Source organism: Staphylococcus saprophyticus subsp. saprophyticus ATCC 15305 = NCTC 7292 (assembly GCF_000010125.1).
In the GTDB taxonomy this organism is placed as follows: domain Bacteria; phylum Bacillota; class Bacilli; order Staphylococcales; family Staphylococcaceae; genus Staphylococcus; species Staphylococcus saprophyticus.
Genome location: NC_007350.1, coordinates 1,845,489 through 2,306,861, shown reverse-complemented (window position 1 = coordinate 2,306,861; position 461,373 = coordinate 1,845,489). Strand labels below are relative to the sequence as shown.

Below are 461,373 nucleotides of genomic sequence, written 5' to 3'. Positions count from 1 at the left end.
ATACCTCTGGTGTACCAGTTGTCGTGCCAACGGCATCGCTGGGTAGCTATGTATGGACGGGATAAGTGCTGAAAGCATCTAAGCATGAAGCCCCCCTCAAGATGAGATTTCCCAACTTCGGTTATAAGATCCCTCAAAGATGATGAGGTTAATAGGTTCGAGGTGGAAGCATAGCGATATGTGCAGCTGACGAATACTAATCGATCGAAGACTTAATCAAATTTTAAATGTTTTGTTTGGTTGAATCATATTTTACTTACTATCTAGTTTTGAATGTATAATTTCATACATTTCATTGTCTGGTGACAATGGCAAGGAGGTCACACCTGTTCCCATGCCGAACACAGAAGTTAAGCTCCTTAGCGCCGATGGTAGTCGGACTTACGTTCCGCAAGAGTAGGACGTTGCCAGGCAATTCCATTTTGACCTTTGGGTCGTTTTTTTATGGAAGTTTTAACAAAATAAATTTGAAAAAGTTCTTGACTTTATAAGTCAAAACAAGTAAAATTGTTTCTTGTGATTGAAGAAATGAACATTGAAAACTGAATTGCAATATGTCAACGTTAATTCCGAACGCAACATTAAATTGTTGGTTCAAAACAAGTGTTAGAGATAACACAAATTAGTATTTTATGAGCTAATCAAACATCATAATTCATTTATGGAGAGTTTGATCCTGGCTCAGGATGAACGCTGGCGGCGTGCCTAATACATGCAAGTCGAGCGAACAGATAAGGAGCTTGCTCCTTTGACGTTAGCGGCGGACGGGTGAGTAACACGTGGGTAACCTACCTATAAGACTGGGATAACTTCGGGAAACCGGAGCTAATACCGGATAACATTTGGAACCGCATGGTTCTAAAGTGAAAGATGGTTTTGCTATCACTTATAGATGGACCCGCGCCGTATTAGCTAGTTGGTAAGGTAACGGCTTACCAAGGCGACGATACGTAGCCGACCTGAGAGGGTGATCGGCCACACTGGAACTGAGACACGGTCCAGACTCCTACGGGAGGCAGCAGTAGGGAATCTTCCGCAATGGGCGAAAGCCTGACGGAGCAACGCCGCGTGAGTGATGAAGGGTTTCGGCTCGTAAAACTCTGTTATTAGGGAAGAACAAACGTGTAAGTAACTGTGCACGTCTTGACGGTACCTAATCAGAAAGCCACGGCTAACTACGTGCCAGCAGCCGCGGTAATACGTAGGTGGCAAGCGTTATCCGGAATTATTGGGCGTAAAGCGCGCGTAGGCGGTTTCTTAAGTCTGATGTGAAAGCCCACGGCTCAACCGTGGAGGGTCATTGGAAACTGGGAAACTTGAGTGCAGAAGAGGAAAGTGGAATTCCATGTGTAGCGGTGAAATGCGCAGAGATATGGAGGAACACCAGTGGCGAAGGCGACTTTCTGGTCTGTAACTGACGCTGATGTGCGAAAGCGTGGGGATCAAACAGGATTAGATACCCTGGTAGTCCACGCCGTAAACGATGAGTGCTAAGTGTTAGGGGGTTTCCGCCCCTTAGTGCTGCAGCTAACGCATTAAGCACTCCGCCTGGGGAGTACGACCGCAAGGTTGAAACTCAAAGGAATTGACGGGGACCCGCACAAGCGGTGGAGCATGTGGTTTAATTCGAAGCAACGCGAAGAACCTTACCAAATCTTGACATCCTTTGAAAACTCTAGAGATAGAGCCTTCCCCTTCGGGGGACAAAGTGACAGGTGGTGCATGGTTGTCGTCAGCTCGTGTCGTGAGATGTTGGGTTAAGTCCCGCAACGAGCGCAACCCTTAAGCTTAGTTGCCATCATTAAGTTGGGCACTCTAGGTTGACTGCCGGTGACAAACCGGAGGAAGGTGGGGATGACGTCAAATCATCATGCCCCTTATGATTTGGGCTACACACGTGCTACAATGGACAATACAAAGGGCAGCTAAACCGCGAGGTCATGCAAATCCCATAAAGTTGTTCTCAGTTCGGATTGTAGTCTGCAACTCGACTACATGAAGCTGGAATCGCTAGTAATCGTAGATCAGCATGCTACGGTGAATACGTTCCCGGGTCTTGTACACACCGCCCGTCACACCACGAGAGTTTGTAACACCCGAAGCCGGTGGAGTAACCATTTATGGAGCTAGCCGTCGAAGGTGGGACAAATGATTGGGGTGAAGTCGTAACAAGGTAGCCGTATCGGAAGGTGCGGCTGGATCACCTCCTTTCTAAGGATATATTCGGAACATCTTCTTACGAAGATGCAGGAATAACATTGACATATTGTATTCAGTTTTGAATGCTCATTGGAGTATTCATTGCATTATTTTGTACATTGAAAACTAGATAAGTAAGTAAAATTTATGATTTTACCAAGCAAAACCGAGTGAATTAGAGTTTTTTAACAAGCTTTGAATTCAAAAAGAAATAATCGCTAGTGTTCGAAAGAACACTCACAGATTAATAACATTTTGGGTTTTCAACCGACTTGTTCGTGTTGAAAGTCAAAAAAGATTAAGTTATTAAGGGCGCACGGTGGATGCCTTGGCACTAGAAGCCGACGAAGGACGTTACTAACGACGATATGCTTTGGGGAGCTGTAAGTAAGCTTTGATCCAGAGATTTCCTAATGGGGAAACCCAGCACGAGTTATGTCGTGTTATCGATATGTGAATACATAGCATATCTGAAGGCAGACGCGGAGAACTGAAACATCTTAGTACCCGCAGGAAGAGAAAGAAAAATCGATTCCCTGAGTAGCGGCGAGCGAAACGGGAAGAGCCCAAACCAACGAGCTTGCTTGTTGGGGTTGTAGGACACTCTATACGGAGTTACAAAAGAACAGACTAGACGAATCATCTGGAAAGATGAATCAAAGAAGGTAATAATCCTGTAGTCGAAAGTTTGTTCACTCTTGAGTGGATCCTGAGTACGACGGAACACGAGAAATTCCGTCGGAATCTGGGAGGACCATCTCCCAAGGCTAAATACTCTCTAGTGACCGATAGTGAACCAGTACCGTGAGGGAAAGGTGAAAAGTACCCCGGAAGGGGAGTGAAATAGAACTTGAAACCGTGTGCTTACAAGTAGTCAGAGCCCGTTAATGGGTGATGGCGTGCCTTTTGTAGAATGAACCGGCGAGTTACGATTTGATGCAAGGTTAAGCAGTGAATGTGGAGCCGTAGCGAAAGCGAGTCTGAATAGGGCGTTGAGTATTTGGTCGTAGACCCGAAACCAGGTGATCTACCCATGACCAGGTTGAAGTTCAGGTAACACTGAATGGAGGACCGAACCGACTTACGTTGAAAAGTGAGCGGATGAGTTGTGGGTAGCGGAGAAATTCCAATCGAACCTGGAGATAGCTGGTTCTCTCCGAAATAGCTTTAGGGCTAGCCTCAAGTGATGATTATTGGAGGTAGAGCACTGTTTGGACGAGGGGCCCTTATCGGGTTACCGAATTCAGACAAACTCCGAATGCCAATCAATTTAACTTGGGAGTCAGAACGCGGGTGATAAGGTCCGTGTTCGAAAGGGAAACAGCCCAGACCACCAGCTAAGGTCCCAAAATATATGTTAAGTGGAAAAGGATGTGGCGTTGCCCAGACAACTAGGATGTTGGCTTAGAAGCAGCCATCATTTAAAGAGTGCGTAATAGCTCACTAGTCGAGTGACACTGCGCCGAAAATGTACCGGGGCTAAACATATTACCGAAGCTGTGGATTGTCCGTAAGGACAATGGTAGGAGAGCGTTCTAAGGGCGTTGAAGCATGATCGCAAGGACATGTGGAGCGCTTAGAAGTGAGAATGCCGGTGTGAGTAGCGAAAGACGGGTGAGAATCCCGTCCACCGATTGACTAAGGTTTCCAGAGGAAGGCTCGTCCGCTCTGGGTTAGTCGGGTCCTAAGCTGAGGCCGATAGGCGTAGGCGATGGATAACAGGTTGATATTCCTGTACCACCATTATTCGTTTTAAGCGATGGGGGGACGCAGTAGGATAGGCGAAGCGTACGATTGGATTGTACGTCCAAGCAGTGAGATTGAGTGTTAGGCAAATCCGGCACTCTTAAGATTGAGCTGTGATGGGGAGAGGAAATTGTTTCCTCGAGTCGTTGATTTCACACTGCCAAGAAAAGCCTCTAGCTAGAATTGTGGTGCCCGTACCGCAAACCGACACAGGTAGTCAAGATGAGAATTCTAAGGTGAGCGAGCGAACTCTCGTTAAGGAACTCGGCAAAATGACCCCGTAACTTCGGGAGAAGGGGTGCTCTTTAGGGTTAACGCCCAGGAGAGCCGCAGTGAATAGGCCCAAGCGACTGTTTATCAAAAACACAGGTCTCTGCTAAACCGTAAGGTGATGTATAGGGGCTGACGCCTGCCCGGTGCTGGAAGGTTAAGAGGAGTGGTTAGCTTCTGCGAAGCTACGAATCGAAGCCCCAGTAAACGGCGGCCGTAACTATAACGGTCCTAAGGTAGCGAAATTCCTTGTCGGGTAAGTTCCGACCCGCACGAAAGGCGTAACGATTTGGGCACTGTCTCAACGAGAGACTCGGTGAAATCATAGTACCTGTGAAGATGCAGGTTACCCGCGACAGGACGGAAAGACCCCGTGGAGCTTTACTGTAGTCTGATATTGAAATTCGGCACAGCTTGTACAGGATAGGTAGGAGCCTGAGATACGTGAGCGCTAGCTTACGTGGAGGCGTTGGTGGGATACTACCCTCGCTGTGTTGGATTTCTAACCCGCACCATTTATCATGGTGGGAGACAGTGTCAGATGGGCAGTTTGACTGGGGCGGTCGCCTCCTAAAGAGTAACGGAGGCGCTCAAAGGTTTCCTCAGAATGGTTGGAAATCATTCATAGAGTGTAAAGGCATAAGGAAGCTTGACTGCGAGACTTACAAGTCGAGCAGGGTCGAAAGACGGACTTAGTGATCCGGTGGTTCCGCATGGAAGGGCCATCGCTCAACGGATAAAAGCTACCCCGGGGATAACAGGCTTATCTCCCCCAAGAGTTCACATCGACGGGGAGGTTTGGCACCTCGATGTCGGCTCATCGCATCCTGGGGCTGTAGTCGGTCCCAAGGGTTGGGCTGTTCGCCCATTAAAGCGGTACGCGAGCTGGGTTCAGAACGTCGTGAGACAGTTCGGTCCCTATCCGTCGTGGGCGTAGGAAATTTGAGAGGAGCTGTCCTTAGTACGAGAGGACCGGGATAGACATACCTCTGGTGTACCAGTTGTCGTGCCAACGGCATCGCTGGGTAGCTATGTATGGACGGGATAAGTGCTGAAAGCATCTAAGCATGAAGCCCCCCTCAAGATGAGATTTCCCAACTTCGGTTATAAGATCCCTCAAAGATGATGAGGTTAATAGGTTCGAGGTGGAAGCATAGCGATATGTGCAGCTGACGAATACTAATCGATCGAAGACTTAATCAAATTTTAAATGTTTTGTTTGGTTGAATCATATTTTACTTACTATCTAGTTTTGAATGTATAATTTCATACATTTCATTGTCTGGTGACAATGGCAAGGAGGTCACACCTGTTCCCATGCCGAACACAGAAGTTAAGCTCCTTAGCGCCGATGGTAGTCGGACTTACGTTCCGCAAGAGTAGGACGTTGCCAGGCAATCAGAGACCCAAGCGGGTCTCTTTTTTTATGTTAAAAAAGCTTAACTTCCAGTTCGAAGAACTGAAAAACCTAAAATAAGCTATTATGAGAAAGCGTTTGAAGCTGACGAACTGAGCAAAAGACGAAGCGAGCTACAAGTTAATTTCGAATAAGCAAGTGCTAAAGCACTTGCATAAGTGTTACTAATTTCAATAAATTGAAAAGTAACACTTTATCGAAATGGTGAAAAAAATGTTAGGGAAATTTGAGCAATAAAAAATTAATAATCATATTATAGACATAGACTATTTATTAATGCGTTGGTATGATCATTTAATTTTGAAAAGGGTATCCCTCCAAAACCTAAAATAAATTTCACAGATGTTTGGTTTTTATCATAGTGATAAAAAGGTAGAATTTTCAATTGGTTGTTTGCAGCGTTTTTAAGGCACTGATCCATTGAATAGCCGTTTTTTACAGTTAAAGTGAAGTGCATGCCAGCAAGTGCACCATCTATTTGTAATTGATCTTCATACGGTTTTAGTTTTTCTAGAATGAATTTTAGTTTTTTGCTATATACTTTTCTCATTTTGTTAAGATGCCTTTCGAAACTACCTGATTCCATAAAATTAGCTACTATTTTTTGTAAATGTGCAGGTACGGTGTTACCTTCTTTGTTTTTTAAATGTTCATATTGTGCTAACAATTTTTTTGGTAAAACTAAATAAGCTATTCTACAACTTGGGAAAAGGGATTTAGAAAATGTACTTATATAGATCACTTTGTCTTTGGTATCTAAACTCTGTAACGCAGGTATTGGTTTTCCGAAGTAACGAAATTCGGAATCGTAGTCATCTTCAATAATATATCTATATTCATTTTGATGTGCCCAATTTATAAGTTGGGTTCTTTTTTTTAAATTCATTACGTAGCCTGTAGGGAACTGGTGAGACGGTGTGACATAGGCAATATTATTATTGGTTTGGCTAAAATAGTTTAAGTCAATCCCTGTTTTATTAACAGGTGTCTGAAGATAAGGGATGTGCTTCTTATCGAGTACTTGTTTGATTGGTGGGTAACTTGGGTTTTCAATAATAAACTGTTCTTTACTTAACATATCTGTGAGCAAATTAATAAGTTGTTCTGTTGAGGAACCAATGATAATTTGCTCTGGATGACAAGTAACACCACGACTGTTAAAAAGGTAATGAGCGATTTCTTGACGCAATGACCACTCTCCTTTGGGATTTGTGTGTTGTAGTAAACCGAGTTGATCATCTTCAAAGACATCACGTGCATACTTTCTAAATTGATGCATGGGAAAGTATTCGGCATCAATTTCAGTTAGATTAAAAGCATATTGATATGATTGGTCATTATGACGATTGTTAGAAGTCATGTCTAAAGATGGTCCATTTAACTGACTATGATTTCTTTTAATGATAGGTAATGTTTCAATATCTGAAACGAAATAACCAGAACGTGGTTTGGAATATATATAGCCTTCATCTAATAAAAATTGATACGCGTGCTCGATTGTTGTATTACTTACGGATAAATGTTGGCCAAGGACACGTTTAGAAGGAAATTTATCACCAGATTGATATTGTCCTTCTATAATTTGTTGCTTCAAGTTTTCATATAATTCTATATATAGATGTCGTTTTTCCATAAAATCTGACCCCTTAAATTATTTTGGAATTGTACCTTTTTAAATACCAGTTTATCTCTTAAAATGAATTTAATCAACTAAGTAAAGGGGTAATACAGATATGTCTAAAGTTACTGGATCAGAGAGAGTTAAAAGAGGCATGGCAGAAATGCAAAAAGGCGGCGTCATTATGGACGTTGTAAATGCAGAGCAAGCTAAAATTGCGGAAGAAGCAGGAGCGGTTGCTGTCATGGCGTTAGAACGTGTACCATCTGACATTAGAGCAGCAGGTGGCGTAGCGCGTATGGCTAATCCAAAAATTGTAGAGGAAGTAATGAATGCTGTTTCAATACCAGTCATGGCGAAAGGACGTATCGGTCATATTACGGAGGCACGTGTACTTGAGTCTATGGGTGTAGATTATATCGATGAGTCTGAAGTATTAACACCTGCTGATGAAGAATATCATTTAAGAAAAGATACATTTACAGTACCATTTGTCTGTGGATGTCGTAATTTAGGTGAAGCAGCTCGTCGTATTGGTGAAGGTGCAGCGATGTTACGTACGAAAGGTGAACCTGGTACTGGTAATATTGTGGAAGCAGTAAGACATATGAGACAAGTTAATTCTGAAGTAAGTCGTTTAACTGTTATGAATGACGATGAGATTATGACAGAAGCTAAAAATATTGGTGCGCCATATGAAGTATTAAAAAATATTAAAGAAAATGGTAAATTACCAGTAGTTAATTTTGCAGCAGGTGGTGTTGCGACACCTCAAGATGCCGCTTTAATGATGGAATTAGGCGCAGATGGTGTGTTTGTAGGATCAGGTATTTTTAAATCTGAAGATCCAGAAAAATTTGCAAAAGCCATTGTTCAAGCAACAACACATTATCAAGATTATGAATTAATTGGTCGTTTAGCAAAAGAGCTAGGTATAGCGATGAAAGGTTTAGATATCAATGACCTGTCTTTAGAAGAACGTATGCAAGAGCGTGGTTGGTAATATGAAAATTGGTGTATTAGCACTTCAAGGTGCAGTCAGAGAGCATATACATCACATAGAATTAAGCGGTCACGAAGGCGTTGCAATTAAGCGAATTGAACAATTAGAAGAGATTGATGGTCTGATCTTACCTGGTGGAGAATCCACAACATTGCGTAGATTAATGAATTTATATGGTTTCAAAGAAGCCTTACAGCAATCAACATTACCAATGTTTGGCACATGTGCAGGTCTTATTGTAATGGCTAAACAGATTTCTGGGGAAGATGGCTACTTAGATAAACTCGATATCACAGTTCAAAGAAATTCATTTGGACGACAAGTAGATAGTTTTGAAAGTGAATTAGATGTAAAAGGCATTGCGGAAGATATCGAAGGCGTATTTATCAGAGCACCTCATATTGAAGCGACACATGGTGATGTTGACGTACTTAGTACAGTTGGTGATAAAATTGTTGCCGTTCAAGAAGGACGTTATTTAGGTGTATCATTCCATCCTGAATTGACAGATGATTATAGAGTGACACAGTATTTTATTGAAGCAATTGTCAAACCGACACTTACTGAAAAAGTTTAAAAATAAATATAGTAAAAAGCAGTCATGTATTTTAAATATACATGACTGCTTTTATGTTTAAATTAGATAAAGAATCCTGCAATAGCTGCTGAAATAAATGAAACTAAAGTTGCACCGAATAATAGTTTTAATCCGAAACGTGCAACCATGTCACCTTTTTCATTGTTCAATGATTTGATAGCGCCTGAGATGATACCGATTGAACTGAAGTTCGCAAATGAAACGACGAAGACTGAAATAACACCTTTCGCATGTTCACTCATATCTTTCACTTGGCTTAAGCTTTGCATGGCAACGAACTCGTTAGATAATAATTTTGTCGCCATAATAGAACCAGCTTGTACAGCATCGTTCCAAGGAACACCAACTAAGAAGGCAAATGGTGCAAATACGAAACCGATAAGTGTTTGGAAGTCCCAAGTAATGCTACCTCCAGAAATACCAGTGAATATTGCACTGACAAGACCGTTAAGTAACGCGATAATTGCTATGTAACCAATTAACATTGCTCCTACAATAACTGCTACTTTAAAACCGTCTAAAATATACTCGCCTAACATTTCGAAGAAAGATTGCTTCCCTGCTTCACTTTCTTGAACGATTAGTTTATCCTCTTTGGCATCTACTTTATAAGGATTAATGATAGAAGCGATAATGAAACCGCCAAATAAGTTCAATACGACTGCCGTAACAACGTAACGTGGCTCGATTAAGGTGAAATAGGCACCAATAATGGAAGCTGATACTGTAGACATCGCTGAAGCCGTCAAAGTATAAAGGCGTTGTTTAGGTATATGAGCTAATTCTTTCTTTAATGAAATAAACACTTCAGATTGTCCTAAAATGGCTGCCGCAACAGCATTGTAAGATTCTAAACGACCCATACCATTTATTTTAGAAATAGCTAAACCAAGTACATTAATAATCCATGGTAGGATTTTCGTATATTGTAAAATACCAATTAATGCAGAAATAAACACGATTGGTAATAATACATTAAAGAAGAATGGAGGGTTTTTTGGATCTACAAATTCAAAACCACCAAAGACAAAGTTTACACCTTCTGCTGCTTTTGCTAATAAATAGTTAAAGCCATCTGATATGCCGCCAATGACTGTGATACCGAATTTCGTTTTAAGTAAAATAAATGCGAATACAAGTTGTATGACTAACAATAGTCCGATATATTGCCATCGGATGTTTTTTCTATCTGAGCTAAATAGAAACGCTAATGCAAGAAACACTACTATCCCAATTAAACCGATAATTATATGCATAAGTTATTCATCCCTTTTAAATTTTCTTAACTTCTATAATACAATAAAATTGATAGCACTTACATGTTTAATTTAAAAATTTTAAAACATATTGGTTGAAAAAGGTCAAAGTTGGTCATATAATATAGTCAAAGAAGGTCAAAAGAGGTGATAATCATGCACAACATGTCCGACATCATAGAACAATACATTAAAAAATTATTTGAAGACACCAATGAAGACGTTGTTGAAATTCGACGAACCAATATTGCGCAGCGCTTTGACTGTGTGCCTTCTCAGCTTAATTATGTAATCAAAACACGTTTCACAAATGAACATGGCTATGAAATTGAAAGTAAAAGAGGTGGCGGTGGTTACATTCGAATCACTAAAATTGAAAATAAAGACGAAACAGGTTACATTAATCACTTACTTCAATTAGTAGGGCCATCTATTTCACAGCAACAGGCATATTACATTGTGGATGGTTTGTTAGATAAATCATATATTAATGAGCGAGAAGCAAAAATGATATACGCTGTAATAGATAGAGAAACATTGAAGATGGATATACTATCTAGAGATATTATTCGAGCAAATATAATTAAAAGATTGTTACATGTTATAAATTATTATTAAAGCGAGGTGTTACGTCGTGCTATGCGAAAATTGTCATTTGAATGAAGCAGAAGTGAAATTGGCAGTGAAAGGGCAAGATGGTATAAATGAAAAATGGGTATGTTCCACGTGTGCACAAGGAGGTAATCCTTGGACACAAAATCAACAAATCCAAGCCCAAGATGATATCGAAGGTGCGTTTGTAGTCAAACAAATCTTGCAACATCTAGCTGCTAAACATGGTATCGATTTTGATGAAATTGCTTTTAAAGAAGAGAAACGCTGTCCAACTTGCCATATGACATTAAAAGATATTGCACATGTTGGTAAATTTGGTTGTGCAGACTGCTATGCGACATTTAAAGATGACATAGTCGATATTGTACGACGCGTACAAGGTGGTCAAATTGAGCACATTGGAAAAACACCGAGATCTTCACATAGAAAATTGGCTTTAAAAAAACAAATTGAGGAAAAATCTTCTTATCTAAATCAATTGATAGAAGAGCAAAATTTTGAAGAAGCTGCCGTTGTTCGTGATGAAATCAAGGCATTAAAAGAGGACAGCGAGGTGAAACATGATGAGTAAAAATGATATTAGTGCATATATGAGTGAATGGATGAGAGATAGAGAAGAAAGTCCCATCGTTATGTCATCAAGGATTCGTTTAGCACGAAATCTTGAAAACCATGTGCACCCACTCATGTTTCTGTCTGAACAAGATGGTTTTAGAATTATTAATGAAGTACAAGATGCGCTTCCCGATTTAGCTGTCCAACGATTAGACGCAATGGATCAGCAAAGTAAATATAAACTTGTCGCGAAACATCTTATTAGTCCAGAATTAATCAGACAACCTGCATCGGCAGTGCTACTGAACGAGGATGAATCGTTAAGCATTATGGTAAATGAAGAAGACCATTTGCGTATTCAAGCGATGGGAAATGATTTATCTTTATCTTCATTATACGAAAAAGCTTCAGAGATTGACGATAAACTAGACAGTGAATTAGATGTAAGTTTTGATGAAACTTTAGGCTATTTAACAACTTGTCCAACAAACATTGGTACAGGCATGCGAGCAAGTGTTATGTTGCATTTACCAGGCCTAACGATTATGAAACGAATGAATCGAATTGCACAAACAATCAATCGTTTCGGTTTTACAATTAGGGGCATTTATGGAGAAGGTTCGCATGTTTATGGTCATATCTATCAAATTTCAAATCAACTTACATTAGGAAAAACTGAAGAAGACATCATTGAAAGTTTATCAGAAGTCGTTCAACAAATTATTAATGAAGAAATGCAGATTCGTGAACGCTTAAACCGACATAACTATACTGAAACATTAGATAGAGTGTATCGTTCGTTAGGTATATTAAAATATAGTAGACTGATATCTATGGAGGAAGCTTCACTAAGATTAAGTGAGGTCAAACTGGGTATTGATTTAGAATACATTGAATTAGAAGACTTCAAGTTTAATGAACTGATGGTTGCGATACAATCACCATTTTTATTAGATGATGAAGATGATAGAACTGTTAATGAAAAAAGAGCAGATATATTAAGAGAACATATAAATTAGGAGGTTACGCTATGCTATTTGGAAGACTTACAGAAAGAGCACAACGTGTATTAGCACATGCTCAAGAAGAAGCAATTCGTTTAAACCATTCAAATATAGGAACAGAACATCTACTTTTAGGTTTAATGAAAGAACCTGAAGGTATTGCTGCCAAAGTTTTAGAAACTTTTGAGATTACTGAAGAAAAAGTTGTTGAAGAAGTAGAAAAATTAATTGGCCATGGTCAAGAACAAATGGGTGCATTGCACTACACACCTCGTGCGAAAAAAGTTATAGAATTATCAATGGATGAAGCAAGAAAATTACATCATAACTTTGTTGGAACAGAGCATATTTTGCTTGGTCTAATCAGAGAAAATGAAGGTGTTGCAGCACGCGTATTTGCAAACTTAGATTTAAATATAACAAAAGCACGTGCACAAGTTGTTAAAGCGTTAGGTAGCCCTGAAATGAGCAACAAAAATGCACAAGCAAACAAATCAAATAACACACCAACATTGGATAGTCTTGCACGTGACTTAACTGTTATCGCTAAAGACGGTACGTTAGATCCAGTGATTGGTAGAGATAAAGAAATAACAAGAGTCATTGAAGTGTTAAGTCGTCGTACTAAGAACAACCCTGTATTAATTGGTGAACCGGGTGTTGGTAAAACAGCAATTGCGGAAGGTTTAGCACAAGCAATTGTTAATAATGAAGTACCTGAAACATTAAAAGGAAAACGTGTAATGTCATTAGATATGGGAACAGTAGTGGCTGGAACGAAATATCGTGGTGAATTTGAAGAACGTTTGAAAAAAGTTATGGAAGAAATACACCAAGCAGGTAATGTGATATTATTCATTGATGAATTACACACACTAGTTGGTGCTGGTGGCGCAGAAGGTGCGATTGATGCTTCAAATATTCTTAAACCAGCCTTAGCACGTGGCGAGCTACAATGTATCGGTGCGACAACATTGGATGAATATCGTAAAAATATTGAAAAAGATGCAGCACTTGAACGTCGTTTCCAACCTGTTCAAGTAGATGAACCTACAGTAGAAGACACTATTGAAATCTTAAAAGGTTTACGTGATCGCTATGAAGCACATCACCGTATCAATATTTCTGATGAAGCATTGGTATCAGCTGCTAAATTGAGTCATCGCTATGTTTCAGACCGTTTCTTACCAGATAAAGCGATTGATTTAATTGATGAAGCTAGTTCAAAAGTAAGACTGAAAAGTCATACAACACCACCAAACTTAAAAGAAATTGAACAACAAATTGAACAAGTCAAAAATGAAAAAGATGCTGCAGTACATGCTCAAGAATTCGAAAATGCGGCAAATCTTCGTGATAAACAAACTAAATTAGAAAAACAATATGAAGAAGCTAATACGAATTGGAAGAATACTCAAAACGGTGATAACACATCATTATCTGAAGAAGATATCGGTGAAGTCATCGCTGGTTGGACAGGTATTCCATTGACTAAGATTAATGAAACAGAATCAGATCGTCTGCTTAACTTAGAAGATACACTACACAATAGAGTGATTGGACAAAAAGACGCAGTGACATCCATTAGTAAAGCAGTGAGACGTGCAAGAGCTGGATTGAAAGATCCTAAACGTCCAATCGGTAGCTTTATTTTCTTAGGACCTACGGGTGTAGGTAAGACTGAGCTAGCGCGTGCGTTAGCGGAGTCTATGTTCGGTGAAGACGATGCTATGATCCGCGTTGACATGAGTGAGTTCATGGAAAAACATGCTGTCAGCCGTTTAGTTGGTGCTCCTCCAGGCTATGTAGGACATGACGATGGTGGACAATTAACTGAAAAAGTAAGACGTAAACCTTATTCTGTTATTTTATTTGATGAAATCGAAAAAGCACATCCAGATGTATTTAACATCTTGCTACAAGTGTTAGACGATGGTCATCTAACAGATACCAAAGGTCGTCGTGTTGACTTCCGTAATACGGTAATTATTATGACATCAAATGTTGGCGCGCAAGAATTACAAGATCAACGTTTTGCTGGTTTTGGTGGCGCTACAGAAGGTCAAGATTATGAATCAATTCGCAAGACAATGATGAAAGAATTGAAAAATGCTTTCCGTCCAGAGTTCTTAAACCGTGTTGATGATATCATTGTATTCCACAAACTTTCTAAAGATGAGTTGAAACAAATTGTGACAATGATGGTTAACAAACTTACTAATCGACTTTCTGAACAAGATATTAATATATCGGTTACAGAAGCGGCTAAAGAGAAAATTGCCGAAGAAGGTTACGATCCAGAGTATGGTGCAAGACCACTTATTCGTGCTATTCAAAAAACAGTTGAAGATAACTTGAGTGAATTGATTTTAGACGGTAACCAAATTGAAGGTAAAGAAGTTAAAATTGATCACGATGGTAAAGAATTCAAATATGATATTACGGAAAGACAAGATTCAGCTAAAGATAAAGAAACATCTGAATCATAATATCAATAAAGTTAATGTTAGGACCTAGGACATCATCGCATGTCCTAGGTTCTTTTTCTGTATAAAGGGTTAAATTATCAAATTATCATTGGAAACTAGCTTATAACATGATGCATTCATACTATTATTTGTAAATTCAAGCTATAATATGATTGGTACTTAAACGTTAGACGTGGTATTTTATAAAAATAGCTTATATCAATATGAGAAACGTTGAAATGATAAATAATTTTAATTTAAGAAATATACATATTAATTGAGAGAATTATTATTGCTGAGAATAAATTTGTTTTTAAATAGTCAGAGGTTTAAAATAGATTTGTTCAATGAAAGGTGGAGGTGCTGTTTTGGCTAAAAAGAAAGTGATTTTTGAATGTATGGCATGTGGTTATCAGTCACCGAAATGGATGGGGAAATGCCCAAACTGTGGTGGTTGGAATCAAATGGAAGAAATTGTCGAACAAAAGGCAGCCAGTCCAAAACATGGCGTACGCAGTCGAGACAATGTATCTAAAGTACAAAAATTAAATGAAATTAAACATGAAACAACACCTAGGGTTAAAACAAATTCAAACGAATTTAACCGCGTACTAGGTGGAGGTATTGTTAATGGTTCACTTGTCTTAATTGGTGGTGATCCTGGTATTGGGAAATCGACATTACTATTACAAATTTGTGCATCATTATCCCAATCTAAAAACGTATTATATATCACTGGTGAAGAATCATTGAGTCAAACGAAATTAAGAGCGGAAAGATTAGATGAGGATTCTAGTGAATTAAATGTATTTGCCGAAACAGATTTAGAAGTAATCCATGAAACGGTTAAACAAATTAAACCAGATTTACTTGTTGTGGATTCTATACAAACAATATTCCACCCTGAAATCAGCTCGGCACCAGGCTCGGTTTCACAAGTTAGAGAAAGTACGCAGAGCTTAATGAATATAGCTAAACAGATGAATATTGCGACGTTTATTGTCGGACATGTAACAAAAGAAGGTCAAATCGCTGGGCCGCGTTTACTTGAACATATGGTGGACACAGTGCTTTACTTCGAAGGTGATGAACACCATGCATATCGTATTTTAAGAGCTGTGAAAAACCGTTTTGGTTCTACAAATGAAATGGGTATCTTTGAGATGAAGCAAACAGGTTTGAAAGGCGTTAAAAACCCTTCGGAAATGTTTCTTGAAGAACGTTCAGCCAATGTACCAGGTTCCACGATTGTTTCTACCATGGAAGGTACGAGACCTTTATTGATTGAAGTACAAGCATTAGTGACACCGACAACTTTTAATAATCCGAGACGTATGGCAACGGGCATAGATCATAATCGATTGAGTTTGCTCATGGCCGTATTAGAAAAGAAAGAAAATTATCTCCTTCAGCAGCAAGATGCTTATATCAAAGTTGCGGGTGGTGTGAGACTTACTGAGCCAGCAGTAGATTTAGGTATCATTATTGCGACGGCTTCAAGCTTTAAAGATTTAACGGTGGACGGCTTGGACTGTTTCATCGGTGAGGTAGGTCTTACTGGAGAAGTCAGACGTGTTTCTCGAATAGAACAACGTGTCCAAGAAGCTGAAAAATTAGGGTTCAAACGTGTGATTATCCCTGAGTCCAATATTGGGGGATGGCAATTTCCTGAAGGTATAAAAGTAATTGGGGTTAAAAGTGTTCATGAAGCTTTAAAATACGCATTAACAAAACATAAAAAATAATTATGCTTTAATAATATAAGGTTGAATAATTGCCGGAAGAAAGGAGCGTTAACTTGTGAACATGATAAGACTTATTGTTATCTTGTGCTATATCATTTTAGGTGCAAGTATAGGTGTATACCTTTTGCCAGAAATCTTTGATGATATAGGGCTAGGTAATATATCATTATTAACTAATACGTATTTTAATGGACTACTAGGTATTATAATTTTCTTTTTAATATTTGGTTGGTTTATTAAAAAAGCAACACTTGCTTTAAAAGAATTAGAACGAACAATTATGCGTCAAAGCGCAGTAGAAATTTTATTTGCTACAATTGGACTAATGATAGGCTTACTGATTTCAGTTATGATATCTTTTATATTCCAAATTATCGGCAACAACATCATCAATCATTTTGTACCAATCATTATTACAATTATTTTAGGTTATTTCGGCTTCCAATTTGGTTTGCGAAAACGTGACGAAATGTTGCTATTTTTACCAGAAAATATGGCGCGTTCTATGTCTATCAATGCACGAAACGCAGTGCCAAAGATTATAGATACAAGTGCAATTATAGATGGCCGAATTTTAGACATTATTGAATGTGGATTTATTGATGGTGAAATATTAATTCCTCAAGGTGTAATCAACGAACTTCAAGTCGTTGCGGACGCCAATGATAGTGTGAAACGTGAGAAAGGTCAACGTGGTTTAGATATATTAAACTCTTTATATGATACAAATCATCCGACTAGAATTATTCATCCGACGAAAACGCATAGCGATATTGATGCAATGTTAATTAAATTAGCGCAACATTATAGAGCGCACATTATAACGACAGATTTTAATTTAAATAAAGTATGTCATGTGCAAGGAATCCAAGCACTTAATGTGAATGATTTATCTGAAGCAATCAAGCCCTCTGTACATCAAGGTGACCGATTCAGTCTATTACTTACAAAAATGGGTAAAGAGTCTGGGCAAGCAGTTGGTTATTTAGACGATGGAACGATGGTTGTTGTGGATAAAGCTAAAAAACACATTGGCGAACATATCGATTTAGAAGTGATTAGCTTATTACAAACTTCATCGGGTAGAATTATTTTTGCGAAAAAATTAAATTAAAACGTAGGGTTTCATGTGAAACTGTAGCAAATGTTGTTACAGTTTCGTGTGGAGCCTTTTTTATATTTAAAAATATAGACAAAGTCATGGTTAATTTAAGCACAGCAATATCATATTAGCGGTTAAAGTGCTACAATAGATAGCGAAATTGTATTTCTAAAAAAGGAATGTCACATAATCAATTATTGTGTGATGCTTGGAGCAGACTTTGGTAAGAGATACTTTAAAAAATAATAAGCTATGGTATGATTAATAAGCGATAAATAATAAACTTATTAATGGTTGAGCGGTATTTTTTTATAAATGATAAGTAGATAAAAGATATGCGTTCGGCTTATTTATTGCGTTTGTGAAACGCATTTTACATTAATAACGTATGTTGAAAATAATTAATATGATAAAACGGGAGTGAACATAATGAGTGATCGTGTAAGAGTGAGATACGCACCAAGTCCAACTGGATATTTGCATATCGGTAATGCAAGAACTGCATTATTTAACTATTTATTTGCTAAACATTATGATGGTGATTTTGTAATTCGTATTGAAGATACGGATAGTAAGCGTAATTTAGTTGATGGAGAATCATCGCAATTTGATAACTTAAAATGGTTAGGTATCGAATGGGATGAATCTGTTGATAAAGATAAAGGTTATGGACCGTATCGTCAGTCTGAACGTGCAGAAATTTATAATCCGCTGATTCAACAATTATTGGATGAAGACAAAGCTTACAAATGTTATATGACTGAAGACGAATTAGAAGAAGAGCGTCAACAGCAAATTGAACGTGGTGAAATGCCGCGTTATGGTGGTAAACATGCACATTTAACTGAAGAAGAACGTCAACAATTTGAAGCAGAAGGTCGCAAACCTTCAATTCGTTTCCGTGTACCTAAAGATACGACATATTCATTTGATGATATGGTTAAAGGTGAAATTTCATTTGATTCAAATAACATGGGTGACTGGGTCATTGTTAAAAAAGATGGTATCCCAACGTATAACTTTGCGGTAGCTATCGATGACCATTACATGGAAATTTCAGATGTTATTCGTGGTGATGACCATATTTCAAACACACCAAAACAATTAATGATTTATGAAACATTTGGTTGGGAAGCACCAAGATTTGCACATATGTCACTTATCGTAAACGAAGAACGTAAAAAATTAAGTAAACGTGACGGTCAAATCCTACAGTTTATCGAGCAATATCGTGATTTAGGATATTTACCTGAAGCATTATTTAACTTTATTACATTGTTAGGTTGGTCACCAGAAGGCGAAAATGAAATTTATTCTAAAGAAGACTTTATTAAAATCTTTGATGAAAAACGCCTATCTAAATCGCCAGCATTTTTCGATAAACAGAAACTTGCATGGGTTAATAATCAATATATGAAACAAAAAGATACTGAAACAGTATTTGAATTAGCTTTACCTCACTTAATTAAAGCTGAATTGTTACCGGAAAATCCAAGTGAAGCGGACCTAGATTGGGGACGTAAACTTGTTTCACTTTATCAAAAAGAAATGAGCTATGCTGGAGAAATTGTACCGTTATCGGAATTATTCTTCCGTGATGAACAAACATTAGGTGACGATGAGCAAGAAGTTATTGCAGGTGAGCAAGTACCAGAATTGATGAACCATTTATATAGTAAATTAGAAGCACTTGAACCATTTGAAGCTGCTGAAATTAAAAAAACGATTAAAGAAGTTCAAAAAGAAACGGGTATCAAAGGTAAACAATTATTTATGCCTATCCGTGTTGCTGTTACTGGTCAAATGCATGGCCCAGAATTACCAAATACAATTGAAGTACTAGGTAAAGATAAAGTATTATCACGTTTGAAAAAATATGTATAAATAAGCGTTGAATATTGTAAAGGTTGTGTTAAATAGATAACACTTGAAAAATTACAATAAACAACCTATGATTAACATTGAAATCAACAAAGGATTAGTATGTGATGGACGGTGTCAAGAGAGTGTGCGGTAGCTGTGAGCACATCACTTAAATTACAGAATGCACCTTTGTGCAAATAAAGTGAATAACTTAAATGAGAATTATAAGGAATAGACTTGATATCAATCAGTACAAAGTTTGATTTAGGCAATTGCTTATATAAAATGAGAGTGGAACCGTGCAAAAGCACCTCTAACAATAAAGTTAGGGGTGCTTTTTTATAAGGAGGTAGCAGCCTTGTTTAAGATGTTGAAAAGAATAAAAGACGATGTAAATATGGTGTTTGAACAAGATCCTGCAGCACGTACAACTTTAGAAGTTGTTACTTCATATGCAGGCGTGCATGCGGTCTGGAGTCATTTGATTGCACATGAACTATATAAAAAGAAAAAATATGTCTTAGCGAGATTAATTTCACAAATTACACGCTTTTTTACAGGTATTGAAATTCACCCAGGCGCTCAAATCGGTAGACGTTTATTCATTGACCATGGCATGGGCGTAGTGATTGGAGAAACTTGTCGAATTGGAGATAATGTAACGATTTATCAAGGCGTTACATTAGGCGGTACGGGTAAAGAAAAAGGAAAACGCCATCCAGATATAGGGGATAATGTACTTATTGCTGCGGGAGCAAAAGTGCTTGGTAATATTACGATTAATTCAAATGTGAATATCGGTGCGAACTCAGTCGTACTTAATACTGTACCTAGTTATTCAACTGTAGTCGGTATTCCAGGACACATTGTAAAACAAGATGGCAGACGTATTGGCAAAACATTTGATCACCGTAATTTACCTGACCCAATCTACGAGCAATTAAAAGAACTTGAAAAACAACTTGAGAAAACAAGAAATGGAGAGATACAAGATGATTACATTATATAATACATTAACGCGTCAAAAAGAGACGTTTGAACCAATTGAACCTGGTAAAGTTAAAATGTATGTTTGTGGACCAACTGTATATAATTATATTCATATCGGAAATGCACGACCAGCTATCAATTACGATGTAGTAAGAAGATATTTTGAATATCAAGGCTATGAAGTCGTATTTGTTTCAAATTTTACAGATGTAGATGACAAATTAATTAAACGCTCAAAAGAATTGGACGAATCAGTTGAAACGATTGCTGATCGCTACATTGATGCATTCTACGAAGATGTAGGTGCGTTAAATGTAAAAAAAGCAACGTCTAATCCACGTGTTATGAATCATATGGATGACATCATTAACTTTATAAAAGACCTCGTTGATGAAGGTTATGCTTATGAAAGTGGCGGCGATGTTTATTTTAGAACACGAAAATTCCAAGATTACGGTAAATTAAGCCATCAATCTTTAAATGATTTAAAAGTAGGCGCACGTATTGAACAGGGTGAACAGAAGGAAGATGCATTAGATTTTACGTTATGGAAGCAAGCTAAACCAGGTGAAATCAGTTGGGAAAGCCCATTTGGTGAAGGTAGACCTGGCTGGCATATTGAATGTTCAGTAATGGCTTATCATGAATTGGGTGCCACAATTGATATTCATGCGGGTGGTACAGATTTACAGTTCCCACACCATGAAAATGAAATTGCGCAATCAGAGGCACATAACCACGCGCCGTTTGCGAACTATTGGATGCATAATGGTTTCATCAATATAGATAATGAAAAAATGAGTAAATCATTAGGCAACTTTGTTTTAGTACACGACATCATCAAACAAATTGATCCAGATGTATTACGCTTTTTCATGATTAGTGTACATTATAGAAGCCCTATTAATTATAATATGGAACTTGTCGAAGCGGCTAAAAGCGGTTTGGAACGTGTGCGTAACAGCTATCAAGCGATTGAAGAACGTGAAGCAATTGCTACAGATATTGAAGCGCAAAGTGATTATATTGCTGAAATAGATAAAATTTTAGAGCAATTTGAAACCGTTATGAATGATGATTTTAATACAGCGAATGCTATTACTGCTTGGTATGATTTGGCTAAATTAGCAAATAAATACGTGCTAGAAAACACAACGTCTACGAAAGTACTTGGACGTTTTAAAGAAGTTTATCAAATCTTTAGTGATGTACTAGGAGTGCCTTTGAAAGGCAAAGATAGTGATGAACTACTAGATGAAGAAGTCGAAGCGCTGATTGAAGAAAGAAACAATGCAAGAAAAGATAAAGATTTCGCTCGTGCAGATGAAATACGTGATCAACTAAAAGAACAAAATATTATATTAGAAGACACGCCTCAAGGTGTGAGATTTAAACGTGGCTAATATGAATAATAAATTATTAAATCCGTTGACACTTGCTTACATGGGTGACGCAGTCTTAGATCAACACGTGAGAGCATATATCGTTTTAAAATTAAAAGCAAAGCCTAATCGTTTACATCAAGAAGCTAAACGCTACGTTTCAGCTAAGAGTCAAGCGCTGACGCTAGAGTCATTAATGGAAAATGAATGGTTTTCAGAAGAAGAATTAGATATCGTGCGTCGAGGTAGAAACGCTAAAAGTTATACCAAAGCAAAAAATACAGATATTCAAACATATAGAAAAAGTTCTGGGTTAGAGGCAATCATTGGTTATTTATATTTAGAAAAAGAAGATGCACGTTTAGCGGCACTATTAGAACAAATTGTACAAATCGTAGACGAAAGGTAGTGATACTATGGAAGAGATCGTAATTGTTGGTCGACATGCAGTAAAAGAAGCTATTGTCTCAGGACATACTATTAATAAAATTCTGATTCAAGATACTATCAAAAAAGGCCAAATCAACGAAATTTTAAAATTAGCGAATAGTAATAAAATTATAGTTCAATCTGTACCGAAATCTAAAATAGATGGATTGTCAGATTCACCTCACCAGGGTGTTGCTGCTTACATTGCTCCATATGAATATGCGGACTTTGATGCATTTGTTGCGCAACAAAAAGCACAAGATAAATTATCGACAGTATTAATTTTAGATGGTTTAGAAGACCCACATAACCTAGGATCAATCTTAAGAACCGCAGATGCTTCAGGTGTTGATGGTGTCATAATTCCTAAGAGACGTTCAGTTGCTTTAACACAAACGGTTGCCAAAGCATCGACGGGCGCTATTCAGCATATACCAGTAATGAGGGTGACTAATTTGGCTAACACGATTGAAACGCTAAAGGATAACGGCTATTGGATTGTTGGTACTGAAGCTGAAAATTCAACGGACTATAGAGAAATGGATGCTGGCATGCCACTAGGTATTGTCATAGGTAGTGAAGGTCAAGGTATGAGCCGTTTAGTTAAAGAAAAATGCGATTTCTATATCAATATTCCAATGGTAGGTCATGTTAACAGTCTAAATGCATCAGTAGCAGCAAGTTTAATGATGTATGAAGTTTTCCGCAAACGTAATTATATCGGAGATAAAGCATGAAAGATCGTTATTTAATCATTGATGGATATAATATGATTGGACAATCGCAGGAATTAAGTCGTATTGCACAAGATAACCTTGAAGAAGCACGTGAACAATTGCTCATTGCTATAGCGAACTATAACGCAGTCATTGCGGATGAAGTTGTCTGCGTATTCGATGCTTATGAACAATCCGGAGCGCCTACAGAATATATGTATCATGGTGTTAAAACGATTTTTACAAAAGAAAAAGAAACTGCAGATAGCTACATTGAACGTTATGTATATGACTTATATGACAAACATACAAGACATATTACAGTGGTTACGAGCGATATGAGTGAGCAACATGCTATTTTTGGTGCAGGTGCATATCGTGTGTCTTCAAGAGAAATGTGGAGAGATTTAAGAGAAAATGAAATTTCTGTATCGAAAAAGCTAGATGGATTTAATGAACAGAAACCCAGAACGCGTATCGAACTTTCAAATGAAATTCTTGAAGAATTTGAAAAATTAAGACGCGGCGATAATCATTAATTATTATAGCGGAGTTTGATTTTTTCAGTCCAACTGCTGTAATCTTTCTTTACTTCAAGGAAAGGATAACAGTAATGACAAGAAATAACCGCATTCCAACTAACACTTTAATTAATGGAGAAAAGAGAACCAAACCAATCGATGTGCCTGAAATTTTTAAAGTCTTAAGCCCAATGATTCGTAGACGTTTATATCATTTTGCTATACATCCAAATGACCAAGAAGATTTGTGTCAAGATGTGCTCGTAAGATTATACTGTGCATTTAAAAAATTTGATTTCACTGATGACACACCTATTGAGCATTATGTAAATCGTGTGATTAAAAATGTAAAAAATGATTATATCCGTAAAAAATGCTATGGCAACCAACGACAAGAAATGCTGGTCAATGAATTTATAGTCAATTATCAAAATAGTAAAACAGAACACCCACTTGATAAACATATATTAGCTTTAGAGATAGGAAGTCAATTACAACAGGGATTAATGAAACTGACGGTCTTAGAAAAAAGTATCGTAATCTATTTACTAAATGACTTTAAGCCGAAAGAAATTGCTGAAACACTAAATATACAAATCAAAGTGGTTTACAATGCGATACATCGTTGTAAAATGAAATTAAGACGCTATTTAGAAAATGAGAAATAGCGCGTGTTTTATTTAATTGTAACGGTCTGAATATATAGCATATCACGTACAAAGACGCTATTGCCGATTGACAATTGACTTAGAAATTATGTATAGTAGATTGGTATTATAATGAGTAAGGGGAAGACGAATGAAAAAAGTACCATTGAATTGTGAAGTGTGTGGTAATCGAAATTATAACGTTCCCAAACAGAGTAATCTTGCATCTAGACTGGAATTGAAGAAATATTGTCCGAGATGTAATGCACATACGTTGCATAAAGAATCGAAATAACAAACGACATATTAAATTTACAATTGAGTGAATATGCCCTTCCATTTAAGTTGAGAGTATTGTATTTGCTTGATTTGTTGCATGGAATAAGCAAATAAGGAATAACGAAATATACGGAGGTCTTATAAATGGCTAAAAAAGAGAGTTTCTTCCAAGGCGTAAAGTCAGAAATGGAAAAGACAAGTTGGCCAACGAAAGAAGAATTATTTAAATACACAGTCATTGTTGTAGCTACAGTAGTATTTTTCTTAGTATTCTTCTATGCCTTAGACTTAGGAATTGGTAGAATTATAGAGTTAATTAAATAGATAGGAGTGACGACATGTCTGAAGAAGTTGGCGCAAAGCGTTGGTATGCTGTGCATACTTATTCTGGTTATGAGAATAAAGTGAAAAAGAATTTAGAAAAACGTGTTGAATCTATGAATATGACTGAACAAATATTCAGAGTTGTTATACCAGAAGAAGAAGAAACACAAGTTAAAGATGGCAAAGCCAAAACATTAACTAAAAAAACATTCCCAGGATACGTGCTAGTCGAGTTAGTAATGACTGACGAATCATGGTATATCGTAAGAAATACACCTGGTGTAACAGGATTTGTTGGTTCAGCTGGTGCTGGATCAAAGCCAAATCCATTACTTCCTGAAGAAGCACGCTTCATCCTTAAACAAATGGGCATGAAAGAAAAAACAATCGATGTTCAAATTGACTTAGGTGAACAAGTAAGAATTAAATCAGGCCCATTTGCAAATCAAGTTGGTGAAGTTCAAGAAATTGAAGCGGATAAATTCAAACTTACTGTTCTTGTAGACATGTTTGGTAGAGAAACACCAGTAGAAGTAGAATTTGATCAAGTTGAAAAACTGTAAGGCATATCAGGACGTTGATACTGATAGAGGTCATACGCAACTTGCAAAAGTTAGAAGTATGATTTTATATACATTAAGTACAGCTGATTACTGAAATAATTTAGAAGAAAAAGATGAGTTTGGCCTCACGTATTAACAGAAGCTAAAAGCTATAGCATTTTTGGTCTTTGCTAATAGTTAAGGAGGCAGTTGTTGGCTAGATTAAAAAGCCTTTAAAATTAGCGCTCATTAACACTAGTCACCTTGCTCATGTGGGATACGGGCTTTATTGTAGTGATATTAGATTTATATTCCGTTCCCAAAATTTTACAAATCACCATTGCTTTATGTAATGAGTTAATGTTATAATACTGTGGTCGCGCTCATAGAGCGTTCATTTCGTCACGAAATGTAGAAGAGTGGGAGGACAAAACTGAGTCCTGTGACCACATCACGATATCAAGGAGGTGCACATCGTGGCTAAAAAAGTAGAAAAAGTTGTTAAATTACAAATTCCTGCAGGTAAAGCAAATCCAGCACCACCAGTTGGTCCAGCATTAGGTCAAGCAGGTGTGAATATTATGGGATTCTGTAAGGAATTCAACGCACGTACACAAGAAGACGCAGGTTTAATTATTCCGGTAGAAATCAGTGTTTATGAAGACCGTTCATTTACATTTATTACAAAAACTCCACCGGCGCCAGTACTACTTAAAAAAGCAGCAGGCGTTGAAAAAGGTTCAGGCGAACCTAACAAAACAAAAGTTGCTACAGTAACTAAAGATCAAGTACGTGAAATTGCAAACCAAAAAATGCAAGATTTAAATGCTGCAGACGAAGAAGCAGCTATGCGTATTATCGAAGGTACTGCTCGTAGTATGGGTATCACAGTTCAATAATATAAATTAGTAATGAAAACATAGATTGACGATAGAAGCAGATGACAGAAATGACAAACATGATGACAGCGTTCAATATTGTCGTAATATGAGGAGAAATGTCATTTATTAAGGAATGTTAATTCCTAAGATAAAATACAATTTTGACCTCACTGTTATCTGCTCTTAACTTGTGAAAGCAAGTAAATGTGGGAGGAAATTCCGCTAAAACCACTAAAGGAGGAACATGAAATGGCTAAAAAAAGCAAAAGATATCAAGAAGCAGCTAGCAAAATCGATCGCTTAAAACATTATAATGTTGAAGAAGCTGTTGAACTAGCTAAAGAAACAAACATCGCTAACTTTGATGCATCAGTTGAAGTAGCATTCCGTTTAGGTATTGATACTCGTAAAAATGATCAACAAATCCGTGGAGCAGTAGTGCTTCCAAACGGTACTGGTAAATCACAACGTGTATTAGTGTTCGCAAAAGGAGACAAAGCAGCAGAAGCTGAAGCAGCAGGTGCTGATTTCGTTGGCGAAGGCGAATATGTAGAAAAAATCCAACAAGGTTGGTTTGACTTTGACGTAGTAGTAGCTACACCAGACATGATGGGCGAAGTTGGTAAACTTGGTCGCGTATTAGGACCTAAAGGTTTAATGCCTAACCCTAAAACTGGAACAGTAACTATGGACGTTAAAAAAGCTGTTGAAGAAATCAAAGCTGGTAAAGTAGAATACCGTGCTGAGAAATCAGGTATTGTTCATGCATCAATTGGTAAAACATCATTTGATACTGACAAACTTGTTGAAAACTTCAAAACTTTACAAGACGTATTAACTAAAGCAAAACCTGCTTCAGCTAAAGGTACGTACTTCAAATCTGTTGCTGTAACTACAACAATGGGTCCTGGAGTTAAAGTTGATACTTCAAGCTTCAAACTATAATCTATAAATAAATGAAAAAGGCTGAAAGGTTTACTTTCAGTCTTTAAAAAATATTGACATTGTACATTAATTTAGTTATATTGGTTAATGTATTATTTTACCTAAGACAGTAGGAGTTAGTAATAACTTAAAATTTGATCCTACCGAGGCTAAAATTGACTTGAACGTGAAGATTTTAGATCTTTCAAGCACTTTTTGCCGTGGGTAGAAAGTGTTTTTTTTATTGGATAATCTGAGGAACTGACGAACGTCAATCCACAGAACTTCAAAATTAAAAGCACCAAACTAAAATCTATGGAGGTGTCTAAATGTCTGCAATCATCGATGCAAAAAAACAAGAAGTTGATATTATTGCTGAACAACTTAAAAACTCAGTATCTACAGTTATCGTTGACTATCGTGGTCTAAGCGTTGCTGAAGTAACTGAATTACGTTCACAATTACGTGAAGCTGGTGTTGAATACAAAGTATTGAAAAACACTATGGTTCGTCGTGCAGCTCAACAAGCTGGTATTGACGGTTTAGATGAATTCTTAGTAGGTCCTACTGCAGTTGCTACTTCAACAGAAGATGTTGTTGCTCCAGCAAAAGTTATCGCAGGATTTGCAAAAGAACATCAAGCATTAGAAATTAAAACAGGTGTTATGGAAGGCAATGTTATTTCTGCTGAAGAAGTTAACACTGTTGGTACATTACCATCACACGACGGTCTTGTTTCTATGCTTTTATCAGTATTACAAGCTCCAGTACGCAACTTCGCTTATGCAGTTAAAGCTGTTGGAGAAGACAAAGAATCAAAAGAAGAAAGCGCTGAATAATTGCGCATAAACTAATTAAAATTAATGGAGGAATATTAAAAATGGCTAATCAAGAACAAATCATTGAAGCAATTAAAGAAATGTCAGTTTTAGAATTAAACGACTTAGTAAAAGCAATTGAAGAAGAATTTGGTGTAACTGCAGCAGCTCCAGTAGCAGCAGCAGGCGCAGCAGCAGGCGGAGACGCTGAAGCTGAAAAAACTGATTTCGATGTTGAATTAACTTCAGCTGGATCATCTAAAATCAAAGTCGTTAAAGCTGTTAAAGAAGCTACTGGCTTAGGATTAAAAGATGCTAAAGAATTAGTTGACGGAGCTCCTAAAGTAATCAAAGAAGCTTTACCTAAAGAAGAAGCTGAAAAACTTAAAGAAGCATTAGAAGAAGTTGGCGCTACAGTAGAATTAAAATAATTCTAGCTTGCTAACAATTCATAATTATATATTGAGGCTTATCTGCGTTGCTTAATGCAGCAACTACTTCGGTACGTTGGGATTAAGTGCGCTATAGATAGGCTGATATCTTTGAGAAGTGAAAACCCCGTTATCCATATAACGGGGTTTTATCTTATTTGATCAATATCCAATCAAACGGGTATAGTATTAATCTAAGAAGAATTAGATTAAAGAGGTGTAGTCATGAATCATTACTATGATGAAAATCCTGAAGTAGAAAGTGATGAGTTGCTTTTTACGTACTCCTACGATAACCATGATTTAGAACTAATAACAGATTCAGGTGTATTTTCTAAAGGAAAAATAGACTTCGGCTCTGATTTATTAGTGACAACATTTTTGAAAGCATATCCTCCTGGTCCCACGAAGAAAATTATAGACGTTGGTTGTGGCTATGGCCCTATCGGTTTAATGATTGCAAAAGTTTCCCCACATCACGAAGTGACAATGGTTGATATTAACCAAAGAGCACTATCATTATCAAGAAAAAATAAAAAAAGAAACCGTATAGACAATGCTGAGATTATTGAAAGTAATGGTTTGTCACAAGTAGAAGATAACACTTATGATTTTGTACTGACTAATCCGCCGATTAGAGCAGGAAAGCAAGTCGTTCACAGTATTTTAGAAGATGCTTTTAATAAATTGAAACAAGGTGGCGCCTTGTATGTAGTAATTCAGAAAAAACAAGGTATGCCGTCAGCAAAGAAAAAAATGCAAGAAACATTCGATAACGTGGAAGTATTAGAAAAGAGCAAAGGCTACTACATTTTAAGAAGTGTAAAAGGTTGATTAAATAGTTGTATTCTGATATAGTAATAGAATGTAAAAAATTATGTTCAATAAGTGTGTACTTTTACGTATAAATTAACAATGTATATAAGGTGAAATAGAAAATGGTGTCATGAGTATGCTACCGTTTTCTTTTTGTCTAATTATATTGGGTGATTTAGTAAAAGTAAACACGCAATTTTTGAGGGGTGAATCTGTTTGGCAGGTCAATTTGTCCAATATGGAAGACATCGTAAACGTAGAAACTATGCGAGAATTTCAGAGGTATTAGAATTACCGAATTTAATTGAGATTCAAACTAAGTCTTACGATTGGTTCTTAGAAGAAGGTTTATTAGAAATGTTTAGAGACATTTCTCCGATTGAAGATTTCACAGGCAATCTATCTTTAGAGTTTGTAGATTACAGACTTGGAGAACCGAAATATGATTTAGAAGAATCTAAAAACCGTGATACAACGTATTCTGCACCTCTACGTGTTAAAGTGCGTTTGATTATCAAGGAAACTGGCGAAGTAAAAGAACAAGAAGTGTTTATGGGCGATTTCCCATTAATGACAGATACAGGTACATTCGTAATTAACGGTGCTGAACGTGTTATCGTTTCACAATTAGTTCGTTCACCATCCGTATACTTCAATGAAAAACTAGATAAAAATGGTCGTACCAACTTCGATGCTACAATTATTCCAAACCGTGGTGCTTGGTTAGAATATGAAACAGATGCAAAAGATGTTGTTTACGTACGTATTGATAGAACTAGAAAATTACCATTAACAGTATTATTACGTGCTTTAGGTTTCTCTACAGATCAAGAAATCGTTGATCTTTTAGGTGACAATGAGTATTTACGTAATACTTTAGAAAAAGATGGTACAGAAACAACAGATCAAGCGCTATTAGAAATCTATGAGCGTTTACGCCCTGGTGAACCACCTACAGTAGAAAATGCTAAGAGTCTTTTATATTCTCGTTTCTTCGATCCGAAACGTTATGACTTAGCAAGCGTAGGTCGTTACAAAGCAAACAAAAAACTTCATTTAAAACACCGCTTGTTTAATCAAAAATTAGCAGAACCTATTGTTAATACTGAAACAGGTGAAATTGTTGCTGAAGAAGGTACTGTGCTTGATCGTCGTAATCTCGATGAAATCATGGATGTACTGGAAGCAAATGCTAACAGTGAAGTCTTTGAGTTAGAAGGTACAGTGATTGATGAACCTGTTGAAATTCAATCTATTAAAGTTTATGTTCCTAACGATGAAGAAGGACGTACAACGACAGTGATTGGTAATGCATTCCCTGATTCAGAAGTGAAATGTATTACACCAGCAGATATTATTGCATCAATGTCTTACTTCTTTAACTTATTAAGTGGTATTGGCTTCACAGATGATATTGACCACCTTGGTAACCGTCGTCTACGTTCAGTAGGTGAATTGTTACAAAACCAATTCCGTATTGGTTTATCAAGAATGGAACGTGTTGTACGTGAAAGAATGTCTATCCAAGACACTGATTCTGTAACGCCACAACAATTAATCAATATTCGTCCAGTGATTGCATCTATCAAAGAATTCTTTGGTAGTTCACAATTATCACAATTCATGGACCAAGCGAATCCGTTAGCTGAGTTAACGCATAAACGTCGTTTATCAGCTCTAGGACCTGGTGGTTTAACGCGTGAACGTGCTCAAATGGAAGTACGTGACGTTCACTATTCTCACTATGGCCGTATGTGTCCAATTGAAACGCCAGAGGGTCCAAACATCGGACTTATTAACTCGTTATCTAGTTATGCGCGTGTAAATGAATTCGGCTTTATTGAAACACCTTACCGTAAAGTGGATCTTGAAACGAATTCAATCACGGATCAAATTGACTATTTAACAGCTGATGAAGAAGATAGCTATGTTGTAGCACAAGCAAACTCAACATTAGACGAAAATGGCCGTTTCATAGCAGACGAAGTTGTTTGTCGTTTCCGTGGTAATAATACAGTTATGGCCAAAGAAAAAATGGATTATATGGATGTCTCACCTAAACAAGTTGTTTCTGCAGCGACAGCATGTATTCCTTTCTTAGAAAACGATGACTCTAACCGTGCATTGATGGGTGCGAACATGCAACGTCAAGCAGTGCCATTGATGAATCCAGAATCACCATTTGTAGGTACAGGTATGGAGCACGTGGCAGCACGTGACTCTGGTGCAGCAATTGTTGCAAAACGTAAAGGTCGCGTTGAGCACGTTGAATCTAATGAAATTCTTGTTCGTCAACTTATCGAAGAAGACGGTCAAGAATACGAAGGCGAATTAGATCGCTATCCATTAGCTAAATTCAAACGTTCAAATACGGGTACTTGTTATAACCAAAGACCTATCGTTGCTTCTGGTGACGTAGTAACTAAAGGTGAAATTTTAGCCGATGGTCCTTCAATGGAACTTGGTGAAATGGCATTAGGTAGAAACGTAGTTGTTGGTTTCATGACTTGGGACGGTTACAACTATGAGGATGCTGTTATTATGAGTGAACGCCTAGTTAAAGATGACGTATATACTTCTATTCATATTGAAGAGTATGAATCAGAAGCGCGTGATACGAAACTAGGACCTGAGGAAATCACTCGCGATATTCCTAACGTTTCTGACAGTGCACTTAAAAACTTAGATGACCGTGGTATTGTATACGTCGGCGCTGAAGTTAATGATGGTGACATCTTAGTAGGTAAAGTAACGCCTAAAGGTGTAACAGAATTAACTGCAGAAGAACGTTTACTACACGCTATCTTTGGTGAAAAAGCACGTGAAGTTCGCGATACATCATTACGCGTACCTCATGGTGCAGGTGGTATTGTTCTAGATGTTAAAGTCTTTAACCGTGAAGAAGGAGACGATACATTATCTCCAGGTGTTAACCAATTAGTGCGTGTTTATATCGTTCAAAAACGTAAAATTCACGTAGGAGATAAAATGTGTGGTCGTCATGGTAACAAAGGTGTTATTTCTAAACTTGTTCCTGAAGAAGATATGCCATATCTTCCAGACGGCACACCAATCGATATCATGTTGAACCCACTTGGTGTTCCTTCACGTATGAATATCGGACAAGTATTAGAGCTACACTTAGGTATGGCTGCTAAAAACTTAGGTATTCACGTTGCATCACCAGTATTTGATGGTGCAAGTGATGAAGACGTTTGGTCAACAATTGAAGAAGCTGGTATGGCTCGTGATGGTAAGACAGTATTATACGATGGACGTACGGGTGAACCATTCGATAACAGAATTTCAGTCGGCGTTATGTACATGCTGAAACTTGCACACATGGTTGATGACAAACTACACGCACGTTCAACTGGACCATATTCACTTGTAACGCAACAACCACTTGGTGGTAAAGCACAATTTGGTGGACAACGTTTCGGTGAAATGGAAGTATGGGCACTTGAAGCTTACGGTGCTGCATATACACTTCAAGAAATTTTAACTTACAAATCCGATGATACAGTAGGTCGTGTGAAAACATATGAATCTATTGTTAAAGGTGAAAATATTACTAAACCAGGTGTTCCTGAATCATTCCGAGTATTGATGAAAGAATTACAAAGTTTAGGACTAGATGTTAAAATCATGGACGAGCATGACAATGAAATTGACATGCAAGATAATGAAGAAGAAGATGTCGTTGAACGTAAAGTGGATCTTCAACAAAAAGATGCTCCACAATCACAAAAAGAAGTTACAGACTAATTGCATTTAAGTTTATAAATGAATATGCCGTGAAGAGCTGTGTGCTTAATTAGTGCACACTCTAAGCGGGCATTTCATTATTGATATAGAGCAATCAATCAATTTGCACAGCTAATCTAAATTGAAGGAGGTAGGCTCCTTGATTGATGTAAATAATTTCCATTATATGAAAATAGGACTTGCTTCACCTGAAAAAATCCGTTCATGGTCTTTTGGTGAGGTTAAAAAGCCAGAAACAATAAACTATCGTACTTTAAAACCAGAAAAAGATGGTCTATTCTGTGAAAGAATATTTGGACCTACAAAAGACTGGGAATGTAGTTGTGGTAAATACAAACGCGTACGTTACAAAGGTATGGTTTGTGATAGATGTGGCGTAGAAGTAACTAAATCTAAAGTGCGCCGTGAAAGAATGGGGCACATTGAATTAGCTGCACCTGTATCACACATTTGGTATTTCAAAGGTATTCCAAGCCGTATGGGTCTATTATTAGACATGTCACCAAGAGCGTTAGAAGAAGTTATTTACTTTGCTTCATACGTTGTTGTTAATCCAGGACCAACTGGATTAGAGAAAAAGACATTATTATCTGAAGCTGAATTCAGAGAATACTATGATAAATTCCCTGGTAAATTCACAGCTAAAATGGGTGCTGAAGGTATCAAAGAATTACTTGAAGAAATTGATTTAGATGCTGAACTCAAGCACTTACGTGATGAGTTAGAATCAGCTACTGGTCAAAGACTTACTCGTGCAATTAAACGTTTAGAAGTTGTTGAATCATTCAGACATTCTGGTAACAACCCAGCATGGATGATCTTAGACGTACTTCCAATTATCCCACCAGAAATCAGACCAATGGTTCAATTAGATGGTGGACGTTTTGCGACAAGTGATTTAAATGATTTATACCGCCGTGTTATCAACCGTAACAACCGTTTGAAACGTTTATTAGACTTAGGTGCTCCTGGCATCATCGTACAAAATGAAAAACGTATGTTACAAGAGGCTGTTGACGCACTTATTGATAATGGTCGTCGTGGCCGTCCAGTAACTGGTCCAGGTAACCGTCCATTAAAATCACTTTCACACATGTTAAAAGGTAAACAAGGTCGTTTCCGTCAAAACTTATTAGGTAAACGTGTTGACTATTCAGGTCGTTCAGTTATTGCAGTTGGACCTAGCTTGAAAATGTATCAATGTGGACTACCTAAAGAAATGGCACTTGAATTGTTCAAACCTTTCATTATGAAAGAATTAGTTCAACGTGAAATTGCGACAAACATCAAAAACGCGAAAAGTAAAATTGAGCGCATGGATGATGAAGTATGGGATGTATTAGAAGATGTTATTAAAGAACACCCAGTTCTTTTAAACCGTGCACCTACACTTCACAGATTAGGTATCCAAGCATTTGAACCTACACTTGTTGAAGGTCGTGCGATCCGTCTACATCCACTTGCTACAACAGCTTATAATGCCGACTTTGATGGTGACCAAATGGCTGTTCACGTACCATTATCTAAAGAAGCTCAAGCTGAAGCGCGTATGTTAATGTTAGCAGCGCAAAACATCTTGAACCCTAAAGATGGTAAACCAGTTGTTACACCATCACAAGATATGGTATTAGGTAACTATTACCTTACATTAGAGCGTAAAGAAGCAGTGAATACAGGTACGATTTATAATGATACGAACGAAGTACTAAAAGCTTATGCAAATGGCTACGTTCACTTGCATACAAGAATTGGTGTACACGCAGCATCATTCAATAATCCTACTTTCACTGAAGAACAAAACAAAAAAATCTTACTAACGTCTGTTGGTAAAGTAATATTTAATGAAATCATTCCTGATTCATTTGCATATATCAATGAACCAACACAAACGAACTTGGAAAATAAAACACCTGAGAAATATTTCATTGCACCAACTGAAATTGGTGAAGAAGGCTTGAAAGCTTACTTTGATGAACAACCGTTAATCAAACCTTTCAATAAGAATTTCCTAGGAAATGTTATTGCAGAAGTGTTCAACCGTTTCAGCATCACTGATACGTCAATGATGTTAGATAGAATGAAAGACTTAGGATTCAAGTTCTCATCTAAAGCAGGTATCACTGTTGGTGTATCTGATATTGTGGTACTACCAGACAAACAAGATATCTTAGATGAACATGAAAAACTCGTTGAAAAAGTAACGAAACAATTTAATCGTGGTTTAATCACTGATTTTGAACGTTACAACGCAGTAATCGAAATTTGGACAGATGCCAAAGATCAAATTCAAAACGAATTGATGGGCTCACTAGAAAAAACAAACCCTATCTTTATGATGAGTGACTCTGGTGCCCGTGGTAACGCGTCTAACTTTACACAGTTAGCAGGTATGCGTGGACTTATGGCTGCGCCTTCTGGTGAAATTATCGAATTACCAATCACGTCTTCATTCCGTGAAGGTTTAACAGTGTTAGAATACTTCATCTCTACTCACGGTGCGCGTAAAGGTCTTGCCGATACAGCACTTAAAACAGCCGATTCTGGTTATCTTACTCGTCGACTTGTTGACGTTGCTCAAGATGTTATTGTACGTGAGGAAGATTGTGGTACTGACCGTGGTTTACTTGTTTCAGATATCAAAGAAGGTACTGAAATGATTGAACCATTCATCGAACGTATTGAAGGTCGTTATTCTAAAGAAACAATTCGTCATCCAGAAACAAATGAAGTAATTGTTAATCCTGACGAATTAGTAACTGCAGAAATCGCTAAGAAAATTACTGATGCTGGTATTGAGGAAATGTATATCCGTTCAGCATTTACATGTAACACACGTCATGGTGTATGTGAAAAATGTTACGGTAAAAACCTTGCAACTGGTGAAAAAGTTGAAGTTGGTGAAGCAGTTGGTACAATTGCTGCCCAATCAATTGGTGAACCAGGTACACAGCTTACAATGCGTACATTCCATACAGGTGGTGTAGCAGGTAGCGATATCACACAAGGTCTTCCTCGTATCCAAGAGATCTTCGAAGCACGTAATCCTAAAGGTCAAGCCGTGATTACTGAAATCGAAGGTGTTGTTGATGACATCAAATTAGCGAAAGATCGCCAACAAGAAATTGTAATTAAAGGCGCTAATGAAACGAAATCTTATCTAGCTTCTGGTACTTCAAGATTGAAAGTAGAAGTTGGACAAAGTGTTGAACGTGGTGAAGTTCTAACAGAAGGTTCAATTGAGCCTAAGAACTATTTATCTGTATCAGGTTTAAATGCAACAGAAAGTTATTTACTAAAAGAAGTTCAAAAAGTTTACCGTATGCAAGGTGTTGAAATCGATGATAAACACGTTGAGGTTATGGTAAGACAAATGTTACGTAAAGTACGTATCATTGAAGCTGGAGATACTAAGTTACTTCCAGGTTCATTAGTAGATATTCATAACTTTACTGATGCCAACCGTGAAGCATTTAAAGAACGTAAACGTCCTGCAACAGCTAAACCAGTATTACTAGGTATTACGAAAGCGTCTCTTGAAACTGAAAGCTTCTTATCAGCGGCTTCATTCCAAGAAACAACACGTGTACTTACTGATGCTGCAATTAAAGGTAAACGTGATAACTTACTCGGTCTTAAAGAGAATGTTATTATCGGTAAATTAATTCCAGCTGGTACAGGTATGAGACGTTATAGAGATGTTGAATACGATAAAGCTGCACCTGAAACTGAAATTGTAGAAGAAGTACAAACTACTGAAATATAATTTTGAGTTAAATGAACAAGGTGGTCGGAATGCGATTTTCGATCACTTTGTTTTTAATTATTTTTGCAAAATTATTGGATTTAAAGTTGACTCAGCAGTAATGAAAATGTTATTATTATTAAGGTTGATGCAAGCAGAACTTTGGAGGATATTTATATGTCTAATGAAAAAGTTGCACGCTTTAACAAACAACATTTTGTTATTGGTCTTAAACAAACGCTAAAAGCTTTGAATAAAGATCAAGTTACATCATTGATTATCGCTGAAGACGTAGAAGTTCATCTTATGACTCGCGTGTTGAGCCAAATCAATCACAAACACATACCTGTTTCATTTTTCGAAAGCAAACAAGCTTTAGGGAAATATGTAGGTATAAACGTTAATGCAGCTATTGTTGCATTATTAAAATGAGATTAGTAAGAATGATTCTTACTAAATTTTATTTACCCTTAAAATGAACCACCTGGATGTGTGGGATTATAAATGAGGAAAGGAGGAACTAATCATGCCAACTATTAATCAATTGGTACGCAAACCAAGACAAAGTAAATCAAAAAAATCTGATTCACCAGCATTAAACAGAAATTTTAACAGTAAAAAGAAAAAATTTACTGATTTAAATTCACCACAAAAACGTGGGGTTTGTACTCGTGTCGGTACTATGACACCTAAAAAACCTAACTCAGCGTTACGTAAATATGCGCGTGTTCGTTTGTCTAACAACATTGAAATCAATGCGTATATCCCTGGTATCGGACATAACTTACAAGAACACAGTGTTGTACTTGTACGTGGTGGACGTGTAAAAGACTTACCTGGTGTACGTTACCATATCGTACGTGGTGCGCTTGATACTTCAGGTGTTGATGGACGTAGACAAGGCCGTTCATTATACGGAACTAAAAAACCTAAAAAATAAGTTTAAGATTGCGTAAATTTTCGCTATAAAATTTAAAATTATACTATAGTAGGAAGGGAGGATTTACATTATGCCTCGTAAAGGATCAGTACCAAAAAGAGACGTATTACCAGATCCAATTCACAACTCTAAATTAGTTACAAAATTGATCAACAAAATTATGTTAGATGGTAAACGTGGAACAGCACAAAGAATTCTTTATTCTGCATTCGACTTAGTTAAAGAACGTAGTGGTCGTGAAGCAGTTGAAGTTTTCGAAGAAGCTATCGATAACATCATGCCAGTATTAGAAGTAAAAGCTCGCCGTGTAGGTGGTTCTAACTATCAAGTACCAGTAGAAGTTCGTCCAGAGCGTCGTACTACATTAGGTCTTCGTTGGTTAGTTAACTATTCGCGTCTTCGTGGTGAAAAAACTATGGAAGAACGTTTAGCTAATGAAATCTTAGATGCTGCTAACAACACTGGTGGAGCAGTTAAGAAACGTGAAGACACACATAAAATGGCTGAAGCTAACAAAGCATTCGCTCACTATCGTTGGTAGGATAGTAGCTTTTTCCCTGAGCATGTTCCACAAAGATAGTTTACTATCACCGGTGCGTGTTTAGGGCATCGCCATATTTAAAGTATTTATTCGCAGTTATACTGGAAGGAGAAAAATACATGGCTAGAGATTTTAGTTTAGATAGAACTCGTAATATCGGTATCATGGCTCACATCGATGCTGGTAAAACAACTACGACTGAACGTATTCTTTACTATACTGGACGTATCCATAAAATTGGTGAAACACACGAAGGTGCTTCACAAATGGACTGGATGGAACAGGAGCAAGACCGCGGTATCACTATCACATCAGCTGCAACGACAGCAGAATGGGATAACCACCGTGTAAACATCATCGATACACCTGGACACGTAGACTTCACTGTGGAAGTTGAACGTTCATTACGTGTACTTGATGGCGCAGTAACAGTATTAGATGCACAATCTGGTGTTGAACCTCAAACTGAAACAGTTTGGCGTCAGGCAACAACTTATGGTGTACCTCGTATTGTTTTCGTTAACAAAATGGACAAATTAGGTGCTAACTTTGAATACTCAGTAAGCACAATTCATGACCGTTTACAAGCTAATGCGCAACCAATTCAGTTACCTATCGGTGCTGAAGATGAATTTGAAGCAATCATCGACTTAGTTGAAATGACATGTTTCAAATACACAAATGATTTAGGAACTGAAATTGAAGAAATTGAAATTCCTGAAGATCATAAAGAAAGAGCTGAAGAAGCTCGTGCGGCATTAGTTGAAGCAGTTGCTGAAACTGACGACGAATTAATGGAAAAATATCTTGGTGATGAAGAAATTTCAATCCCTGAATTGAAAGCTGCTATCCGTAAAGCAACTACTGATGTAGAATTCTACCCAGTTCTTGTTGGTACAGCATTCAAAAACAAGGGTGTTCAATTGATGCTTAATGCAGTAATTGATTATTTACCTTCACCATTAGATGTTAAACCAATTATTGGTCACCGTGCTGATAATCCAGATGAAGAAGTTATCGCAAAAGCTGATGACAATGCTGAGTTCGCTGCTTTAGCGTTCAAAGTAATGACTGACCCTTATGTTGGTAAATTAACATTCTTCCGTGTTTATTCAGGTACATTATCATCAGGTTCATATGTTAAAAACTCTACGAAGAACAAACGTGAACGTGTAGGTCGTTTACTACAAATGCACGCTAACTCTCGTCAAGAGTTAAACACAGTATATTCAGGAGATATCGCTGCTGCGGTAGGTCTTAAAGATACTGGTACTGGTGATACTTTATGTGGTGAAAAAAATGACATCATCTTGGAATCTATGGATTTCCCAGAGCCTGTTATTCACTTATCAGTTGAACCAAAATCTAAAGCGGACCAAGACAAAATGACTACTGCTTTAGTTAAGTTACAAGAAGAAGATCCTACATTCCATGCACACACAGACGATGAAACTGGACAAGTTATCATTGGTGGTATGGGTGAACTTCACTTAGATATCTTAGTAGACCGTATGAAGAAAGAATTTAACGTTGAATGTAACGTTGGTGCGCCAATGGTTTCATACCGTGAAACATTTAAATCATCAGCTGAAGTTCAAGGTAAATTCGCTCGTCAATCAGGTGGTCGTGGTCAATATGGTGACGTTAAAATTGAATTCTCACCTAATGAAACAGGTGGCGGTTTCGAATTCGAAAACGCTATCGTTGGTGGTGTAGTTCCACGTGAATACATTCCATCAGTTGAAGCAGGTCTTAAAGATTCAATGGAAAACGGTGTATTAGCTGGATATCCTTTAATTGATGTTAAAGCTAGATTATTTGATGGTTCATACCATGATGTCGATTCATCAGAAATGGCCTTCAAAGTCGCTGCATCATTAGCACTTAAAGAAGCTGCTAAAAAATGTGATCCAGTTATCTTAGAACCAATGATGAAAGTAACAATCGAAATGCCTGAAGAGTACATGGGTGACATCATGGGTGACGTAACATCTCGTCGTGGACGTGTTGATGGTATGGAACCTCGTGGTAATGCACAAGTTGTAAATGCTTATGTACCACTTTCAGAAATGTTCGGTTATGCAACATCATTACGTTCAAACACTCAAGGTCGTGGTACTTACACTATGTACTTTGATCACTATGCTGAAGTTCCAAAATCAATTGCCGAAGACATTATCAAGAAAAACAGTGGTAATAAAGCTGAATAATTAAACTTGTTTTGTGAGACAACTGTCTGTACAATACATGTAAAGCTTAATTATGTGGCTTGTAGTTTTATTAATTGATTTTTTGGGAAAAATGCATTATAAAGGTACTGTATGGTCCTTTATACCAAAAAATAAAACAATCTTCTCATGATGGTGAGAAACTGTCATGAGAGATAATTTTAAAAATTTATTTTCTAACGAATAGGAGAGATTTTATAATGGCTAAAGAAAAATTTGACCGCTCAAAAGAACATGCCAATATTGGTACTATTGGTCACGTTGACCATGGTAAAACTACTTTAACAGCTGCTATCGCAACTGTATTAGCAAAAAATGGTGACTCTGTAGCACAATCATATGACATGATTGACAACGCTCCAGAAGAAAAAGAACGTGGTATTACAATCAATACTTCACACATCGAGTATACTACTGACAAACGTCACTATGCTCACGTTGACTGCCCAGGTCACGCTGACTATGTTAAAAACATGATCACTGGTGCTGCACAAATGGACGGAGCTATCTTAGTAGTATCTGCTGCTGATGGCCCAATGCCACAAACTCGTGAACACATTCTTTTATCACGTAACGTTGGTGTTCCAGCATTAGTTGTATTCTTAAACAAAGTTGACATGGTTGACGATGAAGAATTATTAGAATTAGTAGAAATGGAAGTTCGTGACTTATTAAGCGAATATGACTTCCCAGGTGACGATGTACCTGTAATCTCTGGTTCTGCATTAAAAGCTTTAGAAGGCGACGCTGACTATGAGCAAAAAATCTTAGACTTAATGCAAGCTGTTGATGACTTCATTCCAACACCAGAACGTGATTCTGACAAACCATTCATGATGCCAGTTGAGGACGTATTCTCAATCACTGGTCGTGGTACTGTTGCTACAGGCCGTGTTGAACGTGGTCAAATCAAAGTCGGTGAAGAAATCGAAATCATCGGTATGCAAGAAGAATCAAGCAAAACAACTGTTACTGGTGTAGAAATGTTCCGTAAATTATTAGACTACGCTGAAGCTGGTGACAACATTGGTGCATTATTACGTGGTGTTTCACGTGATGATGTACAACGTGGTCAAGTTTTAGCTGCTCCTGGTACTATCACACCACATACAAAATTCAAAGCGGATGTTTACGTTTTATCTAAAGATGAAGGTGGTCGTCATACGCCATTCTTCACTAACTACCGCCCACAATTCTATTTCCGTACTACTGACGTAACTGGTGTTGTTAACTTACCAGAAGGTACTGAAATGGTTATGCCTGGCGATAACGTTGAAATGGATGTTGAATTAATTTCTCCAATCGCTATTGAAGACGGTACTCGTTTCTCTATCCGTGAAGGTGGACGTACTGTTGGATCAGGCGTTGTTACAGTAATCAACGAATAATATAAATTTCTATCTATGATAGATTTTTAAGAGACTCTTTAGGGAGTCTCTTTTTTCATAGAACTCCTATTCACTATGTGAATTAGGGGTTCTTAGTGCATTAGCTGCTAGCAAATGTAAACCAAATCAATTCAGTTTCTGAATTAAGGGGCTTAATGCATTAGATAATAGCTAATGTTAAACAAGGAAAGGCGATGTCATTATTAAGTGACATCGCCTGTTTTGATTTGCTTTTATATAAAGGAATACATTCGCTTATGCGAATGCATAAGTCTTACTAATTCAGCACAGCTGAAAAGTAAGACTATAAAGTCATGCAATGACTAAGGCTAGTAAGGTTTACTTGAGCTAAAGCTCATGCATAAAAGCACCTAAGTCATGCAATGACTAAGGTGCTTTAACAATTACGTTTTCGAGTTCAAGGATTTTTAGGAATTCGCATGCTGCATATTTCATTGCCTTTTCATCAATATTGAAGTTCGGGCTATGATGTGGGTGTGTAGTCTCTTTTTCTGGATTACCACAACCAGTTAAAAAGAATGCACCAGGGCGAACTTTTAAATAGTGTGAGAAATCTTCACCAATCATCATTAACTCAGATTCATAGAAACGTAAATTCATCTCATTTGCAGCTTGTTTAACAATTTCATAATTATTTGGATGATTGTGTACAGGTAGGTAGCCTTTAACATAATCTAATGTATAAGTAATGTCATTTGCTAGAGCAAGCCCCTGCAATAATTTGTCCATTTTAGTGATAATATGACTTTGGACTTCTGTATCAAAGGTACGAACGGTGCCTTTACAGAAAGCAGAGTCAGGAATAATATTGTCGGCTGAACCTGCTTGAACCATACCAAAGCTTATCACAGCTTGTTTAACTGGATCAATTGTTCGTGAGACAATCTTCTGAGCACTCATAATGAATTCTGCCATAATTACTACTGGATCAATCGTTTCATGGGGTTTAGCACCATGGCCGCCTTTACCTTGAATGGTGATATTAAATTCATCGGGAGATGCCATCATAGCACCAGGACGTGAATAAATCATACCTGTTGGATAACCTGTCCATAAATGATTACCATAAATTTTGTCTACGTTGCTGAGACAACCATCATCAATCATTTCTTGTGAGCCGCCTGGCATAATTTCTTCACCATATTGAAAGATTAATACAACATCGCCATTTAGTGAGGATAAATGATTCTCAATAATTTCTGCCACACCAAGTAAGATTGCTGTATGACCGTCATGGCCACATGCATGCATGGCACCTGGATTTTTAGATTTATATGATACGTCTGTTAATTCATCTATTGGTAAGGCATCGAAGTCGGCACGTAAGGCAACTGTAGGGCCATCACCCTGTCCTTTGAATGTTGCAACAATACCATTTCTACCAACTGGTGTACGTATCTCGCAAGATAATTGACTTAATTGATTCATGATAAAGTCATGTGTGTGATGTTCTTCAAATGATAATTCAGGATATTGGTGTAGATAACGACGTACTTGCACCATCCTACTTTCTTTTTGTTGTGCTAGTTGAAACCAATCAAACAACTTCAACCCTTCTTCCTTCAGCATTTTCATCCATTATATCATTTTACGTGTAGCAACTGTAGGTACAAATAATTAACAAAGCTATTAAATTGTAGAAAACGCTTTCTAATATATCATTATTCTACTTTTCACAATTTAAAAAATAGGTTATGATTAACTTGAAAACTAAGATAACTCAAAGGGGGACTTGCAGTGGTTCAATCACTACATGGCTTTTTAGATGAAAATATTCAATATTTAAAAGATAATGGTTTATATAATGAGATAGATACAATTGAAGGCGCCAATGGACCTGAAATTACTATCAATGGGAAAAATTATGTTAACTTATCTTCAAACAATTATTTAGGACTAGCAACAAACGAAGATTTGAAACAAGCAGCAAAAGATGCAATTGATACACATGGTGTAGGTGCCGGTGCTGTGCGTTCAATCAATGGGACATTAGATGTACATGATGAATTAGAGAAAACACTTGCTGAATTTAAAGGTACTGAAGCAGCAATTGCATATCAATCTGGATTCAACTGTAATATGGCTGCCATTTCAGCAGTTATGAATAAAAATGATGCAATTCTTTCTGATGAATTAAATCATGCATCTATTATTGATGGTTGTCGTTTATCTAAAGCGAAGATTATTCGTGTAAACCATTCAGATATGGAAGATTTACGCGCTAAAGCAAAAGAAGCCGTTGAATCAGGACAATACAATAAAGTAATGTACATTACTGATGGTGTTTTCAGTATGGATGGTGATGTTGCTAAACTACCAGAAATCGTAGAAATTGCTGAAGAATTTGGCTTAATCACATATGTTGATGATGCACATGGTTCTGGTGTTATGGGTAAAGGTGCTGGTACGGTTAAACATTTTGGCTTACAAGACAAGATTGATTTCCAAATTGGTACATTATCAAAAGCGATTGGTGTCGTTGGCGGTTATGTAGCAGGTACGCAATCATTAATCGACTGGTTAAAAGCACAATCAAGACCTTTCTTATTCTCAACTTCTTTAGCACCTGGAGATACGAAAGCCATCACAGAAGCAGTTAAAAAACTAATGGCTTCTACAGAATTACATGATAAACTTTGGGAAAATGGCAATTATCTTAAAGATGGTTTGAAAAAATTAGGCTTTGATATAGGTAATTCGGAATCTCCAATCACACCTGTTATTATTGGTGATGAAAAAGAAACACAAGCCTTTAGCCGTCGTTTGAAAGAAGAAGGCGTATATGTAAAATCCATCGTATTCCCAACTGTTCCTAAAGGTACAGGTCGAGTGCGTAATATGCCAACAGCTGCACATACAAAAGAAATGTTAGATCAAGCATTAGCAGCATTTGAAAAAGTTGGTAAAGAACTAGGTACAATTAAATAAATATAACCGTTCATGTATAGCAGCGTGAATATAGTACAAAATTAAGTTTAAAACGTTTGGAGATGGTATGTCTTCAAGCGTTTTTACTATATAATGGCAACACATTATTGTATGGAGTGTGATAAATATGACAAAGTTAATCATCATTAGAGGTAACTCTGGCAGTGGAAAGACAACGATCGCACAGAAATTACAACATACATTAGGCACAGGTGTGATGTTAGTAGGGCAAGATGACATACGTCGCAATATGTTGAATGTATCTGACCAACCTAATAATTTAGCCATTCAACTTATAGAAGACATTGTGAATTATGGCATCGCACATTGCGATTATGTTATTTTAGAAGGTATTTTAAATAGTGCTAAATACGGTTCAATGATTGAGCGCTTAATGAATCAAATTAACGTAGACGCATACGCTTATTATTTCAAACTACCATTTCATGAAACAGTAAGAAGACACCATTTGAAAGATGAAACAGATTTTGGTGAAGAAGCAATGATGCGTTGGTTTGTTGAAAATGACATATTAAAGGTAAACCAAGAAACGTATCTATACCAAGAAATGTCTGAAAATGAAATAATAAGGAAGATTCTAGAAGATATCATTTAATATAAAAATTTGAACATAATTAAACTAGCCTGTGATACGGTATCAATACATAATCACAGACTAGTAGTTATTATTATTTGAAAGGATTTTTAGACTTTTGCGCAGCTTCACGATTTTCTTTATTTTGCATAAATGGTATAGCAAACCATAAGATGTGTAACATACTTGCTAAAATAATAAGTACAATAGGTATAAAGATTTCAATAATACTTATATCTACGACAAATGATGCAAGCACAAAAGCAGTAATTGACGGTATGGCACAAACGATTACGACAGTTAACAATACAAATTGTATGACTTGTGTCGTTAAGGGACTATAAATATCCATAATCAAGATGGCGATATAAAATAGTGTAATAAATGCGAGTAACACCACAACCCAACCGGTCGACATACCACCTTGTGTTTTAATATAGTCTTGATAAGGTGATAGCGTCGGTAAAATAAATAGAATGACGGTGGATAACCATGATAAGATTCCGAAAAAGATAAAGAAAATTTTTGAAGTATTATTGTTATTCATAAAAAACACCTCCTAAGATACAAAATCTTTGTTGGCTTATATTTGATTTATTTAATAGTTGGTATTGTATAATATACTCGTATTTTATTGGTGACGCTTACATTTATATGTATACCCGTTAAATAAAGTTTTAAAGCATCATAAAAAAGGTATTAAATAGGTATAAGCATGTTATTGCATACATCAGTGATGTTGTGATAACAATAAAACACAAAGCTATTCATTATATAATAGATAAAGTGTGCGAGTGAACATGATAAGGGGATTTTAAATGCATAAAAATTTGGGGTTGCATTTCACTACACAACGTCTTATCATTAGACCGTTGGAAGAAAATGATTATGAATCATGGTTAAGTGAATTTGTAAATAGAAAGCCATCACAATATAGGCATGACAAAGGTCAAGTAGATATGTCAGATGCTACAGAACCTTGGTTCGCGGCAATGGTGACTAGACAGCAACAAGCGATTGAAGCGGATGATTTATATATATTTGGTATTTTTGATAAAGCGCATCAACATATAGGTATGCTCAATATTAAGAACTTAAGTAGAGATCAATTCCAATGGGCTGAAATTGGCTATTTTATTCATAATCAATATTGGCATCAAGGATTTGCTTACGAAGCTTTGACTGAATTAGTAAAACAAACACGAGACACATTACATTTTCATAGAATTGAAGCGCATATTAATTTGGATAATAATCCATCTATCCAATTGATTGAAAAGTTAGGCTTTCAATTCGAATGTCTGCGCAAAGGTTTTATTTTTGAAAATGACCAATGGACAGATCATTATGTGTATTATATCAACACACATGATAATCATTTATAAACGTAGGTCGAGAAAGGAAGGAGTGTCAACATGGTTGAATTTAGAGAGTTAACAATGGGTGACGAATTAATGTATTGTGATTATATGAGAGAGTGGATTGATCATGATGAAAAAATTGTCCCTACAATTACAAATATTACAAAATATAGTGATTTTGAAGAGTTAGTACATGAATTAGCTGATAATAAGTCACATGATGAATCAGTGGATAATACCACATTATTCTTAATAGAGGATGATGAAATTATCGGTGCGGCGAACATTCGTCACAATTTAAATGAGCAACTTAAAAAAATAGGCGGCCATGTTGGCTACGGTATCCGTAAGAAACATCGTGGCAAAGGGTTTGGTAATAAAATCCTGAAAAAATCATTGGATTACCTATCAAGAATCGGTGTTCAAGAAGCATTAGTAACATGTACGGAAGATAATGAAGCGTCAGCAGCAGTCATTAAGCATAACGGTGGCGAAGAAATTGAATCATCGACACTAGAAGATGGCACAGTTGTCCGCCGTTTCCAAATTGAAATAGCGTAATTAAACGAGAGGTTGATAATCTTTAAAGATTATCGCCTCTTTTTTTATTTAAATGTTTCAAAATTTATAAATTATGAGTCTACTATGAAACCGCAAACGTAAATAAAGGACTTCATTAAAATTTTCAAGTATAATTAGTACTAGGTATTAAAAACAAATGTTAGAAATGAGGTTTATTGATGTCGAAAGTAATAAAAGATATACATACAGCTTTTGAAGGATTGGAAGATGGAATGACAGTACTTGCTGGGGGCTTTGGGTTATGTGGTATTCCTGAGCATAGTATTGAAGCAATTCGTACAAAAGGTACAAAAGGCTTAACTGTTGTGAGTAACAACTGCGGCGTAGATGACTTCGGCTTAGGCCGTTTATTAGAATATAAGCAAATAGATAAAATGATTAGTTCCTATGTAGGGGAAAATAAAATATTTGAACAACAACTGATTAATGGTGAATTGGATGTTGAATTGACACCGCAAGGCACACTAGCTGAAAAGTTACGTTCTGGAGGCGCGGGCATACCGGCTTTTTATACAAAAACAGGTGTCGGTACACCCATTGCGGAAGGTAAAGAAACGCGTGAATTTGATGGAGAAACGTATTTAATGGAACGCACACTAACAGGCGACTTTGGTATTGTTAAAGCACAAAAATCAGATACATTCGGGAATTTAGTGTTTGAAAAAACAGCACGGAACTTCAATCCATTATGTGCGATGGCAGCTAAAACAACGGTCGTTGAAGTAGAAGAACTTGTAGAGGTAGGAGAAATTGACCCGGATGCCGTTCATATGTCAGGTGTGTATGTAGATTACATCTATGTCGGTGAACATTTTGAAAAACGTATTGAAAAGCGTACAGTGAAGGAGGCCAATCATGGATAAAAAAGTACAACGACAGAAAATTATCCAACGTGCTGCTAAAGAAATTAAAAGTGATATGGTAATTAATCTAGGTATTGGTATGCCTACATTGGTTGCGAATGAAATGAATGACCATGTTGAAAATGTTTACTTTCAATCTGAAAATGGCTTACTTGGTATCGGACCATATCCGACTGAAAATGAAGTGGATCCAGACTTAATCAATGCAGGGAAAGAAACTGTAACAGCTGCTAAAGGGGCGTCTTACTTTGACAATGCAGAATCATTTGCGATGATTCGAGGCGGTCATATCGATTTAGCCATACTTGGTGGCATGGAAGTCTCAGAAACAGGGGACTTAGCGAATTATATGATTCCAGGCAAACTTGTTAAAGGTATGGGCGGCGCGATGGATTTAGTAGTCGGAGCACAAAAAGTAGTTGTCATTATGGATCATATGAATAAACATGGTGAGTCCAAAATAAAATCACAATGTGAATTACCGTTAACAGGTGCTGGTGTAGTCAATACGTTGATTACAGATTTAGCTGTTTTCCAATTTGAAGCGGGTGTCGTGAAACTCGTTGAATTACAACCTGACACAACTTTAGAAGATGTTGAAGCACATACGGATGCACATTTTGAAAATCATTTAAAGTAGGTGGCGTAATTGGTAAAAGATAAAGTAACAATTATTACAGGCGCAGCGAGTGGTATTGGGCTAGCGATAGCAAAAGTATTTTTAGAAAATGGTGCCAAAGTGGTGCTTGCTGATTTGAATGAAGATAAATTAATTCAAGAAACAGATGCATTGAAATCCCAGGGATATGACTGTATGCCAATAAAAGTGAATGTCACAGATGAACAAGCTGTCAAAGCTATGATCAATCAAACAGTTGAACAATATGGACGCTTAGATATTTTATTTAATAATGCAGGGCTACAGCATGTTGAAAGTATCGAATCATTCCCAACAGAAAAGTTCAGACAGATGATTGATATTATGTTGACGGGTAGTTTTATAGGTACAAAATATGCGTTACCTATTATGAAACAACAACAATCAGGACGTATTTTAAATATGGCATCAATTAATGGTGTGATTGGCTTTGCCGGTAAGGCGGCTTATAATAGCGCGAAACACGGGATTATTGGTTTAACAAAAGTAACCGCATTAGAGACCGCTACAGAAGGTATTACAGTGAATGCTATCTGTCCAGGTTATATTGATACACCGTTAGTGCGTAATCAAATGGATGATTTAGCTAAAGAACGTGGTGTGGCAGTAGAACAAGTACTTGAAGACGTTTTATATCCTTTTATTCCTCAAAAACGCTTGTTAGATATTAAAGATATTGCTGACTATGCTTTATTCTTGTGTAGCGATAGTGCGAAAAGTGTCACGGGACAAGCGATTTTGATAGATGGTGGTTACACGGTTCAATAGTTTAAATATATTGTGCAATTAAATTTTTATTTTTAATTCATTTTCAATGAAAATATGTTACGTTGAAATTAACGGAATATAGACAAATTGAAGGTGATTGCTGATGAAAAACACTAACGCCAAAAATGAAGATTGGTTGCCTATCGTAACTAGTTTAGGGCTAACGATACTTTCAGATTTTTTGGATGACCCGTTATATACAAAAATAATGACAGCGATTATGATTTTAGTATTGATATATGCGATTATTAGAGGCGTCATCACCACGAGGTACAGCATTAAAACGGAAGACCCAAATGTAAAAACGTGGTTTAGTATTAAAGTAGATTACTGGTTGCTATTTGTTCGTAATATGATATTTTATGGATTTTTAGCAACACTATTTTTTGTTTCTATATATTTGGATGGTCAAACCATGTGGAAATATTTGTTAGTCATAGTAATCATTTTTGTTTTATTTTTAGTAATGATATCTAAGTTGGAAAAGAAAACAGAAATTATAAATCATGAAGACGATTAAGGTGAATAGGGGTGGCTTATGCGTTATATAGATGCACAAGAACAAGCACAATTATTAAATATGGAAGAAATCGTAGAAGCGGTGGCAGACTCACTTAAAGCATATTCTGAAGGTGAAACAGACACACCATTGCGATATTCTTTACCATTCAATGAAGCCAATCGGTATCTGGTCATGCCTGCACTTTCTGATACGCTGAAAGTAGCTGGTGTTAAGACGGTCACCGTAGCTCCAAATAATTCAGAAATTGGTAAGCCTACCATTGTTGGTTCCGTAACACTTTCAGATTATGAAACTGGTGAAACATTAGCAGTGTTAGAAGGTTCATACTTAACGAAAATACGTACAGGCGCAATCTCGGGTGTTGCTACAAAATATTTAGCACGTGAACAAGCTAAGACGCTATGTGTAATTGGAACGGGTGATCAAGCAGAAGGACTGATAGAAGCGGTACTTGCTGTGAGAGATATTGAACGTATTCAATTTTATAATCGTACTTATGACAAAGCACTTAAATTTTCAAAAGATGTCGAGCATCAACATCGTGATTTAGAGTTATATGTATATGAAGATGTTGAATCAGCAATGACTGATGCAGATATAATTGTGACTGCAACGAATGCGACAACACCAGTATTTCAGAAACATTTATCACCAGGGGTACATGTTAATGCAGTTGGTTCTTTTAAACCTGATATGCAAGAACTGCCATCTCAAGCTATTGCAGAGGCAGATAAAGTCGTAGTGGAGGCTCATGAAGCGGCTATGGCTGAAACAGGTGATTTAATCAATCCAGTTAATGAAGGTGTGTTTGCTAAAGATGGATTACATGGTGAATTAGGGCATATCGTTTCGGGGAAATTAGCAGGACGGTTGTCTGATGAAGAAATAACCATTTTCAAATCTGTTGGTGTCGCAATTGTAGATATCGTTGTGGCGAATTACTTTTATCAAAAAGCAGTAAAACAATAAATACAGCTATATTAGAGAGAGACAGTCTTAAAAATTCAATTAAGCCCAATAACTATGACAAGATATTTGTATTTTACAGGTGTCTTGTCTTTTTTTGTACTTTCAATATATTGTTTTTAAATCTTTAATGTTGTAACCTATTAAAAGTTGCTTCTATCTTTATTTATAGCATTTACTTTATAAATATCATTGGCATATCTCTTGAAAGAGTGGTTGGATTTATATGAAATCAACGTATTTTGTAATGAAAGAACAATTGACTAATTTATATTTAATAAGAAGATTAGCTGAATTTCAGTTAAGAATTTCTAATAAGAACAATTATTTAGGCATGGCATGGGAATTAATTAATCCGATTATGCAAATTGCGGTTTTTTGGTTTATCTTTGGTTTGGCACTTAGAAGTAATAAGATGATGGAAGGTGTTCCATTTATTTACTGGCTAATTGTTGGTATTAGTATGTGGTTTTTTATAAACGAAGGTGTCTTAGAAGGTAGTAAATCTATCATATCAAAGTTTAATCAAGTAGCTAAAATGAATTTTCCACTTTCGATAATTCCAAGTTATGTCGTTTTCAGTAAATTTTATGGGCATCTATTTTTATTAATCATTGTTATGATTATTTGTTTTATTGGAGGATATCATCCCTCTATATATACGTTACAATTACTTCTATACTTAGTTTATGCACTTATTTTAACAAATGCTATTGCATTAGTAGCATCCACATTAAGTATATTAGTTCGAGACATCCATTTAATTTTACAAGCTTTAATGAGAATGGTTTTCTTTGTTTCTTCGATATTATATTTACCTAATAACGACATAGTGATGTTCGTTATGAAATTAAATCCCATTTATTTTCTAGCAGAAGGATATAGAGCAGCAATATTACATCATGAATGGTATTTTATTACCCACTGGCATTTAACAATATATAATATTGTGCTTGTTATTTTGCTTTATATATTGGGTTCAATCATACATATGCATTTTAGAGATAGATTTGCTGATTTTATGTAATTAATAATGAAATGGATTATAAAATTTTAAATAAACACCCCTAAAGTTGATATGATTTTCAACTTTAGGGGTGTTTCGTCATTAAAACTTAATTGAGTTTATTTTTATTTAATTGGCTCCATGCCTTGTTTCCAAGAAGGATAAATCAGTTTACTGCCATGATCTCGGAATTTAGCATTAGAAGCACCTCTTTCATGAGCTTCAGCTGGTTGGATATTGAGTTGTGGATTAACGTTTAATAAATCAGCGTACCATGCTGCCCAAACATCTCCTTTAACTGGTTCATCATCCGCTACATTATAGATGCCTGATTCAAAGTTAAGTGCCTGAATCGCAACTTCAACAGCATCATCGATATGGATAAATGATTGAACGCCATCTGTCATTGTGACAGTATCTTCTTTAAATGAGTTATAAATCATACCATCTTTGCCATACCATGTGCCTGGTCCATAAAGTAAGCCATAACGAAGCACAACACTATTTTCGATACGTGCAGTTTCAGTTTCTAAAACTTCTACGCCATCCACTGTAATCTTACGGTCGCCAGTTGATTGAGTATCCAGTGGTGTCTCCTCTGTAGCTAGAGTATCGCCACCTTCATAAGTAAAGGCAATACTTTGGGATTGCATTTGTTTTACATTGTTTTTTAACGCTGCTTCAACAAGGTTTTTCGTACCTTCAATTCTTACTTTTATATTTGCGGACATGTCTACATTTTTTAAATCTGTAATTCCATTCATGATAATGTCTGGTTTATAATCTGAAATTGCAGCTTCGACAGTATCATATTTTAAAATATCTCCAATGTAAGCTTCGACGCCTGCATCTACAAGTTTCGCTTTACCTTGTTGCGAAGTTGTAAAGCCAGCGACCTCATAGCCTTCTTGTAATAATCTTTGTGTTAATTTAGTGCCGATTAATCCAGTAGCACCTGTTACGAATAATTTTGTGATAGTAAAGTCCTCCAATTTTTTGCTTTCTATAATTATTTTCCGTTTTAGGTATATCAAACGTAATAAATGTGAACATTCATTGGAGTTTTCATAGAGTGATTATATTTTCAACGAATTTAAGGATATAGTATGATACTTATATTAAATAAATATCGATATAAGGAAGTTATATATGAAATCAATTCTACTAATAGGTCAATCAAATATGGCGGGACGTGGATTTATAGATGAAGTACCGCCCATCATTGATGAACGGATGATGATGTTAAGAAATGGTAAGTGGCAAATGATGGAGGAGCCGATTCACAGTGATCGCTCAGTCGCTGGCATTGGTCCGGCTGCTTCTTTTGCAAAATTGTGGTTGGATAAACACCCAAATGAAACGATTGGTTTAATTCCGTGCGCTGACGGTGGTACAACGATTGATGATTGGGCACCGGATCAAATACTGACACGACACGCACTTGCAGAGGCGACATTTGCTCAAGAAACGAGTGAAATCATTGGGATATTGTGGCATCAAGGTGAGAGTGATAGCTTAAATCAACGCTACCAAGACTATGACAAGAAATTGAAAACGTTGATCAATTATTTTAGAGAACAGTTAAATATTCCTGAAGTACCATTTATTGTCGGATTATTACCTGACTTTTTAGGCAAAGCAGCATTTGGTCAAAGTGCAGTAGAATATGCACAAATCAATGAGGCACTCAAACGTGTTACGCAATTAACAACAAATTCTTATTACGTCACGGCACAAGATATTACGGCTAATCCAGATGCTATTCATATCAATGCCAACTCACAACGCTTATTGGGCATGCGTTATTTTGCCGCTTTCTCGAGACAAACACACATCAATCAGCCATTACCGGAAGAAAAAGAGGCAGAGACTATACTCTATAAAACGCAATATACGAAAAATGAACAGATGTATATGCTTGTTTCGAAGTTTTCAAAGAATGAAATCACATATGAAGCATTTATTGAGGGCATGGGTAAACTTCAGTCATAATGCATTTCCTGGGAAATGATCTAATTCTAAGGCTTCACAGATTAAAATCACTAACTTATTTCCGTTTAGGGTAAATAGAGTAGTGGATAATAATCTAGTGAGGTGAAGAAAATGTATAATATTTCAATCAAACGTGTAGTAATCACTGGTGTTATTGGTGGACTGTTAGCTGGTGCTGTAAAAATGGGCTGGGAAGGTTTGGTACCGCCACGTACACCTGAACGAGATGAAGAACCACCGCCTGTCACAATGATGAAGGTATTCAATGTACCAGATAAAATACGGCATGCATCATATGTATATAATGATAATGAAGTGCCATTAGCGGTGATGGGTATCCATTATGGATTTTCTGTAACAAATGCGACACTGTATGCGTTATTAAGCGAGCAATCTGAATCTGTTACGGCTTGGAAAGGTGGCTTGTTTGGCATAGGTGTGCATGTGTTATTCCATGAATTTGTCTTACCGAAACTTAAACTTACGCCAGAACGTGACGAACTGCCACCCGAAGAACATTTCTCCGAATTGCTAGGTCATATGGTATGGATGTATACAATTGACTTGGTGAGAACATCAGTAAAATAATTTAAAATATAAAACAACGTCCCCCTTAATGAGACACGATTACGTGCATGTTTAAGGGGGATATTATTTGTGAAATCAATCGATGCGTCCGTTCGTAATTGTTGTAAGGCCTTCGTTAATGTCAAAATATTTAGCATTAACTTTTGAAACACCCATTGAGTTTAAACGAGTACGATGCCTGTTTAAATATTGTTGTGCATTGTCGTAAGTATCAAAAGCGTAAATACCACCAGCTTCTTGTTCAGATTCATTTTCTGTCCAAATTTTCCACAAAAATCCTGGTTCATCATTAATTGACTTTGCTAAATCTTCAAATTGTTGTGCCATGGCTTCTCCAAAAGGACCTTCTAATGGAAAATCAACTTGTAAAATAGTGACCATACTTCAACATCATTCCAATGGTTATATTTATAGGTCTATCATACGCGCAATTTTAAAAGGAAGGTACCGACAAACATTGAAAAGTGTTGGATAAATCTTATCCATGTTCATTGGATAACAAGCATTGTGAGATAGTGGCTTTGGATTTAATTCACGAATAAAAGGGAACATAAAGTGTAGTAAGCAAATGTGAGGAGGAAAATAATGGATTATACACAATTAGGTAATTCAGGATTATCAGTATCTAAATATGCACTAGGCAGTATTCCATTTACAGGTACAAATGGATTTGAAAATGCAGGCGGTATGTCTCAAGACATGACCAATCATATGATTGATTATGCTTTAGATCAAGGTATCAATCAGTTTGATACTGCGAATTTGTATTCTAAAGGCGATTCCGAGATTGCATTAGGCAAAGCGATTAGAGATAAACGACATCAGATGGTGATTAGTAGTAAGACTGGATTTCAATTAACGGATAATCCTAACGATGGTGGTGCAGGGCGTGTAAATATTGAGCATTCTATAGATGAATCCTTACAGCGCTTGAACACGGACTACATTGATTTGTATTATACACATTTATGGGATGGTCAGACACCTGTAGAAGAGACGATTCAAGTGATGAATGATTTAATTCAAAAAGGTAAGATTCGTTATTGGGGTGTATCTAATTATAGCGGATGGGCTTTAGCGAAGACGCACACCTTGGCAGTTGCAAATCATATGGCGCCACCTATTGCGCAACAAATATATTACACACCTGAATCTAGAGAAGCGGAATACGAGTTACTACCAGCCGGTAAGGAATTAGGTGTCGGTAACAGTATTTGGTCTCCGTTAGGTGAAGGGCTTTTAACTGGAAAGATTAACCGACAACAGGCTGGTGAACCGGGTACTAGACAAGGTGACGGTTGGGCAGAACCATACGTCAAAGATACAGCGTTATTTTATGATTTGATAGATACGTTACAAGAAATTGCAACGCAACATCAAGTGTCAGTTGCTCAAGTCACTTTGGCATGGTTAAGAGATCGACCTAATGTTGATTCGCTTGTATTAGCTGCGAGAACGAAAGCGCAGTTGCAAGATAATATTGCTTCTTATAATTTACAGCTGACAAGCAATGAAATTAAGACAATTACGGAATTAACTACACCAGAACCGATTTATCCATTATGGCATCGCGCGATGAACGCTTATGACAAAGCTTCTGATTCTGAAAAGACTTATTTAGAAGAATATAATCGTTTGATGGAAAGAAAAGACACGTTGCTGTAATTTGAAGTATTTGTCATTTTTAAAGCGATTGAACATAAAGTAAACTAAAAAAACTGTCAACAAAGTCTGAGACTTTATCGACAGTCTTAAGCAATTATCTTTATTTTGATAATTGCTTTTTTAGCGTTAAAACAAACCAATAATAGCATTCAAGAGTAGTACCATAATCAGACCACAAATACCGACAATGGATTGTACAATCGTAATCGTTTTAAATGTTTCTCCCATAGACATACCAAAGGATTCTTTGACTAACCAGAAGCCACCATGATTTACGTAGTTAAAGAATAAAGAGCCAGAACCAATAGCGATCGTTAATAATTCTTTATTGATACTTGGATCTGCTTGAATCAATGGGTAAAGTAAATTGGTTGCGCCAACAATACCAACGGTTGCGGAACCTGTTGATATAGATAATAATGCAGCAACGACCCATCCCATTAATAATGCAGATAATGAGAAATTGTCTGCAAGGTGAACAATTGCCGTACCTACGCCAGAATCTTCAAGGACTTGACCGAATGCGCCACCACCCGCAATGATTAGCATGATACCGGCGATAGGTTTCAAACTACTACCTAAAGCATCTCGAATTTTTTGTGTGTCGCGATGTTTTAAATAGCCGAGAACGATAATGGCATAAAGGACACCCACAAACATAGCGATGATTGGGCTTCCGAAGAATTCGAAAATCTTGTATTGTAATGTTTTTTCTCCAAAAAAGATACCAGCAATGGCATGTAATAACATCATAATCACTGGAACTAATATAGTAGAAAAGGCTATGAATGTTGATGGTGCTTGAGTGTTTTCGTTGTTGTCATTCGTATATTGATTTAACAAATCTTGATTTGGCTTCACAGATAATCGTGGTGTAATAAATTTACCGTAAAGTGGACCAGCAATGATAATGGTTGGAATTGCACATATGACACCAAGTACCATAGTTATCCCGATATTCGCACCAAACTGATTCACTGAAATTAGTGGTCCAGGGTGTGGTGGCACCATACCATGCATCGTTGCTAATGCCGCTATAACAGGCACACCGATGGCTACATAGGCTGATCCTTTCATTTTATGTTCATCTTCTAATTTTTTAGCAATTGTAAAAATCAGTGGCAGTAGCATAATTAAACCAACTTCGAAAAACATTGGAATCCCAATAATAAACGCAGCTAACGCCATCATCCATGGTAATTTTTTGTAAGACGCATTGTGTAGTATCGAAGATGCAATTTTGTCGCTGGCACCTGAATCAGAAAGTATCTTACCTAGCATGGCACCTAACGCGATGGTTACGCCCGTTTCACCGAGTGTTGAACCAGCCCCAGTTTCTATAGATTTAACAATTTTATCAATGTCTAATCCAGAAGTGAAACCGACAAAGATTGCGGTTAGTAGTAATGCAAGTAGTGGATGGAATTTTAATTTTGAAGTGATTAAAAAGATGAGAAATAAAATACTTATCACTGTAATAATCAATAGTTGATAGTCTTGTGTTGTCACTTGAAGCTCCCCCTTATGTATAGTATCGATATAGAACGATTTGTGTTTATCGATAAAATATGATTTATTAAAAAAATTAATTCAGACTATGAGATTCATTTTAAAACAAATTAATCATAATGACAATAAACCGCTTTCATTATAATAATAGGAAAGGTGAATGAGTTGATTAAATATCTTATATATTCTTGCAATTATATATATTTGGTGTATGATTAAAGTGAATTATTACACTTTTGTCAATAGGGAAATACAGACTAAGGGGTGATTTAGAAATAATTCATTTATTTTCTTATAGAAATCGTATCCATTGTATGTGTCTATATCATATGTAAATGTAACTTTGCTTAGGGTTTCTTTCTCGTAATATGAAAGTTAACTTGCTAATAGGGATGAATTGATGTACTAGTGTTTGAATGCATTATGTATTGCTCATGTTTCGCCAAAAGGGATTCAAAAAATGAGGAGTGATTTATTATGCGTAAAGTAGGAAAATTACTTTCAGCAACCGTCGTTGTATCGACGCTTGTTGTCGGATCTTCAGCAGCTTATATTTCAACGAATAGTACGGATACACAAGCAGCAGAGCAAGTACAAAAATGGGGCCATGGTGAAGGTGGCGCAAGCGGTGCAAGTGCCCAAGGTACTGCAGATTTAAAAGCACAAACACCTTGGTATAACTATGAAGGTTATACGACTTATGATCCGTCCTTCACACAAGATTATAACTTCGTGCGTGCATTAAAATATGACAACGTTTCAATTGATGGTTATAAAGTAGATACAGATGCTAAGAAAGAGTTTGACCATAATAAGAAAGTTTATGATACGACAGTAGAATTTAATAGTGATAACGAAGTCGTACAAATCACTTTCTTCACGAAACCAGATTCAGTATCTAAAGCGACATTCAAAAAAGCGCATGCATCTAATGAAATTACCGAGGAAGGTAAATTAGGTAATAAAGATGGTTCATATGTCAAATATGCGACGAATGATGGTTTCTATATAGCATTCTTTGATCAAAATGACAGATTAATGGAAGTGACAATCGGACAATAAAAGGTATCTAAACAATGGTTATAATGATTGGAAGTGAGATTAAATGAACAAAGTAGGGAAATTACTTTCAGCAACCGTCGTTGTATCGACGCTTGTTGTCGGATCTTCAGCAGCTTATATTTCAACGAATAACACGGATACGCAAGCAGCAGAGCAAGTACAAAAATGGGGGCATGGTGAGGGTGGCGCTAGTGGTGCAAGTACACAAGGTACAACAGATTTGAAAGCACAAACACCTTGGTATAGCTACGAAGGTTATACGACTTATGATCCGTCCTTCACGCAAGATTATAATTTTGTGCGTGCATTAAAATATGACAATGTGACAATTAATGGCTACAAGGTTAATCCGCATACAGATAGAGAACCTGTTCGCAGTGAACAAGTTTACGATACAACTGTTGATTTCAATAGTAGCGATGAAGTAGTCGGTATTACATTTTTAACAAAACCTAATACAATATCTAAGGATACATTTAAAGAAGCACATGTCTCTAATCAAATTGTTAATAAAGGTGAAGCAGACGAAGGCACATTATTAGAATATCAAACCAATGCAGGTATATACACAGCATATTTTGATAAAAATGATAAATTAATGAAGATAATGATTAATTTTGAAGATTAATGATTGTATCGGAAAGCCCAAGTCATATACGAGTCATTTAAGTATTTGTTTATGAGCGAGATTGAGAAATCAAATGTGAATATTTGGTTTCTTTCTCGCTTTTTATGATTTTCTTAATAAAGATATTAAAGTTATAATTATAAATAGATAAAAATTTTTAAATTTAAAAAAAGGGGATTTTCAATGATAAATCAATATATAAAGAAATGGTTTATTGCGTTTGTTTTGAGTAGTGTGTGTTTAATAGGCTTATCATCGATGCATAATACAACTTTTGCTAAAGATATAGAGCAAATAGAAAATGAATACAATACTAAAGTAGGGATTTATGGGATTAATACGGAAAATGGCAAAGCATATCAACATAATGCGGATGAGCGATTTACTTTTGCGTCAACATATAAAGCTATAGCCAGTGGTATATTATTGAATAAAGTAGCTCCATCAGAATTGAATAAAAAAGTTGAAATCAATGAATCAGAGATTGTGGCAAATTCACCAGTGACTGAACAATACATAGGTAAAACAATGTCATTAAAGGCTTTAATTAAAGCATCTATGTTGCAGAGTGATAACACGGCAAATAATAAAATTATGCAAGAATTGGGTGGCGTCAACGGTTTAAAACATGAGTTGGTGCAATTAGGTGATGATGTTTCGGAACCACAAAGATTGGAGCCAGAATTAAATTATTTTGATCCAAATAGCAAGGCAGACACAACGACACCACGAGCTGCTGCACAAACGCTAAATAGTATTTTAACTAGTAATGAAATGAATGAATCTAACTTATCATTGTTAAAACAAACAATGATAGAAAATAAGACAGGTGATACTTTGATTAAAGCGGGCATGCCTAACAGTTATACAGTTGGTGACAAAAGCGGACAAGCTTTAACATATGCAACACGTAACGATCTTGCTTTTATTTATCCTAAAGGACAGGATAAGCCAATTATTTTAGCAATTTATTCCAAACAAGATCAAAAAGATGCGAAACCTAATGATAAAGTAATTTCAGATTCTGCCAGAGAAGTGATTAAGTATTTAAAGTAGCGCAATAAAGGCGTATAATTATAAGTTAAACAAAGGGTAATTCAGAGGAGATTAAAATGGAAATTAAGCAAATGAAATATTTTGTTGAAGTTGTAAAAAATGGTGGCATGACTCGGGCTTCAAAACATTTATATATTGCACAGTCTACAATTAGTAAAAATATTAAAAGTATTGAAGACGAATTTAATGTCACGTTGTTTGATAGAAGAAAGAAACATATTATTTTAACCGATATCGGTCAAATATTTTACGATAAGTGCGTAGAAGCATTAGCGATATTAGATGATTTATCACTTGAAATGGATGATGTCACAAACATAGAGCGTGGTCATATCAGGCTAGGCGTCTCAGCAATTATGGATGTACGTTTGTTCACAGAAAGTTTGAATCAATTTCACAGTATGTATCCGAATGTGACGTATGAAGTAGTTGAAGGCGGCGGTAAAGCGGTTGAATTTTATTTAAATAATGATGAAATTGACGTTGGTATTACAACATTGCCAGTCGACGATGACATTTATCACGCAGTCCCTTTATATAAGGAGAAATTAATGCTCGTAGTTGATAAAAATTCTAAGTATGCAAAGCAATCCGCCGTATATTTAGGAGATTTGAAGAATGAACGTTTTATCATGTTTCATGATGATTATTATATTAAAGATCAAATTATTGAGAGCTGTCGAAAAGTAGGCTTCCATCCAAAAGTGGTAGCGAAAATGGCACAAATCACGTTTATTGAAAATATGATTTTAGATGGTATCGGAGTGAGTATCTTACCTGAGAGTATTGTGAGTATTTTAAATAAAGATATCACTGGTATCGAAATAACGGGTGCAGATGTGAATTGGAACTTAGGTATCATTTGGAAAAAGGAAAGTTATATCAATTACGTCACGCGCGAATGGATTAACTTTTTAAAAAGTTATAGATAATGCCATATAATTAACGTGATATGAAATCATCCAAAATTACGTATGCTGATAGGGAATTTTCATTATTCCAACTATGTATTTTGCGCATAGGTCGTGGCGTATTATAATAGGGTTTGTAGAGGGTTATGTGCACTGATTACCTAAGCAGACAAATACTTTAACGTAAGTCTTCACGAAGGGTTTATGACGTCAAACAGCATAGATACACAGTATATAAAACAAACGTGATACATGTCAGACTCCATAACTTAAAAAAGATACTAAGTAAGCTTGTAAGCATATGATGAAACGGATGAATGTTGCATGACACAGAGACGGTGTGATGGCATTAAATTTGATATTGCTTTGTAACCCCTTATGCGAAGAAATTATCGAGCTCTGGATAATGTTTGTTAATATCATGTTCACGAAATATAAGTTGAAACCAAATAACCTAAGTTTTCTCCCAAAATTAAAACTTAAACCCCCTCAACCAAAACGATCATTGGTGGCTATGTTTCGATACAATCTTTAGTCTTTAACATGATAGGATCTACAAATGTTATCTTTCATATGTATACAGACAGCTTTTATTTTAATATTTATATGTAAAAAAACAATATTTGGGTATGTGACGGTTACCTATCGAGTTATCGCTACACACATCGATTGATGTCTCATACGTACTTTAACCAAAATGAAGTTAGGCATGTAAATATTTTAAAAACTTATATTTTTGTTGCGATAAAAAAGAAATAACCCTCTAGATATGATAAATATTTCTCAAATAAATGAGCCCATCACTACACTGTCCATGTAGTATTGGGCTCATTTATTTATGAGGGATGTTAGCAATGGTAAACTCAATTATTGATTATGACTTAATGATGGGTGTAGGTGATAGGTATTTTCTATTGGTTCACCTTTAATTACTTTATCTAAGATAGCAACAACTTGTTGTGCAATTTCAGCAGTAGGTACACCAATTGCTTGTACAGGATAATCAATTTTTTTAATTTGTGGAATATTATCGTAAGAGTATATGATTGGCTGTTCATCAGATCCCATAGCGTTGATCGTCCCTACTGTGATATCGTAGCTTCCACATATAACGCCAGGTGCCAACGATGATTCCTGAAGAAAGTGTTTCACTGAGGTCTCGGCTTCAATCGCATTTAATCCGCTCGAATCAATCATACGATATTGGATGTGATGCTGTTCACAATAATTTGCAATGGCATCTTTTTTAGCAATTTGGCGCGCGTCATTGGTGTGAATATCACCGATATAATCTATACGATCAATACCTTTTGCGAGTAATTCCTTAATGGCGATAATCATTGCTTCTGCGTGATTTACATTAACAATTGGATAAGGAATATCACGATCAACGCCATATGCTACGACGGGTACATTGTTGTAAATTTCTGGAGGTAAGTTCGTTGTTTCATCCTCATCAAAAATGATAATGCCATCACAGCCAAATTCGACAAATTTTTTCGAAGCGGCAGCAACATCATCAATCGACACAAACATGACATAACCTAAGGATTTAATGGCTAAATTAATTTCAGTGATGAGGTGAGTTACGGCAACACGGTCGACAGATGGCCATATCAATCCAATCGTACCACTTTTCTTAGAAACGAGTGCTCTTGCGGAGTGATTGGGAATATAATTCATTTCAAGCGCTTTTTGTTGAATCATTTGTTTTGTATTTGGTTTAACAAGTTGGGAATTTTTTAATGCTTTACTAACTGTGGAATAGCTTACGCCACAGGCTTCGGCAACATCTTTTAACGTTACTGCCATAAAATTTCTCCTTGAAATAGATTGATTTAAGTTAGAATTAATTATACCATAGAGGTAAGCGTTACAATATTTTTTTGAACATTAATAACAACGTTGTTATTTTCAAAAAATTAAAATTCTATCAAGGCGATGACAAGATGAAATCCACAGAGACAATGAAAGCAATTCAACAAGGGCAACATATCGCAGTCATGCGTACAGATGATGCAGCATCATTTTTAGATATTGCCAATACGATTATTGATAAAGGGCTAAATATTATTGAAGTGACGTTAACAACGCCGAATGCGATAGATATCATTGCCGAATTATCAAAACGAGATGATGCATTGATTGGAGCGGGGACAGTACTCGATAGTGTTTCTGCACGAACAGCAATTTTAAACGGTGCTCAGTTTATTGTGAGTCCATCTTTTGATAAAGAAACTGCTAAAATTGCTAATCTCTATGCCGTACCATATATTCCAGGATGTATGACAGTAAAAGAAATGGTTGAGTCATTACGCTATGGTTGTGAAGTATTAAAATTATTCCCAGCAACACAATTTTCACCTAAATCTATTAAAGACTTAAAGGGCCACTACCACAAATTGAAATTGTACCTACAGGTGGGGTTGGTAAAGATAACCAAAAAGAATGGTTAGATGCAGGTAGCTTTGCAGTAGGTATAGGTAGTGAAATCACGAAAATCTATCAGCAACAAGGTAAAGCCGCATTAGAGCAATACGTAGCAGAATTAAAAAGCGAGGGATAATTTATGACGGTATATGGATTTGGCGAAGTATTACTGCGCTATACCCCGCCTAATTATGAACAGCTTAAAGATGCCAATACATTGGGGGTAAACGTGGGCGGTGCAGAATTAAATGCACTTGTAACACTAGCTCAATTTGGACACGCAACTGAGATGTTAACGGCCCTACCAAATCATGCTTTAGGGCAATTAGCTTTACAAAAAATGTATCAATCACGCGTTGGAACACAGTTAATACAACATGTAGACGGACGCATGGGAACATATTATATGGAAGAAAGCTTTGGTTTTCGAAGTGGGAAGGTGATTTATGATCGCGAGCATTCAACATTTATTTTAGATGAAGCGACGAGTGCGCTAGATATTGAAACAGAAAATAAAATTCAAAAAGCGTTTAAAAAACTTTCAGAACACAGAACGTCTTTAATTATTGCACATCGATTATCGACGATTAAAGATGTCGACCGTATTATCTTTATTAAAGATGGTCAAATTTTAGAAGAAGGAAGTCATGATGTATTAATGCAGCATGATGGTCAATATAAACAACTATACTTATCTCAATTCTCAGATGTTGAAACGTTTTAAATATAAAGAGAGGACCCATCCATTATTTGTAATGGATGGGTCCTCTCAGACTTTGTTGGCAGTTTTTTATGCACGCTATCCGCGAGTCCAGCCTTAGCCTGTAGTCTGCGGCTAGTGCTATTTCCGCAGTAGTCAGCATAAATCAATTGATAAAAGAGATTAATATGAAATGCTTTCTATGATGAACCTAGATATTCATATCTTATGCATTCACTTTTTATGAAAATATTTCAGTAATTATGCTTCAGCAAAATTACTCAGGATGTGCTTCTGCATGAACCGTAATTAAATGTTTGAAGTGGTTATCGTAAGCTTGCCAATCTATGTTCTTGTTGGTTTGATCAGTGATTAGGACATCAATTGTATCGCTAGAACAAACATTGTAAAGTGCTACTTTATCAAATTTAGAGCTATCAGTGAGCACATAAACGGCTTTAGCTTGTTTCACCATTTGTATTTTAGTAGAAGCAAGTGTGTCATTAAAATGTGTAATCCCTTTTTCTAAATCAATTGCAGGCGTCGCTAAAAATAATTTAGAAGGGTTAAATAATTTTAATGTTTCGTTTGTAATCATGCCATTAAGTAAATAATTATCTTGATATAAAATGCCTCCAGTGACGATAATCTGATTGGCAGTTGATTTTAAAATCGAAGCGATGTGAATGTCGTTCGTGATGATTGTTAAATTACTTTTTTGTGTAAGTGCACGTGCAAAGTGAATGGTCGTCGATCCCGAATCAATGAAGAGGGTGTCTCCATTTTCTACGAATTCCGCTGCTTTAAGACCAATTGCTACTTTTTCATCATAATAACTTGTTTCACGATCATCAAAATTCAATTCATCCCATACTTCTGAATCGTTCAACACGACGCCACCATGCGTGCGCTTGATCTGGTTGTATTGCTCTAACTTATTTAAATCACGACGAATGGTCGCTTCATGTACATTGAATTCAAGCGCTAGATCATGAATGGTCGCTTTTTTATTGGTTTTTAAAAAAGTAATGATAAATTGTTCGCGTTCAGCTGGCAACATCGACGACGCCTCCTAAATGATGATTAAATTTTCAAATAGCTATGCTGTTTCATGTTCGCCACTTTGCATATGCTTTGGCATTTTAATAAAGTAAGTCAGAATCGTACTAATAAAGTATAGAATTGCGAGTACCCAAATGACGCCGATTGCTTGTATGCTGCCAATGAATAAATAGACAATCATGGGTCCGACAAATACAGGTAATCCTGCACCTAAATTAAGTACAGACAAAGCCGCACCCTTATCTTGTTTAACAAGTGATGGGATCAATGCGGATAATGGTACATAAGCAGCGATAAACGCACCCCAACAGAATCCGACTACAGTTAATAGGACAATGTTACCATCTGTCCAAATAGGGACATAACCCATTAATAAAACAGAAATACCGCTGCCAATACCACCGAAATACATGACGGTATTGCGCCAACCAATTTTATCTCCGACGATGCCAAAGATTAAGTTAAAGATGATGTTACCAACGAAAATCGTTGACCATACCGCAAGCCATTTCGAAGTGGGTATGCCAAATGATGAAAGATAGATTGGTAAAAAGACTGGAAAGGCAAACTGTGCTGTCGTATTAATCACACGAACGATACCACCTAATAATACTTTCGGTTCATCTTTCATAATCGTTATGCCTTTAAGTATTTCTTTTAATTTTTCTTTTGAACTTCCTTGATTAGATGGCAATTTGTCTTTGTTCAAGACTAAAGTGAAGAATCCACCGAGTACCACCCAGAATAATGAGCTCCATAATGTATTGATATGGCCTAAATACTCAATTGCCCAAATAGAATAAAGCGCACCTAATACATTTAAGCCACCGGTAAATACAAACCAGAACCAACCTACGGCTGCACCGAGTGTCTTTTGTTCTGAACGGTAAGAAATCCAGACCAAGAAGGAATAAGCAAATAATGGATAACCTAAACCTCTAAGTGCGTATGCAGGTAACATGAGCGCAAGATTTTGTGATGGAATTGCAAATCCGACAAAGAAAATTGTACCAATAATATAGAAGGTTAACCCTAGCATCATTGTTCGTTTACCGCCGAGTGCTTCGGCAAATACACCACTAAGCCAACTTGCTAATGCAACTGTTACGCCATATGCAGAAAAGAGTAAACTTGTTTCTTGAACCGAAAAGCCGTGACCGTGTAGCCATGGACTTAGCCATCCAATTTCTAAACCATCACCCATCATGAAGATGATAATACCAATATAGCCCCATACAATTTGGCGAGGCATGCCTAAAATCGAATTCGAATGATTCATTTATATACCACCTTTTCAGTCATTGTTTACCAATGATATTGTAAATAAGTTTTTTTCCATCCTTTGTGTGCTGCAGTATCATCCATGGCTTCTTTTAAATCTGAAGTATCATGAATATGATAGTAAGTCTCTGGAATCAATTGTCTCAACGCTTGTTGGTACTGTTTATTACTAAAGGCATGAATGAGTTGCTCGAATTCACGTTTTGTACTACGTGAACTACCCGAAAATGTCAGACCTTTTTCAAGAACATCTCTGGTGTTAATACCAACGCGTTCTTCCGTGACACCCATTAATACAATATGCCCCTGTCTATCGATCAAATCGATGGCTTGGTTAATTGCAGATTCTGAAAATTTACCACCCGTACATTCAAAAACAGTATGTACGCCACGATACTGATTGAAATCGAAGTCAAATACGAGATGTGTTGTGGCAAAGTCTTCAAAGGCAGCTAGTTTTTCTTGAACTGCACCAAATACAATTAAATTTGCTTTATCAATACCATAAATATAATGTAAGGCAGTTGCTGCTAAATAACCGACTGGACCATCTCCAAAGATTGCAACTTGTGGGGACGTTTCAGTTGTTATCTCGTCAAGTTGATTGATTGGAAACAGTGATACTGAACATAACTCAGCAAGTAATGCGACATCTTCATCTAAATCTGTTGGAACTTTTACGACATTATCGCCAGACACCACCATGCGATCTTGGCATATACCATCAAATCCACTGCCCATAAATACGGCGTTTTCATCATAATTATCTTGGAATGAAGTCGTTGGATATGTACCTTTACGTAAGTGAGAAGGGATATTTGGTACAATGACAACTTTATCTCCTTGTTGAAAATCAGGATGTTTAGAATCTTCTACGATACCGATACCTTCGTGAAAGAGTGCCATAGGTAATTTCTTTGCGAGTGCTTCTGGGCGACGATTGCCAGTATAATAACGTAAATCTGCATGGCAGACACTTGCTTTTGTAGGTTTGACGATAATATCTTTCTCTTCGAAATCATGCGTAAGGGTATCTTTTTTGAATACGCCAGGTTCGATTAAGCGAAAAGCGTTCGATTCGATTTTCATATTTGCGCAACTCCTTTATATTTATGTTCATTTATGTTTGTACGGCTAATAGTAAACGCTTACATAATGCTTTGTCAATGATTATAATGCTTTTTTATGTTTCTTTATGTATTTTTATGAATGTTTGTGTTGATTTTTATAACTATCTTCATTATGATTTAGGAAAGCGTTTTCTTATAGTGAACTGGAGGATAAATTATGACTTACAGTATAGGGATAGATTTTGGAACTGGCTCAGGAAGAGTGTTCTTGGTGAACACTGAGAATGGAGAAATCATAGGTCAATATGTACAAACATATGCCCATGGAACAATTGAAGGTGAACTCAATGGACACAAGCTGCCACAAAGTTATGCATTACAAAATGCGAATGATTATATGGAAGTCATTGAAACAGGGATACCAGAAATTTTGGCAAAAACAAATATAGATGCAAAGGATATTGTTGGTATAGGTATAGACTTCACTTCTTCCACAGTCATATTTGTAGATGACCAGATGGAACCAATGCATAACAATCCTAAATTTTATAACAATCCTCATGCTTATGTGAAATTATGGAAGCATCATGGCGCTCAGGCAGAAGCAGATCTATTGTTTAATACTGCGATAGAAGAGAAGAATCGCTGGTTAGGATACTATGGATTTAATGTGAGTAGCGAATGGATGATTCCTAAGATTATGGAAGTGAATGATAAAGCGCCAGAAGTCATGACTGAAACGGCTGATATTATGGAAGCTGGGGATTGGATTGTGAATCGACTTACTGGTGAAAATGTTCGATCTAACTGTGGTTTGGGCTTTAAGTCTTTTTGGGAATCATCTACAGGCTTTCATTATGATTTATTTGATAAAGTGGATGACAATCTATCAGATATTGTACGCACGAAAGTAGAAGCGCCTATCGTCAGTATAGGTGAAAGTGTCGGTACAGTGAGTGCAGAGATGGCACATAAATTAGGACTTTCACCTGAAACGGTAGTAAGTCCGTTCATTATAGATGCGCACTCAAGTTTACTAGGTATTGGTGCTGAAAAAGATAAAGAAATGACAATGGTTATGGGAACAAGCACGTGTCATTTAATGCTGAATAAAGAGCAACATAAAGTACCTGGTATCTCGGGGTCAGTTAAAGGTGCCATTATACCAGATTTATATGCATACGAAGCAGGACAAACAGCAGTTGGTGATTTGTTTGAATATGTAGCTAATCAATCCCCATATGAATATGTAAAAACGGCAGAAGATAGAGGAATTTCAATTTTTGAATTACTTAATGAAAAAGCAAGTCAGCGTTATCCTGGAGAAAGTGGTCTGATCGCTTTGGACTGGCATAATGGGAATCGGAGTGTGTTAAGTGATAGTAATTTGAAAGGGAGTCTATTTGGCTTAAGTTTACAAACGAAACATGAAGATATATATCGTGCATATATGGAAGCAACAGCATTTGGAACAAAAATGATTATGCAACAATATCAAGGTTGGCAAATGGAAGTGGAACGCGTTTTTGCTTGTGGTGGTATACCTAAAAAGAATCATTTATTAATGGAAATTTACGCAAATGTATTGAACAAGAAGATTACAGTTATTGATAGTGAGTATGCACCAGCTATCGGAGCAGCCATTTTAGGTGCGATTTGTGGCGGTGCGCATCCTAATTTTTCTTCAGCTATCCAAGCAATGAAAGAACCTGTTTTATATCAAGTAGAACCAGATCATGCACAGGTCTTAATTTATAAAAAATTATTCAATGCCTATAAAGAATTACATGATTTACTGGGATATAAAAAAGCACGTATTATGCGTAATGTGAGCGCATTAATGTAAGTTTTTATAAGAGTGATATGACTAAAATCAACGACCGCAATCATGAATGGAAAATCATTTTGGTTTGTGCACTGAAAAAGAGGTAATTAAATAATAACGTATTACACTTGAAGGAGATGTTGATAATGGAATGGGAAATTGTAAATTTAGACATGACGTTTAAAGTAGATGCACCAGTAGAAGAAGTGTTTCGTGCCTGGACTAAGCCGAGTCTTTTTAAACAGTGGTTTATGACAACAGAAGAAACGAATAAAGTTGCCAAGAATCAATTTGAAATCAATGGAGACTGGGAAATTATCGATGTCAGAGAGGGCGTTGAATATAGAGCAATTGGCACGTATATAGATATTGTCAGTCCTTATAAATTGACGTTTTCATTTAAAATGCCTCAATTTAGTGAGTTAGAAGATATCATCACTGTTGAATTTGTTGATTTAACAGGAGCAACAGAAGTTAAATTTAACCAAGGCATCAAAGTTCCTTTTGAAGGCGACACAAACGATTTCGAAGCGGATAAGACAGAAGTCAAAAAAGAAATGGAAACAGGCTATAACTTGATGTTTGAGCGATTAAAACAGCTATGTGAAGGTTAATATTTACAGTGAAGTCACTTTTAGAAAGTACTTATAAGTAGTGACAAAGTTGAAGGTAATAGGTTTTGCCTAATTTGAGATTTAAAAGCCCAAGTTAAGTTTTCAATAACTCAACTTGGGCTTTTTGAATATTTAAGACATAAAACTCGAAATCGCATCTATCAAGCTATAAAGGCCTAAGAATGTAACGACAAGTACCACAATACCCCCGATTATATTGAGCCATAGCGTATTTACGTAATGACCCATCAAGTTTTTCTTATTAATTATGATGAAAATAAGAATGGCCACAATAGGTAAGATAATACCATTTAATGCTTGGGCCACAAGTAGCACTTGAAGCGGTTCAAAGCCTAAAGCTGAAGTAATAATACCGATAATGATGATGATCGTAAAAACAGTCTTATATTTCTTACTTTGCATCCCGCCTTGCCAACCTAATAAACTACTGATCGTTGCAGCGGCGCCTGCAGGTGATGCAATAGCTGAAGAGAGTCCAGCTGCAAATAATCCGATACTGATGGCGAATGGTGCTGCATTTCCAAGTACAGGTTCAAGCGGACCAGCGAGTTGAATCACACTTGTCACTTCTTTACCTTGTATTAAAGTAGCAGCAGTAATTAATATAGCTGCTGAAATAATACCACCAATAGAAATTGAAATGACGGTGTCCCAACGTGCATATTTTAATTCTTTAATATTGCCAAAACGTTCATGTACTGCAGTTGAATGTATAAAGAAATTGTATGGAACCACGGTAGTTCCTATCAGTGCGATGATTGTGATAATAGATCCGTTTGGAATTGTAGGCACAAACACACCTTTTAAAATAGCAACAATATCTGGTTGAATTACTATCATCGTAGTAATAAAGATAATGCCCATAATAACCATAAGTACAAGCATAATTTTTTCTAAAAAACGATAGTTGCCAAATAACCCAATGAGTAAAATGATGATACCGATGACAGGTGCTACCCAATGCTCTGGTAAATTTAATAAATAAGAAGCACCTAACGAAGTCCCGATTAAGTCACCACTGATATAGGCAGCACAACCAATTGTAACTGCTATTAATGTAAACCATACAATGATAAGTTTACCGATTCTATGTTTAAATAAATCCTGTATTGCTTCACCTAAACCTTCACGTGTGACGAGAGATAAGCGAATGATCATTTCCTGCAGCACAATTGTGGCTACAATAGAAAATACAACGGCCCACAATAAACTATAACCGAAACCGGCACCACCTTGTGTCATTGTGGTCACTGTACCTGGACCGATAAATGAGGCAGTGATAATCATTCCGGGACCGAGTGATCTTAAAATCTTCCCAGCTTCTTTAAACAATAGCACCACTCCTCAAATTATTTTGTTTGATTTAAATAAGCGACGTGGCCAGCAAGTACATATAACACTGCTGTAGAGACAAAATGAGCTGAGTTTTGATTGGCATCCATCATAGGATATACTTCCACGTAGTCCATGCCACCAAGCCCTAGTTTTCCGAATTCATGAATCATCGTAAGGAGTTCATAAGAAGATAACCCATTACCATCGACAGGACCACCAGGATTAAAGGCGAAGTCAAGTACATCACTACAGATAGTTAGGTAGACAACATCTACATCCTTGCTCGCTTGCGCGTAGATTTCGTGTGCATATGTTTTCAAGTCTTTAGCCGCTCGAATATCATTAATAGTTAAAGTTACTGCACCAGCTTCTTGTGCGAAGCGACCAGTTTCAGGCTTATTTCTAGGACCGTGTATACCAGTGTGAATAATACTTTCGTTGCGTATACCATCCGTTTCATAAAGTCTCATAAAAGGGGTGTTACGCGCATAAGGTTCACCTTCGTAATCAGGCATGTTGTCATAGTGCGCATCTAAATGAATGATGCCTACTTTTTTGCCTGTTTCCGTTAGTGCTTTCAGTATTGGATATGTCACACCATGCTCTCCACCAAAGCCAACTAAGAATTTACCACTATCCCAAAGCTTTTTAGCGAAATCACTAATATTGTCGTAACTTTGTTTATTATCGTGTGCTACAAAGGGCACATCACCAACGTCTCCCATCGTTAGGTGTTCACTGATATCAATGTGATTGAGCTCAGGTAAATATTGACTATAGCGAGCTGAACAAACACGAATTTGTTTCGGGCCCAATTCTACACCCGTATAATCGCCCCAAGTACTTTCACCTTCAAATGGTGCGCCATAAACGATGACGTCTGTATCTAATGTATTTGTCTGATTGAGATTCTTACTATTTAAAAAACACGGTACATTACCATAAATATTGTTCTTCATAATTGTACATCCTCCCTTTTGTTGTAAATAAGTATATAGATTATTAATTTGTATTTCAAATAAATCAGAAAATTCTAATTTTTGAAAAGTGAAGATATACTTAAATATTAAGAGGATAGCAATGAAGGTGTGATGGAGCAGCTTAAAATAAAAAAGTGAACCTCAGATATAACAATGAAGCGCAATAAATACAGCGAATATGGAAAACACTTAGATGCTATAACAAAAAAGCTATGAAGTCATCTCGCGTCATAGATGACTTCATAGCTAAGTTAAGTATATTATGAAAATTTGATTGATAACAATACATCATTTGATTATTCGTCGGATATAGTCCCTTAATATATAGGAATTATGCCCAACCACGGAAACGAGATGCTTCGGCAGTTCGTTTAATACCTAAGACATAGGCAGCTAAACGCATATCCATTTTTCTATCTTCTGCTAAATCATATATCGTATTAAACGCTTCAACCATTTTATCGCGTAATTTTGTGTTTACTTCTTCTTCTGACCAATAATAACCTTGATTATTTTGTACCCATTCGAAATAAGATACTGTTACACCACCAGCACTCGCAAGCACATCTGGAATAATTAAGACGCCGCGCTCAGTTAAAATACGTGTTGCTTCTGGTGTCGTTGGGCCATTTGCGGCTTCTGCTATAATTTTTGCTTTAATATGATGTGCATTCACTTCGTTAATTTGATTTGAAAGTGCGGCAGGAACTAAAATATCGCAATCGACTTCAAATAATTGTTCATTAGGAATAACGTTGTCATACAAATGTGTAACGCGGCCGTGTTGTTCCTTTAATTCAACGAGTCGGTCTACATCTAACCCATTAGAATCATGTAATGCACCAAAACTTTCAGAAATAGCTACAATTTTAGCGCCCATATCGTGTAAAATTTTTGCGATAAAGCTACCCGCATTACCGAAACCTTGAATTGCTACACGAGAGCCTTTAATGTCAATGTTTTTACGCTTGGTCGCTTCTTCAATTGTGATTACTGCACCTAATGCAGTTGCACGATTTCGTCCTTGTGAACCGCCTAATGAAAGTGGTTTACCTGTAATAAATGCAAACGCATTTGAGCGATTAATCTTACTATATTCATCCATCATCCAAGACATAATTTGGGGGTTTGTATAAACGTCTGGTGCTGGAATGTCACTTTCGGGACCAACAAATTGAGAAATTGCACGAACATAGCCACGAGATAAACGCTCTAGTTCTTGGTTACTCATTTGTCGTGGATCGCAAATAATACCCCCTTTACCGCCACCAAATGGAAGGTTAGTGATACCACATTTCATAGTCATCCACATAGATAGTGCTTTGACTTCTTCTTTATTAACATCAGGATGGAAACGAATACCACCTTTAGTAGGACCTACAGCATGATTGTGTTGGGCACGGTAGCCCGTAAACGTTTTTACAGTACCGTCATCCATGCGAATAGGGATGCGGACTTCTAAAAATCTTAAAGGTTCTTTTATAAGTTCGTACATACCTTCATCAAAACCTAATTTATGTAAAGCTTCTTTGGTAATTTCTTGAGTAGAAGTTACTAAGTCATTATATTCTGTCATTATAAAACTCCTCTATTTATTACTTAGATATTTAAAGTGATACATAGTTTATGTTAATAGCGTTGAGAATGAAAAGCAATACAAAGATCTGAATTTTTATAAAAGTTTGAAAATTCAGTTAATGTAATAGCGCTTTCTTTTAAGCTGGATGAATAAACTCAATTAATAATTTAGCAGTGGGATATCAAAGATACTATAACTTACTATTGACTAAATTTTCAGAAATCAATAAAATGTTTAATTATATCAAAAATCTATATTGAGTACTTAAAGATAAGGAGCACATTCAATGGAACAAACATCATTTAAACGTGCCATGAAGCAGCGCCATCTCATGTTATTAAGCTTTGGTGGCGTTATTGGTACAGGATTATTTTTAAGTTCTGGGTATACTTTACAACAAGCTGGACCTCTAGGGACTGTCTTATCTTATATAGTAGGTTCAATACTTGTTTATCTCGTCATGCTTTGTTTAGGACAATTGGCTATTAAACACCCTGTGACAGGTGGTTTTCATACATATGCGAGTAAATATATACATCCATCTATTGGCTACATTGTTGCGTGGTTTTATTGGTTGACCTGGACAGTAGCATTAGGTTCTGAATTTACAGCAGTGGGTATTTTGATGCAAAGGTGGTTTCCAGAAATACCTGAATATATCTTTGCTGCAAGTGCAATTATATTAGTATTAATTTTTAATATCATATCGACACGCTTTTATGCAGAAGTTGAATTTTATTTTTCTTTAGTTAAAGTGGTTACTATTATTGTATTTATTATCTTAGGCATATGTGTCATTTTAGGTTTGATACATTACAATGGTTATGAAGGTATACATACAGTGACTAACAGATATACGAATCCTACTTTTCCTAATGGTATAGGTGCGGTGTTCTTAACGATGTTAGCAGTGAATTACGCATTTAGTGGCACGGAATTGATCGGTATTGCTGCGGGAGAAACTGAAAATCCTAAACAAGTCATTCCTAAAGCGATACGTGCAACTTTATGGCGCTTAATTATCTTTTTTATCGGTACAATGGTTATTATTTCTATTTTAATTCCAAGTTATCAAGGGAAATCTTTGGAAAGTCCATTTGTAGTCATCTTTCAAAAAATGGGGATACCATACGCTGGAGATATCATGAATCTAGTCATTATCACAGCCTTATTATCTGCCGCTAATTCTGGATTATATGCAGCAAGTAGAATGATATGGAGTTTAGCCAATGAAGGGGTATTTCCAAAATGGTTCGGACAGTTGAATAAATATCGCATGCCTATCAACGCAACATTATTTAGTATGGTAGGTGGTCTGTTGGCTTTATTATCAAGCATCTATGCAGCGGATTCACTCTATGTTGTGCTGGTGTCCATTGCAGGACTCGCTGTAGTCATCGTGTGGATGAGTATATGTGTTGCTTATTTCAATGCTAAAAGGTATGATCCTAGCCTTAAAATTCATCAATCTATACCTATTATAGGATTTATTTTATGTTTAGTTTCATGTATAGGAATGGTTTTTGATTCTAATCAGGCACCTGCACTTTATTTCGGTGTACCATTCGCTGTCATAGCACTCATATATTATTTCATTAAGTATCATAAGAAAAGAGGTAATTAAATGCGGTTATTAGAAAAATTGAAAGCTCAATCGCCATTGGTACTAGATGGCGGTTTGGCAACAACATTAGAACAAGCAGGCTGTAGTTTGAAAACTTCATTATGGTCCAGTGAAGTTTTAAAAAATAACCCTACACAAATTAAACAAGCACATCAAGCATTTACGGATGTGGGGGCAGACATATTGCTTACAAGTACGTATCAAGCGAGTTACCAAACTTTTTCTGATATTGGGATGAAGGCAACTGAAATAGATCAGCTATATAATACTGCAGTAAATCAAATTATGGAAGCCACGACGGATACACAAGTTATCGTGGGTAGCTTAGGGCCATACGGTGCCTATTTAAGTGATGGTTCTGAGTACACAGGTGCATACGATTTAAGTAAGGAAGATTATTTTCAATTCCATAAAACGCGTATAGAAGCATTGGTTAAAAGAGGTATCAATGATTTTGTATTTGAGACCGTGCCTAATTTCGAGGAAATTAAAGCGATTGTTGAATATATTGTGCCACATTATACAAATCAGACATTTTGGTTATCTGTCACAGTTAATGAAGACGGTGATTTATCTGATGACACAGAATTTGAAAAGTTATGTGCTTATATTAAGCAATATGCTGAACGCATACCGGTGTTTGGTATTAATTGTTCATCCGTCGCGGGTATAAATAAAGCTATAAGCAAAGGACTGAAAAATGTACCTCAAACAATAGCGCTTTATCCTAATGGCGGTGCACAGTACAATGCAGTGGAGAAAGAATGGGAAAGTGTAGGTAATCAAGGTTTAATTGTTGAACAAATACCTGGTTGGTTAGACCAAGGCGTCAAGATTATTGGAGGGTGTTGTCAAACAACACCAGAGAACATTAAATCTATTAAAGAGGCTATAGAAACGCAATAAGTGCTTATAAAATATTTGTTCAAAGGTACGTTCATCGTATGTGAAATCAGAGCACACTTTTTATTTTAACGATGTCGTTAAGTAATAAAAGTGTGCTATTTTTTATTTCATCAAGGCACATGATATTTAATGGTTAAAAAAGAAATTCAAATATTAAAAATGAGATTATAGTTTATTGTTTTAATCAATTAAAGAGTTAAAAAATCAAAAATGTAAAAATACAAAATTATCAAAAATGATTTATAGCATTAGTTGTAATTTTCAGAAAAAAAGAATATTATACAACCAAGCATTATTGAGATATATGCATGTAATCATTACATTAGTTTATTAATTGATAACAAAGGGGCTAATAAGCTAAGGCGATATATTAATGATGCTTTAAAACAATTGGAATTGGGGCAAGATTTATGACAAATACTTTGAACAGAGAGTTGAGTAATAGACATATTCAACTTATTGCGATTGGTGGAGCTATTGGAACTGGCTTATTTTTAGGGGCTGGTCAGTCCATTAGTTTAACGGGGCCATCGATTTTACTCACGTATATTATTGTCGGTTTTGTATTGTTTATGTTTATGCGTGCAATGGGTGAGATGTTACTTTCTAATACAGAATATAAAACATTTGCAGATATTGCGCACGATCAGATTGGTCCGTTTGCAGGATTTGTAACCGGGTGGACGTATTGGTTAACTTGGATTACTTCAGGGATGGCAGAAATTACTGCAGTTGCAAAATATGTAGAATTTTGGATACCCGATTTACCAAATTGGGTCACATCTTTGTCTTGTATATTGATTCTTATGGCTTTTAATTTAACAAGTACAAAAATGTTTGGTGAATTAGAATTTTGGTTTGCAATTATAAAAGTTGTAACAATCATTGCATTGATAGTTATTGGTATTGTCATGATTGTATTTGCAATTCAAACACCTTTTGGTAAGACGGGGGTCTCTAATGTTTATAATAATGGTGGTTGGTTCCCTCATGGTGCATCTGGCTTTTTCATGTCATTCCAAATGGTTGTCTTTTCATTTACAGGTATTGAAATATTAGGTATAACAGCTGGAGAAACAAAAAATCCTGAAAAAACGATACCGAAAGCAATTAACAGTGTACCAATCAGAATATTATTATTTTATGTTGGTGCATTAGCGGTGATGATGTCCATTATTCCATGGCAAGATATTGATCCAAATAATAGTCCATTTGTAAGTTTATTTGCACTTATTGGTGTGCCATTTGCAGCGGGGTTAATAAACTTTGTGGTATTAACTGCAGCATCATCGGCATGTAATAGTGGTATATTTGCAAATAGTAGAATCTTATTTGGGTTATCTGAGAAAAAACAAACACATCATTTATTAATGAAAACAAATAAAAAAGGTGTGCCTTATATAGCAATATTGGTAACATGCGCTTTGTTATCTATTACGGTGTTATTAAATTATTTAATACCGAACGCAACACAAGTGTTCTTTTATGTCACAGCAATTTCAACAATTTTATTAGTCGCTGTATGGATGTTTATTGTTCATGCCTATGCAAAATACGTTAAAACACATCCTGAATTACATAAAAAGAGTGACTTTAAATTGCCCGGGGGTATTCATATGGCAAGAATGGTACAGCTATTCTTTGTATTCGTATTGATTATCTTACTTGTTGTACCAGAAACAAGAATGGGTGTTGTATTATCACCACTGTGGTTTATCTTACTTGGCTTGATTTATTTAAGATATACAAGAAAAGCGCGAAAATTAGAAGTGAATAACCAATCAGACCTAGGATTAAAATAAAATAAGATGGGAATAGCAGTACTATCAATTCATATGTGTTTCAAAATGAGGCGATTGTAAATCGAAAGGGGCATATTCATATGGAAGCTGTATATTCTAAAGATGAACAAGGTGCATATCAAACATTAAAAATAATCATTGAACAAGATGTAGCAACAGTGTTTAAACTTTTAAGCACAACAGAAGGTATTCAACAATGGTTTCCACAATTATCATTTGAAGACCGTCAAGTTGGTGGTAAGATGAAATTCCAAATGGATGGGCAAGACGACGAAGAAATGGAAATTACAGCCTTTGAAGAAAATGAAACAATTGGCTATACATGGGATATTGGTACCGTAAGGTTTGATTTACATGATGCTGGTAAAGAAACGGTATTGATTTTCGATGAATGTTTACCGTTTGCATTTCCACATATTATACTTGATTTTGCAGGCTGGCAGTTCCAAATGGAAAACATTAAGCAGGTTGCTGAAACTGGATCATCTATAGATCAACAAGCATTAGACTTTGATAGTAAAAAGCAAGAAATTGCAGAAAAATTAAATTTAAAATAATTCTTAAATATACAAAAAAGCATCTGTCAGTACAATTAATGTACTGACAGATGCTTTTATTTAACAGTATTTAGATTCAAGATAATTTAGAAAGCTTAAAATTTATCTTTTAAGTCTTTTGCTTTATCTTGAGCTTGATCTTTAACTTCTTTTTGTTTATCTTTGTCGTTTTTCACTTCGTCTACTTTGTCTTTTGCTTGGTCTTTAAAATCATCAAATTTACTCATTATAAAAGCCTCCTTTATGATTTGTGACACAAGTACTTTTCCACTTATATCATTAAACAAACATTTTTCTGATTATTTTTTGGGAATTTAAAAAATAAAAATTGAATTTGAATTTATTTTTAGCATGAAATAAGCTTTGTAGCGGTTGTGGATGGCTGAAGAAAAAATAAAAAAACAGAACAAACTTTAATAAAAAAAGTGGAGAAAATAGAGTTTATATTTTATAATATGGTAGATTATCAGCTAAATAATAACTTATCGGAGGTTTAATTATGGAATATACTTTACCTAATTGCCCAAAATGTGAATCTAGTTACACATATGAAGATGGTAACCTACTTGTTTGCCCAATGTGTGGTCACGAATGGTCTGAAACTGAAAATAAAGAAAATATGGAAGCGCAAATTACAAGAGATGTGAATGGTCATGAACTAGTAGATGGTGATTCGGTCACTGTGATTAAAGATTTGAAAGTAAAAGGCACTTCATTTGTCATAAAACAAGGTACTAAAGTGAAAAGTATCCGTATCGTAGAACCTGAAGATGGTCACGATATTGATGCTAAAGTGGATAAGATTGGTCTAGTTGGATTGAAATCGTCACTTGTTAAAAAATTAAAAAACTAATATTGGATAAAAATAGGGAGTGCCGCAGAAATGTTATTTTGCGGCACTCCATTGTTATATGTTACTTTTAATCATTTGATTTCTGTTGGATGTATTAATGATTATAAGTTTATCAATTGCTGGTGCTTGGGTAATGTATCGCTTTTCTACCATGCATAAAGTAGTAAAGGATAATGGATGCAATGACTACAATAGCCATCGTGATATATAGATAACGATATCCCATGATTGGCACCATGATACCTAATACGAATGGACCAATACCAGCGCCAAAGTCAGTAAACATGTAGAATGTTGAGGTTGCTAAACCAATTTTATCAACAGGTGATTGTTGAATGGCAATGGCTTGCGCACTTGGGACAATCGTTCCATAACCGATACCTACAAATATAGCTGAAATAAGTAACAATAGACTTGTGTGTGTGATTGCTAACAGTACTAAGCCAATTGCAAAGCTACATAACACAGGGTACATGACTTTATTTTCACCATAGGCATCATAAATTTTTCCTGTAAATGGACGTGTAACAAAGGTGCTGACTGCATAAACAATAAAGAAGAAACTAGATGCAGTCGCTAAATTTATTTGTTCCGTATAAACAGTTAAGAAAGACAATACGCTTGAATAAGCAATGCCGACGAATATAACGACAAATGAAATAGGTAGTGCTTCTTTTTGAATGTATGCACGAATGCCTTTATTTTCTACTTCATCGTTGTTCTCAACAGGTGGTTTTGGTAATCCTTTAATAAATAGTGCGGCAATGAACGCAATGATGATGATAACCAAACTAACAATGAAAATAGATTCGAAACCGAATCGTTGGTTCAATACAATGCCACAAAAAGGACCAATTGCTGATGCTGTGGTAACACTGAGGGCGTAATAACCGATGCCCTCACCTTTACGTTTTTCAGGAATAATTCTTGATGAAATTGTTCCAGTTGCTGTCGAAGCCAAACCAAACGCTATCCCATGTAATAGTCGCACAAGCATTAATAAAAATAGACTGCTAATAAGGAAATATAAGCCAACAGTAATAATTGAAAAGATAATGCCGAATAGCAATACTTTTTTAGGTTGTAGATTGTCAATTACGCGCCCAGATGCTAAACGACCGAAAAGCATACCGATGATAAAGATACCGGCAGCTAAGCCACCCATACTTTCGGATGCATGGAATTTATCAATGGTAAATATAGTTACGGTAACAATTAACGTATAATGAATTAAATACATTAAAAAATTTACAAAGGTAATAGAGATAAAATCTTTCGACCAGAGTTTATCATACATAAGAAGACCGTCCTTTAATTATTTTTTCATACACTATTTATTATAATGATTAACGTGTGCTAATGTAAAATTAGTATTTTTAATATTTATATAAGAAACGCTTATGTAAAAAGGGGTGAAGTTATGAATTTTGAACAATTAGCTTATGTTAAAAAAATTTATGAAACAGAATCCATCGTTCATGCTTCGGAAGCGATGCATATTAGTCAATCTGCAATGAGTCAATCGATTGCAAATTTAGAAGCAGAACTTGGCTATAAACTGTTTGATCGATCTCGAAAAGGCACGTTGCCAACTGAGGTAGGTAAAAAAATAATCCCTTTAATCATTGATATTTTAGAAGCAAAAACACATTTAATATCAGAGGTTGATGCCATGCATTCAAATATTGCAGGCTCACTTAAAATTGCGACGATACCGACATTATTTAACAAAATTATACCCAAAGCATTGTCTACCTTTAAAAAGGATTATCCACACATTGAGGTTGAAGTGATTGAAAGTGACAGAGACAAAATTATGAAAATGGTAGAGGACAATGAGGTGGATATTGGCTTGATTGGGAAGACTGAAAGTGAAACATTTGGGCAGACCATCGTCTCTAATTCGCTTAATATATCTACAAATTTCAGATTGATTGTACCTAAAAAATCTAAATTATCATTACAAGATACGGTTGAAATGGAAGCTATTCAACAATATCCATTTGTATTATATGACCGCAATTTTTATCATCATAATTTTAAGCAATTTGAAGATGAAAATGGTCCGCTGAAAATTGTTTTTCGTACAAATAATCCTAGCGTTTTGATAAAAACAGTATCTGAAGGGTTAGGTGTCAGTATTGTTTCTAGTTTGATGCTTGAAGATGATCCGTTTATTTTAAATGGTCTCATTGAAATGTTACCTATTGGTGCGCCTTTTGACTATTATATTTATTTTACTGCTATCACTCATTCAGATAGAACAAATGAACAAACGATTCGAACGTTTATTGATTATTTAAGAAAGTGAGTATAAGGCCTAATAAAAACTGACTTTGTCGACAGTTTTTGTGCACGCTTTCCGCAGGCACCACCTTAGCCTGTAATCTTCGGTTAGCGTTTTTTCCAGAAGTCGTCCCTAATAACAGCCTTTATGGTATGAAAAGCATAATACGCTACAAATTTAAAGGTATTGATAGTTATTTTAAGTAATAACATAAATATGACAATAGACAAATCCGACACATGAATAGGTGGGGTTGTCTATATCAAAAAAAGGCCCTAATAATAGGGCCCGTTTTTGGTTTATTGAATCTTATTCAAAAAATGATGGAAGTGCGATAAATCGGATATTTGATGGTTACATAATGTGCTATCAAAACAAATGTAGTCACCTTTTTTGGTATATTGGCCATCATTGCCAGTACGTGTTTTTCGCATAAATAGAGCAACACGGGATTCTTTATTGCAAATAGAGCAGAAACTTTTGACAGTTTGGTTAGAAATGTCTCCGTATACACCGTTTAATTTTCCAAAGTTATCATAATAAATGATGAATTTTCTATTTGAAGCAATATCATTCCAACCGATATACGTACTTGTTTGTAGCACTTCATCACTGATAAGTGGTGTTTTTAGCTTTTTAACTTTTTTAAAAAGGTTAGTGACTTGTTTATTACTCGGGTGTTCAAATGGCTTAACATACATTTGTATGGTCGTTAAAATTTTTTGAGCTTGTTCTTTGGTAAGTTGTACATTCATAAGCTTTTCAACGTTTGAACGAATGGTAGTGTTTCTTGAGTTAAATGTACTAAGTATTTCATCACGTGTGACATCTTTGATTGAAGCGATTGTATTGGGATCGTTGACCGAATTATAAGCATTGACTAAATGTGCAACGCGTTCTTTTATATAGTTAAATTGATAAGGGTAAAGTTGTTTTTCCATTTTTATTAGTTCCTCTCACATAAATATAGCTTACATGCATAAGTTAGATGCCTTGTGATAAGGAATTAAATTACAAAGCATCGACTACGTTAATCGAACACTTTGTATTAATAATGTAGCATTTTTGTGCAACATATCATCATCTCCATATATGTTTAATAATTATCTTATAACAGGCTATCGTTTATGTGTCAAATCCGGTTTAATAATATAATATTGAAATCGCAATCAATTATTGTGTGGACTATATATTTTTAAAATAAATGTTCTTTCGATATATACAATAAAGCGTTTTTATAATATAATATAGGTGAAAATAAGGTTATTGTACACGAGGGAAATACATTACAGTTTCTGTAATATACAAGGGAGATAGAAATATGAAAAAAATTATGATTACTGGTGCATTAGGACAAATTGGAACTGAGTTAGTTGTAAAATGTAGAACATTATATGGAAATGACAATGTCTTAGCCACTGACATTAGAGAACCTGAAGAAGGCTCTGCACTAAAAAATGGTCCATTTGAAATTTTAGATGTGACAGACAAAGCACGTATGGATGAATTGGTTGAATCATTCAAACCAGACACAATGATGCATATGGCTGCATTATTATCAGCAACTGCTGAGAAAAATCCATTGTTTGCATGGGACTTAAATATGGGTGGTTTAATGAATGCATTAGAAGTAGCACGTGAATATAAATTACAATTCTTTACACCAAGTTCTATTGGTGCTTTTGGTCCGTCAACACCTAAAGTTAATACACCTCAAGTTACGATTCAACGTCCTACATCAATGTATGGTGTGAATAAAGTTGCTGGAGAATTGCTATGCCAATACTACTTTGAAAAATTTGGTGTAGATACACGCAGTGTTAGATTTCCAGGTTTGATTTCGCATATTAAAGAACCAGGTGGCGGCACAACAGATTATGCTGTAGATATTTATTTTAAAGCAGTTAGAGAAGGGCAATACTCAAGCTTTATCGCGAAAGATACATTTATGGATATGATGTTTATGGAAGATGCCATTAATGCGATTATCCAATTAATGGAAGCAGATGGTGTTAAATTAATTAATCGTAATGCATATAATTTAAGTGCGATGAGTATTGAACCAGAAATGGTTAAAGAAGCGATTCAGGAATATTATCCAGACTTTAAATTAGATTACGACGTAGATCCAGTTAGACAATCCATTGCAGATAGTTGGCCAAATAGTATTGATGTAAGTTGTGCTAGAGCAGAATGGGGCTTTGATCCTCAATATGATTTAAGTGCAATGACAAAAGTGATGTTAGACGCTATAGAAGGCAAAGAGAAAGCAGAAGTAAAATAAAGCATACATTTTTTGAAGCTCGGACATAGTTTGATATACAGTTGTTAAGCATTTCACTATTTTAGGTGATGACATTAACGAAGTGTATGTCGACTATAGGTTCTGCTTCTTTTTTGTTTAAATAACAGCGATTTTAATACAAAATGCGAGCAATTAAACCATAAATTAATGTACGAACAGTGGTTTGATTATCCAAGATACATATTGTTGGTTTATTTGAAATTTTTTGAAAATTATTGAACACAGACTAGTGGATTGGTATAATTTAATATAATACTTAAGAATAAACATTGGGAGGAAGCAGTCATGTCAGAAAAAATTAAATTTGTACAGCGTGAAACACTTAAAGAAAAACCGGATCCAAGTGAATTAGGTTTCGGGAAATACTTCACTGATTATATGTTGAGTTTCGACTATGATATCGATCAAGGATGGCATGATTTAAAAATTGTACCTTATGGTCCAATAGAAATTTCTCCAGCAGCACAAGGTATTCATTATGGTCAATCTGTATTTGAAGGCTTAAAAGCTTATAAACATAATGGAGAAGTTGATTTATTCCGTCCATCAGAGAACTTCAAGCGTATTAATAAATCGTTGGCACGCTTGGATATGCCACAAGTAGACGAAGAAGTGGTATTAGATGGTTTAAAACAACTTGTAGATGTTGAACGTGATTGGGTACCGGAAGGTGAAGGACAATCATTATATATTCGTCCATATGTTTTTGCGACAGAAGGTATTTTAGGTGTACGTCCTTCATACTCTTATAAATTATTAATTATATTATCTCCATCGGGTTCATATTATGGTGGTGCATCACTCAACCCAACTAAAATTTATGTCGAAGATCAATATGTGCGTGCCGTACGCGGCGGTGTAGGTTATGCTAAAGTTGCAGGTAACTATGCAGCAAGCTTATTAGCGCAATCTAACGCTTCAGCTCAAGGTTATGATCAAGTACTTTGGTTAGATGGTGTTGAACAAAAATACGTGGAAGAAGTCGGAAGTATGAATATCTTCTTCGTTGAAAATGGTAAATTGGTAACACCAGAATTAAATGGTAGTATTTTACCGGGTATCACACGTAAGACAGTGATTGAGTTAGCTCAAAACTTAGGCTATGAAGTGGAAGAACGCAAAGTATCTATCGATGAATTGATTGAAGCGCACAATAAGGGCGAATTAACAGAAGTATTCGGTACAGGTACAGCAGCAGTCATTTCTCCAGTAGGCCAATTAAAATACGGTGAGACAGAAATCGTAATTAATAATAATGAAACTGGTGAAATCACACAAAACTTATATGATCATTATACTGGTATTCAAAGTGGTAAACTTGATGATCCACAAGGATGGAGAGTCGTAGTACCAAGATATTAAAATTGATCCTAAAAAGGTTGGTAACGCGCATGCGTTACCAACCTTTTTAGGATGATATCTATTTGAATGACGGCCGCTAATCGATATTAATTTTTTGAAATGTCATTCGCTACATCTTCGTTGATGCCTTCTTTAAAATTTTGTATGAATACATCGAGACTATCAAAAAAGCTAACAGCAAATAAGGATAAAATAATCACGGCAATGCCTTTATACCAACTTGACGGTGACATCGGTTTGTCCCTTTTCGAAAAATAAATACCGATTAAAATGCTAACGATAATAAAAGTAATTGCATAAATCATCATACGCTTACCCCTTTATTAATCGAATGAAAATAGTTGTAGCTGGTTACTTTTGTGTGTTTTCTCTGTTTTCAGCTTGCTTTACGCCATTTTCTCCACCTTGCTTAATGTCATCTACATGATAGAATCCATTGACAATGACCATGGCAAATGCAATGACACCGATACCTTTAAACCAACTTGATGGTGACATGGGTTCATCTCTTTTTGAAAAATAGATACCAATACATACTGCAATAATTACAAATACTATAAAGTAACCCATTTTAAAAACCCCTTTGTAATATTTAAATGTTTTTGCACAATTTATATTTTTTGACATTATGATAACATAATACGTATAGAACGCAAATTAAGTTAAGTATCAGATACATGCAATTAAATCAAATTCAGTTACAATATTTGTTTCGTGTGACATTTTTGTACTAAAATATAAAGCGTGAATTATTTTAATTAAGCGAAATTATAGGAGCTGTTCAAGCATGAAATGGATTTTATTTGATAAAGATGGCACGATTATATATTTTGATCGTAGTTGGATGAAGATTGGGCTACAATTAGTAGATGATTTTATGGAAAAGTATGATCAAGATATTGATGATAAGTCAGCAGCATATGCACATTTAGGTGTGGTTGACGGTGAAATACAGCCGGGTACAATCATGGCTTCAGGTGCACTGGATGAAATGGTGCAAGCGTTTTGTGATATTGCTGGTCAAGATGTCACAAAATGGGCACAAGCGCGCAGTCAAACTTTAGTAGATAATAGGGTGCCTGAAAATGTATTGGTTGAAGGTATCGAGGATACGTTAAAAACATTACAGAATCAAGGATATAAAATGGGCATTGTTACAAGTGATTCGAAAAAAGGTGTCGAGCAATTTTTAGAGATTACTCAATTTAATCACTTTTTTGATGTTATTATTTCAACCGAAGCGAATGCAGTCGAAAAGCCAAATCCAGAAGTATTAAATCCATTATTTAATCAATATGATGTTGCTCCTGAAGACGTCGCTATCGTTGGTGATACAGCAAATGATATGCAAACGGGTGTTAATGCACAGCTCGGATTAAAAGTTGCGGTGTTAACTGGTGTAGGATTAGCAGAGGAATTTACCCAAGCGGATTATACTGTAGAAACAGCAAATGATATCGTAAAAATATTAAAAAAATAGGCGCAGTGTCTAAAATATGTCATAATATGCTTAACGTATATTATGACTTTTTTAATATTTAATTTTAAATATTGAGGTGATCAAAATGATTGATGGGAAGTATGCAGATTATCATGGCGAGACGTTTAAAGTTGTGGAAATGATAAGTAATGACGTGGTGTTGGTCACTGAAGATGAACGAGCGTTAGATATAGGGTTTGAAGCTAAAACAATAAAACATTCTAAACATACATTATATTTTAAACAAGTAGCACGTGATGATATCGATGAGCTTTACGCATTATATCAAGAAGCGCGATATGGTGGTGCAATCTTTGATTTGTATCAAGATACGGAAGGTCAACTATATATCGGAACAGAAGACCAAGATAAGGCAAGTACCTTTGGTTTAGCACAAACGGATGAACATTATTACAGTAAATATGTGACAGACGATGAAATTGAAAAAATTATTTACCGTAGCCATATTGAGTAATTTACTGTTATACGCATAAAAAGTCACTCCGACCAAAACCTAGTGGAGTGACTTTCTTTTAAAATACTGAATTTAACGTTGATCGACTTTACGATATGTTTCGATGACGTTGCGAATTTTGTCAATAACTGGGTTGAGTGTTTCAGGATCTTCGTGCAGATCATATTCATTAATATTGACTCGAACAACTGGACAAGCATTAAACTCGCTAATCCAATCTTCATAACGTTGATATAATTTTTGCCAGTATGCGGTATCCGTTTCAATTTCCATTTGACGGCCACGTTGTTGAATACGATTGATGACATCGTCATAATCGCACTCTAAATAAATTAATACATCTGGTTTAGGGAAGTAAGGTGTCATGACCATTGCGTTAAACAATTCAGAATAAGTTTCAAAGTCTTCAGGACTCATCGTACCTTGTTCTTGATGCATTTTCGCAAAAATATCGACATCTTCATAAATAGAACGGTCTTGAATAAAACCGCCACCATATTCAAACATTCGTTTTTGTTCTTTGAAACGTTCTGCTAAAAAATAAATTTGTAAATGAAAACTCCAACGCTCAAAATCATTATAAAACTTATCCAGATAAGGGTTGTGGTCTACGTTTTCAAATGAAGTTCTAAAATTAAAGCGCTCTGCTAAAGCTTTTGTTAATGTTGATTTACCAACGCCTACAGTTCCGGCGATAGTAATGACAGCATCTTGCGGGATACCGTAATTATTCATGCTCATGTCCTCCAATCAGTGGCTTCACTAATTCTAAAATATAATTATAATCGTTCTCATACTTCATAAAATCAAGGTGTGTCGTATCAATACGTATGACACGTTCACCATCGTTCTTTAAAGATTCGTAATAGTCATTGTAATCACGTTTTAAATTTAATAAATAATCATCTGCAATTTGATGTTCAAAGCTCCGATTACGGTGCGCAATACGTGATTTTAGTGTAGCCAAATCAGCGTCTAAAAAGATAATCATATTAGGCATTTCTAAATCTTCGGTTAAAATATCATAGATTCTTGAAAATTTATTGTATTCCGTCGTAGTTAAGGTATTATTTGCAAAAATTTTATTTTTATAAATATGGTAATCACTGACAATACCGTTTTCAATTAATGCGAGATCTTGAAATTGTTTATATCGATTACATAAAAAGAACATTTCTGTTTGAAAGCTCCATTTGGAAATATCTTCATAAAAATCTGATAAAAATGGATTTTCTGTGATAATTTCTTTTTCTTCATAATATTTATAAGTTTGACTAAGTTTATGTGCTAAAGAAGATTTTCCGACACCAATCGGACCTTCCACAGCAATAAATTGTTTTTTCATATTTACCGCTCCAATGTTAAAATAGACAATAAATATTGTACCATATGTGAGGTGTGTGAGATACATGACAAATCATGAATTTTATATGGAAGTTGCGATTGAAGAAGCAAAAAAAGCTGGCAATATAGGTGAAGTACCTATCGGTGCAATTATTGTAAAAAATGATGAAATTATTGCTAGAGCGCATAATTTACGTGAATCTGAACAAAATCCAACTGCACATGCTGAACATATTGCGATTCAACGCGCTGCAGCTGCTTTAGGAAGTTGGAGACTAGAAGGCTGTACTCTTTATGTAACTTTAGAACCGTGCGTGATGTGTGCGGGGAGTATAGTGATGAGTCGTATTCCTTCTGTGATATATGGAGCTAAGGACCCCAAAGGTGGGTGTGCCGGCAGTCTAATGAATCTGTTGCAAGAACCAAGATTTAATCATCGGGCAACAGTAGAATTTGGCATTTTAGAAGAATCTTGTAGTCAGTTATTAACTGCGTTTTTTAAAAATATAAGAAAAAATAAAAAATTCATTCGAACAGCCGATAATACAAAAAAGTAAACATTTGATAGAATATGGATATGTTACAAAATTATGGCAAATGAGAATCATATATAATTGATTTTGTGTTATCGATCTTAGAAGAGAAAGAGGTAAACAAATGATAAATTTAATTGCTACAGATATGGATGGGACGTTACTAAATGCTGCACATGAAATATCGGAAGAAAATATAAAAGCTATAAAGTATGCACAATCCCAAGGTATTACAGTTGTTATAGCAACAGGGCGTGCTTTTTATGAGGCGAATTCTCCGGTAAATCAAACAGATTTAAAACTACCTTATATTTGCTTGAATGGTGCCGAAGTTAGAGATGAATCATTTAATATTATGAGTACATCCAATTTAAATCGTGAATTGAATAATCGAATTACAAATGAGTTAAAGTCAGAAGATATATATTATCAAGTATATACAAATTTAGGTATTTATACTGAAAATCCTCAACGAGACTTAGAAATCTATATCGATATTGCAGAACGTGCAGGTCAAAAAGCGGATGTTGAAAAGATTAAAGCAGGTATTCAAAAGCGTATTGATAATGGCACATTAAAAGTTGTAGATAATTATGACAAAATTGAGGATACACCGGGTGAAATTGTGATGAAAATATTGGCATTTGATAGTGATTTAGCAAAGATTGATCGTGTGAGTGAAAAATTAGCACAATCAGAAAGTCTTGCCATCTCATCCTCATCTAGAGGTAATATTGAAATCACACATTCAGATGCTCAAAAGGGCATTGCATTGGAAACAATTGCTGAGCGATTAAATATTGATATGGAAAACGTAATGGCCATTGGAGATAACATGAATGATATTTCTATGTTAGAGCGAGTAGGTTATTCGGTATCTATGGCAAATGCAGCACCAGAAGTAAAAGCAGTCGCGACGTACACAACGGATTCAAATGAAGAAAGTGGTGTCGGTAAAGCGATTATGAAACTACTTCAAGAAAATAACAAAAAATAGTATGAGGTGAAGTAATAAATGAAAGGTTTAATTATAGTTGGTAGTGCTAAAGTGGGGTCACATACAACAGCACTATCTCAATATTTGAAAGGTCATTTTGAAGAACATGACTTTGATGTTGAAATTTTTGATTTGGCGGAGCAACCTATCCACCAACTTGATGTTTCTGGAGCATCTAATCTAAGTGAAAGTTATAAAAATAATTTACAAACATTGAAAACTAAAGCAAGAGAAGCTGATTTTTTCGTACTAGGTAGTCCTAATTATCACGGTTCTTACTCAGGTATTTTAAAAAATGCTTTAGACCATTTAACAATGGATGATTTTAAAATGAAACCAGTAGGATTAATAGGTAATAGTGGTGGTATTGTCAGTTCTGAACCATTGTCACATTTACGTTTAATTGTACGTTCGCTATTAGGTATTGCAGTACCTACACAAATTGCTACACATGATACGGATTTTAAAAAATTAGACGATGGTACATATTATTTAGCTAATGAAGAATTTCAATTACGTGCGCGTTTATTTGTAGATCAAATTATTTCATTTGTAAAAAACAGTCCATATGAACATTTAAAATAAGTCAGTTCAATAAGCAACAAAGAAGCGCTTATAGGTTATCTATCAGATATAGGTAATCTATAGGCGCTTTTGATTAACTGTTTATTTTTAAGATATTAGAAACAATCGAATGATACTGTCGTATAATTTTAGTGATTTTGTCAAAATCAATACTATGTAAATAGATGCGTCGTTCATCATGTTCATCGCGTGATTTTGTAAATAAACCGAAGTTACTCAGGTTATTTATTTGAATCGAAATCGGTGTATTGTCAATGTTCAAATGTCTTTTAAGTTCGACCGCATCAATTTTTTCTTTGTTTAGGTATTTCAATTGTTCTAAAATAATAATTTCTAAAAATGTTAAACCTAAATCTTTCTTGATTGCCTTTTTTATGATGTTTCTGTTTTTTTCATATAAAATTGTATTCATATCTAACCTCTCATTTCTTTTTAAATCCGCTAATGAATGTATAGAGTCATAACGCATTTGCTTTCATAAGTAATTTTAGGAAAATGGATTAGTTTTCCTAGAAAAGGAGATGCCATGTTTGGTCATAATCCATTTTATTATTATCAACAATTTGTATGATTAAATTGAGATAGAAATACTGCCATAATAATTTTAATATGGAAATTGTCTATAGAACATCAGCGAAATTTAATTATTAATATCTATTGTTTTAATATTAATATATTATTGCAAAATTTAGGGTGTAAATTTTAACATAACATATTAAAATTTTACTTTGATAAAAATTGAGATGAATTTAGAATGAAAATAAATTAAATGAAAAATGACAAAAAAGCATATGCGCAACCGAATCAAGAGGGGTACACATATGCTAAGTCATAATGATTATTTTCTATATTTTAATTTTGCGAATGCATCGTGTTGATGAATAGATTCTTCATTACGGCATTCAATATCGAAGCCATCGAGCCAATCAAAATCGACTAAATCTGCTGCGATTAAGCGAATGAGGTCTTCAACAAATCTAGGATTTTCATATGCACGTTCCGTTACGCTCTTTTCATCCGGTCTTTTCAAGATAGGGTATAATATAGAGCTTGCATTGGCTTCCATGGCATCTAAAATCACATCTTTGTAATTATCAATCAGCTCAATGTCTTTATTAATGTATGCCTTCACAGTTACAATACCACGTTGATTGTGTGCAGAATATTCACTGATTTCCTTAGAGCAAGGACATAGTGTCGTTACCGCTGCTTCAATCGTAATTTCTTTACGTGTCACATTTTGTTTATCAATTGCTAAACCATAAGTGACGTCCGCATGTCCAACTGCTTTAATTTGTGTTATTGGGCTAAAACGGTCAAAAAACCATTTTGCTGATACGTCTAATCCTGCAGCATTTTGATTCATACGTTCTTGTAGGCTGCGTAATAATTGGTATAGTGCATCAAAATCTAATTCAATACCGTTATGGTAATGTTTTTCAACACTTTCTAAAATACGGCTCATGTTAATCCCTTTTTCGTCTAGGTTTAAACTAGTTGAAAAGCTAAAATTACCAGCAGTCTGGAAACGATCAACAAGTACTGGATAAACCAGATTCTTAATACCGACTTCTTCTATTTCAAATAAGAAGTTTTTATGGGTGCTTTGTAAATCTTTCATTTCTTCTTTTATTGTTGGTTTCGTACCTTCTATTGGGTCGACGGATCCAAAATGTTTCCAACGACCTTCACGTGTAGATAAGTCAAATTCTGTCATGCTATTGCCTCCACTTAAGATTCAAAGTTATAAGTCCAATAAGGTTCTACTTCTAAGAAACTTTGTGCTTCTCCAGATACTTCAGGTGTGGCTAATTGTTTTAAAAAAGGACCTGTCTGAGATGAATGGGCTTCAAATGCGCGAAGTTTTACCTCTTTATAATCACTGATCTCATTTAGTATATCAGGGGCACCTAGTTTTTCTGGTGCATCATTACTAAATGCTACGAGTTGTAAACGTGGTCTTTCAGATGCTGGCATGCGACCAACTGTTCTAACGACAGCCTCTGCAGTCGCTTCATGGTCTGGGTGCACAGCAAATTGCGGGTAGAATGAGATGATAACAGATGGGTGTAATTCATCGATTAGCGATTGAACCATTGCGTCCATCTCATCATGGGGTTCGAATTCCACCGTTTTATCTCTTAATCCCATTTTACGCAAGTCAGTTATGCCTATGGCTTCCATTGCGTTTTCTAATTCTTTTTCACGAATATCCGGAAGTGTTTCGCGTGTTGCAAAAGGCGGATTACCTAAATTACGGCCCATTTGACCTAATGTTAAACATGCATACGTAACCGGTACGCCATGATCAATATATCGTGCTAATGTGCCTGCAGATGAGAATGACTCATCATCTGGATGCGGAAAAATGACTAATACTTGGCTTTCCTCTGACATGATATGCCCTCCTTACGCTTTAAATGGTGTTGTACTGATTTCTAAGGCAGCGGCTAATTGTCCTTCATAATTAAATCCAGCTAATAGAAATTCATCATTTTCATTGACTTCGAAATGCGTTAATCCTTGTACATAAACCCAACCATTATCTTTTAGTTTGAGTCCAACACGATAAGGGTCTTTGTTACCACCTTTGAGTTGAGCATGTTCATAAGTAACTTGAATATTTCTTAAAAAAGTACCGGCATTAAATACGCGTTGGTCGAAGTGGGCAGCATATGCACCATTTGTCGTTTCAACGTGAAGGTATACAGGTTTATGCTCATATGATGAAAGTAAAGTTTGTACTTTGTCATATTCGATCTCTTCCAAATTCATTGCCTCCTTGCTTTCAGAACCTAATTTTACAAAATTCATTTATTGAAATCATTTTTCGGTATCGTATTCATTAATAAATCAGTCCATATCTTAGTGTAAACCGACTTTTATACATTTTCTACCTGAAAAGTAAATTTTATAGATAAGATTGTATTTTTGATTATCTTTCCATTCTACTAAAAAGTACATCATAAATGTATCTCTATGCTCAATAAATCGTAAGTATTTTATAATTTTTTGTTAAGTATGATGTAGGAATTCGATTTCTGTCAAAAATAAGATAATCACGTATAATAAGTAAGTGTAAGTATATGTAAGTATATGGATAGATTAGAGTCGTTTTGTATTTATTTACGGGGAGGGCACGTATATGAAAATAACAAATCTTGGTACAAGCGGATATGCTTCATTTTATGTGGCGTGTGAATTATATAAACAAATGAGCCAACAAAATCATAGTAAATTAGGACTAGCTACAGGTGGCACGATGGTAGACGTATATCGCTTTTTGGTGCAATTATTAAGAAAAAACAAATTAGATGTTAGTGAAATTGAAACGTTTAATTTGGATGAATACGTCGGACTCGATGCACAGCATGAGCAAAGTTACCATAGTTATATGAATGAGATGCTATTTAAACAATATCCTTATTTTAATCCATCATTACTTCATATACCAAACGGGGATGCCGACAATTTAAACGATGAAACGAAACGCTATGAACAATTGATTAATCAAAAAGGTCCAGTAGATATTCAAATTCTAGGTATTGGTGAAAATGGTCATATTGGTTTTAATGAACCAGGCACAGATATTAATAGCGCAACGCATATCGTTGATTTAACAGAAAGTACAATTAGTGCAAATAGTCGTTATTTCGATAACGAAGTAGATGTGCCCAAACAAGCAGTTTCTATGGGCTTATCTACCATATTAAAAGCGCATAGAATTATTTTATTAGCTTTTGGTGAGAAAAAAAGAGCTGCTATTGAAAAATTAGCAGAAAATGAAGTGAACAGCGATGTGCCTGCTACGATATTACATGCACATCCAAATGTAGAAATATATGTTGATGACGAAGCGGCACCTCGATTATAGAAATTCGTTTTAAATTTTATGAAACGGGTAGACATTTTAGGTAAATGATTTTAATGAGTAATCAGTAAGTTTAGCCATGTTATGGCTTTGATAATTTAATTCAAGAAGGGATGATCATTTTGGAATTACAACTAGCAATTGATTTATTAAATAAAGAAGAAGCGGCAGAGCTTGCAAATAAAGTAAAAGATTATGTAGATATCGTAGAAATTGGTACACCTATTGTGATTAACGAAGGTTTACCAGCAGTACAATATCTAAACGATAATATTGATGGCGTAAAAGTCTTAGCAGATTTAAAAATTATGGATGCAGCAGATTATGAAGTAAGCCAAGCAGTTAAATTTGGTGCTGATGTAGTAACAATCTTAGGTGTTGCTGAAGATGCATCTATCAAAGGTGCAGTTGAAGAGGCGCATAAAAATGGCAAAGAGCTATTAGTGGATATGATTGCAGTACAAGATTTACAAAAACGTGCTAAAGAATTAGATGAATTAGGTGCAGATTATATTGCTGTACACACTGGCTATGATTTACAAGCTGAAGGTGAATCACCATTAGAAAGCTTACGCCAAGTTAAATCAGTTATTAATAATTCTAAGGTAGCTGTTATCGGTGGTATCAAACCAGATACAATTAAAGAGGTTGTAGCAGAAGAACCAGATTTAGTTGTCGTAGGTGGCGGTATTGCTAATGCAGATGATCCAGTAGCAGCTGCAAAAGCATGTAAAGATGCGATTGAAGGCAGATAATATGACTGAAATTACAAATTATCGCTTAATTTTAGATGAATTAGACCATACACTATCACATGTGAGAGATAATGAGGCGGAAGCTTTTTTAGCACAAGTAGTCAAAGCGAACCAAGTCTTTGTAGCTGGTAAAGGTCGCTCTGGATTTGTAGCGAATAGTTTTGCTATGCGTTTAAATCAATTAGGCAAATATGCGCATGTGGTCGGAGAGTCAACAACACCATCGATTACGAAAGATGATTTATTTGTTGTTATTTCTGGCTCTGGTTCTACAGAGCACTTGCGTATCTTAACTGAAAAGGCTAAAAGTGTTGGAGCTGAAGTTGTATTACTAACGACAAGTCCTAATTCAGCGATTGGTAAACTTGCAAATGCAGTGATTGAGTTACCAGCTGGCACGAAATATGATGCTGAGGGATCAACGCAACCTTTAGGTAGTCTTTTTGAACAGGCATCACAGATATTATTAGATAGTATTGTTTTAGATTTAATGTCTGAACTGAACGTGGATGAAGAAACAATGCAACAAAATCACGCTAATTTAGAATAATTGAGTAGCGATTAAAAATTTAAGCAGTGTTGCTTAGATTTTCGAGAGTCGACAAAGTTATAAATGCTTTGTCGACTTTTTTATGCTCAGGTTTAAACAATTTTTAATTACTATTTTGTATTTAATCGTTTTGCAAGTTAGTGACACAAATGCAACGGTTTAGAGTGGTTATTTTAGGTTGATTACCAAAATGGGATGACTCCCCATAATTAATGAAATGTAATTCGAATATTGACTTATCATTACCCAAATGAACGCTTAATTGAGGTGAAAATGGAAAATATAAGTTCATATTTACCACAAGGAAAGATTCATGCTATTTAGCAGTTTTAATGTTAACATATTTGTTATGAAGGTTAACAAACAGTGGGGGAATCATAGTGGAATTATTAAAGAAAATGGATGATTATGCGAAAAAACAACCCAATCAATATGCTTTAGACTTTGGACGAGATAAACAAACGTATGCAGGGTTAGTACAAAATATGAAATGGTATAAACAACAGTTTCAGCATATACCACAATATAGTTATGTGGGGTTACTAATTGAAGATCCTTTAACCACCATAGAATTATATTTAACCATGCTTCATCATCAATGTATTCCTTGTATATTGGACTATCGTTGGTCAGAAGAACAGATTAAAACACTGATAGATCATTATGGCATCCCATTTTTAATAAATAGTGAATTAGAAGTGATAAAAACGCAAAATGAACAGGGACAACTCAAGTGGCACGAAGATGTATTACATATTGGCTTTACTTCTGGAACGACAGGTTTGCCTAAAGCTTATTATAGAAATGAATTATCTTGGATATATTCTTATGAAGAAACAGAAAAATTAATGAAAACTGAAATAGATACTATGATTGCACCTGGCCCCTTGTCACATTCATTATCTTTATTTGTGTGTGTCTTTGCGCTATACACAGGACGAACGTTTATTGGACAACAGCAATTTGATGCTCAGACATTAGCGGACATGATGCAAAATGATCATACAATCCATCATTGTGCTTTGTTTGTAGTTCCAACAATGTTAGATGCCTATGTATCTGGACAATTGGAAATACAACAAATTAAATATATTTTTTCTACTGGTGATAAATTACCTTATAGTTTGAGAAATCGTGTTGCTACGCATTTTCCTAATGCAACGTTAATAGAATTCTTTGGAACATCGGAAGCAAGTTTTATAAGTTATAACTATGGTAATGAAGCCCCTAGCCATTCGGTGGGTAAGCTATTTCCAAATGTGAAAATTGATCTTGAGCAGCCTGACGACAAAGGTATTGGTAAATTAAAAGTTAAGAGTAACATGGTCTTTAGTGGATATGTTGATGATGCACATCAAAGTGATTGTTGGATAGGCATAGGTGATTTTGCATCTATGGATGCCCATAACTATCTATATTTACACGGTCGTGAGCATGACCGCATGATTATTGGTGGGAGAAATGTTTATCCAATAGAGGTTGAACGTGCTGTACAAGATTTCGAAAGTTTTCATGAGGTTTTAGTGATTAGTGCACCGCATACAAAATTTGGAGAAATTGCTGTTTTATTATATACAGGCACAGAACACGTGACTTACAGCGAACTAAGAGCATTTTTATCGAAGCGATTAGCGAGATATCAAATACCTTCCAAACTGTTAAAAATAGAAAAAATGGAACATACCCAAAGTGGGAAAATTGCACGTGAAACTATGAAACAGCGTTATATGAAAGGAGCACTTTAAACTATGACAGAAGTTGTTATTGTGGCTGCGAAACGTACGGCATTTGGTAAATATGGCGGTTCATTAAAACATTTGGAACCTGAAGCATTATTAAAACCATTATTTCGTCATTTAACTGAAACCTATTCAGAAGCGATGGCTCATATTGATGATGTAATCCTTGGAAATGTAGTAGGTAATGGTGGAAATATTGCTAGAAAAGCTTTGCTTGAAGCAGGGTTAAGTGAACATATACCAGGTTTAACGATAGATAGACAGTGTGGTTCAGGATTAGAAGCGGTCATTCATGCATGTAGAATGATACAAGCGGGTGCAGGTCATATTTATATTGCAGGTGGTGTAGAAAGTACGAGTAGAGCACCATGGAAAATTAAAAGGCCACAATCGGTTTATGATACACATTTACCGGAATTCTTTGAACGTGCTTCGTTTGCACCAGATGGACAAGACCCATCAATGATTGAAGCAGCAGAAAATGTTGCTAAAACCTATGGAATTACAAGAGAAGAACAAGATCAATACGCTTTAAATAGTCATAAAAAAACAATAGAAGCCTATGAAAACAATATCGTTCAACAAGAAATTATAAATTTAAGTGCTAAAGGTGAAATATTTAATAGAGATGATAGCATCAAAGAAAGATTAAACGTACGCACATTAAGTCGCTTAAACCCTTTATTGTCAGAGGGGACAGTTACTGCTGGAAATTGTTGTATGAAAAATGATGGGGCAGTATTACTTATGATTATGGATAAAAAAACTGCTTTAGCACATAAATTTAAGGAAGGCTTAATATTTAAAGATAGCATTACAATAGGTGTAGAACCGACATTGCTGGGTATGGGTCCAGTACCTGCAGTTTCTAAGTTACTTCGCAAAAACAAGATGACGATAGAAGACATCAACGCAATAGAATTAAATGAAGCATTCGCGTCTCAAGTAGTAGCCAGTCAAAGATGTTTGGATATTCCAGCACATAAGTTGAACAAATATGGTGGTGCTATTGCTACTGGTCATCCGTATGGTGCAAGTGGGGCTGCACTTGTAACTCGCTTATTTCACATGAAAAATGATAAACGTACTATTGCAACAATGGGTATTGGAGGAGGAATGGGCAATGCAGCCTTATTTGAAAGATGGTTATGAGACAAAAGTAATCATATTTAATGCTGAAGCAGTACGGCAATATAATGCGTTTTTTAATATTTCGGAAGAAGATGTCGTTCAACCACTTTATTGCGCCAAGTTATGGCCCGAATTTACGTTATTTCAACCGTTTCAAAAAAAGGAAATCAAACTTAGAGAAACCCAAGTTACTCAAATACACGATATAAAGGTGAATATACACTATTTAGCACAAATGTGCGTGATAGAGCAGAAAAAGGTACGCCAATTTATGAAATATGTCTTGGAATTGCAAATTTATAAAAATAAATCTAAATGTATAACTATCAGACAAACGTTTATGGAGAAATTTTAAAATGTTAAGTATAAACGCTAAAGAAATAAACACCTATTTAAAATTAATCAATGACCAAAATCCGATTCATGCACATATTGTACCTGGACAAATGATTGTGCAAATGGCACTTCAAAGTCAACGATTACAGTGGACATCATATCGCGTTAAATACATCGAAACTGTTGGGATAAATGAGTTGATACAATTCCAAATGGTTTCCGAAAGTATCGTAGTTATTTTAAATCAACATGATGAAACCCTAATTAAAATAATTAAAGTTTAAAAAAATAATCCATTAATTTTAGTTTTATTTATTTGTAAAAATCAAATGCATATGATGAATTTTTGCAATCATCAATATACATTTTTTATATAAAAATGATTTAGAAATCCTTTGTAAAACTTAATTCAATTTGACAATATTAATTAACTACGTATAATTATATCACATGTTAAGGGAGTGGACACATTCATGGATTATGAAAAGGATTTTGATAAAAGTAATATAAATAAGGTTGATACTAAAGCAGCTAAAAAAACTGTGTTTGCCACAGGTATCGGAAACGCGATGGAATGGTTTGACTTTGGTTTGTATTCTTATTTAGCGGTCATACTAGGGCAAAATTTTTTCAGTTCGGTTGAAAATGATCAACTCAAGACTATTTTTACATTTGCGACATTTGCGATTGCATTTTTACTTAGACCCGTTGGTGGTATTATCTTCGGTATTATTGGAGATAAATATGGTCGGAAAGTCGTATTAACGACAACTATTATTATGATGGCGTTCTCAACGTTAATCATTGGATTATTACCTACATACGATCAAATTGGCGTTTGGGCACCGATATTACTCTTACTAGGTAGGGTATTACAAGGTTTCTCAACTGGTGGAGAGTACGCAGGTGCTATGGTTTATGTAGCAGAATCATCACCAGATAGAAAACGAAATACATTAGGTTGTGGCTTAGAAATCGGTACATTATCCGGTTATATTGCAGCGTCTGTTTTAAGTGGACTATTATTCTTCTTCTTAAGTGATGACCAAATGGCAACATGGGGTTGGAGAATTCCATTTATCTTAGGTTTATTCTTAGGTATATTTGGTTTTTATTTAAGAAGAAAATTAGAAGAGTCACCTGTTTATGAAAATGAACTTGCATCGAAACCGAAGAGAGATAATATTGGTTTTTTAACAATTGTCAGATACTACTATAAAGACATCATTGTTTGTTTTGTGGCAGTTGCGTTCTTTAACTGTACAAACTATATGTTAACTTCATATATGCCATCATATTTACAAGAAATTGTGAAATTAGATAGTACAACAGTATCCGTATTAATTACTGTAGTCATGGCAGTGATGATTCCATTAGCATTAATGTTTGGACGCGTTGCAGATAGAATCGGTGAGAAGAAAGTATTCTTAATTGGTCTTATCGGTACAGCTGTATTGAGTATTGGTGCCTTTGCATTAATTCAAACAACAACAATTATCTTTGTAATCGTTGGTATCTTCGTTTTAGGTTTCTTCTTATCAACTTACGAAGCAACGATGCCAGGTTCTTTACCTACAATGTTCTATACACATATAAGATATAGAACACTAGCAGTAACATTTAATGTATCTGTATCACTATTTGGTGGTACAACGCCATTAATTGCATCATCACTTGTAGCGAAGACAGGAGATCCATTATCTCCAGCATATTATCTAACAGCAGTAAGTATTGTTGGTATTATCGTTATCTCATTATTACATGTAAGTACCTCTGGTAAATCACTTAAAGGTTCTTATCCTAATGTTGAAAGTGATGAAGAGTACGAGTATTATGCCAATAATCCTGATAAAGCAATGTGGTGGGCAAAAGACAAACGTGTTTAATTAAATAAATATTTTTAAATTAAAAAATTGAATTTTAAGCTGTCATCAAGTTTAACGACTTTATGGCAGCTTTTTTGTATAAATGCCGCTTGAGTCAATATTTTTAAATCAAAGTGATGATAGTATTGTTCTTAAATTAAAAAAATATCAAAATAACAATTGACACTAGAAAAAAACAGTGTATTATTATCGTTAGATATCTAATTAAATGAGGTGCTTGTTTGGAACAGTCATATGGATATTTATTTAGAATGATAAGCCATGAGATGAAACACAAGGCAGATCAGCGTTTGAAAATGTATGATATTACAAACGAACAAGGTCACGCGCTAGGTTACTTGTATGCACACCAAGCGGATGGACTTACACAGAACGACATTGTGAATGCCTTACAACGTAAAGGTTCAACAGTAAGTAATTTACTTAAGAACTTAGAAAGTAAGAAGCTCATATACCGTTATGTAGACGCGGATGATACTAGGCGAAAAAATTTAGGTCTAACTGCATCAGGTAGGAAATTAGTTGAAGGGTTTACAGGTGTATTTGACGAGATTGAAGCACTCATGTGTGCGCAGTTATCAGAAGCAGAGAATGAAACAATGAAACAAAATCTATCTAAAATGCTTAGCAGTTTAGAAGATTAGTAACTATAAGTGGCTGTTATAAATTGAAAAATTAACAGCCACCATATTTTTGAATATATAGTTAGATATCTAATTATTAGGTGTCTAAATAAAAAGGAGTAATATAGAAATGAAAGACGAACAGTTATATTATTTTGAAAAATCTTCAGTATTTAAAGGGATGATGCATTTTTCAGTTCCTATGATGATAGGAAGTTTATTAAGTGTAATTTATGGTATTTTAAACATTTATTTTATTGGATTTTTAGGTGATAGTCACATGATATCAGCCATTTCACTCACTTTACCTATATTTGCAGTGTTAATGGGTTTAGGTAATTTATTTGGTATCGGTGGAGGAACTTATATTTCCCGGTTATTAGGTGCGAAAGATTATGTGAAAACGAAATTTGTGAGTAGTTTTTCTATTTATGGCGGCCTTATATTAGGTGTTATTGTTATTTTAATGACTATTTTCGCTACTGAACAAATTGCTCATTTATTAGGTGCACGTGGTGAAACACTTGGTTTTACAAGTGCATATTTAAAAGTAATGTTCCTAAGCGCACCATTTGTCATATTGTTCTTTATCTTAGAACAATTCGCTCGATCCATTGGTGCACCAATTATCTCAATGATTGGTATGCTGGCTAGTGTGGTTTTGAATATCATTTTAGATACTATTTTAATATTTGGTTTTGATTTAAATGTAGTAGGTGCTGCTTTAGGTACAGCTATTTCAAACGTTGTTGCGTCGCTATTTTTTATCATTTATTTTTTGAGAAAAAGCGACATAATTACAATGAGTTTGAGCTATGTAAGACCGACGAAAGAAATATTAGTAGAAATTTTTAAAGTAGGCTTTCCAGCATTTCTAATGAGTATTTTAATGGGCGTTACAGGATTAGTTTTAAATTTATTTTTAGCTGGCTATGGTAACTTTGCCATTGCGAGTTATGGTATTTCATTTAGATTAGTACAGTTTCCTGAATTGATTATTATGGGGCTATGTGAAGGTGTAGTGCCATTAATTGCTTACAATTTTATGTCTGATAAAGCACGTATGAAAAATATTATTAAAGTCGTAATTATGACAATCGTTGTGATTTTTGCAGTGTGCATGGTCATTGTGTTTACTACAGGTCATCAATTGATAGGTATTTTCTCTAATGATGCGGCTATTGTAGGAATGGCGACATTTATGTTGAAAGTAACAATGACCTCATTATTATTAAATGGCATTGGTTTCTTATTTACTGGTATGTTGCAAGCGACTGGTCAAGGACGTGGTGCAACGATTATGGCTATTTTACAAGGTGTAGTCATTATCCCAGTTCTATTTGTAATGAATGGATTATTCGGTTTAACTGGCATCGTATGGTCATTATTAATTGCAGAAACAATTTGTGCTTTGGCTGCGATGCTCATTGTTTACTTATTACGAGATAGATTGACAGTAGATAAAGCAGAATTATTAGAAGGTTAATCTTTCTAATTTAATATAATAATACAAAAATCTTTGTGCATTCAAAATGTCTGCGCGAAGATTTTTTCGTTTTGTGTTATTTTTAAATAGTAACGAACTATTTATAAATATGGGGGATTTTATATGGCTTTGACAGTAGAGCAGTATTGGCGCAAATTTATTGAAGCATTTCCAAAATACAAAGGTGTACAATTTGAAGCATGGTCTTTTGGTGTTGATGAAGATGAATTAGCTAATTTAGTAAAACAAGGTGAAAAAACAGCAACAACTAGTGGTTATGAGACCTACAAAGTAGAAGGTGAACCGCTACCGGAAGCAGGAGATGTCAGTGTTGTATTAAATGAGAAAGGTCATCCACAATGTGTGATTGAGACGACACGTGTATACCAAACGCCGTTCAATAAGGTGACGGAACATCATGCTTTCTTGGAAGGTGAAGGAGATAAATCGTTAACATATTGGCGTGAAGCGCACATAGCATTCTTTAAACCGTATTATGAATCATTAGAAATCGATTTTAATGAAACTTCAATGATGGTTTGTGAAGAGTTCAAGGTACTGTATGTATAAAAAGAGTGGTACATCAGTTAGAACTGCTTCGAGGTTGCTCTCCAAGCAAACAAAGGGGACAATCTTTGTCTAACTGTGTACCACTTAGGGTGTGTGTTTATAGGGATGTGTTATTCAAAATATGTTTAAGGGGACAACTTAGACATACTTTTTTTAATTTCATATTTCTTAATAAGGGGAGTTAATTGTATATCGTTTCTTCTAATTTCAATTTATTGCATCTTCTGTGTTGTCTTCGATGAGTCGAAAATAACTTAATAACTTAATTTCATGTTATCAACATCATTTTCTAGTAGAGAGAGTAACTTATATAATTCATTCGTGTTGAAGCTTTCATCGAACTTAACAGAAATCGTTTTGAAAGTCTTGGTGATAATTTCATATATTGGGTTACCATTTTCAAAAGCCTGTTTGTAGATAATCATGTTGAGTTTCCCTCCTTCATCTCTCTACACTACATATAATAATAGAAATTCATGCGAAATACATGAGTCTACAGTATCAACTTTTTATCAGTCTAACGTCGTATAACATCAGAAAGGCTGATGTAAAGCGTTTTCTGATGATTTGTTAGACAATTACAAAAGTTAGGTTACCTAATAATCAAAATAATAAATCGTATATTTAGTTTAAATTTGCACTTTTGGTAATATTTATGTAACATTGTAATCGAATCGTAATCTGATTCAAAAAATCTTTAAATGGAGTGATACCAAATGAATAAGATAGCAAAGACTTTTGTAGCTGGTAGCATTGTATTTGGGACTGCATTAGGCATAAGCGTTTCTAATGAAGGTGTATCACAAACCGAAGCACAAGTAGCAACGACACAACCTTGGTATGAGTATAGTGGTTATACTTCAAAAGGTGGGGATTTTGTACTAGATCAATCATTTTATAATGGTTTAAAAGCAGGTAATGTTGAATTTAATGGTATTAAAGTGAATAGTCAATATACTTCTGATACAGCGACTAAAACAATATATGATCAAACATTCCAACAAATTAATGGGAATAAAGCGAATAGTGTAACTTTTGATATACAAAATAAAGCAGTAAGTTTTAAAGATATACGTGTGCAATATGGTCAAAATTATGAATATCAAGAACCCATGAATGGTGAGAAAAAAGCAAATGGCGATGGCTTATACGGATATGATGTAGGCAAAGGTCATATTGTATTTTATGTAAGTAATGGTTACGTGAAAAGTGCAACGCTCTCATAACCCATAAATAGAATTATTGAATAGACAATAGAATCTGAAACATAAAAGCCCGTCGTTAACATTACAAGTTAACGACGGGCTTTTTAAATTGTTTAAACTTCTGTCACTTCTACGTCTACGTGTTCAACACGATTATAGGCACCGTGGTCTACTGGACCGACAAAGTCATTCATTTTCCAACCGTTTTTAATTGCAGAAGCAACAAATGCTTTAGCTGCGATAACGGCTTCTTTCGGTGATTTGCCATTTGCTAAATAAGCTGTAGTAGCGGCAGCAAATGTACAACCAGCACCGTGATTATAACTTTGCTGGAACATGTCTGTTGTTAATTGATAGAATTTTTGACCATCATAGTATAAGTCATAAGATTTATCTTGATCTAATGCTTTGCCACCTTTAATAATAACGTGCTTAGCACCTTGCTCATGAATTACTTCAGCAGCTTTTTTCATATCTTCAATTGATTTTAATGTTCCTAAATTAGCGAGTTGACCAGCTTCAAATAAATTTGGTGTGACCACTGTCGCTTTTGGTAGTAAGTGTTCAATCATAGCGTCCGTATTTCCTGGGTTAAGTACTTCATTTTCCCCTTTACATACCATGACTGGGTCTACGACAAAATAATCTGCACCAGATTCAACATAGGCGTCGCCAGCACGTTTAATGATTTCTTGTGTACCTAGCATACCTGTTTTAACAGCATCTGGACCAATGGAAATCGCCGTTTCTAATTGTTTTTCGAATACATCAAATGGAATCGGTGTTACATCATGTGACCATGATTTTTTATCCATCGTGACGATTGAAGTTAGGGCTACAATACCGTATGTGCCTAGCTCTTGGAAAGTTTTTAAGTCGGCTTGCATGCCAGCACCGGCACTTGTATCTGAACCGGCAATTGTTAATGTTTTTTTCAATGCCATGGAATTTCACTCCTAAATATCTTTTGCATATATCATACCACGTTTGTCGAGTATTCTAAATAAAGGAAGTTTGTAGTGAAGTTAAATTTATCACTATTGAAAAAAGATATTATTATAGAAGTAGTTGGACTAATCATCGTGATGTCGAGAAAGTAACGAATAAGGGAATACCTGAGCTAAAGCTCAAACGGTCTAGGAACATATGAACTAAAGTTCATACGTAAGTGGTACTAAACTTGCTTAAAGCAAGAAGTTCCACTAATAATTTTTGCGAAGCAAAAAAGTAGTTCTTTATGTTATTATATCAATGAGGTGAGAGGTATATGGAATGGTCGGATGTTTTTCATGAAATAACTACGCGACATGATTTTGCTGCAATGCATGATTTTTTAGAAAAAGAGTATACTACAGAAATTGTTTATCCAGATAGAAAAAATATTTATCAAGCCTTTGATTTAACGCCATTTGAACAAGTGAAGGTGGTTATATTAGGGCAGGATCCTTATCATGGACCGAACCAGGCACATGGTTTAGCATTTTCTGTGCAACCAGATGCGAAATTTCCGCCCTCTTTACGAAATATGTATAAAGAACTGCAAGATGATGTGGGATGTATAAGAAAATCGCCGCATTTGCAAGATTGGGCACGCGAGGGTGTATTATTATTAAATACTGTGTTGACAGTACGGCAAGGTGAAGCACATTCACATAAAAATATTGGGTGGGAAACGTTTACCGATGAAGTAATACAAGCGGTATCAGAACATTTAACACACGTTGTGTTTATATTATGGGGAAAACCCGCACAACAAAAAATTAAATTAATCGATACATCGAAACACCATATTATACAATCACCACATCCAAGTCCATTGTCAGCGTATAGAGGATTCTTTGGTTCTAAGCCTTATTCGCAAGCAAATACATATCTACAAGCCAATGGTAAACAACCTGTGAATTGGTGCGAGAGTGAGGTTTAAAAATGGAAAAAGATAAAATTATACAATTAATTGAACAAGAATTAGTACAAGCAGATGAAGCAAATAGTAACGCAGAATTTGAAAAACATATTTATGCGATTCATACGTTAACGTCATTAGTGAGTGACAATTCATCTAGTAAGAAAGTATATAGTGACAACAGTTTTAATGTGTCTTCTTCTTTTAAAGCGTCTAAGTCACAGAATGTCTCATCTAAGCAGGGTGTTTCTGAAGATGAGATTCGCGCAATGGGTGGAAAAGTATCAGGTGTGTCTTCATCTAATACAAGCACAAATACATCACTCACTGCGAATAAATTAGTAACAGATGATGAAATAGGCAATGGCGATTCCATTTTTGATTTTTAAATAATTTTAAATAGTAAAGGATATGAATAGATCATGATGAAAGTGTTTATTATTTTAGGCGCATTAAATGCAATGATGGCTGTAGGTACCGGTGCGTTTGGTGCACATGGATTAGAAAATAAGCTGTCTGCAAAATATTTATCAGTATGGGAAAAAGCAACAACTTATCAAATGTATCATGGGCTTGGATTACTAGCCATAGGTATTATTAGTGGTACAACTTCGATCAATGTAAATTGGGTGGGTTGGTTACTTTTCTTTGGAATTGTATTTTTCAGTGGTTCTTTATATATCTTAGCGTTAACACAAATTCGCATAATAGGTGCAATTACACCTATTGGTGGCGTACTGTTTATTGTAGGTTGGTTAATGTTAGTGATAGGTACGTTTAAAATATAAATTTATAATTGTTATAGAATTCATCTTGTGGGTATAATACACTCCATGAGGTGAATTTTTTATGAGTCAAAATAATCAGCAAGTAGATAGAGGAGATTTAAAGAAAAATCTATCTGAAAAATTTGTGTGGGCGATTGCTTACGGGTCTTGTATCGGTTGGGGTGCATTTATTCTACCGGGTGACTGGATAGGACAATCGGGACCAATTGCAGCAGCGATTGGTATTGTCATAGGTGCATTGTTAATGATACTTATTGCAGTGAGTTACGGTGCATTAGTTGAACGATTTCCAGTTTCGGGTGGCGCGTTTGCTTTTAGCTTTTTAGGATTCGGAAGATATGTAAGTTTCTTCTCATCTTGGTTTTTAACATTTGGTTACATATGTGTAGTGGCATTAAATGCTACTGCGTTTAGTTTGTTAATTAAATTTTTACTACCAGATATTTTAGAAACAGGAAAATTATATACCATTGCAGGTTGGGACGTGTATATCACTGAAATTCTCATTGCATCATTATTGCTTATTGTATTTATGTTTATAGCGATTAAAGGTGCTAGTGTGTCAGGATCACTACAATACTACTTCTGTGTAGCGATGGTTATTACTATATTACTATTGTTCTTTGGTTCGTTCTTTGGAGGTAATTTCTCTTTAGATAATTTACAACCATTAACCAACGAAAAAGAAGGTTGGTTTACTTCCATCATTATGATTGTTGCTGTCGCACCGTGGGCATATGTTGGATTTGATAATATTCCACAAACGGCAGAAGAATTTGATTTTGCACCAAATAAGACGTTTAAATTAATTGTATATAGTTTATTAGCAGCTGCATTTACTTATGTTTTAATGATTTTATATACAGGTTGGTTAGGTACACCATCAACAAGCCTAAACGGTAATTTATGGTTAACAGGTGCTGTTACGCAAGAAGCCTTTGGTTATATTGGTTTAGCTGTATTAGCAATTGCGATTATTATGGGTATATTTACTGGCTTAAATGGATTCTTAATGAGTTCAAGCCGTCTCCTATTTTCAATGGGACGTTCAGGTATTATGCCTTCTGTATTCAGCAAGTTGCATAAAAAATATAAGACGCCTTATATAGCAATTATTTTCTTAGTAACCATTACATTAATTGCACCTTGGTTAGGTCGTACAGCACTAACTTGGATTGTTGATATGTCTTCTACAGGTGTATCAATAGCTTATTTCATTACTTGTTTATCAGCAGCTAAATTATTTAGTTATAATAAATCAAGTAACACGTATGGACCTATTTATAAAACATTTGCGATTTTAGGATCAATTGTATCATTTATCTTCTTGTTGTTATTATTAGTTCCAGGTTCTCCGGCGTCACTTTCAGCACCTTCATACATCGCATTTGGCGGCTGGTTAGTGATTGGTTTAATCTTCTTTATTGTGCGTTATCCAAAATTAAAACGCATGGATAATGATAAATTAAGCTTGCTTATCTTAAACCGTTCGGAAAGTGAAGTTGTAGATTTAATTAATGAGAACAAGGCTGAAAACACGAATAAATAGCTTTTCTTGTGATTATTTTATGAATAAAGCATAGAAAACTTAATAAATAGTGAATTAAAACAAGTAGTATTCCTTTACGGTTTGCTGCTTGTTTTTTATTGGGTTAAATCTATAAAAAGGTAGAAATTCAAAAAAATACTTTTAATTAAAATTGATATTAGTCATAATATATTTAACCGTTGCTATAGATTAGAACGTTTTGAGAAAGAGTAATGTATCAAGTATAGGAGATCAATTTATGAATAAAGAGGATTTATTACTAACGAATATAAAAAATGTATATGATAAAATCGTTTGGCTCAATAAACCTGTAATGGAAGCACGCCTAAAAGGATATACATCGACTGAAATACATTGTATTGAAGCAATTGAAAAAAGTGTGCATCCTAATGTGAGCCAACTTGCGCAAACATTATTTATGACACGAGGCGCAATTAGCAAATTAACAAAAAAATTAATTCAAAAAGATGCAATTGTTACTTATAAAAATCCTGATAATAAAAAAGAAGTTTACTTTAAATTAACGGACAAAGGGCGCATAGCATTTGATATACACGAACAGTTACACAAAGAGTTTAAAGAACGTGATGCACAAGTCTTTGATACAATGACAGATGATCAATATAAAGCTATGATGACTTTTTTAAATCAATACAATGCACATTTGGATAAGGAAATAAACGATAAAGAAAATTAAATAGAAAATGACTGAAAACCAGTAATTAGGCAAAGCGATATAAGCAAAACTATACAAGTATTACTTAAATGAGCAAGGTTGCTTAGGAAAAACTAGGCAATAATGCTTGAGTAAATGGTAGGGGAACGATTTATAGATAGCTGCGTAAAAATTTTGTTGACAAGGAAACAAAAAGTGAGTAGTATTTTGTTGACGAAGAAACAAAAGGAGAATGAATACGTGAAATCTATAGATAAAATACCTACAAATATAATGATTGCTGCTTGGGCAATAGCGCTCGGTGCGATTACACCGATGCTTGATGCCACAATGATCAATATTGCAATTAAAGATTTAACTCAGGACTTTCACACTACGTTAAGTATAATACAGTGGGGTGTGACGGGTTATCTGCTTGCATTGGCCATCGCAGTACCTATATCTGGTTGGTTAATGAATCAATTTAATAGTAAGCGAGTTTTTATTTCAGCAGTCGTTGGCTTTGGGATAACTTCATTGGCAACAGGATTGAGTTCGAATATAGTAACGTTTATTAGTTTTAGATTATTGCAAGGCTTTAGTGCAGGTGTGATAACGACATTGATGTCTACGATGCTAGTATTGATCGCAGGTCAAAAGTATATCGGTAGAGTCATTGCAATTGTTAGTACACCTATGATATTAGGACCAATTTTGGGACCTGTACTGGGAGGTTTGATTATACATTTTGCAACATGGCAATGGATATTTTTTATAAATATATTTGTGACGATTATTGCTGTACCTATTATGATTAAAAAATTGCCTGACTTTAATCCAGTTAATAAAGAAAAGAAATTAGATTATATAGGTGTCATTAATTTGGCTTTGATAAGTGTGACGTTACTCTATGGTTTAGTACAAGCATCCAAGTTTGGTTCGTTTAATAATCCTGTGACGTATATCAATATGACCATTGGGGTTATCTGTATAATAGTTTATATTATTTATAATCGTATGAAACAGTACAATACGGTCTTACCGACAAATTTATTTAAATCTCGTAATTTTTTTGCTTGTAGTTTAGGATTATTTCTAGCTAATGTTGCCATATTAGGTCCAATGATTATATTGCCTTTATTCTTTCAACGTTTTCAGCATTTCAATGCAATTGAAACAGCGATTATGTTAATGCCACAAGGATTAGGTATGCTAATTACACGTCCTTTAATTGGTAAAATTATAGACAAGTATGGAGGTAGAAACATTGTACTTATCAGTACGATGGTTGTACTCATAACATCTGTTTCATTTATGTTTATTTCTGGTCATACGCAAAGCGTTTGGATTGGGCTAATCTTATTTATAAGAGGTTGTGCAGTTGGTGGCGTAATGTTACCTCTGACAAGTTCTGCATATTATGGATTAGAAATTGAACAATTATCGGAAGCTGGCGTAGGAATTAATATTATAGAGAATATTGGTTCTAGCTTTGGTTCTGCACTTATTGCAACAGTTGTTGCAACAGTCATACATTCAATGTCTGTTAATATACCAAATGAATTAACTGCATATCATGCTGGATTTTCAGTTGCGGTTATTGCACTTGTAGTGTTATTGTTACCAGCTTGGTTTATCCATCAAAAGATAATAAATCACAGTTTGCAGAAGAATCTGTGTCATAAATGAAACATATAGGTTTTGATAGCTAATAATTTATGACTAAATGAATTTATAATAAATTTTTAATAAAATAAGCCACACATGCACTCTTTTCAACGCATGTGTGGCTATTTATATAAATATTAGATTCTTTTTTTACGTATTTTTGTACCTGAAATAATTAGTTTAGAAATTTGATCTGCAAAAAGTAGACCTAAGGCGATAGCACCAGCAATAAGCGTTACTTCAAGCATTGTATTAATGGCTTTACTAAATTCTAAAAGTACTAAATTTTTCGTAGCATCAAATGCTAAACCACCAGGTACGAGTGGAATAATACCGGGAATCATAAAAATGATGACAGGTTCTTTTTTAGAGCGTGCCATAATATGACTTAAGCAGCCTAATGCAAGACTACCAAAGAAACTTGAATAAATTGTATGTGTATTTAAACCATCGAAAAATATGGTATAGACCATCCAACCGCATGCACCTACGATACCTACCGTGTTATATAAGCGTTTTGGGACATCAAATATAACGCCGAAGAATAGGGAAGCGGTATAACTAAATATAAAATTTAATATCCAAAACATAGACATAACTCCTAAAATATAATAAGTACTGTACTAACGCCAGCTCCAATACCGAATGCAGTAACGAGCGCCTCTAATGATTTGGTGGTAAACATTAACATATGACCGCCAAACAAATCTTGAATTGCGTTTGTAATTAATACACCAGGTACAATAGGCATGACTGCTGCAATTATAATGGTAGAAATTGAACCACCGGGTATGAGATTATGACCGATAATGGTGACTAATCCAATAACTAATGCGCCCATAAATTCAGGGATAAATTGGGCATGCAATTTTTGTTGTAATATTTCGACTACAATATAACCGAAGGAACCAGCTAATAACGCTGTTAATACATCAGTTAAATGGCCGCCTTGTAAATATAAAAAACTGACAGATATGACGGCAGCAGCAATGAATTTATAAAAAAGGTAGTGGTTTTTTATACTTTGTTCTTGATATATTTTTTGAAGTTCTTGAAATGCATCTTCTAAAGAAATGTCACCGAGCGCCAAACGTCTAGAAATGCCATTTGTTCTGGAAATGCGGTGTAAATTCGTATCGCGCGTTCTAATTCTATACATACGTGGATATGACTCATCATGAAGCATGAAGTTGATAACGGTATTTGTAACAAAGCTATTACTTTCTTTGTGTCCCAAAGTGATAGCGATGCGTGTCATCGTATCTTCTACTCGAGAGCCTTCTGCACCAGATTCTAATAATATTCTTCCTGCTAACATGATGACATCTTTTGCCATCTTTTCATCATAACTTTCTATAGCTTGATTATATATTGTCATTTAATCACCAATTAATATTTATTTGAGCAACCCTGACAATCACTGCCTACAGGTTGAGTATAAGTTGCTAAAGTAATATTTTTTATTGTAACACTTTATGATCGTTATTTGTTATTTGAATTGGAACAAGTGCTTAAATGAAGGGAAACTGTATTTTGTGCAATTAAGTCAATACATTTATGTTTCAAATATTTCAAATAGGTTAAAATAGTATTAGTTAACTGTTACAGACATGTATTGAGTAGCGACAATATACAACAGTTAATATTAAATTAAGTAGTGATTAAAAGTTCTCCCAAACACACTACATTCAACAAAGGCACACTTATTTATGTGATGAGCGTGCCTTTGTTTATTGCGCTGATTCACACTTAATAAAATTTGAGAATTCTTTTTATGATTAAAGTGAATTGATAACACGTGTACATCGGAAATTGAGAAGATGTGTGAAAATATATATAAAGAAGGTAGCGACATTAATTGCCGCTACCTTCTTTAGTTTGAGAAATATGATAAATCCATTGAATGATTTTATAAAGCAAATAAATCTTGTAAGTTATCTTTAGTCACGATATGACCTACATAAAAGCTGCCGAAGTCGCCATAACGTGCAGTTGTTTCATCGAATCTCATTTCATAAACAATTTTTTTGAATTGTAATGGATCATCTGCAAATAAAGTGACACCCCACTCAAAATCATCAAAGCCCACTGAACCAGTGATGAATTGTTTGATTTTACCAGCATATTGTCTACCTATTTTACCGTGAGCATACATTAATTCTTGGCGTTTTTCTAACGGTAACATATACCAGTTATAAGTTTCATTACGACGTTTATCCATAGGATAGAAACAAATATATTCAGATTGTGGTAATTCTGGGAATAATCTAGGTTTGATGTGTGGATTTTCATAAGGATCTTCGTCAGATTTTCCTGCAAGATAATTACCTAATTCGATGATTGATACATAAGAATAGGTTGGAATTAAGAAATCTGCAATTTTCAATTTATTAAATTCGTTTTCAAAAGCATTTAAATCTTTCATTTCTGGACGCAATGCCCATAAAAGAATATCTGCTTTTTGACCTGTAATATTATAAAAAGCATGATCACCTACGTGATTTGTACGCGCTTCTTCATGTTTATTTAAAAATGTTTGTAATTCATCTACGATTGTTTGACGCTCTTCTGTTGGAACTAAGCGTAAACTTGACCAATCAATAGCGTATAATAAATGTAAACTATACCATCCATCTAACGTTTCTGGTGCTTGTGGCATTTAAATCGCTCCTTTTTCATGAAAAATTCTATGTCTTCACTACAAAATTCTACCATAAAGGAACACTTAAAACATAAGTAAATGATTACAAATTGGTGACATGGAATTCTAAGAAAGAATAACGTATAATGAAAAACGTAAAATAATTAAGAAAAGAAATTTGAGGAGGCCCCTAATGACTTTATTAGATGTATTACAAGAAAAACTTACGGGAAAAAACGTGAAAATCGTTTTACCAGAAGGTGAAGACGAGCGCGTATTAGAAGCGGCAACACAATTACAAGGTACTGATTATGTTTCTCCTATATTATTAGGAAATGAATCGAACATCAAAGCCTTAGCTAGTGATAAAGGTTTAGAAATTTCAGATTTAGAAATCATTGACCCAGAAACAAGCGAATTGAAACAAGAACTTGTTACTGCATTTGTTGAACGCCGTAAAGGTAAAGCGACTGAAGAACAAGCGCAAGAGATGTTGAAAGATGTTAACTACTTTGGGACAATGCTTGTTTATACTGGTAAAGCAGAAGGTTTAGTAAGTGGTGCGGCACATTCAACTGGTGATACGGTACGTCCAGCGTTACAAATCATCAAAACAAAACCAGGTGTCTCTAAAACTTCTGGTATTTTCTTCATGATTAAAGACGATAAACAATATATCTTTGGAGATTGTGCAATCAATCCAACACTTGAAGCACAAGATTTAGCAGAAATAGCTGTGGAAAGTGCAAAATCTGCTAAAAGCTTTGGCATGTCACCACGCGTTGCAATGTTAAGCTTCTCAACTAAAGGTTCTGCAAAATCTGACGATGTTGAAAAAGTTGCAACTGCTGTTAACTTAGCTCAAGAGAAAATTGAAGCAGATCATTTAGAAGATGTTGTTGTAGATGGTGAATTCCAATTTGACGCAGCAATTGTACCTGAAGTTGCTAAGAAAAAAGCACCTGATGCAAAAATTCAAGGCGATGCAAATGTATTCGTATTCCCAAGCTTAGAAGCAGGTAATATTGGTTACAAAATTGCACAACGTTTAGGCGGATTTGATGCAGTAGGTCCAGTATTACAAGGTCTTAATTCTCCAGTGAATGATTTATCACGTGGCTGTTCTAAAGAAGACGTGTATAATTTATCAATCATTACTGCAGCACAATCATTGCAATAATGGATTTAGCAAGTAAATATTTTAATGGTATAGATTGGCGTTATATTGATCATTCCTCAGGATTAGAACCAATGCAGTCTTTTGCATTTGATGATACTTTTTCAGAAAGTGTTGGAAAAGATTTATCGTGTAGTGTAGTTCGAACGTGGGTACATCAGCATACTGTTATACTGGGGATCCATGATTCAAGATTGCCTCATTTACAAGAGGGGATTCGCTACCTCACAGAAGAGCGCGGTTACAATGCAATCGTTAGAAATTCTGGAGGTCTTGGTGTTGTATTAGATCAAGGCGTACTTAATATATCGCTGCTCTTTAAAGGTAAACATGATATTACCATTGATGAAGCTTTTACTGTAATGTATTTATTAATTGCAAAAATGTTTGAAGATGAAGATGTAGATATCGACACACATGAAATCGAAAGATCCTATTGTCCCGGTAAATTTGATTTGAGTATTAATGGTAAGAAATTTGCTGGTATTTCTCAAAGACGCGTCCGTGGTGGAATAGCAGTGCAAGTTTATCTCTGTGTGGAAGGTGATGGTAGTGAACGTGCTGATATGATGAAATCATTTTATGCGCGTGCGTTACAAGGTGAAGAAACAAAATTCACATACCCTGACATTGAACCGCAATGCATGGCCTCGCTTGAAACATTATTAGGCAGAACGATTACTGTGCAAGATGTCATGTTTCAATTATTATACGCAATTAAAGATTTAGGTGGCCGTCTGAATATGAACCCTATTACCGATGAAGAATGGTTAAGTTATGAAGGTTATTTTGAAAAAATGATTGAACGTAATGCGAAAATAAACCGCTCTATGGATTGACGTTAATTAAAGAACAGGTGAGATACTTCAAATCGAAGTAATTCACCTGTTCTTTTTGTTTTGCGGATTTCAGCATAATTTGTGGTAATGGATTTTTATATCTGTTGAATTATAGAAATGAAATAAGTAATATAGTGAAAGTATGGTTAAAAAATGCAGTACTAATAAAATTCCTTGAATTTAACGTGAGTTTTTTGAATATATGGCTAGTGCGTTTTATAATAGGGAAGTATTGAAAATAATTAGTAGCTGGTGTTAACTTTTTGTAACAACGATTTACAGAGCATTTGAATCATTAATTTCAAGTCCTTTGCTAAAATAATGCATCTATGACTAGAGTCGTATGGTAATATATGAAATTTATGAGATAATGTGTAATGGTATGTGCAAAAATAGAAAAAGAACGATTGTTTTAGAATGAATATTAAAGATGCTTTAAATAATTAAGCGAGGCATCGTTAATGAACGCTGTGAAAACAGTTTATTTCCCAGGGAATATAGTTCATTGCATAAGCAGAATTAGAATGCGGGTATACACAAAAAAGGTGTAGTACACAGAAAATATAAAATTAAAGAAAATACTAAAGGTGATTGAAAATATGGCACAACAAGGATACGGGGAAGCGAATGGAAAGGTAATTTTAATAGGCGAACATGCTGTTACATTTGGCGAACCAGCTATTGCAATTCCATTTACAACTGGAAAAGTTAAAGCGAAAATAGAATCTCTAGAGACAACAAACGCTTCATATATAAAAAGTGATGTATACGATGGAGAATTACAAAAGGCACCAGAGCATTTGAAAGCAGTGATTACACGTTTTATTGAAAAATATAAGATAGCGACGCCTATTAAAGTTTCAATCGATACGAACTTGCCACCTTCTAGAGGATTAGGTTCTAGTGCTGCGATGGCAGTCGCTTTTGTGCGTGCAAGTTTTGATTATTTGGATGAGCCACTATCGGATGAAATGTTAATAGAAGAAGCAAATTGGGCTGAACGCATTGCTCACGGTAAGCCGAGTGGTATAGATACACAAACAATCGTCTCAAATAAACCCGTATGGTTCAAACAAGGTAAGGTTACAACATTGAAACCTTTAGATTTAAATGGTTATATGGTAGTTATCGATACTGGTGTTCGAGGTTCTACTAAACAAGCTGTTGAAGATGTACACCAATTATGTGAAGGTGATAGTACATATCTGCAATATGTTGAACATATTGGTAAACTTGTACATGAAGCAAGTGAATCAATTGAACATCATAATTTTGAACAATTAGCTAAGGTGTTTAATCTGTGTCAAAAAAATTTAAGAACACTTACAGTCAGTCATGACAAAATAGAAGAAATATTAGATGCCAGTAAGGCGCAAGGTGCGATTGCAGGTAAACTAACTGGCGGTGGCCGTGGTGGAAGTATGATTGTACTTGCAACTAATGAAGAGACAGCTAAGCGTATTGCAGAAAGTGCAACGCAATTAGGTGCGCATCATACATGGATTGAATATTTAGGAGGGTAATGAAGTTGGTGAATAGTGGTAAGGCACGTGCACATACAAATATTGCACTGATTAAGTATTGGGGAAAGGCTGACGAAACATATATTATTCCAATGAATAATAGTTTATCTGTTGCGTTAGAACGCTTTTATACTGAAACGAAAGTTACGTTTGATGAGAGCTATACGAAAGATACACTTATACTAAATGGTGAAACAGTTACTGCAAGTGAATCAGCTAAAATTAGTCGTTTTATGGATATTGTTAGAGCGACATCAGGCACAACAATGTTTGCATATATAGAGAGCGACAATCATGTTCCGACTGCTGCTGGTTTAGCATCATCAGCAAGTGCGTATGCCGCATTAGCAGCTGCTTGTGACAAGGCTTTAAACCTTGGATTAACGGGTAAAGGATTATCTAGGTTAGCACGTAGAGGCTCTGGGTCAGCATCAAGAAGCATCTACGGTGGCTTTGTAGAATGGGAAAAAGGGCATGATGATGAATCATCGTACAGTTTTCCCATTGAAGCAGATCATTGGGAACAAGAGTTGGCAATGATTTTTGTAGTTATTAATAATAAAACAAAAAAAGTATCGAGTCGTGCCGGTATGTCACATACACGTGATACATCTCGCTTTTATCAATATTGGTTAAATCATGTAGATGAAGACATAGCGTCAGTTAAGCATGCGATTGAGCGAAAAGACTTTATGCAAATGGGTGAAGTCATTGAAGCTAATGGTTTACGTATGCATGCTACCAATTTAGGTGCACAACCTCCATTTACTTATATGGTTGAGGATAGCTATCTTGCGATGGATATTGTTGATCAGTGTAGAAAAGCTGGTTATCCATGTTATTTTACAATGGATGCAGGACCTAATGTGAAAATTTTAGTAGAAAAGAAAAATCAACAAGCAGTTATTGATGCTCTACATAAATCTTTTGATAAAGATCAAATTATTGCAAGTGACATTATAAGTACAGGCGTTGAAATTATTGAGTAAGGAAGAGATAACATGATTCAAGTAAAAGCACCAGGTAAACTCTATATTGCAGGTGAATATGCAGTTACTGAACCAGGATATAAATCCGTATTAATTGCGGTTGATCGATTTGTAACTGCTTCAATTGAAGACTCAAATGCCCCTCAAGGTACCATACATTCTAAAACACTACATCATGATCCAGTGACTTTTCAAAGAAGAGAAGATCAAATCGTCGTATCCGATGTACATGCGGCGAAACAACTTAAATATGTCATTACAGCAATTGAAGTATTTGAACAATATGTGCGCAGTAACCATATCAGTTTAAAACATTTCAATTTAACGATTGATAGTAATTTAGATGACGCAAATGGCCATAAATACGGGTTAGGTTCAAGTGCAGCCGTGCTTGTTTCTGTAGTTAAAGTTTTGAATGAGTTTTATGAAACGCATTTATCAAATCTTTATATTTATAAACTAGCGGTAATCGCGAATATGAAATTGCAGAGTTTAAGTTCATGTGGTGACATCGCTGTTAGTATTTACACTGGTTGGTTAGCGTACAGTACATTTGATCATGAGTGGGTCTCTCAACAAATTGAAGATACATCTGTTAATGAAGTATTGAATAAAAACTGGCCAGGTCTGCATATTGAACCGTTGCAACCACCAGAAAATATGGAAGTATTGATTGGTTGGACAGGATCTCCTGCATCGTCTCATCATTTAGTGAGTGAAGTGAAACGCTTGAAGTCAGATCCAACGTTTTATGGTAAGTTTTTAGAACGTTCCCACCTATGTGTTGAAAAGTTGATTCATGCTTTTAAAACAAACCACATTAAAGGTGTACAACAAATGATTCGTACCAATCGCGAAATTATTCAATCTATGGATAAAGAAGCTACGATAGATATAGAAACGGCACATCTCAAAGTGTTGTGTTCTGTAGCAGAAAAATATGGCGGTGCTGCTAAAACCTCTGGTGCAGGTGGCGGTGACTGTGGTATTACGATTATAAATAGTGATGTTAATAAGAAATTGATATATCAAGAATGGTTAGAGAATGAAGTGAAACCATTAGAATTTAATATTTATCATGGTCAATAAAGTCATGACAACTTGAGCAGTATACTAATCTACAGATTAGGTACTGTTTTTATTATATATAAATTAAACGAAGACGGGACGTTAGTCTGTGAAATCTCTATATAAACTTGAAATTTTAATAAAATAGAGTAAAATAATTAGAGTTGTAAAATCTAAAATACATATTAAGTAAGGCATCATAAACCTTATGATGATACATATAAATGAATGTTTACATTGTGAAATGATATTTAAGCTGTTTTGATAAACTGTAAACCATAAGAAAGGAATGGGTGTAGTTGCAAAATAAATTTTTAATTTGTGATGATTGCCAAGGGGTAAACTGTAAGTCATTAGAAAAAAAGTTAACGAAATTAGATCCTGAAGCTGAAATAGAAATTGGCTGTCAGTCGTATTGTGGACCGGGTCGCCGAAAAACGTTTGCTTTTGTTAATAATCGTCCACTCGCTGCACTCACAGAAGATGAACTTATGGAAAAAGTGGAAAAACAATTACAGAAACCGAGAGACCATGAAGAAGAAGAACGATTAAGAAAACGTAATGAAGAACGTAAACGTCGTAAAGAAGAACAAGATAGAAAATTAAAAGAAAAGTTAGCGCAAAGAAAACATAAATAATAGCTGGGAAGGCTTTAATAAAATAAAGTACGAAAATAAAATGAATACTATATAGTTCAAAAGCCTTACGTGGATGGGATTACGAAATCAACAAATTATATTTGATGCCGTAATCCCATTTTTTCAATATACGCTTTTAAAGAACATAATAGGTATGAAAATTTGATGTCGTAATCAAGCAAATATGTTTAGTTTTATAGCGTAATCATGCTAAATTTTAAATAGATATCATATTAGATAATATCTATTACTTACGTTTTTATTTTAAATATAAAGAAAAAGGGTAGAGTATAACTACTTGTAAAAATAACAGTGATATATGGTTAAATCAATTGCTGTGGATAGCACATACATCGCTATGTGTAAAATATAAGAGAATTATAAAAGGAGTTGGGCTAGATTGACTAAGAAAACAAAGATTGGTAAGTCAAATGTTGAAGTAACACCTATCGCATTAGGTGCAAATGCAGTAGGTGGACATAATTTCTATAATGATTTAGATGAAGAACAAGGTAAAGAAACCGTACGTACCGCAGTGAGAAATGGTATAACGTTGATAGATACAGCTTATATTTATGGACCAGAGCGTTCAGAAGAACTCGTTGGTGAAGCGGTCAAAGAATTTGGTAGAGATGATTTTGCAATTGCTACTAAAGGCGCACACTATTTTGATGATGATGGTAATGTAAAATATTCAAATGATCCTCAATTTTTAAAAGATCAGGTTGAGCAAAGTTTAAAACGTCTGCAGTTAGATTATATTGATTTATATTATATACATTTTCCGGATGAGAACACGCCTAAGAATGAAGCTGTCGCTGCACTAAAAGAGCTCAAAGATGAAGGTAAGATCAAAGCGATTGGGGTGTCCAATTTCAATTTAGAACAATTAAAAGAAGCGAATAAAGATGGCTTGGTAGATGTTGTACAAATGGAATATAATTTATTAAATCGTGAAAATGAGCATATTTTCGAATATACTTCAGAACACGGTATCACGTTTATTCCATATTTCCCACTCGTTTCTGGTTTATTAGCAGGTAAATATAATGAGAATTCAACATTTGATGATATTCGTGCTAAAAATCCAGAATTTCAAGGTGAAAAATTCAAAGAAAATTTAGAGAAAATTGATCAACTACGTGATATTGCTGATAATCACAGAGTGGATGTTGCACACATTGTGTTGGCATTTTATTTAACAAAACCGTCATTAGATATTGTTATTCCAGGTGCTAAGCGTCCAAATCAAGTCGTTGATAATTTAACAACTTTAGATGTTGAATTAACTGAAGAAGAGATTGAAAAAATCGAAAAATTATTTCCTATAAAATAAAAAAATAAAAGTAGATGAACATGTATTATGTTTATCTACTTTTTATATTTATAAAGATGTTTTTAAAAATATACATTTATAGTAGGGGTTATAAGTTCAATTCTTGAGCAAATAATTTAATTTATTATTCTATTTTAAGTAAACTGTTTAGTAATTGTACTTTTTAGTGTAGAATTATTAATTAAGTTTAATGATTTTATGGAAATGTATATTTATAATTTTTGAAGGGAATATAAAATGAGTAGTAGAAGGAGATTAATATGATCACAGTTTTATTTGGAGGCAGTCGACCAGAAGGGAACACTGCACGTTTAACTAAGATGGCCATAGCTGGATACGACTACGAATGGATAGACTTAACGCAATATCAATTAAATCCGGTTAGAGACTATAGACACGAAGACAAAAGCATAGATTCATATGCGGATGACTATAAGACGCTTATAGATAAAGTATTAGCAAGTGACACAGTTATAATTGCTTCGCCAGTTTATTGGTATAGTTTATCGGCATCAATGAAGGCATTTTTTGATCATTGGTCTGAAACTTTATTGGATTCAAATTATAAAGACTTTAAAGATAAGATGTCTAAGAAAGATTTTAGACTTATTATCGTTGGTGGTGATTGTCCTAAAGTCAAAGCCAAACCATGCATCACACAAGTTAAATATAGTTTAGAGTTTCTAGGTGCGAGTCTAGGGGGCTATATTATTGGTACAGCTGAAAGACCGGGAGATATTGAAAAAGATGTTTATGCACTGTCACGTGCAAAAGAATGGCAACAAACACTTGGGAAGAACTAAATATAACATAGATAGTTTGGGTGAATTATAATATTGCCCAAGCTATTTTTATATAAATAGCTAAAGTATTTTGAATACTAAAATTATGATATAATGTAGCTATTATGACCTATCTAAATAGGGGGAGAACAACATGCATAAAATTAGAAAAGCAACACCGAAAGATGTTGTAGGCATCAGAGATGTAGCAACAAAAGCTTGGTATAATACGTACATGAATATTTATGCGGCTAAAACTGTAAATGAGTTATTGGCTGCTTCATATAATGAACAACATTTATTAAAACGATTGGAAGATCAATTGTTTTTAGTCGTAGAAGAAGATGAAAATATTATTGGTTTTGCGAATTTTATTTATGGTTCTGAATTATTTTTATCAGCACATTATGTAAGTCCATTGTGGCAACATCATGGCTATGGTTCTGAATTATTAACTGAAGGTTTAAGTTATTTCAACGATGAATATAAAGAAGTCTTCTTAGAAGTCGATAATAAGAATGATGAAGCTGTTTCGTTTTATGAGCAAAAAGGCTTTGAAAAATTACGTTCATATACGCATGTTATGTATGGTGAAGCCATGGATTTAGCGTTAATGCGTAAGACAATAAATTAGTCTGCATAAGTATAGGATATGGATAGGAGGACTACATTGACATTTACAACATATGCTACACAAAAATTACCAGAAGAAAAAGTGTTTAAAGATCCAATTCATAGGTATATCCATGTCAGAGATCAAGTGATTTGGGATTTGATTAAGACGAAAGAATTCCAAAGACTAAGACGTATAAAGCAATTAGGCACATTATATCTTTCATTCCATACGGCAGAACATAGTAGATTTGGCCACTCGTTGGGTGTATATGAAATTGTACGTAGGTTAATTGATGATTCATTTAATGGAAGAGAAGCATGGAATAACGAAGATCGCCCGTTAGCCTTATGTGCAGCATTATTACATGATTTAGGACATGGGCCTTTTTCTCATAGTTTCGAAAAGATATTTAACACGGATCATGAAGCATTTACACAGGCAATTATTACGGGTCCGACGGAAGTTAACGAAGTATTAAGTCGTGTTTCGGATGATTTTCCACAACAAGTTGCAGATGTTATTAATAAAACACACGATAACAAATTAGTCATCTCCATGATATCTTCACAAATTGATGCTGATAGAATGGATTATTTACAAAGAGATGCTTATTTTACCGGTGTATCATACGGAGAATTTGATATGGAACGTATCTTGAGATTGATGCGTCCATCTAAAGATGAAGTGTTGATTAAAGAAAGTGGTATGCACGCAGTAGAGAACTTTATCATGAGTCGCTATCAAATGTATTGGCAAATTTATTTTCACCCAGTCAGTAGAGGGGGAGAAGTGTTATTAAATAATTGTTTGAAACGTGCGAAATACTTGTACAATGAAGGCTATACTTTTAAAATGTATCCAACAGATTTCGTACCATTTTTCGAAGAATCCATGACAATTGAACAATATGTAGATTTAGATGAAGCGGTTGTCTTATATTACTTAAAGGCATGGGTGAAAGAAGAAGATCCCATCTTGAGTGATTTATCACGACGTTTTATCAATCGAGATTTATTAAAATATATGCCTTTTGATGGTTCGATTATAACAATCTCAGAATTAACTGATTTGTTTATTCAAGCAGATATAGATCCGAATTATTATTTTGTCAGTGAGTCCTTCTCAGATTTACCATATGATTATGATAGACCTGGATCAAATAGACAGCCGATTCATTTACTAAAACGTAATGGAAAAATTCGTGAAATTAGTAGTCAATCATTGGTTATCCATAGTATTACAGGAATTAATCGAGAAGATTATAAATTATATTATCCAAAAGAACTCATTGCGGATATTGAAGATGATCATGTAAAAAATGCAATTAATAGTATATTAGATGAATTGAATTCATAATATGATAACAGGTAAAATGAAATAAATGACTTAGATAATTTGGGAGGTGCACGTGAGTGGCTGAAAATAAAGGATTTAAATTTAACATTATTAAGAATGACCCACTTGATGGGCACAAAGGTACTAATATAGGTTCTATCAGTTTGGATAATGTGGCGCCTGTCTTTATTGATGTTCAAAATAAAGAAGCCTTTATTGATATTGGTGGTATGCACGCACGTTCAAGTGTAGAAAAAGGTGTTAAATGGATTAAAGAGAAAGAAGTCGTAGAAGGTGACGAAGCCAAGGAATATTGGTTATGCTGGGTTACGACTGAAAGAGGCGAAAATGGACCTTACTATGCTGGCGTGACAGGATGTTATTTATTAGTGAATAAGAGCATTCGCAGAGGTTACAAAAGCATGCCTGAACATGTTAATATGATGGATAAATCAATGAAACATCAAATCGATATAGATCATATTGGTGAGGACAATAAAGCAGTTTTGAAAGATTTTCTACAAACACATGATTTAGCTATGTGGAATAATTCAGATAAAGCATTACATGAAGCATTAGCAAGTAAATAATAAGTATAGGGATGTAGGACAGAAAGTGAATTTTAAATAATCTTTCATAGCCCTACGTATCCTATTAAGCCACAGATGCTTGATACCATATTTTCCCTAATTAAAGGGCATGTATAAGAACTACTAAAATTTTGAGTGGATTACATGTGCAAATGCTCATGCATAAGAACTACTAGAATGGTTAAGGATTACGTGCGCTAAAACGAATGCATAAGAACTACTCATTCACATAAAATGTGAAAGTAGTTCTGAAAAACAGCTTTAAAGAGGTTTAGACTATCAAAGTCTGAACCTCTTTTTTAATGTCATATGTTATTACAAATAATTGGATTTTAGCTATGTAACATAACATCCTTAAAAACGATTTATCAACTGTATAGCGACTATCAAGTATGCTATAATGGTTTGTATTATTTTAAAAGATTAGGGTGAAACGTACATTGGAAAACAATGTTAATATCCAAACGAAACAAGTTGTTAAACAATTTGATAATAAAGAGAAATTTACAGCAAATACGCAAGGGCATTGGCAAAAACGTAATGCAGAATTTATACGTTATCAAGAAGAAATTGATGGTGTTGCTGTCAATGTAACTGTTAAAATTGAAGAAACAGGTGTGAAAATCATTCGTAAGGGTGAAATCAAAATGAACCTCCATTTTGTAGAAGGTGAAGATACGATTACTTTGTATGAAATTACTGGAGGACGTATACCTTTAACTGTGCGAACACATTCTATTCTGCATTTTGTAACGGAACATGGTGGTAAATTAAAAGTGCATTATGATTTAATACAAGATGATGAAAAAATGGGATCTTACCAATATGAAATTACTTATAAGGAGCAGTCTTAAATGAATATAATTGATCAAGTGAAACAAACGTTGATTGAAGAAATTAACCACAGTATTCAAAAAGCAGCGTTAGCTGAGGCAAGTGATATACCAGATATTAAAATAGAAATACCTAAAGACGATGCAAATGGTGATTATTCTACAAACATCGCGATGGTATTGACGAAAATAGCAAAGCGTAATCCTCGTGAAATTGCGCAAGCGATTGTCGATCATTTAGATACGACAGCTGCTAATGTTGAAAAAGTTCAAATTGCAGGACCTGGATTTATTAATTTCTACTTAGATAATGCTTATTTAACTGAAGTTATCTCAGAGGCTATAGATAAAGATGAAAAATTTGGTAGCACTGCCGAACAAAATGGCAAAAATATATTATTAGAATATGTGTCAGCTAACCCAACTGGAGATCTACATATTGGCCACGCACGTAACGCTGCTGTAGGTGATACACTTGCTAATATTTTAACTGCGGCTGGTTATCATGTAACTAGAGAATATTATGTGAATGATGCGGGTAATCAAATTACGAATTTAGCGCGTTCAATAGAAGCACGTTATTTTGAAGCGCTTGGAGATGATTCATTTGAAATGCCTGAGGGTGGCTATCATGGTAAAGACATCATTAATATTGGTAAAGATTTAGCCGAAAAACAACCTGAACTTAAAGATTTGTCAGAAGATGAACGTATTAAGACATTTAGAAAATTGGGCGTAGATTATGAAATGGAAAAATTAAGAACAGATTTATCTGATTTTAATACGCATTTTGATAATTGGTTTAGTGAAACGTCTTTATACGAAAAAGGTGAAATTACAGAAGTATTAAACAAAATGTCTGAGCTTGGCTACACATATGAACAAGATGGTGCAACGTGGTTGCGTACGACAGATTTTAAAGATGACAAAGACAGAGTGTTAATTAAAAATGATGGCAATTATACGTATTTCTTACCAGACATTGCATATCATTTTGATAAAATCAAACGTGGTAACGATACGTTAATTAATTTATTTGGTGCGGATCATCATGGGTATATCAATCGTCTTAAGGCTTCATTAGAAACGTTTGGTGTTGAAAGTGACCGTCTTGAAATACAAATCATGCAAATGGTTCGTTTAATGCAAGATGGACAAGAAGTTAAGATGAGCAAACGTACTGGGAATGCAATCACGTTACGAGAAATTATGGATGAAGTTGGCGTAGACGCAGCACGTTATTTCCTCACAATGCGTAGCCCTGACACACACTTTGATTTCGATATGGAACTTGCGAAACAAGAATCACAAGATAATCCAGTTTACTATGCACAATATGCACATGCGCGTATTTGTTCTATATTGAAACAAGCTGCTGAAAGAGGTATTACACCATCTAAAGATGCGGATTATACCTTGATTACAAATGATAAAGCGATTGATTTATTGAAGAAAGTTGCTGAATTTGAAACAACAATTCAAAGTGCGGCTGCCAATAGAGCACCACATAGAATTACAAACTATATTCAAGATTTAGCATCACACTTCCATAAATTTTATAATGCTGAAAAAGTATTAACAGATGATGTTGAAAAAACAAAAGCATTGATTGCACTTATAGATGCAGTAAGAATTACGTTGCGTAATGCGCTAAGTTTAGTTGGTGTAAATGCACCAGAAACAATGTAAACGGAAAGTGTAATGGTTGAGAGCTAGTATTAGGTTTGTCATGGATGAAGAGAGATGTTTCATTCAAGTGACAAATCTTACTAGCTCTTTTTGTTAGTGAAAATAAGCGTGCAAATGAGGTGTTTAAAATGACATTGGATACAGAAAGTTTATATCGCATTTTATATAAGCATATGGGGCCACAAGGTTGGTGGCCTGCAGATTCAAAAATAGAAATCATTTTGGGAGCGATTTTAGTTCAAAATACGAATTGGCGAAACGCAGCCTATGCCATTGATTCATTAAAACAAGCTACTCTATTGGATCCACACCATATCTTGAATTTAGAATTAGAAGATCTACAAACATTAATTAAGTCGAGTGGATTTTATAAAAATAAAGCGAAAACCATACTGGCATTACTAAGTTGGTTGCATCAATACGATTTTGACTATAAAGCCATTGCTGATAAATATCATACTAATCTTAGAGACCAGTTGTTGCATATAAAAGGTGTTGGAAGTGAAACAGCCGATGTACTCATCGTTTATGTATTTGAAGGTATCGAATACATACCTGACAGTTACACAAGAAGAATTTATCGTTTACTCGGATATGAACATACAGAACAATATGACAAATTGAAACGCAACGTATCATTACCTGAAACCTTTACGAACCAAGATGCAAATGAATTTCATGCTTTATTGGATAATTTTGGAAAAAATTATTTTAACGGCAATGCCTCACATCAATATACATTTTTAGATGAATACTTTGAATACAATGACTAAAATGATATAGAAATTAGACTCTAATCAGTATTAATTAAGGGTTATCATCAATCAAATAATAGAAAGTTTATATATATGTGTAGCTTAAAAAATTAAATTAAATAGTTACTTTTAAAAATAATAGTAAAAAGCGCATGAAAATTTGATATGATTAAAGCAAATCATAAACTAGGAGATTATATCATGAAAAAGCAATTTAAAGTCATTTATCTTTTTATTATTTTAGCTGTTATATTGGCTGCATGTAGTACCAATTCTGACAAATCCACTAAAAACGAGCAGTCAGAAAAATCATATGACAGAATTATTTCTCTTATTCCTAGTAATACGGAAATATTGTATGAATTAGGTCTAGGAGATAAAGTGGTCGGTGTATCAACTGTAGATGACTATCCGAAAGAGGTAAAAGATAAAAAACAGTTTGATGCTATGAAATTAAATAAAGAGGCGTTATTAAAGGCTAAACCTGATTTAATACTCGCACATGAATCTCAGAAATCAACAGATGGTAAAGTACTGAATGGATTGAAAGACAGTGGTGTTAAAGTGGTCTATGTTAAAGATGCACAATCTATTGATGAGATGTATGAAACTTTTAAGCAGGTCGGTAAAGTGACAGGTAAAGAAAAAGAAGCCAATGCGTTAGTGAAAGAGACTAAAAATAATATTAAAAAAGTTGTGAATTCAGTGCCAAAAGACGCAAAATCTCAAAAGGTTTTTATGGAAGTATCTTCAGAACCTGAGATTTATACGGCAGGAAAAAATACATTTTTTGATGATATGTTGAAGCAACTGAAAGCTAAAAATAGCTTTTCAAATCTAGATGGTTGGCAAAAAGTTAGCAAAGAAGCAATTATTAAGAAAAATCCAGATGTGATGATTTCAACGATGGGTATTTCAGAAAAAGATTATCAACAAATTATCGACAAGAGAGGCGGATTTGAATCATTAAATGCTGTGCAAAAAGGTAGAATTGAAGCGGTGAATGGTGATCAAATTTCTCGACCAGGACCTCGTATTGATGATGGTCTCAAAGCTTTAAGAGATGCAATTTATAATGAAAAATAGACAGTATAGTGAGTTCTAATTAAAAAGATTATTTAAGTAACACCCTGAAGTTTGTTTGTACATACTTTTCAGGGTGTTTTTTCTGATTAATAATTTATAATAAATGAGATAGTGTTCGATGTGTTCAGATGGTATTGTAGGAGAGTGAAGATTTATTTGAAAGTGTGGCAAAAACATGAAGTATACTAAAACAATGTGTTTATGGATTGTGTTCATTATCATTAGTTTATTGCTGAGCTTATTTTGGGGTTTGGGTGATATAAGTGATACGCTATCACAAACAATATTATATCAAGTAAGAATTCCACGTACTTTACAAGCCTTGTTAGCCGGTGTTGGTTTAACACTTGCTGGACATATGTTTCAAACATTGTTGAACAACCCGCTTGCAGATAGTTTTACATTAGGATTGGCAAGTGGTGCTACATTTGGATCTGGGCTAGCTGTCGTTATAGGCGTTTCATTTATTTGGTTACCTATATTTTCAGTGTTATTTAGCATAATGACTTTAATACTGGTTATTGTACTAACCAGTGTAATGTCTAGAGGGTATCCGGTTAGAACACTAATCTTGGCTGGCATAATGATTGGTGCATTATTTAATGCATTTTTATATGTGCTCATTATTTTTAATCAAGAAAAAATGAACAATATCGTTAATTATATGTTTGGTGGCTTCTCATCTGCAGAATATAACGAAGTGATTTATATCGGTATTGTATTATCCATAGGTATGATAATTTTATTGAGTTTGGTGTCAAAAATTAAAATATTACAGCTTGGTGATTTACGAGCTCAGTCATTGGGGCTTAATGTGCGTAGTGTAACGTATAGTGTCTTGTTAATCGCCTCCATCATAACTGCCGTCATTGTTGCATATGTAGGTGTTATTGGATTTATTGGGATGGTTATTCCACAGCTCGTACGAAGAAGTCGCGCACATTATAATCTAAGACAACAAATGTTATTGAATATTGTGATTGGTGGTACAATTATGGTACTTTCAGATTGGTTAGGTAGTGTCGTATTAGACCCTTTCCAAGTACCAGCTAGTATTATACTCGCATTGTTGGGGATTCCCGTATTGTTTTACATTATCGCGACACAACCGCGAATGCAAGAATAGTCATTTTAAGGTAAAATAAATAAATCAGATTGCAGTAAATACAGGGAATAATATCATTTTTAATAGAGTGACATATTAATTAAAGAGGTTATGATAATGGATTTAACACAAATAAAAGCGATTGTATTTGATTTAGAAGGCACCCTTTTGGATAGAAAAAAATCACGCGAGAAATTTATAGAAGAACAATATGAGCGGTTTCATGATTATTTAGTACGTATTCAATTAGCAGATTTTAAGAGAAAATTTATAGAGTTAGACGATGATGAAGACCATGATAAACCAGAACTTTATAAAGCCATCATTAAAGATTTTCATGTCGATCGATTAACATGGAGAGACTTGTTTAATGATTTTGAAATGCATTTTTATCGATATGTGTTTCCATACTATGACACATTGTATACTTTAGAGAAATTAACAGAAAGTGGTTATCTAACAGGTGTTATCGCCAATGGCAGATCTAAAATTAAACAATACCGAATGCACGCCTTAGGTGTAGAAGATGCTATAAACTACTTATCTACTTCAGAAACAGTGGGTTATCGAAAACCACATCCGAAAATTTTTGAAGACATGCTTGATCAATTAGGTACTCAACCTGAAGAAACAATGTATGTAGGTGATGACCCATTAAATGATGTTGCGCCAGCAAGAGCAATGGGAATGGTAAGTGTGTGGTTTAAAGAAGATGATGAAGTGGATGTTGAACCATTGCCAGAAGAAGTTGATTTCACGATTAACACGACAGAAGAATTATTATCTATATTACCAATTGCAAAGAAAGGAAGAGAATAAATGAATTTATTTACAACAAGCGACGGTACTGCGCTCAATTACAGAACGAGTGGTGAAGGCAATGCAATAGTGATGATTCACACTGCATTCGATAATTTAACAGTATTTGATATGATCGAAGAAAATTTTACTGATGATAACCAAGTTATACTTGTTGATTTAAGAGGTCACGGATACTCTGACAAACCACAACATATTGATTTCAAGGAATATGCTGAAGATATTAAAGAGCTATTAGACTATTTATATGTCACACAAGCATCATTGATTGGTCATGAATTAGGAGGATCTGTTGCTAGCGCATTTGCAGCAATGTATCCAGAAATGGCTGACTCAATTACATTAGTAAATCCAACGCTGTTAAACGATATGTCTCCAGAAGAACGTTTATATCGCAGGTATGCCAATCAAATTAGAAATTGGGATAAAGAAGAACAACAGAAATTTTTAGATAAGCATTTATATTACTCAAAACGTAAAGCTAAGAAATTCTTAAAACATGTAGATAATACAAATGGTATCGCTACAGAAGCAGAATTAGAAGCAGTCAAAGATTCATTTAATGACAATAATATCATGAGTTATTTAAGTGAAATTGATTTACCTATTTTGATTATTGCTAGTCAACATGGTGAAAGAACAACCATTGTTGAAGCGAAAGAAGTGGGAGATTATATTGGTGAAGTACAATTTGAAACATTTACTGCGTCTGGATTATATCCATTTGTTGAAGAAAAAGATAAATTTGTAGATTTGGTGTTAAAATTTATCAAAGACAATGAAAAAGAATTAACATATTAACCTTCAATTCGATATGAATGAAAGTTTGTAAGTGCTGTTATGCAGCAATTTTTTATTACAAGTCGCACTGTTTTTGTAATCTTATTGTAACAATACTGTTATTTTAGTAACATTTATAGTACAATATGGGTGAGCACAAAGAAACTTATAAACAGAAGGAGAGCGTGCTTATGAAAAAATTATTTGCAGCAGTAATCGTATCGGGGTTAGCACTTTCCGGAATGAGCACAGGTAGTGTTGATGCCGCGTCAGGTAACTCTATCCAAAATGTTAAATCACTGCAACAAGGAGATACAACGTTAGAAGGTGCGAAAATCGGCGAACCTGTTCAAAACTTATTGAAATCTAATGATGTATCCGTATACTCACACAGACCGGATGGCAAAGAACATTATTATGAATTTAAAAAAGATAATGGTGTACTTGTTGTAACAGCTGACGGTAAAAAGAACAACGGTAAAATTACGCGTGTTTCTATGAGTTATAATGATACAAACGGTCCAACTTACAAAGCGGTTAAAAACATTGTTGGTAGTAATGCTGTTACACGTGAGCATTATAATAATGTAACTGGTAATTTCGGTTATGTTCAAGACAATGATTTATCATATCAATTTAGTTCTTCATCACCAAGTGATAAAAACATTAAATTGTACCGTATTGATTTGACTGAATCATAAATATCAGTGAAACAATGTAAATAGCTTATATAAGCTGAAACGCATGCGCAAATATTGCTACAATGCGTTATTGGTTACAAGCATTGCGACATTTGCATAAGAACTACTTTTTCACGAAAGAGTAGTTCTATAGAAAACGATGTATTAACGTCACTTGAGTTAGAGATAGTCGCTAACGTATAATATAAATTAGAGTCTGGGACTTATATAGTGTCTCAGACTCTAATTTATATTGGACATTAAATCATACGAATAAGCAATGGCTTGTGTATGGTAAATCAAGTGGGGTTTCGAAACCTTTATTGAAAATGAAATTATCTATCCTGTACTTGTTATTTTATTGTTAAAATCAAGTGTAGTATGAGATTATTAAAGAAACAGCTTTGATATCTCAACTACAATAGTGTTGATAGATTAAAGTGAATTTTATAAAAGGAGTCAAATATGAGAGTTAACGATAAGGTTTTAGTAGAAAATATTAATGACTATTTTACTCATAAAGGTCTTTCTCCAAACTTAATAGAAGATATTAAAGAGAAATTAAAAAAGGATTTCCAAAAATCTGAAGCCAAAGATGAAGACTATATTGAATATAGACGAAAATCACCAGCAGAAATAATACTAACGATTCAACGCAATTTATTCACACTACAACTCAATCCTATTATTTTTTTTATTGTTAATTTTATTTTACTTTCTTACTTATATGATAAGCAATATGTATCATTTCAGGCAGCTACGGGCACCTCTATTTTTTACTTTTTAATTATTTTACCAATTTCAATCTTCATATACTTGCGAATTGATTGGAAGAATTATTTATACAGTAATAAGTTTGAAATGGTGATTGGCTTAGTAGTGGCCATTGCTGCGTTTGTTCTCGTGATATTACATACATTTGATATTAATTTAGGTATTGTAGCAGTTACAATATATGCACATCAAGTCGTATTTTTTATAGGTATATTATTCAGTATTTCAGGTATTTATTTTAAAAGATTAGAGTTTACAGGAATTGGATTACTATTATGTCAAAAAACAATTGATGCGATGATTGGAAACGCGAGTATTGCACAAATTGGCTCAATCATTATTTGGATATTATTGTTAATTGTCATTATTTATTATACAATCCGCATCTCTTCTAGAAATTAATAGTATCTATGATTTAAACACTTAAATGAAGCGAACACGTTTCAGTGCTAAACACCTAAGGTATGGTGTGGCATTGGAACGTGTTTTTTTATTTATAAGCATGTATTTAATGTTAATTGAATATGGGGACATAATTTAAAATTAAAAAGAGAGCATAAGGCGATTCAATTACGGGTATATGAATTTTGTAAAGGGAGGTGGCCCAAAATGGAAAAAGTCGCAACAAATTATAACAACGAGATTGCATACATCCGAGAGGGTCAAGGTTTTCCTGTGATACTGATTCATGGCCTAGATGGCAACATGGCTTCATTATATAGCCTAAAAGATGAATTAAAACATAAATTTGAAGTAATTGTTTATGATGTAAGAGGACACGGTAAATCAACAAAAAAGAATTCGTTTAATTTAGAAGATCATGTAGAAGATTTAAAGGCTTTGATGACAAAATTGAATATTTCATCTGCACATCTTATTGGTCATGACATGGGAGGATTAATTGCAAAGCATTTCACTGATAAATATGGATCAATGGTCGCAACATTAACTTTAATTGCTTGTAATCTTATTGATAGTGTACATGCTTTAAATAAATTAATGATTGAGCACCAAGATGAAATTGAAGGTTTTGATAAATCTGAAGCACTGATATTATTATTGCCTTATATGTATAAAGAACAAGAAAAAGCTAAGAAATGGTTTCAAAATCAATTGATTTATAGTAGACAATCAGCAGAAGATAGTGCTGTAGCCACACGAGCATTAATGAATTTTCCTGTATTTAATAAAGATGTTGTTATTAAACAAACGGATGTGCCTACATTAATTGTTAATGGTGTATATGATCCTTTAATGACAACAGAGACTATTGAAAAATATCATTATGCATTTACAAGACTGCAAATACAGACATTTAATGAATCAGGTCATGCACCACATATTGAAGAACCAGAACATTTTTTAGATGTTTACAGTGATTTTATAAAGGCTAATGAATTTCAAAAAGAATAATTAGATTTAGTGGATTTTTAAAGCAATGAATATATCAACATAGTTGCAGAATGAAGTGTTTTGAATTTTAGATAAAATTGAGATGAGACAGAAACCAAATTTTAAAAACTTGGTTTCTGTCTCAGTTATGTAATTAAAGATGCTTAGGATGTAGGCACAGCTAAAATACATAAATAGGGGTATTTTAATATAACAAATACCTGTCTTATCATAGTCAAAGAGGCCGAGACATGCATTACATGTCTCGGCCTCTTTTGATAGTAAGCTTAAACTTCTTTTTCGTCGTTAGCTTCTTTAATGCGATCATTCACACGTGATAATAACTCGTTAATTTTTTTACGTTGTTTAGTGTTAACTAAAATTAATACTGTTCTTTCATCATGTTCATTACGTTTTTTATCGAAATAATCTTCTTGAGATAAGTTTTTAACTGCTTTAACAACTTGAGGTTGTTTATAGTTCAAATGATTAATAATATCTTTTAAATAATATTCTTCACTTTCGTGTTCGCTAATATAAGTTAATACAGCAAACTCCTCGAAACTTATTGAAAATTCTTTTTTGATAATTCCTTTTAATTTATCAGCGTAAGTAACCATCGCTAATAATTCAAAGCAATCATTGATTTTGGTGATAGCCATCCTTATTCCTCCCTATTTTATTGCCCAATCAAATATACATGTTAAAAGTGTTTTTGTATAAATATTTGTCTTAATTCAAAGTTAAATACAAAGAGTTTATCATAATTTGCAGACCTATTATATTGAGTAAAATATATTAAAACTGCTATTATTTAGTTTATTATAACTAAATAAAAATAGAAAGTAAACAAAAAACTGTTTAAGCGGTACATGAATGATTTAAGATATTAATTCAATTCTTTAAATACCAATGAGGGAAATATAATTAATATTTCTCATTTTCAATTTTCCATGATTTGATAAAATTACTAAAAAACTAATTTCTAATTAAAGGTGTTTACTATTTATACCGTGTACGTTTAATTTTTCGACAGAACATGATTTGCATTTTTAGCAATTGTATCGCCTATATTTAAACCTTCTATAACTTTCATATCTTTGTTATTACCCAATTTTTCTGTTTTAATAACCCGTTTAATAAATTTTTTATTTCTTTGTAAAAAAACGAATTGCTTTTTATATATTGCAGTTTTTGGAATTTCAATAGTGTAATTAGGTTTTTCTACGCGTAAATGACGACCGAATTTAACATCCGGTGTTGAACTGATTTCAACATGATACTGAGATGATTTTGTATTAGCTTCAGTATTTAAAGGTAATTTACTAATGAAATTTACAGTACCTGTGAAACTATGACCTGGATCAATGCATATGTGTACTTTATCCTTTAATTCCAATGTATTTACTATTGATTCTGGAACTTTAGCTTTGATTATAGCACTGGGATTAAAAATTTGCAGAATAAGACCATTATTTTGAGAAGGCACACGTTGATTAATGGCAATTTGACCATCCATCGATGCGTAAATCGTTGTGCGTAGTTGTGTTTGCAGGGTTTCAATTTCATGTTGTGTACGATTTCTTTCAATTGAGATTGTAGGATACTTAAGTGGGTCAATGTTATTCAAGTGGGCTAAGTATTTTTGTTTAGAAGTGATTTGGTGCTCGATGTCAACATTGTAATATTCAAATAGGGGCTGGTTCTTCTTGACGTGTTCTTCATTCTTAACAAACCAATTGTGGATGATGCCTTTATTTGAATCGAAAAAAATATTTGTTAGTTGAGAAGGCGATTGTATACCTGTGAAGTGTTGTGGTTCTTTATATTGAATTTTGAGTGTTTCCACTGTATGGGGATGCTCAGTATGAGACTTTGTTAAATAGAGCCAGCTTAGTAGGGTGATACTACAAAATAAAGCGAGTAGTGTGATAAAAATTAAAAATTTCCGCAAAGAAGTCACCTCTTGATGTTTTGATAACCCTATTATACTGCGGTGTAGCATTGCTTTTCTATAAAAAAATAGCGTCATTTACCAAAAGTTTAAAGTAAATAACGCTACGATACATTTTTAGAATAATCTCAATAAAATAATACCAATCATTATCGCAATGATGCCAATGATTTTTCGCGTAGTGATTTTATTAATGCGCGTACCTAATAAACCAAAATGATCAATGATTACACCCATTAGCATTTGACCTAACATAACGATAATCGTCGTTAGTGCAGCACCAAGATGTGGCATTAATATGATATTTGTAGTTACGAATACAACCCCCAGTATACCACCGATAAAATAGATTGGTTTGAGTTTACCTTGTTTTGCATCGACTGTCTTGAGTTTAAGACTTCTATTAAATATCAATGTAAGTATGAATAGGACAATGGTACCAACCGCGAATGAAATCAATGAGGCCATAACAGATGAGTGTATTTGTTGACCTAAAGCACTATTGATAGCTGTTTGGATTGGAGGACAAAAACCAAAGATAAATCCAATCACTAACCAGATATAAACGGGTGATGACTTATTTGTTTCAATGGGTGTTCTTTTTACATAGTTCATAAGTATGATGCCGAAAATTAAAACAATGATACCTAGTACTTTAAAGATAGTAAAAGGTTCTTGATTTGCACCAAACCAGCCAAAGGTATCAATCATGACGCCCATAATAATTTGACCAGATACAGTCATAACAACGGTTAATGACGCGCCTAAACGAGGTAATAGCAATAGATTACCAGTAAGGAAAATAACACCAAGCATACCACCGACAAACCATATGTAACTGAAAGATTGATTATTGTAAAACTGTGCTGTAAATACATGAGGATTGGTAATAAGATTAATTAAAATTAAAAAAATAGTTCCGGTTGCAAATGAGATTGTAGACGCATAGAATGAAGATTTCGTATAAAGACTTAATCTAGAGTTGATTGAAGTTTGAAAAGGAACCACCATACCTGCGACAATCCCGATTATATATAAGAGGATCATTAAATCACGCTTTCTTTCAAGATATATATACATTATATAGGAAAGAGAAAAATATGCATACATTTAAATTCAATCAAGAAATATTTGTATATTACAGAAAATAATGTACACAATACACAAAATGTAATAAAATATGTATGTTGATAAATTTAGAATTTTAAAAATTAGCAAAATTAATCAATTTTAAATAACAGAAGTAATACAAGAAGTGAGTGACTATAGATAGTGAAACGGCTTTCCATAATTCGACTTTTAGATCAAGAAACTTTTTTCTTGGGTGTAGGTAGAAATGATAATATAAAAAAACATCAATTTTTAGAAGTGTTGAATTCAAGGCATTCTTATAAAAATTTAGCCCAAGTCGTCGAAGTATATGATCAGTATGCGATATGTAAAAAATTAGGTAAGAAAAAGATATTTTTTGGCGATACTGTTAGATTACGACCACATAGAGATTAAGCCACCTTCAAAAATAAAGGAGAACTAGTCCGTTCATGGATCAGTTCTCCTTTATATTTAAAATCAATTATTAGATATCGACAATTCTGTAGGTGCTTATGAATACTGTTCTAAGCGTAGCATAACGTAACCAACTCATTACATTATGTATAAGTATATTCAAATACAAGGTTCATTGGTCAATTAACAATAATAGTTTAGTGAATTATCAATTTTCATAATAATGAAGAAAACGGCAATTTCTATTTGAATTAAATAGAAATTACCGTTGTTTTATTAATCTAAGATGTTTATGACCTATGCACCAGTTACTTTATAGCAATTGTAGGCGACCAACGTAATTAGATTTATAACTTACTTTCGTTCAAGTAAATGACATAGTCTGATTGTAGGGCATAGGTATCTACTTTAGCTAACTTTTTAAATCTTCTATATTTTGATTTAATAGTGTGACTAGGAAGTCCGTTATAAAAGTTTCTACCATTAAGTTAAATAGTTTAGTTTTCAAATATGAGTTTAGTAGATTTGTCTATAATCTGTGCTGAATGAATAGACGTTGGAATACCAGATTTAGGTCGTAAAATATCTAAATCTATGATTTTAGTCATACCTTCTTTAACTGCTGATTCGTTTACGAAGTGTTCAATTTTGGGTAATGGTAATTTGATTGCTTTATTTACTGCATCATTGAATATAAGCTCTAGGGTTTGTGACATTGTTTAGTGCCTCCTCATTTAGTTAATAGCTTCGGTCTTAATGACTTCTAGCTTGTCAAAACGTTCTCCAGTGATTTGTTCGATAATTGATTTAAAGCTTTTGAGTTGTTCTGGTGTCGCTTCAGTATTTAAATTAGTAAAGTGACGTTTGACCTGACTGGCTTTTCCATCTTTATCGTACAGTGTGCGTGACATTGTTACTGCAAGTTGACTAATTGTACTCATCTGTTTCAACCTCCTTTCACTATATATATCGAAATTAAATAGTGAATTGGCCAAAAATAATTTGAGAAATTTAAGTTAATCCCTTTCATGTGACATAAATATCATATATCATTAAATAAGAAACATTTATGGTTGAGAGGTGAATATATGAACCAAGTAGATCCAATTAGGGATATTAATGAGATAAAGGCAATGTATAAAGTACTTAGTTGTAAATCAAAACGTGATTATTTATTTTTTAAATTTGCGATACATACAGGTGTGAAACTGTCCGAATTATTAAACCTTTGTGTGAGTGATGTAAAAGGTGAAGAAAATAAAATTAAATATTATTGGCTTGAAGAACATGCATCGAATATTCATATTAGATTGCCAGATAAATTAAGAAATGAATTGGCACAATATATAGAAGAAGAGCATTTAGAGGATAGCCAATTATTATTTCAATCCAATAGAACATTGAAAGGTTTGTCACGTCAGCAGGCGTATAGAATTATACATGCTGCAGCAGTAGAACTAGGCATGTTACATATAGGTTTAACTACGCTTAGGAAAACATTTGCGTATCATGCGTATCAATCAGGTATTTCAATTTCTATTATTCAAAAGTATCTAGGTCATCAAACCACGTATGAAACGATGAAATTTATTGGTATTTCAACTAAAGCAAGTAAAACAACAATAGCTTTAAATTTATAAAATAATAACTAAAGGGGGGATACGATGAGTTTAGTATATCTACTAAGCACTTTAATATTAATAATGGTCATTCTATTATTTACACTGACAAATATAAAATTCCAGAAATATGCTGGACATATAGCACTTTTAGCACCCATAGTTGCTTCGGTTTACTTTTTGTATCAGCTACCATCTGTGATGCAAGGAAACTTTGTATCAGTTAAAATACCTTGGCTCACATTATTAGATATCAATATAGACTTTCGACTTGATGGTTTAAGTTTATTTTTTAGTTTATTAATTTCTCTTATTGGATTAGCCGTTGTTTATTATGCAACACAATACTTATCTAAAGAACATGATAATTTACCACGTTTTTATGTGTATTTATTATTATTTATGTTCAGTATGTTAGGCATTGTAACAGCTAACAATACAATTTTAATGTATGTATTCTGGGAATTAACAAGTGTTTCCTCATTTTTACTTATTGTTTATTGGTACAGTAAGGGTGATAGTCAGTTCGGTGCAATTCAATCGTTTATGATTACAGTATTTGGTGGACTGGCATTATTGGCAGGTTTCATCATGATCTACATTGTAACTGGTACGAATTCAATCACTTCTATTATTGAACAGAGTGATAAAATTGCACAAAGTCATTTATTTATACCAATTATCATCCTGCTACTACTTGGCGCATTTACTAAATCTGCCCAATTTCCTTTCCATATATGGTTACCAAAAGCCATGGCAGCACCGACACCTGTGAGTGCGTATCTACATTCAGCTACTATGGTAAAAGCAGGTATCTTTTTACTATTTAGATTTACATCTGTATTAGGATTAAGTGATTTTTACATTTATAGTGTCACATTTGTTGGTTTAATTACGATGATTTTTGGTGCAGTGAATGCCACAAGACAATTTGATATGAAAGCAATATTAGCTTACTCAACCATTAGTCAATTAGGAATGATTGTTTCTATGGTAGGCCTTGGAGGTGGCTTTGCACAACATCCAACAGGTGAGTTGTCAAAAATTTATGGCATGATTTTATTTGCAGCACTATTCCATCTGATGAATCACGCATTATATAAAGGTGCCTTATTTATGGGCGTAGGTATTATCGACCATGAAACGGGTACAAGGGATATTCGCCGTTTATCTGGTTTGAAAAAAGTATTTCCAATCACACACATTGTGATGTTACTATCTGCTTTATCTATGGCAGGTATACCGTTTTTAAATGGCTTTTTAAGTAAAGAGATGTTCTTTGATGGATTAGTAAGTACAGTTGAATTACCTCAATTTAATCTCACGCTTACAGTTATCATTACTGTAATCGGTGTGATCGCAAGTATATTCACATTGGTTTATGGTGTTTATATGATCAAAGAAGTATTCTGGGGAGACTATCAACAAGCAGACTTACCAAAAAAATCACCGCATGAACCATTTTTATTCACGCTACCTTCTGCAATTATGATGATTTTGTTACCGGTCATATTCTTTATTCCTAATCTATTTGGACATAATATCATTTTACCGGCATTACGAAGTATCACAATTGGAGAAAAAGTAGATCAAGTTGCACCGCATGTATCACAATGGCATGGCTTTAACTTACCGTTAATCTTAAGCTTAATTGTGATAGTAGTCGGATTTATCATGGCACTTAGAATTAATTGGAAAAAGTATGCAAATCAAGTGAAAGTAAAAACGATTACTGATTTATATTTAGGTTCATATAAACAATTTGAACATTATTCTGGTTATGGTATTCGCTCATTAATGAATAACCGTTTGAATCATTATATTACGATTACCTTGCTCATTTTTAGTATGGTTGTCATCTACGGTATGATTCAAGCTGGTTTCCCAGAAGTACATCAAATTCATGTAAGTGATTTCGGTCCGATAGAGGTCATTACGTTAATTGTTGTATTCGTCCTGGGTATTGCACTCACCTTTATTAGACAACGTTTAACTATGGTTGTCCTTAATGGGATTATTGGTTATTGTGTAACGATATTCTTTATCTTAATGAAAGCACCAGATTTAGCGTTAACGCAATTAGTAGTAGAAACAATAACAACAATTCTATTTATTGTTAGTTTCTCTAGACTGCCTAACGTACCACGTGCGAAAGTTAATAAAAAACGTGAAGCAGTCAAAATTATCGTTTCATTATTAATGGCAGTCATTGTTGTTACACTTGTATTTATTGCACAACAAGGTGATTCGATGCCAACAATTTCAACATTCTATCATGATGCATATAAATTAACAGGTGGTAAAAATATCGTGAATGCAATTCTTGGGGATTTTCGTGCCATAGATACATTGTTTGAAGGTATGGTACTCATTATTGCCGGATTAGGTATTTATACGCTACTTAACTTTAAAGAACGGAGGGGTCAAGATGAAAGAGAATGATGTTGTATTAAAAACCGTAACGAAGATCGTTGTGTTTATTTTGTTAACATTTGGATTCTACTTGTTTTTGGCAGGTCATAATAATCCAGGTGGCGGATTTATCGGCGGTCTCGTGTTTAGTTCAGCGTTTTTACTAATGTTCTTGGCTTTTGATGTTAAACAAGTATTAGTAGCGTTACCGCTTGATTTTAGAATTCTAATGATTTGTGGTTCATTACTATCATTTCTCACTGCTGTTGTACCTATGTTCTTTGGTAAACCGTTCCTTTACCAAACAGATGCTTATGTACAATTACCGTTATTAGGGGAAGTGCACTTAACGACAGTTACCGTATTTGAAGCGGGAATCGTATTAGCCGTTGTGGGTGTTGTTGTGACCGTTATGTTGTCTATCAGTGGTGGTCGTTCATGAATCTGATATTATTAATGGTCATTGGCTTCTTAATATTTATAGGGACGTATATGATATTATCAGTCAATTTAATCCGTATTGTTATAGGCATTTCGATTTATACACACGCAGGTAATTTAATTATTATGAGTATGGGTAATTATAGTAAAAATAAAGTGGAACCTTTAATAGGTGAAGGAAGTCAAAATTTTGTCGATCCTTTATTACAAGCCATTGTTTTAACGGCGATTGTTATTGGTTTTGCTATGACGGCTTTCCTTCTTGTATTAGTTTACAGAACCTATCGTGTGACAAAAGAAGATGAAATTGATGTATTGAGAGGTGATGACGACGATGCTAATGAGTAATTTATTGATTTTACCATTACTTCTGCCAGCTGTATGTGCTTTAGGCCTTGTGTTTATACGTACACACAGTAGATTATCTAGAATATTTTCTATCGGTACAATGGCAGTAACGACAGTTGTTTCATTGCTTCTACTAATTTATGTTATGTACCATAAGCCGATTGCTTTAGATTTTGGTGGTTGGCAAGCACCTTTTGGTATACAGTTTGTCGGTGACTCACTAAGTCTCTTATTGGTTACAACATCAAGTTTTGTTGTCACACTGATTATGGCATATGGATTTGGTAGAACTGAAAAACGTGCCATTCGTTATTATCTACCAAGTTTTATTTTGTTTTTAACAGTGGGTGTCATCGGTTCGTTCTTAACGGCAGATTTATTTAACATCTATGTTATGTTCGAAGTGATGTTACTAGCGTCATTTGTACTTATCACTTTGGGACAATCAGTTGAGCAGTTACGTGCAGCCATTATCTATGTAGTATTGAATATATTAGGTTCATGGTTACTCTTGCTCGGTGTTGGTTTGTTATACAAACTGACTGGTACACTAAACTTTACGCTTGTTGCACAAAGATTAAATGAAATGGATGATAAGAGTTCAATTGTCATTGTCTCTATGGTCTTCTTGATTGCATTCAGTGCCAAAGCAGCACTTGTGCTATTTATGTGGTTACCTAAGGCATATGCCGTATTAAATACTGAACTGGCTGCATTGTTTGCTGCTTTAATGACTAAAGTCGGTGCATATGCATTAATTCGTTTCTTCACATTAATATTTGATGAACATAGTGGTATTACACATCCATTATTAGTCTTTTTATCTTGTATTACGATGTTGATTGGTGCATTTGGTGTACTTGCTTATAGGGATATTAAGAAAATTGCTGCCTATCAAGTTATTCTATCGATTGGTTTCATAATTTTAGGATTAGGTACGAATACAATCGCTGGCGTAAACGGCGCGATCTTTTATTTAGCAAATGATATTGTAGTGAAAACATTGCTTTTCTTTATTATTGGTAGTTTGGTATACATTACTGGTCTTAGACAATATAAAAGTTTATATGGGCTTGCCAAACAAGAACCCTTCTTTGGTGTAGCTTTTGTAGTCATGATATTAGCAATCGGCGGCGTGCCACCATTTAGTGGTTTTCCAGGTAAAGTATTTATTTTTAAAGGTGCGATTGAAAATGGAAATTACATTGGTTTAGCATTAATGATTATAACGAGTTTAATTGCTATGTTTAGTTTATTTAGAATTTTCTTTGTGATGTACCTTGGTAATGAAAACAAAGGAGAGGCAATTGTATTTAATAAAATACCTACTTATCGTAAAAATTTAATCGGCGTACTGGTTGCTATGATCATCGTAATGGGCTTAGCCGCACCATTACTATTTAAAGTGACAGATAATGCGACACATTTAAATATGGATGATGGATTATATGAAAAAATGGTAAATCCTCATTTAATAAAGGGGGATAAATAATGAGACAAGTCTTACTTAATATTGTCATCGCATTTTTATGGGTATTATTTCAAGATGAAGACTCTTTTAAATTATCCACCTTCTTTGCAGGTTATCTCATTGGTATATTAGTTATCTATATTTTACACCGCTTTTTCGGCCAACAATTTTATTTAAAAAAAGTTTGGGTTGGTATTAAATTTTTAGCCGTGTATCTTTACCAATTAATAACATCAAGTATGACAATAATCAATTATATTTTATTTAAGACCAAAGATTTAAATCCAGGATTAGTGACTTATGAAACAACATTAGATAATGATTGGGAAGTCACATTCTTAACTATATTGATCATCATCACGCCAGGATCAACCGTAATTAGAATATCTAAAGAAAAGAAAAAGTTCTTTATACATGCAATTGACGTTTCCGACAAAGAGAAGCAAAAATTGTTGAAAAGTATTAGACAATATGAAGGACTCATATTGGAGGTGGCAGAATGATCGGCACACTAACAGATTTTTTCATAACAAGCGCACTGATTTTATTTGGTATTGCTTTATTATTAACTTTATTTAGATTAATTAAAGGACCGACCACTGCGGATAGAGTTGTCACATTCGATGCTGCTAGTGCTATATTGATGTCTATGGTTGGTTTGTTAAGTATTGTATTTGGAACTTTTTCGTTCTTGGATTCAATCTTACTTATCGCTATCATTTCATTCGTAAGTACGGTGTCAATTTCTAGATTTATAGAAGGGGGACACGTCTTCAATGCAAATAACAAGCGAAATCGTTAATCTAATCGCAGCAATTATGATTTTCTTAGGAAGTATCATTGCTTTAATAAGTTCTATTGGATTAATCAAATTCCAGGATGTTTTTTTACGAAGTCATGCAGCGACTAAAAGTTCTACGCTATCTGTATTATTAACGTTAGTGGGTGTTATCATATTCTTTATTTCTTCACAAGGCTATTTAAGTGTAAGACTAATATTAGCACTGGTGTTTATTAATTTAACATCTCCAGTTGGTGGACATTTGATTTCACGTGCCGCTTATCGAACTGGCGCTTATATGTATAGAAAAAGTGATGCACCAAGACAAACGAATATTTTACTGAGTTCCTCTGAAAACAATACGTTTGAGCAACTGAAACAACGTGCGCATGAACGTGAAGAACGAAGACGTAAAACTTATGAAAAAGAGCATGATTATTAATGAACGAATATAATCGCAGGAAGTAGGATGATGAGACCCGTTTCGGCTGGGTTTCCATGCTACTTCTTTTTTTGTTGTTAAGTACATGATGATAAAATATGATTGCTGCACAATGAATTTAATTGCTTAAATAAAAAGTTTTGTAGCAATAGAATGATATAAGAGTGAATAAATAAAAAATATGTATGAAATATTTTATTTTCAAGTGCAATACGTTTAAGTGATGGGGCATAAAATGATAAAATAAAATATATTTGTAATTGTGTTTATTTTTAAGTTCATTATCAAATTGGGGAATGAAATTAATTTGATAATTTGTGATTAAGAGTTTGGGACGCAATATATTCATGTAAAGACGATGTTATTTTTTGTTTCAACCTCAACAATTATGAAAGAATAATGACGTTTAAAAGAGGTGAAACCTTGCAAATATTTGAAACTATACTTATATTTTTAGCACTAGTCATATTAAGTTCATTCTTACACACTTTTCTTCCAAAAATACCTTTAGCTTTCATTCAAATTATATTAGGTATGCTATTGTATGTCACACCTATTCCAGTACAATTTAATTTTGATTCAGAATTATTTATGGTGGCTTTAATTGCTCCGTTACTTTTCGTAGAGGGTGTTAAAGTCTCTCGTGTTCATTTAAGGCGATATATTAAACCTGTGCTAATGATGGCATTAGGGTTGGTAGTGACAACTGTGATTGTAGTAGGTTTATTTGTGCATTGGATTTGGCCTGAGTTACCTATGGCAGCTGCTTTCGCACTCGCTGCAATATTGTGTCCAACGGATGCCGTTGCAGTCCAAGCAATCACGAATGGCAAAGTACTTCCTAAAGGTTCTATGACAATTTTAGAGGGTGAGTCTTTATTAAATGATGCAGCAGGTATCATATCTTTTAAAATTGCCGTAGCAGCATTGATTACAGGTGGATTTTCAATGGTGAATGCAGTTGAACAATTTTTAATTTCTTCAATTGGTGGATTTATTGTTGGGTTATTAATTGGTGTCGCACTTGTTCGTTTCCGTGTGACGTTATCAAGACGTGGCATTGAAAATATTAATATGTTTACATTTATCCAACTTGTAACACCATTTATCACATATATCGTTGCCGAAATGTTCCATGCTTCTGGTATTATTGCAGCAGTTGTTGCAGGTTTAGTACATGGTTTTGAACGTGATCGAATTGCTCAAGCACGTACTAGGTTGCAGATGAGCTATAATCACACATGGAATATATTAGGATATGCATTAAATGGATTTGTGTTTTCTATCTTAGGATTTTTAATTCCTGAAGTTGTAGGGAGAATTATTGAGAACGAACCGCATAACTTAATATTCTTAATTACTGTGACATGTCTTATTGCATTAGCTATTTATCTGTTCAGATTTTTATGGGTTTTTGTTTTATATCCTTATTTTTATTTACCGGTGAGCCCGTTCCAAAAAATGATTTCACATAATGAGGATGATCAGAAAACTGCAGAAACCCCGCCAAAAAGAGGCATGTATGCGTTTATAATGACGTTGTGTGGGGTGCATGGTACGATTTCCTTAGCAATCGCACTGACATTGCCATATATGTTAGCAGATCATCATTCATTTATTTTTAGAGATGACCTATTATTTATTGCCTCAGGTATGGTTATTATCAGTTTAATTGTGGCACAGATGATTTTACCAGTCGTTACACCGAATGCTAAAAAACCTAAAATCGTTGGTATGAACTTTAAGCAGGCACGTGTTTATATTTTAGAAAAAGTTATCGATTCATTAAATCAGCAATCGTCAGTTACGTCTAGTTTCCAATATGGTAATGTTATAAAAGATTATCATGATAAGCTAGCATTTTTAAGAACGGTTGAAAATGAAGATGAAAATACTAAAGAGCTTCAGAGACTTCAAAAATTAGCATTTGATGTAGAAAATCAAACATTAAATGGTCTTGTTGAAAATGGCGATATTACTACAAACGTGTTGGATAACTACATGCGTTATACAGAACGAACACAAGTATATAAACAAGCTTCGTTATTACAACGTATCAAAGTTGAAGTAAGAGCAATGATTTTAAAGAGAAGAATACGTACGAAAGTGAAAACGAATGCGGCCTCTCCATTATCTGTTGTAGATAACTTACGTGAGATTTCCAACATTATGCGTACAGTACATTATCGTGTAGTGAGTCGATTAGGCAAAGAAACAACGGAAAACAATAAATTAGAAGTTGGTATGATTTGTGATAGTTATCTTATTCGTATCGATAATTTAACACCTTCCAATTTCTTTAATCCTAAAAATGAGAACTCTATCACGAAAATTAAATTAAGCGCATTAAAAGAGCAACGTCGTATTTTAAATCAACTTGTAGAAGATGAAGAAGTAAGTGAAGTAACAGCTTTAAAAATTCGTGAAGCAATTAATTATGATGAGATGATTATTGTAGATAGTTCAACGGATTGATAAGGTAATAAATAACACTAGATTCCATTTTGGAAGATAGTTATAAACTGCCAACAAAGTATCCAACTTTGTTGGCAGTTTTTTTTTGAACACTTTTAGCAGGTACTGTCTTAACCTGTAGTTTTTGGCTAGTATTTTCCCGTAAGAGTCAGTCGAATATGATATGTAAAAGAGGAATACTTGAGCTAAAGCGCATGCATAAGTGCCACTAAGTCATGTAATGAGAAGGAATAATTGAGCTAAAGCTCATGCATAAGCGAAACTAATTTTTTTCAAAGTGGAGGAATACTTGAGCTAAAGCGCATGCATAAGTGCTACTAAGTCAATGACTAAGTGGCACTAAAAAAACTCCATCAATGGGGGGAGGAGCCACCATTGATGGAGTGTAAGGGAGATGATTTAAGGCTTGAATACCACCATGCCGTACGTTTAATTAGGAGGGAAGTCGTACGACATGGGACTATTCACCTATGACTAGGTTAATAGCCCGCACCATCTATTCCATGCTGCCGTGTATAGTTTCTATATTCGATTTCATCATATTGTAATATGAATCACCTTTAGAACCTTCTTGTCCGATTGAATCGGTAAATACTTCACCGTATATATCTTTCTTCGTTTCTTCACTTAAACTTTGCATACTCTTCTTATCGACACTTGTCTCGACAAGTAAGTGTTTAAGTTGATTATCTTTCACGAATTCAATTGCTTGTTTCATTTGTTCAGGAGTACCTTGTTTTTCAGTATTAATTTCCCAAATATAACCTGGCTTAATGTCATATTGTTTAGAGAAATATTTAAAAGCACCTTCACTTGTAATCATTGCTCTGCGATCTTTTGGAATATCATTGAATTTTTCGTGACTCTCTTTATTTAATGATTCTAATTTAGCAATATAGTCTTTACTATGAGATTCGATATCTTCTTTGTGTTTTTCATCATGTTTTAATAAGGTATCACGTATCGTTTCAACATATTTAATCCCATTTTCTAAACTTAGCCATGCATGAGGATCTTGTTTAGATTCATCGCCTTCAGCACCATTTAAATAAAAAGGTTTTACTTTTTCAGATACTTTAACCACACTGTCATCTTTAGTTGATTTATTAGCTTGAGATAACGCTTTGTCGAACCAACCATTACCAGTTTCTAAATTTAAGCCATTATAGAAAACAATATCTGCATCTGTTAATGCTTTGATGTCTTTTGGTTTTACTTCATATTCATGAGGATCTTGACCAACAGGGACAATACTGTGAATTTCGACATTATCACCACCGGCATTTTTCACCATATCGTATAAAATAGAGTTAGTCGTAACGACTTTTAGTTTTTCATTTGAATTTGAGTTTGAATCACTTTTTCCATTACTACATGCTGCTAAAAATAATAGTAGGATAAGTGCAATCGATATTAACTTTTTCATATTTGTTGTCCTTTCTTATTGAAAATATTGAATTTGTTTAAAATGAATATCGCAACATAAATTATAAATGCACAGAATACAATTGTGGCACCACTTGGAATGTTATAAACATAACTAATATACAAACCAACAATTGCACTAATCGTACTTATAATACTTGAAATAATCATCATAGTATGTAATTTTTTGGCGATTAAAAATGCTGCAGAAGCAGGTGTAATCAATAGTGCTACTACTAAGATAATGCCAACGGTTTGAATACTTGCGACAGTTACGAGAGATAATAACAACATTACAAAATAATGAAATACAGTTGTATTTAATCCGCTCATTCTACTGAAAACTGGATCAAATGTAGATACCATTAATGGTCTATAAAAAATGATGATTAACACCATTACAATGATACCTACAATAATAGTTGACCAAAATGTAGATTGTGTAACAGCAAGTAAATTACCGAATAATATATGATATAAATCAGTGGTACTGTTAATCAAACTGATTAAAATAACACCTGTGGCTAAAAATGCTGTAAAACTAATCCCAATGGCAGCATCTGGTTTGGTTTTACTATTTTTAGTAATGAAGCCAATGAAAATACTTGCAATCATACCTGTAATTAATGCACCAATAAACATTGGTATGCCAAATAAAAATGATAATGCAACACCAGGTAATACGGCATGACTCATTGCATCACCCATAAGTGAAAGTCCCCTTAAAACAATAAGACAGCCAACAGTACCACATACAATCCCAACAACAATTGAAATGATTAGGGCGTTGCTCAAAAATTTATAGTCTAGCAAATGCTGTAAAAATTCCATAATAAGTTAAGTCCTTTCTAAAAAATTAAGTCGTTCCGCTTTGTACTGTGGCATTTAAAAACGTTTTGTTTAGATTTTCTGGTTGCATAGCGGTAATGCTATCCCCAAAATAGCGAATATTTCTATTTAATAGAATGACACGATCAAAGTATTCTTCGGTTTTAGATAGATCATGATGGACAATGAGTAATAATTTGCCTTCCTCTTTTAACTTGCGTAATTGATGCATAATGATTTGTTCACTATGGAAATCAATCCCTACAAAAGGTTCATCTAATAAGTACAAGGTACTTTCAGACATTAAAGCACGTGCTACAAGTACACGTTGTAATTGACCGCCACTTAATTCTGAAATTTGACGGTGACGCAAGTCTTCTAATTCCAAAGTTTGCATTAATTGATTTAAGCGCTGTTTCGTAGTTGGCGTCACCCACCTAAACCAACCGATATCTTTGTAAGCTCCTGATAAGACTACATGCTCCACATTTATAGGAAAATCTAAATCTATGTGCGCTTTTTGAGGGATATAAGTGACATGCTTCAAATTATTTTGTATGGAATCATCATTTAACTGAGCAGAACCTGTTGGTTTGAATTCACCAATCAGTGATTTAATAAATGAGGATTTTCCGGCACCATTAGGCCCCATAATACCTATGATTTCGCCCTGAATAGGTATGGATAAATTAATATCTTGAAGTACATGTTTATTCCCAAGTGTAAGATTTAAGTTTTCTACCTTTAACATTTTAAACCTCCTTAATAATATTTTTAGGCTAACCTAATTTAATTTATAATATACCATGAACTTTTAGCGTGTCAAGTTGATTCGTGATACAATAAGGTGAATGATTTGAGAGGTGAGATAATGCTAACTGAAGAAAAAGAAGACTATTTAAAAGCAATTTTAACGCATGATGGTGACCATTCTTTTGTTTCGAATAAGACGCTATCCCAATATTTAACTATTAAGCCACCATCTGTAAGTGAGATGGTTAATCGTTTGGAGAAGTCAGGGTATGTTGAAACAAAACCATATAAAGGTGTAAAGCTTTCAAAGGAAGGTTTAACATATACATTAGATATCATTAAACGTCATAGATTATTAGAATTATTTTTAATAAAAATTTTGCAATATAATTGGGAAGAGGTACATCAAGAAGCAGAAGTACTGGAACACAAAGTATCTCACTTATTTGTGGAGCGTTTAGATAAGTTATTAGATTATCCAATCACATGTCCACATGGCGGTATTATCCCGAGAGATAATCAATATAAAGAATTATATACAACCAATTTATTAGCTTTTGATACTGGTGATACAGTGACAATCAAACGTGTACGTGATAGAACGGACTTATTAATCTACTTATCAAGTAAAGATATATTGATTGATGAACGTATTGAAATCTTGAGTAAAGATGATACAAATAAAGTTATTATTGTAAAGAAAGATGAGCAAATTACAGTATTAAGTTATGACAATGCCGCGCATATATACGCTGAAATTTAAATTTACTAATAGCCGTGTATAACATAGTTGAAAAACATAAAAAAGCAACCGCCTAAAAATTGAGCGGTTGCTTTTTGCATGATAGAAACCATTTTACTGTCAGAATGAAAAATAGGATTGTAGTAGATGATAAATTGTAAATAGATTAATGGCAATCCATATTAAACTAAATAAGGCCGTTGGCAAATGCGTGAGTTCTTTGAGTGTCGTGCCATCCCATGAGACATTTTGAAGTGAAAATGTTAGCTTAAAAATCGTCCAAGATGATTGGAGTACTTCGCCAAGTAGCACACCTAAAATAAAATGATAGCTAATAGAGACGATATAAAGCATCATTTGTTGATTATCACTTTGGAATAAAAAATATAATAAAGCGATGAGTAATAAGACAATTAAAATAGGGACTAATTTTCTTGATGTTAATGCTAGAAAATAAATGAAAATGATTAAGTAAGCAGTAATAAATAAACTAGGGTATTGATTTTCTAGCGCTAAAAAACCTAAAAGCAACATTAATGGTGGCATGATGTAACCGCCAAATGTTGTGATAGCTTGACCTAACGATGATTTAGATTGAGTAATCGCAAATCCTTGTTGAGAAGTTTCTATACGTTCTGAAGGTTTAGCAACAATAACTAAATCTTTTGCTTTACCACCACTTATTTTATTGAATAAGATATGGCCAAATTCATGCGTTAGTACTGGGATATAATTTAAATAAATATCGAGTATCTGATTTACAGATTTATATCTGTAAGTATGAATGATGATATAAATTAATGCGATAATCAGAACCCAAATTAAGTTGAGTTGTATTGTAGAACTAAAAAATGCTTGTATTTTTGTCATAATGTAACCTCGGTTTAGAATTCCTACAATCTCTTTTATAATTGAGATTGTTATAGCATAAACTTAATTATAAAGTAATTTAATATAGAAAGCATTTGGACTTTTGACGTAGATTGTGGTTAAAGTTGAATATTAAAAGCATGCGCATATAACGTTTAGAGTTGAATTTATGCTTATGATAATAAATTTAGATCAGTATAGGTTACAAAATCGTTTAATTTATAGTCACGTGTACTTATTGAATATGTTACTATAACAATAATAAATTGATAAGATGTATTTGAGTGAGGAGATTCTAAATCATGATGGAAAACAACCATATAGATAAAATAGATGTGTTATCTGTCTATTTTGATAATGTGACATTATTGGAAATGCGCAACAATATTAAGCGATTTTTTCTGGCAGATGAAGGGGAAAATTTATTTATCGTTACTGCAAATCCTGAAATTGTGGACTATGCTACAGAAAACGAAGCATATCGTAAATTAATTAATAGTGCAGATTATGTTATTCCAGATGGAACTGGTATAGTCAAAGCGGCAAGTATACTGAAGACACCATTGAAGACGCGAGTACCTGGAATTGAATTAATGGAAGAATGTTTAAAAATTGCAAATGCTAATAACCAAAAAGTTTTTTTATTAGGTGCTAAAAATGATGTTGTGATGAAGGCAGAACAGAAACTTACTGAGAAATATCCTGATATAAACTTTGATTTTCATCATGGTTTCTTTGATTTAACAGATGAAATGGTGTTAAAACAAGTCACATCATTTAATCCGGATTATATCTTTGTTGGTATGGGTTATCCGAGACAAGAGCAATGGATAGAGCGACATGCACACCGTTTTAATAAAACGGTACTCATGGGTGTAGGTGGCTCAATTGAAGTGTTTAGTGGAACGAAAAAAAGAGCGCCTGTATTATTTAGAAAAATGAATTTAGAATGGGTATATCGCTTACTTATTGATTGGAAACGTATCGGTAGAATCAAAGCAATTCCCAAATTTTTGTATAAAGTATTTAAATTGAGATTAAAGAAATAACATTAGAAAGCACAGTGATTGTAATCTGTTATTCATAAAACAGGTTGTAGTTTTAAGTTAGTGTCATAAGCAAAAAGTGTTACTTGAGCTGAATTTTACTTAAGTACATATAAATTAGGAGTCCGAGACATAGGTTTATTGATGTCTCGGACTCCTATTTAAATTTAAGTCATTTATTTTACAACAAATCTTGAACTATCTAAGTCATTTCTGAATTTCTTTTGTTCTCCTTTAGAACGCTTTTTAAAGTCGTTTAAGAATTTTTCATATTCAGGGAGAACGTCATCTAATTCACCGAATTGTTTAAGTTTGCCTGCTTCAATCCAAGCAATTTTAGTACAGAATTCACGTACTTGTTTCATATTATGACTAACAAAGAATATCGTTTTACCTTGTTCTTTATATTCAAATATCTTATCTAAACATTTTTGCGCAAAGGTTTGGTCACCTACAGATAATGCTTCGTCGATGACGAGAATGTCAGGGTTAGTTGTGATGTTGATAGAGAAACCAAGCTTAGCACGCATACCACTTGAATATTTTTTTACAGGTTGATATATAAATTCTCCTAGTTCACTAAATTCAATGATTTCAGGTGTGAGCTTTTTAATTTGCTTACGCGTAAAGCCCATACAAAGCATTTTGAATTCAATGTTTTCGATACCTGTTAATTGACCATTTAATCCTGCATTAATCGCAATGACACTTACATCACCATCACGTTTGATATCGCCTTCAGTAGGAGACAGAGAGCCACCAATCATATTACTCAAAGTAGATTTACCCGAGCCATTTATACCTACTAAACCGATGACATCACCTTCATAAGCCGTTAATGACAAATCATTTAATGCATAGAACGTTTTATTTTTATGAAAAGGAACAATGACATCCTTTAAACGTTCTTTATTATTACGATAAATACGATATTCTTTAGTTACATGTTCAATGTTAACCGATACGTTCATATTTTTACCTTCCTTGTTTACAGTTAATACCATTATATTATACATTATATTAGTTGTTAAATTTATTAACCTATTGTAAAGTAAGTGAGTACAATTTAACATAATTATTACTTATACAGTTGTTAAATTTTACTGAATATACATTATAAAATCAACTATTAATGATAAAGTTAAAAAATAATATAGATACGAAACGCTTTTATCTGAATTTATAATAACTATTTTTCATTATTTTAATATATAACATGCTAACTTAATAACACTTTTCAAAATGAGTCATATGCGAATAGAATGAAAGTTGTTATGTAACGACATAAAGCGTATATTGGAATTGAATACAATAAATAGCGTCATGAATAAATGATGATAAGCAAATCGATTGAAAGTGTGGTTTATTTAAATGAATGCAGTGTGGATAGTATTTAGAGAGCATTTTAAAAATTTCTATCTTATACAAAGGCTTGCGCAGTTCCAAGTGAAAATTACGAATACGAATAATTATTTAGGTATGGCTTGGGAATTAATTAATCCAGCGATGCAAATTATGGTTTATTGGTTTGTCTTTGGTCTGGGGATTAGAAGTAATAATCCTATAGACGGCGTGCCATTTATTTATTGGTTACTCGTAGGTATAAGTATGTGGTTCTTTGTTAACCAAGGTATTTTAGAAGGAACAAAGTCAATAGCAACGAAGTATAATCATGTAGCGAAAATGAATTTTCCGTTATCCATCATCCCTTCCTATATTGTAATGAGTAGATTCTACGGTCATCTAGCATTACTCGTTGTTGTTATATTCATATGTATGTTAGCTGGCTATTATCCAACAATTTATACATTACAACTGTTTTTATACGTACCATTTGCACTAATCCTTACAACAGCGATTGCTTTGTTCACCTCTACATTAGGTGTACTCGTTAAAGATACGCAACAGGCAATTCAAGCTTTAATGAGAATGGTATTCTTTGCTTCATCTATTTTAATTGTACCGCCAGAAGGTATTGTAAAAGATGTAATGAAATTAAATCCGATTTATTATTTAGTAGAGGCATATCGTTCTGCTGTGTTACACAAAGAGTGGTACTTTATTACACATTGGGAATTAACGTTGTATAACATGTTTATTATTATACTTCTGTTTATACTCGGTTCAATACTTCATATGCGTTATCGAGATCATTTTGCAGATTTCATGTAAATAAGTAGATATTTAAAGTATAGAGAATGCTGAATCAATGAATTTAGCGCGTAATATATTGAAATCAAAGTCTGAGACATAATGATATGTCTCAGACTTTTTTACACTCAACATAATTGCTTACTACGCTTTAAAACTACTGTGATTTGCGTGAAATGAGCCGTATAAATGCACGAATATAAGTGCATGTAATCCTATTAAAATGTTGGCGGTTATTATAAAGGCGTTTCAACATTTGTATTAAGTATGAAATGCGAGGGATCTACGGATTTGCATTGGTTCAATAAAATTGAGTATTTCAAATGGATAAATAGGATTTTTCTATAATTTTCTATTTATGATAGATATAATATAAACAAGCGCATTGAAAAAATAATTGGCGGTGAACGTAGTGAGACAACTTATTAAAAAATTATATATGGGTATAATTCGCTTTTTGAATTTAATATATAAAAAGAAGAAAGTACAAAGTAAGCATATTGTTATCATGATGACATTTGCTGAAGACGTGTGTCCAATCGTTGAAGCATTATACCGAAAAGGGTACGCAATCACTGTGATTGGAAATGAAGCAAATCGTAAATATTTACAACAATTTGAAACAATAAACTTTTTACCAGCGGGTAATAAGCGTGTATTTAAACATATCAAAGCACTTAGTTCTGCAAAAGTCATCGTTATTGATACGTATTATTTAATGCTTGGAGGATTAAAGAAAAAACCGAACCAAACCATTATTCAAACATGGCATGCAGCAGGTGCATTGAAACAATTTGGATTAACGGATCATCAAGTGGATTTATCCAATGCTAAAATGGTGAGTCAGTATAGAAAAGTCTATAATGCGACAGATAAGTATTTGGTAGGCGGTGAGCCAATGGTTGAGTGTTTCAAAGCATCTTTTGAAGCGACAGACGACCAATTTTTAAGAACTGGACTACCAAGGTTGGTTCCTTATACAAGACTCGATGTAGTAAAAAGGCAGAATGAATTGAAAAAACAATATGGTATAGAGGGAAAGGTAGCAATATACGTCCCCACTTATCGTGAACATAAGCAAGCCAATCGTCAAATTGATAAAAGCCAATTTGAAGCAGCATTACCAGAGTATACGCTACTTAGCAAGTTACATCCTTCTATCGCAACAGAAGACCAAACAGCGATTAATTTACAATCAATGATGATTTTAGCGGATGTGATCATAAGTGATTATAGCTCATTAGCGATTGAAGCTAGTATTTTAGATAAGCCTTCATTATTTTATGTCTATGATGAAGCACAGTATGAGGAAGAGCGAGGATTAAATATATTTTATAAAGCTATTCCTGAAGCATATAAAGCCTATACAGAAACAGAATTAATAGAAAAGCTAAAAGATCATGATGTACAATTAACCCCTTTATTTAATGATTGGCACGAGTATAATGCCAAAGACAGTTTGACTAAAGTTATTAATGAGATAGAGAAAATGGTGAAAATATGAAAATTTCAATTATCATTCCTGTATTTAATGCAGTGAATACAATTCGTAGAGCAATTGCATCCGTTGATACGAAACAAAATTATGAAATTATATGTATCAATGATGGCTCAACAGACGATAGTAAAATAGAACTCGAAAAACTTCAAAATGAATACAAGCATGTCATTATTATTAATCAAGAGAATCAAGGTGCGGCAGCTAGTAGAAATGTTGGGCTTGCTAATATGACAGGTGATGTATTTATGTTTTTAGATGCAGATGATGAATTTTTGCCAAGCAGAATTGATTTTATGGCAGATTATTATCAGCAAGATGACAATGTGGATATTGTAATTGGTCAAATTGGTCGTGAAAAAGATGGCGATTGGCAAACGATTTATTCGCATCAAGCTATTCAAAAACTTGATAAAGTCAATCTCGCACAATGTCCAGATATGATGCAATCTATCGGTCCGGGCGCTAAAATGTTTAACGCCAAATTTGCAGACTTACGCTTCGATGAAGATGTGGTGTTCTGTGAAGAACATACGTTTATTGTTAATGCATATATAAAAGCACATGATATTCAACTATTACCTGATATTGTGTATGGTTATAACGAGCAAGAAGGGTCCGTAACAGATCAACGTGCAGATCAATTTGCTTCGTATATGCAAGATGCAGTTAAAGTAAGAGCGCGTGTTATGGATACGTTATTACTTAGAGAATCAAGAATTTATTATAGCTACCGCATGGATGAGTTGATTGTCAGTTATTTATTGCAATCATATATTGAAAAGCATGACATAATAACACAACAATTATTAGATTTAGTTATTGCATACATGATGGAAATGCAGAAAACAGATTACGATGGTGCAGCGATGTTTAGAATTGTAAAAGTGATTGAGCAAGGCAGTAAAAAGTGGAATAAAACGCTGTATCAACAATGGAGAGATACATTGTTAAAGGTTGGTATTGGTAGACCGAATTATTATCGCTTTAAAGCGGAAATTTTACCCAAACGCGCTCGATTCAGAGGAAGAATGAAATTGAAACAAATTTTAAACCGATAAAAACAGTCGATATTCGTAAACTTGTATGGGATATGCTATAATTTTTTAAAATGTAAAATTTAAGTAAATTTTTTGTTAAGGAGTATAGTTTATGAAACGAGTAATTACCTATGGCACATATGATTTATTACATTATGGTCATATTGAATTGTTAAGAAGAGCAAGAGAAATGGGTGACTATTTAATAGTTGCTTTATCAACAGATGAGTTTAATCGCATTAAAAATAAAAAATCTTATTATAACTTTGAACAACGTAAAATGATGTTAGAATCCATACGTTATGTTGACCTTGTTATCCCAGAAAGTGGTTGGGGCCAAAAAGAAATTGACGTTGATCGCTATGAAGTGGATACTTTTGTAATGGGCCATGATTGGGAAGGCGAATTTGATTTCTTAAAAGACAAATGTGAAGTGATATATCTTAATCGTACAGAGGGTATATCTACAACTAAAATTAAAAAAGAATTATATGGTGATAGTGAAAAGTAAAATGTGCTATATAAATGGAACTTGTTTTGAAAAAATTAAATAACACATAAAAAGGTTGTTGAGGTGAACTGACTTCAACAACCTTTTTATGTGTAAAAAATGGAAGTGGTACAGAAATCAAATTTTTTATTGAGATTTCGTAGTCCCACTCCCATCGGGTAATATTATTTTTTATTACGTGATTTTTTTCTGAATAAGTCGATAATAAGATAAATAACAATGGCTATGGCTACAATGATTAAAATGGTACCTAATAATGTTAAGATTGGATGTTCATCCCAAGATGATTTTACAATTGTTGTTGCTTGATGTACAAGTGGTTTATTAACATTAACTGATGGTGGACCATATTTATCTGAAATAAATTCACGGTCATAGTCGATATGTGCTTTGTCATCTTCAATAACGACTTTGTAGTCGTTTTTATCGAAGTCTTTTGGTAATACATCGTAAAGATCTTTTTCAACAAAATACGTTTTACCGTTAATTTTTTGTTCGCCTTTTGATAATATTTTTGTATATTTATATTGATCAAAGGACATGTTCATCAATCCATTACCTATCATATTACGTTGTTTTTCGCCGCCAAGGTTTTTATAGTCGCCGGCGCCCATGATAACTTGATTAATTCGGAAACCATCACGTTTGGTTGTAATGGTATGGTTGTAATCGGCGATATCACTTGAACCTGTTTTTAATCCGTCAGTACCTTCTAGGCTCATATCGGCACCTTCAAGTGAATGGTTAAATGTATAATAAGTTACACCGTGTTGGGTTGGCGCAAGTTGTTTAGTAAAATCTAAAATTTTTGGTGTATCTTGTACAGCATGTTGTGATAAAATGCCAAAGTCTTTAGCAGTTGACGTATTATTGTCTTCGTTTTTGTATTTTTTAGGTGCGAAATCTTTTAATTGTTTATTTTCAGCACCAGTAGGGTTTACAAAATGCGTATCTTTCATGCCTAATGATTTTGCTTTTGAATTCATCTTGTCTGTAAAGTCTGAAAGATTCCCAGAAACTTCTTTAGCTAAAATAAGCGCAGCAGCATTACTAGAGTTAGACACCGTAATTTGTAATAACTCTTTGATCGTATATGTTTCACCTGGATAAAGTTTTGTATTACTTAGTTCAGGAAGTGTAGACATTCTATAGTGTTCATCTGTGATTTTAACCTTATCATTTAAAGACAAATCACCTTTATTTACTGCTTCGAGTGTTAAATACATGGTCATTAATTTAGTCATCGAAGCGGGATACCATGTTTTATTGATATTGTATTGATATAATAGTTGCCCTGTTTGCGAAACATTAATGGCGCCTTCTGGTTGATATGAATCTGTGACATTATAGCCATATTGATTAGCAGCCTGAGTTGGCGTAATGCTTTCAGCTTGTGCAAAAGGTGTTATAATTGTACCAACGAAGAGTACAGTTATAATAGTTAGTATAAACTTTCTCATAATGACATTCCCTCTTAATATATTCAGTTTTGGTGCAATAGAAATATTTTAGCATATTGTAAACTTATAATAAAATATAACCCTATTAGTTTAGGGTATTTGTGGAATGGAAAAGAGTTGTGTAAAATAGAATCAGTTGAATTGTAATTCATTTAATGAAATTTTTAAATATCTGCTCAATTATCGTATAAAAGAAATAAAAATTTTATGAAGAGGTAAAAAGCATGAAGCAAGAGAATCCATTATTCTACTTATTCAAAAAATTATCATGGCCGGTAGGGTTGATTATTATTGCCGTATTGATTTCTTCATTAGGTAGTATTACAGGACTACTCGTACCATTTTTCACAGGTAAGCTTGTGGACAAATTTTCATTTGAAAATATGAATGGGATGTTTGTCGCTGGATTCATTTCTATTTTTATAGTAAATGCATTATTGAGTGGGATTGGTTTATATTTACTAAGCAAAATTGGAGAAAAAATTATTTATGCCATTCGTTCTGTGTTATGGCGCCATATCATTCATTTGAAAATGCCATTCTTTGATCAAAACGAAAGTGGGCAATTAATGAGTCGTTTAACAGATGATACGAAAGTAATTAATGAATTTATTTCTCAGAAATTACCCAATCTCTTACCTTCTGTGTTAACGATCATTGGATCTATGATTATGTTATTTGTCATGGATTGGCAGATGACGTTATTAACATTTATTACGATACCTATTTTTGTATTGATTATGATACCACTCGGTAAAGTAATGCAAAACATTTCTAAAAAAACTCAGTCAGAAATCGCGAATTTCAGTGGTTTGTTAGGACGTGTTTTAACAGAAATGCGTTTAGTAAAGGTTTCTCATACTGAAGATTTAGAATTGGATAATGCACATAAAAATTTAAAAGAAATATACTTTTTAGGATTGAAACAGGCTAAAATTACTGCCATCATCCAACCGATATCAGGTGTGATTATGCTACTCACGATTGCCATTATATTAGGTTTTGGTGCAATCAGAATTTCGACAGGGGCAATAACAGCCGGTACGTTAATTGCCATGATATTTTATGTAATCCAACTGTCATCCCCATTAATTAATTTATCAACTTTAGTTACAGACTATAAAAAGGCAGTTGGTGCCAGTAGTCGTATCTATGAAATTATGGAAGAACCAACGGAAATTTTAAATGTCACTCAAGCATCAGAAATTAATGATGGCAGCTTAATATTTGAAAACGTTGATTTTAAGTATGGTACGAAACCCATACTTTCGGATGTTAATTTTGAAATACCTCCAAGTAAAGTCACAGCATTTGTAGGTCCCTCAGGATCAGGTAAGAGTACAATCTTTAATATTATAGAGCGTATGTACGATATTGAAGATGGCGATATTACATATGGTGGTAATTCAATTTACGATATTGCATTAGGTCAATGGCGTGAAAAAATAGGCTATGTCATGCAATCCAATTCAATGATGAACGGTACTATTAAGGATAATATTTTATATGGTATTAATCGGGAAGTCACTGATGAAGAATTGATTCATTACGCGAAGTTAGCAAATTGTCATGAATTTATTGAAAAGTTTGAAGATGGTTACGATACGGTCGTCGGTGAACGTGGATTGAAACTATCAGGTGGCCAACGTCAACGTATCGATATTGCCCGTAGTTTTGTTAAAAATCCAGATATCTTATTACTTGATGAAGCTACTGCTAATTTAGATAGTGAGAGCGAACGGAAAATACAAGACGCATTAGAGGAATTAATGGAAAATCGTACGACGGTTGTTATCGCACATAGACTTTCTACTATTAAAAAAGCGGAGCAAATTATCTTTATTGATGCTGGGAAAGTAACAGGTAGAGGTACACATCAAGAACTAATTACTAATCATGAAAAATATCAACAATTTGTAAACACACAGAACTTAACAAAATAAAAAGAACAGAAACGGCTTCATTTGTTTATCAAATGAAGCCGTTTTCATAATTAAATACGAATATTTTAGGAAGTCAATGACTGATTTTTCGAAATAAAACGAACTATAAAATAGTTATTTTATATAAAGTACATGCGTGCTATAATTATTAAGTAGATTCAAAGTAATGTCTTATGAAAGTATAACTCATTTATTATGATGATTGAACAAACTAAAAATTAGAAGAAAAAAGGATAAATGGAAAGTTGAAACTTAATAATTAATGCATGCGTTATTAAGGATGGAGACAATTTGTTTATTTATATTTTCAAAATACATAGCAACAGGTGTACTTTCAAACATACATTGATAACAATGATTTAAATTAGAAATGGTGGGTGTAGTGATGTTCTTAGTGATAAACATAATAGGATTGTTTGTATTTTTAGGGATTGCAGTCTTATTTTCTAGAAACAAAAAGCATATTCAATGGAAATCTATTGCTATTTTAGTATTAATAAATTTATTCTTAGCATGGTTTTTAATGTACTTTCCTTGGGGGAAAACAGCAGTACAATCGTTAGCGAATGGTATTTCTTGGGTGATTGATTCTGCACATGCTGGGACAGGCTTTGCATTTGCAAGTTGGGTGAAACCAGGTGCAATGGACATGGCAGTAAGTGCTTTATTCCCAATTTTATTAGTTGTACCATTATTCGATATTTTAATGTACTTTAATATATTACCAAAAGTCATTGGTGGTATAGGTTGGGTATTAGCGAAAGTTACAAGACAACCTAAGTTCGAGTCATTCTTCAGTATCGAAATGATGTTCTTAGGTAATACAGAAGCTTTAGCTGTTTCAAATGAACAATTGAAGCGTATGAAAGAAACACGTGTGTTAACTGTTGCAATGATGGCAATGAGTTCGATATCTGGCGCCATTGTTGGTGCATATGTCTCTATGGTTCCAGGTGATTTGGTACTAACTGCTATTCCATTAAATATTATTAATGCAATTATTGTTTCATCAATATTAAATCCAGTCACTCTTGAAGAAAAAGAAGATATTATTTACAGTATTCAAAATGATGAAGTGGAACGCCAACCGTTCTTCTCATTCTTAGGTGACTCTGTACTTAATGCTGGTAAATTGATTCTAATAATTGTGGCGTTTGTTATTAGTTTTGTAGCTTTATCAGACTTAATTGATCGATTAATTAACTTAATAACTGGCATCGTGGGAAGTTGGGCAGGTATTAAAGGTAGTTTCGGTCTAGATCAAATACTCGGTGCGTTCATGTATCCATTCGCACTACTATTAGGTTTACCATGGGGCGAAGCATGGATTGTAGCACAACAAATGGCTAAAAAAATTGTTACAAATGAGTTCGTTGTGATGGGGCAAATTAAAGACGTCGTTGATTCCTATTCACCACATAGACGTGCAGTAATCACAACATTTTTAATCTCATTTGCTAACTTCTCAACAATCGGTATGATTGTAGGTACTTTGAAAGGAATCGTGGATAAGAAAACATCCGATTTTGTCTCACAATATGTGCCAATGTTATTACTTGCTGGTATTTTAGTATCATTAATGACTGCAGGTTTCGTTGGATTATTTGCTTGGTAAGTTGAATGAGATTTCATTTTAAAATGCATAATTAATCCATATTGATGTGAAGCATGCGAAGTATACTTATATACAGGATTTAAAATGCTTATATGTTTTTTATCTCGAACCCATTTTGGAGTGTATAGGAACTTAATTTTTTCTAAATTAGGTTTCTGTACACTCTTTTTTTATTGTTTAAAAGCGTGGCATCGTTTTGTTGAAGAAGTCCTATCACATAAGTACTGTATTGATAAGGCTAGGTATCAAAAAACACAATAAAAAACCAAGTAATTGAAGTGAGGAGACACATTCATCATTACTTGGTTTTTACGGGAAATGAATTAATTGTACATAATTAGTAAGGACTAGGTACTAAAAATATACTCGAGCAAAAATTGTTTTGTTTGTTACTATAAACAACACAAAGGAGATGGCTTCTTATTGGCTATCAATAAGAAGATAGATTTTATTATAGCAAACAGAGATGTATAAGTAAACAGAAATTTCAGAATTTTTAAACTTTAAAAAGTTGAGATATAAAGTATCGGCAGTATCATAGCGATTTAGGCCGATGAATTGGGCTTTTGCGACAATATAGATGTTGTGGTATTGACGATTATTTGCTAACATTCAATTGATTGAAGCAAATCGAAGGGGGTCGTGTGGGTGAATAAAACAGTACGTGATTTAATATTAGTCGTTTTTGGATCATTTATATTTTCAGCTGGCGTAAATACATTTATCATATCTGCTGATTTAGGTGAAGGAGGCGTAACTGGTATAGCGATTGTTCTGTACTATGCCTTTCACATTTCTCCAGGTATCACAAACTTTGTCTTTAACGCATTGCTAATTGCGATAGGCTATAAATTTTTAAGCAAGAGAAGTATGTACTTAACGATAGTTGCAACCATACTTATCTCTATATTCTTAGAGTTTACCGAAAGCTGGAAGATTGAAACCGGTAATATTTTAGTGAATGCAGTATTTGGCGGTACATGTGTCGGACTCGGTATCGGGATTATTGTACTTGCCGGTGGCACAACAGCGGGAACAACGATTTTAGCGCGCATTGCCAATAAATATTTAGATGTCAGTACACCGTATGCATTGCTATTCTTTGACTTGATTGTCGTAGCGATTTCATTATCGGTTATTCCAATTTCTAGCGCACTCGTAACAGTGATTTCGCTATACATTGGTACCAAAGTGATGGATTATGTAATAGAAGGTTTGAATACGAAAAAAGCAATGACCATTATTTCAAGCAAGCCAGATGAAATTGCTAAAGTAATAGATGAGCAAGTAGGACGTGGACTTACCATTTTAAATGGACGTGGCTATTTTTCTAAACAAGAAAAAGATATCTTGTATGTTGTAATAACTAAGACACAGGTCACACGTGCAAAACGCTTAATTAGAAAAATAGACAGCGACGCCTTTTTAGTAATACATGATGTACGAGATGTATATGGTAACGGTTTTTTAATCGACGAACATTAAAAATAAATTAATTCACTTTTAGCCTTTAATTTATGAAGTAATTCATAACTAAAGGCTATTTATTTTGCTTAAAAAGCTCCCCTGAAAACGAACATATAAGCAACTGAAAATAAAAAGTATATAGATATAAACAGATTATAAAGTAAAGAAATACTATAAAAACATTTGATAGTCAATAGGTTTAAAAAATGATATAATGACATCTATGATAATGATTATCATTTAAAAAATATGGAAAATTTATAAGTCAATAGATAAAATTTATAAGGGAATAAACAGGCTATGATGCCTACTGCTATAGGAAGAAGGGAAATTATGAATCGCTTAAAAGGAGAACAGGTCACTATAGGTTATGGAGATAATGTCATCGTCAATAATTTAGATGTACACATACCAGATGGAAAAATTACTTCTATTATAGGACCAAACGGTTGTGGGAAATCAACATTACTTAAAGCGTTATCACGGTTATTACCGGTTAAAAATGGAGAAATTAAGTTAGATGGTGAAAACATACATTCACATTCTACGAAAGAAATTGCAAAGAAAATAGCGATTTTACCTCAATCACCAGAAGTTGCTGATGGATTGACAGTCGGTGAGCTTGTATCATATGGTCGCTTTCCGCATCAAAAAGGCTTTGGTCGTCTGTCTGCAGAAGACAAAAAGGAAATTGATTGGGCAATGCGCGTAACTGGTACGTATGATTTTAAATTGCGTTCTATCAATGACTTGAGTGGTGGACAACGTCAGCGTGTATGGATAGCTATGGCTTTAGCTCAACGTACAGATATTATTTTCTTAGACGAACCAACAACATATCTAGATATTTCTCACCAATTAGAAATCTTGGAATTGATTACGCAATTAAATAAAGAACAGGGTTGTACAATTATCATGGTTTTACATGATATAAACCAGGCTGTCCGTTTTTCAGATCATTTAATCACTATGAAAAATGGCGATATTATTGCGACTGGTGAGACTGAAGAAGTATTAACGAAAGATATTTTAGAAAAAGTGTTTAATATTGATGTAGAGATTAGTACAGACCCAAGAACTGGAAAACCTATGCTAGTAACATACGATTTATGCAGAAAAAGTTATTCTGAGGTTTAGGGGTAATTTATGACTACAAAGAGAAAAGGGAAGTTGAATTTTACAACGACATTTATTATAGCAGTGCTACTATTGATTGTTGCCTTGATTACTTCAATCTTATTTGGTGATGCTAAAATTCATTTATCGACTATTTTTGAAGCAATATTTAACTATGACCCTAAAAATCAACAACATAATATCATAAGTGAAATACGCATACCACGAGATATAGGTGCAATCTTAGTTGGTGTTGCATTGGGTACTTCAGGTGCAGTCATTCAAGGTGTTACTAAAAATGGTTTGGCTGACCCGAGTTTAATTGGTCTGAATTCGGGTGCTTCATTCATGCTTGCGCTCACTTTTGCATTCTATCCGACAGCACCATTTATCGTTATGATGTTTGCTGGATTCATAGGTGCATTAATGGGTGGCTTTATTGTGCTCATGATTGGTAGGTCAAGAAGTGATGGGTTTAATCCTATGCGTATTATATTAGCAGGTGCAGCCGTCAGTGCGCTATTGACTGCATTAAGTCAAGGTGTCGCATTGTTATTTAGATTAAATCAAAGTTTAACGTTTTGGAGTGCCGGTGGTGTTTCAGGTACGACTTGGAATCAATTAATGTGGGCAGCGCCATTTATTTTAATTGCACTTGTCATTATCATTTCAATGAGTAAGCAATTAACAATATTAAATTTAGGCGAAACCCTTGCTAAAGGCCTTGGTCAAAATGTAGCATTCACGCGCGCAATTACGTTGATTTTATCTATGATTATGGCAGGTATAGCCGTAGCGATGGTTGGTCAAATAGCATTTGTCGGTTTAATGGTACCGCATATAGTGAGATATTTAGTAGGAACAGATTATGCTCGTGTTATTCCACTTACGGCAGTTGTTGGTGGCTTGTTACTACTTGTTGCGGATACAGTTGCACGTATGCTAGGAGAAGCTCCAGTTGGTGCAATTATTTCCTTTATTGGTGTACCTTACTTCTTATACTTAGTTAAAAGAGGGGGACGCTTCTCATGATAGATCCAAGATTAAAACATAAACAATGGATCACAATGGTGATTCTAACTATCTTAGTATTGTTGGCATGTGCTTGGAGTATGACTTCAGGTGAGTATAAGATGTCAGTTGGCACGTTTTTCAAGACGCTAATTGGTCAAGGAGCCTATACAGATACCTTAATACTCATGGAGTTTAGATTACCACGAATGATTATTACAATTTTAGCAGGCGCAGCATTAGCTATGAGTGGGGCTATTATACAAAGTGTGACTAAGAACCCATTAGCGGAACCGGGTATTCTTGGAATCAACGCAGGTAGTGGCTTTGTTATTGCGTTATTTATAGTTGTAGGTCAGGTTGATGCAGCCAATTTTGTTTACGTCCTCCCTATTATAAGTATGATCGGTGGCGTACTGACTGCGCTCATTATATTTTCATTCAGTTATAACAAAGGTGAAGGTATTACGCCTGCAAGTATGGTGCTAGTTGGTGTTGGTATGGCCTCAGCACTAAGCGGTGGTTCATTAACATTAATGTCTACATTCGATGAAGATCAATCAGAGTTTATTGCTTCATGGCTTGCTGGTAATATTTGGGGAGATGAGTGGGCATTTGTTATTGCCTTCTTACCATGGATTATTGTACTTATACCATTTTTACTATTTAAAGCGAATGTCTTAAACTTATTGAATACACATCAGCATATTGCACAAGGTGTCGGTGTGAAAATCGGTAGAGAACGTATTATCCTTCTACTTGTCGCAGTCTTACTTTCATCTGCCGCAGTATCGGTTGCAGGTGCAATAGGTTTTATAGGATTATTAGGGCCTCATATTGCTAAATCAATTGTCGGACCAAGACACCAGTTGTTCTTACCAATTTCTATATTAATTGGTGCTTTCTTACTTGTCTTGGCAGATACTTTAGGACAAGTTATCTTACAGCCATCTGGTATTCCAGCAGGAATTGTTGTTGCAATTATCGGAGCACCTTATTTCTTATACTTAATGTACAAAACAAAATCAGTTTAATAGATGAAATATTGAGACGAATACTTGTTGAAGTTGATACAAGTATTCGTTTTTTATGCTCAATTTTAAAAGGTAACCATAATGCTGGAAAAATTAGAGAAATCAACGCTTATATATTAGCGTTTACATTTGTGAGTGGGGTATACTATGAATGAATAGATAAATGAGGAGGTCATCGTTATGAAAAAATTGATTAAAGAAAAAACACATTTTTTAAATGATATGTTAGATGGACTTTCAATCACAAATAAAGAAATTGAGATTATTTCAGATACCGTCGTTGTTAGAAAACATAAAAAAGAAAAAGGTGTAGCGATTGTTTCTGGAGGTGGTAGTGGCCATGAACCAGCACATGCGGGTTACGTAGCACAAGGCATGTTGGATGCTGCAGTTTGTGGCGAAGTCTTCACATCACCAACACCTGATAAAATATTAAGTGCGATTAAAGCTGTAGACAATGGTGATGGCGTATTATTAGTAGTGAAAAACTATGCTGGTGACGTTATGAATTTTGAAATGGCACAAGAAATGGCTGAAATGGAAGACATTCACGTAGAAACAGTGGTTGTGAAAGATGATATTGCAGTAAGCGACGAAGAAAAACGTAGAGGTGTTGCGGGTACAGTACTCGTTCATAAATATGCGGGGCACTTAGCAGAGAATGGCGTGGTATTATCAGATATCAAAGAAAAGATAGAGCACTTTTTATCAAATATCAAAACGATTGGTATGGCCATTACAGCGCCCATGGTACCAACAACAGGTCAATTTGGTTTTGACATAGCAGAGGATGAAATGGAAATAGGCATCGGTATACATGGTGAGAAAGGTCTATCAAGGGAAAAAATAGAAACCGTAGATAACATTGTAGAACGTTTATTAAATGAATTGTTCAAAGAAGTACAATCAGATGATTTGATTGTAATGGTCAATGGCATGGGTGCCACGCCGCTTTCAGAGCTTAATATAGTGGCAAAATACGTTGCTGAATATATGGACAAAAACGATAAAACGGTTGCTCAATGGTTAGTAGGCGATTATATGACAGCTTTAGATATGCAAGGATTTTCGTTAACGCTTGTACCGAATTCAGAAGCAACCCTAACTGCGATCAATACGCCAACCTCAAGTCATTATTTTAATTAAAATATCTTAAAACACAAACTGAAGGAGTGGAAGCATGAATATCTCTGAACTCAAAGCACGGTTATTAGAATTAGTAGAAGTATTTGAAGAAAAAGAAACACTACTTACGGATTTAGATAGAGCTATTGGTGATGGGGATCATGGTGTTAACATGGTAAGAGGCTTTAAAGCTTTACCTGATAATATTGATGACAGCTCTATGCAAAGTTTATTAAAGTCTACTGGAATGACTTTAATGTCTCATATCGGTGGTGCTTCAGGTCCTTTGTATGGCTTCAGCTTTGTAAAAATGTCTCAAGTGGTCAATGAAGAAATTGATCAAGACAATTTAAAAGCACTATTAAATTCATTTTCAGAAGCGATTGCGCAAAGAGGCAAAGTAGAATTAAATGAAAAAACTATGTTTGACGTTATCGAACGTGCTAATCAAGCCATACAACAAGGTGAAAACTTGACGCTTGATGTATTGCAATCATATGCTGATATGACAAAAGATATTGAAGCTACAAAAGGACGTGCTTCCTATTTCAAGGAAGATTCGAAAGGACACGTTGACCCAGGCGCACAGAGTAGTGTTTACATTTTAAATGCATTGATTGGAGATGAATCATAATGACTCAAATCGTAATCATTAGTCATAGTAAAGCAATTGCGGCTGGTACAAAAGATTTATTAAAACAAATGGCACCGGGTGTGACAGTAATTGATCAAGGTGGTGTAGGCGATGATATCGGCACGTCATATGACCATATACAAGCGTTAATTAATCAAGTAGATGATGATACGTTATGTTTTTATGATATCGGGTCTGCAGAAATGAACTTAGATTTAGCAATTGAGATGTATGAAGGGCAACACCGAGTAGAGAAAGTTGATGCACCTATTGTTGAAGGGAGTTTTACTGCAGCAGTTAAATTATCAGTTGGTGGATCTATTGATGAGACCATAGAAGCGTTAAATAAAACATTTGGCTAATGCGCATAGCTATTGTTAAAAACTATAAAAAGTAAGTTAAATATGAAGGTAGCAACTAATTTGACAAAAAACTTCTTTTTTAAATGAATATAGAGATAGATTATGGTAGAATAAAAGCTAACTGTTATAGAAATCTGGATACCTAGGAGGACATTGCCATGAAAGATTTAATACAAAAGCATGTCTTAAACGGCGAATTTGAGTCAGTCAAACGTTTAATGTCCCAGTCAGATTTTATGGAATTTGAAGAAGCTTATATTTCAAGTGCTCATGATGTGGAAAATATTATGTTTTATACATGTATTTTAGATATGATGAAAGAAGAAGAAACGGCAGAAATGCACGATTTAGCGTTTCTCTTATTAGTCTATCCATTAAGTGAACTCCATGGGGCTTTGGATTCTGCATTTTATCATGCAGAAGCATCCATAAAAATCACTGAGGGCAAAGAAGTAAAAAGCTTGTTACAAATGTTATTATTACATGCAGTTCCAGAACCAGTCATTTCTGATAAAAAAGCATTCGACGTATCACGCCAAATACTTAAATTAGATCCTACGAATAGTGTTGCGCGTAATGTGCTTAAAGAAACTGCTAAACGTATGGATAATGTGGTTGTTGAATTTAACGAGTTAAATCGTTTTAAAAATGCCCATTAATGCGTTAGTTAATTTAGGTGAAGCATTAAAAATATTAGATTTTGACAAATAATCCAATCTATTTTAAATAGAACCAAGTAAACTACATTTATCTGTAATGTGTTTCACTTGGTTCTTTGTGTTTGTAATCTCATATCTAGATATTATATCCTCACGAAAAATTTTAAAGGGATATTAAATGTATTCTTGGAAAGTAGTCATGTATAAAGTTGCAAAAAATGCTCGAATCAAGCGGTTTTAACGGTTGTTATTTTATGTAAATAGTATATTTAATACACTGATTGAATTTTTAATAATATTAAGTTGAATGTATATTTGTGTTAAAATAATGTATAGTGTGAAATTTTATGGTGTGCTGTTGCAAAATTTATTCAGTAAGTTATAATAACTCAATGTGTTAACTATGAGGAGGTTAAATTTACATGGGGTTGAATAAAGAAGCGGTAAAAATTGGATTCGCTTATGTTGGTATCGTTGTAGGTGCCGGCTTTTCAACAGGACAGGAAGTAATGCAATTCTTCTCACCATATGGCTTATGGTCATACATCGGTGTTATACTTTCGGGTCTGATTTTAGGATTTATAGGTAGACAAGTTGCGAAAATCGGAACTGCTTTTGATGCACAAAATCATGAGTCTACTTTAGATTACTTATTTGGAAATAAGTTCAGTAAAATTGTCGATTACTTATTAATATTTTTCTTATTTGGTATTTCAGTCACAATGCTTGCTGGCGCAGGATCAACGTTTGAAGAAAGTTTTGGCGTACCAACATGGTTGGGTGCATTGATAATGGTTATTGTAATTTATATCACTTTATTAATGGACTTTAACAAAATTGTACGTGCTTTAGGCGTAGTCACACCATTCTTAATAATTTTAGTTGTTATTATTGCTGCGTATTACTTATTTAATGGAAGTATTTCGTTTGGTGAAGTCAATGACGCAGTCCCAGATGCAAGTCTCGTAAAAGGTATCTTATATGGTATCAACTATGGTGGTTTAGCATTTGCAGTTGGGTTTAGTACGATTGTTGCAATTGGTGGCGATGCTTCGAGACGTAGAGTTTCAGGCGCAGGTGCATTATTTGGTGGTATCGTTTATACGATATTATTAGCACTTATCAACTTTGCATTACAATCAGAATTTACAAAAATCGAAGATGCATCTATTCCAATGTTAACGTTAGCTAATGATATCCATCCTTGGATTGGTTTAGTGTTATCTATCATTATGTTAGCGGTAATGTATAACACAATTCTTGGTTTAATGTACTCATTTGCGGCAAGATTTACAGAACCATATAGTAAAAAATATCACATATTTATCGTGGTTATGGTAATTGTTGCATTCGCATTAAGCTTTGTAGGTTTCGCTGGTCTTATCAACTTCTTATATCCAATTATGGGTGTTGTAGGTTTAGTTGTTGTAATAGGCGTACTTGTGAAATACTATAGTAGAAAACGTCAGAACAAGAAATTTATTGCTTAAATAAAAAGATATATTAAATAATTATCATTAGGGAAGGGACTTTATTTCTACTTCCCATTGAGTAAAAGTCTGAGGCATCTTACTTATTGATGTCTCAGACTTTTTCATTCATCTATATTTGTTAGCCAATTCACACTACTGTATGAATTATGGTACAATGCTTCCGAAAGGAAAGGTCATGCATGAAGAAAAATTACAAGTGGACGATAATTACTGTGATTGTATTTATTGTGGTAGCGTTAGTTACTGCGTTGTTGTTAAAACAGCAGTATGATCGACAGCATTCTAGAGAAATAAAAGAAAAAGTACAAATTAATAATAGAAATGTCAATGCATTTACCAATATAACTTATAGTACAGGCGTACCAAACAGTAGATTAGATATTTTAACGCCTACTGATTTAGATAAAGATAATAAATTGCCGGTCGTATTTTGGATGCATGGTGGTGGTTTTATAGCAGGGGATAAACAATATAAGAATCCATTACTATCAAAAATTGCTGAACAGGGATATATTGTAGTAAATATTAACTATGCACTTGCACCTGACTATAAATATCCAACGCAACTTCATCAAATTGACCAAGCGGTACAATTTATTAAAAAAAATAAACATGAGTTACCTATGGATTTTGATCAAGTGATTTTTGGTGGTGATTCAGCAGGTGCTCAGCTATCAAGTCAATATACTGCGATGCAAACGAATAAATCTCTAAGAGATAATATGGGATTTGAACAGCAATTTGAACCAGATAAAATAAAAGCAGCAATCTTCTTTGGAGGCTTTTACGATATGAAAACTGTTAAAGCCACTGAATTTCCAAGGATACAACTGTTTATGGAAAGTTATACTGGTAAGAGAGACTGGGAGACACAGTTTAAATATATTAGTGAAATGTCCACGATTAATCAAGTTACAAAAGACTATCCGCCTACATTTTTATCAGTAGGTGATGCAGATCCGTTTTATAGTCAAAACATTGAGTTTTATAAAAAATTAAAATCTAAAGGCATACCTACAGATAAACTATTTTATGATGGAACGCACAATTTAAGACATCAATATCAATTCCATTTAGAGTTACCAGAATCGAAACAAAATATGAAAAAAGTGCAAAGTTTCTTAAGTAGAAATACAAGTTCTTCAGGTGTAGAAACTGAAGTGGATGAAGAAACATCGAATCCTAATGGTATCGAATTAAATCCATATTAATAAATTAATGCATCATATACATTGGTATGTATGTTGAAGATTTAAGTGTAAATCTAAAGAGCTTGCCAATGACTATGCTCAAAAAAGCTAATCCGTTTATCGGATTAGCTTTTTATTTTAATAACTTACAATATTTACGATTTATCATACGATTCGAGTAGCTCATTTATTGTGTATGCACTTTGCCACATATATCAATACGTTATAAATTACTATATAACATGAGTTAGAGTACAACAGACAAGACAATTAGTAATTAGATAATACGTTCTACTTAACTAAAAAAGATGACCAAGTTCCATTCTTTCAGGTTAATCTAACAGAGAATGATAAAAAACTGACACCTATGCGCATTACTGCTGCTACAATGTGAAATTGAGACAATAATAGTGAAGTTAGTTTACTGTTTGACATGTTTTTCATTTACAATAAACTTATATATAAGCGACGTTTAGATAAATAGTTGAGAGGTAAATTAAAGTAGTAACTTCGACATGACATATTTGTTAAAGTATTTACCATCTATATACAATTTGTCACGCAATTCACCATCAATTTGGTATCCTGCAGTTTTAAATAAATCTACTGCTGTTTCATTTTCAGGAACGACCGAAGCTTCAATACGACGGATATGATGATTTAAACACCATGCTTCAACAGAGTTAATTAATGATTGACCGAGCCCTTTCTCTCGATAATGTCTGATAACGCCCATAGAAAATATAGCTTCGTGGCGCGTGCGTTCAAAATTACCTGTCGTAACAATAGCAAAGCCAACGAGTTCATCGTTATTCTCTGCTACGTAAATGGCGTTAGAAGGTGATGTGATGTAATGTTCCAAGTTTGCAATGGCGTCATTGTTAGACGGTGCATATTCCCCAGGATTATATATTAAGTAATCAGATTCATCATAAATTGTCGTTAATAACTTTACAAATGGATCTATATCATTGATACCAATTTCACGTATTTGATGAACCATGTATGAACACTCCTTATATCTATTTTGCTAATACTCAGTTATAGTATAACTTAACATCATTAGCATGATATTACTAGGTATTATTTAAATAGAGTCAAACTAATAAAAAGGAAGTATGCTTATGAAGCCCAATATTTTACTCGCTGGTGTCACAGGTTATATAGGGAAAACCTTGATTCATTCTATAAAAGATGAAGGCAATCTATATACATTATCCAAATATCCTAAAGAGAAAGATTTCCAAGAAGTGATATGGTTGAAAAAAGATATTTATAATTATGATGATGTATTAAATGCGATGGAAGACATGGATATTGCCATTTATTATTTGGATCCAACCAAACATTCAGCTAAATTAACACAAGCAACAGCAAGAGATTTAAACTTAATTGCTTCTGACAATTTTGGAAGGGCGGCTGCTGAGAACGGTATAGGTAAAATTATTTATATTAGCGGTAGTCGATTTGATCATGAAACCATTCAACGTTTGTCAGCATACGGTGTACCAGTAGAACAAACGGAAGCGATCGTTTCACGCCCACATGTGGCAGTTGAATTACAAGTCTCTAAATATGATGATGTACGCAGTGCGTTGAGTATTCAATTACCGATGAATTGGACATTAGACCAAATGGTTGAATATTATTTTAATTGGTTAAATGAAACAAAAGGAACGATGCTGCATGCGTACAAAGACAAGGATAATTATGTAATCTACATAAAAGATAAGCAGAAACCTGTGTTAGTACTTCATAAAATGCAAGTCGAATCTGATATGATTGTGCTACATTTAGTAAGTGGTTCTATTGTTAAGGCCAATGTAATAAAGCAAGGTAAGCTGGAGTTCCGTATGCTGAAAGGGACACAAACTGTCTTAGTGCATCTATATGACTATATACCTAAATTAGTTTGGCCTGTGTATTACTTATTTCAATCGCCGTTCCAAGGTTTAATGCTGCGTGGCTTTGAAATCGATTGTCGAATTAAGCATTTTAATGGACGAATCCAGTCAGGTGAAGATATAAAATATACAAAATAAAAAGGTGATTTTATGGATATACTATTAGTAGAAGATGATATGACATTATTTAAAGAATTAAGTGAAGAGTTGGAACAATGGGATTTCAATGTAAATGGTATAGATGATTTTAATGATGTGATGACTAAATTTGAATCTGTTAATCCCGCAATCGTCATTATGGATGTTAAATTACCCAAATATGATGGATTTTATTGGACAAGAAAAATTAGGGAAGTCTCTAATACACCCATTTTATTTTTATCATCTAGGGATAATCCAATGGATCAAGTGATGAGTATGGAACTTGGCGCGGATGATTATGTTCAAAAACCATTTAATACCAATGTATTAATAGCGAAACTCCAAGCCATATACAGACGTGTCTATCAATTTAGCTTAGATGAAAAGCGTGTGCTATCATGGCAAGATGCGATATTAGACTTATCAAAAGATAGTATAAATAAAGAGGATCATCAAATATATTTATCTAAAACGGAAATGATTATATTAGAAATGCTTGTGAAAAAACAAAATCAAATTGTTACGAGAGATACACTCATCACTGCGTTGTGGGATGATGAAGCTTTTGTTAGTGACAATACATTAACCGTTAATGTGAATAGATTAAGAAAGAAATTAGCAGATATAGATATGAATGATGCCATTGAAACGAAAATTGGCAAAGGATATATGGCGCATGGCTAATTTAAAATGGTTTTTTATCTTTTTACGCTCGCGCATATATTGGATACTATGGCTATTATTTCTGCATTTCATTTTCTTAGGTATTGCTTATTTAGATTATGATATTAGTGTATATAGCATTTTATATATTATTATTTTAAATATAGGCCTATCGGTGTTGTTCTTAATATTTACTTATTTAAAAGAAGTGAAATTTTATAAGCATCTTGACGAAAATATAGAACCAGAAGCTTTGAAGCATAAATCATTAGCAGACACACCGTTTCAACAAGAAATGGTGAATTACTTATATGGACAAATTACGAATCAAAAAGCATTAGTTACACATCAAAAGCAACAAATTCAATCTACGGAAGCGGCGTTGACTGATTTTGTACATGATATTAAGACACCTGTAACAGCAATGAAACTGTTAATAGAAAAAGAACAAGATTTATCTAGGAAGCACGCCTTACTTTATGAATGGTCGCGTATCAATGATATGTTAGATAGACAGTTATTTTTAACACGACTTGAATATCAGAATAAAGATATGTATTTCGAACATGTGCCATTGAAACGCCTTGTAATAGAAGAAATACAGATTACAAGATACATCAGTCAGTCTAAAGGCATTGGTTATGACTTAGATTTTGAGGATACATTGAATGTATATACAGATACAAAGTGGTGTCGCATGATGATTAGACAAGTGTTATCTAACGCTGTTAAATATAGTGAAGAAAGTATGATACATATACGTGCATTAAAAGAAAGTAGACACGTTGTACTCGAAATTAAAGATGAAGGCAAAGGTATCAGTGAAAAGGATTTACCTAGAATTTTTGATAAAGGATTTACGTCTACTTCAAATAGAAATAATACGATATCATCAGGTTTAGGTTTATATTTGGTTAATCACGTTAAAGAAAAACTGAGCATATGCGTGCGTATTCATTCAGAACTAGATAAAGGAACAGTAGTTAAATTTATTTTCCCGAATCAAAATGAAATTGTAGCAAAATTATCACAAAATATATAAGCGTTACTTATGAGATTAGATTGACATCAAATTTTAAAAAAAAGAATTTCATCTTATACTGTAGCAATATCAGATTGCGTTGCTTATATATAATCTAGAGGCATTGTCGGCAAATGACTATATTTGTCGACAATTTTTTATTGAAAGCATCATTGTGTACAAATGAAGTGTTAACAGAAACTATGAAATCATTTGTGTATTTATAAAAGTAATTGTTGAATCCGAAAAGTAAATGTGCAATTATATCTAATGTGAGTTTTATTTAAAAATCTCATTAGATACAATGCGATATTATAAAGCATAAGTACAAATCATCATTTTTGATAGAGATGTATTCTGTATTCATAATGTATGAAAATCATTTTATTAAATTAATGAAAATGAAATGTTAAGAATTTGTAAATTTAATTGTAGTATTGTAAATTTTGTGCTATTTTCAAATAAGGATAAATTAACATTTGTGAGATTTTTTAAACTAATATAAGCAAATGCTCATTTACATATAATTAACAAATGCTGTTATACTGGCAAAAAATGAGCAAATTGTAAATCTTGCCAATCTTAATTTGTCTTAAAGGATTTTAAATTTTTTTAAATTTATTGAAGGTGATTGAGGACAATCGCTGTAAATGGAGGATTTTTTGAATGTTTAACAAGAAAAAAGATAAGTTCATGGTGAAACTTGAAGAAATGGTTTTCAACTTAGACAGAGCAGCAATTGAATTTGGGAAAATGGAGTTTAATACGCATTTAGACCTTAAAGTATACTCAGACAATATTAAAACGTATGAATCACACGGCGATGAATTAATGCATCAAGTGATTTCAGACTTAAACCAAACTTTTATTACACCAATTGAACGTGAGGATATCCTCTCTTTATGTAACGCTATTGATGATGTTTTAGATGCAATTGAAGAAACATCAGGTATGTTCGAAATGTATTCTATTGAATATACAGATGAATACATGGCTGAATTTGTAGATAATATCCAAAAAGCAATCGCAGAAATGAAATTAGCTGTTGGTTTGCTTGTAGAGAAAAAATTATCGCATATGCGTATCCATTCTATTAACATAAAAGAATTTGAAACAAATTGTGACGGTATTTTACGTCAATCAATTAAACACATATTTAATAGTGAAACAGATCCAATCACCCTTATTAAAATAAAAGAAATATATGAAAGCATGGAAGAGATTGCAGATAAATGTCAAGCCGTAGCAAATAATTTTGAAACAATAATCATGAAAAATAGCTAAGGAGTCCTAACTTATGGAATATATTTTGATCATCACAGTAGCTATCGTTATTTTTTCACTTATATTTGACTTTATCAATGGTTTCCATGATACAGCCAATGCTGTTGCTACTGCTGTTTCTACTCGTGCCTTAACGCCTAGAACTGCGATACTTTTAGCATCAGTGATGAATTTTATTGGTGCTTTAACTTTCACTGGGGTTGCAGGGACAATTACGAAAGATATTGTAGACCCATTTAAATTAGAAAATGGTCTTATTGTCGTATTAGCAGCCATTATCGCAGCTATTTTATGGAATTTAATCACATGGTATTATGGTATACCAAGTTCGTCATCACACGCATTAATTGGTTCTATTGCTGGCGCAGCAATTGCTTCGCAAGGTTCATTTGCAGTATTACATTATGAAGGATTCACGAAAATCATCGTTGTTTTACTTGTATCACCGATTATTGCATTTTGTGTTGGTTTTATCATGTATTCAATCGTAAAAGTTGTATTTAAAAATGCAAATCTTACAAAGTCTAATCGTAACTTTAGATTTTTCCAAATTTTCACAGCATCACTACAATCATTTTCTCATGGTACAAATGATGCGCAAAAATCAATGGGGATTATTACATTGGCTTTAATAGTTGCTAATATTCAAACAGGTACAAGCGTTGAACCGCAATTATGGGTTAAAGTTGCCTGTGCTACTGCAATGGGACTAGGTACAGCTGTTGGTGGTTGGAAAATTATCAAAACAGTTGGTGGTAATATTATGAAAATACGTCCAGCTAATGGTGCAGCTGCAGATTTATCATCTGCATTAACAATATTTGTTGCATCATCATTACATTTCCCATTATCCACAACACATGTTGTATCTTCATCTATTCTAGGTGTTGGTTCATCTAACCGTATTAAAGGTGTGAAATGGAATACAGCACAACGTATGATTATCACATGGGTAATTACATTACCAATTTCTGCACTTGTTGCAGCAATTATTTACTACATTATAAATATTTTCTTATAGATAGTAATTTTCTTACACTATAGGCACTTGTTGATTGGTATTTACATACATTAGATAGATATCAATTGATTTACTAAAAGAACGAGCGAAAACCAATTGTTTAACAATTGTGTTTATCTGCTCGTTCTTTTTATTTATACAGCGATAGGGCGCATAGGTGGGAATATTAATAATAAATAAGAGGAGAAAAAAACGGGAGTGGGACAGAAATCAAATTTTCTAATAGAGATTTCGTATTCCTACCTCGGCAAGGATGACTAGGATTGAAAAAAGCTTGATATAAGCGAATTTTTAATTCAGTCATCTACTGCCTAAATGAAAAAGAGCCTGTGACATCTATTTATGTCCCAGACTCGCTTGAATATATATTTAGTGAATGTAGTTATAGCTTGAAGCTTGTGAAGCTGGGATTGTACGGTAATCAACTGTACCTGGTGGTGTATTATAGTTCATTTCTGAAATTAAAATACTACCATCTGGGTTAACACGTTCAACATAAGCTACGTGACCTACAGGTCCTTCGTAATTTTGCATAATTGAACCTGCTGTAGGTGCATTATTAACTGTATAACCATCTGCTGATGCATTATTAGCCCAGTGATCAGCGTTCCACCAGTAAGTACTGATTGGTTGACCAGTTTCCGCTCTACGGTTAAATACATGCCAAGTACATTGTCCCCAGTCATATAGGTTAGCATCACTTGCTGTAGAACCACCTGTATTTGAACTTGGTGTTTCTGTAGCAGTTCCACCTGAACCACCTGTTCCTGTAGTACCTGGAATTGTTAGTGTTTGATTAGGATGTATTAAATATCCATTTAAATTATTAGCTGCGATGATTTCATCAACTGACACACCATATTGATTTGCAATAATGTTTAGTGATTCACCAGATTGAACTGTATGTGATGAACCATTTGAAGTGTTATTTGATGTAGATCCACTTTCTTGTGAGCTACTTCCACCAATTTCAATAACTTGTCCCGGGAATACCATGTTGTTATTGATGTCATTGCTTTGTTTGATTTCGTCTACTGAAACACCATATTGTTGTGAAATTGACCAAAGTGACTCACCAGATTTTACTGTATGTTGTGTTGACGCATCGGCTTCATGATTGGCGATAACGGCTGCCGCGCCTGAAGCTACTGTAACTGCAAATGCTAACTTTTTCAAAAGAACTCCTCCTTCAATTCCTATATATCTAACCGTAAATATGTATTAAATATATTCGTTAGTGTTTTTAATCTGAATTCACGTTCCATACTAACAAAAATCATTTGCTTTGTGTACGTTGTTATCAAGATGTAATATTATTAAAATTTCGTAATGCCATGTTTATATGAAATAAATACTTTTACTGCGCCATTTACAAGTCTTTCTGTTATTTCAAGTAAGATGATATTTATTTCAAATGTAACATAAGCGGATATAAAAAAAGTCTATAAATAATAAATTTTAAAAATATTGTATATTCAATGTTTGTTTATTTGAAAAAACGTGAACATTAAAGTATTACGCATTATTTTTGTGGAAAATTTAAAAAGTACATGCTATTAATATAGACGTTTAATGTTATGATTAAACGCATATATTTTATTTATTTATAGTAGCTTTTGGAATTGAGGAGTGATTGCGTTGGCTGAAACAGCACAACATGTAAATAACCAGCAAAAAAAGACTAAAGAACAATCAAAATCACATGCATACGGAAAAGTTTGGCTCTTTTTTGTATATTATTGGATTATTTTTGGAATAGGTTGTTATTTTGGACAATACCTACCAATGTCATGGAGACAACCACTTTCTTTTGTACTGCTCGGTTTAGTATTAATAACTTTAATTTTTAATAGAGCGCGTAAGTATGGGCTTGTGATTTCTCATATCTATGCCATTATACTTGGGTTGCTATCCTATGCAACGTTTACGGCGTATTTACAGAATTTAGGGCCAGAGGTTTTTTATAAGAATATTATATTAGCCATATCTGCCTTTATTGTATTTGGATTGATTGGATTTTTCGTTATTGGAAATGCAGCGAGCATGGGTAAATACCTTTTTGTAACACTCATTGCATTAATTGTTGCAAGTTTAATAGGTATGTTTATCCAGAATCCAATTTTCCATACAATTATTACAGTTGTAGGATTATTGCTATTTTTACTCTATACGTTATATGACTTTAACCGCATGAAACGGGGTCAGTTCTCACCGAGAGAAATGGGTTTCAACTTGTTTATTAACTTACTTCATATTATAAAATATGTATTAAGACTTGCCAACAGAATGAGAAAATAGTTAAATAAAGTATATATATAATCCAAAAAATATTATTACACCCTTAAAATTACTTTCTACAGTAATTTATAAGGGTGTTTTTTTAAAATCTAGTGTAATTTTAAATTTTGTGAACTATTTAAAAGTTTAATAATACTATAGCTGTATTTTAAAATTTAGTTCGATTAATACAAAAAAATGTTGACAAAATTAATTATTTTATTCAAAATTACCTAAAGACTAAAAGTATGTTAATTGAAATATTTGGGGTATGACGTGATTAAGCTAGAATTAATAGTGAAGTGAGCGTTTAATGCATAGCCTATGACAATATTCGAAAGAGGTTAAATTATGAAAGCGCAATGCTTAAATATTATTTCTAAGCACAAGTATCCTACTAAGCGCGTGACAGACGGTATATTATTATTATTTCCTTTAAAGGATGCCGTTGAAGTACAGCATTTTATAACAAATGTAGAAGTTGAAGAAGATTTTCTTATCGTGAATAATACAGAAATATTTAGAATCAAAAGAAACGAAATGTCGCTATTATTATATATTTCTAGTGATTGGTTTCATGAACGAGGATATTCATTTTTTGAGTATCAATATACATCTAAGTTGATACAATCTTCGAGCAAATTATTTGAAGCTTTATTAAATTTAGCAAAGCATCATTTAGATCAAACACTGACAAATGAACTATATGAAACTTATATGTATAAAATCGTTGATATTATTGCGACAGAAGCTAAGATTGATGTTAATTATTTAAAACAACAAACAGATTATTCATTTTATGGTATTACAGGTGAAATGTTAGATTACGTAAATACACATTTACATAAAAGACTAACATTGAAAGCAATTGCCAATAAAGTGTTTATATCACAATCAAATATATCAAGCCAATTTTATAATACATTAGGCATGCGATTTAAAACTTATGTAGACACGTTAAAATTATCAGTATCAATCGGTCCATTATTAGACGGGGAACTTACGATTTCTGAAATTTCAGATGCTTATGGTTTTAGTAGTTCTGCGAGTTATAGTAAAAAATTTAAACATTATTTTGGATATTCACCTAAAGAATATCGACAACTTACAAAATCAGATAAAGTCTTTAATATTGTAACAAAAGACGATGAGCAAAACTTTGAGGAAACGCAACAAATCATTGCCAAAAAATTACAGAAACTAAATGTCCAAAATAATTATATTTGTTTAGATATCAATGAAATGGCAGAATCTAACAACGATGCAATCGTCATTCAAATCCATTCTTTAGAAGAATTTCGTAATTTATTTGATAACCAAAGTATGCGCTATATCTTTGAAGGCTCACAAAAAGTATTAGTTTATTGCATGATAGATGTTGAATCATTACGAGGTGCTTTTACAACAGATGTGGATTGCGGTTTTATAAAATTTGTGTTGAATATAAATGTTAATATAGCATTTCAAATTCAAACAGATGAAGAAGTGAATATTTATATAGATGAGATCTATAGTCAATACAAATCATATGTACAATCACATCCTGAGTTGTTAGAAGATAGCATGCACTCGGTCAGCTACGTCTTTGATCTTTCAACGATGCCTCTTAAAGAAATATATCGCAATATCATTAAAATACAACGTTATAGAAAAAATGTGAAATTTGGTGTTGATATTACACATTTATTCAATCAGCCAGAAGCGTTTAAAAATATGGAGCCTCAATTGAAGCGCATTGGATTTGATTACTATTTTATTGATAATCATAAATTATCATCATCTTATCTTAATGAAGATCATGAAGAGTTACTTACCAAAGAAGTGTTTAAATTCAGTAATATTAAAAAAATAATGAGTGAAATGCAGTTAGAAGAAAGAAAATATTATCTTTTAAATGTTCATAATAATTTTTTATTAAATGATGATCATATGGAGTTAATAGAAAGTCCGCCATTATTGATGAGTATGTTTAAGAAAGCGCGTGGAAACTTCTTTGGTGTCGGTATAGATTTAGTTAAACAAGAGGATAAGAAACATGCATTGTATTTATATGATAGAAATGGATTCCGTTCTATTCTAGGTAATATATATGAAAGATTAATGGAAAAGAGTAAATCTAGCGTGAAAGAATATGATTATTATACGGTAGCACATCACCCACACAAAATCACAATTTTTGTGGGTGACTGGCGTGTAGTTGAGAGTGAAAATGCTTTAGATCACGAAGAACAAAACATCCAAATTCATATCAACTTTAAGGATATGATGTTGCGACGTGCTTATGTTATTTTTTATGAAACTATAAGCAACGTGTACGGTAATATTAATTACGCGATTCCTGAGCACTTACGTAACCATTATCAATGGTCAAATGAATGTATTAAGAAAATAGATGAATATAATAAACCTGAATTCAGTGTGTTTGAGCATCATTTTGAAGAAGAAACTTTGACATTAAATTTAGATTATAATACAGTGCACATTATTGATATATATAAAAGATCAACACATAATAAAATTTATAAAATGCAATATTGAAAAAGCGTTATGAAACTTAATTTATTATTGTTCGCAATTTTGACAAACCTATAATTACAAATGATAAGGACAAGCAATTACATTTTATGGATAATTATATTGTATTGCTTACTAGCATTTGGAGGTGTAACAACAATGAATGAAGAGAAAAAAGCGCAATTTTTAAATGTTTATAAAAAGTATAAACGTGTGATGCATTACGTTGAAGAAACCTATAAGTTAACAATGAATGATGTAGCTATCTTAGAACTTATACGACATAACTGTAGGAATCAAAATATGCTAATGCAATCATTTTTAAAAATTGCAACAACAGAAGATGAACGTAAAGTCTACTTATTTATGAATGACGACAACGCAGAAAAATATGAGACTCTACTTGATGATATTGAAGCATATGTAAAATAATCATTCATTATTAACACGAAATTTTTATATGAAAATAGAATATAAATATAACGACGAGCCTAAGACATAAATAGATGTCTTGGGCTCGTTTTCAATTAGGGAGTAGATGGCTATATTGAAAATGCAATGTTCTCACTTGTTTAAAGAAAAGATGTTTCTATTTTTATAGAATAGCGTCGTCTTTATGCATAAGCTAAAACATAGATATGACACGTAAAAATGCTTGTGAGACATATGCGTGAGCGTTAGCCCAGGTAAACCCACGCCTGTTTTTTAGTATATAAGGTGAATAAACAAAATGGATGTTATGGGCTTACATCTATATTCTCTGTGGAAATTATTGTATAATATAACATGTTAATCAATGTAGTTATTGAGAAAGTGAGATGGAAATATGGGACGTAAATGGAATAATATTAAGGAAAAAAAGGCCCAAAAGGATAAAAATACAAGTAGAATTTATGCTAAATTTGGTAAAGAAATTTATGTGGCTGCTAAATCTGGAGAACCAGATCCTGAGTCAAACCAAGCATTGCGTCTAACTTTAGAACGCGCGAAGACATATTCAGTGCCTAACCATATTATTGAAAAAGCGATTGAAAAAGCAAAAGGTTCTGGTGAAGAGAACTACGACGAACTACGATACGAGGGATTCGGTCCAAGTGGTTCAATGATTATCGTAGATGCTTTGACTGATAATGTGAATAGAACAGCTTCTGATGTTCGTTCAGCTTTTGGTAAAAACGGTGGCAACATGGGTGTCTCTGGTTCGGTTGCGTATATGTTTGAATACACGGCAGTCTTTGGTATAGAAGATAAATCAGCGGATGATATATTGGAATCATTAATGGAACAAGATATAGATGTGAGAGATGTTATAGATGAGAATGGATTAACGATTGTCTATGCTGAACCGGATCAATTCGCTCAGGTGCAAGATGCATTACGTGAAACAGGCGTTGATACATTTAAAGTAGCTGAATTTGAAATGTTACCACAAACAGATATTGAGTTATCAGCAGAAGACCAAGAAACATTTGAAACATTAGTAGAAGCGTTAGAAGATTTAGACGATGTACAAAATGTATTCCATAATGTGGATTTGAAGTAGTATGGAACAAACAGTACAACGTTGGATTTCACAATTAGCATTGCAACCGCATCCAGAAGGTGGCTATTATAAAGAAGTTACCAAAGGTAACCATGATAAAGACATGGGTAGAGCAGCTTACACAAGTATTTATTTTTTGCTAACTTATCATAATATTTCACATTTTCATCGTATCGATGCTGATGAAATTTGGTATCATCATGAGGGTGATTCACTCACAATTCACATGATTTCTCCGAATGGCCAATATGAAAAGGTGACATTAGGTAAGCATATTGAAGCGGGTGACGTATTACAATACGTCGTTCCTAAAGGTACGATTTTTGCATCTAGCGTAGAAGATGAAAATGCATATGCTTTGGTTGGCTGTATGTGTCAACCAGGCTTTGAATTTGAACATTTTGAATTGCTTAGTAAAGAGTGGCTAAATAAACATCATCCAGAATTAACAGAGATAAATGAACGCTATGCTTTAACAACAGATGAAATAGAAAAAAATAATAAATAAGTGAAAGAGTCTGGGACATAAATAGATACCCCAGACTCTTTTTTGAATTAAGCAGTAGATGATTGAATTGAAAATGTAATGTCTCATTTATTTAAAGAAACGTTGCTTCATTAATAAGCTACGCATTTCTTTTGAAATTCAAGAAATGCGTAGCTTAATTTATGATATATCTAAGATCACATCGCCATAAAATGGGTTGTTTTAATATGCAATCTCTTCATTTACCGTATTTGCGTAAGACAAGATATTTAAAATTATTTCGCAGTGCCAAAGACTTCATTTGCGATTTCGACAACGTAAGCTAATTTTTTCCATTGCGCGTCTTCAGTCAATTTATTTCCTTCTTCTGTAGAAGCAAAGCCACATTGTGGGCTTAAGCATATTTGATCTAAAGTAATGTATTTTTGTGCTTCTTCAATACGCTTAAGAATCGTTGCTTTATCTTCTAAATCACCATTTTTTGATGTAAATAATCCTAACACTGCTGCAGATTTGTCTTTAGGGAAGAAACGTAAAGGTTCAAAGTCACCAGAACGTTCATCATCATATTCTAAGAAAAATCCACCAAGTTGTTCTTGGAATAAATAAGGTGCTACAGGTTCATAGCCACCTGAAATTGCCCAAGTAGATTGATAGTTACCACGGCAAATGTGTGTGGTAATGAGTAAATCTTCTGGTAAATCTTTAACAGCTTCATTGACAACTTGATAGGCAAGTTGACGTGCAGCTTCTTTTTCTTCTTCAGTTCGATCACGACCACGCGTCTTTTGTGTACCTGAAGTTAGGTTTGCCCAATAAACATCGTCTAATTGAATGTAACGTGCGCCTAATTCGTAAAATTTAAGTAGGCTATCATGATAGGCTTTTGCGACGTCATGCGCAAAGTCTTCTATATCTGGATAAATCTCTTCATTTAAAATATTAGGATGAAATAATTGATTAGGGCTTGGTATAGAGACTTTAGATGTAGCACGTCCATCTACTTTGTCATGTAAAAATTTGAAATGCTCAAAGTGAGGATGATCTGGATTGAATTGTACTTTGCTAATGATTTTAACATTGTGATTTCGTGTCTCTACACCTTCGAATTCTAAACCACGGTCTGAGGTATAACCTTCTACGCCATTTAAATTTTCTAGGAAATCGAAATGCCACCAACTTCTGCGAAACTCTCCATCAGTGATACTATGTAATCCAATTTCAAGTTGTTTTTCAATGATGTGCTCAATTTCCTCATCTTCAACTTGTTTCAATGCCTGTGCATCGATAATGTTGTTTTGGTAATCCTGGCGTGCTTGTTTTAAGCGTTCAGGACGTAATAAACTGCCGACATGATCGGCTCTAAATGGTCTTTGAATAACTGCCATGGTTCTATCTCCTTTATTTATAGAATTTTCAGAAAAATATAGATAAAATTTAACAGAATTCATAAAGATTGTCAATTTCGCTTTTACGCTATGAAATATAGTACAATAATAATAATCAAATTTTCTGCAGTGCAAATTGAATGCTGACAATATAATTCATGAGATGACATAAAGAAGACAGTTTTATATAATAATGTTAAGGAGTTGGTGACAGTGAAAGTAAAATATATCGATAAGCGTCACTGGCGTCGCATCATTGATAGAGAATATACTGAGGTCAAGGTGAACAATAATAAGTTCAAAGGAATCATTGGTTTGGTCACAATGAATAAAGTACGAGAACCATTAGAGGTTTCAGTTGTAGGTCAAAATATTATTGTTGCTGATGATAACTATCAATGGTTACAAATCTTACCTGAGAAAAAGCGCTATAGTATTACAGTGATGTTAGATGACAAGGGCAATCCGTTGGAATATTATTTTGATATAAATATAAAAAATGTTACACAAAAAGGTAATGCACGCACAATTGATTTATGTCTGGATGTACTTGTATTACCCAATGGCGAATATGAACTTGTAGACCAAGACGATTTAGAACGCGCTTTAGAGTCAGGGCAAATTACGAGAAAGCAGTATCACGAAGCTTATGTAATTGCACATCAATTAATGATTAAAATTGATGCAGATTTTCAATCGATGCAAGATAAGATTATGTATTGCTTTTATAAAATTAAACAAAAGGCAAAGCAACATAAGCAAGGTGTTACAAAAACGCAAGCACAGCATAAACCGAAAGATCATAAAGCTAAAACACACAAGCATAAGCCCTCGCACAAACAAGAAAAACACATCAATCAAGCGAAAAATGAAAGATCTGAAACAAAATCTCAGCATAAAAAAGGTACATTTGAACAATGGAGTCAGAAGTCTTCATCTAGACCCAAAGAAAAATAGAAACTGATTAATATGCATAACAAACTTAATCGCTCATTATGCAGTATGTAGTCCTTTGAAAAATAGGATAGGAGTCATTAAAAAAACGTGTTATATTGAACCATACACATAGAATAAAAGACATTTGAAACATAACTTGAATGTCTTTTATTTATTTTAATTGCTGAACTATAGTGAAAGTAGCGAGGACGAACTGAAAAGATTATTGTGGTTAGTATGAAATGAAATATTAAGATAAAACGTGCGTATTGAAGTATGAGTCAGTTTGTTTATAGTTTACATTATGGGCATAATGGAAAATATATTGTAATGAAATGGAAGCGGCTACAGAAACGTGCATAAAAAATAGGGGGATAATTATGAAGATAGACGATTATCGCTTGTTAACTACGCTTGATGAAACTAAAACACTTAGGAAAGCAGCAGAAATATTATATATTTCTCAACCTGCAGTCACGCAACGTCTAAAGGCCATTGAGAATGCTTTTGGCGTAAATGTATTTATTCGAACAAAGAAACAATTGATTACGACTACTGAAGGCGCAATGATTATTGAGCATGCTAGAGAAATGCTTAATAGAGAACGTCTATTCTTAGACAAAATGCAAGCGCATATTGGCGAAGTAAATGGTACGATATCGATTGGTTGTTCATCTTTAATTGGACAAACATTATTGCCAGAAGTTTTAAACTTATATACACGACAATTTCCAAACGTAGAAATTCAAGTTCAAGTAGGTTCAAGTGAACAGATAAAAGCAAATCATAGAGATTACCATGTCATGATTATTCGTGGTAATAAAATGATGAATTTAAGTAATACGCATCTTTTCAATGATGAACATTTCTTTATTCATCCCAAAAATCGCAATGATGAAGTAGATAAGATGCCATTTATTGAATTTCAAGCTGATCCAATTTATATTAATCAGATAAAAGAATGGTATGGTAGTCAAATAGGTCAAGATTATCATGCGATGATTACTGTTGACCAAGTTGCTACATGTAAAGAAATGTTATTGAATGGTGTAGGCGTTACGATTTTACCTGAAATTATGATGAAACATCTCGATCGAGAGCAATTTGAATTCCAACGTGTAAATATTGATGAAAAACCATTGATTCGTTCAACATTTTTAAGCTACGATGCGAGTATGAAGCAATTACCTCAAGTAGAATCATTTATCAATTTAATGATGGAATATGTTGAATCATAAACGACAAACCATCTCAACTTTCTTATAGTTAGAAATATTTCCATATTGGAATACTTACTTTCACACTGTTGAACATATTATTTATAGAATAGAGGTTGGCTATATGTTTAGTGCCTTATTACATATCAAGAATTACAAATTATTTGTAATTAATATGATGCTATTGGGAATGGGAATTGCGATTACCGTACCTTATTTAGTGTTATTTGCTACAAATGATTTAGGAATGACGTCCTCTCAATACGGGTTATTATTAGCTTTAGCAGCAATAAGTCAATTTATTGTAAATACAATTGTGGCACGATTTTCAGATACGCGAAATATAAATAGGAAATTGATTATTGTTGCTGCCCTGTTTATGGGGGCTGTAAGTTTTTCTATTTATTTTTATATTCATGAAATTTGGATTTTTATAGCGATGTATGCGATTTTTCAAGGGTGTTTTGCACCTGCAATGCCACAAATGTATGCCTCGGCAAGAGAATCAATTAATGCCTCCGCGTCTAAAAATAAAGCCAAATTTGCAAATGCTGTCTTGAGATCAATGTTTTCATTTGGATTTTTATTTGGTCCTTTAATAGGTGCTTTGCTATTAAGCGCAAATGGTTATTCTGGGCTGTTTGGGGGCACCATTACAATTATAATCTTCACTTTACTACTGCAAGTTTTCTTTTTTAAAGATATTAAAACGGAACACACTGTTTCCGATGTGAACCATGTAGAAGCAGCTGCACCAAATATGTTAAAAGATAAAGTATTATTAGTTCCATTTTTAGCGTTTATCTTATTGCATATTGGGCAATGGATGTATACGTTGAATATGCCATTGTTCGTTACAAACTATTTAAATGAACCTGAAGGGTTTGTCGGCGGTTTGGCAAGTTTATGTGCAGGATTAGAAGTACCATTTATGGTATTACTCGGTATTTTATCTGCTAAATTAACAACGCGCACACTATTAATATTAGGCGGTTTATTTGGTGGATTATTTTACTTTAGCATTGGGGTATTCGAAAGCCTTGTAATGATGTTTGTTGGCCAAGTATTCTTAGCCATATTTTTAGCAATTTTACTTGGGCTAGGTATTAGCTATTTCCAAGATATATTACCAGATTTTCCGGGTTATGCGTCGACATTATTTGCTAATGCGATGGTTATTGGTCAATTATGTGGGAATTTATTAGGTGGTATCATGAGTCAATGGGTTGGTTTAGGCAATGTATTTTATGTCTCAGCAGCTTCAATATTTGTTGGCATGATACTGATTTTCTTTACTAAAGATCAAAAATTTACAGAAGAAAGTATGGAGTAGATAATCATGACAGTAATTTTATGGCTATGTATTATAGCAGCATTTGTTTTAGCATTTATTGGATTAATTAAACCCATTATTCCTTCAGTATTAGTGTTATGGGTCGGTTTTTTAATTTATCAATTTGGTTTTCATAATGGCAACTTATCATGGGTATTTTATGTTTCTATGATATTATTCACGGTATTTATTCTTGTTGCTGATTTTATTATGAATAAATACTTTGTAAATAAATTTGGTGGTTCAAAGTTAAGTGAACTGGTTGCACTTGTCGGTGTCATCGTCGGTTGTTTTGTCTTTCCACCTTTTGGCATTATTATAGTTCCATTTGTTGCAGTGCTTGTTGTAGAAATGATTCAAGAGCCTAACTTAACTAAAGCGCTAAAAGCGAGCTTTGGTTCGGTCGTTGCCTTTTTAGCAAGCTCAGTAGCACAGGCAATCATTATGATTATTATGGTGATTTGGTTCTTTGTAGATGCCTTACTTATAAACTAAATCAGTATACCTTCGTGTTGATGGTTCATTTTTAAAATAACTTTTGTAAGATGTTATTTTAGATTTGAATGATCAACATTTTTTATATGTGCGATTAATTTTAACTACACATATAATGTAAGCGGATTTATATAAAAAAACAGTAAAAATTAAGCAATACCCTTGTTTTAAGCAATCGCATTTTAGTATAATCACAATCATGTTTAAAAAATACGTAATGGGAGGTAAGTCGAAAATGAAATATCCTATAGCGATATGGATGCTTGCAATTGGTGCGTTTGCAATTGGCATGACAGAGTTTGTTATTATGGGGTTATTGCCTAATATTGCACGAGATTTTGACGTGACGGTGAGTCAAGCAGGACAATTGATCACTGGTTATGCATTGGGTGTAGCAATCGGTGGACCTATCATAGTTATGTTGACAATAAAATGGAATAGAAAATATTTGTTGATTGTATTGATGGGAATATTTATTATAGGGAATCTTACAGCATCGTTTAGTCCTAATTATGGGTTTATGATGACAAGTCGAATTATTACCTCTTTAGCACATGGTTCGTTCTTTGGTATTGGTTCTATACTTGCGGCAAGTATGGTAAGACCTGAAAAGCGTGCGAGCGCAATGGCACTTATGTTTATGGGGTTAAGTATGAGTAATATATTAGGTGTACCTTTTGGTACATTAATTGGTCAAAACTTTGGTTGGCCTATGACGTTTATTATTATTTCGATTATTGGGGCACTTGCACTGATTGGCATTATTATTTTCGTTCCTATGCAACGTGAAACGATTAAGTCATCTGTCTTAAATGAATTACAAATTTTAAAAGAAAAGCGCTTGTGGCTAACGCTTGCAGTGACATTGTTTGGTTTTAGTAGTGTGTTTGCATACTTTACTTATATTTCTACTGTGCTCATAGATGTCTCCAATGTACAAGAAAACTTAATCTCTTATCTGTTAATTATATTTGGTATAGGGGTTACTCTTGGTAATGTCGTTGGTGGTAAGCTGGCAGATTGGAATTTAAATAAAGCTTTAAAAATCATTTTTATCGTCTTTATTCTATATTTCATCTTATTATACTTCGTTCAAATGAATAGTATTTTAATGGTAGCAGGCATCTTCTTCTTTGGTTTGATTGGCTTTAGTATGAGCCCGTCATTACAATTTAAGAGTACTTTAATCTCTCAAGATGCACCAACACTTGCAAGTACGTTGAATCAATCTGCATTTAATTTAGGTAATGCTTTAGGTGCCTTCATAGGAGGCGTCGTGGTTACGAATTTACCTATAGCATCATTAAGTTTAATAGCACCTATATTAACGGTTATTGGACTCATTTTCTTATTAGTGAGTATTCGTGTTGAGAAAAAAGAAGGACTAAATATTTAATATAGACATATTAAATAATAGATAAAAGTAGGGCGATGAAATCATATTTTAAATAAGATTTCGTTGTCCTACTTTTTTATAACTATGCACTGTTTATAAAGAAGTGTTGGCATCTTTATTGATAAAGTGATGATCGATATAGAGTGAAACTGGAATAACGATAAAAGAAATAATGATAAAGGTCCAATTACTAATTAAGAGATAAGGGCCTATCGCTAAAAAAGATTGTGGAACAAAAAATACATAGAAAGTTGCAAATAATAAAAGGATAATGCTGATATAAGTGCCAATCCATGTCCAATGTGATTTAGTAAAACATTGCATTTGCACAGTTTTAAATATTACCCAAATAAATAAGAAAATGATAATAAAACCGACAATTAACATAAGAGGGAAGGTATAAATATATAAACGTTTTGCGCCAATGAAAAATCCAATAAAACCTTTTAAAAAACAAAAAATACCTATAAATAATAAGATATGTTGAAATATATATTTGAATATATTAGTTATAGTTTCATTAGGTAACTTTTTGATTTCGTTTTTAGCATGCGCTTTAGGATCATGATTAAAGAAATCCATTGCGAGGGTGCCTTCCTTTTCGGCCTGTAATAACTGATGTAAAATGCGGTTTAACATTTTTTCAGATGCATGTGGATTTACGCTTAAATCAGCTCGTACATAAGTCATATAATTTTCAAACGTTTCTCTATCTGTATTATTTAATCTAAGTGATTTCACATTATTTTCACGCATTAATTTATCAGTGGATTTCATTTGAATTTCGCTACCTTTTTTTAGAATATATTTATAAGATAAGAATTATTATGACTAATATCATAATATAAATCAACAAGCTTTTATAAGGAGTATATATGAATCGATTAACAATTAAACAGACACAATATATTAACCGAATTGCTGAAGTGCATGAAGCAGAACTAGAACGGCAAAATACTACATATAAAAAGACTAAACTTTCTGTTGCTTTGCGTATTGAAATGATTGAACATGGTTTAAGATACAGTGACGATACAATATTGATGCAAACAGAAGGTGAACGGTTGATTGGTTTTATTTGGGCACGATATGATAAAACACTGAAAACGGCGTTAATTGAGATGTTATATGTTGAAACTACTCACCGTAATCAGGGTGTTGCAACTAAGCTAAAAAAAGAGATTGAAGCATGGGCACGAGATAAAGGGGCGTATACAATAGAAAGTACTGTAGCTTATTCGAACAAAAAAATGCAAAAAATGAATTTTAACATGGGTTATGATATGAATAAGGTTGTTATGGTCAAAAACTTATTGGTAAATAATGAAGATAAGCATAAATAATGATAAAATATATATTATTATGAAAAAGGAGATATTACATGAAAAAATGGCTGGCACTCATAATAGCATCAACCATTACTCTAACAGCATGTGGTAAAGATGATGAGAAAGCGTCTTTAGAAAAAGATATCGATAAACTTGAAAAGCAAAATAAAGACTTGAAAAAACAAAAAGAAAAACTAGAAAAAGAGCAAGACAAACTTAAAGATAAATCGGACGACTTAGAAAAAGATATTAATGCCAAGACATAAAGTAATCGTAGGGTATCAGGCATCATAATTTATATATCATCTTATTTAAACATCCTTAAATAGTATTTCCTAGGAAATCATTGTAAACTGGTTTTAGTAATTGTTATAATGGGTATCGTTATAAGATATTAGAAGTTTTAATCGTCACATATAAAAATATTTAAAATAAAAAGTTGGAATACAAGTTAATTGATAAATATGTTTTATCGTTTATGTGAATATAAAGATAAAGTGAATTAACAATTTCCTTGAATAGAAGAGAGGTTACCGTTATGCATGAACAAGATTTCAATTTATTAGAAGGCCGTTCAATTACTTTGCCAGAATTAGGTAGAGAAATTGAAAGTATTACTGGCAGACAAATTAAAGATTCAACGGGTGAAATTAAACGTGTTATTGCACATTTGCCTAATTTCGAATCAGATACGGATACATTTGTAGCGACGTATAAACTAGATCATCAGAATGATTTTATCGATGCAACATTTACTGCACCGAAAAGCGAACGCAATCGTTTAAAAGAAATTGCGGTAAACGTTGAATTAATTAGCTATATTTCAAGAGCGTAATTGATATTCTTTGAAATACTAAAAAAGTAACGCGATATGAGTGCGCTCATAACGCGTTACTTTTCTATATAAATTTACTTTAAGTATAGAGGTGTAATGAATGACAGTTTATATTGAAACTGAACGGTTGAGATTACGTGATTGGCGAGAAACAGACTTATTACCATTTCAACAAATGAATGCCAATCGGCAAGTTCGGAGATATTTTCCTAGTTTATTAAGCTATAAACGTTCAGAACACGATATGAAAAAAATGGATGAAGCGATTCAATCAAATGGCATAGGATTATTCGCTGTAGAACTTAAAGAAACAAATGGCTGGCTAGGGTTTGTTGGCTTGAATTATGTTCCTAAAGAAAGTAAATACACATTTGAAGAATTGCCATTTTATGAAATTGGGTGGCGCCTAATTCCAGAAGTATGGGGCAATGGCTTTGCAACTGAGGGCGCAGCTGCGGTATTAAAATATGCTAAAGAACAAGGCATTGAAGAAGTATATGCTTTCACTTCAAAAAATAACGAAGCTTCACGCAAAGTTATGGAAAAAATTGGTATGAAACGTTTTGATCATTTTGAATACCCAGAACTTAGCAAGTATCATCCACTGAAAAAACATGTTAGATATTATAAAGATTTAACAATAAATGTCTGAGAAGTGTTGTTTTGATAATGTATATGATCATCTCTACAAATGTATATAGATTAAGTTAAATAGAGGCTGAGGCAAATTTAATTGTCTCAGCCTTTATCAATTTTTTAAAGTTAGAAAGATTTATGCATGTACCACAGTTCAGAAGCACTTTTTATACTTATCAACCGTGATTACCTTTGCCAATGTGGGAAGACGGTGGCGTAAAACGTGTTTGGATAATTTTGCTTAAATGTTTTAAAGTTTCATCGATATCTTCGGCATCGACATAAGCATATGAGAAACGGATACAATCACGCGCATCTTTATCATATACTTCACCAGGGTTAATCAGTATGTTTTCTGCAATCGCTTCATCGAAAAGTCTTTTCATATCGATGGAGAACTTAAATTGGAACCAAATATAAAATGATCCTTCGGGCGTTGACCATGAACCGAAATCACTAAAATATTTCTTCAGAGATTCTAAAAATAAATTTCTCTTAATTAAAAGTTGGTTCTTTAACATTTTGAGGTGTTGGTCATGATATTGAGGATGTGTTAACCATTGTGTTGCGATATATTGTGATATAGAACTTGCGCCATAGTCATTTTGCATTTTTAAATCAGCTAAATGTGCTGCGACGGAAGGCTTGGCAACAATCCACCCGACACGTAAACCAGGACTTACAGTTTTAGATAAGCTATTCAAATATAAAATATTGTCGTTTGTATCAAACGATTTTAAAGGTTTAGGTCGCTCATGATTGAAATATAAGTCACCATACACATTGTCTTCTACAATCGGTATACCATGTTGTTCACATTGCATGATGATTTTTTGTTTTTCTTCTGTTGAATAACTATGTTGTGTTGGATTGTGTAAAGTCGGTATACAATAAAAGATACTGTTTGTATATTGTGATTGTGCTTTAAAAATATTATTAATATTACTTTTAATATCAGAAATGCTTATTTGCTGAATATCGGCCCTCATATTATGCCACGTGCGTATTGAATTAATGTATGAAGGTGATTCAACAATAATCTTGGATTGTGGAATGAGTAAGCCATCTGCAATGAGTTTTAACCCTTGTAATGCACCTGATGTAATACAAATGTGGTCAACAGTACATGAGACACCTGATTTTTGCATATATTGTGCCACTGCTTCTCTAAGCTTAAGGTTGCCTTGGGGTGGTTCATAATTAGTATTTAACACAGGAGTATGACACTTGCTCAAAATTTCTTTGAACTGTTCATTAGGTATAAGATCGGGAGCAAGTTCACCAGTACCCAATCGTATCATGTTAGTGTGAAATTCTAGTTTGTTAATTTGTTGAACAAAGTATTGGTTATTTTTAGTCGTACTATGGCTAATATAGTTTTGCCAATTAATATTGTTTTTAATATAAGTATGCCAAGTATTTCCAGATACATATAAGCGTTGTTTTTCTCTACCTTCTATGATTCCCTGACTTTTTAGAATATCGAGTGCTTGTATAACGGTGGAACGGTTCACTTGATATAACGAGGCCATATCTCGTTGAGAAGGTAATTGCATGCCTTGTTCTAAATCTCCAGAATCTATTTGTGAAATGATATCATCTATAATTTGCTTGTATTTTGGTTTGAACATAAAATAGCTCCTATATTATCTGGTTGGTATTTTAATTTGCATCTGGTGGGTCCAATTTCTGTGTATATAATATAGCATAGTTAAAATAGTCGTAATAATTAAAGGAGCGTAGTTTTGTATGTTGCAATCAGCCGTTCACGGATTACTATTAGCGCTAGGGCTCATATTGCCTTTAGGGGCGCAAAACGTATTTGTATTTAATCAAGGTGCAAACCATAAAAGTATTACCAAATCATTACCAGTTATTATAACAGCAGGGTTATGTGATACATTTTTAATCGTGTTAGCCGTCATAGGTATTTCTGTGATATTGTTATCGATGCCTGTGCTACAAATTACAATTTATTGTATTGGACTGGTATTTTTATTATATATGGCATGGTCATTATGGCGTACACGTCCAGTTACACTACAATCATATCGACCGATGTCCGCTAAAAAGCAAATTGGTTTTGCACTGTCTGTATCATTACTTAATCCCCATGCAATCATGGATACCATAGGCGTAATAGGGACAAGTGGTGCAGTTTATGAAGGTACTGAAAAAATGGTCTTTACTATAGCTACTGTTATTGTTTCTTGGCTATGGTTTATTTTCTTGGCAGTAGTTGGAAAAATGATTGGAAACATAGATAAAACAGGGAAATATATCATGCTATTGAACAAATTGTCATCAGTCATTATTTTAATCGTAGCTATAATGATTTTAAAACAACTCTTAGCAATTTTGTTATAAGTCAAAGGCTAACTATTCAATGATAGATTTCAAGTTAGATTATATTAAATGTTTGGGATATAAATAGATATTGTCAAATTGAGGGATAAGGCGAAATAATGCTTCATTATTAAAAAGCGTCTGGGACAAAAATAAATGTCTCAGACGCTTTCCTACGATTAGTCATCCTTTTTACGCGGATTATATAAGCTAGTGCTTGTGTATAATAGCTGCTTAATTTTATTAACATGATTTAGTCATAAGTTCTAATGCCAAGAGGTCGGTAATTGTTTAATGTTTCAAAAAGTGATTCTGGCGTAGCGCATAAAGGTGCAAGTGCTTTATATTTTGGATCGATAAAGCCTTCTTTAATCATATGATTTATTAATGTTTGTAAAGGTTCAAAAAAGGCATTGATGTTAAAAATGGCTATCGGTTTCTGGTGTATACCAATTTGCGCCCAACTATACATTTCGAAAAATTCCTCTAGTGAGCCAGCGCCACCAGGTGCCATCACGAATGCATCGGCAAGCTCTGCCATTTTATTTTTTCTCTCATGCATGGAATCCACTAAAATAAGCTCCGTTAATTTAGTACTCGTAATTTCTTTTTCATCTAACATTTTAGGCATGACACCAATTGCAGTGCCGCCATGATCCAATACACCATCTTGAATTGCGCCCATAATCCCTACAGAACCTGCACCGAAAATGAGTTCATAGCCTTGTTCTGCCATGTACTTACCTAATTGATAAGCTTCGTTCATATATGTAACATCATTGCCTTTACTGGCACCACAATAGATAGCAATTTTTTTCATGATTAATCCTCCGTTTCTAAAAAATATTTATGAATTAAATTTGAAAATATAGACTCGAATTTTGATACATCTTCTTCTGTAAAAGCAGCCGGCCCTTTTGTTCGACCACCACTTTTTCTAAACTGTGCACTTGCATGTCGTTGTTCGAGTAGCGTATTGATATTTTCTTGATTATATATAAATCCTTTGTGATGCATGACAATTTTAGCTTTGTTTAATAATAAACTAGCGAGTCCATAATCTTGTGTTACAACAAGATCATCAGAGTGAACCAGTTTTACTATTCTATAATCGACAGCATCAGGCCCATCATCAACATAAATAATATTGACATGTTCAGGTTGAATGACGGTAGAGAAGTGGCTAAAGCTACGGACGACGGTAACAAAAATGCCTGTCCCTTTCGTCAATTCAATAATTGAATTGGTTACAGGACAAGCATCTCCATCTATAATGACTTGTGTCATTTGCTTATTTGCCTTTATCTTCGTTGTTTTGTTTTACAACGCTTTTTGCCACATAGTCTTTATATTTTTTGAATTCAGATAAACGTGCTTTTTTATTTTTTTCTTGCACTTTCTCTTCTTCTTTATGACGTTTGTCGATGTTTTTTTGTAACAATTTGCTTAATTTATTTACATCTTTACGATTATCTTTTTCTAATTTTTCGCCTTTTTTCTCAGTTTCGTCATCAAGTTTACCTGGTGTTAATCCAACTTTTTCCATGTGCTTGTTAGATTTTTTCATATCTTTGATACGTTGTTTTTCATTTTCTTGACGTGCTTTCTCTTCTTCTTTGCGACGTTTATCGATATTTTTTTGCAGAATTTTGTTCATTTTATCTGCTTCTTTGCGATTTTCTTTTTCTAATTTTTCGCCTTTTTTCTCGATATAAGCTGGATCATTTTCTTTTGCAATGCGTTTAAGTTCGCGCTTTTGATCCATGTTGTGTTTTTTTATCTACAACATATGCTTTCGCATTAGAAGATTTTTCAACTACATTATCTTTCAAATGTACAGATTTATCTGCAACTGTTTTAGAAGCGCTAACTGTCGCATCGCTAGCTTTTTTAACATCTGGATGATCTTTGATGCGTTTACGTTCGACGATTAGCGGTACTAGAAACACAGGCGCTACTGTGATAATTGTTTTAATTAATTGCTTTTTGTCCATACTCGTTGCCTCCATTTAATTTATACTATCTTCACCATACCCTATATTACATGAAAATAAACGGTAAATATAGCGTATGCATAGGATTTATTATCTGTTGTTTTATTCAACATAACAAACACTACGACTGCCCAATTTATATATTATATTATTTTCTATATATTATTGGCAGTGATTTAGATCGATACCTGGGAAAGCAACACTAGCCGAAACCTACACGCTAAGATACTGTCTGCGAAAACCATGCACAAAAAAACTGCCAACAAAATCGGAGACTTTGTCGACAGTTTGTGATAAACCCCGTTGATGGGGGAGTTACCTGTTTTTATTAAATTATTCACCAGTGATACCTTGACCAATACCAAAGCCAAAATAAAGAATAGCGATAATGATTACTAAGACAATTCTATAAATAGCGAATGGAATCAGTTTGATTTTACTAATTAAGTATAAGAAAGTTTTAATGGCAATTAGACCAACAATAAATGCGGCTAAGAAACCTAAAACATAAAAGCCAATATCACTCATGTGGATATATTCCATATTTTTAACTAAAGATAAACCACTTGCAGCAAGCATTACTGGCACTGCCATGATAAATGTAAAGTCAGATGCTGATTTATGATTCATTTTCATTAAGACACCAGTGGAAATCGTAGATCCTGATCTACTAAAACCTGGCCACATAGCTATGGCTTGCGATAAACCAATGACAAATGCTTGGAAATAATTGATTTGGTCCACGTTTCGTGGATTGGTAACTTTTTTGCTGTAAATATCAGCAATAATCATATATATAGCACCGATAAATAGTCCTATCATTACAGTAGGCACACTGAAAAGATATTCTTGGATGACATCATCGAAGAGTAATCCTAAGACACCAGCAGGTATCATACCAACGATAATATGCAATAAGTTTAAACGTTTTGGTTTTTGGCCAATACCGTCAATGGGTTCATGTCTGTATTTGCCAATATGTAACATTTCGAAATAACGTTCACGGAATACCCAAGCACCTGCGAACACAGAACCGAGTTGGATTACAATTTTAAATGTAAAAGCGGATTGTGAACCTAAAAATTCACTAGATTTTAGCCACATGTCATCGACAAGTATCATATGGCCAGTAGAAGAAACGGGTGCAAATTCCGTTAATCCTTCAACGATACCTAGAATAATACCTTTAATTAATTCAAGTATTAACATAATTTACCTACTTTCATAGTACTTATTAAATTTTATGCATTTTCATCTAACAATAATAGCACAATAAAAATATAATACGCTACTTAAAACCGTAATATGAGACCAAAGAATGAGATAATATAAAATATATATATTTTAGTAGCTTTGTCAGAGGAATAAAAAATCAATTTTAAATTTATGTCAGAAATATGAAATTAACATAAAAAATGTTACTTGATAATGAGCGAAATCATTTAAATTTCATATAATGTGTTTATAATATGTGGCAGGTGATATTTTGTGAAAAGATTAACAAATTTAGCTTTAAAATTTAAAGTATATCCTATATGGATGTTTATTATTAGTACATTATTAGCCATAACCGTAGTAGTTCAAAATATTTCTATTGCTGAAATTTTAAATATCATGTTATTAAAAACCAATCAAGATGTATTGGCTTTATTATTTATAACATTGGTGATTTTAATTGCACGTGCGACACTTAATACAGTGAACCAAATGATAGGTAATCGTATGGCTTCAAAAGTCAAACGAGATTTGCGACGTCAGCTCATATTACAACGCTCAAAAGAACCAATTGGTGCGCAAATAAACACGTTGACAGAAAGTATAGATGGCATTGTTCCTTTCTTTAACAGTTATTTTCCACAGGTATTTAAATCGATGATGATTCCACTGATGATTATTGTGGCAATGTGTTTTATACATTTAAATACTGCATTAATTATGATTGTTACAGCACCATTTATTCCTATTTTCTATATTATATTTGGCTTGAAAACACGTGATGAATCTAAAGATAAAATGACATATTTAAATCAATTTAGTCAGCAGTTTCTAAATAAAATTAAAGGTCTTATTACATTAAAGCTTTTTAATAGAACAGATAAGACTGAAGCGGCATTATATGAAGAAAGTACAACATTTAGAGATTTGACAATGCGCATCTTAAAGAGTGCATTTTTATCAGGCCTCATGCTTGAATTTATTAGTATGTTAGGTATTGGCTTGGTTGCATTGGAAGCAGGTTTAGGATTGATTTTATTTCATAACATTGATTTTAAAACAGCAGCAATTGCAATTATCTTAGCGCCAGAATTTTATAATTCAATTAAAGATCTTGGACAATCGTTTCATACCGGTAAACAAAGTGAAGGTTCAAGTGATGTCGTATTTGATGTCTTAGATAAAGGAACAACAGAACATAAGATTCAAAAACAGATTGATACGTATCAAACACCCATTGTTCAATTATCGCAGGTTGATTTCAAATATGATGCAGCTGACACCTATGCTTTGAAAAATATTAATCTAAGTATTTATCAAGGCGAGAAAATTGCACTAGTTGGTAAAAGTGGTGCGGGTAAATCAACGTTAGCACAATTGATAACACAAAATTACAAACCCCAATCCGGTTCAGTAACGTTTAAGGATCCATCTTTAAGTATTGGCTTTTTGAGCCAATCACCTTATATTTTTAATGCTTCTATACGTGATAACATTACGATGTTCCAAGACGTTGATGATGCTAGAATATTAAAGGTATTAGATGATGTAGGACTGAAAGAAAAAGTACTGAGCTTAGCGGATGGTTTAGATACATGGATAGGTGAAGGTGGAGAAATGCTCTCAGGAGGGCAAATGAGACGTATAGAACTCTCAAGAGTGTTAATGACACAACCAGAGCTCATCATCTTTGATGAGCCCGCTACCGGCTTAGATGTGAAAACAGAACAAACCATTCAAGATGTGATTGCACATGAATTTGAAAGTGCGACCATTATTACGATTGCCCATAGATCACATACAATTAACAAAGCAGATAAACGCATATTAATAGAAAATGGTTATGCAGCATCTGTCGAGCAAACGACAATGAAAAATTCATCTCAAGGTGGTGATGCAACATGAAACCACATATTCAATTTAAAATAGACAAAGATTTGATTTTATCAATACTAATTGGTGTCGTTGGTAGTTTGGTAGCGTTGGGTATGTTCTTCTTAAGCGGGTACATGATTACACAAAGTGCATTAGGTGCGCCTTTATTCGCTTTAATGATCCTGATTGTATCTGTTAAAATGTTTGGATTTCTAAGAGCGATTGCACGTTATATCGAAAGACTTTTATCCCACAGAGCGACATTTACGATGTTGAGAAATGTGAGAGTTCAGTTTTTCAAGAAATTATTACCCGTCATACCCGATGTATATCGTAAATTTAATTCTAGCGATTTGATTGCGCGTATGATTGGCAGGGTGGAAGCACTACAAAATATTTATCTGAGAGTGTATTATCCTCCAGTAGTTATTGGCATTACAGCAACGATAACTGTTTTAACAATGATTTATTTTTCATATGTACATGCAATTATTATCTGCGTGAGTATGATTGCAACTTTATTGGTTATACCTTGGTTGAGTGCTAAAAAAGCGCGACAAATAAAAAAACAAGTCAACCAAGTACAAAGTGGTTTTTTAAATCACTTTTACGATTATAAAGAAGGTTACGTAGAACTCGTTCGTTTTGATAGAACAACATACTATAAAACAGCATTGTTAGATCAGTTAGAACAATATGAAGACGCACAAGCGAAAGAGCAACGATTTTTATCTCTATATGAGTATAGTTTAAATATTGTCTCAATGATTGCACTGTTTTTTACCTTATATTTGGGTGTTGTCCAAGTGCAAAATCACCAATTAGACGTCGTTTATTTAACGAGTATCGTGCTCATGATGTTAACGTTGTTTGAACAAGCCATTCCGATGAGTAATGTGGCCTACTATAAAGGTGATACAGATGAAGCAATTGAAAATATAAATGAAGTGATTGCGCATCCGATGGTACAAGGTACCGAACAAATGCAAAGAGATTTGAATGAAGCTAATTTGTTATTCGATATTCAAGCAGTAGATTTTAAATATTGGAATCAATCAAGTAATGTGTTATCCAATATTCAATGTACTATTAACAAAGGTGAACATGTTGCAATCGTTGGTCCTTCTGGTTCAGGGAAAAGCTCATTACTTCAACTCATGCTAGGTTTGTATCAAAGTGAGAAAGGGAGCATATTATTTAACCAACAAGATATAGTGAAAATTAAGGATAAGGAAAAATATGGTCATATAAATGCCTTATTACAATCACAACAACTTTTTGATGGAACAGTTCGTGAGAATTTATTTGCTGAAAAGCGTGATCTTGAAATGAGAGAAGTACTTGATGACTTGGGGCTAGCGCATATTGATTTGGACAGAATGATTACACTTTCAGGTCAAACATTATCTGGTGGAGAGGTTCAAAGATTGGCAATAGCAAGGTTGTTTTTAAAACATGCGCCTATTTGGATATTAGATGAGCCGACAACGGCATTGGATATATATCATACCGATAAAGTGATGGAAGCAATTCATCAAACTGCGCAAACCTTGATAGTGGCAACACATGATTTAAGACTATTGCCACATTTTGATAGAATTATAGTTATGCAAGATGGCGTTATTTTAGAAGATGGCAGTTATCAGGCGCTATTGAATAAAACGAATGGTTATTTACACCAAATGGTAGCCATTAATGCTGATTAAAATAAACGTGGAAACGAAGACATCTAAAATAAATAATAAATCTTTAGTTATTCATTTAAACCGCGGTAGATAGAGCTGTTGAATATGAGTTATGATTTATTATGAAAAAACGAGCTCAAACACATAAGTGTTTGAGCTCGCTTTATAAATCAAGTATATTAAAGGAATAATTTTTAATAGCTAGTACCTAAACTTTTGTTGTGAAAAATTATTTAGATTTTTCTTCAGTGAAGGCATTGATTACTTTTGAAAGTAATCGATTTAACTCTTGAGATTCATCTGGGCTTAATGATGATGCAACAGCAACATCTTGACAAGCCGTGTCTAATTCTGGACGAATTGCTTCACTTTTGTCAGTTAAATGAATAAACACTTCACGTTGATCTACTTCAGAACGTTCACGTTTGATTAAATCAACTTGTTCCATTCTCTTGAGTAATGGAGATACAGTACCTGTATCTAATGCTAATTCTGTTACGACTTTCTTTACATTGACAGGTGAATCAGCCCATAAAATTGTTAATACTAAAAATTGTGGGTAAGTCAGTTTGTATTTTTTAAAGACATTATTTGAGTAGTAGCGATTTACTTGTCTTTGAGCATTATACAAACTAAAGCAAAGTTGTTCCTTTAAATTAAGTGGTTCAGACATAAGTTCTCCTCCAGACATTCTATCCGTTTTGTTCTCTCTGTATCGGACCTGAATCCGTCTTGCGTTGTGTTTGACACTTCTTCAATCATACTTTTGCACTGTGCCATGCTAAAATAAAGTGTGTATAAAGTTTAGAAGATATCTAATATTTTATCAAGTAAAAGTTTAATTATATGTATAAATTAAATTTTACACAAACATTTGTGTTTAAGAAATGAGTGATTTTATGAAAAATATTAAACAACCTAAGACGCCTATTACAATTGTAACAGGTTTTTTAGGTAGTGGGAAAACAACTTTCCTTAGCAATTATGTGAAATATTTATTAAGAAAAAATGAAAACCCAAGTATCATCGTAAATGAATACGGCAATTTAGATGTAGATAGCGCTGCATTAAGCGACGATGTTGAAGTCGCATCGATATTAAATGGTTGCGTCTGTTGTGACTTGCAACAAGATTTAATAAAACAATTAAAACATTTTCTTAACAAAAGTGCAATGCACCATATTATAATTGAGGCGACGGGTATTGCACATCCGATAGAAATTATTGCGGCATGCCAAGATCCTGAAATTGTCGCTAATGTCCAAACGCCTATGGTAATAGGATTATTAGACGCACCAAGATTTTTGACCAGAACCCAATATACCCATAGTACAAAACAATTGATGGAAGAACAATTAGAAGTAAGTCATGCAATTGTAGTCAATAAAATGGATTTATTAAAAAGTGATGCGTATGATGATCTTAAAGCTATTGATAAAATTAATTCAGAAGCGCCCAAATTTTATACAACTTATGCAGATATGCACATGGATGCTTTTGATACGATTACAAATACATCATTGCCAACTAAAGAAAGCCATATGCATCATCATGGTATAAATAGTGTACAATACCATTTTTCTGGGCCGATTGATCGTCAATTATTTTATCAATTTATTTTACGGCTCCCAGATAATGTTCTAAGATTAAAGGGATATGTTAAATTTCGTGATATGCCTCATGAAACTTATGAATTTCAATATGCATTTGGTCTCCCAGATTATCAAATTATTGATGATGAAATGCCATTAACGATTGTGATGATTGGTGAACAGATTGATGAAAATCAAATACGCAACAAATTAGACATGTTACAGTTCACTTAATTATCTAATAAAATAAAAGGTGTTGGTTTTTAAATGGATAAAGTAAAAATAAATCAGTATGTCTCGTTTTCAAAAGTGATACAAGGGTTTTGGAGAGCACAAGATTGGCAGTGGACACCACAACAATTGAATCGTTATTTAAATGAGTTAGTAGAGCGCGGGGTCACAACGATGGACCATGCCGATATTTACGGTAATTATACATGCGAAGGTATTTTTGGTGAGGCTTTAAAATTATCACCTCAATTACGAGATGAAATTGAGATTGTGACGAAATGTGGTATCGTACTACCATCAAGCCCTGAACAAGACATTCATGGACACAGATATGATCATAGTAAAACACATATTCGAAAAGCAGTAGACCGTTCATTACAACAATTAAATGTTGATTATTTAGATAGTTTGCTTATCCATCGACCATCACCGTTGATGGATCCCCATGAAGTAACAGAAGCTTTAAAGGCTTTAGTAAGCGAGGGTAAAGTGAGATCATTTGGTGTCTCGAATTTTAATAAATCGCAATATGATTTGTTAAGTAAATGCCTTGTGTGTGACAAATTACACATTACAATAAATCAATTAGAAGTGTCGCCATACACATTAGATGCAATTGACAATGGTGTCATTAATCATATGTATAAAGATGATGTTAAAATTATGTCATGGAGCCCTATGGCGGGTGGCAAGCTCTTTGATCTAGCTGATGAAAAGGCTGCAAGAATTATGGCAATTGTTTCACCATTAGCACAGAAATATAATGTGACAACGAATGGCATCATCATGGCTTGGTTAGATAAACATCCTGCCGCAATCATGCCAGTGTTGGGTACGCATAAGATAGAACGGATTGATGACGCAATCGCTGGACTTGAGGTAACATTAACAGACCAAGAATGGTTTGATATTTATACAGCTTCATTAGGCCACGATATCCCTTAATTTAATTTTAAAAGGAGTGTAAATAATGAATACTCAGAACGAACAACACCATAGAAAAGAACTCAAGTTTCAAAAACGCTTTATTACTTTTCCATTTTTAGGATTTGCTTTGATTATTGCTATATTGAACATCGTTTTTCCTGACATTACTGTGATGGTAACTTTATTTGGTTTGTTTTTCCTTTATAATGCTTCGATTTTATTCGTTGTTTTTATTCATCATTTTAAACGGATAATGATTTTATCATTAATATTAACCATACTTTCCTTAGTATTATTTGGACTTACATTTTATTTATATGGTTTGACTAACCATTTTTTTAACTAGTCACGAGTAAATGACTTATAGAGCAAGCGTGATTATAACGAGGAGGTAATGCATGGAACAGTGGATTACACACTTTATGGAACAATATGGTTATTGGGGTATTGCTTTTTTAATTTTTCTAGAAAATGTCTTTCCGCCTATACCGTCTGAAATTATTTTAACTTTTGGTGGTTTTATGACTACTAAATCTGATTTAAGTTTTATTGGTGTGACCATTACGTCTACAATTGGTTCAGTTGTCGGTGCAATCGTCTTATACGGAATAGGAGCTTGGATTGGTGAACGCAATTTATATCGTTTTGTTAATCGATATGGAAAGTTTCTTCGTGTAAAAACGAAGGATATTGATAGAACAATACAGTGGTTTGATAAATATGGTTATTGGACTATTTTCTTCTGTCGTTTCGTGCCTTTGTTGAGAAGTTTAATCTCTATACCTGCTGGTTTAACAAGAATGAATCTACCATTATTTATGCTATTTACAACGATAGGAACATTAATATGGAATATTGTTTTAATTTATTTAGGTCAAGCAGTCGGCGGTAATTGGCATGCAATTGTGTACTATATGGATATTTATTCTCGCATTATATATATTGTACTGATTATCCTCGCCATTTTCATTATATGGAAATGGTTTAAGCGCCAACGCAAACATAAGTAAAGATGATAACTTAAGTTTATGAATTGCAATCATTGTTTAAAATGAATGCGTGTTATAATTTAATTGAGATATAAATTGCTTGATTAAGGGGATGTTTTTATGACCAAAAAGAAAATTTCCATAATAGGTGCTGGTAACACAGGCGCTACATTAGCATTTATTGTTGCGCAGCATGAGTTAGCTGATGTAGTGCTCATTGATCGACCAGATAACGAAGGACAAGTGAAGGGTAAGGCGCTAGATATATTCGAAAGCAGTCCGGTATATGGTTTTGATGCGAAAGTGACGGGTTCCGTGAATTACGCTGATACAGCCGATTCAGATATTGTTGTGATAACTGCAGGAAGTCCTCGTAAACCAGGTATGAGTAGAGATGACTTAGTACAAATTAATGAAAAAGTGATGTTCGATGTTACGAAGGAAATTGTAAAGTATTCACCGGATTGCAAAATTATCGTACTTACTAATCCAGTAGATGCGATGACCTATTCTGTGTTAAAAGCGTCAGGTTTTCCGAAAGAACGCGTGATTGGACAGTCTGGTGTATTAGATACTGCACGATATCAATCCTTTATTGCAGAAGCTTTAAATGTGTCAATAAAAGATATTAGAGGGCTTGTATTAGGCGGCCACGGTGATACAATGGTACCTTTAGTAAATTCAACCAATGTCAATGGTGTCCCTTTACATCAATTGTTGAATCAAACGCAAATAGAGCAAATTGTAGAACGTACAAGAAAGGGTGGCGCTGAAATTGTTGCTTTGCTTGGCAATGGTTCTGCATATTATGCCCCTGCGTCTGCAGTTTTTGAAATGATTGAAGCAATTCTAAAGGATCAACATCGTTTATTACCAAGTATCGCATTGTTAGAAGGAGAATATGGATTTTCTGATATCTGTTTAGGTGTACCAACTGTTTTAAGTGAAAAAGGTATCGAAAATATTGTTGAACTAGCACTTTCAGACAATGAACAGGCACAATTGCGCATCTCTGCAGACTCTGTAGAAGAAGTGAAACAAGCTTTGAAAAATCAATGATAAATAGATGACGTACATTAAAATAGAAGTATTTAGACAGCAGTTAAGTAGTAGCAAGTGTAGTATTTTACAGCATCAATTGAGTCTTTTATTGAGAATAAGATTTATTATCTAAGTCATATAAATAACTCCCGTTAAAGTTGACATTGAAAAATGAAAACTTAGACGGGAGCTTTTTTATATCAGTATTTTTAACTAGCACCTAAAAGTAGGCGAAATATCTATTTATATCTCAGACACGTATACTTAATCCTTAGCACATGTAATATTAGAACTGATGATACAATTCATTAACTGTTTACTATGTAAACGATAAATGATTACATTCTAAAGATACAAATGTATAGCGCAACATATTCGAAGAAAGTGAGTATATACATGTATTTTAGTCTGATCTTAACATGGATGGGTATATTCCACTTAGGGAAGCGACGCTCGTAATAAAATAATTGTAGGTAAAACAAACCGATTCCTAAGGGAAGGCACATCAAGATAATGCTGTGCGTATATGAGAATCCTACATCATGTAATAGATGACCAATGATTAGCTGCAATAAAATGAGTATAATAATTAAAATAATAATATTGAAAGTCATTTTGCACTACGCACTCCTTTCGCAAATGCATATATGATAATTTGCAATGCTACAAGTAATAAAATGAAGCACAAAGTATCAAATTTCAGGCTTGCCGCAACTTCATTAAAAATACGGAGTGGTTCATTAATAAGATAAACGGAATGTAAACGCAAGAAGCGACCGATGTAAATACCGAGTCCATTAAGGAACATCATTGCTACGATGATGAGTCGATTTAACCACATACGGTGTGTAAATTGCTCAATTTCTAAAAACATTAAAATTAATAGATACAGTGCGAGTAATACGGCTGCAACTAAAAATGCGAAATAGGCCCATTCAGTGATTAATAAACCCTGATAAAAATTAAATCTAAATTGATTTAAATGGATTAAGTCTGTAACCATATATAATGTATTAGGAACCATAAATACAAAAATAAGTGCAAATATAATAAAGAGCGGCCATTCGTATTTATAAATAGGTTTAAATAAATTCAAGAGTAAGCATAGTTCAAATGGCACATATGCTAGAAATAAATTTAATGTCATAAACGGAAAATAATGATTAAAAAATATTGAAATAATGATTAGAATAAGGAACACAGTTCTAGCAATATATCGAGCCGACATCAATACACCTACTTTCTTTTTAGTATGTCGTTGCTGATGAATGTATTAGTTTAAATGCTTATTATATACAATAATAAATATATCTCTACCTTAAATCGCATAACTTAAGAGAGGTGTTAGTTCAATTTGTTGAAATACAAGACTACATGATACATTTTTTGAAAATAAAATTCAACGAAAAGTACAAGTTGGATTCATAAAGATAAAATGTATAATTAAATAGTTGGAGAATGAATTCATATAAATTAATTAAACACCATAACATAGCAACTTATGACACGGTTGGATTAAAGCAGTAACGGTTAAATGCTAAATCATGTTTAAATCATATCCCAAATCATCATATTATATATTATAAAAGTAAAGTGAATTTTAATATTAACAAGATCTAAGTCAATAGAGGAGCACATTGCGTATTTTCTGAATTTACACTTTTAAGTGAATTTATGTAAAATAAATGGAAATACAGTTTATAAAAATACGTGCAGTTCAGACAACTACTCCTTAATGGATAAAAGAGTCTGAGGCAGCTATTTATGTCTCAGACTCAAATTAAGCATAATGAATAGTTGCGTATAGCACTTACATTCTTATTGGGTTGCATAGTTAGTGAATGATTTAAAAATAAAGGTAAGCACATTTTATTTATAAATCTAACAGATTCAAACCAATGGTTTCATTGTGTTTACGATTGATGTCTAGATTAGTCATTGTAATGATAATTTCAGCAGTTGCAGATACAACGGCTTTTGTTAAATGACCACTAAGTGTTTCATATTGATTGGTTCCAAATGTTGCGTGTAAATGTGCAAAGGGCTGTTCATCAATATGAGAAATGTTGCCCATTAAACCGATTAATTCTAATGGTTCATCAATTAATTTCTTCTCATATGTTTGTGTTTCTAGATTATAAAAGTTGAGCTCTGCGCTTGAACAAGCGCCAATACCACTGACTGTGCCAAACTTACCATTTTGTTCTCTAGCAATATCAGTTACAGCTTCTACAATATCTTCACCCTGTTCCAATACTAAAACAATCGTTTTGCCGTCTACTTGATAAATCATAAGAAACCTCCGTTCTGAAAATGGATTACACCACTATTATACAAGTTCTTATTAAGAGTTTGTATAATAGTGTTTATAGTAAATATTTTTTATTGTCATTTGCTATAGAACTGTTATAGAATGTTGTAATATTAAGGTTTTATCAATGTTATAAATAGCCAGCAATTTATATATTAAAAAAGAATGGAGTGAGAAACGTGAATAAGCAATTTATTATATTATATTTTAATATTTTTCTTGTCTTTTTAGGTATTGGTTTAGTTGTTCCGGTATTACCGGTTTATTTGAAAGACTTAGGCTTAAAAGGTAGTGACTTAGGTATACTCGTTGCTGTCTTTGCTTTAGCACAAATGATCATTTCACCATTTGGTGGTACGCTGGCAGATAAATTAGGTAAAAAACTGATTATTTGTATAGGTTTGGGTCTTTTTGCTATTTCAGAATTCTTATTCGCTGCAAGTCATACGTTCTCACTTTTAATCGTTTCTAGAATACTAGGTGGATTTAGTGCTGGTATGGTTATGCCGGGGGTAACAGGAATGATTGCTGATATTTCTGTAGGTAGAGATAAAGCGAAAAATTTCGGCTATATGTCAGCAATTATTAATTCGGGATTCATTTTAGGACCAGGGATGGGTGGATTTCTAGCAGAATTTTCACATAGATTACCGTTTTATGTGGCTGGTTTTAGTGGATGTGTGGCATTAATCTTATCGATTGCATTAATCAAAAATCCAAAGAACAGTACGCAAGATGGTTTCACTCAATATCAACCAGAATTACTATCAAAAATTAATTGGAAAGTATTTCTGACACCAATTATCTTGACACTTGTACTCGCTTTTGGCCTATCTGCTTTTGAAACGCTATTCCCATTATACACAGCAGATAAAGCACACTATTCACCATTAGATATTTCATTCGCGATTACTGGTGGTGGGATAGCCGGCGCAATATTCCAAGTGTTTTTCTTTGATAAATTCATGAAACATTTCAAAGAGTTAACATTTATCACTTATGCATTACTTTATTCTGCTATCATTTTATTGGCACTGACATTTGTTCATAGCTATTGGTCAATTATGATTATTAGTTTCATCGTGTTTATCGGATTCGATATGATCCGACCAGCGATTACAAACTATTTTTCTAATATTGCTGGAAATCGACAAGGTTTCGCAGGTGGGCTGAATTCTACATTTACCAGTATGGGCAACTTTATCGGGCCTCTTGTAGCAGGCACATTATATGATATCAATTTCGAATTTCCCTTATATATGTCAGTATTAGTAATGGTATTAGGTATGTTCGTTATATTTATAGAAAAAATGATTAGATCACGCTTCAGTAATATTTAAATTTTAAACAAGAACAAGTTGAATATGCAGATGTACCCTTCAGAGTTGACGTTAAAAAGTGGAAACTGTGAAGGGTTTATTTATGTAAAAAGGGGATAGTGAATGACTGTTTTCAGAAATAAATCATTTAAGTGTTTATGTCATAAGGCTAATACTAAAAACTGAAAACGAATATGACACTTGTATTAAATAAGCTAGACTTACGTAATATTCATGTAACAAAGATTACATTTGTTTTAAATTGTGTTCTATTTAAGTGTTTATAGAATAATCTGTGCTAACATGATAAGAAAAGTAATAAATGTAAGTAAGGGGATGAACTTGAAAAATTTAATGTTAACGATTATGGCGTTCCTTCTTGCTTGCTGTTTAGGTTTTCTTCTTTTTATAGCTACAAACCAACAAGCGCTTGCAAAAGTACATGAAACGATTTCTAGTATTTCAGTTGGAGAACAAAATGCTGAAGCTAAGGACAAAGCAAAACAAAAAGATAAGAATTCAATTAAGGCAGCGATGAAAGAAGAAAAAAATGAAGCGCCATATAATACAACAAACTATCAACCTATTGCCAAATTAACGACGCACGATTTAAAAGAGAACGAAACGGGACAAGCGAACTTACCGCAATTTTCTAAAGCACTAAATAAAGCACAGACGCTTGTGAATCATGACAATCATAAATCTAATCCATATAACGATTATGGTATCGATAGCACTTGCCAAGGTGTATATTATTATATTTTTACATTTAAAAATGAAGCAAAACCAAATACGTATTACAGAGTAACTGTAAGTGAAGACAATCAAGCGAGTATATTTGATAAATCGTATGTAGTGAATGACAATCAATCACCGTTACATTCGAGTATCTCTCCTCAAGAATCTGAAGTGATTGCACAAAAGCATGCTGTAGATAACCTAGGGGAAAATGTCGTTTTGAAAAAGGTTAAAGAATCTAAGGACGGCATGTACTATACTTTTCATGAATATAAAACACAAAGAGATTATAAAGTTGTTGTTAGTAAATCCGGGGATGTTATACAGCAACCTTCATTAAATTAAATATAGAAGTCTGGGACAAATATATATGTCTCAGGCTTTTTTCATTTAGGCAGTAGATGACTGAATTGAAAATGTAAAGTCCCACTTCTTTAAAGAACTACTTTTTTAATTTATGAAAATTAGTAGTTCTTATGCATGTGCTTTAGCTCAAGTAAACCATTACCATAGTCACCCTTGTCTTGTTTACATAGGTAGGACTACGAATTCTCAATTAAAAAATTTGTTTTCTGTCTCACTTCCTTCTATATTAGGGAAATCAGTATAAAGACACTCATATCAATGTTATGATGATAGTAATGAATAAAAAATAAATTGGATAGTTTATTTTCTGGTAGTAGTCATAAATATTAATAGGAAAAGGATGAGCGTTTTGAGAAAAATAAAGAAAGCAATCATACCAGCTGCTGGATTGGGTACACGTTTTTTACCAGCTACGAAAGCGATGCCCAAAGAGATGTTGCCTATTTTAGATAAACCTACGATTCAATACATAGTAGAAGAAGCGGCACGAGCAGGCATCGAAGATATTATTATAGTGACAGGTAAACACAAACGTGCCATTGAAGATCATTTTGATAATCAAAAGGAATTAGAAATGATTCTTCAGGAAAAAGGTAAAACAGATTTATTAGAAAAAGTTAAATATTCTACAGAACTTGCAAACATTTTTTATGTTCGACAAAAAGAACAAAAAGGACTAGGTCATGCAATATATTCGGCAAGACAATTTATTGGTGATGAACCATTTGCTGTCTTATTAGGTGATGACATCGTTGAATCAGATAATCCAGCTATTAAGCAACTGATTGAAGCTTATGAAGAAACTGGGAAATCTGTCATCGGTGTTCAAGAGGTGGATGAAGCACAAACACATCGTTATGGTATTATTGATCCACTACAAAAGTTTGGTAGAAAATATGAAGTGAATGAATTTGTAGAAAAACCAAAACAAGGCACTGCGCCTTCTAATTTAGCTATTATGGGGCGTTATGTTCTAACGCCTGATATTTTTGATTACTTAGCTACGCAAGGCGAGGGTGCAGGCGGAGAAATTCAACTCACTGATGCCATAGAACGCTTGAACAGAGCAGATCAAGTCTATGCATATGATTTTGAGGGCGACCGTTATGATGTTGGTGAAAAATTAGGTTTTGTAAAAACGACGATAGAGTACGCTTTAAAAGATGAATCAATGCATGATGAGTTAGTTGAGTTTATAAAAAAACTGAAGCTAAATTAAATGACGATGAATTTAAAAAAGCATTAGCTAAAAAGTTTAATGTAATGACGTCTTTTTAAAAGTCATATGGAGTGATTGATAATGAAGCAAAAGAAAACCAATGCAATGAGAATGCTTGACCGAAGTAAAATACCGTATGAAGTTAATACTTATGAAGTTTCAGAAATACATATGGATGGCGAAAGTGTAGCTGAAAAGGTAGGCGTGGATCCCGGTCTTGTATATAAAACCCTTGTACTTGAGAATACAAATCACGCTCATTTTGTGTTTGTTATTCCAGTTCGCGAATCTTTAGATATGAAAGCGGCAGCGCACGCGGTGGGAGAGAAGAAACTGCATTTAATGCCACTTGATGATTTGAAAAAAGTTACTGGATATATCAGGGGTGGTTGCTCACCTATTGGTATGAAACGCGCATTTCCAACGATAATAGATCAACAAGCAATGGACATCGATACCCTTTATGTAAGTGGTGGTGAACGTGGCACACAGATTAAAATAGATGTTAGAGACTTAATTAATGTGACGAAGGCAAAGGTCGTTGAAGTCATACATAAATAAAAGCATGTAATAACAAAGGGGCAGACAGGAATCTGATTATATATAGATTGCTGTCTGTCATTTTTTGTATATAAGTATTTAAGATAACTCAATTTGCAACCACATGATGAACTACAAACGAGTATTAGGTTTTAGATGAGCAAATAGCATGTTTGTTCATATTATACAAACGATAAAAGATTAAGTTTGCGATGATAAAAATTAACGTAGTGCTTTATTTGCTAATAACTAAAAATGACAATTAATAGAACTTTTAAGGTTGTATATGACTGTTTTTGATTGTTTTTGACGAAAAATGATTGAAAAAAGAAAGCGTAAACATTATAATGACATTGAGATGAGGTGAAGCGATGATAACGGAAAAACGCCATGAACTAATTTTGACTGAATTGTCAAAACAAGATTTTTTAACTTTACAAGAATTAATTGAACGCACAGGTTGTAGTGCTTCAACAATTCGGCGTGATTTATCAAAATTGCAGAAATTCGGGAAACTCAAAAGAGTACATGGAGGTGCAACGCTAAATCAATCATCTGCATTAGAACCTAACTTGGCGGATAAAAGAAGTACCAATTTAAGGGAGAAACAAGAAATTGGTAGGCTGGCAGCAAGTCAAATTGAAAATCGAGATTGTGTGTTTTTAGATGCCGGTTCAACAACATTGGAAATGATTCCTTATATCAAAGCGAGTGACATTATTGTTGTTACAAACGGCCTAACACATGTTGAAGAACTATTAAAACATGGCATCAGAACACTGATTATCGGTGGGGAAGTCAAATCTACAACATTTGCAACCGTTGGTGCGAGCGCTTTAGAAACATTGCGTCGTTATCGATTTGATAAAGTGTTTTTAGGAATGAATGGTATTGATTTGAAATATGGTTTGACGACACCAGATGAACAAGAAGCAATTATAAAGCATCATGCCATGCAATTAGGCACACAAGTTTATGTATTGATAGACCACGATAAATACGAAAAAGTTTATTTTGCACATGTACCTTTAGAAGAAGGGGTTTCAATCATTACTTCCAAAAAGGCACAATCACTTAAACAATTTCATCTGTTTGCTGGTCAATATAATTTTATTGGAGGCACATTATGATTTATACGGTAACTTTTAACCCTTCTATTGACTACATTATGTTCGCAAATGATTTTGAACTTAATGGATTAAATCGCGCCACGGAAACATATAAATTTGCAGGCGGTAAAGGCATTAATGTATCAAGAGTGCTTAAAACACTTGATGTATCATCAACGGCACTTGGATTTGCGGGTGGTTTTCCTGGTCAATTTATCGCAGAAACATTAGCTAAATCAGATATAGGTACGAACTTTGTACAAGTTAATGAAGATACAAGAATTAATGTTAAATTAAAAACTGGGAAAGAAACAGAAATTAATGCACCTGGACCGCAAATAACAGATGAACAGTTCGAAACATTGTTAACACAAATTAAAAAAACCACAAAAGAGGATACGGTTATAGTTGCTGGGAGCATTCCGAAAAGTGTACCGAATGATGCATATGAACAAATTGCTCAAATCACTAATGCAACGGGAGCCAAACTAGTGGTTGATGCAGAAAAAGATTTAGTTGAATCGGTATTAGGGTATCATCCTTTATTTATTAAACCGAATAAAGACGAGTTAGAAGTGATGTTCAACACTACGATTGAGACTGATCAAGATGTAATCAAGTATGCGACTGAAATATTAACAAGGGGTGCGCAATCGGTCATTATCTCGTTAGGCGGTGAAGGCGCAGTTTATGTCGATGCACAACAGAGCTTTAAAGCCATTGTGCCTAACGGTCACGTAGTTAATACAGTAGGATCAGGAGATAGTACGGTTGCTGGTATGGTTGCCGGTCTTGAGGCTGGATTGCCAATTAAAGAAGCATTTAAACAAGCAGTGTCTGCTGGAACCGCTACAGCATTTAACGAGGATTTGGCTACAGCAACTGCGATTGAAGATATTAAAAAGCAAGTCGTTATTACGACATTAGGTGGGAGTGAGTAATATGAGAATTACTGAGTTATTAACAAAAGATACAATTGCTATGGATTTATCAGCTTCAGACAAAAATGGTGTTATCGATGAATTAGTCAATCAGCTGAATCAGGCAGGTAAATTGAATGATTTAACAAGTTTTAAAGAAGCGATTCATAATCGTGAATCCCAAAGTACAACAGGTATTGGTGAAGGTATAGCGATTCCACATGCTAAAGTAGCTGCAGTTAATACACCTGCAATCGCATTTGGTAAGTCTAAAATAGGTGTGGATTATCAAAGTTTAGATATGCAACCAGCACATTTATTCTTTATGATTGCAGCACCTGAAGGCGGTGCTCAAACACATTTAGATGCTTTAGCTAAATTATCTGGAATTCTGATGGATGAAAATGTCAGAGCATCATTATTACATGCGGAGTCACCAGAAGAAGTCCTTAACATTATCGATAAAGCTGATGATGAAGCAACGGAAGAAGAAGCCGCAGAAGCACAAGGCACGCCTGCTTCAACTACGGATTCAAACGAGCCATACATTTTAGCTGTAACAGCGTGTCCAACCGGTATCGCGCATACGTATATGGCACGTGATGCTTTGAAAAAACAAGCTGAAAAAATGAACGTTAAAATAAAAGTAGAAACAAATGGCTCAGGTGGTATTAAGAATCACCTGACTGACGAGGATATCCAAAACGCAACAGGTGTCATCGTAGCAGCGGATGTACATGTTGAAACAGATCGTTTTGATGGTAAAAATGTCGTGGAAGTACCTGTAGCAGATGGGATTAAACGTCCAGAAGAATTAATTCATTTAGCGCAAGATACTTCGCGTAAACCATTTGTAGCTAAAGGTGGTAATACGGGAAATAAAGGCGCAGCAAGTAATGAAAAACAAGGTGTAGGTAACACAATATATAAACACTTGATGAATGGTGTTTCTAATATGTTACCACTTGTTATTGCTGGTGGTATCTTAATGGCGATTGCTTTCTTATTTGGCGCAAATTCATTTGATCCAAAGAGTTCTGAATACAATGCCTTTGCTGAGCAATTGTGGAATATAGGTAACAAGAGTGCATTCATGTTTATTATTCCTATTCTTGCTGGTTACATTGCACGTAGTATTGCGGATAAACCAGGTTTTGCATCAGGACTTGTAGGTGGTTTGCTTGCTAGTACAGGAGATTCTGGATTTATCGGTGGTATCATTGCAGGTTTCTTAGCAGGTTACTTAACATTAGGCATTAAGAAATTAACAAGTGGTATGCCACAATCATTAGAAGGATTGAAACCAACGTTAATATTCCCAGTACTGTCTGTGTCTATTACTGGTTTGCTTATGATTTATGTGATTAATCCACCAGCTTCTTGGTTGAATAATACATTATTGAATGGTTTACAAAGTTTATCTGGCACGAATATTATGTTACTCGGATTAGTCGTCGGTGCAATGATGGCAATTGATATGGGAGGACCGTTTAATAAAGCGGCCTATGTGTTCTCAGTAGCTGCATTAACAGAAGGAAATGCAGCACCTATCACGGCAGCAATGATTGGAGGTATGGTGCCACCACTTGCTATTGCGACAGCGATGTTAATCTTCCGTAAAAAATTCACCAAAGAACAAAAAGGTTCTATTGTACCAAACTATGTAATGGGCTTGTCCTTTATTACAGAGGGTGCCATTCCGTTTGCAGCCGCTGACCCACTTAGAGTTATCCCATCAATGATGGTTGGCTCAGGTGTAGCCGGTGCCATTGCATTAGGCCTAGGCTCTTCAATTCAAGCACCACATGGTGGAATTATCGTCATCTTAGGTACGGACTTTAGTCATGTGTTGCAATCACTTATCGCAATAATTGTTGGCGCTATCGTGGCAGCAATCATTTATGGTTTATTAAAACCAAAATTAACGCAAGATGAAATACAATCTTCAGAAGCTATGAATGAGTAAAGTAGATTTATCGTAATAGCTTAGATTAAAAAAGTCAGAAACGTCTCATGTCATGAGTGCGATTTCTGGCTTTTTTGTTTTATGAATTTTAGGATTAAAAACTTTTGAATATAATATTGGCACTTGATTTGGTAAAATGTGAATAAAGACTGCAATAAAGATGCATAGAGTAAATAAACTTAAAGAAGGTTGAAAAAATGAGCGAATATGTTATTGAAAATGGACGGATTTATACTGAGACAGAGACAATAGAGCGAGGCTACCTCGTTATTAACAATGAGAAAATAACTGAAATTAAATCGGGAGACTATCACGGAAATTTAACAACAATTGATGCGCAAGGACAACATATTATACCTGGATTTATAGATATTCATATGCATGGTGGATATGGGGAAGATGCTATGGATGCTTCTTATGATGGGTTGAAACGTTTATCTGAATCACTATTGTCAGAAGGAACTACGAGTTATCTAGCGACGACAATGACGCAATCTGATGAAAACATCACGAAAGCATTAGAAAATATAGTGAATTACCAAAAAGCGCAAGATCAATACAATGCAGCAACTATTGTCGGTGTACATTTAGAAGGACCGTTTATATCTGAACATAAAGTAGGCGCACAAAATCCAGCTTATGTTCAAAGACCTACTGTCGCAAAAGTTGAACAATTTCAAACCACAGCTAATAATCAAATAAAAGTAATTACCTTTGCACCAGAAGTTGAAGGTGCGCATGAAACACTAGAGGCATTACATAAAGAGATTCAATTTTCAATTGGACATACAGTCGCTACTTTTGATGAGGTAAATGATGCTGTTACACATGGTGCCAAACATGTTACACATCTTTATAATGCTGGAACATCATTTGAACACCGAGAGCCAGGGGTCTTTGGTGCTGCTTGGTTGAATGATCAATTAAGTACGGAATTGATTGTTGATGGTGTTCACTCACATCCTGCAGCCGTTAAAATTGCCTATAAACAAAAAGGAAATGCGCGATTCTTTTTAATCACAGATGCTATGAGAGCTAAAGGCATGCCTGATGGAGAATATGATTTAGGTGGGCAAAATGTAATTGTTAAAGGGTCCGAGGCGCGTTTAGCTTCTGGCGCATTAGCGGGAAGTATATTGAAAATGAATACCGGCTTGAAAAACTTAATCAACTTTACAGGTGATACATTAGATCATTTATGGCGTGTAACGAGTCTAAACCAAGCGATAGCTTTAAATATTGATACACAAACAGGCAGTTTGGAAGTTGGGAAAGATGCAGATATTGTCATAGTCAATGACGATATCGACGTGCTAGCAACGATTAAATCTGGTAAGATTCACAAGTTTAAATCAGTACTTTAATGTAATAATAAATCTTTTTGAAAATTGATTTTAAGAATGGATTAATTACAAAAGTTGACTTAAGTTGTCATTTAGGTTTAAATGTTATGTTAGAATATTGATTTTTAAGCATGTAAATAACAAGAACTGTATCCATTATGATAAAATAAAAGAAATGCGTATTTTTAGGGAGGTGTCGCAATGGGGAGGATTTAGTATTCAACATAGTCATGCATAATAAAAAAAATACTTATGTTCGGTCACCTTTTGTGACACGAAATATGGAGGTGAATCCCTAGAAATAGGGAACTAATTGGAAACAGTGACCATAATGAATTTAGTAATATTTTTTCTTTTAATAGCATTAACAACGGTATTCGTAGGATCGGAATTTGCTTTAGTAAAAGTGCGTAGTACAAGAATCGATCAACTCGCTGCGGAAGGTAATGGTAGCGCACGCGTAGTTAAAAAAATGATAAAAAATCTAGACTATTACTTATCGGCATGTCAACTCGGTATAACAGTAACGTCATTAGGTTTAGGTTGGTTAGGTGAACCAACTTTCGACAAATTATTGCATCCATTATTTGAACTGATTCATTTACCAGATGCTTTAACTACTACAATTTCATTTATCGTATCCTTTATTATCGTGACATACTTGCACGTAGTATTGGGTGAGTTGGCACCGAAGACATTAGCGATTCAACATACTGAAAAATTAGCATTGTTATATTCAAGACCACTTTATTATTTTGGTGTCGTTATGAAACCATTAATTTGGTTAATGAATGGTTCAGCAAGGATGATTATTCGTATGTTCGGCGTTGACCCAGATGCGAATAACGATGCAATGTCAGAAGAAGAAATAAAAATCATAATTAATAATAGCTATAACGGTGGAGAAATCAATCAAACAGAATTAGCTTATATGCAAAATATTTTTTCATTCGATGAAAGACAGTCTAAAGATATCATGGTTCCCCGTACACAAATGATTACAATGAATGAGCCATTTAATGTAGACGAATTGTTAGAAACGATTAAAGAACATCAATTCACACGTTATCCAATCACAGCAGATGGAGATAAAGACCATGTGAAAGGCTTTATTAATGTTAAAGAATTTTTAACAGAATATGCTTCTGGTAAACAAATTAAAGTAAGTAACTACATTCATGATTTACCTATGATTTCAGAAACAACACGTATTAGTGATGCACTGGTACGTATGCAGCGTGAACATGTTCATATTAGTTTGATAATTGATGAATATGGCGGTACTGCTGGTATCTTGACAATGGAAGATATATTAGAAGAAATTGTTGGTGAAATCCGTGATGAGTTTGACGATGATGAAGTCAATGATATTGTTAAAGTAACGGAAAATAGATACCAAATTAATGGTCGTGTGTTATTAGATGATTTAAACGATCAACTTGGCATTGAATTTGAGGATTCAGAAGATATAGATACCATTGGCGGTTGGTTACAAGCACATAATACCAATTTACAGCAAAATGATTATGTGGATACTGAATACGATAGATGGGTTATTTCAGAAATTGATAATCATCAAATTATCACAGTTATTTTAGAATTAGAACATAATAAAACAAGACCAACTTTAGAAGAACTTGAAGAAGAAGAAGAAAATGATTAATCTAATTCCAGTTTCAGATGGAATAGTTATACGAAATCCTGACATAGCATCAATGCTTTGTTGGGGTTTTTTGATTTTTATATATATGAAAAGATGATATAGTGTATTTTAATAACAGTATTGGTAATATGTGCAGGATTTAGAAGCATAAATGAAAAGGGGTTTGAATTATGTTAGAAGACGTATATTATTTAAACAACGGTTATCCTATGCCGAAAGTTGGATTAGGTGTCTATAAAATTACTGATGACGAAATGAATGTTTCAGTAGCAACAGCACTAGATGCTGGTTATCGTGCATTTGATACTGCCTATTTTTATAAAAATGAAATAGCCTTAGGCAATGCATTAAAAAAAGCTGACATTCCGCGTGAAGATTTATTTATCACATCAAAATTATGGAATGATTATCAGGGTTATGACCGTACAATTGAATTTTTTACTAAATCTATTGAAAATTTAGGTACTGATTACCTAGATTTATTTTTAATACATTGGCCATGTGAAGCAGATGACTTATTTATAGAAAGTTATAAAGCTATGGAGGCATTATATGAAGCGGGTAGAATACGTGCGATTGGTGTATGTAACTTTAAACAACACCATTTAGAGAAATTAATGAGTGAAACAGATATCGTGCCAGCTGTGAATCAAATTGAAGTACATCCTTACTTTAATCAACAAGAACTGCAAGCATACTGTGATAGTAAAGATATTGCTGTTACAGCGTGGATGCCGTTGATGAGAAATCGAGGTTTACTTGAACATGAAGTCATTTTAAAACTAGCAGAACGCTATGAGAAGACACCGGCTCAAATTGTGTTACGTTGGCACCTTGCACATAACCGACTTATTATTCCAAAATCAAAGACACCTGAACGTATTAAAGAAAATTATGATATCTTCGATTTTAATCTTGAGCTCACAGATATCGCAGAAATTGATGCAATGAATCGTGATGAAAGACAAGGTAAAGATCCAGATGAAGTACGCATCGGTACATTAAAATAAACGAAAGATGAGTCTGGGACATAAATAGTTGTCCCAGACTCTTTTTCGTTTAGGCAGTAGATGACTGAATTGAAAATACGCTTATATCAAGCTTTTTTCAATCCTAGTCATCCTTGCCGGGGTTGGACTACGAAATCTCTATTAAAAAATTTGATTTCTGTCCCACTCCCTTTATTTATTGTTGCAATGGTTATTGTTTTCAAATAATTCCAATAGTTGATAGACTTAATGTAACAATTTATATCTTTAATCATTTTAAATTTCAGTCAATATGATTAATTGAGTAAAAAATCGTTTTTACTGAGTTTATGAACATTAAATTGACATGAACGTGTTAATTTAAGCAAAGGCAGAAACTAAGCATATACATTAAGTTTTACCATTGAACATTAAGGCTATATAAAGATTGTGTAAATTTAATTGATTTAGATAGCATGATGTAGGTGGGAATTGATAAAGTAAAATTGAAGTAATTGAAATGAAGGTGTTTAGGTATGCAAATGAGAGTTATAGTACCTTGTTATAATGAAGGTGAAGTGATTTTAAAAACGTATGAAAAATTGACTGAGATTTTATCGAAAGATAGTCAGTACCATCACTATGACTACGATATATTATTTGTAGATGATGGTAGTAAAGACAAAACAATTAATTATATACAAGATATGGCTACAAAAGATCATCACGTGAAATTTATTTCATTTAGCCGAAACTTTGGTAAAGAATCTGCAATGATAGCTGGCTACCAACATAGTAAAGACTGTGATGGTGTGATTATGATAGATGCCGATTTACAACATCCGCCGGAACTCATCCCTCAGATGATTGAAGGTTATATGGACGGTTACGATCAAGTGATAGCTAAGCGTGATAGAATTGGTGAAAAACAATCCAGAAAAGTAATGACTAAAATTTATTATAAATTAATTAATCATTTTGTTGAAGATATTAAACTAGAAGACGGTATTGGAGACTTTAGATTACTGAGTCAACGTGCTGTTATATCACTCACACAATTAGATGAATATAATCGTTTTTCAAAAGGATTATATGAGTGGATTGGTTATAATACCAAAGTGTTTACGTATGAAAATGTAGAGCGTGAAGATGGCGAATCAAAATGGTCATTTAGTAAATTATTAAATTACGGTATAGATGGCTTAATTTCTTTTAATAATAAACCATTACGGGCCATGATATATCTCGGGCTTATCGTGTTCTTTATTAGTTTACTTTATATAGGATACATTTCAGTCGGTATTATGATTCGTGGTGTGGAAACGCCAGGTTATTTCTCTACGATTGCCGCTATCTTATTACTCGGTGGGATACAGTTGATATCCATTGGTATTGTAGGCGAATATATTGGACGTATTTATTATGAAGTGAAACAACGTCCAAAATACATCGTCCAAGCAACGAACTTTAACTATGCGTGTGATAATAATAAACAAAATATAAATCAAGACATTAACCATGAAATCGAACGCAACGATCGACAACATGAAATGTCTGAAAAAAGTAAATCAGAAAAAGAATTAATTAAAAACAGATGAGTTACCTGTTAATTGTTAAGCGTATTGAAAGTTAGTGTGCGTAATGATTTTGCAACACACGCGATACAAGGTGGACACTTGATAAGTGGCTAGCTTGTATCGCTTTTTTATTTATATAAAGTGCAATTAGGACTAATAATATTATGATAAATGGTCTACAAAGACATAGAAAAAAAGCCAATTTCAATTATTCGAAATTGGCTTTTAAAAATTGCGATTATTTTTTACGTAATTTACCAAAAATAAATGATACAACTGCTACTAAGATAATTGTACCGATAAGTGCTGGGAACACAGCGATGCCACCTAAGTGCCAACCCCAATCTCCAAGTAGCCAAGAACCTAATGCTGAACCAACGATACCAGCAATAATATTACCTAAAATACCACCTGGAATATCTTTACCGACGATACCACCAGCAATCCAGCCGATTAAACCACCGACAATTAACATAAGAATAAAGCCCATAATGATTTACCTCCTTTAATAAAAACTTAATTAACTGTTATCATATACCACAAAATATAATATCTTAATCATTTATTAGAAAAAAATATATTCTGCCATAATAAAAACCCGATAAATAGTAAATGAATTATGATGAAAGCATACCAATAAGGTGTTAATAAGGTCATTATCGTAAAGGAAAGTATAATCAATAATTGCCCGACAAAGATAGGGCGCTTAATCCGATTCATAGGTTTAAGTTGTTCTTTTTCTTTTGGCTGAAAGGTACTATAAAATAGTAAAATTGCTCCAATAAGGAAAATAGCTGGCGCTAAATAAGGGATAGACATGTAATAAGAATCATGACTCGTACTATATGTAAGAATGAGTGAAGTACTCAAAATGATTGTGAGTACAACTGCGATAAATTTTTGGTCTGTTACCTTGAAAGCAGCTACTTTTCGGTCTAGATATAATTGTAATAATGTCCAAATTATTAGTTGACCACATGTATAAAATACGATGTAATCATATTCTCCAACTAGAAATATATTAATAATACTGTTGAGACAGATTGCTATTAGTATAGAGCTAAACTTTAGTTGTTTAAAATTCTGACGATATAAATCAATACCAAGTATGATGCATATCGCAGCGATATTTATAATGATATTAATCGGCATGATGCTCTCCTAACCTAGATACTTCATTGAAACATTATATCAATTAAGTTAAAGTTAATCATTTAATTTCGTGTCTTTAATTAAAAATTATCCAATATAGTTTGAATAAGAATAACTTGATATAAATGAATGAAATGATGTCTACAGTGATAATCCACTATATAATATTTGCATCACAAAAAAAGCGATTCGTTATATAGACAAAGAGCATTATACAACGGATCGCATTCAATACTCAATTTAAACACCTTTTTTGTTACTCCAAAGCAGTGTGTGTAATTGAGGTAATACATATACATTATTCATATCACTACTCACCATCACACGGTCTACCAATGTTTCATATAATGATAATAATTTTTCAGTGTGAGCTTCTACATGCTCGCCATCTAAATAGGGATTTCCGACCTGTAAATAGAAAGGCACAGTAGGATAACGATGATGAATCATCTTAGCGAATTGGTAGTCTTCGTCATCAAAGATTACAACTTTCAAGTTCAATGATTCCGGCACACATTGCTCGATGACTTCATCTAGAATAGGGAGATTAGGTTTCATTTTTGAACTTGGTGGTTTGGGGCTAATAGTTAAGTCATCAATTTGAGTCATCCATGGTTGGAATTTGCTACCTTGTGTTTCTAAAGCACTTTGAATCCCTTTGTCATCAAATAAATCTACTAATTGTTGAATGCCTTTAATTAAAGCAGGATTTCCACCAGATATAGTGACATGATTAAATGAATCGCCAGCAATATGATAAAGTTGGTCATATATTTCTTCAGCTGACATCATTCTAATATCTTCTTTAGCACTACCGTCCCAAGTGAAACTTGAATCGCACCAACTACAACGATAATCACACCCTGCTGTACGCACAAACATGGTCTTTCTACCTATCACGCGTCCTTCACCTTGAATAGTTGGGCCAAATATTTCTAAAACGGGTATTTTACTCATGTTTTGTCTCCTTTGGTCGATAAACAACATAACTGGTAGGCGTTTCTCTGACATAGACCTGTAAACATTTAGGTTGGTTGTCACGTTGATTCAACGAAGTTTGAACCATTTCATAAATAGTTTGGGCAACGATTTCGGTAGAAGGGCTTTTGCCTTCAAATTGCGGTAAATCATTAAGTAAATAATGATCAAATTGGCCATGAACCAATTGTTTCAATTCACTAAAATTCACTAAGAAACCATTGTGATCTAAAGTGTCACCAGCAATTGTTAAATTTACAAAGTATGTGTGACCATGTGTACGCATGCATTTTCCTGCATCCTCACTTGGTATGTAATGTGCGGCAGAAAAATTAAAGTCTTTATTTAGTTCGAAGCTATAGGGATGTTGTACGCTTGGATAATTTTGTTGGAACATATTAGTCCACTCCTTTTTCCGCTAGATAAGCATTTAAACCATTTGCTCTTAATTGACAAGCTGGACATTCTCCACAGCCATCTCCAATGACGCCGTTATAACAAGTTAACGTATTGTAACGGATATAATCTAAAACGCCTAAATCATCGCTTAAAGCCCATGTGGCTTTTTTATCTAACCACATTAATGGTGTATGAATGACGAAGTCTTTATCCATAGAAAGTGATAATGTGACATTCATTGATTTAACAAAGCTATCTCTACAGTCTGGATATCCTGAAAAGTCAGTTTCGCAAACGCCGGTAATAATATGTTTGGCATTGGTTTGGTAAGCTAATGCACCAGCAAATGAAAGGAATAATAAATTTCTTGCAGGTACAAAGGTATTTGGAATACCATCATCACCAACCTCGATGTCTAAGTCGTGTTGCGTTAATGCATTGGGTGTAAGTTGTGAAAGTAATGACATATCAAGTAGATGATGCTTCACACCTTGTTCATCTGCAATTTGCTTTGCGACTTCAATTTCGGTGTCATGTCTTTGGCCATATGCGAATGTGACAAGTTCTACCGACTCAAAATGTTTTTTTGCCCAAAATAAGCACGTCGTACTATCTTGACCACCACTAAATACGACGATGGCTTTGTTATTGTCTAATGTTTGTTCTGACATTTGTCTTGCACTCCTTAAAAATAGTCGAACTAACTGGTACAGGGTTTAGATAAGCGCATAAAAAAACGCCTATCTCTATAAAAAAGACAGACGTTGTACATGTGTCTAGTTTTTTATAGAGGGTATCAGCTAGGAACCTCTTTATATTCATTTATAACGTGATTCAGAATAATATATTTAAACTGTAAAATCAAGCTAATATTTGTGATAATAAGTATAACAGACTATTGAACATTTTTAAAAAGAGGTGACAACATGATATTAATTATTGATAATAAAGATTCGTTTACTTATAACATTGTAGACTATGTAAAACAAAGTTATCGTGGCTTAATCGAAGTGATAGACGTTACGTATTTAACAGTAAATAAAATATATGAGCTAGCACCTAAAGCAATTATTATTTCTCCGGGGCCAGGTGCGCCCAGAGATTATCCATTATTAAATGAGGTTATTAAAACATTCTCTGAAGCAATGCCCATACTAGGTGTTTGCCTTGGCTTCCAACAAATTGTGACTTATTTTGGTGGCGATATTATCAAAAGTGATAAACCGATTCATGGGCATACTACTCAAATTCGACATAGTGGCAAAGGTCTATTTCATCAATTACCGGAAACTTTTAAAGTTATGCGCTATCATTCTTTAAAAGCACATGCACAAACTTTTCCGAATACATTAGAAATTACTGCAATCAATGAAGACAATATTATTATGGGATTAGAACATAAAGTATTACCTATATATGGCGTTCAATATCATCCTGAATCAATCCTAAGTGAACATGGGTTAACACAAATACAAACATTTATAAATATAGTGGAGGCGTATCATGCAAATACACTTTAATTATCGTTATACATTAGATGAAGAAAATCATGAAATGCATCAATATTTACTCACACAGTGTACAGATAAAAAAGTAGCTCCGAACATTGAAACGGTTGGGGAAGTGATTTCTTTTGCAGAAGCTAAGCAAAAAGCAGGTTATTATGTTGCGCTTTATATAGCCTATGAAGCGGCACCGTATTTTAATTCTCAAATGTCTACAGTGAAAATTGAAGATGCGTATATATATGCAGCAGCTTATGCGTTTGATCAAGCTACGGATGCTGAAAAACAAAATGACAAACAACCACCGCAACAGAAATGTAATTTTAAATTTAAACACCCATCGTCTCAACTGGTAGAACATATTAAAATGATTCAATCGGCGATTATTGAAGGCAATACATATCAAGTAAACTACACAACACGTTTAACAGATCAAATACGACAACCCATTGCAGATTTATATTATACGTTATTACAACAAAATCATGGTTTTTATGCTGCACTTATAGACACAGAAGAAATACAAATTGCCTCTATGTCACCCGAATTATTTTTCCAACGAGGACCTTTTAAAAACAAAGCAGATGTACTATTAAGTAAACCAATGAAAGGGACAATCGCACGAGGTAAAACGAAAGCAGAAGACCAACTTAACCAAATGACACTGGCACAATCAGCAAAAGATAGAGCGGAGAACGTGATGATTGTAGATTTATTACGTAATGATATGAGTCGAATTGCAAAGACTGGAACCGTAAAGGTCTATAAACCTTTTCATATCGAAACGTATAGCACCGTTTTTCAAATGACTTCAATGGTAACAAGTGAACTTAGTAGCAAGACAGATTTAATAGATGTATTAACTGCTTTATTCCCATGTGGTTCAATTACCGGTGCACCTAAATTGAATACGATGCAATATATTAAAGATTTAGAACAGACACCGAGACATGCTTATTGTGGCACAATAGGCTTATTATTGCCGGAGGGTAAATCTATTTTCAATGTGCCAATTCGCACAATACAATACTTAAATGATGAAGCAATTTATGGAGTGGGTTCAGGGATTACTATTGATTCTATACCTGAAAATGAAGTGCAAGAATTTAAAGATAAAACAAAAATACTGGAGAGATTATAATGCAGCTATTTGAAACTTTGCGTATGGAAGCAGGTAAATTACCAAGATTGTCTTATCATAAAGCACGAATGGAGCGGTCAGCAGCACGATTAGGATTCAAGTTTGATGGTGATTTATGGCAAAATGAGATCAATACCATCATTGAAAAACATCCAGTAGGACATTTTAGAACGAAACTTATTCTAAATCCAGATGGCACAATGCAACATGTCGTTGCAGATTTATCAGATAAAAAGGCATTTACAGCAAAATTTCAACAATTACAAAATCATATACCTAGATCAGTAGTAATCAACAAAACAACGCAAAGAGACCACTTAGCGCACATGCATGAGACAGACCTTATACTACTTTATGATGAAAAGGGTAAAATATTAGAATTTGATATTGGGAATGTAGCTATTAAAGAAAATAATCAACTTTTTACACCTGTTTATGAAGCGGATTTTTTACTCGGTTGTAAGCGACAAGAGATGATCGACAATGGCGCATTGCTAGAAAAAAACTTTTATTTAAACGAATTAAAGGAAAAAGTTGCGCAAGGCAAGGTATCCCTTTTTCTGATAAATAGTTTGAGAGAGGTTGCCGACGTAGAAATTTATCTATAGAATATAAAAAGTATAAACATGGTGTAGTAAATAAAATCATAAAGTGGTTTAATCATGAATTGAGTAAATAAAATAAGGGCAAAATAACAGTAGAATGTGAGTGAAGCAAAATGATGATACTAGCTTGGATACTAGTAATTATTATAATTTCTGTCATTACCAAATGGGTAGTACATTTATTAACACAACGACAAAGCATTTACTTAACTAAGTTGGTCATTACGACATCATGTATCATTCAGTTTATTATTGTCTTTTTTTTGATGAAAGCAATCGTACATTATCTGGCACAAGCATTAGATGTATTTTATCGATAGTAACAAATTATGAGGTGAGCCTATGAAAATATATAGTCAAGGGGACCAAGCTATTGTGGTTTCTATAGAAAAAGAGGTCTCTAAAGATTTAACTGAAGATTTATTAGCTTTGAAAAAGTATTTAGCAGATAAACAATATCCATTTATTACTGAAATTGTGCCGACGGAATCAGATATGATGATTTGTTATGATGCACGTGACATGATCAAGCACCACCATATACAGTCTCCATTCTTATATATGAAAGCATTGATGCAAACTATACAATTAGAGATTAAACATGAAGACGCGCCCGCACCTTCAATAGAAATACCAGTTATTTATGGAGGAGAATATGGTCCGGATTTAGACGCTTTATTAGCACATTATAAATTGGACTTTGAAAAATTTGTAAAATTACATACGCAACCAACATATTTTGTTTCTATGATGGGCTATACACCAGGGTTCCCTTATTTGACTGGCATGTCTAAACGTTTATTCGTCAATCATACTGGAGGTAATAAAACCTTCATACCTGCAGGATCAGTTATTATCGAAGGCAAAAAGACGGGGATTACGACGACAGATACTTATGGTGACTGGTTAGTGATCGGTTATACACCTGTAAAATTATTTAATCCAGAATTAGAAGATTTCACCAAACTTAAGCTTGGTGATAATGTTGTATTTCAAGCAACGACAGAGGAATCGCTGGATTTAGGAGGCTTTGAACCATGTCAATCATAATAGAAGGCGAAGGGTTATTTTCTAGTTTTCAAGATTTTGGACGAAAAGGCTATGAACATGACGGTGTGATTCCAGGTGGTGCCTTAGATCCGCTTTCCCATGAAATAGCAAATAGATTAGTAGCCAATGATAAACATGAAGCTACATTGGAAATGACAAATAGAATGGCAAGCTTTCGTTTTACGGAGCCTACATTAATTGCTATGAGTGGTGGCAGCTTTAAAGCTGAGACAGCACATATGAAAGTCTTGCCAAACAAATTATATTTAATGGAAAAAGGTGACGTCCTAGCATTTACTGAAACGAAGCATACATCTCGGGTGTATTTGGCAATAGGTGGCGGTTTCGAGTTAGATGAATGGTTAGGTTCAACATCAACAGATTTTAAATCGAATATCGGTGGTTTCCATGGACGAAGTTTAAAAAAAGGTGACGAAATCAATATGAAACGTGATTATACCGAGCGTCATCATAAACTTTTTGAGAATTTAGAAGAAACACATCAAACTGACTGGGGAATTGATGGCTACGCATTGTCCTTTAATTATATGTCTGATGTGTTCCATGTTATTAAAAATAAAGGCACAGAAGACTTTGAACAAAAAGCATTAAGTCGATTTACATCTGGTGAATATAAAGTGACGAGTAAAGCGAACAGGGTCGGCATGTATGTAGAAGGTAAACCAGTAAAAGCTTTCTATGAAGATATGCCTGCGCATCAATCAGTACAAATTGGCACGATACAAGTTAAAAGAGATGGCACACCCATTATTTTACTGAACGATCATTATACACTGGGTAGTTACCCCCAAATTGGTACAATTGCAAGCTATCATTTAACTAAATTAGGACAAAAGCATCAAGGTACTAAATTGAAGTTCCAATTTATCGATGTAGAAAGCGCGGAGAAAAATTTAATTAAATACACAAATTGGTTGAATCAACTATTTCATGGTATTGAGTATCGTATGCAATTAGAAATGCTCAAATAACAGTGTTGAACTGAAATTGAACAATTAAACTTTAGTGAGCTGTAATCAACAAGTGTATCTTGTTGGATTGCAGTTTTTTTATTTATATCAGTATCTATCACTGGAGTGAAGATTAAATTATGATGACATACGACTCAAGCCTGATTAATATACATAATATGCAGCGTATAATTAAATGGCATATTAATAATTAATAACCAGTTAACATCGTTTTAATAAGCCGTTAACAAAGTATTTATTTAGTCCTTAAATACATAAAAAAGTGTGTTTTTACTTGATGTTCAACTGGATTTGCTTTATATTTATTAATTGAACTGTGTGCGTTTTGTTACGAATGCATTACAAATGATTGAAGTTTGTAAATGACTCGTAAAACACGACGTTAATTAAATCAATATAGTTTAAATATGCCAACTTAATGGATATTTAAAAAATTAAATTTAAAAAATGAAGTAATACACTGACTTTATTATTAATAAATTATAATCTGATTTGAAGATTTTAATAAATATTAGCCAGAAGTATCATCAACAAACCAAATAAGGACGCAGACTGAGTTAGAGATATCAACATCGCTAACAAGTTTATTGAAAAAAGTAACTTAGCCATTCTATACAAGGTTTGGATTGTATTCCAGCCATTATTAATCTATATCGGGGGATAAAAACATGAAATTGCACAAAAAGAAATTGACTCTTTTTGCGTTTTTTATTTTAACAGTATTAACTGTCACTTTAAAAACGTATTTTTCATACTATGTTGATTTTTCTTTAGGTGTTAAAGGATTAGTTCAAAACTTAATCTTATTAATGAATCCATACAGTTTAATCGCATTAGTACTAAGTATTTTCTTATTTTTCAAAGGTAAGAAAGCATTTTGGTTCATCTTTATTGGTGGCTTTATATTAACGTTCTTACTATATGCAAATGTTGTATACTTCAGATTCTTTTCTGATTTCTTAACATTTAGTACATTGAATCAAGCTGGGAATGTTGAATCTATGGGTGGTGCAGTGACGGCATCATTCAAATGGTATGATTTTGTATACTTTATTGATACAATCATTTACTTATTCGTTTTAATCTTTAAACAAAAATGGCTTGATAAGCGCGTGTTCAGTAAGAAATTTGTTCCAGTCGTGATGGCTGCTTCAATCGCATTATTCTTCTTGAACTTAGCGTTTGCTGAATCAGATCGTCCAGAATTATTAACGCGTACATTTGACCATAAATATTTAGTTAAGTACTTAGGACCATATAACTTCACTGTTTATGATGGTGTTAAAACAATACAAAATAATCAACAAAAAGCATTGGCAAACGAAGATGATTTAACAAAAGTATTGAATTACACAAAACAAAAGCAAACTGAGCCTAATAAAGAATATTTTGGTGCAGCTAAGAAGAAAAATATTATTAAAATTCACTTAGAAAGTTTCCAAACGTTCCTAATTAATAAAAAAGTGAACGGTGAAGAAGTAACGCCTTTCTTAAACAAACTTTCAACAGGTAATGAAGGCTATAGATACTATCCAAACTTCTATCATCAAACTGGTCAAGGTAAAACATCGGATTCAGAGTTTACAATGGATAACAGTTTATTCGGCTTACCTCAAGGGTCAGCGTATTCTCTAAAAGGTGATAATACTTACCAATCGTTACCTGCTATATTAGATCAACAACAAGGTTATACATCTAGTGTTATGCATGGTGACTACAAAACATTTTGGAACCGTGATCAAGTATACAAACACTTTGGTATAGATAAATTCTATGATGCGACATATTATGATATGTCTGAAGATAATATTGAAAACTTAGGTCTTAAAGATAAAGAGTTCTTTAAAGAATCTGCTGACTATTTAGCTAAAGAAAAACAACCGTTCTACAATCATTTAATTACGTTAACAAACCATTATCCATTTACAGTGTCTCCTGAAGACGCATCAATTGAAAAACCAAACACTGGTGACTCAACGGTAGATGGTTATATACAAACAGCAAGATATTTAGATGAATCATTAGAAGAATTTGTAAATGAATTGAAGAAAAAAGGTCTATATGACGACTCAGTTATTATGATTTACGGTGACCACTATGGTATCTCTGAAAATCATAACAAAGCGATGGAAAAATTATTAGGCGAAGATATTACGCCAGCTAAATTCAACGATTTAAACCGAACTGGTTTCTGGTTGAAGATTCCTGGTAAAGAAGGTACCGTTGATAAGACTTATGCAGGTCAAGCAGACGTAATGCCTACGATCTTACACTTAATGGGTATCGACACGAAAAATTATCTCATGATGGGTACAGATTTATTATCTAAAGATCACAATGACACAGTACCATTTAGAAATGGTGACTTTGTAACCAAAGACTATAAATATGTTAATGGCAGAATTTATGATAATAAGAATAATGAACCTATGACAGAAAAACCTAAAGACTTCGAAAAACGTAAACAACAATCTGAAAAAGATTTACAGATGAGTGATGACGTGCTTAACGGAGATTTATTGAGATTCTATGACAACCCAGATTTCGATAAGATTAAACCATCAGAGTATGAATATAAAACAGGTCCAAAAGGACAAGAGAGAAAATAATTTCATTAAAGCGCTCGAGACATCAAAGTCTCGGGCGCTTATTTTTATAACCTAATCGATAAGTACACGCATTGATTACGTATGGGGAATGCGTCACAATGTGCTAAAAATTTTATAAAAGAAAAAAACGTCAATTTCTATGTATAAAAAATAGAAATTGACGTTTTTTACTGGAAATCCTATAAAGTTTGAATAGGGTATGATCGTATGCCTTATCTCTTATCCTAGAGCTACATCAAGTATCATCATGATTATGAAACCAACCATTAAACTTAACGTTGCAAGATCAGTGTTATTACTGGCTTGGGAATCAGGGATTAGTTCTTCAACCACAACGAATATCATTGCACCTGCAGCAAATGCTAACGCATATGGTAGCATGGGTGTAATAATTAATACGGCTGCTGCACCAATCGTTGCAAATATAGGTTCAACGATTGCGGATGCTTGTCCATAATTAAAAGCTTTCCATCTTGAGGCTCCTGCAGCACGTATCGGCATAGATAGGGCAGCACCTTCAGGAATATTCTGAATACCAATACCAATTGCGAGTCCAAGTGCACCTAAAAATGTCGCTTGTCCATTACCAGATACAATACCGCCAAATGCGACACCGATTGATAGGCCTTCAGGAATGTTATGGAGTGTAATAGCTAAAACAAGTAACGTGTTTTTATTGAGTTTTTTAGTACCTACACCTTCGTGGTATTGGTTTGTGTCTTGGGTGTTAGGGTGTATATGTGGGATGACTAAATCTAATCCACGAATGAAAAGACCGCCCAATAGAAAACCGATAGCAGCGGGTAACCATGGTACTGATGAACCTTCGCCATAGTCAATAGCCGGTTGTAAAAGAGACCAAAAACTTGCTGCAATCATTATACCTGCAGCAAACCCTTGCATAGAATTTAATATTTTGTCGTTTACTCTTTTAAAAATAAAGACCGCTGCTGCTCCTAATGCAGTTAGTAGCCAAGTGATAATACCTGCTATTAATGCTTGGATATAAGGAGGTAAGTTTTGGAAATTTTCCGACATAAGCTTCGCTCCTTTGTATCATTTGAGTTCAAAAAGGTGTATAATATATAGAACTGAAATTAAGTTTAACAGAAATAATTATAATTTTCGATATTTAAAAGGATGTTGGACAATGGAAGCATACAAAATTGAACATTTACATAAATCATATGCCGATAAAATCATTTTTGATGATTTGCAATTGTCTATTTCTGAAGGTGAAAAAATAGGACTTGTAGGTATAAACGGTACAGGAAAAAGTACACTACTCAAAGTGATAGCTGGATTAGATGAAGACTTTAATGCTGAAGTCTCGCATCCTAACGCCTATCGCATTAGATATTCTTCGCAAAAGCAAGAATTTGATCGTAATATGACTGTATTTGAAGCTGTATTAACTTCAGAAACGAAAACACTACAAGTGATTCGTGCATATGAATCAGCTTTAAATCAATATACTGCAACACAAAGCGATGATGATTTCAAAAAAATGATGAATGCACAAGAAGAGATGGATAATTATCAGGCGTGGGATTATAGTGCAGAAATTAAAACGATTCTGTCAAAATTAGGTATTTATGACACGACGAAAGAAGTGAGTGCACTTTCTGGTGGTCAACAAAAAAGGGTTGGCTTAGCTAAAACATTAATAGAACAACCTGATTTACTACTCTTAGATGAACCTACCAACCATTTAGATTTTGAATCTATCAATTGGTTAATCAATTATGTAAAACAATATCCGCATACAGTATTGTTTGTAACGCATGATCGTTACTTTTTAAATGAAGTATCGTCACGCATCATAGAACTTGATCGCGGTAAACTCACGACATATACAGGTAATTATGAAGCTTATATTGCTAAACGTGCTGAAAATGAAGTCATAGAACAAAAACAACAAGCTAAGCAACAATCCTTATATAAAAAAGAACTCGCATGGATGCGTGCTGGAGTTAAAGCCCGTTCTACTAAACAACAAGCTAGAAAGAACAGATTTAATGATTTGGAACAAGATGTGAAAGGGCAACAACATCAAGATAAAGCATCGTTGAATTTGGCATATTCAAGACTTGGAAAACAAGTGTTTGAATTAGAGCATTTAACCAAACGGATAAATGATAAAACGCTATTTGAAGACATCACACAAATCATTCAAAGTGGCCAACAAATAGGTATTGTGGGGCCAAATGGCGCAGGTAAGACAACATTACTGAATATATTGAGCGGTGAAGATCAAAGTTATGAAGGTAATCTTAAAATTGGTCAAACCGTTAAGGTCGCATATTTTAAACAAACAGAAGAGCGTCTCGATCGCGACATCAGGATGATTGACTATTTAAGAGAAGAAAGTGAAGTTGCTAAAGAAAAAGATGGCACTTCCGTATCTATAACGCAATTGCTTGAAAGATTTCTATTTCCAAGTGCAACACATGGTAAAAAAATCTATAAATTATCAGGTGGCGAGCAAAAAAGGTTATATCTTTTAAAATTATTAGTCCATCAACCGAATGTGCTACTACTAGATGAACCAACAAATGATTTAGATACAGAGACACTTACAATTCTTGAAGATTATGTTGAGACATTTGGTGGTGCCGTCATCACTGTCAGCCATGATCGATACTTTTTAAATAAAGTCGCTCAGGAATATTGGTATATTCATGACGGAAAAATGGAACGCATCATCGGTACGTTTGAGGATTATGAAGCATATAAAAAAGAGCAAGATCAAAAGATAGAACAACAGGCTAAACAACAATCAAAAAATAAAACAAATAATGAGAAGAAAAAGAAAAAAGGTTTATCATATAAAGAGCAAAAAGAATATGAAACTATCATTGAACGTATTGATACAACTGAACAGAGGTTAGAAGAGATTGATGAAGAAATGGTTGCAGCAAGTTCAGATTACGCTAAGATAAAAGCGTTGAATGAAGAACAAAAGCAATTAAATGAACAGTATGAAACAGATATCTCAAGATGGAGCGAACTTGAAGAACTAAAAGAACAATGAGGGATTTTATAACATGGAGTCAACATTATCACATTATTTTGGCTATGATACTTATCGTCCTGGTCAAAAAGAAATCATAACTAGAGTCATGAACCATCAAAATGTGCTAGGTGTGTTACCAACTGGTGGGGGAAAATCAATTTGTTATCAAGTACCAGGATTAATGTTGGGTGGAACGACGATTGTCATCAGCCCATTAATTTCTTTGATGAAAGACCAAGTTGATCAATTAAAGGCCATGGGTATACATGCAGCTTACTTAAATAGTAGTTTGACGCAAAAGCAACAAAAAGAAATTGAGACCCAACTTCGAAAAGGTGAGATTCAATTTTTATATGTTGCACCGGAACGTTTTGATAATGTTTATTTTATAAGATTATTACAACAACTATCTATTCATTTAGTTGCATTTGACGAAGCACATTGTATTTCAAAATGGGGTCATGATTTTAGACCGAGTTATCAAGATGTTATTCATAAAGTGTTTGCATTACCACAAGATTTTACGATTGTAGCACTTACAGCGACAGCCACGATAGAAGTTCAAAAAGACATCATGGAACGTTTGAATATTGGTAAGCATGATGAGGTTAAAACAAGTACAAAACGACGTAATTTAGTTTTTAAAGTAAATCCGACTTATCAACGTCAGAAATTTGTGATGGAGTACGTCAAAGAACATAAAAATGCAGCGGGTATTATTTATTGTTCAACGCGTAAACAAGTAGAAGAATTACATGACGCTTTAGAAAACAACGGCGTAGATAGTACCATATACCACGCTGGGCTTTCTAATAAAGAACGTGAGGCAGCACAGAACGATTTTGTTTATGACCGTGTCCGTGTTGTAGTAGCTACCAACGCATTTGGTATGGGAATTGACAAATCTAATGTTCGTTTTGTGATCCATTACAATATGCCAGGTGATTTAGAATCTTATTATCAAGAAGCAGGACGTGCAGGACGTGATGGTTTAAATAGTGATTGTATATTGCTATTTAGTGAACGTGATATTGGCTTGCACCAATATTTTATTTCATCATCAAAAGCAGACGATGATTACAAAGATAAAATGGGTGAAAAGCTTAATAAAATGATACTTTATACTAAAACTAAGAAATGTCTGGAAGCGACGCTTGTTCATTATTTTGAGCCAAATGAAAAATTAGAAGAATGTGGCCAATGTAGTAATTGTGTCGTTGAAAATAAAACGTACAATATGACGGATGAAGCTAAGATGATTGTCAGTTGTATTGCACGTATGAAACAACAAGAAAGTTATAGTGTGATTATTCAGGTGTTGAGAGGCGAAGAGTCAGATTATATTCGCTATTGTGATTATCATCAGCTATCAACACATGGCATTATGAAAAATTATACAACATCTGATCTCAGTCACCTTATTGATGAACTTAGATTTAAAGGATTTTTAAATGAACACGATGAAATTTTAACTTGTGATAATTCAGTCAAAGAATTATTGAATAACCAAGTAGATGTATATACAACACCATTTAAACGTAAGTCGAAAGAGAAAGTAAATATCAATACGGTCGAAGGTGTAGACCGTGCATTGTTTGATGAATTAATTAACGTACGCAAGCAATTAAGTGAGTCGTTAAGTATTCCACCAGTCAGCATATTCTCAGATTTCACATTAGAAGAATTTGCAAAAAGAAAACCAGAATCTAAACAAGAGATGATTTTGATTGATGGTGTAGGAAGTTATAAATTAAAGCATTACTGTCCGATGTTTTTAGAAAAAATCCAAACATACAAAGCTAAAAGTTAAATGAGCTAAACATTTTAATTTTCAAAAATATATCTATATACTTAATAATATAAATGAAAATGTGTACTTATCATGAACAACATAACTGCGAAGTTAATTTGACAATAATTAATATTTCTATGCAACCATGTATGCCATAGATTTAGTTTTTGTTAAAAATTAACTTCGCTATTTTTATAAAAAGTTTTATAAGATGTATGTTTAATGTTGTTTTGAGTTTTTGATGAATAATACATAAATTATATATAAATAGGGAATAAACTATAATAATTGTAATTTGAGTATATTAAAGTGAAGGTGAAAAAGTGATAGAATTTAAAAATGTAGTAAAACGTTATGGGGATAAAACAGCCGTAGATGATATCAGTTTCAATATACAAAAAGGGGAATTTTTTGTATTGATTGGGCCATCTGGTTGCGGTAAGACGACAACTTTAAAGATGATTAATAGATTAATCTCACTTTCAGAAGGTTACATCTATTTTAATGATAAGCCGATAAGTGACTATCCTGTTTATGAAATGAGATGGGATATTGGGTATGTGTTGCAACAAATTGCTTTATTTCCACATATGACAATTAAAGAAAACATTGCGCAAGTACCACAGATGAAAAAATGGAATGAACAAACAACGAATCAGCGTGTTGAAGAACTCATGGATATGGTTGGTTTAGAACCAGAAACATATAAAAATAGAAAACCTGATGAGCTATCTGGTGGTCAACAACAACGTGTAGGCGTTGTTCGAGCATTAGCAGCCGATCCACCAGTTATCTTAATGGATGAGCCATTTAGTGCGTTAGATCCCATTAGTCGAGAGAAATTACAAGATGATTTATTAGAACTTCAACAACAAATCAAGAAAACGATTATTTTTGTGACACATGATATTCAAGAAGCAATGAAATTGGGAGATAGAATTTGTTTGTTAAATAAAGGTCATGTAGAACAAATTGATACGCCAGAAGGATTCATCAATCATCCTAAAAATGACTTTGTGAAACAATTTATGGGAAATCAATTACAACGTACGGTTAATGATTTAAAATTATCAGAAATCATTGATGGACTTCCTATCCATGAGCAAGATGTGAAAGCAGGTTATCCTGTTATCGATAGTGACAAATACGTGAAAGATATCTATTCAGCGTTAGCAAGTCATGAAGCAATTATCGTTCAAGATATTACAAATGCTACGCAACACGTGTTAAGTCGTCAGGACATTTTTGAAATATTATCGGAACGTAAAGGAGGTCATCATGAATGAATGCCTTCATAGATACACTCATTCAACGTAGGGGAGAATTATTAACCACGATATTTGAACATATTCAAATTTCATTTATTGCTCTGTTGATTGCGGCTTTAATAGGTGTACCATTAGGTATTGCCTTAACAAAGACACGTAAATTGTCTGAAGTTATTATGAATATTGCTGCAGTGTTACAAACAATACCTTCTCTTGCTTTATTAGGTCTTATGATCCCGTTGTTCGGTATTGGTAAAGTACCAGCGGTGATTGCGTTAGTTGTATATGCATTATTACCTATTTTAAGAAATACATATACAGGTATAAACGAAGTGGATCCATCACTAGTGGAAGCGGCAAAAGGGATAGGTATGAAACCTGGACGACGTCTTTCGAAAGTCGAATTACCTATTGCTATGCCTGTTATTATGGCTGGTATTAGAACAGCGATGGTTTTAATTATTGGGACTGCTACACTTGCAGCATTAATAGGTGCTGGTGGTTTAGGTGATCTTATCTTGTTAGGTATCGACCGAAATGATACTTCATTAATACTAATTGGTGCCATTCCAGCAGCATTATTAGCTATACTATTTGATTTAGTTTTAAGATATATGCAAAACATGTCATATAAAAAATTACTTATTTCGCTTGGCGTCATTGTAATTATTTTATTATTAGTGATTATTGCGCCTATGCTAGGTCAAAAGGGTGACAAAGTGACTCTAGCAGGTAAATTAGGTTCTGAGCCATCCGTGATTACGAATATGTATAAGATTTTAATTGAACAAGATACCGAGGATACTGTAGAAGTTAAAGACGGTATGGGAAAAACATCATTCTTATTTAATGCATTAAAATCGGATGACATTGATGGCTATTTAGAGTTTACAGGTACGGTACTAGGTGAACTAACAAAAGAGGATTTAAAATCTAAAAAAGAAGCGCAAGTCTATCAACAAGCAAAATCTAGTCTGGAAGATAAATTTGATATGACAATGCTGAAACCAATGAAATACAACAATACGTATGCTTTAGCAGTTAAAAGAGACTTTGCAGAAGCACATCATATTAAGACGATTGGTGATTTAAATAAAGTAAGTGATCAGATTAAACCTGGCTTTACTTTAGAATTTAATGATCGTGGCGATGGTTATCCTGCCGTTAAAAAAGCATATGACCTTGATTTAGGTGACGTGAAAACAATGGAGCCTAAATTACGTTATCAAGCAATTGAAAATGGAGACATTAATTTGATTGATGCTTATTCAACAGATGCTGAACTTAAAGAATATGATATGGTTGTATTAGAAGATGATAAACATGTCTTCCCACCTTATCAAGGGGCACCTATGTTTAAGGAATCATACTTAAAAGAACATCCAGAAATTAAAAAACCACTGAATAAATTAGAAGGTAAAATTTCAGATGAAGATATGCAACAGATGAATTATGATGTAACCGTTAAGAATAAAGATCCATATCAAGTGGCAAAAGATTATTTAGAAAAACACAATTTAATAAAACATTAGTATACAAAAATATGAGGCTGAGACATCTAATGATGTACTGGCCTCATATTTTAAACTTAATTTGATGATAAGGATGCATTGATTTTCGTTGAACATTGGGTTTATAATGGTTATTAAGTTTTGAAATTTCTGTAAATTCAAGGAGGACCGATACAACAATGAAGAAACAAATAGAGCAATTATCAGCATATGAACCTGGGTTATCACCTAGAGCATTAAAAGAAAATTATGGTATTAAAGGCGAATTACATAAATTAGCATCGAATGAGAATTTATATGGTCCGTCACCAAAAGTTAAAGAAGCAATTCAAGCACATTTAGATGAATTGCAATATTATCCAGAAACAGGTTCTCCATTAATCAAAGAGGCAATTAGCAAACATTTAAATATAGACCCAGCACGCATTTTATTTGGTGCAGGTTTAGATGAAGTCATTTTAATGATTTCGAGAGCAGTATTGACGCCTGGTGATAAAATTGTGACGAGCGAGATGACATTTGGCCAATATTATCATAACGCAATTGTAGAATCTGCAAATGTGGTGCAAGTTCCATTACAAAACGGTGAATTTGATTTGGATGGCATCTTATCAGAAATAGATAATGATACTAAACTGGTATGGTTATGTAATCCAAATAATCCGACTGGTAGATATTTTACACATGATGCGCTTCGCAATTTCTTGGAACGTGTACCAAGTCATATTCCAGTGATTGTAGATGAAGCATACGTAGAATTCGCTACAGCCAAAGATTTTCCAGATACTTTAGCTTTACAACAAGAATTTGAAAACGCATTTTTATTGCGTACATTTTCAAAAGCATATGGCTTAGCAGGCATGCGTATTGGTTATGTAATTGCAGCAAAAGAAGCCATTGAAAAGTATAATATCATACGTCCACCATTTAACGTAGGACGTTTATCTGAATATGCTGCATTAGCTGCGTTGGAAGATCAAGAATACTTAGCTTCTATCCGTGAACGTAATGCAGAGGAAAGAGAAAAATTCTTTGAATTATCACAAAGTGATCACTTTTACCCAAGCCAAACTAATTTTGTCTTTGTTAAGACGGACAAACCACATGAATTATATGAAGCATTACTCAATGTGGGATGCATAACAAGAGAATTTCCGAATGGCGTAAGAATTACGATCGGTTTCCCAGAACAAAATGCAAAAATGCGTGAAGTATTAGCGCAGTTTACTTTATAAAAGGTGTATGAACGAAACGTTCTACGTTACTAAATTTGTAATTTTATTGCAATTTTGGTTTCGTTGAACGTTTTTGCTATACTTAAATAAATATTAACTATTAGATTTAGCCTATATGACGATGTATCGTGTGCTATTTATTTTAGATTATGAATTGAAAAGGGAGTAGAGTGAGACATGACAAAAAAGAAGATTGCGATTGATATGGACGAAGTGCTTGCAGATACTGTAGGTGCATTGATTGAAGATGTCAATCAACGTACAGACTTAGGGATTACGATTGATATGTTAGATGGCATTAAGTTGAGACATGCCATGCCAGAGCATGATGGTTTGTTAACTGAAATTTTAAGGGAGCCTGGCTTTTTTAAGAAATTAAAAGTGATGTCAGATGCGCAAGATGTTGTTAAAAAATTAACAGAACACTATGATGTGTTTATCGCAACTGCAGCAATGGACGTTCCAACGTCATTTCATGATAAATACGCGTGGTTAAGAGAGTACTTCCCATTCTTAGATCCACAGCATTTTGTATTTTGTGGTAGAAAAGATATTGTACATGCAGATTATTTAATTGATGATAACCCAAGACAACTAAGTATTTTCAAGGGTACACCAATTATATATACGGCTACACATAATATTAATGATGATAGATTTACACGTGTTAATAACTGGAAAGAGGTAGAACAATATTTCCTAGGTGATAGTGCATATCATATCTAAACATTGTCATAAAATTGGGTAGAGACATAAATCATTTAGTTTAATAAGAAACGAGTCTGAGACATCTATTTATGTCCCAGACTCGTTTTTGTTTATTGCTATGAAATTAATCCATTATTTTATAAGTTAGAGAGTACTGTAAGTGAAGTCATCTCATATCACTATATCATTTATTCACTTTCTGGTTGGTTCGTTGCTTGTGCTTCAGGCAATGTCAAGATTTGAATAGCATTTGGGATAACTTCAATTTCTAAAGGTGTTTTTAGATTAATTTCTCCATCAATATCCACCTTCATTTGTGGATCTGTTTCAATCGTTATTTTTTTTGCCGGTAAATGTTTAATGCCTTCTGTCATTTTGTTCCAATTCATGCTATCACGTTGTTTAAATACATCATTTAAAACACTTGAACTTTGTTCTTTGAAGATGAACGTATTTAAATAACCATCATTAGGTGATAAATCGGTTAATGGAATACGACTTCCACCTATAAAAGGTCCATTGGCTACGACGAGCATTGAAGTATTACCGTCTACGGTTTGATTATCAACTGAAATTTTATAATCAAAATGCTCTGGATTAAGTAACGTTTTAACTGTAGAACCTACATAACTTAACTTACCAAAGATATCTTTATTACCATTTTGTACATTTTCAGCATTTTGAACAATTAATCCAAGTCCAACAAAGTTGAGTGCATATTCATCATTTATCTTCATGACATCGTAAGGTCTTAATTCCGCATTCATCAGTTGTTGACTGGCCATTTTATGACGTGGATTAAGATTTAAAGTTTTTACAAAATCATTAAATGTGCCTCCTGGAATGATACCAATAGGAAGATTTAATTCACTCTTCATAATGCCATTAACTAACTCATTGACCGTACCATCGCCGCCTAAAATAAAGATAATATCAACATCATCACTGTAACGTTTATCTTTAATTTTTTGGCAGAAGGTAATAATATCTCCTTCATTTTCACTGAGTTGTATTGATAAATGTCTACAAAATGTAGTTAAGGATGTTGCGACATCTCCTAGACCTCTATAGATGTCTTTAATCCCGGTATGTTCATGGTAAAATAATACGCCATGTTTAAATTGTTTTTTAGTCAAGGTGCTCACCATATTTCTTTGATTTTAGATTTGTATCTATATCAGTGTACCCGTTTTTAGTTAAAAATATGTTTAATGTCGTATATATGTATGTAGGGATTCATGTATTAATCAAGTTTATCTGCGAATTGTATTTGAGTATGGTGATAAAAATTTCCATATATAGGGCCGCAAATCAGCCATTCAATAAAAAATATCTCTATATAAGTGTCACATAGAGGTGAAAAGGGGCTTTCTTACTTTAATCTATGTTGTATCAATGGTTGATACCTAGGATCATTGTATGAGTGAGAGATTTCAAGCTCGAGCCATAAACCATAGACCAATAAGGACATTCAAAATCGTAAATCTTTAAAAAAAGAGGACTCATCCATTTATGGAAGTCCTCTTTTTGAACATGGGTACGTATGACCCAGATGTTTTTAAAATGAAAATCATCAGAATAAATAGTTTTTTGAAATTGTAGAAACTATTTAATACCGCGCATGCCTTTGACAATTTTTGGTACGAAAGCAAGAATAACAAGGCTGACTACGATTGCAATACCACCTAAAAGTAGGAAGTAATTTTTATGGCCAAGCGGTTCAATCAATTTAACTAAGGTACCGTTAATTGCTTGCGCACATGCATTCGTTAATAACCATAAACTCATCATTTGTGTGTTAAATGCTTTTGGTGCTAATTTAACTGCTGCACTGTTACCTGTAGGAGATAAACATAATTCACCAATAACACAAATAATGTAGGAAAGAATAACCCAGTTAACACTTAAATTATTACCAGATGTGTGACCAATTAAACCAATCATAATGTAAGAAGCACCAGCTAGTGACGCACCGAGTACAAATTTAGTTGCTAAACTTGGTTGACGTCGTGCCATTTTTGCCCATATCAGTGAGATAACAGGTGCTAATAACACGATGAATAATGGGTTAATGGATTGGAATAGTGCTGGACCGAAATCTGTCTTCCAACCAAAGAGGTTTAATTTCATATCACTACTTTCAAAGGCAAATAGGTTAAGTACGTTGGCACCTTGTTCTTGAATAGACCAGAATACAACACCTAAAAGGAAAAGTGGTATAAATGAAATAACACGTGAGCGTTCATCATCAGTAACATCTTTACTACGAATCATAATTGTGAAATAGATAATTGGTAATGCTACACCAAGTATCAATACAGTTGTACTAACGATATTAAATGATAATGTACCAGTTAATGCTGTAATAACAAGCACTGCAGCAATAATTAAAATAGCCACGATAAATATCAATGCATATTTTTTCTTTTCGCTTTGGTTTAATGGATTCGTTGGTTTTGTACCTACATTACCGATATTTTTCTTGTTAAATATCATGTACCAAGCTAAACCAAGCGCCATACCTACAGCTGCAATTAAGAAACCAGCATGGAAATTACCAGTATTTACGAACTGATTTAGAATCAATGGTGAAATAAGTCCACCTAGATTGACAGACATATAGAAAATAACAAAGCCTGCATCAATACGTGTATCATTTTCTGGGTATAATCGACCAACGATATTAGAAATACTTGGTTTCATTAAACCAGATCCAACGATAATGAAGAACATTGAGATAAATAATCCGACAATATCTAATGGTAAACTTAAGAAAATATGCCCGATAATAATGAGTACACCACCATAGAAAGTAGCAGCACGTGTACCCGTAATTCTATCCGAAATCCAACCACCAAGTACCGATGTCATATATATTAGTGCACCGTAAACAGCCATAACTGACTGTGCGGTACCTTTATCCATACCTAGTCCGCCATCTTTTATAGCGAAATACATATAAAAGATAAGTAAAGCGCGCATACCATAGTAGCTAAATCTTTCCCAAAATTCTACAAAGAATAGCACCCCTAGTCCTTTAGGATGTCCAAAAAATCCTTTTTGAGGAATTGATTCTACTGCTGAGTCTTGCGCTATGTATTTGTCTTGCATAAAACATTCCCGTCCTTTCTTACTCCCAATAAAAATATATAAAAAAAATTTTACGCTTTATTAAATTAAATTGCAATAATATTCTCAAAATAAGAATATTGAGAATATTCTGTTATTTTATGCAATCAATTTTATACCATTTAATTTCCTCATTTAAATGATGATAATTAGATGTAATTATAAAATGAATAATATATAGCTTGCTTTGCATCAGTAATGAATGTGAAGAGGGGTATGTTTGTACTCAATGTCCTTATAATAAAAAAACTATTAGGAAATAAAAAAACTGCTCACCCAGCTTTATAAGCTTGGATGAGCAATATTAATTCATTTAAAATCATAAGTTGATTTTAAATAGTAATATGAACGATTAGTATACGCCTTTCATGGCACGTTTTACTTTAGGTGAAATGATTAATAGAAGTATACCGATAACGACTGCAAATAAACCTGAATACATAAAATAGTCACTTTGATTTATTTTTGTATAGACAACAACAAGTTGTGCGTTAAGTCCTTGTGCAGTAGCATTACTTAACATCCACAAACTCATCATACGTGCTGTAAATGTCACAGGTGCTAATTTAGTCGTTGTAGACAAACCAACAGGTGATATACAAAGTTCACCAATTGTAATTAATAAGAAACTGAGTACAAGCCATAATGGATTTATTAATTCAACGCCTGTAGCTAAAGGAATAATCATAACTAAGTAAGACAAACCAGCAACGATTACACCGATAGCAAATTTATAAACGGTAGGTGGATTGTGTTTACCTAATTTCATCCAAAGTGTTGCAAATATTGGTGCAAGTACCACGATAAAGATTGGGTTGAGTGACTGTGCCCAAGCTGATGGTATTGAAAAGTCAATTAAACCATTTGTAAGCACTGACATTTCTAATTGTGTCTTTTTATCTGCGAATGTTGCTAAAATCGTTGAGCCTTGTTCTTGAATCATCCAAAAGGCAACAGATGTGATATATAAAGGTATGTAACTGTAAACACGTGAACGTTCATCTTTCGTTACATCTTTACTCGCAATCATATTAATAAAGATGTAAATCGGTAATACGATACCTAAAATAGTAATTAAGAAACTGAAATTTTCTAAAGTTAAAGCATTATTTAATTGCAGGATAAGTAAGTAAATTAAGAATAATAGAATGATACCACCAGATATCAAACCGAATTTTTTAAGTTCAGGCTTAGTTAGTGGATTAGGAACATTACGACCAGCTAATCCTAAGTTTTTCTTACGTTTAATTGCGTAAACGACTAAACCACAGAACATGCCAATTGCAGCAGCTAAGAAGCCAGCATGGAAACTAATTCTAGTTTGTAAGTAACCCGTTAATAACGGTGCAGTCAAACTACCTAAGTTAATACCCATGTAAAATAATGTGAATGCAGCATCACGACGGACATCGTTACGATCATATAATTCACCAACGGTCGTTGAGATATTTGGTTTTAATAAACCGGTACCAGCAATAATGACTGCGAGTGCTACCATGACTAACGTTAAGTTATTTGGTAGTGAAAGTAAGATATGACCTATCATAATCAAGAAGCCACCATAAAAGACGGCATTCTGGGTGCCGGTAATCCTGTCGGCAATCCAACCACCGATGACACCTGACATGTAGATTAATGTACCGTAGATAGCAACAATTTGCATTGCAACTGCTTGACTTAGACCGAAACCACCCTCAGCAACACTATAGTAAAGATAGTATATGAGTATCGCTTTCATCCCATAGTAACTGAACCTCTCCCAAAATTCAGTGAAGAATAATGTACTTAGTCCTTTTGGATGGCCGAAGAAACCGGTTCTTGGAGTACTTTCCATAATTTCTTCGTGTGTATAATTAATTTTTTTCATAATTTCCCTCCCCCTAAATGGTTGGATTTATTTTATAATGTTTTTACAAAAATAACAAGTGTATATATCAATAGCGCAAAATTAAGTTTGGAATCAATTTAATAAAAAATGAAATAATATAAAAATAAACTACCTGCAAGATACTTTAAGATCTTGTGGGTAGTTATTATAATGAAGAAATCTTAACGATTATCTATTTTTTCAGGATAAAGATCATGATTCATTAAACGATGTTCTGCCATTTTTTCATATTTAGAATCTGGACGGCCATAATTGGTATATGGATCAATTGAGATGCCACCACGTGGTGTGAACTTGCCCCAAACTTCAATATAATGAGGGTCCATGAGTTCGATTAAATCATTCATTATGATGTTCATGCAGTCTTCGTGGAAATCACCGTGATTTCTAAAACTAAATAAATAAAGTTTTAAAGATTTTGATTCAACCATTTTGATATTTGGAATATAAGAAATATAAATTGTAGCGAAATCTGGTTGACCAGTAATAGGGCAGAGTGATGTGAACTCAGGGCAATTGAATTTAACAAAATAATCGCGTCCCTGATGCTTATTATCAAACGACTCTAAAACGTCAGGTCTATAATCAAAATCGTATTTGTTATTTTGATTACCGAGTAATGTAATATCTTCTAATTCTTCTTTATTACGTCCTTCTGTCATGGTAAAGCACTCCTTATGTTTTTGGTTTTTGTTCTTCTTTTTGAATTGATAGCGGTTGGCGTCTTGCTTTTTCAAACATGTAGTAGCTTGAAGCTATGATAATGACATAACCCAAGATTGCATAGAAATCTGGTGATTCTCCGAATAATATAAAACCGAAGAATGCAGTAAATATAATCGATGCATAAGTGAATATCGAAATGTCTTTAGCTGGAGCGTAACTATAGGCTAGTGTAATACCAATTTGACCAGCAGCTGCTGCGAGCCCAGCTCCAATTAAATAAATGACCTGCATCATACTCATTGGTTCGAATGTGAAAATCGTAAATGGAATCAATACTACAATAGAAAAGAATGAAAAATAAAATACAATTGTATAGGGTGCTTCGCGAGTGCTCAATGCACGTACACACGTATATGCACTTGCAGCAAAAATACCAGAGAATAAACCGCCAATAGCAGGAATCATAGAGGATGAGAATTCTGGTTTAACCACGAATAACATACCGAATATTGCAATGACCATCGCTATAATTTGATAGTTACGAACTTTTTCATTTAGAAATATCAAACTCAGCAAAATAGTCCAAAAAGGATTGAGTTTCATTAGCGTATCAGCGTCACTTAATATCATATGGTCTATGGCATAGATATTTAATAAAACACCGATTAGACCTAAAGTCGAACGTGAAATTAAAAGTGGCTGACTGCTAAGTTTACCAAACAGGGGTTGCTTATATTTATAAATGAAATATAAAGGGATAAACATAGCTACTAAATTTCGAGCGAGTGACTTTTGAAACACCGGCAAATCACCAGCTAATCTGAAGAAAACAGACATAAAGCTAAAGCCAATTGCTGAAACTAGGATAGCAATGATCCCTTTAACTTTAGGATTCATATGTATCGCCTCGATTATTTTAATTTTTAACGTATTCATATTAGCATAATTATATAGATTATGTATATATGCTTGAAAGTAAAAGGGAAATGAGGTAACATGAAAACACGAACAAATGTTCTGTATTGATTCAATGAAATTCAAGACATATTTCAAAGTATTTTATTGCTTAGATAATTTCAATTGTGAGCAATTTAGTATTAGATGATAAGCTGAGTGACGCTATATCAATAGTTACAAGGTTTTAGAAAAAAGCAACTAAAATAGCTTTAAATTCCGAAAAAAATTTTTTATAAATAGAAAAGTACGAGTTAACGTTGAATTGGTGCCATTTCTGTTTCGAATTCAAACTTTTGTCAAAAACAAAGCCCTTTAAATAACTTTCTGAGTTATGTATAATGAAACACATAATATAGTATTTGTGACCAAGAAAAAACACAATATATTGTGTTTTGGGACGTAGTCAATTTATTTATAATAAATCAAATTTTAAGTAAAATCACACTATTTTGGACGTTTAATCATGACAAATCAAGCATTAATGCTTAATTATTGAGTTTTTACATAATCACATATAGTTAAAAGAAATCACTATATATTGTGGTTACCCAATATGTGCGCTACGGTTACTTATAATACATTTAAAATATAAATACGATGAAAGTACTATTTAATAACGTCAAAGTGAACTTAATAACATACTAGTATTAGAAAGAAGGTGATCCAATGAAGGTTGTTTATTTTTCATTCTCTGGTAATGTACGTAGATTTATTAAAAAAGCAGAAATTACTAACACTATGGAAATTACTCAAAATAATTGTACTGAGAAGATTGAAGAACCATTCATCTTGGTCACTGGAACGATAGGTTTTGGAGAAGTACCACAACCAGTTCAGTCATTTTTAGATATAAATCATGATTTACTAAGAGGCGTTGCAGCTAGTGGAAACCGCAATTGGGGACAAAACTTTGCGAAAGCTGGACGATCTATCTCGGAAAAATATCAAGTTCCTTTACTAATGAAATTTGAAGTTCAAGGTACACAAAATGATATTAGCGAATTTAAAGATAAGGTGGGACAGTTCAATGAAGATTATGGACGAGAAGAAATACAATCATATTGAGTTAAATAACGAAGTAACAAAACGTAAAGATAATGGCTTTTTTAATTTAGAAAAAGATCAAGAGGCGCTTGAAGTTTATTTAGAAGAAATTCAGGATAAAACAATTTATTTCGACACTGAAATTGAGCGTTTGCGCTATCTCGTTGATAATGACTTTTATTTTGATTTGTTTGCAAAATATTCAGAAGCTGATCTACAAGAAATTACAGATTATGCTAAAAGTATTCCGTTTGAATTTGCAAGTTACATGTCAGCAAGTAAATTCTTTAAAGATTACGCACTTAAAACAAACGGTAAAAGTCAATATCTAGAAGATTATAAGCAACACGTAGCGATTGTTGCACTTTATTTAGCTAATGGCCATAAAGCGACTGCCAAACAATTTATTTCAGCAATGGTGGAACAACGATATCAACCAGCGACACCAACATTCTTAAATGCTGGCCGTGCACGTCGTGGAGAATTAGTATCTTGTTTCTTGCTAGAAGCGGATGATAGTTTAAACTCTATTAATTTTATTGATTCGACTGCAAAGCAATTAAGTAAAATTGGCGGCGGTGTAGCCATTAATCTTTCTAAACTACGTGCGCGTGGAGAAGCAATCAAAGGAATTAAAGGTGTAGCGAAAGGCGTGCTACCTGTTGCAAAATCTCTTGAAGGTGGCTTTAGTTATGCAGATCAATTAGGTCAAAGACCTGGTGCAGGTGCTGTTTATTTAAATATTTTCCATTATGATGTGGAAGAGTTTTTAGATACGAAAAAAGTGAACGCCGATGAAGATTTACGTTTATCAACGATTTCAACTGGTTTAATTGTGCCATCTAAATTCTTTGATTTAGCAAAAGAAGGAAAAGATTTCCATATGTTTGCACCGCATACCATTTATAAAGAATACGGTTTAACGTTAGATGACATTAATTTAGATGAATACTATGATGAACTTGTTGCAAATCCTAATATTGATAAAAAGAAAAAAGATGCACGTGAAATGTTAAATACGATTGCACAAACACAATTGCAATCTGGTTATCCTTATTTAATGTTCAAAGATAATGCAAATAAGGTACATGCTAACTCAGACATTGGCCAAATTAAAATGAGTAATTTATGTACTGAAATTTTCCAATTACAAGAAACGTCTATCATTAACGATTACGGTACAGAAGATGAAATTAAACGTGACATTTCATGTAATCTAGGTTCTTTAAACATCGTTAATGTTATGGAATCAGGTAAGTTTAAAGATTCAGTTCATACAGGTATGGATGCATTGACAGTAGTGAGTGATGAAGCAGATATTCAAAATGCGCCAGGCGTTAGGAAAGCCAATAGAGAGTTACATTCTGTAGGTTTAGGTGTAATGAATTTACACGGTTATCTAGCTAAAAATAAAATTGGTTATGAATCAGAAGAAGCTAAAGACTTTGCCAATATCTTCTTTATGATGTTGAATTATTATTCTATAGAACGTTCTATGGAAATCGCTAAAGAAAGACAAGAAGTATACAAAGATTTTGAACAATCAGACTATGCTAATGGTAAGTATTTTGAATTTTACACTTCACAAACATTTGAACCTAAATATGAAAAAGTACGCAAATTATTTGATGGTTTAGAAATTCCGACACCAGAAGATTGGAAAGCACTGCAAGAGCAAGTGGAAACAAACGGTCTTTTCCATGCATATCGCTTAGCGATTGCACCGACACAAAGTATTTCATATGTCCAAAATGCTACGAGTTCTGTAATGCCAATCGTTGATCAAATCGAACGTCGTACGTATGGTAATGCGGAAACATTCTATCCAATGCCATTCCTATCACCAGAAACAATGTGGTATTACAAGTCAGCATTTAATACGGATCAAATGAAATTAATTGATTTAATCTCAACGATTCAAACACATATTGACCAGGGCATCTCTACAATTCTTTATGTTAATTCTGAAATTTCTACGCGTGAATTATCAAGATTATATGTATATGCGCATCATAAAGGTCTAAAATCTTTATACTATACACGTAATAAATTATTAAGTGTAGAAGAGTGTACAAGTTGTTCAATTTAATAAATGAAATGTAAACGTGCAAAGTGAACAGCGGTGTTATGAGGCAGCCTTATCCAATGGTTAGATTAGGCTGCATATCACTGCTTAATTAAAAATATTTACTGGATAGGGGACAATAACTAAATGAAAGCAGTCAATTGGAATACGCAAGAAGACATGACGAATATGTTTTGGCGACAAAATATTTCACAGATGTGGGTAGAAACTGAATTTAAAGTATCTAAAGATATTGCAAGCTGGAAAACATTAACAGATCCTGAAAAAGAGGCTTTTAAAAAAGCATTAGCTGGTTTAACAGGATTAGATACACATCAAGCTGACGATGGCATGCCATTGATTATGTTACATACTACGGATTTAAGAAAAAAAGCCGTTTATTCATTTATGGCAATGATGGAACAAATCCATGCTAAAAGTTATTCACATATCTTTACAACGTTACTACCTTCCAGTGAAACAAACTATTTATTAGATAAATGGGTTATTGAAGAACCACATTTAAAATACAAATCAGATAAAATTATCAATAATTATCATAAATTATGGGGTAAAGAGGCTTCAATTTATGATCAATATATCGCACGAGTATCAAGTGTGTTCTTAGAAACATTTTTATTCTATTCAGGTTTCTATTATCCGCTTTATCTTGCTGGGCAAGGTAAAATGACGACTTCTGGAGAAATCATTCGTAAAATCTTATTAGATGAATCTATTCATGGTGTATTTACTGGTATGGATGCTCAAAGTTTACGTAATGAACTTTCAGAAAGTGAAAAGCTGCAAGCAGATCAAGAAATGTATAAATTATTAGATGATTTATATAAAAATGAGGTAGCTTATACGCATTCACTTTATGATGATATTGGTTTAGCTGAAGATGTATTAAACTATGTGAGATACAATGGTAACAAAGCATTATCTAATTTAGGATTTGATCCGTACTTTGAAGAACGTGAATTCAATCCAATTATTGAAAATGCTTTAGATACAACGACTAAAAACCATGACTTCTTTTCAGTTAAAGGTGATGGTTATACATTAGCGTTAAATGTAGAAGCATTAAAAGATGAAGACTTCGTTTTTGACGAGTAGAAGCACTATTAATTATAAAAATGTCATGATGAAAGTACAATTTTAAGCAAGTATTAGTCAACCGTATATAATAAGTAAAAAGCCGAGACATTATGTCTCGGCTTTTTTACTTATGGATAAAATAAACAGGCATGATATTTAAATAGAGATATACATTATATAAAGTCCATTAGAGTAAAATTACATAAAAATGAACAATTAAAATAAGAAAGTGTGTTTTTCAAGGTGTGATATTAAATATAACGCTATACATATATAGATTGTATTTAAATACTTTTGTTTAAATTGCTCAAGGCTATTGAATTTACCATTAAAAATGGTAAAATTTTATTATAGGTATTGATAATGATTATCATAACCAATGTAGTTTGAGCATCGCATTTTATAGTGGAAGGGTTAGAGGTAGGTCATTTATGAAATTTTTATTAAATGGTATTGTCTTAGCTATTATATTACTGGTACTTACAATCCTTTCTTTATTTATAGGCGTAAGCAAGGTATCAATTACAGACATTTTCCATCTTACAGAATCACAGATGAATATTATTGTTTCAAGTAGAATTCCGAGAACGGTTAGTATCATCATATCGGGTAGTACATTAGCGCTAGCTGGTTTAATTATGCAACAAATGATGCAGAATAAATTTGTCAGTCCTACTACTGCTGGAACGATGGAATGGGCGAAACTAGGTATTTTATTATCAATGATTTTCTTTCCACAGGAGAATATCATTATAAAGTTAATTTTTGCAGTAGTTTTAAGTATTGCAGGTACTTTCCTTTTCGTTAAATTAGTACAATATATTCGTTTTACAGACGTCATTTTCATACCACTATTAGGCATCATGTTAGGTGGTATCGTATCAAGTTTTGCAACATTTATCGCGTTGAGAACCAATACAGTACAAAGTATAGGAAACTGGTTAAATGGTAACTTCGCCATTATTACAAGCGGTAGATATGAGATTTTATACTTAAGCATTCCTTTATTAATACTTACATATATATTCGCCAATCATTTTACTATTGCTGGTATGGGGAAAGATTTTAGTAATAACTTAGGAGTCAATTATGAAAAAATAATTAATATAGGATTGTTTATCACGGCTACGATTACAGCACTGGTTGTTGTAACTGTAGGCACGTTACCATTCTTAGGGCTTATTGTTCCTAATATTGTCTCAATTTTTAGGGGAGACCATCTGAAAAATGCATTGCCGCATACAGCGATGCTAGGTTCTATATTTGTAATGTTTTCTGATATTTTTGGCAGAATCATTGTATATCCATATGAAATTAATATCGGTTTAACGATTGGGGTCTTTGGCACTGTTATTTTCATAATCTTGTTAATGAAAGGACGACATAATTATGCAAATTAGTGCTAAGTCTAAATTATTTACGTTAATAGCAATTACTGTGGTTATCGCGGGATTGTATCTCATTATAGGTATTGATTTCGAAATATTCCAATATCAATTTACAAGTCGTTTGCGTAAATTGATCCTCATGATTTTAGTAGGTGGTGCCATTGCTGCGTCTGTCGTTATTTTCCAAGCGATTACCACGAACAGACTTTTAACACCATCTATTATGGGGTTGGACGCTGTATATATGTTTGTAAAAGTATTGATTGTTTTTGTATTCGGAGTACAATCCGTATTTGTTACAAATCTATACATTAGCTTCCTTATATCACTCATAGTTATGATTGGTTTTTCATTATTATTATTTCAAGGCATTTTTAGAATCGGAAATGTTTCAGTCTATTTAATATTACTTGTTGGTATTATTTTAGGCACATTCTTTAGAAGTATCACAGGCTTTTTAGAATTAATTATCAATCCAGAAGATTTTTTAGCTGTACAAAGTGCAATGTTTGCTAATTTTGATGCGTCAAATACGAAATTGGTCACTTTATGTGGTGTGATACTTATCATTTTAATTATGATTACTGTATACGCAATACCTTATTTAGACGTGTTGCTACTAGGTCGAGATCAAGCTATCAATTTAGGGATTTCTTATCAGACATTAACACGTATTTTATTAATTCTAGTTGCAATTTTGGTGTCTATTTCAACGGCATTAGTTGGACCAATTACATTTTTAGGGTTACTGACAGTAAACTTGGCTCATGAATTAATGAAAACGTATCAACACAAATATATTTTACCGGCAACCATTTGTATAAGTTGGATAAGTTTGTTTTTAGCGCAAGCAATTGTAGAGAATTTCTTTGAAGCAACAACGCAAGTTAGTATCATCATTGATTTAGTAGGTGGCAGTTACTTCATTTATTTATTAATTAAAAGGAGACATGCGAATTGATACGAGTACAAGGGCTTAATAAAACGATACAAGATAAAGTGATTTTGCAAGATATTGATGTAGAGATACGCAAGGGACGACTTACATCGATGATAGGGCCTAACGGTGCAGGTAAAAGTACGCTATTGTCTGCTATTACACGATTAATTGACTTTGAAGAAGGTACCATCGATATAGAAGGCAAAGCGATTACAGATTATAAAAGTAATGACTTGGCTAAAAAACTATCAATTTTAAAACAATCTAATCATACAGAATTGAATATAACGGTTGAAGAATTGGTGAAATTTGGACGTTTTCCTCATTCCAAAGGGCGTTTGAAGCAAGAAGATAGAGATCAAGTTGAGTATGCACTCGAGTTATTACATCTTACTGAAATTAGAGGTCGTTATTTAAAAACACTTTCTGGTGGACAGCGTCAACGTGCTTATGTAGCAATGACTATTGCTCAAGATACGGATTATATTTTACTTGATGAACCGTTAAATAATTTGGACATGAAACATTCAGTTCAAATTATGCAAACTTTGAGAAGATTAGCCAAAGAGTTGGATAAGACGATTGTAGTCGTTATTCATGATATTAATTTTGCCTCTTGCTATTCAGACGATATTATTGCTTTGAAAGATGGCCAACTTGTTAAGGCAAGTACGAAAAATGAAGTCATCCAAACAGATATTTTAAAAGAATTATATGATATGGATGTCAAAATTGAAGAGATTCGTGGACAACGTATTTGTATTTATTACGATGAAGTGACCGAAGTGCCGGAATTATCATTTGCACAGTCGATGTAAGATGATGCGTGGACTTTGAAGGGAGTGATGCAACCGTAACGTTGTTAAACTTTTAGGGACATAGAAGGTAGTACATATTAAAAATTCAGGAGGAGTTAAGCACATGAAAAAGTTAGGGTTATTATTAGTAGTTGGGTTAATGTTTTTATTAGTAGCATGTAGTAATGGCGGATCAGAAGATAAAAAATCTTCAGACACTGATTCGAAGAGTAAAGATTCAAATGAAACTGTAAAAATTGAAAATAATTATAAAGCAAATGGTGAAAAGCGTGATGGTAGTGATGCCAAGACTGTTAAAGAAACAGTTGAAGTGCCTAAAAACCCTGAAAAGGCAGTTGTTTTAGATTATGGTGCATTAGACACAATGAAAGAACTTGGTCTTGAAGATAAAGTTAAAGCGCTTCCTAAAGGTGAAGGTAACAAGTCATTACCTGATTTCTTAAGTGATTTCAAAGATGATAAGTATTTAAATACTGGTAGTCTTAAAGAAGTTAATTTCGATAAAATTGCAGAAGCTAAACCAGACGTAATATACATATCTGGACGTACAGCAAATCAAAAAAATCTAGATGAATTTAAAAAAGCAGCACCTGATGCAAAAGTTGTTTATGTTGGTGCAGACGATAAAGATGAATTGAATTCATTGAAGAAAAATGCAGAAAATCTAGGAAAAATTTATGATAAAGAAGATAAAGCTAAATCATTAAATAAAGAATTAGATGATAAAATTGCTAGTATGAAAGAAAAAACAAAAGATCTAAAAAATGATAAAGCATTATTCTTATTAGTTAATGAAGGTGAATTATCAACATTTGGTTCTGGTGAACGTTTCGGTTCAATGATTTTCGATACAATGGGCTTCACTCCTGCAGATGATAACATTAAAGATAGCCAACATGGTCAAAACGTAACAAATGAATATATTGCTGAGAAAGATCCAAGTATTATTTTCGCAATGGACCGTGGTCAAGCAGTAAGTGATAACGCTACAGCTAAAAAAGCATTAGGTAATGACGTTATTAAAGATGTTAAAGCAATCAAAGACAATAAAGTGTATGAATTAGATCCAAAACTTTGGTATTTTGCTAGTGGATCAACAACAACAGCGATAAAACAAATCGATGAAGTTGAAAAAGCGATGGAAAAATAAAAAAGCATTAAAATGTGGGGATATTGATTGAAAAAAGCGTCTGGAATTTATTCCAGGCGCTTTTTTGTTGAAAAGAAAATAAGTTAAAACGTTAAATTATTCATCACTATCATACTAATGTTATAATATTTTTATCATCATACTTTCGAGTAAATATATAAATGCTAGATAGAGCGTTTTAAAGAAATAGTAGGGGGACAAAGTACATGATATTAGATAATGTAAATCCAAATGATTTATTTCCAACTGAGAAAAAAGGACCAACTGTTCTAGGCACAATAGAGTATTCAGTACAAGGTTCGACTGAATTTGAGGGTGCTTTTATAGCTACAAATGAGAGAATCATTTTAAATGTTGATATGAACGGTGAATTTTATTATAGAAGTATTGCATATAATGAAGTTGAAAAAATTGAATATGATGGAGAAAAAATTAATTTCACTTTTAACATTGGGCCTATGCCTATGAAAAATATTCAAAAAGGTGACGTTGCTACATTTGTACAATATGTTAGTGATAAAATTGACCAATAGTTCACTGGGAATATGAGATACAAACAAATAAAGAAATAACAAAAAGCGTAGATGCACACCATGGCATCTACGCTTTTTAATATGACAAAATTAAGTTTTATATCGTTTCTTTATTAAATTTCAAAGTATAAATGATAATGATACTTACAGCGATTATTAAAATGGGCATCGCATTTTGGACAAGCTTCTATCATCATGTAGTCATTAATTGTCATTTCATGATTACAGACACCACATAAAATAGCTTTTTCGTGAAATTCATTTGCTTGCCATCGCTGAATCTTATGTGATTCATGTTCATTGTGGCATTTATAACAAGGATAGTATTTATTACAACATTTAAACTTAATGGCAATAATATCTAAAGGTGTTTGATAATGTGTACAGCGTGACTCATTATCTACAGTGGATCCATATACTTTTACCATAGTGATTTCTCCTATTGTTCATTGAGTGGGTGTTCTCCGATAATTCTAACTTCAGGGTGCAGCTCAACATCAAATTTTTCTTGTACTATTTTTTGAACGTAATGAATTAAATCTTCATAATCTGTTGCCGTTCCTTTATCTACGTTAACCATAAAGCCAGCATGTTTTGTTGAAACTTCAACGCCACCAATGCGATGACCTTGCAAATGAGCATCTTGAATCAACTTGCCAGCGAAATGACCAGGCGGACGTTGGAATACACTACCACATGAAGGATACTCTAGTGGTTGTTTTGATTCTCTTCTTTCTGTTAAATCATCCATAGAAGCTTGTATTTCTTGTTGATCGCCAGGTGCTAAGGTAAAGGCAGCTTCTAATACAACGAGATGTTCTTTCTGAACAATACTATTACGATAGTCCAACTCAAGTTCTTTATTGGTTAACGTGATTAATTCACCTTTGTTATTAACGCAAAGTGCATAATCAATACAGTCTTTTACTTCACCGCCATAAGCACCAGCATTCATAAATACAGCGCCACCGATGGAACCGGGTATGCCGCATGCGAATTCAAGACCAGTTAAGCCATGGTCTCTTGCAGCACGTGAAACATCGATGATTGCAGCGCCACTACCTGAAATGATAGCATCGTCGGACACATCAATGTAATCAAGTGAAAGTAAACTAATCACAATACCGCGAATACCACCTTCACGAATAATAATATTAGACCCATTACCTAAATACGTCACAGGTATATCATGTGTGTAAGCATAATGCACAATGGCTTGCACATGTTCGTTGTGGGTTGGGGAAAGATAATAATCGGCTTTACCCCCTGTTTGAGTGTATGTATATTTTTTTAGAGGTTCATCAATTTTAATAATTTCTTCTGGGACAATTGCTTTTAATTCTTTTAAGATGTCATCCTTATGCAACTATAGAACATCCTTTCCTGTTGAATTCATTTATTCATTATACCAATGATTTGGAGTCTTTGCTAAATACTATGGTAATTAATTTTGTTAAATTATTAATACAATGATCATCGTGTGTTTAATATTGATGTGTGGCTATATTTCATAATCCATATTTAAGTTAATTTACTGTGTGAGAGAATGAATCAAATAATTGTTGTTTCTTGTTTTCATATGCACGTATAGATCGAACTTCATTAGCTAACATCAATTTCTTAGAACCAAATCGTGTAGCGGTGTGTTGATCATGAGACAATTGATGATGCGTTTGAATATACGCTTTGTATAGGTTAGAATCTTTTTGAATAATATGTAAACGTGCTATTTGTTTTAAATCTATTAAATTATTAAATTGTGCCATAATTACTTTTTTCTTATATGAATGGTGTAAACGATAAAAACCTTCATAATTCAAACGTTTTTCATCTAAAGCGGTGATATCATGTAAATTATCTACGCCTACTAATATATCTAAAATGGGTTCAGTAACGTAATTGAAATGTGATGTTCCACCGATATGAAGTGTAGTTTTAACAGGTGTGTCGAGCAGGTTAAAAAGCATTTTTTTCAAATTTTGATATTGGTCTGCAAAATAATTATCTTTGTCCTCAGAAATAAATGCTTGGATGTTTGAATTCATATAGGTTGTTCACTCCTTTCTTTATTGTGATATAACTGTTAAACTGTAAATTCTGAAATAATATATCACATATTATTTTCAAGTTAAATAAGTTTCTGTATAATACTGAATGATAAGGAGTGCAGAAATGAAAAAATTACTTTGCATTGCTTTGTTGTTTGGCTTTGTGATAACCCTTGGTGCATGCGGTAATGAAGGTGCTAACGAATTCAAAGATTTTGATAGCTCACTGAATGATGTGAAAAATAAGGAAAAAGAACTTAATCATGTCATGGATGACATTTCATTGAAGCAATTAGATGATTTAAGTAAAACAGATACGACTGATAAGGATAAAAAAGCATTTAATGACTTGCAAAATAACATTAATCGCAAATTAATCCCTAAGTTAGAGGAATATGAGACAGCAGCTAAAAAATTACCGGCAGAATCTGAAGAAACGAAAAACTTAAAATCTACCTACTTAAAGTCAGTCAAAGATAAGAAAGCAGCTATTAACGATTTGAAAGTATTTGTTGATTTATGCAATCAAGCAATTAAAGCAAATGAAGATATTTTAGAATATACGAAGTTATTTGAGAAAAGTAGATCTCAAGTTGAAGCGCACATGCAAGACGCAAATGATGCAGGCGCACGCACAGATGTTAATAATTTCAAACATAAATTAGAAGAAAACAACAAAGAATTGAGACATACAGCAGAAAAAGAGTTGGATTCAACAGATTCAGCTAAAGTTAAGCAATCGATTGAAAAAGACATCATGCCTTTAATTAATAAACAAATTAAAGATTTAAACAAAGCTGAAATTACGAATAACTATGTAAATAGTGCGCGTAAAAATGCGATTGAAATGTATTACAGCTTGCAAAATTATTATGAAACACGTGTAGAAACAATTGATATTAGTGATGAGTTATCAAAAATAGATCATAAAACTTTACCTAAAGAAAGTGAAGATTTAGAAAAATATGATGCCGTATTTGATAAACAATATAACAATGTAAAAGAAGACTATAATTAACAAAGAAATTTGTATTGTTATAAAAATTTAAATAAACGGTTAACAACAAAAAGAGTATTGTGTATAATTGGAAACAATGATATGAGTATATCCTGGAGATTTCACACTTTTTGAAACAATTTGGGTGTGTTAAATATTTTTAGAGGTGAATAGAATGGCTATAAAGCTGAGTTCGATTGACCAGTTTGAGCAAATTATAAAAGAAAATAATTATGTATTTGTATTGAAGCACAGTGAAACGTGCCCAATTTCAGCAAATGCAATGGATCAATTTAATAAATTCTTATATGAACGTGATATGGATGGTTATTATTTAATTGTGCAACAAGAAAGAGACTTATCGAATTATATAGAAGAAAAAACAAATGTAAAACATGAATCGCCACAAGCATTTTATTTTGTTAAGGGACAGGCGATTTGGAATGCGAGTCACAGTGATATTAACGTTACGACTTTAGCTAACGCTGAAGAGTAAAACATAACAGAATATGCAAAAAAACGCTTGTTAACCGCTTCTCTAAATGAAAGTGATTAGCAAGCGTTTCTTATAATGTGAAAAATGTTCATCTGACATGTATAATAAATAGTTGAATATGAAATATAGACTACTACTTTATTGGGAATGACTATATGTGGCTACTTATAGATACAGGTAGTGAGGTTAGGATAGCTAACACATGCTATAAATAGACTTCGCAGACGATGGCCAACATATTTATCTGTTGCCTACTTCATTAACCAAGACCACAAATTTTTGTGGTTCAATCTGGTTGAAAATGACTTTATAATAGTTTATGTTTCATTATACAAAAATACAAAAATGAATTGATAAAATACTTGAGGTGACAATATGAAAGTTTTAGTGGCGATGGATGAATTTAATGGAATTATTTCGAGTTATCAAGCAAACCGCTATGTGGAAGAAGCGGTAGCAAGCCAAATTGAGAAAGCAGATATCGTTCAAGTGCCATTGTTTAACGGACGCCATGAATTAATGGATTCTGTCTTTTTATGGCAATCAGGAACCAAATATAGAGTGCCTACACATGATGCTGATATGAATGAAGTAGAAGCCATTTACGGTATTACAGATAGTGGTATGACTGTGATTGAAGGTAATTTATTTTTAAGTGGTCAAAAACCGATAAATGAGCGCACGAGTTTTGGTATGGGTGAAATCATTGCTGATGCACTTGAAAATGATGCAGACCATATTGTTATATCATTAGGCGGTATCGCAAGTTTTGATGGTGGTGCAGGCATGTTACAGGCCTTAGGTGCTAAATTTTATGATGATGAAGCTCAAGAAGTTGATATGCGTGAAGGTAGTCGTATGTTGAAGTACATTCGAAAAATAGATACTTCTGCATTAAACTCAAAATTAAAAGATGTTCGTTTTCAAGTAATGTCAGATTTTGATAGTAAATTATATGGTAAACATAGTGAGATTATGCAAACCTATGAAACTTATGGTTTAAGTAGAGAAAATGCAGCAGAAATTGATAATTTAATTTGGTATTTAAGTGAAATATTTAAAAGCGAACTCAAACTCGCGCTTGGACCGATTCAAAGAGGTGGTGCAGGAGGCGGTATTGCTGCAGTGCTAAAAGCGCTTTTTGATGCAGAAATTATGACAAGTCATGCATTAGTTGACCAAATAACACATTTAGATTCATTGATTAAACAGGCGGATTTAATTATTTTTGGAGAAGGTGTCAATGAAGAAGACCAAATATTAGAAACTACAACTGTTCGCCTTGCAGAGTTAGCTACGAAATATGACAAACCATCGATTGCAATTTGTGCAACACCAGATAAATTTGATTTATTTGAATCAATGGGTGTTACATCAATGTTTAATACATTTATTGAAATGCCTGAAAGTTTTACTGATTTTAAAATGGGGATTCAAATTAGACATTATACAGTTCAGGCAATTAAATTACTGAAAACACAATTCAGTACAAATTAAACGTAAAGTGAAACAAGCATATCTTATTTTAAGTCGTATAAACTACCATTTATAGCAATTTAATCAGGAACTAATACTTAGATTAGTTGCATAATGGGGCGTATACTGACAGGATGTATATTTTAGATATGTGGCCATGTTCAAAGTAATAAAAATAGAGCTAATCCATATCGGATTAGCTCTATTTTTTGTATTTGTGTCATAGGCGCTACATGTTTAAAAGTAAAAACAACTACTTTTAGTATTACTTACTTATCGTAAGTATTTACAACTTCTTCAGCTATACCGACTACAACTTGTACTGCTTTTTCCATGACATCAATAGACGCGTATTCGAATGGTCCATGGAAATTGTCACAACCTGTGAAAATGTTTGGTGTAGGTAGTCCCATATATGAAAGTTGAGAACCATCAGTACCACCGCGTATTGGTGCGGTATTTGCTGGAATGCCTAATTTTTCGAAAACACGTTTAGGTATATCAATCACGTGTGGGTTAGGTTCGATTTTTTCACCCATATTGTAATATTGGTCATTAATTTCTACTTCAATAGGTTCATCTTCGAAATGTGAGTTAATATCATTTTTTATTTCGACGAGACGTTTTTTACGTAATTCAAATTCGTTTCTATCATGATCACGAATAATATATTGTAAGGTTGTTTTTTCAACATCGCCATTTATTTTCATTAAATGATAAAATCCTTCATAACCTTCCGTTCTTTCTGGAACTTCATTTTGTGGTAATAAAGCATTAAATTGCTGACCTAATAATACAGCGTTTATCATAGCATCTTTCGCTGATCCAGGATGAACGTTCACGCCATGGCATGTCACGATCGCTTCTGCAGCATTAAAGCTTTCATACTGTAATTCTCCGTACTCACTACCATCCATCGTGTATGCGAAATCAGCATTAAAACGTTCTACATCAAATTCATGTGGACCTCTTCCAATTTCTTCATCGGGCGTAAAGGCTACGCGAATTTTACCGTGTTTAATTTCAGGATGTGAAGTTAAGTATTTTAAAGCTTCCATAATTTCAACTACACCGGCTTTATCGTCAGCACCTAACAAAGAAGTACCATCTGTAATCATTAATGTATGACCTTCAACGTTTTTCATAGCAGGGAATACATCTTGGCTTAATGTACGGTTCGTCTTACCTAATTGAATCGGTGTCCCATCATAGTTGTCAATAATTTGAGGATTTACATGAGACGCGTTGAAGTCAGGTGAAGTATCAATATGTGCCAAAAATCCGACAGTAGGTAAATCGATGTCTACATTACTGTCTAAAGTAGCAAATAAGTAACCTTGTTCGTCAATATCTGTTTCTAATCCCAAATCAGTCAATTCATCGTTTAATAAATTTAATAAATCCCATTGTTTCTCAGTTGAAGGCGTCGTTGTAGATTCTGGATTGGATTGTGTGTCGATTGTTACATATCTTGTAAGTCGATCAATTATGTCTTGTTTCATTTAAAAACACCCCTTAAGCTCTATTATTTATATTATAAGATTTTTTATATGTTTTGCCTTTCATTTTACCATAATGCTGTTTAACACGTGTATAGATATAATAAATGATTTCAGCACATAATATACCGAATGCAATAGCTCCAGAGATTAACGTGACCTCAAGGAAGGTATTCACCGCATGCGTATACTGATTACTTACAAGAAAACGTGTGGCTTCGTAAGCTAAACCACCAGGTACAAGAGGTATAATTCCTGGAACGATAAAGATAATAACAGGACGTTTATAACGTCTACTCATGACATGACTCATAATTGCTAAAATAAAACTACCTAAAAATGACGCTAACACTTTACCTAAATCAGCATCAAAGGATAATTTATAAATAATCCATCCCATGGCACCAACAAAACCACAGGCTAAAAGGAGGCGTCTAGGTGCATTAAAAAGAATAGAAAATAACATTGATGCGAAAAAGCTAATCATAAACTGTAAAAAGTAATAAACAATGAACATTATCAGCACTCCTTTTCTAAAAGATTAATAAGACGATGGCAACACCGGCACCAATTGCAAATGAGGTTAGTGCAGCTTCAACGCCACGTGACATGCCTGCAATTAATTCACCAGCCATTAGATCACGAATTGCATTTGTAATCAATATACCGGGTACTAAGGGCATAACACCGGCAATGGTTATGATATCTTGGTTGTGTGCCCAACCTATTTTAGTGAAGAAAGCAGCGATAGCTATAACAACAGCTGCACTGATAAATTCAGAAAAGAATTTAATTTGAATATAGCGTTGTACATAGCTGAAAGTTAAAAAGGCACCAGCACCAGCGATAATTGCAAATATAAAATCATTAATGACGCCACCAAACATAAATAGGAAAAAGCCACAGGCAATTGCTGCTGCAACAAAATTGGTAATTGATGAATACTGCAAGGAAGCATGGTGTAAATGGATAAGTTCAGATTTTGCTTGATCAATATCAAGCTTGTTACTAGATATTTTACGAGACAAACTATTTGTTAATGCAATTTTTTCTAAATCTGTAGTACGTTCACGAATTCTAATGAGTCGTGTATTTGTACGATTATTTAACGAAAAAATGATTGCAGTTGATGTTACAAAGCTATATGTATCATCTAAACCATAACTTGCAGCGATTCTTGTCATTGTATCTTCAACACGATACGTTTCAGCACCGCTTTCTAGTAAAATTCTGCCTGCGATTAATACGACATCAATGACTTTATCTTCATCAATGATGGTAATTGAATCTGACATAGCTTCGCACCTCCTGAATTGTTAATAGAACAATTGAAAGTTTACATTGTCGAATAAAAACTTTCAATAGCGTATCTTACGATAATTAATGTTTTATATAACATTATATATTGTAACAAACTCATTTTCATTACTATACTTATTCAATGCTTTAATTGAAACTTTATTTAGAAAAAGTAAAACATATGGATGAATCGCGCTGTGTGAAGGGCATGGTAGGTGAAAGAAACGTTACATTTATTTTTACGAAAAAAGAGTTTGAGACAAAAATAGATGTCTCAAACTCTTTTCATTTAGGCGATAGGTGGCTGCATTGAAAATGTAAAGTCCCACTCCCTATAATTTAACAATTGGGTTAAACATGACTTGGTTACGGCCTTCGTTTTTAGCCATATGCAACATATCGTCAGCAATTTTAAACACTTTTCGTTGTGATTTGTAATCATCTGTTGTCAAGTATCCAACGCCAATAGATACGGATAATTTAATGACTTCTTTGTTTGGTAAATGGAATGTAGATTGTTCTACACCGCCACGAATACTCTCACTTAATTTGACACATTGGTCTAAAGTATAATCATACAAAACAATAGAAAATTCTTCACCTCCATTACGATAAATACTAAACTGTTGTGGCACATAGTTTTTAAGTAATTGAGCCACTTGTCTGAGTACAGCGTCGCCCGATTTATGTGAATACATATCGTTCACATCTTTGAAACCGTCGATATCAATCAGTAATAAACCTAAACTTTGGTTATTTTCTTCAGATAAACGAGCTGTTTCATTTAAATGTCTATCGAATTCTTTAACATTACCTAATCCAGTTAAGTAATCTACTTTATCTTCGTTCTCATATCGATTGACTAATGAGAAGAAATGCCAAATATCAACAAAGGTAATAGACGAAGTTATTGTTAAGACAAATGAAATCGGAATTAAAAATAAGACTTCTGTAATCTCGTAATATGGGCTGATTAATGATAAAATTGCAAAAATAACTAATGCAATGACATTTAGTATTTGCAATGAAATGATATCACTTTGTTTTAAGAATGGACCTATCGCACCAATGATGCCTGCTATTACGATAAATATCATAGCAGTAATTATTGTATAATCCCCAATCAGAACATTGACTAAGCCGACAATAAAGGCGGATAGAACAGTGTAAAACATATTCGTATATCTACCTAAAAATAGGATAGGTACAAAGGATAAATAGAGTGTATACTCATTGAATATTGGGACAGGGTACGCAGATAGTAAAAGCGCTACTATCGTCATTAAAACAGTGACATATTCTTTTGAAAATACCATAATTCTATTTTCTGAGTATTGTAGACGATGGAATAAATAAATTCCAGCTACGGTAACAGAAATATTATAGATAATAGCTTCAAACATTTTTACTTTACACTCCTTTAAATAAACACTTAGTTATTGTAAGTGAAAACTTACAATTTGTCATCATGGGGTGAATAGAAAATTCTAACATTCACTTAATATTCATGTTAAAATTATTTTTTAGTGAAAAATTAAAAATTCACTAAAATTGATTTAATAAATAATATCCCTAAATATAACGCATTTATTATCGCACTTCTAGTTGTATAAGTAAAAGCGTATAAGGTATTATAAAGTTATGTAAAAATATCAATTGTGTAATGAGACTATATTTTTATTAGGAAGTATTAAAATAGTCATTTTTGAAGTGAATTCACAATTTAATGAAACAAATATTTTCAACATAGACTTTGAAATTTAAAATAATTAAGAACCATATTAATGAAGGTGAACTGATGTATACATTATTACTAATCATTTTTTCAATGATAGTCAGTTTAATACTTACACCAATAGTCATAAAAGTTTCTCATAAATTAGGGATTGTAGATCAACCGAATTTTAGAAAGGTACATACTAAACCTATTTCAGTACTTGGTGGAACTGTGATACTCTTATCGTTTTTAGTTGGAATTTGGCTTGGACATCCTATAGAAACTGAGGTCAAACCGCTTGTTATTGGATCTGTATTAATCTATTTGGTTGGTTTGATAGATGATATCTATGACTTAAAACCAATTATGAAATTACTCGGCCAAGTAATTGCGGCGTTAGTCGTTGTTTACTATGGTGTTACAATTGACTTTATTTCATTACCTATTGGTCCAACGATACATTTTGGTATATTTGGTATTCCAATAACGGTCATTTGGATTGTTGCCATTACGAATGCGATAAATTTAATCGATGGATTAGATGGTCTAGCGTCAGGCGTTTCAATGATTGCACTGATGACAATTGGCTTTATAGCAATATTACAAGCCAATATATTTATTATAATGATATGTAGTGTATTGATAGGTGCACTTTTAGGATTTTTATTCTTCAATTTCCATCCAGCAAAAATCTTTTTAGGTGACAGTGGCGCACTATTAGTTGGATTTATTGTAGGCTTTCTATCATTACTCGGGTTTAAAAACATTACATTTGTATCCTTATTCTTCCCAATCGTTATTTTAGCAGTACCATTTATCGATACACTATTCGCTATGATACGTCGAGTGAAGAAAGGTCAACATATTATGCAGGCCGATAAATCTCATTTGCATCATAAATTCTTAGAATTAGGCTATTCGCATCGACAAACCGTGTTATTGATATATTCAATTGCGATACTGTTTAGTCTCTCTAGTATTATATTATACTTATCCCAACCTTGGGGTGTATTCATGATGCTCATACTCATATTCATTACAATTGAATTGATTGTAGAATTTACAGGATTAATTGATGATGATTACAGACCTCTATTGAAATTAATAGAAAATAAAGAGCATAATAAAGATGAACAGTGATAGCAATGAAATTGTGAAACTATAAAACCGACAAGTCAGAGGTTACTGACTTGTCGGTTTTTTGTACGATTCGGTTTGTTTAAGTACTTGTAAAATAAGACATATATCTATCATTTATATTTAATCTGTTGGTATATCAAACGGTAACCTCATGACTTCGCCTTCTACTAAATCATAATTACCAGACGTTGTTCTATTTAAAAATGCAATAAATTCATCATAGTCAGACGCGACAACATCTATTTGATAACTTACTTTGTCTGTATAACTTTGATCACGTAATAAATAGGACGTGCTTTCAAGTTCATATTCGAATTTCCCTGTTAAATCATAATTAATGGTTACAGTTGTAGGTATAGCGGGTTTAAGTTCTACACGACCAATATCGTAAATAACGTCTCTAACGGCACCACTATAAGCGCGAATAAGGCCGCCGCCACCTAGTTTAATGCCACCAAAATAACGTGTAACAACCACGCAAGCATTATGTATTTCTAATTTTTTTAAAATATCTAACATTGGTACGCCAGCAGTACCGCTTGGTTCACCATTGTCATTGGCTTTTTGTATATTCATTTGATCGCCAATTGTATATGCAGAACAATTATGTGCTGCTTCACGGTGTTTTGTAGACACTTGATTAATAAAGGCTTTCGCATCTTCTTCTGATTCTACTGGTTTAATATGTGCAATAAAACGAGATTTATTGATTACATTTTCAATTATATGTTCTGCTTTTATCGTTATAATTGTGTCTTCCATGTGTAACCCTCCAAATGTCTATAGATTTTATCCATTGTAATAATTTTTATTATCATCACTACCTTTGTATTATACACTGTATTGAATACAAGCATAAATGTAAAAATAAATTTTCTTTTGGTTGAAAATAAGGTATCATAGTTGTGAGTATAATTGAGGAGGATTAGGATGAAGATTGCTGTCTTGACAGATTCAACGAGTTACCTATCTCAAACATTAATAGACAAATATAATATCAAAGTTGCACCACTTAGTGTCACATTTGATAGTGGTGAGAATTATGTTGAGAATGCATCCATTTCAACAGACGAATTTTATGAACGTATGAAGACCTCAGCTACAATTCCAACAACGAGCCAACCTGCAATTGGAGATTTTCTGGAGAATTTCGAGCAACTTCGCGAAGAAGGCTATACAGATGTCATTTGTGTATTTCTTTCTTCTGGAATCAGTGGGTGCTATCAAACTGCGACACAAGCAGGTGAAATGGTCTCAGACATTAATGTCCATACGTTTGATTCTAAGTTAGCTGCGATGGTTGAAGGTGGATATGTCCTTAAAGCGATAGAAATGATTGAACAAGGCTATGAGCCTAAAGCTATCATTGAAGCATTACATGCAATCCGTGAAGTAACAGGTGCAGTACTCATGGTAGATGATTTGAAAAATTTACAAAAAAGTGGTCGAATTACAGGTGCGCAAGCTTGGATTGGAACGATGTTGAAGATGAAGCCAGTGTTAAAGTTCGAAGATGGCAAAATTGTTCCAGATGAAAAAGTAAGAACTAAAAAACGTGCTTTGCGTAAAATGGTTGAAAAAGTGATAAATGAAGTCAAAAATCTAGATGAAGTTACGTTATTTGTAATTGAGGGTGATATTCCTGAAGATTCAGATTGGATTCAACAAGAATTAGAAACTAACTATCCTCAGTACAATATTTATCGTTCTAGCTTTGGACCAGTCATTGCTGCACATTTAGGATCTGGTGGTATTGGTTTAGGGTATATTGGAAGTACCATTCGCACAGATTAAATTAATGAATAAATTAGAGACATGTCACGCCTATTGGGTGTTACATGTCTTTTTTTGGAGGTAAGGCAAATAAAATATTATGGTAGACTTATGTTAGATAAAACGTTACTGACCGATGAAATCATTGATAAGACTTCAACTGGCATTATAAAAAAACATAATCAATGGCAGTGTATGCAATGTCATACGAAAGAACCGCGTCATTTTTATAATTATTATTCAACTATATTAAAAAAAGAGATAGTTTATTGTAGAAATTGTATCAATTTAGGAAGAATGGATAATGTAAAGCCAATCTTTATTACAAAATCTAAAAATGTTGCGTCTCAGGGCATATATCAGTTAGATTTCAAACTGTCTGAACAACAAAATTTTGCATCGATAGCAATTCTAAAGGCAATTAAAGATTATGAAACTAAAATTTTATATGCAGTCACTGGTGCTGGAAAAACAGAAATGATATTTGAAGGTATTCATTATGCGCGTAGTAGAGGGGATAATGTCGCGATTGTATCACCAAGGGTAGATGTTGTGATAGAAATTAGTATGAGAATTAAAAAGGCATTTTCTTCAGAACAGATTGATGTACTTTACCAAGGTCAAACACAGCGCTTTGATGGGCACTTTATCATTTCAACCGTACATCAATTATATCGATTCAAGCATCATTTTGATTTAATTATTGTTGACGAAGTAGATGCATTTCCATTAGTAATGGATCATTCATTACAAGAAGCGATTACTCATGCATCAAAAGCGACACACTGTCATATATTTATGACGGCCACACCGCCTAGACATTTATTAAAGAAGATGAATCCGTCTGATGTCATCACACTACCTGCGAGATATCATAGACAGCCATTGCCTGTACCGCGTTTTAAATATTTCAAATTAAAGCAACATAAAATACAATATGCATTGCTGAAGATACTAAAAAAACAAATCTTAACAGAGCGTTATACACTCGTGTTTTTCGATAATATCAATTTAATGAAAACAGCATATCATCGCTATAAAAAGGAAATAACGTCATTAACTTATGTATATAGCGAAGATGCCTTAAGATTTGAAAAAGTTAAAGCTTTAAGAAATGGGGGATACCAAGTCATTTTTACTACAACAATATTAGAAAGAGGATTTACCATGGCCAAATTAGATGTCATCGTCTGTAATAGCCAAAATTTTAATAAGAGTGCGTTAATACAAATTGCTGGTAGAGTTGGAAGAAAGATAGAGGAACCAACAGGGCTCGTATTATTTTTACATGAAGGTATTACTTTACCTATGTTAAAAGCTCGAAAAGCAATTATAGATATGAATCAGTTAGCACTAAAAAAGGAGTGGATTGATGGCTAGGTGTATACAATGTGATGCCAAGTTAACAGAAATGTTCGATGCGCTTAATTTTTATAAAAAACCTGTAAAGATGTGTGTAAATTGTATAGAACTATGGGAAGAAAACAAAATCGTATTGGAAGGTCGTTGTTCAAAATGTCTAAAAAAACTTGATCAAGGGGAGCATAAATGTCTAGATTGTGCGTTCTTAGCTGCTAAATTTCCGTTAATGAATCAATTATATTGTAATTATCAATATAAAGGCGTAGTGAAACAACTGATACATCAATACAAATTGTTAAAAGATGTAGCAATTTGTGAAATTTTGGCAGAACAACTCACACTACCGAAACAGTCTTACGATTTAATTATTCCAATTCCATCTCCTGTAGAAAGAGATATCAATCGCACCTTTAATCCAGTTACTTGTGTGTTAGATAAACTGCGAGTACCATATGAATCTATACTTCAAACTAAGGTGAGGCCTAAACAATCATTATTAGGCAAGGTACATAGAGCGCGACTTGATAATCCATTTGAAGTATCAAAAGATATCAATTTAGAAGATAAAAGTATTTTACTTGTGGATGACATTTATACTACTGGCTTAACGGTTCATCATGCGATTGAAAAAGTATATGTTAGAAAAATCAGAAAATTCGATGTGTTTACGTTTGCACGGTAGACTAAACGTGGTATTATATTAGTAAGCAATATTACCAATATAGAGGTTTTAAAGGAGTCGATGATTATGATCAGATTTGAAATTCACGGAGAGAACCTCACTATTACTGATGCGATTCGCAACTATATTGAGGAGAAAATTGGTAAATTAGAGCGTTATTTTAATGATGTGCCAAATGCAACAGCACACGTTAAAGTGAAAACGTATCAAAACTCAGCTACTAAAATCGAAGTAACAATTCCATTGAAAAAGGTTACATTAAGAGCTGAAGAACGTAACGATGATTTGTATGCAGGTATTGATTTAATTAATAACAAACTTGAAAGACAAGTTAGAAAATACAAAACACGTGTAAATCGTAGAAATAGAAATCGTGGTGAGCAAGAAGCATTTGCTTCACTACCAGAAGAAAAAGAAGCAGTTGAAATTCAAAATGATGAAAATGAAGCGGATAATGAAATCGAAATTATTCGTGCAAAAAATTTCAGTTTGAAACCAATGGATTCTGAAGAAGCAGTGCTTCAAATGGATTTATTAGGACATGATTTCTTCATCTTTACGGATCGTGAAACAGACGGTACTAGTATTGTATATAAAAGAAAAGATGGAAAATATGGTTTGATTGAAACAACTGAATAAGACGTTTAATGTAAGGTAAGTAGCATTTATACTATAGCGTTCACGATGATGTTAAATCGTGGACGCTTAATTTTTGCTATGTTACTATGTAATAATTTGAAAGTGATATAGCTATTTGTGTATATTTTTATTGAACAAGATTATAATCAATTATTTTAAAATAAATAGAAATGTAAGTGAACAAGAAATATAATTTCAATGTAAGACACTTTAGACAAGTCAATAAGTGTAAATTTAAGCTTATAAATGATATCATAAATTGTTGTAAGCGAAGAGTTAAAAAGCTAAAGGAGCGAACAGAATGGGTTTTTTATCAAAAATTGCAGATGGCAATAAAAAAGAAATAAAACGCCTTGGTAAATTAGCCGACAAGGTCCTTGCACTTGAAGAGGATATGTCGATATTAACTGATGAAGAAATTAAAGCCAAAACAAGCGCATTCCAAGAAAAATTACAGAGCGAAGAAGATATAAAAAAACAAAACAAAATATTGGATGATATTTTACCGGAAGCATTTGCACTAGTACGAGAAGGGTCAAAACGTGTGTTTAATATGATTCCTTACAAAGTGCAAGTTATGGGTGGTATCGCGATTCATGGCGGCGATATTTCCGAAATGAGAACAGGTGAAGGTAAAACGTTGACAGCGACAATGCCCGTATATTTAAATGCGTTAACTGGTCGCGGTGTACATGTCATAACAGTCAATGAATATTTATCAAGTGTTCAGAGTCAAGAAATGGCTGAACTGTATGAATTTTTAGGACTTTCTGTAGGTTTAAATTTAAATAGTAAAACAACTACTGAAAAACGTGAAGCATATGCGTGTGATATTACGTATTGTACAAATAATGAATTAGGTTTCGATTATTTGCGTGACAACATGGTAAATTATGCAGAAGAACGTGTAATGAGACCATTAAACTTTGCGATTATCGATGAGGTTGATTCCATCTTAATTGATGAAGCACGTACACCTTTAATTATTTCTGGTGAAGCAGAGAAATCGACATCACTTTATACACAAGCAAATGTGTTTGCAAAAATGCTTAAGAGTGAAGATGATTATAATTATGACGAAAAAACAAAAGCGGTACAATTAACTGAACAAGGTATCGATAAAGCAGAACGCATGTTTAAAATTGATAATTTATATGATGTAAATAATGTAGATGTTATCAGTCATATCAATACGGCACTACGTGCGCACGTGACATTACAAAGAGATGTTGACTACATGGTTAATAAAGGTGAAGTCCTTATTGTAGACCAATTTACGGGTCGTACAATGCCTGGACGTCGTTTCTCTGAAGGCTTGCACCAAGCGATTGAAGCTAAAGAGGGCGTGAAAATTCAAAATGAATCTAAAACAATGGCCTCAATCACATTCCAAAACTATTTCAGAATGTATAATAAGTTATCTGGTATGACAGGTACTGCGAAGACCGAAGAAGAAGAGTTTAGAAACATTTATAATATGACGGTTACACAAATTCCTACGAACAAACCAGTGCAACGTGTTGATAAACCAGACTTAATTTATATTAGCCAAAAAGGTAAATTTGATGCAGTTGTTCAAGACGTTATTGAAAAACATAAAGCTGGCCAACCGGTATTACTTGGTACAGTTGCAGTTGAAACCAGTGAATACATTTCAAATTTATTGAAGAAAAATGGTGTGCGTCATGATGTTTTAAATGCTAAAAACCATGAACGTGAAGCCGATATTGTTGCAGGTGCTGGTCAACGAGGCGCAGTAACTATAGCTACCAACATGGCTGGTCGTGGTACGGATATCAAACTAGGTGATGGTGTTCAAGAACTTGGTGGTTTAGCTGTTATCGGCACAGAACGTCATGAATCACGTCGTATTGATGATCAATTACGTGGTCGTTCAGGACGTCAAGGTGATAAAGGGGACAGTCGTTTCTACTTATCACTTCAAGATGAACTGATGGTGCGCTTTGGTTCAGAACGTTTGCAAAACATGATGAACCGTTTAGGTATGGATGATTCTACGCCAATTGAATCTAAAATGGTTTCACGTGCGGTTGAATCTGCGCAAAAACGTGTTGAAGGTAATAACTTCGACGCACGTAAACGTGTACTTGAATACGATGATGTTTTACGTAAACAACGTGAAATTATTTATGGTGAACGTAATAGTATCATCGATAGTGATGAAAGTGGTGGTTTAGTTAATGACATGCTACGCTCAACACTTGAAAGAAGCGTGAACTACTATGTAAATGAAGAAGCGGACGATCCAGATTATGAACCATTCATTAACTATGTAGACGATGTATTCTTAAATGAAGGCGATATAAAAGTTGAAGATATTAAAGGTAAAGACAACGAGGATATCTTCGAATTCGTTTGGAATAAAGTTGAAATTGCATTAAAAGACCAAAAAGAAAAAATTGGAACACAATTTGATGAATTTGAACGAATGATTTTACTTCGTTCTATAGATACGCATTGGACAGATCATATTGATACGATGGATCAATTAAGACAAGGTATTCATCTGCGTTCTTATGGTCAACAAAATCCTTTACGCGATTATCAAAATGAAGGTCATCAACTTTTCGATACGATGATGCAAAATATCGAAGAAGATGTTAGTAAGTATATCTTGAAATCGGTTGTTTCAGTAGAAGATGATCTTGAAAGAGATAAAACAACAGACTTTGGTAAAGCAGAGCACGTTTCAGCCGAAGATGGTAAAGAAAAAGCTAAAGCAGAACCTTATGTGAAAGATGAACATATTGGTAGAAATGACCCTTGCCCTTGTGGAAGCGGGAAAAAATATAAAAACTGTCACGGTGCATAGTTCATAGTGACAGGTTATAAAACCGGAAGTTTTGATGAGTAGTCATTAACTTTCGGTTTTATTTTGTAATTAAGTTTGGTTAGGTATTTATTTGAATTAGATAAAGTTGTAATTAAACCGCAAACTTCTGTAGAATAGAGTTATTAACTTCAAATAAATGAAATACGTTATAGTTTATTATTTCATTCAAATAATCATAGGAGAGATGCATGATGGAATTGTCAGAGATAAAACGTAATATAGATACGTATAATGAAAAACTAGAACAACTTAGGGGGTCTCTTTGACTTAGAAGCAAAAGAGACGAACATACAAGAATATGAAGAAATGATGACCGATCCAACATTTTGGGATAACCAAGAAAAGGCTCAGGACGTTATTGATAAGAATAATGCTTTAAAATCAGTAGTGAATGCATATAGAACATTAGAGTCTGAACTTGAAGATATGGATACTACGAGAGCTTTGTTACTCGAAGAAGATGATGAAACGATGAAGCAAGATTTAGAGCAAAGCGTTCAAGATTTTAAAAATGAATTAGATCAGTTCGAGTTACAATTATTACTTGATGGGCCTTATGACGCGAATAATGCCATCATGGAATTACATCCAGGTGCAGGCGGTACAGAGTCACAGGATTGGACGAATATGCTCTTGAGAATGTATCAACGTTATTGTGAGCAGAAAGGATTCAATGTCGAAATTGCGGACTATTTACCTGGTGACGAAGCAGGTGTTAAAAGTGTGACGCTGATCGTTAAGGGACATAACGCATATGGTTATTTAAAAGCTGAAAAAGGCGTGCATCGTCTTGTGCGTATTTCACCTTTCGATTCATCTGGTCGAAGACATACATCATTTGCATCATGTGATGTTATACCTCAATTCAATAATACTGAGATTGAAATTGATATTAATCCAGATGATATCACAGTCGATACGTTTAGAGCTTCTGGTGCTGGTGGGCAACACATTAACAAAACTGAATCAGCGATTAGAATTACACACCATCCAACAGGGATCGTAGTAAATAACCAAAACGAACGTTCACAAATCAAAAACAGAGAAGCAGCAATGAAAACATTGAAATCTAAACTATATCAATTAAAAATTGAAGAGCAAGAACAAGAAATGGCAGAAATTCGTGGTGAGCAAAAAGAAATCGGCTGGGGTAGTCAAATTAGATCTTACGTATTCCATCCTTATGCTATGGTTAAAGATCACCGTACAAACGAAGAAACGGGTAAAGTAGATGCTGTTATGGATGGCGACATTGGTCCATTTATTGAAGCATTCTTACGCAGTCAAATGGATCAACATGAAAATGAAGGTTAAGTAGCCATTAAACAGCTATTTTAATGAAACATAATATAAGAAAGATATATTTAAATATGTAGAGTCAGCGCGCAATCTTATTAAAAGTTCAGATTGTGATCTGGCTCTTTTTGTTTGATAAAGGATAGATAAATATTTAATTAAATATGTAAAATGCAATCTTTAATATTACGAGTAAGTTTTGAAATCTATCATCTCAAACATGTTAAATACTTTAATGGCAAGGTTTGTGGCGTATTTATCGACTTGTAATATAGGTGTTTGAAATATAAAGTTGACTGTTATGTTACAAAACCATAACAATAGAAAATCTTTGTTTTTATTATGCTATAGTATGTTTGATTAAAATTAAGACAGTAAAGGATGAAAACTTAATGAAGAAAGGTTTAACATTTTCTATCACCTCGGCAGCCTTGTTTTTTGGTATGAATCATGTTGCATCAGCAGACCAAATACACACAGTAAAAGAAGATGCTAAATTGACAGATATAGCACAAACATTTGCAACTACTACGACAGAAATACAAAATTTAAATCACTTACAGAATAGAGACTATGTTCAAGTTGGGGAAACCATCGTATTACCGGATTCTGACATTGTAGAAGTTAAGGATGGAGATACGATTAAAGCAATTGCTGAAAGACATCAAATGACAATGAACCAATTGTATCAATTGAATCCAAATTTAGGTGAAGTCATTTATCCAGGTCAATTAGTTGCGGTATCAGAAAAAGGTTCAGCGCATCTTAATAACCAATTACAGCAAATATTTAACAGTCATGAAGCAGTTCAACCAACAGCACAAATAAATGATGACGAACGCAATAAAGCAGAAAACAATACTATACGTAATGTGCGTACGTCAGGGAATATCACGCCAAGTGCAACGCAAACATGGCAGAACAATGATTATTCCGCTTCGGATAGACAGCAAGTTTCGAATACAACTGCAAATGAACAGGTAACTTCAAATTATCAGTATAGCCCAGTGTCACACGCTTCTAACGGTAGTAACTATTATGATTGGGGTCAATGTACATATTATGCTTTTGATCGTCGACAACAATTAGGGAAATCAGTTGGAAACTTATGGGGAAATGCGAATAATTGGGCTTCAGCAGCACAGCAAAGTGGCTATCAAGTGAACAACACGCCTGAAGTAGGTGCTATATTCCAAAGTACTGCAGGCAACTATGGTCATGTAGGTGTTGTTGAAAGTAAAAATGCAGATGGTTCAATTGTCGTATCTGAAATGAATTGGCAAGGTGTAGGTCAAAAATCATATAGAACAATCCATAACACAGGCCAATATAATTATATTCACTAAAAAAAATCTATCCTTCTGTGAAGAAAAATGATTTGATTTGAAGTGACGCTATCGAAATAAGAGTTCGGGATATGAGGAAATATCTCGAACTTTTAATGTATAGATAACAAGCAGAGTAGCTTAAACAAACGATTATAGCAGTATTTCAAGCTGCATCGTTTTTGATGCGTCATCAATCACCAACGCCATAGAAACAAATCCAATATTTTTGTACTACGCCCAGACTATACCTAAATCATTGATAACTATACCGTTGAAATATAACCTATTTTTATTATATGAGTTAAATTAAATGATTATTATTTTTCAATGATATTGATAAGACATTTAACGCGTTGAATGATATTATAAAATCAAGAATAATCATTTTTTAATAAACTAGGAGGCGATGTCATGGGTGTACATCAATATTTTAAACGTTTATCTGATTTGGAAAAATTAATTAGATTGCCGGGTAAATTTAAATATTTTGAGCATAACGTCGCTGCTCATTCATTCAAAGTGACAAAAATCGCTCAATATTTAGGTACTGTAGAGGAATATCATGGTAATGAAGTCGATTGGAAAAGTTTATATGAGAAAGCATTAAATCATGATTTTGCCGAAATATTTACTGGCGATATTAAGACACCGGTGAAATATGCAAGTGGAGAATTGAAAAAATTATTTTCTCAAGTAGAAGAAGAAATGGTAGACCATTTTATAAATGAGGAAATTCCAGAGCCATATCAAGCTATTTATCGTGAGCGATTACAAGAAGGTAAAGATGATTCCTTAGAAGGACAATTGTTGTCGGTTGCTGATAAAATTGACTTATTATATGAAACTTTCGGAGAAATACAAAAACGTAATCCAGAACAGTTATTTTTTGAAATTTATGAAATGTCACTAGAGACAATCATGCAATTTGATCATCTTAGCTCAGTTCAAGATTTTATCGAGAATATCATCCCAGAGATGCTAACAGAGAAATTCATACCAAGATCTGAATTGCGTGAAACAACAATGGCAATTTTAAATAATAGGAATGGGTGAATTCCATGATTTGGTATATATTGGCATCCTTTTTCCCATGTGTTTTTGTTATATTATTCAGTGTGCTAACAAGAAGCAAATGGGTAGGTACAATATTGACTTTAATTTTAATAGGTGTATCAGTTGAAAAGGGGTTCTTTCATAATGAATGGATCATTTTCATAGATGTCGTTTCATTATTAGCGGGGTATCTTATCATCGACCAATTAGAGTTGCATAAAAAAGATGATGATTGAATAATAAGCATTGAGCAACCTAATTGCTATAATTAAATAAGAGATTTATAATAATATAACTTCAAAAAAAAGAAGTTTTTATGATATAAAATCAAATGGATGCAAACATGGTGACATACTATGTTTGTTTTTTCTTTATAAAAAGAAGTATTAAAACTACGAACAAATGTTTGTTTTTGTATTCATAAATCTGTTAATATATATAACGAGTATAGAACCATTCATCTGAATAAATGATATGTAAAGAATCAATATATGAACGTTTTAAGATAAACAAATTGTAATAGGTTCGAAATAAGAGATATAGACTTAATTAGGAGGCATGTGTCGCCATGGAACATTATCCGTTCAAACTGCATTCTGAATTTGAACCTCAAGGGGATCAGCCAGAAGCAATTCAAAAAATTGTAAATGGTGTTAATGAAGGGAAAAGACACCAAACGCTATTAGGCGCAACTGGTACTGGTAAGACATTTACGATGAGTAATGTAATCAAACAGGTTGGTAAACCAACACTGATTATCGCACATAATAAGACCTTAGCAGGCCAATTATATAGTGAGTTCAAAGAATTTTTTCCTGAAAATAGAGTGGAATACTTTGTAAGTTACTATGACTATTATCAACCAGAAGCCTATGTGCCTTCAACTGACACTTTTATAGAAAAAGACGCTTCAATCAATGATGAGATTGACCAGTTACGACATTCAGCTACCAGTGCGTTGTTTGAGAGAGATGACGTGATTGTGATTGCCAGTGTCAGTTGTATCTACGGTTTGGGTAATCCAGAAGAATACCGTGATTTAGTCGTTAGTATACGTGCTGGCATGGAGATGGATAGAAGTGAATTACTTAAAAAATTAGTGGACGTCCAATATACAAGAAATGATATAGATTTTAGACGCGGTACATTTAGAGTTAGAGGGGATGTCGTTGAGATTTTCCCTGCATCTAGAGAAGAAATGTGTATCCGTGTAGAATTCTTTGGTGATGAGATTGATCGTATTCGTGAAGTGAATTACTTAACTGGAGAAGTATTAAGAGAACGCGATCATTTTGCAATCTTCCCAGCATCTCACTTCGTAACACGTGAAGAAAAAATGAAATCAGCAATTCAAAGAATTGAGAACGAATTAGAAGAACGTTTAGCTGAATTAAATGCAGAAAATAAATTGTTAGAAGCGCAACGTTTAGAGCAACGTACCAATTATGATTTAGAAATGATGAGAGAAATGGGATTCTGTTCGGGTATAGAAAATTATTCCGTTCACTTAACATTACGTCCTATGGGGTCAACACCTTATACATTACTTGATTATTTCGGAGATGACTGGTTAGTCATGATTGATGAGTCGCACGTAACTTTGCCGCAGATTAGAGGTATGTATAATGGTGACCGTGCTCGTAAACAAGTATTAGTTGACCACGGATTCCGTTTGCCGAGTGCACTAGATAATAGACCTTTAAAATTCGAGGAATTCGAAGAAAAAACGAAACAGTTGGTTTATGTTTCAGCCACACCAGGACCATTTGAACTTGAGCATACAGATGAGATGGTTCAACAAATCATACGTCCAACCGGTCTGTTAGATCCTAAGATTGAGGTGCGCCCTACAGAAAATCAAATTGATGATTTACTTGGTGAGATACAGGATCGAATCGATCGAAATGAGCGTGTACTTGTTACAACGTTGACTAAGAAAATGAGTGAAGATTTAACGATATATTTAAAAGAAGCAGGCATCAAAGTAAATTATCTGCATTCTGAAATTAAAACACTCGAACGTATAGAAATCATTAGAGATTTAAGAATGGGTACGTATGATGTCATTGTTGGAATTAACTTGTTAAGAGAGGGTATTGATATACCAGAAGTGTCTCTTGTTGTTATTTTAGATGCTGACAAAGAAGGATTTTTACGTTCTCAAAGATCACTTGTTCAGACAATTGGACGTGCCGCACGTAATAGTCGCGGGGAAGTTATCATGTATGGAGATAAAATTACTGACTCCATGCGCTATGCGTTAGATGAGACGGAACGTCGTCGTACGATACAAGAAGCATATAATGAAAAACATAACATTACGCCTACTACAATTAATAAAAAAATACATGACGTGATTAGTGCTACTGTTGAAAACGATGAAACAAATGAGCAACAACAAACAGAAGTACCGAAGAAAATGACGAAGAAAGAACGCGAAAAAACAATTGCAAATATAGAAAAAGAAATGAAGCAAGCCGCAAAAGATTTAGATTTCGAAAAAGCCACAGAGCTTAGAGATATGCTATTTGAATTAAAAGCAGAAGGGTGACACAAATGAAGCAACCATCCATTGTAGTTAAAGGGGCACGTGCCCACAATTTAAAAAATGTAGATATTGAAATACCAAAAGATAAATTAATAGTTATGACAGGGCTTTCCGGTTCAGGAAAGTCATCACTTGCTTTCGATACAATATATGCAGAAGGTCAACGCAGATATGTTGAATCTCTCAGTGCCTATGCACGACAATTTTTAGGTCAAATGGATAAACCGGATGTCGATACGATTGAAGGTTTATCACCAGCGATTTCAATTGATCAAAAAACAACTAGTAAAAACCCAAGATCTACTGTGGCGACAGTCACAGAAATTTATGATTATATTCGTTTACTATATGCGCGTATCGGTAAACCTTTTTGCCCTAACCATGGTATTGAAATAGAATCACAAACAGTTCAACAAATGGTTGACCAAGTGATGAAATTAGAAGCACGTTCTAAAATTCAAATCTTAGCACCTGTGGTTTCTCATAGAAAGGGCGCTCAAGAAAAACTGATAGACGATATAACAAAAAAAGGTTATGTACGTGTACGTGTTGATGGAGAAATATTAGATGTCAATGAAGTACCAGCCTTAGATAAAAATAAAAATCATACAATTGAGGTAGTAGTTGACCGTCTTGTTGTCAAAGAGGGTATCGAAACGCGTTTAGCTGACTCCATTGAGACGGCGTTACAATTGTCAGAAGGAACGCTCATTGTCGATATCATTGACGGTGAAGAATTGAAGTTCTCAGAAAATCATGCTTGTCCGATTTGTGGTTTTTCAATTGGTGAGTTAGAGCCACGTATGTTTAGTTTTAATAGTCCGTTTGGTGCTTGCCCTACATGTGATGGGTTAGGTCAGAAATTAACGGTTGATTTAGAGTTAGTCGTACCAGATACGAGTAAAACCTTAAATGAAGGTGCAATCGTTGCTTGGGAATCATCGAGTTCGGATTTTTATCCTACGATATTAAAACGCGTGTGCGAAGTGTTTAAAATTAACATGGACAAACCATTTAAAAAATTAACTGACAGACAAAAAGATATTATTTTATACGGATCTAAAGGTAAAGAAATAGACTTCACATTTACGCAACGTAACGGCCAATCTCGTAAACGTACGATGGCGTTTGAAGGTGTTATAAATAATATCAGTAGACGATACCATGATTCCCCTTCTGAATTAGTAAGAGAAATGATGAGTAAGTACATGACTGAGTTACCTTGTGAAACGTGTCATGGTAAACGTTTAAGTCGCGAAGCTTTATCAGTTTATGTAGATGGGAAAAATATTGGTGACATCGTTGAGCGTTCAATTAAAGACGCATTAGATGCCTATAATCATATTGCGCTTTCAGAACAAGACCAAAAAATTGCCAATCAAATATTGAAAGAAATTAATTCTAGATTAGAATTTTTATATAATGTAGGACTAGAATACTTAACTTTAAATCGTGCATCTGGCTCTTTATCTGGTGGCGAAGCGCAACGTATCCGTCTAGCAACTCAAATTGGTTCTAGACTTTCTGGCGTCTTATATGTATTAGATGAACCATCCATAGGTTTACATCAAAGAGATAACGATAGATTAATTAGCACTTTAAAAGAAATGCGTGATTTAGGTAATACGTTAATCGTTGTTGAACACGATGATGATACCATGCGTGCAGCAGACTATTTAGTGGATGTTGGTCCTGGCGCTGGTGAGCATGGTGGTGAGATTGTTGCAAGTGGTACACCTAAACAAGTTATGAGCAACAAACACTCTTTAACCGGACAATATTTAAGCGGCAAAAAACGCATTGAAGTGCCAGAAGCAAGAAGAGACATTACTGATCGCAAAATTAGTGTTAAAGGTGCGCGTAGTAATAATTTAAAAGGCATTGATGTAGATTTCCCATTATCAACGATGACTGTTGTAACGGGTGTTTCAGGTTCTGGTAAGAGTACTTTAGTTAATGAAGTGCTTTATAAATCTTTAGCGAAACAAATCAATAAATCTAAAGTGAAACCAGGTGAATATGATGAAATTAATGGTATAGATCAATTAGACCGAATTATAGATATTGATCAATCGCCTATTGGACGTACGCCAAGATCAAATCCAGCTACGTATACTGGGGTTTTTGATAATATTAGAGATATATTTGCACAAACAAATGAATCTAAAGTCAGAGGTTATACCAAAGGTCGTTTTAGTTTTAATGTTAAAGGCGGTCGCTGTGAAGCATGTAAAGGCGATGGTATCATTAAAATTGAAATGCACTTTTTACCAGATGTCTACGTACCGTGTGAAGTTTGTGGTGGCACGAGATATAATCGTGAAACGCTTGAAGTAACTTATAAAGGGAAAAATATTGCAGAAATCCTAGCGATGACTGCTGAAGAAGCGACGGCATTTTTCGAAAATGTTCCGAAAATTCATCGTAAGTTAAAAACGTTAGTAGATGTTGGTTTAGGTTATGTTACATTAGGTCAACCTGCGACAACATTATCTGGTGGTGAAGCACAGCGTGTGAAACTTGCATCAGAATTACACAAACGTTCAACAGGACGCTCCATATATATACTAGACGAACCTACAACAGGTTTACATGTGGATGACATCAGTAGATTACTGAAAGTTTTAAACAAGTTAGTTGAGAATGGTGACACCGTGGTTATTATTGAACATAATTTAGATGTCATTAAAATGGCAGACCATATTATTGATTTAGGTCCAGAAGGTGGCGACGGTGGAGGTACTGTTGTTGCAACGGGTACACCTGAACAGATTGCAGAAGTAGAAGCAAGTTATACTGGTAAATATTTAAAACCAGCCTTAGAAAGAGACACGGTAAAACAATAGCAATTGTACCGTATCTATTTTCCAACAGCATAACAAAGCTCTTGCGACACCATGTTACATGCGTGTGAAGCAAGAGCTTTTTTGTGATTGTTAACCTTTGATAACATGTCGCAAACATAAAATGTTAAGTTTATCGTTAATTTTAAAATGAATCAGCTTTTAATAAGAAATATCGTATATAATTTATATAAGGCATATATTAAAATATACTTCGTCTGCACTTTTTAATATAGATTATCAGTTCTTTTTGATATGATATGAACATAGTACAAATGCAGAAGAAAGAATGATAGAGGTGAACGCATGTTAACTACACAGAGTTTAGTAGAACGCTTTAAGCTTGAAGTAATCACAGGTGAAGCGGGTTTAAATAAACAAATTAAAAATACTGATATATCAAGACCGGGTTTAGAAATGGCAGGTTATTTCTCTCATTATGCCTCTGACCGTATTCAATTATTAGGAACTACTGAGTTATCTTTCTATAATTTATTGCCTGATGAAGAACGGAAAGGACGTATGAGAAAATTATGTCGTCCAGAAACACCAGCGATTATAGTGACAAGAGATTTAGAACCTCCGGAAGAACTTATAGAAGCTGCGAAAGAAAACGAAACGCCATTGATCACGTCCACAATTGCCACAACTCAATTGATGAGTCGTTTGACTACCTTTTTAGAGCATGAACTCGCTAGAACGACTTCATTGCATGGTGTGCTTGTTGATGTTTACGGTGTTGGTGTGTTAATCACAGGCGATTCTGGTATAGGTAAAAGTGAAACAGCGCTGGAATTAATCAAACGCGGTCACAGACTTGTAGCTGATGATAATGTTGAAATCAGAGAAATTAGTAAAGATGAATTAACAGGTCGTGCACCTAAATTAATTGAACATTTGTTAGAAATTAGAGGACTAGGCATTATAAATGTTATGACTTTATTTGGTGCCGGTTCAATTCTGACTGAGAAGCGCCTGCGTTTAAATATTCACTTAGAAAATTGGCATAAAGAAAAACTATACGACCGTGTAGGGCTAAACGAAGAAACATTACGTATTTTAGACACAGAAATAACGAAAAAAACCATTCCAGTAAGACCAGGTCGTAACGTGGCGGTGATTATTGAAGTAGCTGCGATGAACTATAGACTGAATATCATGGGTATCAATACAGCAGAAGAATTTAATGAGCGTTTAAATGCGGAAATTTTGCGTAATGGTAATCATAGTGAGGGGAATAATCAATGATGACGTTAAGCTATATCGATCCGATTGCGTTTGAATTAGGACCGATTTCAGTACGTTGGTATGGCATTATTATTGCTATGGGCATACTGCTAGGTTACTTTATTGCACAAGCAAGCGTGAAACGTATTGGATTCCATCAAGACACACTCGTCGATATTATATTTTGGAGTGCCATATTTGGTTTTATTATTGCTAGAATATATTTCGTTATTTTTCAGTGGCCGTATTATGTACAACATCCAATTGAAATCCCAATGATTTGGCAGGGTGGTATTGCCATACATGGTGGTCTTATTGGTGGATTCGTAACGGGTATTATTATTTGTAAACAAAAAAATATTAATCCATTTCAAATTGGTGATGTGATTGCGCCAAGTATGATTTTAGGACAAGGTATTGGAAGATGGGGAAACTTTATGAACCATGAAGCGCATGGGGGCACAGTTTCTAAATCTTTCCTTGAAAACTTACATATTCCTGACTTTATAATTAATAATATGTATATTGATGGAAAATACTATCAACCAACATTCCTTTATGAGTCTATTTGGGATGTGTTAGGATTTGTTATCTTAATTCTATTAAGAAAACACTTACGTATTGGTGATACCTTCTGTCTCTATTTAATTTGGTATTCCATTGGCAGATTCTTTGTAGAAGGCATGCGTACGGATAGTTTAATGCTTGCAGGTGATATCCGAATTGCCCAATTAATGTCCATTATTTTAATCATAATAGGTGTCGTCATAATGATTGTTAGACGTGTTAAATATGATGCGCCACGTTATAAAGCTGTTGGTCCATTATCATGGCCAAGTAAAGAAGTGAAGTGATAGTCATTTATGCGTAATTTAAAGAAACAACAAGTTCAAGGTAAAAATCCTTTATGGCATATGTATCGTTTTGTCAAAGGAATGAAAATGTTTAAACAAACGTTAATTATTGAAGTTTGCCGTTATTTGCCTAATGTGAAATTAAAACATTGGGCATATCGTAAATTATTGAAAATGGATATCGGGGCTCATACAGCATTCGCTTTCAAAGTAGTTCCTGATTTATTGTATCCTGAATACATCACGATTGGTAAAAATTGTGTGATTGGCTATAATTCAACGATTTTAACACATGAATTTTTAGTAGATGCATTTACTACAGGCCCTGTGAAAATTGGGGATCATACCTTGATTGGTGCAAATGTGACCATCCTACCAGGCGTTACCATTGGTAATCATGTTAAGATTGGTGCGGGTTCTATTGTAGCCAAAGATATTCCAGATCATGCATTAGCGTATGGGAATCCCATACAAATAATAAAATAAAGAAACATTTAGGAGGTGACGATGGATGGCGCATAAAGACAATGTAATACCAATGAAATTAGATAGTCAATTTTATAAAAAATTAGGAGATCAAAAATTTCATCAACAAGAATATAAAAAAGCGGCATCTTACTTCGCTAAAGTGCTTGAAATGTCACCTCAGGATTTTGAAACAAAAGTAAAATATTCGGAGTGCTTAGTTAGTTTAGGTATAGGTAGCAAGGCTGAACATCTTTTTTATGAAAGTATTGCACAAGGTGAAGAAGTTGAAGAAAGTTATTTTCAATTAAGCCAGTTAAATATAACGATGAATGAAGCCAATAAAGCATTTTTATTTGGTATTAACTATGTAACAATATCTGGTGATGAGGATTATAAAGAAGAACTTGAAGAAATGTTTGAAGTCTCATATCATACACCTGAAAAAATAGAGACAGAAAGTAAATTATTTGCGATTCAACTTATTTTCCAATATTTATTTTCACAAGGCCGCTTACCAGAGGCTCGAAATTTTATTTTAAATCAAAGTACTGACATTCAAGAACACCGCGTCGTACGTAATTTATTAGCAATGTGTTATTTATATTTAAACGAATACGAAACTGCTAAAGAAATGTTTGAACGTTTATTAAGCGAGGACAACACAGATGTGCATGCATTATGTCATTATACATTGTTGCTATACAACACGAATGATAGTGAAAAATATCATCGCTACTTAAAAATATTAAACAAAGTAATGCCGATGAATGAAGATGAGTCATTTAAATTAGGTATCGTGCTCTGTTATTTAAAACAATATGAAGCTTCGCAAAAGATTCTACAACCACTTTATAGAAGAGGAAAGTTCCTTTCGATTCAAATGTATAATGCACTCAGCTATAATCATTATCATTTAGGCAATCATGAAGAAAGTAAATTCTTTTGGACAAAATTACAAGAAATTTCTAAAGTTGATGTTGGCCATGCACCTTGGGTTATTGAAGAGAGCAAAGCGTATTTTGACCAACAAGTATTGCCGTTATTGTTGAATGATAATAGCCACCATAGATTATATGGCATCTTTTTATTAAACCAATTAAAGGGCCGTGAAGTACTCTTAACCCAAGAAATTTGGGGTGTACTAGAATCTATGAATGATTATGAGAAACTCTATTTGACTTATTTAATTCAAGATTTAAAATTAAACAAATTAGATTTTATTCACAAAGGCATGTTAATGCTTTATGATATTGAGGCATTGAAAAATAATGAAGATTTATTTATAGTATGGATTGATCAAGCAGAAGCGATCATTTCGGAAAAAGTTGACCTAGCAAATGTTAGTGATTATGTTGCTGCATTTGTATATATGTATTTTCGTCATTCTGAAATCAAAGTTACAAAGCAACAAGTTTTAGATTGGTTTAAAATTTCATCTTACCGTTTAAATAAGACGATAGATTATTTAGTGAGCATATAAGTTTATAAAATGCAAGAAATCATATATACTTCGCATATTGAATTAGTAAACAGGAGGCAATTAAAATGGCTGAACAAGTGGATTTTGATATTGCAATTATTGGTGCAGGCCCAGCAGGTATGACTGCAGCAGTTTATGCATCTCGCGCAAACTTAAGTACTGTAATGATAGAACGTGGCATGCCTGGTGGACAAATGGCAAATACGGAAGAAGTTGAAAACTTTCCAGGATTTGAAATGGTAACAGGTCCGGACTTATCTACAAAAATGTTTGAACATGCGAAAAAATTTGGTGCACAATATCAATATGGTGACATTAAATCAATCGAAGATAAAGGCGCATATAAAGAAGTGAACCTAGGAAATAAAGTAATCACTGCACATGCAGTTATTATCTCAACAGGTGCAGAATATAAAAAAATTGGTGTGCCAGGTGAACAAGAACTTGGTGGCCGTGGTGTAAGTTATTGTGCAGTTTGTGATGGTGCATTCTTTAAAGGTAAAAAATTATTTGTTATTGGTGGCGGTGATTCAGCCGTTGAGGAAGGCACATTCCTTACAAAATTTGCGGATAGCGTAACCATTGTACACCGTAGAGATGAATTACGTGCGCAAAAAATATTACAAGATCGCGCATTTAAAAATGAAAAAATTGATTTTATCTGGAGCCACACACTAAAAACAATTAACGACAAAGATGGTAAAGTAGGATCAGTCACATTAGAATCAACAAAAGATGGTTCTGAACAAACATTAGATGCGGATGGTGTATTTATTTATATTGGTATGAAACCACTGACAGTACCTTTCCAAGATTTAGGTATTACAAATGAAGTCGGTTATGTCTTAACGAATGAAGATATGAGTACAAGCATTCCTGGTATTTACGCAGCAGGCGATGTACGTGAAAAAGGTTTACGTCAAATCGTTACTGCAACAGGTGATGGTAGTATTGCAGCACAAAGTGCTATCGCATATATTGAACACATCAAAGATACAATAGAAGCATAATCAATCGTGTGATTGTGTTGTATAATAGAATTTAGTTAAAGCTAGAACATGATGCTCAGATATAACTGAAAGCATTGTGCTCTAGCTTTTTACATAAGGATATATATTTATCTATGTTTATAATTGAAGTCTTATGGTTATAGGAGTTAAATTGCAGCCACAGCTAACTTCAATATTAAAGTGATAATGCTACTACCTAAGACCTTTTTCATGTAAAATGAAATATGATAGCATAAGATTGTTAGACTTATTTGAAGTGAAATGAATCACATCACTTTAAAATATGAACTGTTAACAACGAAGTAACATTTTATGATTAAATAAATCAACGAATGGTGTGAAAAGATGCAACCGGATGAAAAAGAAATAGTAAAAAGTGAATTATTAGTCGTTACAGGTTTATCAGGTGCTGGGAAATCTGTAGTCATTCAAAGTCTAGAAGATATCGGTTATTTCTGTGTAGACAACTTACCACCGATACTTTTACCTAAATTTGTAGAATTGATGGGGCAAGGTAATCCATCATTACAAAAAGTTGCAATTGCAATCGATTTAAGAGGGAAAGAATTGTTTAAATCATTAATCCACGAAATGGATTTAATTAAAAGTAACTCTGATGTGATTGTGGATATGATGTTCTTGGAAGCATCTAATGAGCGTTTAATTTCTAGATATAAAGAAACAAGACGTGCGCATCCGTTAAATGGAAATGGACAACGTTCATTGATAGAATCGATAAATGAAGAACGTGAGTTATTAACAGAAATTAAAAGTCTAGCGAACTATACGATTGATACGACGCAAATGAAACCAAAAGAATTGCGTAAACGCATTGGTGACTATTTCAATAAGAGCAATGTACAAACATTTAATATTAATGTAACGAGTTTTGGATTTAAGCATGGTATTCAAATGGATGCAGACTTAGTATTCGATGTGAGATTTTTACCGAATCCACACTATGTTGATGAATTAAGACCACTCACAGGAGAAGATGAAGCGGTTTATAAATATGTTATGAAATGGAAAGAAACAAATATATTTTATGAAAAATTAATAGATTTATTGAAATTTATGGTACCAGGATATAAAAAAGAAGGTAAATCACAACTGGTTATCGCAATCGGTTGTACTGGTGGTCAACACCGTTCAGTCGCATTAGCCAAACGTATCGGAGCAGAACTTAACGAAAGTTTTGATTACAATGTGTATGTGCATCACAGGGATGCACATGTGGAAAGTGGCGTGAAACATAAAGATGAGAAGAATTAAACTTGTACTAATAGGTGGCGGTACAGGCTTATCCGTTTTAGCTCGAGGCCTTAAAGATTACCCAATAGATATTACGACAATTGTCACAGTTGCCGATGATGGTGGGAGCACAGGAAAAATAAGAAATGAAATGGATATACCTGCACCGGGAGATATAAGAAATGTAATTTCTGCATTAAGTGAAACTGAGTCAACTTTAGAACAACTTTTCCAATATCGTTTTAAAGAAAACCAAGTTGAAGGTCATTCGCTTGGCAATTTACTGATTGCCGCGTTAACGAATATTACGGATGATTTTGGACATGCAGTTAAAGAATTAAGTAAGATTTTAAATATTAGAGGTCGTGTTATTCCGTCTACTAATACAAGTGTGCGTTTAAATGCAGTCATGGAAGACGGAGAAATCGTATATGGCGAGTCTAAGATTCCAAAAAAAAATAAAAAAATCGAACGTGTATTTTTAGAACCTGAAGATGTAAAACCGATGGAAGAAGCAGTTGAAGCGATTGAAGAGGCAGATTTAATTGTTATGGGGCCAGGTTCTTTATATACAAGTGTCATTTCAAATTTATGCGTAAAAGGTATCGCAGATGCATTACTTAAAGTAGATGCCCCTAAATTGTATGTTTCAAATGTAATGACACAGCCAGGTGAAACGAATAATTATTCTGCTGTCGATCATGTCAATGCTATCCATGATCACATGGGTGCGAAATGTATTAACTATGTTATTTGTAGCACGCAAAATTTTCACGGTAATGTATTAGAACGCTATAGAGAAGAAAATGCAGAACCTGTAAAATGCAACACGACAGATATGGAAGCACAGAATATTAAAGTCTTTACACATCCTGATTTAGTAGAAGTGTCTTCAGAAGATTACGTGCGCCATAACACTGAAGTACTTTCAAAAATGATCTATGAAATCGCTATGAGAGAAACGGCGACAATTGAGTTTAATCGAAATAAAGATCATAATAAAGATCATAACGAATAAGCCAGACAATAAACTTATAAGAAGGGACTGATTGAATCATGAGCTTTGCATCAGATATGAAAAATGAACTTACTAGAATTGAAGTAGATGAAGAAAATGCAAAAGCAGAGCTCAGTGCGCTTATTCGAATGAATGGTGCACTCAGTCTATCCAATCAACAGTTTGTTATTAACGTTCAAACCGAAAATGCAACAACAGCAAGACGGATTTATTCGTTAATAAAAAAAGTGTTTAATGTGGAAGTGGAACTACTCGTACGCAAGAAAATGAAATTGAAAAAAAATAATATCTATATTTGTCGTATTAAGGCAAGAGCCAGAGAAATATTAGATGATTTAGGTATTTTAAAAAATGGTGTCTTTACCCATGAAATCGATGAAACTATGATTCATGATGATGAAATGCGTCGCAGTTATTTGAGAGGTGCCTTTCTAGCTGGTGGTTCTGTTAACAATCCAGAAACGTCATCTTATCATTTAGAGGTTTTTTCGTTATATGAAGATCATTCTGAAGGTATCACACAATTAATGAATGCGTATGAATTAAATGCAAAACATCTAGAACGTAAGAAAGGCAGCATTGCTTACTTAAAAGAAGCAGAAAAAATATCCGATTTTTTAAGTTTGATAGGTGGTTATCAAGCACTTTTGAAATTTGAAGACGTTCGTATTGTTCGAGATATGAGAAATTCTGTGAATCGATTGGTTAATTGTGAGACAGCCAATTTAAATAAAACTGTAAGTGCAGCCATGAAACATGTAGAAAGTATACATTTAATTGATAAAGAAATTGGTTTAGACAACCTTCCAGATAGATTGCGTGAGATCGCAAAATTAAGAATTGAGCACCAAGAAGTTTCATTAAAAGAATTAGGTGAAATGATGTCGACGGGAAAAATATCTAAATCTGGTGTGAATCATAGATTAAGAAAGTTAAATGAGATGGCTGATAAATTAAGAAGCGGTGAGCCTATCGAACTATAGCACATAAGATGTATCATCTGTTTTGCATGGTTATCTCTTAATTTGAAAAAGAATTAAGTGTAAATTGAATTTCTTCTAGTCACACATAAAATAAATATGCTAATATAATGAAAAGTATGAATTTCAATTAATGACGCCTCATGGAGGTGTCTTTTTTAATATTTAGGCATTACTTGATGAATATTGAACATTTTATTTATAAACCACAATAATAAAATAGTGAAAAGGGAGGGTATTTATGAAAAATTTAATAAACAAGCATTATAAAAACATTATATTCTGTTTAATTGGTACATTCATAAATGCGATTGGTGTAAACTGTTTTTTACTTGGATCAAATCTAGGTGATGGTGGCACAGTAGGGATATCATTATCTCTTATGTATGCATTCGGTTTATCGCCAGCGTGGACCTCATTTATTATCAATACCGTTGTCGTATTTGTAGGGTGGAAATTTTTAAGTAAAACGGTAGCGGTCTACACCGTTATTTCCAACACTGCGTTGTCTCTATTTTTACATTTAACTGAAAATATTAATCTAGGTGTAGATAATTTTGTTATTAATTCTTTATTTGGGGGCGCTGTGATTGGTATCGGTGCAGGGCTAGTAATTTCTACTGGTAGTACACTGGGTGGTACATCAGTCATTGCGAAAATTGTGAATAAATACTCCGAGATCAAAACGTCACAAGGTATTTTTATACTAGATGCACTTGTTGTTCTTTCATTCTTAATGGTACTACCATTAGAAAATGTGCTGTTTACCATTATTATGTTATTTGTTACGGAACGTGCCACGTCCTTCGTTATCGAAGGTTTCAATCCGAAAAAAGCAGTTACAGTGATTTCAAGCAAAAGTGATTTAATTAGTGATAAAATCAATGCGTTTACCGGTAGAGGGTCAACCATATTAACTGGTAAAGGTGGTTATGGAAAGTCAGAAACACATATGTTGTACGTCGTTGTACCGCAATCACAAGTTACAAGGGTCAAGAAACTGGTAAATGAAGTGGATGAAAATACATTCCTAGTGATTCACGATGTGCGTGATGTTTTAGGCAGTACCTTTATAAATATGAATTAAGAGGCAAAATAAAAACGATATTTCGGTTTCAATACCGAAATATCGTTTCTTTAATGTTAAGTTTAATTAAGTCCCATCAACAATAATTAAAGTTGAATTAGGGCTTTAGAACTTCACTATTTATCTAATTGATCAATAGTGTATTGCGCTTGTTCTTCCGTGAATCCTTCAATATCTGATGTTAATTGATTGTATATTGCATCGTTTGACATATCCTGTGTATCAGCATAATCTTTAGCTTTTTCGAGAGCATTCTTTTTATAATTCGCTTTTAAATTATCTACTGCATATTGTGCATCTGATTCTTTAAAACCATCAGCTTCAGACATTAATTGATTATAGATGCCATCTTTTGACATGTGCATAACGTTCGAATAGGTTTTCGCTTTGTTTAATGCAGATTTTTCTTCTCTAGAAGCACTACTGTTGTTTGAATTGTTTGATGAATTATCATTAGTGTCTAAGTTGCCTAGGTTTGCAGTACATGCTGAGATGCCTATAATGATAATTACTAACAAAATTAAACAACCGCAACCAGATCCACAACCCCAAAACCAACCTTTACTAATTTTTTTCGATTTTTTGTTGATTTTGATGCGCTTGGTATTCTCTCCACTGCGCATCACTAATTTGCTTGTCTACTAATGTCTCATTTCCACTTTGTAAAATAATCTAATTTTTACAAGTGTATCAAATGATTGTAAATTTAAAATGAATTTTGTATTATTAATTATCTTTATGTTTATATATTGCTCAATGTAAAAAGCGTGAATTTTGTGTATATATTAAGAATTGATTTTTAAGTATCTCATTTAGATAAGGATGTATTTTTAATAATTAAGATAATTTGGTACTTAATATCATAATCAGTGTGGAAAATTACATTTCTCAGTGTAATCCATTTTTTATTAATAGAATTTTAAAAAATGAAAAAATCAGATCGAGAATCATTTTTGATGTCTCGGTCTGATTGATTGTACAAGTAGGGGATGACTTAAGTAGGAATATAAAATACATGAGATTGAACTCGTGTGCGCTTTATATTGGTTATCTTCCCTTTTTAATTTGAAAAGTATACTTTTATTACTTATTAGTCCCCTCGAAGGGCATATTATAAAGTTATTAAACGTTGTTATATAAGCTTTTGTTTTTCGTTGTGGGGACTATTTGGGGACTGGAAAATAAATTATAGTAAAAAAACCACCTAATATTTATAATTAAGTGGCTTAAATAGTTTCTAATAATTTCATTGCTTTTTCATCTTCACGCTCGTAAGTTTCTTGAAGTAGGTGGGAGTAAATGGATTGTGTCGTGGCTGGGTTGGAATGTCCTAAATGTTTTGATATATATAGTATTGAAAAGCCATGATGTATGAGTATAGAACAGAAACTGTGTCTTAGCGAGTGAATAGTTATCTCTTTTATATTTAGATTAGCACATGCTTTTCTCAGTACTTTGTTTACAGCAGCATTTGTTATTGTTTTACCATCAACAGTAAAGATGTAACCACTGATATTAGTAGGTCGTGAATCAATAAATGATTGAATACGTTTCATAGTTACTGTATCAATACTTATTATTCTGTCTGATGTTTCGGTTTTGGTACCTCTTAAATGAATTTTATTATTTTTAATATCCAGATCTTCACGTTTCAATTTAGCAATTTCTGAAAATCTACCACCTGTTGTAAGTGCTACTAATAGCACAAGTGATGAGGTGGTATTTTTTTGTTCAAAATAATGTTTAAGTTTTTTGAATTCTGATTCATTAATAAACTTCATTTCTTCTGTTTTGGCTGGAACAGATGCGTGTAATTCTGCTTTGTATGTAGGGTTTTTAATAACATAACCTTCATGTATAGCATCATCGAATGCATTACGTATATAACTATTTAACTTTCTAATCGTTTCATAACTATGCGTTAAACCGTACTCATTGAGAAACTTTTGGTATTCAGTACGTTTAATATCTTTTAATAACTTGTGTCTAAAATGGTCTTTAATATGCTTGTATGCAGATTCATAATGTCTTTTAGTTGATTCTGATACGTGTGGTAGTTTATTAACTTCATACCATTGATAAAAATAATCTGCAAATGTTATATCATTACTTACAGCATAACCATTTCTCATTTTATACTCTAAATCTTCTGCAATTCGTTTAGCTTCTTGTTTAGTACGATAACCACCTTTTTGAACCTTTTTACGGTTGCCTTCATCATCTACATATGAGATTGAATATCTCCATGTTTTACCTCGCTTTTCAATGTATGCCACTTAATCACCTCAATTTTGTTCTGACAAGTATTGTTTCAATTCATTTATTGTAGTCATTCTTACTAGACGTTGTAATTTTAAAGCGTCTTGTTGTTCTACTGCTTGGTTAATTGCTGAATAGTAATTATCTTCATAGAAAACGTCTCTATTTTGGTTAATCATACCTAATTGACTTATCAAACTATTTCTATCGTCAATATTCTTGTTTAACAAATCGAATATCAATGTATATTCATGTGAGTGCGAAATAAGGACGTTTTCATCTTTTTCTCTAGATATTTTAGTTCTTTCGTTTAATAAGCCTTCTTTAAATATATTTATTATATTTCTCAATCTATCACGCTCATGATCTTTTAAAATAAGAAGTTCTTTTTCTGTTTCGTTGTTATCTAAGAGTATATTAACGTCAGTTCTTCCTAAAAATAGTTCAAATCGTTCTTGATTTAATAGCCATTCCAAATCAAAGTATGGGTATTCAACAGAATTAATTTTAGAATTTTTTTTGTCAATTCTAACAAAATTATCTGTGAATTTTTTATTAGGTAAACCTTTATCTAAATTTGCCTGTTTCATATTAGCAAATTGATTAAATTCTTTTTCAGCATTCTCTAAATTATATGAGGCTAAAGTTAGAAATCTTGAATAAAGGTTTTCTTTATTTTCTGGATCTAATGAATATGCTAAAGATAACAGCCTTTCTTTTTTAGGTAAACTGACAGAATTATTTTCAATTTTTGAAATATATGATTCCGATATACCCGATTTATTTGCTAATTCTTTCATTGTAAACCCTTTTTCTTTCCTTTGTTCTTTTAACAAACTGTTCAATGACATGGTTTCACTCCTTTAATAATAATTAATACAGTTATCATTTTACATTTATTTTCAAGTTTTTCAAGATTAATACTTGCAATTTTAAAATAAGCGATTATAATAAGGGTATATTCAAGTTTTGACATTAGCAAAAATTGAATTAAAAAAGAGGGGGGTTACTTATGAAAGATATTAACACTTTTAAAATTAAACAGTTACTAGTTAATAACAATATGAGTATTAAAGAACTAGCAAAAGAAACACCAGTTAATTATTCGTATTTGTTAGAGATTTTAAATCATAAAAAAAAGCCATCAATAATGCTAGTAATGAAAATTGCTAAAGCACTTAATGTTGAAATAGATCAAATTTCCAATATCAGTATTAAGGAGGAAGTTAGATGATTAAGGAGTTTTTTGATGGTAAGCAAATTAGATTCATAGAAAAAGATAATGAGTATTGGGCAATAGCAGGTGATGTTGCAAAAGCATTAGGGTATTCACACACACCACATATGACTAGATTATTAGATGTGTCAGAAAAGGCCGTCCATAATGTGGACACCCTTAAAGGTAAGCAAAAAGCTATAATTATTTCAGAAGTAGGTATTTACGAAGCTATTTGGAATAGTAGACGTAATGAAGCTCAAGAATTTAAAAAATGGGTTAAGCAAGTTATCAAAGAGTTAAGACAATCAATCGGATTAAAGCAACATGAAGTATTTCATTTAATGGATAAGCAACATCAACGAAAAGCTATGGATGTTTTGCAAAAAGGTTTATCTAATCCCAATAAGATTAGTTATATTAAATGTCAAACTGTAGTTAATAAATGTGTTTCAACATTGTTTGGTTATGATAAAGCCTTAAAAAAAGAACAAATGAGTGAGGATATGTTAATTATTCGTCAACAAATTTTAGATGATACAGTCGATTTAATGACTTCTATTAACAAATTCGGTTTAGATATTTCAGTCAGTAAAACTATCTACAATAAGTATTTAAATACACAAGCAACTGCTTAATAGGGGAGGTGAAAAAGATGCAAGAACAACTACAAGAAAATGAAGATATTGTAATTATCAATGAACCTAAACTTGTGTGGTCATTCAAAGATTTACAGTCACACATGCAATTATCAAGGAATTCAGTTATGAAAAAACTTTTGCTTAATCCAAGGTTTAAAAAGGACATTGAAAAGTATGTCCATGAACCTAAATCACAAGCAGATCATTATAAGTTTTTAGCAGAACCAATGAAAGAATATATTAAGAAAAATTTTAACGAAATATATAATTCCTAGGAGGATAGAATGAAAACATTTATTGCATTAATTATCGCAAGTGCCACAACTTCAACAGCAGTAGGTTTCTATACGGAAGATATATTCAATGCTTTGGCATTATATACGCCACTAGCACTTATATCAATAGTAGTGAAAAACAGTTTGGAAGAAAGAAGAATCAGACGTAAATATAAAAACGTAATGGAGGAAACAGAATAATGTTATACACAGAAAAAGTACAAGAAAGTGTTGAGTTCGCAGATTTGAGAAATAAGGTTCAATCGTTGATCGATTACCTTGGAATGGAAACATCAGAATTAGAAGATGAACGAGAGTATGCAGTCAAGAAGAATCAGCCTATATATCACCAAGCTATTAATAACAACATTAAGCAAAATTATATTGTTTCAAGTACGTTACAAGCTATTAGAACAGATATTGAGAACATGTATGATGATATTCAAGCTGATATTAAGCAAGAAAAAAACGCATTATCTACTGCCGACCAAAGCGAAGATAACGCGTAAGAAATGAATGTTAAAGAAACTTTATGTATTTCAATTATAGCAAAAATTACGTTATGTATCTACAAAAACAACAAGAGGGGGATTTGATGGCTATAAAAACCAAAGATTCAATAATAGATGTGAATGAATTGGAAATACCGAATGAACTTAAACAATTGAATCAATGGGTGCTGTGGCGTGCTGAATGGAACGAAAGCCGTCAAGAATACAAAAAAGTACCTTATCAAGTAAATGGTGTAAAAGCTAGCTCAACGAATAAAGATACTTGGAGTAACTTTCAAGATGTTTATTCACTTTATGATAGTAGTAATGGTTACGATGGTATAGGTTTTATATTAAGCAAAGAAAGTAAACATATTTGTCTTGATATAGATAACGCTGTAGATGCTGAAACACATCAATTACAAACAGAATTAGGACTTGAAATGACAGAACTCACATACTGTGAATTAAGTCCAAGTGGTACAGGTTTACATTGCTTTTTCAAAGGTACATTACCAGAAAACAGGAAAAGTAAGCGTACTGATTTAGATATAGAGCTGTATCATACTAGTAGATTTATGACATTTACTGGTTACACTATCGGAGGTTCAGAAATTAGCGACGATCAAGGCGTGATTGATAATTTAGTAGAACGATTCTTTAAAGCAGAACCTAAAAAGCAAAATATAAGAATTGCTAAAACTGGTAGCAGTATTTTTACAGATGATGAAATTGTAAGAATGATGACTAAAAAAAGTAAATATAAAAAATTGCTTGCTGGTGAGTATGAAGGTATTTTTGATAGCCCTAGTGAAGCTGTGCAAAGCTTGTTAAGAGTATTGGCATTTTATACTGGTAGAGATAAATCGCAAATGGAAAGTATCTTTTTAACTTACAATAATCTTACTGATAAATGGGATGAAAAGCGTGGAAATTCAACTTGGGGTAATAATGAACTAGATACAGCTATAGCTAATCAAGAAACAATTTATGAGCCTAATTCGAGAGGAACAGGGCAATCGCTTAGATATACAATATCACTAATTCGCAAAGAAGAATTGGCGTTTATGAAGGCAGAATTTGAGAAGGCGAAAGAAAATGGTGAAGCATCAGGCAGACCACCACAAACGATTAGCTCAAACAGATGCGCCGTATTACTTAATGATGTAATAAAATTTGTGATATTTGATATGGAAGAAAACACAAAGTTAGCAATGTATCAAAGTGATAAAGGTATTTATACACAAAATACTGCGATTATTAAACGTATTATTTCTTGGTTAGAACCTAGACACAATGAGAAAAAAGCATTAGAAGTCATCTATCATTTAACTAATATGGTAGACGTGGTAGACAAAACTAATGAACCACATTTAATACCAGTCAATAATGGTGTATTTAACAGAAAAAGTATGAAATTAGAATCTTTTACGCCGAAGTATATATTTACTACTAAGATTTCAACTAATTATATTGACAATCCTAAAACACCAGTAATTAATGGTTGGAGTTTTGATAACTGGTTAGAAGAAGTGGCATGTGGTGATAGAGAAGTATTCACATTATTATGGCAAGTTATTAATGATTCATTAAATGGAAATTATACACGTAAAAAAGCGATATTCCTAGTTGGTGATGGAAATAATGCTAAAGGTAGCTACCAAACGCTGCTTACTAACTTAATTGGCTTTGATAATGTTGCAAGCCTTAAAGTTAATGAGTTTGACCAAGAGTTTAAATTAGGCGTGCTAGAAGGTAAAACACTTGTCATTGGTGATGATGTACCAGTAGGTGTGAATATTGAAGATAGCTCAAATTTCAACAGTGTTATTACAGGTGATCCAGTGCTTGTAAATATAAAGAATAAACAGCCATATCGAACTGTTTTCAGAACTACTGTGATTCAGTCAACTAATGGCATGCCTAGATTTAAAAATAAAACAGGTGGAACAAACAGACGACTTTTAATAGTACCGTTTAATGCAGATTTTAACGGTGCAAAAGAAAACCCAAATATCAAAGAAAAATATCTTACCGATAAAAAGGTACTCGAATATGTACTTCATAAAGCTATAAATTTAAATTTCAATAAGTTTATTGTTCCTAGAGCATCAGCTAAATTGTTAGAAGAATATATTCAAGACAATGATCCAGTATATGATTTTAAAGTCACAGAGTTTGATAAATGGAAAATTGATAAAGTACCTAAAGCAGTTGTTTATTTTAGATACAAAGTTTTCTGTGAACGTGGTGGCTATAGAGCACTTTCTGAAAGGAAATTCTGTAAAAGTTTTGAACGTTATCTTGATAAATCTTGGAAGGTTGAAAGACCTAGATATTATTCAGTTAATGATTTACAAGCAAAGGTGGGTCATTTCGAACCTACACTTTTACCACACGGAGAACAAAAAATTTCCTATGTGAACACAATTTTAAAAGTAGTGTAAATGAGGTGTGTGCATGAAACTGTGCATGAAATAGCAAAAACAAACAAAAATTCGTGCACAGCTGAAATGCATTGATATAACAGCGTTTATAAGACATTTAATCACAATTACAAAAGTTACTGTGCATGAAATATTTTAACTCGTGCTCACCTTCAAACCGTTGGTAATACAGGGTTTATAGCCCTAACTGTGCATGAATTTTCAATTTTAAAGAAGTTAATATACAAATAACTATAAGAAGTAGGGCATTAATATATAAGAAGTTTTTTCAGAAATTTGGTGCACTCGTGCACAGTAAAGTACTTTATCCCTTGTGAGAGTAAGGTTTAGAGGTGAGCATGAACTGTGCATGTTGTGCACGAAGTGGTGTTTTTGTGCACGAACTAAGTTAAGTAACGGACAAAAAGGAGATTAAGAAAATGAGATACCTATATAACAGTGGCAATAGATATAAAACAGTAGTAACTAAAAATAATGTAAATCGTGTGATTATAGAATTAACTTATTAAACATATTTCAAAATAGGAGGACTCATAAACTGTGTTAATGCATTCAATACCAACTGATCCATTCAAATTAAATAATAAGAAACTCAATATTAACGATATTAAGAATTTAGAAATTGCTAATAAACCTATTTGTCACATCTATAAAACACAGGGCAAGTATCACTATTTAGAAATAGACTTTATAACATGTGATTGGTGTTTGTCGAGTTTAGGACAGGCAACGCTGCAATCAAGGTTAAATACTGAATCAATTTTCTTGTGGTTAAGAGGGTATAATTTGAAACTCAACTATAACAGTGTAGGGCATATGACAATATATTTACGTGGTGATCATTTAGCGATTAATTATTTACTAGATGAAATTAATAAACTCACTGCAGATGCTAAATATTGGCAGAAATACAGAGATGGTAAACGTATGTTAGAAATTGATAGAAATAGTCACTATGTTATGCCGACACACCATATTAAAGGTAATACACAGAAAATAAGTTAAGGGAGTGTTTCCATGAATCACAAACGGATAGCACATCAGATTCTAGCTCGTTTACCTACCCATGTGAACAATGTATCTGTTAGGTATATTGATTCACTGGTAAGGCAATATGCTAGAAATAAGAAAGATTTTAGTGCAATAAAGCGAATAATAAATCAAAAACGAAAGAAGGCATTTAATTATGGTAAAAACAGTACAAGATAATACAATCAATATCTTTGATAATCAAATCTATGATAAGGGTGTTAAGGCAAAAGAGATTAAACAGAAATACCATCAGCTAACAAATCGTATTAAACAGCTTAATAGTAAAATTACACATTATCAAAATAATGATGAATTTGCAGAAGCAACAAAATTAAAAAGTCTACAATCAGATTTAGAACAAGAACTAATCGAAGTCGACGAACAACTTAATTCATCAGATTATAAAGTAACTGAAGAAGAATTTGACCAGTTCTACAAGGCATACAACAAAGAAATGACAGGATTTAAGGATGAACATCAAAAACTAGCGAAAGAGATGCAGGATAAACTGCAAGATGTTGTAAAAGTGTATCGTAAAATGATTGAGAATAAAAATGAGGCTGGTCGTCGTATATCTCGTGAACGTTATGTTAAGCAAGAGAAAAATAATCCTGGTAACATTCACAACCAGTATAAAGGCCAAATGCTAGACCATGAAATAAATTTAGGTGATGGCAACAAGTACAACGAACAAACGACTCCTAGAGGCTATGCATGGCAACTGGAGAAAGCATTAGATACCGTTTCTCGTGATGAGTTCCAAAAATATCATTATGGCAAGAAACAATGGTAAGGATGTGAGTATATGCTAACAACAATCAAACAATCAGATAATAACGTTAAATATAATAAGCAAAAGAATCGAATTACAGTACAAGCACTTACAACTGATAAACCTGTAGAAATGGGAACGACCAAAACAGTAGATCCTAACTATCAGACATTTAAACCATATGAGTTAGATAACAATGTATTTCAAGCATTAAAAGACAATGACAAGCTATGTGTGATGTTAGACAACAATAAAGATAGTAATATCCTAGCATCGATACATCGTGGCAATTTAACTGTCGTAGTCAATAAAGGACTGTATGGACTGTCTATAGAAGTGGATGACAAACCAATTATGCAAGAATTTATAAAGTTAGTGCAGCAGAACAAAGTTAAGAGTGTACAAATCTATACAGATGAAGTGACATCGATGAATAAGCTCATTGAAAAGATTGGTAAAATAAAAGCAATTTCTATTAATACTAGATAATATAAAGTAGCATTATGACGGCGTTCATGGTATAATATAGATATTAAAGATATACTAAATCTTTAATGTTGAGCGCTCAGTATTAAAGTCTAAATTAGCCATTGGGCATTTAACTCCTTATTATTTTCATTAGTTCCTAGTTCTTCTGTACGTTGGTTTAGGCCATCACTATTAATTGGTGGTGGTCTTTTCTTAAAGTATATATGTGAAAGTAATCACAATGATATATGTGGAACGCATTCAATGTGTAGCAGATACTTCAACATAGTATATAAAAGCACATGCAGTTATAAGACCCAAGTATTAAAGGTGCAGGCAAATAATGAGCATAGATAATAAAGCGCCATCTGTTATAAAGTGCCCAAGCATTAAAGACACTGTGTATTAAAGCACACTGCTTATTAAGGTGGATAGTTTAGAGGACTGCACAATAAAGGATACAGTGAATAAGCTACCTACATTAAAGGTCGGGCTATTAAGCACACAGTTTATAAGGTCACTACTTTTAGTATGAGGATTAGATCCAACTAATGAGATAGTTCACACAGAAGTTTCATTGTGATTGTTCATCAACATTCAAAGAGAAGAAATGAATTGTAGAAGAAATGAATTGTAGAAGAAATGAATTGTAGAAGAAATGAATTGTAATTGATATTTGATTTCTAATTAAGAATGATTAATCCAATTAAGATAAATTGTTTAAGTTAATTCATTTGTTGAAGTTCAATTGTTGATTGAGTTCAGAAGATAAATGATTTCATTTGTTGAATCAATTCAGTTAAGAAGTTCATTAAGAGAAGAAAGTAAATGTAAAAAGTAATTTCAGATTTGAATTACAAAAAAGTTTTAAAGAATTATTTTCAAAATAATATTTCTAATTTCAAAATAAAAATTAAATTCAAAAATCAAAATGAGATTTAAAAATATAAATAATAATTGTTGTTCGTAAAGTGATAAGCAAGAACAATGTTAGAAGCAATTAGGAGATACAAAACGTTATAACTAAGCATGAATACTTTGCATTATACAATGCCATTTGTAGCCATTTAGAGAGCTATACAGAGCATACATTTATTATTTAGATTTTAGGTACTCAACAATCTTACATGTGGCTTAAATGGGCTTAGAATACGATGTATGAAAAGAGTAAAAAAGTAACTAAATTTAGATTGAAAGTAAATTAATTTTGCCCAGTAGATAATTAAAGTAGTGGTGGAAATTTTAACGGATAGATTAATTTTATCGGTAGTGTAAAAAATTTTCGGATTGAGATTCAAAAAAATAAATTTCAAAAATATTTTTTGGTGTGGCGAAGAAAAAGCCCCGTGGCTCTAGTGTTCGAGCGAAAACGAGCCGAACTTTTCTGTAACCGCATCTTGAAATGAAAAGTTAAAATTGTGTAATTTTTCACAATATATGCAGGCGATATAGATTAAATTTAAGTATATAACGCCCTATTATCAAGATAATCATGTTCTCAACGCAATATAGGGCTTTTCTCAGTAGCGATTATCGATGAATTAGTAAAGTTTTTAAAACCAATATGGTCAATCGATATTCGAAATTGGTCGAAGATTGAAACACGTAAAAGAGAATGACCTTGTTCATGGAGAATTTATAAACTGGGTTGAAAATTCATTAAACATGGATAGAACGACAGCTAGTAAATTCATGAAGATTTCAAAAGAACTTTCAAATGATGAACCAGTTCAACATTTAGGGTTTAAAGCACTTTATCAAATAGCAACGATACCTGAAGATAAAAGAGAAGAAAAGCATAAAACTTCTTCTGGAGAAATGAAAAATTCATACGAGATGACAACTAAAGAACGAGAAGATTTCAAACGACACCAACGAAAACTTGAACTAGAAAAATCCCAACTCGAATCCCAATTGGAACAAGCACAACGTTCTGAATCAATTGCACATAAGCAATTAGAGAAATATATTTCAATACATAATATTTATAGGAGATGATATAAATGTCACAGAGAAAACTATTATCACAACAAAAAGCTTATCGTACCAAAGATGTACAAGAACAAAGAAATGCGACTGAGAAAGCTATGAATGAGCTTACACCTTTATCAAAAGAGCCACCTGATTTTTTAGATGATGATGCTATTCAAGAATGGTATAGAGTGCTTCCACTTATTAATGAATTACCTATAAAAGATTTAGACAAAGGTCTGCTTGCTACTTATTGCCAAACATATAGTAACTACAAAAATGCCACACTCAAATTACAAGAAGAAGGTATGGTGGTTGTAACTGAACGTGGAAGTAAGCTCTCACCTCATTACACAATACAAAGGGATAGCGTGAATACAATGAATGCTATTTGCCCTAAATTAGGATTAACTGTTGAGGCACGTCTCAAGATTATGGAACCTAAGACAAAAAATGAGTATGATCCCGTAGGTGATTTTGTGACAGGTAAGAAGCCTAAATCAGTATATGAAGAGTTTGGCATAGGTAAAGATGACTAATTGTCCAATAATTGGACAAACTTAAACTTATAATAATACTTTGCAAATTTTTCAAAATAATTAATTATGCAATCATTGTATAAATTCATAAAATGTAACGCTAAAGATTTAATTGATAAATTGCATGAACGAGCGAAAGAGAATAAACGTAAAGCTATGGGTGAAGCAGAAAGGAATAATTATAAGAAGAACAAAAATATTCGTTTTAGTTCAGCTGAACCACAACGTAAAACGAATAACCAACACAATACACCGGTTCATGAAAATAAAGAAATCACAATAAAAAATGATGTATCTGAAACAACTGTAAAGAGGATTAAAAATTAAAGAAATGAGGTTATACAATGCTTCTAAAACCTTGTATGCAAGTATTAAGATATTATCCTACAGAAAAGATAACCGAATACGAGCTATTAACTGCTTATAATCCCGTGTTTATTAATCGTAAAATACAAACCATTGAAGAACAAATTGAATGTATGTATAGCCTTAATACGTCGCACATGACATGTGATGATGTGATGGGTGTAGTCACAACTTCATATCCTTTAGAAAAGTTAGTATGTTGGATTGTTGAGAAAAAAGACGAGCTGGATAGATATAAAAAACAATCAAATAAACGACTAAATTTGGTTAAAAAGCTAATCAAACACTATCCTTCGCATGAACAAAAGGCTATCATTCAATACATGCAGTCAAATGGCTCATATAAGCCACACAAAATGATTGAGAAACTGCAGAAAGATTTATATCAAGTCCATCATAAAAACCGTTCACAACGCCGTGAGAAGCACATACAAGCCAATAAAGTGATTTATAATGACTATATCGAAACAAAACGTGAAAGCCTGCAAAATGAACGCGAGGTACTTGCCATATGATTATTGAGTATCAAGATGTGAACTATAAAATGTTATCCAAGTATATGTTGAACTATCACAGACTTTGTGACTGGTACATCAACAGACCTCATAACGTCAATGACCTTCAGTACCGAAATATATGTGATATGGTTAAAGGTATAACTGCTGTATATAATGATTCTTCTTTATTAAAACAACAAGTTATCAAGTTGACGTGGTGGGACAAGGAAAACTTATCAGATGACGTTATTTGCGACATCATCGGTATTAAACAAAGGGTATTGTTGCGTGCTAGAACGTCTATATTAGATCGATTGGCGAGTGAAATCAGCTATGTATGATAAAAAGACGATTAAACAGTTTATATTGAGTTGTCACGAGCATATTAACGATGATTATGAAGATAAACCCATTGAAACAGATGATTTCTTTGAGTTAGGTGCTGAAGTTGGCCATAAGCGTATAGATCAAATGAATACAGAAGATGCGATATTTTTAAACGAGCTAGAATTGGCTGCCGAAACAGTAGGAACATTCAAAGAGTTTAATTTGTTTTTACTGATGGTAGAGGGGAAAACTTACAAAGATATGGCTCGTATATTCGAAGTAGGCGTGCAGAGAGTTAAGCAGATGTTAGACAAGTTAATAGTTAAAATGATTGAATATTTGCAATATAACTAAAATTGTATATAATAGGTAATGGAATCACTTATCACTTTCTTACGAATACACACTAGACGACTTTAAAAGTCGTCTTTTTTATTTGGTTATTATACAACTAATTCTTTTAATCACTTTAGAATGCGTATAGAATAGGCTTATTCTAATATTTAATGCTATAGTAAACTTACATACAGCTATATATATTATTTTATAATTATTAATTTTGCTCATACCAATTGCCCAAGTATGTTACGGGTGGTAATTTGCTTGATATTTCAATGTCATGTTAAAATATATTTATCAGTTTTTTAGTAGCATCATAACTCTTAATTTACAAGGCAGACAGTCTAGTCTGTCTTTTTTTATTTACAATAACGAACATATGTTCTATTATATTTATTGAGGTGATACTATGATGCCAGATAAATATAAAAATGAAACAGACTATCGTAAAATACCACGTGAATATCTTAATCCACGCATACCACAAGGACGTGGCATGGTTAAATGGCAACCATTCAAGACTATGCCTGAGCAATACGAAAGATTAGAGCAATACATACTAGACCAAAATAAAATTGAGAGACCTATATTAAGTGAAGATCAATTAAATGAGTTAAATGATACATTAGTATATAAGATGTTTCATGATCCATCAATTGAATTGCGTTACTTCGAAAATGGATATATTAAAACTAAAGTGGGTTATATTCATAAAGTCGATGTGCATACAAAAACACTACACATGTATGAAGATACTGGAATGAGTGTATTGAATTTAAAAGATATTGTGGAGATAAAATAAGGGATTTAATAAAGAAACACATCAGTCCGCCCGAGCATATCGTTGAGTAGTTATTATTGTTATTAAAGTTGACATAGATTTTTTTAATTAATCTTATTATTGTATATTAAAATTAGCTAGTGAAAAACTAGCGCAATTCACCTTTTGTAAAATGATATATTTTTAACAGTCTGCCCCCACAGGCTGTTATTTTTATGTAAATTTACTTAACATAAATTTTTTCACAAAAAATAAATAGTATATAATGATTTTAGCTAGCGGAAACTAGCTATCTTAACCTTCCACTATTTAAATAAAAAACGAGCGTGATAATTATGAGTGAATACAAGCAGGTAATCAAAAAACTAATTGAAAGTGACATAACTGGTTATCAAATATATAAGAACACACTTATAAATCAAGCTATAATTTCTACTTTAAGAAACGGGAAACGTGATTTAGACAATCTATCATTAAAGAATGCTGAAAAACTATACCAATATGGAAAAGCCCACCTAAATGAATAGGTGGGTTGTTTAAAATATATGCAAAGTAATGTAATCGTAAATATTATTGGTTATATTTATTTTGATAATATTTCAATGCTGCAAGTTTTTGCTCTGCATCTTCAACTTCATATTGATTATTTTCAATTGCATACATAGTTTGCTTTTCGCCAGATGAAAGTCCATCACCAGTGTTTTTACGCCATTCTTGGTCAGGCATGTTCATATATGGATTATTAGGATCATAACCGTTAGCTTCTTGATTATCTTGTTGTGTTTGTTGTGTTTGTTGCGTGGTAGCATTGTCTCGTTGTTGGTTAGTATTCATTTGTTGATTTTGTTGCTCCTGTTGATCTGTATTAGCTTGTTGTGTATTGCTAGTAGTTTGATTTTGATTATCTGCGTTAGCTTGTTGGTCAACATTATTTTGTGATTGACTGTCATTGCTAGTAGTTTGACTATCGTTATCAGAGTTATTTTCCTTTTCAGTTTTATTGTCCTTAGCTGTTTTTTTACTATCATTTGATTTCTTGTTTTCATCTTTTGACGTATCTTCTGATTTATTTTCTTCTTTGTTACCACATGCCCCTAATACTAGAAAACTCGCTAATAATAAAAATAAAACTTTTTTTCATTTATACATCTCCTTAAAGATAATTTAATAAGTTCATTGTACTACACATAAAAGATAATAGTGATAACAAAAAGTTATGATTAAAAATAGTATTTATGAATATACTTATATTACATTTTGATAAAAAATTATGTAGCACTATCAGTTAAAAACGTTGCAATAATTTTAAATAGTGGGTCTTTTTACATGGATGTATGTTAGAATATTCTGTAAATTAATCTATTTAGGAGCGTATATATGATTCAATCTATAAATCACGTTACTTATTCAGTATCAGATATTAGTAAGTCGATTAATTTTTATAAAGACATTTTAAAGGCAAAAATTTTAGTGGAAAGTGACAAAACAGCGTATTTCATATTAGGGGGCCTGTGGCTAGCGCTTAACGAAGAAAAAGATATACCTAGAAATGAAATTCGATACTCATATACGCATATGGCTTTTACAATAGAGGAAAGTGAATTTGAAGAATGGTATCAGTGGTTAAATGATAACAATGTGAATATATTAGAAGGACGTACTAGAGACGTAAGAGATAAAAAATCAATATACTTCACTGATCCAGATGGCCATAAGTTTGAGCTACATACAGGTACGTTACAAGATAGGTTAGATTATTATAAAGAAGAAAAGCCACATATGAAATTTTATGAATGGGATGAAGTAGATAAAACAGACAATAATCGTGAATGACAAAATAAAGTTAAGGGATGCAGTAGATAAAGATGCGAAAGAATATGTTGAAATTCCTTTTGATGAGGAACTGTTGGAAATGTATGGTACTGAAATGAATATAAATAAAGCAAAATCATTAGATAAAGCAATGTTATTAGTTAATGAGATAAAGACTAGCCCTTATGAATAGGCTATTGAATATGAAGGAAAGTTTATTGGACAAGTTAGATTAACCATAGACGATGAAAATCATAAAGCAAAGTTTGCGATTGGTATATTCAATCCAAAATATTGGAATAAAGGAATTGGAACAAAGGTTTCAAATGCAATATTAAACTTCGGTTTTTCCGAATTAAAACTTCACAGAGTATATTTGAAGGTACTTGCGTATAATGAAAGAGCTATTAAATCATATGAAAATGTGGGATTTAAAGTTGAGGGTGAAGAAAGAGAAGGAGCTTATATTAATGGGAAGTATGAAACCGATATTCATATGAGTATTTTAAAAAGCGAATATCAGCAATCAAACGTATAGTTATACGTTAATTCACTACTCGATGCAACACAGAGCGAATGTCAGAGAGATAATTAAATAGATTTGGTAATTTTGGTGTAATCTTTTAAGATAGATGCGTGATGTTAATCAAAAATGTTTAACCAAAAGTATGTACTCAAAAATAGGTGTGTAAAAAGTCCACACACAAAAAAGTTTATGTGCTATTACTCAAAAATGAGTATGAGGTTAGGTTTCTCAAAAAAGAGCAACCAATGTACACGGTCAAAAATGACCACTTACTGTTATCCAAAAAAGACTAGCAGGTATTGTTCGAAATTTAAAAAGTTGCTTATAAAAGTATTGTCATTTAGTGAGGTGTCTAATGAGAACAGAAAAAGAAATGTTGAACTTAATTCTTAATATTGCTAAACAAGATAAAAATATAAAAGCAGTATGTATGAATGGGTCTAGGGTTAATGTAAAAATTCAACCCGATATACATCAGGATTTTGATATTGTCTACATTGTTGAAAATTTAGAAGATATAATTGCTGATTTGGAATGGATAAATCAGTTTGGAAATAGAATAATAACACAGTTTCCAGAAGCGCAAGATTTATATCCATCTGAATTAGAAGAACGTTATCCAATATTAATGCTATTTGATGATTACAATCGAATAGACTTAACATTATTATCGAAAAATAAATTATCTGAATATTTGGCAGAAGATAAATTAATAAAAGTACTTCTTGATAAAGATAATTTGTTACCAAAAAACAATAGTGTTAGTGAAGCAAGTTATTGGATAAGTAAGCCATATCAGAAATTGTTTGATGAATGTATAAATGAGTACTATTGGGTTTCTACCTATGTAATGAAAGGTATATGGAGAAATGAGTTGCTTTATTCAATAGATCATTTGAATATATGTAGAAGAATGCTACTTTTAATGCTTGCATGGGATAAAGGTTATAAATTTGATTTTCAAGTTAATTTTGGTAAGAGCTTTAAATACTTGCCTAATTATTTAGGATCTAATAAAAATAGTGAATTGACTTCCACTTATCCTCATTTAAATACTAATGAAATAAAAGAAGCATTATATAAAATGACTGAAATGTTTGAGTATGCTGCAGTAATGGTCAGTAAGAAATGTAAATTATGATACAGAAAACTATGCAGAAGTTAAGAAATATATTGGTTTTAATAATTAAAGTTCGTGCATAATGAGAGAAGTATTTACAAAACAATTGATTTTATAATGGGGACTAAATGGGGGCGCGAAATTCAAAACGCATCAAAACGAATGATACTATAAAATATAAAAATACCGACACCACAAGTGTTTTGACAACTAGTGATATCGGGTGAAAATGAGAAAATAACTTATTAATCCCCTCGAAGGGAATCGAACCCCTATCTTAAGAACCGGAATCTTACGTGTTATCCATTACACTACGAGGGGGTAAAGACGCATTAATATAAGTGTACAAATCTTAACGAAAACGGTCAATAAGAATAATTCAACTTTCATAAAATTTTTGAGCGTTATTTTTTGACCATGTTTGACTTTTAGGTTAAAATAAGTTTATCAGTTAGAAATAAGGAGGCAATATTAATGAATTTAATACCTACAGTAATTGAAACAACAAACCGTGGGGAACGTGCATATGACATTTACTCACGTTTATTAAAAGACCGTATTATAATGTTAGGTTCTCAAATCGATGATAATGTAGCAAACTCTATTGTTTCTCAATTATTATTCTTACAAGCACAAGATGCAGAAAAAGATATCTATCTTTATATCAATTCACCAGGTGGTAGTGTAACTGCTGGTTTCGCTATTTACGATACAATCCAACACATCAAACCAGATGTACAAACAATTTGTATCGGTATGGCTGCATCAATGGGGTCATTCCTACTTGCAGCAGGTGCAAAAGGTAAACGTTTTGCATTACCAAACGCTGAAGTAATGATTCACCAACCATTAGGTGGCGCGCAAGGACAAGCGACTGAAATTGAAATTGCTGCTAATCATATTCTTAAAACACGTGCTAAATTAAACCAAATTTTAGCTGAACGTACTGGTCAATCAATTGAAAAAATTGAGCAAGATACAGATCGTGATAATTTCTTATCAGCTGAAGAAGCTAAAGACTATGGTCTTGTTGACCAAGTTATGGTACCAGAATCATAAGATTTAATTTCATTAAAAAAGCCAAGCTACATAATCAGTAGCTTGGCTTTTCTATTTATCTCACATTATGAATTGTTATTAACTTTAAGTCTACGATAGTTGCGCCAAATTAATTTAATGGCTACAAATGTTACACAGATACCACTTATCACCAATATTGATGATATAAATAGCATAGTTAAATTTTGTTCAAAAGCACAGATACCATTAATTAATAATAACAATCCAGCGATAAATAATAAGGCATGTGTTAAACGATCTGTCTTCATGATTCATTTCGCTTCCTATTCACTTAATGTACTAAATCTTCGAGTGCGATTTTTAAATCAGGATATTTAAATTTGAAATGGGTTGCTTGTAATTTATTAGGTATTACTTTTTGTGTATCGAGCACAACAGTCGACATTTGACCTAAAGCTAACCTAATGGCTAACGATGGGACCCATGTATGATGAGGGCGATGAGAAACGCGTGCAAGTGTATACCCAAACATGTTTTGATGTTCTACAATCGGTGCAGTAAAGTTAAATACACCTCGTGCACTTTCTGTATTGATAGTATGGAGCAAGGCTCTCACTAAATCATCTATATGAATCCAAGAATACCATTGTCTTCCTGAACCTAATTTTCCACCAAGATAAAAGTCATAAGGCAATTTCATCATTGGTAGTGCGCCGCCATCATTAGACAAGACCATTCCAAACCGACCAATAACGACACGCGTACCAAGCGTTTCAAATTGGCGAGCCATTCTTTCCCATTGATATACGACTTCCGATAAAAAATCAAAAGGAAGTGTTTTATATAATTCAGTATACGTACGATATAAGTCTGGTTTATAGTAACCAACAGCACTCGCATTGAATAATACTTCTGGTTTATGTTTACGATTTTGAAATAATTCGAATAAAGCTTGTGTAGCTTGTATACGACTAAGCATAATGGTTTGTTTATAGGATTTAGTCCATCGTTTATTTAAACTAGCACCTGCAAGGTTAATGACGATATCGATATCAGGTATTTCATTTTCCCAATTTGGTTGAGACCAATTGACGTAGGAAATCTTAGGGTGTGATGAAGTCATATCCTGTCTAGTTAAAATCGTTATATGCGCATCACTTTGTATGATAGCTTTAACTAATTGCGATCCTATCATACCTGTACCACCTGTAATTAAATAATGTTTCATTTTATCACCTCATAATTTAGTAATGCCTAATGTTGGAATGATTAGAGTGAATCAATCGAATCACATTTGAAGGTCATAATTTTTTCATTGTTTGTTCAATAATATGTCATTTACTCGTATTAAGAACTATTTAAAATAAAGAGCATTCATTTTATAATTGAGATACCTTCGATATTAATTAATCATCTCTTAATTATTTCGAGTATACCCCATAATATACTAACGAAGGTGAAATTTTGACTCCCTTTAGTAGTGGCCTGTACGCATTGCGTATAGGCCTATATTTATATGTTAACGCAATTTGCTTTGTGTAACTATCTTTTTACATTTAAGTCAAAACATTTTATAAGGATATGAAGGTCGTTATGCCCTATAAAGTAAGTATAGAAATTATTCCAGTGGCTATGAATAACAAAATAATAATCATCATAAATAAGGGGAATCGCTTTTTATCTCGGTCTTTTGATTCGTAATGATCGTTATCGATCATAATTTGACGTAGACCTCTTTTTTGAGATGATTTTTGCTCCTCTAATTCATCAAATGGATCATGCTTTTTCAATTTTAGAACACATCCTGTTATATTAATGTTATAGCTTATTCATATTAATAATAAAAAATTACAAAAGTATTGAAAACGAAGATTACTATAGATTAATATTAAACTATAGTATTAAATTTTAAGTTATATATGTATTTTACTATACATATGTCGTTAAGATAACATCTAGGTTAAAAAATAGTTAATGAGTTTAATTAATAAATGAAATAGTGTAAAATATACATTTGTTATTGAAAGCATGCGCATAAATGAAAACAAATGTTATGATATAAATTGAAGTGAGGGGAGCATATGCCAAACCATAATCCGAACAACAAGAAAATGAGTGGTTTTGCGAAAATTGTAAGTGGATTAATCGTATTATTATTAGTAGGTGGATTAATTTTTGCTATTTTTGCATTTGTAGATCATTCAAACAAAGCGAATGAACGTTTAGCAGATCAGAAACAAGAAGAAAAAGATAAGAAAGAAAAACAGAAGACAAAAGAAGAAAAAGACAAAAAAGATAAAGAGAAATCTACACAAGAGTCTCAACAAACACAACAAACGCAGCAAACAGTTCAAACGCAACAACAAACACAGCAAACGCAACAGACGCAGCAAACACAACAGCCAGCAACGACTGAGCGTCGTACAACAGAAGAAAAATCACCTGAAAAAACGAAAGAAGCTACCACAGAAGAAAGAACAACTGAAGAACGTTCTACTGAAGAAAAAACACGTGAGCCTTCAACAGAAGAAAAAACAACTGAAGAGAAAACATCTGAACCTTCAACGGAAGAAAAAACATCTGAACCATCGACTGAAGAGAAAAAACCAGAACCATCAACTCAACAAAGAAGTTCTCAAAATAATACACAAGAAAGATCAGCACAAAGCAACAATAATAGTTCAAGTACCAATGAACGCTCAAGCGATTCATCTTCAGAAGATGACTAATATATTTAATAGGACTGCGAAATCGATGTTAATCATATGATTTCAAGGTCCTATTTTTATAGCGTTAAAAACACCTGTTATACGGTTTGTTTTATAGTATTTAAGCACACAGACTAAAATAAGAAATTTAATAAGAAAGTAATGAGTGAGGATAATAGTATGAGTGTGATACAACCGCTAAGACAACCAAAAGGTCCACAGCCACATCCTATGTTTTTAGAATAGTGAAATGTTTGATTTGAATGCGAATAATCTGGTTGTTTAGGATTTTTGAAATAATCTTCATCTTTATAACGTCGATCGTTTGGATCAATGACTTCTGGATGATCGTTCTGTGACATGTATTTTCCTCCCAATTGAATAATCTATACTTTTATTTTATAGATTAAAGATAATGGAAGCAATGATTCTACAAGTGTATTTAAGCCGCTATCATAAGTGGATGCTTACTTATTTTTAAGAATCGGAAAATATAATGATTTATGATTAGTAAATGATTAATCGGGTAATATAACAATGCAAGACATTTTAGAGGAACGATAGAATATATAAAGGTAATAAGTAAAAATTAAGAGAAGTGTATTTCTCTTGCAATTTCAAATCGATAGTAGTATTATTGCAAATATAAGAGGTTATATTTTTTTGTCCTGCTAGGGACGTAAAAAGTCAACCTATGGTTGGAACTTGACCCTTTATAATGAAACGGAGGAGGATAGTAGTGAATGATTTGATAAAAGTTCAACAAAAACTTGTGCCAGAACTTGTTGAAAAAATGTATCGACGTTTTTCAATTCTCACTACTATTGCTAAGCACCAACCCGTAGGTAGACGTAGTTTAAGTGAATATATGGATTTAACTGAACGTGTATTACGTTCCGAAACAGACACATTGAAACAACAAGAACTAATCAAGGTTAAGCCAACAGGCATGGAAATCACTGAAGAAGGTAAAGCAACTGTTCGTCAGCTAAATAGTTATTTTAATGTTTTTTCTGATGACCATCATCTTTCACAGTTGATTAAGGAACAATATGACATTAAAGACGTCTATGTGATACCAGGTGATTCTGAAACTGATAAAGCAGTAAAAATTGAACTTTCACGACAGGCAGGACAGTTGGTTGAAGATGTTCTTTATGATCATGCCATTGTAGCAGTCACTGGTGGGTCTACGATGGCCTACGTGAGTGAGGCAATGCATAAACAGCCACATGATGTTTTCTTTGTTCCGGCAAGAGGCGGACTGGGTGAAAATGTTGTATATCAAGCAAATACCATTGCAGCGAGTATGGCACAACAAACGAATGGTGATTATACGACATTATATGTCCCAGATAATGTGAGTGAAACAACATACAATACACTTATGTTAGAGCCTTCAGTTATCCACACCCTAGAAAAAATTAGAGAATCCAATATTACAATCCACGGCATTGGTGATGCGCTGAAGATGGCGCGAAGACGTCAATCACCAAACGAAGTTATAGAAAAACTTCAACATCACAATGCCTCGGGAGAAGCATTTGGATATTATTTCGATGATCAAGGCGATATCGTCCATAAAGTGAAAACAATTGGACTACAATTAGAAGACCTTGAATCGAAAAAGTTTATATTTGCTGTAGCTGGGGGTAAATCTAAAGGAGAAGCAATTAAAGCTTACCTTTCTATTGCTCCAAAAAACACTGTATTAATTACAGACGAAGGTGCAGCAAGTGCAATCGTAAATAACAGTAATAAAAAGTGATTACACTTTTTAAATATCATTTTTAAAGGAGGCCATTTTAATGGCAGTAAAAGTAGCAATTAATGGTTTTGGTAGAATTGGTCGTTTAGCATTCAGAAGAATTCAAAACGTTGACGGAATCGACGTAGTAGCAGTAAACGATTTAACAGATGACGAAATGTTAGCTCATTTATTAAAATATGATACTATGCAAGGACGCTTCACAGGAGAAGTTGAAGTAGAAAAAGACGGTTTCCGCGTAAACGGACAAGAAGTAAAATCATTCTCTGAGCCTGAACCAAGTAAATTACCTTGGAAAGACTTAGACATCGATGTTGTATTAGAATGTACTGGTTTCTTCGCTGATAAAGAAAAAGCAGAAGCACACATCAATGCAGGTGCTAAAAAAGTATTAATCTCTGCTCCAGCTACAGGCGATTTAAAAACAATCGTTTATAATACAAACCACCAAGAATTAGACGGTTCAGAAACTGTTGTTTCAGGTGCTTCATGTACTACTAACTCATTAGCTCCTGTTGCTAAAGTTTTAAATGATGACTTCGGTTTAGTAGAAGGTTTCATGACTACTATCCACGCATACACTGGTGACCAAAGCACACAAGATGCACCACACAGAAAAGGCGACAAACGTCGTGCGCGTGCAGCTGCTGAAAACATCATCCCTAACTCAACTGGTGCTGCTAAAGCAATTGGCTTAGTAATTCCTGAAATTGATGGTAAATTAGATGGAGGAGCGCAACGTGTTCCTGTTGCAACTGGTTCATTAACTGAATTAACAGTTGTTTTAGAAAAAAATGTAAGCATTGAAGATGTAAATGCTGCAATGAAAAATGCTTCAAACGAATCATTCGGTTACACAGAAGACGAAATCGTATCTTCAGACGTAATCGGTATGACTTATGGTTCATTATTTGATGCAACACAAACTCGTGTAATGACTGTTGGCGACCGTCAATTAGTTAAAGTAGCAGCTTGGTACGATAACGAAATGTCTTACACTTCACAATTAGTACGTACATTAGAACACTTAGCAACTCAAGCTAAATAATTTGATGTAAAAATGAATTTAACAACTTTAATGTGCTGTTAAATTTAAACAATAAGCTTAGGAGTAAGCGGGGAGCACAACGCTTCTCCGCTTATTTTAATTTGTTGTTCCATTTAGAGGAGGAAGCTTACATGGCTAAAAAAATTGTAACTGACTTAGAATTAAAAGGTAAAACTGTACTTGTTCGCGCAGATTTTAACGTGCCGATGAAAGATGGAGAAATCACTGACGACAACCGTATCGTTCAAGCTTTACCAACAATTAAATACATCATTGAACAAGGTGGAAAAGTTGTATTATTTTCACATCTAGGTAAAGTGAAAGAAGAAAGTGATAAAGCAGCATTAACTTTAAAACCTGTTGCTAATGCATTAACAGAAAAATTAGGTGAAGAAGTTACTTTTGTACCTGAAACACGTGGAGAAACACTAGAACAATCTGTCAAAGATCTTAATGAAGGCGATGTTTTACTAGTTGAAAATACACGTTTTGAAGATGTAGACGGCAAAAAAGAATCTAAAAATGATCCTGAATTAGGAAAATACTGGGCTTCACTTGGCGATGTATTTGTAAATGATGCATTTGGTACTGCGCATCGTGAGCACGCTTCAAATGTGGGTATTGCATCTAATTTAGAAACAGTTGCAGGATTCTTAATGGAAAAAGAAATTAAATATATCGGTGGCGTAGTTGAAAACCCTGATAAACCTGTAGTTGCAATTCTAGGTGGTGCCAAAGTTTCTGACAAAATTGGCGTTATCACAAACTTATTGAAGATTGCTGACAAAGTACTGATCGGTGGCGGCATGTCATATACGTTCTTTAAAGCACAAGGTAAAGAAATTGGTTTATCTTTATTAGAAAAAGATAAAGTTGATTTTGCAAAAGAATTATTAGACCGTGCAGGCGATCAAATCGTCTTACCAGTTGATTGTAAAGTTGCAAAAGAATTCTCAAATGACGCTGAAATCACTGAGGTTTCTGTTGATGATATCCCAGCAGACCAAGAAGCTATGGATATTGGACCAAAATCAGTTGAATTATTTAAAGAACAATTACAAGGTGCGCATACGGTAGTATGGAATGGACCAATGGGCGTATTTGAATTAAGTAATTTTGCTAAAGGTACAATCGGCGTTTGTGAAGCAATCGCTGAATTAAAAGACGCTAATACAATTATTGGTGGTGGAGATTCAGCAGCTGCAGCTATTTCATTAGGTTATGGTGATGACTTCAGTCACATTTCTACTGGTGGCGGTGCATCATTAGAATACCTTGAAGGTAAAGAACTACCAGGTGTAGTAGCAATCGCAAACAAATAAGCGCACGACTAAAAACAGCTATCCATGATTATCAGTGGCAACACATTTAATCATAAATTACTAATAGGAGTGTAATATAATGAGAAAACCAATTATCGCAGGTAACTGGAAGATGAATAAAACAGTTAAAGAAGCAAAAGATTTTATCAATGAATTACCAACATTACCTGATACAAAAGAAGTAGAATCAGTAATTTGTGCACCAACAATTCAATTAGATGCATTAGTTACTTTAGTAAATGATGGTAAAGCAAAAGGCTTACAAATCGGTGCTCAAAATGCTTACTTTGAAGATAACGGCGCATTCACTGGTGAAACATCTCCAGTTGCATTAGCAGACCTAGGCGTTAAATATGTCGTTATCGGACATTCCGAACGTCGTGAAATCTTCCATGAAACAGATGAAGAAATTAACAAAAAAGCACACGCTATTTTCAATCACGGTATGACACCAATCGTTTGTGTAGGTGAAACAGATGAAGAGCGTGAAAGTGGTAAAGCTAATGAAGTTGTTGGCAACCAAGTTAAAAAAGCTGTAGAGGGTTTATCTGAAGCACAATTACAACAACTTGTGATTGCCTACGAACCAATCTGGGCAATCGGTACTGGTAAATCATCAACTGCTAAAGATGCAAATGAAATGTGTGCATTCGTAAGACAAACAGTTGCAGAATTATCAAGTCAAACTGTAGCTGACGCAACACGTATTCAATATGGTGGTAGTGTGAAACCTAACAACATTAAAGAATACATGGCAGAATCAGACATTGATGGTGCACTTGTAGGTGGCGCATCACTTAAAGTGGATGATTTTGTACAATTGTTAGAAGGTGCAAAATAATATGGCTAAACAACCAACTGCATTAATTATTTTAGATGGTTTTGCAAACAGAGAGAGCGAACACGGTAATGCTGTGAAACTAGCTAATAAACCTAACTTTGATCGTTATTACAGTAAGTATCCAACTACTCAAATCGAAGCTAGTGGTTTAGATGTTGGACTTCCAGAAGGTCAAATGGGTAATTCAGAAGTTGGGCATATGAACATTGGCGCTGGACGTGTCGTTTATCAAAGCTTAACGCGTATCAATAAATCTATTGAAGACGGCGATTTCTTTGAAAATGATGTATTAAACAATGCAATCAATCATGTTAAGAAAAATGATTCAGTGCTACATGTTTTTGGTTTATTATCAGATGGTGGCGTACACAGCCATTACAAACACCTTTTCGCGTTATTAGATTTAGCTAAAAAACAAGGTTTAGAAAAAGTATATGTTCATGCCTTTTTAGATGGACGTGACGTTGATCAAAAATCAGCATTAAAATATATTGAAGAAACTGAAGCGAAGTTTAAAGAACTAGGTATTGGTCAATTCGCATCTGTATCAGGTCGTTATTACGCAATGGATCGTGACAAACGTTGGGACAGAGAAGAAAAAGCATACAATGCTATCCGCAATTTTGGTGGAACAACATTCGAATCTGCTAAAGCAGGTGTCGAAGCGAATTACGATAAAGATTTAACAGATGAATTTGTTGAACCATTTATCGTCCAAGACCAAAACGAAGGTGTCAATGATGGTGATGCAGTCATCTTTTATAACTTCCGTCCTGACAGAGCTGGACAACTTTCTGAAATATTTACTGATAAAGCATTCGAAGGCTTTAAAGTAGAACAAATCAACGACTTATTTTATGCAACGTTTACTAAATATAATGATAACGTGAATGCAGAGATTGTTTTTGAAAAAGTTGATTTAACGAATACAATCGGTGAAGTTGCACAAGATAACGGACTTAAACAATTACGTATTGCTGAAACAGAAAAATTCCCTCACGTGACTTATTTCATGAGTGGTGGTCGTAATGAAGAATTTGAAGGTGAACGTCGCCGTTTAATCGATTCACCTAAAGTCGCAACCTATGACCTTAAACCTGAAATGAGCGCATATGAAGTTAAAGATGCTTTAATTGAAGAATTAAATAAAGGTGACTTAGATTTAATTCTTTTAAACTTTGCTAACCCAGACATGGTTGGACACAGTGGTATGTTAGAACCAACAATTAAAGCAATTGAAGCCGTGGACGAATGTCTAGGCGAAGTTGTTGATAAAATTACTGAAATGGGCGGTCATGCAATCATTACTGCCGATCACGGTAATTCAGACATGGTCCTTACAGATGATGATCAACCAATGACTACGCATACGACAAACCCAGTTCCAGTCATTGTGACAAAAGATGGCGTTACTTTACGTGAAACGGGTCGTCTTGGTGATTTAGCACCAACATTATTAGATTTATTAAATGTAGATCAACCAGAAGATATGACTGGTGAATCACTCATTAATCACTAATCAAAGTTTAATCGCTTTGAGCAAGATTGAGAAGCTAACGATTTCGAAAATGAGATATTTTCATTAAAATGGTTAGTTGCTTATAAACAACACAAGAGAATTAAATTACTTTGTATTTATAGTATTTAAAGCTATAATGAAGATGAAATTTAATATTTCTAAACTACTTATTTATAAAGGAGATTATAAACATGCCAATTATTACAGATGTTTACGCTCGCGAAGTCCTTGACTCTCGTGGTAACCCAACAGTTGAAGTAGAAGTATTAACAGAAAGTGGTGCATTCGGACGTGCATTAGTACCATCAGGTGCTTCTACTGGTGAACATGAAGCAGTAGAATTACGTGACGGAGATAAATCACGTTACTTAGGTAAAGGTGTAACGAAAGCAGTTGACAACGTTAACGAAATTATTGCACCAGAGCTTATTGAAGGTGAATTTTCAGTATTAGAACAAGTTTCAATCGATAAAATGATGATCCAATTAGACGGTACTGAAAACAAAGGTAAATTAGGTGCTAACGCTATTCTTGGTGTTTCTATTGCAGTAGCTCGTGCAGCAGCTGATTTATTAGGACAACCACTTTACAAATACCTAGGTGGATTTAATGGTAAACAATTACCAGTACCAATGATGAACATCGTTAACGGCGGTTCTCACTCTGATGCTCCTATCGCATTCCAAGAATTTATGGTGTTGCCAGTAGGCGCTGAATCATTCAAAGAATCATTACGTTGGGGAGCAGAAATCTTCCACAACTTAAAATCAATCCTTAAAAATCGTGGTTTAGAAACAGCAGTAGGTGACGAAGGTGGTTTCGCTCCTAAATTCGAAGGTACTGAAGATGCTGTTGAAACAATCTTAGAAGCTATTAAAGCCGTTGGTTTAGAGCCAGGTAAAGATGTATTCTTAGGCTTCGACTGTGCTTCTTCTGAATTCTTTGAAGATGGTGTATACAACTACGCTAAATTCGAAGGTGAAAATGGTGCGAAACGTTCAGCTGAAGAACAAGTTGATTACCTTGAAGAATTAGTTAACAAATACCCAATTATCACTATCGAAGACGGTATGGACGAAAATGACTGGGATGGTTGGAAAGTATTAACTGATCGTATCGGTGATAAAGTACAATTAGTTGGTGACGATTTATTCGTTACAAACACAGTTAAATTATCTGAAGGTATTGAAAAAGGTATCGGTAACTCAATCTTAATCAAAGTTAACCAAATCGGTACATTAACTGAAACATTTGACGCTATCGAAATGGCTCAAAAAGCTGGCTACACAGCAGTTGTATCTCACCGTTCTGGTGAAACAGAAGATACTACAATTTCTGACATTGCAGTTGCTACAAATGCAGGTCAAATTAAAACAGGTTCATTATCAAGAACTGACCGTATTGCGAAATACAACCAATTATTACGCATTGAAGATGAATTATACGAAACAGGTAAGTTCGACGGACTTAAATCTTTCTATAACTTATCTAAATAATACAGCATAAAAATTTAAGAGTTCACGCGCTAAACGCAGATTATTGAGGATCTGTGTTAAACTGCCAACAAAGTCTCCGATTTTGTTGGCAGTTTTTTTGTGCTCGTTTTTTGTACTCGCTTTTCGTGGATACAGATACGGCCCGTAGTCTTCGTATAGTGTTTTCATGCTCGAGTCGATCCAAATTACTGCCTAATAAGTTAATAAATAAATTAAAAAGTAATGGTTCTTATCGCTTATTCTGTGGTACTTAGACTTTTATATTTGAAGTATCATATTGCTGTTCTAATAGGCAATCCATAGAGCCACTGACTACAGTCCGACTTGCTCATTTTAAAAAGTATAAATTTATTGAGACAAATACATAAATCATATGAAGCGAATGAACTTGGCGTGTTACTTTATAATGATGATTAACTTAAATTGTTCATCTTTTACAATTAAACTGATATAATTAAAGATGTAAAATAAAGAAGGAGTCTTAACGAATTATGGAAGTAAAACCTAAGTCTAAAGAAATTAAAACGGCTCATCTGATTGCATATAGTTCAGTCATCATTGCGATTCTTTATGTTATACATTTATTCGTAGTTTTAGATGATAGTGTTATTAAACAACTATTATCAAATAGCGGACAGACAACATCTGAAAATGCTGTGGGTACAATTAAAAACAGTTTCCAATTTACAGGAATAATGTATATTTTTGCGAATTTAGCAGGTATCTTCGCAATTTGGAACAGACATATCTATTTATGGTGGTTTATGTTTGCGGTATTCGTATCACAAATATTGTATAATTTAATTAACATTAGTGCAGTTTATGGCGCGATATTAGATATCAAATCTAGCGTGAATATCATTCCTTTAACACTGGTACTCGTTTTATCATTTGTGTTAGCTGTTTATATGTTAATTGTTTCGATTAAACGTAAAAGCACGTTCAATAGATAGAAGTTTGCTAAAGACGACAAACGTATGATATAATGCGTTTCGTATATAATGAATGGAGGACAATTTTCATGCATACATTAATAATGGTACTTTTGATTTTAGATTGTATTGCATTAGTAACTGTTGTATTACTCCAAGAAGGTAAAAGTAATGGACTTTCAGGCGCAATTAGTGGTGGCGCCGAGCAGTTATTTGGTAAACAAAAGCAACGCGGTATTGATTTATTCTTGCATAGATTAACAATTGTATTGTCTGTCATTTTCTTCTTGTTAATGTTAGGCATAAGTTATTTTGGTTTATAAGGTCCGACAATGTTAAAGTCGGGCTTTTTTATTTATAATAGTTAATATAGCTTTTAAAAATAATTGAGATAAATAAAAGGTGAATTTAAATAAACGACACGTACTAAAGCATAAGCGAAAGGATTGAAACACAATGCAGATTAAACTTCCAGAACCATTCTTCTTTGAAGAAGGTAATAGAGCTGTGTTACTGTTACATGGCTTTACAGGGAATTCCTCAGATGTGAGACAATTAGGGCGTTACTTGCAGAAGAAAGGCTACACATCGTATGCACCACAATATGAAGGACATGCAGCACCACCTGAAGAAATATTAAGTTCAAGTCCATTTGTATGGTTTAAAGATGCACTAGATGGCTATGATTTCTTAGTAGACAAAGGTTATGATGAAATCGTTGTTGCAGGATTGTCACTTGGTGGATGTTATGCGTTGAAATTAAGCTTAAACAGAGATGTAAAGGGTATTATAACAATGTGTTCACCTATGTACATTAAGACGGAAGGGTCTATGTTTAACGGTGTTCTAGAATATGCGCGTAATTTTAAAAAGTATGAAGGTAAAGATGAAGCTACCATTGAAAAAGAAATGGCAAACTTTAAACCTACAGACACTTTAAAAGAGTTACAAGGACAAATACAGGATGTCAGAAATCACATAGATGAAGTAATGGATCCATTATTAGTTGTCCAAGCAGAACAAGATCAAATGATTAATACAGATTCTGCAAATGTTATATACAATGAGAGCGAATCTGATGAAAAAGATATCAAATGGTATGCGAATTCAGGACATGTCATTACAATTGATAAAGAAAAAGAATTAGTATTCGAAGACGTATACAATTTCTTAGAATCATTAGATTGGTCGAATTAAAAATTTAGAAGTATTTAAAAATAGAAAGGAGGGGCATAATGAATTTAAAGCAATCCATTGAAGAAATAATTAAACAACCAGATTATGAACCCATGTCTGTGTCTGATTTTCAAGATGCATTAGGTTTAAATAGTGCCGACTCATTTAGAGATTTAATCAAGGTGCTTGTTGAATTAGAACAAACAGGTTTGATTCAACGTACAAAAACAGATAGATATCAACGTAAAGCATCTAACAATGCCAAACAATCCAAATTAATCAAAGGTAAGTTAAGTCAAAATAAAAAAGGTTTTGCTTTCTTACGTCCTGAAGAAGAGGATATGGATGACATTTTCATCCCACCAACGAAAATCAATAGAGCCATGGATGGTGATACTGTCCTTGTGGAAGTACATCAATCTAAAGGTGAACACAAAGGGAAATTAGAAGGCGAAGTTAAGACGATTGAAACACATTCAGTCACACAAGTCGTTGGTACTTATAGTGAAGCACGTCACTTCGGCTTTGTGTTACCAGATGATAAACGTATTATGCAAGACATCTTTATTCCTAAAGGTCAAAATTTAGGTGCAGTAGATGGACATAAAGTACTCGTACAAATTACGAAATACGCAGATGGTACAGATAATCCTGAAGGTATCGTATCGGCAATTTTAGGCCATAAGAATGACCCAGGTGTAGATATTCTATCTATCATCTATCAACATGGTATCGAAATTGAATTCCCTGACAATGTGCTCGCAGAAGCTGAAGCAGTACCAGATCATATCGAGCCATCACAAATTGAAGGTCGTCGCGATTTGCGCGATGAACTAACGATTACCATTGATGGTGCAGATGCTAAAGACTTAGATGACGCGATTAGTGTTAAAAAGTTAAGCAATGGTCATACACAACTAACAGTCAGCATAGCTGATGTAAGTTACTATGTAACTGAAGATTCAGCGCTTGATAAAGAAGCATACAGTCGTGCAACAAGTGTCTACTTAGTAGACCGAGTGATACCGATGATTCCACACCGTCTAAGTAATGGTATATGTTCATTAAATCCACAAGTGGACCGACTTACATTAAGTTGCCAAATGGAAATAGATGAACGTGGCGATGTTGTAGACCATGAAATCTTTGATAGTGTGATACATTCTAATTATCGTATGACTTATGATGAAGTAAATGAAATTATTACAGATCAAGATACGGAAACACGTAATCAATATAGTGAAGTCACACCGATGTTAGATTTAGCTCAAGATTTATCTCAGCGCTTAATCCATATGAGAAGACGTCGTGGTGAAATCGATTTTGATATTAATGAGGCTAAAGTACTTGTTAATGAAGAGGGTATCCCAACGGATGTAGAAATGAGACAACGTGGTGAAGGCGAACGCTTAATTGAATCATTTATGTTAGCGGCTAATGAAACTATCGCGGAACATTTTGATCGTTTAGAAGTACCATTTATCTATCGTGTCCATGAACAACCTAAATCAGAGCGCTTACGTCAATTCTTTGATTTCGTGACTAATTTTGGATTAATGATCAAAGGTACAGGTGAAGATATTCACCCGTCTACTTTACAAAAAATTCAACAAGAAGTTGAAGGTCAACCAGAACAAATGGTGATTTCAACAATGATGTTACGTTCAATGCAACAAGCACGTTATGATGATGTGAACTTAGGACACTTTGGCTTATCAGCTGAATACTATACACATTTCACGTCACCTATACGTAGATATCCCGATTTAATTGTTCATAGATTAATTCGCAAATATATTATTGAACAATCCATGGATAGAAAAGAAAAAAATAAATGGGAAGCATTGTTACCTGAAATTGCTGAACATACGTCTCAAAGAGAACGTAGAGCAATCGAAGCAGAACGTGATACAGATGAATTGAAAAAAGCAGAATACATGGTGCAACATATTGGCGAAGAATTCGAAGGGATTATTAGTTCAGTTGCGAATTTCGGTATGTTTATTGAATTACCAAACACTATTGAAGGTATGGTGCATGTATCTAATATGACGGATGATTATTACCATTTTGATGAACGTCAAATGGCAATGATAGGTGAACGCCAAGCGAAAGTATTCCGCATCGGTGACCCTGTCCAAATTAAAGTCATTAACGTAGATGTTGATGAACGTATGATTGATTTCCAAATCGTCGGTATGCCAATACCAAATAGAGATCGCGGTCAAAGACCATCACGTGGTAAGACCATCCAAGCCAAACCACGTGGCAATTCATCGGATAAATCTAAAGATGATAAAAATGGTAAAGGCGGACGTGGACGTACTAAACAGAAACAACGTAAAGGTAAAAACAAACGTCAAAGCGACCAAAGTAAAGGCAACACAAAGCATAAACCATTTTATAAAGATAAAAATGTAAAAAATAAAGCACGTAAGAAGAAAAAATAACTCAACGAAGAGGTGAAACTCAATGCCAAAGAAAAAATCACCAGGAACACTAGCAGAAAATCGTAAAGCCAGACATGATTATAATATAGAAGATACGATTGAAGCGGGCATTGTGTTACAAGGAACAGAAATCAAGTCAATTCGTCGTGGTAGTGCAAACCTTAAAGATAGTTATGCGCAAGTGAATCGTGGCGAGATGTTTCTAAACAATATGCACATTGCGCCATATGAAGAAGGTAACAGATTCAACCATGATCCACGACGTTCACGTAAGCTCTTACTACACAAACGTGAAATAGCGAAGTTAGGTGAGCGTACACGTGAAGTTGGCTACTCTATCGTACCTTTGAAACTCTATCTCAAACATGGGCACTGTAAGGTCTTACTTGGCGTTGCACGTGGTAAGAAAAAATACGACAAACGTCAAGCATTAAAAGAAAAAGCAGTACAACGTGATGTAGCTAGAGAGATGAAAGCCCGTTATTAAGCGGATATATTGCCAAAGATATGAATCTTTGGTAATATAATATGTGCTTTCTGAAAAAGCGCTGTAACAGATACAGCCTACCAGAAAGTACATTTAATATTATTCAGGGGGCGTTTTTGGATTCGACAGGGGTTCCATGAGCTAGTTAAGCGTGTCGGAGGGCTGTCTCCGTCACTAACACACACAGTTATAATAACTGGCAAAGAAAACAATAATTTCGCAGTAGCTGCGTAATAGCACTCTGCATCGCCTAACAGCATCTCCTATGTGCTGTTAACGCGATTCAACCTTTAGTAGGATACGCTAGGCACTGCCGTTTGAAGTCTGCCTAGAAGAGATGAATCAAACTAGCATAATGACGGATGTCTATCACCTCCCATTATGCGAAACTCATTGATAGACTACGCACGTAGAAGTGCTAGTATCAGAACCTCTGGACGCGGGTTCGAATCCCGCCGTCTCCACTATAGAGCTCTCAACCATTGTGGTTGAGGGCTTTTTATTTTTTGGAACAGTATTACGCTAAACATATAAAGTTAGAAAAATGAGATCAGTGTGTATTAAGATTTTGGAATCAATAATAACAAATGTTATGGTTTTTATTCTAAGAAGTTTATAGTTCAACTAATACATATTTTAAGTTAGGGGTTCTAAAATGATTAAAGAACAATTTAAAGATTCATATAAATTATTGAAAAAGCATTTAAAAGATATTAATGAATCGGAAGCTACATTTCAACCTGACATTGCCAATAATAATATCAAATGGCAATTAGGTCATTTGATATTGTTAAATGACTTTTTAGTGTTTGAAACAATTAATGGAGATAATGCTTTAAAACAACCTGTTACCAAATACTTTTTATGGGGGACTTCGCCATTGAATTTTGATGGAAATGAGCCTTCTTTTGAAGAATTGAAATTATTATTAGATGAACAATTTGATAGAATATTTAATAATTTAGAAGAACAATTAAAAAAGATAGAAGTGAAGCAATAGGTCTTAAAGATTCAGGTATAGTTATGGAAAGTTTTAATGAATCGATTCATTTTGCGATTATCCATATGAATCGACACTTTGGTCAAATTGTCATGTTAAAATCAATGATTCATAAATTAAAGTAAAATCACTGACACAAGTTTGTTCATTTAGCGAAAGTAAAAAGTTTAGTAAATAAATACATTTAGTGTTGTTATAAAAGATATACAGATTAAGTAATTATTAGTTTCCATTGTCAGCCAATGTTATGAAAAAGCATGTTAGAACACGAGTGTTAAAAAGCAGAAAGTAATGGAGTAATGACGTGATTTTAAAAAATAACATTAAAGAGAAACTTTATATAGGTTTATTTATTTTTTTAATAATATCAATTAGTTCATTCAAATTTTTAATCTTATCAGTTATAGTATGAATCTCATTTTCTCCATTTTCTCTGTATATACCATGCATTCCTGCTAATCTAGAGGCTTCATAATCATTTTTAAAACTATCTCCAACAAACAGACACTCACATAATTCTAAATCTAAGATTTTAGCAGCTCTATCAAAAATAAGTGGGTTAGGTTTTTTGATGTTTTCTTTTTCAGAAACCAAAATCACATCCATGTATTTATTGATTTCTAACGATTTAATATTATCGTATTGAAATGGATATTTACCATTTGTAATAATGCCTAATTTGAGTTGATTTAATTTGAGTATATCTAGAGTTTCCTTTAAATCGGGGTAGGGTAAACAGTGATTGCAAAAATGTTGAATATAATCATCTAATAACGTATTGACTGTGATATGTTTAATATTAAATATATTGATTAACTCTGCATAAACTTTATCTTTCCAAACATAACCATTTTGATCTAATTCAAAAAATTTATTTTTGAAAGTGGTTTTATCGATATGATAGAAGTAATCTATGAATTTGTTATATTGATAATCAATAAACCCTTTTAAAGATGATGACCTGTCTAAAATTGTTCCGTCTAAATCAAACAATATTGCTTTTATCATAAACTAAAACTCCTAAATTATTATTATTAGAATATTCAATCAATTAAAATGATGATATCATATATTTAGCGCGAAAAATACATATGAAATGATTATGAATTGGATGATGTCGATGAAGCAAACAATTATAGTAAATAAATATTTAAAGTTAAGAGATGCTATTGATGAAGATATATACGATTATATTAAAATACCGTTCAATAAAGAGTTGTTGAAAATGTATGGATCTGAAATGGATCCAAATAAGGAAAAGTCTTTAGATAAAGTACAATTATTAGTAAATGAAATAAAAGAAGCACCTTATGAATGGATTATAGAATATAAAGATGAATTTATAGGACAAGTTAGATTAACATTAGACTGTGAAAACAATAAGGCAAAGTTTGCGATAGGCATATCTAATCCAGAATATTGGAATAAAGGTATTGGAACTAATGTTACAAAAGCAAGATTGAACTTTGGTTTTTCTGAATTAAATCTGCACAAAATTTATTTAAAGGTGCTGGCATATAATAAGAGAGCTATTAAATCATACGAAAATGTAGGGTTTACAATTGAAGGTGAAGAAAGGGAAAGCGCTTATATAAATGGACGATATGAAACTGATATTCATATGGGAATTTTAAAAAGTGAATTTCAATAATGAAGCGAACAAATGATACTTATACAAATATGCAAATACCCACCTAACTCAATAGGTAGGTATGTTTATTCAACAATAATAAAATTATGGATTTAATTATCCCATTTTGAACGTAAAATACATGAACAGAAGTTGTTTTGTGGATATTCTGGTTCGAAATATTTTATCACATCAGATTTGATATTACCGAAAGTTGTTTCCGGTTTGTGTTTGAAACCATCATAAAAAGCTTGAATTACATCATGTTTGAAATTTCCTCTTGGGAATTTTGTAGCGATTGCTTTACGTATGTCATCAGAGTATTGATTCCAATTATCACCCATCACGTCCATACCCACACCGTGATAAAGCAGAGCGACATTATTTTCTTTATGTTCAGCAACACCTAATGTGGTGTGTAAGGCGATGGAATCCCAAGCAAGCTGTAAATCAAGATCATTGTAATTATAGTTTTGTAAAAATTGTCTCACGGCATTGGCACCATCTACTTCAAACCTTAAATCATCACTACTATATGTTTCAGTTAAGCCAAGGTCATGGAATAACGAGGTGATATAAAGCAACTCCTTATCGTATTTAAGGTTGTCTTGCATACCTTTAACTTCTCCGAATAAATAAACTCTATTGGAATGATTCCAAATTAATTCATTGCCATATTCTCTAACAATTTCTTGTGCATCTTGAATAATCTTACTGTCTGGAACTTGAACTTTATCTAAATTTTGTATCATTAAAAATGCCACCGTAAAATTAAGTATAGTTATTAAATTCCACTAATTATTATTTGAAAACAAGTTATTTAATGTCTTAATCTAATTTTAAAAACATTTCAGAATTCGACTTGAATAGATTGAATATCATTAGGTTTAATAAGATGAAAATATATCGTGCATGATAGTGAAACCGTGTAATCAGTTTTTGTATTGGTCATATTTTCCTGCTTCAATATCAGCTTCACGTTCTTCTATTTTATTATAGACTTCATCAGCATTATCTCCGTCATAATAACCTTGTTCAATCGCTGTTTTTTATTTGAAATATATAAAATATAGCATAATGAATTTAATAAAAGCTTTAGGGTAGTATGAATAGTATTAGTCCTGACCGTGAATATGAGTTCGAAATTTTAACCTTTGAATATAAAATCTTAGGAGGTCTTAATGTGTTTGTGACGATATCTTTAATATTTATTATAGTAGGAATATTACAATTTTTAATTATACTATTAGATATATTTAAAAATCCACAACGTCAAATGATGATTATGAATATTGTGTGGCCATTAACCGGCTTGTACTTTCCGATTTTAGGATTAATCGCTTATTATCGTTTAGGCAGAGAAAAAGAAGTTGATCACATGTCACATCAGCATGATCATCACCATGACACGATGCATCATCATGAACATCATAGTAATAAGCCATTTTGGAAAAGTGTCGTTGTTTCTACAACACACTGTAGTGCTGGTTGCTCATTGGGGGACTTAATTGGTGCGCCTGTTGTTTTCTTTACGGGGTTATTGTTTTTTAATAATCAAATGGTGACAGAGTTTATTATCGAATTTATATTAGCCTATATCTTCGGTTTAATGTTCCAATACTTCCACATGGAAATTAAACATGACCATCCAGGTAGAGATTTAGTAGACGCAATCAAAGCCGATACGCTATCGTTAATTGCTTTTGAAATTGGTATGTTTGGTTTTATGATTATTATGCATCTCTTTGTTAGTCCAACTTACATGCAGCCTAATCATGTTGAATATTGGTTCTTAATGCAAATTGCGATGTTAATCGGATTTATGACAAGTTATCCAGTCAATTGGTATTTAGTTAAAAAGGGTATAAAACATGCAATGTAAATTTTATCTTATTAAAAATTTAAGTGTAGTTGCAAAAAAAGAAATGAGAAGTTAACGCAAAGAAATGAAGCTGTTAAATATGAAAGGCAGAAAATATTTTATCTTATTCATGTTTTAAGTATGACTCATTATTTATCGATATCAACAGGGGGTTCGTATACTATGACAACATATGGAGATAAAGGGTTTTTAAGGCTACGGGAGCTAATATTTATTTTGAATCGAAAGGTCATGGTGAAAATATATTATTACTGCATGCTGGAATTGCAGATTCGCGCATGTGGGATAAAGAATTCCATTTACTATCAGAAAAATATCGAGTAGTTAGATTTGATCTTCCTGGCTTTGGCTTTAGTGATTTTACAGAAGGAAATTATGCTTATAGTAACATTATTAATGTACTACTGACACATTTGGACATCAAGGATACTCATATTTTAGCTGCTTCATTTGGTGGAAAATTAGCTATTGATTTTTATTTAGAAAATCCGGAAAAGTGTCTGAGCTTAGCACTATTGTCACCAGCTTTAGGTGGATGGAAAGGTTCATCTTTTCTCCAAAAATATGAGGAAGATGAAGAACGATTATTGCAAGAAGGAAAAATTGAAGAAACAGCAAAGTTAAACTATAAAACTTGGATACTAAGAAATAGGGATGCAGAACTTATCAACGTAGATGTAAAACAATTAGTGGTTGATATGCAAATGAAATTTTTAATTAAACCTGAAGCAAAAAATTCATGTGAGGAAATAAAAAACGAAGATCATATTTTACAGTTAAAAAATATACGAATTCCTGTATTAATTATTAATGGTGAGTATGATGTTGAAGATTTTCATGATATTTCGGAGGTAATGATTAAAGAAATATCATATGTAAAAAAGATTACAATGCCTAATACAGCACCTTTAGCTAACTTAGAATCGCCAAAGCAATTTTTAAATTTAATTTCAGACTTCTTTTTAGATAATGCTAATTAATTTTGAAAATAGCATTTAATATGATTTTGCTTATATACTTATTCAAAATCACCTAAGTATTTACTTTAATATTGAATGAAAAGCGAAAAAGGATATATTAATAACATTTTGAACCACTATATTATTAAGGCGACAATAGATAAACAAAGATATTCAATCTACAACAGTTTAAAAAAGAGAGAGTTCCTCCAATTATAATGGACGACTCTCTTTTTATATTTTGAACTTAATGAAATTTGATTTGGTTTTGTGTCCCTTTTGCTTATGGTCATTAGTATGGTTTTATAACACAACTATCTCTAGTATAAATATATATTTTAATCCGAATAGAACTTTCCGCTATCTAGATCTCTGCTTTTCGTTCATCAACATTAGTAGATAGTAACTTTAAACAACGTTCTACATTGTTAGATGGCGTGTCTTTTGGAAATGAATGTGTAAATATATGACCTTTAATTGTTTCAACTGTGTATCTTATGTCGATAGCGCCAATTTCATAGTTAATAATTTTCATAGAGATCCCCTTAAAATTGCATTTTGTAAAATTGAAGCTAGTGCTATGAAACTACAATGATACAATATTTGTGTTAGTCATCATTAACTATATGACATATAGAAATGATAAGATTTGTTCAATTGTACTATACATAAACTTATTTGCAACTAAAAAGTGGGCAATATTTAGTTTTATCTATTTCAGCGTGTCCTTTGTAGTATATTGGTTCAAAAATATCGACAAAGATAATCACTTTGCCGATATACGATAGCTACAAATAGATGTAGACACAATATTATTTTTTTAATTTGTCTATAAAATCATTAACTTTATCTTTTGCATTTTCAGTTACTTCTTTTGCTTTGCCAGAAGCTTTATCTTCTTTACCTTCTTGTTCTAAATCTTTGTTATCCATAACATTGCCTGCTGTCTCTTTTACGTTACCTTTAACTTGTTCAAATTTACTTTCATCTGCCATGTTATTCACCTCAAAAATATATTTTTAAAAATTCTTATACTTATAATATACAAAATAATAAAATTTAACGCAATTAAAATCCATTTTGAAGTAAGCCGAACGATATTTTAAAAGTAAAAAACACATTCATGTAGAATGTGTTTACTCATCAAGTAGTTGCAGAATTTCGTTATACTTTTGTTCACTTAACGTACCTAATGGACTTTGTTCAATTTCAAATATTAGAAAATCATCGGTAGAAGTAAAGTAAGTTTTGATGTTTTCACAAATTGTAGTTTTGTCTAAATCACTTTTTAAAAGCCATAAGCCTCTGTATATAAATAAAGCACTTCCTAAATTATTTAATTGAGACGGTAATTTTTCGTAACCGTATGAAATGGAATTTAAATTATAAGACAATATATATTTTGACATCTATATCACGCTCCTATTTAATCATATCATTAACCGATATTAAAAAGTTGGGAGAACTATGATATTTAAACGATTTCCATTGCAAGAGCGATTCATTAAAGAATTAATCTTCAACAGTCATTAACTTTTTCAGTAAATGAAAGTCAGTGGTGTGTGTTAGATCAATGAAATATTGCGTTTGCCATTTTTGAGCTTTTTGAGCTGATGGGTTTAAATTGACCTCCCAAGGTGGGTAAACGCGCATTGCCATTTTCCCTTTATTATTTTCCGAATACAGTAAGCGTTGTGCAAGTAATTTAGATTTGGGGATGATAAAGAGACCTTTGTGCGTATGATCAAGCACCGTAATGATTAAGATATCTTTAGCTTCTTGATATGTAAATGGCCTATTGTTGTTATCGTGGTCTTTAGTCCAGAAAACAACAAAGTAACCAGATTTTGTTGGTGTTTTTTTAGCTAATCTGTGTCTATATCTACAATGGTTAATTTGAAAACAATAGCTTTCGTATTCTGCATTATAGGTTTCGTATGTTAAGTGATCTAAAGCACTTATATTTAATGAATTAAATAATGTACGCATTAATGTGATTGATTTATACATGGTTATCCTTTGAAATATGTATTTTGTATAAATAAGTATAGCATTCAACTAGATGATATATAAGTAAATGCTATATATGTTTAACGTTTGAATTATTTGAAAATAGGGTAATAATTAACGTATGAATGATTTCAATAAAATGGAGTGATTAATATGAATTATATTAAATATGTGAAGTCTAAAGATAATACGAAACTCTACATGAAAGTGAATGATGTTCAAGAAGCAAAAGCAAATATTATTATCGTGCATGGGGTAGCAGAACATTTAGATCGCTATGATGAGATTACAGGCTATTTAAATGACAATGGTTTTAATGTCATAAGATATGATCAAAGAGGACACGGGCGTTCAGAAGGAAAACAAACATTTTACAGCAATAGTGATGAAATTGTTGAAGATTTAGAAGCGGTCACAAATGATGTTAAGACACATATGGACGGTAAAGTATATCTAATTGGACATAGTATGGGCGGTTATACCGTTGCGTTATATGGAACACAACATCCAAATAAAGTAGATGGTGTGATAACTTCAGGTGCGTTAACACGTTATAATAATGAACTTTTTGGTAATCCTGATAAAAACATCTCACCGGACACATATTTAGAAAATAGTTTAGGTGAAGGGGTATGTTCAGAAAAAGAAGTAATGGAAAAATATGAACTTGATGACTTAAATGCGAAGCAAATTTCAATGGGGCTTATCTTTTCATTAATGGATGGTATTGAATACCTAAAAGCGCATGCTCAAAATTTTACAGATAATGTATTAATTTTACATGGAAAAGAAGATGGTTTAGTAAGTTATCAAGATTCTATACAATTTTTTCAAGAAATAGGTTCAGTACATAAGTCATTACATATCTACGATCGCTTACAACATGAAATATTTAATGAAAAATCTCAAAATAAATTTATTTTTGAAGAAATCGTTGAGTGGCTTGAAAATGAATTAAATAAAAATTAAAAAAGTAAGGTTACAACAATTGAATTAAATAAAACTGATGTGATTTTGTTTGATTTGTTTTAGAAAAATGAAGAATTTATAATAAATGAAATAGAGGAGTGATTAATATGGAAATAAAAACATTGCATATGGAATATGAAGAAAGTTTTAGTGATTTTGATAAACGTGTAAATGAATTTTTATAATACGTCAATGATAAGCAACACTGGGAATTAGTAAGTGTGACACCATCTGTCACGAACAGTGTTGAAGGTATAGACTATATCATAACAGTTATCTTTAAAAATTAAACATAATAAAAAGTGGGGAACGGACATGCGTTTCCCACTTAAATATACAAATAATTAAGTTCCCTTAAAATTAATGCATGAATTCTTTTTCAGAAACATTAAAGTAATCAGCTAAAATTGATGCGTTTTTATTTGAAACATTGCGATAGCCATTTTCCCAGTCCCAAATTTGGCAAATTCTAATATCTGTATTGTAGTTCGCGTTTAAATTAATTGCTAGTTTTGAAATACTTAAATTAGATTTTTCGCGCAATTCCATAAGATTTTTCATAACAAGTCACTCCTAAAACAAATAGATAATCAACATCCATGTGCCATTGTAGTATATATATTTCTGTAATACAAACTTATATTTTATTGAAAAATCCCACCGTATCATATAATGTTTTTTTGATTTTATTGTGTATACAAACAAAAAGTTGTTATTTTAGATGTAAACCATATATTTGATGTAAAAATGATTTCATAGATAAGGAGAAAATAAATGAGAATTATAGCGACAAGCATTTTTGTAGATGATCAAGACAAGGCTCAACAATTTTATACTGAAAAACTAGGGTTTAAGACAAAACATAATATTGAAATTGGCGGTGGTTTTAGATGGGTAACGGTTACAGAAAAAGATTCGACTAACCCCGTTGAAATCGTATTAGAGCCTAATGTCAGTCCTATAGCTAAAGACTATCAAGAAGGACTATGTGCGGCAGGGATTCCAGTCACAATGTTCGGCGTGGATAACTTGGATGGTGAACATCAAGCATTGATTGATAAAGGTATTACATTTCACACTGAACCAAAAGAAGTTGAAGGCATAAGGTATGCTATTTTTGATGATACATGTGGTAATTTGATTCAAATCGTTGAGCAATAAATATAAATAAGTGATACATTACTGCTATAAATAATTACTAAGGTTATGGTTTGTGTACGTGTGCTTTTGGGAGATGAATAATGGAATTAAATATAAAACATATGAGAGATGTAACTAGTCAAGAACTTATACAAATTTATCAAGCTCGAATTCGCGTGTTTGTCGTAGAACAAAAATGTATATATCAAGAGGTTGATGATTATGATCTAGATGCAATTCATGTCATATTGAGCAATGGGAATGACATTGTGGCTTATACAAGAATTATAACGTTTGAACAGTATGTAAGTTTTGGAAGAGTTTTGGTTTCCGAAAATTATAGAAATCAAGGCTATGGACGCAAAATAATCAATGAGACAATCAATAAAATAAATGAAATGTATCAAAACACGACAATAAAAATTTCAGGGCAAGCACATTTAAAGCCATTTTATGAATCATTTGGTTTTCACAGTGTTTCGGATACATATATGGAAGATGGTATACCACATATTGCGTTTGAAATGCGTACACAAATTTAAATATAATATGGGTAGTGATGTAATAATCGTTATATTTAAAAATCTACTTTGAATTTTTATTATAATCATATAATCTACAAAACAAAACGCCAACTAAGAAAAATCATTTTCTAGTTGGCGCTAATAATTAATTGGATTAAATAGACGCAGTGTTCTATATTGAATTAAAATTGAAGCCCCTTGATTTTGAGGTTGGTGACAACATTGAAATGTTAATTGTTTTGCGATTATTTTTTCATTTTGTCAACATCTTGCGAAACGAGTAATAGTAGTTCCTCGGTTTCTGAATCTGTTAAATCATCAGATCCTTTGATTCTAATAACTAAGCCTTTATCTGTTTTGACATGATAAACAGGTTCGCCATCCTTATAAACTTTACGTAATACTTCCATTCCATCACCCTTTTTTATAAAAACATTTCAATGCAAATATCCATAATTTATCGAAATGTATGATATCTAATACTAAATTCAACTAGATAATTAATCTGTTTTTTTATTAATGCTTTATCTATAGGATAACTTTTTATTAAATTGTTTTCCAACAGTATGATTGATTTTATTAAAATTAATTTATTATCAACTGCCATTATTAAGTATTGAAAGTTAAATGTTTTCAAAGTAGCAAAAAATAAATTGTAGTTATTTTGATATTATTAGTTATTTGTGTTTTTATTTAATAAAAGTGGGTATATATAACTAAGCACAAGAAGTCCTCCAAACTCTAGTGCCGATTATATTTTCGAGGTTGACGCCACTTTTCGAAGTGGCGTGTTTTAATTTTAAAAAGGGATGTAACATATGAAATTATTAAATATATTTTCGCTTATTTGCAGTATATTCATCGGTATGATTATTATTTATGGTGTCGTTATGATGGTCGGAGATGCTTTAGGTATCACAACATTTAATAATCAATTATTAATAGTAGGTTTGTCTCTGGTCTTACTTAGTGGATTGTTAGGGAAAAGTAAACCAAGATTATCAACGTTTGTATTATTTATAGGATTTATTATTGTCATAATAAATTAATAAAAAACTAAGCAGCAACACTAAAATAACTTTAAAAAGTATATTTTAGCATTGCTGCTTTATATCATTATCGAAGTCATTCAACATTTTGTCTAAGCTTATCGTCCATTTCTTTAGATACGCTTTGTAATAGGTTATTTGTTTGATATTCGGATAAGCTGGCATCTGTTTTTACTTTAATGATAAGTCCTAAATCTGTCTGTATATGATAAATAATGAAGTTATTTTCGTTTATTTTTCTTAAAGTTTTCATATCATCACCTCAGGGTAAAATTTGCGAGGTCACATAAGTGTAAAAAGTAAATATATGATTATTTTAAATCATTAGCGTATAAAAAGAAATAAATTGAATTATCAAATGAGAACAGTGGCGTGGATCACTACTTCGATATTGTTATGGCGTCGATATAAACAAGTTCTCATTAAAAAGACAAGGCATCAACAGATGTCTTGTCTTTTGGTATGTATATACTAAGTGAAAATGTATTAAAACTGACTCGTTGTTCTATCTTCATCAACGACGTCTTCTTCTAATTCGTCATCAATGACAAGGTTTAATAATGGCTTAATCAAAAAACTAAGACTAACAATCCCCAATAATACTAAAATAATTTTTTTCATCATGCTCATCTCCTAAGTTAATTTAAGTATTTGAAAATGAAAAACATAGCGCTTATATGTCATTTTATATTATAAAGTAACATTTTACGATTCATATCAATTATACCAAATAATTTAGTTGTATCATATTAAATTGTATAATAATAAAAAATATACGCTTTATTTTAATTTTGGTGCTAAGTGAATAAGCAGGAATCAATGTATTACGATTTAATCAGCGAAGGTATCATTTTTATATAAAAAAGTTCACCTATCAATTCAATTAAAGTCTGTGTGATGATCACTGTTGTGGTTATTGTAACCCACTGATCTGGTAATGATAATGCTAGGGGAAGTACGACTAAGGCATTTCTAGTGCTTGTACTAAAGGCTAATGTCCGTAAAATGGATGGTTTTAAATGGAAAAGTTTACCCGTGAAATATCCGATAAAAGGAGCGATTAGCATAAAGATAATATATATAGGCGCTACTTTGACAACAACCGATAAGTCATTAGCGATTTTATTAATTTGTGAACCTACCACGGTAAATAATACCAGTGACATAAAGAGTTCAGGTAGCCAAGACGTGGCCTTTAAAGTCTGTGACATCACATAATATTTTTTACTCAATAATTGTAAAGTCAATGCGAGTAGTAATGGAATAATTATAAATGTGAAAAAAGAATGTATAAACGGCTCTATATCAATTATTGTAAGTATGGATTTATCTAAAAACATTGTTAAATACAGTGGTAATAATAAAATTTGTAAAACAAATAAAATGGGTGTTGAGATAAGCATATATTGAGCGTTGCCTTTACCTAAAGCAGTGAAAACAATGACGTAATCAATACATGGTGTTAATAGTACTAGAAATAGCCCAATTAATATTGCAGATGAGCTTATATTGAAAATAGAAATTAAAAAGTAAACGAGAATAGGTAGAATGACAAAATTAGCAATGATAAGTGCTGTCACAAATTTTAAGTTTAGGACACGCTTTTGTAATTCGAAAAAGGGAATCTGTGAAAACATACTAAACATAAGTATTGCGATACATATAGCTACTAAAGTTTCTAAAATGCTAGATATACCTGGGAAATTGGTCCCTATCAGTATGCCAAGTATTATTGCAGAAAAATAAATATAGATTTGAAAGTGTTCAATTTTTGTTTTGAAATGTTGCATAGTAACCTCACTTTACTGTATATATGACTGAAAATATGAATGGACATAGATTAAAATAAACCTCACAATTCTAAAGTTGATTGAACGAAAGAATGAGGTTTATTTAGTGTTACAGGTTATGATTTTTGTTCCGCTTGCACGTTTACTTTATTTTCAATTTTATCTTCATTTGAATTGTCGACACTCAATAATAAAGCGCGAACAACAAGTACACCAGTTAGCAATAGTAATAGATTTTTGAATAATTTCATTCCCATCACACACCTATCTTATTAAACTGAGTTACGCACTGTTTCATGACATGAGGTACCACAACTATAAAGTTATAACGATTATTAAATATATACCCGTTTTTAGTAATTATAAAGGCGTTTAAATATCCTTAATAACAATTTGTTTATTGGCTTTTTTGACTTCGGCAACAAGGGATTGACTATTGTTTTCAACTGAAGTATCAGTAACTTCGTCATTTTCAATAGTAAAAAATACTTGGCTTAAAATGCCCATAGCATAGTCGTTAATTGGACTGACTAAGGAAATTGAATTTTCATCTTCTTGAATAGCAAATGCTTGTTTACTTTGATTGATTAGCTGCCATTCAGGTAAATAAGTTAATTTCATAAATAACACTCCCTAAGGTGAATCTAAATGGTTAAATTGTATTGATTATATTATAAACTAAATGTATCAATGAATATACAATTTCAAGAGATTTACAATAGCGCAGTTAAATTGAATTTTTAAGGGAATAACATAGTGATAATAAAAATCATTAGAGGTGATGTTATGAATTTTCTTATTATTGTAATACTTAGCCTCATTTTTGCATTTTTAGCAACGATGCCATTCTTATTTATTAATACCAGGTTGCATGAAAATACTAATCACTCAAAAGATGAGGTTCAACATGAGAGGGTGCGAGCAGTTAAACGCTTTGTTTACTTTTTTATTTTAGCAATAGTGATTTTGTTAATTTACACTTTTTTAACTGATTAAAGATTAAAATATAGGATGAACGTATGAATTATAGCTGGATGCTTAAGTTAAACTAGCAAAAGTCATGCTATAGAAAGTATATTTTTAAATAATTTAACTATGCTAGATTATAAAAAAGCCCTGCAAAGTCGTTTTCATTTAGTAAATGTCTACTTTGAAGGGCGCATCCGTATTAAATTAGAGATTCTTTGGTACAATATTTAACTAAATATGAGTGCAAATAGGATACCTACAACACCAAAAATAAGCAACATTACTGTAACGCCTAGTAATGATTCTTTTGCTTGTTCAGAACCTCTTAATTTGTATGTGATAAGTGAAACGATACCACAAATTAAAAAGACAAGAGATAGCCAAAAAACAATCATGAAATGTAGATTCAAATCACTACACCTCCTTTAATATGTTTAAATGTTTATAGTGAGTTCAATAAAATTAAATCATTGAACAAGTTTTGTTATATCTCATAGCCTTATCATCTTATCACTAATTAACAAACAGCAATAGGGAAAATATTGAAATTACTGTTTTATATTTAAGTGTAAGCAGCGATAATACAAATTATAGTGAAGTTTGAAAAAAGGGAAAATAGGTAATTTAAAACTGTGACACGCTTTTATAGGGGGATATCGAATTCAATGGAAGATAATAATTTAAAACAATTGAAACAAAGCATCGAATCACTACAATCCAAAAATATTGATGAATATCAAGAATCATTCGAAAAAGTTGAATCTGAAATTGTACAACAAAAAGTTGAGGTAAGAAATTCATTAATGCCTGATAATAATCAAGAAGATGAACGAATTAAGGATATTGCAAATAAGCTAAACGAACATATTAAGACTGGCTTTAGTGAGTTTGAAAAGGTAGATGAAATTCTGAATTATTTAGAACCTGCTTTTCAAAGAGGGAAGGTAGATAAAGCATATGGACGTGCACTTGTACTTTTAGTAGAAAATACAATGATTGAACAAGTGAAAATACATTTTGAACATTCAAAAGATAATGCCAGATTAATGGATTTTATCTTAGATAAGTTAATAGAATTAAGTGCAGAAATCATGCCAGATAATTATACAGAAATTTTGAGATTAGAAAAAAGATTCTTTGAGTTACGATATAGTGAAAAGTAATATACTTTAAATTAAGTAGCTGATTAATGTATAATATGAGTAATATAATGAAGATAGGAGATAGAACGATGAATGAAGTAAATAAAGTAATTTACATTGTTTTAGCCGTTTTCTTGGGTAGTTTTGGCATTCACAAGTTTTACGCAAGAAAAACAGGTATGGGTATTCTTTTCCTAGTATTTTGTTGGACAGGGATTCCACAAATTTTAGCGATTATTGGCGCAATTTTAACATTATTCAAACCAGCAGATCAAAACGGTAATGTCTTAGTCTAAAACCAATACAATTTAGGCTGAGTAAAACGAAATGAAATTTAGTTTTTGGATACAAACAAACCCTACGCATATGAATGCGTAGGGTTTGTTTTGTTAATATATTAATATATGACAATAAAAAGTGGGCTGATACGGATATTTCACTCAGCTTTAAAATATATTGTTAGAGATTAACATATAATTAAAAAAAACTTTATAAAATTTACAATTCTTAATTAAATCTTGTGGCGACAGTAAACAATTAAAAAACTTTTAAATTTTAAAATGTATCGTAATAGACAAATAGTTATTATTTGTTATGATTAAATAAAGATTTGAAAACGATTAACAGTGTAACGAATAAAATAAAGATGGTCGAGGTAACGCTTATGACATTTTATGATTTTGTAATTGGTTTTATTGAAGACGATACACCTTTAGGGCAACTTGCACATAATATCATGGGAGATAAAAATTTCCCTAGAAATGAAACAAGTTCTATTAAGTTAAACTCGTATTTTTATAGTCATTATTTTGATCACGAAGTATTAGCATCCGCAAAAAGAGCATTGAGTTTATACCTTAATAATATTGAACTTAGATAATTAAAAAGAAGTTTACTTATCGTAATACCAATTTTGTTTTCTCAAAGCGTCTCTAATGTCTTGAGTTTTAAAATTTATTTCGTTATTTCTGATCGAGAAAGGTTCAATTATATTTTGAGCCATCCATGAGTTAATGAGTTCCTTAGGTAAACCATCTAGTTCCATATCACTTTTACTTACAACAAAGCATTCCCAATCAAGTGAAACTTTAGATGGATTAACGTAATTACATTCATTAAGTTGATTCATAAAAACACTCCTTAATATTGTAAATCCGACATTAACTTTTACCCATGTATGTTGAAAATGAAACGATATTCATAAAATAAATTATTATTATGTCATTTTTTTGAATCATTCATAAAGCATATATAAATTTGAAAGTATTTTATAGAATAGTGCTGTTGCGGTTTAAAGAAATATAAGCTTAAATATAACTAATTTTGTGAACTTATTATAAAAAAATGACCCGAAAAATTTCGACATCTTAATAGTTGTAATTCAAACTGTCGGCAAAGTCTTGGCTTTGTTGGCAGTTTTTTACGCACTCTTTCCGCAATCACTGTCTTAGTTTGTAGATTTCGGCTAGCGCTGTTTCCATAGAAATTGGTTCAAATGACTGCCAATGCAATATGAAAAATATGTCCTGCACGATCTACATATATGAATAAATATAAAAAATAGACAAATCTTCCACAAATTAATGTGGTAGATTTGTCTATATCCAAACCTACGCTATCATAATAGTCGTAGGTATTTAAAATCTATTTTTTTGCTACTGTGTATACTTTACCAAGGTATAATACCGAGGATACAGGCTACAATAATCATAAATAAACTGGAACCAATAGCCCATTTTATGACGATTCTTTGGTTTTGTCCGTATTCAATATCTAACATACCGACAAGTAAGTAACCTGCAGCATATAGTGGACTTAATACATGAAGCGGTTGTCCTAATACCGAAGCTCTTGCCATGTCAACTTTAGAGATACCAAATTGTTGCGCTGATTCAGCAAGTATTGGTAATACACCATAATAAAATGGATCATTTGCCATAAAGTAGGTGAATGGGCCACTAAGTATCGCAGTGATTAAAGCAAAATGGTTGCCCATTGCATCAGGAATAATGTGTACCAAGGCGTTAGCCATTTCATTGACCATCTTAGTACCATTCATTACACCAGTAAAGATACCAGAGGCAAATACTAAACTAATAACGGATAGTACATCGCCAGCGTGTTTTTTTACAACTGAATTTTGAATACTGAGATTTGGATAATTGAGTAAAATTGCAACGCCAAACCAAAGCATAAACATAACTGGGATAGGCATGATACCAATGACCAAACATACGATCAATGAAATGGTAAGCAAGGCATTTGGTATAAGCATTTTAGGTCTTTTAAGTAATGATTCTTCTTTTGTATCTGTAGGTTTAATATCATCTAAGTCAATATCTGTATAAGATGTGATATGTTTTTTGGCACGTTTACCTAATATGTATGCAACGCCAAAAGCGAAAACAATTCCGGCAATCATAGCAGGAATAATTGGTACAAATACTTCTTCAGTAGTGACTTGCAGTGAAGAAATTGCTCGTGCCGCCGGGCCACCCCAAGGTAACATATTCATAACACCTATGGATAGTAGTGCCAGCGTCGATAATGTATATAAACTCATGCCGATTTTTTTATAAAGTGGCATCATTGCAGTAACAGTGATAATGAAAGTCGTTGTCCCATCGCCATCTAATGCTACCATTGATGCTAAAATAACAGTACCAAAAGTGATTTTAACTGGGTCCCCTTTAACGACTTTTATAATTTGATTAATGACAGGTTCGAATAATCCCGCGTCGATCATCACACCAAAATAGAGTATTGCGAAAGTAAGCATAATCCCTGTTGGTGCAACGGTTTCAATACCATCTAGCATAAATTTACCGAGACCTGCGTAAAAACCACCAATTAATGCAAAAATTGTTGGTATAACAATTAACGCAGTTAAGGCTGACATTTTACGTGTCATAATTAATACCATGAATATAATAATCATGATAAAACCTAATATAGCTAAATTCATTTGTAATCCCCCCTATTTTTTTATATTATAGCGCTTTCAGAAGATTTGTAAAATTAAAATATGCAAAAAACTTTATATTAATTAATAGGGCATATAATTTGAAAATAAAAAAGCCTCTATAATTAACTAAATAACTTTAGAATTATAGAGGTTTAAATATTATATTGAATTGATATGTAAGAGATTAAGCTATAAATCCAGAAATATAAGCTGTCCATATTGGATAACTTAATAAAATAAATGAAAAAATAGATACGCATATTGCAAAAATGTTCGCAATACGATCGCCACGTAGACAAGCGTAAATGTTAATTAATAAGACACCTAAGATAAATAAGCCACCTGCTAAAATAGGTAGGTTACCTTCTAAAACTTTTCCAATTGCAAGTAAAGGTGTTGCTAACGTAATTAACGACAAGAATAGTGACAATAAGGTTGTAGCATATTTCAAAGTATTCAGTCCTCTCTTGTATTTTAAAATGATATCAATTTAAAAAAATTAAAACTGTTTTGTACTTAATTAAAAATAATATTTGCTTATGCGTAGGATTGCAAGTTATTTTAAAATATTAAGAGGTAGAATGATATATTCATGTTAAATGAAACACAGTCAATCATTAATACAAACGCTTTATTCACCAATATATGGCGTATTTTAATTAATAGGTATCAACGGTATGATTTATTCGAATAACTCGATATCTTGCTTGTTAAAGTAGTAAATGAGCCAATGTTCATCTACGTAATAGTCTTCATATTTTCTAGCGTGTTGTTCCAAAACCAGTGTCTCAAAATTGAGATTGCTGAAAAATACTTTGCCACTAATATTATTTGAAACAAGGGAAGTCATTAAAATCTCAATTTGTTTTTCATCACATATTTCGAAGACTTTACGCATTAACAAGTTTGATATAGATGCTCGTGCGTTGTGATTTTCACCTTTTACACACATGTTTTCCAATGTAGCTTTATGCGCTATACTATATCGATTTGTATGAATTAATGTGACAGCACCAATTAATTCCTCACCATCAAATGCACCGATAATATTGTAGTCCGTAGTCTCCGGTGATAGGATTCTAGAAATATTTGCCTCTTCAAGACATTTTTTATTTTGCAGTTTCCATGCCATAACCTCAAGTTTCTTATCAATACCTTGTAGTAAAAGCGCGTGATATATAGGAAGATCTTCAATTGTTAAATAACGAATATGAGTCATTTATTCCCTCCTTATCCAGAAAACTAAATTATTAAGTATAAGTACTGTAGTTAAGCGATTTATATATAATACTAAAGGAAAAAATTTATTTGAGCAATACTATATTTAATTTTTTGTAAAGATATGTATAAATTTAGAATTCAAGTTATAAAAAAATATATTTTTATAAAGTTTAAACCATTCCTTAATATAATTTTTAAGTAACGAAATTAAATAGGATAATTATGCTATAATATGGTGAGTTATATAAATGAAAGCGGAGGCATAAATTATGGGGGCTTTAGTAACAATCATAGTTTCTTTAATCGTGCTTATTCTTATTTCTTTTTCAATATTAATTGTATGTCTGTATAACCAATATAAAGACAATTAAAAGTATTTAAAACATGAGACTTCAAGAACAAGCAACAAGAACTGAATAGCAAAGAAAACCCCCGAAATTCAATTTAGAATTTCGGGGGAATTACATATTAATATTAATCTACAACTGCTACATTTAAGTCAACTTCTATATTACCACGTGTCGCTTTTGAATAAGGACAAAACTCATGCGCATCTTGTAAATATTTCTCTGCTTCTTCTTGAGATAATACGTTTTTAACTTTTGCATCAATAGAAACACTTAATTTAGGGCTCTCTGCTTCTGGATCATCTTCTAAACGAACAGTCAAAGTAACTTCTGGCTCAGCGCCTCTTACTTTATTTTGTTTTAAGATTAAATCGAAAGCACCATTAAAGCATGAAGCGTAACCTGCTGCGAACAATTGCTCTGGGTTCGTACCTTTTTCAGCATCGGCTTGAGCTGGTGGTACAATCGCTACATCAATTGCTTTATCATCAGTTTGAACGTGACCATTACGTCCACCTGTATTTGTTGCTTTTGTTTCATAATTTACTGCCATACTTATTACCTCCTAAAATTTTCATATTTATTCTTTACCCAACAAATAAAATTTAAATCATTCTAAGATATCAAGAAAATATAATTTAAGGATTATTTGTAATTTTTTTCGAAGTTGTTATACAATTATAAATATTATTAAAAAGAGGGCGTTTTTAAATGACTGAAGTAAAAGTTGCTGTAACCATTGCACCAGAACAAGAACTCTCACAATCAACGATAGATGATTTAATACAGTTTCAAGATTCAATTGATATTATTGAATTACGAATCGATCAATGGACAAATTTAAACGAAATTGCTATCGAAAAAGTTGTTGAAGATCTTCAAAGTTTAAAACTAAATAAAAAGCTATTAGTGACGTATCGAACTTCAAATCAAGGTGGTTTAGGTGATTTTGGGGAGGATGACTATATACAAATTCTAAGGAAAATTGCTAATTGCCAAAATATAGATATGTTAGATATAGAATTTGATCAAACCAGATCACTCAATATTTTACAAGAACTGATTGAACTAGCTCATAAAAATCAAGTTCAAGTCGTACTATCTCACCATAATTTTAAGGAAACACCAAAGCTTGAAGCGTTAAAGCATTTATTTTATAAAATGCAGCAGCTAGAGTCGGATTATATAAAAGTTGCTGTGATGCCTCATGGTAAACAGGATGTACTAAACCTATTGAATGCAATGTCTGATACTGCAGATGTTGTTTCGCAACATGTAGTGGGCATTGCCATGTCTAAGATTGGTTTAATATCAAGAACAGCACAGGGTGTATTTGGAGGGTCGATTTCATATGGCTGTTTAGACACACCCAAAGCACCGGGACAAATACATGTTTCCACGTTGAAAAAGCAACTTAGTATGTACGAGTAATTTGAAAATATATTGTACCTGTCTTATAATTGAAAATAGTTATCATTGACGAAAGGGCGATATATAATGGAACTACAAGAAGCAATTGCGAATCGTAGAAGTGTTAAAATTTTTAAAAGAGATATGACTATAGATGACGACGCTTTATACAAAGCAATCAAACAGGCTACAGATGCGCCTAACCATGGTCTAAGAGAACCTTGGAGAGTAGTTCATATTGCAAAAGATAGATTAGGAGATATGAGTAAACAATTATCAGAAATAGCATTTCCTAATTTACAGAAAAAACAGCAAAACCATTATGAAGTAGCCACACATTTAGGTGGTATGCTTGCTTTAATTGTCAAAGAAGATCCTAGACAAAAAGAAAACTTGGAAAATCATATGGCTTTTGGTGCATTTGCTCAAAATTTAATGCTGTTATTACACGAAGCAGGTATAGGTACATGTTGGAAATCACCTGCATATATTTTCACACCAGAAATTAGAGAACTCTTTGGGGTTAAAGATGATGAAAAATTAGTGGGCTTGTTATATTTAACAGATTTAGAAGACGAGTTACCTCATAGAGAGCGTCACTTTAATGAAATTATAGAAAAATTTTAATTGCTATAAGTACTGTGATGCATTGCATCATATTAAAAAGGAAGCTGAAACATAACTAAAGATGTTTCAGCTTCCTTTTAGTGTTTAAAAATTAAGTGATTATTTAAACGTTTCTTCTAAAAATGATTCAACTTGATCTGGTGATTTCGCATTAGCAGAATGTAGGTGTGCTAATTTTTCACCATTTTTGAATACGAGTAAACTAGGGATGCCCATAACGTCATTTTCTGCTGCAACATCTTCTAATTCATCACGGTTAACAGTGAACCAACCATAATCATTGTATTTTTCTTGAATTGGATCAATCCACATATCCATTGCTTTACAATCAGGGCACCAACCAGCTTCGAATTTTACAATCACTGGATTATCGCTTTGAATTGTTTCTTTAAATGCATCATTTGTGTTAATAGGTTTCATTGATTTTGCTCCTTTTTTTGATATTAGTAATACCATTATAACGGACGATTGTATGTTATAAAAAAAATCAGCTTATTAATTAGAGCGTTTTTGTAACAAATTTGATATATTAGTGATAACTAGTTATAGGAGGTACAGAATCATGATAAAATTTTACCAATATCCTAATTGTACAACTTGTAAAAAAGCAGCTAAATTTTTACAAGATTACGGTGTGAGTTTTGAACCCATAGATATCGTACAGCATACACCAACTAAAAATGAGTTTAAAGAAATACTAGAAGTAACTGATATCGATATTAATAAATTGTTCAATACGCATGGCGCTAAATATCGTGAATTAGGTTTAAAAGATAAACTTAAAGATTTAACAGATGATGAAAAGTTAGATTTATTATCTGCCAATGGCATGTTGGTTAAAAGACCGCTAGCGATTTCAGGTGACAAAGTAACTGTTGGATTTAAAGAAGACGAATATAAAGCAACTTGGTTGTCATAAAATAATAAAGGTGATTAAATTACGTTGGACTATTATTTTGACAAAATAATGAAAACGCTTTACCGGTGTTTTTCGAAAACATTATAATAATTTAAAGATGCCATTAAATAGTTGATTGTATGCTATTCATATGGCATCATTAATATGTAAAAACATTTAGGAGGGGATTCTCGTGGCAGTACCGAGTGAATTAAAATATTCTAAAGAACATGAGTGGGTAAAAGTTGAAGGTAATACAGTAACAATTGGTATCACTGAATATGCACAAGGTGAACTTGGCGATATCGTATTCGTTGAATTACCAGAAGTTGATGATGAAATTAATGAAGGCGACACGTTTGGTAGTGTTGAGTCCGTAAAAACAGTTTCAGAACTTTATGCGCCAGTATCAGGTAAAGTTTTAGAATCTAATGAAGAACTAGAAGACAGTCCAGAATTCGTAAATGAATCACCTTACGAAAAAGCTTGGATGGTAAAAGTTGAATTAAGTGACGAAAGTCAATTAGAGGAATTAATGTCAGCAGAACAATATTCTGAAATGATTGGTGAATAATATTACATAGAACTCCATGATATAACTATCTTGGAGTTTTTATTTTACCTTTTTTTATCTATATTCAAATGAGACTAATCAAAAAATTGTTAAGACTTTGTAAATGCAGACGTAGTCATTTGTTGTAGGTAAGTGTATTTAGCTGACAAAAATGGATTGCCATAATAAGATGAAATTAGAAAACTGTAAAGGATGTTTATGGTCACTCAGTATTGTGAAGAACTAAATAGAGAAATTTACTATCAACATTTAGAGGGTGGATGTCATGGCGATACTAAACCAAGTAATTATTGTAGAAGGAAAGTCAGACAAAAAGCGGGTAAAACAAGTAATCGATCAACCAATCGATATTATTTGTACTAATGGTACGATGGGTGTCGATAAAATTGATGAAATGATTGATACATTATACGATAAACAAGTGTATATACTTGTCGATGCCGATGATGAAGGTGAAAAAATTCGAAAATGGTTTAAACGATATTTAAGTGAAAGTAGACATATAAGAATAGATAAACAATATTGTGAGGTTGCACGTTGTCCTAAACGATATTTATCCAGAGTGCTTGAAAAGCATGGGTTTACGGTAAAGGATGAAGAAAAAGTAGCTAAAGCGAAATTGGATTATATAGCTGAAAGGGTAAGTTTATTAACATGAAGGTAACAAATCAACAACGCGTCAATATAGATGAACATATAAATCAGGAAAAATATCTTATATTTGGATACACACCGACATGTGGTACCTGTAAAGTTTCTGAAAGAATGTTAGACATTGCTAATGAAATATTAAAATTACCAATTACTAAAATCGATTTGAATTTTCATCCAGATTTTAGTCAGGAACATGAAATACAATCTGTACCTGTGTTGATGTTGATGTCAAAAGGTGAAGAGCAAAAAAGAATTTACGCATTTCAATCCGTCCCTAATTTGTTAGAAAATTTAAAATAATTATTGACGAATCATTAGTGCGATGGTAGGATTAAAAATAATTAAATAACGAAACTCTTATCACGAGAGGTGGAGGGATGTGCCCTTTGAAGCCCGGCAACCGTCTGTAACAGAAATGGTGCCAATTCACATAAAGTTCATAGAAACTTTAGAAGATGAGAGAAGCAAACGTTGCTTTCTCTATTCTTCAATGAACATAGGGAAAGCATTTTTTATTTAATTGAAACAAAGCAATACGAGGAGGCAACAGAATGATTGAGTTAAATCAAATAGTCAAAAGGTACAAAACGAAAAAACAGGACGTACTTGCTGTAGATCATGTTGATTTAAGTATTCAATCAGGCTCAATTTTTGGTGTTGTTGGTTTTTCAGGTGCGGGGAAAAGTACATTAATAAGACTTTTAAATCATCTTGAGCAACCAACATCAGGAGACGTTATTATAGATGGTGACACTATAGGTAAGCTATCAAAATCGGACTTAAGAAAAAAACGTCAAAAAGTGAGTATGATTTTTCAACATTTCAATTTATTATGGTCACGTACTGTATTAAACAATATTACATTCCCATTAGAAATCGCAGGGATTTCACGACAAGAAGCCAAGCAACGTGCGCTTGAGTTAGTGGAATTGGTCGGATTGAAAGGGAGAGAAGATGCTTATCCTTCAGAATTATCAGGTGGGCAAAAACAACGTGTGGGTATTGCGAGAGCATTAGCTAACGAACCATCTGTATTATTATGTGATGAAGCGACAAGTGCATTAGATCCACAGACAACAGATGAAATCTTAGAACTATTATTGAAAATAAAAGAAGAAAGAAACTTAACCATCGTTATTATTACACATGAAATGCATGTCATTAGACGTATTTGCGATGAAGTTGCAGTAATGGAAAATGGTAAAGTGATAGAACAAGGCAAAGTTTCAAGTGTATTCGAAAATCCACAACACGATGTGACAAAACGCTTTGTGAAGGATGACTTAAATGATGACTTCGACGAATCAATTAGTGAACTCGTGTCACTTAATGAAAATGATTACGTTGTGCGTTTGAATTTTACTGGGAACAACGCAACGGAACCATTAGTGTCATACATAACGAAGACACACAATTTAGATGTCAATATTTTGGAAGCTAATATTAAACATACAAAAGACGGTTCTATCGGATTTTTAATCATACAATTTGCCGTTGCAAATTCAGAAAAATTTGAAAAATTCAAAAATGATTTAGAGGCACAACATGTATCTGTGGAGGTGGTTAAACATGGGTAATTCATTAAGCGATATCCTCCGAGAAATGTTTACAATGCCAAACGTAAGCTGGGAAGAAGTTTGGGTTGCAACATATGAAACCATCTATATGACGGTAATAGCAACAATATTTGCATTTGTTTTAGGAATTATTTTAGGTGTCTTGCTCTTTTTATCAGCTAAAAGTAAGTCACCAGTCGCTAGAGTATTTTATAGCATTGTTTCATTCATTGTGAATTTATTCAGAGCGATTCCGTTTATCATTTTAATCTTATTGTTAATTCCATTTACAAGTTTAGTATTAGGCACAATCAGTGGTCCTACAGGTGCATTGCCAGCATTAATCATCAGTGCAGCACCATTCTATGCAAGATTAGTGGAAATCGCATTTAAAGAAATTGATAAAGGTGTAATCGAATCGGCTTGGTCAATGGGAGCGAGTACTTGGACTGTAGTGAGAAAAGTACTTTTACCAGAAGCAATGCCAGCATTAGTATCTGGCATCACAGTGACAGCCATCGCATTAGTTGGTTCTACAGCAGTTGCAGGTGTCATCGGTGCAGGTGGTTTAGGTAACTTAGCTTATTTAACAGGATTCACACGTAATCAAAATGATGTCATATTTGTTTCAACTATTTTAATACTTATTATTGTGTTCATTATTCAATTTATTGGTGATTGGGCAACAAATAAAATTGATAAAAGATAAATTCATAAAGGGGAGATTTTTATATGAAAAAGTTATTAAGTTTAGCTTCGGTCGTTGTGCTTGCGCTTGTTCTAGCTGCATGTGGTAACGGTGGTGGCGGTAAAGATAAGACGATTACTGTTGGTGCTTCACCAGCGCCACACGCTGAAATTCTTGAAAAAGCAAAACCGTTATTAAAAGATAAAGGTTATGATTTAAAGATTAAAACAATCAATGATTATACAACACCTAATAAATTATTAGATAAAGGAGAAATTGACGCAAATTTCTTCCAACATACACCTTACTTAAACACTGAGAAAAAAGATAAAGGCTATAAGATTGAATCTGCAGGTAATGTTCATTTAGAACCTATGGCCGTATATTCTAAAAAATATAAAAGTTTAAAAGATTTACCTAAAGGTGCTACTGTCTATGTTTCAAATAATCCTGCTGAAGAAGGTCGTTTCTTAAAATTCTTCCAAGACGCTGGACTTATTAAAATTAAAAAAGGTGTTAAAATTGAAGATGCTAAATTTGATGATATTGTAGAAAATAAAAAAGATATCAAATTTAACAATAAACAATCAGCAGAATATTTACCAAAAATTTATCAAAAGGAAGATGCAGATGCCGTCATCATTAACTCTAACTTTGCCATTGATCAAAAATTAAGCCCTAAAGATGATTCTATTGTCTTAGAAAAAGCGAAAGATAATCCATATGCAAACCTAATTGCAGTTAAAGATGGACATAAAGACGATAAAAAAATCAAAGCTTTAATGGATGTATTACAATCTAAAGAAATTAAAGATTACATCAACGATCATTACGATGGTGCGGTTGTACCAGCAAAATAATATTGAATTAATTAACAAACCCTTTAACTCCAATAGTTAAAGGGTTGTTTTTGTGTCTAGGATATTGTAAAAGGGCATTATTTAAAACTACAACTACAAAGTAAAAGACGAGTGTTAGTTATTTTTTACGTTCCACACGTAAACAAAGCATAGTTACTATACGCTTGTTTTTCGTTATTATTACTAAACGCGCTATAGTTTGAAGTATTTGTGATATAGAAAAGCTCAAATGAATGGCTAAATTTAATTTTAATGTCTTTCAAAAAATTTGATATTTGGAAACTAATATTAAATTTTGCTCTGTAATGTTCATTAATTTCTAAAATTTAAATACCAATTAAAAACACTTTAGTTTTTCAATTTTTAAATCAAATTAACCATTGGAAACTTTGTATAATGTCTTTACTTAAATTAAATGAGTTCGGTTGATGCTTTAATCGTTTTTTATATAATTTGCCTGCATCTTCTTCTTTGATTAGGATGTCCATACCAGCTTTTGTTACTAAAATGGAAGAAAATTGAATAATAAGTATGTCGGAATCTAAATAAATAATACGCCACTTGCTAGAGAAACATCGTAACAATCCTTTGCCTGTCCAAGTAAATTGATCGTCCTTTAATTTATCGTAACCTAAGATAGATTTTGTTTTGTATTTTGTTTGATACTGTACTTTGTCTAGCAATATTAATGGTTCCTTTTCTATTATTGAATAAGAGATAGAAGGATTTGCTTTTTTGCCAGAAGTCCACATATTAAACGTTGACGCAATAATCTTCCATTTACCAGGCAAATGTTTAATGTATTGAATATTGATCGCTCCTCTGCATAAGTTATTTTGTTATATAGAATTAAATTTACAAAAAAGCGCAATAGGTCACGTCTTATGATATGTGCCTATTGCGCCTATGTTTTATTATTTTATGTTAATCGTGTTCATCTTTAATATCGCCGACGATATTTTCTAAAATGTTTTCCATTGTAATGATACCTATAGCTTGTTGATTTTCATCTTCAACAAGGGCGATATGAATTTGTTGCGATTTCATTTGTTCAAGTACCTGATGATATTTTGTAGTCAATTTAATTTTAAGGATATCGTGTGTGATTTCCTGAACTGAAGTGACACTGTCATTTAATAAATCTTTTGAATGAATGTAGCCAACAATGTTCGTTGGATTATCTTTGATTACCGGAAATCTAGTATAGTTTGCATTGTTTACATAAGATTTTGTTTCATTTATATCGCTATTTATATCGATAACAGAAACTTTTTCTAAAGGTAGATAACCGTCTTTTATTTTCATTTCATCAAAAGCGAAAGCACGATTAATATGAGTTAATTCGTTTTCAGAGATTTCTCCACCTTCGTGACTTTCTTTAATTAATAGCTTTAACTCTTCTTCTGAATGATACAATTCACTTTCTTTAGCAGGTTGCATGCCGAACATTTTTAAAATTAAACGCGCCGAACCATTAAGGATATATATAAATGGATAAAATATTTTGTAAAACATAATGATTGGTTTGGCAATGATTAATGTGATTTGTTCAGCTTTTTGAATTGCAATGGTCTTAGGTGCCATTTCTCCAACAACAACGTGTAAGTAAGTCGCAATAACAAAAGCACTGATTAAGGTGAATATATGGATCATTGTTTCAGAAAGTCCAATACTACTAAATAAGGGATGTAATAAAAATTCGAAAGTGGATTCACCGACCATACCTATTCCTAGAGCGGTAATTGTGATACCTAATTGACAAGCAGCTAGGTATTCATCTAAATGCGTTACGACTTTTTTAGCGGCAATCGCATTTTTATTATTTCCACTAGCAAGTGAATTGATACGAGATGAACGTACTTTGACGATTGCGAATTCTGTCGCAACGAAGAATGCAGTTAATGCAAGTAATACTATAAATGTGATTAAACTAATAAGGGTTCCCAAAAATTAATTAATTCCTCCATTGATTTGTTATTCAATCTATACCGATTGATATTCTATTATATAAAAATTAAGAATTCATGGCTAGTGTAACGTATTACACTGAGTGATTTTTTTTGAAGTATGATTATAATTTAGGTTGAAACGGTTAATCGGCGGTCAACCTACCTAATCTATAACTGATCACAAAACCTAATAACAGCGTAACGATTGATACAATCCAAATCATTATTGTACTTGGTAAACCGGGGAATACAGCATATAGTGAACCAATTACAAATCCTATGATTAATGCGTATGTTAAATAAGTATAATAAGACAATAAATATTGGATTAATTTACTAGAACACAAGAATCCAAATAATACACCACAACCGACAGTGATTAAAATAGGTAAGGCTGCAAAGTTAAGTGAAACAAATTCAGAAATAGCATACATGATTGTACCGTAAACACCGAATACGAGTAACATAAATGATCCTGAAATGCCTGGTAATAACATCGCACTTGAAGCACATGCGCCAGCAATAAAATATTTTAATATAAGGCCTGTTGAAAGTGATAGTGTTTCTCCCGCATGCTTATCACCACTATTCATCACAGTCATCATTACTATGACGATAATGCCTACAACTAATAATAAATAATGCGGTGTTGTAAAAGTGTGTTTGAATCGAGAAGTTTTTAATAAATAGGGGATGATACCACCAATTAAACCTACAAAGAAGAACATTGTTGGAACAGTATGCGTACTAAGTAAATAGTTTATTAGTTTACTAAGTAAACCGATTGCAACTACCATGCCGATACCGATAGGCAGTAAAAACTTTAAACTTTCCCAAAAACGTTTTGAAAAAAGACCACTGATAGAACGTATGAAATCATCGTATATACCCAGTAAGAGCGCGATTGTACCACCACTAACACCAGGTACGAGATCTGTCGTCCCCATCGCAAAACCTTTCCAAAGATTTGACCATTTGATTTTTGACATATTCAATTCCTTTCTTAAATAAAATGTATTAATGATAATAGCATAATATGGCCTATTACAATAATGAAACACGTAAAATAAAAAGGATGTAAAAAATATATTTTTGATTATATTGCGAAAAATTACCATTGAGAACATGATATCGTTTTTTATCAGTTAAGAAATACTTACTATTATTATCGAAAATGATTGTGTTTTAATAACGATTTTAATTTAGCACTTGAAAAGGTTTATATTCACTTATAACTACGTTATAATGAGATGATGTAACAAGGGCTCAGTCTTTTGACTGTAGATTAAAATTATTATAAACTAGATAGGAAAACATATCATATAATACGGAGGGAATATGTATGCCATCAACATTAGAAATTAAAGACCTACATGTGTCTATAGAAGATAAAGAAATCTTAAAAGGTGTTAACTTAACAATTAACACTGGTGAAATACACGCAATTATGGGGCCAAATGGTACGGGTAAATCAACATTATCATCTGCAATCATGGGACACCCTAGCTTTGAAGTAACTCAAGGGGAAGTTATCTTAGATGGCGTCAACATCTTAGAATTAGAAGTTGACGAACGTGCGAAAGCAGGTCTTTTCTTAGCAATGCAATATCCATCAGAAATCACTGGTGTAACTAATGCAGATTTCATGCGTTCAGCAATTAATGCAAAGCGTGAAGAAGGCGAAGAAATTAACTTAATGCAATTCATTAAGAAACTTGATAAAGAAATGGACTATTTAGATATAGATCAAGATATGGCTCAACGTTATTTAAATGAAGGTTTCTCAGGCGGAGAGAAAAAACGTAATGAGATTTTACAATTAATGATGTTAGAACCTAAATTTGCTATTTTAGATGAAATTGACTCTGGTTTAGATATCGATGCGCTAAAAGTTGTTTCTAAAGGTATCAACCAAATGCGTGGTAAAGAGTTCGGTTCATTAATCATTACGCACTATCAACGTCTATTAAACTACATCACACCTGATCACGTTCATGTAATGTATGGTGGTAAAGTAGTTACTTCAGGCGGTCCTGAATTAGCGAAACGCCTTGAAGAAGAAGGTTACGAATGGGTTAAAGAAGAGTTCGGTGCTGCAGAATAAGTCTCAACTCATATTAAATATATTAATTTAGATGAAGATTTAAGGTCTTGATTTAAGCCGATGAATTAAATCATATAATCATCAAATGGGAGGAAAATAGTATGACGACTGAAACTTTGAACATTTCTGAAGCGCAACTTGTTGAGTATTCACAAGCCCATAATGAGCCAGCTTGGTTAACAGAATTACGTAAAGAAGCGTTGAAATTAACCGAAACTTTAGAAATGCCAAAACCAGATAAAACAAAAATTAATAGATGGGATTTTGACTCATTTAAACAACATGAAACGACAGGCGATGTATATCAATCATTAGAAGCATTGCCAGAAGCTGTTAAAGAGATTATTGATATTGAGAACTCAGAAAATTTAATTATCCAACATAATAATACACTTGCTTTTTCTAAAATTTCTGACTCTGCAAAAAATGACGGTGTCATTGTAGAAGGCTTAGCAGATGCGTTAGTAAATCACCCAGATTTAGTGAAACAATATTTCATGAAAGAAGCAGTAGTTGTAGATGAGCATAGATTGACTGCGTTACACACAGCGTTATTAAACGGTGGTATGTTTGTTTACGTACCTAAAAACGTTGTCGTGGAGCATCCTATTCAATATGTTGTGTTACATGATGACAACCAAGCAAGTTTTTACAATCATGTTATTATTGCTGCTGAAGAAAGTGCGGAAGTAACGTACGTAGAGAACTATTTATCAAATGCAGACGGTGAAGGCAATCAACTAAACATTATTTCAGAAGTAATTGCTGGTGCTAACTCAAAAATCACTTACGGATCAGTTGATTATTTAGATAAAGGCTTTACAGGTCATATCATTCGTCGTGGTACAGCAGATGCCGATGCGAAGATTAATTGGGCTTTAGGTCTAATGAATGAAGGTAGTCAAATTATTGATAATACAACTAACTTAATCGGTGATCGTTCTGAAAGTGAATTGAAGTCCGTGGTAGTTGGAACTGGAAGTCAAAAAATCAATTTAACTTCTAAAATTGTTCAGTATGGTAAAGAAACGATTGGTTATATTTTAAAACACGGTGTTATGCTTGAAAGTGCGTCAACTGTATTTAATGGTATTGGTTATATTAAACATGGTGGTACGAAATCAAATGCAAACCAAGAATCTCGTGTATTAATGCTATCTGAAAATGCTCGAGGAGATGCTAACCCAATCTTATTAATTGATGAAGATGATGTAGAGGCTGGACATGCAGCTTCTGTTGGTCGTGTAGATCCAGAACAACTTTATTACTTAATGAGTCGTGGTATTTCTCGTCAAGAAGCTGAACGTTTAGTTATTCACGGTTTCTTAGATCCAGTAGTACGTGAATTACCTATCGAAGATGTAAAACGCCAATTGCGTGAAGTAATTGAACTTAAAGTAAACAAATAATTAACAAAAATAAATGTAGTCAAGGACAGTAGTAATTAAATTGTGATGTCAAAATTTGAACGTATGTAAATGGTTATTAAATACGTTTTACAAGTTATGATTGAACCTTTACTAAGGTCTGATTATTGATTCTTAATTAAGGAAGGCCTGTGAATAATTTGACTGATACATTAAATGTTACTGAAATTATAAAAGATTTTCCGATTCTCAACCAACAAGTGAATGGAAAAAGATTAGCGTATTTAGATACAACGGCCACTAGCCAAACGCCTGTTCAAGTGATTGATGTTATGGCGGATTATTACAAACGTTATAACTCAAATGTGCATCGTGGTGTTCACACACTTGGTTCATTAGCAACAGATGGTTACGAGAGTGCACGTGAAACAGTCAGACGTTTCATTAATGCTAAATATTTTGAGGAAGTCATTTTTACAAGAGGTACAACGGCTTCTATTAATATTGTTGCACATAGTTATGGTGACGCACATGTTTCTGAAGGTGATGAGATTGTTGTTACTGAAATGGAACATCATGCAAATATTGTGCCGTGGCAACAATTAGCTAAACGTAAAAATGCACATTTGAAATTTATACCAATGACTGAAGATGGACAATTAGCGTTAGAAGATGTTAAGGCAACAATCAATGATAATACGAAAATTGTTGCGATTGCACATGTTTCTAATGTCTTAGGTACGATTAATGATATTAAAGCAATTACTGAAATCGCACACCAACACGGTGCAATTATCAGTGTTGATGGTGCACAAGCTGCGCCTCATATGGCACTAGATATGCAAGCGTTAGATGTCGATTTCTATAGCTTTAGTGGCCATAAAATGCTAGGGCCAACAGGTATTGGTGTTCTGTATGGTAAACGTACGCTACTTAATAAAATGGAGCCTACCGAATTCGGCGGTGACATGATAGATTTTGTAAGTAAGTACGATGCTTCATGGGCAGATTTACCGACTAAATTTGAAGCTGGTACACCATTAATTGCACAGGCAATTGGTTTGGCCGAAGCAATTAGATATTTACAAAATATTGGCTTCGAAGCGATTCATCAACATGAATCAGAATTAACTGCATACGCTTATGATAAAATGTCAGAAGTAGATGGTATTGAAATTTATGGACCTGCCAAAGACAAACGTGCAGGTGTCATTACTTTTAATATGGTTGATGTTCATGCACATGACGTTGCGACTGCAGTAGATACTGAAGGCGTAGCAGTAAGAGCAGGACATCATTGTGCACAACCACTTATGAAATGGTTAAACCAATCTTCTACAGCGCGTGCAAGTTTTTACATTTATAACACGAAAGAAGATATTGACCAATTCGTTGAAGCATTGAAACAAACGAAGGAGTTTTTCTCATATGAATTTTAATAATTTAAATCAGTTGTATCGTTCAGTTATAATGGATCATTATAAAAGTCCTAGAAATAAAGGCACTTTAGACAATGGTTCTATGACGGTAGACATGAACAATCCAACTTGTGGGGATCGCATTCATCTAACGTTTGATATCGAAGATGGTTTCATTAAAGATGCTAAATTTGATGGTGAAGGTTGTTCTATTTCTATGTCGAGCGCTTCTATGATGACAGAAGCGGTCAAAGGTCACACATTGGCTGACGCTATGAAAATGAGCCAAGAATTTTCAAAAATGATGCTTGGTGAAGAATATGAAATTAGCGAAGATATGGGCGACATTGAAGCGTTACAAGGTGTTGCGCAATTTCCAGCAAGAATTAAATGTGCCACATTAGCTTGGAAAGCACTTGAAAAGGGTACAGTTGAAAAGGAAGGCAATACAGAAGAGTAAAGATTCATTCGAATTGATACGTTGACATTGTGTAAAATTCCATTCAAACTGGAAAGAACAACAAGATAAATAAACGTGAATATGTATAGATAGAATAATAGTCTCTATGAGATAAAGTAAAAAAATGCAAATAACAGACAAATCAATTAGCACGTTAGTCGTTTTTTAATATATAAAAGGAGTGATTTAAATGGCTAAAAAAGCACCTGATGTTGGGAATTATCAATATGGTTTCCACGATGAAGATGTTTCCATTTTTAGATCAGAACGCGGTTTGACGGAAAATATTGTCCGTGAAATTTCAAATATGAAAGAAGAACCAGAATGGATGCTAAATTATAGATTGAAATCATTAAAACAATTTTATAAAATGCCTATGCCACAATGGGGTGGGGATTTATCAGAATTGGATTTTGATGATATCACTTACTATGTTAAGCCATCAGAGAACACTGAACGTTCTTGGGATGAAGTACCAGAAGAAATCAAACGTACATTTGATAAACTTGGTATTCCAGAAGCAGAGCAAAAATATCTTGCTGGTGTTTCAGCACAATATGAGTCAGAAGTTGTTTACCATAATATGGAAAAAGAACTTGAAGATAAAGGCATTATCTTTAAAGATACAGACAGTGCTTTAAGAGAAAACGAAGAGTTATTTAAGCAGTATTTCTCAACGGTTGTGCCAGCTGCAGATAACAAATTCTCAGCGTTAAACTCAGCTGTATGGTCAGGTGGTTCATTCATCTACGTACCTAAAAATATTAAATTAGATACACCATTACAAGCTTATTTCCGTATTAACTCAGAAAATATGGGACAATTCGAACGTACTTTAATCATTGCAGATGAAGGTGCTTCAGTGAACTATGTTGAAGGTTGTACTGCCCCTGTTTACTCAACAAGCTCATTACACTCAGCTGTTGTTGAAATTATTGTTCATAAAGATGCACACGTGCGTTATACAACAATCCAAAACTGGGCAAACAATGTTTATAACTTAGTAACGAAACGTACATTAGTATACGAAAATGGTAACATGGAATGGGTTGATGGTAACTTAGGTTCTAAATTAACTATGAAATATCCAAACTGTGTACTAATGGGTGAAGGCGCTAAAGGTAGCACATTATCGATTGCATTTGCTGGTAAAGGACAAGTTCAAGATGCAGGCGCTAAAATGATTCATAAAGCACCTAATACATCTTCAACGATTGTCTCTAAATCTATTTCTAAAGATGGCGGTAAAGTTGTTTATCGTGGTATCGTTCATTTTGGTCGTAAAGCGAAAGGTGCACGTTCAAACATCGAATGTGATACTTTAATTTTAGATAATGAGTCAACTTCAGATACAATTCCTTATAATGAAGTATTCAATGATAATATTTCTTTAGAGCATGAAGCGAAAGTTTCAAAAGTTTCTGAAGAACAATTATTCTACTTGATGAGTCGTGGTATTTCTGAAGAAGAAGCTACAGAAATGATCGTAATGGGCTTCATTGAACCATTCACGAAAGAACTTCCAATGGAATATGCTGTTGAAATGAACCGTTTAATTAAATTCGAAATGGAAGGAAGTATTGGTTAAGATTTTCTAATCTCTAACTTTCTTTTATAAAATAATAAAACACGAGTAATACCTATGGTTAAAGTGTGCATCAAGTGATACTTTAACTATAGTGTATACTCGTGTTTTTTTGATATGATTTCAGTGTAAACATACAGGTTCAATGTTGGAAGTAATCATATGCATTGCTTGCCATATTACATAGTGTATAAACTTAGTGTCATTTACGCCAACGATCTAATTTTGCCATGAATTTTTTTGTGTACATTTTGTTTAAAAAGAATTTTTGAACTTTATTCATATCGGATTATTGGAATCTTTTCAGGTTATATGCGTACATTGCATCAAAATCTAGGTTCATTGTAAAAGCACCATCTTGGTAACAATGAAGACAGTATTTTTTCGATAAAATACCATCACTTTCTGTGCCAGCTGGTGTTTTTTTATCAAGTGGCATACCACAACTTTGGCATTATTGAACTTTGGCCATAGAAATACTCTTGTCTGTTATTTAAATTTGTAGAGCAAATTATGGTGATAAAGTAGTTTAACATGAGGATGATGAAAAAGTGAAGCTACACCGTATAAGCTTTATTTCGGTTTTAGATATATGCTATATTATTTAATCTATCAGGTGGAAGCGTGTTTATCATATATAGGATTAGGGAATAAAATATCAAAATATAAAGTTTTTTAATAATGATTGCTAAAGGAGTCTTGCACTGATGATTATTGCTATAATCATACTTTTGTTTGCTTCATTTTTCTTTTCAGGAAGTGAAACAGCTTTAACTGCTGCAAATAGGATGAAGATACAAACAGATGCACAACACGGAAACAAAAAAGCCGGAAAACTCGCAAAGTTATTAAGTAAACCGAGCGAATTTATAACTACGATTTTAATAGGTAATAATATTGCAAATATTATTTTACCGACACTTGTAACAATTCTTGCAGTTGATATGGGGATTAATGTTGGGTTAGCTACAGCAGTAACTACGATAGCAATTATCATTATTTCGGAAGTTATACCCAAATCTATCGCCGCCACTTATCCTGACAGAATGTCGCGTTTGATTTATACACCAATTTCATTTTTTGTATTTATTTTTAAACCAATCACTAAGATATTAAATGCATTAACAGATTTGATAAATAAAGCACTATCAAATGGTACAGATGAGACAAAGCGCTTTTCTAAAGAAGAAATTAGACAGATGGTGACGATTGCAGGCAGTGAAGGTGCGTTTAATGAAATAGAACGAAATCGCATACAAGGTGTCATGGATTTTGAGCAATTAAAGATTACAGATATAGATACAACACCACGCATCAATGTTACAGCTTTTCCATCAGATGTTTCATACGAAGATGCATATGAGACAGTCGTATCAAAGCCTTACACTAGATATCCAGTCTATGATGAAGATATAGATGATGTGATAGGTATTTTCCATTCTAAATACTTACTTGCATGGAGTCGTGAACCAGATAATGATATTTTAAACTATACATCTGAACCTTTATTTGTGAATGAGCACAATAGAGCCGAGTGGGTGTTAAGAAAAATGACAGTTTCAAGAAAGCATTTAGCGATTGTGTTAGATGAATATGGTGGCACCGATGCGATTGTTTCTCATGAAGATCTGATTGAAGAGATGCTCGGAATGGAAATTGAAGATGAAATGGACGAAGAAGAAAAGGAAAAATTAGAATTACAGAAAAAAGCATATAATGAAAAATAGTTTTTGAGGAAGTATCCATCTAGTGTGAATTTGAGTTGGTTGCTGATCAAATCAAAACGGATAAGGTAGTCTGCGTCTCGACTTGCCTTAGACGTGTATTAAAGGAGTATGTTGGTATGAAATTATCTACAAGAGTTACTGGGTTATTGAATGTGAAATATCCAATTATTCAAGCGGGCATGGCTGGTTCAACGACACCTGAATTAGTTGCAACTGTGAGTAATGCTGGTGGATTAGGTACAATTGGAGCTGGATATTTTAGTTCAGATAGATTAGAACAAGAAATTACTTATCTTCAAGAATTAACGGATTTACCTTATGCAGTCAATTTATTCGTACCAAGTGATAAATTATACATCCCTGAAAAAGTGGAACATATGAATGCATGGTTAAAGCCCTATAGACGTGCATTTAATATAGAAGAGCCTGTAATCAATATGACTGAAAAACAGCAATTTAAAGATGCGATTGACCTAGTTATTGAAAAAGGTGTGCCTGCGGTTTCATTTACATTTGGTATTCCAGAACAAACAGTTATTGAAAAATTAAAAGAACGTCATATTAAATTAATTGGCACAGCAACAAGTGTTGAAGAGGCAATAGCCAATGAATCTGCAGGAATGGATATGGTCATTGCGCAAGGTAGTGAAGCAGGTGGTCATAGAGGCGCGTTTTCTGAAACTGCAAGCCAACTTACACCGCTTATTGGCACCATGTCTTTAGTTCCTCAAATGGTTGATCAAATCAATATCCCAGTCGTAGCAGCAGGCGGGATTATGGATGGTAGAGGATTAGTGGCTAGTATGGTATTAGGCGCAGAAGGTGTTCAAATGGGCACAGCATTTTTAACATCAGATGAAAGTGGTGCAAGTCAACTATATAAGCATGCAATTAGTCAAAGTAAAGAAACGGATACAGTTGTCACTAATGTTATTACTGGTAAACCAGCAAGAGGCATAGAGAATGAATTTATTCATAAAATGAATGAATATGATGATGAAATTCCAGATTATCCGATACAAAATCAACTGACAAATGCATTGCGCAAAGAAGCCGCAAATAAAGGTAATGCGCAGTGGACACATTTATGGAGTGGTCAAAGTCCAAGGCTTGTACAACATATGTCGGCTTGGGCACTAATAGAAAATGTGGTTAAACAAGCAAATGAAATAATGAATCGATAACTGCAACGCCATATATGAAAAATTATCAAAGACGAGACTAGAAGGCTTAATGAATTATTAAGTTTCTAGTCTCATTTTTTATGATACATAGTAAATCATTTGAAATAAAAATCTTTAGTTTTTTAAAGTTATCGTAAATTGAATTTAATCAAGTGAATATCATAAATCATCTGTGGTATCATTAATTTGGTGATACATATGATAAATATTGGATTAACAGGTTGGGGCGACCACGATACATTATATGAGGATTTGCAACGAAAAACAGATAAATTAATTACATACGCAAGTCACTTTCCAATAGTGGAACTTGATGCAACTTATTATGCCATACAACCTGAAAGGAATATAAGAAAGTGGATTAAAGAAACACCAGAACGCTTTGAATTTATTGTTAAAATACATCAAGCACTAACACTTCATGCTGATTTTCATGATTATGCAGAAACAAGACAAAGCCTTTTTGATCAATTTAAGGATATGTTACAACCGCTAATGGATGAAAGTAAACTCGCTATGATATTAGTTCAATTTCCACCATGGTTTGATTGTACCGTACCGAATATTACATATATAAGATACGTGCGAGAACAATTAAAAGACTTTCCGATATGTGTCGAGTTTAGGCATCAATCGTGGTTTAATGATCAATTTAAAGAAGAAACATTGGCGTTTTTAACGCAACAACGCATCATCCATGCTGTTTGTGATGAACCACAAGCAGGTCAAGGGTCTATACCGCTCGTCAATAGAATCACGCATGAAAAAGCATTTGTACGTTATCATGGGCGGAATGTTCACGGGTGGACGAAAAAGGACATGACCGACGAGGCATGGCGCGACGTGAGATATCTATATGATTACAGTGAATCTGAACTACAAGATTTAGTGAATAAAGTTAAAGTATTAGAACATAAAGCCAAAAAAATTTATGTTGTATTTAATAATAATTCTGGTGGTCATGCAGCACAAAATGCTAAAACATACCAACGCTTGTTGGGCATAGATTACGAAGGATTAGCACCACAGCAATTAAAATTATTCTAGGAGCGATAAGATGTTAACAATTATATTATTGATTTTAATTGGTGGTTTGTCAGCGGTCATAGGCTCTTTAGTAGGTATTGGTGGCGGCATAATAATAGTTCCGACAATTGTATATTTAGGTGTGGATAATGATTTGTTACACGGCATAACACCTCAAATTGCTATCGGAACATCTTCTGTTATATTAATTGTAACCGGCTTATCTTCCACACTTGGTTATCTTAAGACAAAACAAGTTGATGTTAAGAATGGATCGATATTTTTATTTGGCTTACTACCAGGTTCATTAATTGGTTCAATCATAAGTCGTTATCTGACATTAGAATCATTTAATTTATATTTTGGTATATTTTTAATCTTAGTTGCCATCCTATTGATGGTAAGAAATAAAATTAAGCCTTTAAAAGTATTTGCGAAACCACAATATGAAAAAACCTATGTGGATGGTCATGGGGAAACATATCACTATCACGTACCACCATTGGTTGCATTTGTGGCTACATTATTTATTGGTATTTTAACAGGACTCTTTGGTATTGGTGGCGGTGCTTTAATGACACCACTAATGCTCATTGTATTTAGATTCCCACCGCATGTTGCGGTAGGTACGAGTATGATGATGATTTTCTTTTCAAGTGTTGTCAGTTCAGCAGGTCATATCGTACAAGGTCACGTAGCCTGGGGTTATGCAATCATCTTAATTATAGCAAGTTATTTTGGTGCTAAATTAGGTGTCAAAATTAATCGATCCATTCAATCGAATACTGTCGTTACATTATTGCGTGCAGTCATGCTCATAATGGGTATATATCTAATCATTAAATCATTTTTATAAAATAAGAGGAGGGAAAACATAGATGAAATTAACAATTTATCATACGAATGATATACACAGTCATCTACATGAATACGCACGTATCACTGAGTATTTAGCTCAAGAGAGACCTAAATTGAAGCATCCCTCGCTCTACTTAGATATAGGTGATCACGTTGATTTGTCAGCGCCTGTGACTGAGGCAACGATGGGTATCAAAAATGTTGAATTATTAAATGATGCACATTGTGATTTGGCTACGATTGGTAATAACGAAGGTATGACGATATCTCATGATGCATTAAACACATTATACGATAATGCAAAATTTGATGTGACTTGTGCCAATGTTTTTGATGAACGCGGTCAATTACCAAATAATATCTCTTCATCATTTATTAAGGTAATAGATGGTGTGCGTATATTATTTGTGGCTGCTACAGCTCCATTTACGCCGTTTTATAGAGCGCTAGACTGGGTTGTGACGAATCCATTAGAAGCAATTAAAGACGAGATAAGTGCTAATGAAGGTGCTTATGATTTATTAATTATTATGAGTCATGTAGGGGTCTTTTTTGACGAAAAGTTATGTCAGGAAATACCTGAAATTGATTTAATTTTAGGAAGTCATACGCATCATTATTTCGAAAATGGTGAATTTAATCATGACGTGCTTATGGCAGCTGCAGGTAAATATGGTTATTTCTTAGGTGAGGTTACTTTAGAGATTGAAGATAATGTTGTAGTGCATAAAGAAGCAACGATTCACCCTATAGAAAAGCTGCCTGAAGTAGAAACACATTTTGAAGCGGAAGGCAAGGCACTCCTTAGTGACGCTGTCATAGATTATCCTATCCAATTACCTAGAAGAACGAACATGATTTCACAAACATCTTATATGCTAGCAGAGAGTTTGTTTGAATTTACGAATGCAGATTGTACGATTATTAATGCTGGTTTAATTGTACAAGGAATTGATGGTAATCAAATTACAGAATATGATATTCATCAAATGTTACCGCATCCAATTAACGCAGTGCGTATTAAATTAAGTGGTCAAGAATTAAAGCAAGTAATTATTAAAAGTCAAAAGCAAGAATATTTGAATGAACATGCGCAAGGTTTGGGTTTTAGAGGTGATATTTTTGGCGGTTATATTTTATATAACCTTGGATTTATCGAATCGGAATCACGTTATTTTATCAATGGTGAAGAAATAGATAATGATGGCACGTATATCTTAGGAACAGTTGATATGTATACATTTGGTAGATATTTCCCAATGTTAAAAGACCAAGCCATAGATTACTTAATGCCAGAGTTTTTACGAGATATTTTCAAGGAAAAATTGTTAGAATATTAAATTGTTGTAATAATACGTTTTAATTTGTTGGAAATTTCGTTATAATGATTAGAGATTTCAAATCGGGAGGATTGTCATGTTATGGCTACTAAAAATGAAGAAATTTTACGTAAACCAGATTGGTTAAAAATAAAACTAAATACTAACGAAAATTATACTGGTCTTAAGAAAATGATGCGCGAAAAGAATTTACATACAGTTTGTGAAGAAGCAAAGTGTCCTAATATACACGAGTGTTGGGGTGAGCGTCGTACTGCAACATTTATGATTCTTGGTGCAGTTTGTACACGAGCTTGTCGTTTCTGTGCAGTTAAGACTGGTTTACCTAACGAATTAGATTTAGATGAGCCAGAACGCGTGGCAGAATCTGTAGAGTTAATGAATTTAAAACATGTTGTTATTACTGCAGTTGCGCGTGATGATTTAAGAGATGCAGGTTCAAATGTATACGCTGAAACAGTGCGTAAAGTACGTGAACGTAATCCATTTACATCAATTGAAATCTTACCTTCAGATATGGGCGGAGATTATGATGCATTAGAAACATTAATGGCATCAAAACCGGATATCTTAAACCATAACATCGAGACAGTTCGCCGTTTGACACCGAGAGTTCGTGCTAGAGCGACTTACGATCGTACATTAGAGTTCTTGAGACGTTCTAAAGAATTACAACCTGATATTCCTACAAAATCAAGTTTAATGGTGGGATTAGGTGAAACACACGAGGAAATTTATGAAACAATGGATGACCTTCGTGCTAATGATGTGGATATTTTGACAATAGGTCAATATTTACAACCTTCACGTAAACACTTAAAAGTTGAAAAATATTACACACCTTTAGAATTTGGTAAATTAAGAAAAGTAGCAATGGATAAAGGTTTTAAACATTGCCAAGCTGGTCCACTTGTAAGAAGTTCTTATCATGCAGATGAACAAGTAAATGAAGCTGCAAAAGAAAGACACCGCATCGGAGAAGAAAAACTTGGTAATGAAATTGGTACAGATACGAATAACTAATTAAAATAAGGCTTAGTTCATTTTAGATGATTGCGTGTATCGCACTATATGAACTAAGTCTTTATTAGAAATATGATATAAATATGTGAGTCATTTTAATATTTTATTATTTATAATTGAGTTTATGAAATGACATAGATTAGGTGAATGATATGATAAAAGTAAATGGACAATACTTTGAGATAATAGAGGAATATAGAGCGTGTTTTGAAGAAGAAACATTTGCCAACAGATACTCAGATATTTTGGATAAGTATGATTTCATTGTTGGTGATTTTGGATATGACCAATTGAGATTAAAAGGGTTTTATAATGATAATAATAAAAAGACAGAGTTAAGTAAACGATTCTCAACAATACAAGATTATCTATTAGAGTATTGTAATTTTGGCTGTCCTTACTTTATTTTAAGACGTATTCCAGAAAGTGAAATTAAGACACAGTTAGATGAAAGCGAAACAACAGAAAGTGACGCGATACTTGAAGAAGATAAACTGCATGATGTTAAAATTCAGCCCAGTATCCAACAATCAGAGAAATAATATATGCTGGCAAACAGTGAATAGATATTTCCATTTTAACAAAACAAACCAAAGGCGATTATACGCTTTTGGTTTGTTTTTATTGATTAATATTTTGAGGCATAGCGCAAGTACTATGGCATCATGTTATTGAATGACTTCATTTAAATATGCTGTAATCTCGTTACCTTCGATTTCAGACACACCAAGAATATGTGCGATATAGCCTTCTTCTTCTAAGTCATCTGTGCCAATAATGCCAAATTTATTTGTTTGCATATTAAGGACGATTGTTTTCCCAAAATGGCGGTTGGTTTGAACTAGCATTAAATCATAACGGCTGTGTTCACCAACAAAACCAACAAATTGGACTTGTGCAGATTCATCATCATCATATAGATACATATCAATCATGTTTAGGCTCCTAACAATATAAGTATTTAGTTTAAATTAGCTTATTTAAAGCAATTTTGATCTTACTAAAAGTCTTGATTTACAGTATAACCATAAATGAATTTGTCTGCAAAGTTATGGTATGATGAGATGGATAGGGGTGACTAAAATGTATTTTGTTAATAAAGAACAATTGAATACTAAATTAAATTATTTACAACAATTAATTCAAGATTATCCTAGCCATAAAGATAATCATTATGCATTTGAACGTATTGCGCAAATGTTTATTGAATCAGCGGTAGACATTGGTAATATGATTATAGACGGCTTTATACTTAGAGATCCTGGTAATTATAAGGATGTTATAGATATTTTAGCGTTAGAAAAAGTGATATCTAAAGATACACAACATCAAATTAATCAAACCGTTGATGTAAGAAAGCAATTTGTTCATTATTATGATGAACTTAATACGACGACATTGATACCCATCTTTGATGAAGCAGTGCCATTTTATCAAAGTTATATTGATGAAGTAATTCAGTTTTTAAAAAATGAAAATGTTCCAATCACAGCTTTTGGTAAAAAAGGAGAATAAGTCATAATGAAAAATTATAAAGCGTATTTAATCGATTTAGATGGAACGATGTATAAAGGGAATGAAGAAATTGATGGAGCAGCCCAATTTATTTCTTACTTAAATAATCAAAATATTCCACATTTATACGTGACAAATAATTCAACGAAAGAACCAGAAGAAGTAGCATCAAAATTAAATACAATGGGTATTGTCGCACAAGCTGATGAAGTTGTTACATCAGCTTTGGCAACCGCGGAATTTATCGCAGAAGAATCACCTGGAGCAACTGTATACATGTTAGGTGGAAGCGGGTTATCCAATGCTTTAACTGCACAAGGATTGGTACTCAAAGACGATGAATTCGTGGATTACGTAGTGGTTGGTTTAGATGAGCAAGTTACCTACGAAAAGCTTTCAACTGCAACGTTAGGTGTGCGAAATGGTGCTAAGTTTATCTCAACAAACCAAGATGTCTCTATACCAAAAGAGAGAGGATTTTTACCAGGTAATGGAGCGATTACAAGTGTCGTGTCAGTTTCGACAGGTGTCCAACCCGTATTTATTGGCAAACCAGAGCCGATTATTATGAATAAAGCCTTAGAAATTTTAGACTTAGACCGTTCAGATGTAGCGATGGTAGGAGATTTATATGATACAGATATTATGTCTGGTATTAATGTTGATATAGACACGATTCATGTACAAACTGGTGTCACAACTAAAGAAGAAATAGAGAAAAAATCAGTACCACCGACTTATACTTTTAAGGATTTAAATGAAGTGATTAAAGAACTTGAAAAATAGGAGTGTTCGTATGGATAAAATCATTGTTACTCGAAAAATTCCGCAACCTTTTATAGAACAATTAGAAGCGCTTGGACAAGTAGAAATGTGGGATGAGTCACTTATTCCGATGCCTAGAGCGCAATTTTTAGATGCCATCAAAGATGCAACGGCTTGCTTTATAACTTTGAGTGAAAAAATAGATGAAGAAGCCCTGGAAGCAGCACCTAACCTGAAAATTATTGCAAATATGGCAGTTGGTTTTGACAATATTGATATTGATCTCGTAAATAATAAAGGTATTATCGCAACGAATACACCGAGTGTCTTAACTGAAACGACTGCAGAATTAGGATTCACATTAATGTTGGCAGTAGCAAGACGAATTGTAGAAGCTGAGAAATATGTTCAAAATGGCGAGTGGCAAAGTTGGGGCCCATATTTGTTTGCGGGCAAAGACTTGAGTAATGCGAATGTGGGTATTTATGGCATGGGTGATATTGGTAAAGCTTTTGCTAGAAGATTAAAGGGCTTTAATACTAAAATCATGTATCATAATCGCTCTAGACATGAAGATGCCGAAAAAGAGTTAGGGGCATTGTATGTACCATTTGATACATTATTAGAACATAGCGATTTTATAATATGTACAGCACCACTCACAAAGGAAACTCAAAATAAATTTAATGCTACAGCATTTAAAAAAATGAAAAACGATGCGATTTTTATCAACATAGGACGCGGCGCAGTTGTCGATGAACAAGCACTAATCGCTGCTTTAGAAAATGGTGACATCGCAGCTTGTGGTTTAGATGTTCTACGTGAAGAACCGATAGATATGAAACATCCACTCTTAGCGATGGCTAATGCCGTGATTGTACCTCATATTGGTAGTGCGTCTGTAATAACAAGAAATCGTATGATTCAACTATGCGTTGATAATATTCGATTAGTATTAAACAATTTACATCCTAAAACACCAATAAAATAATAAAAAGTATCTTGTATTTAGGGATTGGGACTTTCAATACATACGTCCCAATTAAAAAGAGTCTGCGAACATCTATGGATGTTTGCGGGCTCTTTTTTTGATAGCAAAAAACTGATGTATAAAGATAACTGATTTTTAAACCGTTTAGTTTCACTGATTATAAGTGTATTAAATATAATTGTATTTTGAGCATTTTAATATTTTAAACCATCTAACATTTTTGTTATATATAAAATACTTTATTCGATTGTCACACCATCATAAAAAATGTATAATAAGTTGGTAAAATGTTAAAATATTGTAAATAGCCTTACAACCAAAAATATTGTTATGTAATAAAAAAATAATAGTATAAATAATAAAAGAGGTGGATGATGAGTAAAGAAATGAATAAAAAACCTACCTATCAAAAAATGAAGCCATGGTTATTAACATTATTATATCTTGCTATTTTTATAGCCTTATACTTAATTTACGGTTCTGGAGATACGCATAATAACTTTATTTATAATGAATTTTAATCGAGGAGAAAATTATGAAAGATATTGTATATTCATTAATTGAAAATGAAAAGAATTACCCCGACCAAATTGCAATAAGACATAATGATGAAACAATCAATTATCGAGAACTTAATCAATATACGAATGGACTAGCAGAATTAATAAAAGACAGTCAAAGTCCATTGATCGTATATGGACATATGTCGCCTTATATGATTGTAGGGATGCTTGCAAGTTTAAAAGCAGGTTGTGGTTATGTACCCATAGATGTTTCAATGCCTGAAGATCGAATTAGTTCTATTATTGAAAAAGTAGAACCTGACTATATTTTAAATACGACAGAAAGTTTATTAGACATAAAACATAATCATATTTTTGATTTGAATATATTTAATGACATGGATACATCTATTAAATTTAATGCGCTGATTGAAGATAAAAATATTGCTTATACGATTTTTACTTCTGGTTCAACAGGTGAACCTAAAGGTGTACAAATTCGTTATGATAGTTTAAATCAGTTTACGCAGTGGATGGTCGACCTCAATCAATTAGGTGAAAACCAACAGTGGTTAAATCAAGCGCCTTTTTCATTTGATTTATCAGTAATGGCGATTTATCCATGTTTAGCTACGGCAGGCACGTTAAATTTAGTAGACAAAGCAATGATTAATAAGCCTAAACTATTAAACCAAATGCTAGAAGCAACACGCATTAATGTATGGGTCTCAACGCCTTCATTTATGGAAATGTGTTTAATGTTACCAAATCTTTCAGAAAATCAATATGATAGTTTGAAAGAATTTTTCTTCTGTGGTGAAATTTTGCCACATAGAACGGCAAAAACGTTATTACAGCGATTCCCATCTGCGTATATTTACAATACATACGGGCCTACTGAAGCAACGGTTGCAGTTACAAGCATACGGATTACTGAAGATATCATAAATCAATATAATCCATTACCTGTTGGCGTACCGAGACCAGGCACAATATTGTCTTTAGCTGAGAATGACGAGTTAGTGATAACTGGTCAATGTGTGAGTGCTGGATACGTTAAAGATGAAATGCGCACTAAGGCGGTATTTAAAACATCCAATGGACAGCCAAGTTATTACACAGGTGACAAAGCAACGAAGAAGCATGAGCAATGGTTTATCAATGGTCGCATAGATTTTCAAGTTAAATTTAATGGTTACCGTATGGAATTAGAAGAGATTGAATTTCAATTACGACAGGTTAATGTAATAAAAGAAGCGGTTGTTGTTCCAATTTATAAAAATAGTAAAGTTGTGCAATTGCAAGGTGTAGTCATTTTAAATGAGGAAGTAGATATCGATGCTGAACAAGCTATGATACATAACATTAAACAAGCGCTTAAAAAATCAATTCCAGATTATATGATTCCTAAAAAAATAATATTTAAAGATAAATTTCCATTAACGGCAAATGGAAAATTAGATAGAAAACAAATCGCTGAGGATATACAAGCATGATTCCATATGGCACATTTACATTTTTTCTCATAGCGTTCATTGTACTATTACCTGTCATTATCATGGGGTTAGTTGGCAAGAGAAGTCGAATTTATAATGGTATCAGTACCATGGTGATGATTGTTCTCATTTTTTCTTCAGAAAAACACAATCTTTTTGGACTATCATTTTTAAGTGTACAGTTAATTAATTTTATCTTATACATTCTCTGGCAAGTAGCCATTATCATGTTTTACTGGAAATCACGTGCAAAAAATAATACATTCAGTAAATTTTTTGTCGTTATTGTTTTATCGATATTGCCGTTAGTGGTTGTCAAAGTCATGCAAAGCTCGTGGTTTGGTGCAGCACAATTGAAATTACATGAAAATAAAGTTATTGAATTTATTGGCTTTTTAGGTATTTCATACGTCACGTTCAAAAGTGTACAACTATTAATGGAAATACGAGATGGTTCGATTAAAGAAGTTAAAGTATCGAAAGTATTTCAATTTATATCGTTCTTTCCAACCATTTCATCAGGTCCGATAGATCGTTATAAACGATTTGTTAAAGATGAAGCAAAGATTCCATCCAGTGACCAATATCAAGAATTATTACATAAGGCAATTCATTATATTATGCTTGGATTTTTATATAAATATATCATTGCCTATTTAATTCAAGTTTATGCTATAAACCCACTGTTGTTGGATTTTAATAGTTTTACTGCTAAATGGCTTTATATGTATGCGTATAGTCTGTACTTATTTTTTGACTTTGCTGGTTATTCTTTATTTGCTATGGCCTTTAGTTATTTATATGGAATACAAACACCGCAAAACTTTAAACAACCCTTTAAAGCAAAGAATATTAAAGATTTTTGGAATAGATGGCATATGTCATTGTCATTCTGGTTTAGAGATTGTATTTATATGAGATCGTTATTCTTTATGTCGAAAAAGAGATTGTTAAAAAGTCAGTTCACGATGTCTAATATTGCCTTTTCATTAAACTTTTTAATAATGGGAATTTGGCATGGCATTGAAGTTTATTATATTTTGTATGGCTTATATCATGCAGTTTTATTTATTGGTTATGGTTATTATGAAAAATGGCGTAAAAAACATCCGCCAAAATGGTCAAATCAATTTACGGCACTATTAAGTATCATCGTTACATTCCATTTTGTAACATTTGGCTTTTTCATCTTTTCTGGGAAATTGTTTTAAAATTTAGGAGGAAAATATTATGGAATTTAGAGATCAAGTATTAGATTTATTAACTGAAGTAGCTGAGACTAATGTGATTAAGGAAAATCCTGATGTGGAATTATTCGAGGAAGGTATTATTGATTCATTCCAAACGGTAGGGTTATTACTAGAAATTCAAAATAAATTAGATATTGAAGTTTCAATTATGGATTTTGACAGAGATGAGTGGGCGACACCTAATAAGATTGTAGCGGTATTAGAAGAATTACGATGAAACTAAAACCATTTATACCAATCATTGTAAGTCTTGTGCTATTTGGCATCTTTGTAATGTTGCCAGCGAGTTGGTTTACTGGTTTAATCAATTCCAAAACATTAGCTACGCAACGTGTTGCTCTGACTGATCAAGTATTAAAAGGTACTTTAATACAAGATAAAATGTATCAATCCAATGCATATTATCCTATTTATGGGTCCAGTGAATTAGAAAAAGATGATCCATTTAACCCGGCGTTTTTACTAAATGGTAGAAAAGATGTTCCGAAGCAACCGTTTTTAATTGGGACAGGTGGATCAACCGACTTAGTCAATGCCGTGGAACTTGGTTCGCAATATGAAAACTTAAGAGGCAAAAAGATGGCCTTTATTGTGTCACCACAGTGGTTTACAAAACATGGATTAACACATGATAATTTCAAAGCACGAATTTCAAAGGGACAATTAAATCGATTATTTAATCAAAATCAATTAAGCCCTAAGTTGAAACAACGTTATGCGAAACGTTTATTACAGTTCAAAGATGTTGAAAATAGACCTTATTTAGAAAAAGTAGCAGCAGGCCATATGCCAAAAGAAACTCAATATCTTTCAAAATTTCAAGATAATCAATTGAAAAAAATTGAAGCAATTAAATCAATATATCCATTAAGAACGTCTCCTTTATCACATATCGATCCTGTTACACATAAAAATAGTTCGTGGCATAACATTGAGTCAGCAGCGGAATCATACGGTGAAGCGCGTACCAAGTCAAATCAATTTGGTATTCGAGATGAATATTGGGGTTTAATCAAACAGCATAAACGTAAAATTAACCGAAATTACGAATTCAGACAAAATTCTCCTGAATTTAATGATTTAAAATTACTTGTAGATACGTTACGTGAAGGTGGCGCAGATGTTGAATATGTGATTTTACCTTCTAATGGTAAATGGTATGATCACATCGGAATCAAACAAGAGAGACGTCAAAAAATATATGACAAGATTGACAATACGATTATTGATCATGGCGGACATACCTATAATATGACCGATAAAGATTATGAACCATATGTGGTAAGTGATGCGGTGCATATTGGCTGGAAAGGCTGGGTTGATATCGCAGAACGTATTGAGCAACACATGCATAAAAAATAACGTATAAAATTAAACAATCCTTTCAAATTTCACAGTTTATGTGAATTTTTGAAAGGATTATTTAATGGGTTTAAAACGTAAAATAAGCTAAATAACGTCATATTATAAGTGTATAAAACATTTAGTTTAAAATGGATGGTGAAATATTAAAATTAAAAAACCTAGTACACAGTTTTCGTGTTCTAGGTTAAAAAGTGTTCGAAAGCCATTCAATTTTTGATGTTATTATATATATAGTAAGTCTATCAATTAGAATACTTGTTCTACTTCGATTACTCCTGGTACTTCTTCATGCAAAGCACGTTCGATACCTGCTTTTAATGTGATAGTTGAACTTGGGCATGTACCACATGCGCCATGTAATTGTAATTTAACAATACCATCCTCTACATCTACAAGTGAACAGTCACCGCCATCGCGTAATAGGAAGGGACGTAGTTTTTCGATAACTTCTGCTACTTGATCAAACATCGTTACGTTTTCAGTTGGCATAAAAATGCCTCCTTTCAAGTAAATTATTTCATTTTCTACTTATCTTTTTATTATAATAGAAAAATAGGGAAAAATCTATAAATCAAAACAAAAGGGGAGAAAGATATATGGATAAAGTGAGCGTCGTTGTTTATGGAGCAGATGTTGTATGTGCGAGTTGTGTCAATGCACCTACTTCTCGTAACACATTTGATTGGTTACAGCCTTTATTAAAACGTAAATATCCGGACAAACAATTTGAATTTACGTATATCGATATAGAAAAAGATGTAGAAAATCTAACAGATCATGATCAACAATATATTGAACGCATACAAGAGGATGAATTATTTTATCCCTTAGTTACGATGAATGACGAATATGTTTCAGATGGTTATGTTCAGTTAAAAGATATTACTAAATTTATGGAATTACAGTAAAAAAGAAGGCGACTAGGTCATTTGATGATGTGTCCTAGACGCCTCTAAAATTAGCTGTAAATATATTGATCTCAGTGATCATTAGCATATTTGATAAAAAACTAAGCCAAGATAAAAGGCTTAGTTTGGAGCTTCAAAACGATTTAACCGTTATGGTATTTATACATCCATAGGACGCCTGATTTTAAGATAGAAGCTAGACGACCAGTAACGGTGCGGTCCATAATGTATGCGAATCCTTTTTTATCACCAAGTGATCCAAGGAAACCTTGAATTTTAATTTCTGGCATTTTTTCAGGAAGTGGTTTGTTTTGCCATTGTAATTTCATCACATCAGCAATTTGATCACCTTGAGCTTCCGCCAATTGCGCGCTTGGTGCATGAGGTAAATCTGCACAATCGCCGACCACGTAAATATTTTTGTAAGTAGGCACCTGATGATATTGATTTAAAATGACGCGCCCGCCTTTACTGATATCAATAGGTAGGTTTCTAACTAATTCTACTGGTTGGATACCTGCAGTCCACACGATTAAATCAAGTTCTTCTGGTACGTCATTATTGTAAATACAACCGGGTTCAACACGGTTGATATCAGAGTTTGGTACAACTGTGACATCATGTTTTTTGAACCATTTCTCTATATATTTACTTAATTTTTCAGGGAAACGACGTAAAATACGTTCTCCTCTATCATACAGGAAAATTTGTAAATCACTGCGACTTTCACGTAATTCACTAGCTAATTCGATACCGCTTAAACCTGCACCTACAATACCTACTTTAGCACCATTTGGAAGTTCACTAATATGATGGAATGTTTCACGCGATTTAGAAAGTGTTTGAATACTATGTGTGTATTCTTCTGCACCTGGCACATTATGATATTTATCTTCACAACCAAGTCCGATAACAAGTTCATCATAATCAACCTTGGTCTGCCCTACAGATACGATTTGGTCATCCAAATTAATATCAGTAATTTCGCCATAAACGTTATTGATTCTATCTGAATCAGGAAAACTCATGCGGATATCTTTGTCAGATTTTGTTCCCGCAGCTAATTCATAAAATTCTGGTTTTAAACCATGGTATGGCATGCGATCAATTAATGTAATTGAATAATTTTCTGGAAGTGCTGATGGTAAAATATGAGACATGATGCGCATATTACCATAGCCACCACCTAGTAATACTAAGTTTTTCATTTGTGATACCCCTCTAATAAAAATTGTATTGATCAGAAAAGATATGATAAATTTTTAAATCATTGTAGAACATGTCCATTGCACTTCAATGTAAATAAAATGTGATTAAATCATATTTTATTCTGCATCGATATACCAATTTTCTATAATCAGCTTACTTAGATATATTATATGCTTTTTTGTTTACTACTACAAATAAAGTAGACGCATTCTAATTTGTCATTACAAAATTTTTAGATAAGTAAATATTAACTTTGAAAATCAAATAATCAAATGTGATTGAGACTGGGCATACATTGATAAAGGTCAACTCAATGATCAATTGAAGCGTTAATCAAAATTTCTATAAGCTAGTATGTAGATATAGCCCCAGTGTTTTTGTTATAATTGTCTAACTGATAATTAATGAGAGGGTGTAATATGAATCCAATAGTTGAGTTCTGCATTTCGAATTTAGCGAAGGGCGGAGATTATGTATACAATCAGCTTGAAAATGATCCAGGCATAGATGTTTTAGAATATGGGTGTTTACAAAATTGTGGTATATGTTCTAGCGGCTTGTATGCATTAGTGAATGGTGATATCGTTGAAGGTGAATCTCCAGATGATTTATTACAAAAAATATACGCACATATAGAAGAAACATGGATTTTTTAGGAGGTAATTGTTATGACAGTGATTAATATGACAGAGTCAGCAGCTTATGAAGTTAAAGACATGTTACAACAGAACGATATGCCTGATGGCTATTTAAAAGTGAAAGTAAATGGTGGTGGCTGTACAGGCCTAACTTATGGCATGTCTGCTGAAGAAGAACCTGGCGAGAACGATGAAATATTCGAATTTTATGGTTTGAAAGTATTAGTTGATAAGTACGATAAACCAGTATTAGATGGTACGACAATCGATTTTAAACAATCTTTAATGGGAGGCGGCTTCCAAATAGATAACCCGAATGCCATTGCAGCATGTGGTTGCGGTAGTTCGTTTAGAACTGCTAAAGTGGCTGGGACGCCTGAAGATTGCTAATTAAATAAATTGATAAAAAGGCTATGGTTCACTTAAACAATAAGCGTAAACTATAGTCTTTTGTACGTTTATGTGAAATAATAAACAATATGGTCGTTTGCGCTTGAAAATCAACGATAAAAACTATAAAATTGGTATTGGATGAAAATTGTCTTTTTTGTGAATTACTTTTTAAAGATTGGGTAAATAAAAGACGATTGCAACAAAAAAATTATGAAAGCTTAGGTGAATGAAATGGCTCAAGATCGTAAAAAAGTATTAGTTCTAGGCGCTGGTTACGCTGGTTTACAAACTATTACAAAATTACAAAAGCAAATTTCAGCAGATGAGGCTGAGGTTACATTAATTAATAAAAATGACTACCACTATGAAGCAACTTGGTTACATGAAGCTTCAGCAGGTACAATTAGCTATGAAGATTTACTATATCCAGTTGAAAGTGTTGTTAACAAAGATAAAGTTAACTTTGTAAAAGCAGAAGTAACTAAAATTGATCGCAATGCTAAAAAAGTTGAAACTGACGCTGGAATCTTTGATTTTGATATTTTAGTAGTTTCATTAGGTTTCGAAAGTGAAACATTTGGTATCAAAGGTATGAAAGATTATGCTTTCCAAATTGAAAATGTATTAACTGCACGTAAATTATCTCGTCACATTGAAGACAAGTTTGCTAATTATGCATCTTCAAAACAAAAAGATGATAAAGATTTAGCTATTATTGTTGGTGGTGCTGGATTTACTGGTGTGGAATTCTTAGGTGAATTAACAGACCGTATTCCTGAATTATGTAACAAATATGGTGTAGAACAAAGCAAAGTGAAAATCACTTGTGTTGAAGCAGCACCAAAAATGTTACCAATGTTCTCTGATGAATTAGTTAATCATGCGGTAAATTACTTAGAAAACAAAGGTGTAGAATTTAAAATTGGTACACCAATCGTTGCTGCTAACGAAAAAGGTTTCGTAGTAAAAGTAAATGATGAAGAACAACAATTAGAAGCTAATACAGTAGTATGGGCTGCTGGTGTGCGTGGTAGCAAATTAATGGAAGAGTCATTTGAAGGCGTTAAACGTGGACGTATTGTTACTAAACAAGATTTAACAATTGAAGGATACGATGATATCTTTGTTATTGGTGATTGTTCTGCGTTTATTCCTGCAGGAGAAGAACGTCCATTACCAACTACAGCACAAATTGCTACGCAACAAGGTGAACACACAGCTAAAAATGTTAAAAACATTTTAGAAGGTCAACCTACAAACGAATTTGAATACGTTGATCGCGGTACTGTATGTTCATTAGGCGCTCATGATGGCGTTGGTGTTGTTTATGGTAGAGATATTCAAGGTAAAAAAGCTGCCTTCATGAAGAAAGTAATCGATACACGTGCGGTATTCAAACTTGGCGGTATTGGTTTAGCGTTTAAAAAAGGTAAATTTTAATAAATAAATCCATTGAGATACATTTTTGAATGTGTCGTATGAGATGCAATGAGGCCGGGACATATCATTATGTTCCGGCCTCATTAAGCATATAGATGTTTTTATTTGAATTACATAAGCAGTATCAAGAAATTACTTTAGACAAATATAATTTCTGTTTTTAATCTACAGAAAATAGAAATTTTGAAAATTACATAAACAATATAAGATATTAATTAAGCAGAAAAGAGGAGAAGCTATTATGAAATTTAATATTAGTAATCATCAAGAAAGTGACACGGATACATTAGTAATCGGAGTACCTGAGCATTTAAATCAACTAGAAACAGTAGTCGTTGGAAATGAAAACTTAAATGACAAGCTTAAAACATTAAAGCAACATCAAATTATAAGTACAAATATTGCTGCTATTTCTACAACAATGATCAATTTAAATGATAAATTTGTAAAATTAATTACGGTTGGCTTAGGTAATGTAAAATCAACCCATCACAGTGATTATTTAAAAGTATTTGGTCATTTATTTCAATATTTAAAGAAAAACAGAATTAGTCATGTTTCATTATTGTTTGATACATTTCAAGCGCATGAGTTACCAAGAGAAACAATTGCTGAAATATTAGGTCAACAAAGTATGCAGTCAATTTATGAATTTGATAATTATAAAACCGATAAATCTGCACCATATCAAATCGATTTAGATATCAGTACTTCCAAAGAAGGGGGTATAGAGGCTGCAATTGAACATGGACAAGCTATTGCATCAGCCATCAATATTGCTAGAGATTATAGTAATATACCCCCTAATATATTGACACCAAGCTTTTATGCTGAAATGATACAGAAACATTTCAATCATACTGAGGTTAGCGTTGATATAAAAGATAGTAAAACACTTCAAGAAGAAGGATTTGGCTTAATACATGCTGTTGGAAAAGGCTCTAAGCATGGTCCTAGAGTCATTACTTTGTCATATAACGGTGGCAACGTAAATGATGCTCCGATTGCATTGGTTGGAAAAGGTATTACATATGATTCTGGCGGTTATTCTATTAAATCTAAATTAGGTATGCAAACTATGAAATATGACATGTGTGGCTCTGCAAATGTCGTAGCCATGATTGACGCAGCACGTAAACTTGAACTAAAGATTAATATTGTTGGTGTTATTGCTGCTGCTGAAAATATGGTTAGTGAAATCGCGATGAAACCGGATGATGTATATACTGCATTGAGTGGTGAATCGGTTGAAGTATTAAATACGGATGCTGAAGGTCGTTTAGTATTAGGAGATGCAGTATTTTATGCGAATCAATTCCAACCTAAATTGATTCTTGATTTTGCAACATTAACTGGTGCTGCAGTAGCGGCATTAGGCGATGATAAAGCGGCTGTGTTTAATCATAATGCAGACGAAACTTTACAACATATACTAAACTGCGCACGTCAAATGGATGAATTTGTTTTTGAATTACCAATGACTTCAACAGAGCAAAAATTAATTAGAAATAGTGATGTTGCAGACCTCGTTAACCATACGAATGGTCAAGGAAAGGCATTATTTGCGGCAACATTTATTAATCATTTTGCGGGAGAAACGCCACATATGCACTTTGATATAGCTGGTCCAGCAACGATAAATAAACATACACATAAAGGTCCTAAAGGGCCGACAGGTTATCTTGTTCCTACTATTGTAGAATGGATGCGTCATCTGAAATAGTAAGATTTGTAATATTTTAATACTATAAAAAATGGGCAACATGATGTAATTAACGTTAATGGTTGTCCATTTTTTTGTTATTAATGTCTATAAAAGACAATGACTTAAAGATAGATTTATAAACCAAGTTTACATAGTCTTTTAAATAATAATATTAAAGTTAATAATGTGTTTGACAAGTACTATCGTTATTGATATTATAAATCACATGATACTTTAGTTCGATAACGTGATAAAGGAGTTATGCTTTGTGATAAATGCAGTTGTTATAGCCGTTGTATTGATGATTGTCTTATGTTTATGTAGATTAAATGTAGTTATTAGTTTATTTGTCAGTGCACTTGTAGGTGGATTAATAGCGGGTATGAGTGTTTCTGAAATTGTATCCGTATTTGGTAAAAATATAGTAGATGGTGCAGAGGTGGCACTTAGTTATGCATTGCTTGGTGGGTTTGCAGCATTGATTTCTTATAGTGGTATTACTGACTTCTTAGTGAATAAAATTATAGACGGAATTCATGCAGAAAACAGTAAGATATCACGAGTTAAAGTGAAAATCATTATTATCATTGCTTTACTTGTCATGAGCATAATGAGTCAGAATTTAATTCCCGTACATATTGCATTTATTCCAATTGTCATACCTCCATTAATTAGTTTATTTAATGAACTTAATGTGGACAGAAGACAAATCGCTATTATCATTGGTTTTGGTTTGTGTTGGCCTTATGTATTATTACCTTTTGGTTTTGGTCAAATTTTTCACCAAATCATACAAAATGGCTTTACCAAAGCACATCACCCAATTGAGATGGGTATGATTTGGAAGGCTATGATTATCCCATCGTTAGGTTATATTGTTGGGTTGATATTAGGTATTTATTATTATAGAAAACCAAGAAAATATATCCAACATGAAGAAATTAAAAATAATGATTCAATTGTCATCAAACCTTACGTACTTATAGTAACTGTGATTTCAATCTTAGCTACTTTTTTAGTACAACTCGTTACGGATTCAATGATATTTGGCGCGCTCGCAGGTGTGCTTGTATTCTTTGTTTCAAGAGCGTATAAATGGACGGAATTGGATAAACAGTTTGTTGATGGAATCAAAATTATGTCATTTATCGGCGTAGTCATATTATCTGCAAATGGTTTTGCAGGTGTAATGAATGAAACAGGGGATATCAGCAAATTAGTGGATAGTCTAAGTGGTGTTGTAGGAGCCAATAAATTATTGAGCATTATTGTTATGTATATTAGTGGATTAGTGGTCACATTAGGTATAGGTTCTTCATTTGCCACAATACCGATCATTGCCACATTGTTTGTGCCACTAGGAGAGTCATTAGGTTTAAGTACGATGGCGCTTATTGCATTAATAGGTACTGCGAGTGCCTTAGGTGATTCAGGGTCACCAGCGAGTGATTCAACACTTGGACCGACAGCAGGTTTAGATATTGATGGACAGCATGATCATATTAGAGATACATGTATACCTAATTTTGTGTTCTATAATATACCATTGATTATTTTTGGAACAATTGCAGCTATGATATTATAGTATTAATTCTATGCAAATGAGGTGTACGTTATGGAAAATATGCTAGATGCTTTAGATATTAAAGTAGAAAAGCAAGAACGTGGATTAATGGTGATGTCAATGCCGGTAACAGATAAGGTGAAACAACCTTTTGGCTATTTACACGGTGGTGCGAGTCTTGCGCTCGGAGAATCTGCTTGTTCTATGGGAGCTGCTTATTTAATCGATACTGAAAAGTATGTTCCCCTTGGATTGGAAATGAATGGTAACCATATTGGTTCAACAACCGAGGGAACCATATATGCGACAGCAACAATTATTCATGAAGGAAAAACAACACAAGTTTGGAATATAGATATTAAAGATGACACAGATAGGTTGATTTGTGTGATGCGTGGAACGATTGCGATTAAACCGCTTAAACGCTAAAAGATATTTTACAATAAAAATTGAAAAACAAACACAAATCATTTTATTTTCTAATCAAATCATAGCAATAATAATGAAAGCGTCTGAGACAAAATACATGTCTTGGACGCTTTTTTATATTTCAGGATTCAAGTAAATCAATATATTTAGATGACATAGTTTTATGTTTTAAATAAATGTGGCGTCGTTTGAAGTTGTCTTTTCATAGACTTCTGAAATACGTAAAGCAGCTTCTCGTCCGCCCATAATATTTCTAGCAAATGGACCTAATTCCAAATCAGCTAAGCCGCCACTGACAAAAAGATTTGGCAGCCATTCTAAATTAGCATTAATGGATGGCAAACCACAGTGAGTAATGGGGGCTTGGTAACTATCGACAAGTTGTTTGATCACTGGCTGTTGCATGATACTTTCTTTAAAACCCGTAGCAAGTAGTAAATGGTCATAATACATACAATATTGTTTCGTATGTATAGCATGGTTGGCTATATCTGTGATTTCATTTTTATGAATGATTAAGCGACCTTGTGCAATATATTTTTTTAATCTTAGTTCCAGTTCTTTTGGCATAGAGCCTTTGTGTCTTTCTTGTTTAATCAAATTAAAGCGCGCCTTTGAAGATGTCATTTGGCTAAAGTATTTCATATTTTTGGGGCCTAACCAGCCTGGATCAGCATCAAAGTCATGTATGGTAATGTCTTTTTTCATCCATAAATGTATTGGTTCAGTGTTATTCTTTTTTAATAATTTTAATGTAAGGTGTGCAGCAGAAATGCCACTACCTATAATGTGAGATGCATGATGGGTCAAACAATGCTCGTTTTGAAATATATGCGTAACATCTGGTTGATTATGGAATAATACAGGTATAAAGGGGTCATGATTGCAACCAAATGCGATAACTAAATGTGTTGATTTGATCCATTGATTATGACACAGTATGTGCCATTGCGATTGTACGCGTTTAATTTGAGAAACAGTACCCTGAACGTGACAATCATTTAAATTGTAGCTATGTATTAAATCGTGTGTATGTTCCATAAAGATGTCACGATTCGGTCTCTTATATGGACCATATGAAGCATGGGTGTATTGTTTTTTCTTACCATACTGTTTTAAGTGAAAAGGGTCGGGATGTACATGATGTACACATGGTGAGCGTAAATAAGGCATATCAATGCTTTTTGTGAAATGATCAAATTGCTCACACAAATTGGTATGTGGGTCTATAATTGTTAACTTTGTGCAATCTAGACCAAGCGATCTTAATTTGATTGCAATTGTCACGGCGTGGATGCCACCGCCGATAATTGTCCATGATGACAAATAAAAACACTCCTTTTTAAATCGTAATAATTACGATTTAATATATCATGGACTGCTAACGATGACAATAGTATGTTATAAACATTTTTGAACATTTACATGCATCTTATTACGACTAGACAAAGTGTCGATGCATAGATGCGTAATTTGAGCACGAGCATTTTAGTTCGATACATAACTTTGATAACCATGCGATGCGTGGTCAAGTGCATAAGATTTTAAAAACAAAGAGGGGAGTGGGACAGAAATCAAATTTTTTAATAGAGATTTCGTAATCCCACCTATGCAATCAAGGCAAGGATGATGAGGATAAAGGTTTACCTGAGCTAACGCTCATGCATAAGTCTCACTACCATTTTTATGTGACATACCTCATATACTTTTGCATAAGAACTACTCATTTTCATAAAATAAGTAATTCTTTAAAGCAGTGAGACTTTACATTTTCATTCAGTCATCTACTGCCTAAACGAAAAAGAGTCTGAGACAACTATTTATGTCCCAGACTCCTCAATTTTGAGAATAGGTATATTCCAAGTTCTAAAAATACCCTGTATTATAATTTTGTATTTTTTAAATCTTTTTTGATTTCATCGTGCTTCGTTCTTTTGGAAGCGGGTGTATTTAAATTATATGCAGATTTAATAATAAGGTGACTGGCTAATGGTCCGGTAATTAAAATAAACAAGATACCGACGATTAATTGCATATTAACGTACCCTTCACGTCCAATAAAGAATAAGAACACACCACTGATTAATAACATTGCGCCTAATGTTGCAGCTTTACCTGCCGCGTGCGCTCTAGCATAGACATCATCCAGACGTAAGATACCAATGGCAGCAAGAGCACTGATGAGTGAACCTATTATGACCAAGATAAGCGCTATGCTAATGACGATCGTTGTTATCATGTTCAATCACCTTACCTTTATCCATATACTTAGCAAATACTGCTGTACCAAGGAATGCAAGTATACCTATTAATAAAATAGCAACCATCATATATTTAGTACCTAAGAAAATACTAAATAAGGCGACAATGGCCATTAATTGAATACCCATCGCATCGAGTGCAACAACCCTATCAGCTAGAGAAGGGCCGATAATTACACGAGCTAACATGCCTAGCATTGACAACGCAACGATAACTAATGCAATTACTAATATGATATTATAGTTCATTCATTTTCTCCTACCTCTCTGACCACTTTTTCAAGGGAAGACTTGATGCTTTCAACTTCTTCTTCTTTCGTACTGAAATCGATACTATGAATATAAATTTTTGTCCGATCATCACTAATTCCTAAAACAATTGTACCAGGCGTTAGTGTAATTAAATTGGACAGTAATACAATTTGCCAATCTTTTTTTAAATCTGTGTTGTAAGTAAAGAATGCAGGTTCATTATCAATGTTAGGTTTAACGACAATACGTATGACATCGATATTGGCTTTGATGAGTTCTATTAAAAATACAAGGAAAAGTTTTATGATTTTATATACTGTAATGAGATAAAATCTACCCGGTAATACACCACGCATGATATAAACTAAAAGTAATGCGAATAAATAGCCTAAAATGAAGTTATTAAAATTATAACTACCTGTAACAAATAACCAAAATACAGATAAAATTAAATTCACTAATATTTGAATCGCCATTTTATTTTCCCCCCAATACGCTGTCAGTGTATACACTTGGATTGTAAAACGTTTCTGCTGCATCTTTAATGATTGGTTGTAACCAATCTGCAGAAAGTCCAAATATTACAGAAATAACGACAGCAACAATGGATACAGTAAGAATCCCTTTATATTGTAATTTAGGATTTACTTGATAACCTTCTGATTTACCGAAGAACCCTTGTAAAAAGATTCGTATCACAGAATAAAGTACAACCAGACTTGAAAGTAAGACTACAATACCACTTAAATAAAATCCTTTTTCAAAAGTAGCTTGAACGATATAGTACTTACCATAAAATCCACTAAGAGGGGGAATACCAGCTAGACTAAGTGCTGCTATAAAGAAAGTCCAACCTAGCACTGGGTAGTCTTTAATAAGACCGCCATATTTACGTAAGTCATGTGTTTTTGTAATTTTATACATGACACCAATTAGGAAAAATAAGGCTGCTTTGATTAACATATCATGTAGCGTATAGTAAATCGCGCCCATCATACCAGTTTGATTCATCATCGCTACACCGACAAGAATGACACCTACAGCAATCATGATATTATAGAGTATGATTTTTTTAGTATCAAAGTAACTTATGGCGCCAACACAACCAAAGATGATTGTGAGTAGGGCGAGAAACAGTATAGTATAGAATGAAAAGTTCGATGTATCTCTAAAAAATAGGCTGGCAGTTCTAGCAATGGCATATATGCCTACTTTAGTTAATAAGGCACCGAAGAAGGCAATAATTGCAATAGGTGGTGCGTAATAAGCACCTGGCAACCAAATATACATTGGAAAAGCACCAGCTTTTGTAGCAAATACAAAGATAAATAAAATAAATATAATGGTTACAATGCCACTATCTTGTGATGGTAGTTGACTTAACTTTTCGCTGATATCAGCAAGGTTCAACGTGCCTACTACTGAATAAAGCATAGCTACAGCAATAACGAAGAATGCTGAAGAAGTCACATTTACAAGAACATATTTAATCGTCTCACTCAATTGTACTTTTGTGCCGCCAATAACTAAGAGAATATAGGAAGCCATCAAGAATACCTCGAAGAATACGAACAAGTTAAATATATCGCCGGTAATAAATGAGCCTATGACTCCAGTTAGCATAAACATAACAGCGAAGTAATAGTAATATGTTTCGCGTTCAATACCTACAGATTGATAGGAATATAAAATGATGAGCATTGTGACGATGAGGCTTGTGATGACAAGTAATGCACTGAATATATCAAGTACAAAGACAATACTATAAGGTGCATCCCATGAACCAAGCTCTAAAGTAATTGGACCATCTTTTAAAACATTATTTAAATTAATAAAAGCGAATATTAAAGTTAATGCTGTACCTGCTAAGGCAACATAACGTTTGATTTTAGGACGTTTACCAATGAAAATGAGTGCGATAATAGTAATCATTGGTATGACGAGTAATGAAATGATTAAGTTACTCTCTATCATCTTCTAGCACTCCTTTCATACTTTCTACGTTGTCTGTGCCTAATTCTTTATAACTTCTAAAAGCAAGTACTAAGAAAAACGCTGTGACTGAAAATGAAATAACAATAGCGGTTAAAATTAATGCCTGTGGTATAGGATCAACGTAAGAAGTAATACCTTTCTCATATATAGGTACTTCACCTTTTTTTAAACCGCCCATTGTAATTAAAAATAAGTTTGCAGTATGTGTTTGTAATGTAGTCCCAATAATAATGCGTATCAAACTCTTAGAAAGAATGAGATAGACACTCATTGCAGTGAGAATACCACATACGAAAATCATCAATATTTCCATTACTCATTCTCTCCAATCGATAAGATTATAGTCATTACTGTACCTACAACTGCACACATAACACCTAAATCAAAGAAAGTAGCTGTGTGCATCTCCATTGGTGGTAAAATACCTAATGGAATTTCAAACGGCGTATGCGTGAAGAAGTTTTTATTATAAAACCAACTTGCCATTGGTGTTGCTAAACAAAATAATAAGCCGATACCGATTAATATTTTAAAATCCCAAGGGAATATCTTACGCATTGTTTTAATATCAAAAGCGACCGTAATAATAACGAGGGCACTTGATAACAATAGACCACCAACGAAACCACCACCTGGTGTATAGTGTCCGGCCAAGAATAAAGATAGACCAAACATTACTATGAGGAAGAAGATAACAACTGCTGAATATTGAAAAATTAAATTATTCTTCTGTCTGTTCAACGTTTTTACCCCCTTCATCAGATTTATCATTTTTCGCACGTAATTTAATCATGGTATAAACACCTAATCCAGCAATACCCAACACGGAAGACTCAAATAATGTATCGGTACCACGGAAGTCAACCAATATGACGTTAACCATGTTTGTACCATGTGCTAAGTCATAGACATGCGTTTTATAAAATTCTGCGATAGAACCGAAGTGTCTGTTACCATAAGCGATTAATCCAAGTACGGTAACGACAATACCAGCACCAACAGAAATAACAATATTAACCAATTTGAATGAACGTGTTTCTTTATGTCTATTTAGATTAGGTAAATGATAGAAACATAATAAGAATAATGCAGTAGAAATGGATTCAACTACAAATTGTGTAAGTGCTAAGTCTGGGGCACCGAAGAAAATAAAGAATATAGCAACAGAATAACCGACAGCACTGGCCATAATTATACTGAATAGTCTGGATTTAGCGAAAATAATCATTGAAGCTGCTGTAATAATGAGCACTACAATAATTAATTCGAAAGGACGTATCGCACTGACATCTTTAAAATCAATATTGAAAGGTGTAACTAATAATGTAACTAAGGCAATAACAATGAGAGATGCAAAGATAATGACTAAATTATTACGTGTGAATCCAGTAACATACGTATCTGTAAATTTGCTAGAGTATCTAGGTGTTACATCTCCAAATTTGTTATACCAGTAATTAATTGTCAGTTTAGTTGGTTGTTTTTGTAATAAATAAATCCAATAACTGAATGTAATGATTAATACAATACCAACAATATAAATGCCTAATGTAGAGAAGAAGGCTGGTGTAAAGCCATGGAACATATGAAATTCCGCTGTCGAATTTGTTGTTTGACCAATTGCATTCACCGCGGGTTCTATAATAGAACCTGAAAGTATCGCAGGGAATAACCCAAATACGATAACTAAAATGGCTAAAATTGACGGAGAAATGAGCATTAATGGTGAAACTTCATGTGCTTTTTTAGGTAATTTATCTTCTTTATAACTACCTAAGAAAATTTGGCCAATAAACCTTATTGAATATACAAATGTAAACACACTACCGATAATAGCGGTAATTGGAATTAAAATACCGAGTGTATCTAAACTAAATAAGTTTACATTAGTAACTTCGATCATACTTTCTAAAAATTTTTCTTTAGATAAAAAACCATTAAATGGCGGTATGCCTGCCATACTTAAAGAAGTGATTAATGTGATGGTAAACGAAATAGGCATAATGGTTAATAAACCGCCCAGTTTTTTGACATCACGGGTACCAGTTGAATGGTCAACAGCACCAGTAATCATAAATAGTGCACCTTTAAAGGTAGCATGGTTAATCAAGTGGAAGATGGCTGCCGTAAATGCTGCGATGTAAATTTGACTTTCAGCACCTTCAAAATGAAAGCTTACTGCGCCTACACCGAGCATTGCCATAATCATACCTAGTTGAGATACAGTAGAAAATGCGAGTATCCCTTTCAAATCTTGTTGTTTTGTTGCATTTAATGATGCCCAAAATAGTGTGATGAGGCCAACAGCAGTCACTGTCCAAATCCAACCTTGAGACACTGCGAATATAGGTGTCATACGTGCCACTAAGTAAAGCCCAGCTTTAACCATAGTTGCTGAGTGAAGATATGCACTAACAGGTGTTGGTGCTTCCATCGCATCTGGTAACCAAACATAAAATGGAAATTGTGCAGATTTAGTCATTGCACCAATTAATACCAGAATCATAGAGAAAATAAAAAATGGACTTGTTTGGATTTCTGAGGCATTATTTATCAATTCTTGAATACTTGTTGTTCCACCGGCAATGGAAAGTAAGATAATACCACCCAAAAGTGATAAACCGCCAAATACAGTAACGAGCATTGATTTTTGTGCTCCGTAAATTGAGGCTTGTTTATCACGCCAAAATGAAATAAGAAGGAAACTTGAAAATGAAGTTAATTCCCAGAATAAATATAAGATAATTAAATTATCAGATAATACAAGACCTAACATTGCACCCATAAAAAGCAATAGGTAACAATAAAAATGTCCTAATTGCTCTTGTCGACTTAAATAGCTTATAGAATACAGTACAATTAAACAGCCAATGCCAGTTATAAGTAAACTGAATAATAAACCAAGACCATCTACATACAAATTAAAGTTCATACCAAAATGCGGCATCCAATTTGCTTTTTCCATAATGGTATTGCCTGACATCGTTGTTGAAATATATGATAAAAAATATATAAATAAGACGACGGGGATAGGTAACACAAACCATCCTAAATGTATCCGTTTATAGAACCGATATACAAATGGAATAATGAGTGCAAATATCAGCGGTAATAGTACCGCTATATGTAACAAACTCATTATATTTTCCTCCTTTTAAAATTTATTATAAATTCATTATACATGAATTGAAGAGTTCTGAAAAACGTGTTTAAGCCTTGAAGGACTTGAAATATATGTGTTGTTAAATAAGAAGAAACACGGTATTTTTATTCAAAATTTTGTTTATATTGAAGTGAATAATCTGCTTTGAGACGCTGTAGATTTTCAAGCGACATTGTTGCGTGCAATGTATTTTCAGCTTTTAATTTTTCTTCTAAATGTGTAATAGCTTGTTGTAAAGATACTTTATATGGTAATGGTTCTACATTAAAAGGTCTTAAATGCGATTTTTTAGTGTAACGCTTTTCATATTGACTCAGTGCTTTTCTTTCGTGAAAGAAAACATTTTCTGTTTCTGTTGGATTATGTAAATCCCCTTGTTTAGGGTGTTTAATGACTTGTTCAACTTGTACGAGTACTTGATTTTCATCTTCTTCCTTAATGGTAACGCCGTAACTGCCAGTTTTATGTGAAAAACGATATAACATAATTCATTCCATCCCTTCTTTTATGTTAGAATACATATATCATCTTAACATGAAATGGAGAATAAAAATGACGAACTATCCTCAGTTAAATACAGAAATTAATGGTAATGAAATTAAATTGATTATGCACACAAATAAAGGAGATATGACCTTTAAACTATTACCTGATGTAGCACCAAAAACTGTAGAAAATTTTGTGACACATGCGAAAAATGGTTACTATAATGGTGTAACATTCCATCGTGTCATTAATGATTTTATGGTACAAGGTGGCGACCCAACAGCTACAGGTATGGGTGGAGAAAGTATTTATGGTGAACCTTTTGAAGATGAATTTTCAAAAGAAGCCTTTAATATTTATGGTGCGTTATCTATGGCAAATGCTGGTCCACATACGAATGGTTCACAATTCTTTATCGTACAAATGAATGAAGTACCTGAATCAATGTTGAGTCAGTTAGCTGACGGTGGTTGGCCAGAGCCAATCGTTAAAGCATATGCTGAAACGGGTGGCACACCATGGTTAGACCAAAAACATACAGTGTTTGGTCAACTGATCGAAGGTAAGGATACTTTAGAAGACATAGCAAACACTAAAGTAGGACCACAAGATAAACCATTACATGATATAACAATCGATTCAATTGAAATAGTCGAATAATACGAATGACATTGTAAATTAAAGTACGAATTGAAGGCCTAGATAAACCCAATAAATCGTATGGGTATATCTAGGCTTTTTTATCGACGACTTTTAAAGTCATAGACGTCGTTGGCAGTAATATATTGATGCAATAATAATCAGTGTGGCATACGTATGTTTTATCCATTGCTGTAATCATGATGAACCACTGATTTATGTCTACCTATGAATGAAATGTGGAATTTTTCTACTATAATATTAGTGCCATCGTATAATGTATGCTATTATAATAGTGTTAAGAAAAACGAAATAAGGGGTTATCACGTTGAATAATCACTATAAAGTAGGTCAACATGTCAAAGTTCGTGTGACTGGTATTCAACCGTATGGCGCTTTTGTAGAAACCCCTGACAATGCTGAAGGTTTAATTCATATTTCTGAAATTATGGATGATTACGTCCATAATTTAAAAAAGTTTTTATCAGAAGGGCAAATTGTAAGAGCGAAAGTGATTTCAATTGATGATGAAGGTAAACTGAATCTTTCTTTAAAAGATAATGACTATTTTAAAAATTATGAACGTAAGAAAGAAAAACAGTCAGTGTTAGATGAAATTAAAGAGACCGAACGATATGGGTTTCAAACAATTAAAGAACGCTTACCGGTTTGGATAAAGCAGTCCAAAAACGCGATTAAAGATGAGTAATTTATCTTTTGAAAAAGCTGCCATTTCATGATTGAAATGGCAGCTTTTTTGTTTATAACATTTTAGTAAATGTGACAATAAAGTGAGTATTTGTTTTAAAGTATGCGAATATGGCTATACAAAAATATATGCGTGAGCATATTTATTTTAAATTAAAACTGAGGTAGCTAAAATAAAAAAGTATTAAAAATTATCCAAACTTTTTAAAAGTACATTTAGGAGGAACAGTAAACATGAATCAAAAATTCCAACCATTATTTGAAAAATTAACTTTACCGAATAAAGTTGAATTAGATAATCGTTTTGTATTAGCGCCATTAACACATGTATCATCTAATGATGATGGCTCTATTTCTAATGAAGTAGTCGTATATATGGAACAACGCTCAAAAGATGTAGGATTAGCCATTTCCGCAGCGAGTAACGTTACCGATTTAGGAAAAGCATTCCCTGGTCAACCATCTGTTGCACATGATTCGAATTTAGAAGGTTTAAAACGTTTAGCGCAAGCTATGAAGAAAAATGGTGCTAAAGCAATTGTTCAAATTCATCACGGTGGTGCACAATCATTACCTAATTTAACACCGGGTGGAGATGTTGCTGGACCTAGTCCGATTTCAATGAAAAGTTTTGGTGAGCAAGAAGAACACCATGCACGTGAAATTACAGTAGATGAAATTAAAGAAACAATTAAAGCATTTGGAGAGGCAACGAAGAGAGTCATTGATGCTGGATTCGATGGCGTAGAAATTCATGGTGCCAACCATTATTTAATTCATCAATTTGTTTCACCTTATTACAACCGTCGTGATGATGAATGGGGAGAAGACCGTTTGAAATTCGCTTCAGAAGTGATTGATGAAGTAACCGAAACGGTTAAAAAGTATGGTAGTAAAGATTTTATTGTTGGCTATAGACTTTCACCAGAAGAAGCAGAATCTCCAGGTATAAGCATGGAAATTACTGAAACATTGGTTAAGCATTTAATTGAAAAACCATTAGACTATCTACATGTATCATTAATGGATATACATTCTAAAACACGTGAAGGTAAATATAAAGGTCAAGAACGTGTACAATTATTATTAGAATGGATGGACGGCCGTATGCCATTAATTGGAATTGGTTCAATCTTTACTGCTGATCAAGCAATTGAAGCAATTGAGTCTACGAAAGTTGATCTTATTGCTTTAGGTAGAGAAATATTACTAGATCACAACTTTATTAGTAAAATTAAAGACGGTAAAGAAGATGAAATCATTTCACAATTTGATCCTGAAAGAAAAGATAGACATCATTTACCACCAAATTTATGGGATCAATTCAATCGAGGATTCTACCCATTACCAAGAACAGATAACAAATAAATAACACATTTGAACGCATAAATTTTCTGATGAATGAATCCAGAAGATTTATGCGTTTTTTTTACGAATATAATGCTTAAACATACAATTAAATGCAAAAATAATAATAGTTAATTTTATTTTTAAATTTAAGGAAATTTTCTTGTAATCATAGTTAGGATTATGTCATTATATATGTAAGGGCTTACATAATTTTGACAATTGTATATATGAATTTAACAATGCAAAAAATAGCGTATTTAAGACGTTGAACAGTGATTGAGTAAGCTGTTTTAGAAAATAGTTTCAGTTCACGTGTAAATACGTTATGCTATGAGTGAGTATTGCTTAGGAGTCATTTTTGCTCTTAAATTTTTACAAAGGGGAGATATCATGTCAAGATCAGAAGAAATCATTGAAGTAACAAATCATTATGGTGCACAAAACTATGTACCACTTCCAATTGTTATCTCGGAAGCGGAAGGCGTATGGGTCAAAGACCCTGAAGGAAATAAATATATGGATATGTTATCTGCATATTCAGCTGTAAACCAAGGTCATAGACACCCTAAAATTATCCAAGCTTTGAAAGAACAAGCGGATAAAGTTACATTAGTTTCACGCGCTTTCCATAGTGAAAATCTAGGTGAATGGTATGAAAAAATTTGTAAGCTTTCTGGCAAAGCAAAAGCTTTACCGATGAACACTGGTGCGGAAGCAGTTGAGACTGCATTAAAAGCAGCACGTCGTTGGGCTTATGATGTTAAAAATATACAACCAGATAAGGCAGAAATTATTGCTTTCAATGGTAACTTCCATGGTCGAACAATGGCGCCTGTTTCCTTATCGTCTGAACCTGAATACCAACGTGGGTATGGCCCGTTATTAGATGGTTTCCGTAAAGTAGATTTTGGTGATATTGAGGCTGTTAAAGCAGCAATTAATGAAAATACTGCAGCTATTCTGATTGAGCCGATACAGGGAGAAGCAGGTATTAATGTACCTCCAGAAGGTTATTTGAAACAAATTAGAGAATTATGTGATGAGCATAACGTTTTATTTATCGCTGATGAAATTCAAGCTGGTCTTGGACGTTCAGGTAAATTATTTGCAACAGATTGGGATAATGTAAAACCGGATGTTTATATTCTAGGTAAAGCTTTAGGTGGCGGTGTATTGCCAATTTCAGTGGTATTAGCAGATGAAGAAGTATTAGGTGTATTCACACCTGGTTCACACGGATCAACATTTGGTGGTAATCCACTTGCTTGTGCAGTATCAAATGCAGCGCTAGATGTCATTATCGATGAAGATTTACCAGGACGTTCTTTAGAGTTAGGTGATTATTTTAAATCAGAATTAGAAAAAATAGACCACCCAGCAATCAAAGAAGTACGTGGACGTGGATTGTTTATCGGAATTGAACTTAATGAAGCAGCAAGACCATTCTGTGAATCTTTAAAAGAGCAAGGTTTATTATGTAAAGAAACGCATGATACGGTAATTAGATTTGCACCACCACTTATTATTTCTAAGGAAGAATTAGACTTTGCATTAGACAAAGTTAGAAGTGTTTTTGAGTAAATTCACACTTCTGTAACATATGTTCTGAAACCCCTTTAAAAAGGTAAATCTTATGTTACAATTATCATGAAAGCGAAATCATTAGTAACGAAAAAGAGGCGAAATGAATCATGACTGAGAATAATAATTTAGTTACTTCTACGCAACAAATTATTAAGGAAGCATTGCATAAATTGGGATTTGACGATGGTATGTATGATTTGGTAAAGGAACCTTTACGTTTCCTACAAGTTAGAATTCCTGTACGTATGGATGATGGTACTGTACAAACATTTACTGGTTATCGTGCACAGCATAACGACGCTGTTGGACCAACAAAAGGTGGGGTTCGTTTCCACCCAGACGTTGATGAAGAAGAAGTTAAAGCATTATCAATGTGGATGACATTGAAATGTGGCATTGTAGATTTACCATACGGTGGTGGTAAAGGTGGTATCGTTTGCGATCCACGTCAAATGAGTATTCATGAGGTAGAGCGTCTATCTCGCGGATATGTTCGTTCAATTTCTCAATTTGTTGGACCGACAAAAGATATTCCAGCACCAGACGTATTTACAAACTCTCAAATTATGGCATGGATGATGGATGAGTATAGTTCGCTAGATAAATTTAACTCTCCAGGGTTTATCACTGGTAAACCGATTGTATTAGGTGGTTCACAAGGACGTGACCGTGCTACTGCACTAGGTGTTGTCATTGCTATCGAACAAGCGGCACAAAGAAGAGGACTAAATCTTAAAGGTGCGCGTATTGTCATCCAAGGATTTGGTAACGCTGGTAGTTTCTTAGCTAAGTTCTTGTATGATATGGGTGCAACAATTGTTGGGATTTCAGATGCGTATGGTGCACTACATGATCCAGAAGGTTTAGATATTGATTACCTATTAGATAGAAGAGATAGTTTTGGTACGGTTACGAACTTATTTGATGAAACAATTTCAAATAAAGAATTATTTGAAATTGATTGTGATATCTTAGTTCCTGCAGCCATTGCGAATCAAATTACTGAAGACAATGCTCATGATATTAAAGCTGATATTGTTGTTGAAGCGGCAAATGGACCAACTACACCAGCTGCAACACGCATATTAACTGAACGTGATATTCTACTCGTACCTGATGTATTAGCAAGTGCTGGTGGAGTTACAGTTTCATACTTTGAATGGGTGCAAAATAACCAAGGTTATTATTGGTCTGAAGAAGAAGTTAACACGAAAATGCGTGAAAAGCTTACAACAGCCTTTGACACAATTTATGAATTATCTCAAAATAGAAAAATTGATATGCGCTTAGCTGCATATATTGTAGGTATTAAACGTACGGCAGAAGCTGCACGTTACCGTGGTTGGGCTTAAGCCAATACAGATATAACAAAAACGACAATTGCTGTTTTTATCAGCAATTGTCGTTTTTTCGTATGTTGTTTAATGGATTTAAAAATAAAGGAATAAACAAAAATTAATATTTATTCTGTTCTCCTTCATTTATTACTTGTTTGTATAGATCTGGATAATTTGTAAATACACCGTCAACACCATAATGATTCAATCGCTTCATATCTTCTGGGTCATTCACTGTAAATGGGTGTACAAGTAAACCAGCTTTTTTAAGATTTTTAACATTTTGTTTTGTTAAATCAGAGGCTTCAGGGCCTACACCAATTGCATAATTTCTAATTTCATTAAAATCTTGCTGAGATAAAGCTAATAATTCACCTTTATCAAGTAAACGGATTAATGGCACATTTGAGTTTAGTTTCTGCATTTTAAGTAAACTTTCTTGTGAAAAAGATTGTACTAAAACTTGACCATTATTAAGTGATTGTTTATTTAACATATGATGTTTATTAAGGGAATCCAATAATTTTTCTTCCATACCTGGATAAACATCAGGCGATTTTGTCTCAATGTAGTAATTAGCTGATGTTCCATAACGCTCTAAAATTTCATCTAGGGTTGGAATTTTTGCACCTTTATAATTTGAATTAGCATATTGCGGATTTTGGCTATTAAATTTACTGCCAGCATCTAATTGTTTTAATTCTTTTAATGTATATTGATCCACTCTACCTGTTCCATTTGTTGTACGATCTACTGTTTCATCATGCATTGCAACTAAATGGCCATCTTTAGTCATCTGTAAATCAATTTCTATGTATGAGGCACCTATGGCATTATGACTCTTATCATATGAGAAAAAAGTATGTTCCGGTGCATATCCGCTCGCACCTCTGTGTGCAATTGTCGTGAATTTTTCGCCTGTCAAATTTTGTACTTTCTTTTGGTTATGTTGTGATTGATTACTAGACCCGCTTTGTTGCTTTGTAGTGTTTGACTGTTCTGTATAGGTATTACCGTTTCCCGAAGCTTCAATAAATGATGAAGTACACAAACCCGATAATGTTAAAGCAGTTATACTAGAAACGATTAGCTTATGTGTATGTTTCATAATGACGACACTCCTTAATATGAACTATATGCTCACAGTACATAAAAAAGAGGGGGATGAGAATAGAATTTACAGTATTATAATTCAAAATAAATAAAATTAATTTTAAGCTTACAATTTTAAAAGAAATATATAGTTATAGAATCTAAAGTGAAGACAATGGAAACTTTTAAAATAAAGATGAAACTGAACCTCAAATTTCTAATAGAGTTTTCCTAGTCATCTATTACCTAATTGAAGAAGAGTCTGGAACATCTATTTTTGTCCCAGACTCTAACTATTATATGTGACCTAATGACATATTAAAAATCTATGCATGTTTAGTCACTGAGTTCTTTATGAATGATGTCGAGTTGTTGTTGTACCGATGATTGACCCGTCGAACCGTAACTAATTCTTCTGCTTACACAATTTTCTGGTTTTAAATAATCATAGATATCCGCTTCTATCAGTTCATTTGCACTCTGATATTGTTCTAAAGGAACATCTAATAAATATATATTATGTTGAATAGACCAAAGCACAATTTTACCAACAACCTCGTGTGCGCTCCTAAAAGGGACACCTTTATTCACAAGATAGTCTGCGAGTTCAGTCGCATTTGAAAAATCATTGTATACCGTTTGTTGTAGACGTTCGACATTAACTGTCATTGAATCTATCATACCGTCAAATATGCGTAATGATCCTTTTAAGGTGTGAACGGCATCAAATAATCCTTCTTTATCTTCTTGCATATCTTTATTGTATGCTAAAGGTAGACCTTTGAGTGTCATCAACATACTCATCAAGTGACCAGTTGTACGTCCAACTTTGCCTCTTATAAGTTCAGCCATATCTGGGTTCTTTTTTTGAGGCATAATGGATGAGCCAGTTGAAAAAGCATCTGATAAGGTAATAAAATTTGCTTCAGCTGAAGACCAAAAAATAATTTCCTCAGCAAAACGTGACAAATGTACCATTGTTAATGAAATATTATGCAATGTTTCAACAATATAATCTCTATCACTCACAGCATCCATACTATTTTCATATATGGCACTAAAATCCAAAAGTGATTGCGTTTCATGACGATCAATCGGATAGGTAGTACCACTTAATGCGGCCGCACCTAAAGGAGAAATATCAATGCGTTTTAAACTATCTTGAAAACGTGATTTATCTCTTTCCAACATCCAATAATAAGTTAGTATATGGTGCGCGAATGAAATAGGTTGTGCTCTTTGTAAATGTGTATAGCCTGGCATAATAGTGTTAATATGCGATTCAGCAGTATTTACAATTGTATGTTGAAACTGTGTAATTAATTCAATCAAAGCATTGACTTCAGCTTTTGTATAGAGATGCATATCTGTAGCAACCTGATCATTTCTACTACGACCAGTGTGTAATCTACCTCCAGCATCACCAATACGCTTAATTAATTCATGTTCAATATTTAAATGAATATCTTCTAACGAAGTATCCAATTCTAAATTATCTTGTTCATAATCCTTCAATATGGCATTTAAACCTTCAATAATTTGGTCGCAGTCTGAATCTGTAATGATATCTTGTTTCGCTAACATTTTTGCATGTGCAATACTCCCTTGCACATCATACTGAATTAACGTCTTATCGAAGTGGATAGAGGCATTGAATTCATCAACCCAATCCTCAGGTTGCTCGCTAAATCTACCACCCCATGCTTTATTGCTCATCTTTATAGCCACCGTGTAACATTGAATTGACTTTTGTAGGTAAACCAAAGATATCAATAAAACCAACTGCGGATTCTTGATTAAATGCGTCTTCTTTTGTATAAGTTGCTAATTTTTCGTTGTATAACGTATAAGGTGATTGTCTACCATTGACGATAGCATTGCCTTTGTACAATTTAAGACGTACATCACCAGTAACGTGTGCTTGTGTACTATCAACAAATATTTTTAAACTATCTGTAAGCGGAGAGAACCATAGGCCATTATATATTTGTTCAGAAAATTGTTTTTCAATAACTGGTTTGAAATGTGCAACATCTTTTGTCAGTGTTATTGTTTCTAGCGCTTTATGTGCATTCATAATTACTTCTGCTGCGGGTGTCTCATAGACTTCTCTTGATTTGATACCAACGAGTCTATTTTCTACGTGATCTATTCTACCAACCCCATGTTTACCTGCGAGTTTGTTTAATTCTAAGATGAGTTCACTTAATTTATAAGCTGTGCCATCTAAAGAGACAGGGATACCTTTTTCAAAAGAGAGTACAATTTCTTCGGCTTCATCTGGCGCGTCTTCTAATTCGTTTGTTAAATCATATGCATCTTTTGGTGGTGTAGCATAAGGATCCTCAAGAATGCCACATTCATTACTTCTACCCCATAAATTTTGGTCAATTGAATAAGGAGAATCATGTTGAATAGGGACTGGAATATTATGCTTAATTGCATAATCGATTTCTTCTTCACGGCTCCATGCCCATTCTCTTACTGGTGCAAATACTTTTAATTCAGGGTCTAATGCTTTAATTGCAACTTCAAAACGTACCTGGTCATTTCCTTTACCTGTACATCCATGCGCAATACCTACTGAGTTTGTTTTGCTAGCAATTTCAACGAGTTTTTTTGAAATTAAAGGTCTTGATAATGCTGATACTAAAGGATATGTTCCTTCATACATTAGATTGCCTTTGATTGCATACGATACATAATCTTGGCTGAATTCTTCTGTAGCATCAATAATATGACATTCTATAGCCCCCATATCTAATGCTTTTTGATGTACTAATTCTAAATCTTTACCCTCACCGACATCTAAGCAACATGCAACCACATCATAACCTTTATCTAATAACCATTTAACTGCCACACTAGTGTCTAAACCACCTGAATATGCTAATACGATTTTCTCTTTCATAGTGCCACCTCATTTAATTTGATTGAATTTGTCTTTTTTATGAATTTGATATGGATAGTATAGCAGATGATGAATGAAAATAAAACCATTATTATACATAAATATGCATATAATATTTTGACCTTCAGTATGAAAGTCGATTTATAGGGCTTTGAATATGAATTTATGTTATAGGAAGGGGAAATGTAATGTATATAATAGTGAATAAACTATAAAGCTCATTATTCTTGGATGATAAGGTTTAACTATTATTTTTGATAAACGATAGGCTAGTTGTTTGAATAGTCAAAATAAACTTAGTAAAATAATAATGAAATTAAAAACACTGGAGGCAATTCAATATGACGCATATTCAATTAGATTATGGTAAAACTTTAGAATTTTTTGGCGAACATGAACTACAACAACAAAAAGATATAGTTAAATCAATTCATAATACTATCCATAAAGGTACTGGCGCAGGCAGCGACTTTCTTGGTTGGATTGATCTTCCTGTTGATTATGATAAAGAAGAATTCTCACGTATTTTAGAAGCTTCAAAACGGGTCAAAGACAACTCGGAAGTATTTGTAGTTATTGGTATTGGTGGTTCTTATTTAGGTGCACGTGCTGCGATTGAAATGCTAACTTCTTCATTTAGAAATAGCGATGAATATCCTGAAATTGTATTTGTTGGTAATCACTTATCATCTACTTATACTCAAGAATTAATAGATTATCTAGACGGTAAAGATTTTTCAGTAAACGTTATTTCTAAATCTGGTACTACGACTGAACCAGCCGTATCATTCAGATTGTTTAAACAACTTTTAGAAAATAAATATGGTAAAGAAGAAGCGAAAAAACGTATCTTTGCTACTACAGATAAAGAAAAAGGTGCATTGAAGCAATTAGCTACAAATGAAGGTTATGAAACATTTGTAGTGCCAGATGATATCGGTGGCCGTTATTCAGTATTGACAGCTGTTGGTTTATTACCAATTGCAGTTGCTGGTATTGACATTAAAGCAATGATGGAAGGTGCAGCGAAAGCACGTGAAGAATTGTCATCTGAGAATTTAGAAGATAATATTGCTTATCAATATGCAACGATTCGTAACGTTTTATATGCAAAAGGTTATGATACAGAAATGTTAATTAACTATGAACCATCAATGCAATATTTCAATGAATGGTGGAAACAATTATTTGGTGAATCTGAAGGTAAAGACTACAAAGGTATTTATCCATCAAGTGCAAACTACACAACAGATTTACACTCACTTGGACAATATGTACAAGAAGGTCGTCGTTTCTTATTTGAAACTGTTGTTAAAGTAAATAATCCAAAACATGATATTACGATTGAAGAAGATAGTGATAATTTAGATGGTTTAAATTATTTAGCTGGAAAAACAATCGATGAAGTAAATACAAAAGCGTTTGAAGGTACATTATTAGCGCATACTGACGGTGGCGTACCTAATATCGTTTTAAATATACCTCGTCTTGATGAAGAAACATTTGGTTACGTTGTTTACTTCTTTGAATTAGCTTGTTCAATGAGTGGTTACCAATTAGGTGTTAATCCATTTAACCAACCTGGTGTAGAAGCATATAAACAAAATATGTTCGCTTTATTAGGTAAACAAGGATTTGAAGATAAAAAAGAAGCATTAGAAAAACGTTTATAATATTTTCTAGTAGTTTGAAGTTAGATTGCTTACATTAAAATATGTAATGACAATGAAAAAGAGTGTGACGTTTATAGCGTCGCACTCTTTTTATGCATTTTTATCGTATGCATACATCTAATACATGATAGCAAGCTCATTCCTGAGACCGATTTATCATATGCTGAATACTTTATAGTTTTAAATAAGCAACTTTACACTTATAATTATATAGAATAGTTATAATGAGGGTTGATTTAATGACAGAGGAGCAAGTACAGCATTGGTTTGATATGTTTGGTAGTTTAGGTTATATTGCAGGTTTCCTGCTACCTTTTATTGAAGCTTTTATTCCGATTTTACCAATCATTGTGTTTATCATTGTAAACGTCAATGCTTTTGGGTGGTTTATAGGTACTGTATTAGCTTGGGCTGGGACAGTTGCAGGGAGTTATATTGTCTTCTTGTTTTTCAGAAGATTAAATAATACAAAGTATATGAAAAAGGTTCAGCAACGTACTTCTGTGCAGAGGTTGATTCATTTTATCGATCGAAGAGGCGTTATTCCTATCTTTATTTTAATGTGCTTTCCATTTACACCAAGTGCACTCGTAAATATCGTTGCAAGTATGTCTCATATTAAAGCGCATGCTTATCTAACTGTGCTGATTATTTCTAAGTTTATCATGATTGGACTCGTTGGTTGGTTAGGCAATGATATTACGACTTTATTCTCTAATCCAACACGATTGATTACAATTGTGGTTGTCATTATCATCGTTTGGTTCGTTGGAAGGAAGATTGAGAAACATTTTATGAGTTCGTCGGAGGAGTGACAACTTGCGAAAAATATTAAAACATTTGATTTCAATTATAATTGCGATTATTATAGTACTGTTGATTCAAGCTTTTGTTATTACTGGTTCAGTGGTGAAAGATAATACAATGTCTCCGAATCTAAAGGAAAATGATCGTATATTTGTAAATAAAATAAAACCAACATTTGATTTGTTAGATAATAATGATATTATAATGTATCGTAATGGTGATGATATCCAATATAGTAGAATTATTGGCAAGCCTGGGCAGTCGATTGCTTTTAAAGGCGGTAAGCTTATTAGAGATGATAGGCAAGTTGATGAACCTTTTACCCAAAACAGCATAGAAAATTTATCACTTAGGGATATAAAAAATTCTGAAAGTGATATCATACCACCAAATGCTTATTTTGTGCTCAATGATCAACGTACGAATAAGCATGATTCTAGGATATTGGGCTATATTAAGAAAGAAGATATTATCGGTAATGTTAGTATGAGATATTACCCATTTAAAAAATTCACGGTAGACTTCAATTAAATAGACGAGGTGTAAAAATTGAGAAAAGAGATAATCGAATGGATTGTATCCATTGTAGTAGCAGTTGCATTAGTATTGCTGATTGTTAACTTTGTGGCTAAACCGTATACAGTTAAAGGTGACTCTATGGATCCGACATTGAAAGATGGAGAACGTGTGATTGTAAATTTATTTTCTAAAAATTTAAGCGGCATTGAAAAAGGAAATGTTGTTGTATTCCATGCTACAAAAGAAAATGATTATGTAAAACGTGTGATTGGTACAGAAGGTGACAACGTAGAGTACAAGAAAGATGAATTGTACGTTAACGGTAAAAAAGTAGATGAACCTTACTTGGATTATAATAAGAAGCATAAACAATATAATTACATTACAGGAAGCTTTGAAACTAAAGATATCAATCAAGTAGATGAAAAGAATAAAATTCCTAAAGGTAAGTTGTTAGTGTTAGGAGACAACCGTGAAGTAAGTAAAGATAGTCGTTCGTTTGGTTTAATTGACGAAGATCAAATAGTCGGTAAGGTATCATTCAGTTTCTGGCCGCTAAATGAAATGAAATTTGGATTCAATCCTGATACAGATTATGGAAAGTAGATAAATTGCGTAAGAGATAGAACGCTCGCACCAATAGATGATTTCATAGTCTATTACAATAATTTAAAAATGAACTGGAGACCAAGTAGGTTTCCAGTTCATTTTTTATATTTTAAGTTTGTACAGTCTTATAATAAAGTGAATAAAAAAATAGTGAATGGTAAGTAGATATGTAAATATTACTACATTGCTTATAGACGTATATAATAAGTAAAATGTTTATGGTAATTAATTAACTATGATAGGTGTAAGAAGTCATAACAGGTAGCTTTATATGTTAAAATGTGAGTCAAAGGAGTTGGCGTAGATAATGGAATTAAATGCGTATATCGGTAGAGCAGGTACTGGGAAATCAAAAGCGATTATTGAAGAAATTAAAGAAAAAATGAAACAAGATCCATTAGGAGATCCGATAGTATTAATTGCGCCTACGCAAAATACGTTTCAACTTGAACAAGCATTTGTAAACGACAAAACATTAAATGGTAGTTTGAGAACAGAGGTATTGCACTTTGAACGTTTGAGCTATCGTGTATTTCAAGAAGTCGGCGGATTGATGGAACAACAATTATCAAAAGCAGGAACAGAAATGATGATATATGACATCATACAACAACATCAGTCTGAATTAAGGTTATATCAATCACAGGTAAAATATTATGGTTTTAGCGAGAAACTATATGAACAAATACAGGATTTTAAAAAATATGCGGTATCGCCACAACAATTAGAAACGTATATTGCGGAAAATAATTTACAAACGAGAACAAAGCATAAATTACAAGATATAGCATTGGTATACAAACACTTAGAAGATAGAATCAATGGTGAATATGTATCAACAGAGGATAGTTTGCAGCGGTTTATAGAAATGATGGACCAATCTGAGTGGCTTAAACGCGCAGAAATTTATATAGACGGTTTCCACAACTTTTCAACATTAGAGTATCAAATCATACAAAGTTTAGTAAAATATGCGAAAAAGGTGACGATTGTATTAACGACTGATGGTGATAGAGATCTTTTTAGTTTGTTTAGAAAACCCTCTGAATCATTGACGCATATAGAAGAAATTGCGAATAATTTAAATATACAATTACATAGCAGACAGTTTTTGGATGTGCAGCGATTCATACACAACGACTTGAAACACTTGGAACAAAATTTCAATGCATTACAGTTTGAGCCTATTCCAACAGAAGGTAATGTTGAAATTCTAGAAGCTTCTGGCATGCGTGAAGAAATTAACGAAGTTGCGCGACGTATCTTAAGAGAAAATCGTGAACAAGGTCGTCGTTTCCAAGATATTGCTATTTTATATAGAGACGAATCATATGCTTATTTAATGGAATCTATATTGCCACAGTACGATATACCATACAACATAGATGTGAAGTCATCTATGACGCATCATCCAATAATGGAAATGATACGTTCACTTATAGAAGTTATCCAAACTGGATGGCAATTTGATCCATTAATGCGTTTGTTTAAAACAAATATTTTAACTAAAAAATTTAAAGATAGCCAATATCTTATTGATATATTAGAGAACTTTGTATTAGAGCGCGGTATATATGGCAAGCGTTGGATAGACGACAAATACTTTGATATAGAACAATTTAGAAAAATGGGTTTGAAACGCCAGCCATTAACAGATGAAGAACGCGAAACCTTTGAGCGTGTCATTCAATTAAAAAATGACGTAATGAAAAAAGTCATGTTATTTGAGGAGAAAATAAATAATGCTAGCACAGCGATCGCTTTTGCGACTGCATTTTATGAAGCGATGGAAGCATTTGATTTGCCAAGTCAATTAATGACAGATAGAGATACATTAGACGTTAATGGTGAACATAAAAAAGCCGAAGAGATAGATCAAATATGGAATGGTCTTATACAAATACTAGATGATTTAGTGACAGTATTTGATGATCAAAGCATGTCAAAAACGCGCTTCTTAGAACTCTTTGATATTGGATTAGAACAACTAGAATTTATTATGATTCCTCAGACATTAGACCAAGTGAGTATTGGAACTATGGATTTAGCGAAAGTGGATAATAAACAACATGTTTACCTTGTAGGGGCTAATGATGGCGTGTTGCCACAAACGGTGACTGCATCTAGTTTAATTACAGATGAAGAGAAAAAGTATTTCCAAGAGCAGTCATCAATCGAATTAAGTCCCACAGCTGATATTTTACAAATGGATGAAGCATTTGTTTGTTATATTGCTATGACAAGAAGTCGTGCGCATGTCACATTTTCATATGCATTGATGGGAGCGAGTGGTGATGTGAAAGAGCCGAGTCCATTCTTACATCAAATTCAGCAATTGTATACAAATCTAGAAGTACAAAATATTCATCATCAACATCAAGCAGAGCCTTTAAGGTTAATGGAACATCCTCATCAAACTAAGATTGCGCTTTTTGAATCTTTGAAGGCATGGCTAGATGATGAATTGGTAGCTGAAACTTGGTTAGATACGTATCAAGTGATGAGAAATGATACGCGCTTAAATGATGGTTTAACCTATTTACTTTCTGCTTTAACATACGATAATCAGACAGTTCAACTCAATCCATCATTATCCAAAGCATTATATGGCTCAACCATTAATGCAAGTGTGTCTCGTTTTGAAGGATATCAGGCGTGCCCATTTAAACATTTTGCTTCTCATGGTTTAAGACTTAATGAACGTACAAAATATAAACTAGAAAATTTTGACTTAGGCGACATATTTCATCGGGTTTTAAAATTCATTTCAGAAAAAGTAAATGGTGATTTTAAGAATTTAAATCCAAAACAAATACACAAGCTAACGACAGAAGCATTGAGTGAAATATTACCAGAAGTTCAATTTAATTTACTTAATTCAACGGCGTATTATCGCTATTTGTCGCAACGCATTGGTGCCATTGTTGAGACGACATTGACTGCACTTAAATACCAAGGAAGTCATACTAAGTTTACACCACAACGTTTTGAAGCTAGCTTTAGAAGAAAACCTAAAGATCAAAGTGAGTTATTAGCAACACCATTGCAAACGAAACAAGGTATACCAATCAATATTCGCGGTCAAATCGACCGTATCGACACATACCAACAAGGCGATGAAAGTTTTGTAAATATTATAGATTATAAGTCATCTAAGTACAGTGGTACACTAGATTTAACTAAAGTATATTATGGCTTGCAAATGCAAATGATGACTTATATGGATATTGTTCTGCAAAATAAATCAAGACTTGGTTTAACAGATATGACTAAACCAGGAGGTCTACTATATTTTCACGTACATGAACCACGTATTAAATTAGCTTGGAATCAATTAAGTGAAGATAAAAGAGACACCGAATTTATTAATTCGTTTAAACTCAGTGGTTTATTAAATAGTGCCACATCTGTCTTAGATGCGTTTGATACACGATTAGAACCAAGTTACAATTCCGATATTGTACCATTAGGTTTGAAAAAGGATGGCGGAATTAAAAGTAATAGTAAAGTTGCCGATGAACAGACAATTTATAAATTAATTAAACATAATAAACAGAACTTTATTGAAACAGCGTCAAATATTATGGATGGTCATACCGAAGTTGCACCAATGAAATATAATCAAACATTACCATGTGATTTTTGTAATTATAAATCAGTCTGTCATGTAGATGGCATGATTGATAGTAAACGATATCGTACAGTTGACGAATCAATCAATCCGCTTGAAGCAATCCAAGATGTAGATTTAGAAAGTGAGGGTGAGTAATGATGAATGCCATTCCAGTGAAACCAACAGGGACACGATGGACTGATAACCAATGGAAGAGTATCTATGCCAAAGGCCAGGATATTCTTGTTGCAGCTGCAGCCGGTTCGGGTAAAACAGCAGTACTTGTTGAACGCATCATTCAACGCATTATCAGAGATGAAATTGATGTTGATAAATTGCTTGTGGTTACTTTTACAAATGCAAGTGCACGTGAAATGAAACAACGTGTAGATCAACGCATTCAAGAAGCTTCAATTGAAAATCCGGACAATGCACATTTGAAAAATCAACGTGTCAAAATACATCAAGCACAGATATCTACATTACATAGCTTTTGCTTGAAACTCATTCAACAACATTATGATGTCTTAGATATTGATCCTAATTTTAGAACAAGCAGTGAAGCGGAAAATATATTATTACTAGAGCAAACAATCGATGAAGTGCTAGAACGTCATTATGATATATTGGATCCTCATTTTATTGATTTAACAGAGCAATTATCATCTGACCGTAATGATGATCAATTAAGGAATACCATTAAAGAAATGTATTACTTTAGTGTTGCTAACCCAAATCCATTAAATTGGCTACAACATTTGTCAACACCATACGAAGATGAATCACAGCAAGAAACATTATTCAATTTGCTTAATGATTTAGCGATGATATTTATGAATTCTGCGTTAGAGGCACTCAATAAGAGTTACGATTTATTTATGATGTTGGAAGAAGTAGATAAACAAGTCGCTGTATTAGATAAAGAACGCCGTTTCTTAGCAGAAGCGATGGAAGGTGGCTTGTTAAATACACAGAAAATTGCTGAACATCAATTTGAATCACGTTTTCCTGCAAAAAATAAAAAGATAAAAGAAGCTAATGAAATGATGATCGATGCTTATGATGATGGTAAAAAGCATTATGATGATTACAAAGCGTTAGTGAGTAAAGTTCAAGAAGATTATTTTTCACGTGAAGCCGCTGACTTAAAAACTGATATGCAACGTTTAGCGCCAAGAGTCGCTTATTTAGCGCAAGTTACAGCAGATGTGATTGAACAATTTAATCAGAAAAAACGAAGTCGTAACTTACTGGATTTTTCTGATTATGAACATTTTGCCTTGCGTATTTTAATGGATTCAAACGGTAATCCGTCAGAAATTGCGGATATGTATCGCAAGCAATTTGAGGAAATCCTTGTAGATGAATATCAAGACACCAATCGTGTGCAAGAAAAAATCATTGCATGTATTAAACGTGGCGACGAAGCGGATGGTAATTTGTTTATGGTTGGTGATGTGAAACAGTCTATTTATAAATTTAGACAAGCAGACCCAAGTCTTTTTATAGGGAAATATAATCGTTTTACGCTCGATGGGTCTGAACATGGTATGCGTATAGATTTGTCTCAGAACTTTCGATCAAGGGAAGAAGTATTAACAACGACGAATTATTTATTTAAGCATATGATGGACGAGGCAGTTGGAGAAATTGTTTACGACGATGCAGCACAGTTATATTATGGGGCGCCGTTTGATCATAAACCACATGATGTACAGTTGAATATGTTAATTGAAGATGCATCATCAGACTTAAATGGGTCAGAACAAGAGGCAGAATATATTGTACAGCAAGTTGAAAAAATAATGTCGCAACATGAAATTTATGATATTAAAACGGAACAATATCGAAAACCGAGCTATAAAGATATTGTGATTTTAGAAAGATCATATGGACAAGCGCGTAAAATTCAACAAGCATTTAAGGATCATAATATCCCATTTCATGTGAACAGCAAGGAAGGCTATTTTGAACAAACTGAGGTGCAATTGATTTTATCGTTTTTAAGAACTATAGATAATCCTTTACAAGATATTTATTTAGTCGGTCTCATGCGCTCTGTTATTTATCAATTTACTGAGGATGAGTTATCTAATATACGTGTATTTAGCCCAAACGATGATTACTTTTATCAATCGATAAAGCATTACATGGCCAATGATGTAGCTAATAAAAAATTAGTAGCTAAACTTGCGTCATTCCTTGAAGATATCGAACAATATCAAGACTATAGTCAAAGTCATCCAGTTTATCAACTCATCGATAAATTTTATAATGATCACTACGTCATACAGTACTTTAGCGGCATTATTGGTGGTAAAGGTCGTCGTGCGAATTTATATGGATTATTTAACAAAGCGGTCGAATTTGAAAACTCAAGTTTTCGTGGATTGTATCAATTTATTCGTTTTATTGATGAACTTATTGAACGTGGTAAAGATTTTGGTGAAGAGAATATAGTCGGACCGAACGATGATGTTGTTAGAATGATGACAATTCATAGCAGTAAAGGGCTAGAGTTTCCATTTGTTATATATTCTGGGCTTTCTCGTAAGTTTAGACGTGATGATTTACATCGGCCGGTTATATTAAATCAGAGTTATGGTTTAGGTATGGCGTATTATGATGTTGAAAGTAATTTATCTTATCCGTCGTTATCTTCAGTGACATATAAAGCGATTGCTGAAAAAGAGATGGTTTCAGAAGAAATGCGACTCATTTATGTTGCTTTAACACGAGCAAAAGAACAACTTTTTTTAATTGGTAGAGTTAAAGATGAAAAAACACTTTCACAGTTTGAACAAGTATCCGTATCGGAATCCCATTTACCGGTGAGTTATCGCATAACAGCACAACGACCGATTGATATGATTTATCCAATACTAGCCAAATACCAGTCTTCATCATTGCCAAATGAGTTGCGCTTTGAACAGACGATAGAGGACGTTGATCAAGCCATGCGACCATATGTACAATTAAACACTGATTTTTATGAAGATATTGCGTCAGAAACAGTCACTGATGTAAGCGAACAGCGCACGGTAGCAGATATAGAAATGAATCATTCGAAAAATGAAGCACTTCAAGCTCAAATTCATAATCAATTAAGCTATGAATATCCATATCAATCAGCTATAGAAAAGCCCTCAAAGCAATCGGTTTCGGAGTTGAAGCGTCAGCATGAGACGGAACAATCAGATACGAACTATGATAGAGTTAGACAATATCGTATTGGTTCTACTTCATATGAGAGACCGGCATTTTTAAGCCGTAGTAAGCAAAGAAAAGCGAATGAAATAGGTACATTAATGCATACAGTTATGCAACACTTACCTTTTAATAAGGATAGATTAACCGAAGAAGATGTAAACCGTCTCGTAGATCATCTGATAGCGCAACATATTATTCCTGAAGATGCCAAACAAGATATCCGATTTGATGATATCTACAATTTTATAGCAAGTGACTTGTATCAATTAATTGCTGAAAGTGACGAAATATATCGCGAGTTGCCATTTGTTGTTAATCAAAATGAGGTTGACCATAACAAGCATAGTGAAGAAGATGCTTCAATTATTCAAGGGATGATTGACCTTATATTTGTGAAAGAGGGACAATATTATTTTGTAGATTATAAGACGGATGCCTTTAATAGACGAAGAAATATGTCAGATGAAGAGATTGGTGCTCAATTGAGAGAACGCTATAAGGTTCAAATGAATCATTATCGTAATACATTAGAAACAATATTGAAGACCGATGTGAAAGGATTCTTGTATTTCTTTAAATTTGGTCAGTTATCTATAGAAGGATAAAAAGGAGCGTTACACGTGCCTGTGAAACAAAGAATGTTTGAATTAGATGCTTTGCGAGGAATAAGTCTTTTCGGCATTATTTTAATGAATATTTTAGTTTTTAGTCTTCCGTACGAGATGGCTTCAATGTCTCAGACAGTAAAAGGCTTTAATGCTGTATTACTCCATTTGATTACACTGTTTGTTATAGGTTCATTTTATCCGATATTCACTTTTTTATTTGGGTATGGACTTGGTATGATGTTTGAGCATAGTCGAATCAGAAAAGTTCGATTTTATCCAATGATCTACAGAAGACTTAGCTTTTTATTAGTCATCGGTGTAATTCACGGTATGTTTATCTTTTCAGGTGATATCCTATTTGGTTATGCATTTACAGGGCTATTCGCAGTACTGTTTATTAAAATGAAAGCCCAAAAGCTAATTAAAATAGCTAGTATTTTATTTGTGTTTAAAATCCTTATCTTTGTGGTGCCTTTTGCCATTTTAAATTATACGCAAGGTGTTTATGAGAAAAATAACTATCTAGGTATATCTCTGCAACAATTTATCGATGTTAAACAGAATGGACACTATGATTCATTTTTAAAGTTGAACGTTCTTGAGAATCTATATAGTATGTTGGATATTTTAATGGGATCTGCATTTCTGGAATTTTTACCTTATGCCCTTTTCGGTATTGCTGCATATAAGATGAATTTAATTGAACTTATTCGAACAAAAAGCTCATCCTTTTTGAAATGGGGGAGTTTAATAGCTATTTTAGGCTATTGTATTAAAATGCCTTTTGCTATTGATTATGATAATGGTTCATTCGCTGTTATCAATGCTGTAGGTGGCCCGATTGTATCTGCAGGGTATATTATACTCATAGTATATTTATGTCAAAGTGTTCATGGTGCACAAATCATGCGTATATTTAAGTATCCCGGTAAATTGAGCTTATCGGTTTATATTACTCAAAGTATCATGTTTACATTTATTTTTATGGGCTTTGGCTTAGGGTTATATAACAAGTTGCCATTATATCAATCCTATCTCATTGTTATCATTTTTTATAGCTTACAAGTCATTGGTTGCTATTTTTATTTGAAAAAATTCAGTAAAGGTCCAATAGAATGGTTATGGCGAAAAGTCACATATTTGAAGTAATCGTTTTAGTTTAGGTAAAAGGTCTGAATTTTTGGCTTATACTAGTTATATATTTGTTATTTAGTGGTAAATATAGTTATAATATGAAATAAGATATAGATGAGGAGCTGATAATGAATGAAATTCCTATCATTCAGACATGAAGGACAGACATCATATGGTGTGAAAGTAAAACGTGAAGAAGCTGCATGGGACTTGAAGAAAGTATTTGCAGATTTTGCTGAAGGTTCATTTCACCCTAAAACGTTATTAAATGGTCTTCAACAAAATCAAGTCGTAGATTTTCAAGAACAAGTTCGTAAAGCGGTTGTTGCAGCGGAAGACAGTGGTAAAGGTGAAGATTACAAAGTTCAGTTTAGCGACATTGAATTTTTACCACCAGTCACGCCAACTAATAATGTAATTGCCTTTGGACGTAATTATCAAGATCATGCGAATGAGTTAAATCACGAAGTACAACGTTTGTATGTTTTTACTAAAGCTGCTTCGTCATTAACTGGTGATAATAGCACGATACCAAATCATAAAGATATTACGGATCAACTAGACTATGAAGGTGAGCTTGGTATTGTCATTGGCAAATCTGGTGAGAAAATACCTAAAGGTCTCGCTTTAGATTATGTTTATGGTTATACAATTATTAATGATATAACAGACCGTAAAGCTCAAAATGCACAGGACCAAGCATTCTTATCTAAAAGTTTAACAGGGGGTTGCCCTGTAGGACCATATATTGTAACAAAAGATGAATTACCTACGCCAGAAGATGTCAATATTGTAACCAAAGTTAACAATGATATTCGTCAAGATGGCAATACAGGTCAAATGATTCTTAAAATTGATGAATTAATCGAAGAAATTTCAAAATATGTAGCATTACATCCAGGAGATATTATTGCGACTGGCACACCAGCGGGTGTTGGTGCAGGTATGAATCCACCGCAATTCTTACAACCTGGTGATGAAATTAAGGTAACAATAGATAATATTGGTACGTTAACTAACTTTATTGCAGATAAATAATCATTGATTATTGTTAACTGGTTAATCCATGGCGGGTTAACCAGTTTTATTTTTTTGTAAATTAGTAATGTAGTTTTTTTGAATTGTACAGTTATATTGAGTATGATAAGAGATGTAATCTTTTGACTTCAAAGTTAAAAGGGGACAACATACTTCTGTTTTATATATTTTTGAAGTAAAAATTGTGTGGGGGTAATCAAGTATGTTACATATGCATATTGCTAGTTGGGTTTTATTAATCATCTTGTTCTTTGCTGCTTATTTTAATTTTTCAGAAAAACAAGGTGCATCACCATATTTCAAACCAATTCATATGCTATTAAGACTATTTATGCTATTAGTCTTAATTTCTGGATTTTGGGTTTGGATTCAATCATTTTCATCAGGAGCTGCTGGTGGGCACATGTTACTTACATTGAAAATGATATGTGGTGTGGCTGTAGTTGCATTAATGGAAGTAACAATTACTAAACGTAAAAAAGGGCAACCTAGTCATGGCTTAATGTGGACGACGATTGTAGTAATCATCTTAACGATGATTATAGGTATTATTTTACCTATGGGTCCAATTACGCAAATGTTTGGTTTATAAACGTAAGTGTATAACAATAATAAAAGCCGTACAATTCCATTAGGAAATGTACGGCTTTTATTTATATAGTTATTTATTTCGTGCTTTATAACCTATCATATTAATAATATCTTTGGGTCTACTGTATGGTGGTGCATAAGCTACTTCAAATTCAACTAATTCATCGATAGTGAGTTTATGCATCATAGCCATTGATAGTACATCAATACGTTTGTCGACACCTTTCATACCTACTGCTGCAGCACGAATGATACGTCGATTTGTCTTATCAAAGTAAACGCGTAAGTGCAGCTTGGTATTTCCTGGGTAATAACCGGCATGTTCACCTTGATTTGCTTCGACCATTGCATAATCAAAATTTGAAAGCTCTTTCGGTGATACACCGACACTAGCAAATGTATAATCGAAGAATTTTACGATATTTGAGCCTAAATAACCTTTAAAGTGTATCTTGTGATCACCAGCTAATTGTTCGGCGATGACACTAGCACCACGATGTGCACCCCAAGCTAAAGGAACGTGTGCATTTAAATCAACATGGCGATAATGGGACGTAATGATATCACCTAGTGCATAAATATTTGGAATGTTCGTTTGAAATTGGTCGTTTACTGGAATATAGCCTTTATCATCTAAAGTAACGTTTGAATTTTTTATAAATTCTGAGTTTGGTTTAACACCAACGCCTTCGATAATTAGGTCATAATTTTCAACTTTACCAGATTCAAAATGCACTGCATTGCCCACAACTTTTGAAATTTCTTCGTTGAATCTATAATGAATATCTCTCTTATCCATTTCATCGAGGATTGCTTGATTCATGTCTTGATCCATTAGTTTATTAATATGTGTTGAACGATGGATGAGTGTAGGGGAGATACCTCTTTCATATAGATTATCTAAAATTTCAAGACCGATATATCCAGTACCTACGACAAGTGCGTTTTTAACTTGATTTTCTTTGATGAATGTTTCAATTGCATCTGTATCTTCCATGTTTCTTAATGTAAACGCAATAGGACTATCTAAATTTAATGAATTGGCACTACAGCCAGGACTTAATATTAAAGTATCATAATGTGTCTCAAAATACGTATCCTGTATACGATCATAGACAGTAATTGTATTCTCTGTGTCATTGATTGATGTTACTTTGTGACAAGGTTTGACAACAATATTTTTAGCTTCATAAAATGATTCAGGTGTTGCTTCAAGCACCTTATTGCGCGAATCTACCACGTTACCTAAATAATAAGGCAGGGCACAATTAGCAAAACTCATATCTCTATCTTTTTCAAAGACAACAATTTCGCTTTCTTGATCAAGTCTTCTAATTTGACTGGCTACCGTTGCACCACCTGCAACTGCACCTACTACTACAATTTTATTCATAATGAAAAGCCTCCTTAAGTATCTATCTATGATTCTATACTAGATTTTACTGATTCTTCATAAGGCATATTTAATTGGAAATAGTCGTTTAAATAACGTCCAATGCCATCCTCATTATTAGAATATGTAGTTTGATTTGCAACGTGTTTAAGTTCATCTAAACCATTGTCCATCGCGATACCGTGTTTCGCATATTTAATCATTTCCAAATCGTTATCTTCGTCTCCAAAAGCAATGATATGATTTCTATCAATATTTAAATATGATTTCACATAATCAATCCCACGTGCTTTGCTAATACCTTGCTTAACAATTTCTATTACTGGGAATGGTGAACCCCATCGACGATGTTCAATATTTTCAGCGTAAAAACGTGTGAGCATTTGTTTGACTCTAGGAATCATAAATTCTTCTGCTTCAACTAAAATCGATGTTGGAGACTCAGTTAATGAGTTAAGTAAATCGCCTGTTTCAACTTTTGGATTTCCCATAGAGAACCCATCGAATAATTTTTGATCGTAATTATTAATAAAAACATAATCTTTAACTTCAGCAATCATGTTTGTTACGCCATAATCATTCAGTGATTCAATGATGTTTTTAGATAAATCTAAGTCCAATACTTCATGCATTGGCTCAAACTGATCGTCTTTTGGATGATGAACAAAGGCACCATTGAAATTAACAACCGGTGTATCCATATTTAATTCATGGTAATATATTTGACTGGCTCTATAAGGTCTACCAGTAGCAATCATTAATTTATGACCTTGTTGTTGTAGTGTTGTTAAAACGTTTTTTGTATATGGTGAGATTACTTTTTCATCTGTTAATAACGTGCCGTCTAGATCTAGACAAATTAAATAAGATTCCATTTAATTCTCCTTAATGTTTTTTATTGATGTATTGAATATCATAGCATTTTATTGGCGTTTTGTAAGATATTTGATATATTGTTAGTATCATTAAATTCGAAGAGGTGATATGAATGGATGAAGGATTAAAAGATAGCATATTAAATGCGTTAGAAATGGTTATTGACCCTGAGTTAGGTATTGATATTGTCAACTTAGGTTTAGTATATAATGTTGATGTTAATGACGAAGGTTTATGTACAGTTGAAATGACATTAACATCTATGGGATGCCCAATGGGACCACAAATTGTTAACCAAGTTAAAATGGTTTTAGCTGAGATTCCAGAAATAGCAGATACAGAAGTGAATATTGTTTGGAGTCCACCATGGGGTAAAGACATGATGTCTCGTTATGCTAAAATTGCATTAGGCATCGGCTAACGCTACTAATAGTAATTGAAAATACTAGCTTAAAGATCGATAATGGTCTATAGGCTAGTATTTTTTTGAAAAATTTAAAGCATGCTGACAATCTTAAAATAAAATTTTTCTATAGTGCAAATCATTAAAATAATTGCAGTTATGTTACGAAAGTATTACAATAGCTTGGTGTAAAACATTAAAAAGCAAAAGTAATATATTCGGAGATGAAAGTATGGTAGTAAATGAACAGAAATTCTAATAATCGTAATCAAACCAACCGTCACACGCGTTATATGCCTGGTTTAGATGGACTTAGAGCAATTGCAGTTATAGGTATTATTATTTATCATTTAAATAAGCAATGGTTATCTGGTGGGTTTCTTGGTGTAGATACATTTTTTGTGATTTCGGGCTACTTAATTACAAGTTTACTTTTGTTTGAGTATGAAAGTACCGGCATTATCAATTTGAAGCAGTTTTGGTTACGGCGAATTAAACGTTTGATACCGGCCGTATTGGTATTAGTTGTTACAGTAACTTTAGCGACACTCATTTTTAAGCCTGAACAAATTATAAGTATAAAGCATGATGCATTTGCAGCCATTTTTTATGTATCAAATTGGTGGTATATTGCAACTGATGTAAATTATTTTGAACAGTTTGCCTTTATGCCATTAAAACATTTGTGGTCATTAGCAATTGAAGAGCAATTCTACATAGTTTTTCCAATCGTTTTGATAGCATTATTATTAACAATTAAGAAATACCGAAATGTAACACTTATTTTTTGGATTATTTCACTGATTTCATTACTTTTAATGGTTTGGATTTCTCAACCACATATGCAACATTCTCGTGTTTATTTTGGAACAGATACAAGGTTACAAACGATGTTGCTCGGTGTTATATTAGCCTTTATTTGGCCGCCATTTAAATTAAAGCAGAACCCTAATCCTAGTCTCAGGTTCATTATTGATAGTATAGGTGCAATAGGGATTTTAATACTCTTATTACTTTTCATTAAAGTCGATGATAATAGTGATTGGATCTATAATGGTGGTTTTTACCTTATTTCCGGTATCACTTTATTTGTTATCATTAGTGTAGTGCATCCATCGGGGTATTTCGCTAAATTAATTGGAAATCCTTTCTTTGTTTATATTGGTAAACGCTCTTATAGTTTATATTTATGGCATTTCCCAGTCATAAGCTTTTTACATTCCTATTATGTTGAAGGCCAAGTCCCATTATATGTATATGCTCTAGACATCTTATTGACTATTTTCTTTGCTGAAATATCATATAGATTCATTGAAACACCGTTTAGAAAACAAGGATTCAAGGCCTTAAGTATTAATAAATATAAAAAGTCCGCATTAATCAGAACTATACTACTAGGCGTGATACTGCTACCAACCATTTTTATTTTTGCGGGGACATTTGATCGTTTAGGAAAAGACCAAATTAATAATAAATCAACGTCATATAATACAGCAGAAATTGATAAGTATATGGTTAGACCCATACCGGTCGACCATGTTAACTTTTTAGGAGATTCAAATTTTAAAAAAGATAAAGATAATGAGGTATATACTGATTTGAGTCCACTGCTTATTGGTGATTCGGTTATGGTTGATATTGGAGAAACTTTTAAAACGCACGTTCCCAATGCAACCATTGATGGTAAAGTCGGACGTAATTTATATGAAGCTATACCATTAACAGATGAAAAATATAAATCTTACAATTATAAGTCTAAGCAAGTGATTTTAGAATTAGGAACGAATGGAGATTTTTCTGAAGCACAGCTGGACGAACTGATAGGCAAATATGGTAAAGCCAATGTGTATTTGATTAACACGCGTGTACCAAAAAGCTATGAAGGTCATGTCAACCAAGTTATGTCAGACGCAGCTAAAAAGCATCATAATGTAACATTGATTGATTGGTATCAACGTTCGAAAGGCCATAGCGAGTACTTTGCACCAGATGGTATTCATTTAGAGCCTTCAGGTGTAAAAGCATTAACAGATGAAATTTTAAAACATATTGCAACGAAATCAACTGCTAAGTAGCAAAATTAAATATGAAATTGAGTCAATTTAATAAATTTAATTAGAGTGTGATTTGCATGAAATAGACTGCTAAAACACAATAAAAGGCATAACCGCTTAATGAACAAGAGGTTATGCCTTTTAATTTATTGAGTGTCATGAATATTCATATCTAAGGGGTGTTTATATATCATGTTTAAAATGAACAAAGTCATTGTTTAGAATATAAAAATTATGGGCAAAACATAGGTATATAAGGCATTACACGCAGCTAAAATAATTTAAAATTTATAGTCATATTGGTTGATAAAAGTGAACAATAGGATTATAATAAAATTAAGGTCAAAGAAAGTCAAAGTCAAACTTACTTTGTTCTTGATCAAAGACTAAATGGTGAGGTGAATCATTTTGGATATTAATCAAATGACCTATGCAGTTCAAGGTGCTTTGCAAAAAGCAATAGAGCTAGCAAAAGATAACGAAAATCAAAATATCGAAATAGAAGCAATATTAAAAGCAGCACTTGAAGAAAGTGAAAGTTTATTTAAAAGTGTATTGGAAAGAGCAAACATAGAGACCGAACTTTTAAATAAGGCTTACGATGAAAAATTGAAAAATTATCCTTCAGTACAAGGGGATAACGTACAATATGGTCAATATATTAGCCAGAAAGCAAATGAATTAATAAATAAAGCTGAAACGTATATGAATACTTATGAAGATGAGTATATTTCTATGGAACATATCATTTTAGCTGCAATGGACATAGATGATACAACAATTAAATTTGTCGATAATAAAAAAGAAGTTATTGTAGAAATCATTAAAAAAATTAGAGGAGGAAATCATGTGACGTCACAAAACCCAGAAGCAAATTATGAAGCTTTAGAAAAATATGGTAGAGATTTAGTTGAAGAAGTCCGTCAAGGTAATATGGATCCTGTCATTGGACGTGATGAAGAAATAAGAAATACTGTGAGAATCTTAAGTAGAAAGACTAAGAATAATCCAGTATTAATCGGTGAACCAGGTGTAGGTAAAACAGCAATTGTTGAAGGCCTTGCACAACGTATTGTGCGTAAAGACGTGCCTGAATCACTTTTAGATAAAACAATATTTGAATTAGATTTAAGTGCGCTTGTTGCAGGTGCAAAATATCGTGGTGAATTCGAAGAACGTTTAAAAGCAGTACTTAAAGAAGTGAAAGACTCAGACGGTAGAATTATATTATTTATAGATGAAATTCACATACTTGTTGGTGCAGGTAAAACAGAAGGCGCGATGGATGCAGGTAATATGCTAAAACCAATGCTTGCACGTGGCGAATTACACTGTATCGGTGCAACAACACTCAATGAATATAGAGAATATATTGAAAAAGACTCTGCATTAGAGCGTCGTTTCCAAAAAGTAAATGTGTCTGAGCCAGATGTAGAAGATACAATTTCCATTTTACGTGGACTGAAAGAACGTTATGAAGTTTATCATGGTGTACGTATTCAAGATAAAGCATTAGTAGCTGCGGCAGAACTATCAGATCGTTATATTACTGATCGCTTCTTACCGGATAAAGCGATTGATCTTGTGGACCAAGCGTGTGCAACGATTCGTACTGAAATGGGTTCAAATCCAACAGAGTTAGACCAAGTTAATCGTCGCGTCATGCAATTAGAAATTGAAGAAAGCGCATTGAAAAACGAATCAGATAACGCGAGTAAACAACGCTTACAAGAATTACAACAAGAATTGTCTAATGAAAAAGAAAAACAAAACGCAATTCAATCACGCGTAGAAGAAGAAAAAGGCAAAATTGCAAAACTACAAGAAAAACGTACTGAATTAGACGAAAGTAGAAAAGCCTTAGAAGATGCAGAAAACAATTATAATTTGGAAAAAGCGGCAGAATTACAACATGGTAAAATTCCTGAATTAGAAAAAGAATTACGCGAGTTAGAAGCTGCATTCCAAAATGAGCAAAATAGTGACAATGAGCGCATTATACGTGAGATTGTATCAGATGAAGAAATTGGTGATATTGTTAGTTCATGGACAGGTATCCCTGTTTCTAAACTTGTAGAAACAGAAAGAGAGAAATTATTAAATCTTTCAGACATTTTACACGAACGTGTCGTTGGTCAAGATAAAGCTGTAGATTTAGTTTCTGATGCTGTTGTCAGAGCGCGCGCTGGCATTAAAGATCCAAATAGACCAATAGGTAGTTTCTTGTTCTTAGGACCTACAGGTGTTGGTAAAACAGAATTAGCCAAATCCTTAGCGTCAACTTTATTTGATTCAGAAAAACATATGATACGAATTGATATGAGTGAGTACATGGAAAAACATTCAGTTTCCCGTTTAATTGGTGCACCTCCAGGCTATGTAGGTCACGATGAAGGTGGACAATTAACTGAAGCGGTTCGTCGTAATCCATATTCTGTTATATTATTAGATGAAATTGAAAAAGCACATTCAGACGTATTTAATGTATTGTTACAAATACTTGAAGAAGGTAGACTTACTGATTCTAAAGGTCGTGAAGTTGATTTTAAAAATACAATTATCATTATGACTAGTAACATTGGCTCACAAATCCTATTAGAAAACGTAAAAGATGCTGGTGTGATTACTGATGATACAGAAAAAGCTGTTATGAATAGCTTAAACCAATACTTTAAACCAGAAATTATTAACCGTATGGATGATATTGTATTATTTAAACCATTAACAATCAGTGATATGAGTTCTATAGTAGATAAAATATTAACTGAATTGAATATTAGATTAATGGCACAACGTATTTCAATTAATGTGTCAGATGAAGCTAAAGCGTGGTTAGGTGAAGAAGCATACGAACCACAATTCGGTGCAAGACCGTTGAAACGTTTTGTGCAAAGACAAATAGAAACACCACTTGCACGTAAAATGATTAGAGAAAATTTACCTGAAGACACAACAATAGACATCGACCTATCAGAAGATGGTTTAAGATTTACTGAAAACAAACCAGAAATCGATTAGTAAGTATAATTGAATTTAACAAAACGGTGTGGCGCAGAAACCTTAATTTTTACATTGGTTTCTGCGCCACTTTTTTAATTATAAAATCGGGGAACAAGATTGTAAGTTAATATATCATATCTCAACAAACCAATAAGTTTATTTTTTAATATTGAAAATAAAAAAACTGCCAACGTCAGTCAGAAGACTTTGTTGACAGTTTAAAGATTCTAGGACATAAATCAATGTTTCAAACTTTACATTTCATTAAAATGAGTCGTTCTTAAACATAAGCTAAACAATTATCCTAGTCATCTAATGTTGTTCGTTTGTATTATTATGTTTAGGTTTAATTACCAAATCAAATAAGATAATAATAATCGTAAATACAACAGCGCCCATGATTGGTGTAATGAGGTTCAGTGCACCGCCACCATTTAAGCTGTTAAGTACGAAATTAACCATTTGTAATAAGACAATAGACCAAAATAAAACTGCGAGGTATTTCATTATGTAATGCCTCCAATATCGTATATATATCTACATTATAAATAATAAAGTGTAGTTTGTATAGTAGGTTAGTAATAATTGTGGTTATACTTTGTGATAATGAGCTAAGTCATTTATAATTATTTGTGGAAAACACGCAATGAAATATGTATAGTTCTTGTATTTGAAATGTGTATTATGTTAAATTAATACCTGGTATTAAAATTAAATTTAAGAAGGTGTACAACCATGGACGTGGGTATTAAAGGTTTTGGTGCATACGCACCTGAAAAAGTTGTAGAAAATACCTATTTTGAATCATTTTTAGAAACATCAGACGAATGGATTTCTCAAATGACTGGTATTAAAGAACGTAGATGGGCTGGTGAAGACGAAGAAACTTCAGACATGGCTTATCAAGCTAGTTTAAAAGCAATTGAAGATGCAGGTATAGAAGCATCAGAAATAGATATGATTATTGTTGCGACATCAACAGGGGATTTTCCATTCCCAACAGTTGCCAATATATTACAAGAAAGATTAGGCATCGGCAAAGTTGCTTCTATGGATCAATTAGCCGCTTGTAGTGGTTTCATGTATTCAATGATAAATGCTAAACAATTTGTTCAATCTGGTGATTATAAAAATATTTTAGTAGTTGGAGTGGACAAATTATCTAAAATCACAGATTTTACAGACCGTTCAACAGCCATTTTATTTGGTGATGGAGCTGGAGCTGTAGTAATCGGTGAAGTATCTGAAGGTCGAGGTATCTTAAGTTATGAATTAGGTTCAGACGGCTCAGGTGCTAAGCATTTATATTTAAATCCAGAAAACGGAAAAATATTTATGAATGGCCGTGAAGTTTTTAAATTTGCTGTAAGAATTATGGGTGAAGCATCTAACAACGCAGTAGCAAAAGCTAATTTAACTGCAGATGATGTAGATATGTTTGTACCTCATCAAGCAAATATAAGAATTATGGAGTCAGCGAGAGAACGTTTAGGTATACCAAAAGAAAAAATGAGTGTATCTGTTGATCGCTTTGGTAATACTTCAGCAGCGTCAATCCCATTAAGTATAGGACAAGAGTTAGAAAATGGTAGGATTAAAGATGATGATGTCTTAGTGTTAGTAGGTTTTGGTGGCGGCTTAACATGGGGCGCTGTGACACTAAGATGGGGAAAATAGGAGGATAAATTATGAGCAAAGAACAACGTGTTGTTATTACAGGAATTGGCGCATTATCACCTATAGGAAATGATGCTAAGTCTACTTGGGACAATGCATTAAAAGGTGTAAGTGGTATAGATTCGATTACACGCATAGATACAACGGATTACAATGTCCATTTAGCTGGAGAGTTAAAAGACTTTGATATTGAAGAGCATATTCCTAAAAAAGAAGCGAGACGCATGGATCGCTTTACACAATATGCAGTTGTAGCTGCAAGAGAAGCCGTTAATGATGCTAAACTTGAAATTAATGATAGTACTGCGGATAAAATTGGCGTATGGATTGGTTCAGGTATTGGTGGTATGGAAACATTTGAAATTTCACATAGCCAATTATTAAATCGTGGACCAAGACGTGTGAGTCCGTTCTTCGTACCTATGCTGATCCCAGATATGGCGACAGGTCAAGTATCAATAGATTTAGGTGCTAAAGGGCCGAATGGTTCGACGGTTACTGCTTGTGCAACTGGTACGAACTCAATAGGTGAAGCATTCAAGATTATTCAACGTGGCGATGCAGATGCAATGATTACTGGTGGTACAGAAGCACCGATTACACATATGGCATTAGCTGGCTTTAGTGCGAGTCGTGCATTATCTACAAATGATGATAAAGAAACTGCATGTCGTCCTTTCCAAGAAGGTCGTGATGGATTTATCATGGGTGAAGGTGCAGGTATTGTCGTTTTAGAATCACTTGAATCAGCGAAAGCTCGTGGTGCGCAAATTTACGCTGAAGTCGTAGGTTATGGATCAACTGGTGACGCATATCATATAACAGCCCCAGCTCCAGAAGGTGAAGGCGGTTCACGTGCTATGCAAGCGGCAATAGATGATGCTGGTATTGAAGCGAAAGACATTCAATATTTAAATGCACATGGAACAAGCACTCCAGTAGGTGACTTAACTGAAATTCAAGCTATTAAGAATACTTTCGGTGAAGCGGCGAAATCATTGAAAGTAAGTTCAACTAAATCAATGACAGGTCATTTACTAGGGGCTACAGGTGGATTAGAAGCTATTTTCTCTGCACTTTCAATTAGAGATAGTCGTATTGCACCAACGATTCATGCTGATTCACCAGATCCTGAATGCGATTTAGATATCGTTCCAAACAAAGCAGAAGATTTAGATATTACCTATGCAATGAGTAATAGTTTAGGTTTTGGTGGACACAATGCTGTACTTGTATTGAAAAAATTTACTGATTAATGTAGATAAGTTATATTTTGAAAAGCAAGATCATCTCAATCGGATGATCTTGCTTTTTTTGTAAATATCGAACTTAAGAAAGTTAGAGAAATGATAACAATAATAGAGAGGCTTATAGTTTATTATAATAACTTTTTAACGGTTGAATATTTAAAATTCTTGTAAAACATAAAATTTATATTGTGAAATGTTTAGAAAAAGTTAAAATATAAAGTGAAGATAATTTTATATTTATAAAATGTCTATTCAAGACATACATTTAGTGTATAATGTAAATTATTAGATTATAAAGTGGGGTGTAATTAAGATGAAGCAATTTCTAACATTATCTACAACGTTGAAAACAAGAATGATAGCAGATTTCATCTTAATTATAGCGAGCCAAGCGATTTTACCCTTTATGGCATTATATTTAACGAGTAAAGTAAATGCTGTATTTGCTGGTACATTTTTAATTGCCAATATCATTGTAAGTTTTGTAGTGTCCTTCGTAGGTGGATATTTAGGAGACAATTATAATAGGAAGAAAGTAGTCAATTTAATACATTTTATCTACGCTGTGTGTCTGATTATTTTAAGTATTACGGTGACTATGGATGGTTTAGGTTTAATCATATTTTGTATAACGGTATTTATCTTTGAATTATTGTTTGCTGCGAGTGAACCTATTTTTGAAGCAGCAATTATGGATGCCATTTATGAAGAAGTTCGCGAGTACGTTTATCAATTAAATTATTGGATGTTTAATATTGGTACGGCGATTGGCATGGCATTAGGCGCGTTGTTATATTTAGGACATAAGCATTTATTATTTGTATTATTTTTCATTGCTATGCTGATAAGTTGGTATTTATTTGAAAAATATTATGACGTGGAGCAAGTTATTACTAAAAAAGAAGATCTAACCTCTAAATTTAAACATTTCGTAGATAGTTATCATGTTGTCATTAAGGATAAATACTATATGTTGCTTAATATTGGGTTTATGATGGTCATCATGGCTGAACTCAGTTTGAATTCTTATGTAGTTGTAAGACTAAAAGAAGCGTTTGAACCTTTACATTTTTTAGGCTTTTATATTGATGGTGTCCGAATGTTTACAGTAATTATGATCATCAATACACTTGTAGTGGCGACATTAACTTTTACGGTTAATAGAATTGTAGATAACACCTCAAAGAAAATTGTATTTATGATAGGTATTGTTTTATATACCGTTGGTTATAGTGTTTTGATGTCAGCTTCTGAATTTTGGATATTATGCTTATTTTCTATTATAGCTACATTAGGTGAATTGATTTATTCCCCAATTCAAAATGCGCAACGTTTCTTGATGATTCCTGAAGATAAACGAAGTACTTATAATACATTTGGGATGATTTCATTCTATGGAGGGAATATATTGGCACGTTTAGGATTAATAATTGGTGCGTTTATTCTGCCTTGGATGATGTCAGTATATGTAGCTGTTATAGTACTTTTAGGATTTATCCTCTTGTATTACGCATTATTTCATAACCCTAATATTGAAACAAAATAATGAAAAGACTGTATTCGTTTATTGTGAATCATCACAATAGCTGATACAGTCTTTTTTATATAATAAATGAAATGGCAATCGAAATAAGTAAATATAGCAAATTAAAAACAAAGCCCACTTTAATCCATGGATTTACAAAGTAGGATGATTTTTTGGCTTGTGTAGGTTTAAAAAAATCATCATTTTCTAGCGTATCTTTGTGTTTTTTATTCGTTAGCTGATACTTTAGTCTTCTAAAACCGTAACTCGTAGGATCTAATATACCTTCTTGAACAATGATTAAACTAAATAGGATAATCACAAATATAAAAGATACATAGAATATGATATTTAAATACTGAGTTAATTGATGTGAGGCAAAGAGCCAACATAAGAATGAAATCAATGGTGTAAATAATAGCCAAAATAGATAAGTGGTAAATTTCCTCATATTTATTGTCTCCTTTATTTAATAAATTTATTGTAACTTAAAATAACTAAAAAATGAATAATTTGCCTTATAAATTCTTTTATATCAACACTTTTAAAGAGAAAGAAAATTAAATAAAATTCATTTACTTTAATAAAGTAAAGCAAAACAATATTGATTAAAATATGAACTATAAGTATACTGTTATTAAATATTTCTGAATATTTCGAAGGGAATGTTTATTCTGAAATCAAAGGGGGATAAAAAATGCTTAAGTATGTTTTGAAGCGTTTAGGCTACATGATTTTATCACTGTTCATTATCATTTCGATAACATTTTTCTTAATGAAGCTGATGCCCGGTTCACCATTTAATGATGAAAAATTAAATGAAGAGCAAAAGCAGATTTTAAATGAAAAATATGGTCTCAATGATCCAGTACCAGTGCAGTATGTTAGTTATTTGAAGAATGTCGTTACGGGGGACTTTGGTAACTCATTCCAATATGATAACCAACCTGTATGGGAGTTAATTAAACCGAGGTTAGTTCCGTCGCTTGAGATGGGGTTAACGGCAATGGTGATAGGTGTAATTATAGGTTTGATACTAGGCGTTATTGCAGCAGTACGGCAAAATACTTGGGTTGATTATACAGCAACGGTCATCTCAGTTATTGCAGTTTCAGTACCATCGTTCGTGTTAGCGGTATTGTTACAATACGTATTTTCAGTTAGATTACAGTGGTTTCCAGTCGCAGGTTGGGAAGGTATATCGACAGCTGTACTACCTTCACTGGCATTGTCAGCAGCAGTATTAGCAACAGTTGCAAGATACATAAGAGCGGAAATGATAGAAGTTTTAAGTTCAGATTATATCTTGTTAGCACGTGCAAAAGGGAATTCAACGATGAGAGTGTTGTTTGGTCATGCATTAAGAAATGCATTAATCCCAGTCATCACAATTATTGTACCGATGTTAGCAAGTATATTAACGGGTACATTGACAATTGAAAATATATTCGGTGTGCCTGGTTTAGGGGATCAATTTGTACGTTCAATTACGACAAATGATTTCCCAGTAATTATGGCGACAACGATTTTATTCAGTACACTATTTATTGTTTCTATTTTCCTTGTAGATATTTTATATGGTGTGATTGATCCACGTATTCGTGTACAAGGAGGTAAAAAATAATGGCTGATAAAAGAGATGAAAAATACAATGATGACCATTCAAATGCAGTTATGACACATACCTCAGAAGCGATACCAGCTTCGGATTTTATTAGAAGTAAAAACGATTTAGAAAAAGAACCAGAAATGCAAAGAGAAAGTAAAAACTTTTGGCAAGACGCTTGGGCACAGCTTAAAAGAAACAAGCTTGCCGTCGTAGGGATGATAGGTTTAATCATCATTATCTTACTAGCATTGATTGGACCTTTATTAAGTTCTCATGATTATGCAGAGCAAGATGTAGAGAGACGTAACTTACCTGCAAAAATTCCTGTATTGGATCAAATTCCATTTTTACCTTTTGATGGTGAAGGAGCACAGGGCGTAGATGCATATAAAGAAGCAGGTGTGAAAGAAAACTTCTGGTTTGGTACAGACCAACTTGGAAGAGATTTATGGTCTAGAACTTGGCAAGGTGCACAAGTATCCTTATTCATTGGTGTTGTAGCAGCGTTACTAGATATATTCATAGGCGTTGTATATGGGGCAATATCCGGTTTCTTTGGGGGACGGATAGATAATGTCATGCAACGTATTATTGAAGTAGTTGCGTCTATACCTACACTAATTGTTGTTATTTTATTCGTACTAATATTTGAACCGTCTATTTGGACAATTATATTAGCCATGGCAATTACAGGATGGATTGGCATGAGTCGTGTGGTTCGTGGTGAATTCCTAAAGTTAAAAAACCAAGAATTTGTATTAGCATCTAAAACTTTGGGAGCATCTAAAATAAAATTAATATTCAAACATATTTTACCTAATACATTAGGTGTTATCGTAGTTACATCTATGTTTACAGTACCTAATGCAATATTCTTCGAGGCTTTCTTAAGTTTCATTGGTATTGGGGTACCAGCACCTAGAACATCATTAGGTTCTTTAGTGAATGAAGGTAGAGCCATGTTATTAATTCATCCGCATGAATTATTTATTCCAGCACTTGTATTAAGTTTATTAATCTTATTCTTCTATCTATTTAGTGATGGATTACGTGATGCATTTGATCCTAAAATGCGTAGATAACAAAAGGGGGCAACATATATGTCAGAAAGAGTATTGGAAGTTAGTAATTTGCATGTTTCCTTTGATATCGATGCAGGGGAAGTGCAAGCGGTAAGAGGCGTGGACTTCTTTATCAATAAAGGAGAAACCCTTGCAATTGTTGGTGAATCTGGTTCTGGGAAGTCAGTTACAACCAAAGCGATCACTAAGTTATTCCAAGGAGACGCTGGACGTATTAAAAAAGGTGAAATTAATTTTTTAGGGGAAGACTTAGCTAAAAAATCAGAGCAAGAATTAATCAAATTACGTGGAAAAGACATTTCAATGATTTTCCAAGATCCAATGACATCATTAAATCCAACAATGAAAATTGGGAAACAAGTCATGGAACCACTTATGAAACATAAGAATTACAGTAAAACAGAAGCTAAAAAAAGAGCGTTAGACATATTGAATTTAGTTGGGTTACCAAATGCAGATAAAAGATTTAATGCATATCCTCATCAATTTTCAGGCGGACAACGTCAAAGAATTGTTATCGCAACCGCGCTTGCTTGTGAACCTAAAGTGCTTATTGCAGATGAACCAACAACAGCGCTTGATGTAACAATGCAAGCTCAAATATTGGAATTAATGAAAGAACTACAAGATAAGATTAGTACCTCCATTATATTTATCACGCATGACTTAGGGGTCGTTGCGAATATTGCTGACCGAGTAGCGGTCATGTATGGAGGACAAATGGTAGAAACAGGGGATGTGGATGAAATATTTTATGATCCTAAACATCCATATACATGGGGATTATTATCATCTATGCCAGATTTGACAACTGGTACAGAGACTGAATTATTAGCTATTCCAGGTACACCACCCGACTTGTTACATCCACCTAAAGGTGATTCGTTTGCAGAAAGAAGTCAATTTGCTTTAGATATTGATTTTAAAACGCCACCGCCATGGTACCAAGTGTCACCAACACATTTTGCAAAATCTTGGTTATTAGATGAACGCGCACCACATGTGGAACCACCGGAAATGGTGAAAAAACGTTTGCGTAACATGCCAAATAATTTCGATAAGCCACAACAGGTAGAAAGGGTGTCGTTAGATGGAAAATAAAAATGAACTGTTATTACAAGTGAAAAATTTAAAACAGTATTTTAACGAAGGTAAACGCAATGAAGTAAGAGCAATTGAAAATATTTCATTTGACGTTTATAAAGGTGAAACTTTCGGCCTAGTTGGAGAATCTGGTTGTGGTAAATCAACGACAGGTAAAGCGATTATTAAACTAAATGATATTACTGATGGTGAAATTTTATATGAAGGTATAGATATTCAAAAAATTAAAAATCGTAAAGATTCATTGAAATTTAATAAAAAGATACAAATGATTTTTCAAGATCCATACGCATCGCTCAATCCAAGACTTAAAGTAATGGATATTGTGGCAGAGGGGATTGATATTCATAAACTTTCTACAGGTGTCAAAGATCGTAAAAGACGTGTCTACGATTTATTAGAAACTGTGGGACTAAGTAAAGAACACGCCAATCGTTATCCACATGAGTTCTCTGGAGGACAAAGACAACGTATTGGAATTGCACGTGCACTTGCCGTTGAACCTGAGTTTATTATTGCGGATGAACCTATTTCAGCATTAGACGTTTCAATACAAGCACAAGTTGTAAATTTATTACTTAAATTGCAAAAAGAACGAGGCATTACGTTTTTATTCATCGCTCATGACCTTTCCATGGTTAAATACATTTCGGACAGAATTGCAGTGATGCACTTTGGTAAAATTGTCGAAATTGGTAGTGCGGATGAAATTTATAATCATCCTATGCACCCTTATACGCAATCACTACTGTCGGCTGTACCTCAGCCAGACCCAGAAAGTGAACGTGTGAGAAAGAGAACACTTTTTAAAGAAGACGAGACTAAAAATGACCAACGTACATTGCATGAAATCAGACCGAATCATTTTGTATTTACAACAGATGACGAAGCGGAAGATTTGAAATCACATACACAAGAAGCATCTGTATAACATGGGAAAGGGGGATTACGATGAGAAAATTCAAATTATTTATTATTCTGATTGCACTATCGGTTGTATTAGCTGGTTGTGGTAGTGCGGAAGGGGTATATTCTGATAAAGGACAAGTTTTTAGGAAAGTACTGCCATCAGATATTTCAACATTAGATTCTGCATTAGCTACAGATACGGTGTCATTCGATATTTTCAATCAAATATACGAAGGCTTATATACATTAGATAAAGATGATAAAGCACAACCAGGGGTAGCAAAAGCAATGCCAAAAGAAAGTAATGGGGGAAAAACACTTACAATCAAGTTACGTAAAGATGCCAAGTGGTCAAATGGGGATCCAGTAACGGCACATGATTTTGAGTACGCTTGGAAACGTGTGGTGAATCCAGATACGGCATCTGAGTATGCTTATATCATGTATGATTTGAAAAATGCTGAAGCAATTAATATGGGTAAAAAGGATGTCGATGAGCTAGGTGTGAAAGCGGTTGATGACCATACATTAAAAGTTGAGTTAACAAAACCGATTCCATATATTAATGAAATGTTCGCATTTGGTACGTTTATGCCACTGAACGAAAAAGTAGTGAAGAAAAATGGTGACCAATATGGGACAACAGCAGCAAAAACAGTATTTAATGGGCCGTTCAAAGTGAAAGAATGGAAAGTAGAAGATAAGATACAACTTGTAAAAAACGAAGATTATTGGGATAAAAAGCAAGTACACTTAGATCGTGTAAACTATAAAGTATTAAAAGATCAGCAAGCTGGTGCCTCACTTTATGATACTGGTTCAGTTGATGATACGACGATTACAGCAGATCGAGTGGATAAATATGCTGACAACCCAGGCTTGAAAAAACGTTTATTAGCAAGTACATTCTACATTAAAATGAACCAAGATAATGTACCTGAATTTAAAAATAAAGACTTAAGACTGGCAATTGCACAATCTATTGATAAAGAAGGATATGTTAATTCAGTTAAAAACAATGGGTCAGAAGCAACAAATGGTTTCACTGCGAAACTAACAGCAGAGACACCTGATGCTAAAGATTTTTCTGAGTCTATTGATTCGCCATTAACTTATAATCCAAAAGCAGCTAAAAAACATTTTGAAAAAGCTAAAAAGGATTTAGGCGTTAAAAATATAACCTTTACGATGAACACTGAAGATACACCAGATGCTAAAATATCTGCTGAATATATTAAATCACAGGTGGAAAGCACTTTACCTGGTGTTACTTTGAAAATTAAACAATTACCATTTAAACAGCGTTTAAATCAAGAATCAACAGAAGCGTTTGAAGCTTCATTATCTGGTTGGGGTCCTGATTATCCTGATCCACTAACATTCTTAAATATTATGACAACAGGTAACTCTAATAATAATACAGCATGGAGTAGTAAGGAATACGATAAACTTGTTAAAGATGCTAACGGAAAACTATTGAAAAAACCTGAAGAACGTAATGCAGCTATGAAACAAGCTGAAGAATTAATGTTAAATGATGCCCCAGTTGCACCAATTTATCAAAAAGGGGAAGCGCATTTAACAAATCCACAAGTTAAAGGTTTGGTATATCATCAAATCGGTGGTGATACAACACTTAAAGATGTAACCATTGATAAAGATATCGATCCTAAAACTGGTAAAAAGAAAGACTAATAAAAAATTAAAAAGTAACATAAAAGGAGCATCCAACTTAATGGATGCTCCTTTTTAACTTGCGGGATTTGAGATAAGTAACTTATCTTTTACGACCTAAGCCCATTGCTTTTTCCATTTTTTTCAACGTTTTAAATGATACTTGTTGTGCTTTGTCTCTACCATTATCTAAAATAGTGTCAAGTTCTTCTGAATTTAAATAGTATTCATATTTTTCTTGGAAAGCAGTTAAGAAATCACTCACGATTTCTGCTAAGTCTGCTTTAAACACACCATAATTCGAATCTTTGTATTTTTCTTGAAGCGCATCAATTGATTCGTCAGTTAAACTTGAATAAATAGATAATAAATTAGAGATACCTGGTTTATTGTCGCGATCGAATTTAATAATACCATCTGAATCAGTTACAGCACTTTTTATTTTTTTAGCCGCAACGCTTGGTTGGTCTAGTAAAGAAATGAAGTTTTTTTGATTATCATCACTCTTACTCATTTTTTTCGTTGGATCTTGGAGACTCATTACGCGGCCGCCAACTTTAGGCATACGAATCTCAGGCTTAACTAAAATGTCGTTGTAGCGAGAATTAAATCTATCAACTAAGTTTCTTGTTAATTCCATGTGTTGCTTTTGGTCATCACCAACGGGCACGATATTTGTGTTGTATATAACGATATCCGCTGCCATTAAAGGAGGATATGTTAATAAGCCGGCAGGGACACCTTCCGTTTGTTTAACGGCTTTATCTTTAAACTGAGTCATACGTTCCAATTCACCGATAGAAGAAATGGTTGTTAACATCCAACTTGCCTGAACATGCGCTGGCACTTCTGATTGAATAAATAAAGTTGATTTTTCTGGATCGATGCCAGAAGCTAAATAAATTGCAGCTAGTTGTCTTGTTTGTTTACGTAATTTCAAACGATCTTGTGGTACCGTAATTGCATGCTGATCTACGATACAAAAGAAACAATTGTAATCGTCTTGAACTTCACCGAATTGTTTTAAAGCACCAATATAATTACCAATTGTAGGAATACCACTAGGCTGGATACCCGAAAATAATGTTTCCATATTACAATGCCTACTTTCTTAAATTTAATTTTTTACATAATAGGTTTATTATAACAGTATTTCAATCATTTGTAAGTTATGTTAGACTATAGACATATCAATATTTTTAATTGAATTTATTGAGAAATACTTTTAATTTAAAATTTTTGAAAAAATTAGAGAATTCTCATTTAATTTTAATGTTGAAAGGGTATACTTTCATTGTAAGGTTAAGGAAGGCGAAATTACTTAAGCAATTTCTTAATCAAATAAATATTGAAATCAAATGAATTTACATTCATGAAAAATAGGAGAGTGAGATGTATGGTAACATTATTTACTTCACCAAGTTGCACATCTTGCCGTAAAGCGAAAGCATGGTTACAAGAACATGACATTCCGTATACGGAGCGTAACATTTTTTCAGAACACTTAACAATCGACGAAATCAAACAAATTTTAAAAATGACTGAAGATGGTACAGATGAAATTATATCTACACGTTCTAAAACTTACCAAAAATTAAATGTGGATATCGACGCATTACCACTTCAAGATTTATATTCAATTATTCAAGATAATCCTGGTTTATTACGTCGCCCAATTATTTTAGACGAAAAACGTTTACAAGTTGGTTATAATGAAGACGAAATTAGACGTTTCTTACCAAGAAAAGTTCGTACGTTCCAATTGCAAGAAGCACAACGTATGGTTGACTAATTAATACATTAAATACATGAACTAGACGAGCCATAAAGCAATATTTAAGCATGTTGCTTTGTGGTTTTGTTATATTTTTAACATAACAAACAATTAGGTATGCACGTCAAATGATAAGGTGATATCATCTTATTGTTATGAGGTGGCTAGCTATTTGTGAATAAGTAATGACATGATTGCAACAGCACTTTCTTAGTTTAGTGCTGTTTTTTTGGCTAATTCAAAGGTATATGTTAATATTAGAGACCAAATAGGATTTAGTAAAAATTAATCAAACAAATCAATTGTAATTCTTACTACGTTCTAATACAATATGATTACTATTCATCGACTGTAAGGAGTGAGATGATATGAGAATAGAGCGCGTTGACGATACAACTGTTAAATTATTTATAACTTATAGTGATATTGAGGCTAGAGGATTTAAACGAGAAGATTTATGGACAAACCGCAAACGTGGAGAAGAATTCTTTTGGAATATGATGGAAGAAATCAATGAAGAAGAAGACTTTGTAGTAGAAGGCCCATTATGGATACAAGTGCATGCGTTTGAAAAAGGCGTTGAAGTTACGATATCTAAATCTAAAAATGAAGATCTTATTAATATGTCAGATGAAGACAATGAACAACTTGATTATCAGGTAAATGATTTATTGTCACAAACATTTGATCAAGATGATAGTTTAGAAGATTTATTTGATCAACGTCAACAACAAAAAGATAACAAGCAAAATCAAGATCAAAATGAGCGCAATCGTCAAAATACACGTACTGTGATTGTTAAATTCAATGATTTAGAAGAAGTTATTGAATATGCACACTATAATAATCAAGTGACAGATGAGTTCGAAGATTTATTATATAGTCTTAACAATGTATATTATTATGCTGTCCATTATGATGAAACAGTAGATCAAGAAACAATTAATGATAGTTATAGTCAATTACTTGAGTTCGCATATCCTACTGATAAATCAGAAGTGTATTTAAACGACTATGCCAAAATTATCATGAGTCATAATGTTGCATCACAAGTACGTCGTTATTTCCCAAACACAGAAGCATAAAATACAAGTCAAAATTGACGTATTTAATTTATAAAAGCACGTTAGATAACAAATGCATTATAAGATGTTGAAACCAGCTATGGGTCATTACCCTTAGCTGGTTTTTTTATAGAGCAATTGCGTTTTTAAATAAATAGGCAATATTTTAACTAGTAGTAGAAGTAATTTATTGATTAATAAGGTGTAATTATTATGAGGTGAAGAAACGTGTTGTTAGCGTATGACCATCATAAGCATTTAGTTTTTGCAAACCATGCTGTTAAAGATGCCGAATATACATGTCCACATTGTAAAAGTAAAATGATTTTAAAAAAAGGTGAAATAATCACACCACATTTTGCTCATTTAAAAGTAGCTTCTATTTTTTGTAGTAAAGGTGAAACTCAGGCACATTACTCACTTAAATATCAGCTTGCACTGAAATTGTCATGTATCGGTTATCATGTACAAATCGAGCCTTATATTGCTGGGATTTATCAATATCCTGATTTAATTATTGATAAAAAGATCGCCATAGAAATACAATTTTCAAAAATCACAATTTCTAGTGTGAAAAAACGTAGTAACGGTTTGTTACATATTGGTTATAGATTAATATGGATTATTCCAAACCCATATTACGATAAACTTAGGCATATTTTAATATTAACGAAGTACGAAAGAACTTTTATAGATTTTAAATCTAAACGCTTGCTCACTTGGGACAGTAGTAACAAGCAGTTATATATGTATCAAATTTATAATTTTATTGGTGGCAATCGCTATATTGCACATAAATTTAAACTGGAGATTAAAGATTTTGAATATGTGTTTAGTCAAATTGAAACTGAAGATTTTACGCGTGATATCAAATTAAACAAAAATACGATTCAGCAATATATAAATCGTTGTCGATGTACACGCTCTGTTAAAGAACCAAGTTTAAGCGTTATGTATAATTTAGGTCTATCTGATAATTGGGTAAGTACGTATTTAGGAATCATATATCCAGAACAATTATACATTCAATCCCATCCTATTTATTGGCAATTGCAATTATTATATTTACTTGTTAAAACACCGCAAAATTTAAACGAATTTAATGAAAAAATAATGCTTAATCACTTTTATAACATAGAAAATACAAAGGATGTCATAGTTAATGAGCTTATAAATAAATTCAGAAATTCTTACAGTAAAATGGAATACAATAACGTGCAAAATTAGGCCGGACGTGAGAAAATTAAAGTATTGAAAAACATAGGAGGTTTACTAAAAATGACACAACAATTAACAAGAGAAGAACAAGAACGTAAATATCCTGAATATACATGGGATTTAACAACTATATTTGAATCAGATGAAGCTTTTGAACAAGCTTTCAAAGAGGTTGAGGATAACCTCGGTCAAGAGCAACAATTTCAAGGACATTTAGGAGATAATGCTGAAACTTTATATAAAGCGTTAGCATTAGAAGATGAACTAGGTTCAAAATTAGAAAAAGTATATGTATATGCACATTTAAAACAAGACCAAGACACTGCAAATGATAAATATACAGGATACGAATCACGTGCACATCAATTAATTATAAAATTTAGTTCAGGTTGGAGTTTCTTAGTACCTGAAATCTTACAAATAGATGAAGAAACAATTCAATCATTCATTGAAGAAAATGATGATTTAAAACAATATGCATTTGATTTGAAATTAATTAATGAAAAACGTCCTCATGTATTAACTGCAGATAAAGAAAAGTTACTAACAGAAGCGCAAGATGCATTATCAACACCAGATAATGTATATGGTATGTTTAGTAACGCTGATTTAGAGTTTGAAGACGCTGTCGATAAGGATGGTAATACGCATTCACTCACTCAAGGTACATTTATTAAATGTTTAGAATCAGATGATCGCGTGTTACGTAAATCTGCATTCGAAAACTTATACAAAGCATACGGCGCATACAATAATACGCTAAGTGCTACATTGGCTGGAGAAGTTAAAAAGAATGTATTTAATGCAAGAACACATCATTATGAATCGGCAAGAGCAGCGGCGTTAAGTAATAACCATATACCAGAGACAGTATATGATAATTTGGTGAAAACAGTCCATGAATACTTACCATTGTTACATCGCTATACCAAATTACGTAAAGAGTTATTAGGTTTAGATGATATGAAAATGTATGATCTTTATACACCATTAGTTAAAGATGTGAAATTTGAAATGCCATATGAGGAAGCAAAAGACTGGATGGTAAAAGCGTTGCAACCAATGGGTGAAGAATATATGAAAGTAGTACATGAAGGCTTAAACAATCGCTGGGTTGATGTGTTTGAAAACAAAGGCAAACGTTCAGGCGGTTATTCTTCAGGTGCGCACTTAACCAACCCATTTATTCTCTTAAATTGGTCGAATACAGTTTCTGATTTATATACTTTAGTGCATGAATTTGGACATTCAGCGCATAGTTATTTTAGTCGTCAAAATCAGCCTTCTAATTCAAGTGATTATACGATTTTTGTTGCTGAAGTTGCGTCTACTTGTAATGAAGCTTTATTAAGTGACTATATGGATAAGCATTTAGACGATGAAAGAAGACTATTGTTACTAAATCAAGAGTTAGAACGTTTCCGTGCTACATTATTTAGACAAACAATGTTTGCAGAATTTGAACATAAAATTCACCAAATTGAAGAGGCGGGTGAGCCGTTAACAGCTAATCGTATGAACGAAGAGTATGCAGAATTAAACAGATTATACTTTGGCGATTCAGTTGAAACTGATGAAGATATTAGTAAAGAATGGTCTAGAATTCCTCATTTCTATATGAACTATTATGTGTATCAATATGCAACCGGATACAGTGCAGCACAAAGTTTAAGTCATCAAATATTAACTGAAGGACAACCTGCTGTTGATCGTTATATTAATGAATTCCTGAAAAAAGGTAGTTCAAATTATCCTATAGAAATATTGAAAAATGCTGGGGTAGATATGACAACACCAGAACCAATTGAACAAGCTTGTAAAGTCTTTGAACAAAAATTAGACGCTTTTGAAAAGCTAATGAAAGCTTAATGTGAATGTATTCGTTTACAATATGACAAGTTTGTGACAAACTAAAATTATTTAATTCAAATGGTTGAAAGGTCTATTTTAGCGTGTTATATTATAAACATGAAATTAATCACATAACAAACATACCCCTTTGTTTGAAGTGAAAAATTTCTCCCATCCCCTTTGTTTAGCGCCGTGTAATCAGACACGGCGTTTTTTATGCTCTCTTTTAAATAAATTTCCAAAATGCGTTTAAATGAATAACTATTCAATTGACTTTATTCCGAAAAAGCGTTATCCTAAACTTGTATCTAAAATAAATACAAGAAAGAAGTGTTTTCATGAAAATTGCAGTAGTAGCAGCAAATGGGAAAGCCGGTCAACTTATTACTAAGGAAGCGGTAGAAAGATCGCTAGATGTTACAGCAATTGTTAGAAGTGAGAATAAAACAGTTGCGCATCAAGTCATACAAAAAGATTTGTTTGATTTGACTAAAGAAGATATTGCACCTTTTGATGTCATTGTTGATGCATTTGGACAAATGAATAAAGATAAGTTGAATGAGCACAGTCAATCGCTAGAACATCTTAGTAATTTGGTTAGTGACAGTCAAAAACGACTCATTATTATAGGTGGCGCAGGTAGTTTATACGTAGATAAAGCACATACAGAAAGATTGATTGATTCTCCTGATATGCCAGAAGAAGTAAAACCTATTAGCATGGCGCAAGTCAAAACATTTGAAGAAATTAAAGAGCGTGATGATGTGCAATGGACTTTTGTGTGTCCAGCACCAGATTTTCAATTTGATGGTGAGAAAACAGGCGCTTATAAAGTGAGTGATGATGAAGTAATAGGTACACATGTAAGTTATGCAGATTTTGCTAAAGCAATTGTAGATGAGGCAATGAACCCTGAACATATTCAAAGTCGCTTTGCGGTATTTGCAAAGTAATTTTCAAAAAACAAAAAAGTAGTAAGTCATTCATAATAAAGCACTATCATAAATTGGACTGGTGAGCAAAAGCGCACTAGTCCATTTTTTATGAACATACTAAGTAGTGCAAATATCTCTGCAATTAAAAAGATGTCATCGTAATAAAGGAAAATAGTTTGACTATGAATAGCTTAATAACTAAATATTTGTAAGATTAAAGGACAAAATATAAGAATTCACGTTTTGTTTACATTAATATAATTTTCTAATGTATTAAGTAATCTTTTTACTATAGTGTCATCAGGACAATTTCAAGTTCTTATTTATGAATAGCGTGAAAATCAAGTGCATTTTAAATTGTATGTATTAATCGTTTCTACACGAAATCTTCACGTGCTGATATACAGAGAAATTGTATGAGTTAAGGACTATGGCTTGGTCTATATCTCTAGAGTAGCAAGTACAATCTAAATGGTGTAATGAATATAAAAAAAGAGGGCTAATCCATTTACATAGTGATTAGTCCTCTTTATTTGAACATGGGACTGTATGTCCCAACTTCATGTTTTTGAAATTAATACATTTATACTATATCGTACGTGTTAAAAAGATTAATTTTTTGCTTTCCAGAATTTGCCATCTGGTGATTTAAGTTTTTCAATTTTTTGCTGTAGTGCTAGCTTTTTAAGTTCTTTATTCATTAGTTTTTCCGGCCATTCATAAATCGTAAGTAGCTCTTCTTTGGTAACCAATTGTTGTTGTTGGATATAGTCTTCTAAACTTGGTGGTAATTCTTTTTCTATTGTTGAACCAATAAGCTCATTAATAATATATGTGTATATATGGTAAGGATATAAGCCTTCCACTTTTAAGCCTTCTTCGTGAACATCTTCATTAAAAAATACGAGAGAGGGCGCTTCCTCAATTTCCATTTCTCGAGCAATATGCAAGTCTACTTGTAAACTTTCTTTTAAGCAAGAACTATTTAAATCTTCTTTAAATACTTCGTAATCTAAACCTGCGTTACTGATACAACTATTTACCATTGATTCAGTAATAATATCACGCTTAGGAATAATTTCATTTTGAACGAGATGTATAAATCGTTCAGCACGAATACGTCCTTGAAGTTCCGCAGCCTTATAGGCTAATGCGATATTATCTAAATCAGAGGTGCTCTGAGCTTGGCATTTTGTTAAAACACGTAATGAAGGGTTCAATATATGTCTAATACTAATATATTGCTTATATTCAATACGTAATTTAGAAAGGATAGCCGATAGCTTAAAGCATTCCTTACTGAATGGATCGAAAAAGGAATAAATTTCTATCTTGCTCACAGGTGAAAGATTTGCATCTTCACGACTATTAGGTTGTATTAATCTTAATTCTTCAGTCATGTCTATTCCACCTACAATTAATTTTCGGAATTAACCATGTGATTTGCCGTTAAACGTAATCGTTCATATAAGTAATCACCAACACCAGCTGGAAATTGTGCATGCGCGATTGCATGTGCCATATTTTCAAGCCACGCATCTCGTTCGTGATTTGTGATTATGAAATCCATATGCCGTTTTTTTAGCATTGGGTGACCATGTTCCTGTGTATAAAGGTTTGGACCACCTAAAAATTGCGTCAAGAATTGCTTTTGTTTTCTACTCGTTTCTTCAAAATCCCCAGGAAACAAATGGTTAATTCTATCGTCGCGTTTAACTAAATAATAAAAATGATCAATCATCTTGTATAAGGCGTCATGTCCAATGATTTCATAAGGTGTTTGAGTCATAATATCACCGTATCCTGTTAATATATTACTAATATAACATGAATTTTTACATTTGGAAGTAATTCGACTTCTTGCTATTGTGCTTGATTAATTGCCAAATAAATTTGATTTACGTTTAAAAAATCTTTGGACTTTATTATCTGGTATTTCATGTTGCATATTAAATTGTTCAAGAATATTTTTAAATTGTTTGAACCCTTCATCGTAATCATCAACTTCAAATTCTAGTTCAAAATCTTCGAAATCAAGATAGCGACTTTTATCTAATACAAGTAAATTCCCATTAACTTCTTTTTCGAGTCGTTCTGTCGTTAATGCGCCAAGAATAACTAATTGATTTAAGTCAAAGTCCATTTTTTCAAGTTGTTCTATGATTTCAGCAGGCAACATTTGTGTCGTGATTGATTTGTTTAATTCAGGCACGACCCGAGTTTCAAAATTATATTCCATCAGACCAACTTCAGCAGGTATTTTTAAAGTCATCTCATTATAATCATCTTTCACACGAATTCTTAAGGCTGACTGGTGTGCCTTCAAGTCAAATTGTGGTGTATCAATATAGTAGTTGGTTTGACTAAAGGTACCGACATCCTGAAAATAGGTTTTATAAATGGATTGGTATTGTGATTGGGTTAATAATTGTTTAAATTCAATTTCATTATTCGTAGCCATGCATACACTCCTTTTTTACATATAATAACTTATTTTAAATCACTTTTTCCTTATTTTAAATTGAACTGCATTTGTAAAATTTGAATTAAGTAAAAGTTATGTATATATGTTGGTAAAACATGTAAGTTGTGACGTGTTATGTACGATAGAATTATGTTAAAATGATGAGGAATAAGGAGGAACAAGCATGCGTATTTATGTAAATGAAATTAAAGTTACAGAAGACAGTATAAATTGTTATACAGAGCAATCTACAGAAGGCTTACAAGAAGCAGGACAAATGCTTGTTGATAGCGATAATTATAGTTTTGCATATATTTTAGACGATGGACAATCATATTCTTATTTAATATTTGTCCAAGAAACTTGGTCTATGTTATATGAAAATAAAGGCAAGAAATTGATTATTAATGATGAACTAGAATTAAAACAATTCGAAAATGAATTTAACTATATATTGGATAACATACAAGGTAATTCAAATTATGGTAAGGAGTTTGTGTCCGTTGTTGAAAATACTTTCGAATTAGATTGAAGCGGAGTGAAGCACAATGAATCAGTGGGGTCAGTTTTTATCTCCATATAAGCAAGCAGTCGACGAACTGAAGATTAAATTAAAAGGGCTTAGAAAACAATATGAAGTAGAAGATAATGCTTCTCCTATAGAATTTGTAACGGGCCGTGTGAAACCAATGACGAGTATTATTGATAAGGCAAATAAGCGCCAAATATCATTTGATCGTTTACATGAAGAAATGTACGATATCGCTGGTTTACGTTTAATGTGTCAATTTGTTGATGATATAGATATCGTGGTTAATTTATTGAGACAACGTAAAGACTTTAAAGTTGTCGAAGAAAGAGATTATATTAGTAATACGAAACAAAGTGGTTATCGTTCATTCCATGTGATTATTGAATATCCTATAGAAACACTTAATGGAGAAAAGAGCATTTTAGCAGAAATTCAAATCAGAACGTTAGCGATGAATTTTTGGGCAACGATAGAACATACACTGAGATATAAATATGATGGAGACTATCCACCTGAGATTCAACATCGTTTAGAGCGAGCGGCAGAAGCAGCTTTCTTATTAGACGAAGAAATGTCTGAAATAAAAGAAGAAATTCAAGAAGCACAGAAATATTATTCTAAAAAGCGTGCGAAAAAGCATAATAATGACTAGGGGATGTTACGATGCGTTACACGATATTATCTAAAGGTGATTCAAAATCAAATGCTTTAAAACATAAGATGATTAACCATATGAAAGATTTTCAAATGGTTGAAGACCCAGATAATCCAGAGATTGTCATTTCTGTAGGGGGAGATGGCACATTGTTACAAGCGTTTCACCAGTATAGTTACATGCTTTCTCGTTGTGCATTTGTTGGGATTCATACAGGACATTTAGGTTTTTATGCTGATTGGCTACCACATGAAGTGGAAAAGTTAATTATTGAAATTAATAATTCCGAATTTCAAGTCATTGAGTATCCCTTATTAGAAATCATCGTTCGTTATAATGATAATGGTTATGAAACTCGCCATTTAGCTTTAAATGAGGCTACTATGAAAACGGAAAATGGTTCTACGCTTGTTGTGGATGTAAATATAAGGGGTAACCAGTTTGAGCGTTTTAGAGGTGATGGTTTGTGTATATCCACACCATCAGGTTCAACTGCTTATAACAAAGCGTTAGGTGGGGCATTGATACATCCTTCATTAGAAGCAATGCAAATTGCAGAAATCGCATCGATTAATAATAGAGTCTTTAGAACGGTAGGTTCTCCCTTAGTCTTACCTAAACATCATACGTGTTTGATAACACCAGTTAATCAGGACACAATTTTAACTACCATTGATCATGTGAGTATTAAACATAAGAATGTGAATGCAATACAATATAGAGTAGCCAATGAGAAGATACGATTTGCTCGATTTAGACCATTTCCTTTTTGGAAAAGAGTTCATGATTCATTTATTTCCAGTGGAGACGATGAATAATGAAGTTTACTTTTAATATTACTGCTTCAGAAATGTTACGTTCTTTTTTACAACGACATCATTTCTCTAAGCGAACGATAAGCGCCATTAAACATAATGGCGCTTTAGTAGTTAATGGTCAAACTGTTACGGTTAGAAAACAATTGGCTATTGGTGATATTTTGGAAGTATACCTTGGTAAAGAAATCCCAAGTACAAATCTTAAACCTTATCAACAACCATTAAATATTTTATTCGAAGATGACTATTTAATTGTTGTATCAAAACCACCGTATCAGAACTGCGCACCTTCAAGAGACCATTTGCATTATAGTATAGTAGAACAAGTATTAGGCTATTTAAATGAAAAACAGCCTGGCATCAATCCCCATATAGTGACACGACTAGATCGTAATACCTCTGGAATTGTTATATTGGCTAAACATGGGTTTATTCATCATTTAATGTCTAACCTTAATATAGATAAAAAATATCTTTGTATCTGTTATGGTAAGACTGAAAAAGAAGGCGTGATAGATGCGCCCATTGCAAGACACCCAGAAAGTATTATTCAACGTCGTGTCGATGCAGCTGGAAAAACAGCGCAAACACGGTTTAAGCGAGTGGAATATAAGGAAGGATTTAGTATGTGTGAAGTAACATTACTAACTGGAAGAACACATCAAATACGTGTGCACTTTCAGCATATCGGTCATTCTATCGTAGGCGATGCGCTTTATGGTGGCAAGCATGAAAGCTATCATCATCAACTATTGAGATGTACCCAGGTGGCATTCATACATCCTATAAAAAATCAAAATATTGTAATTAATGATAAATATGATGCAATAGAAACGCTATTTAATATGATATAATTTTAAACATACATGGAGGTGTACGAATGGCTAATGAGAAAGATTCAATCGTTTTAGAGGATGAACAAGTTTATGACCAAACATTATTAGACAATTTGTTGTTAAATAATCATATAGATGAATTTAGAGATGAATTCTTATCCATGCATACATATGAACAAAGTGAATACTTTGAGGATAGCAATGAAGATATACGCCAACGTATGTATGAAGTACTATCGCCAGAAGAAGTAGCGGATTTCTTTGAACAATTAGAAATTGATGAAGATGAATACGAATCACTTTTTGATGCGATGAATGCTAATTATGCAAGCAAGGTACTAGAAGAAATGTCTTACGATAATGCAGTTGACATTATGAACCAGCTATCTAAGCAAAAAATAGTTAGTCTCCTCACGTTAATGAATAGAGAAGATGCAAAAGAAATAAAAGCATTATTACATTATGATGAAGATACTGCCGGCGGTATTATGACAACTGAATATATTTCTTTAAAGGCAACCATGCCAGTAAAAGAAGCGCTCATGCATGTCAAAGAACAAGCGCCAGACGCTGAGACAATTTATGTTATTTTTGCAGTTAATGATAACAAACAATTGGCTGGGGTACTCTCTCTTAGAGATTTAATTATTGCTGAAAATGATGCATACATAGAAGACATAATGAGTGAACGTGTCATTAGTGCAAATGCTGCAGATGACCAAGAAGATGTAGCTCAAAAGATGAGAGACTATGATTTTATTGCAATGCCAGTTGTCGATTATCAAGATCATTTGCTAGGTATTATAACAATCGATGATATCTTGGATGTTATGGACGAAGAAGCCAGTGAAGACTACTCTCGTTTGGCTGGTGTATCAGACGTAGATGCAACAAATGATTCAGTGTTTACGACAGCTAAAAAGAGATTGCCATGGTTAATTATTTTAACATTTTTAGGGATGATTACAGCAACAATATTAGGTTCATTTGAAGATACTTTATCAAAAGTAGCATTATTAGCAGCATTTATTCCTATTATCAGCGGGATGTCCGGGAACTCTGGGACACAATCACTCGCCGTATCCGTACGTAATATTTCTACTGGTGAAATATATGAACAAAGTAAATTTAAAGTCGCTTTAAGAGAAGCGGGTAGTGGATTTTTAAGTGGTCTTGTATGTGCTTTGTTACTATTTATTATTATAATGGTGCTGTACGGACAAGCAATACTAGCTATCATTGTTGGTGGAAGTTTGACGATTGCAATGACGGTAGGTACTTTAGTGGGATCCATGATTCCCTTAGTAATGAATAAATTGAAAATTGATCCAGCGGTTGCTAGCGGACCATTTATCACAACAATCAATGATATTGTCAGTATGCTAATTTATTTTGGATTAGCTACATCATTTATGTCTTATTTAACTTAAGGGGGTTATATGGAATTTTTATCGCTTGTTGTCGTAGTGTTAGCGGCATTTTTTACACCAATATTAGTCAATCGACTCAGAATCACATTTTTACCTATAGTGGTAGCTGAAATTTTAATGGGCATTGTCATTGGGCACTCATTTTTAAATTTAGTAGAACGAGATGCAATGCTCAATATATTATCAACTTTAGGATTTATTTTCTTGATGTTCTTAAGTGGTTTGGAAATAGATTTTAAAGCTTTTAAAAGAGATAAAAGTTCAGCGAATAAAGAACAAAAATTGAAGAAACAAGAACCTGGCCATTTACAATTAGCAGTTGTTGTTTTCATGTTTATTATGATTATTTCTATTATTTTCGCATATATGTTTAAGTGGTTTGGACTTATTGATGATGTCTTACTAATGGTTATTATTATTTCTACGATCTCATTAGGCGTAGTCGTGCCGACACTTAAAGAAATGAATATTATGCGTACGACGATAGGTCAGTTTATCTTATTAGTAGCTGTACTTGCAGACTTAGTTACAATGATTCTATTAACAGCTTATGGTACATTACATGCTTCGGGTAATACATCGTTATGGCTAATTGGTAGTTTAGTCGTCTTTACCATTATTTTCTATTTGTTAGGCGGCATTTTCAAAAAAGCACAATTTTTACAGAAATTAATGGATGGTACGACTCAAATCGGTATACGTGCAGTATTTGCCCTGATTATTTTGTTAGTTGCTTTAGCTGAAGGGGTTGGGGCAGAAAATATTTTAGGTGCATTTTTAGCAGGTGTGGTTGTCTCATTACTTGGTCCAGATGAAGATATGGTTGAAAAGCTAGACTCTTTTGGCTATGGCTTTTTTATTCCAATCTTTTTCATAATGGTCGGCGTAGATTTGAATATTCCACAACTCATTAAAGAACCAGCATTATTATTAATTATTCCATTTTTAATTTTGGCATTTTTAATTTCTAAATTAATTCCATTGTTTTACATACGAAAATGGTTTGATATGAAAACAACGATTTCTTCCGCATTTTTACTAACATCAACTTTATCGTTAGTTATTGCTTCTGCAAAAATAGCAGAACAATTAGGTACAATTTCACCAGAAATTTCAGGTATTTTGATATTAAGTGCAGTGATTACATGTGTATTTGTACCTATTGTATTTAAAAAAATGTTTCCTATGCCTGATGAGGCCACTAGACAAATTGAAGTTAGTTTGATTGGGAAAAATCAATTAACGATTCCAATTGCCCAAAATTTATCATCACAACTTTATCAAGTATCGCTTTATTATAGAAATGATTTAAGTGATAAACGTAAATTGTCTGATGCCATTTCAATGATTGAAATTTCGGATTACGAAGAAGAGTTGTTAGAACGTCTAGGACTATTCGAAAGAAATATCGTAGTATGTTCTACAAATGATGATGAAATTAACCGTAAAGTAGCATTGATGGCTAAGGCGCATGGTGTGAAACGTGTTATCTGTCGATTGGAGTCTAGTTCGTCAGATGAAACGTTACAAAAAGCGGGTATTGAAATCTTCAGTAGTTATATGAGTAACAAAATTTTGTTAAAAGGTCTTATTGAAACACCAAATATGCTTAATCTTTTAAGTAATGTTGAAACATCATTATATGAAATTGCGATGTTAAATCATCAATATGATCAAATCCAATTACGTAATTTCCCATTTGGTGGAGATATTATCTTTGTACGAATTATTAGAAATAATGAATCTATCGTGCCACATGGTGATACACAATTACGTTACAGAGATAGAGTAATCGTTACTGGTTCAAAAGAATATGTAGACGAATTAAAACGCGAATTAGAATTCTATTATTAAGTTAGTGAAAAATAGAGTGAAGGACATTGCATGGTATGCAATGTCGTTTGCTTTATTTTTATGTTTTCTTTTGTACGAAAGAGCGTTATATTGACAAATTTGGAAGTGAAAACGTATTAAATTTATGAGTATAGTAAAATAAATTGTTTATTCAATCAAACCAATGTTAAAATAGGGAATGGTTATATTGGCATAGAGCAAAGTGATCGTTCGTAGCTTCATAACTACTCGAACCAATTAAAATGGAAATTTAAATAAAGGAGTTATATTCATGTTAAATTTAGAGAATAAAACATTCGTCATTATGGGTATTGCGAACAAACGTAGTATCGGTTTTGGTGTAGCTAAAGTATTGGACCAACTTGGTGCAAAATTAGTATTTACATACCGTAAGGATCGCAGTAAAAATGAATTAGAAAAATTAGTTGAACAATTAAACCAATCAGAACATCATATGTATCAAATTGATGTTCAACAAGATGAAGATGTCATTAATGGTTTTGCTAAAATTGATGAAGATATCGGACATATTGATGGCGTATACCACTCAATTGCTTTTGCAAATATGGAAGATTTACGTGGTCGCTTTAGTGATACATCACGTGATGGTTTCTTATTAGCGCAAGATATTAGTTCTTATTCTTTAACACTTGTAGCGCGTGAAGCAAAAAAATTAATGCCTGAGGGTGGTAGCATTGTAGCTACAACATATCTAGGCGGAGAATTTGCAGTACAAAACTACAATGTGATGGGTGTTGCTAAAGCAAGTTTAGAAGCAAATGTACGTTATTTAGCTTTAGACTTAGGTGAAGATAACATTCGTGTTAATGCGATATCAGCTGGTCCTATCCGTACATTAAGTGCGAAAGGTGTTGGCGGCCTTAACACTATCTTAAAAGAGATTGCAGAACGTGCGCCTCTAAAACGTAACATTGATCAAGAAGAAGTAGGTAAGACAGCGGCATACTTGTTAAGTGATTTTTCAAGTGGTGTAACGGGTGAAAATATCCATGTAGATAGTGGTTACCATATCGTTAAATAAAGAAACACAAAATACGCATGACCATCGTTACAATTCAACGATGGTCATGCGTATTTTTATATAAATGAGACCGAGACATAGATTGTTGTCTCGGTCTCAAACTTTATTTTCAAAAAAGGAAGATGAGGTCATTTTATATAACCATGAGTTCATCTTCCCACTTATTTTTGAATGATTATTCTTTTACATCACTATTCGCTTTTTCCATAATCTTTTCTCGATAATGGAATACATTACGAACAATTGTTTTAATGACTGCATATAATGGAACGGCAACTAGGATGAGTACGAAACCACCTAAATTACCAGCAGCAAGAATAACAACAATAATCGTTAGTGGGTGAATATTTAATGATTTACCCATAACGTTTGGTGTGATGACATTACCTTCTAATTGTTGAGCAATTAGTGTAATGATACATACCCAAATGAAAATTGTAGGACTTTGGATAATACCAATAATACCTGCTGGTGCAAATGCCATCCAAGGACCTAAGAACGGTATCATATTGGCAACACATGCAAACATAACAAGTAATAATGTGTAATTTAAACCTACAATAGAATAGCCTATATATAAAATGATACCTAAGATAATACTTACTGTCACTTGACCTTGAATATAAGATTTTAAAGTATCATTTAAATCTTTTAATAAATCAACAATAAATACTTTTCTTTCGCCTTTAAATAATTTAGCGATAAATGGAATAAAACGTTCGTGATCTTTTAACATATAGATTAAGAAGAATGGCACCATGATGAGTAAGAATAAAGTTGAAATAAATGAAGTCAAGTAACTTAATGAGTTAGATAAAACATTTGCAGTACTATCACTCATAGATTGAACCATTTTATTAATTCTATCTGTGACATCATTAGGTAGTCTTTCCATTTGGTCTAATGAAAAGTTAATGATGTGTTGAACTTCGTGCTGTAATGCTGGAATTTGATTAATTAAATTTTCAATTTGCTCGGCAATCAGTGGTCCAATATAACCAATGACAACACCAATGATGATAATTAAGCCAATGAAAATTAAAGTGATACTTCCCCAACGAGGGATTTTATTTTTTTCAAGTATTTTTTGAAAAGGTAAGCAAATATAGAATAAGAAGCCACTTAATAATAGTGGTAACAACACCGATTGTAAAATAATAATAAATGGCGTGAACACACTATGGACTTCCATTACTAATTTGATTAGTAAAAACAGGATTAATAGTGCAATACCTGTTCTAAACCAAACCTTATTTAGCATAGAACGGTTCCTCCTAAAATTCATTATTTAAGTACAATTCAGTATATCTTAAATGAAGACATAACAAAAGATGAAATTAAAATTATTGAAGCCAATAGAGTATATTGTGACAAATAAAGAAATCTAAAAACGATATACGCATGACGTCATATTAAATAGTGTGAAATTATTTTCCTTTGATATAAAGTCATTGTAAATATTTTATATTAATTATAACTTGAAATATATAAATTGTGAAAATGATTACTTATGAAATACGTTGCACGGAATATTTTATAAGTGTATAATGATAAAAAATATATCATTTTACATAATGGTACTACAAGG

Annotated in this window: 456 protein-coding genes, 1 tRNA gene, 5 rRNA genes, 1 other RNA gene, 3 pseudogenes, 2 riboswitches and 1 other annotated feature (1 of these 469 cut by a window edge); of the genes and pseudogenes, 337 read left to right on the top strand and 129 right to left on the bottom strand. The window is 33.5% G+C overall.

Translation table 11 applies throughout. The features are described from left to right. From SSP_RS11210 to rrf (SSP_RS11190), 5 genes are all read left to right on the top strand, one after another. Positions 1–220: ribosomal RNA gene (locus tag SSP_RS11210) — 23S ribosomal RNA — on the top strand; it begins 2,703 nt to the left of the window's first position. 78 nt (positions 221–298) lie between these two features. Further along, positions 299–413: ribosomal RNA gene (rrf, locus tag SSP_RS11205) — 5S ribosomal RNA — on the top strand. Positions 414–658: 245 nt separating this feature from the next. Beyond that, positions 659–2,211 (top strand): 16S ribosomal RNA (locus tag SSP_RS11200). 284 nt (positions 2,212–2,495) lie between these two features. Further along, positions 2,496–5,418, top strand: a 23S ribosomal RNA gene (locus SSP_RS11195). 78 nt (positions 5,419–5,496) lie between these two features. Beyond that, positions 5,497–5,611, top strand: a 5S ribosomal RNA gene (gene rrf / locus SSP_RS11190). Together the 16S, 23S and 5S rRNA genes form the textbook arrangement of a ribosomal RNA operon. A gap of 274 nt (positions 5,612–5,885) precedes the next feature. Here rrf (SSP_RS11190) and SSP_RS11185 read toward each other — a convergent pair. Then, the gene (locus SSP_RS11185) at positions 5,886–7,265 is read right to left on the bottom strand and encodes a PLP-dependent aminotransferase family protein (protein ID WP_011303858.1); all 1,380 of its coding nucleotides are present in this window, start codon (positions 7,263–7,265) and stop codon (positions 5,886–5,888) included. A 100-nt stretch (positions 7,266–7,365) separates the two neighbouring features. Between SSP_RS11185 and pdxS the strand changes: the two genes are divergently transcribed. Next, positions 7,366–8,253: a pyridoxal 5'-phosphate synthase lyase subunit PdxS gene (pdxS, locus tag SSP_RS11180; protein WP_011303857.1), complete on the top strand. Its 888-nt coding sequence runs from the start codon at positions 7,366–7,368 to the stop codon at positions 8,251–8,253. 1 nt (position 8,254) lies between these two features. Next, entirely contained in the window at positions 8,255–8,830 is a 576-nt protein-coding gene (gene pdxT, locus SSP_RS11175) for a pyridoxal 5'-phosphate synthase glutaminase subunit PdxT (protein ID WP_011303856.1), read from the top strand. A gap of 62 nt (positions 8,831–8,892) precedes the next feature. Here pdxT and SSP_RS11170 read toward each other — a convergent pair whose 3' ends face one another. Next, a complete protein-coding gene (locus tag SSP_RS11170; protein WP_011303855.1) occupies positions 8,893–10,107 on the bottom strand; it encodes a NupC/NupG family nucleoside CNT transporter in 1,215 nt (404 codons plus the stop codon). A gap of 156 nt (positions 10,108–10,263) precedes the next feature. On the opposite strand from SSP_RS11170, the gene SSP_RS11165 reads away from it, so the two are divergent. The 28 genes from SSP_RS11165 (at position 10,264) to tuf (ending at position 41,766) form a co-directional block, all read left to right on the top strand. Next, positions 10,264–10,725 carry a CtsR family transcriptional regulator gene (locus tag SSP_RS11165; protein WP_011303854.1) on the top strand — a complete coding sequence of 154 codons (462 nt, stop codon included), beginning with the start codon at positions 10,264–10,266 and terminating at the stop codon, positions 10,723–10,725. Between the two features lie 16 nt (positions 10,726–10,741). Beyond that, entirely contained in the window at positions 10,742–11,293 is a 552-nt protein-coding gene (locus tag SSP_RS11160) for a UvrB/UvrC motif-containing protein (RefSeq protein ID WP_011303853.1), read from the top strand. Then, positions 11,286–12,296: a protein arginine kinase gene (locus tag SSP_RS11155; protein ID WP_011303852.1), complete on the top strand. Its 1,011-nt coding sequence runs from the start codon at positions 11,286–11,288 to the stop codon at positions 12,294–12,296. The genes SSP_RS11160 and SSP_RS11155 overlap by 8 nt, the downstream gene beginning before the upstream one ends. Before the next feature lie 11 nt (positions 12,297–12,307). Further along, positions 12,308–14,770 carry an ATP-dependent Clp protease ATP-binding subunit gene (locus tag SSP_RS11150; protein WP_011303851.1) on the top strand — a complete coding sequence of 821 codons (2,463 nt, stop codon included), beginning with the start codon at positions 12,308–12,310 and terminating at the stop codon, positions 14,768–14,770. A 347-nt stretch (positions 14,771–15,117) separates the two neighbouring features. Next, positions 15,118–16,494 (top strand): DNA repair protein RadA, encoded by a 1,377-nt coding sequence (gene radA, locus SSP_RS11145; RefSeq protein ID WP_011303850.1) that lies wholly within the window; start codon positions 15,118–15,120, stop codon positions 16,492–16,494. 55 nt (positions 16,495–16,549) lie between these two features. Further along, positions 16,550–17,608, top strand: a complete 1,059-nt coding sequence (locus tag SSP_RS11140; RefSeq protein ID WP_011303849.1) for a PIN/TRAM domain-containing protein — start codon at positions 16,550–16,552, stop codon at positions 17,606–17,608. A gap of 417 nt (positions 17,609–18,025) precedes the next feature. Continuing rightward, complete coding sequence (gene gltX, locus SSP_RS11135) at positions 18,026–19,480, top strand: glutamate--tRNA ligase (protein ID WP_011303848.1); 1,455 nt, start codon at positions 18,026–18,028, stop codon at positions 19,478–19,480. A gap of 346 nt (positions 19,481–19,826) precedes the next feature. Next, positions 19,827–20,468, top strand: coding sequence for a serine O-acetyltransferase (cysE, locus tag SSP_RS11130; RefSeq protein WP_041079568.1), 642 nt, complete (start codon positions 19,827–19,829; stop codon positions 20,466–20,468). Continuing rightward, positions 20,452–21,852 carry a cysteine--tRNA ligase gene (gene cysS / locus SSP_RS11125; RefSeq protein WP_002484173.1) on the top strand — a complete coding sequence of 467 codons (1,401 nt, stop codon included), beginning with the start codon at positions 20,452–20,454 and terminating at the stop codon, positions 21,850–21,852. The genes cysE and cysS overlap by 17 nt, the downstream gene beginning before the upstream one ends. A 1-nt stretch (position 21,853) precedes the next feature. Beyond that, positions 21,854–22,240 carry a Mini-ribonuclease 3 gene (locus tag SSP_RS11120; protein ID WP_011303846.1) on the top strand — a complete coding sequence of 129 codons (387 nt, stop codon included), beginning with the start codon at positions 21,854–21,856 and terminating at the stop codon, positions 22,238–22,240. 7 nt (positions 22,241–22,247) lie between these two features. Continuing rightward, entirely contained in the window at positions 22,248–22,997 is a 750-nt protein-coding gene (rlmB, locus tag SSP_RS11115) for a 23S rRNA (guanosine(2251)-2'-O)-methyltransferase RlmB (RefSeq protein ID WP_002484171.1), read from the top strand. Beyond that, on the top strand, positions 22,994–23,515 hold the full coding sequence (locus tag SSP_RS11110) for an NYN domain-containing protein (RefSeq protein WP_011303845.1): 522 nt from the start codon (positions 22,994–22,996) through the stop codon (positions 23,513–23,515). The genes rlmB and SSP_RS11110 overlap by 4 nt, the downstream gene beginning before the upstream one ends. A gap of 74 nt (positions 23,516–23,589) precedes the next feature. Further along, entirely contained in the window at positions 23,590–24,165 is a 576-nt protein-coding gene (locus SSP_RS11105; protein ID WP_011303844.1) for an RNA polymerase sigma factor, read from the top strand. A gap of 130 nt (positions 24,166–24,295) precedes the next feature. Further along, positions 24,296–24,439 carry a 50S ribosomal protein L33 gene (gene rpmG / locus SSP_RS11100; protein ID WP_011303843.1) on the top strand — a complete coding sequence of 48 codons (144 nt, stop codon included), beginning with the start codon at positions 24,296–24,298 and terminating at the stop codon, positions 24,437–24,439. Positions 24,440–24,567: 128 nt separating this feature from the next. Then, a complete protein-coding gene (gene secE, locus SSP_RS11095) occupies positions 24,568–24,747 on the top strand; it encodes a preprotein translocase subunit SecE (RefSeq protein WP_011303842.1) in 180 nt (59 codons plus the stop codon). Positions 24,748–24,761: 14 nt separating this feature from the next. After that, a complete protein-coding gene (nusG, locus tag SSP_RS11090) occupies positions 24,762–25,310 on the top strand; it encodes a transcription termination/antitermination protein NusG (protein WP_011303841.1) in 549 nt (182 codons plus the stop codon). 455 nt (positions 25,311–25,765) lie between these two features. Next, the gene (rplK, locus tag SSP_RS11085) at positions 25,766–26,188 is read left to right on the top strand and encodes a 50S ribosomal protein L11 (protein ID WP_002484165.1); all 423 of its coding nucleotides are present in this window, start codon (positions 25,766–25,768) and stop codon (positions 26,186–26,188) included. Positions 26,189–26,419: 231 nt separating this feature from the next. Further along, entirely contained in the window at positions 26,420–27,115 is a 696-nt protein-coding gene (gene rplA / locus SSP_RS11080; RefSeq protein WP_002484164.1) for a 50S ribosomal protein L1, read from the top strand. An 82-nt stretch (positions 27,116–27,197) separates the two neighbouring features. After that, positions 27,198–27,345, top strand: a sequence feature (ribosomal protein L10 leader region). 78 nt (positions 27,346–27,423) lie between these two features. Next, positions 27,424–27,933, top strand: a complete 510-nt coding sequence (gene rplJ / locus SSP_RS11075) for a 50S ribosomal protein L10 (protein WP_002484163.1) — start codon at positions 27,424–27,426, stop codon at positions 27,931–27,933. A gap of 41 nt (positions 27,934–27,974) precedes the next feature. Beyond that, complete coding sequence (gene rplL, locus SSP_RS11070) at positions 27,975–28,343, top strand: 50S ribosomal protein L7/L12 (protein WP_002484162.1); 369 nt, start codon at positions 27,975–27,977, stop codon at positions 28,341–28,343. A 225-nt stretch (positions 28,344–28,568) separates the two neighbouring features. Beyond that, positions 28,569–29,177, top strand: a complete 609-nt coding sequence (locus SSP_RS11065) for a class I SAM-dependent methyltransferase (RefSeq protein WP_011303840.1) — start codon at positions 28,569–28,571, stop codon at positions 29,175–29,177. A gap of 198 nt (positions 29,178–29,375) precedes the next feature. Further along, the gene (gene rpoB, locus SSP_RS11060) at positions 29,376–32,927 is read left to right on the top strand and encodes a DNA-directed RNA polymerase subunit beta (protein WP_011303839.1); all 3,552 of its coding nucleotides are present in this window, start codon (positions 29,376–29,378) and stop codon (positions 32,925–32,927) included. Between the two features lie 166 nt (positions 32,928–33,093). Then, the gene (gene rpoC, locus SSP_RS11055; RefSeq protein ID WP_162009579.1) at positions 33,094–36,690 is read left to right on the top strand and encodes a DNA-directed RNA polymerase subunit beta'; all 3,597 of its coding nucleotides are present in this window, start codon (positions 33,094–33,096) and stop codon (positions 36,688–36,690) included. Between the two features lie 156 nt (positions 36,691–36,846). After that, entirely contained in the window at positions 36,847–37,101 is a 255-nt protein-coding gene (locus SSP_RS11050) for a ribosomal L7Ae/L30e/S12e/Gadd45 family protein (protein WP_011303837.1), read from the top strand. Between the two features lie 94 nt (positions 37,102–37,195). Further along, on the top strand, positions 37,196–37,609 hold the full coding sequence (gene rpsL, locus SSP_RS11045; protein WP_002484156.1) for a 30S ribosomal protein S12: 414 nt from the start codon (positions 37,196–37,198) through the stop codon (positions 37,607–37,609). 70 nt (positions 37,610–37,679) lie between these two features. Beyond that, a complete protein-coding gene (gene rpsG, locus SSP_RS11040; protein ID WP_002484155.1) occupies positions 37,680–38,150 on the top strand; it encodes a 30S ribosomal protein S7 in 471 nt (156 codons plus the stop codon). A 119-nt stretch (positions 38,151–38,269) separates the two neighbouring features. Then, positions 38,270–40,360, top strand: a complete 2,091-nt coding sequence (gene fusA / locus SSP_RS11035) for an elongation factor G (RefSeq protein WP_011303836.1) — start codon at positions 38,270–38,272, stop codon at positions 40,358–40,360. Positions 40,361–40,578: 218 nt separating this feature from the next. Beyond that, positions 40,579–41,766 carry an elongation factor Tu gene (tuf, locus tag SSP_RS11030; protein ID WP_002484153.1) on the top strand — a complete coding sequence of 396 codons (1,188 nt, stop codon included), beginning with the start codon at positions 40,579–40,581 and terminating at the stop codon, positions 41,764–41,766. 387 nt (positions 41,767–42,153) lie between these two features. Here the strand turns inward: tuf and SSP_RS11025 are convergent, their stop codons facing one another. Continuing rightward, positions 42,154–43,332 (bottom strand): M20 family metallopeptidase, encoded by a 1,179-nt coding sequence (locus SSP_RS11025; protein ID WP_011303835.1) that lies wholly within the window; start codon positions 43,330–43,332, stop codon positions 42,154–42,156. A gap of 192 nt (positions 43,333–43,524) precedes the next feature. On the opposite strand from SSP_RS11025, the gene SSP_RS11020 reads away from it, so the two are divergent. Both SSP_RS11020 and SSP_RS11015 read left to right on the top strand, forming a co-directional pair. Continuing rightward, positions 43,525–44,715, top strand: coding sequence for a glycine C-acetyltransferase (locus SSP_RS11020; RefSeq protein ID WP_002484151.1), 1,191 nt, complete (start codon positions 43,525–43,527; stop codon positions 44,713–44,715). Between the two features lie 127 nt (positions 44,716–44,842). Continuing rightward, positions 44,843–45,331 carry a kinase gene (locus SSP_RS11015; RefSeq protein ID WP_011303834.1) on the top strand — a complete coding sequence of 163 codons (489 nt, stop codon included), beginning with the start codon at positions 44,843–44,845 and terminating at the stop codon, positions 45,329–45,331. Between the two features lie 73 nt (positions 45,332–45,404). On the opposite strand, the gene SSP_RS11010 is transcribed toward SSP_RS11015, so the two are convergent. After that, complete coding sequence (locus SSP_RS11010) at positions 45,405–45,857, bottom strand: hypothetical protein (protein WP_011303833.1); 453 nt, start codon at positions 45,855–45,857, stop codon at positions 45,405–45,407. Positions 45,858–46,128: 271 nt separating this feature from the next. Between SSP_RS11010 and SSP_RS11005 the strand changes: the two genes are divergently transcribed. The 8 genes from SSP_RS11005 to SSP_RS10970 all read left to right on the top strand — a co-directional run bounded on the left by SSP_RS11005 (position 46,129) and on the right by SSP_RS10970 (position 52,058). After that, on the top strand, positions 46,129–46,695 hold the full coding sequence (locus SSP_RS11005; RefSeq protein WP_011303832.1) for a GNAT family N-acetyltransferase: 567 nt from the start codon (positions 46,129–46,131) through the stop codon (positions 46,693–46,695). 30 nt (positions 46,696–46,725) lie between these two features. Then, positions 46,726–47,232 carry a GNAT family N-acetyltransferase gene (locus tag SSP_RS11000; protein ID WP_011303831.1) on the top strand — a complete coding sequence of 169 codons (507 nt, stop codon included), beginning with the start codon at positions 46,726–46,728 and terminating at the stop codon, positions 47,230–47,232. A 179-nt stretch (positions 47,233–47,411) separates the two neighbouring features. Beyond that, positions 47,412–48,116 carry a CoA transferase subunit A gene (locus tag SSP_RS10995; protein ID WP_011303830.1) on the top strand — a complete coding sequence of 235 codons (705 nt, stop codon included), beginning with the start codon at positions 47,412–47,414 and terminating at the stop codon, positions 48,114–48,116. Continuing rightward, the gene (locus tag SSP_RS10990) at positions 48,109–48,756 is read left to right on the top strand and encodes a 3-oxoacid CoA-transferase subunit B (protein WP_011303829.1); all 648 of its coding nucleotides are present in this window, start codon (positions 48,109–48,111) and stop codon (positions 48,754–48,756) included. Before SSP_RS10995 ends, SSP_RS10990 begins: the two co-directional genes overlap by 8 nt. 9 nt (positions 48,757–48,765) lie before the next feature. Further along, positions 48,766–49,542 carry a 3-hydroxybutyrate dehydrogenase gene (locus SSP_RS10985; RefSeq protein WP_011303828.1) on the top strand — a complete coding sequence of 259 codons (777 nt, stop codon included), beginning with the start codon at positions 48,766–48,768 and terminating at the stop codon, positions 49,540–49,542. Between the two features lie 103 nt (positions 49,543–49,645). After that, a complete protein-coding gene (locus tag SSP_RS10980; RefSeq protein WP_011303827.1) occupies positions 49,646–50,062 on the top strand; it encodes a hypothetical protein in 417 nt (138 codons plus the stop codon). A gap of 18 nt (positions 50,063–50,080) precedes the next feature. Then, positions 50,081–51,034, top strand: a complete 954-nt coding sequence (locus tag SSP_RS10975) for an ornithine cyclodeaminase family protein (RefSeq protein ID WP_011303826.1) — start codon at positions 50,081–50,083, stop codon at positions 51,032–51,034. 223 nt (positions 51,035–51,257) lie between these two features. After that, the gene (locus tag SSP_RS10970) at positions 51,258–52,058 is read left to right on the top strand and encodes an ABC transporter permease (RefSeq protein ID WP_011303825.1); all 801 of its coding nucleotides are present in this window, start codon (positions 51,258–51,260) and stop codon (positions 52,056–52,058) included. 104 nt (positions 52,059–52,162) lie between these two features. Here SSP_RS10970 and SSP_RS10965 read toward each other — a convergent pair whose 3' ends face one another. Continuing rightward, positions 52,163–53,014 (bottom strand): NAD-dependent epimerase/dehydratase family protein, encoded by an 852-nt coding sequence (locus SSP_RS10965; protein ID WP_041784928.1) that lies wholly within the window; start codon positions 53,012–53,014, stop codon positions 52,163–52,165. Positions 53,015–53,186: 172 nt separating this feature from the next. Between SSP_RS10965 and SSP_RS10960 the strand changes: the two genes are divergently transcribed. Then, positions 53,187–54,029 carry a sialate O-acetylesterase gene (locus SSP_RS10960; RefSeq protein WP_011303823.1) on the top strand — a complete coding sequence of 281 codons (843 nt, stop codon included), beginning with the start codon at positions 53,187–53,189 and terminating at the stop codon, positions 54,027–54,029. A gap of 111 nt (positions 54,030–54,140) precedes the next feature. Next, positions 54,141–54,617 (top strand): DUF1440 domain-containing protein, encoded by a 477-nt coding sequence (locus SSP_RS10955; RefSeq protein ID WP_011303822.1) that lies wholly within the window; start codon positions 54,141–54,143, stop codon positions 54,615–54,617. Positions 54,618–54,692: 75 nt separating this feature from the next. On the opposite strand, the gene SSP_RS10950 is transcribed toward SSP_RS10955, so the two are convergent. Then, positions 54,693–54,998 carry a monooxygenase gene (locus tag SSP_RS10950; RefSeq protein WP_011303821.1) on the bottom strand — a complete coding sequence of 102 codons (306 nt, stop codon included), beginning with the start codon at positions 54,996–54,998 and terminating at the stop codon, positions 54,693–54,695. 204 nt (positions 54,999–55,202) lie between these two features. Here SSP_RS10950 and SSP_RS10945 point away from each other — a divergent pair, with 204 nt between their 5' ends. Beyond that, entirely contained in the window at positions 55,203–56,282 is a 1,080-nt protein-coding gene (locus SSP_RS10945) for an aldo/keto reductase (RefSeq protein ID WP_011303820.1), read from the top strand. Positions 56,283–56,408: 126 nt separating this feature from the next. On the opposite strand, the gene SSP_RS10940 is transcribed toward SSP_RS10945, so the two are convergent. Then, positions 56,409–57,791 (bottom strand): GntP family permease, encoded by a 1,383-nt coding sequence (locus tag SSP_RS10940; RefSeq protein ID WP_011303819.1) that lies wholly within the window; start codon positions 57,789–57,791, stop codon positions 56,409–56,411. A 477-nt stretch (positions 57,792–58,268) separates the two neighbouring features. Between SSP_RS10940 and isaB (SSP_RS10935) the strand changes: the two genes are divergently transcribed. From isaB (SSP_RS10935) to cidR, 4 genes are all read left to right on the top strand, one after another. After that, positions 58,269–58,853 (top strand): immunodominant staphylococcal antigen IsaB family protein, encoded by a 585-nt coding sequence (gene isaB / locus SSP_RS10935; RefSeq protein WP_011303818.1) that lies wholly within the window; start codon positions 58,269–58,271, stop codon positions 58,851–58,853. A gap of 43 nt (positions 58,854–58,896) precedes the next feature. Continuing rightward, on the top strand, positions 58,897–59,481 hold the full coding sequence (gene isaB / locus SSP_RS10930; RefSeq protein ID WP_011303817.1) for an immunodominant staphylococcal antigen IsaB family protein: 585 nt from the start codon (positions 58,897–58,899) through the stop codon (positions 59,479–59,481). 183 nt (positions 59,482–59,664) lie between these two features. Beyond that, positions 59,665–60,537 (top strand): class A beta-lactamase, encoded by an 873-nt coding sequence (bla, locus tag SSP_RS10925; protein ID WP_011303816.1) that lies wholly within the window; start codon positions 59,665–59,667, stop codon positions 60,535–60,537. Positions 60,538–60,593: 56 nt separating this feature from the next. Next, positions 60,594–61,469, top strand: coding sequence for a cidABC operon transcriptional activator CidR (gene cidR / locus SSP_RS10920; RefSeq protein ID WP_002484126.1), 876 nt, complete (start codon positions 60,594–60,596; stop codon positions 61,467–61,469). 846 nt (positions 61,470–62,315) lie between these two features. Here cidR and SSP_RS10915 read toward each other — a convergent pair. Further along, positions 62,316–63,260: a LacI family DNA-binding transcriptional regulator gene (locus SSP_RS10915; RefSeq protein WP_011303815.1), complete on the bottom strand. Its 945-nt coding sequence runs from the start codon at positions 63,258–63,260 to the stop codon at positions 62,316–62,318. Between the two features lie 137 nt (positions 63,261–63,397). Here SSP_RS10915 and eda point away from each other — a divergent pair. Together eda and SSP_RS13235 are read left to right on the top strand one after the other, a co-directional pair. After that, positions 63,398–64,014: pseudogene (gene eda, locus SSP_RS10910) on the top strand (bifunctional 4-hydroxy-2-oxoglutarate aldolase/2-dehydro-3-deoxy-phosphogluconate aldolase). A 3-nt stretch (positions 64,015–64,017) separates the two neighbouring features. After that, positions 64,018–64,602 carry a PfkB family carbohydrate kinase gene (locus SSP_RS13235; RefSeq protein WP_011303813.1) on the top strand — a complete coding sequence of 195 codons (585 nt, stop codon included), beginning with the start codon at positions 64,018–64,020 and terminating at the stop codon, positions 64,600–64,602. Between the two features lie 253 nt (positions 64,603–64,855). Here SSP_RS13235 and SSP_RS10900 read toward each other — a convergent pair whose 3' ends face one another. From SSP_RS10900 to SSP_RS10890, 3 genes are read right to left on the bottom strand one after another with little or no spacing between them, the layout of a single operon-like run. Continuing rightward, positions 64,856–65,638 carry a DeoR/GlpR family DNA-binding transcription regulator gene (locus tag SSP_RS10900; RefSeq protein WP_011303812.1) on the bottom strand — a complete coding sequence of 261 codons (783 nt, stop codon included), beginning with the start codon at positions 65,636–65,638 and terminating at the stop codon, positions 64,856–64,858. Between the two features lie 39 nt (positions 65,639–65,677). Next, positions 65,678–66,919: an MFS transporter gene (locus SSP_RS10895; protein WP_011303811.1), complete on the bottom strand. Its 1,242-nt coding sequence runs from the start codon at positions 66,917–66,919 to the stop codon at positions 65,678–65,680. A 26-nt stretch (positions 66,920–66,945) separates the two neighbouring features. Beyond that, positions 66,946–68,010, bottom strand: a complete 1,065-nt coding sequence (locus SSP_RS10890; protein WP_011303810.1) for an alcohol dehydrogenase catalytic domain-containing protein — start codon at positions 68,008–68,010, stop codon at positions 66,946–66,948. Between the two features lie 198 nt (positions 68,011–68,208). On the opposite strand from SSP_RS10890, the gene SSP_RS10885 reads away from it, so the two are divergent. Together SSP_RS10885 and SSP_RS10880 are read left to right on the top strand one after the other, a co-directional pair. Further along, a complete protein-coding gene (locus SSP_RS10885; protein ID WP_011303809.1) occupies positions 68,209–69,837 on the top strand; it encodes a ribulokinase in 1,629 nt (542 codons plus the stop codon). A gap of 125 nt (positions 69,838–69,962) precedes the next feature. Beyond that, on the top strand, positions 69,963–70,430 hold the full coding sequence (locus SSP_RS10880) for an SRPBCC family protein (protein ID WP_011303808.1): 468 nt from the start codon (positions 69,963–69,965) through the stop codon (positions 70,428–70,430). A 132-nt stretch (positions 70,431–70,562) separates the two neighbouring features. On the opposite strand, the gene SSP_RS10875 is transcribed toward SSP_RS10880, so the two are convergent. The 3 genes from SSP_RS10875 to SSP_RS10865 form a co-directional block, all read right to left on the bottom strand. Continuing rightward, entirely contained in the window at positions 70,563–71,783 is a 1,221-nt protein-coding gene (locus SSP_RS10875; protein WP_011303807.1) for an Nramp family divalent metal transporter, read from the bottom strand. A 17-nt stretch (positions 71,784–71,800) separates the two neighbouring features. After that, the gene (locus SSP_RS10870) at positions 71,801–72,745 is read right to left on the bottom strand and encodes an agmatinase family protein (RefSeq protein WP_011303806.1); all 945 of its coding nucleotides are present in this window, start codon (positions 72,743–72,745) and stop codon (positions 71,801–71,803) included. A 352-nt stretch (positions 72,746–73,097) separates the two neighbouring features. After that, on the bottom strand, positions 73,098–74,342 hold the full coding sequence (locus SSP_RS10865) for a Glu/Leu/Phe/Val family dehydrogenase (protein ID WP_011303805.1): 1,245 nt from the start codon (positions 74,340–74,342) through the stop codon (positions 73,098–73,100). Between the two features lie 289 nt (positions 74,343–74,631). Between SSP_RS10865 and SSP_RS10860 the strand changes: the two genes are divergently transcribed. From SSP_RS10860 to SSP_RS10845, 4 genes are all read left to right on the top strand, one after another. Continuing rightward, positions 74,632–75,969: an amino acid permease gene (locus SSP_RS10860; RefSeq protein WP_002484114.1), complete on the top strand. Its 1,338-nt coding sequence runs from the start codon at positions 74,632–74,634 to the stop codon at positions 75,967–75,969. After that, on the top strand, positions 75,970–76,875 hold the full coding sequence (mmuM, locus tag SSP_RS10855; protein ID WP_011303804.1) for a homocysteine S-methyltransferase: 906 nt from the start codon (positions 75,970–75,972) through the stop codon (positions 76,873–76,875). A gap of 410 nt (positions 76,876–77,285) precedes the next feature. Then, complete coding sequence (locus SSP_RS10850; protein WP_011303803.1) at positions 77,286–78,677, top strand: amino acid permease; 1,392 nt, start codon at positions 77,286–77,288, stop codon at positions 78,675–78,677. Positions 78,678–78,757: 80 nt separating this feature from the next. Then, complete coding sequence (locus SSP_RS10845) at positions 78,758–79,234, top strand: SRPBCC domain-containing protein (RefSeq protein WP_011303802.1); 477 nt, start codon at positions 78,758–78,760, stop codon at positions 79,232–79,234. A gap of 95 nt (positions 79,235–79,329) precedes the next feature. Here SSP_RS10845 and SSP_RS13295 read toward each other — a convergent pair whose 3' ends face one another. Continuing rightward, positions 79,330–79,461, bottom strand: a complete 132-nt coding sequence (locus SSP_RS13295) for a hypothetical protein (protein WP_002484110.1) — start codon at positions 79,459–79,461, stop codon at positions 79,330–79,332. A gap of 272 nt (positions 79,462–79,733) precedes the next feature. Between SSP_RS13295 and SSP_RS10840 the strand changes: the two genes are divergently transcribed. After that, positions 79,734–80,087, top strand: a complete 354-nt coding sequence (locus SSP_RS10840) for a zinc ribbon domain-containing protein YjdM (RefSeq protein ID WP_011303800.1) — start codon at positions 79,734–79,736, stop codon at positions 80,085–80,087. 112 nt (positions 80,088–80,199) lie between these two features. On the opposite strand, the gene SSP_RS10835 is transcribed toward SSP_RS10840, so the two are convergent. Next, positions 80,200–81,384, bottom strand: coding sequence for an MFS transporter (locus SSP_RS10835; RefSeq protein WP_011303799.1), 1,185 nt, complete (start codon positions 81,382–81,384; stop codon positions 80,200–80,202). Between the two features lie 123 nt (positions 81,385–81,507). Between SSP_RS10835 and SSP_RS10830 the strand changes: the two genes are divergently transcribed. Beyond that, positions 81,508–82,398 (top strand): LysR family transcriptional regulator, encoded by an 891-nt coding sequence (locus SSP_RS10830; RefSeq protein WP_011303798.1) that lies wholly within the window; start codon positions 81,508–81,510, stop codon positions 82,396–82,398. Positions 82,399–82,673: 275 nt separating this feature from the next. On the opposite strand, the gene SSP_RS10825 is transcribed toward SSP_RS10830, so the two are convergent. After that, positions 82,674–83,315, bottom strand: coding sequence for a FusD family fusidic acid resistance EF-G-binding protein (locus tag SSP_RS10825; protein ID WP_011303797.1), 642 nt, complete (start codon positions 83,313–83,315; stop codon positions 82,674–82,676). A 380-nt stretch (positions 83,316–83,695) separates the two neighbouring features. Between SSP_RS10825 and SSP_RS10820 the strand changes: the two genes are divergently transcribed. Both SSP_RS10820 and SSP_RS10815 read left to right on the top strand, forming a co-directional pair. After that, positions 83,696–84,658, top strand: coding sequence for an NAD-dependent epimerase/dehydratase family protein (locus tag SSP_RS10820; protein ID WP_011303796.1), 963 nt, complete (start codon positions 83,696–83,698; stop codon positions 84,656–84,658). A 306-nt stretch (positions 84,659–84,964) separates the two neighbouring features. Further along, positions 84,965–86,041: a branched-chain amino acid aminotransferase gene (locus SSP_RS10815; protein ID WP_011303795.1), complete on the top strand. Its 1,077-nt coding sequence runs from the start codon at positions 84,965–84,967 to the stop codon at positions 86,039–86,041. 86 nt (positions 86,042–86,127) lie between these two features. Here the strand turns inward: SSP_RS10815 and SSP_RS10810 are convergent, their stop codons facing one another. Next, a complete protein-coding gene (locus SSP_RS10810) occupies positions 86,128–86,349 on the bottom strand; it encodes a hypothetical protein (RefSeq protein ID WP_011303794.1) in 222 nt (73 codons plus the stop codon). A gap of 43 nt (positions 86,350–86,392) precedes the next feature. After that, positions 86,393–86,611 (bottom strand): hypothetical protein, encoded by a 219-nt coding sequence (locus SSP_RS10805; protein WP_011303793.1) that lies wholly within the window; start codon positions 86,609–86,611, stop codon positions 86,393–86,395. 217 nt (positions 86,612–86,828) lie between these two features. Between SSP_RS10805 and SSP_RS10800 the strand changes: the two genes are divergently transcribed. Both SSP_RS10800 and SSP_RS10795 read left to right on the top strand, forming a co-directional pair. Continuing rightward, positions 86,829–87,521 (top strand): HAD family hydrolase, encoded by a 693-nt coding sequence (locus SSP_RS10800; protein ID WP_011303792.1) that lies wholly within the window; start codon positions 86,829–86,831, stop codon positions 87,519–87,521. Positions 87,522–87,606: 85 nt separating this feature from the next. After that, positions 87,607–87,996, top strand: a complete 390-nt coding sequence (locus SSP_RS10795) for a hypothetical protein (RefSeq protein ID WP_011303791.1) — start codon at positions 87,607–87,609, stop codon at positions 87,994–87,996. Positions 87,997–88,068: 72 nt separating this feature from the next. Here the strand turns inward: SSP_RS10795 and SSP_RS10790 are convergent, their stop codons facing one another. Together SSP_RS10790 and SSP_RS10785 are read right to left on the bottom strand one after the other, a co-directional pair. Further along, the gene (locus SSP_RS10790) at positions 88,069–88,731 is read right to left on the bottom strand and encodes a deoxynucleoside kinase (protein ID WP_011303790.1); all 663 of its coding nucleotides are present in this window, start codon (positions 88,729–88,731) and stop codon (positions 88,069–88,071) included. Next, a complete protein-coding gene (locus SSP_RS10785; protein ID WP_002484098.1) occupies positions 88,724–89,341 on the bottom strand; it encodes a deoxynucleoside kinase in 618 nt (205 codons plus the stop codon). Before SSP_RS10785 ends, SSP_RS10790 begins: the two co-directional genes overlap by 8 nt. A 64-nt stretch (positions 89,342–89,405) precedes the next feature. Between SSP_RS10785 and tadA the strand changes: the two genes are divergently transcribed. The 3 genes from tadA (at position 89,406) to SSP_RS10770 (ending at position 91,455) form a co-directional block, all read left to right on the top strand. Next, positions 89,406–89,897, top strand: a complete 492-nt coding sequence (gene tadA, locus SSP_RS10780) for a tRNA adenosine(34) deaminase TadA (RefSeq protein ID WP_011303789.1) — start codon at positions 89,406–89,408, stop codon at positions 89,895–89,897. Positions 89,898–89,997: 100 nt separating this feature from the next. After that, positions 89,998–90,870, top strand: coding sequence for an HAD family hydrolase (locus SSP_RS10775; protein ID WP_011303788.1), 873 nt, complete (start codon positions 89,998–90,000; stop codon positions 90,868–90,870). Between the two features lie 18 nt (positions 90,871–90,888). After that, positions 90,889–91,455 (top strand): NADPH-dependent FMN reductase, encoded by a 567-nt coding sequence (locus tag SSP_RS10770; RefSeq protein ID WP_011303787.1) that lies wholly within the window; start codon positions 90,889–90,891, stop codon positions 91,453–91,455. Between the two features lie 73 nt (positions 91,456–91,528). Here the strand turns inward: SSP_RS10770 and SSP_RS10765 are convergent, their stop codons facing one another. The 4 genes from SSP_RS10765 to SSP_RS10750 all read right to left on the bottom strand — a co-directional run bounded on the left by SSP_RS10765 (position 91,529) and on the right by SSP_RS10750 (position 94,230). Next, positions 91,529–91,867, bottom strand: a complete 339-nt coding sequence (locus tag SSP_RS10765; RefSeq protein WP_011303786.1) for a transcriptional regulator, SarA/Rot family — start codon at positions 91,865–91,867, stop codon at positions 91,529–91,531. A gap of 426 nt (positions 91,868–92,293) precedes the next feature. After that, positions 92,294–93,172 carry a GTP cyclohydrolase FolE2 gene (folE2, locus tag SSP_RS10760; RefSeq protein ID WP_002484093.1) on the bottom strand — a complete coding sequence of 293 codons (879 nt, stop codon included), beginning with the start codon at positions 93,170–93,172 and terminating at the stop codon, positions 92,294–92,296. A 14-nt stretch (positions 93,173–93,186) separates the two neighbouring features. Beyond that, the gene (bshB2, locus tag SSP_RS10755) at positions 93,187–93,852 is read right to left on the bottom strand and encodes a bacillithiol biosynthesis deacetylase BshB2 (protein WP_002484092.1); all 666 of its coding nucleotides are present in this window, start codon (positions 93,850–93,852) and stop codon (positions 93,187–93,189) included. A 12-nt stretch (positions 93,853–93,864) separates the two neighbouring features. After that, a complete protein-coding gene (locus tag SSP_RS10750; protein WP_103314633.1) occupies positions 93,865–94,230 on the bottom strand; it encodes a YojF family protein in 366 nt (121 codons plus the stop codon). A 370-nt stretch (positions 94,231–94,600) separates the two neighbouring features. On the opposite strand from SSP_RS10750, the gene nagB reads away from it, so the two are divergent. The 11 genes from nagB (at position 94,601) to SSP_RS10695 (ending at position 104,402) form a co-directional block, all read left to right on the top strand. Next, on the top strand, positions 94,601–95,329 hold the full coding sequence (gene nagB, locus SSP_RS10745; RefSeq protein ID WP_011303784.1) for a glucosamine-6-phosphate deaminase: 729 nt from the start codon (positions 94,601–94,603) through the stop codon (positions 95,327–95,329). 119 nt (positions 95,330–95,448) lie between these two features. Continuing rightward, positions 95,449–96,081 (top strand): 3-hexulose-6-phosphate synthase, encoded by a 633-nt coding sequence (gene hxlA, locus SSP_RS10740; RefSeq protein ID WP_011303783.1) that lies wholly within the window; start codon positions 95,449–95,451, stop codon positions 96,079–96,081. A 1-nt stretch (position 96,082) separates the two neighbouring features. Further along, positions 96,083–96,631, top strand: coding sequence for a 6-phospho-3-hexuloisomerase (gene hxlB, locus SSP_RS10735; protein WP_002484088.1), 549 nt, complete (start codon positions 96,083–96,085; stop codon positions 96,629–96,631). 380 nt (positions 96,632–97,011) lie between these two features. Further along, positions 97,012–98,376 (top strand): AMP-binding protein, encoded by a 1,365-nt coding sequence (locus SSP_RS10730; protein WP_011303782.1) that lies wholly within the window; start codon positions 97,012–97,014, stop codon positions 98,374–98,376. A gap of 3 nt (positions 98,377–98,379) precedes the next feature. Beyond that, positions 98,380–99,522, top strand: coding sequence for a thiolase family protein (locus SSP_RS10725; protein ID WP_011303781.1), 1,143 nt, complete (start codon positions 98,380–98,382; stop codon positions 99,520–99,522). Further along, positions 99,494–99,856, top strand: coding sequence for a hypothetical protein (locus SSP_RS10720; protein WP_011303780.1), 363 nt, complete (start codon positions 99,494–99,496; stop codon positions 99,854–99,856). Before SSP_RS10725 ends, SSP_RS10720 begins: the two co-directional genes overlap by 29 nt. 1 nt (position 99,857) lies before the next feature. Further along, positions 99,858–100,121 carry a hypothetical protein gene (locus SSP_RS10715; RefSeq protein WP_011303779.1) on the top strand — a complete coding sequence of 88 codons (264 nt, stop codon included), beginning with the start codon at positions 99,858–99,860 and terminating at the stop codon, positions 100,119–100,121. 189 nt (positions 100,122–100,310) lie between these two features. After that, positions 100,311–101,723 (top strand): MFS transporter, encoded by a 1,413-nt coding sequence (locus SSP_RS10710; protein WP_011303778.1) that lies wholly within the window; start codon positions 100,311–100,313, stop codon positions 101,721–101,723. A 221-nt stretch (positions 101,724–101,944) separates the two neighbouring features. After that, entirely contained in the window at positions 101,945–102,367 is a 423-nt protein-coding gene (locus SSP_RS10705) for a MarR family winged helix-turn-helix transcriptional regulator (RefSeq protein WP_011303777.1), read from the top strand. A gap of 109 nt (positions 102,368–102,476) precedes the next feature. Next, complete coding sequence (locus SSP_RS10700; protein WP_011303776.1) at positions 102,477–103,832, top strand: MATE family efflux transporter; 1,356 nt, start codon at positions 102,477–102,479, stop codon at positions 103,830–103,832. A 123-nt stretch (positions 103,833–103,955) separates the two neighbouring features. Next, complete coding sequence (locus SSP_RS10695; RefSeq protein WP_011303775.1) at positions 103,956–104,402, top strand: ASCH domain-containing protein; 447 nt, start codon at positions 103,956–103,958, stop codon at positions 104,400–104,402. 254 nt (positions 104,403–104,656) lie between these two features. On the opposite strand, the gene vraX (SSP_RS13025) is transcribed toward SSP_RS10695, so the two are convergent. Then, the gene (gene vraX, locus SSP_RS13025; RefSeq protein WP_002484080.1) at positions 104,657–104,827 is read right to left on the bottom strand and encodes a C1q-binding complement inhibitor VraX; all 171 of its coding nucleotides are present in this window, start codon (positions 104,825–104,827) and stop codon (positions 104,657–104,659) included. Between the two features lie 291 nt (positions 104,828–105,118). Here vraX (SSP_RS13025) and isaB (SSP_RS10685) point away from each other — a divergent pair, with 291 nt between their 5' ends. After that, on the top strand, positions 105,119–105,628 hold the full coding sequence (gene isaB / locus SSP_RS10685) for an immunodominant staphylococcal antigen IsaB family protein (protein ID WP_011303773.1): 510 nt from the start codon (positions 105,119–105,121) through the stop codon (positions 105,626–105,628). Between the two features lie 92 nt (positions 105,629–105,720). On the opposite strand, the gene thiD is transcribed toward isaB (SSP_RS10685), so the two are convergent. Continuing rightward, positions 105,721–106,551, bottom strand: a complete 831-nt coding sequence (gene thiD, locus SSP_RS10680) for a bifunctional hydroxymethylpyrimidine kinase/phosphomethylpyrimidine kinase (RefSeq protein WP_011303772.1) — start codon at positions 106,549–106,551, stop codon at positions 105,721–105,723. A gap of 323 nt (positions 106,552–106,874) precedes the next feature. On the opposite strand from thiD, the gene SSP_RS10675 reads away from it, so the two are divergent. From SSP_RS10675 to SSP_RS10650, 6 genes are all read left to right on the top strand, one after another. Then, a complete protein-coding gene (locus SSP_RS10675; RefSeq protein ID WP_011303771.1) occupies positions 106,875–107,531 on the top strand; it encodes a uracil-DNA glycosylase in 657 nt (218 codons plus the stop codon). Positions 107,532–107,533: 2 nt separating this feature from the next. Further along, complete coding sequence (locus SSP_RS10670) at positions 107,534–107,899, top strand: DUF5327 family protein (RefSeq protein ID WP_011303770.1); 366 nt, start codon at positions 107,534–107,536, stop codon at positions 107,897–107,899. Positions 107,900–107,935: 36 nt separating this feature from the next. Next, a complete protein-coding gene (locus SSP_RS10665; RefSeq protein ID WP_103314637.1) occupies positions 107,936–108,298 on the top strand; it encodes a DUF423 domain-containing protein in 363 nt (120 codons plus the stop codon). 61 nt (positions 108,299–108,359) lie between these two features. Continuing rightward, positions 108,360–109,847: an APC family permease gene (locus SSP_RS10660; RefSeq protein ID WP_011303768.1), complete on the top strand. Its 1,488-nt coding sequence runs from the start codon at positions 108,360–108,362 to the stop codon at positions 109,845–109,847. A 238-nt stretch (positions 109,848–110,085) separates the two neighbouring features. Beyond that, the gene (locus SSP_RS10655) at positions 110,086–110,544 is read left to right on the top strand and encodes a MarR family transcriptional regulator (RefSeq protein WP_011303767.1); all 459 of its coding nucleotides are present in this window, start codon (positions 110,086–110,088) and stop codon (positions 110,542–110,544) included. A gap of 219 nt (positions 110,545–110,763) precedes the next feature. Continuing rightward, positions 110,764–112,191: a DHA2 family efflux MFS transporter permease subunit gene (locus SSP_RS10650; RefSeq protein ID WP_011303766.1), complete on the top strand. Its 1,428-nt coding sequence runs from the start codon at positions 110,764–110,766 to the stop codon at positions 112,189–112,191. Positions 112,192–112,307: 116 nt separating this feature from the next. Here SSP_RS10650 and SSP_RS10645 read toward each other — a convergent pair whose 3' ends face one another. The 3 genes from SSP_RS10645 to hemQ form a co-directional block, all read right to left on the bottom strand. Then, the gene (locus SSP_RS10645) at positions 112,308–112,760 is read right to left on the bottom strand and encodes a threonine/serine exporter family protein (protein WP_011303765.1); all 453 of its coding nucleotides are present in this window, start codon (positions 112,758–112,760) and stop codon (positions 112,308–112,310) included. An 11-nt stretch (positions 112,761–112,771) separates the two neighbouring features. Further along, entirely contained in the window at positions 112,772–113,542 is a 771-nt protein-coding gene (locus SSP_RS10640) for a threonine/serine exporter family protein (protein ID WP_370445203.1), read from the bottom strand. A 537-nt stretch (positions 113,543–114,079) separates the two neighbouring features. Then, positions 114,080–114,829: a hydrogen peroxide-dependent heme synthase gene (gene hemQ / locus SSP_RS10635; RefSeq protein ID WP_002484071.1), complete on the bottom strand. Its 750-nt coding sequence runs from the start codon at positions 114,827–114,829 to the stop codon at positions 114,080–114,082. 175 nt (positions 114,830–115,004) lie between these two features. Between hemQ and pta the strand changes: the two genes are divergently transcribed. The 21 genes from pta to SSP_RS10530 all read left to right on the top strand — a co-directional run bounded on the left by pta (position 115,005) and on the right by SSP_RS10530 (position 135,638). Next, positions 115,005–115,991, top strand: a complete 987-nt coding sequence (gene pta / locus SSP_RS10630; RefSeq protein WP_011303762.1) for a phosphate acetyltransferase — start codon at positions 115,005–115,007, stop codon at positions 115,989–115,991. After that, positions 115,991–116,827: a lipoate--protein ligase family protein gene (locus SSP_RS10625; RefSeq protein WP_011303761.1), complete on the top strand. Its 837-nt coding sequence runs from the start codon at positions 115,991–115,993 to the stop codon at positions 116,825–116,827. The genes pta and SSP_RS10625 overlap by 1 nt, the downstream gene beginning before the upstream one ends. 599 nt (positions 116,828–117,426) lie before the next feature. Further along, entirely contained in the window at positions 117,427–118,350 is a 924-nt protein-coding gene (mvk, locus tag SSP_RS10620) for a mevalonate kinase (RefSeq protein ID WP_011303760.1), read from the top strand. A gap of 5 nt (positions 118,351–118,355) precedes the next feature. Further along, positions 118,356–119,339 carry a diphosphomevalonate decarboxylase gene (gene mvaD, locus SSP_RS10615; RefSeq protein WP_011303759.1) on the top strand — a complete coding sequence of 328 codons (984 nt, stop codon included), beginning with the start codon at positions 118,356–118,358 and terminating at the stop codon, positions 119,337–119,339. Between the two features lie 12 nt (positions 119,340–119,351). Beyond that, positions 119,352–120,428 carry a phosphomevalonate kinase gene (locus tag SSP_RS10610; protein WP_011303758.1) on the top strand — a complete coding sequence of 359 codons (1,077 nt, stop codon included), beginning with the start codon at positions 119,352–119,354 and terminating at the stop codon, positions 120,426–120,428. Positions 120,429–120,706: 278 nt separating this feature from the next. Next, complete coding sequence (locus tag SSP_RS10605; protein WP_011303757.1) at positions 120,707–121,045, top strand: DUF1450 domain-containing protein; 339 nt, start codon at positions 120,707–120,709, stop codon at positions 121,043–121,045. Between the two features lie 400 nt (positions 121,046–121,445). Next, positions 121,446–122,381: an aldo/keto reductase gene (locus tag SSP_RS10600; protein ID WP_011303756.1), complete on the top strand. Its 936-nt coding sequence runs from the start codon at positions 121,446–121,448 to the stop codon at positions 122,379–122,381. Between the two features lie 260 nt (positions 122,382–122,641). Further along, a complete protein-coding gene (locus SSP_RS10595) occupies positions 122,642–123,184 on the top strand; it encodes a flavodoxin family protein (RefSeq protein ID WP_011303755.1) in 543 nt (180 codons plus the stop codon). A 133-nt stretch (positions 123,185–123,317) separates the two neighbouring features. Further along, positions 123,318–123,797 (top strand): GNAT family N-acetyltransferase, encoded by a 480-nt coding sequence (locus SSP_RS10590; protein ID WP_011303754.1) that lies wholly within the window; start codon positions 123,318–123,320, stop codon positions 123,795–123,797. Between the two features lie 36 nt (positions 123,798–123,833). Further along, positions 123,834–125,135 (top strand): HD domain-containing protein, encoded by a 1,302-nt coding sequence (locus SSP_RS10585; RefSeq protein WP_002484055.1) that lies wholly within the window; start codon positions 123,834–123,836, stop codon positions 125,133–125,135. A 56-nt stretch (positions 125,136–125,191) separates the two neighbouring features. Beyond that, positions 125,192–125,704 carry a YwhD family protein gene (locus tag SSP_RS10580; RefSeq protein WP_011303753.1) on the top strand — a complete coding sequence of 171 codons (513 nt, stop codon included), beginning with the start codon at positions 125,192–125,194 and terminating at the stop codon, positions 125,702–125,704. 440 nt (positions 125,705–126,144) lie between these two features. Next, positions 126,145–126,558, top strand: coding sequence for a DUF1934 domain-containing protein (locus tag SSP_RS10575; protein WP_011303752.1), 414 nt, complete (start codon positions 126,145–126,147; stop codon positions 126,556–126,558). Further along, the gene (gene argS, locus SSP_RS10570; RefSeq protein ID WP_011303751.1) at positions 126,559–128,226 is read left to right on the top strand and encodes an arginine--tRNA ligase; all 1,668 of its coding nucleotides are present in this window, start codon (positions 126,559–126,561) and stop codon (positions 128,224–128,226) included. It begins immediately after the preceding gene. A 128-nt stretch (positions 128,227–128,354) separates the two neighbouring features. Beyond that, entirely contained in the window at positions 128,355–128,999 is a 645-nt protein-coding gene (locus tag SSP_RS10565) for an endonuclease III domain-containing protein (RefSeq protein ID WP_011303750.1), read from the top strand. 183 nt (positions 129,000–129,182) lie between these two features. After that, positions 129,183–130,067, top strand: coding sequence for an ABC transporter substrate-binding protein (locus SSP_RS10560; protein ID WP_011303749.1), 885 nt, complete (start codon positions 129,183–129,185; stop codon positions 130,065–130,067). A 175-nt stretch (positions 130,068–130,242) separates the two neighbouring features. Further along, on the top strand, positions 130,243–131,193 hold the full coding sequence (locus SSP_RS10555; RefSeq protein ID WP_011303748.1) for a FecCD family ABC transporter permease: 951 nt from the start codon (positions 130,243–130,245) through the stop codon (positions 131,191–131,193). 96 nt (positions 131,194–131,289) lie between these two features. Next, positions 131,290–131,991 carry an HAD family hydrolase gene (locus SSP_RS10550; RefSeq protein ID WP_011303747.1) on the top strand — a complete coding sequence of 234 codons (702 nt, stop codon included), beginning with the start codon at positions 131,290–131,292 and terminating at the stop codon, positions 131,989–131,991. Further along, entirely contained in the window at positions 131,992–132,792 is an 801-nt protein-coding gene (locus SSP_RS10545) for an alpha/beta fold hydrolase (RefSeq protein WP_011303746.1), read from the top strand. 170 nt (positions 132,793–132,962) lie between these two features. Beyond that, a complete protein-coding gene (locus tag SSP_RS10540) occupies positions 132,963–133,472 on the top strand; it encodes an SA0570 family protein (protein ID WP_011303745.1) in 510 nt (169 codons plus the stop codon). A gap of 444 nt (positions 133,473–133,916) precedes the next feature. Further along, on the top strand, positions 133,917–134,627 hold the full coding sequence (locus tag SSP_RS10535) for a membrane protein (RefSeq protein ID WP_011303744.1): 711 nt from the start codon (positions 133,917–133,919) through the stop codon (positions 134,625–134,627). Positions 134,628–134,834: 207 nt separating this feature from the next. Then, positions 134,835–135,638 carry an alpha/beta fold hydrolase gene (locus SSP_RS10530; protein ID WP_011303743.1) on the top strand — a complete coding sequence of 268 codons (804 nt, stop codon included), beginning with the start codon at positions 134,835–134,837 and terminating at the stop codon, positions 135,636–135,638. Between the two features lie 266 nt (positions 135,639–135,904). Here SSP_RS10530 and sarA read toward each other — a convergent pair whose 3' ends face one another. The 3 genes from sarA to SSP_RS10515 all read right to left on the bottom strand — a co-directional run bounded on the left by sarA (position 135,905) and on the right by SSP_RS10515 (position 138,618). Then, on the bottom strand, positions 135,905–136,279 hold the full coding sequence (gene sarA / locus SSP_RS10525; protein WP_002484043.1) for a global transcriptional regulator SarA: 375 nt from the start codon (positions 136,277–136,279) through the stop codon (positions 135,905–135,907). A 359-nt stretch (positions 136,280–136,638) separates the two neighbouring features. Then, positions 136,639–137,580: an efflux RND transporter periplasmic adaptor subunit gene (locus SSP_RS10520; RefSeq protein WP_225310447.1), complete on the bottom strand. Its 942-nt coding sequence runs from the start codon at positions 137,578–137,580 to the stop codon at positions 136,639–136,641. Positions 137,581–137,688: 108 nt separating this feature from the next. Further along, positions 137,689–138,618 carry a DMT family transporter gene (locus SSP_RS10515; protein ID WP_011303741.1) on the bottom strand — a complete coding sequence of 310 codons (930 nt, stop codon included), beginning with the start codon at positions 138,616–138,618 and terminating at the stop codon, positions 137,689–137,691. A gap of 225 nt (positions 138,619–138,843) precedes the next feature. Between SSP_RS10515 and SSP_RS10510 the strand changes: the two genes are divergently transcribed. Then, entirely contained in the window at positions 138,844–139,077 is a 234-nt protein-coding gene (locus SSP_RS10510) for a hypothetical protein (RefSeq protein ID WP_011303740.1), read from the top strand. Between the two features lie 497 nt (positions 139,078–139,574). Here the strand turns inward: SSP_RS10510 and SSP_RS10505 are convergent, their stop codons facing one another. Continuing rightward, positions 139,575–139,793 (bottom strand): DUF2922 domain-containing protein, encoded by a 219-nt coding sequence (locus tag SSP_RS10505; RefSeq protein ID WP_011303739.1) that lies wholly within the window; start codon positions 139,791–139,793, stop codon positions 139,575–139,577. Between the two features lie 18 nt (positions 139,794–139,811). Further along, the gene (locus tag SSP_RS10500; protein WP_002484039.1) at positions 139,812–140,018 is read right to left on the bottom strand and encodes a sigS mRNA-stabilizing protein SroA; all 207 of its coding nucleotides are present in this window, start codon (positions 140,016–140,018) and stop codon (positions 139,812–139,814) included. A 147-nt stretch (positions 140,019–140,165) separates the two neighbouring features. Here SSP_RS10500 and SSP_RS10495 point away from each other — a divergent pair, with 147 nt between their 5' ends. The 9 genes from SSP_RS10495 to SSP_RS10455 all read left to right on the top strand — a co-directional run bounded on the left by SSP_RS10495 (position 140,166) and on the right by SSP_RS10455 (position 149,066). Beyond that, positions 140,166–140,717, top strand: coding sequence for a tyrosine-type recombinase/integrase (locus SSP_RS10495; RefSeq protein ID WP_002484038.1), 552 nt, complete (start codon positions 140,166–140,168; stop codon positions 140,715–140,717). A gap of 24 nt (positions 140,718–140,741) precedes the next feature. Beyond that, complete coding sequence (locus SSP_RS10490) at positions 140,742–143,138, top strand: DUF4040 family protein (RefSeq protein WP_011303738.1); 2,397 nt, start codon at positions 140,742–140,744, stop codon at positions 143,136–143,138. Continuing rightward, on the top strand, positions 143,125–143,550 hold the full coding sequence (gene mnhB2 / locus SSP_RS10485) for a Na+/H+ antiporter Mnh2 subunit B (protein ID WP_011303737.1): 426 nt from the start codon (positions 143,125–143,127) through the stop codon (positions 143,548–143,550). Before SSP_RS10490 ends, mnhB2 begins: the two co-directional genes overlap by 14 nt. Beyond that, positions 143,547–143,897 (top strand): Na+/H+ antiporter Mnh2 subunit C, encoded by a 351-nt coding sequence (mnhC2, locus tag SSP_RS10480; protein WP_011303736.1) that lies wholly within the window; start codon positions 143,547–143,549, stop codon positions 143,895–143,897. The genes mnhB2 and mnhC2 overlap by 4 nt, the downstream gene beginning before the upstream one ends. After that, positions 143,890–145,389 (top strand): Na+/H+ antiporter Mnh2 subunit D, encoded by a 1,500-nt coding sequence (gene mnhD2, locus SSP_RS10475; RefSeq protein WP_077461053.1) that lies wholly within the window; start codon positions 143,890–143,892, stop codon positions 145,387–145,389. The genes mnhC2 and mnhD2 overlap by 8 nt, the downstream gene beginning before the upstream one ends. Continuing rightward, complete coding sequence (gene mnhE2 / locus SSP_RS10470; RefSeq protein ID WP_011303734.1) at positions 145,389–145,871, top strand: Na+/H+ antiporter Mnh2 subunit E; 483 nt, start codon at positions 145,389–145,391, stop codon at positions 145,869–145,871. The genes mnhD2 and mnhE2 overlap by 1 nt, the downstream gene beginning before the upstream one ends. Continuing rightward, a complete protein-coding gene (gene mnhF2, locus SSP_RS10465) occupies positions 145,868–146,170 on the top strand; it encodes a Na+/H+ antiporter Mnh2 subunit F (RefSeq protein WP_002484032.1) in 303 nt (100 codons plus the stop codon). Before mnhE2 ends, mnhF2 begins: the two co-directional genes overlap by 4 nt. Continuing rightward, positions 146,145–146,591 (top strand): Na+/H+ antiporter subunit G, encoded by a 447-nt coding sequence (locus tag SSP_RS10460; protein WP_011303733.1) that lies wholly within the window; start codon positions 146,145–146,147, stop codon positions 146,589–146,591. Before mnhF2 ends, SSP_RS10460 begins: the two co-directional genes overlap by 26 nt. Before the next feature lie 423 nt (positions 146,592–147,014). Further along, positions 147,015–149,066, top strand: coding sequence for a cation:proton antiporter (locus tag SSP_RS10455; protein WP_011303732.1), 2,052 nt, complete (start codon positions 147,015–147,017; stop codon positions 149,064–149,066). Between the two features lie 496 nt (positions 149,067–149,562). On the opposite strand, the gene mntC is transcribed toward SSP_RS10455, so the two are convergent. The 3 genes from mntC to SSP_RS10440 are packed head-to-tail and all read right to left on the bottom strand — an operon-like array spanning position 149,563 to position 152,070. Continuing rightward, complete coding sequence (gene mntC, locus SSP_RS10450; protein WP_011303731.1) at positions 149,563–150,492, bottom strand: manganese ABC transporter substrate-binding lipoprotein MntC; 930 nt, start codon at positions 150,490–150,492, stop codon at positions 149,563–149,565. Next, a complete protein-coding gene (locus SSP_RS10445) occupies positions 150,489–151,325 on the bottom strand; it encodes a metal ABC transporter permease (RefSeq protein WP_103314671.1) in 837 nt (278 codons plus the stop codon). Before SSP_RS10445 ends, mntC begins: the two co-directional genes overlap by 4 nt. Before the next feature lie 22 nt (positions 151,326–151,347). Continuing rightward, positions 151,348–152,070, bottom strand: coding sequence for a metal ABC transporter ATP-binding protein (locus SSP_RS10440; protein WP_011303729.1), 723 nt, complete (start codon positions 152,068–152,070; stop codon positions 151,348–151,350). A 120-nt stretch (positions 152,071–152,190) separates the two neighbouring features. Between SSP_RS10440 and SSP_RS10435 the strand changes: the two genes are divergently transcribed. Further along, positions 152,191–152,835: a metal-dependent transcriptional regulator gene (locus SSP_RS10435; protein ID WP_011303728.1), complete on the top strand. Its 645-nt coding sequence runs from the start codon at positions 152,191–152,193 to the stop codon at positions 152,833–152,835. 99 nt (positions 152,836–152,934) lie between these two features. Here the strand turns inward: SSP_RS10435 and SSP_RS10430 are convergent, their stop codons facing one another. Continuing rightward, positions 152,935–153,684: a M50 family metallopeptidase gene (locus SSP_RS10430; RefSeq protein ID WP_011303727.1), complete on the bottom strand. Its 750-nt coding sequence runs from the start codon at positions 153,682–153,684 to the stop codon at positions 152,935–152,937. A gap of 302 nt (positions 153,685–153,986) precedes the next feature. Between SSP_RS10430 and tarA the strand changes: the two genes are divergently transcribed. Continuing rightward, the gene (gene tarA, locus SSP_RS10425; RefSeq protein ID WP_011303726.1) at positions 153,987–154,733 is read left to right on the top strand and encodes an N-acetylglucosaminyldiphosphoundecaprenol N-acetyl-beta-D-mannosaminyltransferase TarA; all 747 of its coding nucleotides are present in this window, start codon (positions 153,987–153,989) and stop codon (positions 154,731–154,733) included. 173 nt (positions 154,734–154,906) lie between these two features. Here tarA and tagH read toward each other — a convergent pair whose 3' ends face one another. Continuing rightward, positions 154,907–155,701, bottom strand: coding sequence for a teichoic acids export ABC transporter ATP-binding subunit TagH (tagH, locus tag SSP_RS10420; RefSeq protein WP_011303725.1), 795 nt, complete (start codon positions 155,699–155,701; stop codon positions 154,907–154,909). 400 nt (positions 155,702–156,101) lie between these two features. Between tagH and SSP_RS10415 the strand changes: the two genes are divergently transcribed. The 4 genes from SSP_RS10415 (at position 156,102) to tagD (ending at position 159,930) form a co-directional block, all read left to right on the top strand. Beyond that, positions 156,102–156,902 carry an ABC transporter permease gene (locus tag SSP_RS10415; RefSeq protein ID WP_011303724.1) on the top strand — a complete coding sequence of 267 codons (801 nt, stop codon included), beginning with the start codon at positions 156,102–156,104 and terminating at the stop codon, positions 156,900–156,902. 391 nt (positions 156,903–157,293) lie between these two features. Then, positions 157,294–158,385, top strand: a complete 1,092-nt coding sequence (gene tarB / locus SSP_RS10410; protein WP_011303723.1) for a teichoic acid glycerol-phosphate primase TarB — start codon at positions 157,294–157,296, stop codon at positions 158,383–158,385. After that, on the top strand, positions 158,382–159,440 hold the full coding sequence (locus tag SSP_RS10405; RefSeq protein WP_011303722.1) for a glycosyltransferase family 2 protein: 1,059 nt from the start codon (positions 158,382–158,384) through the stop codon (positions 159,438–159,440). Before tarB ends, SSP_RS10405 begins: the two co-directional genes overlap by 4 nt. A gap of 91 nt (positions 159,441–159,531) precedes the next feature. Next, a complete protein-coding gene (gene tagD, locus SSP_RS10400; protein ID WP_002484019.1) occupies positions 159,532–159,930 on the top strand; it encodes a glycerol-3-phosphate cytidylyltransferase in 399 nt (132 codons plus the stop codon). A 164-nt stretch (positions 159,931–160,094) separates the two neighbouring features. Here tagD and pbp4 read toward each other — a convergent pair whose 3' ends face one another. Beyond that, on the bottom strand, positions 160,095–161,390 hold the full coding sequence (gene pbp4, locus SSP_RS10395) for a penicillin-binding protein PBP4 (protein ID WP_011303721.1): 1,296 nt from the start codon (positions 161,388–161,390) through the stop codon (positions 160,095–160,097). Positions 161,391–161,614: 224 nt separating this feature from the next. On the opposite strand from pbp4, the gene SSP_RS10390 reads away from it, so the two are divergent. The 12 genes from SSP_RS10390 (at position 161,615) to SSP_RS10335 (ending at position 175,060) form a co-directional block, all read left to right on the top strand. Next, positions 161,615–163,333 carry an ABC transporter ATP-binding protein gene (locus SSP_RS10390; protein WP_011303720.1) on the top strand — a complete coding sequence of 573 codons (1,719 nt, stop codon included), beginning with the start codon at positions 161,615–161,617 and terminating at the stop codon, positions 163,331–163,333. A 385-nt stretch (positions 163,334–163,718) separates the two neighbouring features. Then, a complete protein-coding gene (locus SSP_RS10385; RefSeq protein ID WP_011303719.1) occupies positions 163,719–164,948 on the top strand; it encodes a NupC/NupG family nucleoside CNT transporter in 1,230 nt (409 codons plus the stop codon). Between the two features lie 648 nt (positions 164,949–165,596). Next, the gene (locus SSP_RS10380) at positions 165,597–166,433 is read left to right on the top strand and encodes a YitT family protein (RefSeq protein WP_002484015.1); all 837 of its coding nucleotides are present in this window, start codon (positions 165,597–165,599) and stop codon (positions 166,431–166,433) included. A 315-nt stretch (positions 166,434–166,748) separates the two neighbouring features. Beyond that, positions 166,749–167,552: an ABC transporter ATP-binding protein gene (locus tag SSP_RS10375; protein ID WP_002484014.1), complete on the top strand. Its 804-nt coding sequence runs from the start codon at positions 166,749–166,751 to the stop codon at positions 167,550–167,552. A 9-nt stretch (positions 167,553–167,561) separates the two neighbouring features. After that, positions 167,562–168,563 carry a FecCD family ABC transporter permease gene (locus SSP_RS10370; RefSeq protein ID WP_011303718.1) on the top strand — a complete coding sequence of 334 codons (1,002 nt, stop codon included), beginning with the start codon at positions 167,562–167,564 and terminating at the stop codon, positions 168,561–168,563. Next, positions 168,560–169,576: a FecCD family ABC transporter permease gene (locus SSP_RS10365; protein WP_011303717.1), complete on the top strand. Its 1,017-nt coding sequence runs from the start codon at positions 168,560–168,562 to the stop codon at positions 169,574–169,576. Before SSP_RS10370 ends, SSP_RS10365 begins: the two co-directional genes overlap by 4 nt. A 180-nt stretch (positions 169,577–169,756) precedes the next feature. After that, complete coding sequence (dhaK, locus tag SSP_RS10360) at positions 169,757–170,722, top strand: dihydroxyacetone kinase subunit DhaK (RefSeq protein ID WP_011303716.1); 966 nt, start codon at positions 169,757–169,759, stop codon at positions 170,720–170,722. Positions 170,723–170,756: 34 nt separating this feature from the next. Next, the gene (dhaL, locus tag SSP_RS10355; protein WP_002484010.1) at positions 170,757–171,335 is read left to right on the top strand and encodes a dihydroxyacetone kinase subunit DhaL; all 579 of its coding nucleotides are present in this window, start codon (positions 170,757–170,759) and stop codon (positions 171,333–171,335) included. Beyond that, complete coding sequence (dhaM, locus tag SSP_RS10350) at positions 171,335–171,697, top strand: dihydroxyacetone kinase phosphoryl donor subunit DhaM (protein ID WP_011303715.1); 363 nt, start codon at positions 171,335–171,337, stop codon at positions 171,695–171,697. Before dhaL ends, dhaM begins: the two co-directional genes overlap by 1 nt. 158 nt (positions 171,698–171,855) lie before the next feature. Continuing rightward, positions 171,856–172,356: a hypothetical protein gene (locus SSP_RS10345; protein ID WP_011303714.1), complete on the top strand. Its 501-nt coding sequence runs from the start codon at positions 171,856–171,858 to the stop codon at positions 172,354–172,356. Positions 172,357–172,778: 422 nt separating this feature from the next. After that, the gene (locus SSP_RS10340; RefSeq protein WP_011303713.1) at positions 172,779–173,846 is read left to right on the top strand and encodes a YkvI family membrane protein; all 1,068 of its coding nucleotides are present in this window, start codon (positions 172,779–172,781) and stop codon (positions 173,844–173,846) included. A gap of 182 nt (positions 173,847–174,028) precedes the next feature. Then, positions 174,029–175,060 (top strand): alpha/beta hydrolase, encoded by a 1,032-nt coding sequence (locus SSP_RS10335; RefSeq protein ID WP_011303712.1) that lies wholly within the window; start codon positions 174,029–174,031, stop codon positions 175,058–175,060. 475 nt (positions 175,061–175,535) lie between these two features. On the opposite strand, the gene SSP_RS10330 is transcribed toward SSP_RS10335, so the two are convergent. Next, positions 175,536–176,042, bottom strand: coding sequence for a GNAT family N-acetyltransferase (locus tag SSP_RS10330; protein ID WP_011303711.1), 507 nt, complete (start codon positions 176,040–176,042; stop codon positions 175,536–175,538). Between the two features lie 121 nt (positions 176,043–176,163). Between SSP_RS10330 and SSP_RS10325 the strand changes: the two genes are divergently transcribed. The 5 genes from SSP_RS10325 (at position 176,164) to SSP_RS10305 (ending at position 181,073) form a co-directional block, all read left to right on the top strand. Next, positions 176,164–177,081, top strand: coding sequence for an NAD-dependent epimerase/dehydratase family protein (locus tag SSP_RS10325; RefSeq protein WP_011303710.1), 918 nt, complete (start codon positions 176,164–176,166; stop codon positions 177,079–177,081). Positions 177,082–177,093: 12 nt separating this feature from the next. Beyond that, positions 177,094–177,768: a response regulator transcription factor gene (locus tag SSP_RS10320; RefSeq protein ID WP_011303709.1), complete on the top strand. Its 675-nt coding sequence runs from the start codon at positions 177,094–177,096 to the stop codon at positions 177,766–177,768. After that, positions 177,761–178,789, top strand: a complete 1,029-nt coding sequence (locus SSP_RS10315) for a sensor histidine kinase (protein WP_041784838.1) — start codon at positions 177,761–177,763, stop codon at positions 178,787–178,789. Before SSP_RS10320 ends, SSP_RS10315 begins: the two co-directional genes overlap by 8 nt. Before the next feature lie 645 nt (positions 178,790–179,434). Further along, the gene (locus tag SSP_RS10310) at positions 179,435–180,052 is read left to right on the top strand and encodes a DUF47 domain-containing protein (RefSeq protein ID WP_011303707.1); all 618 of its coding nucleotides are present in this window, start codon (positions 179,435–179,437) and stop codon (positions 180,050–180,052) included. A 13-nt stretch (positions 180,053–180,065) separates the two neighbouring features. Then, the gene (locus SSP_RS10305; protein ID WP_011303706.1) at positions 180,066–181,073 is read left to right on the top strand and encodes an inorganic phosphate transporter; all 1,008 of its coding nucleotides are present in this window, start codon (positions 180,066–180,068) and stop codon (positions 181,071–181,073) included. Between the two features lie 369 nt (positions 181,074–181,442). Here SSP_RS10305 and SSP_RS10300 read toward each other — a convergent pair whose 3' ends face one another. Further along, positions 181,443–182,249 carry a LysM peptidoglycan-binding domain-containing protein gene (locus tag SSP_RS10300; protein ID WP_011303705.1) on the bottom strand — a complete coding sequence of 269 codons (807 nt, stop codon included), beginning with the start codon at positions 182,247–182,249 and terminating at the stop codon, positions 181,443–181,445. 462 nt (positions 182,250–182,711) lie between these two features. Between SSP_RS10300 and SSP_RS10295 the strand changes: the two genes are divergently transcribed. The 5 genes from SSP_RS10295 to SSP_RS10275 all read left to right on the top strand — a co-directional run bounded on the left by SSP_RS10295 (position 182,712) and on the right by SSP_RS10275 (position 187,915). Further along, on the top strand, positions 182,712–183,371 hold the full coding sequence (locus SSP_RS10295; RefSeq protein ID WP_011303704.1) for a Bax inhibitor-1/YccA family protein: 660 nt from the start codon (positions 182,712–182,714) through the stop codon (positions 183,369–183,371). 330 nt (positions 183,372–183,701) lie between these two features. Beyond that, the gene (locus SSP_RS10290; protein WP_011303703.1) at positions 183,702–185,888 is read left to right on the top strand and encodes an AraC family transcriptional regulator; all 2,187 of its coding nucleotides are present in this window, start codon (positions 183,702–183,704) and stop codon (positions 185,886–185,888) included. A gap of 135 nt (positions 185,889–186,023) precedes the next feature. After that, the gene (locus tag SSP_RS10285; protein WP_011303702.1) at positions 186,024–186,296 is read left to right on the top strand and encodes a hypothetical protein; all 273 of its coding nucleotides are present in this window, start codon (positions 186,024–186,026) and stop codon (positions 186,294–186,296) included. Between the two features lie 394 nt (positions 186,297–186,690). After that, the gene (locus tag SSP_RS10280; protein WP_011303701.1) at positions 186,691–187,407 is read left to right on the top strand and encodes a YebC/PmpR family DNA-binding transcriptional regulator; all 717 of its coding nucleotides are present in this window, start codon (positions 186,691–186,693) and stop codon (positions 187,405–187,407) included. Position 187,408: 1 nt separating this feature from the next. Further along, positions 187,409–187,915, top strand: a complete 507-nt coding sequence (locus SSP_RS10275; protein WP_011303700.1) for a cupin domain-containing protein — start codon at positions 187,409–187,411, stop codon at positions 187,913–187,915. A gap of 254 nt (positions 187,916–188,169) precedes the next feature. Here SSP_RS10275 and SSP_RS10270 read toward each other — a convergent pair whose 3' ends face one another. Beyond that, the gene (locus SSP_RS10270) at positions 188,170–189,282 is read right to left on the bottom strand and encodes a 5-methyltetrahydropteroyltriglutamate--homocysteine S-methyltransferase (RefSeq protein WP_011303699.1); all 1,113 of its coding nucleotides are present in this window, start codon (positions 189,280–189,282) and stop codon (positions 188,170–188,172) included. A gap of 213 nt (positions 189,283–189,495) precedes the next feature. Between SSP_RS10270 and SSP_RS10265 the strand changes: the two genes are divergently transcribed. The 5 genes from SSP_RS10265 (at position 189,496) to SSP_RS10245 (ending at position 194,659) form a co-directional block, all read left to right on the top strand. Further along, a complete protein-coding gene (locus SSP_RS10265; RefSeq protein WP_011303698.1) occupies positions 189,496–190,239 on the top strand; it encodes a DUF402 domain-containing protein in 744 nt (247 codons plus the stop codon). A gap of 359 nt (positions 190,240–190,598) precedes the next feature. Continuing rightward, positions 190,599–191,456: a LysR family transcriptional regulator gene (locus SSP_RS10260; RefSeq protein ID WP_002483989.1), complete on the top strand. Its 858-nt coding sequence runs from the start codon at positions 190,599–190,601 to the stop codon at positions 191,454–191,456. A gap of 103 nt (positions 191,457–191,559) precedes the next feature. Continuing rightward, positions 191,560–192,768, top strand: coding sequence for a sugar efflux transporter (locus tag SSP_RS10255; protein ID WP_011303697.1), 1,209 nt, complete (start codon positions 191,560–191,562; stop codon positions 192,766–192,768). 6 nt (positions 192,769–192,774) lie between these two features. Beyond that, the gene (locus tag SSP_RS10250; RefSeq protein ID WP_011303696.1) at positions 192,775–193,263 is read left to right on the top strand and encodes a DUF456 domain-containing protein; all 489 of its coding nucleotides are present in this window, start codon (positions 192,775–192,777) and stop codon (positions 193,261–193,263) included. A gap of 235 nt (positions 193,264–193,498) precedes the next feature. Then, positions 193,499–194,659 (top strand): MFS transporter, encoded by a 1,161-nt coding sequence (locus SSP_RS10245; protein ID WP_011303695.1) that lies wholly within the window; start codon positions 193,499–193,501, stop codon positions 194,657–194,659. Between the two features lie 93 nt (positions 194,660–194,752). Here the strand turns inward: SSP_RS10245 and SSP_RS10240 are convergent, their stop codons facing one another. Further along, entirely contained in the window at positions 194,753–195,436 is a 684-nt protein-coding gene (locus SSP_RS10240; RefSeq protein WP_011303694.1) for a DUF1129 family protein, read from the bottom strand. 98 nt (positions 195,437–195,534) lie between these two features. Between SSP_RS10240 and SSP_RS10235 the strand changes: the two genes are divergently transcribed. The 4 genes from SSP_RS10235 to SSP_RS10220 all read left to right on the top strand — a co-directional run bounded on the left by SSP_RS10235 (position 195,535) and on the right by SSP_RS10220 (position 197,474). After that, positions 195,535–196,002, top strand: a complete 468-nt coding sequence (locus SSP_RS10235; protein ID WP_011303693.1) for a GNAT family N-acetyltransferase — start codon at positions 195,535–195,537, stop codon at positions 196,000–196,002. A 38-nt stretch (positions 196,003–196,040) separates the two neighbouring features. After that, positions 196,041–196,253: an SA0632 family lipoprotein gene (locus SSP_RS10230; RefSeq protein WP_002483983.1), complete on the top strand. Its 213-nt coding sequence runs from the start codon at positions 196,041–196,043 to the stop codon at positions 196,251–196,253. Between the two features lie 272 nt (positions 196,254–196,525). Next, on the top strand, positions 196,526–196,822 hold the full coding sequence (locus SSP_RS10225) for a hypothetical protein (protein WP_011303692.1): 297 nt from the start codon (positions 196,526–196,528) through the stop codon (positions 196,820–196,822). A 100-nt stretch (positions 196,823–196,922) separates the two neighbouring features. Continuing rightward, the gene (locus SSP_RS10220; protein ID WP_011303691.1) at positions 196,923–197,474 is read left to right on the top strand and encodes a GNAT family N-acetyltransferase; all 552 of its coding nucleotides are present in this window, start codon (positions 196,923–196,925) and stop codon (positions 197,472–197,474) included. A 160-nt stretch (positions 197,475–197,634) separates the two neighbouring features. Here the strand turns inward: SSP_RS10220 and SSP_RS10215 are convergent, their stop codons facing one another. Further along, positions 197,635–199,089 carry a PLP-dependent aminotransferase family protein gene (locus SSP_RS10215; protein WP_011303690.1) on the bottom strand — a complete coding sequence of 485 codons (1,455 nt, stop codon included), beginning with the start codon at positions 199,087–199,089 and terminating at the stop codon, positions 197,635–197,637. Positions 199,090–199,207: 118 nt separating this feature from the next. Here SSP_RS10215 and SSP_RS10210 point away from each other — a divergent pair, with 118 nt between their 5' ends. Beyond that, positions 199,208–199,825 carry a LysE/ArgO family amino acid transporter gene (locus SSP_RS10210; RefSeq protein WP_011303689.1) on the top strand — a complete coding sequence of 206 codons (618 nt, stop codon included), beginning with the start codon at positions 199,208–199,210 and terminating at the stop codon, positions 199,823–199,825. Positions 199,826–200,057: 232 nt separating this feature from the next. On the opposite strand, the gene SSP_RS10205 is transcribed toward SSP_RS10210, so the two are convergent. The 4 genes and pseudogenes from SSP_RS10205 to SSP_RS10190 form a co-directional block, all read right to left on the bottom strand. Then, positions 200,058–200,624 (bottom strand): TIGR00730 family Rossman fold protein, encoded by a 567-nt coding sequence (locus SSP_RS10205; protein WP_011303688.1) that lies wholly within the window; start codon positions 200,622–200,624, stop codon positions 200,058–200,060. Between the two features lie 2 nt (positions 200,625–200,626). Then, a complete protein-coding gene (locus tag SSP_RS10200; RefSeq protein WP_002483977.1) occupies positions 200,627–201,091 on the bottom strand; it encodes a YaiI/YqxD family protein in 465 nt (154 codons plus the stop codon). A gap of 4 nt (positions 201,092–201,095) precedes the next feature. Further along, positions 201,096–201,798: pseudogene (locus SSP_RS10195) on the bottom strand (hypothetical protein). 333 nt (positions 201,799–202,131) lie between these two features. Next, positions 202,132–203,007 (bottom strand): undecaprenyl-diphosphate phosphatase, encoded by an 876-nt coding sequence (locus tag SSP_RS10190; RefSeq protein ID WP_002483975.1) that lies wholly within the window; start codon positions 203,005–203,007, stop codon positions 202,132–202,134. Positions 203,008–203,286: 279 nt separating this feature from the next. Here SSP_RS10190 and SSP_RS10185 point away from each other — a divergent pair, with 279 nt between their 5' ends. Then, complete coding sequence (locus SSP_RS10185) at positions 203,287–204,918, top strand: ABC transporter ATP-binding protein/permease (RefSeq protein ID WP_011303685.1); 1,632 nt, start codon at positions 203,287–203,289, stop codon at positions 204,916–204,918. Continuing rightward, entirely contained in the window at positions 204,915–206,594 is a 1,680-nt protein-coding gene (gene cydC / locus SSP_RS10180) for a thiol reductant ABC exporter subunit CydC (protein WP_011303684.1), read from the top strand. The genes SSP_RS10185 and cydC overlap by 4 nt, the downstream gene beginning before the upstream one ends. 208 nt (positions 206,595–206,802) lie before the next feature. Here the strand turns inward: cydC and SSP_RS10175 are convergent, their stop codons facing one another. Continuing rightward, positions 206,803–207,246: a MarR family winged helix-turn-helix transcriptional regulator gene (locus SSP_RS10175; protein WP_011303683.1), complete on the bottom strand. Its 444-nt coding sequence runs from the start codon at positions 207,244–207,246 to the stop codon at positions 206,803–206,805. Between the two features lie 226 nt (positions 207,247–207,472). Between SSP_RS10175 and SSP_RS10170 the strand changes: the two genes are divergently transcribed. The 5 genes from SSP_RS10170 to mdh all read left to right on the top strand — a co-directional run bounded on the left by SSP_RS10170 (position 207,473) and on the right by mdh (position 211,371). After that, positions 207,473–208,399, top strand: a complete 927-nt coding sequence (locus SSP_RS10170; protein WP_011303682.1) for a CobW family GTP-binding protein — start codon at positions 207,473–207,475, stop codon at positions 208,397–208,399. A gap of 33 nt (positions 208,400–208,432) precedes the next feature. Further along, on the top strand, positions 208,433–209,341 hold the full coding sequence (locus SSP_RS10165) for an aldo/keto reductase (protein WP_011303681.1): 909 nt from the start codon (positions 208,433–208,435) through the stop codon (positions 209,339–209,341). 25 nt (positions 209,342–209,366) lie between these two features. After that, a complete protein-coding gene (locus tag SSP_RS10160; protein WP_011303680.1) occupies positions 209,367–209,669 on the top strand; it encodes a hypothetical protein in 303 nt (100 codons plus the stop codon). 52 nt (positions 209,670–209,721) lie between these two features. Beyond that, entirely contained in the window at positions 209,722–210,333 is a 612-nt protein-coding gene (locus SSP_RS10155) for a DedA family protein (protein WP_002483969.1), read from the top strand. A gap of 99 nt (positions 210,334–210,432) precedes the next feature. Continuing rightward, complete coding sequence (gene mdh / locus SSP_RS10150) at positions 210,433–211,371, top strand: malate dehydrogenase (RefSeq protein ID WP_002483968.1); 939 nt, start codon at positions 210,433–210,435, stop codon at positions 211,369–211,371. Positions 211,372–211,691: 320 nt separating this feature from the next. On the opposite strand, the gene SSP_RS13230 is transcribed toward mdh, so the two are convergent. The 3 genes from SSP_RS13230 to SSP_RS10140 form a co-directional block, all read right to left on the bottom strand. Beyond that, positions 211,692–211,967, bottom strand: a complete 276-nt coding sequence (locus tag SSP_RS13230) for a hypothetical protein (RefSeq protein ID WP_011303679.1) — start codon at positions 211,965–211,967, stop codon at positions 211,692–211,694. Next, complete coding sequence (locus SSP_RS10145) at positions 211,964–212,581, bottom strand: DUF1361 domain-containing protein (protein WP_011303678.1); 618 nt, start codon at positions 212,579–212,581, stop codon at positions 211,964–211,966. Before SSP_RS10145 ends, SSP_RS13230 begins: the two co-directional genes overlap by 4 nt. Positions 212,582–213,226: 645 nt before the next feature. Beyond that, positions 213,227–213,646, bottom strand: a complete 420-nt coding sequence (locus SSP_RS10140; RefSeq protein WP_011303677.1) for a PPC domain-containing DNA-binding protein — start codon at positions 213,644–213,646, stop codon at positions 213,227–213,229. A 197-nt stretch (positions 213,647–213,843) separates the two neighbouring features. On the opposite strand from SSP_RS10140, the gene norA reads away from it, so the two are divergent. The 11 genes from norA to SSP_RS10080 all read left to right on the top strand — a co-directional run bounded on the left by norA (position 213,844) and on the right by SSP_RS10080 (position 227,413). Continuing rightward, the gene (norA, locus tag SSP_RS10135) at positions 213,844–215,004 is read left to right on the top strand and encodes a multidrug efflux MFS transporter NorA (protein ID WP_011303676.1); all 1,161 of its coding nucleotides are present in this window, start codon (positions 213,844–213,846) and stop codon (positions 215,002–215,004) included. A gap of 321 nt (positions 215,005–215,325) precedes the next feature. Further along, the gene (locus tag SSP_RS10130) at positions 215,326–216,066 is read left to right on the top strand and encodes a hypothetical protein (protein ID WP_011303675.1); all 741 of its coding nucleotides are present in this window, start codon (positions 215,326–215,328) and stop codon (positions 216,064–216,066) included. A gap of 370 nt (positions 216,067–216,436) precedes the next feature. Beyond that, positions 216,437–217,306, top strand: a complete 870-nt coding sequence (gene galU / locus SSP_RS10120) for a UTP--glucose-1-phosphate uridylyltransferase GalU (protein ID WP_011303674.1) — start codon at positions 216,437–216,439, stop codon at positions 217,304–217,306. Positions 217,307–217,387: 81 nt separating this feature from the next. Further along, a complete protein-coding gene (gene ybaK / locus SSP_RS10115) occupies positions 217,388–217,867 on the top strand; it encodes a Cys-tRNA(Pro) deacylase (protein ID WP_011303673.1) in 480 nt (159 codons plus the stop codon). Between the two features lie 350 nt (positions 217,868–218,217). Continuing rightward, positions 218,218–218,976 (top strand): DeoR/GlpR family DNA-binding transcription regulator, encoded by a 759-nt coding sequence (locus SSP_RS10110; RefSeq protein ID WP_011303672.1) that lies wholly within the window; start codon positions 218,218–218,220, stop codon positions 218,974–218,976. After that, entirely contained in the window at positions 218,973–219,896 is a 924-nt protein-coding gene (gene pfkB, locus SSP_RS10105) for a 1-phosphofructokinase (RefSeq protein ID WP_011303671.1), read from the top strand. The genes SSP_RS10110 and pfkB overlap by 4 nt, the downstream gene beginning before the upstream one ends. A gap of 1 nt (position 219,897) precedes the next feature. Next, complete coding sequence (locus tag SSP_RS10100) at positions 219,898–221,841, top strand: PTS fructose transporter subunit IIABC (protein WP_011303670.1); 1,944 nt, start codon at positions 219,898–219,900, stop codon at positions 221,839–221,841. A gap of 197 nt (positions 221,842–222,038) precedes the next feature. Next, positions 222,039–223,205: an N-acetylglucosamine-6-phosphate deacetylase gene (nagA, locus tag SSP_RS10095; RefSeq protein ID WP_011303669.1), complete on the top strand. Its 1,167-nt coding sequence runs from the start codon at positions 222,039–222,041 to the stop codon at positions 223,203–223,205. 292 nt (positions 223,206–223,497) lie between these two features. Then, positions 223,498–224,847, top strand: a complete 1,350-nt coding sequence (locus SSP_RS10090) for a hemolysin family protein (RefSeq protein ID WP_011303668.1) — start codon at positions 223,498–223,500, stop codon at positions 224,845–224,847. Between the two features lie 170 nt (positions 224,848–225,017). Next, positions 225,018–225,857: an aldo/keto reductase gene (locus tag SSP_RS10085; RefSeq protein WP_002483956.1), complete on the top strand. Its 840-nt coding sequence runs from the start codon at positions 225,018–225,020 to the stop codon at positions 225,855–225,857. Positions 225,858–226,351: 494 nt separating this feature from the next. Further along, positions 226,352–227,413 (top strand): glycosyltransferase family 2 protein, encoded by a 1,062-nt coding sequence (locus SSP_RS10080; protein ID WP_011303667.1) that lies wholly within the window; start codon positions 226,352–226,354, stop codon positions 227,411–227,413. A gap of 217 nt (positions 227,414–227,630) precedes the next feature. On the opposite strand, the gene SSP_RS10075 is transcribed toward SSP_RS10080, so the two are convergent. The 5 genes from SSP_RS10075 to queC form a co-directional block, all read right to left on the bottom strand. Beyond that, positions 227,631–227,882, bottom strand: a complete 252-nt coding sequence (locus SSP_RS10075; protein WP_002483954.1) for a GlsB/YeaQ/YmgE family stress response membrane protein — start codon at positions 227,880–227,882, stop codon at positions 227,631–227,633. Positions 227,883–227,950: 68 nt separating this feature from the next. Beyond that, positions 227,951–228,544: a hypothetical protein gene (locus SSP_RS10070; protein ID WP_011303666.1), complete on the bottom strand. Its 594-nt coding sequence runs from the start codon at positions 228,542–228,544 to the stop codon at positions 227,951–227,953. Positions 228,545–228,784: 240 nt separating this feature from the next. Next, on the bottom strand, positions 228,785–229,501 hold the full coding sequence (gene queE, locus SSP_RS10065; RefSeq protein ID WP_002483952.1) for a 7-carboxy-7-deazaguanine synthase QueE: 717 nt from the start codon (positions 229,499–229,501) through the stop codon (positions 228,785–228,787). Beyond that, positions 229,494–229,919, bottom strand: coding sequence for a 6-carboxytetrahydropterin synthase QueD (gene queD / locus SSP_RS10060; RefSeq protein ID WP_011303665.1), 426 nt, complete (start codon positions 229,917–229,919; stop codon positions 229,494–229,496). Before queD ends, queE begins: the two co-directional genes overlap by 8 nt. Before the next feature lies 1 nt (position 229,920). Continuing rightward, a complete protein-coding gene (gene queC, locus SSP_RS10055) occupies positions 229,921–230,592 on the bottom strand; it encodes a 7-cyano-7-deazaguanine synthase QueC (protein WP_002483950.1) in 672 nt (223 codons plus the stop codon). A gap of 99 nt (positions 230,593–230,691) precedes the next feature. Beyond that, a riboswitch (PreQ1 riboswitch) is annotated at positions 230,692–230,738 on the bottom strand. 109 nt (positions 230,739–230,847) lie between these two features. On the opposite strand from queC, the gene SSP_RS10050 reads away from it, so the two are divergent. From SSP_RS10050 to ltaS, 6 genes are all read left to right on the top strand, one after another. Beyond that, a complete protein-coding gene (locus tag SSP_RS10050) occupies positions 230,848–231,441 on the top strand; it encodes an anthranilate synthase component II (RefSeq protein ID WP_011303664.1) in 594 nt (197 codons plus the stop codon). Then, complete coding sequence (pabB, locus tag SSP_RS10045; protein WP_011303663.1) at positions 231,425–232,567, top strand: aminodeoxychorismate synthase component I; 1,143 nt, start codon at positions 231,425–231,427, stop codon at positions 232,565–232,567. The genes SSP_RS10050 and pabB overlap by 17 nt, the downstream gene beginning before the upstream one ends. Continuing rightward, the gene (locus SSP_RS10040) at positions 232,567–233,175 is read left to right on the top strand and encodes an aminotransferase class IV (RefSeq protein WP_011303662.1); all 609 of its coding nucleotides are present in this window, start codon (positions 232,567–232,569) and stop codon (positions 233,173–233,175) included. The genes pabB and SSP_RS10040 overlap by 1 nt, the downstream gene beginning before the upstream one ends. A 339-nt stretch (positions 233,176–233,514) precedes the next feature. Then, positions 233,515–234,222 (top strand): 5-oxoprolinase subunit PxpB, encoded by a 708-nt coding sequence (pxpB, locus tag SSP_RS10035; protein WP_011303660.1) that lies wholly within the window; start codon positions 233,515–233,517, stop codon positions 234,220–234,222. Continuing rightward, positions 234,210–235,214, top strand: coding sequence for a biotin-dependent carboxyltransferase family protein (locus tag SSP_RS10030; RefSeq protein WP_002483945.1), 1,005 nt, complete (start codon positions 234,210–234,212; stop codon positions 235,212–235,214). Before pxpB ends, SSP_RS10030 begins: the two co-directional genes overlap by 13 nt. Before the next feature lie 668 nt (positions 235,215–235,882). Beyond that, on the top strand, positions 235,883–237,823 hold the full coding sequence (gene ltaS / locus SSP_RS10025) for a polyglycerol-phosphate lipoteichoic acid synthase LtaS (protein ID WP_011303659.1): 1,941 nt from the start codon (positions 235,883–235,885) through the stop codon (positions 237,821–237,823). A gap of 219 nt (positions 237,824–238,042) precedes the next feature. On the opposite strand, the gene SSP_RS10020 is transcribed toward ltaS, so the two are convergent. Then, positions 238,043–238,861, bottom strand: coding sequence for a ZIP family metal transporter (locus SSP_RS10020; RefSeq protein WP_011303658.1), 819 nt, complete (start codon positions 238,859–238,861; stop codon positions 238,043–238,045). A 112-nt stretch (positions 238,862–238,973) separates the two neighbouring features. On the opposite strand from SSP_RS10020, the gene SSP_RS10015 reads away from it, so the two are divergent. The 6 genes from SSP_RS10015 to SSP_RS09990 all read left to right on the top strand — a co-directional run bounded on the left by SSP_RS10015 (position 238,974) and on the right by SSP_RS09990 (position 247,371). Then, positions 238,974–240,857, top strand: a complete 1,884-nt coding sequence (locus SSP_RS10015; protein ID WP_011303657.1) for an ABC-F family ATP-binding cassette domain-containing protein — start codon at positions 238,974–238,976, stop codon at positions 240,855–240,857. A gap of 13 nt (positions 240,858–240,870) precedes the next feature. After that, entirely contained in the window at positions 240,871–242,649 is a 1,779-nt protein-coding gene (gene recQ, locus SSP_RS10010; RefSeq protein ID WP_011303656.1) for a DNA helicase RecQ, read from the top strand. Between the two features lie 305 nt (positions 242,650–242,954). Beyond that, entirely contained in the window at positions 242,955–243,917 is a 963-nt protein-coding gene (locus SSP_RS10005; RefSeq protein ID WP_011303655.1) for an ABC transporter ATP-binding protein, read from the top strand. Continuing rightward, entirely contained in the window at positions 243,914–245,431 is a 1,518-nt protein-coding gene (locus SSP_RS10000; RefSeq protein ID WP_002483939.1) for an ABC transporter permease/substrate-binding protein, read from the top strand. The genes SSP_RS10005 and SSP_RS10000 overlap by 4 nt, the downstream gene beginning before the upstream one ends. 158 nt (positions 245,432–245,589) lie before the next feature. Beyond that, entirely contained in the window at positions 245,590–246,645 is a 1,056-nt protein-coding gene (gene hisC, locus SSP_RS09995) for a histidinol-phosphate transaminase (RefSeq protein ID WP_011303654.1), read from the top strand. Between the two features lie 177 nt (positions 246,646–246,822). After that, positions 246,823–247,371: a 5' nucleotidase, NT5C type gene (locus tag SSP_RS09990; protein WP_002483937.1), complete on the top strand. Its 549-nt coding sequence runs from the start codon at positions 246,823–246,825 to the stop codon at positions 247,369–247,371. Between the two features lie 170 nt (positions 247,372–247,541). Here SSP_RS09990 and SSP_RS09985 read toward each other — a convergent pair whose 3' ends face one another. The 5 genes from SSP_RS09985 to SSP_RS09965 all read right to left on the bottom strand — a co-directional run bounded on the left by SSP_RS09985 (position 247,542) and on the right by SSP_RS09965 (position 253,933). Further along, a complete protein-coding gene (locus tag SSP_RS09985; protein WP_041784836.1) occupies positions 247,542–248,501 on the bottom strand; it encodes a diacylglycerol/lipid kinase family protein in 960 nt (319 codons plus the stop codon). Between the two features lie 457 nt (positions 248,502–248,958). Further along, on the bottom strand, positions 248,959–250,464 hold the full coding sequence (locus tag SSP_RS09980) for a peptide MFS transporter (RefSeq protein ID WP_011303651.1): 1,506 nt from the start codon (positions 250,462–250,464) through the stop codon (positions 248,959–248,961). A gap of 370 nt (positions 250,465–250,834) precedes the next feature. After that, on the bottom strand, positions 250,835–252,349 hold the full coding sequence (locus SSP_RS09975) for a peptide MFS transporter (RefSeq protein WP_011303650.1): 1,515 nt from the start codon (positions 252,347–252,349) through the stop codon (positions 250,835–250,837). Positions 252,350–252,531: 182 nt separating this feature from the next. Continuing rightward, positions 252,532–253,032, bottom strand: coding sequence for a preQ(1) synthase (queF, locus tag SSP_RS09970; protein ID WP_002483932.1), 501 nt, complete (start codon positions 253,030–253,032; stop codon positions 252,532–252,534). Between the two features lie 13 nt (positions 253,033–253,045). After that, the gene (locus tag SSP_RS09965; RefSeq protein WP_011303649.1) at positions 253,046–253,933 is read right to left on the bottom strand and encodes a DMT family transporter; all 888 of its coding nucleotides are present in this window, start codon (positions 253,931–253,933) and stop codon (positions 253,046–253,048) included. A 726-nt stretch (positions 253,934–254,659) separates the two neighbouring features. Here SSP_RS09965 and nrdI point away from each other — a divergent pair. From nrdI to SSP_RS09925, 8 genes are all read left to right on the top strand, one after another. After that, the gene (gene nrdI, locus SSP_RS09960; RefSeq protein WP_002483930.1) at positions 254,660–255,058 is read left to right on the top strand and encodes a class Ib ribonucleoside-diphosphate reductase assembly flavoprotein NrdI; all 399 of its coding nucleotides are present in this window, start codon (positions 254,660–254,662) and stop codon (positions 255,056–255,058) included. Beyond that, the gene (gene nrdE / locus SSP_RS09955; protein WP_011303648.1) at positions 255,021–257,126 is read left to right on the top strand and encodes a class 1b ribonucleoside-diphosphate reductase subunit alpha; all 2,106 of its coding nucleotides are present in this window, start codon (positions 255,021–255,023) and stop codon (positions 257,124–257,126) included. Before nrdI ends, nrdE begins: the two co-directional genes overlap by 38 nt. A gap of 123 nt (positions 257,127–257,249) precedes the next feature. After that, entirely contained in the window at positions 257,250–258,218 is a 969-nt protein-coding gene (gene nrdF, locus SSP_RS09950; protein WP_002483928.1) for a class 1b ribonucleoside-diphosphate reductase subunit beta, read from the top strand. A gap of 413 nt (positions 258,219–258,631) precedes the next feature. Next, the gene (locus SSP_RS09945) at positions 258,632–259,600 is read left to right on the top strand and encodes an ABC transporter permease (protein WP_011303647.1); all 969 of its coding nucleotides are present in this window, start codon (positions 258,632–258,634) and stop codon (positions 259,598–259,600) included. Beyond that, positions 259,590–260,549 carry an iron chelate uptake ABC transporter family permease subunit gene (locus SSP_RS09940; protein ID WP_011303646.1) on the top strand — a complete coding sequence of 320 codons (960 nt, stop codon included), beginning with the start codon at positions 259,590–259,592 and terminating at the stop codon, positions 260,547–260,549. Before SSP_RS09945 ends, SSP_RS09940 begins: the two co-directional genes overlap by 11 nt. Then, a complete protein-coding gene (locus tag SSP_RS09935) occupies positions 260,546–261,346 on the top strand; it encodes an iron ABC transporter ATP-binding protein (protein WP_011303645.1) in 801 nt (266 codons plus the stop codon). Before SSP_RS09940 ends, SSP_RS09935 begins: the two co-directional genes overlap by 4 nt. A 103-nt stretch (positions 261,347–261,449) precedes the next feature. Next, positions 261,450–262,496, top strand: coding sequence for a ferrated catecholamine ABC transporter substrate-binding lipoprotein SstD (locus SSP_RS09930; RefSeq protein WP_011303644.1), 1,047 nt, complete (start codon positions 261,450–261,452; stop codon positions 262,494–262,496). 206 nt (positions 262,497–262,702) lie between these two features. Next, the gene (locus SSP_RS09925; protein ID WP_002483922.1) at positions 262,703–263,029 is read left to right on the top strand and encodes a PH domain-containing protein; all 327 of its coding nucleotides are present in this window, start codon (positions 262,703–262,705) and stop codon (positions 263,027–263,029) included. A gap of 113 nt (positions 263,030–263,142) precedes the next feature. Here SSP_RS09925 and SSP_RS09920 read toward each other — a convergent pair whose 3' ends face one another. The 3 genes from SSP_RS09920 to SSP_RS09910 form a co-directional block, all read right to left on the bottom strand. Continuing rightward, positions 263,143–263,457, bottom strand: coding sequence for a CHY zinc finger protein (locus SSP_RS09920; RefSeq protein ID WP_011303643.1), 315 nt, complete (start codon positions 263,455–263,457; stop codon positions 263,143–263,145). 11 nt (positions 263,458–263,468) lie between these two features. Then, complete coding sequence (gene murB, locus SSP_RS09915; protein WP_002483921.1) at positions 263,469–264,395, bottom strand: UDP-N-acetylmuramate dehydrogenase; 927 nt, start codon at positions 264,393–264,395, stop codon at positions 263,469–263,471. A 160-nt stretch (positions 264,396–264,555) separates the two neighbouring features. Next, complete coding sequence (locus SSP_RS09910) at positions 264,556–265,074, bottom strand: GrpB family protein (protein WP_011303642.1); 519 nt, start codon at positions 265,072–265,074, stop codon at positions 264,556–264,558. Positions 265,075–265,201: 127 nt separating this feature from the next. Between SSP_RS09910 and SSP_RS09905 the strand changes: the two genes are divergently transcribed. The 3 genes from SSP_RS09905 to SSP_RS09895 all read left to right on the top strand — a co-directional run bounded on the left by SSP_RS09905 (position 265,202) and on the right by SSP_RS09895 (position 268,067). Next, complete coding sequence (locus SSP_RS09905; RefSeq protein ID WP_011303641.1) at positions 265,202–266,095, top strand: EMYY motif lipoprotein; 894 nt, start codon at positions 265,202–265,204, stop codon at positions 266,093–266,095. 154 nt (positions 266,096–266,249) lie between these two features. Further along, positions 266,250–266,570 carry a bacillithiol system redox-active protein YtxJ gene (gene ytxJ / locus SSP_RS09900; protein ID WP_011303640.1) on the top strand — a complete coding sequence of 107 codons (321 nt, stop codon included), beginning with the start codon at positions 266,250–266,252 and terminating at the stop codon, positions 266,568–266,570. A 375-nt stretch (positions 266,571–266,945) separates the two neighbouring features. Further along, complete coding sequence (locus SSP_RS09895) at positions 266,946–268,067, top strand: glycerate kinase (protein WP_002483917.1); 1,122 nt, start codon at positions 266,946–266,948, stop codon at positions 268,065–268,067. A gap of 248 nt (positions 268,068–268,315) precedes the next feature. Here SSP_RS09895 and pepT read toward each other — a convergent pair whose 3' ends face one another. The 4 genes from pepT to SSP_RS09875 form a co-directional block, all read right to left on the bottom strand. Further along, positions 268,316–269,548, bottom strand: a complete 1,233-nt coding sequence (gene pepT, locus SSP_RS09890) for a peptidase T (RefSeq protein ID WP_011303639.1) — start codon at positions 269,546–269,548, stop codon at positions 268,316–268,318. A 13-nt stretch (positions 269,549–269,561) separates the two neighbouring features. Then, complete coding sequence (locus SSP_RS09885; RefSeq protein ID WP_011303638.1) at positions 269,562–270,062, bottom strand: threonine/serine exporter family protein; 501 nt, start codon at positions 270,060–270,062, stop codon at positions 269,562–269,564. A gap of 16 nt (positions 270,063–270,078) precedes the next feature. Then, positions 270,079–270,840: a threonine/serine exporter family protein gene (locus tag SSP_RS09880; RefSeq protein WP_011303637.1), complete on the bottom strand. Its 762-nt coding sequence runs from the start codon at positions 270,838–270,840 to the stop codon at positions 270,079–270,081. A 336-nt stretch (positions 270,841–271,176) separates the two neighbouring features. Further along, positions 271,177–272,247 carry a GGDEF domain-containing protein GdpS gene (locus SSP_RS09875; protein ID WP_011303636.1) on the bottom strand — a complete coding sequence of 357 codons (1,071 nt, stop codon included), beginning with the start codon at positions 272,245–272,247 and terminating at the stop codon, positions 271,177–271,179. A gap of 395 nt (positions 272,248–272,642) precedes the next feature. Between SSP_RS09875 and SSP_RS09870 the strand changes: the two genes are divergently transcribed. Beyond that, on the top strand, positions 272,643–273,701 hold the full coding sequence (locus tag SSP_RS09870) for a glycosyltransferase family 4 protein (RefSeq protein ID WP_002483912.1): 1,059 nt from the start codon (positions 272,643–272,645) through the stop codon (positions 273,699–273,701). A gap of 120 nt (positions 273,702–273,821) precedes the next feature. On the opposite strand, the gene SSP_RS09865 is transcribed toward SSP_RS09870, so the two are convergent. After that, entirely contained in the window at positions 273,822–274,463 is a 642-nt protein-coding gene (locus tag SSP_RS09865; RefSeq protein ID WP_011303635.1) for a YigZ family protein, read from the bottom strand. A gap of 168 nt (positions 274,464–274,631) precedes the next feature. Here SSP_RS09865 and fakB1 point away from each other — a divergent pair, with 168 nt between their 5' ends. The 20 genes from fakB1 to SSP_RS09765 all read left to right on the top strand — a co-directional run bounded on the left by fakB1 (position 274,632) and on the right by SSP_RS09765 (position 299,454). Further along, positions 274,632–275,495 (top strand): fatty acid kinase binding subunit FakB1, encoded by an 864-nt coding sequence (gene fakB1 / locus SSP_RS09860; protein ID WP_002483910.1) that lies wholly within the window; start codon positions 274,632–274,634, stop codon positions 275,493–275,495. A 90-nt stretch (positions 275,496–275,585) separates the two neighbouring features. Then, complete coding sequence (locus SSP_RS09855) at positions 275,586–276,854, top strand: DNA/RNA helicase (RefSeq protein ID WP_041784834.1); 1,269 nt, start codon at positions 275,586–275,588, stop codon at positions 276,852–276,854. Further along, positions 276,847–277,518 (top strand): ComF family protein, encoded by a 672-nt coding sequence (locus tag SSP_RS09850; RefSeq protein ID WP_011303633.1) that lies wholly within the window; start codon positions 276,847–276,849, stop codon positions 277,516–277,518. The genes SSP_RS09855 and SSP_RS09850 overlap by 8 nt, the downstream gene beginning before the upstream one ends. Before the next feature lie 66 nt (positions 277,519–277,584). Then, entirely contained in the window at positions 277,585–278,157 is a 573-nt protein-coding gene (gene hpf / locus SSP_RS09845) for a ribosome hibernation-promoting factor, HPF/YfiA family (protein ID WP_011303632.1), read from the top strand. 301 nt (positions 278,158–278,458) lie between these two features. Then, the gene (secA, locus tag SSP_RS09840; RefSeq protein ID WP_011303631.1) at positions 278,459–280,990 is read left to right on the top strand and encodes a preprotein translocase subunit SecA; all 2,532 of its coding nucleotides are present in this window, start codon (positions 278,459–278,461) and stop codon (positions 280,988–280,990) included. A 212-nt stretch (positions 280,991–281,202) separates the two neighbouring features. Continuing rightward, a protein-coding gene (gene prfB / locus SSP_RS09835; RefSeq protein WP_100217404.1) for a peptide chain release factor 2 occupies positions 281,203–282,325 on the top strand; the annotation gives its coding sequence in 2 pieces (ribosomal slippage) (positions 281,203–281,274 and positions 281,276–282,325; 1,122 coding nt in all). A gap of 374 nt (positions 282,326–282,699) precedes the next feature. Beyond that, positions 282,700–283,653, top strand: coding sequence for a COG3942 and LysM peptidoglycan-binding domain-containing protein (locus SSP_RS09830; RefSeq protein WP_011303629.1), 954 nt, complete (start codon positions 282,700–282,702; stop codon positions 283,651–283,653). A 393-nt stretch (positions 283,654–284,046) separates the two neighbouring features. Then, positions 284,047–284,688 (top strand): YfbR-like 5'-deoxynucleotidase, encoded by a 642-nt coding sequence (locus SSP_RS09825; RefSeq protein ID WP_002483903.1) that lies wholly within the window; start codon positions 284,047–284,049, stop codon positions 284,686–284,688. Positions 284,689–284,693: 5 nt separating this feature from the next. Further along, positions 284,694–284,924: a CsbA family protein gene (locus SSP_RS09820; protein ID WP_041784833.1), complete on the top strand. Its 231-nt coding sequence runs from the start codon at positions 284,694–284,696 to the stop codon at positions 284,922–284,924. A 332-nt stretch (positions 284,925–285,256) separates the two neighbouring features. Beyond that, positions 285,257–287,239: an excinuclease ABC subunit UvrB gene (gene uvrB / locus SSP_RS09815; protein WP_011303628.1), complete on the top strand. Its 1,983-nt coding sequence runs from the start codon at positions 285,257–285,259 to the stop codon at positions 287,237–287,239. Positions 287,240–287,244: 5 nt separating this feature from the next. Further along, a complete protein-coding gene (gene uvrA / locus SSP_RS09810; protein WP_011303627.1) occupies positions 287,245–290,082 on the top strand; it encodes an excinuclease ABC subunit UvrA in 2,838 nt (945 codons plus the stop codon). Between the two features lie 303 nt (positions 290,083–290,385). Beyond that, the gene (gene hprK, locus SSP_RS09805) at positions 290,386–291,327 is read left to right on the top strand and encodes an HPr(Ser) kinase/phosphatase (protein ID WP_011303626.1); all 942 of its coding nucleotides are present in this window, start codon (positions 290,386–290,388) and stop codon (positions 291,325–291,327) included. Further along, a complete protein-coding gene (lgt, locus tag SSP_RS09800) occupies positions 291,324–292,160 on the top strand; it encodes a prolipoprotein diacylglyceryl transferase (RefSeq protein ID WP_011303625.1) in 837 nt (278 codons plus the stop codon). The genes hprK and lgt overlap by 4 nt, the downstream gene beginning before the upstream one ends. A 9-nt stretch (positions 292,161–292,169) precedes the next feature. Continuing rightward, positions 292,170–292,646, top strand: a complete 477-nt coding sequence (locus SSP_RS09795; protein WP_011303624.1) for an acyltransferase — start codon at positions 292,170–292,172, stop codon at positions 292,644–292,646. A 25-nt stretch (positions 292,647–292,671) separates the two neighbouring features. Further along, on the top strand, positions 292,672–294,108 hold the full coding sequence (locus SSP_RS09790; protein WP_011303623.1) for a tetratricopeptide repeat protein: 1,437 nt from the start codon (positions 292,672–292,674) through the stop codon (positions 294,106–294,108). A 65-nt stretch (positions 294,109–294,173) separates the two neighbouring features. Further along, complete coding sequence (trxB, locus tag SSP_RS09785) at positions 294,174–295,118, top strand: thioredoxin-disulfide reductase (protein ID WP_002483895.1); 945 nt, start codon at positions 294,174–294,176, stop codon at positions 295,116–295,118. 345 nt (positions 295,119–295,463) lie between these two features. Further along, positions 295,464–296,390, top strand: a complete 927-nt coding sequence (gene rapZ / locus SSP_RS09780; RefSeq protein ID WP_011303622.1) for an RNase adapter RapZ — start codon at positions 295,464–295,466, stop codon at positions 296,388–296,390. Continuing rightward, positions 296,377–297,387, top strand: coding sequence for a gluconeogenesis factor YvcK family protein (gene yvcK / locus SSP_RS09775; RefSeq protein WP_011303621.1), 1,011 nt, complete (start codon positions 296,377–296,379; stop codon positions 297,385–297,387). The genes rapZ and yvcK overlap by 14 nt, the downstream gene beginning before the upstream one ends. Before the next feature lie 38 nt (positions 297,388–297,425). After that, positions 297,426–298,370: a DNA-binding protein WhiA gene (gene whiA / locus SSP_RS09770; protein ID WP_011303620.1), complete on the top strand. Its 945-nt coding sequence runs from the start codon at positions 297,426–297,428 to the stop codon at positions 298,368–298,370. A gap of 238 nt (positions 298,371–298,608) precedes the next feature. Further along, positions 298,609–299,454, top strand: coding sequence for a YitT family protein (locus tag SSP_RS09765; RefSeq protein WP_011303619.1), 846 nt, complete (start codon positions 298,609–298,611; stop codon positions 299,452–299,454). 116 nt (positions 299,455–299,570) lie between these two features. Here SSP_RS09765 and SSP_RS09760 read toward each other — a convergent pair whose 3' ends face one another. From SSP_RS09760 to SSP_RS09750, 3 genes are all read right to left on the bottom strand, one after another. Further along, positions 299,571–300,077: an Ltp family lipoprotein gene (locus SSP_RS09760; protein WP_156676041.1), complete on the bottom strand. Its 507-nt coding sequence runs from the start codon at positions 300,075–300,077 to the stop codon at positions 299,571–299,573. A gap of 603 nt (positions 300,078–300,680) precedes the next feature. Next, on the bottom strand, positions 300,681–301,730 hold the full coding sequence (locus SSP_RS09755) for a tyrosine-type recombinase/integrase (protein ID WP_011303617.1): 1,050 nt from the start codon (positions 301,728–301,730) through the stop codon (positions 300,681–300,683). Positions 301,731–301,739: 9 nt separating this feature from the next. Beyond that, positions 301,740–302,564 carry a helix-turn-helix domain-containing protein gene (locus SSP_RS09750; RefSeq protein WP_011303616.1) on the bottom strand — a complete coding sequence of 275 codons (825 nt, stop codon included), beginning with the start codon at positions 302,562–302,564 and terminating at the stop codon, positions 301,740–301,742. Positions 302,565–302,725: 161 nt separating this feature from the next. Here SSP_RS09750 and SSP_RS09745 point away from each other — a divergent pair, with 161 nt between their 5' ends. The 17 genes from SSP_RS09745 to SSP_RS13220 all read left to right on the top strand — a co-directional run bounded on the left by SSP_RS09745 (position 302,726) and on the right by SSP_RS13220 (position 314,402). Beyond that, positions 302,726–302,947 (top strand): helix-turn-helix domain-containing protein, encoded by a 222-nt coding sequence (locus SSP_RS09745; RefSeq protein WP_011303615.1) that lies wholly within the window; start codon positions 302,726–302,728, stop codon positions 302,945–302,947. After that, complete coding sequence (locus SSP_RS09740) at positions 302,944–303,567, top strand: phage repressor protein (protein WP_011303614.1); 624 nt, start codon at positions 302,944–302,946, stop codon at positions 303,565–303,567. Before SSP_RS09745 ends, SSP_RS09740 begins: the two co-directional genes overlap by 4 nt. A gap of 17 nt (positions 303,568–303,584) precedes the next feature. After that, complete coding sequence (locus tag SSP_RS09735) at positions 303,585–303,845, top strand: DUF771 domain-containing protein (protein WP_011303613.1); 261 nt, start codon at positions 303,585–303,587, stop codon at positions 303,843–303,845. Positions 303,846–303,854: 9 nt separating this feature from the next. After that, positions 303,855–304,046 carry a hypothetical protein gene (locus SSP_RS09730; RefSeq protein ID WP_011303612.1) on the top strand — a complete coding sequence of 64 codons (192 nt, stop codon included), beginning with the start codon at positions 303,855–303,857 and terminating at the stop codon, positions 304,044–304,046. After that, positions 304,046–304,354, top strand: coding sequence for a hypothetical protein (locus tag SSP_RS09725; protein ID WP_011303611.1), 309 nt, complete (start codon positions 304,046–304,048; stop codon positions 304,352–304,354). The genes SSP_RS09730 and SSP_RS09725 overlap by 1 nt, the downstream gene beginning before the upstream one ends. Positions 304,355–304,440: 86 nt before the next feature. Beyond that, complete coding sequence (locus SSP_RS09720) at positions 304,441–306,783, top strand: phage/plasmid primase, P4 family (RefSeq protein ID WP_011303610.1); 2,343 nt, start codon at positions 304,441–304,443, stop codon at positions 306,781–306,783. A gap of 546 nt (positions 306,784–307,329) precedes the next feature. Then, entirely contained in the window at positions 307,330–307,788 is a 459-nt protein-coding gene (locus SSP_RS09715) for a hypothetical protein (protein ID WP_226956110.1), read from the top strand. A 181-nt stretch (positions 307,789–307,969) separates the two neighbouring features. Then, on the top strand, positions 307,970–308,608 hold the full coding sequence (locus SSP_RS09705) for a hypothetical protein (RefSeq protein ID WP_011303607.1): 639 nt from the start codon (positions 307,970–307,972) through the stop codon (positions 308,606–308,608). 12 nt (positions 308,609–308,620) lie between these two features. Then, the gene (locus tag SSP_RS09700; RefSeq protein WP_011303606.1) at positions 308,621–309,076 is read left to right on the top strand and encodes a hypothetical protein; all 456 of its coding nucleotides are present in this window, start codon (positions 308,621–308,623) and stop codon (positions 309,074–309,076) included. Positions 309,077–310,630: 1,554 nt separating this feature from the next. Continuing rightward, on the top strand, positions 310,631–311,053 hold the full coding sequence (locus SSP_RS09695; protein WP_226956109.1) for a DUF3102 domain-containing protein: 423 nt from the start codon (positions 310,631–310,633) through the stop codon (positions 311,051–311,053). A gap of 5 nt (positions 311,054–311,058) precedes the next feature. Continuing rightward, entirely contained in the window at positions 311,059–311,565 is a 507-nt protein-coding gene (locus tag SSP_RS09690) for a phage terminase small subunit P27 family (protein WP_011303603.1), read from the top strand. Positions 311,566–311,631: 66 nt separating this feature from the next. Beyond that, complete coding sequence (locus SSP_RS09685; RefSeq protein WP_011303602.1) at positions 311,632–311,892, top strand: hypothetical protein; 261 nt, start codon at positions 311,632–311,634, stop codon at positions 311,890–311,892. Positions 311,893–311,909: 17 nt separating this feature from the next. Continuing rightward, positions 311,910–312,446 (top strand): hypothetical protein, encoded by a 537-nt coding sequence (locus SSP_RS09680; RefSeq protein ID WP_011303601.1) that lies wholly within the window; start codon positions 311,910–311,912, stop codon positions 312,444–312,446. A 128-nt stretch (positions 312,447–312,574) separates the two neighbouring features. Next, positions 312,575–312,769, top strand: a complete 195-nt coding sequence (locus tag SSP_RS13225; RefSeq protein ID WP_226956061.1) for a hypothetical protein — start codon at positions 312,575–312,577, stop codon at positions 312,767–312,769. After that, positions 312,762–313,109, top strand: coding sequence for a hypothetical protein (locus SSP_RS09670; RefSeq protein WP_011303599.1), 348 nt, complete (start codon positions 312,762–312,764; stop codon positions 313,107–313,109). Before SSP_RS13225 ends, SSP_RS09670 begins: the two co-directional genes overlap by 8 nt. 394 nt (positions 313,110–313,503) lie before the next feature. Next, the gene (locus tag SSP_RS09665; RefSeq protein WP_011303598.1) at positions 313,504–313,896 is read left to right on the top strand and encodes a YolD-like family protein; all 393 of its coding nucleotides are present in this window, start codon (positions 313,504–313,506) and stop codon (positions 313,894–313,896) included. Positions 313,897–314,210: 314 nt separating this feature from the next. Beyond that, on the top strand, positions 314,211–314,402 hold the full coding sequence (locus SSP_RS13220) for a hypothetical protein (RefSeq protein ID WP_041079936.1): 192 nt from the start codon (positions 314,211–314,213) through the stop codon (positions 314,400–314,402). Positions 314,403–314,445: 43 nt separating this feature from the next. Here the strand turns inward: SSP_RS13220 and SSP_RS13215 are convergent, their stop codons facing one another. Further along, a complete protein-coding gene (locus SSP_RS13215) occupies positions 314,446–314,709 on the bottom strand; it encodes a hypothetical protein (protein ID WP_011303597.1) in 264 nt (87 codons plus the stop codon). 543 nt (positions 314,710–315,252) lie between these two features. Here SSP_RS13215 and fosB point away from each other — a divergent pair. The 4 genes from fosB (at position 315,253) to SSP_RS09640 (ending at position 317,354) form a co-directional block, all read left to right on the top strand. Further along, positions 315,253–315,708: a FosB/FosD family fosfomycin resistance bacillithiol transferase gene (gene fosB / locus SSP_RS09650; RefSeq protein ID WP_011303596.1), complete on the top strand. Its 456-nt coding sequence runs from the start codon at positions 315,253–315,255 to the stop codon at positions 315,706–315,708. Then, positions 315,701–315,880 (top strand): hypothetical protein, encoded by a 180-nt coding sequence (locus tag SSP_RS13210; RefSeq protein WP_226956106.1) that lies wholly within the window; start codon positions 315,701–315,703, stop codon positions 315,878–315,880. Before fosB ends, SSP_RS13210 begins: the two co-directional genes overlap by 8 nt. Before the next feature lie 3 nt (positions 315,881–315,883). Beyond that, positions 315,884–316,225 (top strand): GNAT family N-acetyltransferase, encoded by a 342-nt coding sequence (locus SSP_RS13205; protein WP_226956108.1) that lies wholly within the window; start codon positions 315,884–315,886, stop codon positions 316,223–316,225. Positions 316,226–316,568: 343 nt separating this feature from the next. Next, positions 316,569–317,354: an aminoglycoside 6-adenylyltransferase gene (locus SSP_RS09640; RefSeq protein WP_011303594.1), complete on the top strand. Its 786-nt coding sequence runs from the start codon at positions 316,569–316,571 to the stop codon at positions 317,352–317,354. A 228-nt stretch (positions 317,355–317,582) separates the two neighbouring features. Here the strand turns inward: SSP_RS09640 and SSP_RS09635 are convergent. After that, positions 317,583–317,654, bottom strand: a tRNA-Arg gene (locus SSP_RS09635). 153 nt (positions 317,655–317,807) lie between these two features. On the opposite strand from SSP_RS09635, the gene clpP reads away from it, so the two are divergent. Then, positions 317,808–318,392 (top strand): ATP-dependent Clp endopeptidase proteolytic subunit ClpP, encoded by a 585-nt coding sequence (gene clpP / locus SSP_RS09630; RefSeq protein ID WP_002483889.1) that lies wholly within the window; start codon positions 317,808–317,810, stop codon positions 318,390–318,392. A 65-nt stretch (positions 318,393–318,457) separates the two neighbouring features. Here the strand turns inward: clpP and SSP_RS09625 are convergent, their stop codons facing one another. Together SSP_RS09625 and SSP_RS09620 are read right to left on the bottom strand one after the other, a co-directional pair. Then, positions 318,458–318,661 carry a hypothetical protein gene (locus SSP_RS09625; RefSeq protein WP_002483888.1) on the bottom strand — a complete coding sequence of 68 codons (204 nt, stop codon included), beginning with the start codon at positions 318,659–318,661 and terminating at the stop codon, positions 318,458–318,460. Between the two features lie 23 nt (positions 318,662–318,684). Further along, positions 318,685–319,581, bottom strand: coding sequence for a TIGR01777 family oxidoreductase (locus SSP_RS09620; RefSeq protein ID WP_002483887.1), 897 nt, complete (start codon positions 319,579–319,581; stop codon positions 318,685–318,687). An 853-nt stretch (positions 319,582–320,434) separates the two neighbouring features. Between SSP_RS09620 and SSP_RS09610 the strand changes: the two genes are divergently transcribed. After that, positions 320,435–321,082 carry a DUF4887 domain-containing protein gene (locus tag SSP_RS09610; RefSeq protein ID WP_011303592.1) on the top strand — a complete coding sequence of 216 codons (648 nt, stop codon included), beginning with the start codon at positions 320,435–320,437 and terminating at the stop codon, positions 321,080–321,082. A 113-nt stretch (positions 321,083–321,195) separates the two neighbouring features. Here SSP_RS09610 and SSP_RS09605 read toward each other — a convergent pair whose 3' ends face one another. Next, entirely contained in the window at positions 321,196–321,423 is a 228-nt protein-coding gene (locus tag SSP_RS09605) for a hypothetical protein (RefSeq protein ID WP_011303591.1), read from the bottom strand. A gap of 377 nt (positions 321,424–321,800) precedes the next feature. Here SSP_RS09605 and SSP_RS09600 point away from each other — a divergent pair, with 377 nt between their 5' ends. The 13 genes from SSP_RS09600 (at position 321,801) to SSP_RS09540 (ending at position 335,100) form a co-directional block, all read left to right on the top strand. Next, positions 321,801–322,829 carry a sugar-binding transcriptional regulator gene (locus SSP_RS09600; protein WP_011303590.1) on the top strand — a complete coding sequence of 343 codons (1,029 nt, stop codon included), beginning with the start codon at positions 321,801–321,803 and terminating at the stop codon, positions 322,827–322,829. A 40-nt stretch (positions 322,830–322,869) separates the two neighbouring features. Further along, positions 322,870–323,877 (top strand): type I glyceraldehyde-3-phosphate dehydrogenase, encoded by a 1,008-nt coding sequence (gene gap / locus SSP_RS09595; protein ID WP_011303589.1) that lies wholly within the window; start codon positions 322,870–322,872, stop codon positions 323,875–323,877. 131 nt (positions 323,878–324,008) lie between these two features. Further along, complete coding sequence (locus tag SSP_RS09590; protein ID WP_011303588.1) at positions 324,009–325,199, top strand: phosphoglycerate kinase; 1,191 nt, start codon at positions 324,009–324,011, stop codon at positions 325,197–325,199. A 79-nt stretch (positions 325,200–325,278) separates the two neighbouring features. After that, positions 325,279–326,040: a triose-phosphate isomerase gene (gene tpiA, locus SSP_RS09585; protein ID WP_011303587.1), complete on the top strand. Its 762-nt coding sequence runs from the start codon at positions 325,279–325,281 to the stop codon at positions 326,038–326,040. A 1-nt stretch (position 326,041) separates the two neighbouring features. Further along, complete coding sequence (gene gpmI, locus SSP_RS09580) at positions 326,042–327,559, top strand: 2,3-bisphosphoglycerate-independent phosphoglycerate mutase (protein ID WP_011303586.1); 1,518 nt, start codon at positions 326,042–326,044, stop codon at positions 327,557–327,559. 191 nt (positions 327,560–327,750) lie between these two features. Further along, positions 327,751–329,055, top strand: a complete 1,305-nt coding sequence (eno, locus tag SSP_RS09575) for a surface-displayed alpha-enolase (RefSeq protein WP_011303585.1) — start codon at positions 327,751–327,753, stop codon at positions 329,053–329,055. A 491-nt stretch (positions 329,056–329,546) separates the two neighbouring features. After that, positions 329,547–330,008, top strand: a complete 462-nt coding sequence (locus SSP_RS09565) for a hypothetical protein (protein ID WP_011303583.1) — start codon at positions 329,547–329,549, stop codon at positions 330,006–330,008. Positions 330,009–330,076: 68 nt separating this feature from the next. Beyond that, positions 330,077–330,310 carry a preprotein translocase subunit SecG gene (gene secG / locus SSP_RS09560; protein WP_011303582.1) on the top strand — a complete coding sequence of 78 codons (234 nt, stop codon included), beginning with the start codon at positions 330,077–330,079 and terminating at the stop codon, positions 330,308–330,310. Positions 330,311–330,443: 133 nt separating this feature from the next. Beyond that, positions 330,444–331,184, top strand: coding sequence for an alpha/beta hydrolase (locus SSP_RS09555; RefSeq protein WP_011303581.1), 741 nt, complete (start codon positions 330,444–330,446; stop codon positions 331,182–331,184). 38 nt (positions 331,185–331,222) lie between these two features. After that, positions 331,223–333,613, top strand: a complete 2,391-nt coding sequence (gene rnr, locus SSP_RS09550) for a ribonuclease R (protein ID WP_011303580.1) — start codon at positions 331,223–331,225, stop codon at positions 333,611–333,613. Positions 333,614–333,635: 22 nt separating this feature from the next. Next, positions 333,636–334,100, top strand: a complete 465-nt coding sequence (gene smpB, locus SSP_RS09545; RefSeq protein WP_011303579.1) for an SsrA-binding protein SmpB — start codon at positions 333,636–333,638, stop codon at positions 334,098–334,100. 106 nt (positions 334,101–334,206) lie between these two features. Next, positions 334,207–334,567, top strand: a transfer-messenger RNA (tmRNA) gene (gene ssrA / locus SSP_RS12680). A gap of 188 nt (positions 334,568–334,755) precedes the next feature. Continuing rightward, the gene (locus SSP_RS09540; RefSeq protein WP_011303578.1) at positions 334,756–335,100 is read left to right on the top strand and encodes a DinB family protein; all 345 of its coding nucleotides are present in this window, start codon (positions 334,756–334,758) and stop codon (positions 335,098–335,100) included. Positions 335,101–335,436: 336 nt separating this feature from the next. On the opposite strand, the gene SSP_RS09535 is transcribed toward SSP_RS09540, so the two are convergent. Next, on the bottom strand, positions 335,437–336,108 hold the full coding sequence (locus SSP_RS09535) for an HAD family hydrolase (RefSeq protein WP_011303577.1): 672 nt from the start codon (positions 336,106–336,108) through the stop codon (positions 335,437–335,439). Positions 336,109–336,220: 112 nt separating this feature from the next. Between SSP_RS09535 and SSP_RS09530 the strand changes: the two genes are divergently transcribed. Further along, complete coding sequence (locus SSP_RS09530; RefSeq protein ID WP_011303576.1) at positions 336,221–336,751, top strand: GNAT family N-acetyltransferase; 531 nt, start codon at positions 336,221–336,223, stop codon at positions 336,749–336,751. 92 nt (positions 336,752–336,843) lie between these two features. On the opposite strand, the gene SSP_RS09525 is transcribed toward SSP_RS09530, so the two are convergent. After that, entirely contained in the window at positions 336,844–337,482 is a 639-nt protein-coding gene (locus tag SSP_RS09525) for an HD domain-containing protein (RefSeq protein ID WP_011303575.1), read from the bottom strand. A 431-nt stretch (positions 337,483–337,913) separates the two neighbouring features. Here SSP_RS09525 and SSP_RS09520 point away from each other — a divergent pair, with 431 nt between their 5' ends. Together SSP_RS09520 and SSP_RS09515 are read left to right on the top strand one after the other, a co-directional pair. Then, a complete protein-coding gene (locus SSP_RS09520; RefSeq protein WP_226956105.1) occupies positions 337,914–338,612 on the top strand; it encodes a DUF4396 domain-containing protein in 699 nt (232 codons plus the stop codon). A 209-nt stretch (positions 338,613–338,821) separates the two neighbouring features. Continuing rightward, a complete protein-coding gene (locus SSP_RS09515; protein ID WP_046199699.1) occupies positions 338,822–339,592 on the top strand; it encodes an alpha/beta fold hydrolase in 771 nt (256 codons plus the stop codon). Between the two features lie 343 nt (positions 339,593–339,935). On the opposite strand, the gene SSP_RS13110 is transcribed toward SSP_RS09515, so the two are convergent. The 4 genes from SSP_RS13110 to SSP_RS09500 form a co-directional block, all read right to left on the bottom strand. Further along, positions 339,936–340,106, bottom strand: a complete 171-nt coding sequence (locus SSP_RS13110) for a hypothetical protein (protein WP_011303571.1) — start codon at positions 340,104–340,106, stop codon at positions 339,936–339,938. A 277-nt stretch (positions 340,107–340,383) separates the two neighbouring features. Next, positions 340,384–340,566, bottom strand: coding sequence for a CsbD family protein (locus SSP_RS09510; RefSeq protein WP_011303570.1), 183 nt, complete (start codon positions 340,564–340,566; stop codon positions 340,384–340,386). 141 nt (positions 340,567–340,707) lie between these two features. Then, complete coding sequence (locus SSP_RS09505) at positions 340,708–340,980, bottom strand: hypothetical protein (protein ID WP_011303569.1); 273 nt, start codon at positions 340,978–340,980, stop codon at positions 340,708–340,710. Between the two features lie 103 nt (positions 340,981–341,083). Then, complete coding sequence (locus SSP_RS09500) at positions 341,084–341,581, bottom strand: MepB family protein (protein ID WP_011303568.1); 498 nt, start codon at positions 341,579–341,581, stop codon at positions 341,084–341,086. A gap of 153 nt (positions 341,582–341,734) precedes the next feature. On the opposite strand from SSP_RS09500, the gene SSP_RS09495 reads away from it, so the two are divergent. Beyond that, complete coding sequence (locus SSP_RS09495) at positions 341,735–342,550, top strand: alpha/beta hydrolase (RefSeq protein ID WP_011303567.1); 816 nt, start codon at positions 341,735–341,737, stop codon at positions 342,548–342,550. Between the two features lie 360 nt (positions 342,551–342,910). On the opposite strand, the gene SSP_RS09490 is transcribed toward SSP_RS09495, so the two are convergent. Then, positions 342,911–343,111: a helix-turn-helix domain-containing protein gene (locus SSP_RS09490; RefSeq protein ID WP_011303566.1), complete on the bottom strand. Its 201-nt coding sequence runs from the start codon at positions 343,109–343,111 to the stop codon at positions 342,911–342,913. A 213-nt stretch (positions 343,112–343,324) separates the two neighbouring features. On the opposite strand from SSP_RS09490, the gene SSP_RS09485 reads away from it, so the two are divergent. Together SSP_RS09485 and SSP_RS09480 are read left to right on the top strand one after the other, a co-directional pair. Then, the gene (locus SSP_RS09485) at positions 343,325–343,711 is read left to right on the top strand and encodes a VOC family protein (RefSeq protein ID WP_011303565.1); all 387 of its coding nucleotides are present in this window, start codon (positions 343,325–343,327) and stop codon (positions 343,709–343,711) included. 80 nt (positions 343,712–343,791) lie between these two features. Then, complete coding sequence (locus SSP_RS09480) at positions 343,792–344,232, top strand: GNAT family N-acetyltransferase (RefSeq protein ID WP_011303564.1); 441 nt, start codon at positions 343,792–343,794, stop codon at positions 344,230–344,232. Between the two features lie 227 nt (positions 344,233–344,459). Here the strand turns inward: SSP_RS09480 and vraX (SSP_RS13020) are convergent, their stop codons facing one another. Beyond that, positions 344,460–344,624, bottom strand: a complete 165-nt coding sequence (gene vraX, locus SSP_RS13020; protein ID WP_002483865.1) for a C1q-binding complement inhibitor VraX — start codon at positions 344,622–344,624, stop codon at positions 344,460–344,462. 408 nt (positions 344,625–345,032) lie between these two features. Here vraX (SSP_RS13020) and SSP_RS09475 point away from each other — a divergent pair, with 408 nt between their 5' ends. Further along, on the top strand, positions 345,033–345,263 hold the full coding sequence (locus tag SSP_RS09475; RefSeq protein ID WP_011303563.1) for a hypothetical protein: 231 nt from the start codon (positions 345,033–345,035) through the stop codon (positions 345,261–345,263). 76 nt (positions 345,264–345,339) lie between these two features. Here SSP_RS09475 and SSP_RS13105 read toward each other — a convergent pair whose 3' ends face one another. The 6 genes from SSP_RS13105 to tsaT form a co-directional block, all read right to left on the bottom strand. Then, complete coding sequence (locus SSP_RS13105) at positions 345,340–345,516, bottom strand: hypothetical protein (protein ID WP_002483863.1); 177 nt, start codon at positions 345,514–345,516, stop codon at positions 345,340–345,342. A gap of 233 nt (positions 345,517–345,749) precedes the next feature. Further along, positions 345,750–345,887 carry a hypothetical protein gene (locus SSP_RS13060; protein ID WP_011303562.1) on the bottom strand — a complete coding sequence of 46 codons (138 nt, stop codon included), beginning with the start codon at positions 345,885–345,887 and terminating at the stop codon, positions 345,750–345,752. A gap of 200 nt (positions 345,888–346,087) precedes the next feature. After that, complete coding sequence (locus tag SSP_RS09470) at positions 346,088–347,053, bottom strand: arsenic resistance protein (RefSeq protein ID WP_011303561.1); 966 nt, start codon at positions 347,051–347,053, stop codon at positions 346,088–346,090. Between the two features lie 116 nt (positions 347,054–347,169). Beyond that, the gene (locus SSP_RS13290) at positions 347,170–347,304 is read right to left on the bottom strand and encodes a hypothetical protein (RefSeq protein WP_011303560.1); all 135 of its coding nucleotides are present in this window, start codon (positions 347,302–347,304) and stop codon (positions 347,170–347,172) included. A 121-nt stretch (positions 347,305–347,425) separates the two neighbouring features. Next, positions 347,426–347,674 carry a hypothetical protein gene (locus tag SSP_RS09465; protein WP_011303559.1) on the bottom strand — a complete coding sequence of 83 codons (249 nt, stop codon included), beginning with the start codon at positions 347,672–347,674 and terminating at the stop codon, positions 347,426–347,428. 575 nt (positions 347,675–348,249) lie between these two features. Further along, positions 348,250–348,432 carry a type II toxin-antitoxin system toxin TsaT gene (tsaT, locus tag SSP_RS09455; RefSeq protein WP_011303557.1) on the bottom strand — a complete coding sequence of 61 codons (183 nt, stop codon included), beginning with the start codon at positions 348,430–348,432 and terminating at the stop codon, positions 348,250–348,252. Between the two features lie 255 nt (positions 348,433–348,687). Between tsaT and SSP_RS09450 the strand changes: the two genes are divergently transcribed. The 3 genes from SSP_RS09450 (at position 348,688) to SSP_RS09440 (ending at position 350,044) form a co-directional block, all read left to right on the top strand. Further along, positions 348,688–349,185 carry a hypothetical protein gene (locus SSP_RS09450; protein WP_011303556.1) on the top strand — a complete coding sequence of 166 codons (498 nt, stop codon included), beginning with the start codon at positions 348,688–348,690 and terminating at the stop codon, positions 349,183–349,185. A gap of 68 nt (positions 349,186–349,253) precedes the next feature. Continuing rightward, the gene (locus SSP_RS09445; RefSeq protein WP_002483856.1) at positions 349,254–349,460 is read left to right on the top strand and encodes a TM2 domain-containing protein; all 207 of its coding nucleotides are present in this window, start codon (positions 349,254–349,256) and stop codon (positions 349,458–349,460) included. A 368-nt stretch (positions 349,461–349,828) separates the two neighbouring features. Beyond that, positions 349,829–350,044, top strand: coding sequence for a YozE family protein (locus tag SSP_RS09440; RefSeq protein ID WP_011303555.1), 216 nt, complete (start codon positions 349,829–349,831; stop codon positions 350,042–350,044). A gap of 12 nt (positions 350,045–350,056) precedes the next feature. On the opposite strand, the gene SSP_RS09435 is transcribed toward SSP_RS09440, so the two are convergent. The 5 genes from SSP_RS09435 to SSP_RS09415 all read right to left on the bottom strand — a co-directional run bounded on the left by SSP_RS09435 (position 350,057) and on the right by SSP_RS09415 (position 354,250). Continuing rightward, a complete protein-coding gene (locus SSP_RS09435; RefSeq protein ID WP_011303554.1) occupies positions 350,057–350,293 on the bottom strand; it encodes a hypothetical protein in 237 nt (78 codons plus the stop codon). Positions 350,294–350,833: 540 nt separating this feature from the next. Next, positions 350,834–352,129 (bottom strand): CitMHS family transporter, encoded by a 1,296-nt coding sequence (locus SSP_RS09430; RefSeq protein WP_011303553.1) that lies wholly within the window; start codon positions 352,127–352,129, stop codon positions 350,834–350,836. Between the two features lie 184 nt (positions 352,130–352,313). After that, positions 352,314–352,580 (bottom strand): hypothetical protein, encoded by a 267-nt coding sequence (locus tag SSP_RS09425; protein ID WP_011303552.1) that lies wholly within the window; start codon positions 352,578–352,580, stop codon positions 352,314–352,316. Positions 352,581–352,811: 231 nt separating this feature from the next. Beyond that, positions 352,812–353,348, bottom strand: a complete 537-nt coding sequence (locus SSP_RS09420; RefSeq protein ID WP_002483853.1) for a GNAT family N-acetyltransferase — start codon at positions 353,346–353,348, stop codon at positions 352,812–352,814. A gap of 476 nt (positions 353,349–353,824) precedes the next feature. Then, entirely contained in the window at positions 353,825–354,250 is a 426-nt protein-coding gene (locus SSP_RS09415) for an organic hydroperoxide resistance protein (RefSeq protein WP_011303551.1), read from the bottom strand. Between the two features lie 158 nt (positions 354,251–354,408). Here SSP_RS09415 and aroD point away from each other — a divergent pair, with 158 nt between their 5' ends. After that, positions 354,409–355,128 (top strand): type I 3-dehydroquinate dehydratase, encoded by a 720-nt coding sequence (gene aroD / locus SSP_RS09410; protein WP_011303550.1) that lies wholly within the window; start codon positions 354,409–354,411, stop codon positions 355,126–355,128. A gap of 66 nt (positions 355,129–355,194) precedes the next feature. Then, positions 355,195–355,734 (top strand): nitroreductase family protein, encoded by a 540-nt coding sequence (locus SSP_RS09405; protein ID WP_002483850.1) that lies wholly within the window; start codon positions 355,195–355,197, stop codon positions 355,732–355,734. 99 nt (positions 355,735–355,833) lie between these two features. On the opposite strand, the gene SSP_RS09400 is transcribed toward SSP_RS09405, so the two are convergent. Further along, positions 355,834–356,154 carry a thioredoxin family protein gene (locus SSP_RS09400; protein ID WP_011303549.1) on the bottom strand — a complete coding sequence of 107 codons (321 nt, stop codon included), beginning with the start codon at positions 356,152–356,154 and terminating at the stop codon, positions 355,834–355,836. Between the two features lie 142 nt (positions 356,155–356,296). On the opposite strand from SSP_RS09400, the gene SSP_RS09395 reads away from it, so the two are divergent. The 7 genes from SSP_RS09395 (at position 356,297) to SSP_RS09365 (ending at position 360,964) form a co-directional block, all read left to right on the top strand. Beyond that, the gene (locus SSP_RS09395; RefSeq protein ID WP_011303548.1) at positions 356,297–356,653 is read left to right on the top strand and encodes an arsenate reductase family protein; all 357 of its coding nucleotides are present in this window, start codon (positions 356,297–356,299) and stop codon (positions 356,651–356,653) included. A gap of 172 nt (positions 356,654–356,825) precedes the next feature. After that, complete coding sequence (gene gcvH, locus SSP_RS09390) at positions 356,826–357,206, top strand: glycine cleavage system protein GcvH (protein ID WP_011303547.1); 381 nt, start codon at positions 356,826–356,828, stop codon at positions 357,204–357,206. Between the two features lie 265 nt (positions 357,207–357,471). After that, positions 357,472–357,864, top strand: a complete 393-nt coding sequence (locus tag SSP_RS09385) for a toprim domain-containing protein (RefSeq protein ID WP_011303546.1) — start codon at positions 357,472–357,474, stop codon at positions 357,862–357,864. Beyond that, on the top strand, positions 357,861–358,160 hold the full coding sequence (locus tag SSP_RS09380; protein ID WP_011303545.1) for a thioredoxin family protein: 300 nt from the start codon (positions 357,861–357,863) through the stop codon (positions 358,158–358,160). The genes SSP_RS09385 and SSP_RS09380 overlap by 4 nt, the downstream gene beginning before the upstream one ends. Before the next feature lie 54 nt (positions 358,161–358,214). Continuing rightward, a riboswitch (SAM riboswitch) is annotated at positions 358,215–358,322 on the top strand. 89 nt (positions 358,323–358,411) lie between these two features. Beyond that, positions 358,412–359,437: a methionine ABC transporter ATP-binding protein gene (locus SSP_RS09375; RefSeq protein WP_011303544.1), complete on the top strand. Its 1,026-nt coding sequence runs from the start codon at positions 358,412–358,414 to the stop codon at positions 359,435–359,437. Next, positions 359,430–360,125 (top strand): methionine ABC transporter permease, encoded by a 696-nt coding sequence (locus tag SSP_RS09370; protein ID WP_041784826.1) that lies wholly within the window; start codon positions 359,430–359,432, stop codon positions 360,123–360,125. The genes SSP_RS09375 and SSP_RS09370 overlap by 8 nt, the downstream gene beginning before the upstream one ends. 23 nt (positions 360,126–360,148) lie before the next feature. Beyond that, on the top strand, positions 360,149–360,964 hold the full coding sequence (locus SSP_RS09365; RefSeq protein ID WP_011303542.1) for a MetQ/NlpA family ABC transporter substrate-binding protein: 816 nt from the start codon (positions 360,149–360,151) through the stop codon (positions 360,962–360,964). 368 nt (positions 360,965–361,332) lie between these two features. Here the strand turns inward: SSP_RS09365 and SSP_RS09360 are convergent, their stop codons facing one another. From SSP_RS09360 to SSP_RS09350, 3 genes are all read right to left on the bottom strand, one after another. Then, positions 361,333–361,755 carry a hypothetical protein gene (locus SSP_RS09360; protein ID WP_051488179.1) on the bottom strand — a complete coding sequence of 141 codons (423 nt, stop codon included), beginning with the start codon at positions 361,753–361,755 and terminating at the stop codon, positions 361,333–361,335. 133 nt (positions 361,756–361,888) lie between these two features. Continuing rightward, positions 361,889–362,911: a hemolysin family protein gene (locus SSP_RS09355; protein WP_002483840.1), complete on the bottom strand. Its 1,023-nt coding sequence runs from the start codon at positions 362,909–362,911 to the stop codon at positions 361,889–361,891. Between the two features lie 145 nt (positions 362,912–363,056). Then, positions 363,057–363,902: a DUF368 domain-containing protein gene (locus tag SSP_RS09350; protein ID WP_011303541.1), complete on the bottom strand. Its 846-nt coding sequence runs from the start codon at positions 363,900–363,902 to the stop codon at positions 363,057–363,059. Positions 363,903–364,255: 353 nt separating this feature from the next. On the opposite strand from SSP_RS09350, the gene sufC reads away from it, so the two are divergent. From sufC to sufB, 5 genes are all read left to right on the top strand, one after another. Further along, positions 364,256–365,017, top strand: coding sequence for a Fe-S cluster assembly ATPase SufC (sufC, locus tag SSP_RS09345; protein WP_002483838.1), 762 nt, complete (start codon positions 364,256–364,258; stop codon positions 365,015–365,017). A gap of 101 nt (positions 365,018–365,118) precedes the next feature. Then, positions 365,119–366,426, top strand: a complete 1,308-nt coding sequence (sufD, locus tag SSP_RS09340) for a Fe-S cluster assembly protein SufD (protein WP_011303540.1) — start codon at positions 365,119–365,121, stop codon at positions 366,424–366,426. A 158-nt stretch (positions 366,427–366,584) separates the two neighbouring features. Then, positions 366,585–367,823 (top strand): cysteine desulfurase, encoded by a 1,239-nt coding sequence (locus SSP_RS09335; protein ID WP_037538939.1) that lies wholly within the window; start codon positions 366,585–366,587, stop codon positions 367,821–367,823. Continuing rightward, on the top strand, positions 367,813–368,262 hold the full coding sequence (gene sufU, locus SSP_RS09330; RefSeq protein WP_011303539.1) for a Fe-S cluster assembly sulfur transfer protein SufU: 450 nt from the start codon (positions 367,813–367,815) through the stop codon (positions 368,260–368,262). Before SSP_RS09335 ends, sufU begins: the two co-directional genes overlap by 11 nt. A 190-nt stretch (positions 368,263–368,452) precedes the next feature. Further along, positions 368,453–369,850: a Fe-S cluster assembly protein SufB gene (gene sufB, locus SSP_RS09325; protein WP_002483834.1), complete on the top strand. Its 1,398-nt coding sequence runs from the start codon at positions 368,453–368,455 to the stop codon at positions 369,848–369,850. A 286-nt stretch (positions 369,851–370,136) separates the two neighbouring features. Here the strand turns inward: sufB and SSP_RS12830 are convergent. Continuing rightward, positions 370,137–370,289: pseudogene (locus tag SSP_RS12830) on the bottom strand (zinc ribbon domain-containing protein); the annotation flags it as partial. 265 nt (positions 370,290–370,554) lie between these two features. On the opposite strand from SSP_RS12830, the gene SSP_RS09320 reads away from it, so the two are divergent. The 7 genes from SSP_RS09320 to SSP_RS09290 all read left to right on the top strand — a co-directional run bounded on the left by SSP_RS09320 (position 370,555) and on the right by SSP_RS09290 (position 377,547). After that, positions 370,555–371,574, top strand: a complete 1,020-nt coding sequence (locus tag SSP_RS09320) for a hemolysin family protein (protein WP_011303537.1) — start codon at positions 370,555–370,557, stop codon at positions 371,572–371,574. A gap of 116 nt (positions 371,575–371,690) precedes the next feature. Continuing rightward, positions 371,691–372,758: an NAD(P)H-dependent flavin oxidoreductase gene (locus tag SSP_RS09315; RefSeq protein WP_011303536.1), complete on the top strand. Its 1,068-nt coding sequence runs from the start codon at positions 371,691–371,693 to the stop codon at positions 372,756–372,758. Positions 372,759–372,956: 198 nt separating this feature from the next. Then, positions 372,957–373,805: a DUF72 domain-containing protein gene (locus SSP_RS09310; protein WP_011303535.1), complete on the top strand. Its 849-nt coding sequence runs from the start codon at positions 372,957–372,959 to the stop codon at positions 373,803–373,805. Positions 373,806–373,815: 10 nt separating this feature from the next. Beyond that, positions 373,816–374,640: a sulfite exporter TauE/SafE family protein gene (locus SSP_RS09305; RefSeq protein ID WP_011303534.1), complete on the top strand. Its 825-nt coding sequence runs from the start codon at positions 373,816–373,818 to the stop codon at positions 374,638–374,640. Between the two features lie 22 nt (positions 374,641–374,662). Continuing rightward, on the top strand, positions 374,663–375,982 hold the full coding sequence (locus SSP_RS09300; RefSeq protein ID WP_011303533.1) for a bifunctional metallophosphatase/5'-nucleotidase: 1,320 nt from the start codon (positions 374,663–374,665) through the stop codon (positions 375,980–375,982). An 81-nt stretch (positions 375,983–376,063) separates the two neighbouring features. Continuing rightward, positions 376,064–377,005 (top strand): lipoyl synthase, encoded by a 942-nt coding sequence (lipA, locus tag SSP_RS09295; RefSeq protein WP_002483827.1) that lies wholly within the window; start codon positions 376,064–376,066, stop codon positions 377,003–377,005. A gap of 152 nt (positions 377,006–377,157) precedes the next feature. Next, positions 377,158–377,547 (top strand): YutD family protein, encoded by a 390-nt coding sequence (locus tag SSP_RS09290; protein ID WP_011303532.1) that lies wholly within the window; start codon positions 377,158–377,160, stop codon positions 377,545–377,547. 126 nt (positions 377,548–377,673) lie between these two features. On the opposite strand, the gene SSP_RS09285 is transcribed toward SSP_RS09290, so the two are convergent. After that, positions 377,674–377,940, bottom strand: coding sequence for a DUF3055 domain-containing protein (locus tag SSP_RS09285; RefSeq protein ID WP_011303531.1), 267 nt, complete (start codon positions 377,938–377,940; stop codon positions 377,674–377,676). 148 nt (positions 377,941–378,088) lie between these two features. On the opposite strand from SSP_RS09285, the gene SSP_RS09280 reads away from it, so the two are divergent. From SSP_RS09280 to dltD, 8 genes are all read left to right on the top strand, one after another. Further along, positions 378,089–378,520: a DUF86 domain-containing protein gene (locus tag SSP_RS09280; protein WP_002483824.1), complete on the top strand. Its 432-nt coding sequence runs from the start codon at positions 378,089–378,091 to the stop codon at positions 378,518–378,520. A 6-nt stretch (positions 378,521–378,526) separates the two neighbouring features. Next, positions 378,527–379,306 (top strand): TIGR01457 family HAD-type hydrolase, encoded by a 780-nt coding sequence (locus SSP_RS09275; RefSeq protein ID WP_002483823.1) that lies wholly within the window; start codon positions 378,527–378,529, stop codon positions 379,304–379,306. Positions 379,307–379,316: 10 nt separating this feature from the next. Next, the gene (locus tag SSP_RS09270) at positions 379,317–380,276 is read left to right on the top strand and encodes a 2-hydroxyacid dehydrogenase (protein ID WP_011303530.1); all 960 of its coding nucleotides are present in this window, start codon (positions 379,317–379,319) and stop codon (positions 380,274–380,276) included. Positions 380,277–380,650: 374 nt separating this feature from the next. After that, on the top strand, positions 380,651–380,797 hold the full coding sequence (locus SSP_RS09265; protein ID WP_011303529.1) for a teichoic acid D-Ala incorporation-associated protein DltX: 147 nt from the start codon (positions 380,651–380,653) through the stop codon (positions 380,795–380,797). A gap of 14 nt (positions 380,798–380,811) precedes the next feature. Then, positions 380,812–382,275 (top strand): D-alanine--poly(phosphoribitol) ligase subunit DltA, encoded by a 1,464-nt coding sequence (gene dltA / locus SSP_RS09260; RefSeq protein ID WP_011303528.1) that lies wholly within the window; start codon positions 380,812–380,814, stop codon positions 382,273–382,275. Continuing rightward, complete coding sequence (gene dltB / locus SSP_RS09255) at positions 382,272–383,486, top strand: D-alanyl-lipoteichoic acid biosynthesis protein DltB (protein WP_011303527.1); 1,215 nt, start codon at positions 382,272–382,274, stop codon at positions 383,484–383,486. The genes dltA and dltB overlap by 4 nt, the downstream gene beginning before the upstream one ends. A 19-nt stretch (positions 383,487–383,505) precedes the next feature. Further along, the gene (gene dltC / locus SSP_RS09250; protein ID WP_002483818.1) at positions 383,506–383,742 is read left to right on the top strand and encodes a D-alanine--poly(phosphoribitol) ligase subunit 2; all 237 of its coding nucleotides are present in this window, start codon (positions 383,506–383,508) and stop codon (positions 383,740–383,742) included. Beyond that, entirely contained in the window at positions 383,739–384,887 is a 1,149-nt protein-coding gene (gene dltD, locus SSP_RS09245) for a D-alanyl-lipoteichoic acid biosynthesis protein DltD (protein WP_011303526.1), read from the top strand. Before dltC ends, dltD begins: the two co-directional genes overlap by 4 nt. Before the next feature lie 249 nt (positions 384,888–385,136). On the opposite strand, the gene SSP_RS09240 is transcribed toward dltD, so the two are convergent. Then, on the bottom strand, positions 385,137–385,379 hold the full coding sequence (locus tag SSP_RS09240) for a NifU family protein (RefSeq protein WP_002483816.1): 243 nt from the start codon (positions 385,377–385,379) through the stop codon (positions 385,137–385,139). 107 nt (positions 385,380–385,486) lie between these two features. Between SSP_RS09240 and SSP_RS09235 the strand changes: the two genes are divergently transcribed. Next, on the top strand, positions 385,487–385,798 hold the full coding sequence (locus SSP_RS09235; RefSeq protein WP_002483815.1) for a YuzD family protein: 312 nt from the start codon (positions 385,487–385,489) through the stop codon (positions 385,796–385,798). 143 nt (positions 385,799–385,941) lie between these two features. Here SSP_RS09235 and SSP_RS09230 read toward each other — a convergent pair whose 3' ends face one another. Then, complete coding sequence (locus SSP_RS09230) at positions 385,942–387,006, bottom strand: NAD(P)/FAD-dependent oxidoreductase (protein WP_011303525.1); 1,065 nt, start codon at positions 387,004–387,006, stop codon at positions 385,942–385,944. 420 nt (positions 387,007–387,426) lie between these two features. On the opposite strand from SSP_RS09230, the gene SSP_RS09225 reads away from it, so the two are divergent. The 6 genes from SSP_RS09225 to SSP_RS09200 all read left to right on the top strand — a co-directional run bounded on the left by SSP_RS09225 (position 387,427) and on the right by SSP_RS09200 (position 393,176). After that, the gene (locus tag SSP_RS09225; RefSeq protein ID WP_002483813.1) at positions 387,427–387,663 is read left to right on the top strand and encodes a YuzB family protein; all 237 of its coding nucleotides are present in this window, start codon (positions 387,427–387,429) and stop codon (positions 387,661–387,663) included. 12 nt (positions 387,664–387,675) lie between these two features. After that, positions 387,676–388,035, top strand: coding sequence for a HesB/IscA family protein (locus SSP_RS09220; RefSeq protein ID WP_011303524.1), 360 nt, complete (start codon positions 387,676–387,678; stop codon positions 388,033–388,035). Positions 388,036–388,269: 234 nt separating this feature from the next. Continuing rightward, a complete protein-coding gene (locus tag SSP_RS09215; RefSeq protein ID WP_011303523.1) occupies positions 388,270–389,478 on the top strand; it encodes an NAD(P)/FAD-dependent oxidoreductase in 1,209 nt (402 codons plus the stop codon). Positions 389,479–389,719: 241 nt separating this feature from the next. Continuing rightward, positions 389,720–391,201, top strand: a complete 1,482-nt coding sequence (locus tag SSP_RS09210; RefSeq protein WP_011303522.1) for a M17 family metallopeptidase — start codon at positions 389,720–389,722, stop codon at positions 391,199–391,201. 250 nt (positions 391,202–391,451) lie between these two features. Further along, complete coding sequence (locus SSP_RS09205; RefSeq protein WP_011303521.1) at positions 391,452–392,768, top strand: Na+/H+ antiporter family protein; 1,317 nt, start codon at positions 391,452–391,454, stop codon at positions 392,766–392,768. A 30-nt stretch (positions 392,769–392,798) separates the two neighbouring features. Further along, a complete protein-coding gene (locus SSP_RS09200; RefSeq protein WP_002483808.1) occupies positions 392,799–393,176 on the top strand; it encodes a hotdog fold thioesterase in 378 nt (125 codons plus the stop codon). Between the two features lie 168 nt (positions 393,177–393,344). Here the strand turns inward: SSP_RS09200 and SSP_RS09195 are convergent, their stop codons facing one another. The 9 genes from SSP_RS09195 to kapB all read right to left on the bottom strand — a co-directional run bounded on the left by SSP_RS09195 (position 393,345) and on the right by kapB (position 401,335). Beyond that, complete coding sequence (locus SSP_RS09195) at positions 393,345–394,502, bottom strand: NAD(P)-binding domain-containing protein (RefSeq protein WP_011303520.1); 1,158 nt, start codon at positions 394,500–394,502, stop codon at positions 393,345–393,347. 556 nt (positions 394,503–395,058) lie between these two features. Continuing rightward, positions 395,059–395,415, bottom strand: a complete 357-nt coding sequence (locus SSP_RS09190) for a Na+/H+ antiporter subunit G1 (protein WP_011303519.1) — start codon at positions 395,413–395,415, stop codon at positions 395,059–395,061. Next, positions 395,393–395,686 carry a Na(+)/H(+) antiporter subunit F1 gene (locus SSP_RS09185; RefSeq protein WP_011303518.1) on the bottom strand — a complete coding sequence of 98 codons (294 nt, stop codon included), beginning with the start codon at positions 395,684–395,686 and terminating at the stop codon, positions 395,393–395,395. The genes SSP_RS09190 and SSP_RS09185 overlap by 23 nt, the downstream gene beginning before the upstream one ends. Continuing rightward, complete coding sequence (locus SSP_RS09180) at positions 395,683–396,165, bottom strand: Na+/H+ antiporter subunit E (protein ID WP_011303517.1); 483 nt, start codon at positions 396,163–396,165, stop codon at positions 395,683–395,685. The genes SSP_RS09185 and SSP_RS09180 overlap by 4 nt, the downstream gene beginning before the upstream one ends. A gap of 1 nt (position 396,166) precedes the next feature. Next, on the bottom strand, positions 396,167–397,663 hold the full coding sequence (mnhD1, locus tag SSP_RS09175; protein WP_011303516.1) for a Na+/H+ antiporter Mnh1 subunit D: 1,497 nt from the start codon (positions 397,661–397,663) through the stop codon (positions 396,167–396,169). Further along, the gene (gene mnhC1, locus SSP_RS09170) at positions 397,650–397,997 is read right to left on the bottom strand and encodes a Na+/H+ antiporter Mnh1 subunit C (protein ID WP_002483802.1); all 348 of its coding nucleotides are present in this window, start codon (positions 397,995–397,997) and stop codon (positions 397,650–397,652) included. Before mnhC1 ends, mnhD1 begins: the two co-directional genes overlap by 14 nt. Next, positions 397,997–398,425 carry a Na+/H+ antiporter Mnh1 subunit B gene (gene mnhB1 / locus SSP_RS09165; RefSeq protein WP_011303515.1) on the bottom strand — a complete coding sequence of 143 codons (429 nt, stop codon included), beginning with the start codon at positions 398,423–398,425 and terminating at the stop codon, positions 397,997–397,999. Before mnhB1 ends, mnhC1 begins: the two co-directional genes overlap by 1 nt. Continuing rightward, positions 398,406–400,823 carry a Na+/H+ antiporter subunit A gene (locus SSP_RS09160; protein WP_011303514.1) on the bottom strand — a complete coding sequence of 806 codons (2,418 nt, stop codon included), beginning with the start codon at positions 400,821–400,823 and terminating at the stop codon, positions 398,406–398,408. Before SSP_RS09160 ends, mnhB1 begins: the two co-directional genes overlap by 20 nt. Before the next feature lie 128 nt (positions 400,824–400,951). Beyond that, positions 400,952–401,335: a sporulation phosphorelay system protein KapB gene (gene kapB / locus SSP_RS09155; RefSeq protein WP_100217402.1), complete on the bottom strand. Its 384-nt coding sequence runs from the start codon at positions 401,333–401,335 to the stop codon at positions 400,952–400,954. Positions 401,336–401,399: 64 nt separating this feature from the next. Here kapB and SSP_RS09150 point away from each other — a divergent pair, with 64 nt between their 5' ends. The 5 genes from SSP_RS09150 (at position 401,400) to SSP_RS09130 (ending at position 406,966) form a co-directional block, all read left to right on the top strand. After that, entirely contained in the window at positions 401,400–401,993 is a 594-nt protein-coding gene (locus SSP_RS09150) for a peptidylprolyl isomerase (protein ID WP_002483798.1), read from the top strand. A 307-nt stretch (positions 401,994–402,300) separates the two neighbouring features. Then, positions 402,301–402,681, top strand: a complete 381-nt coding sequence (ygs, locus tag SSP_RS09145) for a S1 domain-containing post-transcriptional regulator Ygs (RefSeq protein WP_002483797.1) — start codon at positions 402,301–402,303, stop codon at positions 402,679–402,681. A 233-nt stretch (positions 402,682–402,914) separates the two neighbouring features. Then, positions 402,915–404,048 carry an NADH-dependent flavin oxidoreductase gene (locus tag SSP_RS09140; RefSeq protein ID WP_011303513.1) on the top strand — a complete coding sequence of 378 codons (1,134 nt, stop codon included), beginning with the start codon at positions 402,915–402,917 and terminating at the stop codon, positions 404,046–404,048. 372 nt (positions 404,049–404,420) lie between these two features. After that, on the top strand, positions 404,421–405,611 hold the full coding sequence (locus SSP_RS09135; protein WP_002483795.1) for an ornithine--oxo-acid transaminase: 1,191 nt from the start codon (positions 404,421–404,423) through the stop codon (positions 405,609–405,611). A 110-nt stretch (positions 405,612–405,721) separates the two neighbouring features. Next, positions 405,722–406,966, top strand: a complete 1,245-nt coding sequence (locus SSP_RS09130) for a Glu/Leu/Phe/Val family dehydrogenase (protein WP_011303512.1) — start codon at positions 405,722–405,724, stop codon at positions 406,964–406,966. Positions 406,967–407,069: 103 nt separating this feature from the next. Here the strand turns inward: SSP_RS09130 and SSP_RS09125 are convergent, their stop codons facing one another. The 3 genes from SSP_RS09125 to SSP_RS09115 form a co-directional block, all read right to left on the bottom strand. Then, the gene (locus tag SSP_RS09125) at positions 407,070–408,059 is read right to left on the bottom strand and encodes a glycerophosphodiester phosphodiesterase (protein ID WP_011303511.1); all 990 of its coding nucleotides are present in this window, start codon (positions 408,057–408,059) and stop codon (positions 407,070–407,072) included. 320 nt (positions 408,060–408,379) lie between these two features. Further along, positions 408,380–409,759, bottom strand: a complete 1,380-nt coding sequence (gene argH, locus SSP_RS09120) for an argininosuccinate lyase (RefSeq protein WP_011303510.1) — start codon at positions 409,757–409,759, stop codon at positions 408,380–408,382. Next, positions 409,749–410,954 (bottom strand): argininosuccinate synthase, encoded by a 1,206-nt coding sequence (locus SSP_RS09115; protein WP_011303509.1) that lies wholly within the window; start codon positions 410,952–410,954, stop codon positions 409,749–409,751. The genes argH and SSP_RS09115 overlap by 11 nt, the downstream gene beginning before the upstream one ends. A gap of 341 nt (positions 410,955–411,295) precedes the next feature. Here SSP_RS09115 and SSP_RS09110 point away from each other — a divergent pair, with 341 nt between their 5' ends. The 9 genes from SSP_RS09110 (at position 411,296) to SSP_RS09070 (ending at position 424,757) form a co-directional block, all read left to right on the top strand. Then, the gene (locus SSP_RS09110; RefSeq protein WP_011303508.1) at positions 411,296–412,627 is read left to right on the top strand and encodes a glucose-6-phosphate isomerase; all 1,332 of its coding nucleotides are present in this window, start codon (positions 411,296–411,298) and stop codon (positions 412,625–412,627) included. Between the two features lie 239 nt (positions 412,628–412,866). Next, complete coding sequence (locus SSP_RS09105) at positions 412,867–413,442, top strand: TVP38/TMEM64 family protein (RefSeq protein WP_011303507.1); 576 nt, start codon at positions 412,867–412,869, stop codon at positions 413,440–413,442. A gap of 4 nt (positions 413,443–413,446) precedes the next feature. Further along, positions 413,447–413,965: a signal peptidase I gene (gene lepB, locus SSP_RS09100; RefSeq protein ID WP_011303506.1), complete on the top strand. Its 519-nt coding sequence runs from the start codon at positions 413,447–413,449 to the stop codon at positions 413,963–413,965. Between the two features lie 18 nt (positions 413,966–413,983). Continuing rightward, positions 413,984–414,559 carry a signal peptidase I gene (lepB, locus tag SSP_RS09095; protein ID WP_011303505.1) on the top strand — a complete coding sequence of 192 codons (576 nt, stop codon included), beginning with the start codon at positions 413,984–413,986 and terminating at the stop codon, positions 414,557–414,559. Between the two features lie 310 nt (positions 414,560–414,869). Further along, positions 414,870–418,331 (top strand): helicase-exonuclease AddAB subunit AddB, encoded by a 3,462-nt coding sequence (gene addB, locus SSP_RS09090; protein WP_011303504.1) that lies wholly within the window; start codon positions 414,870–414,872, stop codon positions 418,329–418,331. After that, positions 418,331–421,990, top strand: coding sequence for a helicase-exonuclease AddAB subunit AddA (addA, locus tag SSP_RS09085; RefSeq protein ID WP_011303503.1), 3,660 nt, complete (start codon positions 418,331–418,333; stop codon positions 421,988–421,990). Before addB ends, addA begins: the two co-directional genes overlap by 1 nt. A gap of 15 nt (positions 421,991–422,005) precedes the next feature. Further along, positions 422,006–423,142: a DUF418 domain-containing protein gene (locus SSP_RS09080; protein ID WP_011303502.1), complete on the top strand. Its 1,137-nt coding sequence runs from the start codon at positions 422,006–422,008 to the stop codon at positions 423,140–423,142. Between the two features lie 117 nt (positions 423,143–423,259). After that, on the top strand, positions 423,260–424,165 hold the full coding sequence (locus SSP_RS09075) for a fumarylacetoacetate hydrolase family protein (protein ID WP_011303501.1): 906 nt from the start codon (positions 423,260–423,262) through the stop codon (positions 424,163–424,165). Positions 424,166–424,367: 202 nt separating this feature from the next. Further along, positions 424,368–424,757, top strand: a complete 390-nt coding sequence (locus tag SSP_RS09070) for a YisL family protein (RefSeq protein ID WP_011303500.1) — start codon at positions 424,368–424,370, stop codon at positions 424,755–424,757. A gap of 69 nt (positions 424,758–424,826) precedes the next feature. On the opposite strand, the gene SSP_RS09065 is transcribed toward SSP_RS09070, so the two are convergent. Together SSP_RS09065 and SSP_RS09060 are read right to left on the bottom strand one after the other, a co-directional pair. Beyond that, on the bottom strand, positions 424,827–426,149 hold the full coding sequence (locus SSP_RS09065; protein WP_011303499.1) for a CoA-disulfide reductase: 1,323 nt from the start codon (positions 426,147–426,149) through the stop codon (positions 424,827–424,829). Between the two features lie 26 nt (positions 426,150–426,175). Then, positions 426,176–427,024, bottom strand: a complete 849-nt coding sequence (locus SSP_RS09060; RefSeq protein WP_011303498.1) for a Cof-type HAD-IIB family hydrolase — start codon at positions 427,022–427,024, stop codon at positions 426,176–426,178. Between the two features lie 113 nt (positions 427,025–427,137). On the opposite strand from SSP_RS09060, the gene SSP_RS09055 reads away from it, so the two are divergent. The 3 genes from SSP_RS09055 (at position 427,138) to clpB (ending at position 432,500) form a co-directional block, all read left to right on the top strand. Further along, positions 427,138–427,446, top strand: coding sequence for a metal-sulfur cluster assembly factor (locus SSP_RS09055; protein WP_002483779.1), 309 nt, complete (start codon positions 427,138–427,140; stop codon positions 427,444–427,446). A 224-nt stretch (positions 427,447–427,670) separates the two neighbouring features. Then, positions 427,671–429,503: an acyltransferase family protein gene (locus tag SSP_RS09050; protein ID WP_011303497.1), complete on the top strand. Its 1,833-nt coding sequence runs from the start codon at positions 427,671–427,673 to the stop codon at positions 429,501–429,503. Positions 429,504–429,890: 387 nt separating this feature from the next. Beyond that, complete coding sequence (clpB, locus tag SSP_RS09045; protein ID WP_011303496.1) at positions 429,891–432,500, top strand: ATP-dependent chaperone ClpB; 2,610 nt, start codon at positions 429,891–429,893, stop codon at positions 432,498–432,500. 294 nt (positions 432,501–432,794) lie between these two features. Here clpB and SSP_RS09040 read toward each other — a convergent pair whose 3' ends face one another. Then, positions 432,795–432,989 carry a YjzD family protein gene (locus SSP_RS09040; RefSeq protein WP_011303495.1) on the bottom strand — a complete coding sequence of 65 codons (195 nt, stop codon included), beginning with the start codon at positions 432,987–432,989 and terminating at the stop codon, positions 432,795–432,797. 228 nt (positions 432,990–433,217) lie between these two features. Here SSP_RS09040 and SSP_RS09035 point away from each other — a divergent pair, with 228 nt between their 5' ends. The 3 genes from SSP_RS09035 (at position 433,218) to SSP_RS09025 (ending at position 436,955) form a co-directional block, all read left to right on the top strand. After that, positions 433,218–434,159: a beta-ketoacyl-ACP synthase III gene (locus SSP_RS09035; RefSeq protein ID WP_011303494.1), complete on the top strand. Its 942-nt coding sequence runs from the start codon at positions 433,218–433,220 to the stop codon at positions 434,157–434,159. An 11-nt stretch (positions 434,160–434,170) separates the two neighbouring features. Beyond that, positions 434,171–435,415: a beta-ketoacyl-ACP synthase II gene (gene fabF, locus SSP_RS09030; protein WP_002483774.1), complete on the top strand. Its 1,245-nt coding sequence runs from the start codon at positions 434,171–434,173 to the stop codon at positions 435,413–435,415. A gap of 307 nt (positions 435,416–435,722) precedes the next feature. Further along, complete coding sequence (locus SSP_RS09025; protein ID WP_011303493.1) at positions 435,723–436,955, top strand: MFS transporter; 1,233 nt, start codon at positions 435,723–435,725, stop codon at positions 436,953–436,955. Between the two features lie 55 nt (positions 436,956–437,010). On the opposite strand, the gene SSP_RS09020 is transcribed toward SSP_RS09025, so the two are convergent. Continuing rightward, complete coding sequence (locus SSP_RS09020) at positions 437,011–437,385, bottom strand: DUF3899 domain-containing protein (protein WP_011303492.1); 375 nt, start codon at positions 437,383–437,385, stop codon at positions 437,011–437,013. Between the two features lie 246 nt (positions 437,386–437,631). On the opposite strand from SSP_RS09020, the gene opp3b reads away from it, so the two are divergent. The 5 genes from opp3b to SSP_RS08995 are packed head-to-tail and all read left to right on the top strand — an operon-like array spanning position 437,632 to position 443,333. Then, on the top strand, positions 437,632–438,558 hold the full coding sequence (gene opp3b, locus SSP_RS09015) for an oligopeptide ABC transporter permease (protein WP_011303491.1): 927 nt from the start codon (positions 437,632–437,634) through the stop codon (positions 438,556–438,558). Next, positions 438,558–439,625: an oligopeptide ABC transporter permease gene (gene opp3C / locus SSP_RS09010; RefSeq protein WP_002483770.1), complete on the top strand. Its 1,068-nt coding sequence runs from the start codon at positions 438,558–438,560 to the stop codon at positions 439,623–439,625. Before opp3b ends, opp3C begins: the two co-directional genes overlap by 1 nt. Before the next feature lie 18 nt (positions 439,626–439,643). Beyond that, positions 439,644–440,726: an ABC transporter ATP-binding protein gene (locus SSP_RS09005; protein ID WP_011303490.1), complete on the top strand. Its 1,083-nt coding sequence runs from the start codon at positions 439,644–439,646 to the stop codon at positions 440,724–440,726. Continuing rightward, entirely contained in the window at positions 440,716–441,660 is a 945-nt protein-coding gene (locus tag SSP_RS09000) for an ABC transporter ATP-binding protein (RefSeq protein ID WP_011303489.1), read from the top strand. Before SSP_RS09005 ends, SSP_RS09000 begins: the two co-directional genes overlap by 11 nt. Positions 441,661–441,680: 20 nt before the next feature. Then, positions 441,681–443,333: a peptide ABC transporter substrate-binding protein gene (locus SSP_RS08995; protein ID WP_011303488.1), complete on the top strand. Its 1,653-nt coding sequence runs from the start codon at positions 441,681–441,683 to the stop codon at positions 443,331–443,333. Positions 443,334–443,415: 82 nt separating this feature from the next. Here the strand turns inward: SSP_RS08995 and trpS are convergent, their stop codons facing one another. Further along, entirely contained in the window at positions 443,416–444,405 is a 990-nt protein-coding gene (gene trpS / locus SSP_RS08990) for a tryptophan--tRNA ligase (protein WP_002483766.1), read from the bottom strand. Positions 444,406–444,708: 303 nt separating this feature from the next. Here trpS and spxA point away from each other — a divergent pair, with 303 nt between their 5' ends. The 5 genes from spxA to SSP_RS08965 all read left to right on the top strand — a co-directional run bounded on the left by spxA (position 444,709) and on the right by SSP_RS08965 (position 450,172). Then, positions 444,709–445,104 carry a transcriptional regulator SpxA gene (gene spxA, locus SSP_RS08985; protein WP_002483765.1) on the top strand — a complete coding sequence of 132 codons (396 nt, stop codon included), beginning with the start codon at positions 444,709–444,711 and terminating at the stop codon, positions 445,102–445,104. Positions 445,105–445,454: 350 nt separating this feature from the next. Beyond that, a complete protein-coding gene (mecA, locus tag SSP_RS08980; protein ID WP_011303487.1) occupies positions 445,455–446,171 on the top strand; it encodes an adaptor protein MecA in 717 nt (238 codons plus the stop codon). Between the two features lie 207 nt (positions 446,172–446,378). Further along, positions 446,379–447,377 carry a competence protein CoiA gene (locus tag SSP_RS08975; protein ID WP_011303486.1) on the top strand — a complete coding sequence of 333 codons (999 nt, stop codon included), beginning with the start codon at positions 446,379–446,381 and terminating at the stop codon, positions 447,375–447,377. Between the two features lie 51 nt (positions 447,378–447,428). Beyond that, positions 447,429–449,237 carry an oligoendopeptidase F gene (gene pepF / locus SSP_RS08970; RefSeq protein WP_002483762.1) on the top strand — a complete coding sequence of 603 codons (1,809 nt, stop codon included), beginning with the start codon at positions 447,429–447,431 and terminating at the stop codon, positions 449,235–449,237. Between the two features lie 320 nt (positions 449,238–449,557). Next, positions 449,558–450,172, top strand: a complete 615-nt coding sequence (locus SSP_RS08965) for an NAD(P)-dependent oxidoreductase (RefSeq protein ID WP_011303485.1) — start codon at positions 449,558–449,560, stop codon at positions 450,170–450,172. A gap of 593 nt (positions 450,173–450,765) precedes the next feature. Here SSP_RS08965 and yjbH read toward each other — a convergent pair. The 3 genes from yjbH to SSP_RS08950 form a co-directional block, all read right to left on the bottom strand. After that, the gene (yjbH, locus tag SSP_RS08960; protein WP_011303484.1) at positions 450,766–451,554 is read right to left on the bottom strand and encodes a protease adaptor protein YjbH; all 789 of its coding nucleotides are present in this window, start codon (positions 451,552–451,554) and stop codon (positions 450,766–450,768) included. A gap of 17 nt (positions 451,555–451,571) precedes the next feature. Then, positions 451,572–451,943 (bottom strand): truncated hemoglobin YjbI, encoded by a 372-nt coding sequence (locus SSP_RS08955; RefSeq protein ID WP_002483759.1) that lies wholly within the window; start codon positions 451,941–451,943, stop codon positions 451,572–451,574. Positions 451,944–452,030: 87 nt separating this feature from the next. Beyond that, positions 452,031–452,615: a CYTH domain-containing protein gene (locus SSP_RS08950; RefSeq protein WP_011303483.1), complete on the bottom strand. Its 585-nt coding sequence runs from the start codon at positions 452,613–452,615 to the stop codon at positions 452,031–452,033. Positions 452,616–452,802: 187 nt separating this feature from the next. On the opposite strand from SSP_RS08950, the gene SSP_RS08945 reads away from it, so the two are divergent. The 7 genes from SSP_RS08945 to fabI all read left to right on the top strand — a co-directional run bounded on the left by SSP_RS08945 (position 452,803) and on the right by fabI (position 459,785). Further along, positions 452,803–453,150: a hypothetical protein gene (locus tag SSP_RS08945; protein ID WP_011303482.1), complete on the top strand. Its 348-nt coding sequence runs from the start codon at positions 452,803–452,805 to the stop codon at positions 453,148–453,150. Positions 453,151–453,166: 16 nt separating this feature from the next. After that, a complete protein-coding gene (locus tag SSP_RS08940) occupies positions 453,167–453,802 on the top strand; it encodes a GTP pyrophosphokinase (protein WP_011303481.1) in 636 nt (211 codons plus the stop codon). Positions 453,803–453,813: 11 nt separating this feature from the next. Next, a complete protein-coding gene (locus tag SSP_RS08935) occupies positions 453,814–454,623 on the top strand; it encodes an NAD kinase (RefSeq protein WP_011303480.1) in 810 nt (269 codons plus the stop codon). After that, entirely contained in the window at positions 454,623–455,477 is an 855-nt protein-coding gene (locus tag SSP_RS08930) for an RluA family pseudouridine synthase (protein WP_002483754.1), read from the top strand. The genes SSP_RS08935 and SSP_RS08930 overlap by 1 nt, the downstream gene beginning before the upstream one ends. Positions 455,478–455,503: 26 nt before the next feature. Further along, positions 455,504–456,889, top strand: a complete 1,386-nt coding sequence (gene mgtE / locus SSP_RS08925; protein WP_002483753.1) for a magnesium transporter — start codon at positions 455,504–455,506, stop codon at positions 456,887–456,889. A gap of 9 nt (positions 456,890–456,898) precedes the next feature. After that, the gene (locus SSP_RS08920) at positions 456,899–458,743 is read left to right on the top strand and encodes a monovalent cation:proton antiporter family protein (protein ID WP_011303479.1); all 1,845 of its coding nucleotides are present in this window, start codon (positions 456,899–456,901) and stop codon (positions 458,741–458,743) included. Positions 458,744–459,014: 271 nt separating this feature from the next. After that, on the top strand, positions 459,015–459,785 hold the full coding sequence (gene fabI / locus SSP_RS08915) for an enoyl-ACP reductase FabI (RefSeq protein WP_011303478.1): 771 nt from the start codon (positions 459,015–459,017) through the stop codon (positions 459,783–459,785). A gap of 175 nt (positions 459,786–459,960) precedes the next feature. Here the strand turns inward: fabI and cozEa are convergent, their stop codons facing one another. Beyond that, positions 459,961–461,046, bottom strand: a complete 1,086-nt coding sequence (gene cozEa / locus SSP_RS08910) for a lipoteichoic acid biosynthesis protein CozEa (protein ID WP_011303477.1) — start codon at positions 461,044–461,046, stop codon at positions 459,961–459,963. Between the last annotated feature and the right edge of the window lie 327 nt (positions 461,047–461,373).

Excerpts from the sequence above, each read along its gene's own strand:
- SSP_RS11185 (WP_011303858.1), bottom strand. The coding sequence starts at position 7,265 with ATGGAAAAACGACATCTATATATAGAATTATATGAAAACTTGAAGCAA.
- pdxS (WP_011303857.1), top strand. The coding sequence starts at position 7,366 with ATGTCTAAAGTTACTGGATCAGAGAGAGTTAAAAGAGGCATGGCAGAA.
- pdxT (WP_011303856.1), top strand. The coding sequence starts at position 8,255 with ATGAAAATTGGTGTATTAGCACTTCAAGGTGCAGTCAGAGAGCATATA.
- SSP_RS11170 (WP_011303855.1), bottom strand. The coding sequence starts at position 10,107 with ATGCATATAATTATCGGTTTAATTGGGATAGTAGTGTTTCTTGCATTA.
- SSP_RS11165 (WP_011303854.1), top strand. The coding sequence starts at position 10,264 with ATGCACAACATGTCCGACATCATAGAACAATACATTAAAAAATTATTT.
- SSP_RS11155 (WP_011303852.1), top strand. The coding sequence starts at position 11,286 with ATGAGTAAAAATGATATTAGTGCATATATGAGTGAATGGATGAGAGAT.
- SSP_RS11150 (WP_011303851.1), top strand. The coding sequence starts at position 12,308 with ATGCTATTTGGAAGACTTACAGAAAGAGCACAACGTGTATTAGCACAT.
- gltX (WP_011303848.1), top strand. The coding sequence starts at position 18,026 with ATGAGTGATCGTGTAAGAGTGAGATACGCACCAAGTCCAACTGGATAT.
- cysE (WP_041079568.1), top strand. The coding sequence starts at position 19,827 with ATGTTGAAAAGAATAAAAGACGATGTAAATATGGTGTTTGAACAAGAT.
- cysS (WP_002484173.1), top strand. The coding sequence starts at position 20,452 with ATGATTACATTATATAATACATTAACGCGTCAAAAAGAGACGTTTGAA.
- SSP_RS11120 (WP_011303846.1), top strand. The coding sequence starts at position 21,854 with ATGAATAATAAATTATTAAATCCGTTGACACTTGCTTACATGGGTGAC.
- rlmB (WP_002484171.1), top strand. The coding sequence starts at position 22,248 with ATGGAAGAGATCGTAATTGTTGGTCGACATGCAGTAAAAGAAGCTATT.
- SSP_RS11110 (WP_011303845.1), top strand. The coding sequence starts at position 22,994 with ATGAAAGATCGTTATTTAATCATTGATGGATATAATATGATTGGACAA.
- SSP_RS11105 (WP_011303844.1), top strand. The coding sequence starts at position 23,590 with ATGACAAGAAATAACCGCATTCCAACTAACACTTTAATTAATGGAGAA.
- rpmG (WP_011303843.1), top strand. The coding sequence starts at position 24,296 with ATGAAAAAAGTACCATTGAATTGTGAAGTGTGTGGTAATCGAAATTAT.
- secE (WP_011303842.1), top strand. The coding sequence starts at position 24,568 with ATGGCTAAAAAAGAGAGTTTCTTCCAAGGCGTAAAGTCAGAAATGGAA.
- nusG (WP_011303841.1), top strand. The coding sequence starts at position 24,762 with ATGTCTGAAGAAGTTGGCGCAAAGCGTTGGTATGCTGTGCATACTTAT.
- rplA (WP_002484164.1), top strand. The coding sequence starts at position 26,420 with ATGGCTAAAAAAAGCAAAAGATATCAAGAAGCAGCTAGCAAAATCGAT.
- rplJ (WP_002484163.1), top strand. The coding sequence starts at position 27,424 with ATGTCTGCAATCATCGATGCAAAAAAACAAGAAGTTGATATTATTGCT.
- rplL (WP_002484162.1), top strand. The coding sequence starts at position 27,975 with ATGGCTAATCAAGAACAAATCATTGAAGCAATTAAAGAAATGTCAGTT.
- SSP_RS11065 (WP_011303840.1), top strand. The coding sequence starts at position 28,569 with ATGAATCATTACTATGATGAAAATCCTGAAGTAGAAAGTGATGAGTTG.
- rpoC (WP_162009579.1), top strand. The coding sequence starts at position 33,094 with ATGAAAATAGGACTTGCTTCACCTGAAAAAATCCGTTCATGGTCTTTT.
- SSP_RS11050 (WP_011303837.1), top strand. The coding sequence starts at position 36,847 with ATGTCTAATGAAAAAGTTGCACGCTTTAACAAACAACATTTTGTTATT.
- rpsL (WP_002484156.1), top strand. The coding sequence starts at position 37,196 with ATGCCAACTATTAATCAATTGGTACGCAAACCAAGACAAAGTAAATCA.
- rpsG (WP_002484155.1), top strand. The coding sequence starts at position 37,680 with ATGCCTCGTAAAGGATCAGTACCAAAAAGAGACGTATTACCAGATCCA.
- fusA (WP_011303836.1), top strand. The coding sequence starts at position 38,270 with ATGGCTAGAGATTTTAGTTTAGATAGAACTCGTAATATCGGTATCATG.
- tuf (WP_002484153.1), top strand. The coding sequence starts at position 40,579 with ATGGCTAAAGAAAAATTTGACCGCTCAAAAGAACATGCCAATATTGGT.
- SSP_RS11015 (WP_011303834.1), top strand. The coding sequence starts at position 44,843 with ATGACAAAGTTAATCATCATTAGAGGTAACTCTGGCAGTGGAAAGACA.
- SSP_RS11010 (WP_011303833.1), bottom strand. The coding sequence starts at position 45,857 with ATGAATAACAATAATACTTCAAAAATTTTCTTTATCTTTTTCGGAATC.
- SSP_RS11005 (WP_011303832.1), top strand. The coding sequence starts at position 46,129 with ATGCATAAAAATTTGGGGTTGCATTTCACTACACAACGTCTTATCATT.
- SSP_RS11000 (WP_011303831.1), top strand. The coding sequence starts at position 46,726 with ATGGTTGAATTTAGAGAGTTAACAATGGGTGACGAATTAATGTATTGT.
- SSP_RS10995 (WP_011303830.1), top strand. The coding sequence starts at position 47,412 with ATGTCGAAAGTAATAAAAGATATACATACAGCTTTTGAAGGATTGGAA.
- SSP_RS10990 (WP_011303829.1), top strand. The coding sequence starts at position 48,109 with ATGGATAAAAAAGTACAACGACAGAAAATTATCCAACGTGCTGCTAAA.
- SSP_RS10980 (WP_011303827.1), top strand. The coding sequence starts at position 49,646 with ATGAAAAACACTAACGCCAAAAATGAAGATTGGTTGCCTATCGTAACT.
- SSP_RS10975 (WP_011303826.1), top strand. The coding sequence starts at position 50,081 with ATGCGTTATATAGATGCACAAGAACAAGCACAATTATTAAATATGGAA.
- SSP_RS10970 (WP_011303825.1), top strand. The coding sequence starts at position 51,258 with ATGAAATCAACGTATTTTGTAATGAAAGAACAATTGACTAATTTATAT.
- SSP_RS10960 (WP_011303823.1), top strand. The coding sequence starts at position 53,187 with ATGAAATCAATTCTACTAATAGGTCAATCAAATATGGCGGGACGTGGA.
- SSP_RS10955 (WP_011303822.1), top strand. The coding sequence starts at position 54,141 with ATGTATAATATTTCAATCAAACGTGTAGTAATCACTGGTGTTATTGGT.
- SSP_RS10950 (WP_011303821.1), bottom strand. The coding sequence starts at position 54,998 with ATGGTCACTATTTTACAAGTTGATTTTCCATTAGAAGGTCCTTTTGGA.
- SSP_RS10945 (WP_011303820.1), top strand. The coding sequence starts at position 55,203 with ATGGATTATACACAATTAGGTAATTCAGGATTATCAGTATCTAAATAT.
- isaB (WP_011303818.1), top strand. The coding sequence starts at position 58,269 with ATGCGTAAAGTAGGAAAATTACTTTCAGCAACCGTCGTTGTATCGACG.
- isaB (WP_011303817.1), top strand. The coding sequence starts at position 58,897 with ATGAACAAAGTAGGGAAATTACTTTCAGCAACCGTCGTTGTATCGACG.
- bla (WP_011303816.1), top strand. The coding sequence starts at position 59,665 with ATGATAAATCAATATATAAAGAAATGGTTTATTGCGTTTGTTTTGAGT.
- cidR (WP_002484126.1), top strand. The coding sequence starts at position 60,594 with ATGGAAATTAAGCAAATGAAATATTTTGTTGAAGTTGTAAAAAATGGT.
- SSP_RS10915 (WP_011303815.1), bottom strand. The coding sequence starts at position 63,260 with ATGGCAGTAACGTTAAAAGATGTTGCCGAAGCCTGTGGCGTAAGCTAT.
- SSP_RS13235 (WP_011303813.1), top strand. The coding sequence starts at position 64,018 with ATGACGGTATATGGATTTGGCGAAGTATTACTGCGCTATACCCCGCCT.
- SSP_RS10900 (WP_011303812.1), bottom strand. The coding sequence starts at position 65,638 with ATGTTGCCAGCTGAACGCGAACAATTTATCATTACTTTTTTAAAAACC.
- SSP_RS10895 (WP_011303811.1), bottom strand. The coding sequence starts at position 66,919 with ATGAATCATTCGAATTCGATTTTAGGCATGCCTCGCCAAATTGTATGG.
- SSP_RS10890 (WP_011303810.1), bottom strand. The coding sequence starts at position 68,010 with ATGAAAATCGAATCGAACGCTTTTCGCTTAATCGAACCTGGCGTATTC.
- SSP_RS10885 (WP_011303809.1), top strand. The coding sequence starts at position 68,209 with ATGACTTACAGTATAGGGATAGATTTTGGAACTGGCTCAGGAAGAGTG.
- SSP_RS10880 (WP_011303808.1), top strand. The coding sequence starts at position 69,963 with ATGGAATGGGAAATTGTAAATTTAGACATGACGTTTAAAGTAGATGCA.
- SSP_RS10870 (WP_011303806.1), bottom strand. The coding sequence starts at position 72,745 with ATGAAGAACAATATTTATGGTAATGTACCGTGTTTTTTAAATAGTAAG.
- SSP_RS10865 (WP_011303805.1), bottom strand. The coding sequence starts at position 74,342 with ATGACAGAATATAATGACTTAGTAACTTCTACTCAAGAAATTACCAAA.
- SSP_RS10860 (WP_002484114.1), top strand. The coding sequence starts at position 74,632 with ATGGAACAAACATCATTTAAACGTGCCATGAAGCAGCGCCATCTCATG.
- mmuM (WP_011303804.1), top strand. The coding sequence starts at position 75,970 with ATGCGGTTATTAGAAAAATTGAAAGCTCAATCGCCATTGGTACTAGAT.
- SSP_RS10850 (WP_011303803.1), top strand. The coding sequence starts at position 77,286 with ATGACAAATACTTTGAACAGAGAGTTGAGTAATAGACATATTCAACTT.
- SSP_RS10845 (WP_011303802.1), top strand. The coding sequence starts at position 78,758 with ATGGAAGCTGTATATTCTAAAGATGAACAAGGTGCATATCAAACATTA.
- SSP_RS13295 (WP_002484110.1), bottom strand. The coding sequence starts at position 79,461 with ATGAGTAAATTTGATGATTTTAAAGACCAAGCAAAAGACAAAGTAGAC.
- SSP_RS10840 (WP_011303800.1), top strand. The coding sequence starts at position 79,734 with ATGGAATATACTTTACCTAATTGCCCAAAATGTGAATCTAGTTACACA.
- SSP_RS10835 (WP_011303799.1), bottom strand. The coding sequence starts at position 81,384 with ATGTATGATAAACTCTGGTCGAAAGATTTTATCTCTATTACCTTTGTA.
- SSP_RS10830 (WP_011303798.1), top strand. The coding sequence starts at position 81,508 with ATGAATTTTGAACAATTAGCTTATGTTAAAAAAATTTATGAAACAGAA.
- SSP_RS10825 (WP_011303797.1), bottom strand. The coding sequence starts at position 83,315 with ATGGAAAAACAACTTTACCCTTATCAATTTAACTATATAAAAGAACGC.
- SSP_RS10820 (WP_011303796.1), top strand. The coding sequence starts at position 83,696 with ATGAAAAAAATTATGATTACTGGTGCATTAGGACAAATTGGAACTGAG.
- SSP_RS10815 (WP_011303795.1), top strand. The coding sequence starts at position 84,965 with ATGTCAGAAAAAATTAAATTTGTACAGCGTGAAACACTTAAAGAAAAA.
- SSP_RS10810 (WP_011303794.1), bottom strand. The coding sequence starts at position 86,349 with ATGATGATTTATGCAATTACTTTTATTATCGTTAGCATTTTAATCGGT.
- SSP_RS10805 (WP_011303793.1), bottom strand. The coding sequence starts at position 86,611 with ATGGGTTACTTTATAGTATTTGTAATTATTGCAGTATGTATTGGTATC.
- SSP_RS10800 (WP_011303792.1), top strand. The coding sequence starts at position 86,829 with ATGAAATGGATTTTATTTGATAAAGATGGCACGATTATATATTTTGAT.
- SSP_RS10795 (WP_011303791.1), top strand. The coding sequence starts at position 87,607 with ATGATTGATGGGAAGTATGCAGATTATCATGGCGAGACGTTTAAAGTT.
- SSP_RS10790 (WP_011303790.1), bottom strand. The coding sequence starts at position 88,731 with ATGAATAATTACGGTATCCCGCAAGATGCTGTCATTACTATCGCCGGA.
- SSP_RS10785 (WP_002484098.1), bottom strand. The coding sequence starts at position 89,341 with ATGAAAAAACAATTTATTGCTGTGGAAGGTCCGATTGGTGTCGGAAAA.
- tadA (WP_011303789.1), top strand. The coding sequence starts at position 89,406 with ATGACAAATCATGAATTTTATATGGAAGTTGCGATTGAAGAAGCAAAA.
- SSP_RS10775 (WP_011303788.1), top strand. The coding sequence starts at position 89,998 with ATGATAAATTTAATTGCTACAGATATGGATGGGACGTTACTAAATGCT.
- SSP_RS10770 (WP_011303787.1), top strand. The coding sequence starts at position 90,889 with ATGAAAGGTTTAATTATAGTTGGTAGTGCTAAAGTGGGGTCACATACA.
- SSP_RS10765 (WP_011303786.1), bottom strand. The coding sequence starts at position 91,867 with ATGAATACAATTTTATATGAAAAAAACAGAAACATCATAAAAAAGGCA.
- folE2 (WP_002484093.1), bottom strand. The coding sequence starts at position 93,172 with ATGACAGAATTTGACTTATCTACACGTGAAGGTCGTTGGAAACATTTT.
- bshB2 (WP_002484092.1), bottom strand. The coding sequence starts at position 93,852 with ATGTCAGAGGAAAGCCAAGTATTAGTCATTTTTCCGCATCCAGATGAT.
- SSP_RS10750 (WP_103314633.1), bottom strand. The coding sequence starts at position 94,230 with ATGAATTTGGAAGAGATCGAATATGACAAAGTACAAACTTTACTTTCA.
- nagB (WP_011303784.1), top strand. The coding sequence starts at position 94,601 with ATGAAAATAACAAATCTTGGTACAAGCGGATATGCTTCATTTTATGTG.
- hxlB (WP_002484088.1), top strand. The coding sequence starts at position 96,083 with ATGACTGAAATTACAAATTATCGCTTAATTTTAGATGAATTAGACCAT.
- SSP_RS10725 (WP_011303781.1), top strand. The coding sequence starts at position 98,380 with ATGACAGAAGTTGTTATTGTGGCTGCGAAACGTACGGCATTTGGTAAA.
- SSP_RS10720 (WP_011303780.1), top strand. The coding sequence starts at position 99,494 with ATGCAGCCTTATTTGAAAGATGGTTATGAGACAAAAGTAATCATATTT.
- SSP_RS10715 (WP_011303779.1), top strand. The coding sequence starts at position 99,858 with ATGTTAAGTATAAACGCTAAAGAAATAAACACCTATTTAAAATTAATC.
- SSP_RS10710 (WP_011303778.1), top strand. The coding sequence starts at position 100,311 with ATGGATTATGAAAAGGATTTTGATAAAAGTAATATAAATAAGGTTGAT.
- SSP_RS10700 (WP_011303776.1), top strand. The coding sequence starts at position 102,477 with ATGAAAGACGAACAGTTATATTATTTTGAAAAATCTTCAGTATTTAAA.
- SSP_RS10695 (WP_011303775.1), top strand. The coding sequence starts at position 103,956 with ATGGCTTTGACAGTAGAGCAGTATTGGCGCAAATTTATTGAAGCATTT.
- vraX (WP_002484080.1), bottom strand. The coding sequence starts at position 104,827 with ATGATTATCTACAAACAGGCTTTTGAAAATGGTAACCCAATATATGAA.
- isaB (WP_011303773.1), top strand. The coding sequence starts at position 105,119 with ATGAATAAGATAGCAAAGACTTTTGTAGCTGGTAGCATTGTATTTGGG.
- thiD (WP_011303772.1), bottom strand. The coding sequence starts at position 106,551 with ATGGCATTGAAAAAAACATTAACAATTGCCGGTTCAGATACAAGTGCC.
- SSP_RS10675 (WP_011303771.1), top strand. The coding sequence starts at position 106,875 with ATGGAATGGTCGGATGTTTTTCATGAAATAACTACGCGACATGATTTT.
- SSP_RS10670 (WP_011303770.1), top strand. The coding sequence starts at position 107,534 with ATGGAAAAAGATAAAATTATACAATTAATTGAACAAGAATTAGTACAA.
- SSP_RS10665 (WP_103314637.1), top strand. The coding sequence starts at position 107,936 with ATGAAAGTGTTTATTATTTTAGGCGCATTAAATGCAATGATGGCTGTA.
- SSP_RS10660 (WP_011303768.1), top strand. The coding sequence starts at position 108,360 with ATGAGTCAAAATAATCAGCAAGTAGATAGAGGAGATTTAAAGAAAAAT.
- SSP_RS10655 (WP_011303767.1), top strand. The coding sequence starts at position 110,086 with ATGAATAAAGAGGATTTATTACTAACGAATATAAAAAATGTATATGAT.
- SSP_RS10645 (WP_011303765.1), bottom strand. The coding sequence starts at position 112,760 with ATGTTTTGGATATTAAATTTTATATTTAGTTATACCGCTTCCCTATTC.
- hemQ (WP_002484071.1), bottom strand. The coding sequence starts at position 114,829 with ATGCCACAAGCACCAGAAACGTTAGATGGATGGTATAGTTTACATTTA.
- pta (WP_011303762.1), top strand. The coding sequence starts at position 115,005 with ATGACTTTATTAGATGTATTACAAGAAAAACTTACGGGAAAAAACGTG.
- SSP_RS10625 (WP_011303761.1), top strand. The coding sequence starts at position 115,991 with ATGGATTTAGCAAGTAAATATTTTAATGGTATAGATTGGCGTTATATT.
- mvk (WP_011303760.1), top strand. The coding sequence starts at position 117,427 with ATGGCACAACAAGGATACGGGGAAGCGAATGGAAAGGTAATTTTAATA.
- SSP_RS10610 (WP_011303758.1), top strand. The coding sequence starts at position 119,352 with ATGATTCAAGTAAAAGCACCAGGTAAACTCTATATTGCAGGTGAATAT.
- SSP_RS10595 (WP_011303755.1), top strand. The coding sequence starts at position 122,642 with ATGATCACAGTTTTATTTGGAGGCAGTCGACCAGAAGGGAACACTGCA.
- SSP_RS10590 (WP_011303754.1), top strand. The coding sequence starts at position 123,318 with ATGCATAAAATTAGAAAAGCAACACCGAAAGATGTTGTAGGCATCAGA.
- argS (WP_011303751.1), top strand. The coding sequence starts at position 126,559 with ATGAATATAATTGATCAAGTGAAACAAACGTTGATTGAAGAAATTAAC.
- SSP_RS10565 (WP_011303750.1), top strand. The coding sequence starts at position 128,355 with ATGACATTGGATACAGAAAGTTTATATCGCATTTTATATAAGCATATG.
- SSP_RS10560 (WP_011303749.1), top strand. The coding sequence starts at position 129,183 with ATGAAAAAGCAATTTAAAGTCATTTATCTTTTTATTATTTTAGCTGTT.
- SSP_RS10555 (WP_011303748.1), top strand. The coding sequence starts at position 130,243 with ATGAAGTATACTAAAACAATGTGTTTATGGATTGTGTTCATTATCATT.
- SSP_RS10550 (WP_011303747.1), top strand. The coding sequence starts at position 131,290 with ATGGATTTAACACAAATAAAAGCGATTGTATTTGATTTAGAAGGCACC.
- SSP_RS10545 (WP_011303746.1), top strand. The coding sequence starts at position 131,992 with ATGAATTTATTTACAACAAGCGACGGTACTGCGCTCAATTACAGAACG.
- SSP_RS10540 (WP_011303745.1), top strand. The coding sequence starts at position 132,963 with ATGAAAAAATTATTTGCAGCAGTAATCGTATCGGGGTTAGCACTTTCC.
- SSP_RS10535 (WP_011303744.1), top strand. The coding sequence starts at position 133,917 with ATGAGAGTTAACGATAAGGTTTTAGTAGAAAATATTAATGACTATTTT.
- SSP_RS10530 (WP_011303743.1), top strand. The coding sequence starts at position 134,835 with ATGGAAAAAGTCGCAACAAATTATAACAACGAGATTGCATACATCCGA.
- sarA (WP_002484043.1), bottom strand. The coding sequence starts at position 136,279 with ATGGCTATCACCAAAATCAATGATTGCTTTGAATTATTAGCGATGGTT.
- SSP_RS10515 (WP_011303741.1), bottom strand. The coding sequence starts at position 138,618 with ATGATCCTCTTATATATAATCGGGATTGTCGCAGGTATGGTGGTTCCT.
- SSP_RS10505 (WP_011303739.1), bottom strand. The coding sequence starts at position 139,793 with ATGTCACAAACCCTAGAGCTTATATTCAATGATGCAGTAAATAAAGCA.
- SSP_RS10500 (WP_002484039.1), bottom strand. The coding sequence starts at position 140,018 with ATGAGTACAATTAGTCAACTTGCAGTAACAATGTCACGCACACTGTAC.
- SSP_RS10495 (WP_002484038.1), top strand. The coding sequence starts at position 140,166 with ATGAACCAAGTAGATCCAATTAGGGATATTAATGAGATAAAGGCAATG.
- SSP_RS10490 (WP_011303738.1), top strand. The coding sequence starts at position 140,742 with ATGAGTTTAGTATATCTACTAAGCACTTTAATATTAATAATGGTCATT.
- mnhB2 (WP_011303737.1), top strand. The coding sequence starts at position 143,125 with ATGAAAGAGAATGATGTTGTATTAAAAACCGTAACGAAGATCGTTGTG.
- mnhC2 (WP_011303736.1), top strand. The coding sequence starts at position 143,547 with ATGAATCTGATATTATTAATGGTCATTGGCTTCTTAATATTTATAGGG.
- mnhD2 (WP_077461053.1), top strand. The coding sequence starts at position 143,890 with ATGAGTAATTTATTGATTTTACCATTACTTCTGCCAGCTGTATGTGCT.
- mnhE2 (WP_011303734.1), top strand. The coding sequence starts at position 145,389 with ATGAGACAAGTCTTACTTAATATTGTCATCGCATTTTTATGGGTATTA.
- mnhF2 (WP_002484032.1), top strand. The coding sequence starts at position 145,868 with ATGATCGGCACACTAACAGATTTTTTCATAACAAGCGCACTGATTTTA.
- SSP_RS10460 (WP_011303733.1), top strand. The coding sequence starts at position 146,145 with ATGCAAATAACAAGCGAAATCGTTAATCTAATCGCAGCAATTATGATT.
- mntC (WP_011303731.1), bottom strand. The coding sequence starts at position 150,492 with ATGAAAAAGTTAATATCGATTGCACTTATCCTACTATTATTTTTAGCA.
- SSP_RS10440 (WP_011303729.1), bottom strand. The coding sequence starts at position 152,070 with ATGTTAAAGGTAGAAAACTTAAATCTTACACTTGGGAATAAACATGTA.
- SSP_RS10435 (WP_011303728.1), top strand. The coding sequence starts at position 152,191 with ATGCTAACTGAAGAAAAAGAAGACTATTTAAAAGCAATTTTAACGCAT.
- SSP_RS10430 (WP_011303727.1), bottom strand. The coding sequence starts at position 153,684 with ATGACAAAAATACAAGCATTTTTTAGTTCTACAATACAACTCAACTTA.
- tarA (WP_011303726.1), top strand. The coding sequence starts at position 153,987 with ATGATGGAAAACAACCATATAGATAAAATAGATGTGTTATCTGTCTAT.
- tagH (WP_011303725.1), bottom strand. The coding sequence starts at position 155,701 with ATGAACGTATCGGTTAACATTGAACATGTAACTAAAGAATATCGTATT.
- SSP_RS10415 (WP_011303724.1), top strand. The coding sequence starts at position 156,102 with ATGAATGCAGTGTGGATAGTATTTAGAGAGCATTTTAAAAATTTCTAT.
- SSP_RS10405 (WP_011303722.1), top strand. The coding sequence starts at position 158,382 with ATGAAAATTTCAATTATCATTCCTGTATTTAATGCAGTGAATACAATT.
- tagD (WP_002484019.1), top strand. The coding sequence starts at position 159,532 with ATGAAACGAGTAATTACCTATGGCACATATGATTTATTACATTATGGT.
- pbp4 (WP_011303721.1), bottom strand. The coding sequence starts at position 161,390 with ATGAGAAAGTTTATACTAACTATTATAACTGTACTCTTCGTTGGTACA.
- SSP_RS10390 (WP_011303720.1), top strand. The coding sequence starts at position 161,615 with ATGAAGCAAGAGAATCCATTATTCTACTTATTCAAAAAATTATCATGG.
- SSP_RS10385 (WP_011303719.1), top strand. The coding sequence starts at position 163,719 with ATGTTCTTAGTGATAAACATAATAGGATTGTTTGTATTTTTAGGGATT.
- SSP_RS10375 (WP_002484014.1), top strand. The coding sequence starts at position 166,749 with ATGAATCGCTTAAAAGGAGAACAGGTCACTATAGGTTATGGAGATAAT.
- SSP_RS10370 (WP_011303718.1), top strand. The coding sequence starts at position 167,562 with ATGACTACAAAGAGAAAAGGGAAGTTGAATTTTACAACGACATTTATT.
- SSP_RS10365 (WP_011303717.1), top strand. The coding sequence starts at position 168,560 with ATGATAGATCCAAGATTAAAACATAAACAATGGATCACAATGGTGATT.
- dhaK (WP_011303716.1), top strand. The coding sequence starts at position 169,757 with ATGAAAAAATTGATTAAAGAAAAAACACATTTTTTAAATGATATGTTA.
- dhaL (WP_002484010.1), top strand. The coding sequence starts at position 170,757 with ATGAATATCTCTGAACTCAAAGCACGGTTATTAGAATTAGTAGAAGTA.
- dhaM (WP_011303715.1), top strand. The coding sequence starts at position 171,335 with ATGACTCAAATCGTAATCATTAGTCATAGTAAAGCAATTGCGGCTGGT.
- SSP_RS10345 (WP_011303714.1), top strand. The coding sequence starts at position 171,856 with ATGAAAGATTTAATACAAAAGCATGTCTTAAACGGCGAATTTGAGTCA.
- SSP_RS10340 (WP_011303713.1), top strand. The coding sequence starts at position 172,779 with ATGGGGTTGAATAAAGAAGCGGTAAAAATTGGATTCGCTTATGTTGGT.
- SSP_RS10335 (WP_011303712.1), top strand. The coding sequence starts at position 174,029 with ATGAAGAAAAATTACAAGTGGACGATAATTACTGTGATTGTATTTATT.
- SSP_RS10330 (WP_011303711.1), bottom strand. The coding sequence starts at position 176,042 with ATGGTTCATCAAATACGTGAAATTGGTATCAATGATATAGATCCATTT.
- SSP_RS10325 (WP_011303710.1), top strand. The coding sequence starts at position 176,164 with ATGAAGCCCAATATTTTACTCGCTGGTGTCACAGGTTATATAGGGAAA.
- SSP_RS10320 (WP_011303709.1), top strand. The coding sequence starts at position 177,094 with ATGGATATACTATTAGTAGAAGATGATATGACATTATTTAAAGAATTA.
- SSP_RS10315 (WP_041784838.1), top strand. The coding sequence starts at position 177,761 with ATGGCTAATTTAAAATGGTTTTTTATCTTTTTACGCTCGCGCATATAT.
- SSP_RS10310 (WP_011303707.1), top strand. The coding sequence starts at position 179,435 with ATGTTTAACAAGAAAAAAGATAAGTTCATGGTGAAACTTGAAGAAATG.
- SSP_RS10305 (WP_011303706.1), top strand. The coding sequence starts at position 180,066 with ATGGAATATATTTTGATCATCACAGTAGCTATCGTTATTTTTTCACTT.
- SSP_RS10290 (WP_011303703.1), top strand. The coding sequence starts at position 183,702 with ATGAAAGCGCAATGCTTAAATATTATTTCTAAGCACAAGTATCCTACT.
- SSP_RS10285 (WP_011303702.1), top strand. The coding sequence starts at position 186,024 with ATGAATGAAGAGAAAAAAGCGCAATTTTTAAATGTTTATAAAAAGTAT.
- SSP_RS10280 (WP_011303701.1), top strand. The coding sequence starts at position 186,691 with ATGGGACGTAAATGGAATAATATTAAGGAAAAAAAGGCCCAAAAGGAT.
- SSP_RS10275 (WP_011303700.1), top strand. The coding sequence starts at position 187,409 with ATGGAACAAACAGTACAACGTTGGATTTCACAATTAGCATTGCAACCG.
- SSP_RS10270 (WP_011303699.1), bottom strand. The coding sequence starts at position 189,282 with ATGGCAGTTATTCAAAGACCATTTAGAGCCGATCATGTCGGCAGTTTA.
- SSP_RS10260 (WP_002483989.1), top strand. The coding sequence starts at position 190,599 with ATGAAGATAGACGATTATCGCTTGTTAACTACGCTTGATGAAACTAAA.
- SSP_RS10255 (WP_011303697.1), top strand. The coding sequence starts at position 191,560 with ATGTTTAGTGCCTTATTACATATCAAGAATTACAAATTATTTGTAATT.
- SSP_RS10250 (WP_011303696.1), top strand. The coding sequence starts at position 192,775 with ATGACAGTAATTTTATGGCTATGTATTATAGCAGCATTTGTTTTAGCA.
- SSP_RS10245 (WP_011303695.1), top strand. The coding sequence starts at position 193,499 with ATGAAATATCCTATAGCGATATGGATGCTTGCAATTGGTGCGTTTGCA.
- SSP_RS10240 (WP_011303694.1), bottom strand. The coding sequence starts at position 195,436 with ATGAAATCCACTGATAAATTAATGCGTGAAAATAATGTGAAATCACTT.
- SSP_RS10235 (WP_011303693.1), top strand. The coding sequence starts at position 195,535 with ATGAATCGATTAACAATTAAACAGACACAATATATTAACCGAATTGCT.
- SSP_RS10230 (WP_002483983.1), top strand. The coding sequence starts at position 196,041 with ATGAAAAAATGGCTGGCACTCATAATAGCATCAACCATTACTCTAACA.
- SSP_RS10225 (WP_011303692.1), top strand. The coding sequence starts at position 196,526 with ATGCATGAACAAGATTTCAATTTATTAGAAGGCCGTTCAATTACTTTG.
- SSP_RS10220 (WP_011303691.1), top strand. The coding sequence starts at position 196,923 with ATGACAGTTTATATTGAAACTGAACGGTTGAGATTACGTGATTGGCGA.
- SSP_RS10215 (WP_011303690.1), bottom strand. The coding sequence starts at position 199,089 with ATGTTCAAACCAAAATACAAGCAAATTATAGATGATATCATTTCACAA.
- SSP_RS10210 (WP_011303689.1), top strand. The coding sequence starts at position 199,208 with ATGTTGCAATCAGCCGTTCACGGATTACTATTAGCGCTAGGGCTCATA.
- SSP_RS10205 (WP_011303688.1), bottom strand. The coding sequence starts at position 200,624 with ATGAAAAAAATTGCTATCTATTGTGGTGCCAGTAAAGGCAATGATGTT.
- SSP_RS10200 (WP_002483977.1), bottom strand. The coding sequence starts at position 201,091 with ATGACACAAGTCATTATAGATGGAGATGCTTGTCCTGTAACCAATTCA.
- SSP_RS10190 (WP_002483975.1), bottom strand. The coding sequence starts at position 203,007 with ATGTTAATACTTGAATTAATTAAAGGTATTATTCTAGGTATCGTTGAA.
- cydC (WP_011303684.1), top strand. The coding sequence starts at position 204,915 with ATGAAACCACATATTCAATTTAAAATAGACAAAGATTTGATTTTATCA.
- SSP_RS10175 (WP_011303683.1), bottom strand. The coding sequence starts at position 207,246 with ATGTCTGAACCACTTAATTTAAAGGAACAACTTTGCTTTAGTTTGTAT.
- SSP_RS10170 (WP_011303682.1), top strand. The coding sequence starts at position 207,473 with ATGAAAAATATTAAACAACCTAAGACGCCTATTACAATTGTAACAGGT.
- SSP_RS10165 (WP_011303681.1), top strand. The coding sequence starts at position 208,433 with ATGGATAAAGTAAAAATAAATCAGTATGTCTCGTTTTCAAAAGTGATA.
- SSP_RS10160 (WP_011303680.1), top strand. The coding sequence starts at position 209,367 with ATGAATACTCAGAACGAACAACACCATAGAAAAGAACTCAAGTTTCAA.
- SSP_RS10155 (WP_002483969.1), top strand. The coding sequence starts at position 209,722 with ATGGAACAGTGGATTACACACTTTATGGAACAATATGGTTATTGGGGT.
- mdh (WP_002483968.1), top strand. The coding sequence starts at position 210,433 with ATGACCAAAAAGAAAATTTCCATAATAGGTGCTGGTAACACAGGCGCT.
- SSP_RS13230 (WP_011303679.1), bottom strand. The coding sequence starts at position 211,967 with ATGACTTTCAATATTATTATTTTAATTATTATACTCATTTTATTGCAG.
- SSP_RS10145 (WP_011303678.1), bottom strand. The coding sequence starts at position 212,581 with ATGTCGGCTCGATATATTGCTAGAACTGTGTTCCTTATTCTAATCATT.
- SSP_RS10140 (WP_011303677.1), bottom strand. The coding sequence starts at position 213,646 with ATGATTTATCAAGTAGACGGCAAAACGATTGTTTTAGTATTGGAACAG.
- ybaK (WP_011303673.1), top strand. The coding sequence starts at position 217,388 with ATGAAGCAAAAGAAAACCAATGCAATGAGAATGCTTGACCGAAGTAAA.
- SSP_RS10110 (WP_011303672.1), top strand. The coding sequence starts at position 218,218 with ATGATAACGGAAAAACGCCATGAACTAATTTTGACTGAATTGTCAAAA.
- pfkB (WP_011303671.1), top strand. The coding sequence starts at position 218,973 with ATGATTTATACGGTAACTTTTAACCCTTCTATTGACTACATTATGTTC.
- SSP_RS10100 (WP_011303670.1), top strand. The coding sequence starts at position 219,898 with ATGAGAATTACTGAGTTATTAACAAAAGATACAATTGCTATGGATTTA.
- nagA (WP_011303669.1), top strand. The coding sequence starts at position 222,039 with ATGAGCGAATATGTTATTGAAAATGGACGGATTTATACTGAGACAGAG.
- SSP_RS10085 (WP_002483956.1), top strand. The coding sequence starts at position 225,018 with ATGTTAGAAGACGTATATTATTTAAACAACGGTTATCCTATGCCGAAA.
- SSP_RS10080 (WP_011303667.1), top strand. The coding sequence starts at position 226,352 with ATGCAAATGAGAGTTATAGTACCTTGTTATAATGAAGGTGAAGTGATT.
- SSP_RS10075 (WP_002483954.1), bottom strand. The coding sequence starts at position 227,882 with ATGGGCTTTATTCTTATGTTAATTGTCGGTGGTTTAATCGGCTGGATT.
- SSP_RS10070 (WP_011303666.1), bottom strand. The coding sequence starts at position 228,544 with ATGCCGATTAATATCATTATAAATATCGCTGCGATATGCATCATACTT.
- queE (WP_002483952.1), bottom strand. The coding sequence starts at position 229,501 with ATGAGTAAAATACCCGTTTTAGAAATATTTGGCCCAACTATTCAAGGT.
- queD (WP_011303665.1), bottom strand. The coding sequence starts at position 229,919 with ATGTTCCAACAAAATTATCCAAGCGTACAACATCCCTATAGCTTCGAA.
- queC (WP_002483950.1), bottom strand. The coding sequence starts at position 230,592 with ATGTCAGAACAAACATTAGACAATAACAAAGCCATCGTCGTATTTAGT.
- SSP_RS10050 (WP_011303664.1), top strand. The coding sequence starts at position 230,848 with ATGATATTAATTATTGATAATAAAGATTCGTTTACTTATAACATTGTA.
- pabB (WP_011303663.1), top strand. The coding sequence starts at position 231,425 with ATGCAAATACACTTTAATTATCGTTATACATTAGATGAAGAAAATCAT.
- SSP_RS10040 (WP_011303662.1), top strand. The coding sequence starts at position 232,567 with ATGCAGCTATTTGAAACTTTGCGTATGGAAGCAGGTAAATTACCAAGA.
- pxpB (WP_011303660.1), top strand. The coding sequence starts at position 233,515 with ATGAAAATATATAGTCAAGGGGACCAAGCTATTGTGGTTTCTATAGAA.
- SSP_RS10030 (WP_002483945.1), top strand. The coding sequence starts at position 234,210 with ATGTCAATCATAATAGAAGGCGAAGGGTTATTTTCTAGTTTTCAAGAT.
- ltaS (WP_011303659.1), top strand. The coding sequence starts at position 235,883 with ATGAAATTGCACAAAAAGAAATTGACTCTTTTTGCGTTTTTTATTTTA.
- SSP_RS10020 (WP_011303658.1), bottom strand. The coding sequence starts at position 238,861 with ATGTCGGAAAATTTCCAAAACTTACCTCCTTATATCCAAGCATTAATA.
- SSP_RS10015 (WP_011303657.1), top strand. The coding sequence starts at position 238,974 with ATGGAAGCATACAAAATTGAACATTTACATAAATCATATGCCGATAAA.
- recQ (WP_011303656.1), top strand. The coding sequence starts at position 240,871 with ATGGAGTCAACATTATCACATTATTTTGGCTATGATACTTATCGTCCT.
- SSP_RS10000 (WP_002483939.1), top strand. The coding sequence starts at position 243,914 with ATGAATGCCTTCATAGATACACTCATTCAACGTAGGGGAGAATTATTA.
- hisC (WP_011303654.1), top strand. The coding sequence starts at position 245,590 with ATGAAGAAACAAATAGAGCAATTATCAGCATATGAACCTGGGTTATCA.
- SSP_RS09990 (WP_002483937.1), top strand. The coding sequence starts at position 246,823 with ATGACAAAAAAGAAGATTGCGATTGATATGGACGAAGTGCTTGCAGAT.
- SSP_RS09985 (WP_041784836.1), bottom strand. The coding sequence starts at position 248,501 with ATGGTGAGCACCTTGACTAAAAAACAATTTAAACATGGCGTATTATTT.
- SSP_RS09980 (WP_011303651.1), bottom strand. The coding sequence starts at position 250,464 with ATGCAAGACAAATACATAGCGCAAGACTCAGCAGTAGAATCAATTCCT.
- SSP_RS09975 (WP_011303650.1), bottom strand. The coding sequence starts at position 252,349 with ATGAAAAAAATTAATTATACACACGAAGAAATTATGGAAAGTACTCCA.
- queF (WP_002483932.1), bottom strand. The coding sequence starts at position 253,032 with ATGACAGAAGGACGTAATAAAGAAGAATTAGAAGATATTACATTACTC.
- SSP_RS09965 (WP_011303649.1), bottom strand. The coding sequence starts at position 253,933 with ATGAATCCTAAAGTTAAAGGGATCATTGCTATCCTAGTTTCAGCAATT.
- nrdI (WP_002483930.1), top strand. The coding sequence starts at position 254,660 with ATGAAGGTTGTTTATTTTTCATTCTCTGGTAATGTACGTAGATTTATT.
- nrdE (WP_011303648.1), top strand. The coding sequence starts at position 255,021 with ATGAAGATTATGGACGAGAAGAAATACAATCATATTGAGTTAAATAAC.
- nrdF (WP_002483928.1), top strand. The coding sequence starts at position 257,250 with ATGAAAGCAGTCAATTGGAATACGCAAGAAGACATGACGAATATGTTT.
- SSP_RS09945 (WP_011303647.1), top strand. The coding sequence starts at position 258,632 with ATGAAATTTTTATTAAATGGTATTGTCTTAGCTATTATATTACTGGTA.
- SSP_RS09940 (WP_011303646.1), top strand. The coding sequence starts at position 259,590 with ATGCAAATTAGTGCTAAGTCTAAATTATTTACGTTAATAGCAATTACT.
- SSP_RS09930 (WP_011303644.1), top strand. The coding sequence starts at position 261,450 with ATGAAAAAGTTAGGGTTATTATTAGTAGTTGGGTTAATGTTTTTATTA.
- SSP_RS09925 (WP_002483922.1), top strand. The coding sequence starts at position 262,703 with ATGATATTAGATAATGTAAATCCAAATGATTTATTTCCAACTGAGAAA.
- SSP_RS09920 (WP_011303643.1), bottom strand. The coding sequence starts at position 263,457 with ATGGTAAAAGTATATGGATCCACTGTAGATAATGAGTCACGCTGTACA.
- SSP_RS09910 (WP_011303642.1), bottom strand. The coding sequence starts at position 265,074 with ATGAATTCAAACATCCAAGCATTTATTTCTGAGGACAAAGATAATTAT.
- SSP_RS09905 (WP_011303641.1), top strand. The coding sequence starts at position 265,202 with ATGAAAAAATTACTTTGCATTGCTTTGTTGTTTGGCTTTGTGATAACC.
- ytxJ (WP_011303640.1), top strand. The coding sequence starts at position 266,250 with ATGGCTATAAAGCTGAGTTCGATTGACCAGTTTGAGCAAATTATAAAA.
- SSP_RS09895 (WP_002483917.1), top strand. The coding sequence starts at position 266,946 with ATGAAAGTTTTAGTGGCGATGGATGAATTTAATGGAATTATTTCGAGT.
- pepT (WP_011303639.1), bottom strand. The coding sequence starts at position 269,548 with ATGAAACAAGACATAATTGATCGACTTACAAGATATGTAACAATCGAC.
- SSP_RS09885 (WP_011303638.1), bottom strand. The coding sequence starts at position 270,062 with ATGTTCATTGTTTATTACTTTTTACAGTTTATGATTAGCTTTTTCGCA.
- SSP_RS09880 (WP_011303637.1), bottom strand. The coding sequence starts at position 270,840 with ATGTCAGATTCAATTACCATCATTGATGAAGATAAAGTCATTGATGTC.
- SSP_RS09875 (WP_011303636.1), bottom strand. The coding sequence starts at position 272,247 with ATGTTTGAAGCTATTATCTATAATATTTCTGTTACCGTAGCTGGAATT.
- SSP_RS09870 (WP_002483912.1), top strand. The coding sequence starts at position 272,643 with ATGTATACATTATTACTAATCATTTTTTCAATGATAGTCAGTTTAATA.
- SSP_RS09865 (WP_011303635.1), bottom strand. The coding sequence starts at position 274,463 with ATGGAAGACACAATTATAACGATAAAAGCAGAACATATAATTGAAAAT.
- fakB1 (WP_002483910.1), top strand. The coding sequence starts at position 274,632 with ATGAAGATTGCTGTCTTGACAGATTCAACGAGTTACCTATCTCAAACA.
- SSP_RS09855 (WP_041784834.1), top strand. The coding sequence starts at position 275,586 with ATGTTAGATAAAACGTTACTGACCGATGAAATCATTGATAAGACTTCA.
- SSP_RS09850 (WP_011303633.1), top strand. The coding sequence starts at position 276,847 with ATGGCTAGGTGTATACAATGTGATGCCAAGTTAACAGAAATGTTCGAT.
- hpf (WP_011303632.1), top strand. The coding sequence starts at position 277,585 with ATGATCAGATTTGAAATTCACGGAGAGAACCTCACTATTACTGATGCG.
- secA (WP_011303631.1), top strand. The coding sequence starts at position 278,459 with ATGGGTTTTTTATCAAAAATTGCAGATGGCAATAAAAAAGAAATAAAA.
- SSP_RS09830 (WP_011303629.1), top strand. The coding sequence starts at position 282,700 with ATGAAGAAAGGTTTAACATTTTCTATCACCTCGGCAGCCTTGTTTTTT.
- SSP_RS09825 (WP_002483903.1), top strand. The coding sequence starts at position 284,047 with ATGGGTGTACATCAATATTTTAAACGTTTATCTGATTTGGAAAAATTA.
- SSP_RS09820 (WP_041784833.1), top strand. The coding sequence starts at position 284,694 with ATGATTTGGTATATATTGGCATCCTTTTTCCCATGTGTTTTTGTTATA.
- uvrB (WP_011303628.1), top strand. The coding sequence starts at position 285,257 with ATGGAACATTATCCGTTCAAACTGCATTCTGAATTTGAACCTCAAGGG.
- uvrA (WP_011303627.1), top strand. The coding sequence starts at position 287,245 with ATGAAGCAACCATCCATTGTAGTTAAAGGGGCACGTGCCCACAATTTA.
- hprK (WP_011303626.1), top strand. The coding sequence starts at position 290,386 with ATGTTAACTACACAGAGTTTAGTAGAACGCTTTAAGCTTGAAGTAATC.
- lgt (WP_011303625.1), top strand. The coding sequence starts at position 291,324 with ATGATGACGTTAAGCTATATCGATCCGATTGCGTTTGAATTAGGACCG.
- SSP_RS09795 (WP_011303624.1), top strand. The coding sequence starts at position 292,170 with ATGCGTAATTTAAAGAAACAACAAGTTCAAGGTAAAAATCCTTTATGG.
- SSP_RS09790 (WP_011303623.1), top strand. The coding sequence starts at position 292,672 with ATGGCGCATAAAGACAATGTAATACCAATGAAATTAGATAGTCAATTT.
- trxB (WP_002483895.1), top strand. The coding sequence starts at position 294,174 with ATGGCTGAACAAGTGGATTTTGATATTGCAATTATTGGTGCAGGCCCA.
- rapZ (WP_011303622.1), top strand. The coding sequence starts at position 295,464 with ATGCAACCGGATGAAAAAGAAATAGTAAAAAGTGAATTATTAGTCGTT.
- yvcK (WP_011303621.1), top strand. The coding sequence starts at position 296,377 with ATGAGAAGAATTAAACTTGTACTAATAGGTGGCGGTACAGGCTTATCC.
- whiA (WP_011303620.1), top strand. The coding sequence starts at position 297,426 with ATGAGCTTTGCATCAGATATGAAAAATGAACTTACTAGAATTGAAGTA.
- SSP_RS09765 (WP_011303619.1), top strand. The coding sequence starts at position 298,609 with ATGAAAAATTTAATAAACAAGCATTATAAAAACATTATATTCTGTTTA.
- SSP_RS09760 (WP_156676041.1), bottom strand. The coding sequence starts at position 300,077 with ATGCGCAGTGGAGAGAATACCAAGCGCATCAAAATCAACAAAAAATCG.
- SSP_RS09750 (WP_011303616.1), bottom strand. The coding sequence starts at position 302,564 with ATGTCATTGAACAGTTTGTTAAAAGAACAAAGGAAAGAAAAAGGGTTT.
- SSP_RS09745 (WP_011303615.1), top strand. The coding sequence starts at position 302,726 with ATGAAAGATATTAACACTTTTAAAATTAAACAGTTACTAGTTAATAAC.
- SSP_RS09740 (WP_011303614.1), top strand. The coding sequence starts at position 302,944 with ATGATTAAGGAGTTTTTTGATGGTAAGCAAATTAGATTCATAGAAAAA.
- SSP_RS09735 (WP_011303613.1), top strand. The coding sequence starts at position 303,585 with ATGCAAGAACAACTACAAGAAAATGAAGATATTGTAATTATCAATGAA.
- SSP_RS09730 (WP_011303612.1), top strand. The coding sequence starts at position 303,855 with ATGAAAACATTTATTGCATTAATTATCGCAAGTGCCACAACTTCAACA.
- SSP_RS09725 (WP_011303611.1), top strand. The coding sequence starts at position 304,046 with ATGTTATACACAGAAAAAGTACAAGAAAGTGTTGAGTTCGCAGATTTG.
- SSP_RS09720 (WP_011303610.1), top strand. The coding sequence starts at position 304,441 with ATGGCTATAAAAACCAAAGATTCAATAATAGATGTGAATGAATTGGAA.
- SSP_RS09715 (WP_226956110.1), top strand. The coding sequence starts at position 307,330 with ATGCATTCAATACCAACTGATCCATTCAAATTAAATAATAAGAAACTC.
- SSP_RS09705 (WP_011303607.1), top strand. The coding sequence starts at position 307,970 with ATGGTAAAAACAGTACAAGATAATACAATCAATATCTTTGATAATCAA.
- SSP_RS09700 (WP_011303606.1), top strand. The coding sequence starts at position 308,621 with ATGCTAACAACAATCAAACAATCAGATAATAACGTTAAATATAATAAG.
- SSP_RS09690 (WP_011303603.1), top strand. The coding sequence starts at position 311,059 with ATGTCACAGAGAAAACTATTATCACAACAAAAAGCTTATCGTACCAAA.
- SSP_RS09685 (WP_011303602.1), top strand. The coding sequence starts at position 311,632 with ATGCAATCATTGTATAAATTCATAAAATGTAACGCTAAAGATTTAATT.
- SSP_RS09680 (WP_011303601.1), top strand. The coding sequence starts at position 311,910 with ATGCTTCTAAAACCTTGTATGCAAGTATTAAGATATTATCCTACAGAA.
- SSP_RS13225 (WP_226956061.1), top strand. The coding sequence starts at position 312,575 with ATGGTTAAAGGTATAACTGCTGTATATAATGATTCTTCTTTATTAAAA.
- SSP_RS09670 (WP_011303599.1), top strand. The coding sequence starts at position 312,762 with ATGTATGATAAAAAGACGATTAAACAGTTTATATTGAGTTGTCACGAG.
- SSP_RS09665 (WP_011303598.1), top strand. The coding sequence starts at position 313,504 with ATGATGCCAGATAAATATAAAAATGAAACAGACTATCGTAAAATACCA.
- SSP_RS13220 (WP_041079936.1), top strand. The coding sequence starts at position 314,211 with ATGAGTGAATACAAGCAGGTAATCAAAAAACTAATTGAAAGTGACATA.
- SSP_RS13215 (WP_011303597.1), bottom strand. The coding sequence starts at position 314,709 with ATGAATACTAACCAACAACGAGACAATGCTACCACGCAACAAACACAA.
- fosB (WP_011303596.1), top strand. The coding sequence starts at position 315,253 with ATGATTCAATCTATAAATCACGTTACTTATTCAGTATCAGATATTAGT.
- SSP_RS09640 (WP_011303594.1), top strand. The coding sequence starts at position 316,569 with ATGAGAACAGAAAAAGAAATGTTGAACTTAATTCTTAATATTGCTAAA.
- clpP (WP_002483889.1), top strand. The coding sequence starts at position 317,808 with ATGAATTTAATACCTACAGTAATTGAAACAACAAACCGTGGGGAACGT.
- SSP_RS09625 (WP_002483888.1), bottom strand. The coding sequence starts at position 318,661 with ATGAAGACAGATCGTTTAACACATGCCTTATTATTTATCGCTGGATTG.
- SSP_RS09620 (WP_002483887.1), bottom strand. The coding sequence starts at position 319,581 with ATGAAACATTATTTAATTACAGGTGGTACAGGTATGATAGGATCGCAA.
- SSP_RS09610 (WP_011303592.1), top strand. The coding sequence starts at position 320,435 with ATGCCAAACCATAATCCGAACAACAAGAAAATGAGTGGTTTTGCGAAA.
- SSP_RS09605 (WP_011303591.1), bottom strand. The coding sequence starts at position 321,423 with ATGTCACAGAACGATCATCCAGAAGTCATTGATCCAAACGATCGACGT.
- gap (WP_011303589.1), top strand. The coding sequence starts at position 322,870 with ATGGCAGTAAAAGTAGCAATTAATGGTTTTGGTAGAATTGGTCGTTTA.
- SSP_RS09590 (WP_011303588.1), top strand. The coding sequence starts at position 324,009 with ATGGCTAAAAAAATTGTAACTGACTTAGAATTAAAAGGTAAAACTGTA.
- tpiA (WP_011303587.1), top strand. The coding sequence starts at position 325,279 with ATGAGAAAACCAATTATCGCAGGTAACTGGAAGATGAATAAAACAGTT.
- gpmI (WP_011303586.1), top strand. The coding sequence starts at position 326,042 with ATGGCTAAACAACCAACTGCATTAATTATTTTAGATGGTTTTGCAAAC.
- eno (WP_011303585.1), top strand. The coding sequence starts at position 327,751 with ATGCCAATTATTACAGATGTTTACGCTCGCGAAGTCCTTGACTCTCGT.
- SSP_RS09565 (WP_011303583.1), top strand. The coding sequence starts at position 329,547 with ATGGAAGTAAAACCTAAGTCTAAAGAAATTAAAACGGCTCATCTGATT.
- secG (WP_011303582.1), top strand. The coding sequence starts at position 330,077 with ATGCATACATTAATAATGGTACTTTTGATTTTAGATTGTATTGCATTA.
- SSP_RS09555 (WP_011303581.1), top strand. The coding sequence starts at position 330,444 with ATGCAGATTAAACTTCCAGAACCATTCTTCTTTGAAGAAGGTAATAGA.
- rnr (WP_011303580.1), top strand. The coding sequence starts at position 331,223 with ATGAATTTAAAGCAATCCATTGAAGAAATAATTAAACAACCAGATTAT.
- smpB (WP_011303579.1), top strand. The coding sequence starts at position 333,636 with ATGCCAAAGAAAAAATCACCAGGAACACTAGCAGAAAATCGTAAAGCC.
- SSP_RS09540 (WP_011303578.1), top strand. The coding sequence starts at position 334,756 with ATGATTAAAGAACAATTTAAAGATTCATATAAATTATTGAAAAAGCAT.
- SSP_RS09535 (WP_011303577.1), bottom strand. The coding sequence starts at position 336,108 with ATGATAAAAGCAATATTGTTTGATTTAGACGGAACAATTTTAGACAGG.
- SSP_RS09530 (WP_011303576.1), top strand. The coding sequence starts at position 336,221 with ATGAAGCAAACAATTATAGTAAATAAATATTTAAAGTTAAGAGATGCT.
- SSP_RS09525 (WP_011303575.1), bottom strand. The coding sequence starts at position 337,482 with ATGATACAAAATTTAGATAAAGTTCAAGTTCCAGACAGTAAGATTATT.
- SSP_RS13110 (WP_011303571.1), bottom strand. The coding sequence starts at position 340,106 with ATGAAAATTATTAACTATGAAATTGGCGCTATCGACATAAGATACACA.
- SSP_RS09510 (WP_011303570.1), bottom strand. The coding sequence starts at position 340,566 with ATGGCAGATGAAAGTAAATTTGAACAAGTTAAAGGTAACGTAAAAGAG.
- SSP_RS09505 (WP_011303569.1), bottom strand. The coding sequence starts at position 340,980 with ATGTCAAAATATATATTGTCTTATAATTTAAATTCCATTTCATACGGT.
- SSP_RS09500 (WP_011303568.1), bottom strand. The coding sequence starts at position 341,581 with ATGTATAAATCAATCACATTAATGCGTACATTATTTAATTCATTAAAT.
- SSP_RS09495 (WP_011303567.1), top strand. The coding sequence starts at position 341,735 with ATGAATTATATTAAATATGTGAAGTCTAAAGATAATACGAAACTCTAC.
- SSP_RS09490 (WP_011303566.1), bottom strand. The coding sequence starts at position 343,111 with ATGAAAAATCTTATGGAATTGCGCGAAAAATCTAATTTAAGTATTTCA.
- SSP_RS09485 (WP_011303565.1), top strand. The coding sequence starts at position 343,325 with ATGAGAATTATAGCGACAAGCATTTTTGTAGATGATCAAGACAAGGCT.
- SSP_RS09480 (WP_011303564.1), top strand. The coding sequence starts at position 343,792 with ATGGAATTAAATATAAAACATATGAGAGATGTAACTAGTCAAGAACTT.
- vraX (WP_002483865.1), bottom strand. The coding sequence starts at position 344,624 with ATGGAAGTATTACGTAAAGTTTATAAGGATGGCGAACCTGTTTATCAT.
- SSP_RS09475 (WP_011303563.1), top strand. The coding sequence starts at position 345,033 with ATGAAATTATTAAATATATTTTCGCTTATTTGCAGTATATTCATCGGT.
- SSP_RS13105 (WP_002483863.1), bottom strand. The coding sequence starts at position 345,516 with ATGAAAACTTTAAGAAAAATAAACGAAAATAACTTCATTATTTATCAT.
- SSP_RS13060 (WP_011303562.1), bottom strand. The coding sequence starts at position 345,887 with ATGATGAAAAAAATTATTTTAGTATTATTGGGGATTGTTAGTCTTAGT.
- SSP_RS09470 (WP_011303561.1), bottom strand. The coding sequence starts at position 347,053 with ATGCAACATTTCAAAACAAAAATTGAACACTTTCAAATCTATATTTAT.
- SSP_RS13290 (WP_011303560.1), bottom strand. The coding sequence starts at position 347,304 with ATGAAATTATTCAAAAATCTATTACTATTGCTAACTGGTGTACTTGTT.
- SSP_RS09465 (WP_011303559.1), bottom strand. The coding sequence starts at position 347,674 with ATGAAATTAACTTATTTACCTGAATGGCAGCTAATCAATCAAAGTAAA.
- SSP_RS09450 (WP_011303556.1), top strand. The coding sequence starts at position 348,688 with ATGGAAGATAATAATTTAAAACAATTGAAACAAAGCATCGAATCACTA.
- SSP_RS09445 (WP_002483856.1), top strand. The coding sequence starts at position 349,254 with ATGAATGAAGTAAATAAAGTAATTTACATTGTTTTAGCCGTTTTCTTG.
- SSP_RS09440 (WP_011303555.1), top strand. The coding sequence starts at position 349,829 with ATGACATTTTATGATTTTGTAATTGGTTTTATTGAAGACGATACACCT.
- SSP_RS09435 (WP_011303554.1), bottom strand. The coding sequence starts at position 350,293 with ATGAATCAACTTAATGAATGTAATTACGTTAATCCATCTAAAGTTTCA.
- SSP_RS09430 (WP_011303553.1), bottom strand. The coding sequence starts at position 352,129 with ATGAATTTAGCTATATTAGGTTTTATCATGATTATTATATTCATGGTA.
- SSP_RS09420 (WP_002483853.1), bottom strand. The coding sequence starts at position 353,348 with ATGACTCATATTCGTTATTTAACAATTGAAGATCTTCCTATATATCAC.
- SSP_RS09415 (WP_011303551.1), bottom strand. The coding sequence starts at position 354,250 with ATGGCAGTAAATTATGAAACAAAAGCAACAAATACAGGTGGACGTAAT.
- aroD (WP_011303550.1), top strand. The coding sequence starts at position 354,409 with ATGACTGAAGTAAAAGTTGCTGTAACCATTGCACCAGAACAAGAACTC.
- SSP_RS09405 (WP_002483850.1), top strand. The coding sequence starts at position 355,195 with ATGGAACTACAAGAAGCAATTGCGAATCGTAGAAGTGTTAAAATTTTT.
- SSP_RS09400 (WP_011303549.1), bottom strand. The coding sequence starts at position 356,154 with ATGAAACCTATTAACACAAATGATGCATTTAAAGAAACAATTCAAAGC.
- SSP_RS09395 (WP_011303548.1), top strand. The coding sequence starts at position 356,297 with ATGATAAAATTTTACCAATATCCTAATTGTACAACTTGTAAAAAAGCA.
- SSP_RS09385 (WP_011303546.1), top strand. The coding sequence starts at position 357,472 with ATGGCGATACTAAACCAAGTAATTATTGTAGAAGGAAAGTCAGACAAA.
- SSP_RS09380 (WP_011303545.1), top strand. The coding sequence starts at position 357,861 with ATGAAGGTAACAAATCAACAACGCGTCAATATAGATGAACATATAAAT.
- SSP_RS09375 (WP_011303544.1), top strand. The coding sequence starts at position 358,412 with ATGATTGAGTTAAATCAAATAGTCAAAAGGTACAAAACGAAAAAACAG.
- SSP_RS09370 (WP_041784826.1), top strand. The coding sequence starts at position 359,430 with ATGGGTAATTCATTAAGCGATATCCTCCGAGAAATGTTTACAATGCCA.
- SSP_RS09365 (WP_011303542.1), top strand. The coding sequence starts at position 360,149 with ATGAAAAAGTTATTAAGTTTAGCTTCGGTCGTTGTGCTTGCGCTTGTT.
- SSP_RS09350 (WP_011303541.1), bottom strand. The coding sequence starts at position 363,902 with ATGTCAAAAATCAAATGGTCAAATCTTTGGAAAGGTTTTGCGATGGGG.
- sufC (WP_002483838.1), top strand. The coding sequence starts at position 364,256 with ATGCCATCAACATTAGAAATTAAAGACCTACATGTGTCTATAGAAGAT.
- sufD (WP_011303540.1), top strand. The coding sequence starts at position 365,119 with ATGACGACTGAAACTTTGAACATTTCTGAAGCGCAACTTGTTGAGTAT.
- sufU (WP_011303539.1), top strand. The coding sequence starts at position 367,813 with ATGAATTTTAATAATTTAAATCAGTTGTATCGTTCAGTTATAATGGAT.
- sufB (WP_002483834.1), top strand. The coding sequence starts at position 368,453 with ATGGCTAAAAAAGCACCTGATGTTGGGAATTATCAATATGGTTTCCAC.
- SSP_RS09320 (WP_011303537.1), top strand. The coding sequence starts at position 370,555 with ATGATTATTGCTATAATCATACTTTTGTTTGCTTCATTTTTCTTTTCA.
- SSP_RS09315 (WP_011303536.1), top strand. The coding sequence starts at position 371,691 with ATGAAATTATCTACAAGAGTTACTGGGTTATTGAATGTGAAATATCCA.
- SSP_RS09310 (WP_011303535.1), top strand. The coding sequence starts at position 372,957 with ATGATAAATATTGGATTAACAGGTTGGGGCGACCACGATACATTATAT.
- SSP_RS09305 (WP_011303534.1), top strand. The coding sequence starts at position 373,816 with ATGTTAACAATTATATTATTGATTTTAATTGGTGGTTTGTCAGCGGTC.
- SSP_RS09300 (WP_011303533.1), top strand. The coding sequence starts at position 374,663 with ATGAAATTAACAATTTATCATACGAATGATATACACAGTCATCTACAT.
- lipA (WP_002483827.1), top strand. The coding sequence starts at position 376,064 with ATGGCTACTAAAAATGAAGAAATTTTACGTAAACCAGATTGGTTAAAA.
- SSP_RS09290 (WP_011303532.1), top strand. The coding sequence starts at position 377,158 with ATGATAAAAGTAAATGGACAATACTTTGAGATAATAGAGGAATATAGA.
- SSP_RS09285 (WP_011303531.1), bottom strand. The coding sequence starts at position 377,940 with ATGATTGATATGTATCTATATGATGATGATGAATCTGCACAAGTCCAA.
- SSP_RS09280 (WP_002483824.1), top strand. The coding sequence starts at position 378,089 with ATGTATTTTGTTAATAAAGAACAATTGAATACTAAATTAAATTATTTA.
- SSP_RS09275 (WP_002483823.1), top strand. The coding sequence starts at position 378,527 with ATGAAAAATTATAAAGCGTATTTAATCGATTTAGATGGAACGATGTAT.
- SSP_RS09270 (WP_011303530.1), top strand. The coding sequence starts at position 379,317 with ATGGATAAAATCATTGTTACTCGAAAAATTCCGCAACCTTTTATAGAA.
- SSP_RS09265 (WP_011303529.1), top strand. The coding sequence starts at position 380,651 with ATGAGTAAAGAAATGAATAAAAAACCTACCTATCAAAAAATGAAGCCA.
- dltA (WP_011303528.1), top strand. The coding sequence starts at position 380,812 with ATGAAAGATATTGTATATTCATTAATTGAAAATGAAAAGAATTACCCC.
- dltB (WP_011303527.1), top strand. The coding sequence starts at position 382,272 with ATGATTCCATATGGCACATTTACATTTTTTCTCATAGCGTTCATTGTA.
- dltC (WP_002483818.1), top strand. The coding sequence starts at position 383,506 with ATGGAATTTAGAGATCAAGTATTAGATTTATTAACTGAAGTAGCTGAG.
- dltD (WP_011303526.1), top strand. The coding sequence starts at position 383,739 with ATGAAACTAAAACCATTTATACCAATCATTGTAAGTCTTGTGCTATTT.
- SSP_RS09240 (WP_002483816.1), bottom strand. The coding sequence starts at position 385,379 with ATGCCAACTGAAAACGTAACGATGTTTGATCAAGTAGCAGAAGTTATC.
- SSP_RS09235 (WP_002483815.1), top strand. The coding sequence starts at position 385,487 with ATGGATAAAGTGAGCGTCGTTGTTTATGGAGCAGATGTTGTATGTGCG.
- SSP_RS09230 (WP_011303525.1), bottom strand. The coding sequence starts at position 387,006 with ATGAAAAACTTAGTATTACTAGGTGGTGGCTATGGTAATATGCGCATC.
- SSP_RS09225 (WP_002483813.1), top strand. The coding sequence starts at position 387,427 with ATGAATCCAATAGTTGAGTTCTGCATTTCGAATTTAGCGAAGGGCGGA.
- SSP_RS09220 (WP_011303524.1), top strand. The coding sequence starts at position 387,676 with ATGACAGTGATTAATATGACAGAGTCAGCAGCTTATGAAGTTAAAGAC.
- SSP_RS09215 (WP_011303523.1), top strand. The coding sequence starts at position 388,270 with ATGGCTCAAGATCGTAAAAAAGTATTAGTTCTAGGCGCTGGTTACGCT.
- SSP_RS09210 (WP_011303522.1), top strand. The coding sequence starts at position 389,720 with ATGAAATTTAATATTAGTAATCATCAAGAAAGTGACACGGATACATTA.
- SSP_RS09200 (WP_002483808.1), top strand. The coding sequence starts at position 392,799 with ATGGAAAATATGCTAGATGCTTTAGATATTAAAGTAGAAAAGCAAGAA.
- SSP_RS09190 (WP_011303519.1), bottom strand. The coding sequence starts at position 395,415 with ATGATAACAACGATCGTCATTAGCATAGCGCTTATCTTGGTCATAATA.
- SSP_RS09185 (WP_011303518.1), bottom strand. The coding sequence starts at position 395,686 with ATGAACTATAATATCATATTAGTAATTGCATTAGTTATCGTTGCGTTG.
- SSP_RS09180 (WP_011303517.1), bottom strand. The coding sequence starts at position 396,165 with ATGGCGATTCAAATATTAGTGAATTTAATTTTATCTGTATTTTGGTTA.
- mnhD1 (WP_011303516.1), bottom strand. The coding sequence starts at position 397,663 with ATGATAGAGAGTAACTTAATCATTTCATTACTCGTCATACCAATGATT.
- mnhC1 (WP_002483802.1), bottom strand. The coding sequence starts at position 397,997 with ATGGAAATATTGATGATTTTCGTATGTGGTATTCTCACTGCAATGAGT.
- SSP_RS09160 (WP_011303514.1), bottom strand. The coding sequence starts at position 400,823 with ATGAGTTTGTTACATATAGCGGTACTATTACCGCTGATATTTGCACTC.
- SSP_RS09150 (WP_002483798.1), top strand. The coding sequence starts at position 401,400 with ATGACGAACTATCCTCAGTTAAATACAGAAATTAATGGTAATGAAATT.
- SSP_RS09140 (WP_011303513.1), top strand. The coding sequence starts at position 402,915 with ATGAATCAAAAATTCCAACCATTATTTGAAAAATTAACTTTACCGAAT.
- SSP_RS09135 (WP_002483795.1), top strand. The coding sequence starts at position 404,421 with ATGTCAAGATCAGAAGAAATCATTGAAGTAACAAATCATTATGGTGCA.
- SSP_RS09130 (WP_011303512.1), top strand. The coding sequence starts at position 405,722 with ATGACTGAGAATAATAATTTAGTTACTTCTACGCAACAAATTATTAAG.
- SSP_RS09125 (WP_011303511.1), bottom strand. The coding sequence starts at position 408,059 with ATGAAACATACACATAAGCTAATCGTTTCTAGTATAACTGCTTTAACA.
- argH (WP_011303510.1), bottom strand. The coding sequence starts at position 409,759 with ATGAGCAATAAAGCATGGGGTGGTAGATTTAGCGAGCAACCTGAGGAT.
- SSP_RS09115 (WP_011303509.1), bottom strand. The coding sequence starts at position 410,954 with ATGAAAGAGAAAATCGTATTAGCATATTCAGGTGGTTTAGACACTAGT.
- SSP_RS09110 (WP_011303508.1), top strand. The coding sequence starts at position 411,296 with ATGACGCATATTCAATTAGATTATGGTAAAACTTTAGAATTTTTTGGC.
- SSP_RS09105 (WP_011303507.1), top strand. The coding sequence starts at position 412,867 with ATGACAGAGGAGCAAGTACAGCATTGGTTTGATATGTTTGGTAGTTTA.
- addB (WP_011303504.1), top strand. The coding sequence starts at position 414,870 with ATGGAATTAAATGCGTATATCGGTAGAGCAGGTACTGGGAAATCAAAA.
- addA (WP_011303503.1), top strand. The coding sequence starts at position 418,331 with ATGATGAATGCCATTCCAGTGAAACCAACAGGGACACGATGGACTGAT.
- SSP_RS09075 (WP_011303501.1), top strand. The coding sequence starts at position 423,260 with ATGAAATTCCTATCATTCAGACATGAAGGACAGACATCATATGGTGTG.
- SSP_RS09070 (WP_011303500.1), top strand. The coding sequence starts at position 424,368 with ATGTTACATATGCATATTGCTAGTTGGGTTTTATTAATCATCTTGTTC.
- SSP_RS09065 (WP_011303499.1), bottom strand. The coding sequence starts at position 426,149 with ATGAATAAAATTGTAGTAGTAGGTGCAGTTGCAGGTGGTGCAACGGTA.
- SSP_RS09060 (WP_011303498.1), bottom strand. The coding sequence starts at position 427,024 with ATGGAATCTTATTTAATTTGTCTAGATCTAGACGGCACGTTATTAACA.
- SSP_RS09055 (WP_002483779.1), top strand. The coding sequence starts at position 427,138 with ATGGATGAAGGATTAAAAGATAGCATATTAAATGCGTTAGAAATGGTT.
- SSP_RS09050 (WP_011303497.1), top strand. The coding sequence starts at position 427,671 with ATGAACAGAAATTCTAATAATCGTAATCAAACCAACCGTCACACGCGT.
- SSP_RS09040 (WP_011303495.1), bottom strand. The coding sequence starts at position 432,989 with ATGAAATACCTCGCAGTTTTATTTTGGTCTATTGTCTTATTACAAATG.
- SSP_RS09035 (WP_011303494.1), top strand. The coding sequence starts at position 433,218 with ATGGACGTGGGTATTAAAGGTTTTGGTGCATACGCACCTGAAAAAGTT.
- fabF (WP_002483774.1), top strand. The coding sequence starts at position 434,171 with ATGAGCAAAGAACAACGTGTTGTTATTACAGGAATTGGCGCATTATCA.
- SSP_RS09025 (WP_011303493.1), top strand. The coding sequence starts at position 435,723 with ATGAAGCAATTTCTAACATTATCTACAACGTTGAAAACAAGAATGATA.
- SSP_RS09020 (WP_011303492.1), bottom strand. The coding sequence starts at position 437,385 with ATGAGGAAATTTACCACTTATCTATTTTGGCTATTATTTACACCATTG.
- opp3b (WP_011303491.1), top strand. The coding sequence starts at position 437,632 with ATGCTTAAGTATGTTTTGAAGCGTTTAGGCTACATGATTTTATCACTG.
- opp3C (WP_002483770.1), top strand. The coding sequence starts at position 438,558 with ATGGCTGATAAAAGAGATGAAAAATACAATGATGACCATTCAAATGCA.
- SSP_RS09005 (WP_011303490.1), top strand. The coding sequence starts at position 439,644 with ATGTCAGAAAGAGTATTGGAAGTTAGTAATTTGCATGTTTCCTTTGAT.
- SSP_RS09000 (WP_011303489.1), top strand. The coding sequence starts at position 440,716 with ATGGAAAATAAAAATGAACTGTTATTACAAGTGAAAAATTTAAAACAG.
- SSP_RS08995 (WP_011303488.1), top strand. The coding sequence starts at position 441,681 with ATGAGAAAATTCAAATTATTTATTATTCTGATTGCACTATCGGTTGTA.
- trpS (WP_002483766.1), bottom strand. The coding sequence starts at position 444,405 with ATGGAAACATTATTTTCGGGTATCCAGCCTAGTGGTATTCCTACAATT.
- spxA (WP_002483765.1), top strand. The coding sequence starts at position 444,709 with ATGGTAACATTATTTACTTCACCAAGTTGCACATCTTGCCGTAAAGCG.
- mecA (WP_011303487.1), top strand. The coding sequence starts at position 445,455 with ATGAGAATAGAGCGCGTTGACGATACAACTGTTAAATTATTTATAACT.
- pepF (WP_002483762.1), top strand. The coding sequence starts at position 447,429 with ATGACACAACAATTAACAAGAGAAGAACAAGAACGTAAATATCCTGAA.
- SSP_RS08965 (WP_011303485.1), top strand. The coding sequence starts at position 449,558 with ATGAAAATTGCAGTAGTAGCAGCAAATGGGAAAGCCGGTCAACTTATT.
- yjbH (WP_011303484.1), bottom strand. The coding sequence starts at position 451,554 with ATGACTGAAGAATTAAGATTAATACAACCTAATAGTCGTGAAGATGCA.
- SSP_RS08955 (WP_002483759.1), bottom strand. The coding sequence starts at position 451,943 with ATGACTCAAACACCTTATGAAATCATTGGACATGACGCCTTATACAAG.
- SSP_RS08950 (WP_011303483.1), bottom strand. The coding sequence starts at position 452,615 with ATGGCTACGAATAATGAAATTGAATTTAAACAATTATTAACCCAATCA.
- SSP_RS08945 (WP_011303482.1), top strand. The coding sequence starts at position 452,803 with ATGCGTATTTATGTAAATGAAATTAAAGTTACAGAAGACAGTATAAAT.
- SSP_RS08940 (WP_011303481.1), top strand. The coding sequence starts at position 453,167 with ATGAATCAGTGGGGTCAGTTTTTATCTCCATATAAGCAAGCAGTCGAC.
- SSP_RS08935 (WP_011303480.1), top strand. The coding sequence starts at position 453,814 with ATGCGTTACACGATATTATCTAAAGGTGATTCAAAATCAAATGCTTTA.
- SSP_RS08930 (WP_002483754.1), top strand. The coding sequence starts at position 454,623 with ATGAAGTTTACTTTTAATATTACTGCTTCAGAAATGTTACGTTCTTTT.
- mgtE (WP_002483753.1), top strand. The coding sequence starts at position 455,504 with ATGGCTAATGAGAAAGATTCAATCGTTTTAGAGGATGAACAAGTTTAT.
- SSP_RS08920 (WP_011303479.1), top strand. The coding sequence starts at position 456,899 with ATGGAATTTTTATCGCTTGTTGTCGTAGTGTTAGCGGCATTTTTTACA.
- fabI (WP_011303478.1), top strand. The coding sequence starts at position 459,015 with ATGTTAAATTTAGAGAATAAAACATTCGTCATTATGGGTATTGCGAAC.
- cozEa (WP_011303477.1), bottom strand. The coding sequence starts at position 461,046 with ATGCTAAATAAGGTTTGGTTTAGAACAGGTATTGCACTATTAATCCTG.